Origin of the sequence: Commensalibacter melissae, from assembly GCF_003691365.1 — a bacterium.
In the GTDB taxonomy this organism is placed as follows: Bacteria; Pseudomonadota; Alphaproteobacteria; order Acetobacterales; family Acetobacteraceae; genus Commensalibacter; species Commensalibacter melissae.
Genome location: NZ_CP033087.1, coordinates 1,300,587 through 1,761,959 on the forward strand (window position 1 = coordinate 1,300,587; position 461,373 = coordinate 1,761,959).

A 461,373-nucleotide genomic window follows, 5' to 3' on the forward strand; every position below is an offset into this window, starting at 1 on the left:
ATTGCACTTTTTAGCGCTGATTTAGCCTCATTTAAATGACCCTGACAATGCAACGCTTTCCCAAGAATTACATAATATTCAGGTTTGGAAGAAAATTGGACGGCCCTACCTGCGAAACCTATGGATAGATCAAACCTTTTGGCCATATAAAAAACAAGTGAGCGCCCATATAATGCATCTGGTTCATCAGGATTGCTTTCTAAAATTTCAAAGAAAGCTTGATCCGCTTCTTGAAATTTTCCCTCGGATATGTAATCCATACCCAATTTTATCAACAGCTTATAATTTGTCATAAACAAATGTCACTTTATAAACAGAAAAATGGTCAAAAATTAATCAATACAAATTTTTTGGTTTAAAATTTCGTGCGTTATACATTTTTTTTATTCTATTATGAGAATAACAGTATTAAATAAGGTTAGTCTCTATCATAATCTTTGATTTTAACTTATAAATAAACAAAAATTAACTGGTAATAGAATATTCATCATGAGCATTTTAAAATATTGTTTCATTGCCCTGTCCATGATCCTGATGGTTGTGTTCGTCTCTTTTGACAAGGGTATGGCAAAGCAAAAATTAGATCAACCCTCTCTATTACCATCCAATGCGTTACAAAGCGTTGCAACTGTTAATCAATATATTCCAAATTATATTGCGGTTGATACAGAAAAAAGAATTTTTGTTCAATTTTTCAATTACAATAGAGATTCAGGCCCTTCTCTGGCAACTATAAACGCTGATAACTCAGTTACTCCATATCCGGGAGGTCAATGGAATGACTGGAACAAGACATCCAACCTTGATCCCTCAAACGCATTTGTTGGATTGTCTGGAATGACCTTAACACCTGATGGTTATCTATGGATCATTGATAATGGTATCGATAAATTCGGGAACAAGCCAAATAAAAAAGGCATTAAAATAATTAAGATAGATATTAAAACCAATAAGGTTGTTGATACCTATCCCATTCCTTCCTCTGTCATTTTGCCTAAATCGGTTTTTAATGCGTTGGCTGTCCACGACCATCATGCTTATTTTGCAGATAAAGGTGCTCCCGCCTTGATTATTATGGATTTAAACAATAATCAAGCTAGACGTGTCTTAAGCAATTCATCCAGCCTATATTCTCGACAACCCATTATCGTCAATCATAATCTTATACGTCCAAGTAGCGATCAGAATTCTTTTTTCAATGTTAACCAAATCGCAATCACCCCCGACGGAAAAAGACTTTATTATCAGGCTGTCAGTGGACCACTTTATCGTATCGACACCATGTATCTCAATGATCCTACATATTCGGAATCCGAATTAAATGAAGCGATGATTTTATGGCTTGAAACTCCCTCTTCAGGTGGGATCACATGTGATAATGAAGGCAATCTTTATTTTACTGACATATCCACAAACAGTATCTATCGTTTTACCCAGGGACGCATTTTAAATAAAATTGTTACGGATCCCCGCCTACAATGGCCCGCTCATCCTTTTGTTCTACAGGATAAAACCCTATATACTCCTGTAAATCAGTTTATCCATCATTCGGCACTGGATCATAATAATCATTCAACGATTAAATGGCCTTTGACGATTTACAAAATTGACCTTCCACCCTTAAAATAAACTCTATCTAAAAAACAGGTTACCATGCGTTACATATCCACACGGGGACAAGCCCCAATTTTAAATTTTTCTCATACGCTCCTTACGGGTCTTGCAGAAGATGGAGGCTTATATATTCCTGAAACCTGGCCACACCTTTCCCATAATGATCTTAGGGAATTGAGAAAGCTTGATTATTCAGAACTTGCCGCAAAAATTATTGGTTTATTTACAGGGGATGATATACCTGCTCCCATCCTTTTGGATTTATGCAAACAATCCTACGCAAGCTTTAACCATAAAGCAATTGTCCCCTTGGTTCAGCTTGAACACAACCTTTTTGTTCAGGAACTTTTTCATGGTCCCACCCTGGCTTTTAAAGATATGGCGATGCAGCTTTTGGGACGCCTGTTTGATTATGTTCTCAGCCAACGAGAGGAGCATATCACAATTGTAGGTGCGACGTCAGGCGATACAGGCTCTGCCGCAATAGAGGCTTTTAAGGACAGTAAATATCTTACGGTCACTATTTTACATCCCTATGGACGCACTTCAGAAGTTCAGCGTCGTCAAATGACAACCGTCCTTTCACCCAATATCAATAATATTGCCATTAAAGGTTCCTTTGATGATTGCCAGGATTTAGTCAAGTCCATGTTTGCGGACATGCCATTCCGTAAAGAAATGCATTTATCTGCCATAAATTCCATTAATTGGGGACGTATCGCCGCACAAATTCCCTATTATATTTATGCGGCACTATGTTTAGGCGCTCCTGACCGTGAGGTTTCCTTTACTGTCCCAACAGGAAATTTCGGCAATATACTTGCTGCATGGACGGCAAAGAAAATGGGGCTCCCCATTAGATTTTTAGGAGTCGCCTCCAATCATAATGATATCCTAACACGCTTTTTATTAAATAATGACATGAGTATACAAGAGGTAAAACCGAGTTTATCTCCCTCAATGGATATCCAGATTTCTTCGAATTTTGAACGGTTGCTTTTTGAGTTGCTTGATCGTGATGCAGCGCAATGCTGTCAAATCATGCAAAATTTCCGCAAGGATGGAAAAATGAATATTCCTGAACAATCCTGGACAAAAGCGACGCAGAATTTTAAGGGAATGTCACTGAATAATGAAGAAACGAAAAAAGCCATTACAAAAATTTTCAAAGATTCACTGTATCTTGCAGACCCACATACTGCAATCGGAATAATAACCGCACAAAAATATCTTGAAAAAAATGTCCCTATGGTAGCTGTTGCAACAGCTCACCCGGCCAAATTCCCTGATGCGATAAAACAGGCAACAGGAATTCTTCCTCCACTGCCACTTGCAATGGCGGATTTATATGAAAGAAAAGAAAACTATCAAATTCTTCCTGCAGATTTACAAGCGATTGAAAATTCAGTCCGCACTGTAGCCTATCAAAATAATTTTTAATTTTAGGATAATTATGAATCAAGCCATAAATATCACACGTCTTCCTTCCGGCATGTTGGTCGTGACTGAACAGATGAAACATGTAGAAACCGTTTCCATGGGAGCTTATGTTTCAGTCGGGACAAGATATGAAAAGGCTGAAGAAAATGGAATATCCCATTTTCTGGAACATATGGCTTTCAAGGGTACACACTCGCGCTCTGCATCCGTTATTGCGGAAACGGTTGAAAATGTTGGTGGACACATCAATGCCTTTACCGCCCGCGAACTTACAGCCTATTATCTTAAACTTTTAAAGGATGATGTGGAACTGGGGACAGATATTCTGGGCGATATCTTGACCCATAGTATTTTTGATGCGGAAGAATTTGAAAAAGAGAGAAGTGTTATTCTTCAGGAAATCGGTCAAGTTAATGATACACCTGATGAAATCATTTTCGATTATTTCCAGGAAACCGCTTATCCCGATCAACCAATGGGACGTCCCACTCTTGGGACAAGCAGTATTATCAGATCTTTGCAAAAAGAACATCTGCAACACTATATGAATTCACATTATAATGCGGAAAATATAATTTTCTCTGCAGCTGGTAATATTGAACACAATAAAATTGTTGCGTATGTAAACAAATATTTCAAAGACTTACCCAAAAAAAAATCAGTCTCTCCTGTTGCAGCCCTATATAAAGGTGGGGAATTCAGAAAATTAAAACACTTGGATCAGGCACATATTATTCTGGGCTTTCCATCATTTACATTCAAACATCCATGTTATTATGCCTCCATTCTTTTATCTATTATTCTCGGTGGCGGAATGTCCTCTCGTCTTTTTCAGGAAATACGAGAAAAAAGAGGGCTTGTTTACACAATCTACGCTTATAACCTCACCCATCAGGATGATGGAATATTCAGTATTTATACAGGTACTGGTAAAGAACAGGTTAAGGAATTAATGCCTGTTCTTGTACAAGAATTGAAAAATATTCAAAAATACATCAAGCCCGAGGAATTACAACGCACCAAGGCTCAATTAAAGTCTTCCCTGTTAATGTCAATGGAAAGCACTAACAGCCGTTGTGAACAACTTGCACGTCATTTACAGATTTATGGCCGGATCATTTCCCCCCAGGAAATTTCCAAACGCATTGATGCTGTCACCCTTGATGACATATGCCAAGCTGCAAAACACATTTTTACCCGTGTTCCCACGCTAACAGCACTGGGTCCTATTGAAAACGTTCCATTTCTATCAAGTATTACCGAAAGTCTTGCACAATGACAGATCATAAAGATTTTATCAAAAACCTGATTTTAAAGGCTAAAAAGGCAGGGGCGACCGATGCGGATGCAATCTATCTTGAATCTACATCCGTTGGTGTGCAGGTCAGAAATGGTCAGGTGGAAGAGCTTGAACGTTCCGAATCAAAAACAGTTGGATTAAGAGTTTTAGTTAACAAACGCGTTTCAACAGTCTCAACAACTGATTTGCAACAACAGAATATGGAAAAGCTGGTAGAGCATGCTATTTCAATGGCAAAAATATTGCCAGAGGATCCCTATGCCGAATTGCCCGCACCCTCAGGAAAAAATTATATTGAACCGCAAAAGCTAGATCTGTATGACCCTACAGAACAATCAACCAAACAGATGATTGAGCAAGCCAAAGCCGTGGAAACTGCCGCAATAACCATAAAAGGAATAACAAATAGTATGGGAGGAAGCTGCAGTTATGGCAAGACAGCTATGACCTTGGCAAACAGTAAGGGTTTTTTGGGATCTTATCAACGTACCTCTCATTCGCTGGCTGTTTGTGTTCTGGCAGGAACCGGTACAGAAATGCAAAGAGATTATGACTTTCATTCCTCTGTTCATCTTCAGGATTTACAGTCCCCCAAAATCATCGGTGAAAATGCCGCCCGTAAAACGTTGGCCAAATTAAATCCTTCCAAACCCAAAACAGGTATATTATCTGTCGTTTTTCATCCTCGGGTTGCCAACAGCATTGTTTCTCATCTGGCAAGTGCATTAAATGGTCATGCAATTGCAAAAGGAACTTCTTTTTTGAAAGAGAAAATGGGACAGTTTGTTTTTCCCGAAAATATAACCATTATTGATAATCCATACAAAATAAGAGGGTTGGCATCTCGTCCTTTTGATGCTGAAGGATTGTTTCCTGAAGAATTGAAACTGGTTGATTCTGGTAAAATAGCCAATTGGTTGTTAGACAATCGTACAGCAAAACAACTCGGTCTGCAAAGCAACGGTCACGCAACCAGAGGTCCATCATCTCCACCTACACCAACGACAACCAATCTGTATATTCAGCCTGGCGAACAAACCCCCGAAGAATTGATGAAAGATATTGCAGAAGGTATTTACATAACAGAACTATTAGGTTCATCGGTCAATATTGTCACGGGTGACTATAGTCGTGGCGCCAGTGGGTTTATGATCAGAAATGGAAAAATTGCTGAACCAATTATGGAATTCACACTTGCTGGCAATCTAATGGACATGTTTTCAAAACTTCACGTCGCAAACGATCTTGATTTCAGATATACTACCAATAGTCCAACTCTACGGATTGATGAAATCAGTATTGCTGGACAATAATTTCATAACCTTAAGAGATGGATCAATAAAATGAAACGTGCGACCTTACACAGCCGTACACTGTTATTTTTATTAAGTGCTGCTTTGATTAGCCCCCCGCTCCTCATTTCTTCCTCTCATCAAGCTGAAGCAAGAGCAGGACGAGGGTTTTCCATGGGTAGCAGGGGAAGCAGAACCTTCAGCTCACCTTCCTATACTAGAATAACACCTAATGGAGGACAATCTTTTCAACGTACCATGACGAGACCTCCAGCAACTAATAATTCAGGTTTTAATGCGCGCCCTGTAGCACCGTCAGCTCCAACTACGCGACAGATATCCCCCAATAACGCAACAGCTCCGCAAAGAGGAAATTTTCTTAAAGGAGTTGCCGGAGGAGTTGCCGGAGCAGCTGCCTATGATATGTTGATGGGTCATCATCAAACCAACGCCCAAACTCCCGCTGCTAATGCCAATCAAAATACTGATCAGAACATGAATCCGTCAGATCCCAATACAATGCAATCACATCCGACACCAATGTCTCAACAGACACCCAAAAAGCATAATTCATCAGGATCTCTTGTATGGATTATAGTTCTTGGGCTTCTGGTATGGTTTGGTATCCGTTATTTTCGCAAAAATTCTGCCATTAATAAAGGACAAGGAAACAATAATTCAGTAAATCCGATTAAGGAATATATCAAGGAATCAAATATACAACTTAATCAAAACGATTATACTGTTTTCCAACAACGACTCATCGAAATACAGGAAGCCTGGAATCATCAGGATTTGGGAAGTATGCAAAAAATTGCCACTCCCGAGATGGTGTCTTATTTCAATGAGCAACTTACTGATTTGGCTAGTAAAGGTCTGCATAACAGCACTTCAAATGTACAATTTGAACAAGGGGATCTTTCCGAAGTTTGGACTGAAGGTACACGTGAATATGCTACAGTGGCTATGCGTTATTCGCTAATCGATATAACGACCGACAATAACGGAAACGTTGTAGAAGGTAATCCAAATCAGCCTGTAACTGTAACAGAACTTTGGACTTTCGTACGATCGGTTGATCATAATTGGTGGTTGTTGTCTGCCATCCAACAACAGAAATAGTTTAAACTTTGATTAAGGTGATAATATATAAAATCCCACTTAATCCCAAAAATGCATAAAATAAAATTTTATTCCTTTGAATGTTACGGCGTTTTTTTTCCTGCCTTTCTTCAAGGGATATTTTTTTTTCAAAATATATCATGATTGATATTAGACACCCCATAAATCATAAATATAATGATCTATAATCAAGGCTAAAAATAAAAAGAAGAGATAAATCAAAGAAAAACGAAAAGACCATCTTGCCGCTTTATCACTTCTTAAACTTTTTCCTGAATGATCCTGTTTTTCAAGTAAAACACAAATGGCCATAAACATAAATCCAACATTCAATATCAACGCTGTCACCATATAGACGCTATGCGTGAAATGAAAATACACAGGCAATAAACTGACAATGGCCAACAAAATAGTATATATGAAAATCTGCCACCGTGTATGTCTGGCCCCTTTCACAACTGGAAGCATGGGAATACCAGCCCGTCCATAATCCTTGCAAGCATATAGGGATAAAGACCAAAAATGGGGAGGTGTCCAGAAAAAAACAATCAAAAACAGTATTATTGGGAATAATTGGATCTGTCCAGTTACACTTATCCAACCTATCAAGGGAGGAAAAGCACCCGCTGCCCCACCAATAACAATATTTTGCGGGGTTGATCTTTTTAACCAAACTGTATAAATCACACTATAATAAAATATTGAAAACGCCAGTATAAAACTTGCAAAAAAATTTGTAGCCAGAAACATAAGGATGACAGAGATAATGGATACAGTTACCCCATAAATCAAAGCATCTGAAGATTGAACCCTCCCCGAGGGCAAAGGACGGGTTATAGTCCTGTTCATAACACGATCAATATCCTGATCGTACCACATGTTAATGGCACCAGCACCTCCTGACGCAAGACAAATACAAATAATACTTATCAAAGAAATAAAAGGGTTTGCATATCCAGGTGCCAAAATAATGCCGACAATTCCTGTAAAAACAACCAAAGAAATAACCCTCGGTTTTAACAGAAGGAACCAATCCCTGACATTGCTTCCAACAATTAGTGGGTTGAAGCGTATACGCTGGTTGACAGCATTATTCTCAATCTGAATTTTACTCATCTGTTTTGCTTGTTTGCAGTAAACATGGGAGAAGGCAATTTCCATTCATTCGTGATTGCACCTTTACCCCAATAATTGGCTACAGGTTTAACCACGTTATAAAATATGGCATTGATAATCACACCCTGAAAAACAAATATGGATAGTCCCATAAATATGTCACCCCAAAAAACTGTGTTTCTACCTAATGGGATTATTTTCAATGTCAGAACAATTCCAATCATTGTAATTACAAAATGTGAAATTCCCAATGATTCTGAATATTGTTTTCCAAAAATTTTACCCATCCAAAAATAAAACCCTGCAAAAATTGATAATATAATTGCATAAGTTAGAGTTGAATGAATCTGATTTATTCCTTGAATTAATCCTTTATATGGCCAGGCAAAAAGTAAAAGGAACAAGCAGCCCAACGACCATAGCATAGGCGTTGATATGTTTTTTAAGCCTGTTTTAAACAATTTCAATGCAAAAATACTTAAAACACATATCAATCCATATAAACCAACAGCAAATATAGTTTCGATGTTCGCAAATGAATCTGTCTGAAAGTAGATTTCTGTAAATATGGATTTATTCCAAAATAAAAATAATAGAAGAGAGAATGCTGTTGTAATACCAATTAATAAAATTTTATCCGATTTGATTTTCTTTTCTGATATTGTCTGAAAAATATGAAATAAGATACCAAAAGATGGCAAGATTAAAACTACAACCATGGGAAAAACGAAATTTTTAACAGTTTGTGAAATCGCCCAATCCAACTGCATATTATAATTGAAATAATCTCGTGTTAATATCCCCAATAATATTGATCCCACTCCCAATAAAAAACTCGCACTTATAACATGCATCCAGGCAAATAGGGGAATTGAGTAATATTTAATATCCTGCCCACGATTATTAATAAAAGTAACAAGGACATTAATTGAAAATAAAACCGAACCAATTGACCAAAATACCAGGCTTATCAAGCTCATCAATCCAGTTTCTGAATTAAAAAAGGAAAAAAAATTAAAGAAAAATCCTGTCCATAATAAAATGATTGAAAGGATATTGATTAATGGAAACGCAAAATTTCTGCTTCCAATTAAAACAGGAAAGAACCATGAACCGAAGGCTACCATTAATGCTGGCTGTAAGACAAAAAAAACCATCATTCTGGCATGAGTCTGGAAAATGTTAATAGCAGCAGTTTGGTCATGAATTTGAAATAATAAAGGTAGAAATTCATTCAGTTGGTAATATAAAGCGGTGATCCCTCCACTTAATCCTGCCAAGATAGCCAAAATAATGGCACTCATTCCTACTTTATAATTGATTCTCATTAATAATTTTCCACAAATATACTTTTTTTAGAGTATATCTATCTTTCAAAACTAACCAAAGTAAATAATCCTAAAGGCGGAACCGAATTTACTTCAGCCCTTTTTAACACTTCTGGTGGTAACAAGGACTGAATGGCAAAATCGGGATGCCAACCCAATGCCTTGGAGGCAGGAGCCATAATTCGTTCAACATATGACCGGAGTCCTTTTTGAGCTATAAAATGATTCACAAAAAGAATATGCCCACCAGGCTTCACTACACGTTGTAATTCCTTAAACAATCGGTCTGGATGAGGCACAACCGAGGCAACAAACATGCCGACCGCAATGTCAAAAGAATCCGTTTCAAAAGTCGTTGCTTCAGCATCCATTTCCAACAATGCATCAACATTATCGATTTTTTCTTTTTTCACACGCTGTTTGGCCTTTTCCAGCATATCGGTTGAAAGGTCAATACCCGTCACTCTTTTATCATTATGATAAGAAGGTAAAGCCAGGCCAGTTCCGACACCCACCTCTAATATTTTTTTCCCCGGTAAAGAATTAACCTTTTCAACGGCACATCGTCGGCCAAATGAAGAAACTGTACCAAAAACAGTATCATAAACCTTGGCCCAGCGACGATAGGCAAGCTTAACTGCATCTGCATTTAAGGCAGTATGAGGTAAAGGAGACACGCTATTGCTCCAAATTTGGTGAAATAACAAAATAATACAAAAATAACACCTTATAATCCAATTTCATAAAAATAGAAATTTTTTTTATTTACCTTAAAATTAAAGTATTATTTTTTATAATTTTTCTTTGGATAATCAAAATTCATCGAACTCTCTTTATTGTTTCCCGAATTATGTCTATACTCCATTTTGTTAACAAATAAATAAAATATAATTAGGACTTAAGCGTTAAAATGTTAATGACAATTGTGGTATGGATCCTCGCGATTGGATCAATCATACTATGGAGCTATAATTTTACTTACCTAAAACATCGTGAAATATACGAGTGGTTTGATAACAAATTTGGCAAGGATGACCCGATACCGCCAATGCCTTCAAAATCGAATTCTGATCAATCCAGTGATAACAAAGAAAAATAATCTTTAATTCTTTTTCATTATAGATAGGATTCAATAACATTCCAGATACAAGCGGCAGAATTCATTTGATTAAAACGGTCCAGCTCTTGTAACCCTGTTGGTGAGGTGACATTAATTTCAGTAAGGTAATCCCCCAATACATCTATCCCAACAAAAATCAACCCCTGCTCTTTCAGGGTTTTACCTATTTTAGAGCAAATATAAAGATCCCGTTCAGTTAATTGAGTTTTCTCCGCCACTCCCCCAATATGCATATTGGATCGCATATCTCCTTTTTGCGGAACTCGATTGATTGCACCGATAGGTTCCCCATCAACTAAAATGATCCTTTTGTCTCCCCTCTTAACGGAAGGCTCGTAACGTTGCACCATCAGGGGTTCATTGGATATTGAAAACTGCATTTCTAACAATGCATTAAAATTCTCATCCTCATCCTGAATGCGAAAAACGCCTACACCCCCATTCCCGAACAACGGTTTAACAACAATATCTTTGTATTCCTCCCTAAACATCCGAATTGTTTCGACATCGCGGGAAACAAGCGTGGGAGGCATTAATTCAGGCCAAAATGTAGCCATTAATTTTTCAGGTGAATTTCGAACGGATTTTGGATTATTTACAACAAATACCTTGTCCTTGCCCACACCATGAATACGTTCCAGAATATGTGTGGCAGTAATATATCCCATATCAAAAGGTGGATCCTGGCGCATCAACAGCACGTCAAAATCTGCCAGATTCACGGTTTCCACTTCTCCAAATTTTACATGATCACCTGTAACCTTTTGAATATTAACTTTTCGACCTCGTGCTGTTACATACTTACTTTTTTCATTGTTGAACAAACTTAAGCTATTTACAGAATAAACAAAAAGTGAATAACCACGAGCCTGTGCCTCGAGCATCAATGCAAATGTTGAATCTCCATGAATATTTATCTTTTCCAAAGGATCCATTTGTACCGCGATTTTTAACATTTTTAAATATCCATTCTATTCTGACTCTGCATCATAAGTGATTTCTAATATTTCAAGGTATTTTTCACCAACAGGGGTTTGCAACCTTATTTCATCCCCTACTCTAGCACGCATTAATGCCCTAGCTACAGGGGATACTAGACTTATTTGCCCTTTTTCCGTGATTGCTTCGTCTGTTCCAACAATAGTAACCCTATGCTCACAATCATCCTCGGTTAAATAACGCACTGTAGCACCAAAAAAAACCCGATTTTTTCCCTGTTGATCATTGGGGTTTACAATTTGTGCGTTCTCTAACCGTTTGGATAAAAATCGAACCCGACGATCAATCTCACGCAATCTTTTTTTTCCATAAAGATAATCTCCATTTTCAGATCGATCTCCATTACCGGCTGCCCATGAAACAATCTCCACTATTTTTGGACGCTCTTCATGCAATAGTTGCAATAATTCCTTTTTTAAACGTGTATAACCCCAAGGGGTGATATAAGGTAAAGACATATAAACAAACCTAAATTCTAAAATAATTTCTATATTCCCATAAAGGAATAGAATATCCTGCCTTTTAAAATTTGCCCCGGTTTTAAGATAAACAAGCCGCGATCCGAAATTTCTGGCATATTGATTGCATTATTCATGTTAGTTGCCGGTTCCATAGTAAAAAAAGATTGGTCTGGTGGGGTATATACAACAAAATGCCGAAAAATAACGCTGGCAGAAACCGTTAAGAAACTATTACTATATTTCCAGCGGATAAACGCTTCGCGATTCCAGTTCACATAACAATTATCCAGAAAATCGTCTTGTTTCAAAATACGCATTTGATCAAAGTTCCATTGATCTTCGTTCAACATGCGACCCTCTGGCAATCCATCCGGACCATTGTTCCATACAGACGGTGCCGAAAAACCGATTTCGACAAGATTTCTTCTTGGCAAATAGGGATGAAAGCCCATCCCGATGGGTTGTTTGCAAATATCAGTATTTTTACATGACATTTGTATAAACAATCCACTTTCATAAACACAATATCTCAACCTGGCAAAATATGCATAGGGCCATTCCTTTTGAGATCCCTTATCCGGATTATAATTCAAAGTTAAAACAACACTATTTTCCGTAAAGGATTCAAGATCCCAAGACCTTTGCCATGCATTACCATGAATGGAATCCTTTCCGTTCGACGCATTGGGGGTTAATTGATAAACACTGTTATTGAATTTAAATTTACCGTTTGCAATACGATTAGAATAAGGCAACATTGGATAGGCTGCAATAATCTGGTCAGAATGTCTCGTCAAGGGCGAACGCTCGACTGGATAAAAAATCAATAAATCTTTTCTCAACCAATATGCTATGGCTCCACCCAAAGAAGGATATATGCCAATTCTATTATTTCCCGCCTTAATTTCCAGCATCCCGCATCCCTATTTAATGTTTCTTTGATCTTTGACGCCTCGATGGACTATAGCCTCCCCCACCAGGTCCAAGAGGTCTTGGTTTAAAATTGCTTTTTAGGATTCTCCCATCTTCTCTGGTACGGATTGTCGGTTCAATATCAGAAATTAATCCCATATCTAAATCTTCCAATCTCTTTATTTCATCTCGTATACGAGCAGCCTCTTCAAACTCAAGATTGGTGGCAGCGTTACGCATTTCTTTTTCCAATTCTGCTATGGTTCCTTTCAGGTCCTTCCCTACCAGAGAATGAATATCAGAAAATTCTGTTGGGGAAACCGTTACATAATCCTGTTCATAAACAGAAGCAATGATCTCTCCAATTTTCTTTTTTACTGTTGCTGGCGTAATATTATGATCTTCATTCCATTGTGTCTGTTTTTCACGACGTCTTGCAGTTTCTTCGATCGCATATTTTAAACTGTCCGTCATTTTATCCGCATATAATAAAACACGCCCATCAACATTTCTTGCTGCCCGTCCAATCGTCTGTATCAAAGAGGTTCTTGACCTTAAAAATCCTTCTTTGTCAGCATCAAGAATGGCCACCAATTGACATTCTGGTATATCCAGACCCTCCCTTAGAAGATTGATCCCTACCAGAACATCTATCACACCCAAACGCAAATCCCTTATAATCTCTATACGCTCCAAAGTATCGATATCTGAATGAAGATAACGTACCTTTATACCAGCTTCACTCATATAATCAGTTAATTTTTCAGCCCATTTTTTGGTTAGAGTTGTAACAAGAACACGTCCACCCTTCTTGATGACCTTATTTGCCTCGGATAATAAATCATCCACTTGCAATTCAATTGGTCTTATATCAGTAACAGGATCAGTCAAACCGGTTGGACGTATGACCTGTTCAATAAACACGCCTCCTGTTTTCTCTAACTCCCAGGGACCTGGTGTCGCACTGACAAAAATGCTCTGGGGACGATAACAATCCCATTCCGCAAAATTAAGTGGCCTATTGTCCATACAAGAAGGGAGTCGAAAACCAAAATCCGAAAGCGTTTTTTTACGTGCATAATCCCCCCGTTCCATTCCTCCTATCTGAGGTACGCTTACATGACTTTCATCCACGATAAGCAAGGCATCTTCTGGCAGATATTCAAAAAGAGTAGGCGGAGGTTCACCGGGATTGCGTCCTGAAAGATAACGGGAATAATTCTCAATACCCTTACACAATCCTGTTGTTTCGATCATTTCAAGATCAAAAGTTGTACGCTGTTGAATACGTTCGGCCTCCAACAATTTGCCTTCAGCTACAAATTGATCAATTCTTTCCTTCAACTCAACCTTGATATTTTTAATTGCCTGATTCAAGGTTGGTCTTGGCGTAACAAAATGACTATTGGCATAAATAGTTATCGACTTTAAATTTGCTGTATTAACCCCGGTCAAAGGATCAAATTCGTTAATTGATTCAACCTCATCCCCAAAGAGCTGAATTCTCCAGGCACGATCAGCGTTTTGAACGGGAAAAATATCTATTGTTTCGCCTCTTACACGAAACGTTCCCCGCTGAAAGGCCATATCATTTCTACGATATTGCTGTTCTACCAAAGCTTTTAGCAAATCCTCACGATTCATCACTCCGCCTTCCTCAACCCGCACAACCATATGAGAATAGGTTTCTGGAGATCCAATACCGTAAATACAGGAAACAGAGCCAACTATAATAACATCATTACGTTCTAGTAAAGCCTGTGTGGCCGCATGTCGCATACGGTCAATCTGTTCATTGATCTGACTATCTTTTTCTATATAAGTGTCAGATCGAGGCACATAGGCTTCCGGTTGATAATAATCATAATAACTGACAAAATATTCAACCGCATTATTTGGAAAAAATTCTTTCATTTCTCCATAAAGCTGCGCTGCAAGCGTTTTATTGGGTGCTAAAATCAAGGTTGGTTTTTGCACAGCCTCAATAACCTTGGCCATGGTAAAAGTTTTGCCTGAACCTGTTACACCCAATAAGACCTGATCACGATCTCCAGCCTCAATTCCATCAGTAAGTTGTTTGATGGCGTTTGGCTGATCTCCTGAGGGCTGAAATTGCGATACAATTTCCAACCTGTTCATTTTCGGTTTTGCCGGAATCTTTTCTGGATGAAAAATGACAGTTCCGCTTCTTTTTGGTTTTTTCATGGAAATTATCTGATTTTGTTATGATTTCTATATTTGATTTAAGATTAAGACTTTGTATTTGCTACATTATATAGCATAATAAATGGTCTACTAAAATGAACAATCCCAGTTCATAGATCAAAAAAACAAATGTCTGTTTTCATCGCCTGAAATATTCGATAAAATCCATTTATATAAAAGATCATTCATTTAAATCAAACAGAGATACAATGTCTAATTCATCTTGTCACACCAATCAACCGAATCATGATACACTAAAATCCGAAAAGAAAAAATCGGATCAACTTCCTTCTTGGGACCTGACAGATTTGTACCCATCACCCGATTGTCAAGAATTAAAGAATGATCTGCAAAAAGCTCAAACCCTCATCACACAATTTTCTGAAAAATGGAAGGGAAATTTATCCCAGACATCAAGTCAGGAATTAAACCAGGCTCTTAAAAGTTATGAAATAATCAACGAAATATTAGGAAGAATTGGATCTTATGCTCAACTGATTTTCGCAACTGATTCGACCAATCTCCAAAATACCAAATTTTATCAGGATATCCATGAAAAAATAACTGGATTAAACACGCAGTTTCTTTTCTTTACTCTGGAATTGAACCAGCTTAGCGAGGAAAATGTCAAAAATAAAATGCAGGACAACGAATTACTGCAGTGGAAACCGTTTCTTGATAAAATCCGTATATTGCGCCCTTATCAGTTAAGTAATGAAATCGAAAAGCTTTTCCATGAAAAAGCAGTTACGGGAGCCAATGCATGGTCAAGATTATATGACGAAACATTGGCGACCCTGGAAATCCCCCTAAAAGATAAAACCGTCCCTTTAGGTGAGGCTTTGAATAAATTATCATCTTCACAGGCAAAAGAAAGAAAAGATGCAGCCCAGGGATTGAGTTCGGTATTTTCGAAAAATCTGAGACTTTTCTCGATTATTACAAATACGTTGGCAAAGGATAAGCAAATCTCTGACCAATGGCGTGGTTTTTCCCGTCCAGACTCACAACGAAATTGTGATAACCAGATTGAAGACAGTGTCGTTGATGCGCTGGTTACCGCTGTTACCAATAATTATCAAAATCTGTCACACCGCTACTATCTTTTAAAAGCAAAATGGCTGGGTGTGGACAAATTACATCATTGGGATCGTAATGCTCCCTTACCGGAAGATCATGATCAACCTATACACTGGAGAGACGCGAAGACAATCGTTTATCAAGCGTATCATGAATTTGATCCTCGGCTGGGCAAAATGATTGATCAGTTTTTACATAGTCCATGGATTGATGCCACACTACGTACCGGGAAATCCTCTGGTGCCTTTGCCCATCCCACTGTTCCATCGGTTCATCCCTATATTCTTCTTAATTACCATGGTCGCAGCCGAGATGTCATGACATTGGCCCATGAGCTGGGGCACGGGATTCACCAGATTCTTGCTGCAAAACAGGGATATATTCTATCTGATACACCGCTGACCCTTGCTGAAACAGCCAGTGTATTCGGAGAAATGCTGACTTTCCAGAGCCTTTTAAAAAACCAAACAGATCCCAGACATCGTCATATTCTCTTAAGCCGTAAAGTTGAGGATATGTTAAACACAGTAGTAAGACAAATTGCATTTTATCAATTTGAACGCAAGGTTCACGAAGCCAGACATGAGAACGAGCTTTTACCTGAACAAATTGGTCAGTTCTGGCTTGAAACGCAACAAAAAAGCCTTGGTCCAGCTTTTGAATTTACACCAGACTATAATACATATTGGACATATATACCGCATTTCATCCATACACCTTTTTATGTTTATGCCTATGCGTTTGGTGATTGTTTGGTTAATGCACTCTATAATGTCTATCAGGAAGGGTTTCCCGACTTCCAGGACCTTTATATTGAAATGCTGAAGGCGGGTGGAACAAAAAGTCATAAAGAACTTTTGGCGCCTTTTGGATTGGATGCCTCTGATCCAGCCTTTTGGCAAAAAGGATTAAATGTAATCAATGATTTCATAGATGAACTGGAACAAATTTAGATGGTGCATAATAACGATAATCTTGATAAAACCAGTTTATTCAGTGGAATGAAACGTATGGTCAATTCTACCCGGGCGGTGGGGGGAATTGCCGCACGGTTGGCTGGTGAAAAAATGGGAATACCGATTAACAAAGCTTCCCATGCAGAAGAGTTGAAAAACATTCTTGGGAATCTCAAAGGCCCCATGATGAAGGTGGCGCAATTAATCAGTACCATTCCCAATATCCTGCCTGATGAATATGCCGATGAATTGGCGCAATTACAATCAAATGCCCCTCCGATGGGATGGTCTTTCGTCCGTCGTCGCATGAGGGGAGAATTAGGTCCGAACTGGGAAACCGCTTTTGACGAATTTTCACATGAAGCTGTCGCCGCAGCCAGTCTTGGTCAAGTCCACAAGGCAAAATTGCACGATGGAAGGGAAGTTGCCTGTAAATTACAATATCCCGACATGATTAGCACTGTTGAATCAGACCTCAAGCAACTTCGTCTATTAATTGCTTTATACCATCGATTGGACAATGCAATTAAACAGGATGAGGTTTACAAAGAACTTGTTACACGTTTACAGGAAGAACTGGATTATAAAAGAGAAGCGGCCAATTTAAGACTTTTCTCCTATATGCTCAAAAATAATGACACAACAGTTATACCAAATGTAATTGAAAATCTTTCCACTGAACGTCTTATAACCATGGATTGGATAGAGGGAAAGAATCTAAGATCCCTGATCACACCTGAATTAGATCAGGCTCATAGGAACAATATTGCCCGCGCACTCTTTAAAGCCTGGTATATTCCTTTTTATCAATATGGTGTCATTCATGGTGACCCGCATATGGGAAATTTTCTTATCAATCATCAAAATCAACTGTGTCTTCTTGATTTCGGTTCGATACGAATTTTTCAGGGTAAATTTGTCAAGGGTGTTATTGATCTTTGCCATGCCGTAGAAACTAACAATGAAGAATTAGCCTATCAGGCCTATACCTCATGGGGATTTAAAAACATTTCCAAAGAGACAATGACTGTTCTAAATGAATGGGCAAGTTTTCTCTATGCCCCCCTTACCCAGGATAAAGACCGTTATATACAAGATGATACAGATCCGGATTTGGGACGTAAATTGGCCAATAAAGTACATAAAGGGCTTCAACAGGCTGGGGGAGTGACACCACCACGAGAATTTGTTCTGGTTGATCGTTCTGCGATAGGACTTGGAAGTTTATTTACAAGATTAAATGCAAAATTAAACTGGCATCAATTATTTCAGGAAATCATTGCAGATTTTGATGTTGACAAACTGGATCAGGAACAGGAAAAGGCAATAGAATTGGCCCATGTTCCTCCCCCTTTGGAATAGAATAACGGCTACAGTGATTTAGTATGGAAAATTTGCTAGATCACTGTAGATATCAGGCAGTTAAAAGATTTAATACAAACCTTTAACTGCATGATATAATTTTTTGAATTTTTGATATTTTTCTTGATATTGCGCACTGACAGATTGATTGGGAACATAGGTTGCCTGTATGGAAGGTTCTGGCAATAAATCTCCAAATGCTACATTTGGATGACAATTCAACATTGCCAATCTTGCGGCACCCAATGCTGGTCCCACATCTCCACCTTCACGATATTGCAACGTTTCTCCTGTAATATCAGCCAGCAATTGACGCCAAAAAGAGCTTCTTGCCCCTCCGCCAATCAAACTGATATGGTCTGGCCTTAAACCCGTGGCATGTAAAACTTCCATACCCTCCGCCAATCCAAAACTTACCCCCTCTATTACTGCCTTGGCTATATCCTTCCGATCATGTTGATGGGTTAAGCCAAACAACATTCCATTTGCCTGGGGATTATTATGAGGCGTTCGCTCACCCGAAAGATAGGGAAGAAAAATAACGGATGATGGAATTGAAGAGGCCTGTCCTGCCATTTCCAACAATTTAGGCACTGTCTGAATTCCCATAATCCGAGCAGCCCAATCCAAACAGGAAGCAGCACTCAGCATAACAGACATTAGATGCCAGGTGTTCGGCAATGCATGACAGAAACTGTGAACAGCCTGTTTACAATTATTCAAAAACCCATCACTTGCTACAAAATATACCCCGGATGTTCCCAAAGAAAGCATAGCCTGACTTTTTCGCCAGATACCAACCCCAATTGCTCCAACGGCATTATCACCACCACCGGCAATAACCGAAGCTTTTGAAGTCATTCCCCATCGTTGCGCTAATTCAGGTTTAACCGTTCCGGTTGCCTGATTGCCTTCAAACAATTGAGGCATATTTTTTCGCGTCAACCCACATGCCTTTAATAAATCATCATTCCATTGACGATTTTTGACATCAAGCCACATAGTTCCAGATGCATCAGACATATCAGATGCATAAATTCCCGTTATCAACCAGCGAAGATAATCCTTGGGTAATAGGACTTTATCAATTTGTTGATATACTTCCGGCTCATGTTTGCGAACCCAAGCTATCTTGGGTGCGGTAAAACCAGGCATCAGTATATTGCCTGTTATCTCTCTTGAATTTTGTACATTCTCCTCAATTTCATTACACTCCCGATAGCTACGCCCATCATTCCATAAAATAGCAGATCGCAATATTTTACCATTTTTATCCAGCAAAACTGCCCCATGCATTTGACCCGTCAACCCTATCGCTTTTACATCTTTCAAGGAATATTGACTCGATAGTGACAAAAAAACCTTGTCTGTCGCCTCCCACCAATCAATTGGATTTTGTTCTGACCAAAGGGGATGGGGACGATAAACTTTCAGTTTTTCAGTATGGCTGGCGACAATCTGATGGTTATCATTCAATAAAATACCTTTAATACCTGATGTTCCAAGGTCAATCCCGATATACATAACCATCCTTTATAATGAAATATAATACAAAAATAATATCACTTATTTGACTGTTCCAAGCGTGACGCAGGAATTTGAAAATCCCTTATTGCAACTTTCATTCAAAAGTTTTTTAGCCTTCCCCTTATTCTTTGGAAAATCCTTACCAGACAGAAAAGCCATTCCAAGATTATACATTGCCTGGGCATTCCCTTCCTTAACAGAATTTTGCAAATAATATTCTGCCTTGCCAATATCCTTCTTAACATCCTGTCCAGTCAGATATATCTGTCCCAAAAGACGGGCCGCTTCGGAATTTCCATTACTAGCCAAGATATCAAATAGTTTAATTGCCTCAGATACGTCTTTTTTTGTACCAACCCCCTTATAATACATCTTGGCAAGAATGAATTGGGAATCTAGATCTCCTGCCGCAGTGCCTTGCATATAATATTGGAAAGCCTGACTGTCATCTTTTTGAACCCCCAATCCATTTTCATAAAGTTGACCCAGATTATAATAAGCCTTTACTTTTCCCTGTTCAGCCGCCTCCTTAAACCAATAAATGGCCTTGGAGTAGTTCTTGTCAATCTGATCATTATTTTTATATAATTCTGCCAACACAAACTGGGTTTGTGCATCTCCCTGATTTGCACCCTTTTGATAGTATTGAATAGCCTTATTGATATCCCTTTTCACCCCTTGACCTGTTTCATACATCAAACCTAGAGTATAGATCGCATGAATATTATTTTGCGCTTCAGCCTTTTCAAACCAGAATTTGGCCTGATCATAATTTTTTTCTATGAAAAATCCCTGTTCATATAATTTACCCAGATAGAATTGCGCCTGAGCGTTCCCCTGTATTGCAGATTTTTTATACCAATCAACAGCTGCTGACGGGTCTTTCGGAATTCCGCTGCCTTTTTCATACATAGTGGCCAATTGAAATTGTGCCTTACTATCTCCTGCCTGTGCCGCTTTTTTAAAAAGGTCAAAGGCTTTCTGAAAATCCTTGTTAACCCCTCTTCCTTCCAGATATAATTCCCCCAGGGCATAAATGGCGTCATTATTTCCGGAATTGACCGCCATGTTGAACCAGTTCAGTGCCTTGGAATAATCCTGGGAAACAATTTTTCCCTCTTCATACAAAATCGCCAATTTATATTGTGCTTCCGAATATCCTTTTTCAGCAGCCTGCTGCAATAAAGATAATGCCAATTGCGAATTTGGATTAACCCCTTTACCCACCATATACATCATTGCGAGATTGTATTGAGCTGTCACATTCTTTTTCGAGGCTTTTTCATACCAATAAAGAGCCTTGGAATATTCTTTATCAACCCCAGTCCCGTTTTCATACATATTGCCAAGTTTATATTGGGCGTCAGCATAACCTTTATAGGCGGCCTGCTCAAAACATCGTTGAGCCAATTTCGGACTTTTTGTAATATATTTCCCTTCCAGATAAAGATTTCCAAGAAAATACAAGGCATGAATATTTCCCTGATCAGCAGATTTTTTGATCAGTTCTATACCTTTAGTTACATTTCTATCATTTCCCTCAAGATAAATGATACCCAATTGATACTGCGCATTTGTCTCCCCCTTGTCTGCAGCGGTTTGATACCAGCGAATTGCACGTGAAAGATCTTTTTTTACCCCCTTGCCATTCTTGTACATATTGCCAAGTACATATTGGGCCTTTACATATCCGTGACGGGCTGCCTTGCGATATAACTGAATAGCTTTTTGATAATTCTGCTCGGTGTTTTCGCCATATTCATACATCACACCCAGCATATATTGAGCCTCGACATTTCCCGCCTCAGCTGATTGCTCAAAATATTCACGTGCTTTTTTATAGTTCTGAGACGTACCCTCACCCTGCATATAAAGATTTGCACGATTAAATTGTGCCTCAATAAATCCCTGACGAATCGTTTTATAGAAACAAATGCACAAAAACACAAAAATTATGCAAATTACTGCTGCACTTTTACCGATAAAGGCAATCTTAGATCTGGACATAAACCCAACAATAACAAAAAAGAAAATGAATTAAGGCTGAATTATAAAGAATTTAATCGATAAAATAAACTTAACAAATCAATTTATTAAAGGCTCGGATTCCGCTTTATCTCATCTTGAAACCTGATAATGAAATATACCAGTTACAGATATCATGTTTCGCTTAATCGAATTAGCTCCATCCCTTTTTGATGATCGTGAGGTATTCCTCTTCCCTCTAGATACATTTTTCCAAGGATTAACTGTGATTTTTTATGATTATGATCGGCAGCTTTTTGAAACCATGCCGCAGCCTTATGATTATCCTGGATAACACCATCTCCCTTATAATACATGACCCCCAAATTAAATTGAGCCAAAACATAACCTTGTTCCGCAGCTTTTTTAAAATAATCATAGGCCTTTTGAAGATTTATTCTTGATGTCTTTCCAGTTAAATAAAGATATCCCAAATTATATTGAGCATTCATATCATTTTGATCGGCTGCCTGTTCATACCAATACACGGCTTTGTCAATATTCTGGAGGACACCCTTACCCTCCTCATACATTTGTCCAAGCATGAATTGCGCCTTGACGTAACCCTGCATCGCGGCCTTGTTATAAAAGCTGAAAGCCCTCTTATAATCTAATTCGACCGTATTTCCAGTAAAGTACAGATTGGCTACAAAATATTGTGCCTCAACGTCATCCTGATAGGCGGCTTTCTCAAAATATCCTCTGGCTTTATTAGTATTTTTTTCTCCACCTTCACCATTCCAATACATCAAAGCTAGATTATATTCCGCTTTACGATCTCCCTGATTAGCAGACAGTTCAAAATATTCACGTGCTTTTTCAAGATCCCTCGAAACACCTTGACCATTCATATAGATGAACGCCAGATTAGTTTTTGCCTCCATATTACCCTTTTGGGCGGCCTGTTCGAAATAAACTCTTGCTTTACTATAATCCTTATCAACACCCTTACCATCAAGATAGATTAAACCTAGATTGAATAAAGCCTCACCCTCACCCTGACGAGCGGCCATTAAAAAATATTCATTGGCCTTTTGATAATTTTGCTCGACAATTTGGGCATCCATATAAATCTGCCCCAGTATCATCATTGCCTTTGTATTACCTTTTTGGGCCGCGTTTTCAAACAATTCAAAAGCTTTTTCAATGTCAGCTTTAACACCCAAACCCTCGTAATAAATTATAGCCTTATACAAAATACCTTGCGCATATCCCGATGCAGCAGCTTTTTCAAAATATTCCAAGGCTTGTTTGTAATTTTGTGAAACACCATCCCCGTTAAAATACATTAAACCTATATCAACAGGATTGTTTCGTATTGCAGGTGAAGTTTCAGTTTGTATCCGATGATTTTTTTTATTATTGGATTTATTGATTATATAAAATAATGCAATGAAACCTGTACATAAAAGAATAATTATAAAAAAAATCATATGAACCCTATCGATTCAAATTGAATGTTTAGATCCAAAATAATTCTGAAAACGAAGATAATCAATAGTAAAATTAGTTATTTATAATTCGAAAATACTTGTTCACACTAAATTAATACTTGCCTCTTATTCAGTAACAACTTTATATTTCCTATGAATCATCCAATTTGAATTTTTAAGAAAATTTGATCATGAAAAATATTAAACCAATTTCTCTTGAAGATTGTCTTCCTCTCAGACAGAAAGTCTTATGGCCTTCATTAACAATGGAGGAATGTATTGACCCAGAAGATCAATATTCAAAACATGTTGGATATATTCTTGATAACCAGGTTGTCAGCTGTTTTTCCATTTATCCAAAATTGCAAAACAATTACCAAATTCGTAAATTTGCAACTTCCCCCTCTTTTCAAAGAAAAGGTATTGGGACAAAACTTTTCACAACTGTTCTTAATGATCTGAAACAAAAGAAAATTGAATTTGTGACGCTGAATGCAAGAATAACCGCGGTTGAATTTTATAAAAAATTTGATTTTTATTTGTCCGGAAAAAAATTCATTAAAAAAAATATACCATTTATTCCAATGCAAATCGCATTGAAAGATTTTAATTTTAAATATAATTCAATTGAATAATTATTCTAAAGATATGCAACTATACAGGATAAAAATTTATTGAATGGCGGAGAAGGTGGGATTCGAACCCACGGTACGCTATTCACGCACGGCGGTTTTCAAGACCGCTGCCTTAAACCACTCGGCCACCTCTCCGACTTATGAAAACTTCATATATGATTTAACGTGGATTTGGCAAGCATTTTTTTTACTTTTATTAATAAAACTGATTTTAAAAATGAAATATCATTATAAGATTAATTTGTTTAGATTAATAATAAAATAAAACATTAAATCGTCAAATCTTTGATAGAGTGACAAACATATCAGGTATTTCTTGATTATGTCTTATAAACCTTCTTTTTATCGGATATTTTATTACAATATTGGGCAATGATCGCAATTACAAATAGCTGAATTTGATGAAAAATCATTAAAGGCAATATTATCATTCCCACCATTAAGGGAGGCAATAACACGTTTGCAATTGGAACCCCGGAAGCTAGAGATTTTTTTGATCCACAAAATACAATGCTGATTTGGTCCTGCCAACAAAATTTAAAAAGTTTCGATAGCAAAAAAGAAATTATTAAAATTGAATCTAGTAAAACCACGTCAATTAAAATCAGTTTCATAAACTGATACAAGGATAATTTGTACCATAAACCTATATTCACTGCCTGACTAAAAGCTGTATAAACAACAATCAGGATTGACCCACGATCAGAACAGGATAAAAGACGGGAATTTTTTAATGCCCATTCCCTTATCCACGGCTGCAGGATCTGTCCCATGATAAAGGGTAATAACAATTGGTAAACTATGTTAAGATTATCTCTTGAAAAAATAGCCTGATGATGATTTGAAAATATTGATCCAACCAAAAAAGGAGTTATGAAAATTCCCAGAATATTTGAGGCAGTAGCTGAACATATTGCAGCTGGCACATTTCCTTTTGCGATTGATGTAAATGCAATTGACGATTGTACTGTAGATGGTAAACAGCATAAAAAAAGAATGCCCATCCATAAGTCAGGCAATAACATTTTTGGGAATAAATAATGCAAGCCTAATCCCAGTATAGGAAAAATGACAAACGTACATGCAAAAATTAGTAAATGTAATCTCCAGTGAAAAATACCCTCAATCACTGCTTGACGAGATAACCTTGCACCTTGCAAAAAAAACATAAGAGCAATGGCTATTACAGCCAAATTGTTAAAAAAAAGAACACCCGAACCGTGACATGGAAAAAAGCTTGCTATTGCAACGGTCATTAATAGTAAAATTAAAAACGGGTCCAGATATTTCGGCATTGAAAATCCTTAATCTTTTAGTTTTGATCCAAATCATTATCCAACTATTATAATTTTCAATCTTTTGTAAATAACCCTTTAATATCTTTCTTAATATCGATATAGTTTAATTCTTTTTTGAAAATGAAAAATGTTTCTATGGTTATGAGTATATTTTTAAAGTCTTTGCCTTTTTTCGTGCTGATGCTTATTTATTCACTATTTAATAATGCAGTAGCTTTCGCTTCTGTAACTTGGCATTCATATTGTTCAAATATATCATCAGACACTGTTGATCATCATATCAATTCTTTACAAGTTACTAATTATACTGTCAAAATTCCGGATAATTCCAATGTTTTCCTGAATAGCAAACAGTTAATGGTAAACCAAAGCGGTAAAACCTTGTCCAAAGATCAGTTGCAAAGAGTTACCAATATCACATCGACCGGATTGTTGACCGTATTTCTGAAATATCAAATCAATTCCTGTAACAAAAATTACTATACTGATTCTATTACACCTATTTTAAAACAACTTAAACAAAACGAACAACTTACCATTATATGGCGAAACATTTTAATAAAAAATTTAAACAATGCCTACAAAGCTGATGAAATACGGTTGCAAGTTCAAAATATCGCTGACAATGTAAATTTGAAACTGTTTTTTTCAGGTCTGAATGAAATAAACCCCTCTCAAAAATCAAACCTTTTCCTTCCAAGAGAAGGCATTTTAAATCTGAATACCCCTTCAAAATATTATCCCCTAATTTTAGCCGCCGCGAGTGGCAATAATGAGGATAAATTTTATGACCTGTCATTACCATTAAAAATCAATAACTTAATGATGCAGAACAATTTAACCCATATTACTGCGTATGGAAACGCCTTACTTGACCGAGAGCTCAACTTCCAATCGGCAAAAGGTAAAATCACTGTAAGCAATATGGAAAAATTGATTGCAAACAGTGGTTCTACCCGTATAAATAATCTAAAGACAGCATTGATTTTGGCTAAATTTGCCGGACGTTCTGTCGGAAACAATAATCTTGAATGGGATATAAACTGGCAGGGAAATCTGTTCAAGGTTAATAATGTTCCCATTCCCGTATGGTAATTTAAACAAAGAATATGAATTAAACAGTAACCTGATTAATGGGCTTGATACCATACCGATTATTTTCTGAACCGGGAAAACTTGCTATAACAAGAAAAATAATCTGAATTAAAAAATTGAGGTATAGATAGGGTAAGGGAATAATCATCAACAAAACCCACCAACCTGACAAATTAAGATCATGCAGGCGACGTATGAACAGTACAAATGATGGAAAGATCGTTAATAAAAAATATATTAAAAAAAATAGATGAATATCATAATAATAATAATGAAAAGTCACTCTGTAAATCAAATGAAAATATTCATCTATACAAAATAAAAAATATAGAATTAGACTATTTAAAACTGCAAAACACCAAAAACCTGATCTGCTTGTCCTGCCACTGAAATAAAAATAATGAAGTATAGCATCCCACCAATTCGATATAAAAATTGAAATCACCCGACCCAATCGAATATTATGCATCTTCATTATTTTATTTATTTCTCAAAAAAAAGCGAAACCATGGCTTCCCATGACTGCACCAATGATTGTAATGAAACTGATGGTTAATAAAAACCAGTGTAATCTCTGAACCTTAACATATACCTTATCAGGTTGTTGCTGGCCACTATTCCCTAATTTTTTATTGAGTATAAAGGGTTCAATTACAAATAACATGGTTGTAAAGATTAACCACACCAAAAACATGGCATGCATCCACCAAAATTCTATATGCTCAAATCGATTCCATATTTGCATTCGCCATACCATGTAAAACCCGGATAATCCGGCTATCAAAGTTGTAAAACGAGCCTGTGTAGCAAAACGGCTTTCAATACGATGAAATATAGACAATCGTTCGCTGGATGAAAAATTTTTACGAATGGTTGGTAGAAGAACCGTTGTCACCATACATACTCCACCTATCCAAATTACAATTGCCAATACATGTAAAGCCCGCGCCAAAATTAAATCTGACATCTTGTTTCTCTTGAATTAATTAATATGTATATTTTTTACATCAATTTAATTTGAAAAAAATAAAAGTGCAATTATAATTTGCAAGGTAATAATATAAATAGCGAAATTTAATGTTCAAAACTTTGCAATAGCAAAGAAAATGCCTGTGTAAAATTGTTTCGATTGGGGTATCTCAGATAATATCCTGAAAAAGAGGGACAGTATTCAGATAAAACATGTACAAGATGTTTTTGCTGAATGGCGTGATAAACCTCTTTCAAGGGTATATAGGCAAAACCAAAACCATCCAGTGTGGCCTGTATGACCTGGGTTAGGGTATTACAAGAAAATTGACCTTCCATATGGATTATTTGTGTATTACCCTTTACAACAAATTCCCAATCATACTGATTTTGCATAAAAGAAAGAAAGTAGTTTATAGATTGATGTTTGAGCAAATCATGCGGCGTTTTTGGAATTTTTTTATCTTGTAAATATAATGGTGACGCGACAACCGCTATTTGGACAGGTGCGCTAATTTTTATTGATAAGAAATCTTTGTCTACAACTTCGCCAAGGCTTATTTTTGCATCATATTTTCCATGAATTTCTTTTTGAAGATTGGAGGAAACCTCTACATTAAATTTTATATCAGGATAATGTCGCAAAAAATTTCGCAAATGAGGCCATACAACAAAGTTTGCAGCATGTTCATCTGTTAAAAGATTGATATTTCCAAAAGGCCTTTTTTTCAAATCAATAATCTTGCCAAGCTCTTCAACGATTTCCTCTAATCTCGGCGCAATATTTTTCAATAAAATCTCACCAAGCTTGGTTGGCTCTACACTTCGTGTAGTACGGGATAATAATTGCACATCCAGATTTTTTTCAAGATTTCGCATGGTATGACTTAATGCGGATTGGGATACACCTAATTTTGATGCTGCCTTTGTGAAACTTCTTTCTTTAGCAATTGTTAAAAAAACCAAAAGATCATTGACATTTTTTTGCAACATAATCTAATTTCTCTACTTAACTTTATTTATTTCTTAAAAAACATTTAAATTACGTAACATTATCATTGGATTAAAAAATATTCAATGATTTTAATAAATTATGTCTTATTAATAAATAAATTCATGAATGCTTCAAAATGTCATTTCTAACTAAATTCAGTCTGCCTAATTTAGGAAATGACGTTTTATTATCGGTAAATTTCAACAAGCTTGCTTAATAAGAATTGACAACGCTGAATCCGTTTTGCAAACGGGGTTTCTCGCAAATATATCAATTTACCATCAGGACGCAATCTCACAGACTGATCTTTAATACCGGCTATCCATTGTACTAATCCTTCAGGATTTTTGAATTGATTGTTAAAAAACTGAACAACAACCCCTTTCGGTCCAGCCTCAATGCGATTAACACCAACTTTTTTACAAAGTTTTTTCAGTTTCATTACATGAAGCAGATTGCTTACTTCTTCAGGCAAGGTCCCAAAACGATCTATCAATTCCACTTGCATGGCTTCAATATCATCATGATTTTCCAGATTGCCTATTCGTCGATATAAACCCAATCTTACTGATAGATCCGTCACATAGGTTTCCGGGATCAGAACAGGTAATCCCAAAGTGATATTGGGTGTCCAATCCTGATTTTCCAATAACTGATTATTTTTTTCTGCACGGAGGCTTGCCACTGTTTCTTCAAGCATCTTCTGGTATAGCTCAACGCCAACTTCCCGAATATGACCAGACTGTTCTTCTCCCAGCAGATTACCCGCCCCTCTCAAATCCAGATCGTGAGATGCCAAAGTGAATCCTGCCCCAAGATTATCCAGTGACTGCATTATTTCCAGTCGCTTTTCAGAATTCTTGGAAAGAAAATGATGCTGTGGCCATGTCAAATACGCATATCCACGCTGTTTTCCCCGTCCCACACGACCTCTCAATTGATATAACTGACCTAATCCAAAATGATCAGCCTTATAGATTATCAGTGTATTGACAGTTGGCATGTCCAGTCCACTTTCAACAATATTAGTCGAAAGCAATACATCATATTTACCTTCATTGAATTCAGTCATCACCCGTTCAAGTTCTGTAGGGGATAACCGCCCATGAGCTTGTACCAACCGTAAATCTGGAACTATATCCAAAAGTTGATCTTGCAGGTTTTGCAAATCCTGAACACGTGGTGCAACACAGAATATTTGCCCCCCTCTGAATCGCTCCCTTTGAATAGCCTCTCGAATAACGATACGATCAAAGGGCATGATAAAAGTTCTAACAGCCAAACGATCAATTGGAGGCGTTGCGATTAGACTTATCTCTCGCATTCCAGTCAATGATAATTGCAACGTCCTTGGTAATGGGGTGGCAGATAATGTCAATACATGAATATCTTCACGCAAGGTTTTCAATTTCTCTTTGTGCGCAACACCAAAATGCTGTTCTTCATCTATAATAAGCATACCCAAATTTGCAAACTTGATCGTCTTGGCTAGTAAAGCATGTGTACCAATCACTATATTGACATTGCCATCTGCCAATTCCTTTTTGATCTGTGCCGCATTTTTTGATGTCACCATTCTGGAAAGTTGGGCAATTTTTACCGGAAATCCCTCAAAACGTTTCACAAAGGTTTGATAATGTTGACGTGCCAATAGGGTTGTCGGCACCACAACCGCCACCTGGCCTCCATTCATGGCCACAATAAAAGTGGCACGTAATGCCACTTCTGTCTTACCAAAACCAACATCACCACAAATCAAACGATCCATGGGACGTCCGGAAGCAAGATCCTGAATAATATCAGCAACAGCCCTTGCCTGATCATCCGTTTCAATAAAGGGAAACCGTGCACAGAACTCCTCCCACAATCCTTCAGGAGGGGTCTCGATCGTCGCTTCCTGCATCAAGCGGGCCGCGGCTGTTTTCAATAACTCACCAGCCATGTCCCGAATACGAGCCTTCATTGTGGCTTTACGTTTTTGCCATGCAGGACTTCCCAGTTTATCCAGAGCAACACCCGTTTGATCAGATCCATAACGGCTCAATAACTCAATATTTTCGATAGGTAAGAATAATTTTTCATCACCATGATAAACAAGTGCCAGACAATCGTGTGGCGCAGCACCTATTTCCAGATTAACCAGTCCTTGATAACGACCAATCCCATATTCCTGATGTACAATAAGATCTCCCTCGCTAATTTCAGAAGCTTCTGAAATGAACTGCTCGGCTTTTTTCCGTTTTCTATGTGGACGTGAAATTCTTTCCCCTAACAAGTCGGCTTCAGAAACAAGAATGAAATCATCGGCAACAAATCCGCGATCCAAACCAAAAGTCAATAATCCAACAGAAGCTTCCCTGAAATTTTTAACTTCTTGCCACCCTTCCAGTTTCTGAACGGCGATTTTGTGTTCTTTCAATAATGTAGCGATGCGCTCTCTTGATCCGTTTGTCCAGCCGGCAACCAATGTTTTCCGTCCAGATGAATACCATTCCCTGAATCTTGACTTGAACATATCAAAAACATTATCGGCTTCAACTGTCAGATTACTTTTAGCAAAAACTATACCTGGCCTTCCTCCTGCATCCATTCCACTGGATCCGTCAGGCATTGCAAAAGGATAAAAATACACCCCTTTATATCGCGTGACTATATGATTCCACTCAGATTGAGTAAGATATAGCAAATCAGGTGGTAAGGGACGATATACAACTTCGCCATTTCTTACTGGCTGTTTGCGGGCTTCATAATGATCAGCAATCATTTCCAGTCTTGGTTGCAATGCCTCCTCGGCCTGATATGAAAAAGACAGTTTAACATCAGAAACATAATCAAAAAACGTTTCCATCTTATCATGAAAAAGAGGTAACCAATGTTCAAGTCCTTGAACCATTCGGCCTTCCGAAACGGCTTCATAAATTGGATCACTCATTGATCCCTGACCAAACAGTTCTCGCCATTTCGTACGAAACCTTGATATGCTTTCCTCATCCAGAGAATAAGCTGCGGTAGGTCTTAAAACAAGTTCCGTAACTTTCCGAGTTGAACGTTGCGTAATCGGATCAAAACAGCGAATTGAATCTATCTCATCTCCGAATAAATCCAAGCGGACAGGCTCTTCTTCCCCAGCCAGGAAAATATCAAATAAACTACCCCTCAAGGCAAATTCACCCGGTTCCATAACTGTATCCGTACGATTGTATCCCTGCGCAACAAGAAGTTCGACTAAAAATTCCTGATCCAGACTTTCACCCTGTTTAAGGGTCAGAGCACGTCCCGCAAAGACTGATCTGGGTGCTATTTTTTGTAACAGTGCGGGTATTGTCGTCAATATGATCCTTGGCCCGGTCAAGGGTTCAAGTAATTGCGTCAATGTTGCTACCTGTTCCGAGGTTATCGCCTTGTTCGGGGATACACGGTCATAAGGCAAACAATCCCAGGCAGGAAAATTCAAAACATTTAATTGAGGTGCGATATAATAGAGTAAATCAGCCAACCGGTTCATATCTATATCATTCCGTGCGACATGAACCAGAACATGGTTATCTTTTTGATAACATTCCTGAGCAATTTTACTTAATAAAAAGGCATCATATCCCTCGGGAGCTCCCCATATCGGCAAAAAATTTTTAAATTGCTTTTTTGAGGCTCCCCCCATGCGATTTCTCCTTAATGTTTATTCGGTTTATTTTGTTGAGCAAAATGATATAGCGAAAGAAAAACAGGACTCTCAATTTTTTTTGGGTAAGGCTCGAAACCTGTCAACCATAACATCAGATCTGTATCAGCCAATTCCATTATTTTTTCAAAATCTTCAATTTCAATAATTGTCATTGCTGGTACATTCATCATCGCAAACTGACCGATGATTAAGTCAGCCTCGAAGGTCCCTCTATGAGTTGCACGATAAATCAGTCTGCGTTTTCGTGCCTCAAGTGAACTTATATTTTCTTTTTGCTCTACCATTTAACATATCCTATACTGATATCTAAATTTAAACAATTCTACACTCTCATAACCAAAATAATCATGAGTCCCCCCTCTATTCCACCTTCCCTTTATCTTTCCATAAAACCTATATTGTCCCCCTTATCCAGTCTTAAAGGTATAGGTCCGAAATTGAGCAAGTTAATGACCCATGCAATTGGTGGTGAGCGAATTATTGATTTACTCTTTCATTTGCCCACTTCAATAATTGACCGACGATATCGCCCCAAATTGCAAAATGCAATCCCTGGAAAAATAGTTACACTTCAAATAGAAATTACCCATATTGAAAAACCCCGTCATCATAAACAACCCTGGCGTATATTTGTTAACGATGGCAGTGCTAAAGCTGAAATGATATTTTTTTCATCTTGGCAAGCGAAAAAACTGACCCTTGATACAATATTTGTTGTTTCAGGTCTTTTAGAAAATAAAAATAACAAACTGATTATAACCAATCCACATTATATTGAACCTATATATAACCAACAGGCCATTCCATTAATTGAACCTGTATGGCCCTTAACAGCAGGCCTTTTCCCAAAAAATCTTTCAAAAGCTTTACGCCTGGCATTAAACCTATGTCCCGAATTGCCCGAATGGATCAATCCTTCCCTTTTACATCAACACCATTGGCCAAGTTTTAAAGAAGCGCTTCATTTGCTACATCTTCCAGGAGATTTCCCAAAACTTTTTGAAAATCAAACCTATGAAGCTGTTGAAAGTCGGGCACGTTCCCGTTTGGCATTTGATGAGTTATTCGCGGAACAATTAGCCATTACAAAAATAAAACATACAAATCAGTTAACCACAGGAAAATCCCTGATTGGTGATAATCATCTTATTTGCCACGCTTTACAAAAATTCGGATATTCACTGACATTTTCCCAAAGACAGGCATTCAAAGAAATTCAGACAGATATGGAACGCCCTTATCGCATGCTAAGATTATTACAGGGAGATGTCGGTTCCGGTAAAACCATTATTGCTATAATGGCCGCCTTACAGGCTGTTGAAGCGGGATTCCAAAGTGTTATTATGGCACCCACTGAAATTCTTGCCAGACAACATTATGAAACCTTTATGAAACTTGCTCCTGTTGAAATTTCATTTTTAAGCAGTTCCATAAAAGGAATAGCTCGCAAGGAAACCCTCGATAAAATTAAAACCGGAAAAACAAAAATTGCTATCGGTACACATGCCTTGTTTCAGGAACAAGTTGTTTTTCATAACCTGGCGCTTGTCATTATTGACGAACAACATCGTTTCGGTGTTGAACAACGCATTAGACTGGGGGAAAAGGGGGAAAATACAGATACACTTGTAATGACAGCAACCCCTATTCCAAGAACCCTTTTACTGACAAGATGGGGAGAATTGCAGGTTAGTCGCCTTACAGAAAAACCTGCAAATCGGAAACCTATCCATACCACGCTGCATGCATTAAGCAAAATTGATAAAATCTTGGAAGGTATTAAAAGAGCCATTCAACAAGGTTGTCAAATATTCTGGGTCTGTCCTCTAGTTGAAGAAAGCGAGGTTATGGATCTGGCTGCAGTCAAAAATCGTTACATGAACCTACAGCATTATTTTGGTATCGAGAATGTAGGCCTAGCGCATGGCCAACAAGATACTGGCGAAAGACAAGCTGAACTTGATAAATTTGCACAGAATAAAACCAAAATACTAGTTGCCACCACAGTTATCGAGGTTGGCGTCAATATTCCCAATGCTAATATCATGGTTATTGAACATGCAGAACGTTTTGGTCTTGCACAATTGCATCAATTACGTGGACGTGTTGGCAGAGGAGAAAAACAGTCATACTGTCTTCTTTTACATGATGATAAAATTAGTTATATGGCGAAAAAAAGATTATCCCTCATACGCGACACAGAGAATGGCTTCCTGATAGCTGATGAGGATTTCAGGATACGGGGCGGCGGAGAGGTAACAGGTCGTAGACAATCCGGTTTACCCAATTTTAAAATGGTCAATGAAATCATGTTGGATCATTGGATTAATACAGCCTGGAAAGCTGCTGAATACTGGTATAACAAAGAGGCTCAGGCCTCCATTGATGAAAAAACGTCAATACAAGTTTTACTCATGTTATTTGAAAAAAATAATATTCAAAACCTTATCAAAGCAGGATGATTTCCAGAATAGCATCACAGTAATGCAACAAAACAATTTTCAATAAATTATAATTTGTAATTCAAAAAATCTGAGGAAACATCATTTTGAGATAATTAAATTAACATAAATTTATTCTTCAATTATTGAAATAATTTCATATTTAATTTGCCACAAATCAATAATGTTATAACATATTGACAAATATTTCCTTTCTCTTTTTTATATTTTCATTTATTTCAAAAAAATTAAAGTTTCATATAATGATTTCAAATAATTTAATTTTAAAACAAGATTTCCGTTCATTTGAAAAAATATCAAAGCAAAAAAAAATTTGTATTTCATTCCCTGCCATTTTATCTCTTCCCAAAAATTTTAATACTATAACAGGTAAAAGGGATTTCATGCGAGGGTTGTCTTATTATAACGTAAGATCAAATCCTAAAAATAATGATCAAATAACTTTACCTCTTACGTATTTGACTCTATTTACCCTTAAAAACGCATATTTTATCGTTTTCCCGGGACTGGACGGAGTAATCGTAACATCCGAAGGATATATCGTTGATGAACCTTCTTGTTTTTTAATGAAACAACAATTGCCACCCAGTGAAAATCATTCTGGCTTTTTATTTCCAGACATTGAACAAAAGTCCAGTTTAGATAGTGTTTTTGTGGGTTTTGACGCTGCTTGCTTTAATTATTATCATTGGTTATTGTATGGAATCTCCAAAACACAATTAGCCAATTCCATATTGCCACCTGATACAATTCTTGCCTTACCATCTGAACATAGCCTATTCGACAATCGGCAATGTGCTTTCTCACCAACAACTTATGTTCAAAGCCTTGAATATAGTGGATTGATTAATCGTGCCACTTTTATGAATTATGGTATTTACCCTGTAAAAAATCTGCATTTTTTCTGGCATAATCCCCTGATGCCGGAATTATATCTAACATTTGATGAAATTTATACCTTATTCGATACAATCCAGCCCCCTGTCAATGATTCATTACCAAAACGTTTTTACATTTCAAGGGAACATCATCCAAATCCTCGAATTAGTTTTGATGAACAGCGTATTATTGATAAAGTTTTGAATGAAAAATCAATTGAAAAAGTGTTTCTTGAAAACATGGATTTTGCTGCACAAGTCAATCTTTTTCGTCAGGCCGATCTGATTATCGCCCCTCATGGTGCAGCTTTAGCAAATATGGTCTTTGCAAAAAAAGATACAGCTCTATTGGAGTTAAATAGAAAACTGGATAACCAAAATCATCTGCGTAATTGTTTCTATCTTCTTACCGCAGTTAAAAAGCAACGTTATGGTTGCATAAATTTAAGTGATCAACCTTTAACAGAAAATGATTTATCCAGTGCGATAAATCAATTGATAAATTAGAATTCCTTCATCTGATCATTAAATGCAATACTAACAAACAAAGATCAAGGTAAGGTAAATTACGAGATATTATAATATTTTAACAGTTCACCCTTTAGGAAAAATTTTTTCCGTAATTTAATAAATTCCCCCAATGATTAATAAACCCAATATTCTCAATTATGATTCAGTTTTCAAATATCGCATAAGCAACGCATATTCGAGAGAAAGATTTTTCTGGACAGGAATGTAGACAATATGACTATTTCCTGGGGCGATTTTAATGGCTTCCCCTTTCGTGTTTTCCATTTTTTCTAAAGTAAAGCTAACATTTCCGCCAGGAGTCATTATTTCTAGTTGATCACCAATTTCAAAACGGTTTTTAACCGCGATTTCGGCAAGACTATCCCTGAAATTACCAGTGAATTCACCAGCAAATTGCTGTTTCACAGAAATTGATGAGCCTGTTTCATAATTTTGATATTCATTATGTTTATATCGACGTAAAAAACCTTCAGTATATCCACGATGAGCCAAAGATTCCAAACTTGTCATCAAGTTCATATCAAATGGCCGACCTGCCAAGGCATCGTCAATTGCCTTGCGATATATTTGAGCAGTACGGGCACAATAATAATGAGATTTTGTTCTCCCTTCAATTTTAAGGGAATAAACACCAATATTAACCAACTTTTCAACATGCTGGATTGCTCTCAGATCCTTTGAATTCATGATATAAGTGCCATGTTCATCCTCAAAAGCTGTCATCTCCTCATCAGGGCGTTTTTCTTCGCGCAGAATGAAAACTTTATCCGTTGTCTCCCCTTCACCCAAGGTTGGTGGAACATCACCAGATTTACAACATGTTTCAGATTGGTTTTTATTGACAATTTCTCCCAATTCATTTTCAGTTGCCTCTTCAACATCATATTTCCAGCGACAAGAGTTTGTACATGTTCCCTGATTGGCATCACGGTGATTAATATATCCCGACAATAGACACCGACCTGAATAAGCCATGCAAAGGGCCCCATGCACAAATACCTCCAATTCGATATCTGGAACATGTTGATGAATTTCTTCAATTTCCTTGAGGGAAAGCTCACGTGACAAGATAACCCGTGTTAATCCCATCTCTTTCCAAAATTTAACCGTGGCCCAATTAACAGCATTGGCCTGGACGGACAAATGTATGGCCATTTGAGGAAAATGTTGCCTCACCATCATAATTAGTCCAGGGTCAGACATGATCAAAGCATCAGGTCCCATGGCAACAACAGGCTCCAAATCTTTGATAAATGTCTTTAACTTTGCATTATGAGGTGCAATATTAACCACCACATAGAAAGATTTTCCTTGAGCGTGTGCCTCATCAATACCGATTTTAAGATTTTGGTGATTGAATTCATTATTGCGAACTCGCAGACTGTAACGTGGCTGTCCTGCATAGACCGCGTCTGCACCGTATGCGAAGGCATATCGCATGGCCTTTAACGTACCAGCTGGACTTAAAAGTTCTGTTTTCAAAGATTGACGCATAACAAGATAAAACTTTAATGAAATAAAAAAGCCTTTTTAACAAGGCCAAGAAATTTTTCAACCTTTTAAAAAAGCTATATGCAGATAAAATTATTTATCTTCATAATTTAATTTATCTAGGCAAGAGAACATGCCTCCGTTAACCGTCTGACCACTCTTTCTCGCCCAATCAGCGGTAAAAGCCCTCTCATCTCCGGCCCTTTATCCTCTCGTGTTAATGCCAGACGCAATGGATGAAAAAGAGATTTTCCCTTTCGACCACTAACCTCTTTCAAAATATTGGTCCATTGGCTCCAGGTCTCTTTCCCCCAAGGTTCAGTTGGCAAACATTCCAAAGCCAGATGAAGATATGATTTATCTTCATCCGCAACTTCAGGAATAATATCCTCATGAACCAAATCCCACCAATATCGCGTTTCAGACAATATATCGATATTGGGTCGGACAATATTCCAGAATTCTTCTGTAACAGCTTCAGGCAATCGATCTCTGACTTCTGAAAATTCCATTGTATGCAAACACTTTTTATTCAATGCCAACATTTGTTGAATATCGAACCTTGCTGGTGAACGCGAATATGAGGATAAATCATAATCCTTTGCCAATTCGTCAATAGACAACAATTGTGGATCTCTTGATGTCCCCAATCTTGCCAGATAGGAAACCACAGCTTTTGCCTCCAATCCATCCTCGCGTAATCGGCGCAAAGAGATACTTCCCAATCGTTTTGAAAGCTTACCCCCATCCTCGTCAAGCAGTAACGGTAGATGTGCAAACTGGATGGTATTTGGATGATCAGTCAATGCCTCAATCAAATCCAGTTGAACACCTGTATTTGTCACATGATCCTCACCCCGGATAATATGCGTAATGCCACTTTCAAGATCATCGACAACTGATGCCAAAGTATATAAAACGGTACCATCCGCCTTGATCATGACTGGATCGGAAATGGAGGATAATTTGACGTGACAGTCACCCATAACCAAGTCTTTCCATTTCATTTCACGCCCAGAAAGCATGAAGCGCCAATGAGGTTTTTTTCCGTTTGCCTCTGCTTCTTCTCGTTGTTCAGACGTAAGCTTAAGCATTGCCCGATCATAAATAGGAGGCTTATTTTGCCGACGACGCAACTCTCTCTTAAAATCAAGCTCCTGTTTAGTTTCAAAGCATGGATACAGACGCCCAGACTGTTTTAATTTTTCTATTGCCAATTGATAACGATCCATACGTTCAGATTGACGCATGAATTCATCCCAGCCAATCCCAAACCATTTTAATGCCTGATATATTTCCCGAACATATTCCTCCTTGGAGCGTTCAACATCCGTATCATCAATACGCAACATAAAGGTTCCACCATGATGACGGGCATAAAGTGCATTAGCAACTGCTAGACGGGCATTTCCTACATGCATTAAACCAGTAGGACTTGGGGCAAAACGTAATTTCATAATCTGTACTTGTATTTTAATTAACAAAGAAAACTTATATTATTTGTCGTCTTCAGGAAAATCATCCTCTTCCACCAAACGACGTGGATCAAGCGCACGCCAGTCCCTTTCCATTGGCGTAGCAACATTTTCAATAAACATCATAATGGAATCCGAAGAATCCCAATTCTCTTTTTCTTGTGAATCAACAACTTTCGCATCTTCTCCAAAAGCTGACCAAGCATCAAAGATTTCCTGTCGTGAAGCTCCTGGAATACGGCATCTTTCAACACTGTCCCGAACATAAGTTTTGGCGAATGCATTGGCATGTTCCAAACTGTAAAAACCGGCAACCACTTCAGTGACCTTATTTTTTTGCTCACTCGAAAGATCAAAGATCTGTACATTATATTCTCTCTTGTCTTCTTTGTTCTGATCTTCTTGATTTTGCAAATTATTTACCCCATTCATATATTATAAATTATCATATTCCCAAGTTAGGCATATACTGTCGGGCAAGATTAATCAAAAATTCCCGACCTTTTTTAACCAAAGGTTTGCCATTATAGGCAATAATATCGGCAGTTGCATATGTTTCATTCCATAAAACAGGAATGAATGAACCGGTCCCGACAATATCAACCGGGGCTCTTGCTTCAGAAATGATACGACATTTCTCGATATCAAACCCCGATGAGGCAATGATCTTAACCCTATCAAATCCGGCCTCATCAAGTTTTTTACGCATATACCATATTGCAGCCGCAGAGACACCTGTTCCTGCCAGATATGTCAATTCTTTTTCGGAACAATAGCGTTGAATTGTTTCAGGAGCATATCGCATTAACAGTTCATATGATGACTGTCTATTCAGTCCTTCAATGTATCGTCCACCATGAGTATCCAAGCGCAGCAAAACTTTACCCTGGGCCGCCAATTCTGGAAAAGCCTTACAAACCGCCAATCCATCCGTAATTTCTTGACCAAAGTAATCAACCAATACACCAAGTTCCTGATCTGGAAACTGCCCATGAAACATTTCAGCAGCTTTAAGGGTTGAACCGGCATAACCGATCAAGGCATGCGGCATTGTTCCAAGTCCATGATGTAATCCATAAAATTTTGAGGTTATCGTACTCGCAGTCCCGATAAATCCTTTCGCTCCGTTCTTTTTTTGTGCTGCCTTGCTACCAACCCATGCAGCATACTCCACCAACTCCTGCATTTCATAACCGGCACAATGTCGCGCATCCATCGCGATGAAGCTTGTATCTGGCAAAAGTTGGGTCATCTGAAACGCATTGCAGGCGGCAACACAACAGGCGCCGAGTTTTTGCAATAATATGGTTTCCAGTGTGACAAGCTGTTTAAAGGATCCCTTTAAGTATAGTATCGGCAACCCTGCTCCAACCCATTCCCCTTCTGGAAATGCCAGTTTATAACTGGCATTAATTTTTTCCCTTTCGATAATATGCTCTAGCCATTCAAGAGCAATACGAGGTGCAGAAATTACAGGACGTCGTAAAAAAACGGCATAAACAACTTCTGTATCCCCATATTGCTCGATTATTTTCTGTGTACGAACAAAATACATATCCGTACGATTTAATATTTCCTCATTATTACCAGGTACTGTCACAGCCAAGGTAGATGACAGAATTTTATCCACGTTCTTTTTCTCTAATCCATCAGTCATCCATTTGACTTTCAATAATATTACAAAACAATATTCCTGTTAATGAGCCGCAAAATTTCTTTTGGTCAACTCATCAGCAAGCAGAAAAGCGATTTCCAAAGACTGTTCAGCATTTAAACGAGGATCACAAAATGTCTGGTATCGTTTTGCAAGATCAGACTCCTTTAGATGATGGGCTCCACCGATACATTCCGTAACATTTGTTCCGGTCATTTCAACATGAATACCACCCGGAATAGCATTTGAAGAAGTCATTACATCAAAAAAACCTATAACTTCAGCAAGTATTGAATCAAATGAACGTGTCTTGACCCCGTTACTTGTTGAAATCGTGTTCCCATGCATTGGATCGCAAAGCCATGTAACAATATGGCCAGAATCTTTAATCCCCTGAACTATTTTGGGCAAATAATCCCTAACTTTTGCAGCCCCCATGCGACTGATCAGAGAAATACGTCCCGGTTCATTGTTTGGATTCAAAATATCCAACAATTTTAATAAATCTTCCAAATCGGCAGATGGACCAACCTTGATACCAACCGGATTTTTAACACCTCGCAAAAATTCAACGTGCGCACCATCAGGTTGACGTGTTCTATCACCTATCCATAAAAAATGCGCCGAACAATTATACCAGTCATCAGATGTTGAATCAATTCGTGTCAAAGCCTGTTCATAGGGCAATAATAAGGCTTCATGAGATGTGTAAAATTCTGTTTCATGAATTTGCGGCGTATTTTGTGATGTCAAGCCACAAGCTTTCATAAACGCTAGAGTTTCATCTATTCGATTAGCCAATTTATTGTATTGTTTTGCCAGAGGCAGGCGCTTGACAAAATCCAGATTCCAGCGATGGACTTCATTTAGATTAGCATAGCCACCATTTGCAAATGCACGGATCAAATTCAAGGTCCCAGCTGACTGGAAATAGGCAATTTCCATTCTTCTCGGGTCTGGAGTACGGGCCTCTTTCGTAAATTCAGCTCCATTGATAATTTCGCCACGGTATGATAAAAGACTCATACCGTTCTTATTTTCATGTGATGAAGAGCGTGGTTTGGCAAATTGACCTGCAATGCGACCAATTTTTACAACAGGAACTTTTGCTCCAAACGTCAGGACGACAGCCATTTGAAGAATAACCCTGAACATATCCCGAATGATATCAGCCGTAAATTCCTCAAAATTTTCAGCGCAAGGCCCACCCTGTAATACAAATGCCTTACCTTCCGCTGCTGCTGCCAATTGCTGTTTCAGTTTACGCGTCTCACCCGCAAAAACCAAAGGTGGATATTGGAATAATTTATCTTCGATTAATTTCAATACGGATTGATCTGGATATTCTGGCACCTGTTTAATTGGAAATGAACGCCAAGAATCTGGTGTCCAGTTCTTATTTACATTAGCATCAGACAATATCTTACTATCCATTGTAAATCCTGTTTCAATAAAAGCTTAAATTACAAATATTTTATCTAATATTTTACATTCAAACATACAATAACATTTTCCTAAAAAAACATATTATTTATCTTTTAATATAAAAAATTAACCATATTTATAAAATAATTAACCAGCAGCTTTAATATTGTATGGTGTTTCATATAATATACTCTATACAGATACACGATTTTTATATAAAACTTTCCTTAAATATCTTTGACCTTGAACGAATGGGAACAACAGTTAATGATGATTTTCTCTCGCCGGGCTTTTCTTGCCAGCTTAACCGCATTTATCCTTTATTCGGGTATTCCGCATGAAACTAAAGCTGCCTCCACCGTTCAAACTATTCGTGTCGGTATCATTAGTGGTCCTGAAGAGGAACTGGCCCTTACCGCCAAGGAAGTTGCAAAAACAAAAAACATTGATATTCAACTGGTCAATTTTGACGATTACAATATTCCAAATGAAGCGCTTGTTGGTAAAGATATTGATGCCAACGCTTTCCAAACAGTTCCCTTCATGGATGCGCAAATTCAGGCAAGAAATTATAAATTGGCCGTTCTTGGAAAAACATGGGCGGAACCACTGGGTTTTTACTCACATAAAATCAAATCCATCCGTGATCTTCCTGACCAAGCAAAAATCGCCATTCCCAATGATCCTTCCAATCAAGGCAGAGCTCTTAATCTTCTAGTAAAAGCCAATCTCATCCAACTACGGCAGAATGCTCCGGCATTACCTAGACTTGGGGATGTCATCAGTAATCCACATCATTTTCAACTTATTGATCTTGACGCCGCCCAATTATCCCGTGCCCTAGATGATGTCACAATGGCCGCGGTCAATACGAATTTCGTCATACCGGCCGGGATCAATCCAAAATCTGCTTTACTTAGAGAGGATATTAAAGACAGTCCTTATGACAATATCTTGGTTGTACGTAAAGGGGATGAAAACCGCCCTGAAATGAAATTGTTGCTGGAGAGTTTTCAATCCGATGCCGTGAAAAAGGCAATGGAAGATAAATTTCATGGCGCTATATTACCTGCATGGTGACACATTCTTTTCCTCAATGCAGTTTAATTGATAAAAATTTATGACTTCAGATTTACCCGTTATTGAATTTGACAATGTATGCAGAAATTTTGGCAATCATGCCGCATTATCCAACCTTACTTTCTCGATTCAAAAAGGAGAAATAGTTGGAATTATCGGACACTCTGGAGCAGGAAAAACAACTCTGCTACGATGTTTGGCGGGGCTGGAAAAACCAACAAGCGGTAAGGTCAAGATTGAAGGAAAAGATATAGCCCATTTGCCTGAAAAGGCTCTTATTCCATTGAGACAGCGAATTGGGCTGGTTTTTCAGCATTTTAATCTACTTAATTCTAAAAATGTTTTAAATAATATTGCCCTTCCCTTGAAAATTGCAGGGATTCCTAAAGCCAAGCGAATTGAGAAAGCAAAAGAATTGCTCGAACTGGTTGGCATTCCTGACAAGGCCCTCAATTATCCAGCCCAGTTATCGGGGGGGCAAAAACAACGTGTTGGAATAGCAAGAGCCCTGGCAGCCAATCCCGCCCTTTTGTTATGTGATGAGGCAACCTCTGCCCTTGACCCAGAAACGACACGTTCAATAATTGAACTTTTATTACGAATTAATCAGAAACTAAAACTTACAATTGTTTTGATCACTCATGAAATGAGTGTTATCCGCCTTTTAGCAGATCGAGTTTTTGTTCTGCAAAAAGGTAAAATCATCGAGGAGGGAGCAGTCGGTAAAGTTTTTGCTCATCCGCAATCGGAAACAACCCAACAATTATTGCAAGAGGAACAGCCTTCCCTTCCCCAAAGTATATCGCAAAATATTCATCCCAACCCTGACAGGAATGACCATGCCATTCTACATGTCGTCATGATGGGCAAGGTTGTAAGAGATCCCTTAATAGCTAATCTTCAAAAAGATTATCAAATTTCCGCAGTACTGTTGGAAGGAAACATAACCCATATACGTGAAACACCAATTGGCACGACATTTCTTGCCGTTCCTGCGGATCAATGGCAACAAACAATAACAGCTCTTACAAGCATGGGTGTTGAGACAGTTGAAAAGGTTGGTTATGTCCGTCTTTAATCTTGATCAAATAAATAATTTCATAAGTCAGTACTCTCATATTTCAACATATCAACTTGAGCAGTTATATATTGCTATTGGCCAGACATTGGAAATGACTCTAGCTTGTGGTTTGCTAACCTTGACAGGTGGATTACCTCTCGCCCTTTTCCTGGTTATCACCGCACCTGACGGTTTAAGGCCCGCACCGATATGTAATCGATCGATTGGATTCATTATTAATATATTCCGATCCATTCCTTTTATAATATTGCTAGTGGCCCTAATTCCCGTAACACGATTTCTTGTTGGAACCGCTATTGGCACGACTGCAGCAATTGTTCCGTTAACTATTGCAACTATTCCCTATTTTACCAGAATAGCGGAAGTTTCCCTTAAGGAAGTCGACCGTAATCTTATTGAGGCAGTTAAAGCAATGGGAGGAAGCAATTTTACAATTATTAAAGAGGTTCTATTGCCTGAAGCTTTACCGGGACTCATTTCCGGTTTTACCGTGACTCTAATCCTGATTATTGGAATATCCGCCATGGCTGGGACCATTGGGGCAGGTGGATTGGGTCATTATGCTATACAATATGGATATCAACAATTCAGATCGGATATTATGGGAATTGTAATCGTTATATTGGTGCTCATGATTTCAGGAATTCAATGGTTGGGAGATTATCTTGCAGGGAAATATAATCACCGTTAATCCTTAGATAAAATTAAAATTACTGATATTTCTGAAATCATCAAATATGTTTTTATTTCATTTTATGTTATAGATTGAAGAATAAACCCATCCATTTCATCACGGGCTTAACTTTTCAAATTTAGTATATTATATCAAGAACGTAAATTATAAATCTATATCAGCTATTTTTTTAGAGCCATAAAGGATAAATTATAATGAATTGGTTTAAAACTGGATTGTATACAGTTTTACTTTCTACGACTTTACTATCTGTCAAAACTTATGCACAAGTTACGCCAATCAATCAAGAAGAAAGCGGAACTTTACCAGGCTTATCCAAACAATCCGTTCAAATGAAATCCCAGGAAGCTGAAAAAGGGGGAGAACATATTACCGTTCGAGGACACCGTGAACCACCTCCCGGTTATACCTATGCGCCTTCCATGAACATGCAAAATGGACCAGATCCCGAGCATCAACAAGCTTTGGCTGAATCGAAAGACAAGGTAAGTGGTGCCAATCTTTCAAAATATGGTACCGCGTATCAGGAAAGTGGCCCAATGGGACAGGGGAAATTAGGGGATTCAACAGGAAATGGATGGTTAACCCCCCGATAATCGAACTTTTAATTTTGTTTATCTGTAACCCTTGCAACCTGACGAAGGGTTACAATTTCCTCCGCAGAGGTTGGATGAATACCGATTGTTTCATCAAAAACTGCCTTGGTTAAACCTGCCGCAACTGCAACTGAAAATCCTTGCAGCATTTCTGGTGCGTCATCTCCGACAATATGAAGTCCAACAACCTTTTGCGACGATTGATCAACGATCATTTTAATAAAGGTTTTAACCTTACGTTCCGTTAAACTATAGCGCATTGACGTAAAATTGGAGATATAGATATCAACTGCTCCTCTTAGTGCAGCCTCTTCTTCAGTTAAACCAATGCTTCCAATTGGTGGATTAAAAAATACAGCCTTTGGAATGTAGTCATAGTTACTTTTACGAATTTTATTTCCGAATAAACGATCAGCCAGGGCATGTCCTTGAGCAATGGCTACAGGAGTAAGATTAACAAAATCTATCACATCACCGATCGCATAAATATGGGGAATTCGAGTTTCAAAATCTTCATTAACAATGATTTCCCCTTTTTTCCCCTTTTCAATCCCAATTTTTTGAAGATTTAATCCTGACAAATTGGGATGCCGACCAGTGGCAAAAAATACACAATCTGTTTGCACCACTTCTCCGTTATCAAGATAAAGATGATATTGCTCACCTTGTTTAATAATCTTTTTTGGATGGGCTTTGACATGTTGGATAATATCCTTACGCTGTTCAATCGCATCATAGACAGCCTGACGTATATCCTGATCAAATCCTCTGAGGGGAACAGGTTGACGATAGACCAAATCCACATATGAACCCAGTCCAGCAAATATGCCGGCAAACTCAAGTGCAATATATCCAGATCCAATGATGGCAATATTTTCCGGACGTTTTGACAAATAAAAAGCTTCATCTGAAGTAATGGCGTATTCATTTCCTTCAATATCAAGTTTCGTGGGTGATGAGCCTGTTGCAATAACAATATGCTTGCCTGTAATAAATTTATCTTCTGCTTTTTCATCAGATAATACAGAAGATGAAATTTTAAGAGTATGATCATCTTTGAAAGAGGCATGACCTGTAAATAGATTCACTCCCGCCCTTTCCAACATGGAAATATAAATATTATTTAACCGTTTTATTTCCTTGTTTTTTGCCTCAATAAATTCAGGCCAATGATGGTGTCCGGGAACCGTATCCCATCCATATCCATGACTATCTTTGACCTGGTTGTTGAAATTGCTTGCATAAACCATAAGCTTTTTTGGTACACAGCCAATATTTACGCAGGTACCACCCCAATATTGTTTCTCAACAACCGCAACACGGGCACCATGGGAAGCTGCAATACGGGCACAGCGAACACCGCCTGAACCTGCTCCTATAACAATAAGGTCAAAGTCGTATTTCATGAATTATTGCTCCGCAAATGCTTTTTCAATTACAAAGGAACCAGGTGATGAACCGTTGCCTTCTACAAAACCTCTTTTTTCAAGAATTGACTTGGTTTCCGCCAACATTTCTGGAGAACCGCAAATCATAGCACGATCATGTTCGGGATCCATAACAGGTAAATTAATATCAGAAAACAGTTTCTCATTTTCAATCAGGGTCGTGATACGATCTCTTACAGGAAATTCCTCACGAGTAACTGTAGGATAATAAACCATTTTTTCTTTCACATATTCTCCCAGAAATTCATTATTTGGCAAATCATTTAAAATATAATTATGATAAGCCAGTTCCCCTTTGATGCGTACAGTATGGGTCAGGACCACTTTTTCAAAATTCTCGTATACCTCTGGATCACGAATAAGGCTCATGAAAGGTGCCAATCCGGTTCCCGTTGAAAAGAAATATAAGTTTCGACCGGGTTTCAAATTAGGAAGCACCAAGGTTCCCGTTGGTTTACGTCCAATAAGAACCGTATCACCGACCTTCATATGACATAAACGTGAAGTCAAGGGACCATCAGGAACCTTGATTGACAGAAATTCAAGATGTTCTTCATAATTAGCGCTTGCAACACTATAAGCTCGCAATAAAGGTTTGCCATTAACCTCGATTCCGATCATGCAAAATTGACCATTATCAAATCTTAAACTTGAGGTGCGCGTACAAGTGAAAGAAAAAAGACGGTCCGTCCAATGATGAACAGATAAAACCTTTTCAGCATTTAAGTGACTATATTCTTTAGAGGGCGGGGAAAGACGAAAAGAATCATCAATCATCACTGATTCTGTCATTATTTACTAATCTCCTGCAATATTGGTCAATTTATATGAAATTTATCTTATATATTGAAACCCAATTCGTCATTTTTAAAAAATTACCGTGTTTAAAATTATCTCTAATAAGAAAATACTGATAAAATTTTTTGATTCAATCTTATTTAATCAATTTTTTCAAATTATACATAAATATAAGGCATTAAAATAAAAAAACTTATATTATAAGTACAATATATTGCGAAAAACCTATATCATCTTTTATCTTGTATTCTAGATATGTAATAAATAATAAAATTCAATTTTTTAATCTGTTAAATCATATGAACTCATCCCCTGCTGAACTTGCCCTTTACAAAGTCTTACAAGAAACCCGGCTAGATATTACGCCTCAAGAAGAAAATCGTCTAAAAAAACTCATTGAACGCCAACTTGAAACTGACTCTGATACGATTGCACCAGCAAATTTTATAAAACTTCTCTGTACTATTCGTAGAAAGGGATGGACCAAAAAATTAACCCAGCTTGTCCAAAAAAAAAAATATGTTTGGGTTCAACCTGAAGATATTGCATGGGCGGTTTCGTTTATTCACACACCTGAACCCAATGAAACTAATTTTGAAAATGTATTGCGGCTTGCCCTAGGAAACCGTTTGAAACAATCAAGCGGCAATGCCCATGAGGCAATTCAGAATTTACAGCTTGAAACCAATAATGTCTCAGCTAGAACATTCGATAATGAACAATTGACAATTATGGCAGATACCGTTGCCATGGCTTTTGATATACAGGATAAAGATAGTTTTATTGATCAGATTTTGACAGATTATAAGATCAATAAAGAAAAAGATGAACAGTTACTACAAACAGCCAAGGCCCGTAAGAAACAGGAGATAAAACGACAAAGGGAATGGGAAAATAGCCTTGTAAGCTTCAAGGATATACCCGCAATATTGCATTGCTCGTCCAGGGATGCCCTAAAATGGATTGGGCAGAACAGAATTCCAATTGCCCAGAAAATAAAGAAACACGGAAAAGATATTTGGAAATTTGATCCTGTTGAATTGAGAAAATTACGCAATCAAATTTCAAGTTGGATCGAAGAAGTCCCTAAGGGAAAAAAGGGTAAATATATAAACCTTGGTGACCTCAATATCAAAAACAAGGTATTGGCCAATGTAGCGGCAATGGATCGATATGCAGGGCATTTTATAACAGCCCGCTCCCTGAAAAGACATATCACCATTGTGACTGGACCAACCAACAGTGGAAAATCTTATACTGCCTTGGAAACAATGGCTAAAAGTGAGAGTGGAATTGCCCTTGCACCACTACGTTTATTGGCGCATGAATTCAAGGAAGCCCTGGCGGAACGTGATATTGAGGCATCCTTGAAAACGGGTGAGGAGCGCAATATTATCCCCGGAAGCCGTTTTCTGGCAGCTACTGTAGAAATGTGCCCGATGGACAATCCTGTTGATGTGGCGTTGATTGATGAGGCGCAAATGCTGACAGATCCTGATCGTGGCGCAGCATGGACGGCTGCAATTATGGGCGTTCCGGCACGCCATGTTTTTGTTCTGGGTTCACCAGAATGTATCCCTATTGTCAAACGCATTGCCAATTTATGTGATGATCCCTGTGACGAGATTATTCTACAAAGAAAAAGTCCCCTTATCACTGCCAGTTCGCCAATCAGGTTATCAAAATTGAGAACGGGTGATGCACTTATCGCCTTTTCAAGAAGAGAGGTTTTGGATCTACGTTCTCTTCTAATGCAAAAAGGTCACCGCGTTGCTGTAATATATGGGGCCTTGAGTCCGGAAGTCAGGCGGGCGGAAGCAAAACGCTTCAATAATGGCGAGGCAGATATTTTAATCGCAACAGACGCTATCGGTATGGGATTAAATTTAGCCATCAAACGTGTTATATTCAGCACGATCTTTAAATTCGATGGTCAAAACAGGCGCCCCCTCACATCCCAGGAAATCAAGCAAATAGGCGGACGTGCAGGTCGATATGGCAAGCATGAAAACGGAATTGTAGGTATTATGGCTGGTGCGGGCGATCCTGCCTTCATCCATCGTAATCTGGAGGCCCCTCCAATCCAGGAAAATGATTTGCGGCCCCTGGTGCAACCTGACAGTGATATTGTTCAAGCAATTGCCAATGAAATCAATTCAACGAGTTTATTCGGTGTATTGACACGCTTGAAACGGGCTGTTTTACGTCCTGATGATCCCAATTATAGATTGGCAAAAATGGAGGAAACATTCGCGATTGCATCCTCACTGGAGGGAGTCGATGGTCTTTCCCTTAAAGATCGCTGGACATATTCAACATGTCCGGTCGATGACCGTGACAATGGCATTCATCGGCTTACCCATTGGGCAGCGGATCATGCTGCCGGCAAAACCATATCCGCCCCTGGATCTGGAAAACTACCGAATCCAGTCCAGGCATCCCGACGCGAACTTGAACGCGCTGAAAAAATGCATAAACGCCTGGTAAGTTGGCGCTGGCTATCCTTGCGTTTTCCCGATTTTTACCCAGATCTGGAAAATGCCGAGAAAAATACGAAGAAATTAAATGAATGGATTGAATCAGTTCTTCGCCAAAAACGCAGGAAAATTGAATTGTAAATTGTTGATTTTTACAAATTCTTTAATGAAACAAGATGATACAATAAATTATTACTATTTCATCCTGTTTATTTTAAAAGTGAATTAATCAAAATCTTTTCGATAAAATCGATTTTGGAGAAGGCAATGTCGTGGTTTTATCAATTAGGGTATCCACGACTTTATTCCTAACAGGCTTTAGTAAATTGGCCGTTTTAATACCTAACCTCCTTAATTTCCACAATCCTTTTTCTTCACGTGTATAAAGCGTTGCAATAGTGTTTGTCAGGGTAAACATCGGCATGGTTTTGATTCTTAACCGTTTTTCGAAATGACGCAATTGTTTCGATGTGCCGATTTCCTCTCCCCTTTTTAAACCTGCCAAAACTTCATCTGCTAGGATTTCCTGGGCAATCAGGGCAAAATTGTAACCATGGGCTGTGATAGGATGCATTCCAATAGCCGTATCGCCGACCAAGGCAGCATGTCTTGTTTCAAACCGGTTGGCAAATACAGTTTTCAAAGGATAAACATGCCGGGTGGAAACAAGCTCCATTTTTCCAAGCCGTCCATGTATGCGTTTCATTATTTCCAGATTGAATTGTTCGGCTTCCAACGATCTGACCCGATTCATTTCATCAGGAGGAAGAGACAATACAACAGAAGTGACATTATTATTCAATGGCAGTAAGGCAACAGTCTGTCCTTTGTCAAACCATTGCAAGGCAACTTGATGATGAGGCAACTCATGCTTCATACGACATACCATCATATGACGATGAAAATCATGCAGCAAATATCCAATTTCAAGACTGTCCCTTATTTTGGAGAAACGTCCGTCACTTACAACAGCCAGTTTTGTAGAAAAAACTGCATCGTCCTGATCTGCATTGGAATATTCAACCCGGGCATAATCAACAAAGCAATTTAATTTATTACAGCGTGTATTGGATAAAACAGTAATTCCTTCACGAGATTGAACCTCTTCAAATGTTGCCTTTCGGATCAGATGATTTGGGACAAGATAGCCAAGAGCCTCTTCGCCCTTTCCCTGCGTGTCAAAAATCAAAGGATTGTTTTCTTCCCCATTCTCAACCCTGGCCTCCCTGAGCGAAGAAATTTCATCTTGAGGAATACGGTCCCATATCCCCATTGATTTCATCAATGAAACGGAATGATGGGTCAAAGCTATTTCACGACCATCAAAAGAAGGTTCTTGCAAAGCTGTCATTGGGGCTGGATCAATAACAGTGACTTTCAGTCCAATCCCCTCCAGGGACAATGCCGCACTTAATCCTGCAGGACCCCCGCCAATCACAACAACATCCATCATATCTTTAATCTTTAACATCGTTTCATCTCTTTAACTATTTATGAATCAATTTTGAAATTTACTGCACTTCCCTGCCAGTTAGCGACATAATCATCCACTGAAACCCTTGGAGGTGCCTCAGATCCTTCCACAGGTGTTCCGATAAACATAAATCCGATCATTCTATACGGTTTTTTCAGTCCCAATAATTCCGTAATTTCAGGAACATCAATGGGGCCTGTAATCCATTTTGCACCAAATCCCAGAACATGGACAGCATTCAATATATTCATGGTTGCTGCTGATGCTGCCATCAACTGTTCATCAAGTGAGATAGACGTCTTGTCATCATGAAATTGACGAAATCCAAGTGCCAAGATCAAAGGGGCATTCGAAAAATTTTGCACTATTTTGGTTATATAAGCGGGGGGATAACAAGAATCCGGTTTTGTAAGGATCTTTTCCAATGATCTTACCCATTTTTCTCGATACTCTTTACCAATAATCACAAAACGCCAGGGACGTAAGCGCCCATGATCAGGAGCCCGCATCGCTGTTGATAAAATTTGATGCAATTCATCGTCATTTGGCGCAGGTTGAGTTAATGAACCACATGAAAAACGAGAAAGCAGAAAATCAATATTTGACATAAAATTATCCATTACAATAAAGTTATTTATAATTTTACCATTTATAATGTAAGTTTCATATCAAATCTAAACTTACTGTAATTTCCTCGAGACAAAAATACGTAAAAAGTATTATGAATTTAAGTTTTATTCATAAGAAATTCATGATTTCATAATTTCATTTCTTACTCTTTAATCTTGGCATTCCGGCAAAAGCAAGTTATTAATTGAATGTCAAATAAAATTTATATTTTAAAGTTATCTTTTATGAATACTCAAAGACAGGTATCCGTACATCGCAAAACCTCGGAAACAGATATCCAGCTCACCCTGAATCTTGATGGAGCAGGTCAGTCCAATATCGAAACGGGAATCGGTTTTTTTGACCACATGCTGACAGCTCTTACCAAACATGGCTTGTTTAACTTGGACATAATGGTCAAAGGCGATCTACATATTGATTTTCATCATACAGTGGAAGATGTCGGCATAACTTTGGGTCAGGCATTCCAGAAAGCGATTGGAGAGAAAAAAGGAATCTGTCGGTTTGGACAAGCCTCTGTTCCTCTGGATGAGGCCTTGAGCGAAGTCGTTATCGATATTTCTGGTCGCCCATACCTGGCATGGAACGTGTCTTTTCCAACAGAAAATATAGGAAAGATGGATACCGAATTATTTGAAGAATTTTTTCGTGGGTTTGTGATGAGCGCCCATTTGAACTTGCATGCAATATTGCATGCGGGTCGTAATTCCCATCATATTGCCGAGGCAACATTTAAAGCAGCTGCACGTGCTTTGCGAATGGCTTGTGAATTCGATTCACGTGCTTTGCATTCCATTCCATCAACCAAAGGTGTGTTGTGAAATATTTTACTGTCTATGCAAACCAAAACCAACCTTCCGAATTAAAACTGGTGCCTGAGGGTTTTTCCTGGCTCGTATTTATACTTGGACCTGTTGGTCTTTTTGTCCAAAAAAGCTGGATTCATGGATTAATTCTTTTAAGTGTCTGTTTTTCACTGATTATCTGGATACATCCATCTTTCTTCTTGATGGCTTTGGTACATTTTATAGTAGGTTGCTTTGCCTTCCACTTTCAAAGAACCGAATTGCAATGGGCAGGATGGAATCTTCAAACCGTAATTGCCGCACCCAATAAGAAATTTGCCCTTCTTCGTTTACTTGATAAAAAACCCCGTTTAACAAACTATATCAATTCATGAAACATAAACCCGAAAGCATTATTGTTATTGATTATAACGGCGGAAACCTTGCCTCCGCTCAACGTGCCCTGATTGCGGCGGCCCACATGATCAATCTGCCTGTTGATGTTGAAATCAGCAACAAACCAGAACATGTTCAAAATGCGGACCGTCTTATATTACCTGGTCAGGGAGCGTTTGCAGATTGCATGAGTGGATTGCAATCCATTCCCGGTTTGCTTGAATCGTTAAATGCCAAAGTTCGGCAAGGGACCCCTTTCCTAGGAATTTGTGTTGGCATGCAAATAATGGCTGAACAGGGATTGGAACATAAAACAACTAAAGGTTTGGGATGGATCCAGGGTAAAATAAAACCTATCGATACAACAGATTTACCTTTACCCCATATGGGATGGAATGAACTAAATTTTAAAGTAAATGCACATCCTGTTATGAATGGAATAAATCCAGGTGATCATGCATATTTTGTCCATTCATATGCTTTGTTCGCTGAAGATAACAAGGATATTATCGCTACAACCGATTATGGCATATCCATTCCGGCCATCATCGCCAAAAAGAATGCGATTGGCACGCAGTTTCATGTCGAAAAGAGTCAACAGGTTGGATTACATATTTTGGCAAATTTCCTAAGATGGAATCCTACCCCCGCTTAGCAAGTATTTATTAATTACAATGGATAACATCAACTCAAACCTACTTCCAAAAATCGAATTAGAACAAATTACCACCCTTGATAATGATGATGATTTGCATGCAATTTGTGAATCTCTGGAAGCCGCGATATTGGCTGGTTATCATTGTCGCTGGGTTAAGGCACCACCAAGACAATTGTTGGAAAGCTATATAAAGGGATCGTTACTTGTTCCCGAAAAAACTCTTTTCACAGGTCGAATGGATGGACATATTGTCGCATTTTGCGAGGTTGAAACACCACTAAAAGAAGAGGGATCTCCCTATATTGCTGCAAAAATCACCATTTTTGCAGTTGCACCCTATGCCATAAATGTCGGCGTCAGTAAACGTTTACTTCTAAAAATCGAACAGACCATTGCCCAACTAGGTTTCCCGATCATTAATGTGCAAATTGATGAAAGTCAGAAAAAATTATTTCAGTTTTATTTGAAAAATGGATATCATCATTGGGCAACCCACCCTTATTATCGAAAAATCAACGGGCAAATTTTCAGGGGATATTTTTTATATAAATCCTTTTTGAACCTACCATAATTTTAACTTCATGAAGTGTAACTTATTTATGTCCAGCTTTTCTTCAGCAGTCCATCCCCTAACATTATATCCCGCGATTGATTTGAAAAATGGTCAATGTGTTCGATTACGTCAGGGTGAAATGGATCAGGCAACAATATATTCTGACAATCCCGGTGAACAAGCGCGAAACTGGAATAATCAGGGTTGTAAATGGTTACATGTTGTTGACCTTGATGGTGCCTTTGCAAAAAAATCTGTTAATACAGAAGCTATTTTAAGCATTCTTGCCAATTCTCAGGTGCCTGTTCAACTTGGAGGTGGAATACGGGACCTAAATGCTATCGAATATTGGCTTTATAAGGGCATAAAAAGAGTTATCCTCGGTAGTGTCGCCGTTAAAAATTCCAGACTAGTTTATCAGGCCTGCAAATCCTTTCCTGGTCAAATCGTGATTGGTATTGATGCCAAAAAAGGATATGTATCCACCGAAGGTTGGGCGGAAACCTCTGAAATGAAAGCCCTGGACCTCGCCTTACGTTTACAGGACAGCGGTGCTTCTGCCATTATCTTTACTGAAATTGAACGAGATGGCATGTTATCCGGACTTGATCTTGAACAAACTGCCAATCTTGCCCATCATCTCCAGATACCGATTATCGCCAGTGGAGGCATTGGTAACCTTGCACATATTGAGGCATTACGAAACATTGCCAATCAGGAGCCAGGAATAGAGGGTGTAATTGTTGGTCGAGCCCTCTATGATGGACGCATTCGGATCAATGACGCTTTAAAGGTGTTGGAAACATGTTGAAAACCCGTGTCATTCCTTGTCTTGATGTTAAGAACGGACGTGTGGTCAAGGGAGTCAATTTTGTCTCCCTACGTGATGCCGGTGATCCCGTTGAACAGGCATTGGTTTATGATAAGGCAGGTGCCGATGAATTGACATTTCTGGATATAACCGCAAGCAATGAAAACAGAAACACCATCATTGATGTGGTGAATCGTACAGCGGAAAAAATTTTTCTTCCTTTGACTGTTGGCGGGGGTATTCGTACACCGGACAATATACGTGCGCTTCTTTTAGCAGGAGCGGATAAATGCGCCATTAATTCCGCAGCCATTAAAAATCCGGATCTTGTTAATGATGGAGCCAATAAATTTGGCAGTCAATGTATCGTTGTTGCTATTGACGCACGATCTGATAATAAAGGTTCATGGGAGGTCTACAGTCATGGTGGTCGTAATCCAACGGGTATTAATGTCATTCAATGGGCAAAGGAAATGACCAGGCGTGGTGCTGGTGAGCTTTTAATTACCAGCATGGATCGTGATGGTACGGGAAAAGGTTTTGATCTTGACCTTCTGAAAGCAATTAACAGTAATGTTCGTGTCCCTGTGATTGCTTCGGGGGGGGTGGGTCAATTACAACATTTTACCGAAGGCGCACAAACAGGAGCAACAGGATTACTTGCAGCCAGCGTTTTTCATTTTGGCCAATTTACGATTGAGCAGGTAAAAAAATCTCTGTCAGAAAACAACATTCCCGTCCGCCTTTCCTGATCTGTATTTAATAAAGGAAACAAGGTATGAAATCCAATCTAAATGGTGAAATTCTTGATCGTCTATATAAAAAGATTGAAGAAAGAAAAAATAATGACCCTCAAAAAAGCTATTCCGCCAAATTACTGAAAAAAGGGTCACACAAGGTTGCACAGAAATTCGGTGAAGAAGCTGTTGAATGCCTGATTGAATGTGCCACAAAAAATCCACAAAACCTGATCAGTGAAAGTGCCGATGTTTTGTATCATTTGTTGGCCATGTGGGTTATAACAGATATATCGCCTGAAGATGTTTGGGCGGAACTTCATAAAAGAGAGAAAATAAGCGGGATCGAGGAAAAGGCTTCTCGTAATTTAAAATCTTCAAAATAACAGGTGAAACAATGGCTTCAACTTCAGTTCGTTACGATTCTCAAAATATATTTGCTAAAATTTTGAAAAAAGAAATTCCAGCAAAAACAATTTATGAAAATGAATATGTATTGGCGTTTCACGATGTAGCCCCCAAGGCACCAATTCATGCCTTGGTCATTCCCAAAAACCCTTATACCTCCTATGCTGATTTTTCTCAACGTGCAGCCCCCGAGGAAATTGTAGCTTTTACCAAGGCTGTTGCACATGTAGCCAATTTATTGGGTCTTGACAAAGATGGTTATCGCATTATCAGCAATATTGGCAGGAATTCCGGCCAAGAAGTTTTCCATTTTCACTTTCATATTCTTGGTGGGAAAAAGTTACCATTTGCTTAATTAAAATTTTTCCATGATTATTAAAGCAGATAAAGAAACACCTTTAGCAAAGGCAATGAATAAGAAAGAAATCAAGGAATTCATTCGTCTTCTTGCCAAGTCACGTCCGGACGCTAAAACTGAACTGAATTATTCTTCACCCTACACGCTTTTAGTATCCGTTGTTTTGTCGGCTCAGGCAACTGACATATCTGTTAATAAAGCCACAAATAAATTGTTCAAGATTGCATCTACACCTGAAGCAATGGTTGCTCTTGGTGAGGAAAAATTAGTTCCCTTTATCAATTCCATCGGTTTATGGCGTGCCAAATCCCGAAATGTTATAGCGCTTTCCAAACAATTGATCGAAAATTATAATGGGCAAGTCCCGCAAACGAGAGAGGCTTTGGAAGCTTTACCCGGTGTTGGAAGAAAAACAGCAAATGTAGTATTAAGTGTTGCTTTTGATCAACCTGCCATGGCAGTTGATACGCATATATTTCGAATAGGCAATCGCACGGGTCTAGCTCCTGGCAAGACACCCCTCGATGTTGAAAAAAATCTAGTAACAAATATTCCCCGAGAATTGATTGCGAAATCACATCATTGGTTGATTTTACATGGACGCTATTGCTGTAAGGCTAAAAAACCTGAATGCTGGCACTGTCCTGTTGTGCAAATATGCCATTACCAAGATAAAAACATAAGTCCGTTTTGATTTATTCACTCAAAGCTTCGGGTAAATTCGGAATACCACGTTGAATTGGTTCCATAACCCATGGACGATTGCCTCTTAATGACAAATCATTTTTGATCTTGTTTGAATTCAACCATATGCTATGTGATCCATATACCCAGTTTTTTTCTTTATCAACGAATGATATATCAGGACATAAACGCTGTTCCCATAATAAAGAAATTTCCAACCGCATAGCATGACATATTTCAGCTTGGGAAAAGAAATTCTCAGGTTTTTTTAATATGATCAAAACATGTTCATCCAGCAATTTGCAATAAAAATCCTTGCAAAGAATATTTCTGTCATAATTGTGAGAAAATTGAATTCTCACTTTTGATACACCCAAGTATTGTTTCCATCCCTCAATCGTATATTTATTGCATCCATGCTGACAAATTACCCATATAAACCCAGTTCGTCGAATGGCAATCATTTGTCCATCCGCAGAGGTTACCAGATCAGGATTTTTACCCCATAAACAGGATATAATCCCTATCGTAATCAGAAGAATGCCGGTACTTTTTAATCGAGTCACGCATAAACAGATAATGCATAATCCAATAAAATAGCATGTCAACCCCCATCCAGGCATATCCTTAACCCATATAACCGCATAAGGGAAATCATTAACAATTCGGGCTGTATTAATTACCAAATTAATTCCATACGCCATCAAATGTAAAAAATAATAATCAATTCCTGTCCCAATAGTTACCAGGGATAGTAATCCAGTTGGCATGATCAAAAACATTGTTACAGGAACCGCAATCAAATTTGCCAAAATAAAATATAAATTCAGTTCATGAAAATGAGCCATAACAATTGGACATACTGCCAAGCCAGCTAGGAAACTGATCCATGCAGCCTCTGAAATATAGAAAAAAAATTTTTTAAACCACAAGTGTTCTTGGATTTTTTTAAAAAACGGTCATATCCCCAACCATATCCTGCAATTATAGCCATCACAGCTGCCATAGACATCTGAAAGGATACGTTCATGATCGATGAGGGTGAAAAAATCAAAATCATCAATGCTGCCAGCATCAAATTATGCATTGATAAACTTCGACGATCCATAGACAGGGCGAAAACGATCAAACTTGCCATTATCAGACTACGAATTGCCGGCAAATGAAATCCTGTAAGAAGAAGATAGATACAACCTGCAATCCATCCAATTGATAACGCAATCATTTTCACTGGCCAATGCAAGGCAATATATTCACTTCGCAATAAAAGCCAGCGTACTGTACCGCCAACAATCAACATCACCGTTCCCAGATGCAGACCAGCAATGGCCAATAAATGGGCCAGTCCGGCCACAGCAAAAACATGTCTGTTTTCTTGAGATAAATTCGCATCAATTCCGGTTAATAGAATTTGCGCAATTGCACCAGTCTCACCTGGCAATAAAATCCTGATACGACAGGCTATTTTTTCACGTATCAATTGTATTGAGGTTTTATCGCTTTTTCTAATTACGTTAATAGGAGCGATAGCATATCCATAAGCACCAATATTTTTAAACCAATCATGAAATTGCAAATCATAACTCGCCATTCTAACTGGAGGAAATGGATGCTTCAGCATCGCTTTAACCTCTATCCAATCTCCGACATTAATTTGGGAATGATCGGTATGGAATAATGTAATTTGAATATATCGATGCCATTCTTTCTGTTCAGATTCTGGATATGATAAAAAATGAACACGATGCACTAAAACACGGGTTTTTCCACTTGATAAAATCTCTATTCGACGAATTTTTCCTTTCATTGTGGCCGCATGCGTTGGCAAACGGTAAAAAGGTTCCTGTCGATGTGTTTGTAACCATGCAAGACAAAACCCTGATCCCAATAAAAAAACAACACAGTGAAAAATATAGAGATTTAGTTGAAGGGGATAACGCCATCGAATGACAGCCATTCCTATCAAACCGAATATTGAAAATATAAAACCATAAGATAAATCTGGTTCACTCGTAAGAGTGAAATAAATCAGACTTCCAAGACCCAATATCACAGGCATCCATAATTTCGAATGGTCAGTTTCCCTTACCAACAGAGCAATGACATTTTTTATGCTGTCTAAAATAGTTCAAAAACTCCATAAAAATATTTTTTTTCTAGACTTCATATCTTTATTTTTAATAATTAATATAAACATTATTTCAATTCACTTTTCATTCTACGTGCAAGAAAGATACCCATGACCGTTCGTACACGTTTTGCTCCAAGTCCAACGGGATTGCTTCATATTGGCAATGCTCGCGCTGCACTATTCAACTATCTTTATGCCAAACATCATCATGGCGAATTCTTATTACGGATTGAGGATACTGACAGAGAGCGTTCTACTCAAGAAGCTGTTGATGTTATTCTTGATGGACTGGCATGGATGGGGTTAACACCTGACGAACCGCCTGTTTTTCAATCGACAAGAATTAAAAGACACCAGGAAATCGCTCTTCATCTTCTCGAGACAGGAAAAGCCTATAAATGTTTCTGCACATCAGAGGATTTGGCTCAAATGCGTGCCAAGGCACTGGCTGAGGGAAAACCTCCCCGTTATAACGGATACTGGCGTGACCGTGATCCATCCGAGGCACCCTCCAATGCACCTTATACCATTCGCATCAAGGCCCCCAAAGAAGGTGAAACCGTTATTCAAGACCTTGTTCAAGGAGAGGTAACCGTCGCCAATATCGAACTGGATGACATGATTATCCTACGCGCTGATGGAACACCAACATATCAACACGCTGTTGTCTGCGATGATCATGACATGAATATCACCCATGTCATTCGTGGCGATGACCATTTAACCAATAGTTTTAGACAATTAATGATCTATCGCGCGATGGAATGGAATATACCCAAATTTGCCCACCTTCCCCTTATTCATGGTCCCGATGGTGCGAAATTGTCCAAACGACATGGTGCAAGTTCGGTTGTTGAATTTCGTGATGAAGGATATTTGCCTGAAGCTTTATGTAACTACCTGCTTAGATTAGGCTGGGGTCATGGAGATGAGGAAATACTCAGTCGGAAAGATCAAATTAGGTTATTTGATCTGGATGGTGTTGGCCGTTCTCCATCTCGAATGGATTATGCCAAATTAACACACGTTAATGGATACTGGTTAAGACAGGCAGATGATGTAAGACTAACCAAAGATGTATTGTCTCGTTTGAAGGGACGGAAAGACCTTGATTTAAGCCAGAATAATGAACAGAAAATCAAGTTATTGATGCCTAGATTGAAAGAACGCGCCAAAAATCTGAATGAATTGGCTGAAAATGCCTCTTTCCTTTGTATGTCAATTCCATTAAATTTTACGGACAAGGCACAAAAATTATTGAATGAAAATAATCGTGCCTTGTTGAGTAAACTTGTCGTGGAACTGAATGAACTACCTGAATTCACAAAAGAGTCTGTCAATAGCTGTCTACATGCATTTGCTGAAAAGGAAAACCTGAAATTGGGTAAAGTTGCCCAGCCTTTACGGGCGGCTGTAACAGGAAGCACCATGTCGCCAGGAATTGATGATACACTTCTCGCATTAGGCAAAAATGAGGTTTTGGCTAGATTAGGAGCCGTAATTAATGGTTAATTCCTTTGGACAGCATTTTCTTGGTATAGAAGGACTTCCCGAAGACCAGATTGAAATATTACTGGACCGGGCAGAAAACTATGCCTTACTAAACCGTTCTCGCAAGACCCCTCGCAATCTGTTGAGAGAACGTACGTTAATCACCCTGTTTTTTGAAAATAGTACCCGCACTCGTACATCTTTCGAACTGGCGGGGAAACGTCTGGGTGCTGATGTCATTAACATGTCCGTTTCCACTTCTTCGGTCAGCAAGGGGGAAACATTACTGGATACGGCCTATACCTTAAACGCTATGCGAGCTGATTTGCTTGTCATTCGACATGCACAATCTGGTGCCCCTGCGCTTCTTGCCCAAAAGGTCGATGCAAGTGTCATCAATGCAGGCGATGGAACTCATGAACATCCCACTCAGGCTTTGCTCGATGCATTAACAATTCGTCGCCACTTTGGAAAATTAACAGGTTTGACTGTTGCAATATGTGGAGATATAGCTCATAGCCGAGTTGCCCGTTCAAACATAATCCTTCTTAAAACAATGGGTTGCAATGTCAGGGTTATTGGTCCAAGAACCTTATTGCCTTCAACAATCGCTAAAATGGGTGCCACCCCTTATTACTCAATGGATCAGGGGGTTAAAAATGTTGATGTTATCATGATGTTACGTCTTCAAAGAGAAAGAATGAGTGCTGGATTAATTCCAAGTACCCGTGAATATTTTCGTTTCTTTGGACTAGATCGAAGACGGTTAAACCTTGCAAAGTCAAATGCATTGGTCATGCATCCTGGACCATTAAACCGGGGAATAGAGATTGATAGTCATGTTGCCGATGATCCACATCAAAGCGTCATACAGGAACAAGTCGAAATGGGTGTTGCCGTAAGAATGGCAGTTCTTGAAAAATTCTCTCACATAAAGGCGCAGCCATGAAACCAATTCTTTTCACCAATGTCCATTTAATTGATCCTCAATCAGGATTGGATCAACCGGGAAAACTTCTTGTCAAAAATGATAAAATTGCCGGGATAGATCTTCCGGAAACAGAAGGGCAACCATCAGATTGCGATGTCATTGATGGAAAAGGAGCCATTCTTTGTCCTGGTCTTGTTGATATGCGTGTAACCGTGGGAGAACCTGGATTTGAATATAGGGAAACCATTGCCACCGCAGCAGAAGCGGCTTCTGCAGGTGGGATAACCACCATGGCAATTCTACCCAATAGTAACCCCGCTATCGATAATCCCGCGTTGGTAACCCTGCTAAAAGCCAAGGGTGAAATAACAAAATCCATATCCATTCTTCCTTATGGTGCATTAACTGTTGGTTGTGAGGGAAAGGAACTTGCAGAAATAGGCTTGCTTCAAGAGGCTGGCGCCATTGGTTTCACGGACGGAGACAAGGCGCTTGCAGATACCCGTTTGATGATGCAGACCATGGCATATGCAAGTGGATTTGACGGATTGATCATTCAGCATCCCGAAGACCCCAGTCTGGCCAAAAATAGCAGTGCCACCCAGGGAGAGCTGGCAACAAGACTTGGTTTGCCTTCTGTCCCAACTGCGGCTGAAGCAATTATGATTGCCCGTGATTTACGATTGGCGGAACAAACAAATTGTCGATTACATTTTGGACATATTTCCACCGCGGAGGGACTTAATCTAATTCGACAGGCAAAATCAAAGGGATTTAATATCAGCTGTGATACCGCCCCGGTCTATTTTGACTTGAATGAAGAGGCAATTGGTGATTTTAGAACCTATGCCAAACTTTCCCCACCACTCCGTTCCGAAGCGGATCGTCTTGCAATCTGTCAGGGATTGGCAGATGGAACCATTGATGCAATCGCCTCGGATCATCTTCCAAGAGATGTGGATGACAAACGTTTACCCTTTGCAGAGGCGGCTCCGGGCGGAACAGGGCTAGTTACCCTTTTAAGTGTTACCCTTATTCAAGTCAAAAATGGCAATCTGCCCCTCGCAAAGGCTATTTCACTTTTAAGTAACAATCCTGCGAAAATCCTGCGTCAACCTTTCGGAACGCTTGCCAAAGGAAATGTTGCAGATTTATGCTTATTTGATCCGGATCAAACCTGGCAGGTTGAAGCGGGAAAATTACCAGGACGGGCTCAAAACACTCCATTTGACAATCGTGTCCTTCCAGGTGTCGTCCTTGGAACCTGGAAAATGGGACGCTGTATTTACAAAAGAGAGACCCTATGATTTGGCATATACCCCAATATGCATGGACATTAATGGCAGGCATTATCTTTTTGTCCTATCTGATTGGCAGCATTCCTTTTGGAATGTTGGTTAGCTATATTGGTGGAATAGGAGATATTCGCCAAATCGGTTCAGGCAATATTGGCGCCACAAATGTTTTACGTACAGGCAAAAAAAAACTAGCGGTTTTAACTCTTTTACTCGATATGGGGAAAGGTTCTTTTGCAATATGGTGTGCCTATATTTTTGCCATTAACTATACAGTTCAGGCCGAATCACTTGCCGCAATTTTTGTAGTAGTCGGCCATTGTTTTCCCGTTTGGATAAATTTCAAAGGTGGAAAAGGTGTTGCTACGGGGTTAGGTGTCAGCCTTGCCTTAACCCCTATTGCTGGTCTATTATCATGTATTGTATGGTTACTTGCCGCCAGACTGTCCCGAATTTCCTCTATAGGAGGGTTGTCCGCATTTGTTGCATGGCCTTTATTCATTATGATTTTCAATCATCTTGATCTTAAAACCCCTCTTTTATTTCCCGCCCTTCTTATAAGTTTACTCATATTTTTTCGTCATAGAACCAACATATACCGTCTCAGCAACGGTACAGAACCTCGTATTGGTGAAAAAAACCAAAAAAATTAAGTTAAATGTCCAAGAAACCATTATCTTCCACCCTATCTGTAAAACAATTACTTCCATATTTAAAAATTGCCAGAACGGAAGGGATCGGTGGAATCCGTTATCGACAATTACTTGACCATTATCAAACCCCTGAAGCTGTTTTGGAAATTTTACCAAAATTAAAACGTTCAAAAGATTCAACAAAAAAATTTCAAGTTCCTGATAATAAAATACTTCATAGAGAAATTGATCAAACACTTGAATTGGGGGGACAATTCGTTCTTCGTGGAACTCTGGAATATCCGCCCTTGCTTGATATGCTTGAAGATGCCCCTCCTATTCTGATTGCCATGGGCAATATCGAGTTATTAAAAAAGAGAAATGTTGCTATTGTCGGGGCGCGTAATGCTTCTATACATGGCATTAAAATGGCAGAAAATCTTGCGGCTGATCTATCCGCACATCAAATTGGCATAACCTCTGGTCTAGCCAGAGGTATTGACAAAGCAGCTCACAAAGGAGCCTTATACACAGGTTTCACCATTGCCGTAATTGGTTGTGGAATCGATATGTTTTATCCAACAGAACATAAAGACCTTCAAAAATCAATAGCAGAAAAAGGAGTTGTTTTAACTGAATTTTCTATTGGAACCCAACCTCAAGCCATGCATTTTCCACGCAGAAACCGTATTATTGCTGGATTGAGCTGGGGATGTATTGTCATTGAGGCTGCCCAGCATTCCGGCAGTCTTATCACGGCTAAACAAGCGCTTGATTATAACCGTCCCGTTTTTGCAGTACCAGGATCTCCCATTGATCCACGTTGTAAAGGAAGCAATAACTTGATTAGAATGGGGGCTATATTAACAGAAAATGCCATGGATATAATATCCGAACTCCCCCATCCCCTTATCCAAGAAAATACCCCTTCCAATACAGATCTTTTCACCTATTCTCCCGCAGCTGAAAACATATCCCTCCAGAACAAGAATCCTCCACAGGTCAATATACCTGATAAAAACAATTCAAGAACAATTGAAGATGATATTCTCTTCCTACTTTCTGCCACCCCTACACCTATCGATCTAATCTTGAGAAATGTTCATTACCCTACCAATGAAATTCAGAGTGCTCTTACCTTGCTTGAAATCCAGCAAAAAATTTTTCTTTGCCATAATGGCTATATTTTAAAATGAGGAAATCAAACGAATTCTTGAATTTTTCTTCTATTTTCGTTTTAATATGTAAATCACATCCATTTAAAAAATTAATTAAAAACCAAAATAGCAGTTGCTTCTTACTAAAGAAAAGATAGTATTCTGTTTCTAATTGAAGAAATCATTTTTACTAATCCGTCTGGAGAGAAAATGACAGACGTCATCGTTGTTGAATCGCCTGCCAAGGCCAAAACCATAAATAAATATCTTGGAAACAAATACACTGTTCTCGCCTCTTTCGGGCATGTCCGAGATCTTTCTCCGAAGGATGGAAGTGTTAGGCCGACTGAAAATTTTGCCATGGATTGGGAAACGGATGAACGTGGAAACAAGCAGATCAAGGCGATTGCCCAGGCCTTAAAAAATGCCAAAACACTTTATCTTGCCACTGACCCCGATCGTGAGGGGGAAGCAATTTCCTGGCATGTCCAATCCATTCTGAATGAAAAGAAATTACTTAAAAATATTAATGTCGAGCGTATTACCTTCAATGAAATTACCAAACAGGCAGTTCAATACGCTATTCAACATCCCCGGAAACTGGACCAACCTTTGATTGAAGCATATCTTGCACGACGTGCACTTGATTATCTGGTAGGCTTTACATTATCACCAATTTTATGGCGGAAATTACCTGGATCCCGAAGTGCAGGACGAGTCCAATCTGTTGCCTTGCGTCTTGTATGCGAACGTGAAGCTGAAATCGAGATTTTTCAATCCAAAGAATATTGGACCATTCATGGCACTTTTATCTCTTCATCCAATAAGGATTTCACGGCAAAACTTACCCATTTAAAAAACAAAAAACTTGAACAATTTGATCTAAATACGAAAAATCTGGCAAAAGAGGCTTGTACATATTTAAATAATCAACAGTTTAGCGTTCGTACCATAGAGCGAAAAAAAACAAGAAGGAATCCATCCCCCCCCTTTACCACCTCGACATTACAGCAGGAAGCATCAAGAAAATTAAGAATGAGCGCACAAAACACGATGCGTACCGCACAACAACTTTATGAGGGAATTGAAGTCAAGGGAGAAACCGTTGGTTTGATTACCTATATGAGAACCGATGGAGTACAAATGGCAAATGAAGCAATTCAGGCCATTCGTAATCATATCAATACCGAATATGGCGAAAAATTTGTACCAAAATCACCACGCAAATACACAAGTAAAGCAAAAAACGCCCAAGAGGCACACGAAGCCATACGACCTACACATATCAATTTCACTCCTGAACAAATCAGTTCTTATTTAACAGCTGATCAGAAACAGCTTTACGATCTTATCTGGAAAAGAGCTCTTGCCTGTCAGATGGAATCCGCAGAACTTGATCAAATTTCCATAACAATAACTGATGAAAAGCAGGAAAATTGCTTTAAAACAACGGGATCAACAATAACATTTGAGGGTTTCTTAAAAGTTTATACAGAAAGTTTTGATGATACAGATAAAGATGAGGCGGAAAATAAAAACAACAAAGGGTCACTCCTACCCCCCTTAAGAGAAAAAGAGACTCTTCAAACCAAAGAAATTTTGCCTAGTCAGCATTTTACTCAACCTCCTCCACGCTATAGTGAAGCCTCACTTGTTAAAAAGATGGAGGAACTGGGTATTGGTCGTCCATCCACTTATGCATCCATTCTCGGGGTTTTACGTGACAGAGGTTATGTTACTCTTGAAAATCGTTATTTTATTCCTCAGGATCGTGGACGTTTGGTTACTGCTTTTCTAACATCTTTCTTTAAACGTTACGTTGATGTCGATTTTACCGCCACGTTAGAGGGACAACTTGATGAAATTTCCGATAGTAAAATAGATTGGAAAAAAGTTTTACAGGATTTTTGGAACGATTTTTCCAATGCCATCGAGCAAACAAAAGAACTGAAAATCTCTGATGTTATTGATGCGCTTGATCATGATCTTGGCTCTCACTTCTTTTCCGAAACAACGGACGGGTCCGATCCCAGAAAATGTCCTGCCTGTGAAAATGGCAAACTTCATCTAAAACTGGGTCGCTATGGGGCGTTTATAGGATGTACCAACTATCCTGAATGTCAATATACTAGAAAATTAAGTCTGGATAATGCTGATCAAGAAGATAATGAGATTTTAAAAGAAGGCAGCAAAATCCTTGGAAATAATCCAGAAAATAATGAAGTAGTCTCACTTCGTAAAGGACCTTACGGATTATATATACAATCTGGTGAGGCTGATCCTGAAAATAAAAAGATCAAACCCAAACGTGCCGCTATTCCAAATAATATTGATGGAAATACACTTACCCTGGATCAGGCCATTGCCCTGTTATCTTTTCCAAAATTACTTGGAGAATATCCTGAGACAGGTGAAAAAATCGAAATCGGATTGGGACGTTTTGGCCCTTATATCAAAATGGGAAATATTTTTGCCGCCTTGGATAAAAATGAAGATATTTTATCAGTAGGATTGAATCGAGCCTTGGAGGTTCTTGCAAAAAAAATGGCTTCTATCCGTAATCTGGGGCTTCATCCAAAAGATAAGGAGCCTGTTTTATTAAGAAAAGGACGTTTCGGATTTTATATACAGCATAAAAAATCTGTTGCATCCCTACCAAAAGGTGATAACGGAGATAATACAACCCTAGAGGACGCATTGAAACTTCTCGAAGAAAAAGGAAAAGAGGTAAAGAAAAAATCAACGAAAAAGAAAAAAACAGTAAAAAAAACAAAAAAATAATATGATTTTCAACTAGATTATTGTGTTTTTTACGTGACAGATTTTGTTATTTTTATATTTAGGTTTTAATAATCTTAAAGTTGCTATAGCTTTTTTAATATTGGCTAACCTTATATTTAAAATATTTTATTGTCTTTGGAGAACAATCATTTTCCTCCTAATACGACATTTCTGTTTCTTTAGACTGACGCAAAATGCGATATGTTTTCTATATTTCATTTTGCAAAAATACAAACCTTTATTTTATTGTCTGTATATAATTCTTGCATTTAATACCTATACCCCTATATACGCACAATCCACTACATCCACAAAACCAAAAGATATCGCCCCGTTTAATCAACATAGCTACGAAAATGTCATCGCCACCGCATTGACTTTTCTACAACCCAGAATACTGGAAGAACATACGATAAAAGAATTGTCTTTATGGGGACTGAATGGCTTAAATGCCGTTGACCCCTCTTTATCAATTCATGAAATCGAAGATAAGCTTGTTCTTCAACAGTCTCAAAAAATTCTAGCTAACTATTCCTTGCCGGCAGATAACGATATACCCCAATGGGCAAAGACCATAACAGATATTTCTACCAAGGGATGGGAAAATTCCAATTTAATTCAATTGGCAAACAATCAAGGTCTTACCCAAGCTTTTTTTGATGAATTATTTGATCATATGGATCCCTATTCAAGATATGTCGCTCCCAATTTTGCATCCACGGATCGTAATCAACGAGGAGACGGTGAGGCAAATATCGGAATTACCATCTCCAAAGATAAAAACTATATCGTTATCAGCTCTATCAATACCAATGGTCCCGCTTGGTCAGCAGGACTTAACGTAGGTGAACGTATCTATAAAATAGATAGCAAACGTACCTATAAACAATCTGTTGATACAATTAATAACTGGCTAAAGGGCAGCAACAAATCATCTTTGACTCTTGTCTTGGGCTCACACGGTAGAAAAAAAACAAGAATCGTACGTTTGAAAAGAGAAATTGTTCCACCAGCGACCGTATTTGCATTTACAAATGATAACATAATCATTTTGAAAATAACCTCCTTTTCAACTTTCACTGCGGAAGAAATCAATCAGTATCTTGATCAAGCTGTTCAAGATATGAAATTAAAGGGACTGATTCTCGATCTCAGAGGAAATAGAGGAGGTGTTTTGCAACAGGCCATAACAAGCTCTGCATTATTGCTGGATCATGGTATTGCAGCAACGACACAAGGACGAGATCAAGAGTCCAATCACGTATGGGCAGTACAGGGAGGAGACATAACCAATAATGTTCCCATTGTTATTTTGGTTGATGGCAGAACTGCAAGTGCTGCCGAAATTTTAACCGCTGCGTTATCCGATCATAAGAGAGCCGTCGTAATCGGCAGCACAACTCTGGGTAAAGGTCTTGTACAAACCATTGCACAATTACCTGATGGTGGAGAGCTCTTCGTTACATGGAGCAGGGTTATTGCCCCCTTGGGATGGCCAATCCAGGGCTTGGGCATCATTCCGCAAATATGCACAAGTCGTGGAGTTAAATTCACTCAAAAACAAATGAATGAATTAATTAATGATCAATCTTCCTATGCACGTGATGTTATCTTTTCTAGACAATCACGTTTTCCGGTTGAAGCAAAGGACATTCTTCAAATTAGAAATGCCTGTCCCCCTGCCATCGGTTCAGATATTGATCTTGAGATTGCCGATGATTTGCTTCTTAACCCAAAGCTTTACCAAAAAGCACTTGATATGATCCCGAATGATTAAGTTGTATAGACAACCAAATTAGATTTTTCACGGTATTAATATTTTTTTTTGATTATTACATTGCCAAATGATAACAATTAAAAATTGCTCTCTTGTATTTATTTAAGTTTGAAAATAGTATATTGCTTCTATTCAAGTAAATTTAAACCATGTGATGTTTCAATGACATTTGATATATTTTTCGAACAAAAAATTTTTTTTACTTCTTTCTTCACTAAAAAAAGGGTATTTCAGTTCGAAGAATATTTTACTAAAACAATTTGCAGCTGATAGCTAGATTTAAGGAGTGAAAAATTAAGATGAGTTTGAAATTCCCTCTATTTGCTGCATCTATATTTAATATTTCTACCCTTTTATGTTTAACCACTTTTCTCATGCCCTCAACCACGATAAAAGCACAACCGGTTAAAGGTTTGTATGTAACAGGTGCTGGCGGGCTTAGTATCAATCAAGATCAAGTTGTGCGTCAAAATCCCATTATGCCTGATGGTCGCGATAAATATACATCAGGGGCCACTGCAGTAACGAGTCTAGGATATGGTCTTGGAAACGGTTTTCGAGTTGAAGTGGAGGGAAATTATCGCAACAATCCCTTGAAATATCAAAATCTCGGTTCTTATAAAGCCCGTGGTGAGGGCCGCCAACAAACTTATGGATTTATGGTTAACGCCCTTTTTGATATGGATGTGGGAAGCCCTTATATATTTCCATATTTCGGTGCGGGGATTGGTTATGGATGGTCTACAATGAATGGAGTAAAACTTCGCACCGCGGATCATCGTCTTACTGAACACATGGGAGGTACATTCGGACAATTCGCTTACCAGGGAATTGGAGGGCTATCATTTCCAACCCCTTGGATTGTTGGATTGTCCTTCATTACAGAATATCGATTCTGGACAATGCTGGCACCCCAAAGTCATACCGCCGATGTATGGGGTACCCAAGGAGGAAGAAACATTACCCATCCTTATGGTCATACTAAAGGCAATCGGGATACAACCACCTATTTTAACCATTCCATTCTACTCGGGTTACGTTATGAATTTAACCCTGCCCCTCCTCCTGCAACACCTGTTGATGACCCCCCTGTAGTTCCTAAGGCTAGAAAATCAAGATTATATCTTGTGTTTTTTAACTGGAATAGTTACAGCCTGAGTAATCGAGCGCGACTTATTGTCCGAGAGGCTGCCCAAGCCTACAATAACGTGGAAAACACCCGTATTGAAGCGGATGGTTATACAGATACATCTGCAAGTCCCGATATTAAGGGAAAAAAATACAATATCGAACTTTCCCTAAAAAGAGCCAAGGAAATCAGATCCGAATTGATACGAAATGGCGTTCCGGCCGGCAATATTGATATACATGGATATGGATCACAAAATTTGCGAGTACAAACAGGACCCAATGTACGGGAGGCACGTAACAGACGTGTGGAAATAATTTTACGCTAAATAGTTTCATCGTGGAGGGAATATCACATATTCCGGATTTCCCTTACGATACGGTTTTAAATAAGGATTTAAACCAATCCATTGAACAAAGGTGTTGATAGATAACGTTCCGCAAATGAAGGAACAATCGTTACAATGACTTTACCTTTGTTTTCTTTACGGGCTGCCAACTGAATACTCGCAAACAGAGCTGCACCTGAAGAAATACCCACAGGAATACCATCCAATCGAGCAACGCGTCTTGACGTGGCAAGAGCGTCACTTTCTGAAACCATCAGAACCTGTTTAAGTAAATCGGTATCCAAAATACCTGGTTTAAATCCTGCCCCTATTCCCTGAATACCATGAGGACCAGGCTCTTCTCCGTTAAGAACAGCACTTTCTGCAGGTTCAACACCAAATATCTCCACCTTTGGATTATGTTTCTTCAATCCTCTGGCAATTCCTGTAATGGTTCCACCTGTTCCGATACCGGCAACAACAATATCGACTTTTCCTTGCGTATCCTGCCAGATTTCTTCCGCAGTGGTATACTCATGGACAAGTGGATTCACGGGATTTTCAAATTGTTTTGGCATCCAGGCATGAGGTGTATTTTCTACAATTTCTTTTGCTCGAGCAATTGCCCCAGCCATTCCCAGATGACCTGGGGTCAGTTCAACCTGCGCATCAAGAAAACGCATCATTTTTCGACGCTCAATCGATGCCTTTTCAGGCATTGTAACGATCAGCCGATAACCTTTCGCTGCCGCTATAAATGCCAAGCCAATACCTGTATTGCCTGATGTTGGTTCAACCAGTACACTTTTATGGGGACTAATAATCCCTTCTTCTTCCGCCTGATATACCATCGCGGCGGCAATTCGATCCTTGACTGAAGATAAAGGGTTAAAAAATTCTAGCTTTAATAAAATATCAGCTTCGATATTATCCTGCTTTATTAGATTTCCTGGCCTTACAAGCGGTGTCCCACCAATTGTATCAATCAAAGAATTATAAATTTTACCTCTAGGTTGTGCCAACCCAAAACGATTATTTTTTGTCATAACAATTCCCATTACTCGTTGATTAAGGATAATAATCGCTATAAATAACCTATTTATGCAAAATATTTCCACATCACAGATTTTATTTATAAAAAATACTATTTTTCATCTTAAATAATTATTATATACTATTAATATTAGGATATAAATTTTAAATTAACTAAATATTTCTTTAAAACCTTAGGAAAAATATTTAATGCTCTTAAGACAAGATCGTGCCATTATCGCTATTCTTATTGTAACAGATATCGCCTTTTACTCAAGTCACAATAATACCGTAAGTGCTTCTGACATTTCTTCAAGGACAAAACTACCCAAAAGAAGTATTGAACCGATTTTACAACTTTTATCCAGAGCTTCAATCTTGGAAAGTACTCGTGGACCACGAGGTGGGTATCATCTGGCTAAACCAAAAAGACTACTTTCAATCGCTGATATCATTAAGGCCATTTCGGTTGATGAAAAAGAAAAATATGAAGAATTTACGTTTCCACTTTTTCAACAAGTTATCAAACCATTATGGCAATCTATTGATCAAAAAATCATGAAGGAAATAGCTTCAATAACGATGCAAGATCTCATCAGAAAAGCTGAGGAAAAAGGAATGAAGCGTCCTCGTCCCACAGCTATTAATTTTACTATTTAACGTAATGGTAAATTCAAATCATCATTTAGCTTTTCCTACGGTTTTTCGATGATGGGAGACAGCTCTATGACGTGTTACCTTTTTTCGAGAGGTCGTATTTTTGTTCGCGGGTTCTATAGCGGGTTTAGGAATCTGAACACCTGTATTGTCTACTGTTACATCTACTGACAAAACCGTTTTATTGCCCCCATCCTGATGTAAAAGATTCACAATGAATCTATCTGTTCCTGCATATGCCAAAGATGGCGTGTATCTTATATAGGTTCTTTTATCATAATTATAAACAAATGTCTTGCCATGTTCAGGAACAGTTGCAATACCAAAAGAGATGAAGTTGTTTTTGGAGTCAGGTTGCACAACATTGAATTCACATTGACCATCATCGCTGCGGACTGTCATCGTCGTTTTCCAACTTCCATCCGCTTCTTTGACTATAGGTGTTATTTGACAAACAGATGATTTTTTTGAATATTTAAAAGGATTGGCAGCCTCCCTATCGGGTTGGGCCACTGGTTGCTGATTATGTTGACAAGCTGCCAAAGCAATTCCCAATGAAGCCAAAATAAAAGATGAACGCAAACGCACGAAACTAGCCTCCATTTATTAAATCCTACCTATAACTTGGCAGTTTACAATATACAAACTTGATGAGAATATTAGTTTAAACCCGGATTGGTAAAAAAGATGTAAGAATTTATTCCTACCTTTTGTATCAATCACACATCCACTTACAAAGATCACTACCAGATAAAAACAAAATCACCAATAACTTTATGATATTTTAGATGAATTTTAACTTTTTTATTTTCGTTTATTATTGCAAAATGTGAATATAAACTATTGCATTATGTACAATTCCTGTTATATCCGATTTAATAATGTCATATACAACTGCAATAAACTTTTATAGAATAAATCCAATATTCTTTTAACTACCCAACCAATCTTTTTAGTTCATATCCGATTTGGAGCACTCAATGTCTCTATTAGTTAAACGCTTTCTCTTTTCTGGATTAATCGCTGCGGGAATGTTTTCGAATCCATCATGGGCTTCAACGGCCACTTGCAATAATTCCCCTTCTCACGAAGCTTTTAACATAGAAGGCTTGAAAAGCGAATTAATGGTGACAGCCCTTTCATGTCAGGCTCAAAATCAATATAACGCCTTTATCAATCAATTCCGCCCGATTGTTAGCAGTGAGGAAGTTAAATTGAAGGGGTATTTCCGGTCAAGTTACGGAAAACGCTCAGGAAAGGCATATCAAAAAGCATATGATGATTACATAACACAGCTAGCCAACGTACAATCCTCTCAGGGACTTAAAGCGGGAACAATTTTCTGCATTCAAAGAATGTCCATGTTTGATGAAATCAAACCATTGAAAACGGCAAGTGAATTGTCTCAATATGCAGAGGCAAAAGATATTCTCCAACCAGCATCTTATGAAATCTGTCAGGCACCTGCAACACATAAAAAAGGCAAAGTCGTTAGAAAAAGACGAATCACACGCAAAGCGGCTGTTCACAAAAAATAATCTCAAAATTTAAGAGTCATGAAGAAAACATTTTGTAAAAACGTGTTTGTATGCGAAATACACTTATATGAGCGATTTATTTTCTTCAAACAATTCTTCTAAAACCCATTTTGCAGACAAGAAAAATGTAAAAGGGATAAAATCTGTTACCAGCGATTATAACGCCAAAGACATAGAGGTTCTTGAAGGTTTGGAGCCTGTCAGAAAGCGACCTGGTATGTATATTGGTGGTACGGATGAAAACGCCCTGCACCACATGGCAGCTGAAATATTGGATAATGCCATGGATGAGGTCGTTGGCGGTTTTGCAAACACCATTCACATAAAACTTGAACAGGATAACAAATTAACCATTCGCGATAATGGACGCGGAATTCCTGTTGACCCTCATCCAAAATTTAAAAATAAATCAGCCTTGGAAGTAATTCTAACCACGCTTCATGCAGGAGGGAAATTTTCCAATAAAGTCTATAATACTGCTGGGGGTCTTCATGGAGTTGGATCTTCTGTTGTCAATGCCCTATCTTCTTGGATGGAAATCGAAATTGCCCGTGATAAGATGCTGTGGAAACAAACCTATGAACGCGGATTACCGATTACTCCATTAATTGAATGTGGTTATATACAAAATCGCAGAGGAACCCAAATCAGTTTTATTCCTGACATCGAGATATTTGGCAAACTGCAATTTTCACCGAAACAGTTGTATAGACTGTGTCGCTCCAAGGCGTTTCTTTATAAAGGTGTCACCCTAAACTGGTCGTGTGATCCTGAATTAGTGAATAACACTGATATTCCAAGGGAGACAATCCTGCATTTTGCTAATGGACTTGAAGACAGTTTGAAAGAAGAAACCGACTCGGACCAGTTGATCTGTCCTATATGGTCCGGTGACGTCAATTTACCCAATGATTCAAAAGGTGAAAATACAGGCAAAATTGAATGGTCTTTGGCATGGCTGGAAAAAGGTGAAAGCGGTTTGGCATCGTTTTGTAATACCATACCGACGCCATTGGGTGGAACCCATGAACAGGGCTTCAAAAATGCCCTGTTAAAAGGAATTCGGACATGGGGGGAAAACCGGTCCAATAGAAGATCCTCAATCATCACTTCTGATGATATGCTGGGATCTCTTGCGGCAAAATTATCCATCTTTATTCGGGATCCAGAATTCCAGGGACAAACAAAAGAGAAACTAAGCTCAAAAAATACAACCAAACTTGTTGAAACCGCACTACGGGATCGTTTTGATCACTGGTTGGCAGCCGATCCAAATCAGGCAGATCAACTTTTCTCTTTCCTTCTTGATAAAGCTGAAGAACGTTTACAACGTAAAGAAAACCGGGAAACAGTAAGAAAAAGCGCAACAAAACGTTTAAGATTACCAGGTAAGCTGACCGATTGCACAAGTTCTAATACCAATCAAACAGAAATCTTTATCGTAGAGGGAGATTCTGCTGGAGGATCGGCCAAACAAGCCCGTAATCGCGAAACTCAGGCAATTTTACCTTTGAGAGGTAAAATTCTCAATGTTGCAAGTGCTTCCAATCAAAAATTAAATAATAATCAGGAATTAAAAGATTTAATAGAAGCCTTGGGTTGTGGCATAGGTTCCGCATTTGATATTGATAAACTACGCTATGGTCGCATCATTATCATGACAGATGCGGATGTTGATGGTGCGCATATTGCTTCTTTATTGATGACTTTTTTCTATCAAGAACTTCCAGAACTTATTCTCCAAGAAAAAATTTATCTGGCTCAACCACCCTTATACCGTCTTAGCCAAGGAGATAAAATTATTTATGCCATGGATGATAAGGATAAAGACCGTAATTTATCAAGGTTGAACCAAAAAAAAGGTAAAATTGAAGTTTCTCGTTTTAAAGGTTTGGGTGAAATGCCACCCAAGGATTTAAAGGAAACGACAATGGATCCCAAACACCGTATCCTATTGAAAGTCATCATTCCTCATGATGAAAAAGAAATCACGGAAACACGTGTTTCTGATTTAATGGGAAGAAAATCAGAAATGCGCTTCCAATTCATACAGGAGCATGCCAGTTCTGTTGATTTACTGGATATTTAATTCAATTATATTATAAATATTCGTTTTATCTGCCATGGAAAGGAATTATTAAATTCCTTTCTATTCGTTGTTAAAACATTTTATCGATGCCTAGAAAATTAAATCTTTTTATTTAGGCACCTTCTACACCATGTCCAGCCATCCACCGAGGTTTTACATGCTCGTCAAACTGCTTTTCATCAATCAATCCCGATTTTAAAGCCGCCTCTTTAAGACTTAATCCTTCAACATCCCCCATATGGGCAATTCTCGCCGCTCCATCATATCCTACGACAGGTGCCAGAGCTGTAACAAGCATTAATGAATTATCAATATATTTTTGAATACGCGCATTATTTAATGTTGTCCCTTCGACTGAAAATTCACGAAAGGCTTTAGCTGCATCCCTTAACAATCGGCTGGCGTGTAGCGTATTCATGATAACCAGCGGACGCGTTACATTTAACTGCAAATTTCCCTGTGAGCCAGCGAAGGCAACGGCAGCATCAAGACCCATGACCTGCATGCAAACCATGATCATTGCCTCACATTGAGTCGGATTGACCTTTCCAGGCATAATTGACGACCCCGGTTCATTTTCAGGCAAATGAAGTTCTCCAAGTCCACATCGTGGTCCTGAAGCGAGCCAACGAGTATCATTTGCTATTTTTAATAGAACAACCGCAACGCCACGTAACGCAGACATCGTGGCCACCATAGCGTCAAGTCCACCCAAGGAGGCAAACTTGTTGGGCGCTGTTACAAAAGGATAGCTGGTGATTTGAGCGATTTTTTTAGCAATTGCCTTGGAGAAACCTTTTGGCGCATTCAATCCTGTTCCAACAGCTGTTCCACCTGCAGCCAGTTCAAACAATTCTTTCTCTACTGATTTTAAACGATGTAAACTTTCCTTTAATTGAGCAGCCCAACCAGACCATTCTTGACCAACGGTTAAAGGAACTGCATCCTGTAAATGGGTACGACCGATCTTTACAACATCCATCCATTCCTTAGCTTTATGCTCAATGGCATTATGTAATTTTTGTAATTCTGGAAAAAGATGCCTTTCCAATTCCATTACCATAGCGACATGCATAGCTGTCGGGAAACTATCATTGGAAGACTGTCCCATATTCACATGATCATTGGGATGAACAGGTTTTTTGGAACCGATCTCCCCCCCTAAAAGCTGAATGGCCCGATTGGCAAGCACCTCATTTACATTCATATTGGTTTGTGTACCTGAACCCGTTTGCCAGACACAAAGAGGGAAATGATCATCAAGCGCACCCTCGGCTGCCTCTTCAGCAGCCTGAATGATTGCTTTTGCCTTCGTTTCATCCAAACGGCCCGCTTCACAATTCACCTCTGCGGCGGCATGTTTAACAATACCGTAGGCATGATAGACCTCACGCGGCATGACATCCCCACCAATATTGAAATGATGCAAGGAACGTTCAGTCTGTGCTCCCCAATAACGATCCGCAGGGACCTCAATTTTTCCCATTGAATCACTTTCTTGACGCAATCCTTTTTTATCAATTCCAATTGCCACTTCGCCAGAAACAGATTTGATCATAATTTACCTTTTAAAAAAATTATTAAAATAATCACTATAAATCATAAAAAAAACCCACGCATAAGCCAAGAGAGGCAACGTGGGTATTAATCAAATATATTCGCTTAGACTATCAAATCTTAGCGAACAAAAATACTGTGCATATTATTAATATTATCGGCCACAATATGACCATGATTCATCAATTCTGCTATACGGTCTGAATTTGTAAAGGCAGTCACTACCGGATTAAAAACCGATAAGAAACTGTTTGGATAAATCCCCATCCACAGGATAATTACGGCTAATGGTACCAAGATTGTCATTTCTCTTGCGTTTAGATCCCGAATTGAATTGATAACCGGATTAACAATTTTTCCAAATATGACATTGCGATACATGACCAGCATATAAACAGCACCTAATATCATGCTTGATCCCCCCAGGAAAGCAACCCAGAATGATATATGTAAAACTCCAATCATGACCAGCAATTCACCCACAAACGAACCCGTACCAGGCAGTCCAACATTGGCCATGATAAAGATCATTCCAAGCAAGGCCAGTTTGGGCATTTTACTAGCGATACCTCCAAACGCCTCGATATCTCTTGTACCAATACGATAGGTGACAGCGGCAACACATAAAAAAAGTGCCGCAATTGTTACCCCATGAGTAAGAACCTGTAATAGGGCGCCATCAATTCCCTCTGGTGTCAGAGAGAAAAATCCTATGGCAATAAGACCCATATGAGAAAATGATGAATAGGCTATAATCCGTTTAATATCTGTTTGTTTATAAGCGATTATTGCACCATAAATAATCGCACATATACCCAATCCCATAATCAGCATTGCATAACGGTGAGATGCCTCAGGCAACATTAAAACACAAAATCTTAATAATCCATAGGCGCCTGCCTTAGACATGACGCCAGAAACCAGCAAGGTGGTCGACGCCGGACCCTCAACATATGCGGCTGGTAACCAGGCATGCAGAGGAAAGAGAGGCAATTTGACTCCAAACGCGAGGATAAAACCCAGCAATAACCACCCCTGGACAGCAGGTGAGAAAGATGCGTGCATTAAAACGGGAATATCCGTGGTACCTGTATTCACCCATATCCACAAAATCCCAATCATCATAAATAAAGAACCAGCAAACGTGAATAAAAAGAATTGCAAAGAGGCAAAAATCCGTTTCGGACCTCCCCAGATTCCAATTAACATGCTGCTTGGCAGCAGGGTCGCTTCATAAAAACAGTAAAATACAACCATATCTAGCGCGGAAAACAGGCCAACCAATGTCGTTTCCAACACCAGAATAGCAACCATATAATCACGGATACGATCCGTGATCATCTGCCATGCGGCCATTATTCCAATCAGGGTCAATAAAGTTGATAGGATAATAAAAAATAAACTGATCCCATCCACGCCAACATGATAGGAAACACCAAATCCCGAAATCCATGAATTTTGAATTTCAAATTGATATCCATCATGTCGAGGATGAAATTCACTCCACATAACAATTGACAGACCAAATGTTATGATACTTGTCCATAAAGCAATCCAACGGGAAGTACGTGCAACCTCTTCAAAGGATCCACGCATAAGAAAGATGACCAAAGCCCCAAGCAAAGGCAAATACGTTACTAATGTAAGCAGTACTGAATGCACGGTATTCTCTTTTTTAATCTATTTAAACGTAACAATTGTTCGATTATATACAACTTTCTGACCATATTGCCCAGAAAGTTTTTATTTTTGTCAATATTACTTAAAATTAATTTTTCCTTAATATCAATTTATTAAGAGCGATGAAATAATTTTTCCATATCTTTTTTGCTCCATTTCAGCCATGTCGGTCTTCCATGTGAACAGGTTCCTGCCCTTGGAGTGGCCTCCATTTGACGTAAAAGGGCATTCATCTCTTCCTCATTTAAAGAGCGGCCTGCCCTTACACTGTTATGACATGCCATTCTGGCAAGAATAGCATCAAGTTGGGTATGGACGGATTCAATATCATTAACCGACATCTGTTCTTTATCCTGCAATTCTTCGGCAAGATCAATCAAAAGCGACTGTGCGGAAATGCTTCCCAAAAGTTGTGGTAGAGCCCTGACCAGAATCGTTTTTTCACCAAAAGATTCTATTTCTATTCCCAAATCGGCCAAACTGTCCTTAAAACCCATAAGACAACGATAATGAACAGCAGAAAATTCAATTGCTTCCGGTATGAGTAAAGGCTGTGTTTGTATTCCAGCCTCTAAATACTGTTGACGTAATGCCTCATGAGTTAAACGTTCATGAGCTGCATGCTGATCAACAATGACAAATTCTTCATGTTCTGTTACCGCAACAATATACGTTTTGAAAATTTGTGCCACGGCATATCCCAAAGGCAAGGTTGCAGTAGTTTTTTGATATTTTTCATCAGGAAATCTTGATAACGTATCTCCAACATCCTTGAAAGATAATCCTGCTCCCAATTCAAAACTGTCCCCGGCACATGCATCTTCTTCTTGAATAAATTCTTTATTGTTTATACCCATTCTTTGCTGATACGCGGGATATTGAATAGAAGCTTTTTTGGGATGATATTGTGTGATGGGAAAAACGTGCAAAGATTCTGGATTAACATTTACAACTCCCGCACCAATAGCCAGACTCTTTTGAATGCTACCAATTATCAAGGCTCGAACTGCAGCTTCATCAGCAAAACGCAATTCAGTTTTGGCAGGGTGTACATTCACATCTACCTGATCCAAAGGTAGCTGCAGAAAAAGTACGGCAACAGGATAACGTCCTTTTTCAAGAACTTGACGATAACCAACACGAATAGCCATTTGCATTACTGGATCAGCAACAGACCGATCATTAACAACCATAATTTGACCATTTGTTGTTGCCCGATTTACAGATGGAGCACTGATGAAACCGGATAATTTCAAATCCCTCCGATCGAAATTCAACATGATCAGTTCTTCATCATGAATATCAGAAAACACTGCCAAAATACGATCTTTTTGCGATTGAATCGGTAGATTCAAAACGGTCTTACCATCTTTTATAACAGTGAATGAAACATCGGGGTGAGAGATGGCCAAACGCTGTATAATCATTTCACACCGATTATATTCAACTCGAGCGGTTTTCAAGAATTTACGTCGTGCAGGAAGCGCATAAAATAAATCTTCTACAACAACTTGTGTTCCCATTTGACCAGCGGCCGGACTAGGGTTTATAATTTTTCCACCTTCAACCGAGATCTGCCACGCACTTTCCGCCGATTTGACACGCGAAATAATTTTCAATCGGGCGGCGGCCCCAATGGAAGGCAGAGCTTCCCCCCTAAATCCCAATGTTTTAATATTTACAAGATCATCTTCAAACAATTTTGAAGTACAATGTCTTGAAACTGCAAGAGGCAGGTCGGCAGCCTCTATTCCACAACCATTGTCAATGACCTGAATATGATCAATACCACCGTTATCAAGATTGATCTCAATTCTGCCTGCCCCTGCATCAAGCGCGTTTTCCACAAGTTCTTTAACAACGGCGGCAGGACGCTCAATAACTTCTCCTGCAGCAATTAAATTAACTGTATGTTCGGATAAAGGGCGAATAATCATTATTCTAATAATGACTTGGAGAATTGCAAATTTTTTTATAACCCTCTTTTGTCAAAAAACCTATTTTTGCGTCGTTGTTGGTGTTGCCCCGTCATCAGGACGCAAACCCAAACTCAAATTATTATGTAATCGTTTATTTTCAGCCGCACTGTCAACAGCCAAATCTGAAGGCTTGCCATTTTTCCAGAACATGACCTGGTCAACAAAACCATTCTGCGTGACCAACTCATTATGACGCTCCTGATCAGCTGATTGATTGGCATCCTGAATCAACCGGGTTTGACCCTGGCTTGGAACATCTTTCATGCCTTCCAAGGCAACATCGGGAGAAAGAATTTCCAATGCCTGCTGACGTATGGACTGTTCTTGAGGTCTGACTCCATTTTCATCAGGCTTCATCAAACTATCATTAGGTGGCATTGATAAAGGCGCGCGAGTCGTAACGGTATATTCATCAGGCATTGATCTTTTGATACCAAATGCACGGGAAACATCCTGACCGGAACAGGCAGAAAGCAAGACAACAACACCGATTAGGGATCCCATGGGCAATAAAAATTTCAAACCTGATTTACGCATTATCATCCGTCTTATTCCTTAACAAAATCCGTAAAAGCAATAATAGTTAATAATATGAATCTATTTCGTATCATATTAAACTATTCTTCCCAACCAAAAAAAGCATCCATTAACAAGATAATCACACCACAAACAATTGCGCTATCTGCAACATTGAAAACATACCATGACCACCCCGCAACATGAAAGTGAATAAAATCAACCACCGCGCCAAAGCGCAAACGGTCTAAGATATTTCCCAACGCTCCGCCAACAATGGCACCCAGACTCATGATAACCCAGATTTTACGGGCACGAATCATCCATATGAATAAACTTGCCGCAATCACAAAAGCGGAAACAGAAAAAATAACGGATCCCCATGAACCAAACTGGCTCAACATGCCAAAAGTAATTGCCCTGTTCCATACCATAGTGAAGTTGAAAAATGGAATCACGGGAACAGAACCTTTTTGGGGCAAATTTACTATATTGAGAATACAGTATTTGCTGATCTGGTCCAGCAAGAATATCAGAAACAGCATTCCTAATCCCCAATACCATTTTTTCAAATGATTAACTTGCACGACAACGGAACTTTTATTCATGAAAATCCCTAAACCAAATATTACGAAACAACATCGATACAACGCAAGCACAATTCTGGATAACTTGAATTGTCTCCCACTTCATCGAGAACTTTCCAGCAACGTGCACATTTATGTCCTGTTGCTACCCGAATACGAGGTGCGGCATGACCCTCTCCACCCTGTTTGGTTTCCACTGAATACAAAGATGCCGAACCCGGTATAATATTGATATCAACCCGGGACACAATAACCAGTTCAGCCCAGTCATAATGGCCAAACAAGGCGGCTTCTTCCTCTGAAAAATTCAATTCTACAGCAGCTTGGAGCGAAGACTTGATAATCCCTTCCCGACGCATATTTTCAATTTCCGTTGTAATGATACGACGAATGGAGCGTAATTGAATCCAACGTTTTGCCAGATTATCATTCGACCATTTCACAGGTATGAGAGGAAATTCTTCCAAATGAACAGTTGCATTCTCACCAAAGCGAGCAGTCCATGCATCCTCTGCAGTAAAGCATAACACCGGTGCCAACCAAGTACATAAACATCTATGCAATACATCCAATACGGTTCGAACCGCCCTACGACGTATATCCTCTTTTTTATCACAATAAAGTGAATCCTTGCGGATATCGAAATAGAAAGCCGACAAATCACTTGTACAAAAATAGTGTAAAGCAGGATAAACCCCAACCCATTCATGAGTATGAATAGCTTTTTGAATAACCTGATTCATTTCATAAATACGATGCAGAACCCATTGCTCAAGTTCAGGAAGATCCTCATAATCAAGTTTTTCCTTATCTGAAAACCCTTCCAAACCTCCAAGAACCCAACGTAACGTATTTCTTAAACGTCGGTATAATTCACCTTGCTGTTTTAAAATCTCTTTTCCAATTCGAAGATCTTCATTCGTATCAGAGTTCATTACCCATAAACGCAAAATGTCTGCGCCAAGTTCATCATTGACATTCTGGGGTGCAATAACATTACCGAGGGATTTTGACATTTTACGTCCCTGTTCATCCATTACAAATCCATTAGTGACAATGGCCTTGTAAGGTGCAACTCCACGTGTTCCCACACATTCTAGCAACGATGACTGGAACCAACCACGATGCTGGTCGGAACCTTCCAAATACAAATCCGCAGGAAAATTAAGTTTGTCCCTACCCAGGACAAAAGCATGCGTTGAACCACTTTCAAACCAAACATCCACAATGTCAAACACCTGTTCGTATTCTTCACTATTGTAATTTTCACCAAGAAAACGCGAGGGAGAAGAATTATACCATGCATCTGCACCTTCTTTTTTGAAAGCTTCTATAATCCGTTGCATAACTTCAGCATCCCTTAATACCTCACGGGTTGCCTTATTGACAAAAACGGCAATTGGCACACCCCAGGCACGTTGCCGGCTAATACACCAGTCGGGACGCGAGGCAATCATGCTGGTCAAACGGTTACGGATTTGTGCGGGAACAAATGTAACATCCTCTAGAACTGACAATGCATTCTCACGAATTTTTCTATTATCATCCATTGCTATGAACCATTGCGGGGTAGCACGGTAAATAATCGGGGCCCGTGATCGCCAGGAATGAGGATAAGAATGCACGATGGAGGATTGGGCAACAAGACCAGTAAATGGTTTGTTTGCATTCCTTGCCTCATCTCTGGATAAGTTTAACTCTTCACAGACAGCTTCAGCCGCCTTGAAAACATGGATACCGGCAAATAGAGGGACATCCGAAGCGTAACGCCCATCATCTTCAACATATTCCGTTACACCAATTTGATGTTGCTGACATAAATAAAAATCATCTTCACCATGTGCGGGAGCACAATGAACCAATCCTGTTCCCGCTTCAGTCGTGACGAACTCGCCTGCTAATAAAGGGACATCAAAATCATAGCCTTTTCCCCTCAAGGGATGCGCTGCAACTGCACCTGCCAACGCGTTTCCTTCAAGCGATGCCTCTTCCTTGAATTCCGTAATACCTGCCTGTTCACAAAATGAGGCCAGCAAATCCTGTGCAATAAGAAAATTAGCTCCAATGGACACGTGGGAATCAGCGTTAACAGCTTTAACACTGATAATTTGATAGGTTATATCGTTATTGTAAGCTATGGCTCGGTTAGCAGGAATTGTCCATGGAGTCGTTGTCCAGATAACAGCCGAGACATTTTCCAATAAATGCTGGGGGGTTGGATCTTTGACAAAAGGAAAAGCTACAAATATAGTTGTCGATGTATGATCATGATATTCGATCTCGGCCTCAGCCAGAGCCGTTTTTTCAACCGGGCTCCACATAACAGGACGCAGGCCACGATATAAACTGCCATTTAATAGAAAACGACCAATTTCTTCAACAATGGCTGCCTCTGAACTGAAATCCATTGTTGCATATCGGTGATCCCACTCTGCCTGAACCCCAAGTCTCTGAAATTCGGATGATTGAATTGACAACCAGTTTTGGGCATAGCTGCGACATTCTGCCCGAAATTGCAATACCGGGATATCATCCTTGTTTTTACCTGCCTTGCGATATTTCTCTTCTACCTTCCACTCAATGGGCAAACCATGACAATCCCAACCGGGAATATATCGAACAACCTCTCCATTCATACGGTGGGAACGATTAATCACATCCTTGATAATCTTGTTAAGTGCATGTCCGATATGCAGATGTCCATTGGCATAGGGAGGGCCATCGTGCAGGGTAAAGACCTTTTTCCCTTCCAAAATCCGTTGATCCGATTGCCGGATAATGGCCTCATCCAATCCTATTTTTTTCCAACGTTCCAAAATTTCAGGTTCCCGTTGAGGTAACCGCCCACGCATTGGGAATGAGGTTGAAGGTAAAAAAACTGTATCTCTATACAGGTCGGTAGATTTGGATTCAGCCATGATTTCGTTCTAACTGTAAAATTAAAGTAGATTAAGACAATATTTGATTTTATAAAATAAAACCAATTTCTAAAAAATAAAATTTATCATTATTAATAATTCTTTTTTACAAGGAATTAACAGAGTCATTTTTTATTTTAAAAAATTCTTTCGCATTATTTGCATCCCGGGCTATTTGTTTTTTCAATTCATTCAAATCACTAAAACGTTTTTCATCACGAATAAAATGATACAAATAAACCGTAATCTTTTGACCATAAATATCCTGGTTAAAATCAAACAAATGGGCTTCCAGACAGGCTCTGGTCTGTTTTCCAATTGTTGGACGGTATCCGAGATTGGCCACTCCTTCGTGCATTCTCCCATTGGCCAACTGAATTTTAATCGCATAAACCCCGCATTTGGGCTCTACCTGTTCCCCCAACTGTAAATTCGCAGTTGGAAAACCAATTGTCCTGCCCCTTTTATCCCCATGCTCCACTATATTCTGAATGCACCAAATCCTACCCAAATAATGGGCGGCCTTTTCAGGATTACCATTTTTCAGACAGGAACGGATAAGGCTGGAAGAAATCACCGTTCCCTCTTCCCGCAAAGGTTTTACAATCGTAACGCCAATACCCAGTTTATCCGCTTCAGAAATCAAAAAATCGGTATTTCCTTGACGATTGTGCCCGAATACAAAACCCTCACCGCAAGCTACATGAAAAATCCCGAATGATTTATAAAGAATTTGATGAATAAAATTCTTTGCATCTAGCGCAGCAAATTCTTGATCAAATGTTATCTGAAAAATATTTTCAACACCCAGAGCGGACAAGGCTGCATTTCGTTCATCTGCATTCGTCAATCGAAATGAAATTTCCCTGCCTTCGAAAAGCTGTCTTGGATGAGGTTCAAAAGTTACTACAGATAAAGAACGGTCTGGAAACTGTTTTTTTAAAGTCTCCAATAAATAAGCGTGCCCACGATGCACACCGTCAAAATTGCCCAAAGCTGTTACAGAACCCCGGGCTGATAGCGGAATTGCCTGTCCGTTTGTATAGATAGTCGTCATAAACGGCAAATTTTCTTTCGTTATTAATCTAAAACCTCTTCTGAAACAACAAAACCTTATTTCTGTGTTTCGGATGATACAGGGTTTTTTTCCTTATTATCGTTAAAGGAAACAGAGGTATCCCCTTTGTTGTCGACATCTGGCAAAATTGTCTTGCTTTGTGGAGAAGAGGTTTCATCGTCGGCAATATTTTTCTTGAAAATCTTGATACCCTTGGCCAGATCCCCCATTAATGTTGAAATCTTTCCTGATCCAAAAACCAGCAAAACCACAATCAATACAATCAGCCAATGCCAAATACTCATACTGCCCATAATATATTTATTCCTTACACAACTTACACATGCAGACAATTTTCGGAAAATTCAATCGATTTTTTCTAACTTAAACACAGGAAATATCATAATTTAATTAAAATTATCATACTATATTTTACTTTTAACACCAAATTGCAAATCACGCGGTTTTTTGTTGCCTCGATCACGACTTGTTGGGAATAATAAAACCATAAGTCGCATATCGCTTGATCCCGATTTTTCCCGTAGGAGCCCACCAAACCCTTACCAAAGACCAGTCATTACGTGATGAAACATCTATAATTGGCGCCTTGTGATCAATTCTCTGCGCTTCCCAATTGGCATGATCAACAATAATCGTGCGTGAATCCTGAAGTTTTTTTACGACAGAAACATGCCCATAAGGTAATCTGGAAGTTTTACGAAAAACCAATATTGCCCCCGGTTCTGGCCTTTTGGTTCTATAGTATTTCCCTCTTGACTGATACCACCAACTATAGGCTGCCCCCTGAAGTTCAACACCAGTGATCTTGCGGGCATAGGGTGCGCATTGCAAGGAGCCATGATAGCTTCTTCCCCCTCCACAGGCAGCCAGCAAGGGTAGAATTCCAAAAAACATGATTAAGACGCGAACAAAAGATCCTGATTTCATTTTCCCCTATAAAGAACGTATTTTATTGATACATTCTTCTGCCTCTGCATGGGTCATCGATAAAACTTCTTTTGAGATTGTAAACGAAAATCCACGCCTTGCAAGGATCATTTGTTCACGATCCTTCAGTTCAGCTGTTTTTTTTAACAAACGCTGACGAAATGGTCCAATCTTCCTTTTCCGTGCATAGGCCAAAGCGGACAGCAGCTCAAGATGATCATCATGATATTCTTGCAAGGAGGACTGAATTAAGGAGGGATTGATTCCCTTTTGTATAAAACGTCCCTGAATTTGTTTTTTGGAACATCCCGCACGGATCAAGGATGGCATTTTGGAAAAAATAAATCTGTCATCATTAATACCGCCATTTTGCTTCAATTCATTGACAATCTGATCAATCTTATCGTATGCGTTCTTGAGAATTTCATCGTAATCTTGATCGTCCTCCTTTTGAATTTGTTTAATCCAACGATTGACTTTCTGCCTTAAAAGTTTAACCAATCCTGCCTCGGTATTATTATAACGGGCAAGATAATTCAGTGCATACTCTTTTAAGTCAGGAAGCTGTATCCTGTTTGACATGATTTGCATCACTTCCCTTTAAACATTATCCAATCAATTACCCTTGATTATATTAGGAATAAATTGACTTTTTTTTCTCAATCATTAATTATGTCTGTTTCCTTCAATAAAATCGACAAGAGAGATTATGATTTCCGCTTTGATGCCCACCTATAATCGTGCAGACCTTGCCTTTGACCATGGAAACGGCGTGTGGCTTTTTACGGTTGATGGGCGACGATTTCTGGACTTCGGGGCTGGAATTGCAACATCATCTCTAGGTCATAATCATCCCCTTTTGTGTAAAGCTATTTCGGAACAGGCAAAAAAAGTCATTCATGTTTCCAATTTATACCAAATTCCTCAGGCAATAAAATTAGCCGAAAGATTAATAGCAATAAGTTTTGCCGACAGTGTGTTTTTTTGCAACTCTGGGGCAGAGGCAAACGAAGGAGTCATAAAGGCTATTCGTCGCGCCCAATATAAAAACAACCATCCAGAAAGAACAGATATCATCTGTTTTAATCACGCTTTTCATGGAAGAACTATTGCAACTTTGAATGCGACAGGCAATCAAAAATATCTGGAGGGTTTCGGACCTAAAATACCTGGAATCAAACATATTCCAATACATGATATTGACCTGGTGAAAGAAGCCATTGACCAGAATACGGCAGGATTTCTGATCGAACCCATACAAGGCGAAAGTGGAATCACTGTTATTTCTCCTGATTTTCTAAAGGCATTGCGACAAATCTGTGATGAGAATGATCTTTTCCTAGGATTTGACGAAGTTCAGTGCGGAGTTGGCAGAACAGGTAAATTTTTTGCCTATCAATGGACAGATATTGAACCTGATATTCTTTCATTGGCAAAGGGTATCGCCGGGGGCGTACCCATGGGCGCTTTTCTTGCCAAGGAAAAAATCGCCAAACACATGACCTTTGGAACGCATGGATCAACTTTTGGGGGAAATCCTCTTGCATGTGCGGCTGGAAATGCAGTTATGGATATCATATTGAAACCTGGATTCCTGAAAAATATACGGGAAACAGGACTGTATCTAAAGGAACAACTGCAACAATTAACCGACATTTATCCAGATGTTTACGCTGAAGTTCGCGGAAAGGGTCTTTTATTGGGATTAAAGGGAGCCATTCCTGCAAACGAGATACAAAATGCGGCCCTAGAGCAAAATCTACTGACCGTATTGGCAGGAAATAATGTCATTCGCATAATTCCTCCCCTAATTATAACCAAGGAGGAATGCCTGGATGGTATTCACCGGTTAAGAAATGCTGCCGAGCAATTACGTAAAAACCTGAAATCTGTTCAATGAGTAATTTCTATGAATAACCCAATTATTTCTCAATCAAAAAAAATAAAACACTTTTTAGAACTCAAAGATATTAGTAAACAAAATTTAAGAGATATAATCACCCTCGCCTCTCAAATCAAAGGAATGCAGGAAGATAGAAAATATCCCTCACATCCTGCCCAACCTCTGAAAGGACGTTCAATCGCACTTATCTTTTCGAAACCTTCAACCCGTACGCGCGTATCTTTTGAGGTGGGAATTCATCAACTGGGCGGTAATCCGATTGTTTTATCAACCAGTACAATGCAGATTGACCGGGGCGAAACCATTGCCGACACTGCCCGTGTTCTTTCAAGATTTGTGGATGGCATAGTTCTTCGAACAGGCTGTACCGAACATTTGACCGAATTGGCACAATTAAGTTCTGTCCCCGTTATTAACGGATTGACTCCCGCCTCGCATCCTGGACAAGTCATGGCTGATGTCATGACCTTTGAAGAACATAAAGGTCCTATCAAGGGACGTGTAATTGCCTGGGTTGGCGATGGTAACAATGTTGCAAATTCTTTCATTGAAGCTGCCGCACAATTTGATTTTACTCTTAAATTAGCCACCCCACCCGATTTATTGCCCTCAAAAACCATACTGTCATGGGCCAAAGAAATGGGGGCAGACATTCAGCTGACCACAGATCCGAAAAAGGCAGTTAAAGATGCGGATTGTATTGTTACCGATACCTGGGTTAGCATGTCTGATAATGATTCTGAAAAACAACAACGCTTGAAATTATTGCATCCTTATCAAGTTAATCTCGATTTAATGAAACTAGCCGCACATGATGCCATTTTCATGCATTGCTTGCCTGCCCATATCGGTGAAGAGGTAACCGCTGAGGTTTTTGAAAGTAAACAATCAGTTGTTTTCGATGAAGCTGAAAATCGTCTTCATGCACATAAAGCCATTCTGATTTGGGCTTTGATGGGTGATAATTGGCGTGATTACGGCTCCCGTTAATTCCATTCTTGAAATAGACAATATTTAGCCTATCTTTTCAAAAAAGATTTCTCGGCTATTCGCTTTTTTCTTGAGAAGATAACCATGAAAAACCTTCATCATTCCAATAATGATCGACCCAATGTTCCAGATATTACCTACGGCAAGGGAATTACGCCTTTTTTCTTCCCTTCGGCAAGAGGAAGGCTCATTCGTTTGGGACCTGTGGCTCATTCCATTCTTGAACGCCACAACTACCCAGACTGTATCACCAAACTGGGAGGTGAAGCTTTGTCATTAGTTGCTGGCCTGGCTTCATCATTAAAATTTGAGGGATCCTTTTCTTTGCAAATCAAGGGAGAGGGAGTCGTGTCAATGTTGGTTGCTGATTGTACCCATAAAGGCGAGCTACGCTTCTATATTCGTTATGACAAAGACAAAATAAATGATTTTACTGAAAATGCATCAGCAAAAACACTTTTGAAAAAAGGATTATTCGTTCTGACCGTAGACCAACAAGACAAAAAAGACAATTATCAGGGGATGGTTGAACTGACAGGAGAAACACTTGCAGAAATGGCGAGTCACTATTTTAAAAATAGTGAGCAGTTTCCCTATTCAATTCAATTATATTGCGAATGCTATCAAAATAAATGGCAAGCTGGCGGCCTAATTCTTGAAAAAATTGCCCATGAAAATTCAATCGTTTTGAAACCAACCACTGAAAATGATGAAAAAGAATGGGAAACAATATGTATTTTAGCCAACACTTTAAAAGCTTCAGAGTTATTTGATAAAAATCTGGCTTCAGAAAAATTACTTTATCGTCTTTTCAACAGTTTGGAATTTTCTGTTGGCAAGCCGAAAAGTGTCGCTTATGGTTGTCGTTGTTCCCGATCAAGGTTACAAGAGGTCTTGAACAATTTTTCCAAAGATGAACTTGATGGCATGGCAGAAAATGGAAAAATTATCATGACATGCGAATTTTGCTGTTACGATTTTATTTTTTCTCGTAAAGAAATCTAATAAAAATAATATCGATTAATAAGCAAATTCAAAATAATGTTAAAATTTTCTATTTGTTGAATATAAACAAATGTGAATTCTATAGAATTTTTACTAATTATAATATTCACTTTTTAATTTTTAAATGACCAAAAAACAGATAAAAAACTGTTTTAATAAATAACACCTAATAAAATTATGATTTCTTCGTATTGTTTCAAACAAATAAGCTTTTAACTCTCTATTATCATAATCATTGTCATATTTTATTCTAAACAAATTATATCATTCATAAAATTGGAATAGTAATATGATATAATTTTTTCAAAAGATTTGTTATCATGACTAAATTTTGGAATAGGATTATATCATGATAAACAGGTTAAATATATACGTATAATTAACCTGTTTTAACGTAACCAGCAATTAATGAATTTATAAATATCAAGGGGTTGTCATGTCATTCGAATTACGCAAATCGTTATCATATCGATTTAAATTTTATTTATCTGCATTTTTATGGATTAGTCCGGTCGTGATATTATCAGCTTGTGCACATAAAGATACCACTCAATATGCACCACTAACATATGATTATCTAACCCCTATATTCCTGAATGTTGGACAAATAAGCATACAGGATCATTCTAACGCAAATCAATATCCAAGGAATATTTCCAATTTAAGCCCGACCCCTCCCGCCATGGCTTTGAATAACATGGTTAATAATCGTCTTAAAGCAAGAGGCACATCCGGAAAGGCTATATTTACAATCAGCCGAGCTTCTTTGCAAGAAAACAATGATGATGCCGTTTACGGGCAAATTGATATTCGTCTTGATATTTATAACAACAATAATAGAAAAGTTGGCTCAATTCAGGTCAGTACAAATCATACATACCAGACTGATCATAATAAGGGAGACTTAGATAGCCGAGCAAATTTATATGATATTACCCAAAAAATGATGCAAGATGTCAATGTGGAACTAGAATATCAAATTCGCAATCATTTGGAGCCCTGGATTGTTGATGCCACAGGCACACCAATTTCAGACTCAATTAAAACACAGGATTTGAATGATAAGGCATCTTCAACCGCTGTAAAACATGATATGTCCCCTCCCGATCACAGGACTATAGCACCTGCCACCAACAAACCTTCTGCTTCAAACGCAGATTTAAATGCTGTTTTCCCTGATGGCATTCCCAACAATGAATCTGCCGCACCCCCAGTCCATGATACACAACCTGTTTCTTCAACTAAAGGTAAATATCCTGTTGGGGTATTGGGAACACTGCCTCAATCAGCCATTTCCAAAAAATACTAGATTCTAAAGCAATAACAAGGAAAATGAACGTACACCCTGGGCGCCATGGATCAATACCCCTTCAATATCTGCGGTGGCCGAGGGACCTGTATGTAGTGCTGCATAATGATTTCGCCTCCATTCCGGACGTGCATACGCATCATGCAGGTTTTCCACGATTTCAGAGCTGTTCAATAAAACGACCAGATGTTGCGGCAAATAACCCAAAGTATTTACAACCAGATCTTTTTCGGTAAGACAAACAGATCCTGTTTCAGCCACACCAAAACTTGCCCTGACAACTGCATAGTCAATATCATGCAAACTATTCGGAGGCGTTTGATCCGTTATATTATAATCACCCTTTATTTCCTTAACAACAGAACAGATATTCTTTGCGTTTGAAAGTTTTTCATAAATCGAATCAAAAGGATTATCGGCATGATTTTCCAGTAATTCACCCCCCATCTGCTCAAAAACTTTCTTAAATTTTTTTATCAAATCAAGATCATTCTGGTGAAACAAGGGAACAGAAGGAGGCTTAACATATTCATCAACACAGGCCTTGCGGATTTTGCCCAAAATGATATCACGACTATTCATTAACACTTTCCTTTTTCAGATAATTCTTTTCATACCAGCCATGAAAGGTCTCCTTGGGTGCAGGTGGCAAGTCTCTCTGCTTTCCCCATTTATTGAGGTTATTGTAAACAATAAAATGTGGGAGATATTTCAATGCCCGATCGGCATTTTTTATCGCGGCCCTGTACAGGGCTGGATTGCCCAAAATTTTCCCGGCGGCCTGCATCAATATTCTTTTTGCAAGGGACAATTCACCCTTTTCTGCCAATGTCTCTCGCCACTCAAAAATTTGTTCATGAATATTGATTTTAACAGGACAGACATTGGAACAACTGCCATTCAAGGTTGAGGCAAAGGGAAGATTGCGAAATTTATGGGCATTGTATCCCGGACTAAGTATCAAACCAATTGGCCCTGCATAGGTACTTCCATAACTTAATCCACCACTACGACGAAACACGGGACATGTGTTCATACAGGCACCGCAGCGTATACATTTCAAGCCTGCCTTGAATTTCTTGTCAGCCAAACGGATGGAACGCGTATTATCGACCAGTATGACATGCATTTCCCCCCCATGATGTCTGGGCCCCCGGAAATAAGATGTATATTGTGTTATTGGGGAACCTAGCGCACTACGTGACAATAAACGAATGAATACTGCCAGATGTTCAAGTCCTGGAACTATTTTTTCAATTCCGACCGTTACAATATGCAACCCGGGTGTATTGGCAGAAAGATCGGCATTCCCTTCATTCGTGCAAACAACCACCGCACCCGTTTCAGCAACCAAAAAATTTCCTCCTGTCATGCCAGCTTCGGCTTTCAGGATCAAGGGACGATTTGTTTCGCGCTGGGTTTCGGCAAGATAATGTATATCATTATTGCCCGCCTGTGCCCCGAGAGTTTTGGTAAAAACCCTGGAAACATCCGTACGGGATTTGTGAACAGCCGGAACAACAACATGACTTGGATCCTCATTGTCCAATTGCTGGATCCGTTCACCCAGATCCGTTTCAATTACGTTGATCCCCTCCTTTTCCACAGCCTTTCGCAAACCACATTCTTCCCCAAGCATGGATTTGCTTTTCACTAAAATTTTGGTCTGGCGTTTTTTCATCAACTCGATGGCAATCGAATTACACTCTTCAGCATTTTGCGCCCAATGAACATGAATACCATTATCTTTGGCATTTTTTTCAAACATTTCGAGATAATGAGCAAGATGATCAAGCGTGTGCTCCTTGATATCCGAAGCCAACTGTCTAAGTTCCTCCCATTCTGGGATAAGATGCATTTGCGCATCACGCTTTTTACGTAAATCCCATAAACGGTTATCATGCATTTTCTCGTGGGCCTGCGCAGCGATAAAGCGATTGGCGGCTTCAAGCTGATCTATGGGTTTATTACCTTTGACAACCGCGCCCCTTGCGCCAACTTCATGTTGAAGCGCCGCATCATTCACGTCTGAATTAATATTGACATTCATTGTAGATCTCCATTCAGAACGCGTGCAATATGGGCATATTTCACGGGAATTTTCATCCGTTGCGCGCATCCCTGCTGATGCATGAGACAAGAGCTGTCTGCGGAAATTACGTATTCTGCACCGCTATTATATTGGTCCATAACCTTATCCTGACCCATTTTTGCTGAAACACCCTCCTCAAAAACTGAAAAAGTCCCCCCAAAACCACAACACTCATCAGGACGTGTCAATTCAACAAATTCAATTCCTCTTACCTTTTCAAGCAAATCTCTGGGTTTTGAGAAATATGGTTCCCTTAATTCTGACATGCTCGCATGTCTTAGTCCTCTCAATGCATTGCAATTATTATGAATGGCAACCTTGTAGGGAAAAAACGCCCAGGGAAAAGAATCAATCTTGAGAATATCATGCAGAAACTCAACCAGATCATAAGTATGCGTTCTGACATGTTTTACCTCATCAGTCTGTTCGATGGCATCAAAATTGGAACGAACCTGATGCGTACAGCTTCCCGATGGCATGACAATATAATCAAATTGCGAGAAATTCCTCACAAACAGGGTTTCAGTCGCGGCAGCCTCTTTATGACACCCCGTATTAGTCATAGGTTGACCACAACAGGTTTGATCAAAAGGATATGTAATATCCAGATCAAAACGTTCCAATAACTTTAAAGTTGAAATACCAACTTCAGGTTCCAATGCATCCATATAACATGGAATGAATAACCCTACCTTCATTTGTGCAAACCTTGATATCCATTTATAATTATTATATTTTCAATGGCAATTTATCACTTTATGAGTTGTTTCACTACTTGTAATTATTATTTCGATTTTTAATTTTTAACATTTTCAATATTTTTTATCACCAAATCCGGGGTCAGGATTTGGGGCAACACCCTGGGGTTTCCATAGGCAGGATAATAGATATAAAGTGGAACCCCTTCCCGTCCAAACTGTTTTAGAAAACGACTGATTTCATTATTGTGATGTGTCCAATCACCAATCACATATTGAATATGATGACGATGGAAATAGTCTCTTACTTTTCGGTTGGATAAAGCAACCTTATCATTAACGAGACATGTTAGACACCAACTTGCCGTCATGTTAACAAATACAGCTTTATGATCAATCTGCAATTGCTGAACATTCTTTAATGAAAATACCATATATTCCCTATTTTCCACTGTTTTATTAGAGGATTGCACAAGATTCATTTCCGTGATCATACCCCCTAACAAAATGAAAATCAGAATAAGCGTGATACTGGAAACCCTTTGAAATACACGTGTAGCAGTTTTATATCGCAATAGCTGATTTTTACCCAATAACCATGCTCCAAATCCAATTAAAACACAGCCTAACAAAACAGTTAATAAAGATATGGACTGATCATGCTGATAAATTACCCATACCAGCCACACACAGCTAAGTAATAGGGGAAATGCCAAAAATTGCTTCAATATTTCCATCCATATTCCTGGTCTCGGTAAAAAACGGATCAATTTTGGAATAAAAACCAATAGCAAATAGGGAAAGGATAGACCCAATCCCATTCCTATAAATATAAAAAAAGTTTTTTCGGCTGAACTATTTAAGGCGGCTGCTACAGCTATACCCATAAATGGTGCGGTGCAAGGTGTTGCAACCAAGACAGCAAGAATACCTGTAAGAAAATCAGAAAGGTAAGAGGATGAATTTGTTCTTGAATAAAATGAAAAATTTATCGTGAAGACATCGAGAAGATTTAAGGCAATGATAAATAATAACCAGCATAGAATTATCAAAAATGAAACCGATTGAAACTGAAAACCCCATGTTATCTGTTTTCCCATCCAGCGCAGACTTATAAATGTAAGCGATATGCCCGTAAAACTGCTCAAGATCCCTGCCGTGTATGACAGACATGACCGGTATTGATAGGCACGGTTTTTATTTCCCAAACGACTTAAGGATAATAATTTCATAGCAATGACAGGAAAAACGCAAGGCATGAAATTTAACAGGCACCCACCAAGAAAGGCACTGCTGATCAATAAAAATAGATTCAGAATATGTGAAACAGGTTTCTTTTTAATTATGGGATGAATTGACCAGTAATGAAGCTTGCCATTGTAATCCTTCAATGCCAAGATACCAGCCAAGGACTGATCAAGCGGTTTTTTAGATAATAGGGGCAATTTCAATTCAAAATATTCTGGATTGATTTTAAAATGCTGTTTTTGATCTTGATCAATCAATCCCAATCTTTCTGGCATAAACCAAGCATCCTGCACTTGATCAAATAGAGGAGCTGTTTTATTGCCCCACAATTTTCCATTTGGTGTAATGAATAAATTATATTGCAAAGGCCTAGGTTTATTATTCAGTGATTTTTGAATCAAGATCGCTTCATTTGCCTGATTGATTTTTCCTTTTGGTAGATCAATTGTAAATTCAGCCTGCACGGGAACACAGATATTGGCACAAATCAACCACGTCGCCTTGATATGGAGATGCAGATCTTTGGCACGATAGGATTCTGGAATATGAAGATAAAAAGGTAAAATAACTTCCCCATCATATATGTAAGACAATAAACCTTTTTCAAACAACCTCTTTGGAACAGGCCATTCTATTTTTGGAAATATAATTTTTCTATCATGGTTGATTGAAACTTGTAACGAAGCAGGATCTCCCGCATCTCCCGGATTCAGCCAATAAGTGTGCCACCCTTGCTCCAGTTTGATTTTAAGGGCTAGTAAAGACCGATCAACATCATCATTGAAATCGCTTGCACTGATGATACTCGCCTCAACATGCGCTTTAAAGATTTTATCGCTTTCTTTACCCCAAATAACATGCGTGTTAAACCCTATTACAATCAATAATATAGTAATCCAGAATCGCACTTGATTTAATCCTGTCCCTGTCAATAATATTCCATTTTTATCTTAAAGATGAGATAAACAAAATTAATAATCATTCATGTCACCAAGGCATTTTATCGACTAGTCTCAACTTATGTTTAAACCTGATCCCATTTCCCTACCAATACAGAATACCTTACCAGAACTCCATGATCATCTACTTACCCATCAGAACTGTATTCTTGTAGCTTCACCAGGATCAGGAAAAACAAGCCTTGTACCTTTGTCATTATTACAGGCTCCATGGCGAAACGGACATAGGATTATCATGCTGGAACCACGACGCATTGCCGCCCGAGCCGCAGCAAAACAGATGGCCTGTCTATATCATGAAACCATTGGCCAAACGATAGGTTACAGAACCCGCATGGAAAAAGTGGCCAGTTCAAAAACCCGTATAGAGGTTGTTACACATGGACTGTTCTTGAGACATCTTTTGAACAATCCATTTCTTGACCAAGTTGCCGCCATTATTTTTGACGAAATTCATGAACGTTCCCTTGAGTCTGACCTCTGTCTTGCCTTGTGTCGTGATCTTCAAAAAAACCTGAGACCGGATTTAAGGCTCATCGCGATGTCGGCTACACCATCCTTGTCTCAACTACAAAAAATATTAAACTGTCAGATTATTGAAAATAAATCAAGAATACATCCTGTAACAATACATCATCGACAAAGAGATATTCATGCAATAAAAGATCTGCCCAAAATAACCGCAGCGGAAATAGAGAATGTTTATTACAAAAATCAGGGTAATATACTGGTATTTTTACCAGGCATTGCTGAAATTCATCGCACAATGAATATGCTTGCATTACCAGATGCTGAAGTTCTTCCTCTGTATGGCGAATTACATTCCACAGAACAGGACAAGGCCTTGCGATCTGTCAGTGCCAAAGATAAAAGGCGGATAGTTTTGACCACTTCCATTGCTGAAACTTCCCTAACCGTTCCTGGCGTAAGGATTGTCATTGATGGAGGTTTTCGTCGTGCTCCTCAATTGGACGGAGACACTGGACTAACACGACTTTTAACACGAAGAATATCCAGGGCAGCAGCTGATCAAAGGGCTGGAAGGGCTGGACGTGAAGCTGAGGGAATTGTCTATCGTCTATGGACCCAAGCGATGGAACGAAGTTTTATCCCGCATGATTCTCCTGAAATATTATCAAGTGAATTAAGTGAATTCTTATTGATTTGCAAAACATGGACAGACCTTATGGGAACCTCAATAAAGGAATTGGTCTTTCCTGATTTTCCTTCCAATGGCCTTCTTGAGGCGGCCAGCAATTTACTGACTTTATTAGGTGCGTTAAATGAAAAAAGGCTCATCACTGATTTTGGTAAAAAAATTATTCAATTCGGTGCGCATCCACGTTTGGCGTCAATGATGTTAAGAGCAACCTCAAATGAAGAAAAGGCATTGGCGGCCGATCTGGCTGCATTACTGGAAGAGCGTGATCCTTTTCGTAAAAATCATGACCAATCCTGCGATATCCAAACTCGTCTGAACTGGCTACAAACCCTACCGCATAATCAACATGATAAGGAATTATGGCACCGTATCCACCATATAGGCCAGGAATATCGCAAAAGATTAAAAATACCACTCACCCAAAAATCTCTTGGAAATCCTGCCAAATTATTATGCGCCGCTTTTCCCGATCGATTGGCACAAAAACGTGATGAAATTGGATCATTCCGATTGGCAGGCGGTGGCAGTGCATATCTTTCTCAACAAGATATATTGGCAAAGGAAAAACTATTAATTGTTGCAAATATCCATACTCAGAAAAAAGCCAGAATCTGTCTGGCAGCACGCATGAATTCCGATATTCTTCCCGATTTTATCCTTAATCGGTCCCGTCATGTAGAAAATATTTCTATTGACCCAACCAATGGAAAAGTCATTGCCCGAAAACAAGTAAAATTTGGGCGGCTTATTCTACAAGACAGAAACGATATAGCCCCAGCCGAAAAGGCTTATCCGGTCTTGCTTGGCTATGTTAAAAACAATTTTTATAAGGCTTTGAACTGGAACGAGACTACGAAACAATTACAGTCACGTGCTTCATGGGCAAGACAATATTTAACAGAAGAAAAAATTCCAGATTTAACTGATGACAAGCTAGAATTACATATTGAAAAATGGCTATCCCCCTGGATCACACAAATCAATAATTTGAAAGATCTAAAAAAAATAGATTTAAAAAATATTCTCGAAGCCTATCTTGGTTATGATATTTGCCAAAAACTAAACCGGTTATTTCCTGAATTTATTATATTGAATCATAATAAATTTTATATTGATTATACACAACCCGCACCCATTATTTCAGCACATGCACAAAAATTTTATGGTATAAAAGATACTCCTTCTATTGCAAAAGGACAAATTCGATTACAATGCTGCCTTCTGTCCCCAGCCAATAGACCTCAAGCAGTAACCAGTGATTTGAAAAATTTTTGGAAAGAGGGTTGGAAAGATATGAGAAAAGATATGAAGGGGCGTTATCCCAAACATCACTGGCCAGAAAATCCCATGAATGACGAATAATAGTTTATTTAATAACTTAAATTTTTTGAATAGATTAATAATGTTTGTACCAATTGAATATTCAAACCAGATAAAAAAAAAGCTAGGTCTCAATCTCAAGACTTATCTCATTATTGTTTTATTCAATTTTCCCGTCTATGCCCAGGATATAAATAAAAAAGATATCGAACCATCAAAAACAGTCATTCCATCCGACACATTTACGGCCTCCGCAACACCACTTGTAGAAAATGGGCCTCTGACCTTTTCCCCGCTAGTGAAAAAAGTTGTACCAGCCGTTGTTAACATTTCGGTTTCCCAAAATATATATACAAAACAATCCAGAAACATTCATATACCACCCTCCTTAAAGGGAACACCATTTGAAAAAGAATTCAGGCAACGTCAACATACCCGCAACCGTAGGGTTACAGAAGCTGGGTCTGGTTTTATCATTGATCCCCATGGGATCATAGTAACCAATACGCATGTAATCGGGACTTCCAACAACATAACAGTATATCTTGCGAATGGAAAACGTTTCACAGCAAAAGTTATCGGTAATGATTCTCTCACAGACATAGCAGTCATCAAAATTGATAGCGAACATCCCCTTCCCTATGTACAATGGGGTGACAGTCGCAAAGTGGAGGTTGGTGACTGGATTCTTGCTGCAGGAAACCCTTTTGGCCTTGGTTCTTCCGTCACTGCCGGAATTGTATCAGCTCGTGGTCGCGATATTGGTTCCAGCCCTTTTGACGATTTTTTTCAATTGGATGCTCCAATGAATCCGGGAAATTCTGGAGGACCATCCTTTAACCTTGCCGGACAAGTTATCGCCTTGAATACCGCAATTGTTTCCCCTACCGGAAGTTCTGTTGGAATTGGTTTTGGTATCCCCTCTGAAATCGCCGCCCCCATTGTTACTCAACTATGTAAAACAGGATTTATTGACCGCGGATGGCTTGGTGTTACCCTTGAAGAGGATTCTGGACACAATGGAGTGAAAATCATTGATCTTGATCTGGATGGCCCGGCCTACAAGGCAAAAATCAAAATTAATGACCGCGTTGAATTAATTGACGATCAGCATGTAGACACAATTCGTACTTTTATTAAAACAGTGGCCATTGCACATCCTGGATCAAATTTACAACTGACAATAAGGCGCAACAAGAAAACCATCAAACTTGATGTTACGGTTGGTCATCGACCAAAAGATGATGTAGAATAACAAAATTTTTTTATCTCTTGCTAAAATAAAATTTTTTTATAGATTGATATCATGAATACGAATAATTTTATTACATTGGTGATCAATTTTATCTTAAGATAACAATTAAATGAATATTTTAATCCGTTTAACAAATATAATATTTAATCTTTACTAATTACAAATGGTTATAAATACTATTAATTGATCACTTGAAATTATTTAATCATAAAAAATCGTTATAATTTATGTTTTCCCCATAACTTTGATTGAGGAATTTTTTGATGCATCGTCGTTTCATACAAACCCCTGTATCTCAATTTTTATTGTTTTGCAATAATACTAAAATAAATTTTTCGTTAATTTGCATCTCTGTGATATTTACTTCACATTACACATATGCAAGCAATGCATCTAAATCCGATATAAACAATTCATCAATCAATAATATATCCGACAGTGTCAATGTATTGGATGAACAACGATATACGGGTTCCCTTCTTTCCCCTTCAGGTGCCATTACCAAGGCAGGTATCCTTGCTTTGGAACCGTATCTCCAATCTACAATCAGCCGTGGGGCCTATCAATCCGATGGCAGTGTCAAAAATAGCAAACACAGAACAGATTCAGCGGACAGTTTCCTTTTGATCAAATACGCCATTACCGATAATCTGACCATTCAGGCAACCCCACAGGTTAATTATGCCTGGAACGGTAAAACCACATCCAGCAGTGTACATATTTCTGACTTGCCTGTAGAATTTCAATATCGCTGGATTGACCAGGATAACGCACATTATCGACCCAGCTTCACGACTTTTCTGGGCATGAATTTTCCTACCGGCAATTTTGATCAGTTGAACCGTTCCCTTGATGCTTTTGGAAGTGGACAATATACCCTACGTTTTGGTCTTCATTCCCAAGCAGCCTATAAAATATTTCATCGCGCCATACGCTTCCGCTGGTGGGGTGTAGGTCGAAAACCTATTGGTCACCGAAATATCAAGGGGATAAGCAACTATGGTACAGATCAGGGTTTTGCAGGCACAGTCAGAGGTGGCTTATTTGGCAACGCCGGATTTTCATTTGAATTTGGAATAACCAAAGCATGGGTATTGGCCTTTGACTTTCAGTATGATTGGGCTCAGGGGACACATATTAAGGGAAATTATAATCACCAGCGTTATTTACGCCATATCACAGGTGCCTCTCATGATTTTCAAATCGCTCCTGGTATAGAATATAACTTTACACCGGCCGTTGGACTTATCGCTGGTGCGGCATTGACCGTTGACGGCCATAATACCAATGATTTCATTCAACCTCAATGTGCCGTGAACATCGTTTTTTAATCTGATAAAATTTAACTTTTCATCAATATTGCAACCGTAAGCGATTGAACTATATAGAATAAGCAACTATCTGATAACCTTATAATTTATAACAATTATAAGGTCATTCTATAGAAGCATTATGAATTATCCCTGACTAGGAGCCATTTTATGACTCAAATTTTCAGCAATTCCTGTATTCTATTTCGTATGCTTAAAAACAGAATTAAAATTAGTTATTTTTGTTTTGTTTTTTTCGGTTTACTCAACCCTTCTGTAAACGTATACGCTGTCCCGAACGACATTGCGCTTGAAGCTACACAAGAGGAAAACAAGGAAGATACAGGTTCCAAAATTTTACAGGAACAAAGATATACAGGTTCCTTGTTGGCACCATCCGGGGCATTGGTCAATGCCGGGACTTTTGTTATCGAACCGTATTTGCAAAACACAATAAGCCGTGGTGCCTATCAGGCAAATGGAAAAACCAAAAATTCCAAACATAGAACTGATAATACCCTGAATTATACATTGGTTAAATATGCAGCAACCGATCGCCTGTCAGTTCAGATTGTGCCCCAGATCCGCTATACTTGGAACGGTCACACATCAGCTAGTACAGTTCATTTCTCGGATTTACCTTTTGAGATTCAATATCGTTGGATTGATCAAGAAGATGCCCATTACCAACCTAGCCTAACTACTGTCCTTGGCATGATCTTTCCAACAGGCAATTATAACAATCTTGGTCGTCATTTGGACGGTGCAGGAACAGGCAATTATACGCTGAGATTTGGATTGCAGTCCCAAGCCGCATATCAGGTATTTGATAAAGCCATTCGAATTCGTGTTTGGGGTATGGGCAGGGAACCTCTGAATTCCGTTAATCTCCGCAATATTAGCAGTTACGGCACTGATACTGGATTTCGTGGAAAAGCAAGATCAAAACTTTTTGGCAATACTGGTTTTTCCCTGGAGTACGGTCTGGATAAAAAATGGTTAATGGCTTTTGATCTTGTTTATGATTGGGCAAAGGGCACTCGAATAAAAGGAGGATATCTTGATAAACCCCATTCCTATCAACGTAAAGTAAATGGTGCCTCCCATGACATTCAGGTTGCACCAGCAATCGAATATAATCCCTCCACCCGCATAGGTATTATTGTTGGAACGGCTTTAACCGTGGACGGGCATAATGCAAATAATTTTGTTCAGCCTCAAATGGCGGTGAACTTTGTTTTCTAGTTCCATCAATTCAGAAATACCAAACGCGATAATCGTTGATCTTGTATAACAACAATCGCGTTTTGACGAAACTTTCTTGCCAATACGATCGCCTTTCTAGGATCCATGACAACCATAAATAATGGCTCTGAAAAATTTCTTAAAGTTCCTGTCCCTTTTCTGTAATCATAGCCTGACAAATACAAGGAAAGTTTTTGCATCATGCGCTTGTTCCATCCCTTGGCCTTTATTCTTCCTCCCGGATTACAGGCACTCATCATAACCAGTTTCTCACTTTTATAGCGTTTTGGTAAATTTAAAGGATAGTGCCCTATTCTGATTTTAACAGTTCCAGCCTGATATATACTTTTAATATAGTTAGATCTAATTTTATTTGTCGCAGGTAATATTCCAGTCATTATTATATCTTTTTATAAGATTGATCCTCACCAAATGTTGAATTTTTATGAACTTGTACAGATAATAAAAGACCAAATCCAAACATTACCGTCAGCAGGGCTGACCCTCCATAGGATACCATTGGTAACGGCACACCCCCCACGGGTATGGCACCCATAACCATTGAAAGATTAACTGCACAATAAAAAAAGAAATTCATCGTGATCCCCAATGCAAGCAAGCGACCAAACTGATTACGTGACCGCATGGCGATAACCATGCCACCCACAATAATTAATAGTAATAACCCTATAACACAGATTCCCCCCACAAAACCCCATTCCTCTGCAATCATCGTAAAGATGAAATCAGTTTGTTTTTCTGGTAAGAAATTCAATTGCCCCTGTGTACCATGCAAATATCCCTGCCCCCACATTCCACCAGATCCCAATGCTATTTTTGACTGGATGATATTATATCCCGCTCCTAATGGATCATTTTCAGGATGCATGAAAGTGGTAATCCTCGCTTTCTGATAATCATGCAAATGATTATAAACCAACTTTATGACAAACGGGATCGGTGTTAGTAACAAAAGAATCAAATACCAGCGCATACCTGCCGCAAAAAAAATAACAGCCCCTATACAACCTATAATAACCGCTGTGCCCAAGTTCGGTTCTTTTAATACAAGAACAACAGGTAATAATACAAGGATTGCAGGAATAATCAGGCGTAATGGATTTGCCATCTGCTTCCAGCTAATTTTGTAAAACCAGCTGGACAATAAAAGAACCAAGGCAATTTTCATTAATTCAGAAGGTTGCAAGGCAATACCGCCAATTATAATCCAGCGCTCTGCTCCTTTACCCACATGCCCCATATGCAATACTGCAACCAATAACATTACAGCCAGTCCATAAAGAGGCCAAGCCAGTTTTACCAATATTTGCGGAGGAGTTAACGCCAACCCTATCATGATTATAAAACCCACGCAAAATTTAACAAATTGTGAATGAGCATAAGGATGGGAAGATCCTCCCCCAGCGGAATATTGGGCAAAATAACCAACCATTGCAAGAAGGCAAATCAATCCAACAAACAACCAGTTAACTCGCCAAAGCTTGCCCAGAATTCTAAAATTTGGTTCTGCTCTTAATAAACGTTTCTCAAAAACCATTATGTCTATACTTCATTCAACTTCAGATGGTTTTGAATCACCTGTTTCCGTTCTTGTATTTTTAGACTGATCTTTTTCCCAATTTTTTGCAGGATCACACTTTAATGTTGCAACCATCATCTCACGTGCCAAAGGCGCCGCAACAGAAGCCGCAGCATTACCATGTTCAACAATTAAAGAGATCGCATATTGTGGATCATCATAAGGGGCAAAACAAATAAACAGCGCATGAGGACGATATTTCCATGGCAAATTAGCAGAATTGAAATGGCCACTTTCTCTCAATGCACGGGAAACACTCTTTACCTGTGCCGTACCCGTTTTTCCAGCCAATAACATACCATGATAATCCATTTTTGCTTTTGCACCCGAACCTTTGTTTTCATTTACTACAGCATACATTCCAAATCTGATCATTTTTAGAAAATCAGGCTTGATATCCAGTTTTTGCCAATAGTTTGGATCTGCTTGCGGAACCAAAATATTATTACGTTTCCTAATAAGATGCGGATCAATTTTTTTACCCGTGGCAATTCTCGCCACATAAGTGGCAAGCTGCAATGGGGTTACATGAACAAATCCCTGTCCAATACCGCTGACGATTGTATCACCTACATTCCAGTGATGTCCTCGGGACTCACGCCATTTAGGAGTGGGAATTAACCCGGAACGCACATGAGTCAACTCAATCGGCAACTCCACTCCCAAACCGAGCTTATCACATGTGGCATGAATTGCTTCCATTCCCGTCCTGCGGGCAACCTCGTAAAAATATACATCACAAGAATATTTTAGGGCACCATGCAAATCGAGTGACCCATGTCCATATTTATTCCAGCAATGAAACCGGCTTCCCCCATAATCATAATAACCCGGGCAATGAATACGCGTATTTTCCGTAATCGTTGAAGCTTCAAGCGCAGCTAGGGCAACAGCAGGTTTAAAGGTTGAACCGGGAGGATAGGAACCTGCCACTGCCTTATTTGTTAAGGGACTCCTTTCATCTTGAATCCAGGTCTTCCATTGTGCATGACTGACACCACTGTCAAATAAGGAAGGATCAAAAGATGGATTACTGACCATTGCCATCACTTCCCCATTCCGACAATCTAAAACAACTGCACTGGCGGATTGGTCCGCGACGATTGAGGAAATTTCCTTTTGCAATTCAACATCAATGGTCAAGGCCACATCCTGGCCCTGGATACTATCAACATGGCCTAATTCTGTAATGATATGTCCCACGGAATCTACTTCAACCTGAACCTCACCGGCCTTTCCACATAGATCATTTTCCTGAGTCTGCTCGATCCCGGACCGACCCACTCGCATACCTGGCAAAGCCAAAATGGTATTCTGTGCAATGTCTTTATCATTTGGGGGCGCTACATAACCGACAATATGAGCCAACAAACCTTCCAATGGATAAAGTCTTTTAGTACCCACATCAATGACAATACCTGGTAGGGAAGGCGAATTCACCTCGATAATCGTCATTTCGTCACGAGACAGAAAATCTTTCAACATAATGGGTATAAAACGACGTTGATGATCCAAATTCCATTGTATACGGGCGTAATCATGCTCATCCAAGGAAATTAAATCAGCAAACCGTTCTATCACATCAGAAACATTGTCTGTTTCTTCAGGTATAAGCATGGCCCTCCAATTTATCTTGTTATTGGCAAGAATGGCCCCGAAACGATCAAGGATACGTCCACGAGGTGGAGACAATAACCTTTTGCTTATAAGGTTTTTCTTGGCCATTTTTATATATCGATCGCCATTTACAACCTGCAATTTATAAAGACGATTAGCCAATAAAGACAAGATCCCTGTTTGAGCCGCTAGAATCAAAATTGCCCGCCGCGTAAATACACGTCGCGAATTCGTATCTGACAATACATTTCTGATACGATAGGGTAATCTTTTCTTCATTTTACAAGTTGTTCTACACCTGTTCGGGATCAGCTATGGTACGATGGGCCCAGGTAAACATGATTGATAAGAGCGGATAAAATCCTATAGCAAAAACCATCTCAAATATAAAGTATGAAACTGAAACCAGCTTTAAACTTAACAAAGAAATCAACAGCCATTGTATAAAAAAAACACTCAATGCAATTATTGAAAAAATTAACCAGACTATTAAAAAATTATATCTTGCCAGACGAAAACGCTGCGTGATTGCCATTCCATAAACAATAAGTAAAATGAAAATCACAACACCAAGTGAGGAAAAGTTTAGGAGATCAATAAGAAACCCCAGAAAAAAAACACCAATTGCCGGCATGGAAGTTGGACGATAAATTGACCAAAAATAAACCGATGATATCACAATAGCCAATAAAAGTTCATTACGGCCAGGAATATTCAAGGGAACTGAAAAGATTAAAATTACAAACAGATTAAATCCCAAAGGAACCATCCAACGAATGACAGCATCAATTTTTTGACACCTCGTTAAAGAAGGACGTATCCCTGGATGCCTTTTATGTGTTTTACTTTCAGATGATTTTTCTTTTTTAATCATTCCTAATCATGGCCTAGTAATTCAGGATTGGCGACGGGCCTGGTTTTCATCTTCTTTTTAGCCAGATTTACACGTCCCGGTGCATCAGGTGGAATGATATCATAATTTTTAAAATCAAAAATTCGAACAATTCTCAGACTTTCCAATGAAGTGTAAGGCACAACAACGGGATGTCCAGGTTCAAGATAATGTACGAAACCAACAGGGATTCCAGTCGGAAAAGCGTTTCCTTTATTGTCAGTCAAAACTTTCTCCCCTTCAGTTGGAGGTTTATCTTCCGGGTAAAAAATCAATTTGGGATAAAGACTGTTATCACCAGCCATAATCGCCTGTACATGTGAACTCATTAAATTAACAGGAATTCGACTGGCAAGATCATTGATTAAGAGTATCCTGGCAGAACGATCACCAATTTCTGTCACTCTACCTATCAAACCGAAACCACTCAAGGCAATTTCACCGGCGTGCACGCCATGCCCCGGTTGTAGCATCACCAAAACTGCCTTATGATAAATTCCGCTTCCATCTGCGGCAACATGTGCGGTAATATAGGATATTGTCGGATCGGGTATCCAATGCAATTGATTTTTCAATTCAACATTTTCCTCTGCCAATCCTATTGCAACATGATACCATCCCTTAAGTTGCGCATTTTCCTCTTCAAGTTTCTTTTTTTCCTGAGAAATATTTTTAACTGTATTAACATTCAGAAAAAAACCATGAACAATATCAAACGGTCTCTCCACCAAAACATAGGCAGGCAAAAGAAAATCAATAACTTTTAACCGTATATCTTCTATTAATTTGGGTTTTGCCTGGCCAAGCAACATGATTAAACTCGCCATTACAAATAAGAATGGTAAGATTAATTTTGCCAACGCTTGCTTGATTTGAATGGATATAGGAATCATTATCGTAATATTTTTACGTTATTTTTCATTTTAAACCAGCTACTTAATATATAAGATGAGCAATATACCAAACTGTATATTGCTTATTAATATTAACGCTATTTTTTATATTTTCTCAATTGTGTTGACGTAACAACTAATACATAGTTGTTAAAACATTCCTAAGCTTTTTCATTTCCTCCAATGCACGTCCCGTTCCCAAAGCCACACAGTCCAATGGATTTTCTGCAACAATAATAGGTAACCCTGTCGCCTGTCGCAAAACATCATCCAGTCGAAGCAATTGACTGCCCCCACCTGTCAACATAATCCCTTTATCAACAATATCAGCAGCCAGTTCTGGAGGGGTATTCTCTAAAGCAACGGATACTGCCTCGACAATTTGAGAAACCGGTTCAGCCAAACTATCGGCAATTTGCTCCTGGGAAACCAAAACTTCCCTGGGCACTCCATTCATCAAATCTCGGCCTTTTACTTCACGCCAAGGACCGCCATCCTCCTTGGAGGAATCGGGAATAGCGGCTCCCAGTTCCATTTTCAATTTTTCCGCTGAACTCTCACCAATTAAAAGATTATGATTACGACGTATATAGGCAATGATGGCATCATCCATTCGGTCACCACCAACTCGAACGGAACGCGCATAAACAATTCCCCCCAGGGAAATTACTGCAACCTCGGTCGTACCTCCTCCGATATCAACAATCATGCTGCCAGAGGGTTCCGTAACTGGCAAACCGGCCCCAATTGCAGCAGCCATAGGTTCTTCAATCAGCTGAACCCGTCGAGCACCTGCACTTTCTGCGCTTTCCTGAATAGCTCGCCTTTCAACGGCCGTTGATCCCGATGGAACACAAATTACGATTTGCGGGCTGGCAAACATACGACGATTATGCACTTTATGTATGAAATGCTTAATCATCTCTTCCGCAACTTCAAAATCCGCAATGACACCATCCCGCATTGGCCGTATAGCAGTTATATTACCAGGCGTTCTTCCCACCATATTTTTGGCCTCTTCCCCAACGGCCAAAACCTGCTTTTTCCCACGAACATCAGCAATGGCAACAACTGATGGTTCATTCAATACTATTCCACGACCTTTGACATAGACTAGTGTATTAGCCGTTCCAAGATCAATTGCCATGTCTGCAGACATAAAACCAAACAGACGAGAAAACATCCAAAACTCCCGACAACAAACTTATAATTCTAACAAAAATTTGTCTTAAATTTCTATCATCACAATTTGATAGAAATTACCAACCCCTACTTTTCACAGTATTTCCTTTCGACTTACTCATTTACAACCAATGGAGCAAGCGTTATCTGGCAAATGCTATATAGCCTTATATATTATTTTTACCTTAAAGTATCGTTCACTAAAAAAAAATGTAAAAAAATCATCTTCTACAATGTAATTACCTATTTTGAATACTATTTTTCTCATTTAAATAAAAATTCATTTAAAAAAAACGAATCGAAAAAATAATTATTTAAACCCCCTTAGCATATTATTTATGTTTCACTGTTTATACGTTTTATTCTGACTTTTTTATGTCTTTTTAAAAATTAATTTTAATAATCAAAAATCAAATTTTCATAAAAATGACAAAAAACATATTTTATATAAATAAATAACAAGGAGAATTTATAAATGTTTAGAATTAGCAAACAAACTTTTTTGGGGTTTTCAACCGTTATATTATCTGTTTCTTTTTTAACTGCCTGTGATAATGGCTATAGTGCTGGTGGAAGGGCAGGAACTGGTGCACTTATTGGTGGTGGAACCGGAGCAGCCATCGGGGCCCTTGCAGGAGGGGGAAGAGGAGCCGCTATTGGAGCTTTATCTGGTGGAGCGTTAGGGGCAGGTGTTGGCGCTTTGACAACACCTAATCGTCCAGGACCCAATTATAATAATCAGTACTATCAAAACCAACAATATCGTCAGCAACCAGTTAATAATTACAATTCATCCCGTCGTTAATCAAAAACGGCGTCAAAACGCCGTTCCATTTTTAAGAAACGTTTTCTGGTTTCTGTCGCTGACGCTTTGTTAACAATTTATTTAAAGCATGGACATAGGCCTTAACAGCAGAAACCACGGTATCAACATCTGTTCCTTGACCATCAACTGTTTTGCCATTTTCTTCCAACCTTACAGTTGTTTTTGCCTGTGCATCCGTTCCCTGCGTAACAGCCCCGATCGAGAATAGGGATAATGTTGCTTCAGGATGAGGGAAAATTTTCCTAATCGCATTGAAAGCTGCGTCAACCGACCCGCTATTTCCCGTAAATTCGACTTTTTTATTTTGTTTGTCAACTTCAAGAGTCAATAAAACCTCAGAAGCTCTTATCCCACTTTTAATTGACATATCAATAAACCGGATAAATTCGTGATCTCTGACTTCATCATCAACCAAAGCCGAAATATCATCATCGTAAACCGTCTTCTTTTGATCAGCCAACGTCTTGAATCGCTGAAACGCCTCGTTTAATTTCTCATCAGAAAATTCATCATATCCCAATGATTTTAATTTGTCCCTAAAAGCAGCACGACCCGAATGTTTGCCCAAAACAAAAGAGGAACGGTTCCAGCCTACACTTTCAGGTGTCATGATCTCGTAGGTTTCTGCATTTTTCAACATTCCATCTTGATGGATACCACTTTCATGTGCAAATGCGTTTCTACCTACAATTGCCTTATTCGGTTGCACATCGAACCCGGTAATCGTTGATAAAGTCCGTGAGGCATTTAATAATTTCTTAGAAATTATCCTGTTATCATAAGGAAATTCATCATGACGTGTCCGTAAAATCATTGTTATTTCTTCCAGGGCAGCATTCCCGGCCCGTTCACCAATTCCATTGATCGTACACTCAACTTGCCTTGCTCCACCTTGCAGTGATGCGATAGTATTAGCCACCCCTAATCCCAAATCATTATGGTTATGACAAGAAAAAATGACCTGATCAGCACCTGGAACCCGTTCCAACAAATCTTTAAATATACGACGCATATCTTCAGGAGTTGAATAACCAACCGTATCAGGAATGTTAATTGTTGTCGCTCCATTTTTAATGGCCACTTCAACACAGCGACATAAAAAATCTGGGTCTGTGCGTGATCCATCCTCCGCTGACCATTGAACGTCATCTGTAAATTGTCTGGCCTTTTTATTTCCATCGGCAATAATTTCCAAAACGGTTTCAGGTTCCATACGCAATTTATATTTCATATGCAGTGGAGAAGTCGAAATGAAATTATGAATACGTTTACGCTTGGCCGGTTTTAAAGCTTCCCCTGCCTTTTCAATATCATTTTTACCACCTGAACGTGCCAAGCTACAAATAACTGAGTCTTTGATTAGCTCAGCAATTCTGTAAACGCTTTCAAAATCTCCTGTTGACGCAACGGGAAATCCTGCCTCGATTACATCAACTCCTAATTCAGTCAATATTCTAGCCATTCTCAGTTTTTCATCCAAATTCATTGAAAAACCAGGGGACTGTTCACCATCACGTAACGTTGTATCAAAAAAAATAACTCTATTTTTGTCAATTTTTCCAAATGATGGATGATTTATATTCATATCCGATGAACCTTCATAATCGTTTACAGGCATATTCTGGACGCAACTCACGCCCTCAGTTTGCCTATAAAAAAATAAATTTTTAAAGGAAATTACAAAAAAAACCCCTAAATAAGATAACCTATTTTACAAGGTTATCTTACCTAGGGGCTGCTAAGTTGAAAGATCAAACAAAACACAGATATCCGTTCTCTATTTTTAAAATAGAAAAAAATTTTTTCCATAAGAGAGAATACCATAAATTTCATGCTGATATGACATCACTTTTCCCCAAAAAAAGCAAGTCCTATTTTTTAGCCCGTTAAATGTGTTACACTTCCGCCAATTGTAAAATACCGATCAACAGCATTTTTCATGGACATGGCTATTAACTGTCTATATGAAGACTGACGTAAAGCGGCTTCATCTTTACGATTAGACATAAACCCCATTTCAACAAGAATTGATGGAATGTTTACTGATTTTAAAACCACAAAAGCGGCATGTCTTTTGGGATTAGGCAACAAACCAACACGGGAATTAAACGATAAGACAACATTTTGCGCCATTGCCGCAGATTCTTTTTTTGTTTCCATTTTAACCAGGCTGGCCAATATCTTTTCCACCGCTGGAGAAGTTACATGAATATTGGGGCCACCATAACGATCAGCTTGATTTTCAACTGAAGCCAATGCAGCAGATTGTGCATCAGATGCATGATTGGATAAAGTATAGACACTTGCACCTCGCACAGATGAATTCCGCAAGGCATCCGCATGCATCGATATGAAAAGGTTCGCCCCTTTTTTTTGGGCAAAATCTACACGTCCATTCAAGGGAATAAAATGATCTGAGCTTCTTGTCAGATAAACTTGATATCGTCCGGAGCGTCTCAACTGATTGGCAAGTTCCACAGCCGTAGCGTATGCAACATGTTTTTCATAGGTTCCAGAATATCCTATGGCTCCAGGATCCTTTCCACCATGACCAGGATCCAGCACAATTAATGGTAAAGCAGGTCTGGCTTTGCCAATGATAGCTGGCGTCTTGGTTTTACCTTTGAATGTCCTCACCTTGGAAGTGGATTTAACTTGATTACAACCTTTTCCAATTGTTCCAATTCTTTTTTGCCTTTTTTGTTTCATGGCAAATGAAAAGGAAGGAAACAAAACTCCTATTGACATTAATAACGTATTTCGTCTGGAAAAATTTAAAGCCATTTCAATCTATATTACCTTATCAAAATGTATATTAATAATGTTAATTCATGTCTAAAAATCTGTATACCCGAAATAGGATTCAGTGTATAATTCGACATTATTGCAATAATTCTACATTTTTTTTGATCAAAAGCCATAAATCACGTTTTTAGCAACAAAAAACCTTTGCTTTCATAACGCGTTTTGAGATATTAAAATAATTGTAGGTCTTTATTTTTAATAACAAATCAATAACCTATAAAGTCCTATAAATTATTGTTTATTTTTGATAGCGAAAATATGTCCATTTAATATTTACAAAAATTTAATGAAAGCAATCTAGAATTTAAAATTATTTTAAATCTTATAACAATTCAGAAATAAACAAAAAATGATCGAAATTCCTAATTAAAAATGCTTCATGGTTACATTTCCCTTAAGACGATAATTAAAAACATGTTTCCAACAAAAAGCATTTCTTCAAAAAACTATGGATTGTGACTACAATCACCGGAGTATTAGTAAAACATGAACAAAAAAATGCTGATTGATGCCAGCTATAAAGAAGAAACACGCGTCGTGATCCTTGATGGCAATTACATCGAGGGATATGATATTGAAAATTCCGCAAAGAAACAAATAAAAGGTAATATCTACCTAGCCAAAGTAATCAGAATTGAACCCAGTCTACAGGCTGCTTTTGTTGATTATGGTGGAAATCGCCATGGTTTTTTAGCTTTTAATGAAATTCACCCTGATTATTATCAAATTCCCGTTGCAGACCGAAAAAAACTGCTGGAAATCCAAGAATTAAATAAAATGGAGGAAGAACCAAATCCGGATCAAGAATTGGATCCAGATCAGCCTTCCTATTATGAAGACATGGTTCATTCCCATAATAGCATAATCAAGAACTATAAAATTCAGGAAGTTATTCATAAAAGACAAATTATCCTCGTTCAAGTGGTAAAAGAAGAACGTGGAAATAAAGGCGCGGCATTAACAACCTATCTATCTTTGGCAGGACGCTATTGTGTTTTAATGCCAAATTCCTTACGGAATGGCGGAATTTCTAGAAAAATCACTTCACCATCTGAAAGAAAACGATTGAAGGATATTATCACTGAACTGAATATCCCATCACATATGGGAATGATTATCCGTACTGCAGGAGCCCAATGCCCAAAAGCAGATACCCTAAAAGATGGGGAATATCTGCTTCACTTATGGGATGAAATACGCAATCTAACCATGAAGTCGATTGCGCCAGCTCTTATTTATGAAGATTCCAACTTATTGAAATTGACATTACGTGATAATTATACACAAGATATTAATGAGATTTTGATAGATGGCGAGGATGCTTGGTCTCAAGCGAGAGATTATATGCGTGCATTGATGCCGCAAAATGTACATAAGCTTCATCTGTGGAGAGATCAAAAACAATCTCTTTTTTCTTATTACAAGGTTGAAAATTTGATTGATCAAATGCTTTCCCCGATTGTCCAACTAAAATCAGGGGGATATTTAGTCATTAATCAAACAGAGGCTTTGGTTGCTATTGATGTAAATTCAGGCCGTTCAATCAAGGAAAAAGATCTTGAAGAAACTGCATTGAGAACCAATCAGGAAGCCGCCAATGAAATTGCACGCCAGTTAAGGTTGAGAGATCTGGCTGGATTAATCGTTATCGATTTCATTGATATGGAAAACAAGAAGCATAATTATATTGTTGAACGTCGTTTGAAATCTCTACTTCACAAAGACCGTGCACGAATTCAGATCGGTTCCATCTCCTCCTTTGGCTTACTGGAAATGACCCGTCAAAGATTACGTCCCTCTATTGCTGAATTTGCCTTCACTCCATGTTCCGCTTGTAATGGAACAGGTATTATTCGAAGTGACGCCAATATTTCTTTACAAATCATCAGACAGATTGATGAAGAAGCTCGTAAAATCAAACCAGGAATTTTAACCGTTTCCATTTCATCCGGTGAAATTGCCTTGAATATTCTCAACCAAAAACGCAGATGGCTGGCGGATATTGAAAAGAAATATAAAATCAAGATTGAATTTACAATTGATTCAACCCTGTCCTCTCATAATGTCCGTTTTTCAAGCAAAACTGATTCCTCACTTGATATGGAACCTGATGATGAAATACTTCAATCTACACCAAATGTAATTCAGGAGAATCTTTTTGTCAGGGAAATACCAATCCAATCCTATCTTGAATATCAGACAAATTCAAAAACAGATTATAGACAAGATGAGATAGAGGATAAAGTTATTGATCTAAAGCCTGAATCAAAAGCATTACGTCAAAATTCTGTTTCCATAGAGCATAAACAAGACGATACAATTCTCGATTCTTATCCGGAACAATATAAAGAAAACAAAAAAACATATAGTAACTCCAAGGATAAAAGACAATCCCATCATTCCCGTCGTAACCGTTATAAAAAAGGACAAGGTAAGGCTCAAAAAAATAATGACTTTACTCCCATTCTTGAGGCTGAACCTATACCAGAAGCTGTCATCAATGAAAAACCTGAAGAAATAACTGTGACTCCAACCTTTGTTTCAATTGAAATTGATGCCGACAAAAGCCAGATTCATCGTGAAGAAACTGAAACTTTGATAAATCAAGTTATTGATAATTCTGACGCTGTAAATAAAGAGGATGAAAATTCAGATAATCTGGAAATAAAAGAGGAAAAACCTGCTCCAAAACGTCGACGGGCCACTAAAACCACCAAATCCACAGGCACCACCAAAACGACACGTAAAAGAGCATCAAGCAAAAAAGAGTCTAAAGAAAACGAAACCGAGGAAAAATCGGATAATAAAGAGGAAAAGGAAACGAAGATCAAAAAAACTACCAGAGCACGTAAAACAACTACAGCCAAAAAAACAACGCTTCGAAAACCCAAAAAAACCAAAGAAGCTGATGAAAATAACGAACAACCCTTAATACAGCCCATTGTCATAGATGACACACCGACCAAAACGCCACGTTCCGGCTGGTGGAAACGGTAATTTTCGTTTTTTTATAAAGGCTTAAAAGAATTACTTTTAAGCCTTTATTATTATGACAAAACAAAAATTCATTCAAACTTTTTGTAAATGTATATATAATATACATATTCGAAACAATAAAAGTTATCAACATATTATGCAACTTTCCCGATATACAGATTATGCGTTAAGAACCCTGATCTATTTACATGTTCATCATGATCGACTTTGTTCTATCCATGAAATTGCGACTTGTTATTCGATTTCACAAAATCATCTAATGAAAATTGTCCATAGATTGGGTAAACAAGGGTTTATCAAAACATTGCGTGGAAGAAATGGAGGATTAACTTTAAACAAAGATGCTGGCAGTATCAAACTTGGGGACATTATTCGCAACACAGAGGAAGATGAAACCTATGTCAAATGCGATCAATGCCTTATTCAATGTACTTGCAACCTACCTGCATTTTTAATAGAGGCAATGAATAATTTTTATAAAACACTCAATCAATATTCTTTAAACGATCTTTTTAAAAATCCAAAACAGCTTGAAGCAATTTTAAAATATATTGAACTAGTCTGAAAACCTAAAGCTCAAAATACTCACTTTTTTTATCATATTAATCAACAGAATTATATGATGTCCTTTTATAATTTTTTAAAAAAGTGTAAAGCAATTGATTAATCACTTTATAATCAAAAAATTAATTATTTTAATTTAAACAGGATATATCAATGCATCGCTACCGCACTCATAATTGTGCCGCTCTAAGATCCCAGGATGTTGGATCAACTGTTAAGCTTTCTGGATGGATACATAGTAAAAGAGATCATGGGGGTTTACTTTTTATCGATTTGCGCGACCATTTTGGTATTACCCAGATTGTTATTCCCGCCAATTCACCTTTGCTGAACACTGCGGAAAGGTTGAGAGTGGAAAGCGTTATTTGCATTACAGGTAAGGTTGTCGCTCGTGAAGGAGAAACCGTTAATCCAAAACTGCCAACAGGACAAATTGAAATTCAGGCTGAAGATCTTGAAATTATTTCCGCAGCTGACGTATTGCCTTTTCAAGTGACTGGCAACGAAAACTATCCGGAAGATTTACGTTTAAAATATCGTTATATCGATCTACGTCGAGAACGGGTTCATCGCAATCTAATGTTAAGGTCAAACATTATTGCAAGCCTTCGACATAGAATGATTGAACAGGGTTTCACTGAATTTCAAACTCCTATCCTGACAGCTTCTTCACCTGAAGGTGCCAGGGATTTTCTGGTTCCTGCCCGTCTACATCCTGGAAAATTTTATGCATTGCCACAGGCACCGCAACAATTCAAACAGCTTGCAATGGTGGCTGGTTTTGACCGCTATTTCCAAATAGCCCCCTGTTTCCGTGACGAGGCTGCACGTGCGGATCGTTCTCCAGGAGAATTTTATCAACTTGATTTTGAAATGTCTTTTGTCACTCAAGAAGATGTTTTTGAAACGCTGGAACCTGTTATGGAGGGCATTTTCATGGAATTTGCACCTACACATACTGTAAGTTCAGCACCCTTTGAACGTATTCCCTATAAACAAGCCATGAAAGAATATGGCAGTGATAAACCAGATTTAAGAAACCCCTTAAAACTTGTTGATGTTTCCGAAGCGTTCAAAAATTCTAGTTTTGGTCTCTTTGCAAAAATTGTTGAGGCAGGAGGAGAAGTTCGTGCTGTTCCCGCTCCTGGTGCAGGATCATTTCCCCGCTCTTTTTTCGATAAGTTGAATAAATGGGCCAGAGAAGAGAAAGCGGGTGGTTTGGGATACATCATCTTTGAAGACAATGGGGCAAAAGGACCAATTGCCAAAAATTTGGATGAAGAACGTTGTGAAATGATCCGCCAGGCCTGTCATTTAAAAAGTGGCGATGCTGTTTTCTTTGTAGCTGGACAAGGCCCTGATATGGTTAAATTTTCCGGTTCTGTTCGAACAAAAATTGCAACAGAACTTGATCTAATCGAAAAAAACGCCTTCCGTTTCTGTTGGATTGTTGATTTCCCTATGTATGAAATCAATGAAGAAACCGGATTGATTGATTTCTCTCACAATCCCTTCTCCATGCCTCAGGGTGGACTTGAAGCACTGATAAACAAGAATCCTTTGGAAATTAATGCATATCAATATGATATCGTCTGCAATGGTATTGAACTTTCTTCAGGTGCAATTCGAAATCATCGACCTGACATCATGATCAAAGCCTTTGAAATTGCCGGATATCCAGAGGAAGAAGTCGAAAAGCGTTTTGGTGGTATGCTAAATGCATTCCGTTATGGAGCTCCGCCTCATGGAGGTGCCGCACCTGGTATTGATCGCATGGTCATGCTTCTTATGGATGAACCCAATATTCGTGAGGTCATTCTATTCCCATTAAATCAACAAGGTGATGATTTAATGATGGAAGCGCCTGCCCCGATTTCTGCAGAACGATTAAAAGAATTGTCCTTGACAATCAGTTTACCAAAAGTGGCAGTAAAAAAATCTAATGAAACTGTTGAAACAGATAAAAAATAAATGATAATTTCAGCCACTCCAATATATTTTATAGAGTGGCTAGAAACAATTAAATTGTTGAAAATCTCGAAATGATACTTTATTGAAAAATTTTAGGCATTCTAAATATTGGTATCAATAATGAAATTTATCTATAACAAAATTACATAAATAACATTATCGTGATTAATTCTTTACAATACTCAACCTTTAAAAACTCAAATTGCGAAATATAATAACAATTATCTATCTTTAAAGATAATTAAAATTCCTTTATACCTCCTATTTCAGGATTAAATATTACATACATTTTATTATTACAAAATCAATCTACAAATTTTAATATGGGAAAATGGCATTGCAAGAAAAAAAACATCAAGAAAAAACAGCCCTTTCATATTCCGATGGGCAATTAGCACACACCCTCCAACGCCGCCATATTATCATGATCTCTATCGGTGGTATTATTGGGGCCGGTCTTTTTGTAGGTGCCTCTGCCTCAATTAAGCAAACGGGACCTGCTGTTCTTTTGTCCTATGTCATTACTGGATTTCTCATTTTTTTTGTTATGCGAATGCTTGGCGAATTGGTTATTGAAAAACCAGAGGCAGGTTCATTTCTCAATCATATCCGCCGTGGACTTGGCGATCATGTTACATTTATATTAGGATGGGGGTATTGGCTTTTCTGGATTTCTGCCATTGCTGCCGAGGCCATAGCCGGTGGAATTATTTTACTACATTACATGCATATTCCCGAACAATACACATTTCTGGCAACCATGGTTCTGGGACCTTTATTGGTTATTATCATGATGATAACCAATCTATTTTCTGTCAAGGGATATGGTGAATTTGAATTCTGGTTTGCCCTGCTTAAAATCCTAGCTATTACGGCCTTTATTATTCTTGGCGGTATAGCAATAAGCCATTTAGGTGGATATTACACAACAAAAATTAATAATATATGGCATTTCCAAAGCTTTTTTCCAAAAGGCATTCTTGCCGTTTTCACAATCATTCCAACCATTCTATTTACAGTTACTGGATCCGAAGTGGCTACCATAGCGGCAGCTGAATCCGATAAACCTGCGGAGAATGTCGCTTATGCCAGTAAAACAATTATTTTCCGAGTTATCACCTTTTACGTTATTTCAATTGGAATTATTGTCTCTATCCTGCCCTGGAATTATGTAATACCGGGGATATCACCTTTTCTAATGGTTTTGCAAAAGCTTGAAATTCCATATGCCTCGGATATTATGGCAATGACCATCCTGATTGCTATTCTCTCTTGCTTAAACTCATCTATTTACGCAACCTCCCGTACACTCTTTGAACTCGCAGAATTTAATGATGCACCCAGATGGCTAATTCATACCAATAAAAATGGAGTTCCCAAAAGAGCAATTATTACCGCCTCCATCATCGGTATAATAATTTCGATTTTCTCGGTAATTTCGCCAAAAGTTTTTTTCACTTATATTTTAAGCTGCGCTGGATCCATTATCCTGTTTGTCTATATTGCAATCGGTTTATCTGAAATCGTAATTCGCTCAAAATTGGAACGAACCAAACAAAAACTAACATTTAAGATGTGGTTTTTCCCTTATCTATCGTGGTTTACAATCATATCGTTTGCCATGGTGATTCTTGCCATGTTTTTTAATCATGACAGTCGAAATCAAATTACACTCAGCTGCCTTACCTTAATTTTGATAAGTATCTGTCGAATCATTATGTGTCGATACAATAAAATCAAATCTGTGGTTTGAAATTCATCAATTTGCTCATATTTATAATTCTGATAATGTTTTTTAATTTATAGTTACAGGTTTTGATATGGGTGAAATTATTTTAGATCTCAAAGAGTTGCGATGCCCCTTACCTATTTTGAAGGCTAATCGGGTTTTACAAACTCTTGAACCTGGGGATTGTTTACGTGTCTTGGCGACAGATCGTCATACAATCAAGGATTTTCATGATTTCTGTCGTAAAACTGGTCATTCACTGATTGCTTTTTCAGAACAGGGAAATAATTTATCTTTTCTGATTAAAAAAAAGTAAAATTGCACAAAACAATTTTTAAATCTATAAATTGGTTTCTTTTTTCAAAAGAGGTATAAAGAAATAATATTTATCAGATATAAACTTGTTGGAAGTTCAACATGACAGATAATCTTTCTTCCCTTTCATTTGAGGATGCATTGAATGAATTGGAAAAAATCGTTCATAATTTGGAAACTGGACAACAAAAACTTGAAGAAGCCATCGTATCTTATGAACGCGGTGCCTTACTTCGACGTTATTGTGAAAAAAAATTGAATGAAGCCGAGGCTCGGGTAAAAATGATTGTCGAAAAAGATAACCAAAGCCTTGATACTGAAACTATTGAATAAATTTAGGGTTAATTACCATGACTTCTGTTGAAGCACAAAATCAGTCTCTTAATCAATCGCTTTCATCACGTGCCCAAAGCCTTGAAACAACACTTGATAAATTTCTTCCCAGAATGAAGGGGGGCGAGGCAAATCTGATTGAGGCAATGCGCTACGCTGTACTTGGGGGGGGGAAAAGATTAAGGGGTTATCTTGTTACAGAAGTCGCTTCTCTCTTCAATATCCCAATGAAAAGCGCGCTTTATGTGGGCGCTTCTGTTGAAATGCTTCATGCCTATTCATTAATTCATGATGATTTACCGGCAATGGATGATGATGATCTGCGTCGGGGAAAACCCTCCACCCATATAAAATTCGGTGAGGCGATTGCCATTCTTGCCGGTGATGCTTTACAAACCAAAGCCTTCGAAATTTTAACGTGGGAAGATGTAAGCGAAAACCCGGATATTCGTATTGAACTGGTTAAGTCCCTTGCTGAAGCAAGTGGATCCAATGGTATGGTCGGTGGACAAGTTATTGATATGGAAGGTGAAAATCGTCATCTGACCCTTCCAGAGGTAATCAACTTGCATGCCATGAAAACAGGCCGCCTAATTTGTTATTCCGCTGAAGCTGGAGCCATTTTAGGCCAGGCAAATGCCGACTTGCGCAATCATATCATCAGCTATGGTCGAGATTTGGGAACAGCTTTCCAGATCGCTGATGACATTCTTGATGCCACGGCAAGTGCAGAGGAACTTGGTAAAACAGCGGGTAAGGATAATGCCTCTGGAAAATCAACATTCGTTTCTTTGCTTGGAATTGAAGATGCAAAAAAGGAAGCAAACAGACTTATCGGTAAAGCTATCCGTCATTTAGAACCTTTCGGATCCGCCGCCGATAATTTACGCGCTTTGGCAAATTATGTTATTACCAGAAGAAATTGATTTACAATAAACATTTACCCATTCAATAATGGCTAACACTAAAAAACGCGTCGATATACTTCTCTTTGAAAGAGGCATGGTTGAAAGTCGTACAAAAGCGCAGGCCTTGATTATGGCGGGGCTGGTTTTTACGAAAGATCGTCGAATTCAAAAGGCAGGGGATATCGTATCTGAAACCATTGAACTTACCATTAAAAATCAAGAACATCCTTGGGTATCGCGTGGTGGTTTAAAACTGGATCATGGATTGAAATCTTTCAATTTATCCCCCAGGGGATTAAATTGCCTTGATATCGGGGCCTCCACAGGAGGGTTTACCGATGTTTTATTAACGAATGAAGCGAATAAGGTATACGCAGTCGATGTTGGGCATGGACAATTGGCATGGAAAATACGTCAGAATACACGCGTGATTGTGAAAGAAAAATGTAATGCCCGCTATCTTACATCGGAAATAATTCCGGATCCCGTTCAAGTCATCGTCTGTGATGCAAGCTTTATTAGTCTAAAAACAATTTTACCTGCCGCCTTATCCCTGTGTCAAACTGGCGGATGGGCAATGGCGTTGATCAAACCCCAATTTGAAGCTGGACGCAAACATATTGGATCAAAAGGAGTTGTCCGCGATCCTGAGATTCATACAAAAATTTGCCAGGACATTAATAATTGGTGGCAAAATCTGCCCAACTGGCAAGTATTGGGAATTGAGACTAGTCCCATTACCGGCCCTGAAGGCAATAAGGAATTTCTAATAGCCGCACGTAAAGAATCCCCGTAAATCATAAAACAACTTTTCCCTTATATTATTTAAAGTTAATTTTTTGAATCAAAGTGTTTATAAATGGTTATACATCAGCATTTATCCATTCCAACCTTACAAATTGATCAATATCTTTTACGATTGATCCAAAAAAAGGATATCAAAAGCATACATAATCATATTAATGATTGGAATATTGCAAAAATGCTGAGTGACGTGCCATTTCCTTACTCACAAGAATTATTGGAAAAATGGTTTGAAGCCACCCTTCAGCAAATCAAGGCAGGACAATCCTATCACTTTTCAATTATCGATACACAAACCAATCCGGACACAATTGTAGGTTGTATAGGTTTAACCCTGAATATGGCAGAACAATCTGCCAAAATAGGATATTGGGTTGCTCAGAGATACTGGGGCAATAATATCGCTACCCGAGCCTTGAAACGCTTAACAAATTGGGCGTTAGCCAATCTAAATATCAATTACATTCATGCCACTGCCGCTGATGACAATGTTGCCTCTATAGCGGTTTTGAAAAAATGTGATTTTCAACCCTATGGTCAGGGCAAGGAGAAATTTTTAGCTCGTGCTGTTGAACAACCCGTCTCATATTTCCTTTTACAACGGGAAGATATTTGTCCCAACAATCTCACACCCAATCAAAATATTTATACATCAAAAGAAAAAAAAATATTGTTAGTTGTAGCCGCCGCACTTATTGATATTGAAGGTAGGCTTTTACTCGCCCGTCGTCCGGAGGGAAAATCAATGGCAGGAATGTGGGAATTTCCAGGCGGAAAAGTTGAACCTGGGGAAACACCTGAAACAGCATTGATTCGAGAATTGAAAGAAGAAATAAATGTCGATATTTCTAAAAGCTGTCTCGCCCCATTCACATTCGCATCCCATGAATATCAGGATTTTCATTTATTGATGCCATTATATGTATGTCATCGTTGGAAAAATGACCCCATACCAAGAGAAAAACAGCAACTTGCATGGGTTACCGCCAATGAGCTTGACCGTTATCTTGTCTTGGAGGCTGACAAACCATTTATTCCACTCTTGAAGGATTTACTCTTCTAATCTTACCTCGTCAGGAATATGAAAAATATTCTGCCTTTTTCCAGCAATATTATTGTCAAAAGTGAATAAGGCACCAGCTTTTGGATATTTTTCAAGATCTTTTTTTGATATTTTGGCACGTGCCGATGTAACAAAAGCCGTTTTTAAATCATTACCACCAAAAGCTATTTTGGTTAAATTCGGACAAGGAAAATCTATTGATTTCAATTTTTGTCCATCAGAGGAATAGACATTTATTTTATGTCCTTGATAAAGACAAACCCACAGATTGTTCTCGCAATCAAGCGCCATGCCATCAGGATATCCTTCCATTTCTTTTAAAAAAAGTCGTTTGTTTGCAAGTTTTTGCCCATCTTCAATATCAAACGAAAAAATTTCATGTGCATTGGAATGACTGCAATATAGGATCTGTTTGTCTTCATCAATTACAGGCCCATTAAGTACCGCATATTCCCTATCCTGCCTTATTACATAAGGTTTAGCCTGATCCCATTTTAACAAATAGAGAGATCCTGTTAATTTTTTTTCTTTTTCATCCATTGATCCAAACCAAAGTTGACCTTTGGCATCAATATATCCATCATTAATTCGATTATTTGGAAATTTTTCCTCTAAGGGATAAAATAACGTCACACTGCCATTAAATAGGCTAAACCAATATAAACCGTCTTCCATACCGCATAAATAAACAGATCGATTGGTTGGAAAAAAAAATGTAGGTTTCTTGTGAGTATTCCAGCTTTTCTTCTGATTGTCATTTAAGCGGTATTGATGAATTTTTTTGCCCTCAATATCAACAAAACAAACCGCTTTTTCAGAGGCATTCCACATAACCCCCTCCCCCAATTCTGATTGGGTTTCCCAAATAGCGGATGGACATGACGAATTAATTGTAATCATTATAAACCCCTTTTTGAAAGGCTTTTTAAATTAAACAAAAAGAAATTCAATATTTGCAATAATTATTATTTTAACATAAAACTGTTTATACTAAACATTTACTTAGGAATTTTCTTAAACAATTCTTAATTTTAAATATAATTCTCTGTAATTTTTCAATACTTAAATATTGTAACTGTTTTAACAATTGGACTTTTGTAAAATGACTCTAAATCCAACTGCTTCAATTATGGTTATCGGAAATGAAATTCTTTCAGGCCGTACCCAAGACGTGAATATAAATTATATTGCGAAAGGATTAACCTGTTCCGGAATTAAACTCATAGAAACCCGTATCATTCCTGATGATCAAAAAATAATCATCAAAACAGTTAATGAATTACGTGCTGCATATGATTATGTGTTTTCTACAGGGGGAATCGGTCCTACCCATGATGATATAACTTCCGAGGCTATAGCAGAGGCGTTTGGTGTACCCAATCCAATTCATCCAGAAATATCCCGATTATTGGAAGAACATATTGGCAAGGAAAAATATAATGACGCCCATAGAAAAATGGCTCGTTTCCCACTAGGGGCTACGCCCATTCCCAATTCTGTATCCGTAGCGCCGGGATATGTAATCAACAATGTATATGTTATGGCTGGCGTTCCCCAAATCATGCGTGCAATGTTTGATCAAATATTGCCCACCTTACACCATGGCAAGCCAATTGTTTCAAAAAGCTGGTACGCTTTTCATGCCTCTGAAGGCAAAATTGCACATGATCTAGCACATATACAGGATCAATTTCATAACCTTGATATTGGATCCTATCCATTTTATAAAAATGAAGATCAAAATGGAATAGCATTGGTTGTCAAAGGTCAGGACCAAGATGCCGTTCAGCGTGCCGCTCAACAAATCCATCAGTTGTTTATCCGGATGGGATACGACCCACACGAGGGTGAGCCCATTTGAACCCTGGTTTTAACTAGTTTATTTCCTCACGCCCCATGGCAAGAAACTTATTTCTACGTTTAGCCTGAAGAACCTGTTCTGGAACTAAGGCGAGTTCGCCAAATGCAGCTTCAATCGCCTTTTGAACATTACTGATCGCAGTTTCTGGATCTCGTTGCGCTCCACCAACCGGTTCCTCGATAATTTGATCAATTAATTTGAATTTCAACAAATCCTGAGCCGTCAAACGTAATGCGCCTGCCGCCTGAGCCGCTTGTGATGCATCCCGCCATAATATGGAGGAACAAGCCTCAGGAGAAATAACTGAATAAATCGCATGTTCAAGCATCAGAATTTTGTCAGCCGTTGCCAGAGCGATTGCCCCTCCCGATCCACCTTCACCAATGATAACGGAAACAATGGGAGTTGTTGCCCTAAGGCATGTCTCAATTGATTTTGCAATGGCTTCAGCCTGACCATGTTGTTCCGCATCAATTCCAGGCCATGCTCCTGGCGTGTCAATCAACATGATAATCGGTAAATTAAATTGTCCTGCCAGTTTAATTAAACGTTGAGCTTTTCTATATCCTTCAGGCCTGGCCATCCCAAAATTATGCTTTAGTCTTGTATCAAGATCGGAACCTCGCTCTATCCCGATCACAACAACAGATTGCCCTTTGAATCTTCCCAATCCACCGATAATGGCATGATCTTCTGCATAAAGACGATCCCCTGCCAATGGCATGAAGTTTTCAATCATACCTTTGATATAATCCAAAGCATGCGGACGTTGCGCGTGTCGTGACACCTGAACTTTTTGCCAGGGTGTTAGTTTGTTATATATAACTCGCAGCTGTTTTTCAGCCTTTTCCGTAAGCGTTTGCAATTCTTCGGCAATATTAATTTCTGTGGCGGTTTCAACACGTTGCAATTCATAAATTTTATTTTCGAGTTCTGCAACGGATTTTTCAAAGTCCAAAAATTGACGCATGATTATAAAAGATTACCAATTAAACGTTAATAACAGATCAGTGTAATGTATATTATCAATCAAATAAATTTTTAATTGTATAAATTACAATATTTTTTTAATAAAATTATTTTTTCATACTCAGGGGATGAAAATCCTGCACTGTTTTTTTTAGGTGTTCAGTCTGTAAATGGGTATAAATTTGTGTCGTCGAAATATCAGCATGCCCCAACATCATCTGCAATGAACGCAAATCTGCCCCATGTGCCAACATATGACTGGCAAATGAATGACGTAAAACATGGGGAGACAGCCTGCCAGGATCAAGATTGGCCTTTAATGCGACTTCGAACAATATTTTATCAAATCCCTGCCGCGTTAAATGATTTTGCGGGTTTCGTCCAGGAAACAGAAAGACACTCTTTAAACTCGCATCGTTTTTTTTAAGCACCAATGCCGCTTTTACCGCTGCATCTGAAACAGGTATTAACCTTTCACGTCTGCCTTTTCCGTATATTCGCAAAATTTTTGTTGCTTGCTGAATCTGGTCCTTGCGCAGAGATAACAACTCAGATATGCGTAATCCCGAACTATACAGAATTTCCAAAGCTGCCTTGGCAACAAGTGACCGTCTGTAATCGTCAAGGAATTCACTTGCTGATAACAGGTTAAAAACTTCCTGTTCGCTCAGATATTTGGGTAATGATTGTGGCAAACAGGGGGATTGCATTAAATAAGTGGGATCATCGGAGCGAATATTCTCCTGAACCAAAAAACCATAAAACTGACGCAGACATGACAACCTTCTTATTGCTGTTCGCGCTGTTTTTCCCTCTTGACCCAAAAATTCAAAATATTGATGAATATCACGTTTAGAAACCCTGTCTATTTCTAGATCTCTGGCTTGCAAATAATCCATAAAATCTTTTAAATCAGTTTGATACGCCTGATATGTATTTGCGGTAACCCCTCTCTCTGCCACCAGCATTTCCAAAAAAAAATCAATCAGATCCCTGTTCATGATTTATTCAAAATCTATTGATTGGGCATTGTATTCAACGCATTTCCAGGAACTTTTCCAGGCTGGGGAATTGTTGGAGTGTTTATCGGAGCAGGCGCTGAAGCATTATGAACGTTTGCATTGTTGTAGGGAACGATAATGGGGGGAGCGCCAGGGACAACAGGTACAGATGGCAAGGTTGTATGTTGCTGGGCTTTGGGAATGGAAATAACCTTGTGAACTTCTCTGATCGGCATTTCGGGTGTTTGCAAGCAAAAAAACACTACCCCTGCCACAAGCAATATAACTATTAATCCAAAGAGAATAACAAATAATCGACGCATTATGGCTTCCTGATGTAAAATTACTCGTTGATGTTTTAATAATAACAGCTTGATTTCATACCATACTACAATTAATTTTTAATAGTCTGGATTTTATAAATTCTCTCAAAAATTAAATAAAATCTCAATTTATCAATTTTTATTCCTGTATTTGATCGACCACATGACTGATATACCTAGCAAATTATTAAATCGACCACTTGTTTTAATCGGTCTGATGGGGGCTGGAAAAACAACGATTGGTAAAAAAATTGCAGACTTGCTTTCCATACCCTTCATCGATTCGGATAAAGAAATAGAAACTACGGCTGGATGCAGTATCGCCGATATTTTCGAACAATATGGAGAAGAGGAATTCCGTCGTGTGGAAAACCAGGTTATCCAACGTTTATTAGATCAAGCCCCCTTGATTCTCGCAACAGGTGGTGGAGCCTACATGCATCCGGAGACAAGAAAAACCTTAAAGGAAAAAGCAACCACCCTTTGGCTACATTGTGATCTGGAAACACTTTTCAAGCGCGTTTCCAAAAATACCAACCGCCCCTTATTGAATGTCGATAATAAAAAAGAAATACTCTTCTCCCTTATGAAAAAACGTTACCCTGTCTATGCCGAGGCAGATATTGTCGTTGAATGTAAGGATAAAGACATTGATACAACAATTAATCTTGTTATCTCAGCTCTAGAAAATTCAAGTAAAATGCATATTTTACCCATAACCCTGTCAAAAAATCATTACGACGTAATTATTGGTTCTGATATATTACAGCAATGTGGAACACTGATTTTACCTTTATTAAAGCAAAAGAAAGTTTTTATTCTGGCGGATCAGACAGTTGCCGACCTTCATCTGGACAAACTTATCCATAGTCTTGATTTAGTACACGTAAATTATGAAGTTATCCTGCTTCCTCCTGGGGAAAAAACAAAATCCTTTCAATATTATGAAAAAGTCACGCAAACATTGTTAGAAAAAGGGGTTGAGCGAAATTCAACGATTTTGGCATTCGGTGGTGGCGTTACAGGAGATTTGGCAGGATTTTCAGCTGCCACCGTGTTACGTGGAGTGCCATTCATTCAAATCCCCACCACCCTGCTTTCTCAAGTCGATTCTTCCGTAGGCGGAAAAACCGGTATCAATACATCGGTGGGTAAAAATCTGCTTGGGGCCTTTTACCAACCAGAAGTCGTTCTCGCAGATACAAAGATTTTGGACACACTCCCCCAAAGAGAATTACAGGCCGGTTATGCAGAAATTGTTAAAGCCGGTTTGATCAATGATTCAGAATTATTCAAATGGTGTGAAAAAAACGGTAAAAAAGTCATAAGTAAAGAACATGCTTGTCTGGCCAAGGCCATCGAAATGGCTTGTCAATTTAAAGCAAGGATTATTCAAAATGATGAATATGAACAGCAATCGACAGGCAGAAACCTCCTGAATCTCGGTCACAGTTTGGGACATACCCTGGAAGCGGAACTGGGTTATGATGGCCGTTTACTGCACGGAGAAGCCGTTGCACTGGGTTGCTGCCTGATCTTCAAATTATGCACCCAAATGGGAATATGTCCGGAGAAAGACACACAACGTGTCATTCATCATTTCGAATCTGTAAACCTACCTGTTACAATAAAAAGGCTTCCTCAATCCATACGGGCCTCAAATCTTCTTAATCATTTGAAACATGATAAAAAAAGCCAAAACAATAAAATAACGTTTATACTTGTCAATGGGATAGGAAAAGCTTTCACATCACAAGATGTTAGTGAAAAACAGCTGTATAGTCTCCTAATCGAGGACGGTTGTATACAGGACTAAAATTGTTGCATATAAAACACATGAATTAATTCTAATCAATAAAGTATATATGAATGATTGTCATTCAATAAAATCTTTTATAAATTGCCGAATATCTGAAAATCTTTATAGAAATTAGAAGGTAAAGCCCTTTTCTGTGTTTTTTTAGTTACATTACATTAATAACTATAATCACTACATTAAAATCCTTCTAATTTTTCAAAGATATAGATTATAGTAAATTATAGAGTATAAATTTAAAGAGCTTCCGCCTTAATTGGCGGTCTATCGCTCGAAACTTATAAAAGAAGGATGTGTCAAGATGCGTCTTCGCACTGCATTGCTTGCAACGACTTTCGCGGTTGCTACTCCCGCCGCAGCGATGGCTAGCACAATTACTGGCCCTTATGTTAGCTTAGGTGGCGGTTATAACCTTGTTCAAACACAACATGCCCATTTCAAAAATGGTACCAATGCCGGTGGCAGGCTTGATAACGGTAAGGGAACCTCATCAAAACTGCGCCATAATACCGGTTTCACAACCATGGGTTCTTTTGGTTGGGGATTTGGTAACGGTCTCCGCGTGGAAGTTGAAGGTGTTTATAACTACTCCAACATCAGCGGACGTCATGGAACCCCTGTTTCCGCATACAAAACCAAAGGACATGACCAAGGTTATGGCGGATTGATCAATGTTCTTTATGATATTGACTTGCGTCAATTCGGCATTGACGTCCCTGTCACCCCATTCGTGGGTATTGGTGCCGGTTATCTCTGGCAAAATATGGCTCCATTAGATACAGTTTACCGTAATGGCAATAAAAACCGTATCGGTGGAACAGGTGGAAGCTTTGCCTATCAAGGTATCGTCGGTGCTGCCTATGATATCCCAGGCGTTCCAGGATTGGCAGTTACAACTGAATACCGTATGATGGGTCAATTGGATGATCATCGTTCATATAATTCAAGTGCCTGGGTTGGCGGAAACCATTATAACAGCCACAGAGGCGTTAAAATGGATCACCGTTTCAATCATCAGTTTATCCTGGGTCTGCGTTATGCATTTGACACCGCACCACCAGCACCTCCTCCAGCTCCACCAACTGTAGTTGCTCCACCACAACCATCTGTAGCTCGCACCTACCTAGTATTCTTCGATTTCGACAAATCAGCGTTGACACCTCGTGCACGTGAAATCGTAAGAGAAGCTGCTCAGGCTTCAACACGTGTTCAAACAACACGTATCGAAGTTAACGGATATACAGATAACTCTTCTGCACATCCAGGTCCTCGTGGTCAACGCTATAACATGGGTCTTTCAATCAGACGTGCCAAAAGCGTGAAAGCTGAATTAATCCGTGATGGTGTTCCAGCAACAGCAATTGATATTCATGGTTATGGTGAATCTCATCCATTGGTTCCAACAGGACCAAATACACGTGAACCACAAAACCGTCGCGTAGAAATTATTCTTAAATAATTTTCAAGAAATTATCTGAATAATGTAAAAGAGATACTTAGAATTAAGTATCTCTTTTTATTTTGAAAAACAATCAAACCAATTTATTTTTAAAGGTTCTTTTTGATATCAATCGGTCATAAACAACAACTTTTTCAATTTATCAAATTTGGTATTGTTGGATCATCCGGTCTGGGGATTGATATTCTAGCTGTATACTTGTTACGGCCCTTAATTGGATTAACCTCGGCAACCCTTGCCGCTTATTTTATAGCCGCAAGTTCCAACTGGTTCATAAACAGAATCTGGACATTTGGAAATATTAATCATCGTCATTCTATCTTTGCACAATGGATACGATTTATTATGACCAACATTCTTGGTTTTTGTTGCAATAGAGGAATTGTTTTCTTTTTATTTTTCCTAAATTCGTTTTTTAGGTACTATGCTTTTATACCTTTAATTATTGGTGCAATGACTGGAATGCTAGCGAATTTCCATTTATCGCGCAAATTGGTTTATAATGATTCCATATCAAAAAGGTAAATTATTTTTTTCCAACGTTCCAAAAGGCAGTTTCCAATTGAACAACATCCTTAAACTTACGTAGAATCATTGGATAACGTTGTTCCGCCCCATACTGAAAAGCAATTTGATCCAGAAACATAATACTTTTCTTTACAAGACTGTAATAGCTATCACTTCCGTACGTTTCCAACCAAGATAAATACGGATGGTCCCTTTTATCAAATTCTTGATCATTTAATAAATTCAAACCGATTTCACCATACCCTATCAAACATGGTAGTATTAGAATTACGATATCTAACAAATCACCCTGCATACTTTTTGAAAGCAAATATTGACTGTATGCAACAAGTTCGATTGATTTCCTTTCATTTTCAATAAAATCAATTTCTATTCCCCATTGCTTGCAATATGATAAATGCAATGGAAGCTCTATTTCGATAAGCCCTTTCAATAATGATAAAAAATATTGCATTTCCCATAATGAATTACTTTTATAAATCGCTAGGGCCTCAACACGACTGTAATCAAGAAGATATAAATAATCCTGAACTAGATATTTTCTAAATTCCTCTGCCGGCAAGCTTCCCTTACCCAGCGCCTTGACAAAGGGATGATGGATAAATTGTTGCCATTCCTTCTGGCAATCCTGTCGTAACCGACCAAATAATCCTTCAGAAAATAAAGAATACGTATTTTTATCATTATCAAACATTAAATCTTGACTTTCATGACAAAAGCTTAAATAGCTGTACTGTAAAAAACATTTTGAATAATAATATATACGGTTAGATTAATTTCCATATTACTCTTATCCAGTTCGTTTAAGATATTATTTTAACATATCAGGATTGTTCATTCCACCATGTCCACCACAATGCCAAGCACAAATGAAATACGGTCGCACTTTTTGAATTATTTTTCTAAAAATGATCATCAAATTGTACCATCCTCATCTTTGGTTCCCCAGAATGACCCTACTCTGCTTTTTACAAATGCAGGAATGGTACAGTTCAAGAATGTGTTTACCGGACAGGAACAGCGTCCCTATTCACGTGCCACAACTGCACAAAAGGTTGTTCGGGCTGGTGGCAAGCACAATGATCTTGATAATGTTGGATATACCGCTCGTCATCATACTTTTTTTGAAATGCTCGGAAATTTCTCTTTCGGAGATTATTTTAAGGAAAAAGCAATCTATCTGGCATGGAACCTAATCACTGGCGAATTTGGATTACCTAGGGAAAAACTCCTTGTCACCGTCTATTCGGACGATAATGAAGCAGCTGATTTATGGAAAAAAATAGCTGGCTTTTCCGATGACCGAATTATCCGTATTAACAGTTCAGATAACTTCTGGCGTATGGGAGATACAGGCCCATGTGGACCATGTTCAGAAATTTTCTATGACCATGGCGAAGATGTATTTGGAGGTCCCCCAGGATCTAAGGACGAAGATGGAGACCGTTTCGTAGAAATATGGAATTTGGTTTTCATGCAATATTTTGAAAATCCACCAGGTACACGAAATCCCTTACCCCGTCCATCAATTGATACAGGAATGGGATTGGAACGATTTGCCGCAATTATGCAAGGGAAAAGAGACAATTTTGATATTGATACTTTTCAGGTCTTGATCAGGGCATCTGCTGAAATTACTGATACAGATCCATTTGGTCCCCATAAAGTCAGTCATCGTGTCGTTGCAGATCATCTTCGCTCTTCGGCTTTCCTTATTGCTGACGGTGTCTTACCGTCCAAAGACGGACGTGGTTATGTATTACGTCGTATTATGCGCAGAGCCATGCGTCATTTACACATGATCGGCACTCAACAACCGGTATTTTACAAGCTTTTACCTGCATTAATCGAGGAAATGGGAAGCGCCTATCCTGAACTGATACATTATGAAACTTTGATTTCTGAGACCTTATATAATGAAGAACAACGTTTCAAATCAATGCTGGATCGGGGCCTTTCCCTTTTGAATGAGGAAAGCGGCAAGTTACCGTCACATGGTAAATTGCCTGGTGATATTGCTTTCAAACTGTATGATACCTATGGTTTCCCTCTGGATTTAACGGCTGACGCGCTTCGTGAAAAAGGATTGACCGTTGATCACGAAGGCTTTGATAAAGCCATGGCCGAACAACGTAACCGTGCCAGAGCCGCATGGATTGGTTCCGGTGATAATGCAACTGAAACAATATGGTTTGAACTCAAGGATAAATTTGGATCATCTGAATTTCTTGGATACAAGAATAATAGGGCTGATGCTGAAATTCAGGCAATTATCATTGATGGTCAATTGGTAAACCAAGCAGAAGAAGGTAAAGAAATCAGTATCTTGTTGAACCAGACCCCCTTTTATGGTGAAAGTGGTGGTCAGGCTGGGGATCAGGGAATCATTTTCAATAAAAACAGTATTATCGAGATTAAAGATACGCAGAAGAAACTTGGCGAACTGATCCTTCATCATGGAATTGTAAAAAAAGGCCAGATTAAGATCAATAATACGGTCACGGCTGAAATTGATACTGCTTACAGACAGACAATTCAGGCACATCATTCTGCCACCCATCTGTTACATCGTGCATTGAGAGAACAATTCGGGACACATGTCACCCAAAAAGGAAGTCTGAATACAGCAGAACGCTTAAGATTTGATTTCAGTCTCTCCAAACCGATTACACGCAATGAACTGGATATTATCGAAGCAAAGGTTAATGCACAAATCCGGAAAAATTTACCGGTCAGAACGCAAATCATGACGCCGGAACAAGCTAGTAGACTTGGTGCAATGGCATTGTTCAATGAAAAATATGGTGAGGAAGTCCGTGTGGTTTCAATGGGAAATGGAGATGATATTGCCAATCCACAAACGGCATGGTCCATTGAACTTTGCGGTGGAACCCATGTCAATCGCACCGGAGATATAGGTTTATTTCATATAATTTCTGAAAGCGGGGTGGCTGCCGGAATAAGACGCATTGAAGCCGTTGCTGGTTTGGCCGCGGAAAATTATTTCAAACAGAATTTAAATATATTAAATGAAATAGCCTTTCTTCTTAATACTGCCTCTGTACAACTTACCGATAGAGTGCAGTTGTTATTAAACGAAAGAAAAGAGCTAAAACAGCAAATATCCAAATTGCAGCGCCAATTGACAATCGGCAAAGACATGCAAAATGACATTGAGACAATCAATGGCATTGAACTTATTTTCCGTGATGTTGGTGAAATCCCGCCAAAAGAATTAAAACCTTTGGCTGAAAGTCTTGTTAAACAGCTTCAAAATGGAATAGCTGTCGTATTGTCATCCTTTGGTCAAAAAGCATCCATCGTTGTTGCCGTAACTGCTGAATTAAGCAAAATTGTAAGTGCAATTGATTTGGTTAGAATGGCGAGTTCGATTGCGGGCGGTAAAGGTGGTGGTGGAAGACCAGATATGGCGCAAGCTGGAGGACCTGATATTAATAAGGCAAATGATATTTTTGAAAAAATGAAAAGCCATATCAATTCTTTATGATACTGAATTCAAGGCAGGCTCATCATGGCCTGCTTTTTCATTATAACTATTGGTTATTTATCCTGCATGATCATACTTTCGCCGTAAAATTGTACATAATATCATACAGTTAGCTGTTCAATTCATTCCGAAATGAAAGATCACAATATGTCGGAAAACAACCCTCAACTAACCCTCCTTGATATTTTAAAAGGTGTAAAGAAATTTCGAACGGATATTTATCCGGAACGTAAAGAATTATATTGTCAACTTGCCAATGGACAATCCCCTAAAACACTTTTCATAACTTGTGCAGACAGTCGAATAAGTCCTGAATCCCTGACCCAGCAACCTCCCGGAAATTTATTTGTCTTGCGTAATATTGGCAATATTGTACCTGCTTATGGTAACAGCTTCGGAGGAGTAACATCCGCAGTTGAATATGCGGTTTCCGCCCTAAAGGTTTCTACAATTATCATTTGTGGACATTCTGATTGTGGCGCGATGAGTGCCCTTATACATCCTGAAAAATTGAATTCAATGCCAGCCGTAAGAAAATGGTTGCAATATGCCGAAACAGCCCATGCCATTACGGACGCACTTTCTGCCACTGATGTCGGCCCCGAAAGCATCCAAAGTTTAACGGAACACAATGTCCTGCTTCAACTCGCACATTTAAGAACTCATCCTTCAGTTGCTGGTGCCTTGGCAAAAAAAGAAATTATTCTTCAAGGATGGTATTATGATATTCCAAAAGGTAAGATTTATGTGTTAGATGAAGAAACAAGAAATGATATGACCGTCGATGAAGCTATTTCCATGCTGCAGAATCGTATCAACCAAAATACCAAAGCTTAAGAAAACTATTGCTGTATTGAGCTGCTGGTTTGCTTTTTTTGCATCTTTTACGCTGCATGCCAGAACAATCAAGATAACCACCTGGAACACAGAGTGGTTATTATCAAAATCAGATCTTGATAAATATGAAATACCAAATGATATTCAAGCAAGACACTCCAAGAATTTCACAAGATTGTCTTTATATGCAAGAAAATTGAACAGCGATATAATTGCCTTGCAGGAAGTGGGATCAGTCGAAACCGCAAGACGAATCCTTCCTGAAGACCAATATGATTTTTATATAACTCAGGATAATATCGCCCAACATCCTGTCCTGGCCATTCGAAAAAAACTTTCTTACAATATTATAAAAAACCCTGATCTTACCGCTTTGAGTAAGAATGACAAAACCCATATTTTACGAAGTGGTCTTGATCTTACCCTATACGATCATCGCATAAATATTCGAATTCTGGTTGTACATTTAAAGGCTCATTGCCCTGAAAGATCTCTTTATTCCCAACAAAAAGCATGTAATATCTTGAATCAACAGAAAATAATTATCCAAAAATGGATTGCAGACAGAATAAAAGACAAACAGGCTTTCATTATTTTAGGAGATTTTAACCGTATAGTGTCATTTAATGATGAATTTTTTCAATCCTTGTCAACAGAATCTAGTTTATCAATCCCAACATCTCAACTTGCTTCACCATGCTGGGGAGGCAATTATTTTCTCGATGGATTTATTTTGGATCCCATCTTAAGTGAATCCACTATTCCTAATACGTTAAAAGTATTGGTATACAAAGAAAAACAATATATGATGCATGCTGATCTGTCAGATCATTGTCCTGTCTCTTTAAATTTGTCTTTATAACAAAAAATGATTTGTTCTTTTTTCACCTAAGATTTTTTTAATTTCCTCAATAATAAAAGCCTTTTATCACCTAATTTTTAAAAGGATCAATCTTGCCAGAAAAGTTAACCCTTTTATGATTTAGACAATGAAATCAGTTAATATTAGAAACTATCGTCTCCCCAGCCTCCATCATCACCACCCCAGTCACCACCATCATCAGAGCCCCAATCAGCAGAATCTCCAGAATTACCCCAATCTGTATCATTTCCGCTGTTACTGAAACCATCATCAGCATAATTATCAAATCCGGCACCAGAATTGTTACCAGCATCAAAATTCGGATCAACTGCGGTACCCTCACCCGTAAAGGGATCACTGCCAGCTGCTGTTCCTGCAAACGGATCATTCGGATCTGCAGCAGGCATTTGTGCAGCACCATTAACTGCATGATGGCCACCAAACAATCCACTCAATGCATTATAAGCCATCATACCCCCGGCAACACCAGCTGCCGTCGACAATGCACTGCCTAAAAATCCATTTCCACCCCGATTAAACATTCCTCGTTGATAACCTGGGGGATAATTCACAGCCGGAGGTTGTTGCTGTCCATAAGGTGTATTCATAGACTGATTTGGCTGTGGTTGTGGCCGATTAGGATTTCCTCCCCACCCTGGCGGCATTTGTTGGGATTGAGGCGACATTTGAGTTTGCGAGCGGTTTCCGCCACCAAAAAGCCCTCCCAGAAATCCTCCTGAACGAGGTTGGCTTGATTGGGCCTGAGCCAGTTTCAGCTGTTGAATCTGTTGTTGCATCTGCTGTAATTGCCATTCCAGCTGACGAATACGATTCTGAGATTCAACCAAGGCGGCTTCCTGAACAATGGCCATTTGTGTCATACGATAACCCGCTTCAGGATATTTCTGCAAATTACTGTTAATCAGTTGATTGGCTTCAGAATCAATAGGGGGTAACGGACTGGCTGTTCCAACCGTATTTGGAGAAGCTGTTTTTTTCCCACTGACACGTTCAAAAAATTGATTGATCAATTGCTGTTCGTCATTATTCATCTTTGATTAACCTTTAAAATTATCTTTGGATTTCTCTTTATATTTTAATTATAAGACAAATTTTTGAAGATGATTCACTTTTCTTGTCATATCATCAAGATCGTATTATTTATTTAATCTTATTCGTAACCATCAATAGACTAAAAAATAATTAACACTTATTATTTCGTTATTTTTGCATTCTTTTGGAATTATATAATTCATGCCATCGCATACACCCTTTCAACCAGCTTCAACAAAAAAAACGTTATCATTCCAGGGACTGATCTTAAAGTTACATGAATTCTGGAATTCTCAAGGTTGTGCATTATTACAACCTTATGATCTTGAAATCGGCGCGGGAACATTATCACCATACACGACATTACGAGCGTTGGGCGACAAACCTTGGAAAGCGGCCTATGTTCAACCCTGTCGGCGTCCAACAGATGGACGATATGGTGAAAACCCCAACCGTTTACAACATTATTATCAATATCAGGTTCTACTGAAGCCATCCCCTGAGAATAGTCAGGAACTATTGCTTGAAAGTTATAAAGCCATCGGTATCAATCCAAAAGAGCACGATATTCGTTTTGTTGAAGATGACTGGGAAAATCCCACAATTGGCGCGTGGGGACTTGGATGGGAGGTTTGGTGTGACGGTATGGAGGTCACTCAATTCACCTATTTCCAGCAGGTTGGCGGGATAACAACCTCTATTCCTTCAACTGAACTTACATACGGCCTTGAACGATTGGCCATGTATATTCAGGGCGTTGAGAATGTCTATGATTTGGCCTTCAATGATCACGGTCTAACCTATGGAGAGGTTTTTCTCAGGGCTGAAAAGGATTATTCCCGTTACAATTTTGAATGTGCAGACACGACTCTTTTATTCAATCATTTCAAGGATGCAGAAAAAGAATCCAATGCGTTGGTCCAACAGAAACTTGCTCAGCCAGCCTACGATCAGTGTTTGAAAGCAAGCCACTTATTCAACCTGCTTGATGCCCGTGGAGTCATCAGCGTGAATGAACGCGCTTCCTATATTGGTCGCATTCGTAATTTGGCAAAACAATGTTGTGAAACTTGGCTGGCAGAGGAAAAATAATATGTCGGAATTGTTTATTGAACTATTATCGGAAGAAATTCCCGCACGCATGCAAAAGCAAGCCATGGAAAATCTTAACCGTTTACTGAATAATGCGCTGATCAATCTTAATCCCACTGATGCTAAAACATTCTCCACACCAAGACGTATCGCTGTTTCTATGCAGATTGACGCTACCATTCCGGCACAAGAGCTGGAGGAAAGAGGACCACGAATTACAGCCCCAGAAAAAGCGTTAGAGGGTTTTTTACGCAAACATGCGGCTCAAAAAAATGATTTGATTGAAGAGAACGGTTTTTGGGTTTTGAAAAAAATTAAGCCTGAACAATCAGCCAGCCAATTTATTCAGGAAAAAATTCCGCAAATTTTATGGCAATTCCCCTGGCCTAAATCACAGCGTTGGGGAAATGGCAGCCAATTTACATGGGTTCGCCCATTGCATCGCATAACCTGTATTCTGGATGGTGAGATTGTTCCTTTTACCTTGGCAAAAGAAAATGATGATGCACATGGATTATCCAGCGATCAAATCACTGAAGGCCATCGTTTTCTTTCTCCTTCCCCCTTTACCATCCGCAATACAAAACAATGGCAGGAAACATTGTTTTCCCATTATGTTATTGCCGACTCTGAACAGCGTCGTAATAAAATTCTTGCAGACATATCCAAGCTTGCAGAAAATAATAAACTTCAACTCGTTTCTGATGAAGGACTTTTGAACGAAGTTACGGGACTTGTTGAATGGCCCGTCGCGTATATGGGTAAAATTGATTCCATTTTCATGGAATTGCCACAAGAAGTAATGCAAGTTTCAATGCGAGTGAATCAACGTTATTTTGCACTGAAAAATCAAGATGGCTCACCAGCAGCACGTTTTATTTTTATAGCGAATATTATTAGACCAGACAATGATGGTTCCTTAATCATTGCCGGAAATGAGCGTGTTTTGCGGGCACGTTTTGCCGATGCCCGTTATTTTTGGGAACAGGACCGTAAAACACCACTTGTATCATATAACAACTCATTAAATGATGTTATTTTTCATGCCAGACTTGGCAGCCAATACGAACGTGTGCAACGTATTGTCAAAATTGCAGGCTTTCTTGCAAACCTGCTTTGCGCCGATGTGGTTCATGCACAACGTGCTGCTTTACTTTGCAAGGCTGATCTTGCAACAGGAATGGTTGGTGAATTCCCGGAACTCCAAGGTATTATGGGGGGATATTATGCTCAACATGATAACGAAAATCCTGCCGTAGCGCTTGCAATCAAGGAACATTACAAACCTTGTGGTCCAAATGACCAGACACCCACTGAACCATGCTCTGTTATCGTTGCACTCGCGGATAAAATCGATTTGCTAACCGCATTTTTTGCCATAGGTGAAAAACCCAAAGGATCTGGTGATCCTTTTGCATTAAGACGGGCTGCCTTGGGGATTATCAGAATCATCCGTGAAAACAATCTTTCTCTTGATTTAGAAAAAGTATTTGAATTCTCCATTTCAACACTTCCGAAAGATTTACAACAAGCTTCAGATCTGAAATTTTTGGCAAATTTCATGAATGAACGACTTATTATTCAGTTACGAAGTGAGGGTTTACGACATGATATTTTATCAGCAGTTTCACAAAAAAATCATTTAACTGATATTTCCGAACTTCTTAAAAAAGTTAATGCCATAAATCAAATTCTTGAATCATCCGAAGGAAAAGATCTTCTGGCCGCTGTCAAAAGAGCAAGCAACATTCTCAGAATTGAAAACAAGAAAGACGGCCCTCATCACGGTGAACCCGATCCGTCTCTTTTCCATACTGATGAAGAAACAAATCTGTACAGTCATTTAAAGCAAGCTACACAAATGATTGAATCAGCACTTGATCATAAGAAGTTTGAATTTGCAATGAATACTATAGCTTCCTTACGCTCTGAACTGGACATCTTTTTTGATAAAACTATTATTAATGATCCAAATGAAATCATTCGTCATAATCGACTTAAACTTCTCAATCAAATAGATAATGTGGCTAACCTTATTGCTGATTTTAGCCAAATTGAAAAATAGTTATATTAGATTTTAGCCGGGTCTGTTAATTCATAAAACAGCTGGGGCTTGACTTTAAAATGAGGTGAATAGGCTGAATCATTTTTATAAACCGCCTTTTCACCCCATTTTTTTTCCATAAATTCCATTTCATATGTGAAGCGTTCTTGGTGTTCAGGTCTATCATCACTACCTCTTGAATAGCTTTCATGATGAATGGCAATCACATCCATGCACATAATAATTCGATAACCTGCCTCTCTTACTTTCAAACATAGATCGACATCGTTATATGCAATTTTTAAATTAATTTCATCAAATCCATCTACCTCATGAAAAACTGATGCCTTTACCAACATCATGGCCGCTGTTACTGCAGTCAATTCCTGTGATAATACAGAACGTCCGACATAACCAAAATCATTCTTGATCATCCCCCTATTCATATGTTGGGCAACTTCCCCAGGACCGACAATAATGCCTCCATGTTGTATTCTTCCATTCGGATATAACAGTTTGGCTCCCACAATTGCAATATCATCAGCAAATTCCGCCTCATTCAACATGATTTCCAGCCAATCCTCATTTTCGATAAATACATCATTATTTAAGAATAAATAAAAATCGGATTTTATTTTTTGAGCAGCCAGGTTATTCAAACGTGAAAAATTAAATTCTTCTTGTACTGTTAAAAAATTTACAGTCTTTTTTCGTGAATAGTTTTTTATAAACTCCAGAGTTTCTGGTTTTTTTGACCCATTATCAACCAATAATATATTATAGTGGCTATAATTGGTTCGGTCCAAAATACGGTCAACGCATTTTTTGGTAATTTCAATCTGATCTTTGAAAGGGATAATAATTGTAACAGTTGATTGCGGTATCTTATTCCATGCAACCTTATACATCGTAGCATTCTCTATCGAGCTTACCATAGTTTCTTGACCCTTACGTTTCAAATGATCACTTACACAGGCTATACCCGCTTTTACCGCATATTGTTTATTGGCGGTTGTTTCCGCTGTTGAATTCGGAGTAATACGCCAGTGATACAAAATCTCCTGAACATGATGAATTTGCGATGATTTTAAATATTCTGTCAATCGCAAAATAAAATCATGATCCTGTGCACCATTATATTGCGATGACAGAAAACCGACTTTTCTAACATAATCAACATGAATCATGACAAAATGACAAATATAATTACACCCTAACAAATAACGGTAATTAAAATCAGGTTTTAAATTGGGTTCGATAAGTACACCATTGTTATCAAGCTTATCCTCATCTGAATAAACAAAATAGGCATTATGACACTGCGCCTCCATTATCATCATTTCCAATGCTTGGGGAACCAGCAGGTCATCATGATCAAAAAAAGCAATCCATTGACCTTTTACCTGTTTCAATCCTTCATTGGTAGCTTCGGAAATACCCATATTACATGTCAGTGTAATTGCCTTGATCCTGTTATCAAACAAAACATATTTTTTGATTTCTCTCTGTATTGATGCTGATTTTCCTCCATCATCAATCAAAATCAATTCCCAATTTTTATAAGTTTGACATAAAACAGAATCAACAGCCTCCCTAAAATGAGATAAATCAGGTTTGTAAACAGGACATATAATTGAAATTTTGGGAGATTTAAGTTTTATCTTTAAATCTTTCAAATTTTGTCTTTTTTTATCAAGTAATTTTGGTAAACTCGAGAAATATTTTTGTGCCCATAGATGATATTCATCAATTACATATTCCGGATAAGCGATTAAATTTTTAATTTCACTTTTTAGGGAATTAATTTCATTATATATACTATCTATATGCTGATTCATTATTAATAGTTTTTGTTCCAACAAATCATCAACAAGGCTTGTTTGATAGGGACTGTTTTTCACTTCTATATAATCAGGCATTACATACACGCGAAATTCCGCCTTAAAACATTTTCGAAGCACTTTGGGTACAACAACCGCAAAACCGCATCTTGGCTCACCATTATAAGCACTTGCCACATCAGGACGATATCTATTGGCCTGAACCGTTTGTAATTCAATCCCATTCATGACAACAAGAATTGAACAGTTTCCTGTATATTCTCCTGTTTTCAAATCCTTTTTCAAAACCCATCCAACAATTGAACCATTCTTCCATCCATCAATAAAAGATTCATATTCTACAGAATCGTTATTTCTTAATAATTGAAAATATACATAGGATACTTGCTTATTATTCTGTTTTGAATCAGAGACTATAAAAGGTGTTTCATCAATAAATTGAAATGACAACTTATGGTTCTTATTATCCCTGTATCTTTCTGGTATGGAAAATTGAAAACCGATATCGCCGCGAAAGAAATTCAGCTTTTGCTGGATAGTTTTATTTTCAATATCGCATTTAATTTCAGCAATCTTTACATCATCGATAAAAGCAGAAACAATTGTAGGTTTTTCAGGTTTAACGACATTAATTGCCCATCCCACAAATACCCCCTCTTCAATTCTTTGACAGAAACCCGTACAGCGAGATTGAGCATTCATGAACCCCATCCTTTTAGTTAACTTAAATTTACTATTTCTTGAATAAAATTATAATTTTTCAAAAATAAATATCATTATAAAAAAAGGTATGTAAATTTTACATACCTTTATTGAACTTCATTTAATATTTTATCACATCAACGGGCTACTAAAACCATAATCATTTGACGATTTTCGATCTTGGAAGTTTGTTCTGGCTTTGCAACATCTTCCATATCAACACGGAATCGATCCAACAGTTGAACACCCAGTTCTTGATGGGCCATTTCACGTCCACGGAAACGTAACGTGATTTTGACCTTGTCACCACCAGCAATAAAACGCTTTGCCGCGTTTAGTTTTACCTGATAGTCATTTTCATCAATATTAGGTCTTACCTTGATTTCCTTAATATCAATGACTTTTTGTTTTTTACGTGCCTCATTCTTTTTTTTCTGCTGTTCATATTTGAACTTGCCGTAATCAACAATTTTCGCAACTGGCGGATCAGCATTTGGACTGACTTCCAATAAATTCAGTCCAACAGCATAAGCCATTTTCAAAGCTTCACGTGTTGGCACAATACCTAACATTTCACCATCAGCACCAACCAGGCGAACCTGTGCAGCACGGATCTCATCATCAACCAAAGGCCCTTCACGATTAGTCGCAGGGGTTATCGATGTTTTTACTATGGTTAAGCTCCTTCTATAAAAAAATCATTGAAAGGGGATTACTTACTTAAAAATTAGAAATTGAACTTATCAAAAAAATCAATCTTGTAAATAACCCATTTCCTAGATTTAATAATAAACAACTTCTTAAAATACTATAATAGATTTTAAAAAAACTATCTAGTCTTCACAATAAAATTTAGCCTTTCGCTGCGCAAAGGGAACACGCCCTTTATCTGGCGGTGATGCCTCTCGAGACAGTTGATCCATGGCTTCATTCAAAGCCATGATCTCTTGTGATTTTCCACCCAATCGACGTACCGCCAAATGACGTTCTTCCGCCTCCTTGCGCCCAATAACCAAAATGACAGGAACATGTTGCAGACTATGTTCACGAATCTTTGCATTGATCTTTTCGTTTCTATCATCCAATTCCACACGAATTCCCTGGGCTTTCAGCAGGGCAACGACTTCTCGGGCATAATTCTCCACATCATTTACAATCGTTGCCACAACTACTTGGACAGGTGCCAGCCACAAAGGGAAATGACCTGCATATTGTTCTATCAAAATACCAATAAACCGTTCAAATGATCCTAAAATTGCCCGATGAAGCATAACTGGGCGATGTCTTGCGCTATCTTCTCCAATATAAGCCGTCTTAAGCCGTTCTGGCAGAACATAGTCAACTTGCAACGTGCCACATTGCCAATCCCTTCCTATCGCATCACGTAAAACAAATTCCAGTTTGGGACCATAAAAAGCGCCTTCCCCTTTATTAAGCTCAAATTCTACACCAACCTGTTTACAGGCTTCCTTCAAGCTATTTTCAGCACGATCCCAAATCGCATCATCTCCCGCTCTTTTTTCTGGACGATCAGAAAATTTGATGCGAAAACTCTCGAAACCAAGATCTTTGTATACTTCTGATAACATTTGGACAAACAAGGCTGTTTCAGAAGTAATTTGATCTTCTGTACAAAAAATATGCGCATCATCCTGAACAAATGACCGAACACGCATAATCCCATGTAGTGCTCCTGAAGGTTCGTAACGGTGACAGGCTCCAAATTCCGCCATCCGAAGGGGAAGCTCACGATAGGAACGCAATGTATGATTGAATATTTGGATATGACATGGACAGTTCATGGGTTTCAAAGCGTAAATGCGATCTTCATCCTCAACGGAAGCAATAAACATATTTTCCTTGAATTTGTCCCAATGCCCTGATGCCTCCCATAATGAACGGTCAACAAGTTGGGGGGTTCGCACCTCCTCATATCCATAACGACGTTGGACACGCTGCATATAAGCCTGTAATTCGCTATAAATTTGCCATCCTTTGGGATGCCAGAATACGGAACCTACGGCTTCATCCTGCAGATGGAAAAGATCCATCTCTTTTCCAATCCGTCTGTGATCGCGTTTTGTCGCCTCTTCCAATTGCGTCAGATAGGCATCAAGCTCTTTTTGATCACGCCATGCCGTTCCATATATACGTGACAGCATGGCATTTTTTGAATCCCCACGCCAATATGCACCAGCAACCTTCATCAGTTTAAAAGCTTTACCGACATCCCCGGTCGTTCTTAAATGCGGTCCACGGCAAAGGTCAAGCCACTCCCCCTGTCTATAAACTGTGATCGTTTCTGTTTCTGGCAAATCCTGAATGAGCTGGGCTTTATAATGCTCCCCATTGGTTTCAAAATATTCAATTGCTTTCTGCCGAGGCAGAACCTCTCTGACAAAAGGTTCATTACGCGCAATAATCTCATGCATTTTCTGTTCAATTTTACCAAGATCCTCTGGCTTGAAAGGTTCTTCACGGGCAAAATCATAATAAAAACCGTCCTCAATAGCTGGACCAATAGTAACCTGGGTTCCCGGATATAGTTCCTGTACTGCCTGGGCAAGTACATGGGCAGCATCATGACGGATTAACTCTAACGCCGCCGCATCTTTTTTTGTAATGAATTTTACTGACGAATCTTCATATATTTCAGTTAATAAATCGACTAATTTTCCATTCAGCTCCATTGCTAAAGCTGCACGAGCCAAACCTGCCCCAATAGATTGTGCAATACTTAAACCCGTAACCGATCCTTCATATTCACGAACAGATCCATCAGGCAAGGTAATAGATGGCATACTTAAAACTCCAGAACGCTATAATAAACCTAATAATAAACTTTAATGAACCCAGTTCAATTCTTGTGCAACCTTTTTTACGGAAAGATTTCTTAAATCCGCCTCATACAATATTTTGACATGTTTTCCACGTGGTGCGGTCAGCGCAGGATTACTTGATGATGAAAACAAAACAACAGAACACCCCCCCACCAATGCGGCAATATGCATTGGTCCTGTATCATTTCCGAGCGAAAATTGTGCATTTTTCATTAAGTGCCCCAACTGAAACAAACTTGTTTTACCAATCAAGTTCATTGCCTTCGGACATAATTGCAAAATCTGTCGGGAAATCTCTTTCTCTTCTTTTCCTCCAGCAATTATAGGGATCAACCCTTTTTCAAGACATATATTCGCAATCTCACCATAATACTGAATAGGCCATCTTTTCTCCATACGTCGTGCCGAGCAACCAGGAACTAACACAACATAGGGTCGATCCATGGAAAAATCAATCATTTCGGATAAAAACCAGGATAAATCAAGCTCGGGATAATCAGTTATACCAACCTTGCTTAACTGATCTTTCTGGCGATCAAATGTATGCAAGCGATTACGCTCCTCATTGTCATGTCTATGCGATGCTGTTTTTGCAATCGCCGATCCTTGTCTCTGTCCTGTAAACCTAAAGTAACGTGTCGATCGATGAGAAGTTTGTAAATCAAAGATATAATCATATCCCCGTAGTTTTTTCACTAGCCTAATCAATCCCGCAATATTGAACCAGGAAGGTTTATCATCAACAATAACACGATCAAACCAAGGTGATCTTTTGGCCAGATCAACAAATGGTGCAGATGTTAACAAGGTGATCTCTGCATTGGGATAATACTGACGAATGGCCGCAAACGGGTAAAAACTTTGGATAAAATCCCCCAAAGCACCCAAACGTATAATCAAGATTCTTTTAACTGACATCATTGATCTTTAATTTGTTTTCAGCAGGTAATATCTCGTTATAAACAGAAAGGGTTTTGCATTGCATCTGTTGTAAAGTATATTTTTTTTGAACCGCCTCCCGGGCAAGCCGACCGATCCAATTTAAATCTGCATCTGTTTTTTCCATCAACTGATCCAAAACAAATACCAAATTATTAACACTGCCGGGTTTAAAAAGGTAACCTGTAACATTTTCTTCAACTGTTTCTGCCGCCCCACCATGATTGGCAACAACCACAGGTTTCTCCATAGCCTGGGCCTCAATTACGACACGTCCAAAAGGTTCAGGTTTAAGGGAAGGTACTACAACGATATTTGCCAGTGCATAGACCGCAGGCATATCCTGGCTATTTCCCACAAAATAAATCGAATTTTTTATTTTTAGATAATCGGCTAAGGCAAGCAACTCTTTTAAAAAATGATCTTTTTCTTTGGCGGGACCGACAAAAATGCAGATCCAGTTCGGATGATTGAATTTTAATTCAGCAAAAGCCTGCAATAATAATTTATGTCCCTTCCACTCCGTAATTCTTCCCGGCAATAACAGGATCTTTTGCTCTTCAGAAATTCCCCAACTCTGTGCCAATGAACTTATTCGGTTACCTAACGGCAAACTCGGATCAAAAATAGTTAGATCAACCCCGCGTGGAATGATACATAGTTTTTGCTGGTTGACATGATATTCTTGTTGTAAATGATTAGCAATATAATGACTGATCGCTATCACCTTTTCCCCTTTGGTCATTACCTGGTTGTACCAACGTTTTCCGAACCATTTGGCCTGAAAAACTCCGTGCCAAGTTGTAACAAAACGGATATGACATTTTTTTGCTGCCAACCATGCAGACCATGCCGGCGCTCTTGAACGTGCATGAACAATATCCACTTTATAATACTGGATAATCTTAATTAACGCATAATGATTTTTCCAGATTATCCAAGGATTTTTTGAGCTTAGCGGTAAATGAATGTAAATTGCCCCAATTTTTTCGAGATAATGCTGCCATATTCCATCTTCACTGGCTACAATTGCAATGCCACCCGCCTGTATGATTGCCTTTGCCATATCAACAGTTCCCCGCTCTACCCCACCTGTACCCAATGCTGGTAGAACTTGCAATATGACTGGTTTATTTTCCATTCCGACTAAAATTTCATTAAAAATCTAAATCGGCATAATATTTGGGAGGGACTACACCACTTACCCGATCATTTAACAAGGCACGAAAACTGGGGCGGGATTTTATCCGAACATACCAATCCTTTACCATTGGATATTTATCCCAGTTAATATCACCAATATAATCCAAGCTAGAAAGATGGGCTGCAGCAGCAAAATCAGCAATTGACAAATTATTTCCTGCCAGCCAAACCCTGTTTTCAGCTAGATAAGCAATATAATCAAGATGAAATTTTATATTCTGGTAGCCTTCTCTCAATGCTTGAGCATTGGGATTGCTATTTCCAAAAAGACGTTTGAACATTTTCTCAAACAGTAAATTTCGAGTGATTTCTCGATTGAATTTGTCATCAAACCAGGCAACCAATCGTCGCACCTCCACTCTTTCCGCTAAAGTGCGACCCATTAATAACGTGTCAGGATAGGCTTCTTCCAAATATTCGCTGATCGCATAGGAATCACAAATAGCCAGACCCGTTTCTTCTACCAGGACAGGAACGGTACCAGCAGGATTCATCGACAGGAATTCATCCCGTTTTTTCCATACAGCTTCGGTCATCAATTCAAAAGATAATCGTTTTTCTGCCATTATCAATCGAATTTTACGACTGAAAGGACAAAGGGGAAGATGATACAATATTCGCATAAAGCCTTGCCATTATTCCACAAAATCTCTTTAGTGTAACATAATATGTTTTTTTACTGAAAATATTTTAAAATCAGTTTATCACTACAGTTTAATCATATAGCTTAACTTTTAATCAATTATAAAGGCTTAAATTCATCTTTTAAAAAATTACAAGATATTTATTTTTTCATATATTATTATTTTATTTTTCAACTTTATCAAAACGTAATAATTTAGACGTCATTAATTTATTGATCTGTCAAACAGGAAATACACTCGTGGTGCATCATTCTTCGCATTCACTGCCCCCCTTACGGATCCGAGGCCGTTCGTTTTTGGCACTGGTTCTTTCACCAAAAGCCCCTCTTGTAAATTGGTTACAAAGCCTGGACGAACAAATTAAACGTTCTTCACAATTTTTCTATGGCAAACCTGTTATTCTCAATCTTGAACTCTTGACAGGCGATGAAGAAGGATTGGAAAAACTTTATCATGAACTTTTAGGCAGAAATATTCAGATTATCAGTATGGAAGGATTGCCATCCAATCCTTCTGCATTAAAGGACTGGCCTAGAAATTTCATTCTTACAGGAGGAAAGAATATCGACAATTTAAATCCCCCGATCGATTCTCCAGCTAAAAATCAATCCGTTCCTTGCTATATTACTGATGATCCCGTTCGATCAGGACAAAGCATTTTTTTTCCGGAAGGGGATATAATTGTTGTTAATTCTGTTGCATCGGGAGCGGAAATTAGCGCCGGTGGATCCATTCATGTTTACGGCGCCCTGCGGGGACGCGCTATTGCCGGTATAAGTGGACAACCCAATGCCAGAATATTCACCAGTCATATGGCAGCAGAACTATTGGCTATTGACGGATATTACATGACAGCAGAAGAAATTCCAGAGGCTTTTAACAATAAATCTGCACAGGTTTTTTTAAAAGAGAATGTTATTACTGTAACTAATCTAACAAAAACAAGGTAAATAAAATTATATTCTGATATTTTTAGTGTTTTATTTGCCGTAAAATGATATTTTTAACATATTGAAAATGGATTATCATAAAGGAACAAGTATGTCGAAGGTAATCGTTATTACCTCAGGTAAAGGCGGGGTTGGTAAAACGACAACAACCGCAGCGATTGGAGCGGCCCTCGCCCAGACAGGACAAAAGGTTGTCGTCATTGATTTTGATGTCGGTTTAAGAAATCTTGACCTTGTAATGGGATCAGAAAGACGTGTGGTGTTTGATTTTATCAATGTAATACAAGGTGAAGCCACGCTTTCTCAAGCATTGATTAAAGATAAACGTATCGAAACCCTTTTCATTCTGGCCGCTTCCCAAACACGGGACAAAGACGCCTTGACTGAAGAGGGTGTCAAAAAGGTTATTGAGGAATTAAAAGAGAAGTTTGACTGGATAATTTGTGACAGTCCGGCCGGAATTGAACGCGGTGCTAAAATGGCCATGCATTTTGCTGATGAGGCCATTGTCATTACCAATCCCGAAGTATCCTCGGTTCGTGACAGTGATCGTATCATAGGCATCCTTGACAGTACAACTGATAAAGCCCAAAAAGGTGAAAAAATTAACAAACACCTGTTAATTACACGTTATGCAACAAACAGGGCAGCCCATGGCGACATGCTTAACACAGATGATATACTTGATATCCTTTCCATTCCCTTGATTGGTATCATTCCTGAAAGTGAGGAAATTCTCAAGGCTTCAAATATAGGTACTCCGATAACACTTTCTGCACCCAACTCTGCTCCTGCCCGTGCCTATGTAGATGCAGTTAAACGCTTGCAAGGAGAAAAAATAGACATTACCATTCCGACTGACAAAAAAGGGTTTTTTGACTGGTTGTTAAAGAGGAATAGATGATGAGTTTTTTATTTTCAAATTTCTTTAATAAAAAAAGTTCAGCGCCCGTTGCCAAGGATCGTTTACAGATCCTGCTGGCTCATGAACGTTCTTCTACCAGCAATCAAAATGATTCAGATTTATTGCAAAAATTACAAAAAGAAATTATGGCGGTTATCCAAAAGCATATCTCCATTGATCAAGAAAAAATTCAGGTCAAAATTGATCAAGGATCTGCCTGTTCTACATTGGCTATTGATATTGAGGTTCCCCAACAACGTCAAAAAAAATTTTGATTCAAACTTGATAATATCGATAGACTTTTTTTATGTATTTGAGGAGCTTGTTATTGATCTATAATAAAACTCCTCAACATTTATTTAGAAATGAACTTTTTTATCAAGCTCTTTCAAACCTCTTTTTCCATAATTGAAGGATGCAATACGGTCTGCTGAATCCTGAACTTTTTTGGGTATGTCAAAAGGATCAATCATAATTTCAACAATACGCGGTACTAAAGTATCATTTTCCAGTTCTTCCAGGCTTGTTTCCAATTCATCCTCAGTTCTGACTTGATAGTATGAATAGGGTTTATTATCACTCAAAGCATCAAATAGTTTATGATAGTTCCATTCAGGAATATCATTAAACGAGGAATATAACCCCATAATGCTGCGTTCGATTGTATAACCTTTATTATTCACCAAAAAAATGATTGGATTAAGATCATGCGCAAAAAAAGCTGATACTTCCTGCGCTGTTAATTGGAATGACCCATCCCCGACAAATAATATTTGGCGCCGTTTAGGTGCTGCCATTAATGAACCAAACAAGGCAGGCAATGAATACCCGATTGATAACCACAAAGGCTGATTAATGATGGTAATTCCGGCAGGAAGAGCCAATCCCCTGACACCTCTCATCGAGGTGCCTGCATCCGTAACAATGACATCATTTTCCTGAATGAAATGATCCATTTTTGTCCAAAAACGATTGAGGATTAATGCCTTGCCCTTTTCAACTGTCCATGAATGTTTTTTATTTTTATGAATGGAAGAGAATAAATTTGACTGTCGGGACAAGTCATTTTTTATCAGGCTTTTCAAAAGGTCTACAGCACAGACATCCTCAAACACTTTTTTACCAACGATAGTGCTGAAGGGCATGATATTGATCATATTTTCTGGAATATTCTGCGTAAAATACCCAGAATTACTGTCTGTAAATTTTACGTTAATTCCTATTAAGCAATCAGAATTTTCAATGATATCTAAAACGGATCTGACAGAAGCCCCGCCATTATATTCACCAACCCATTGCAATAAACCCTGATCCAAAATTGCCTGTGCCGCTGATTGGGTGGCAAATGGAATATTCAATTTTTCGATAAGTTCTTGCGTAAGTTCTCTAAGTCCAAATCGATCTATGGCATTACCCAGCAGCATAGCCGGGCGTTCAGCATGTCGCAGACGTTCTTTAATGCCATGCAAAAGATTTGAAAGTTGTAAGGAATCACTCATTTGTAATGAACAGACCAGTTTGTCATCAGGGACATCAATCTCGAAAAACGTTATATCCGATGGGATTTGAATATAAACAGGTCTTTTTTCCCGTTTGCAAACTTTCAATACACGATCAATTTCCCCCACTGCATTTTGTGGCGTAAGGCGCGCCTGAGCGACAGTATAGGAGCGGTAACAATTCATGACATCTTCATAATTACCCTCCGCTGTGGTATGATGCAAAAAGGATCTTTGATTTATACTGTGTAAAGGTGGCGCTCCAGAAAGACAAACCATTGGCACGTATTCGGCATATGCTCCTGCAACACCATTAAGGGCACTCAGGTCACCAACACCATATGTTGTTAGTATTGCAGAAATTCCATTTAAACGTGCATAACCATCCGCAGTATAGGCCGCGTTCAACTCATTACGATTTCCAACAAATTTTATATCTTTTCTTTTTTCTGCCTGCATCAAAAATTGAAGATTATAATCCCCAGGCACACCAAAAATTGTGTTGATCCCAATTTGAGATAATCTATCCAATAAGAAATCCCCAATTGTTTTTTTCATATATTATCTCCTAATTTTACAATGTATTTCTTAAAATAGTCTTAAATTTAGAGACTGTTATCTCAATTGAAGAATCTCAAATTATACGAAATAAATATTTCAAAAAAAATTAACACTATCGTGAGGCAATATGCTGTATGGCTTTAACCATCGACATAACCCCATTACTTCGATTTGCTGACAACGCCCCTGCAAGTCCCAGATCCTTAACAAATTCAGGATCGATTTTCAAAATTTCCTCTGCTGTTCTTCCAGAATAAATCCTTAGTAACAAAGCGATCAGACCTTTAACTATCACGGCATCAGACGATCCAGCAAAATAATATTTATTTCCTTCCCGGGAGTAATTTAACCAAACCTGACTTTGACAACCAACCACACGAAATTTATCATTTTGCCATTCAACAGGAAAAGCAGGCAAATTATTTCCAAGTTCAATCAAATAACGATATCGCTGCGTCCAATCATCAAAAAGATCAAACTCATCCCTAATGGCATCAATCGCCTCTACCGCGCTTTGTTCTTCGGGTAAAATAAAAGAACCTGAAATTGACATAGATAAATCTCGTACAGCCAGACAAATTACAAATTAAAGAATAAAACGACTTAAATCACTTTTACTCGCCAAGGAAGCAACTTTTTCCGTTACATCCTTTGCCGTTATCTGAATCTCCTCACCTGAACGTTCAGAAGCTGTAAAAGAAACTTCTTCGAGAAGCTTTTCCATAACGGTTGCCAGACGACGCGCACCGATATTCTCAACTCTTTCATTAATATCCGTTGCCAATTGGGCAATTGAATCAATTGCATCATCCGTAAACTGTAACTTGACTTTTTCCGTTTCCATCAAAGCGATATACTGTTTTAAAAGTGACTGTTCGGGTTCTGTTAAAATCCGACGCATATCTTCACAGGTTAAAGCCGATAATTCAACACGAATCGGTAGACGCCCCTGTAGTTCCGGCAATAAGTCAGAAGGTTTAGCCAAATGAAAAGCACCAGAGGCAATAAAAAGTATATGATCGGTTTTAACCAGACCATATTTTGTTGAGACAGTCGTTCCCTCTATTAATGGCAGTAAGTCACGCTGTACCCCTTCACGGGAAATATCGGCACCACCACGCCCACCACTTCCTTCATAAGAACGGGCACAAACCTTGTCAATTTCATCCAGAAAGACAATTCCATGATTTTGTGCACGCTGTATAGCTTCTTGCACAAGCGCATCATTATCCAGAAGCTTATCAGATTCTTCACGAATTAATGCCTCCCGGGCTTTTGCAACCGTCATACGGCGTGATTTTTCAGAACGGTTCATGAACCCTTTCATCATATCGGTAAAATTGATAATCTGGGCCGATGGCATCCCCGGTATATCCATTTGATTAACAGGAGAGGATATATCCGCCACTTTGATATCTATTTCCTTGTCCTCTAAATCTCCATTAACCAGCATCTGCAGGAATTTATTACGTGTTTCTGCTGTCGCTCCATCTCCCACCAACGCCGTTACTATTCTTTGATTTGCGGCATCTTTTGCCTTTTCAACGACATTGCGACGTTTTACATCACGCAACATGACCAAAGATGCTTCAACCAAATCGCGAATAATGCTTTCCACATCACGACCGACATAACCGACTTCGGTAAACTTAGTTGCCTCAACTTTTAAAAATGGAGCTTGTGACAAACGGGCTAATCGACGAGCAATTTCCGTCTTACCACAACCCGTTGGTCCAATCATCAAAATATTCTTAGGAACGATTTCTTCCCGCATCCGGTCAGGTAACTGAGCTCTTCTCCATCGATTGCGCAAAGCGATAGATACAGCCTTTTTTGCTTCATGTTGACCAACAATATAACGATCAAGTTCTGCAACAATTTTTTTCGGAGTATAGGTCGGGATTTGCATATATTATTTACTTTCTGAGTTCAAGGTCTCTACAACAAGGGAGTGATTGGTATAAATACAAATATCCCCAGCAATTTTCATGGCTCGACGTGCGATTTCTTCCGATGTTAGTCCATCAACAGTCAAAAGCGCCCTTGCGGCCGCCAGAGCATAATTACCACCGGAACCAATGGCTACCACCCCGTCTTCTGGTTCCAGTACATCACCATTACCTGTTAACGTGTATGAATGAACATGATCAGCCACAAGCAGCATTGCCTCAAGTCTTCTTAAGTAACGATCCGTTCGCCAATCCTGAGCCAACTCGACACAAGCCCTTTCCAACTGATTGGGATAACGCTCCAATTTCTTTTCCAAACGTTCCAGCAAGGTAAAAGCATCCGCTGTCGCCCCTGCAAAACCAGCCAATATAGAACCGTTTTGTCCTATTCTCCTGACTTTCCTCGCATTACCTTTTACAACTGTATTACCCAGTGTTACCTGGCCATCACCTGCTATTGTCACCTGCTTTCCGTAACGGACACATAAAATAGTCGTACCATGCCACTGAATAGGATCATACGTAGATAAAGTGTTATTTTGCATATCTAGGGTTAACCTTACATAAAATTATATGATAATAATTATCCGAACTGGTTAAGAAATCAATTCTTCTATACGCTTTGTCAATACCCCAAGGGAAAAAGGTTTGGTTAACAATTGTATTTTATTGTCAAGAGTCATGGTATTGATACCATGTGCATAACCAGTAATAAATAATATCGATAAATTCGGCCAGATCTTACGCGCAAATTCAGCAAGTTTGTTTCCATTTACTCCTGGCAACCCGATGTCGGTTAATAGTAAATCGACATGCATATGATTACAATCCAAATCTTGTAATAATGCCATTGCCTTTGTGCCATCTTCAGCGGCAATTACCTCAAACTGCATTTCATCCAGCAATTCCACCAATAATGGGCGTAAAATGGAGTCATCCTCAGCAACCAAAATTATTTTTTTTGTTTTTTGTTTTTGTGCTTCAATCAACATTTCCTTATGCCTTTACGTCAAAAGGAAAAATATAGTGTTCAGACTCTATAATCATTTTAAAACTATATATTCACTTCGTTATCTATATTATCATTTAAAAAAAATATTAAAAAGCAATTAAAGAATAAAAATATGCATCTACGTTTTATATAAAAATCATATTAGATTGGTGACATAATATAATATTAATTTTTGATTTCTATTTAATTAATTTATATTAATATTCAAATATGTTGATGGAAATTTATTAAATATCTATCTTTCCATTTCACTATATATGGGTAAATATATACTTATATTTGTTCCTGCTCCCAATTGACTTTGCACATTAACCTGTCCCCCCGACTGTTGTGCAAATCCATAAACCATTGCCATTCCCAGTCCTGTTCCCAACCCCATTTTTTTTGTTGTGAAAAAAGGTTCAAAAATATGAGCAATGGTTTCGGCACTCATTCCCTCGCCTTCATCCTGAATGATGGTGACTGCATAAGAACCCGGATTTAAATGAAGCCGTTTGCCTTCATCCGGACTAATATCTTTCTTATCCAAAATGATAGTTATTACACCTCCATTTTTCATGGCATCTACTGAATTGATACACAAATTCATGACAGCCAATTCAAATTGTGATGGATCTGTCTTAACCGTCAAAATACCCGATATATTATTTTTAAATTCAAGATGAATTCTATTTGATTGGTTGGCTTCAATCTGTTCTTTGAACCTTCTTTCATAACGCATCTGAAGAGTTTGGGACAATAGATCAAAATTTTTATGAATAATCTTGGTGAGATCCACTTCCTGCAAAGATAATTTCTTTCTTCTGCTGAAACTCAAGAGTCGCTCTGTCAATGTGCTACCCTTTTTTGCCGCCTCCAAGGCATTGTTCTGTAACTGCTTAATTGTATCCATGATTTCAGAATTACCCGAAACCTCCAACAGCTCTTCGGATAACTCCAACGAGCCGATCATTGTTGTCAACAGGTTGTTGAAATCATGAGCAATTCCCCCAGCCATTGTACCAAGGGCCTTCAATTTTTCCGACTGCCGCAACTGCATTTCCAATTCTTTTTGTTTAGTGATATCCAGCTCCATCAGTACAGAAGGATGCGTAATTTCACCCTTTGCTCTATCCAGCAATAAACGGGTAATCATAAACCATTGTGACGATTGTTTGGAATTATTCGAGGGAACCTCCAATATCTCCACAAAGCGCTCCTCCTTTTTCAAACGCTGGTTAAATCTTGACAATTCTTGCGACGTAAAGGACGGTTCAGTTTCCTCTTCGGTTTTTCCAAGGCATTGGGCAATGGTCAATCCACGTCGATTGGCCGCCAACTGGTTTATACGAGTGAAACGACCCTCTTCATCTTTGAAAGCAAGGCCATAGGGCAGATTATCCAACAACCCTTTTAACAATAAACGTTCATGCATTAGTTTTCTTTGAAATTCTGATCTTTTAACGGCCCGTTTTACAATTTCCTTTACCATGAAAGGATCCAGCGGTTTTGGAATAAAAAACGATATTCCCCCTTCATTCAACGCCTTGATCAGAATATCCGTTCGGCTTTTTGGTCCCAAAAGAATACGTGTAGCAACAATAAGATTACGAACACGGGCAAAAAAAATATTTCCGAACATGCAGGGCATGAAATTATTATAGATAATGGTGGAAAAATGAGCCCCCTTTTTAATCATATCCAAGGCATGATAGGAAGATTCTGTAAGATATAAAGAGTAATCCTGACCCAGAATTTGTTTGAATTCCTTTAAAATCCTGGAATCATTATCAATGATTAATATCGAAGGCTGCGTATTGTTACCCATACCCAATTCTCTAAAAAGTATTTATTGATATATATGGTTTGCCTAGATCAATAATTAAACAGAATCTACAAAAATACCATTCCACTTATTTTTCTCAGAATATCTGATATGGCAAGTAAATTCACTGAAAATTAATATGTTTCGGTTCATTAATTATTTTAATTCAAAAAATTAAAGATTTATATAAAGAGTTTTATTATAAGATTTATATCAATATGCTACAGTGTATCTTCTTTTTATTCAGTTTAAGGATAGTTTCGTGAATAAATTTTTCTCTAATAATACACGATCAGAAGAACGGCTAGGCCACATCAGCCAAGAATATACCGATTCAAGAAATTCATCCAAAGTATCCAATCCATTTTTAAATATTCTCTGGTTCGCTTGTCATTTCTGCTTTTACTTGATCCAGCAAGTCACCGAAATTTTCGCCCCGTTATTCTTGGTTATTGGTATCATATGGAAATTATTGCCTGCCATCACTTCTTCATTAATAGCAGTTATCTCCTCATCAGATCCTCAAACAGGTGAGCTTGTGAAACATGGAGGCAACCTGATTCCCCATTCAATTATGATTGCAGGACATAGTTTAACTGCAGGAAAATTAATTTTCGATGGCGTTTTACTTATTATGTTAACCGCATTATGTGCAACCGTAACTGTTTATTTGGGACGTAAATTATAATCCATTTCCTTATCTGCCATGAAACCTTTCTGCAATGATTCAACTTGACAAGGTAAGCCTTTATTACAGACAAGACTGTCCGATTTTATCAAATGTCACACTCCATATTCCCCAAGGCAGTTTTTGCTGGTTAACAGGACCATCAGGAATTGGAAAATCAACCTTGCTCCAGATGTTCCATCTTGAAATAATGCCTAATGCTGGGCAATTACAAATTTTGGAAACAAACATACATAAAAACCGTCGTTCAACTATTTGCCACTTAAAACAAAGAATAGGCATCATTTATCAAGATTTTAAACTTATTCCCAATTTAAGCATTTATAATAACATCGCTCTACCCCTTCGACTGCAGAATACGGATGAATCCATAGTAAGTCGTTGGACAAATCGAATTCTTCAATGGATGAATTTGCAAAATAAGGCTGAACTATACCCTCGAACCCTCTCTGGAGGGGAGCAACAACGCGTTGCAATTGCCCGAGCTGTCATTCACAGACCTGATATTTTGTTGGCTGATGAACCCACCAATGCGCTGGATGAGGAACAGGTATTACGTTTAATGGATCTTTTTTTTGATCTTAATGATTTGGGGTGCACAATCATTATCGCCACCCATAATGATAATCTCATCCATCAATTCCCTGCCCCTAGACTAAAATTAAATAATGGACAAATACGAATTGATGATGCTGTTAAAACATAAAACCACTGATGGATTGAAAGTCAATCTGGCTTTACCCGGGCAATTTTTAATTCCCCTTGTTGCTGCAATGACCTTTTTGGCCACCCTGATGATTGCGGGAACCTATGCTGGTCAAAATCTTGCAAATCGTTGGAATACAGGGGCAGCGTCCACAATAATTCTACAAATTCCCCAAAATAACCTCCAGATTTCGTCTCAAAATACAAAACAAGAGAACTCCGACAATAATGCATCAATCCAGCAAATTATCACCCTTCTCTCGACCTCCAGGGAACTTGTCTCTTTTCACAAACTTGATGATAATGAAATAAATGAATTATTAGCTCCTTGGCTGCATGAAGATTTTGACAATCTTGCCCTTGCCATTCCCGCAATCATCGAATTACATTTAAAAAATAATACAAAAATTTCAGGCCAGCTTGAAACTTCCTTACGCAAAATCGAACCCAATATCGTTATTGAACAAAGTAACTTCTGGAGTCAACGCTTAAATGTTCTTGCAAATAGTTTGCAAACCTGTGCATTCCTTGCTTTTCTTACCGTGATTTTTGTCGCAGCCATTGTAATAGCCATCGCCACCCGAACTGGTTTGATACAATGTAAACAAACAATCGAAATACTTCATAATCTAGGCGCGTCAGACCACTATATATCCATACGTTTTGCACGAAGAAATGCATTTCTTTCCCTTATCGGAGGTGGCATCGGCTTAATTTTCTCAATTCCCTTATTGTTTTTTTTAACCTATCTGAGTCTGCCCTTCAGCAGTAATCCAAACTGGGAAACAGTTTATCAGGGGTGGTTTAGCATTTTAACCTTGTTACCATTCAATCTATTGATTTTAATTATCATTTTACCTTTATGCAATTATTTTATAGGCTGGATTTCAACAACACTCATTGTTTATTATTGGTTAAGACATTTGACATAAAATGAAAAAAAAAATCTCTCAGAATTTTTTGATCAAGATTATTGGAATCATCATTTTTTTATGGTTAAGTGGTTTTGTTGTTTTTATATATGATTTGTTAAATTTCTCATCTATCCCCCCTTTAACGGACGGTATCGTCGTATTGACCGGTGGAACCGGAAGAATCCATACAGCCATTAGATTTCTTGAAAAAGATTGTTCTCAATATCTGCTTATATCTGGAGTTGGCGCAACAACAACCCTGCAAGATTTAAAGAATTCAATTACGAATTTTCCTGCAATTTCATGTCAAGACCATATTTTACTGGGACATAATGCAACGTCCACCATGGGTAATGCCATTGAAACAGCGGCATGGGTTCATTATTACCATTTGCAATCCCTGACGGTAATAACTTCAAATTATCATATGCGTCGAGCCATTCTTGAACTTAGAAACCTTCTATACGATATTCCTCTTTATCCCTTCTCGATCAACACCATCAATAAGGACAATGTTTTAAAAATATCTTCTATTCGATTATTATTTATTGAATACAATAAACTACTTATGGCCTATATAGGATTAATTCACACGACAAAACCAAAGCATGATTTAATCAATATTAAACATTAGCGGATTTCATGACCTTTATGACTTTTATTCGATCACTACTTTTCTCAATATATTTTTTTACCCTAACCCTGTTCATGGGTCTTTTTGCTTTTTATATCCGTTATTTTGCAAAAAAACATGCCTTGGCCTATGCACAATTATGGACTGAGCTTTCAATCAAGGGTCTTACAAAAATCTGTAAAATAGAGATTGATATAAAAGGCAATGAATTCTTACCCAATGACTCATCTTTTATAATAGCGTCTCAGCATCAATCCGCCTTTGATACCCTGATATGGATGAATCTTTTACCGCGTCCTGCCTATATAATGAAAAAAGAGTTGATACATCTTCCACTTGTCGGGCCAATGCTTCTCTTATCCGGAATGATTCCCCTTGACCGTCAAGGAGGTGCAAGGGCTTTGAAAAATCTTGTCATGAATTGTAAAAACGCTATAAAAGATCAACGACAAATTATTATCTTTCCTGAGGGTACACGTTCACAATATGGAAAAAAAGTTAAACTGCAAACCGGTGTTGCAGCTATTGCAAGTCAACTTGACCTTAAAATTGTTCCAGTTAGCACTAATTCAGGGTTACATTGGGGGCGCCACTCTTTCTTAAAAAAACCTGGAACAATTTATATTAATTTGCATCCAGTCATTACAGACCTGTCAAATCGCAAGAAAGTGTTATTTGCCATAGAAAAAAGCTGGGATGATAATATCATGTAACATTTTTTATGAATTGTGGATAAGTTAGTGGATCTATTTATTGAAAATAAAATAACTTAAAAAAAAAGAACACAACGAAAAGATAATAATTTGCGCCTACAAGCCATTCTTTACGATTCCTTTTCAATTTAACACATGCTTTGACAAAATGTGGATAATTTACCGATAATTAATAATTCTCCATAATTATTATCGCAAAATTAAATCTTGTTAAATCATGCTTGCTTACTTAATATCCACACATTAAAAATTGAAATCATTAATTCATAAATTATCCATCATTAATTTTAGCTAAATTGATGAAATCATTCCTTTTTAAACCTATCAAAATTGATCTTTTGCCTTACGTAAGCGTGCAAACTCCTCAACGGTCAAGGCCATCAAAAAAGGATTGGTTCTCTTTTCAATTGCCAGCATGACGGGCAAGGATGGTTTATTTTCCGAACGCAATTGCTGCACTTGCTTCAAACGATTTAACAAATCTTCATTGTTTGAATCCACTGTCAGGGCAAAACGACCATTATCTTCTGTATATTCATGAGCGGCATAGACCATAATTTCATCAGGCAGGGACTTTATCCGTTTGAAACTTTGAAACATCTGTTCTGGACTACCTTCGAATAAACGACCACAACCAAGGCTAAATAGAGTATCTCCTGTAAAAATTATACCTAAATCATATGAATAATAACAAACAGATCCCAGAGTATGACCTGGCGTATTTATAACTTCAAAAAAACCGAAACCCAGGTCGATCTGTTCATGATCCTGTACATAATCCGTAGCATCCACAATACTGTTTCTTTCTTTAACAGGCGCATATATCTGACAATTAAATTTGTCTTTCAATTGGCGAATGCCCCCTGTATGATCTGAATGATGATGCGTGACAAGTACCGATTGCAAATTCAGTTTTTTATCTTTTATAGTATTAAAAACGGGAGTAAAATTACCAGGATCGACAATAGCTGCATTTCTGGTTTTTTTATCATATAATAGCCACGCATAATTGGTTTCATAAAAAGGAATAGGCTTAATAAGAACAGACATTCTCTTTCTTTATTTCAATATTTTATTCTTGTATAACAAAATGATTCTTCTGGAAATCAATAATGAATCCTAAGGCTAATTCTAGTATTATACCAAATAATACTCAACCAGGATCAGTAATCTATCTTACTGATAAGTTTCTGCACCTGTGGCCAGATCTACGAGGGCTTTCTTTACTCACCCTTGGTACTATTCCTCAAGATTTCATTCTACAATCTTCACCCCATAATCATATTCAGGGTAATCTTGCAGAGAACCTAAATGAATTATCCAATTTAGAAAATTTTCCATCAGTAAAAACATGTTATTTTACATACAATCGTTTTCCTTTCGCAAAATGCAGTTTTGACCGAATCATTTTTTATCCATTCTTTCCGATCGGCATCTATAACATTCATAAAACTTTAAGGTCTTGTTGGGAAATTTTAAAAGATGATGGCAAAATTTTGCTTTTACTTCCTAATAAATTAAAATGGTGGGGAGTATTTAATTTATCTAATTTTTTTGAGTATCAAAAAAAAAGCTTTTACATTTATCAATTAAGAAAAATATTAAAAGAACATATGTTTCAACTTGTTTATTATGAAAAAATTATTTATTTTCCATCTAAAATAATGAATTCCTTTTCCCTATATGGAAATAAGCTGTTAGAATTTTTAGGTCATTTTTTCATTCCCTTTGGAGGAGAATACCATCTAATTGAAATCCGAAAAAATCTCTATGCCCCGATTACAATCTTTTCCGCTTCAAAAAAAAGAATTTTAAATCAAAAATTACCGAAACCCAACTGGAATCGCAAAAGAAAATTGTAAAAATAACAAACGACCATCCCCTAAGGAATTCCCTGATGTCTATTTTACATTCAATCCGAACAAATATTAGTAAACCGCACAAAGCTGGATATCCTTTTCTCTGCATCTCTGCTTTGATAAGTTTTATTGGCTATCGCATTCATGCTCGGATCGGACATTTAATTGGTCTTATAGGAAGCTTATTTTTTGGGTTTTGCTGGTATTTTTTTCGTAATCCCAAGCGAATTGTCCCCCATAAAAATGATATTCTTGTTTCCCCAGCAGATGGAACCGTTTCAGCCATAAACTATATTCCCCCTCCTGTTGATTTAGGTTTGGATGACAAACCGGTCTGGCGCATTTCTATTTTTCTTTCCATTTTCAACGTCCACTTACAACGCATCCCTGTCGCTGGAAAAATTACCGCACGATCATATATCAAGGGAAAATTTTTTAACGCTTCACTGGATAAAGCATCAGAACATAATGAACGCAACGCAATTTGCATAACTTTACTAGATGGAAAAAAGGTGGTTGTTGTTCAGATTGCCGGATTGATTGCCAGAAGAATTGTATGTAATGCCGATATAAATCAACAATTTAATATGGGTGATATTTATGGGTTGATCCGATTTGGCTCCAGAGTGGATCTTTACCTGCCCGATGGGTGTCAACCCTGTGTTGAGGTTGGGCAAACCATGATCGGCGGCGAAACGATTGTTGCAAAATTATAAACGCTCTTTTAACCCAGAACATAAATTAATGTTACGACAAAAAATTCGTCCCCGTGTCAAGGGAATTTCCTTTAATCGAATTATTCCAAACTTATTGACAATTCTTGGATTGTGTGCCGGTCTGATCAGTATTCGCAGTGCAATTCATGGAAGGTTCAATGAGGCTGTTATCGCCATATTAATTGCTGCCTGTTTTGACGGGTTGGATGGGCGAATTGCCCGTTTATTACGTGGTACAAGTCGATTTGGTGCAGAATTGGACAGCCTTGTCGATTTTTTGTCCTTCGGGGTTGCTCCAAGTCTTGTCTTATACTTATGGTCCCTTAAAAATGGAGGGGATTATTCTTTTATTCCCTGTGCAATATTTACGGTATGCATGGCTTTACGTCTGGCACGGTTTAATGCCGCACTTGATGATAACAAACCTCAATATGCCAGCAATTTTTTTACGGGTGTCCCTGCCCCGGCAGGTGCTGGAATAGTTTTATTTCCTGTTTTTCTTGGCTTGGAAAGCAAGCATTATCAAATTGATTTTCTTAATTCCATCGCCCATTCCGAAATCCTGACAATTACAATTTTAGTCATAACATCTTTTTTGCTGATTTCTACCTTACCGATCTGGTCATTCAAAAATTTTAAAATTCCCACACCTTACGTCATGCCTATATTTTTAAGCACCTGCATCTTCGCAACTATTCTGGTAGCAGATCCTTGGGGAACCTTGGCTTTAAGCGGGATTTTATATCTGAGTCTAATTCCATTGAGTTATCGCAGTTACCATCGTCTAAAAGCTGATGCCCAGACAATTCTTGTGAAGACGAAAAAGGGGGAGGACTTTTTGAATAAAAATTAGAAGACGTATTCCGTTTCAATTTCATTAAACAATCCATAATTGTGGAAGGTAAAGGCGGACATCCTTCAATTTGCAAAATACATTCCTCGTCACCAACATTTTCACCCAAGATCGCATAATTACTTGCAAAAATATGTCGGTTAATTGCACATGATCCAATTGTTACAATCGCTTTTGATTTAGAAATCAATTTCCAGCTTTTTTCAATATAAGGAAGCATAGCACGAGTAATCAGCCCTGATATTAACAACAAGTCTGCATCAGCAGGATGTCCAACAAATTTTATCCCCGTATCTTTTATATCATATGCGGTCCCGTTTAAGGCCTGCAGTTCAAACGTGCATCCATTACAGTCTCCGCATCCAATATGAAATACATGTATATCCTGTTTTTTTTGACCGGCAAATTTTTGAACAGGTTTTATTTTTCCAGTTAATGAATCGATTAACGATTTAATAAAAACCACTAGTTTTCCTTTTATAGATCTACGCCTGTTACCAAATGACCAAATGACGCCTTTATCAATACATGATTATCAAAATGTTCATTTTTTAATACATCTTGCAAGACATAGGCCTGATTGGCACCAGGATCACGTATAAATACGTCTTTTATAACCCCCGCTTCTAGTCTCACATAATACCATAAATCCCCTTGTACCCCTTCACAAACACCAACCCCTTCCCCATTTAATTTTTCAATAATAATTTCTTGAGAGGATTTGAACGCTTCCTCATTATTTTCTTCCCTTAGAAGTATATCAATTATATTTAACGATGTTTTTATCTCAACAAACCATGCCTGCATACGTGCATCAACATCCCCTTTTGTAAAATTCGGAGGTGGCAGCCATTCCAATCGGTATTCAGACATATACCGACGCAAATCCACATCCCGTCCGGAAGCCCGCCCAACAATTCCACCTATATTGAAATCAATCGCTTTTTTTAGAGATAAAATTCCCATATTTTGAAGATAGTCACCCAGGCCAGGCAAGGTTATAGCCAAATTAAATGCCTGATCAATCAAATATTTAATTTTTTTAGGAAAATGTCTTTTTTTATCATTTTCTTGCCCTAAAAAAACAGCACCAGGAAAAACACAATCCATTAACCAGCGATGCCCAAAATAATGTATATTCCAACGCATAAGGAGTTCACGCGCCAGATCACACCGGCTGGCAACCAACTCTACTTCTAACACGCGAAATAAACGTGTTAAATAAAGCAGATAGGCTGCAATTCTGGATAATTCAGAATATAAGATACGTTTTCTCAAAACAGGCAAGGAAGGGACAAAATTTGCAATATCTTCAATCGCATGAGAAAAGGCAATCTGATGCGCAACGGAATCAAGTGCGTTAATACGGCTTATTAAAGGTAATATTTCCAAACTATTTCTATTATACAGATTGGATAGAATTCCTCTATGCGTATATCCGTACACTGATTCAGCTCGGATAATCCGCTCACCCATATTAAGAAAACGCCACAGCACAGGCAATTTTTCTGTCGCATTGGAGGGATCAATAACCGTTATCTCCCCTCCATTATTCAGTAAATGAGAGACAGATGGATTTTCTTGTCTTTCTGGAGGCCATAAGACAGGCCCTGGTTTTTCTGACAATGGCCAGCAATTATTCCATAAACCCCGATCCAACCACGGGCGTAAATCAACAGCATTCATTGCTTCCTTACCCCATAACTCCCAGATCATTCTTTCATATATAATGGCAGCGGGTCTTACAGAAGACAAGGCCAGATAACGGTTCATTGATGCGGAAATACGAACGCCAATGGGCTTGTATCCATTCTCAAGAAATAAGACAAAAACAGTATCCTCCTTACACCACATTGTTAGGAACATAAGCCGATCAGTTTTTAATGCCGCAAGCATCTCCGCCCATTCTTGTTCATCAAGAGAAACGAAAAACCTACTATCTGTTTGATGGCTTTTAAGACAATCTATTAATTTTAGGGAACGCTGAACAAATGTTTTTTTTTCAACCATTTTTCAGAAACAATCACTTTTGTATAAACTGCATTGCAATTTGAAATAGCCAATATTTGGCAATGATAGGAATAACCAAAGAGGGTAAAAAAATCAGGCTCAATAAACATCCACCCTCTTTTGTAAAAATATTTCGAGAAAATAATTGAATATTATTTTTTTTAAACAGAAAAAAGCCTCTTACAAAAAACAATAAAAACAAGCATGATCCCAACCAGGGAAACTGTGCAAACAAACTCGCAATCAAAATGGCACATGCAAAAAATATGCCAAATGGCGGAAATGCAGATATGGCAATGATAAACCAACCTCTAGAATCCACAGCAAAAGGACTTTTTCGAAGAATATACCCTAACGGTGCATAAATAACCAGAACAGTTATGAAAAGGCAAAAACCATATAAACCCTGAAATCCATTGGAAAAAACACCAGCCAATGCTGCCAAAATAGTGATCAAAAACGGGGAATACAAAAAAGGATCATCATTTTCTTTTATAAGAATAATAATGAAACTGATCAACCCTAATATCATGAGAAATGATTGAGGGTTTTGATAAGATGAGATTTGAAATAATCTTATGAATAAGGAGAGAAAAGCAACTGGGATGATAAAAAAGACAATACTGCCAATTAAAGTGGGCAAATGATTGACAAAACGTAGAAAAGTAATGAATACGGGAAACAACCCGATCATTTGAACAATACTAAACGCCAGGATAAAACTGCCAAAACGGGGTAACAAGGGATAGGTTTGTCCAACAGATAACTCAAGAATGAAAACACCCATCAAAGCCATTATCATAAAAAAAAGCATATAGCGGAAGTATTCCCAGGCCGCCTGTATCTGTTCTCCCCCACCATGAATAAAACAAGCCAAAAAAGACAGGAAAATCATGCTATGCAAACAAATCTGCGCTATAAAAAAATTATTAATAGCTACAGCCATCATGGCGGTACAGATAATTAATTGATAGAGGCCGAGACTATAGGATAATTTTTTTTGCTTTCCAGATGAACTTAATTGGCCAGGAACCATGAATTTCAAAACTATTGATGCAATAATGCTACCTATAGCGATCATAACCCTTAAAAAACTTGTTAACTCGTCATGTTTCCAAATAACGGAAAGATAAAAATCATCATGAATAAATGCCGATGCAACCGTAATAAAAAAAAGGATTATTGTTACAATAAAATGACATCGGATTTTTGCACGCTGATGATGACAGGCATAAATTCCTATGATTCCTGCCACGGGCCAGAGAACACAACTCCAATACAAAATTTTTGCTAAATCACCATTTCCGAACACAGTCAACCTGTCCAAAACGTTGCATGATAAAAATAGAAGCTAGCAAAAACACAACATAAAAAGCAAAAAGAGTAAAAAATGCATAGAATTGACTATTCAATCCCACGACAAGGGTTAAAGCATTCAATACACATAGCATACCAGCAATTTGTCCTCCGATTGCTTGACTGCTCATGCTATAAAATACCCCAACCAAAATTATAGATAAAACTATTCCATATTCCAAGCGGAACAATGAAGGCGGCAATACATGGACAACAAGGGAAACAGCAAGAATGGTCAAGAATAATCCTGTAAATAAGGTTTTCAAAGTATGCTGGAAATATTGTCCTTTCAAAATGACCGTAAAAAAAATTGTCGCAGTGAAAAGCATAAAAAAACTCAATAACGTAATTTTACTGTTAAGTGCATTCTGCCAACCAGATAAAAGACAGCATCCCGTCAGTATAGAATGAATAACTGCCTGTAACGAAGACGAGGAAATACCGCTTATCGTAATCAGTAATAGCAGACTCATAAAAAAGGCAAATACCATTCTATATTCCGCCCAAACCCGCAAAATAAATGACAACGGCCACAAAATTCAATACTGTTGCAATACCAATTTTGTAATAATCCTTGGACAAAAATAAAAAATTTCTCATTATAGAAATTACAAGACATTCTATGACAATTTTACCACTCCATGCCAATAATCCAAAAAAAGCGGTTAACAACCAATATATCAAGGATTTTGTCTGTAAATCAAAGATGGCAATACTCTGAGGCCATATTAAAAACGCAATCAGGGATAACCAGATCAGAAACTGGAGACTAGAAATATAAAACAAGATTGCCTTCTCGTCTCCATCAAACCCATCTTTCTCAATAAAATTCACAAAGTCCGGTATATCTAGAACAAGAAAAAATAGAGAACATGCACATATAAAAAGAGGACATAGAGCCAAATTTATCAAACTTGTGGAATTATGAAAAAAAAGGACAATATGCGAAAGCTCTGTACTTTTTGTATTTAAATGGCAAACCATAGCGATCAGTAAAATTGCAGGAATATACATGAAGGTTTGGAACATAATCCGCTGCGATTTTTTGAAACATAACAGTGAGCAATCTTGAAAAACAAGAAAAAATATCAAAAAAGGCACAAATATTAACAATATCGTAACAAAGATAAAATCGGAATTATTGTTAACCAGGATATTTGTTGAAAATATCGGAATAGATATTGCCACAGTTACTAATAATCCAATAATTATTAAATAAATCAGGGTATTGACAGACAATATTTTTTTAAAAAGAAAATTTAAAATTCGTGAATATATAATTTTGATGTTTTGTAATACATATTGGAATGATTCCAAAGGTTTTCCCTGAATTTTTCCATTCAACCTTTCCATAAACACCATAATTAAAGGTGCCATACCTAAAATCAATAATACATGAAATAGGATCATTAATAGGGACATCAACCAATACAGAAATATCATCTAGCAAAAAATCCTATTAATAACAAAGAGATAATAATTATAGATATAAAGACTTTCTGCTCATTTTCCCAAATCAATAAATTAAAATAATTTCTATAATTAGAAAAGCAACGATAAAATTTTACACTTTCTACATATCCTTTACGTTTTATAACCAAATATTTTTTAAAAAGTAAAATATCAGCCAATGTATAGATGAATGTTTTTTCACCAAAACCAAAACTGGTTTTATCAACATGACCCTCATAGACACCCTGTTCTAAAACAACATATTTTTTTGTTTGATTTATCAACGCTTTAAATTTAATTTTCTCTTTCACAAGATAAAATAAACCCGCCAAGATTAATAAATATATCATTGGAAAAACAGGGACAAACGAAAATTGCAATTCATCATTTTTGAATGCAAACCAGTATAATTTTTCCGTGTGAATTAGATTTTTTTTTATTGGATAGATTAGAAACGATATTATTCCCGGGCAAAAGGACAAAAGAAATAGACCGGATAAATAAATCCTGATCCCTTTTCCGTTTTTTTGTAAAAAATTAAATGATAATTTTGACGATAGATTAAATTGATGCCGATTTTTTTTATAAAGATTTATAAGTAAATTAATCCAACCCAGAACCAAAAAAATAAAAATAACAGAATTACATCCTATAAAAAATAATGCAAATATCATATTAAATAAATAATGACTGAATATGACATTCATGCCTAGTTGCAAATTCCCCCATAACAGCGTAAATCCGGGAAATGGAGGAAAACCAGATAACAACAGTGCGAGGCAAAAAAAGGTACAAATTGAAAGTGCCGTATTGATTTGTCTTTTCAAAAAAGATGTTAATAGAAAAGCCAGTGCAAATCCTAAATTCTGAATTAGTAATCCAAAGAAAAGAAAATCATACGTCAAAGACAGTATGGCTAATTTTTGAAAATGAATTGAAAATAAAAGGATGCAAACAAGCTCAAGCCATAATGCATTGTTCAAAGAATATAAATATCGTAACCGATCGTATACAGTTACACTTTTTAAACTGGACCAACCCAAACGCAATGCGGATGTTAAGCCTAGAAATCCAGTAAATAAAATCAAGATAAGGGAAAATTTGTAATCATTAACACTGATGATAAATCTTAATAATGCATAAAATCCAATCATGCTTTTTAAACAAATCAAATAGAAAGAAATATCACCAATTCTATTAAGTTTCTCATCAGATTTTTCGTTATGAAAAAAATCAAATAATCCAAGCAGAAAACATATAGGCAAAAGTGATAAAAAAAACAGACAATCTATATTATTGGATTGCATAATCCTAGAAAAATCAATATCTCTTGGACTAAACTGGTTATCACTCATAACAGGTAAAAAACTCATGACCCCCAACAAACATGCAAAAGCAATCCAATAAACCAAATTTTTCTTCTGATCTGCCTGATAAATAATCAATAAAACCAATGATAAAAGAAAAATCAGAAAAAAGAAATTTCCTGCAACAAAAAAGGATATGGCGATAATATTTAAAAAGAGAAAATAACAATTTTTAGACAACAACGGTTGATAATATAAGAATAAAAAGGCAGTCGTAAACAACAACAAAAGGAAAAAACAAGATAGCCCATCTAAATAGAAACTGATTTTATATACGTCACTTAGAATAAAAGGATAAAATGATAATGGATCAGAATGAAATACCAGTGCAAGAAAGGCAAGAAAAGCCCCAGTGATAGATCCATAAAGTGGAAAACTAAAAAATAACTTAGGAAAGTAATATCTTTCAGATTTTATAAACCCAACGTTAACAAGATAGAGCATACTTGTTTGATAAAACAATAAAACGATTCCTAATATGATCAAACACAAAATTAATGTTGACAGAATTTTACCCCTAAAAACTCATAGTAATTTCAAATAATATGATTTTACGAATAATATTTCATAATCGCTTGATCAACTGTATCAACCTTTTTCCCACCCTTTTTCTGTTTGTTTCCAATAAGTCAAATCATGCCCAGCCTTTTTCAGTTTACGCCACCGTTCACGAGCCGCCAATACAAACTGTTCCTCTTTTCCATCAAATAAATCGAACACCCGTTCAAATTGACTGATATCATTGACTGATTGACCATGAACAACAAACAGATAGGCTGCCAGGTTTGGATTTTCCTCAAAAGTCGTCAACCAAATTGGTTGCCATTCAGGATATTCATCCCGATATTCTTTTGCATGACAACCATGTGGTAACCAAATAGGGTCTATAATATTCCATAAAATCTCTGTCAGTTTTTTCAACTGTTCATCATCCTTGCATAGAACAATCCCTTTTTGTTTTTGTTGTCTTGTGCGTATCAGCAAAGAGGGAAGCGCCTGCTCCATACTTGTTCGGGTCAAATGATAAAAACCAACAGAGGTCATCGAATTCCCTTATTTTTCGTAATAAGTTTCAACAAAATGGTTTAACAGATTTACACCGAAAGCTGTCGCCCCTTTTGGACCGCAATAATTGGGTTTTGCCGTGTAGGCTGTTCCGGCGATATCCAAATGAGCCCATGGAGTATCATTAACGAATCGTTTTAAAAATTGTGCGGCGGTAATGGATCCTCCATCACGCCCACCAATATTTTTCATATCCGCAAAGTCAGAATTGATCGCTTTATCATAAGCATCGCCCATTGGCATACGCCATAATTTTTCTCCGGAATCATGACCGGTTGTCGACAATTTACCTGCCAGTTCATCATCATTTGAAAAAAGACCGGCATATTCATATCCAAGTGCAACAACCATGGCTCCGGTTAATGTTGCAAGATTGACCATGAAACGCGGTTTGAAACGATCCTGCGTATACCAAAGTAAATCTGCCAGTACCAATCGTCCCTCTGCATCCGTGTTCAAAACCTCGATTGTCTGTCCAGAGGCACTGCGAACTATATCTCCGGGGCGTTGCGCATGACCAGATACCATGTTTTCAACCAAACCTACAACACCAATGACATTCACCTTGGCTTTACGCTTGGCCAGAACAGACATCAATCCTGTTACAGTCGCGGCGCCAGCCATATCCATTTTCATGTCTTCCATGCCATTCGCTGGTTTTAAGGAAATCCCTCCGGAATCGAAAGTGACACCCTTTCCAAGAAAGGCGAGAGGCGGATCTTTATCATCAGGATTTCCATTCCATTGCATTACAACCGTATAAGGTTCGTTATTACTACCTTGAGCCACACCCAGAAGGGCACCAAAACCTAATTCTTGCATTTTCTCTTTATTGATAACTTCAACCATAAGGCCCAATGATTCAAGCTTTTTGATACGATTTACAAATTCGGCAGGGTTTAACTGATTAGCGGGTTCATTAACAAGATCCCTGGTCAAATAGACCCCGTCAGCCACCGCAGACAAGTCAGTCCATTGTTTTTGCGCCCCTTCATAGTCAGAAGCCATAATTTTTATCGCTTTTAATTGCCTGAATTCATCTTTTTTACTTTTATCAAGGCAATATTTTTTAAATTCATAATTTTTCAAAACGGCGCCTAGAACAAGATACCCCGCATATTCCGTGAAATCCCAATCCGCCATAATATGAAAAGATTCCACTTTCCTTTGCAAGGCCTGAAGCGCAATTCCACCTGCTTCTTTGGCTTTACTGACGGAAAACTTATCCTTCATTCCCAGACCAACGACCAAGATATAATCATGATTTTCATCAGGAGAAACAAGTTTGCAAACCTGTCCAAACTTACCCGTGTAATTATCTGCCTTCATCGCCCGATCCAGGGCATTATGAATAATCTTATTAATAACCTTTACAGAATCACCACCCTCATCATTCTCAAACGAGAATAACACAATATTACCTTTTTCTGGTTTATGCAGGTTCGTAAACTGAATATCGAGTGTCACGAAATTATCTCCCCTAAAATAAAGTTACTATATTCTATTCAAATTTATCATTGATCGTAGTATTTATGACTATAAATTACGTCCATTTTTTGAAAAAAAGATACCGAAAATCAATCTGTCACTGATTTTAAAGTATTTTTCTCAGCTTTCTGCCTATCTTATCAGATCAATTGACCCTAGTGTTGGATTTTATTTAATGACCCATTTTTCTGATACAGAACTTGTATCGAGAGTTATCTCCATTGCTCAACAGGCTGCTGACGAGATCAATTCTATTCGTAAAACGAATTTTGACATAAAAATCAAAGACGATTCAAGCCCTGTTACCGAGGCTGATAAAGCTTCAGAAGTAATAATTATTCAGGGGCTGAAAAAATATACTCCCTCTATTCCCGTTATCGCTGAAGAGGAAATAGCTTCAGGGATACAAATTCCGGTAAAATCCGAATTCTGGTTGGTTGATCCCCTGGATGGAACAAAAGGCTTCATTCAACATAGTGACAATTTCACGATTAATATCGGTCTGATAAGGGATCATAAACCTGTTCTGGGTGTTGTGGCCTGTCCCGCTTATCACGAATATTTTTTTGGTGTTGTGAATAAAGGGGCTTGGAAAATTGATAAAACTGGCCGAATTATACCCATTCATGTTCTTTCCCCACCCAATCAACAGTTTCGTGTTCTTTTTTCACCTCGATGCATAAAAAATCCATCCTTTGAAAAATTTTTGAAATTATTTAACACTTCATCTGTTAAACGTTTTGGTTCAACCTTAAAAATCCTGCGCATTGCAGAGGGAAAGGCAGATTTACACCCTCGTTTCAGTCCAACCATGGAATGGGACACCGCTGCACCTCAGGCAATTCTCGAGGCTGCAGGTGGAATTATTTACGATTTCAATAATCAGCCATTGCAATATGGTAAAAAAAATTGGAGAAATCATAATTTCTACTGTTCAAGCATACCGATTGATTCTTATTTAAAAAATACAGACTTTTAATTTCAATGACACTTTTACTTACCAACACGCCATTCAATATCCACAAAGCCGCCTCGATTTTACATAATGGCGGATTGGTTTCCTTTGGAACCGAAACAGTTTACGGATTGGGCGCCGATGCCACCAATAACCACGCTATCGCAAAAATTTATCAAGCAAAAGGACGTCCAAATTTTAATCCGCTTATTATCCATTTTGCACAACTTGAGCATGTTTTCCAATTTGTTGAAAAGAATGATCTGGCATATGAATTGGGTCTTAAATTTTGGCCTGGTCCATTAACTCTTATTTTAAACAAACAAAAAAACACACAAATCAGCCAAGCTGCAACAGCTCATCTGTCAACAATGGCCGTCCGTATTCCAAATTCGTTAACAGCCCGTCAGCTTATTGAATACAGTCAAAAGCCGATTGCCGCACCTTCCGCCAATGTTTCGGGCCACGTCAGTCCTACAACAGCTCAACATGTCTATCAGGAACTTAATGGAAAAATCGATGCTGTTTTTGATTCTGGTCCGTGTCAAATTGGTGTCGAAAGTACAATTTTGGATGTAAGCGATGATTATCCCAAATTACTTCGACCTGGCGGAATTTCTGCTGAATCTCTGAGTTCCATTTGCGGACCGCTATCTTTTAAAGATTCTGTAGAAACAAAAATCACCGCACCCGGGCAATTAAGTTCGCATTATGCACCTTCTTTAACGGTTCGTCTGAATTGCACACATGTTTTGGCAAATGAAGCATTGCTTGCCTTCGGTAAAACCACCTTACAGGCCCCTCTTTCGGTTAACCTAAGTCCGACTTCAAATCTTGAAGAAGCTGCGAGGAATTTATTTGCAAATTTGAGATTTCTTGATACAGAAGGGAAAAAACTCGGATTGCAAAAAATTGCCGTTATGCCTATTCCCGATTATGGCATCGGTCGGGCTATTTGTGATAGACTTCAACGTGCTGCCGCACCTAGACCATAGTTGGAATCATGACCGAAAACATTGATAAAAAAGAGCTGAAAATACTGGCCGATATCCTGGCTTTGGTTCTTGAAAATGAACCAGGTCAATCAGCAAATGCCCTTGAAACCCTGAAAAAAAGGGCAAAAAAGAATATGGTTACTGGTGGAGCAATAAAAAACATTTTTTATTCCATTGCGGAAAATCCACCAAAACCTGAAACAAAACCATCATCCCGCAGTCGTAAAAGCACTACTAACAATGCTGATCTTATCAAAGCACGATCACAGATTACCAGCCTTACTCAAGATATTAATCGATTGGATACTGTCATTCGCAGCTTACGGGTTCAAAACGAATCATTACGTTCCGAATTATTGTTGACGCAACAATCACGGGCAGAAATCCAATCAGTACTTTATAGTAATCAGGCCAAAGAACCCTTTAAAAAAATTCTTGGCATCATTTTTTTCATTTGTGGTTTATTAATTGGCATTGCCACTACCGCTATTTATCACTCTGTTTCTTCAACACCCCCTCCAAATAATTCAATTTATTTAAATTAATGTGAGTTTTTATGGATAATTCTGATTTTATCAATAACCTGACCTCTATTCTTGACACACAAGGAATAATTACAGATCCTAAGGAAAAAATTTCCTATGATACGGATTGGCGCGAAATTTTTCACGCTAACAGTCTTGCCGTTGTCCGTCCAAAAACAACAGAGCAGGTTGCTGAAATTGTAAAATTATGCAATGACTACCAAATTGCAATTGTACCTCAGGGCGGAAATACAAGTCTGGTGGGAGGGGCCTCCCCCACTCCAGATAAAAAACAAATCGTGCTTAGCCTCAATCATATGAATAAAATCAGGGATATCAATACAATTGACTACACTATGACCGTCGAAGCGGGTCTTGTTCTTGAAGAGGCGCAAAATATTGCTCTCAAATCTGATTTATATCTCCCAATCATGATATCATCACAAGGATCAGCCCAAATAGGCGGAATTATCGCCACCAATGCAGGTGGTAACAACACCTTACGTTACGGTAATACACGTGAATTCATTCTAGGATTGGAAGTTGTTACAGCAAAAGGTAAAATTTTAAATATTTTGCGGCATTTGAGAAAAGACAATACGGGTTATGATCTTAAACAATTATTTATAGGATCAGAGGGAACTCTTGGCATTATAACGGCGGCAGTTATCCAGCTGCATGCGAAACCAAAATCAACTGAAGTTGCGTTATGCGCCCTTACAGACATCCATCAAGCCTTGAAACTTTTAAGACTTTTTCACAATTATAATCCTGCTGCACTACAAGCTTTTGAATATATTTCATCAACAGGAATGCAATTAGTTCGTTCTAATATCGAGGACATCTATTTTCCCCTTGAAACAGAAACATCAACTTATATTTTGGTTGAACTGGCTCTGCCTGAAAAAGGAGATAAATTAAAAGCATTACTGGAAACCGTTCTTGAAGAGGCTTTTGAAAAGGGAATTGTATTGGATGCAGTTCTGGCCGAAAGTGAAACTCAACGGCAAAACCTATGGAAATTGAGAGAGGAACAAGCCGAATCCCAAAAAAGGGCTGGTGCAAATATCAAAAATGACGTTTCCGTTCCAATTTCAGCCATTCCTGAATTTATTGTTCGTGCCACCCAAGCTTGCCAGGAAACGTATCCAGGTATCCGTGTCGCACCATTTGGTCATTTGGGAGATGGAAATATCCATTTTAACCTTGTTCAGCCTGAACATGAAGATCCTGATGAATTTATACAAAAAAGTCACAATTTAATGAATATTGTATCCAAAATCGTGTTTGATCTACACGGTTCTTTTTCAGCAGAACACGGTGTGGGACAACTTAAAAATTATATGATGTCCGAATGGAAAAGCGAAACTGAACTTGATTTGATGCAAAAAATCAAAAAGGCACTTGACCCCGATAATCTTTTAAATCCTGGAAAAATATTCCCCAAATCTTAAAGATCACGAATAAAATCATCTGCAACTTATTCAGAAAAAAATAAATTAGTAATATTTTATTCTTGCAATATCTGCCTAGAATAAAATATTGCTATTATCATTCGTTATTATAATTAATTTTACTTTTGTATTTAATTAGAGAAAGCCTTTTAGGTATAAAGCAGGATATTAACTAATGCAATTTTTTACATTCTTGCGTCTACCTATGATTGACCGTTATATTTTACGGCAATTACTAATTGCCCTGATTGCCACCACGGGTGGATTGGCGGCTCTAATCTGGCTAACCCAGTCTTTACGTTTTGTCTCTTTGGTTGTTGAAAGAGGACTGTCTCTTAAAGTTTTCCTGCAATTAACCGGCTTGTTAATCCCATCTTTTGTCGCCGTTATTCTACCGATAACAACATTTGTCGTTGTCCAATTTATTTATCAGCGACTGGATGGTGATCGTGAAATCATTGTTATGCGCGCGGCTGGCATATCCTCTTTTTCCCTGGCGAGACCAGGTTTGATATGCTCAATTATTTCAATGATTTTCTGTTATTTATTAAATGTTTGGATTGTTCCAACCTCCTATCACACTTTCCGGAAATTTGAATACAAAATTCGCAATAAAATGGCGGCATTCATGCTGGAGGAAGGAGTATTCACCAACGCTTCTGATAATTTAACCGTTTATATTAAATCCAAAGACAGTAACGGCAATCTACAAGGAATACTAATTGAAGATGATCGCCAACCCAATAATAAGGCAACCATTCTGGCAGAAAGAGGAAATCTGGTCATTCTAAATGATCAACCTCAAGTTGTGTTATTTAACGGATCCAGAGAGGTCATTGATCACAAAACCGGCCGTTTGAATATTCTAAATTTCGAACGTAATACCATTGATTTGTCCTCTAATCGTAACGATGCCGCACGATCCCGTGATGCAACAGAAATGTCAATTTACGAGTTATTACATCCCGATCCAGAAGAGGTTGCCAATAAAGATTACGGGAAACTTGCCGTAGAGGCTCACCGACGATTAACCTCACCTCTGACAATTATATCTTTTACACTCATTGCTCTTGTCAGTGTTTTAAAAGGAAGTTTTGCTCGGTTTGGCAATATTCTAAGACCTCTGGCAGCAATTTTTACGATTGTGGGTTTGCTCGCCGCCTCACTGATTATGCAAAATTTGGCCAGTCGCAATACCAACCTGATTTTTTTAATGTGGATTATTGCCATACTTCCAGGAATAATCGCTGGTGTAACTTTATTCGGATCTGAAATGATGGCTAAATTACATCATAATGCATCATTCCATCCTTCCTCATACGGCCGAAAGTTATAGATTATGCTCACCGCTTATACAATCTCGATCTATATCGCTCGACAATTTTTTTCGGCTTCCATTTCCATGATTCTGGCCTTGACAGGATTGGTATCATTATTCGACTTTATTGACCTGTTACGTCGCATTGCCACAAGACCAGGAGTTTCAACAAGTATTGTTGCGTATATTGCCCTGGATCATATTCCCAACTTCTGCATGCAGATCCTTCCTTTTGGAATTCTTTTGGGGGGAATAATCTGTTTTTGGAAGCTTACACGATCTTCTGAACTTATTGTTACTAGGGCAGCAGGAATTTCCGTATGGCAGTTCCTAATGGCACCTACTGCCTGTGCCTTTATAATTGGATTATTTTCCACACTAATCATATCCCCCGTTTCTTCCACCCTTTACAGACAGGCAGAAATTCTAGATCAAACCTATTTAACAACCGGTGGTGGAAAACTCACGAATATGTCAGGTGGCTCTTTATGGATAAGACAATCTGATAAAGAATTAACCTCTCGAGGTGTGGCAATTTTGCATGCCCAACAAGTACATGTTATCAACCGCAATTTACATTTAAGCGATGTTAGTGTTCTAAGATTAGATGATGCGAATCATTTACTGGATCGTATTGAATCGCCATCAGGGTATTTGCAACATAATCTTTACTGGGTATTATACAATGCTTATTCTATAAAACCGAATAAGTTCCCGATTAAATTAGGAACTATTAAAATACCAACTAATTTAACTTTACATAATATCGAAGATAGTTTTTCATCTCCAGAGACCTTATCATTTTGGGCCTTACCAGGATTTATTAAATTGCTAGACAAATCAGGTTTTTCATCCATTAGTCACAGGCTTCATTTTCAAGCGCTTTTAGCCCAACCTTTACTTGCAAGTACAATGGCATTGGTTGCGGCGGGATTTGCCACTCGATCAACTCGACGCGGAGGTGTTGCAAGAATGATAGGCTCTGGTATTGCAGCGGGATTTGCCTTATTCACTATTTCCAAAATAGCTGAACGTTTTGGAGAATCAGGTGCCTTGCCAACTTTTATCGCGGCATGGGCTCCGACCGTAGCCGGCTTGTGTCTCGCAATATCCCTACTTATTCATCTGGAAGACGGCTAATGTCTAGATCCATATCCTCCTTACTTATTCAAAAAATCATGAAAGCAAGAATCCTTCAAAATCAATATTACTCTTTTCTTGCATTCAGTATTTTAAGCAGTTCTTTTATCGCTAATTTATGGATTTTTTGTTCTGTCACCAATGCCCAACAACAAATGCAAATGGCTCATAGTAATATTGGAAAAACCAATGCAGCACCTTTCAGTGGAAAAGACCCCATCACATTTCAGGCTGACAAAGTTTCCTATGATTCCAAGGCTGGTGAGGTTGTTTGGGAAGGTGACGTACATATTTGGCAAAATGATCACACCTTGAGGGCTGATAAAGTTACTTTTAACAAAACAACAAACATCGCTACTGCATCAGGTAATGTCGCCATGGTCGAACCCGATGGTGAAATCTTGTTTACCCAGCATACGCAACTGGGAAATAACATGCAGGAGGGAATTATGGATCAGGTCTATGCCCTGCTTGCTGATGGAGGTAAACTTGCCGCCAACGGGGCACGTCGGACAGGAGGTAAAGTCCATGATTTTAGTCGATCAGTTTATACCGCCTGCCCCATTTGCGCGAAAAACCCCAAAAAATCACCTTTTTGGCAGTTTCGATCCTATCAGGCTATCCGTGATATGGAAAATCAACGCATTGATTTCTCAGATACTTTCATTGATTTCTGGGGAATTCCGGTATTTTACATGCCTTTCTTTTCAATTACGGATCCATCTGTAAAACGGCGTAGTGGTTTCCTGATTCCCAGTATCAATTGGAGCAGTAAATACATCGGGGCCTACACAACCATTCCCTATTATTGGGCTATAAATAAATGGTCTGACCTAACCTTTATTCCTCTTTTTGCGACCAAAACAGGGCCACAGCTTTCCACAGTCTATCGCGCCCGTTTCAACAAGGGAATGTTAAGAGTGGAAGGTGGCATTGCCGATGATACCGTTGGTCAACATGCCTGGTACAATTCCTATGCCGACCGATCTGTAGATAAATTTAAAAAAGGTGCACAAGGCTATTTATTCCTAAAAACAGAATGGGCATTGAATGATCACTGGCGTTATGGTGGAAATATCAATGTCGCAAGTTCTGCAAATTACATGCGTGATTACCGTATTAACGGTTATGGACAAGATACTTTAGAATCTGATTTGTATCTTGAAGGGTTTGGTGAAGGATCCTATTCAAAAGTTAGCGTACAAGCCTTTCAAGGATTAAATCGCGGAGTTATAAACAATTCCGATCTTCCTTTTTCTTTACCTCGATATACTTATAGCTATTTTGGACAACCTGATGCACTAGGAGGAAGATTTTCATTAAACACCACTGATTTTGTTCTTTATCGTCCACGTGGTGTTAATGACCAACGTGGTGAAGTTGCCTTGAATTGGGATAGACCTTTTGATGATAGTGCAGGTAGAAAATGGCTTATTACACTACATGTTGATTCAAATATATATCGAGGAACACATCTCAATGAACAGCCCGGGTTTTACAGAACCAGAAAAAGCCAATTTACAGGACAAGCACTTCCTACATTTGCCGTTAAAATGAATTGGCCCTTCCTGAGAGAGTTTCACATAGGTGACTCAACAGGAACTCAAATCATAGAACCTATTGTTCAATTAATTGCCGCTCCTCATTCAAAAGGTGGCCGCAATTTCTATATGCCCAATGAAGACAGCTGGAATTATGAATTCACAGATACAACCCTTTTTGCCTTAAACCGTTTTCAAGGCACTGATCGTTTGGATGGCGGCGCCCGTGCCAATGTTGGTGTACATGGGAATTGGACCTGGAATGGCCATCAAGTCGATTTTCTTGTCGGGCAAAGCTATCAGGAACATATTCAAGGACACATGCCAGCACGTTCAGGTCTCGACCATCATATGTCTGACGTAGTCTCTCGCCTGCGTATATCCCCTGTCCAATGGTTAACCGCAACAGGAAGAACTCGTGTTGACCCTTATGACGGTAAAGTCAATTTTGCAGACGCTTTATTCAATTTTGGATTCTCTCATTTTGGCATTAATGGTGGATATATATATGAACCTGTAACCCCTTATTATTACTTCTATAGAAATCCATATGATCATGAGGGCGCCTCCAAATTATATTGGCAGAAAACAAACGAATTGACATTGGGTGTTTCAACCGATTGGGATCATTGGCATGCCTCCGCCTTTGGAAGAAGAAGCATTTCACGAAAGGAAACAGTTGCCTATGGAGGTACTGTTGGTTATCGAAATGACTGTTTTAGTGCCGATGTAATTTATTTCAAACAAAAAACAATGATTAACGGTGAAGAAAATAGTGACATGGTCCTATTTATGCTAAACTTCAAGACAATTGGCGTATTTGGAATTAACGGATGATGACAATTATTATGTTTATGCTTTCAGAAACTGTATTAAAATATAAAAAATATATCATATCATTCCTATTGGCTGGTTACGTTTTTACAGGTCACGGTATTGCACATACCATGGCAAATATAAAACATCACGCCATTTCCAATTCCCCAATACCTCCAACAACTTTGCATGATGGTGAAGATCTCTCATCTACAGCAACCTCATCTGATGATGAAAACAAAATTATCGCCATTATTAATGGTCAACTATTGACACAGCGCGATATAGCAAACCGTGAGAAACTCTTTGAATTAACAGCCGGAATTCATTTAAATCCTGAAGTGATGCAACATATGCGTCCACAACTGATTAAACAGATGATTACCGAGCGCCTGCATATTCAAGAAATGCTAAGACGCAGCGTCAACATTTCCCCTGAACAGATTGCCAAGGCAATTTCAGGAATTGAAAAACAAAATAATATGCCTGAACACGCCTTAAGGGATAAATTAGCTGAGGATGGAGTTTCTTTAACCACTTTAATTGATCAAATCAGATTGCAAATTGGTTGGGGAAAAGTGGTGCAACAAGAATTGGGCACCCAATCGCGAATTACTGCGAAAGAAGTTGAACAACGTGAAAAAGCCCTTAAACAAGAAGTGGGACAACCTGAATATCTTATCAACGAAATCTTCGTACCGGTTGAAAATGCTCGTCACCCTGAACAAGAATTGCAATTTACTGAAACCATTATTCAGCAATTACGTAATGGTGCTGCTTTTCCGATTGTAGCGGCCCAATTTTCACAATCCCAGAGTGCATTACAAGGTGGTGCATTGGGATGGGTTCAAGAAGACAATCTGGATCCAGAAGTGGTAGCTATTGCAAAAAAAATGCCTATTGGTGCAATCTCAAATCCTATTAAGGTAGCAGGCGGCTATATTATCGCAATGCTTAGCGGACGCAGAACCATTGGTAATGAGATGGGAACCCTGATGAAAATACGACAGGTTTTTTTACCTTTTAGTTCCAAACTGAACCCTCAACAACCAACCCCGCAACAGGTTGCCACATTAAACCAAACAACAAAATATAAAAACACTTTACATTCATGCCAACAAATGGAAGATGCCAATAAAAAGGCTGGAAACATAAGACCTTCCGATCCTGGAGAACTTCAACTTGAACGCTTAAATCCTGAAATGGCTAACATACTTAAAGATTTGCAACCGGGTCAAATCAGTAAACCTTTAGTTTCCCTTGACGGTATCTCATTGCTTATGGTCTGTTCAAAGGAACGCAAAAATCTTTCCGACATTTCTGCAAGTGAAATTGCCAATCAGTTATTGAATCAACGTGTTGAACAAGTCTCTCAACAATTAGATCGCGATTTACATAGACAAGCTATTATCGAATATCACACCCCTGTACAAAATAATGACCCCGACAAAAAACAATCAAAACAACATTCTTCCCCCTCTAAAGGAAACAATTCATAAACATAATCTCTTGGCTAAAAAATCACTGGGACAACATTTTCTGCTTGATCCAAAAATCAACGAACAGATTATTGATCTTGCTGGAGATCTTGAAAATAAGAACATTATCGAGGTTGGCCCAGGCCCAGGGGGACTCACACGTGCTATTTTATCAAGTAATGCCGAAACGGTCACAGGTGTAGAAATTGATAATCGTGCCGTTATCCTATTACAAGAATTAAAAAAATATTACCCGCAACGATTTAAAATTGTTGAACGAAATGCTTTGGAGTTTGATTTAAGCACTTTATGTCAAGCACCAAGACAAATTATCTCAAATTTACCTTATAATGTTGGAACCGCTCTTTTACTAAATTGGTTAAAACAGGCAAATCACTGGGAACGCTTTACCTTGATGTTTCAGCAAGAGGTTGCCTATCGAATTTGTGCGGCACCGAATACTGAATTTTATGGTCGGTTATCCGTTATTTCTCAATGGATTGCGTCCTGTACCATTCTTAAGCAAATTCCACCGGGTGCTTTTTTTCCCCCACCAAAAGTTTATTCATCCGTGATACAAATTATTCCATATAAAAAACAACCTTCCCTTGCCTTATTTAAAGCGATGGAGACCATTACTGCCGCCGCCTTTGGCCAACGTCGAAAGATGTTGCGAAGTTCTCTTAAATCAATTAACGGAAAAACCCTACTTGCAAAAGCCAGTATTGATGAAACAAGAAGAGCGGAAACTTTGAGTATTAATGAATTCGACCTGCTAGCTCGTCTTTATCTTGATAAGCAACATTCATAAAATTCAACTTGGACACTTATTTTTCAAACATATAATTTCGTGTCAAAGGTACGGCGGTTAAGGAAGGGGAAATTTGCAACTGAAAATTCATATGATTATGGTAATAAAAAGACAATTCTGCCGCTGATAAATAAAATTCAAACATTCTATAGAATTTTTCATCATACATAGCAATTATATCCTGTTGATGGTTTTTAAAATTCCCTAACCAAAAATGAATGGTTTTTGCATAATGTAAACGCAGAATTTCACAATCAGTTACCCATAAGCCGTTTTTTTCAATAGCAGCAAATGTCTCACTTAACGAAGGAGAATAACCGCCAGGAAATATATATTTATTAATCCATGCATTTGTCGAGCCTGGACCATCTGATCGACCTATGGAATGAAGAAGCATAACTCCGTCAGGCATCAATATATTTTTAATTTCCTTAAAAAAATCCGTATAGTAATGTATACCCACATGTTCAAACATGCCAATTGATACAATTCGATCGAAAGATCCCTTAACTAGCCGATAATCCGTTAAATAAAATTGAACTTTATCTTGTAACTTTTCCTCTTTGGCTCGATTCCTAGCAACTTGCAATTGTTCCTGGGAAAGTGTTATCCCTGTTACTTCCACATCATATTCTCTAGCAAGGAATAAAGCCATGCCGCCCCAACCACAACCGATATCCAAAATTTTTAGATTGGGTTTATTTAACAAAAGCTTATTGGCAATATGTATTTTCTTTGCTTTCTGAGCCTCCGCCAGATTTTCATTTCCATTTTTAAAATAAGCACATGAATACTGCAAATCTTGATCCAGAAAAAGCTCATATAAATTTTTTCTTAAATCGTAATGATGTGCAACGTTTTTCTGGGATTGCTGAATACGATTTAGTTGTGACCAGAACCGTTTGCTATATCGCCATATGGAAGCAATTTTTTCACCGATATGATCATGAGATAAATCATTACTCATTAAAATATTCAAAACATCGTAAATTGAACAATTGACAGGACGGATTTCACCACTCATATAACCCTCACCAAAAGCCAACCCAGGATTTATGAGTAATCGTTTACATATTTCAAGTGTTAGCAATTCAACACAGGCATGATGCTTACTTTGTGCATGTCCATAAAATTTACTATGCTTATCAGGATAAATAACCTCCAAATATCCTTTTTTTATCAAATGCTTAAAAATTGAATCCATTAATTTCATCATATCTTGCTTATTTCTTTTCATTTTGAAAAAATAGAATAATCATATGAAAAAAATTATTTCCATTTGTAAATCAATGATATCGCAAAAAATTATTCATTAACAGATAAAAAAAACGAGAGGATAAACCTCTCGTTTTATCAAAATTCCATGAAAACAGAATATATTCAAAATATTTTATTCAGAAACAGCTTTTTCCTCTGAAACCGCTTCAGTTGGGTCATCCTGTGGTGTATTTTCAAAAACTTCCACAGCCGTTGCTTCACCTTGTGCCTGACGTTCAGCCTCTTCGACGGAACGGGCAACATTAACTTTAACATCCAAATGGATCTCAGGATGAAGTTGAACTCTCACCTGATATAATCCCAACATTTTAATTGGATGGTGAATTTCAACCTGTTGACGGGAAATCGTTAACCCTTCCTTGGAAACACCTTCACTAATATCCCGTGCGGAAACAGATCCATAAAGGTTTCCGCTTTCGCCTGCCTGACGAATAATCGTTACAGAAAGTCCCTCCAAACGTTCCAAGAGGCGTTCAGCTTCTTCACGATGTTTAATGTTTTGTGCTTCAAGCTGGCTACGTTCCCTCTCAAAACGTTCACGATTTATCGCTGTTGCACGAATGGCCTTACCTTGAGGAAGCAAATAGTTACGGGCATAACCAGGCTTAACTTTAACAACGTCCCCCATTTGCCCCAATTTTGCTATTCTTTGAAGTAGGATAATTTCAGTTGCAGACATATTAATATTCCTCCTCAATCCTGAACAAATGGCAATAAAGCGAGGAAACGGGCACGTTTAATTGCCTGTGCCAATTCACGCTGTTTTTTTGCGGATACGGCTGTAATACGGCTTGGAACGATTTTACCGCTTTCTGATAGAAAACGAGATAACAAACGAATATCCTTATAGTCGATCTTTGGTGCATTTGCTGATGAAAAAGGACATGTTTTGCGTCTGCGATGAAAAGGACGACGAGCACCAACAGCAATACGACGTGCAGCTATATTTACCTGAATTTCTTCTGACATGAATTAAGCCTCCCTATCCTCTTCAACTTCGATTGAAGAAACAACCACTTCTTCGTCAACCAGATCGGAAGCATCTTCATCTTCTGAAGCATGTTTACGACCGCTGTCAAAGCGACCGGATGCTTTTGATACAGAACGATTTGAAGTACGTTCCTTTTCATCCCCTTTACGTGAAAGTGTTGGAGAAGGTGTATCATCAATTTCTTCCACCCTTAGGGTCAGAAAACGTAAAACATCTTCATTCAGATTAAATTGACGTTCAATTTCCTTGATGGTTTCTGGTTTAGCATCAATGCCCAAGAGCATATAGTGACCTTTACGGTTTTTCTTGACTCTATAAGCAAGGTTGCGTAATCCCCAATATTCACGTTTTTTAACGGAACCTTCTTCATTTTCAATCAAAGAAGCAATTCCATTAGCAATGTCTTCAACTTGTTGTTGAGTCACATCATTACGTGCAATAAACACGCATTCATATAATGGCATAATATCTCCCTTCGGCTGACTTCAACCCAATTACCAAAAAATTATTGGCATATATTCTTTCATCTAGCGGGTATAGCCAAGGCATAGCCGTTAAACCTTGGCAGGAAAGAAGATTTCTAGAAACCATAAAAAATAAAAAAATGCAAGTCCTATAAACTATAATCTTCCATAAATAATTAGTTTCCTTATTGTTTATTAGAAAATATCTATATAGAAGACTACAATTTTAAGAGTTATATCAAATTGAAAAAATCTTATTGGATCTTAGTTGTCATCCAAAAATGACCGTAATTTGCGACTACGACTTGGATGTTTTAATTTACGCAAGGCTTTTGCCTCAATCTGGCGAATACGTTCACGTGTGACATTAAACTGCTGTCCAACCTCCTCCAGCGTATGATCTGTATTCATCCCAATACCAAAACGCATTCTCAAAACGCGTTCTTCCCTTGGGGTCAAGGAAGCCAGAACACGTGTCGTTGCTTCTCGCAAATTTGTCTGGATTGCCGCATCCAATGGAATAACAGCACTTTTATCCTCAATGAAGTCCCCTAAATGGCTATCCTCTTCATCACCCACTGGAATTTCCAGTGAAATAGGTTCCTTAGCAATTTTTAATACTTTTCTTACCTTTTCCAAGGGCATCCCGAGTTTTTCCGCCAACTCTTCCGGCATTGGTTCCCTGCCAATTTCATGCAGCATCTGTCGTGAAGTCCGTACTAATTTATTTATTGTTTCAATCATATGAACAGGAATACGGATTGTTCGAGCCTGATCGGCAATTGAACGGGTAATTGCCTGACGAATCCACCAAGTTGCATAGGTTGAAAATTTATATCCCCGACGATATTCAAATTTATCAACCGCTTTCATTAAACCAATATTGCCTTCTTGAATCAAATCCAAAAATTGCAATCCACAATTCGTATATTTCTTTGCAATTGAAATGACCAACCGCAAATTCGCTTCGATCATTTCTTTCTTGGCACGAGACGCATCGCGCTCACCATACGAAACAGTAGAAAAAACCCGTCTAAATTCTGTTACCGGCAATCCCACCTTTTGAGAAAGCTCGGCAATTTGATCACGATATTGACCAATTTCTTTACCGTATTTTTCAATGTAAAGTTTCCAGTATTTGCTAGGTAAATTTCCAACCGCTTCAAGCCAGTCAGGATTCAATTCATGACCATGATATTTTGATAAAAAGTCATCACGGGAAATTTTGCATTTTTCAGCTGCACGCAACATACTTCCCTCTAGACTGGCAAGCTTTTTGGAAACCGTTTTCAACTGTTCCACAAGAAATTCGATTTTATTACTTTGCAAATGAATTTGCTGAACCTCTTCAATAAGCTTATCCCTTAAAGCCTCATATTTTGTCTCAAATTTACTGGTAAGTTTTTCACCGGCCTGAATCGTTTCCAAGCGCTGAGCCTGTAACTCATATAACTTGGGATAGTTCTTTTCAATTTCATTGAAATGTTTGAGGATCTCGTCCTTGTGCTTTTCCTCTAGAGCAGCAAGAGAAAGATTATTTTCTTCATCCGCGCCACTCTCCGTTTCCTCACCATCCTCATTTTCCTCCTCACTGTCGTCAGAAGTATCGTGATCAAGCGAAGCGGACAAAGAACCATCCATATTTGACAACTCAACCTGGTCATATTCATTCTCAGTTGCCTCCAGATCAACAATATCCCTTAACAGCATCTCTTCGGTTTTTAACTGTTCATACCACCCAATGATTGCCCTAAAAGTCAGGGGGCTTTCACATAAGCCCCCAATCATCTGGTTCCGTCCAGCCTCAATCCGCTTGGCAATGGCAATTTCCCCCTCACGCGAAAGAAGCTCTACCGCCCCCATTTCACGCAAATACATCCTAACGGGATCATCGGTTCGACCTGTATTCGTTTCAGTTGCAACTGTTTCTTCCGAATCATCTTTATCTGACTCATTTTCGGATTCTTCACCATCCGCATCCTCTTCTTCATTCTCTATAATCTGGATGTTCATTTCTGAAAAAATAGCCATAACATCTTCAATCTGTTCAGAAGACATTTTATCTTGGGGCAAGATAGCATTCAATTCATCTAAAGTTACGTAACCGCGCTCTTTCCCTTTACTTATCAAACGTTTTACAACAGCGGATTGTGTATCCAAAACATTTGTATCGTTATCACTTGAATTTTCTTCAATTTTAGATGGTGTTGTGACTGCCATTTTTGCCTCAAAAAAGCTTCCTAATTCTACCTAAACCTTAACTTCAAACTTACCTTTAAGGTATGCTTTAAATTATTTATAAAATTTATATGCTTGCTAATATTAACATTGGCTCACAAAACTGACTTTCGCACGATGAATACTATAAAGAATTACTAAACAACATTTACAGCCAAATCTAAAGCAACATATATTAGACATGATATCTACGGAAAGATAAATCAAGTCTTTATCATATCCCTAGCTAACAATTATTATAAGAAATCATCCTCCTGTTCATTGTTTGAACCTGTCCTGGCAATTTCAAGGGCTTTTACACGTGCGACAAAAATATTCTGATGCTGTTCATCTGGAGATTCAACCCATGCTTTGCGAGCCAGCTCAACCTGGTTTTCAAGTTCCTGAATATTCAATAACCCATAGAAATGCCACCATTGTTTTTCAATTAAATGTAAATCAAATTTTTGCGATAATTGATCTGAAGAAGAAATAGAAAATTCATCATTAATTGCATTAATTAAATCAGAAAAACCCTCTTTTTCAAGGAAATTTATTCTATCATCTAAGGTCGTTCCTTCAAAAGGAATTCCAACAAAAAATTCTCTTAACTTAATAAATTTTGCAGGCAAGTCTAGCTGACAAAAAGCGGACTCCACAGAAAAAAGAAGTTCTGGATAATGCAGCAAGATAGCGAATAAAATGCAAATCCTTTTATAATCAATCTGTTCCTTATCAATTTTTTGAATCCGATTTGACAAATTTACATCAGTTTTTTTTGCAAATGTTCCATATCGGTCGGCTTTTGGATAGAATTGCTGATAAAAGCGATCCAATAAAATACGGCGATATTCCTTTGACAGAATCTTGTCATCAATATGCTGAGCAATTGAAATTAGCCGCGTTTTCAACGCAGCCCGTTGTTCAGGGGATTTTATATCCACATGAGCCGATACAATCCCGTATATGGCATCACATAAGGATTGTTTTTTAGGAATAAGCCTTAAAAATGCCTCTCCACCCTGATTCTTAACAAAACTGTCAGGATCCTCACCTTCGGGAAGTGTCAAAAAATTCAATGTATGTTCAGAAGTTAAAATCGGTAAAGATTCCTCAGCTGCATGCAACATGGCCTTGTGCCCAGCCCTATCCCCATCAAAACAGAGAACGGGTTCAGAAGTTACACGCCATAACAAACCCATCTGATCTTTTGTCAAAGCCGTACCCAATGGTGCAACCGCTCCATGAAATCCTGCCTGATATAACGCAATGACATCCATGTACCCTTCAACAACGAGAACTGTATTATATAATGGATCCACCTCCTTTCTCACAAAAAGTGATGATAAATGATTTAGCCCAAATAAGGTGCGACGCTTTGAAAATAAAGGGGTTTCCGGACTATTCAAATATTTCGGCTGTCCATCGCCAATAATTCTTCCGCCAAAAGCGATAGGTCGACCCTTACGATCATGAATGGGATAAATTACTCGATTAAAAAATAGCTCCCCACCCCATTCAGTCTCAGATTTTTTTCGTAGAAGTCCAGCCTCTCCAATAAGTTCAAGATCATATCCTTTTTCCTTTAAGAAATGGATAAGACCTCCACGACCATCTCCAGACCATCCCAGTTTAAACGTTTCAAAAGTTTCTTTCAGAATTCCGCGTTCAAGTAGATATTGCTTACCTGCCTTAGCCAAAGGTGTATCTAGTGCCAAACGATAATAATCCTGTGCGGCAAGCATAACATCGTATAAACTATGCTGCTTTTCAATCCTTTGCCTGTCCTGATATGTCTGTTCAGGAATATCCAATCCCGCCAGCGCGGCAAGCTCTTTAATTGCCTCACCAAAGGTTCTTCCCTCACTTTGCATAACAAAGGAAATAACATCACCATGGACACCACATCCATAACAATGAAAATGATCCTCATAAATATAAAATGAAGGTGTTTTCTCCCCATGAAAAGGACAACACGCTTTCCAGAAACGCCCTGAACGAGTAAGTTTTACTTTCCGTCCGATAACGGTATGAATCGGGATACGTTGCCGCAATTCTTCCAGAAATCTTTGATCAAACGCCACAAATCACCCTAAATAAATTAAGAGAGTTTAGCCTTTACCAATCCGTTTACCTTAGAAAAATCAAGAACAGAACCATAATTTTCCTTTAGGTAACCCATAACCTTGCCCATTTCCTTAATAGACGAGGCTCCTGTCTTTTCCACTGCCTCATCTACAACGTCCCGCATTTGATCTTCATTTAGTTGCGCAGGCAAAAACGTTTCAATAATCGTGATTTCCCCCTGTTCCTTTTCAACCAAATCCTGACGATTTGCCTTTTGGTACATTTCCACAGATTCACGACGGGACTTTACCATACTTTTAAGCATTGTGATAATTTCATCTTCGCCAACCTGATCAATGCCCTTTGGACGAGCATTAATATCCAGATCCTTCAATTTGGCCCCAATCATCCGTAACGTGGCGACTTTGCCTGCCTCTTTAGCCTTCATGGCGGTTTTCAATTCTTCTTTAAAACGTTCACGCAAACTCATTTTTTTCTCCATTCTTAAAGTATAGCATTTTTTGATAAGGAAAAAAATTCCCATCATATTTATTTACATTCAGTGCTGGGATTTTTTTTCCCAATCCTATATACATATATTAATAATTATATTCGTCCAACATAAGGTCTAGGGACATGACAGATATTGACACAGTTATTTCCAAGCTCGGCGGTATTGAAAAGGCGGCCAAGATTGCCAGAGTCTCTACCGAAGCAATTCGCAAATGGAAGCAGGCTCATGCCATTCCTTCTAAACACTGGGCTACAATAATACAAGCAACAGGATTAACTTTAAAAGATTTGCAACCTGAAAAAAATAATTATGACGATAATTCTATCAGCTTAAAGACCCAACGCCCATCAAAAGCAAATGCCATCCTTTTACTGGAGGATGGAACCGTCTTGTGGGGAATGGGATTTGGTGCCCATTCTTCAAAAAACAACCTTGCCCTTGGAGAAATCTGCTTTTCTACCGGAATGACGGGATATCAAGAAACCCTCACAGATCCATCTTTTGCTGGCCAGCTTATTACCTTTACCTTTCCACACATTGGAAATGTAGGTACTAACGACGATGATAACGAGGCAGATACAATTGTTGCAAAAGGACTGATCATCAAAGAAAAAATTACTGAACCTTCCAACTGGAGATCGACCAGTCATTTAAACAGCTGGCTTAAAAAGCAAAATGTGACAGGAATTTATGGAATTGACACTCGTGCCCTTACCCTCCTTATCCGTGAAAAAGGCCCACAGAATGCTTTGATCTTCTGGCCTGAAGACGGAAATTTTGATCTGGAATTTTTACGGAAAGAAATTAAAAGATGGCCTGGATTAAAGGGAATGGATCTCGCAAAAGAGGTTACTTGTCCAAAATCCCATTCCTGGAAAAAAGATGTCTGGTGCTGGAAAAGCGATAAAAAAAATCAAAACAAGCCTGCCTATAAAGTCGTGGCCATTGATTACGGTGCAAAATATAATATTTTTCGTAATCTTGTCAATGTCGGATGTGACCTTGTCGTTGTTCCCGCTACAGTATCAACTGAGGAAATATTGAGCTATAGCCCTGATGGTGTTTTCCTTTCGAATGGGCCTGCAGACCCAGCGGCAACAGCTCATTATACAGTTCCAGTTTTAAGGGAGTTGCTAAAAAGAAATATTCCAATTTTCGGAATTTGTCTTGGCCATCAGCTTTTGGCTCATGCCTTGGGCGGTAAAACTTACAAACTGGATCAGGGACATCGCGGGGCAAATCAACCTGTTAAAGATTTAAAGACGGGCAAGGTTGAAATTACCAGCCAAAATCACGGTTTTGCTGTTGATCCCAAAAGCTTACCCGATACCGTACACGAAACGCATATCAATTTGTTCGACCATTCCAACGAAGGGATTGCCTCAAAGATTTATCCGGCCTTTTCCGTACAATATCATCCAGAAGCAAGCCCCGGCCCAACCGATAGCCATTATCTTTTCAAACGCTTTGTTGAATTGATGGATCAGCATTCCTCTTCCCATAAAAGATCATAGAGTAACCAATATGCCTAAAAGAACTGATATATCTTCAATCATGATTATTGGTGCTGGTCCAATTGTTATTGGCCAGGCCTGCGAATTCGACTATTCGGGTGCCCAAGCCTGTAAGGCCCTGAAGGAAGAAGGGTATCGCGTAATTTTATTGAATTCGAATCCCGCGACAATCATGACAGATCCTGATATGGCTGATGCAACCTATATCGAGCCAATTACTCCTGAAACGGTAGAACGCATTATTCTGAAAGAAAAACCCGATGCCATTTTACCAACCATGGGGGGACAGACAGCTTTAAATACCGCCATTTCCCTTGCAAAATCAGGTTTTCTAGAAAAAAATAATGTTGAGCTGATTGGCGCAAAAGCCGATGTTATCGACCGGGCGGAAGATCGTTTGAAATTTCGTGAGACCATGGATGCCATTGGTATTGAAAGCCCTCGCAGCGCCATTGCTCATTCTATGGAAGAGGCAAGAGAATCCTTAAAGAAAATTGGATTACCTGTGGTCATCCGCCCCTCTTTTACTCTGGGTGGTTCTGGGGGCGGTATTGCATACAACACGGATGAATTTGAAAATATTATCAGTGCAGGTTTGGATGCCTCTCCAACAACAGAAGTCCTGATTGAGGAAAGTATTGTTGGATGGAAAGAATATGAAATGGAGGTGGTCCGTGATAAGGCGGATAACTGTATCATCATCTGTTCCATCGAAAATATTGACCCCATGGGAATTCATACCGGGGATTCAATCACCGTCGCACCGGCACTGACTCTCACCGATAAAGAATATCAACGCATGCGGGATGCCTCGATTGCATGCCTGAGAGCGATTGGGGTTGATACAGGTGGATCAAATGTTCAGTTCGGTCTGAATCCAAAAAATGGACGTATGGTCATTATTGAAATGAATCCCCGGGTTTCGCGTTCATCCGCTCTGGCTTCAAAAGCCACCGGTTTTCCCATCGCCAAAATTGCGGCCAAATTGGCGGTAGGTTACACCCTTGACGAACTCAAAAACGATATTACCAAAACAACACCTGCTTCTTTTGAGCCAACCATTGATTATATTGTAGTTAAGATTCCCCGCTTTACCTTTGAAAAATTTCCTGGTACCCCTGCCCTGCTCAATACAAGCATGAAATCTGTTGGTGAGGCGATGGCTATCGGACGTAGCTTCCCGGAAGCACTTCAAAAAGGTCTGCGTTCTATGGAAATCGGCTTGACGGGACTTAATCCGGTAACCATTCCGGGAGATGGTGACGAAGATTCTTTCCGTGCAGCTCTTTCCCAACCAAGACCCAATCGAATTCTAGTGGCCGCTCAAGCCATCCGTGCGGGAATCTCACTGGAAAATATCCATGAAGCCTGCCATTTTGATCCATGGTTTTTACAACAACTTCAACAGATTATTCTTGTTGAAAATAAGATCGAGAAAAACGGATTGCCCTCTGACCCATTTGAACTAAGAAATATCAAGGCTATGGGATTTTCTGACAAACAGCTTGCAGAATTGACACAAAAGTCAGAAAAGGAAATCGCGCAATATCGTCAAAAACTCAACGTTAATCCAATTTACAGACGAATTGACACCTGCGCGGGTGAATTTGCCTCTTCCACTTCTTATATGTACTCAACCTATGAGGGTGGTTTTAATACACCAATTTGCGAGAGCCATCCAACTGATCGTGAAAAAATCGTCATTTTGGGGGGTGGCCCCAACCGTATTGGACAGGGCATTGAGTTTGATTATTGCTGTGTTCATGCTTCATATGCTTTAAGGGAAGCGGGATATGAAACCATTATGGTCAATTGCAACCCTGAAACTGTCTCAACCGATTATGACACGTCTGACCGTCTTTATTTTGAACCTCTAACGGCAGAAGATGTCATTGCGCTTATTCGTCGCGAACAGGAAAAAGGGGTCTTAAAGGGATGTATCGTGCAATATGGTGGACAAACGCCACTTAAACTTTCCAAAGCACTGGAAGAAGCTAACATCCCCCTATTGGGTACTCCAGCGGATGCTATTGATCTTGCAGAAGATCGGGAACGTTTTCAGGCCCTGTTACAAAAACTTGGTTTACGGCAACCGTCAAATGGAATTGCTCATAATGCCGAAGATGCCGAAATAATTGCGGAAAAAATCGGTTATCCAGTGGTTATTCGCCCCTCATATGTGCTGGGCGGACGAGCCATGGAAATTGTCCATGATAGAAATAGTCTGCATCGTTATCTGAATGAGGTTCTTTCCTCTGCTGGTGTCGATGTATCTTCCGGCCCATTATTGATTGACCAATATCTTAATGATGCCATTGAAACCGATGTAGACTGTCTGGCCGATGGAGAGGATGTCTACGTCGCCGGTGTAATGGAACATATCGAGCAAGCCGGCATTCATTCTGGTGACAGTGCCTGCTCTATTCCACCTTACACCCTTTCACCCGCCCTGGTAACAGAATTGCAGGCACAAACCACAACCCTGGCAAAAGCTTTGGGGATTGTTGGATTGATGAATGTACAATATGCAATCAAGAATAATGAAATATTCATATTGGAAGTCAATCCACGCGCCTCAAGAACTGTTCCATTTGTTGCAAAGGCAACCGGGGTACCCATTGCCAAGATTGGGGCAAGAATCATGGCCGGGGAAAAATTGAGATCCTTTTCGTTAAAACAGCGTTCTGTTAGAGGTCATGTCGCCGTTAAAGAAGCGGTGTTCCCCTTTGCGCGGTTTCCCAATGTAGATATCATTCTCGGCCCTGAAATGCGATCTACAGGTGAAGTCATGGGTATTGACACGTCATTTGAACGTGCCTTTGCAAAATCTCAATTGGGTGCCGGCGTAACCTTACCCTTAACAGGTAATGTTTTCCTTTCGGTACGTCATAGTGATCGACCCTCTCTATTGCCTCTGGGCAGAAAACTGACAGAAATGGGATTTAAAATTCTGGCCACACGTGGAACAGCCGAAACCTTAAAAAATGCTGGTATTGAAGCCAAGGTGGTTAATAAAGTATTGGAGGGTCGTCCACACTGTGTCGACGCGATCCTTTCCGGAGAAGTCCAGCTAATTATCAATACTGTTCAGGGTGCACAGGCAACCGCCGATAGTTTCGACATACGCCATTCCGCGCTGACCCATAATATACCCCACTATACAACTATGGCAGGTGCCGCCGCCGCCGTCCATGCCATTGCAGCTTTGCATGAAGGCAAACTGGACGTGGCCCCGCTGCAATCTTATTTTAATCATTAAAATTCTAAGGTTATTTTCTTAACTAAAGCAGGTGATTATTATAAACCTGCTTTTTTTTATTAACTATATGTTTCCATAAATCCGGTAAAAATACTTCTTGCACAAGTACTGATTGACTGGAACAAATGAATACCGATCTTCTTGCCCATAAATCAACATGGCGATAATCTATTGGCAAGAATTCTCTAGGATATTTTGTTATTTCAATTTTTGATCTTTCAAAAAGATCTTTTTGAAATAATATAGATCCGAGCGGTTTATTGCCAATTGCCTGAAAAAGGTTTTCCCTGCAATCCTCCCCTTTGGACAGGATAATGCTACGGGCATATACCCAGGCTTGACCTTGTCCCTCCAAAACAACCTGCCTGACCTGTTTCAGACTTGGATAACCAACCTCTAATATCCCGCATTCATCTTCCCTGATTTTTTGTTTTTGTTCAGACAGACGCTTTAATGAAAATTGATTTTGACTTAAACGAATTAACCGTTTTGTCAAAGATTCCGAATTAAACAGCCATTCATCTTCATGTTTTGAAAGACGGGATTTCCATCGGGAGTGATCTGCCCAGCATAACTTTTTATGATACATGAAATCAAATATAGAGATTGAGAATTGATTTAGAAATAAAATAATGTAATATGCTACAAAAATTTTCTTTATAGAAAAATATGTTTATAATAACAATTGTATTTATATAATATTCTTAATTTGTTTCTTAAAGGACATTCAACTTTGCAAAAATTTCCAATGACGGCTCAAGGGCTACGACGTCTGGAAGAAGAGCTACGCAGACTTAAAGATAAAGAAAGGCCAGAAATTATACGTGCGATCGCTGAGGCACGCAGTCATGGCGACCTTTCTGAAAATGCAGAATATGAAGCGGCGCGTGAACGCCAGTCTTTTACTGAAGGACGCATACTGGAACTTGAACAGATAATTTCATCGGCTCAGGTTATCGATCCATCAAGCCTATCAGGAAACACTGTTAAATTTGGCGCAAAAGTTGTTTTGATTGATGAAGAAACAGAAAAAGAGTCCACCTTTCAAATTGTTGGACTTCATGAAGCCGATATCAAATTAGGTCTATTGTCAATTTCATCCCCTTTGGCCAAGGCTCTGATCGGTAAGGAAAAAGGAGCAACGATCTCTGTCCCTGCACCTGGGGGAGATCGATCTTATGAAATCCTTGATGTTATCTACGCTTAACCCCTGATTTATACTATTATGATTTCAATTAACGACGTCCATGATGCGGCGCAACGGATAAATAAAAATATTATCCGCACTCCTACCCTGTTTTGTCAGTCCCTGTCAAAAAGAGTAAATGCAGATATCACCTTGAAACTTGAAAATCTTCAAGCCGTTGGCTCTTTCAAGGAACGTGGCGCTGCCAACCGACTTGCCCTGCTGACTGAAGAGGAAAAAAAACGGGGGGTTATCACCGTTTCAGCCGGCAACCATGCCCAAGGCGTTGCACGCCATGCACAATTATTAGGCATTGATGCGATTATTGTCATGCCGAAATTCACACCTGTGACAAAAATCAACCGAACTGCGGCCTGGGGTGCCAAGATTGTTTTGGAAGGTGAAGATTTTACCGAGGCCACCCAATATGCCAATCAACTCGCCAAGGAAGATGGACGTGTTTTCATTCATCCTTATGATGATCCCGCAGTCATGGCTGGACAGGGAACATTGGCATTGGAAATTTTCGAGGATACAAAATCAGATCTTGATTACCTGATTGTTCCCGTTGGCGGGGGTGGACTGATTTCAGGATGTGCTGTTGTAGCTGCCGCTTTAAGACCCTACACAAAAATAATTGGTGTTCAAAGCGATCGTTATTTTTCATATTCCTTTGCCACCCATAAAGCGTTAAAACCGCCTGGCGGTGCAACCATTGCGGAAGGTATAGCCGTTCGCAAACTAGGTTTTTATCCTTTTGAAGTCATAGAAAAATATGTGGAAGATATCGTTTCCGTCCCAGAGGAGGCCATTGAGGATTCTATAACCCTTGTAGCGGAACATGCCAAGCAAATTACCGAAGGAGCGGGGGCAAGTGGTCTGGCTGCCATTCTAACTTATCCAGAACGGTTCAAGGGTAAAAATATTGCCTTTCCCATCAGCGGGGGAAATATTGATACACGTATATTGGCCAACACCCTACTTCGAACCCTCCTACGGGAAGGAAGACTATTACGTCTAAGATTCTCAATTCCTGATCGTCCAGGTGTATTGGCTGACATTTCCCACATTATTGGAACTGAAAAGGGTGGAAATATCATAGAGGTATCACATCAACGGTTATTCTCGACCTCAAGCGTTCAATCGGCCATTCTCGAAATTATGGCGGAAGCACGCAGTGCAGAACATGCAGAGGAAATTATACAAAGTCTTCGAGAAAAATATACTGTCGAAAGAATTTAGTCTGAATTGATTGAATACGGATATATTTCAACCAATTCGTATTCAATCACCTTAATTAATTCAATGATTTTAAATCCTGTATAAACATTTATTTTAAAATTTATTTAAAGCTGTTGAATTAAACATTCAAAAATATTTTTTGATAAATTCATAGTCATATTTAAACTTTTATATAAAAAATTAATACTATTAATTATAACACTTTTAAATTACTTTTATTATTCATCAAATTATTTATAAAATATTGAGTATTCACCAAATAAAGTAATTTTAAACTTAATTATTTCTTTTAAGCTGCTTTTTAAAGAAAATAAATCATATATAATCAATTCTTCATAACAATGACAATTTCAAGATTTTATGCCACTTTATTTTCTTAATCTGTTTAATTTTCTTGTAGCCGATGTTCGGGACGGTTTAGGACCTTTCCTAGGTGTGTTTCTGCAGCAAAATCATTGGCAAGTTAATAAAATCGGTTTTGTCATGACATTGGCTGGGTTAACCAGCATAATCATCACCACACCCGTAAGTATGCTGATTGATCATATTCGTTACAAAAAAAATATAGGTATTATTGCCACAATCAGTATCATTATCGGCTGCTATTTTATCTATCATTATCCCAATTTGCCAATGACAATCATTTCTCAAATGTTAATTGCCATTGCCGGAGCAACCCTTATTTCAGCAACAGTCAGCATAACAATGGGATTGGTGGGACCCGATCTCTTTGATAAACAAATTGGGTATAATGAATCATTTAACCATGCAGGAAATGCTTGTGCAGCCCTTATAGCCGGAATAGCAAGTTATTATTTTGGATTAAAGGCTATTTTTATTTTAATGAGCTGTTCAGCATTCCTGGCTATTACAGCCCTTGCATTAATCCCATCCAGACAAATTGACAATAAAATTGCACGGGGATTAAATGTCAACCAAACCAGTCCCCAACCCTTTTTCAAACTCTTAAAAAATAAAAAACTTTTTATTCTTGCTGTTACGATCGGTTTGTTCCATCTTGCCAATGCAGCGATGCTTCCACTTTTAAGTCAATCAATGGTTGCAAAAAATATTATCAATAAACCAGGATCCTATACCGCCATGACGATCATAATTGCTCAGACAACAATGATCCCAATGGCCATTTTTGCCGCGTTTTTTGCAAAACGGCATGAATATAGAATTCTGCTTGTTTTAGCCCTTGTTGCACTACCTGCAAGAGGATTACTGATTGGAACAATTCAACATCCCCTTGTTTTGCTTCCTGCCGAAATTCTTGACGGTGTTGGTGCTGGTCTGATCGGTGTTGCCATCCCTGGAATCGTTGCCAAGATAATGCAAGGATCAGGACGATTTAATACGGGACTAGGCATTATCTTCACATGTCAGGGATTATGCGCATCATGCAGTCATTATCTTGCAGGAACAATAGCAAAATACCATGGTTATGATCAGGCTTTTCTCACGCTTTCACTGATTGCCCTTTGTGCCCTGGTTTTCTGGTTGGTTTTTACTAAAGACGTATCTTTTGGCTAAATGAACTATTTTATTTGTCTTTCAAAATTGAGTGCAATCCCGTTGATACAATACCTTTCCCCATTTGGCGCAGGTCCATCCTGAAACAAATGACCCAAATGTGCCTTACATCTGGCACAATGAACCTCAATCCTTTTCATATGATGACTTGTATCTACTTCCGTTTCGATCGCACCATTTATTACAGAAAAAAAAGATGGCCAGCCACAACCACTTTCAAATTTCATATTTGCCTTGAACAGGGGTGCATGACAGGCAATACATTGATACACCCCTTCTCTCCATTCATAATTCAAAGGACTGCTGCCGGGTGCTTCAGTACCATGATCTCTGATAACGTGTAATTGCTCTGGAGTTAGATTCATCATCCATGAATTCTCTTTTTTCATTTTTAAAACCTTTATATTTTTAATTTTTATAAAAAAATCTATTATTTACAAATTATTTCAATAATAATAAATAATTTTAATTTATTTAAACAATTATACTTATATTTATTAATTATTTTTATATAATTTCGTTAAAATTACTGATATTATTTCAAGCATTAAATAAATATCCCCATGAAATCAGATTATGAATCATAATATTATGATTTTCCAAAATATGGTTAGTTTATAAGATCATAGTCAATCATTGATAAAATTTAAATTCTGGTTGCATTCATTTATCTACTTAACTAACTTTTAATTATATAACGTTCATCAAAAACAAAAATTAAAACGATCCATGAACAAATAAACAGGACATAAAAATGACTCAAAAAAAATATCGCCCCGTTATGCTGACAATCCTTGACGGATTTGGGTATAACCCAAATAAAAAAGATAATGCTATTGCCAATGCCAGCATTCCCAATATTGATGCACTTTTTAAAAATTCTCCACATGCTCTTCTTGATGCAAGTAATGAAGATGTTGGATTGCCTCATGGACAAATGGGAAATTCTGAAGTCGGACATATGAATATCGGCGCTGGCCGTGTCATTATGCAAGAACTTCCAAAAATTACCCATGCCATTAAAACTGGAGACATTCTGAAAAAACCATTGTTTAAGGATTTTGTTGAAACCCTGAAGAAAAATGGCAAGACTTGCCATTTACTCGGACTTTTCTCACCAGGAGGCGTGCACGCCCATCAGGAACATGCCATTGGTCTGGCCAAGGCCTTACACGATTATGGCATTAAAGTTGCACTACATGTCTTTACTGATGGACGTGACACTCCTCCTGAATCTGCGAGGGGCTATATTGAGACGGCTTTAAATGAACTACCAAAGGATGTAAAGATTGCCACTGTTTCAGGACGTTATTATGCAATGGATCGTGATAAACGTTGGGATCGTGTTGAAAAAGCCTATGATGTTATTGTAGAGGGCAAGGGTCCTCACAAAACGGATGCGTTTGCTGCAATCTCTGAATCATATAATCAAAAAGTTACCGATGAATTCATCGTGCCAACAGTTATTGGTGATTATAAGGGAATGGAGGATCAAGATGCCGTTTTATCCTTTAATTTCAGAGCTGATCGTATCCGTCAGTTAATGGATGCGTTATTGGAACCTGATTTTACAGGTTTTAAACGTACCAAAACCGTCCAATTTTCTAAAGTGTTGGGGATGACACAATATAGCGATACATTAATCAAGAAAATGGGCGTGTTATTCCCACCAGAAACATTAACCAATGTTCTGGGTGAAATCGTTTCCAACGCTGGATTGAAACAGCTCAGGGCTGCGGAAACGGAAAAATATCCTCATGTCACTTATTTCTTGAATGGTGGTCGTGAAGACCCCTTCCCTGGCGAAGATCGTATTCTGGTCAACTCTCCAAAAGTTGCAACTTATGACCTTCAACCTGAAATGTCGGCACCCGAATTAACTGAAAAAGTTGTAAATGCCATCAATAGTGAAAAATATGACCTGATCGTTGTCAATTTCGCAAATCCTGACATGGTGGGTCATACAGGTAAGATTGATGCTGCCATTAAAGCGGTTGAAGCGGTTGACAAAGCTATAGGAAAAATTGTTCCAGCCATCAGGAAACAACATGGAGCCCTAATTATTACGGCTGACCATGGAAACTGTGAAATGATGGTTGATGAAAAAACTGGTGAACCTCATACTCAACATACGCTTGACAGAGTTCCCGTTATCCTTGACGGTGTTGAAAATGTTCAACTGCATGACGGTCGTTTGGCAGATCTGGCACCAACGATTTTAAAATTGATGAATTTACCACAGCCCAAGGAAATGACAGGTAAAGTGCTGATCAAAGAATAAAATATTTATCAACCGAGTTTTGCATGTCATTAACGAACCTTTAGAATAATTCATTCTAAAGGTTTTTTATGATCTTCATTTTATCACTGTAAAATTTTAATATATCAATGATTGAATATTTTTACATAAATTGAATTTATCGAGGCCGTTCTGAAACTCTGTCATTTATCTTCATTTTTTAAATTTCATGTTTTTATATTTATAATCCAGATAAGTATTTACCTTACCGGATTACCCCATCATGCCTGTGCTCAACAGCAAAAGCAAACGAGATTACAGGAAATTCTGAATAAAAGCGAACAAACACAAAAAAAACTTTTGAAAGAAAAAGAAAAAATAAATTCAAATTTGGAAACTATTCAAAAAGAAAAACAACGTGCAATTTTAAAAGCCCGGCAAGATAAAAAGCGAACGCATCAAATCAATAACAATATGGTTCAGGCAACTGAAAAACTACAGACAACCGAAACCCGAATTCAGGAAATTAACAAGGAAATAATAAATCTGAAATCTAAGATTGTAACCTTGAATATACAGTTGCAAAACGAATCAAAAAATTTTTCAAAATTCCTCCCCTTAATTGAACGGTTATCCCTATATCCCTCAGATACATTACTCGCGGCACCCTCGCCATCCTTCCATACAACAATAGGTTTGTCCATCATACAGAACCTATCCAAGCAGCTGGAAAATCAGGCAAAAGTTCTTAAGCAACATAAAGAGGAAATCAATCAGCTACAAAATCAATTTACAATTCAGATCACGAATCTTGCCCAACTTCACAAAAAACAGGAAAATGAACAAAATCAATTAACCAAGGCTTTAAAGCAGGCCCGCATCACTCAACAGGAATCTTCCAAAATGGTTTTTGAGATTTCCCAGAATGCCGCTAATGCAGCTCAGAAGGCGCAAAGTCTTAATGATGCAATTCGACAGATCAATCTAACAAAAATCAGGGCACAACGCGCTTTAAAAGCTGAAATTATCCGCGCGCAAAGAGCACATAATATGGCACGATTGCAGAAAGCACGGAAAGAGTCAGCCATGATCTCATCAGCCAACAACGGTCCTGGTCTCAACTCAAGAACCACATCCAAGGCCAATGCACCCGTCATCGGACCCATTGTCTCATTATGGGGAAGTAAAACAGAAACTGGTCCAGCGCAGGGAATTACCTATGCCCCCCAATCTCAAGCAACAGTCCGTTCCCCTTGCAGCGGATTAATCGAGTTCGCTGGACCTTTTAGAGGGTATGGGCACATGATCATTCTGAATTGTGGAAAAAGCTACCGGTTCGTGTTGGCTGGTATGGATAGTTTATCCGTAGCCATTGGACAATCGATTCAAAAAGGGATTATGATCGGTCAAATGCCGGCCTGGTCAGGCGGAAAAACCGGACGTCCCACCCTTTTTGTGCAATTACGAAGGGGCGAGAGAGCAATCAATCCATCTCCTTTTTTATAAGATAATTTCGTTTAATTTTATAATGGTAAAGATATTTCTTAACATATAACATGATTTTAATTATAAAAGACAGGTTAACATTTCCACTTTAGGATCAAGTATTAGGAGAAAATCAGCATGAAGTTCCGTACAGGATTATTGCTAGGTACGACACTTTTTATCGCTGGCATTGGATTGGGACCACAGATTCAAAATTGGATACGGTCGGATAACCAACTGACCATTCAAGCATTGGCCGAAGATGTAAAAAAAGATCAGGTACAAAATAACAGTGCTGAAACCTATCGCTTACTCACCTTATTTGGAGATGTGTTTGAACGCGTTAGAGCCGGCTATGTTGAGCCTGTTGCGGACAAGGACTTGATCACCAATGCGTTGAATGGAATGTTGACAGGACTTGATCCCCACAGTTCATATATGACGGAAAAACAATTTGCCAACATGCAGATTCAAACCAAAGGTGAATTTGGTGGCCTTGGCTTGGAGGTACAAGAAGATGAGGGGCATATTAAGGTAGTTTCACCAATTGATGGAACACCTGCCGCACGGGCCGGTATAAAACCCGGGGATTATATCATTGCGATTGATGGCAAAAATATTGACGGAATGACCCTTAATGCAGCCGTCGATAAAATGCGTGGCAAACCTAAAACACAAATCACCCTGACTTTGATCCGTCTGAAAGAACCGAAACCTATTAAAGTAACCCTGATCCGTGAAATCATTCACATTCAAGTAATAAAGTCAGCTCTTTATGATCGTATAGGCTATATTCGAATTTCTCAGTTTAACGAAGAAACAGAGAAAAATATGCGTCAGGCCTTTGATAAACTACAAAAAGAAAGCAACCACAAACTTGCAGGTCTGGTCATTGACCTTCGTAATGATCCAGGCGGACTACTTGATCAGGCTATTTCTGTCAGCCGGGATTTCATAAAGGAAGGTGCCATTGTTTCAACCAAAGCACGCAATCCTAAGGATAATCAAAGATGGAATGCCAAGGGGAAAGATATTACCAATGGATTGCCTATTGTCGTTCTTATTAATGGAGGTTCGGCATCGGCAAGTGAAATCGTGTCTGGAGCCTTGCAAGATCATCATCGTGCTGTGCTCGTAGGGGAAAAAACCTTTGGTAAGGGATCTGTTCAATCTGTCATGCCTATTCCTGGAAATGGTGCAATCCGCCTAACGATAGCGCGATATTACACACCATCTGGCCGTTCAATCCAGGGGTTGGGTATCAGCCCCGATATCAAGGTGCAAGATAGTTACGATGCACCAGAATTTAGCATTCGTGAAGCTGACCTAAATCATATTATCAAAAATGAAGGCGGAAACCAAACCAAAGCTCCCATCAGAAATGATCTACCTGCAATTGCCAAATCAATACCGGCCCAGCCTCCTAAAGATTGGGCAAAATTTGATTATACGAACCCCTCAACTGATTTCCAGCTACAACAGGGTCTAAAAGTTGTAAGATCCATGGCCGGATTATCCAATGATAAGCCTTTTCCTATCCCATTAAAAAAATCGGCCTCTTTAGACAGTAAGGGTAAAAACACCGTTCAGCAAAAACCTTCCAACGATAACAAAGCCAATTCTTCAAAACAAGAACAAAAGCAGCCCAATCATCAGGACAAGTCTGTTCCTGATCATCCTGCTATCCATTCCAAATAAGGATTTTATCATGAAAGCCCTACCTTATCGTCGTAATGTTGCAGCTTTTATCCTTAACAAAAAGGGGGAAATTTTCATTGCATTACGCCATGATCTTGCAAAAGATGGGATATGGGCCTTTCCCCAAGGTGGGATCGACAAAAATGAAACCCCGCAAGAAGCGCTTAAACGTGAATTGTTGGAAGAGATTGGTACAAGTAATATAGAAATTCTGGAGGAATATCCCGAATGGTTATCCTATGATTTCCCATCCAATGTGATTGGCAATCCTCTTAAACGTAAGTATAAAGGACAAACCCAAAAATGGTTTGCTGTTAGATTTCTGGGGAAAGATAGCGATATTGATCTAAATACCCATAATGAAAAAGAGTTCAATGAATGGAAATGGATTTCATCTTCCGAATTGGCGAAAATCAACACCGGGTTCAAACATGATCTTTATCAAAAAATAGCCGAATATTTTCATAAATACATATAATTAGCTATCTGCCTTTTTTTTCTTTGCTGTATAGCCATCCAGAAAAAAACAAAATGGTACGAGAAGAAAAGCCAAACAACCTAAAATCATAAATACATCGTTAAAGGCCAAAATTGCCACCTGTTTAATGAAATCCTGATAAAGATACTTCATGGCTGTTTCTGCCTGATCCTGTGTTGCATATCCCAATTGCTGAGCCACTGCACGCATATGTGCCAAATAATCATTAAAAGGCTGATAGAAAGGAGACATCCAATGTACCATGTGTGCCTGATTTACCTGCCTTCTTTCAGTGATTAAAGCTGTTGCTCCAGAAATACATAAGGCTCCCAACACGTTTCTTGTCATACTAAACAATGCCGAAGCATCTGCATTATATTTTTCTTCAATTGTCATAAAGGCAATGGTTGAGAGAGGAACAAATAGGAAAGCGAGACAAACCGATTGTGATATTCTGTACATGACCAAATGCAAAAAATCCGAATTTGGCACCAAATTGGCTGAATAAAACAACGCGCAGCCGAATAGGAAAAAACCCATCGCTATTACATAACGTATTTGAACAACATTGATCACTTTGCCAATAACAGGAATTAAAATAATGATGGCAATCCCACCTGGTGTCAGAACCAATCCCGAAAGAAAAGCCGTGTATCCAATAATCTGCTGCGTAAATTGTGGAACAATTACAGCTGATGCATATAGACATCCACCCAATCCAGCCATTAAAATTGAACTTATTGCAAAATTACGATCTTTGAATACTTTTAGATCAACAACAGGTTTTTCTGTATAAAGAAGCCATATTATTGCGCCTATGATACCAATTACGGAAAAAAAACCCAACCAACAGATGAAAACCGAACCAAACCAGTCAGCATTTTCCCCACGATCCACCATGACTTCCAGACAACCAAGTCCCAGCGTTATTAAGCTGACTCCAATATAATCAATTCGTTCACTACGCTTTCTGGCCCATGGCGGATCATCAACAAGCATGGCCACTGCAAACACTGTTATGATTCCGACAGGAACGTTAAGAAAGAAAATCCATCGCCAGGAATAACTATCCGTGATCCATCCGCCCAAGGATGGACCCAATACAGGTGCAACCACAGTGGCAATTGCCGTTAGTCCGAAAGCTGCCCCCCGTTTATCTGGTGGGAAGGTATCGAGAATTATCGATTGCTGGTTTGGTTGAAGCCCCCCTCCAAAAAATCCTTGCATTAGACGGAATAAAACGAGCTGAGCCAAGCTATTCGCGATACCACATAAAAAAGAAGATACGGCAAACATGAATATACAGATAAGAAAATAACGTTTTCGTCCAAGGATCCTTCCTAACCATCCCGAAATTGTTAAAACAATTCCGTTAGCCGCCAGATAGGAGGTCAATGACCAAGTCGCATTATCATAGGTTGTTGATAAACTACCAGCAATATGGGGCAAAGATACATTGACAATTGTCGTGTCCAGAATTTCCATAAAAGCGGCAAGAGTTACGACAATGGCAATTAACCATGGATTATGTTTTGGCTTCCATTCCTCTTTTACGGTATTTAAGGTAGCGGATTGACTCATTTCGTGTAAACCGTTGGCACGACTGAAAGACCTATGGCCAAGGGAACCTTGGGATCCAGTCCTTCATCAATCAATATTTTAACAGGAACACGCTGTACAATCTTGACATAGTTACCCGTAGCATTTTCTGGTGGAAAAGCACTAAAGACAGATCCTGTTCCTGCCTGGATTGAATCAACATGCCCCTTTAATTTCATAAATGGATATGCATCCACCTCAATTTTAACCTTTTGACCCGGACGAACATTGGTAATCTGTGTTTCCTTGTAGTTTCCAATTACCCAAACCTCTGGTTCAACTATGGATAAAAGAGATTGACCAACGGTTACATAACTGCCCTGCTCAACGTTACGTTTGGAAATCCATCCATCATGCGGTGCCCTGATTTCAGTCCATCCAACATTTAAAGCGGCCGTTTCCAATTGTGCTTCCGCTGCCTTAACAGCCCCACCCTGATCAGAAACCTTACTTTTGACATTGCCAATATTGGCTTCGACTGGAGTGGCAATTAAATAATTACCTTCAGCTCTGTCCACTTCCGCTTTTGCCTGGTTAAAAGCGGAAGTAGCGTAATCAATCGCCTGCTGGGTTGTAGCAGGACGCGCAATATTATGTTGACGAACATAATCCGTTTTGGCCTTGAATAATTGCGCTTTCGCGGCTTCCAATTGTCCCTCGGCAACTTTTAGCTGACCTGGATAATTCTTTTTTGCAACTTCCAATAAATATTGTGAGGCAAGATACTGGGCTTTTGCCCTTTCCAAATTACCTTGCGCCTGTAAAAGAGATGCTTTGTAATCCCTTGAATCAATCCTCAACAAAACCTGACCCTTATGGACAAACTGATTATCATTGACCAATAATTCAGTCACGTAACCATTGACATGCGGTGCGATCGTAATGGCACGCCCGGCGGTAAACGCATCATCCGTACTAACATCATTACGTGTAAACCACCAATATAAACCAATTAAAATGACAACAATGATCATAATGAAAAACATTAGATACCGGATCGCCTTTTTTTTATTTTTAGGATTGGTGGATTTTTTTTCTTCAGATGAATCAAGATCCTGTTTCGAGTCAGTTGTATCCGCTGTCATAAATGTCCATCCACAATGATAAAATTATTAATAATCCAGATTCTGCGTCTGTATCAATCTGGCATACATGCCCTGCTGTTTCATTAAATAATCATGATTTCCCTGTTCTACAACTTTTCCATCCGAAACAACGATAATGACATGGGCTGTTCGTATAGTAGACAAACGGTGAGCCACAATTAAAGTCGTGCAATCCCTTCGCAATTTAGCCAAGGCTTTTTGTATGACATGTTCACTTTCCGTATCCAATGCACTTGTCGCTTCATCCAATAACAATAAACGAGGGTTTCTTATTAACGCACGTGCAAGGGCAATTCTCTGACGCTGACCTCCTGAAAGACATTGTCCACCATGACCAACATTTGTATCCAGGCCTTTTGGTAAATCTCCAAGAAAACGATTGATAGCTGCCCCTTCCAAGACTTTTTCGATCTCCTCTTTGCCTGCATACGGATTACCGATCCGAATGTTATCGATAATAGACATATCAAATAACAACGGATCTTGTGGAACATAGGCGATTGCTGAACGCAATTCATGAATTTTGATGTTCCGCAAGTCAACTCCGTCAAAAATGATCTGTCCCTTCTGTATATCGTGTAGACGGGGGATCAAAGTCAACGCCGTTGATTTTCCCGCACCCGAGGGCCCAACCAGGGCAACAGTCTGGCCCGGTTCAATTTCAAAATTCAAACCATGCAATCCGACTTCACGATCTGGATATATAAAATGCACATTTTGAAATTGAATTTTCCCTTTTCCATTAGGTAAAGGCAATGCATTCATTTTATCTTTTATTTTGATAGGTTGATCAATTATATTAAAAATACGGTTTAGACCAGATATGCCTTCCTGCATTGCCGCATTTAAAGATCCCAGGGCTCGCAATGGTCTTGCCGCCAAAAGCAAAGCCGCTACAAAGCCTGAAAAATCCCCTAAGGTTGCACCGCCCATCGCGGCACGCCAGCCAGCAAATCCTAAAACCGCCGCAACGGCACTTCCTCCCAAAACCTCCATAATTGGATCAACTTTTGCACGACCTCGAATAATTTTTAGAGTAGCATCATATAATTGATCAAATGATTGACCCAACCGTCTGATTTCACGCTTTTCCATTCCATAGACACGAACGGTTCTGGCCTGTGAAAAAGTCTCATTCAATAACGCTGCGGTTTTTCCAACCTGTTCCTGCATATTTCCGGATGCTTTGCGCACTCGCTTTCCCAATTTTTGAATAGGTACAGCAGCAATTGGATATAATAGAGCCGCGATTAAACTCAACTCCCAATCCATATAGAACATCGAAACAATCAAACTAATAACCGTAATTGCATCTCCAAACGCATTAACCATTCTTATCATGGCTTCACGTATGGATAACGCATCAGTGGTAAAACGGGCGGAAAGCTGTGCGGGGGCTTCCTTTTCAACTAACGAGATATCTGCATAAACCAGATGCAAGAACATTTTTTTCTGCAGCCCCCGTATAATCTGTAAAACCAAATCTTGTACGGAAAGCGTCTGAATATATTGTGACGCGGCCTTTGCGGCCGTCACCATAACAACCAGGGCGGGGATCTGATACAAAATTCGAGGATCATTATCCTTAAACATATCCAATGCGCGCTTTATCACCAAAGGGTATAAAGCTGTCAATCCGGCCATAAAAATTGTCGAGATAACAATCAATAAAATACGTTTCGGATAAAAACGTATTTGCTCTCTCCATAAACGTTGAAGAAAAGGCCAACTTTTATCTTCCCCCAGTATCAGGGATAAAATCATCTTTCTTTTAGTTTGTTTCTTATTGTATTTCTGTTCTTGATTCACACTTTGATACTTTTACATGGAGCAAATGATATGAAAGCCTTTTAACCCAAATTAAAATATTAAATCGAATATTTAATCTGTATTTTTCAAACTGTGTCTTTTTAACCACTCTATACAATCCAAGGCGGAAGCATAACATCCACCATCAATCCACCATATTTTAACCGATTCAAGAATTTTCCCCATGATTGGACCTTTTTCAACCCCCAGTTCAATTAAATCCTTACCTTTTACGGGGAAAACTGGTGTTGGTATATCAATAACCCGTTTACGCCATTTATCCCATAGAATGAAATCATCATCCTGGTGTTTAATCTGTTCTAGCCAGCTTTGGCCAATAAGAACGTCAAGAGAATATAATGCCTTTAATTGAACAAGCCGCTTATCCGATGCATCGGCTTTTAAGGATAACGGTTTTTCCAATCTTGATAAGAATTTAGCATCTTTATTGGACAATTTAAACTTTTTTGCAACTAATGTGGCAGACCCCTTAATTAAGGCAGACAAGCGAATAATTGCATTATCAGGCACTCCTGCCGCAATAAGTTTAAGAAACGGATCAAGACGATACCCAAAAGGCATTAAAACGGTTAAAACCCCATATCTATCCATCAAATTTAATACATCCCCCGCTCTTGGACCCGTGATAATCTTTCTTAATTCTGACCAAACTCGCTCTGCCGACAAAGTATCAAGCTGTGTCGCATAAAACTGAATGGCATTCACAGCATCTAAATCCGGTTGAGTTTTGCCATAGCGCGCATAAAAACGAAAATATCTTAAAATCCTTAAAAAGTCTTCTGCAATACGTTCATGTGCCGTTCCTACAAAACGAACATGACCTAATGAAAGATCTTCCTGTCCATGGAAATAATCCCATAATTTTCCGTTTTTATCACAATATAAAGCATTAATTGTAAAATCACGTCTGGCAGCATCCTCTCGCCAATCTTGTGTCCAAACAACCTTGGCATGTCGCCCATCAGTCTTAATATCCTTACGTAATGTCGTTATCTCATATGAATGATGATTTATTATTGCCGTAACTGTTCCATGTTCAATACCTGTAGGTATCCCCTTTATCCCTGCCCGACTTAATTTTTCAATTATACGATCAGGGGGATCCATGGCTGCGATATCAATATCAGAAATTGGTTTCTGAACAAGCAAATCCCGAACCACACCGCCAACTAAACGTGCATCAGGAAAAATATCCCATAATTTTTTTAAATTCTTTTTGGATTGATCAGGTAATTTATCCAAAATATTCATGAAACAGTAACTTTTATAATCATTCTATTGAAACGACCCATCCTATTCCTTAGAGATTAATTCAACAACAGACCCATCAATAATTCTTTGCGGCTTTGCAAAGCTGTCAGTAAACAATACAAAATTAAAATTATTTTCTTGAAAATTTATATTATTCCCATCTCAATTCTTTCTTGATGAATAATGGTTATGTTATAAATCTATCACGTCCACATCATTTCTATTTTGAATTTTATCATTATGTCATAACAAATAAACTGTAAATGCATATCCGTGAACATAATAAGCAAAATATCTTTTGAAATATGATATAAAGAAAGTGTTTCTTCTTCATGATTGATTTGATAAAAGAAATATTAGCTTTAGGATTTTGGTTTCTATCAAGAGAATAATTACATGAATTATCAATCTCGTTTATTATCTTTGCTATTCTGCCTTGCGTTCAGCGGATATTTTACATTACCCGTCCTGTCTGGCGTTGCCCAGACAGCAAAAAACAACCCTAAACAAAAAACATCAAAAGTAACTTCTTCATCCAAAAACAACAAGCAAAATAGTCAAACAAACAAAACATCAACAAATGATGACGATGATGATCCAAATGATGATGATCCAAATGATGATGATAGCAAAAATCCAACACAATCCCTCTTTGAAGCGATCAATGTCGGAAACCTTTACGCTGCACAAGATGCTTTAAACCGTGGTGCCGATTTACATGCAACCAACGTCTTGGGTCAAACACCTCTGGAAATGTCCATTGATCTTAATCGCGATCGCATCACCTTTTTGCTTTTGTCAATGCGTGGCTATAATAACTCACCTCAAAAACTAAATGGTGATAGAGAAATATCAACGGTTTCGGTTAAAAGTGAAAAAGGATATTTATCCATTAAAGGTCAAAATCAACGTAAAACTGTTTCAAATCTCAACCAATCAAACACATATTCACATTATAACAATATTTCCAAACCTGAAATCGGCTTTCTCGGTTTTAACAAAAGCTAGGTTTTACATTTGAATTTAAGATTTGGCCAATTTAGTCATTGCATTATATTCATTACGCAATATATCAAGAGCATATAATCCTCCATTTCTTTCGAAATGCCAAAAGGTCCATCCATTACAAGAAGGTGAATTTGTTACAAGGGCCCCAATTTTATGAATGGAACCTCTTTTGTTTCCACTGATAACAGTGCTATCGGATGTTACTGTAGCAAAAACGCGTTTATTTCGATCCATCAAGATTGTTCCTGGCTGAATAAATCCCTGTTCAATCAGGTTTCCAAAAGGAACACGAGGAATCTCTCGTTTGGAAGGGGTGACTTTAATATCTTCAATCGATAACGGCTTTTCATTGTTCACACGTCGAAGTGCGGCTTTCATATAGTCTGGATGACGCTCAATCCCGATATAACGTCGCTGAAGTTTTTTTGCCACGGCAAGGGTTGTTCCAGTTCCAGCAAAAGGATCCAATACAACATCTTCAATATTTGTAGAGGACAAGATAACGCGATATAACAAGCTTTCTGGTTTTTGGGTCGGATGTAATTTTAGTCCATGTTCATTTCGAAGTCTTTCATGTCCAGTACATAAAGGCAGAAACCAATCAGAACGCATCTGAATATCATCATTTAAGGTTTTCATGGCCTGATAATTGAAACAATATTTACTATCAGCATCTTTGGCTGCCCATATTAATGTCTCATGCGCATTGGTAAATCGTCTTCCCTTAAAATTTGGCATGGGATTGGATTTCCGCCAAACAATATCATTCAAGATCCAGAAACCAAGATCCTGTAAAATTGCTCCAATTCTGAAAATATTATGATAGGAACCAATAACCCAAATTGTTCCATTTTTTCTCAATAAACGATGACATTCCTTCAACCAGCTTCGACAAAATTGATCATATAGTTGGAAACTCTTAAATTTATCCCAATCTTCATTAACCCCATCCACAATTGTATCATCTGGACGACGCAACTCTCCCTGTAATTGCAAATTATATGGGGGATCGGCAAAAATACAGTCAATTGACGCAGAAGGTATGGTTTTCATGACCTGAATACATTCACCATTCAAAATCTGATCCAAAGGTATATTTAATTTTACTGCTTCACTCATAAAATCCTTGACCTTTTCCTTGCTCTTTTTGCTCTACATCCATTGAAAACGAAAATTGTCTTACGGTGATATATCCTTGGCGATGATGTGGAGAACAACCATATTTCCTCAAGGCCTCACGATGCATAACCGTTGGGTAGCCCACATTATGCTCCCATCCATACCGATCCCATTTCCGTGCCAGACCAACCATCAGCTTATCGCGCAAAACCTTTGCGATAATTGATGCCGCAGCAATTGAATATGAAAATCCATCTCCCTTGATAATGGTTTGCGTGGCACATCCAAAATCAGGAGCGATCGTTCCATCAACCAATACAAGATCAGGAAGAATATTTAGTTTTGATACAGCCCTTTGCATTGCCAAGCTGGCGGATTTCCTGATATTTAAATGGAAAATTTCATCAACTGATGCCGCGGCCACACCAATCTTGACATGCGGCATTTGATTTAAAACCACATAAATTTCTTGTCTCAATGCAGGTTTGATTTTCTTTGAATCATCAAGCAATTCTGAAATATCCTCAGGAATATTTTCCTGAAACATTACAGCGGCAGCAACAACAGGACCAGCAAGACAACCCATTCCCACTTCATCCACGCCTGCAATTGATACTTTATGATGCATTCTACTCAAATAATTCGTTTCTAAACCAATAACCTACTATACTCAACGAGTCGCAAATGAATAGCCCTAAAATGAAAAAAATAAAAAAAGCTGTTAATAACTTCTGATTAACAGCTTTTTTAAGCCTAAATTTTAAATTTAATTATTAGTTTATTTACATTTACGATGTTTACAACAACATTTAAACATCCTTGATAAAAATGTTCCGGCAATCAAAACGATAACCAATGCTGCAACAGGACGGTTCCGAATGAAATTCATCAAGCATTCCATTTTTCCCTCAGAACCATATAGACGCGAAAATTCATTATCGGCAACACCCGCAAAATCCTCAAAACGTTTTCCTTTTTGATCAGATGCTTTATTTCTTAAATCCTGGCCTTTTTCTCTGGCCTGGTCCGCGACGTTTTGAACCTTGTCTTTTAATTGATCAATAGTATCCTGTTTTTTATCCTGGGCACGAGAAAAGGCATCCTGTGCTTTATCTTTGGCATCATCAATCGAGCTGCCAATTTTTGCACCAACTTCCCTTAAAGTATCTTCCATATTCTTTGACATTGTTCCCTCCTTAAAAAAAGGATTGCAATCTTATCATTTTTTTATGTTTTTAAGTGTATCTTTCGCTTCGTTTTTCACCGATTCATAATTTTGCTTGGCATGGTCAACCGCGTCCTTTAATTTTGCCTTTCCATCCGTTAATGTATTTTCAATTTTTTCAGCAGTATTTTTAATAAAATCTTTTACATTACTCATATTATGCACCTTTTATAATAACAATTCATAGACTATTGGTAATTATGACAACTCCAAACCAAAAAGTCTATAAAATTATCAATCACTTAGATTACAATACCGCTTTTTAGAGATATAAAATCTCCAGGGTTAAGGAATATTAAAAAATGAAGTAATCAACTTTAATATTGATTAAATTCTGCAATGATTTATTTTGTCACAATTAGTTTTGTTATTTTGATTTTTAATTATATAAATTTAGATATTGCCATTAAAAATAAGTTTCTTGCATATGACTTTACCCCAAAATACAACAAATTCTGATAAATCTCACTCACGTTTGCATCCATGGTTAAAAATATTTTTATATATTAGTTTAATATCTGTCATTATTGGGGTAACATATCGTTTTTATGGTGTATTTTCATCAAATTCCGAGCATTCCCATTATGTTGTTGAACAACCCGTTGCAGCAACAATTGTAAAGAAAAGCCATCTACCTGTTATTCTAACTGAACTTGGAACAGTCGTTCCCATTTCCAATGTTACCGTACAAACACGAATTTCCGGCTATTTACAACAAGTATTTTTCACGGAAGGGCAATTGGTTAAGAAAAATGATTTACTTGCCCTTATTGATCCACGTCCCGCAGAAGCTTTGAAGGCACAATATGAAGGCAATTTAAAAGCGGACACGGCCTTACTGCAACAGGCAAAATTGGACAATAAGCGCTATCAAACCCTTCTAAAACAAAACAGTATCGCCCCCATGACGGCTCAAGATCAGCAATATAAGGTTGCCCAGCTTGAAGGACAGGTCAAAACAGATCAGGCCCTAATCAAACAGCAAGAATTAAATCTTATCTACTGTCACATCCGTGCACCTGTTGACGGTCGCATCGGGATCAGACAGGTTGATGCGGGAAATTATATTACTGAAGGCCAAAGCGGAGGATTGGCCACTTTAACCCAGATGACCCCCATGTCGGTTATTTTTACCTTACCTGAAAATCAATTGGGCATTGTCTTGGAAGCTTTGAAAAATAAAAAAGAACTAACCGTTGAGGCTTGGAACACCGATAATACGACCAAACTTGCCACAGGAAAAACAAGCGTGATAGACAGTCAGATTGACACATCAACTGGAACTGTTCGGTTGAGAGCCATTTTTGAAAATAAAAACTGGGAACTTTTTCCAAACCAATTTGTAAATGCCCATTTACTAGTTAAGATTATTAAAGATGCTTTGATTTTACCAAATAATGCTATTCAAACAGGACCAAATGGTTCCTTTGTGTATGTTATTCAAAAAGATTCAACGGTTAAAATACAGACAATCAAAACAGGATATAATGATGGTGAACATACGGTTATAACCGCTGGTTTAGTTGAGAATGAAAAAATAGTTACTGACGGAATTGATACTTTACATGAAGGTTCAAAAGTCATCATTCCCGAAAATACGCAATCTTCTGAATAATAATTAACTTGAAAATCATAACAGTTTCCTAATTTTGTCAAGTTTATAAATAAATAGAGATTTTTATGAATCCATCACGCCTTTTTATTTTGCGCCCCGTGGCAACAACCCTTCTTATGATTGCCATCATGATCTGCGGAATATTAGGCTATCGTTTCTTACCCCTGTCCGCGTTACCTGATGTTGACTATCCAACAATAACCGTTTCAACATTTTATCCGGGCGCAAGTCCGGATGTCATGATGACCTCGGTCACAGCACCATTGGAAAGTGAATTGGGATCCATCCCTGGATTAAATCAAATGATTTCCCAATCCTCTGGAGGGGCTTCAGTCATCACGTTACAATTCAATCTTTCAGTCTCCATGGATGTCGCAGCCCAGGAAGTGCAAGAAGCTATCAATCAGGCCAACTCCCTTTTGCCCACTGATTTGCCTGCACCTCCTGTTTATGCAAAAGTAAATCCTGCTGATACACCTATCCTTACGCTTGGCATTACTTCAAAATCTCTACCCCTGACCGAGGTTGAGGATTACGTTAATAACAGGTTGGCCACAAAAATAAGCCAGATTAATGGGGTAGGACTGGTTACCCTATCAGGAGGACAACGTAAGGCAATCCGTGTACAAATCAATATTCCTAAAATAACTTCATATGGAATTGATCTGGACAGTATCAGAACAACAATCGGTAACGTTAATGTCAATTCCCCCACCGGAAATTTGGATGGCCCAAAACGCGCCGTCACTATCCAGACCAATGGACAAATAAAAAATCCGGAACAGTTACTTAACCAAATTATCGCCTATAACAATAATGGGCCTGTTCGATTACGTGATGTGGCCACCGTCATAAACGGTCCAGAAAATAGTCAATTGATGGCATGGGCAAATAAAACACCAGCCTTGATTTTAAATGTACAACGGCAACCCAAGGCCAATATCATCTCGGTTGTTAACAATATCAATGAAATATTACCACAATTAAAAAAATCATTGCCTTCTGGTATAACATTAACGCCATTGACCGACCGCACGACATCCATTCGCGCTTCAATTCATGATGTAAAATTTGAGCTCATTCTGTCAATTATCTTGGTTATTTTGGTCATCTTTATCTTTTTAAGAAATATTTCTGCAACAATTATTCCCAGTCTTTCCGTTCCCCTATCCTTGATCGGAACCTTAGCGGTAATGTATCTTTTTAATTTCTCACTAGATAATTTATCCTTGATGGCATTGACAATAGCGACCGGTTTCGTTGTGGATGATGCAATTGTTATGATAGAGAACATTACACGATATATCGAAATGGGTGAAAACCGGATTCAAGCCGCTTTAAAAGGGTCAGAAGAAATAGGGTTTACAATCATATCGCTTACGATTTCTTTAATCGCTGTCCTTATCCCTCTATTATTCATGGGGGATATTATTGGTCGTTTATTTTACGAATTTGCAGTTACCCTGTCTATTACAATCATCATATCCGCCATTGTTTCCCTAACCCTGGTTCCAATGTTGTGTGCGCATATTCTGACCGAAATCGAAAAAAAACAGAACAACTATTTTTTTGATCGTGTGATAGACAGAATAATAGAATTTTACAATACCGGACTACAATTTGTCTTCAAACACCAGCTTCTAACCTTATTTATCACCTGTTGCACCTTTGTCATAACCCTCATAATGGCTTACTACATCCCCAAAGGTTTCTTTCCCGTTCAAGATAACGGTATGGCACAAGGCATATCCATCATGCCTCAAAATGCCTCGCTAAAAGCGGTCGCAAACAAGCAAAAAGCTCTGGCAAACACAATTTTAAACGATCCAGACGTGGATAACCTTTCATCATTTATCGGCATTGACGGACAGAATATGACCCTTAATCAGGGACGTTTCTTGATCAATTTGAAAAACCGAAAGGAACGTAAAACATCTATTGAAAAAACAATCAAAAGAATAACCCGGGCATCAAAACAGGTTGTTGGAACACAACTTTATCTTCGACCCATACAAGATCTCTCGCTAGAAACAACTTTTTCAGCCACCCAATACCAACTTTTGATCGAAAATCCGGATTACAGGCAACTTGAACTCTGGGTACCTAAAATTGTTAACCGTCTGCAAAAAGAACCTGCCCTTTCCGATGTCTCCTCAAACCTGCAATCACAGGGATTGGTTGCCAATATCACCCTTGACCGTACCACAGGTGCTCGTTATTCCATCACACCTCAAACAATTGATAATGTTTTATATGACTCTTTTGGCCAACGCCAAATTTCCACTATTTTTACAGAATCAAACCAATACAGGATCATTCTGGAAGCCGATCCAAAATTTCAAAAACATTTGACCTCTTTGAACCAGCTTTATCTTCCCGGAATAAATGGCAACAATTCCGCTTCAACTTCTGGTCCAACAAGAAATCCAACCTCCGGTCTGGTTCCTTTATCCCAGGTGACAAAAATCACTCATGACACCGCACCCCTTCTAGTCACTCACTTCGGTCAGTTTCCAGCCATATCGATTTCCTTTAACATCAACAAGGGTCATTCCCTGGGGGAGGCAACACAAATCATTAATTCCATCCACAAGGAACTTAATCTTCCCTCAAGCTTCCAGGTCAGTTTTCAAGGAATAGCGGCTGCATTTGAAAAGAGCCTTAAAAATGAATTGTTTCTTGTTATAGCGGCCATTATTGCTGTTTATATTATCCTTGGCATTCTTTATGAAAGCTTCATTCATCCCATAACTATTTTGTCAACCCTTCCCTCGGCCACGATTGGTGCACTATTTGCACTATGGATTGATGGATGCAACTTAGATATTATGGGAATTATTGGCATCATTCTATTAATTGGAATTGTCAAAAAAAATGCCATTATGATGATTGATTTTGCGCTGGAGGCTGAAAGGAAAGACAAGAAATCCTCACTGGAGGCAATTCATCAGGCAGCACTTCTACGATTCAGGCCCATTCTGATGACAACCCTGGCGGCCATGTTGGCGGCTATTCCCATGATGCTGGGAACAGGAACCGGATCTGAACTAAGGCATCCTTTGGGTATCAGCATTTTTTGGGGGCTTCTTGCCAGCCAATTGCTCACTCTTTTTACAACTCCCATTATTTATCTATATATGGAAAGATTTAAAAACTGGGGGCATCATTTTTTTTCATCATTATCCAATCACCAACCAATTGATGAAAAACCTGAATCATGAATATAGCAAAACCCTTTATACAACGGCCTGTTGCAACAATTTTACTCACAGTTACATTATTTCTAACAGGTATACTGGGTTACGAACTATTACCGGTTTCTGATCTTCCCAACGTAGATTTTCCTGTAATCATGATACGTGCCCAACAAGCGGGCGGCACACCAGAGGAAATTGCCAGCTCTATTGCTGCACCATTGGAGAGAAGGCTGGGACAGATACCCGGCACCAATGAAATGACTTCACAATCAACCCAAAACCAGGTCAGGATCATTTTACAATTCGATCTTTCCAAAGATATCAATAATGCGGCAAGGGATGTAGAAGCCGCCTTACAAGCTGCACGTGCCGACCTTCCCTCTTCGATGCGTTCCAATCCATCCTATTTCAAGATGAATCCCTCCACCTCTCCCATCATGATCTTGGCCATGACATCCAAGACCAAAACCTTGCCACAGCTTTATGATTATGCGACAACTGTTTTGCAACACCAGCTCTCAAGTATCAAAGGGGTCGGGCAAGTTGAACTAGGGGGAAGTTCACTACCGGCAGTCAGAATTGAACTAAACCCGCATGCTCTTTACAAATACGGTATTGGATTTGAAGATGTCAGGGCGGCACTGGCATCAACCAACGCTCATACTCCCAAAGGTTTTATTGAGGAAGGTGACAAACGCTATCAATTAGCAACCAATGACCAGGCAACAAAGGCTGAAGCCTATCGAAACCTCGTAATTGCATACAGAAATCATGCACCTGTCATGTTAGAGAACATCTCAACAGTAAAAGACGACGTTGAAGACTTACATCATGCGGGATATTATAACGATAAACGCTCCATCATTCTGGTTATTTTCCCTCAAGCCGGTAGTAATGTCATCAAGACAACCAGTTTGATTCATAAAAAGTTATCATTGATAAAGGCAGCCTTACCTACCGATGTGAATCTGCACATTGCCATTGATCGTTCAACCACAATCAGGGCCACCCTGTTTGATACCCAAATGACATTGGTCATATCCATTGTTCTAGTCATAACGGTTGTTCTGGTTTTTCTAAGAAACATTCGAGCCATTATTATTCCTGCCGTTGTTTTGCCAGCCTCCATTATCTCCACATTTGCCATTCTTAAATTATTGGGTTATTCACTTGATACGTTTTCCTTAATGGCGCTAACCATCGCAACCGGCTTTGTCGTGGATGATGCCATTGTTGTGCTGGAAAATATAAACCGGCATTTGGAGAATGGTATATCTCCCAAAGCTGCCGCTTTATATGGCGCAAAGGAAGTCTCGTTTACGGTAATCTCGATCACTATATCTTTGATTGCCGTGTTCCTGCCGATATTGCTGATGGGTGGTTTGATAGGAAAATTGTTTCATGAATTTGCCATGACCCTTTCCATAACCCTGATTATTTCGATGGTCCTTTCCCTGACCCTAACTCCCATGATGTGTGCCTTTATTCTTATGCGAAACCAAGGAAACAATAATAAACGGGGATATAAAATTAATCATTATTTTATAAAATTATTTGATTATTGTGATCAACTCTATCAAAGCACTCTTTCGCACATCCTTAAATATCCTTTTCTCGTTGCCCTATCAATTCCTGCAACGATTATCCTGATGATTTTCCTTTTTATAACCATGCCTAAAGGTTTCATGCCTAATGAGGATATCGGGGTTTTGTTATGCCATCTTCAGGGCGATCAATCCATTTCCTTTCAAAACATGAAAGAAAAAATCCAGTTTGTTCAGAAAATACTTATAAATGATCCGGATATTGCATCCATTTCCTCCTTTACTGGAGGCAAAGCGGTCAATCAGGGAAATATCTTTATTTCCTTAAAAGATAAAAAATTACGAAAAAACAATATTTTTGAAACTCAAGCGCGACTTTCTAAAAAATTACAAAATATGGTTGGCGCGAAATTCTATATTTTCCCTCCCAATATATTACATGTAGGCGGGCGTTCAAGTAACGCAAACTATCAATATACTTTACAATCAGATTCCTCTAGCGAATTATATAAATGGATGCCCAAACTTGTTGAAGCACTAAAAAAGCATCCCGGTATCATCACAGATGTCTCTTCCGATGTCCAACAGGGAGGTGAAGCAATCAATATTGATATTCTTCGGGATACAGCCGCACGAGTTAACTTAACACCACAACTTATTTCAAATACGTTGTTTGATTCTTTTGGACAGCGTGCCGCTTCAATTATTTATAATCCGTTAAACCAATATCGGGTCATTATGGAAACGGATCCGCGTTACGCCCCTCATACCGGTGTCTTGAATCAGGTATGGGTCAGTGTTGCAGGAGGATCACCCGGTGGCGGAACCGTATCAAATACAATCCGTGTCAAATCGAATGCATTTTTAAGTCAAGAGGATAAAATCGAGCAGGAAAACTTTAGAAACCAGATCGCGAATAGACTTGCCGGGGGTAATGGTGCATCCAATGGTTCAGCTGTCTCCACCAATCATGAAACCATGGTCCCATTATCTTTTGTCACTAACCAGAACAAAGCATTAACCTCATTATCAGTCAATCATCAGGGTATGTTCGTTGCCGCGACTTTATCATTTAACTTGGCAAAAGGAAAATCACTGAGCGATGCCATTCAGCTCATCAAAACGGAAACCGTCAAAATTCATTTACCAAAAAATATAGCAGGAAGTTTTTCTGGCAATGCAGCCCAGTTCCAGAGCAGCATCAAAAATAATATCATTATCATATTTGCCGCAATTGCCGCCGTTTACATTACACTGGGTATATTATATGAAAGCTACATCCATCCTTTAACAATTCTATCCACCCTTCCCTCGGCAGGTGTTGGCGCATTACTGGCGCTTGATCTGTTCGGGGAAGAATTTACTATTATAACCATGATTGGCATTATCCTACTTATTGGGATTGTCAAAAAGAATGCCATTCTTTTGGTTGATTTCGCTATCAAGGCAGAAGAGTCAGAAAACATGGATACAAAATCAGCAATTTTACTAGCATGTAAATTACGTTTTCGTCCTATTCTCATGACTACCGTTGCAGCTGCATTTGGTGCAGTTCCTCTTATTCTTTCCAATGGATATGGTTGCGAGATCAGACGTCCACTTGGAATCGCGATTGTAGGGGGTTTAGTGGTCAGTCAGGCTCTGACCTTGTATACAACCCCAGTAATTTATATCTATATGGATCGATTACGACATAACCGTCTGTTAAAGAGACTATTTTTTCATGGGGGACAACAACGTGCATAATAGGGGCATCAACCTGTTCTCCTTACGATATATGGGGATCACTTTCTTTTTTTTACTAAGCGGCTGTATGGTTGGACCAAATTATCATCGCCCCGCTCCAATCATTTCACAACGGTTCAAGGAATTAAAACCAGTTAACGGATGGCAGACAGCCAATCCCAGTGCCGCCGCCTTTCCTAAAGGTGAATGGTGGACTATCTATAATGATCCTGTTCTTAATCAGCTGGAAGAACAGGTTGATATTTCCAACCAGAATTTAAAACAGGCAGAAGCAAATTATCGTTATGCGCGTGCCTTGATTGACCAAACTAAGGCAGCTTTATACCCAACATTAAATCTTGGCACGAATTTTGACCGTCAAGGTAACGGAGGTGGTGCAAGAAGCATCGGTAATGGGGGCGGAAATATTAATTATTCATCCGGAATGACAAGAAATACTTATGCATTACAAACCTCTGCAAGCTGGGATCTCGATCTTTGGGGAAAAATACGACGTAACACGGAAAGCCAGGTAGCAGCTGCACAAGCCAGTGCCGCAGATCTTGCCAATGCAAGACTATCTTATCAAAGCCAGTTGGCCCAGACCTATTTTAACTTGCGATATCAAGATTCATTAATCGATTTATTGCAAAAAACCGTTAAAGCCTATGAGCAATCCTTAAAAGTAACCCAGGATCAACATAATGCCGGTGTTATTGAACCCACGGCGTTATTACAGGCACAGACACAGCTTGAGCAAACCAAGGCACAATTGACAGCTGCAGGTATTTCTCGAGCCCAATACGAACATGCTATTGCCATTTTAATTGGAAAGCCCCCGGTAGATTTATCAATTCCTCACGGTATTTTAAATGACACCATACCTCAAATTCCAGTAGGTGTTCCATCCATTTTATTACAAAGAAGGCCTGATATCGCTTCAGCCGAACGCCATATGCAAGAAAAAAATGCCCAGATAGGAGCTGCTATTGCAGCGTTTTTTCCCGATGTAACCTTATCAGCCAATTTATCCTATAGTGGCAATCCGGTAGGCAGCCTTGTTCAAGTTGCCAACCGCATCTGGTCTTTGGGGGCATCCGCTTCAGAAAACTTGTTTGATGGCGGGGTAAGAAGTTCAATGGTCAAACAGGCAGAGGCACAATATGATGCTTCTGTGGCTCAATATAGGCAAACCATTCTTGCAGCCTTACAATCCGTTGAGGATCAAATATCTAACCTTAATATCCTGGCCGATCAAAAAATCCAGCAACAAGCAGCGGTTAAATACGCTGACAAAGCCCTTAAAGTAGCCCTGGCGCAATATATGAGCGGCACTCACGATTATACCACTGTTGTAACTCAACAAGTCGCTTTATTAAATAACCAGCAAACAGCTCTTGGAATACGGCAACAGCAAATGGTGCATAGCGTCTTGTTGATCGAAAACCTTGGAGGTGGCTGGAAGGATGATCGATTGCCAAGCAAATCCTCTTTAACCTCCAATATACCTTTTATACCTCCTGTATTACAGCAAAACAAAAACTAGTTCTATTATAAAAAAATGAAATCATTTTAATAAATAATAATTTGTTAGTGATTTCATTTTTTCAGAAACAAGGTTTTTTAATTTTGAACAATTTCCAAAATCCTAAAATATTTAATTTAAAATCAAACATGTAAAATATATTAAACTATCATAAAAAAATTCACATAATAAAATTGGTTTCTTATAAAAAGCCAATATTTAAGACATTTTTAAATCAATGATATTTTTAAGCTTAATACTGCGAACTCATTCCCTATCTTTTTTCATGTCCCTAAAAAATAACAAACAAATAAATTATTTTAACATATCACTAAAAATAATTTACAACTCAACATCTCAAGAAATTAATTATTAAGTAATTTTCTTCCAACCAAAAACGCAAGGATAAAAAATAAAAAAGCGAATAACAGTGCAATAAAAAATATAATCTTAGCAATACCTGCTGCTATAATTGCCACACTTGTAAAACCAAGAAGCCAAGCCAATAAAGCAATTAAAAGACAAATAAATGCAATTTTAAGCATATCCCGGCTCTCCTTTTCAATCTATCCCAAGATTCTTCCAAAAGCCTAACGCGTTAACATATATTTTTTTTACAACTTAATTATAATCCCAATTTTGTTCATTACAAACAAAAAAAGAGATAGAAACCTATCTCTTTTTAAAAATCAAAAGGGTATTTTAATATTATGCAGCTAACTCGTCTGAATCTTCATCAGTGGGGTTTGGTCCACTGTCAAGCCCTTTTGCATTTACATCACGTTCAATAAATTCGATAACTGCCATATCAGCAGCATCACCATAACGGACACCCGCTTTCAACACACGCAAATATCCACCTTGACGCGATTTGTAACGATCAGCAATAACAGAAAATAACTTAGCAACAATAGTCTCGTCACGCAACATGGCATAAGCCTGTCTACGTGCATGCAAATCACCACGTTTTCCCAATGTCACAAGTTTCTCGACAATTGGACGTAATTCCTTAGCTTTTGGCAAAGTCGTTGTAATCTGTTCATGCTTAATTAATGCAACGGCCATATTTCTGAACATTGCAAGGCGATGCGATGAAGTCACACCCAATTTACGGCCGGATATACCGTGACGCATAATTTCAATCCTCTTCTATCATACTATGCTTAAAACAGCTCATCCAGCCGTTTAGCTAACTCTTCAATATTTTCTGGTGGCCAAGCAGGCACATTCATTCCCAATGACAATCCCATTGAAGAAAGAACTTCCTTGATTTCATTCAATGACTTGCGACCAAAATTAGGAGTGCGTAACATTTCTTGCTCTGTCCGCTGCACCAGATCGCCAATATACACAATGTTATCATTCTTGAGACAGTTGGCGCTACGAACTGACAATTCAAGCTCATCAACTTTGCGCAATAAATTACGATTGAATGGAAGCTCTTCCTTAGGCTCTTCCGTCACGACTGGTTTAGGCTCATCAAAATTGATAAAAAGCTGGAACTGATCTTGCAAAATACGCGCAGCCAAAGCTACGGCATTTTCAGGCGTTACAGAACCATCTGTTTCCAAAGTCAATAACAGCTTGTCATAATCTGTTACCTGACCAACACGGGTTGGCTCAACTTTATAGGAAACACGACGAACAGGTGAATATATCGCGTCAATTGGAATCATCCCAATCGGAGCATCCTCCTGACGGTTAGTAGAGGCAGGCACATAACCTTTACCCATTTCAACGGTAAATTCCATACCCAACTTTATTCCATCATCAAGTGTGCAAATCACAAGATCAGGATTCATGATTTCAATATCATGATCTGTCTGAATCTGTCCAGCTGTAACTTGGCCTGGACCTACCGCGGACAAAATCATCCGTTTTGGACCATCACTATGCATACGTATGGCCAGTTGCTTAACATTCAGAACAATATCCGTGACATCTTCCCGCACACCATTGACTGATGAGAATTCGTGAAGAACGCCGTCAATACGAACAGCTGTAACAGCAGCCCCTTGAAGAGAAGATAAAAGTACTCGCCGAAGCGCATTACCGAGCGTCATGCCGAAGCCACGTTCAAGCGGCTCCGCCACCACGGTCGCCACATTTTGTGACGCCGAGCCCGGTTCGACTTCCAGCTTCTCCGGCTTAATAAGAGATTGCCAGTTTTTCTGGAGGACCAAGGTGGTGGCCTTTCAATTCAAATTATTACCAAAAAAGTAACAAAATCTTAACCTCGAAGTCAGCTTTTGTTACTTGAATATTATTTCCATTCATTATTGATTGAAAATAATATACGAACGATTAAACGCGACGACGTTTACGTGGACGACATCCGTTATGTGGCACTGGTGTGGTATCCCGGATTGAAGTAACCGTAAAACCTACCGCCTGTAAAGCACGCAATGCGCTTTCACGTCCAGATCCCGGTCCAGACACTTCAATTTCAAGAGTTTCCATACCATGTTCACGAGCTTTACGTCCCGCATCCTCAGCTGCAACCTGTGCTGCATAAGGTGTAGATTTGCGTGAACCTTTAAATCCCTGAGCACCCGCTGAAGACCATGAAATTGCATTTCCTTGAACATCAGAGATAGTGATCATCGTATTATTAAACGTAGACAAAACATGCGCTACGCCAGAAGTAATGTTTTTGCGTTCTTTTTTTCTAAGACGCGGTGTGGCGGGTTTCGCCATGGCTTTTATTATCCTGTCCGTTTAGTTATAAAAAATTAAAACAAACCAAGGGTTAACGTGTTACTTTTTTCTTACCAGCAATAGCAACCGCCTTACCCTTACGTGTACGAGCATTTGTGTGAGTTCTCTGACCTCTTACAGGCAAACCACGACGATGACGCAATCCACGGTAACATCCCAAGTCCATCAAACGCTTGATATTCATTGAGATTTCACGACGAAGATCACCCTCAACCTGATACTCGCTATCAATTAACTCACGGATTTTCAGAACCTCATCGTCTGAAAGTTCGTTCACCCTACGTTCGTCAGGAATTGACAATTTATTACAAATTTCCTGCGCTTTTGTCGGCCCAATGCCGTATATATAACGCAGACCAATGGTTACCCGCTTATTCGTCGGGATGTTTACGCCGGCAATACGCGCCACGCCCAATACTCCTTAATTAGCCTTAATAATTTAGGTCTATTCTTAACAGCTAGCCACTAAAAAAGCAACAGTTACGAGATCAATAACTGTTTCATTAATAGCTAACGTGTTTGAAATACTTTTAAAAGCATCAATATAACTTTCATACTAACAGAGTCAATATAGTATGATAATTTTTTCACAAAAATATAAACTTACATTTTATTTTTTTTTAAAATTAAATCAATATCTTTTGTCACCTCATCCACATTTTTCATACCATCAATGGGATACAAGCATTTTTTTTCTTTATAATATGGCAATAAGGGAGCGGTCTGTTCACGATAGACCCTTAAACGTTCCAGAACGGTATCTTTATTATCATCAGCTCTTGAGACAAATTCCGTTGAACCGCAGGCATCACAGACTCCGTCTTTTTTTGGTTTTTTAAAAAGTTTATTATAACTGGCACCACATTTTGCACAACTAAACCGGTTGGAAATTCGCTCTGCAAGTATTTCCTCATCCACTTTTAATAATAATACAGCATCAAGTTTCAGATGTTCAGAGACAAACATTTTATCCAACGCTTTTGCTTGATCCACATTGCGAGGGAAACCATCAAGAATAAAACCGTTTTTACAATCATCCTTTTTAATTCTTTTTGCAATCATTTCAACCATCAGATCATCAGGAAACAATAACCCCTTATCCATAATATCCTTGGCTTTTTTCCCGATTTCTGACCCTGACCTCACCTCAGCCCTCAGCATATCTCCTGTGGAGATTTGCGCGATATGATATTTTTCTGACAAACGTTGAGCCTGCGTCCCTTTACCTGCCCCTGGTGGGCCCAAAAATATTAGCTTCACCGCTTTTTTCCTTTTCCAAACCTGGATTTGCGTAATAGACCCTGATATTGGTGCGCAACCAAATGGGATTGAACCTGCGTTACCGTATCTATTGTCACGGAAACTATGATTATCAAACTGGTTCCACCAAAATAGAAGGGAACATTGTAATGATTGATTAAAAATTGTGGCAATAAACAGACAACAACAAGATATAGCGCTCCAATTGTTGTTAACCGTGTCAGGATATTATCAAAATAGGTTGCTGTATTTGCACCTGGACGAATACCGGGAATAAATCCACCCTGTTTTCGTAAATTATCTGCCGTTTCTTTGGGATTAAAGGATACAGCTGCATAAAAATATGAGAAGAAAATAATCATGGCAGCATAAAAGACCATATATAAAATATGACCCTGACCGAATTCCTGTCCTAGATATGCCAACCATCCTGGTGTCGATTCATTTGATAGAAATCCAGCTATTGTTACAGGTATCAATAAAACTGAAGACGCAAAAATAGGCGGTATAACTCCAGCGGTATTAACTTTTAATGGCATATGTGTTGAATCACCACCATACATGCGTTGCCCAACCTGCCGTTTGGGATATTGTATGACAACTCTTCTTTGCGCCTGTTCCATAAACACGATAAAGGCGATTGTAACCGCTGCCAATACAAGAAATGCAACGACAAAAAATGGAGACAAAGCGCCAGTGTAACCCAGTTGAAATAAACTTGCCAAAGCCGTTGGTAAATTGGCGACAATACCGGCAAAAATAATCAATGATATTCCATTACCGACCCCGCGTGCCGTGATTTGTTCCCCCAACCACATCAAAAACATCGTTCCCCCAACCAGCGTGATGACGCAGGTTAACAAGAAAAGCATTCCCGGATTGGTAACGGCAGAACCTGCGGGACTTTTCATACTTTCCAACCCAATGGCAATTCCATAAGCCTGGAATAAAGCAATGAAAACCGTCAGGTAACGTGTATATTGATTAAGCTTTTTACGTCCTTGCTCCCCTTCCTTTTTCAAGGATTCAAGAGATGGCATCGCAGATGACATCAACTGAATGATAATAGATGCACTAATATAGGGCATGATGTTCAGGGCAAAAATGGTCATGCGACCCAAGGCGCCACCACTGAACATATCAAACATACCAAGAATACCACCCTGGTGTTTAGCCAGCAATTGTGCCATTACCGTAGCATCCACTCCCGGAACCGGGATATAGGTACCTAGACGGTAAATAATTAACGCACCCAATGTAAACCAAATACGCTTTTTTAATTCAGTTGCTTTAGAAAACGCACTGACATTAATATTCGCCGCTAGTTGTTCGGCCATAGAGGCCATAATTTTTATCCTTTCAAAAAAAACAGCGTCACCGTAACAAAACGGGACGCTGTAATTTTACCTTAAAATTAGAATGTAACATAATGTTTTGATCTAAAAATTGATCAAACTTAAATTATATTACCTCTTCATTTCCTAGGCATCTGCAGAAACATCCCCAGATGACGATAAAAGCTTTAGAGAACCACCAGCTTTTTTAACCGCTTCAACAGCTGCCGCTGATGCTCTTGACACTTCCAAGTTGATGGCCTGATTTAGATTTCCATTAGCAAGCAAACAAACGCCAGAATATTTTTTTCCCTTAAATAAACCGGCTTCACGCAATGCTTTTTCATCGATTAAAGATGATGCATTCAATTTGCCCTGCTCAATAGCGGATGAAAGGGTCCGAAGATTAATTTCCACATAATTTTTGCGAAAAATATTCTTGAACCCTCTTTTTGGCATACGACGGTAAAGTGGAAGCTGTCCACCTTCAAAGCCATTGATTGCCACACCTGAACGTGCCAACTGACCTTTCACGCCTTTACCTGATGTTTTGCCTTTACCAGAACCAATACCTCGTCCAAGACGTTTTTTACGGTATCTTGCTCCGGCATTATCACGAAGTTCATTTAGATTCATTTATCCCTCCACCTTAACGAGGTGGCGAATCTTATTGATCATTCCCTGGACAGCTGGTGTATTTTCCAACTCACGGGTTGCACCAACACGATTCAAACCAAGACCAGTCAATGTTTGCTTTTGATCTTTCTTACGACCAATTGCAGATGCTATCTGAGTTACTTTTACCGTATTACTAGCCATTTACAGCCTCCGCATTTTGAGACGCATGACCAGAATCACGGCGACCAAGAATTTCAGACACCTTCTTTCCACGTCTTGCTGCAACAACTCTTGGACTTGCACATCTACGCAATGCATCAAAAGTTGCCTTTACCATATTATGTGGATTACGTGAACCTGTTGATTTCGCAACAACATCATTAATTCCAAGGCTTTCAAAAACCGCACGCATTGGACCGCCAGCAATAATACCAGTTCCCGAATCGGCAGATCTTAACACGACCTTACCGGCGCCATAAAAACCTTGCACATCATGATGCAATGTTCTGCCTTCTTTCATGGGAACACGTATCATTGATTTTTTAGCCTGCTCAGTTGCCTTGCGAATTGCTTCAGGCACCTCTCTAGCTTTACCGGCACCATATCCTACACGTCCACGCTGATCACCAACGACGACCAATGCAGCAAAGGCAAAGCGTCGACCACCTTTTACAACTTTAGCAACACGATTAATCGATACCAATTTGTCGATCAAATCTTCATTTTCACGTTCACGTCCACCGCGACCGCCTTCTTTCACTTCACGTGCCATTCGCGACTCCTCTTAGAACGAGAGCCCGCCCTCACGGGCAGCCTCAGCAAGCGCTTTTACACGCCCATGATAAATATAGGAGCCACGATCAAATACGACCTGTTCCAATCCTGCTGCCTTTGCACGCTCAGCAATCAACTTGCCTACGACACGAGCAGCATTAATATCAGCTCCAGTTTTAATTTGTCCTTTAGCCGCTGCATCCAAAGTTGAAGCAGCAACTAAAGTCTTACCAGCCATATCGTCAATAACTTGAGCATAAATATTTTTGCTTGAACGGAAAACCGAAAGACGTGGACGCCCGTTTCCTTTCTGACGAAGCTGATAACGCAACCGTCTGCGACGGCGCGTTTGTAATTCACGTTGCATACCCATTATTTTTTCTTGCCTTCTTTGCGACGTATAATCTCATCTTCATAACGAACACCTTTACCTTTATAAGGTTCAGGTTTTCTAAAATTACGTATATCCAGTGCGATTTGACCAACACGTTGTTTATCATTACCCTCAACAACAATTGCCGTTGGACGTGGCGTTGTAATTTTAATATCAGATGGAATTGGATAAACAACATCGTGTGAATAACCAAGATTCATAACAAGATTTGAACCTTGAACAGCGGCACGAAACCCAGTTCCCGTGATTTCCAAGGCCTTGGTATAACCTTCAGAAACACCTTTGACCATATTCGCAATTAATGCTCTGGTAGTGCCCCACATTGTTCTTGCGGCAACACCATCATCTTTTGGCTTAACAGTAACCTGATTATCTTCAATAACAGTTTCAATATGTTCAGATACAGGCAGAGACAATTCGCCTCTTTTACCTTTGACAACAATTTTACCGTCTTTCAGAGAAACTTGTACCCCTTGCGGAATCTGCACGGGATTTTTGCCTACACGTGACATTGATCCCTCCTCTTAGAATACACGACAGAGCACTTCACCACCAACATTGGCGGCACGTGCTTCAATATCAGATAAAACACCCTGAGGTGTTGACAAAATGGATACTCCAAGGCCGCCATAAACACGTGGCAATTCTTTAATTTTAGAATAAACGCGACGACCTGGTTTAGATACTCTCTGAATTTCTTTTATAACAGGAGCACCTTCAGAATACTTCAATTCAATGCGAAGCTGACTTATTCCCTTGCGAAGCTCTTCTTTTTTATATCCGCGAATATAACCTTCACGCTTTAATGCTTCCAAAACATTAACTCTCAAATTAGAAGCGGGAACCACACAAAATGAATGACGAGCTGATTGTGCATTACGTATACGGGTGAGCATATCACCCAATGGATCAGATAATGACATCTATATATCCCTTACCAGCTTGATTTAACCATACCAGGGATTTGCCCGGTAGATGCCAATTCACGCAATGCGATACGGCAAAGTTCAAATTTACGGTAATTCCCACGAGAGCGACCAGTTAGTTTACAACGCAAACGCACTCTTACTCGTGAACCATTACGAGGAAGTTTAGCCAGCTTTAAAGATGCATCAAAACGATCTTCAACTGGTAAACTTCTATCCATTACAATATTCTTTAACGCAATGCGTTTTGCTTTATCACGTGCGGACATACGTGCACGCTTCGCATTACGATAAATGGCTGAAGTTTTTGCCATGTTTAATTTTACCCTCCGGAACCTGTCGACTATATCGACCGTTTTCCAAAAAAAACAAATTTGCAAGGTAGTGTATCACCTTGCAGCGAAAGAACAATTTCCTATCCAATAAATGGAAGAGAAAATGCTTTTAACAAAGCCTTGGCTTCGTCATTGGTCTTGGCTGTTGTTACAAACACAATATCCATACCACGTACTTCGTCTACTTTATCGTAAACGATTTCAGGAAATACAATCTGTTCTTTCAAACCCATTGCAAAATTTCCACGACCATCAAATCCTTTGTTTGCTGGCAATCCTCTAAAATCTCGAACACGCGGTAAAGCGATTGTAACCAAACGATCCAGAAATTCATACATACGGTTTTTACGTAATGTAACTTTACATCCAATGGGTAAACCAGCACGAATTTTAAATCCAGCAATCGCTTTCTTAGTAAGTGTTTTAACGGCTTTTTGACCGGCAATCAAGGTCATTTCTTCCGTGGCAGCATCCAGTTTCTTTTGATCACCTGCCGCTTCTCCAACACCCATGTTTAAAACAATTTTTTCAAGACGCGGGATCTGCATCTCGTTTTTGTAATTGAATTGTTCACGTAACTTTTGACGCAATTCATTTTTGTAAAGCGTGTAAAGGCGTGCTTCAGAGCGAACTTGACTATTTTCTGACATATCCACCTCTCTTAACCTTCGATCACTTCACCGGTGGTTTTGGCAACACGAACCTTACGACCGTCTTCCAAAACTCTAAATCCAACACGAGTAGGTTTCCCTGATTTTGGATCTACCAATTTAAGATTTGACAAGTGAATAGCCTTTTCACGCTCAATAATACCACCAGCATCACCCATACGGGTTGGTTTCTTATGATGTTTGGCAACCGCCACACCACGAACCACTGCCTTATTTTCAACAGGGGAAATTGACAGGACTTCACCTTGCACACCTTTCTGAGGCCCTGTAATAACGATTACTTGATCGCCTTTTTTAATACGTGCGGCCATTATAAAACCTCCGGAGCTAAGGAGATAATTTTCATGAATTGACGTGCACGCAATTCCCTTACTACCGGGCCGAAAATACGTGTGCCAATTGGTTCATTTTGTTTATTTATCAATACAGCAGCATTTTTATCAAAACGTATTGAGGTTCCATCAGGACGACGAACAGGATAGCTTGTTCTAACAATCACAGCTTGATGGACATCACCTTTTTTTACTTTGCCACGAGGAATAGCCTCTTTGACAGAAACGACGATCACGTCGCCGACCGAAGCGGTTTTCCGCTTTGAACCGCCCAGTACCTTAATGCACTGCACCTCTCTTGCACCTGAATTATCAGCCACAGTTAGGTTGGTCTCGGGATGGATCATAGTTAAGCCTCCCTTAAGCTTCTATGCTGGATACTTGCTCAGCCGCACCAAGAGGTGCACCGTTGCGAGAAATCACAGTCCATGTTTTCCTTTTTGAAATCGGAGGAGATTCAATGATACGAACCATATCTCCAATTTGACACTCATTTAATTCATCATGCGCCGCATATTTTTTCGAACGACGAATGAATTTTTTATAAAGCGGGTGCATAACGCGACGAACAACCAAAACAGAAACTGTTTTGTCCATTTTATCGCTTGTCACCCGACCGGTTAGAACGCGCCTTGGCATCGCCCATTAACTCCTCAGGACTTGCCGGCAGATGCGGCAGCACCTGCGGCGTTTTTGTTAACTTCAGTCATAATGGTCTTAATCCGTGCAATATCTCGACGGATTACCCCAATTCGACCCATACCCTCATTTTGACCAGTCGCACGTTGGAAACGTAAATTAAATTGTTCACGTCGCAAATCAATTAACAACGTCTTTAATTCGTCTACCGTTTTAGCGCGCAGATCAGCTGGCTTATTTGCCTTTGCCATTCTAGGCCTCTCCTATACGGGTTACAAATTTCGTTTTAATTGGCAGCTTCGCAGCACCGAGCGTTAACGCCTCTTTTGCAATTTCGGGACTTACACCTTCAATCTCAAATAGGATACGACCTGGTTTGATACGAGCAACCCAATATTCAGGAGACCCTTTTCCAGATCCCATACGAACTTCTGCTGGTTTACTAGAGACAGGAAGGTCTGGAAAAACTCTAATCCACACACGTCCCATACGTTTCATCGCACGTGTAATCGCACGACGAGACGCTTCAATTTGACGGGCTGTAATACGTTCTGGCTGCAGTGCTTTCAAACCATAGGTTCCAAAATTAAGCTCTGTCCCACCTTTAGCCATTCCGTGAATACGGCCTTTATGAGCTTTGCGGAATTTAGTCCGCCGCGGAGATAGCATTATTTAAAATCCTCATGCGTTGTAATAGCTTTATTAATAACTATTATGCTCCAATTAATCAATTACCTTTGTGGTGCCTGATCAGCAGCACGGCGATCCTGGGCCAATGGATCATGGGCCATGATTTCGCCCTTAAAGATCCAAACCTTTACACCACATTTCCCATAGGTTGTATGAGCTGCGGCAACACCATAATCAATATCTGCTCTTAAAGTATGCAAGGGAACACGTCCTTCACGATACCATTCGACGCGTGCAATTTCAGCTCCGCCAAGACGACCACTGCAATTGATACGAATTCCCTGTGCACCTAAACGCATTGCTGACTGCACTGCTCTTTTCATCGCACGACGAAACGCCACACGTCTTTCCAGCTGCTGGGCAATATTTTCAGCAACAAGTGTCGCATCAATTTCTGGTTTACGTATTTCAACAATATTCAATGCAACCTCTGCACCGGCCATTGATGTTAATTCTTTACGTAAGCTATCAATATCCTGACCTTTTTTACCAATAACAATTCCGGGGCGCGCCGCATAAATCGTTACACGAGGCTTTTTAGCTGGTCGTTCAATAACAACCCTGGAAACACCCGCACCTGCAAGTTTCTTGCGTAAATGGTCACGAAGTTTGAAATCTTCAAATAATAATTTGGTATAATCATTATCTGCATACCAACGACTATCCCAAGTACGATTGATACCCAAACGCAACCCAATTGGATTAACTTTTTGACCCATATTATGCTGCCTTTCCTTCAGAAGAATCGTTTTCGTCACGCTCAGCAACGACAATCTTCAAATGACTAAAGAATTTCTGAATTTGCGCTGAACGTCCACGACCCCTCGCATGAAAACGACGCATAACCATCGCTTTACCCACCTCTGCCTTGGATACAATCAAACGGTCTACATCAAGTTGATGATTGTTTTCCGCATTTGCAATCGCGCTTTCCAGAATTGTTTTAACTTCTTTAGCAATTCTTCTTTTAGAAAAGGTTAATTTTGCCAAAGCAGTGGATGCAGGTTGATTACGAATCAATCCAGCAACAAGATTTAGTTTTCGTGGACTTACACGAATATTACGTCCAATTGCCTGTGCTTCGGTTTCAGCGAGTGCACGATCATGTTTTGGTTTACTCATATCCTAGCCCCGCTTTACTTTTTTGTCTGCTGCATGACCATTGAATGTACGGGTTGGCGAAAATTCACCGAATTTATGACCTACCATATTTTCACTGACCTGCACTGGTAAAAATTTATGACCGTTGTAAACACCAAAAACCAAACCAACAAACTGCGGCAAAATGGTGGAACGGCGTGACCAAATTTTGATCACATCGTTACGACCTGAAGCACGCGCGGTTTCAGCTTTCTTAAGTAAATACCCGTCTACAAACGGGCCTTTCCAGACGGATCTTGCCATCTCTATTTGCCCCTTTTATTTGCCTGTCTTACGGCGACGGATAATCAAGCTGTCCGTACGCTTATTGACTCTTGTTTTATAACCTTTAGTTGGTTTACCCCATGGTGTCACAGGATGACGACCACCAGAAGTACGACCTTCACCACCACCATGAGGATGGTCAACCGGGTTCATGACAACACCACGGTTGTGTGGACGACGGCCTAACCAACGGCTACGTCCCGCCTTACCAAAATGCTGGTTCATGTTATCTGGATTCGATACGGCACCAACTGTTGCCATACATTCACCACGTACCAAACGCAATTCATTCGACTGCAGTTTGATTTGTGCATATCCAGCATCCTTACCAACCAACTGAGCGTAAGTTCCAGCTGAACGAACCAGTTTTCCACCGGCTCCTTCTTTTAATTCAATATTGTGAATAATGGTTCCTACAGGGATAGCTGCTAAAGGCATTGCATTTCCAGGTTTAACATCTACACGCTGACCTGCGATTACAACATCTCCAGCTTTTAATCTTTGAGGTGCCAGAATATAAGATAACTCACCGTCTTCATATTTGATCAACGCGATAAAAGCAGTTCGATTGGGATCATATTCTAACCGTTCAACAGTTGCAGGCATATCATATTTACGTCTTTTAAAATCGACATAACGGTATGACTGTTTATGCCCACCCCCAATAAAACGAGAGGTAATTCGACCATTATTATTACGTCCACCCGTCTTGTTCTTACCTTCGGTAAGCGTCTTGACAGGTTTACCTTTCCAAAGCTCTTTACGGTCAATTAGAACCGTGCCACGGAGACTTGGAGTAACTGGTTTAAAGTGCTTAAGTGCCATTAATTCCTACCTCACACTTATGACAACTTGGTTGTCAAATCAATTGACTGACCTTCAGCAAGTTGAACAAAAGCTTTTTTAACATCAGAACGACGCCCTAACCGACCTCGAAATCTCTTTGTCTTACCTTTTAAAATCAGCGTATTAACACCCAACACTTTCACACCGAACAAAGTTTCAATCGCAACTTTGATTTGAAGCTTAGTAGCGTTTGATGCAACTTTAAACGCAATTTGATTTTTTTCAGACAAAAAGGTTGCCTTTTCAGTAATCAAGGGTGCGCGAATAATGTTAAACATCGCTTCACGAGACATTTTTTCCGCCTTTTGGCGAATTGAAAGAATATTCGTCATACCAGGCGCTCCTTTAACCCATCAACTGCTGCCCGCGTAATAGCCAAAATGTCATGATTTAGAATGTCATAAACATTTGCACCAATTGTTGGAAGAATATCTACTGAAGCGATATTTCTTACTGCACGTCCGAAATTCTCATCAATATTTGCATCAATAATTAAAGTTGAATTCCAGCCCAACACTTTTAATTTTGCAGCCAATTCAGATGTTTTTGCAGTATTATTGGCTTCGTCAATAACGACCAACTTACCTTCTGCCAATTTCTGTGATAAAGCAGAAATAAGACCAAGACGCCTTACTTTCTTTGGCAAATCATACCCATGATCACGCACTACTGGACCATGAACAATGCCACCGGTACGAAACTGCGGTCCACGTAACGAACCTTGACGCGCATTACCTGTACCTTTTTGCCGATAAGGTTTTTTTGTTGTTCCAGAAACTTCACCACGCCCCTTAATCTTATGATTGCCAGAACGACGTTTGGCAAGCTGCCAATGCACAACTCTTGCCATAATATCTTGACGGGGTTCAATACCGAAAATTTCATCTGGAAGCGTAATATTGCCAGCACTTCCATTATCGAAGGTTTTGATTTCTACATCCATAGTGTTCAACCTTCCTCAGCAACCGTTGCTAACGCTGCCGGAAATGGTGCATCAGCATGACGAGGCTTTTTGATCGCATCACGCAAGAGAACAAACCCGTTTTTCGCACCAGGCACTGCACCTTTAATCATGATCAAATTTTTCTCTACATCTACAGCAGCAACCTCAAGATTCTGCGTCGTTACACGCTCACTACCTAAATGGCCTGCCATTTTCTTATTCTTAAATGTTTTACCAGGGTCTTGTCTATTCCCTGTGGAACCATGCGAACGATGACTAATTGAAACACCATGAGTTGCTTCCAACCCCTTGAAGTTCCAACGTTTCATTCCACCTGCAAATCCCTTACCTTTACTGGTCCCAGTTACGTCCACCTTTTGTCCTACAACAAAATGAGCGGCAGTCAATCTTGCCCCTGCCTCAACAACAGCGTCTTCCGTAACACGAAATTCTACAAGCTTCTGTTTTGGTTCAACTTTTACCCGTGCAAAATGACCACGATTAGGCTTGCTAACATTTTTTACTTTAGCTTTACCATACCCCAATTGAAGGGCTGTGTATCCATCACGTTCATTTGTACGAGCATCAACTACTTGTACTTCATCCAAGTACAATACAGTGACTGGCACATGAGTGCCGTCCTCTTTAAATAGTCGGGTCATTCCCAACTTTTTTGCGATCAATCCTGTACGCATCGTCTGGACCTTATAGCTTAATCTCGACATCAACGCCAGCGGCGAGGTCAAGTTTCATGAGAGCGTCCACGGTCTGCGGGTTGGGCTCAACAATATCTAACAAACGCCGGTGCGTTCTGATTTCGAACTGCTCACGACTCTTCTTATCAATATGGGGTGAGCGGTTAACTGTAAACCGCTCAATGTGCGTTGGCAACGGGATTGGTCCCCTTACCTGTGCCCCCGTACGCTTCGCTGTATTTACGATTTCACGAGTGCTATTATCCAACACACGATAATCGTAAGCTTTAAGGCGAATACGGATGTTTTGGCTTTCCATTTATTTCTGCCTACAAAAACGAATCCTTTTCGGATCCAAGAACAACAAGATTCCCAGCCGCAAAAACAGCTGGGAATCCAAACTAATTAGCCGAGACTATTCGGTAATTTTGGAAACTACACCAGCCCCAACAGTACGTCCACCTTCGCGAATAGCGAATCGCAGACCTTCATCCATGGCAATAGGAGCAATCAATTCAACATCCATTGCCGCATTATCACCAGGCATCACCATTTCCACACCTTCTGGAAGATGTACAACACCAGTTACGTCAGTTGTACGGAAATAGAATTGTGGACGGTAATTGGTAAAGAATGGAGTATGACGCCCACCTTCTTCTTTTGTAAGAATATAAGCTTCCGCCTTGAATTTGTTATGTGGCTTAATGGTTCCTGGTTTAGCCAGAACTTGACCACGTTCAACATCTTCACGTTTTGTTCCACGAAGAAGCGCACCGATATTGTCACCCGCTTCACCACGGTCAAGCAACTTGCGGAACATTTCAACACCGGTAACTGTTGTTTTGGTTGTTGGATGAATACCAACAATTTCAACTTCTTCACCAACAGTGATTTCACCACGTTCCACACGTCCGGTAACAACCGTACCACGTCCAGAAATAGAGAAAACATCCTCAATTGGCATCAAGAATGGACGATCAATTGGACGTTCTGGCTGCGGGATATATTCATCAACAGCATTCATCAGGTCAAGAATACGGTTTTTACCCAATTCTGGATCACCATCTTCAAGAGCAACCAAAGCTGATCCTTTGATAATGGGAATATCATCTCCAGGAAATTCATACGAAGAAAGTAATTCACGAATTTCCATTTCAACAAGCTCAAGAAGTTCAGGATCATCAACTTGATCACATTTATTCATGAATACGACCAATGCTGGAACACCAACCTGACGAGCCAAAAGAATGTGTTCACGAGTCTGTGGCATAGGACCATCAGCAGCTGAAACAACCAGGATAGCACCATCCATCTGTGCCGCACCTGTGATCATATTTTTAACATAGTCAGCGTGACCAGGACAGTCAACATGAGCATAGTGACGTTTATCTGTTTCATACTCAACGTGCGCCGTTGAAATGGTAATACCACGGGCACGTTCTTCAGGCGCCTTATCAATCATATCATAGGCAGTAAAATCCGCACCGCCTTTTTCTGCCAAAACTTTTGTTATAGCAGCCGTTAATGTTGTTTTACCATGATCAACGTGACCAATAGTTCCAATGTTACAGTGCGGTTTATTCCGCTCAAATTTAGCCTTTGCCATTGTCTCTCTCCGTTAACTCGGTTTTTACCAAGAAATTCGGTTAAAAAAATTAAGTTCAAACTTATACTTACCAGCGATAATGACTGAATGCCTTATTTGCTTCAGCCATACGGTGAGTATCCTCGCGCTTTTTAACAGCCGCTCCACGATTATTGATAGCGTCATGCAATTCGTTTGACAATCTTTCTTGCATAGTATTTTCGCCACGTTTACGGGAAGCGTCAATTAACCAGCGAATTGCTAATGCCTGACGACGGTCAGCACGAACTTCTACAGGCACCTGGTACGTTGCACCGCCTACACGGCGTGAACGAACTTCAACGGCTGGCTTAACATTATCCAAAGCTTCGTGAAACAGGTTTACAGGGTCCGCTGATTCACCGCCACGGGCACGTAGAGATTCCAATGCACCATAAACGATTTTTTCAGCAATAGATTTTTTACCATCATACATCAACGCATTCATGAAACGCGTGATGACCACATCACCAAACTTAGGATCGGGAAGTATCTCACGCTTTACTGCGCGGTGTCGGCGACTCATGCCTTTTAATTCCTCTTATTTTGGACGTTTAGCACCATACAAAGAACGACGTTGACGTCGCTTTGCAATTCCTTGTGTATCCAGAACACCACGTAAAATATGATAACGCACGCCTGGCAAATCCTTAACACGTCCACCACGTATTAAGACCACACTATGTTCTTGCAAGTTATGACCCTCACCAGGAATATAACTCACCACCTCATAACCGTTCGTCAGACGTACCTTTGCAACTTTACGCAATGCTGAGTTTGGCTTTTTAGGTGTTGTTGTATAAACACGAGTACATACCCCTCGTTTTTGCGGGCATCCCTGCAAAGCAGGAACCTTATTGCGCTTGGCAGCAGGTTCGCGGCCTTTAGCGATTAATTGGTTAATGGTCGGCATTCGCCTTTCCCGATCCTTACTATTTCTAGGTCAAGCAACGCAATATCGTTACTCGACGGTCATTACAACAATTAACATTTAATTAAATAAATGCCACTAAAGTTGGCATAAAAATAAAACCATATACCTTATAAACTATGTTTTATCTAATGTGCCATAAATTTATTCAACAGATAACGATGCTTTTTAACAAGACCCTTGTTAAATTGCAAGCTATTTTTAAAACAGCTTAAAATTGAACTAGGTAACCTTGTAAAAAAACATTTTATTTTTGCCAAAAGACAAAAATGACCCGTATTTTAACTTATTAAATGGGTAATAATACCCATTTAATAAAACTGAAAACGAATAAAGTTATATACCTATACCTTATTCAGTGACCTGAGTCACGTCCTTTATTTCATTATTTTCTGATGTAACAGAAGAAAGTTCAATTTCCGCTTCATCATTCATCTTATTTGCATCCAGAATTCGCTGTCTATCTCTTGAATAAGCCATGGCACGGAATCTGTTCATAACACTACCCGTTCCTGCAGGAACAAGACGTCCGACGATTACATTCTCCTTTAATCCCATCAAGGTATCAACCTTCCCCGCAGATGCGGCCTCTGTCAATACACGAGTTGTTTCCTGGAAGGAAGCCGCTGAAATAAAGGATTTGGTTTGTAACGCAGCTTTGGTGATACCCTGTAAAACTGGTGAACCAGTTGCTGGACGCTCGTTGGCGTTCATCCGTTTGATATTTTCTTGTTCAAATTCCAAGCGATCTACAGTTTCACCAATTAAATAAGTCGTATCACCTGGATCCGTCACCTCAATTTTCTGCAGCATTTGACGAACAATCACTTCAATATGTTTATCATTGATCTTCACACCCTGAAGACGATAAACACTTTGAATTTCATCAATCAGATAATCCGACAAGGCTTCAATTCCAAGAACCTTTAAAATATCATGAGGAACACGTGGTCCATCAACAAGAGGATCGCCCTTACGGACAAAGTCACCTTCCTGTACAGAAATATGTTTTCCTTTAGGAATCAAATATTCTGTTTCTTCACCAGCATCCTCATTACGTACAACGATCCGACGTTTTGCCTTATAATCTTTTCCGAATTCAACCACACCATCATTTTCGGCAATAATCGCATGATCTTTCGGACGACGAGCCTCGAAAAGTTCAGCCACCCGTGGAAGCCCCCCGGTAATGTCACGTGTCTTGGAACCTTCTCTTGGAATACGTGCCAAGACATCACCGGCATTAACCTGCGCCCCATTTTCCACAGAAAGCAGGGAATCTGGAGACAAGAAGTAACGTGCGTCATTACCGTTCCCCAACTTCATAACTTCCCCATTTGAATCCTTTAACTGCAAGCGTGGCCTCAAATCACGAGATTTACTTGTTTGCTTATAGTCAACAACAACTTTTGAAGAAAGACCCGTGACTTCATCCATCCGTTCAACCAGTGTGATACCTTCAATCAGATCCTGATACTCAATTGTACCTGATTTTTCAGTAATAATAGGTAGGGTATATGGGTCCCATTCTGCCATTTTCTGATGACGCTTGACATTCGATCCATTTTTAGCAAGCAAACGTGCACCATAGGGAATACGGTAATGAGCGCGTTCAATTCCATTATCATCCAACAGGATAATTTCACAGTTTCTGGACATGACAATGTCAAATCCCTGACTGTTTTGAACAACATTCAGATTTACAATCTTGATCTTGCCATCGCGGGAGGATTCAACCATAGATTGTTCTGCACCTTTTTGTGCTGCACCGCCAATATGGAATGTACGCATTGTCAGCTGAGTCCCAGGCTCACCAATTGACTGAGCAGCAATAACACCGACAGCCTCTCCTATATTAACGGGAGTTCCGCGAGCAAGATCACGACCATAACAATGAGCGCATACGCCAACCTGACTGTCACAGGTTAAAACAGAACGAATCATCACACTTTCAACATTGGCCTTTTCGATCGCCTCAACCTCGGCCTCCTCCAGAAGCGTGTTACGAGGATAAAGAATTTTACCAGTTGCTGGATCAGTTACATCTGCCGCCAATGTACGTCCAAGAATACGTTCTGCAAGTGAAGAAATAACCTCACCACCATCCATTACCGCACGAACAACCAATCCGCGTTCTGTTCCACAATCTGGCTCAATAATAATGCAATCCTGAGCAACATCAACCAGACGACGAGTAAGATATCCAGAGTTTGCAGTTTTCAGGGCCGTATCAGCCAATCCTTTACGTGCACCATGAGTCGACGTAAAGTAATCAAGAACAGAAAGACCTTCCTTGAAGTTGGCAATAATAGGTTGTTCAATAATTTCACCTGACGGTTTTGCCATCAGACCACGCATACCGGCCAACTGCTTCATCTGGGCTGGGGACCCACGAGCTCCAGAATGGCTCATCATCCAGACAGAGTTGATGGGTTGACCAGGCTCTACATGCGAAATCTTTTTCATCATCGCTGCCTGAACCTCATCCGTACAACGTGACCAGGCATCAACAACTTTGTTATAACGCTCTCCTGCTGTAATCAAACCGTCCTGATATTGCTGTTCAAACTCCTTAACCTCTTCGGTTGTCTTGGCGACCAGTTCCTTTTTCGCATCAGGAATGATCATATCATCCTTACCAAAGGAAATACCAGCTTTAGCAGCGTAAGAGAATCCTAGTCCCATCATACGATCTGCAAAAATCACACATTCCTTCTGACCACAATGACGATAGACAATATCGATAATATCTGAAATTGTCTTTTTCGTTAATTGTTGATTGATCAATGAAAAATTGATTGCTGGGTGTTTTGGAAGAATCTGTGAAATCAGCATTCTACCTGCGGTTGTCACTACCTTTTGATAAACTAGCTCACCATCCGCATTCTTTGTTTGAAAACGACAACGAATTTTATCGTGAAGCTTCAAGATTCTGGATGACAATGCATGTTCAATCTCACCAATATTCGCAAAAAGAGGTGCACCCTTTTTAATAAGATGACCTTCAGAATCATATTCGGATTGATCGGGAGTTAATTTAAATTCAGGAATTTCCAGACTTAGATAATACAGCCCCAATACAATATCCTGAGATGGAACAATAATAGGCTTACCACTAGCAGGACTAAGAATATTATTTGTGGACATCATCAAAACACGTGCTTCGAGCTGTGCTTCCAAACTCAATGGCACATGAACCGCCATCTGATCACCGTCAAAATCTGCATTGAAGGCAGTACATACCAATGGATGCAACTGAATCGCTTTACCCTCAATCAAAACAGGTTCGAAAGCTTGAATACCCAAGCGGTGTAAAGTTGGTGCACGGTTAAGCATGACAGGATGTTCACGAATAACCTCTTCAATAATATCCCAAACTTCTGGGCGTTCTTTCTCAACCATACGCTTAGCTGCCTTAATGGTCGTCGCATGCCCATATTTTTCAAGCTTGGAATATATAAATGGTTTGAACAATTCCAATGCCATTTTTTTAGGCAAACCGCATTGATGCAATTTTAGCTCAGGACCAACCACAATCACTGAACGTCCAGAATAATCCACACGTTTACCAAGCAGGTTTTGACGGAAACGTCCCTGTTTTCCTTTAAGCATATCTGCCAAGGATTTTAATGGTCGTTTATTCGCCCCTGTAATTGCCCGTCCTCTACGTCCATTATCAAACAACGCATCAACAGATTCCTGCAACATACGTTTTTCGTTACGAATGATAATATCCGGTGCACGCAATTCCATTAACCGTTTCAACCGGTTATTACGGTTGATGACCCGACGGTACAAATCATTGAGATCTGATGTGGCAAAACGGCCCCCGTCCAATGGGACAAGCGGTCTTAATTCAGGTGGAATGACTGGTACAACACTCATGATCATCCATTCAGGACGACAACCACTTTCTGCAAAAGCTTCCACCAGTTTTAAACGTTTTACAAGCTTCTTACGTTTGACTTCAGAGGTCGTTTCTTTTAATTCGGCACGTAATTCTACCTTTTCAACATCACAATCGATATTGACCAGAATTTTCTTAATCGCTTCCGCACCAATCCCTATTTCAATACCTTCATGCCCATATTCTTCCATAGCATCAAGATATTGATCCTCAGTCAGCAGGCTATATTGTTTTAATGGCGATGTCCCGGGTTCTAAAACAACATAATTTTCAAAATACAAAACCCTCTCGAGATCTTTCAAAGTCATATCAATCATTAATCCGATACGACTTGGAAGAGATTTCAAAAACCAAATATGTGCAACCGGGCTTGCAAGCTCAATATGCCCCATACGTTCACGACGCACTTTGGCAAGCGTAACTTCAACACCGCATTTTTCACATACTATGCCACGGAATTTCATCCGTTTATATTTACCACAAAGACATTCATAATCTTTGATCGGACCGAAAATGCGCGCACAAAACAATCCATCCCGTTCTGGTTTAAAAGTACGATAATTGATTGTCTCTGGCTTTTTCACTTCACCATAAGACCAAGACCGTATCTGTTCAGACGAGGCCAATTGAATTTTAATCTGATCAAACGTCATTGCTTGGCCAGTCTGACCAAGAATTTTCATAAGTTCATTCATTCGCCAAAAACCTTTTGGGGGGTTGAGGTATCCATAAACTGAATACCTCATTGATAATATTTAAAAAACCTAACAATCTACTTTATTCAGCACTTTGTTCAAGTTCAACATTTAAGCCAAGGGATTTTAATTCCTTCACCAGCACATTAAAGCTTTCAGGTATACCAGCCTCAAAATCGTCCTGATCTTTAACGATCGCTTCATAAACCTTAGTACGGCCTGAAACGTCATCTGATTTAACCGTAAGCATTTCCTGCAAGGTATAGGCAGCCCCATAAGCCTCCAAGGCCCATACCTCCATTTCTCCGAAACGCTGGCCACCAAATTGGGCTTTACCACCCAATGGTTGTTGCGTCACCAATGAGTAAGGACCAATAGAACGCGCATGGATTTTGTCATCAACCAGGTGATGCAACTTAAGCATGTAAATATAACCAACCGTCACTTGGCGCTCAAAAGGATCTCCCGTACGTCCATCAATCAATGTACTTTGCGCCGAAGGATTAAGCCCCGCCTCTTTCAACATGTTTTCGATATCAGGAATGCTTGCTCCATCAAACACCGGAGTCATAATCGAGACACCCTTACGAAGATCATTACAGAAATTAAGCAGTTCAGCCTCTAAAAGATTGGCAATTTTTTCATTAAACGTTTTTTCGCCATAAATCAATCTAAGGCGATCCAAAAGTTCCTGCTTCTTTTCACCAGTCTTCATATACTGATCAACAACTTGGCTGACTTGTCTACCCAAATTTGCACAGGCCCATCCCAAATGAGTTTCAAGGATCTGACCGACATTCATACGGGAAGGCACACCCAACGGATTCAACACGATATCAACAGAGGTTCCATCCTCAAGAAATGGCATGTCCTCAACTGGCACAACACGGGAAACAACACCCTTATTTCCATGACGACCGGCCATTTTATCCCCAGGCTGTAATTTTCTTTTAACGGCAATGAAAACCTTAACCATTTTCATAACACCAGGAGGAAGCTCGTCACCACGCTGGATCTTATCAACCTTGTTGTTGAAACGCGCCTGAATATTGGAAACCTCACGATCAAAGTCACGTTTAATCTGTTCAATATTAGCCATTACATCATCATCGGCAACAATGATATGACGCCATGTTCCACGGGGATGTTCGGCCAACACTTCTTCTGTTAAATCCGTTCCTGATCTAATTCCCTTAAATCCTGCCCCAGCTTTCTGATTGAGAAGATTCTCTTTCAACCTGTTATAGAACGCACGTTCTTGAATGGCTAACTCATCATCACGATCCTTGCTTAACCGTTCAATTTCAGCACGTTCAATAGCCATTGCACGTTCATCTTTATCAATACCACGACGAGAGAAAACACGAACGTCAACAACGGTCCCACTTGTTCCAGGCGGTAATTTCAATGATGTATCACGAACATCAGAAGCCTTTTCACCAAAAATAGAACGTAAAAGCTTTTCTTCAGGTGTCATCGGGCTTTCACCCTTGGGGGTGATTTTACCCACCAAGATATCACCAGGATTTACTTCAGCACCAATATACACGATACCAGCTTCATCCAGATTACGCAGCGCTTCCTCCCCGACATTGGGGATATCCCGAGTTATTTCTTCTTGACCCAATTTTGTGTCACGTGCCATCACCTCAAATTCTTCAATATGAATAGAAGTAAACACATCATCCCGCGCAATACGTTCTGAAATCAGTATTGAATCTTCGAAATTGTAACCGTTCCATGGCATGAAGGCAACAAGAACGTTCCGGCCAAGCGCCAATTCTCCAAGCTCTGTTGAAGGACCATCAGCGATAATATCGCCAGCCTTAATATAATCGCCAACATAAACCAATGGACGCTGATTGATACAAGTTGACTGGTTAGAACGCGTGTATTTCCGTAAACGGTAAATATCAACACCTTGCGTTGCACCATTTTCATCCGTTGCACGGACAACAATACGAGCTCCATCAATCTGATCGATAATACCACCGCGACGAGCCACAATCGTTGCTCCAGAATCTCTTGCAACTGCGGCTTCCATTCCTGTTCCAACTAATGGCGCATCTGACCGAATTAATGGAACGGCTTGACGCTGCATGTTTGACCCCATCAAGGCACGGTTTGCATCATCGTTTTCAAGGAACGGAATCAGAGCGGCGGCAACAGAAACCAATTGCTTTGGCGAAACATCACAAGCAGTAACCTCTTCTGGTTTTACCAGTTGAAAATCGCCATTTTGTCTTACAGAAACAAGATCTCCTGTCAAATGTCCATGACTGTCCTGTTTGGCATCTGCCTGTGCGACGATAAGCTTTTCCTCTTCCATGGCGGAAAGATATTTCCACCCATCTTGCAACTGACCATCCTTGACCAAACGATAAGGTGTCTCAATAAACCCATATTTGTTTACTTTTGCATACGTTGCCAAAGAATTGATCAAACCAATATTTGGACCTTCGGGCGTTTCAATCGGACAAATACGTCCATAATGTGTCGGATGAACGTCACGAACTTCAAATCCGGCACGTTCACGGGTCAGCCCGCCCGGTCCCAAAGCGGATAAACGACGTTTATGTGTAACTTCTGACAATGGGTTTGTTTGATCCATAAATTGCGATAACTGTGATGAACCAAAAAATTCACGAACGGCGGCAACAGCCGGTTTTGCATTAATAAGGTCATGCGGCATGACTGTATCAATATCAACAGAGCTCATTCTTTCACGAATGGCACGTTCCATTCTTAACAAACCAAGACGATATTGATTTTCCATCAATTCACCCACAGAACGTACACGACGATTTCCAAGATTATCGATATCATCGACACTTCCTTGTCCATCTTTTAATTCGCACATGATTTTGATCGTCCGCAAAATATCAATTTTACGAAGTGTACGAATAGTGTCATCCCCTTCCACACCAAGACGCATATTCATTTTTACACGTCCAACAGCAGAAAGATCATAACGGTCAGCATCAAAGAATAACCCGTGGAACAACGCCTCTGCTGTTTCAGCCGTTGGAGGCTCACCAGGACGCATGACACGATAAATATCAACCAGCGCATCATCTCTGGACGTATTTTTATCAACAATCAATGTATTTCTGATCCAGGGACCGACATTATTGTCAATCGCCAGCGTCGGTATTTCTTTTAAACCAAGCTCTTCCAGCGTATCCAGTATAGCTTCGGTAATCTCTACACCAGCCTCGGCATAAATTTCACCGGTTTCTTCATTGACCAGATCATGAGCAAAATAACGTCCAAGCAAATCTTCCCGTTTAACAAGCACGTTTTTCGTTTTTTCAGCAATCTTGCGAATAAGCCTTGCAGTCAACTTGACATTTTCTTCAGCTACAATCTCACCAGTATCCGCATCAACCAAAGGGGACAGTAATTTTAAATTGCGAAAAGCATCCTGCTCAAACGTGCGAGACCAACCATCAGCAACTTTTTTGAAAACTACTGTATTATAAAAATATGAAAGGATTTCATCATCATCCATTCCATGAACAAGAATGGAATCCACATCCCCACCCTCTTTAATTTTCGCCTCTCGCAAAGCGATCGAATTTTCACCCTCAAGAGCATACAAAAAGGTTGTGACAGGAATTTTTCTCTTTCGATCTATTCGGACATAAATTAAATCTTTACTATCAAATTCAAAATCTAGCCAGGAACCACGATAGGGAATTATTCTTGCCGTAAACAAAAATTTGCCTGATGAATGGGTTTTCCCGCCATCATGGTCAAAAAACACCCCTGGACTGCGATGCATTTGAGATACAATTACACGTTCAGTACCGTTAATAATAAAGGTGCCATTTTCTGTCATCAAAGGCATATCGCCCATATAGACAGGTTGTTCCTTAATATCACGAATAGAACGAGACCCCGTATCTTCGTCAATATCCCAAACGATCAAACGAAGAACGACTTTTAATGGTGCCGCGTAAGTCAATCCCCGCTGAAGACATTCCTCAACATCATATTTAGGTTCTTCAAATTCATAATTTACAAATTCAAGACGACCATTACCTGCAAAATCGCTGATTGGAAAAATAGATCGAAAAACCTCTTCCAAACCAGTTAATGAACGATTTTCCGGCTTTACATCTCGTTGTAGAAAAGCCTCATAACTTGCCCGTTGCACATCAATTAAATTTGGCATCGGAGCAATTTCAGGAATCCGTCCAAAATTTTTACGAATGCGCTTGCGCCCAGTGAACGATTTGCTTACCGCGTTCATCGTGTATTGTGCCCTATCGCCTGCTTCCGGATAAATTTGTCACACAAACCATCTGGATAATTATAAACTCATGATCCCAATAAGGGATCACACTCTCATTAATCCCTAATATATAAAGGGAATACTATTTTACAATCGTTAAATATATTTCCTTTTAACGACCAAGCAGGCGGAAACCCCTACTCACGAGTTCCGCCTTACCTTATTTTAAAGTCTAACAGCAGAAAGAGAATTTTCTACCGTTTGCTTCATAGCCTTATTTAATTTCGACTGAAGCGCCTTGTTCTTCAAGGGTCTTTTTAATTTTTTCAGCTTCATCCTTACTTACGCCTTCTTTAAGCGTTTTAGGAGCCCCTTCAACCAAATCCTTAGCTTCTTTCAAACCCAGACCTGTGATGGTGCGCACTTCTTTAATAACATTGATCTTCTTATCACCAGATTTAGCAAGAATTACATCGAATTCAGTTTTTTCTTCAGCTGGAGCAGCACCACCAGCAGCTGGAGCAGCGGCAACAGCAACAGGAGCAGCAGCAGAAACGCCCCATTTTTCTTCCAACATTTTAGAAAGCTCAGCAGCTTCTAATACGGTTAAAGCAGATAATTCATCAACAAGTTTAGCTAGATCAGCCATTTATATTCTTCCTATTCATATACTAATAAGTGATTTGAGATAAGTCTACTGATTATTCAGTAACTTTTTAAAGACTTAATTATTTTATTAAGCCGCTTGTACATCACCTTTGTCCGCATAAGCACCAAAAACCCGCGCCAATTGACCAGCAGGAGCTTGTAATACACCAGCAATACGTGTGGCAGGTGTAGAAATAAGCCCAACCAGTTGTGCACGAAGCGCATCCAAGGATGGAAGCTCTGCAAGGGCCTTGATCTGATTCAAATCAAGCAATTGGCCACTTAACGCTCCACCAAGCACAACAAGTTTTTCATTGGTTTTGGCGAACTCGACGGCTACTTTCGCAACAGCAACTGGATCCTCTGCCCAAGCAAGAGCTGTAGGCCCAGTTAGCATTGGCGTAATGCCTTCGAATGGGGTACCTTTTGCGGCGAGGGTGACCAAGCGGTTTTTCCCAACTTTATAAGTTGCCCCAGCAGCACGCATACGACGACGCAAATCCGTAACATCAGCAACCGTTAATCCCGCATTGCGGGTAACAACGACCATTGAAGTGTTTGCGAAAACAGATGCCATGGAAGCAACAAAAGCTTGTTTTTCCGTGCGGTCCAAATCCCGTCTCCATTTTGATCAGTTAAATTTACAACTGTTCAGGTTACCATTTAGATCAATAAAATGAATTTTATTGATCCGGTTCGCCTGCCCTTAACGGAATCACTAGCATATAAATAATTTTTCAATCTATAATACCAGCCCCGTCTTCCATGCGCGGTCCTAAACCTTTAAAATCTTACATTACGCACGGTCTTGGACAGGTTTGAGACATTTTAAAATGTCTCGACAATACTATCCCCTTATCAAAAAGGGATAATAAAACTTTTTTTATTAACCAGCGTTAACACTAGCAATATCCACTTCAATGCCAGGACCCATTGTTGAAGAAAGATAAATCTTTTTCATATAAGTGCCTTTAACCCCTGTTGGGCGTGCTTTTTGCACAGTATCAACAAAAGCTCGGATATTTTCAAGAAGATTTTCAGCACTAAATGATACCTTACCCACACCAGCATGAATGACACCGCCCTTTTCGGCACGATATTCAACCTGACCTGATTTTGCAGCTGTTACAGCAGACTTAACATCCATTGTAACAGTTCCCAATTTGGGATTAGGCATCAAACCACGTGGACCAAGAATCTTACCAAGACGCCCAACCAGCGCCATCATGTCAGGGGTTGCAATACAACGGTCAAAATCAACCTGACCCGCCTGCACTTTTTCCGCAAGATCTTCATCACCAACAATATCTGCGCCAGCCGCTTTAGCCTCTTCGGCTCTTTCACCCCGTGCAAAAACAGCAACACGCAAAGTTTTTCCTGTTCCATGTGGCAGTGACATTAAACCTCGAACCATCTGATCCGCATAACGAGGATCAACACCTAGATTAATGGCAATTTCAACTGTTTCGTCAAATTTAGCCTTCGCATTATCACGAATCAATGCAACAGCATCTTTCAATGCGTAAAGCTTATTTCTTTCAATAGAAGCATAAGCTGCAGCAATACGTTTATTTTTTGCCATCTCTTAAGCCTCCTCAACCTTCAAGCCCATGGAACGTGCAGATCCTATCAACATACGAACGGCACCATCAACGTCATTCGCATTCATATCTTTCATCTTTTGCTCAGCAATTTCACGCAATTGACTGATTTTTACTGTACCAACAGTTGCACCCTTACCAATAACAGAGGCACCTTTGGAAATTTTTGCAGCTTTCAATAAAAAGTAAGTATTAGGGGGTGTTTTAGTGATGAAGCTAAATGTACGATCTGCATAAGCTGTAATCACGACAGGAATAGGCATTCCTGGTTCCAGGCTTTGTGTTGCAGCATTAAACTCTTTACAAAATTGCATAATATTTAAGCCGCGCTGACCTAGGGCAGGTCCAACAGGTGGGGATGGATTCGCCTTTCCAGCTGGAATTTGCAATTTAATGTAGCCAACAATCTTTTTGGCCATATCCGGGTCTCCTTAACATTAATCTACCCAGACCGCGGTTCACACGAAAACCCAAAGAAAAATTCTTTTTTCCTTGTTGCTAAAGTAATCTCCCGCGTTCCGATATGAAGCTTATTTCATAGTCTTTTTTACAAAATTGTCAAGAATTATATTCAAATAAAATTTAATTTAATTGTAATTTTTTTAATGATTTGTTAATTATTTTATTTTTTTAAAAAAACCAGTATTTAAGGAATATTTATGACTATTGTTATCACCTATGGAACATTTGATCTTTTCCACATAGGTCATTTACGTATACTTCAAAGAGCAAAACAATTAGGCAACAAACTTTACGTAGGCATATCTTCAGATGAATTTAATACCCTTAAAAAAAAACAGAGTATTTTTCCTTACACACAAAGAGCTGAAATTGTCAAAGCTATTAAATATGTGGACGGTGTCTTTGCAGAACAATCATGGGATCAAAAAAAAGAAGATATCCTTCGACTAAAAGCTTCTTTACTTGTCATGGGTGATGATTGGGTTGGTAGGTTTGACCAATATAATAAATATTGTCAAGTAAAATACCTACCAAGAACAAAAAATATTTCTACGACTTTAATCAAACAAAAATTTAAAAAATATTCTTAAAATTCTTTTTTCAATTTTTAACATCTATTAAATTAAAATAAAGTTTTACACTATCAACAATATTTTTAGCAGCTCCTTTTTTAAACGGCATTAATTTATGAAAAAGCTTTTCTCGTTTTTTGAGACGAACATCGTTTTTCTTATTACAACAGATTTTTCTAACAAGGTCTTGAATTTCTTCAACTGAATGAACTACATAGGAAGCATTTTTAATTAATTCTCCCATTTCATTAAAAGGAGCATGCTTCTTATTTTCAAGAAAAACCAAAGGTTTTTGCCAAAAGATTGAATACTCTGCTAAAAAACTAACTCCATCCGTAATCATCATATCCGAAGCTGCCATAAGTGCTCCATAGTCCCCACCTTCAATAATTGTAGCATTAGGCAACAACATCCATTCTTTGATAAAAGAATCTAATTCTTCTTTTAACACAAGCTTATTATCTATCAAGGTAGAAAATAAAGCTGGATGAGGTTTTAAAACCATTTCTATTTCTTCATTTAACCTCACCCATCTTATCATATCCTTATATACTTCCGTAAACAAACCAAAAGATAACCACTGGGATCCAGTAAAACTATGATGAGGAGCCCAAATAATTTTAAAAACTTTATTTCGTTGATTATTTGACAATGGCCATTGTGGGTTATTTTGAGCTTCCAATAACTTTTCTAATTTTGGATGACCGGTTACTATTAAATTATCACCACCTCTATCATTATTCGTAGACATCTCTTTTTTTGTCATATCGGATTCACAGAAAATCTGAGCACATGCTTTATGAAAATCCAAATTAGAATAAAAATTAGTATAATTATTTTGAATATTAAATTTTTTTAAAATATTAAATCCATAATAAGGAACATAAAATAAATTAGTAAAACTTAAAGATTTTGTAGAATATTCTTCAGGTATATCATTATCCCATGGAGCCTGTCTAAATACTGCATCTGGATTAATATATTTTAAAAGTTGCAAATTATTAATATTTGACTTTGAAAACCGTATATGAGGAATTTTTTTAAATTCAAAAAAATTATGGCTTTCATCTTCATGTGCAAATGAATTCTCGCCAGGAAAACGTCTTGGAATGGTAATAATAATAACTTCAATTCTGCTTTCCTTACACATCATTTCATAAACACTTGCCAAACTATCCCAGGTCGCAATATTATGAACTAAAAAAACAACCTTGATTTTACGATTGGTTCTTTCCAAACGGGCAACTTGCCTTGATAAAGAAAATATATTATTATCAAGGTCTGTAGATTTTAGATTTATTTTTTGTTCTATTTTTCTTAATGCAGAATGTAAACCAATTGTTTCTGTAATATTTTTTTCTAGTAATAAATGATGGACTTCGCGTGTCGGCTTATCACAATAACTGCCTAAAAAAATTAATTTTCCTTCTAAATTGATTTTAATATGAAATTTTGTTGTTACCTGACCATTCAAATTTAAAAAAACTAAATTGTTTTCTCTTATCTCCCACCGACTTTCATTAATGCAATTAATACCTTTTATTGTATGATCATTTTGTAATATAACATTATTTGCAATAATAACCCCATCAACTCTACAAAAGTAAAATATTTTTTTCTCAAAATTCATTATGTACCTTTAATTAAAAAATTGTAATAAACATTATATAAATATGAAAATTATTAATAACAATTAATTTTTTGTTTTATTTTAAATTCAAATGTTCATATTGAAAAACACCGAATGATGTTAATTTTTTTTCGGGAAGCCACTTCATATCCCATCCTCCTCCCAATGCAATAATTAGTTTTACAGATGCCTGCATCAATTTTGTCTTGCTTCGGACTTCATCCAATTGGGCGGCTAATGCGGCGTTCTGGGCTATAACAACGTCTAGATAAGTGGTTAATCCTCCTGTATATAATGACATTGCCATTCCCTGTGTCCGTAAGGCCGCTTCAGAGGCCTCCTTATTTTGTTCTAATTCCAGCCGCATCTTTTGCGTTAAAGTAAGATTATCCTCAACCTCACGAAACGCATTCAAAACAGTGGAGCGATATTGATCACGTGTTTGTCGGTAGACTGACCAGCCCTTTTGTAAACTTGCCCGACGTAATCCCCCCTGAAACAAGGGTAAAGCCCCCTGAATTGCCGCAGACCACATGCTGTTGGCCATATTTGCCAAGCCAAATCCCTTGTCCTGAAAACCACTTGCCGCGTTAATCGTGATATCAGGATAAAATGCAGCTTTTGATATGCCTATATGGCGATTGGCAGCAGCCATCTGTCGCTCAGCACTGGCTATATCAGGTCGACGTTGTAATAGAGATGAGGGAAATTCCACCGGTATATTCGGTATATAATCATTTAGATTTGTTTTTACCGATTTTATATGAAAATCTTCGGGAAATTGATTAACCAAAACAGCGATCGCATGTTCGGTCAAATCCCGTCTGGCCTGTATCTCTGTTTGTTGTGCCTTTGTAATTGCCATTTGATTTTCGGCACGTGAAACATCTATCCCAGCCGAAATGGCACCTGCCTGACGCATACGCGTGATATCAACCGCAGCTTCATAATATTGTATGGATTGGCTTAAAACCTCATTCTGAGCATCATACCCACGTAAAAGCATATAACTGCCTGCCAGATCCCCTTCCAGAGATAGTTTTGCAGATTCATAATCAGCTGCTTTCGCTTGAACCAGGTTTCTTTGCATCCTTATTTCATTTCTAATTTTACCCCATAAGTCTGCTTCCCATAAAACAGAAGCCTGATATTGAATATTTGTTTCTTCAATTGGAGCATGACTGGTTTTACTTCGGAATAACCGGTGATGGGATTGTTTATATCTTCCACCACCAGCTTCAAGATTTAATTGTGGGTACAAATTCGATCTAACCTCTCCAAGAACAGCGCGACTTTGCATATAGGTTTCTGCTGCCGCTTGCAAATCAGGATTATTTTTTTCCAGATCGCTTTCCAGTTGATTTAACACAGGATCATGGAATATCTCCCACCATGCACCTTTAGGAATCTGATCCTCAGGTTGAGCAATATGAAAAGGGGCTGTTCCATGCCAATTTTCAGGCAGAACATAATGAACAGGTTTGTAATGCGGGGCTAAATCACATCCATTCAGAAAAACAAGACATGCCATTAACAAATAACCATATGGTATATTGGCTTTATCTGCCTTCTTATTCCACATTGGATTCAGCCGCATTTTTCTTGAACGAATCATTATCATATTTTTTTGTTACAGATTCGCTATTTTGAAAATTATCATTATATCCTGGTGTGCTATCTACAATTTTAACCTGTTGCCCATTTAATAACCCAGCTGATGGATTATTCACAATCCAATCCGTTTTTTTTATCCCTGCCAATACCTGAATTGATTTACCAAGATTATTTCCTAATTTTACCTTCTGCATCCGAACCCGATGATCATTCCCGACAACGGCAACTTGCATACCCTCACTACGAAAAATTAAAGCCTGTTCTGGAATGATCAAAATATCTGGATCTGCTGGGGTTATAAAATGAACCTGTACAAAAGTTCCGGGCCATAATATATGAGAGGCGTTTTCAACGGTCAATTCAGTTGTCACTGTACGGCTGGCCATATTAAACGCCCTTGCAGATGTCAAAAAATCCGCCTGAAAGGTTTTTCCCGGATATTGAATTGTTGTCAATTCAGCCTTTAACCCTTTTTTCAGGATTGATGCATAATCCTGCGGCACATCTACAAAAATACGGAGTTTATGAATATCAGAAACCGTAAACAACTCGGTTGCCTTACCTTGACGGCTTAAATCTCCATTATTATTCACAAAATCCCCTACATCCGTTAATCGCGACGTAACAACACCACTAAAGGGGGACCTGATTTTTTTGAATGCCTGTAAAGCCTCATACCGGGCCACTTCATGGCCCGCTGCATCCACTTCAGCCTTTTGAACTTTAGCATTGGCGACCTGAACATCAACTTCCTGCTGAGATACCGCTCTGGTTCCTGACAAGGCCTGCCAACGTTTTGCCGTAACTGCCGCCAATTGGTAGCGTGTCTGGGCAACTTTCAAATTTGCTTTTGCAGCCTCATACTGCGCGTCCAGACCAGGAGTATCAATTGTTGCCAGTAATTCACCCGCTTTTACAGTCGCACCATAATCCTTGTACCAATGTTGGACATATCCTGATACCTGTGCATAGATTGGCGCCTGATACCATGCCGATACATCTCCAGGCAAAGTAAGACTTCTTATCGCTGGACCTTTTTGTGGCTGGATACATTGAACAATGGGAAATGAATCTTTCCTGGCCTGTTCTGTCAGTTTGACAACATCGTGCTGTCGCTCAACAATTCCAAAAATTGCGTAAATACAAGCGCAAATTCCAATCATTAAAAAAATAGCCTTGGTTTTTTTTGAAAAGTTGGACATTTACTATTCCTTTATCCGGCCATGACGGTTATAAACCAATGCAAACACACATGGAACAAACAACAAGGTTGCAAATGTAGCCAGAGTTAGCCCCCCCATAACGGCTTTACCTAAAGGGGCATTTTGTGTGTTACTGAATGACATCGGTATCATGCCAATTATCATTGCCGAAGCCGTCATTAAAACAGGCCTGATACGACCATATCCGGCCTCAACTGCGGCTTTTACCGCATCTCCATGCTCAGCAAGCCGTTCCCGAGCGAAAGAAACAACAAGAATGGAATTAGCAGTGGCCGTTCCCATGCACATAATTGCCCCTGTCAACGCGGGAACAGACAATGCATTATGACTGATAAACAAACTCCAAGAAATCCCTGCCAGGGCACCCGGCAATGCAGTGATGATAATAAATGGATCTAGCCAGGATTGAAAATTGACAACGATAATCAGATAGACAAACAATATAGATAATGCCAATCCCCCCAGTAATTGCATATATGCATTATACATTGTTGTAGCCTGCCCCTGAATGGCTATTGTAGAGCCACGGGGTATTGTCGCCTTTTCCCTTTTGATAACTTTTTTGATATCCCTGCTGACAGCCCCCAGATCTCGCCCTTCATTACTGGCATAAATCTCAAATACGGGCATGATATTGTAATGGGATATTTCACCACCTGATCCTGTATGATCAATACGGCTCAAGGATCCCAAAATCTGCGACTTGATTTTCTTTTCCCCTCTTTCGGAACCATTGACAGGAATGGTTTCCAGATCATTCATATTCTGTAAATCAGATTGTGGGGTTTGAATATTCACCAAATGAGACACCCCTGTCTTGATATCCAGCCAATAAGTGGGTGCGACCTGTCCGCTTCCCGATAAGGTTGCAAGAGCATTATTTGCAATATCCGCCTCAGTTAATCCTGTACTAAGAGCAAAATCACGACGGGTATTAATCATCAGGGTTGGTGTAGAAACCGTTTGTTGAACCCTTACATCCGCAATACCAGGAATACGCTTTAATTTTGCGGCAATATGTTTTGCATACTCATAGTTACCTGCCAAGTTTCGACCCACGATCTGCACATTGATCGGGGCAGGTAAACCAAAATTTAAAATTTTGGCGGTGATATCACCCGGCGTGAAGGCAAAGTCTGTTCCTGGAAATTTTTTTCTTAATCCATGTCTGAGAATCTGGCGATATGCTGCAACAGGAGATTCAGAATTCCTTAATGAGATTGTCATGTCACAATCCTGTGACCCTATTGTCGGAGTTGCAACATAAGCCTGGTTGATACTGCTAAAGGGCAAACCACAATTATTGACAATTTCATAAACTTGCCCAGGTAACAAATCACTGATTTCTGAATTGACTAGATAAGAAATTTTACCTGTTTCCTCAATTCTTGAACCCAGAGGAGCACGCATGTGTAAATCTAGTTCACCAGATTTAATTTCTGGAAAGAAATCCTGTCCGACAAAAAATAATAAACCTACAGACAAAAAAGAAAAACTTAAAAAAATTAGGATAAATTTTTTCTTAACAAAAAGAATTTTATGCAAAAAAATCCGATAGTATCTTCTGAATTTCTCAAATCCCTGATCAAAATCATGCTGGAATCGTGCGAAAAAAGTTTCTTTTTTTTTATTGATGCCATGATTTTCCACTTGTCCACGCAACAGATAATAAGCCATGGTGGGAACAAAAGTTCTGGATAAAATAAAGGATGCTATCATTGCAAAAATGATCGCTTCAGCCATGGGCATGAATAACCATCCTCCCACCCCGGTCAGTTGGAACAACGGAAACCAGACGACACAAATACAGAGCGTTGAAACAAAAGTTGGAATCACAATTTGATTGGCCGCATCCACAATTGCATCATACAAGGGTTTACCCATTTCAAGATGCGTGTCAATATTCTCAATCATGACGGTGGCATCATCCACCAAAATCCCGACAGCCAAGGCCAGACCTCCCAATGTCATGACATTGATTGTCTGATGCATTGCCTCTAGACCAATCAGGGCGGATAAAATCGCCAAGGGGATGGAGGTTGCTATAATCAGGGTTGATCGCCATGAACCCAGAAATAGAATTACCACAATACTGGTCAGAAATGCAGCCGTGACCATTTCCCTTACAACATCATGAACGGAATCCTTAACAAAAACTGAGGCATCTGATAGAATGCTAACATCTACCCCTGGTGGCAGTGTCTTTTGCACTTGTGGCAGTAACCTTTTGATACCAGCCACTACCTGAAGGGTGGAAATATCCCCTGTTTTCATAACGACCATCAAAATTGCCTTGTGCCCCTTCACCAAGACAAGATTGGTTTGCGGCGGGCCACCTCGATGTACCCAGGCAACGTCCCTTAAAAAAACCGTTGCATTGCCGACTTTTTTAATTGGAATATTGTTAAATTCGTCAACAGCTCTGGGACTGGCATTGGTTTGAACCATAAAATCAATGGAACCGACTTTCTGGTCACCAGCTGGCAAGACAATATTTTGCTTGCCAAGGGCATTACCTACATCCGTTGCCGTTAACCCGTAAGCCAGTAAGCGAGCCTGATTCAAATCAACTTGAACATAATTGGAAACACCTCCATAAGGTGAGGGTAATGCCGCCCCCGCAACAGAAATCAAGGCCGGTCGTATTAGATTAGATGCCATATCATAAAGCTGGGACCCGGTAATAGTTTTGGATGAGACCTTTAACATCATGACAGGGATGGATGAAGCACTGTATTTAATGACCAGGGGGGGCGTCGTACCTTTGGGCATCTGTTTTAAAACAGTTTGGGAAACCGAGGTAATTTGTGTCTGGGCCTCTGCAATATCAGTACCGGGTTGAAAAAAAATCTTCACAATTCCACGCCCATAGTAAGAATTGCTTTCAATATGCTCAATATTATCAACCGTGGATGTCAAGGCCCGTTCATAATAGTAAACAATCCGCCCCGACATATCCTCTGGCATCAAACCTGTATAATTCCAGACAACAGCTACCACTGGAATTTTAATATCAGGAAATATATCCGTTGGTGTCCGGAATATAGCCAACACCCCAAAAACAAGAATTAAAATAGCCAGAACAACAAATGTATATGGACGCTTTAATGCCGTAATTACAATTGCATTCACCTTATTAAGATCCCATCCGTCTTTCTTTAATTAACCATATGATTTGCTCGTTCCTTGATAAAATGCTGTTAAACTATTTTAAAACATACCCATCTCTCGTTAAAATAATCTTATCCATTCTGGTTATTCAGTTTCCTTTTCCCCAATTTTTTCCAGCGATTGAATAAGTTTTTGGGTTTTACGACGGGCATCAGTGACGGAAGTGGCCGTATTTTCTATATAACGGGTCAATTTTTCAAAAATCATATCAATTTTTATCATTTCTTGTCTGGTCTTGCCCAATAAACTTGAAACAAATTCCGTTTTCTCACTCAATGCCAATGAAACATAACCGAGATGAATAGTCCGTAATAAAGGCGGCATTAAGGCGGGGGACATAATTAAAATATGATAAACTCTGCCGATTTCGTCGATAAGACCGGGAATCCGAGCGATTTCCGTATAAAGTCCATCAGTTGGAACATATAAAACAGCGAATTCAACCGTTTTTGGCGGTACAATATATTTTGAAGCGATCTTTTTCGCCTCCTGCTTGACACAACTTTCCAGAGCTTTACGGGCAGCCTGTTCCGCGCCACTATTTCCTTCTTCAATAGCTTGTATTAATCGTTCATAAGCTTCCGTTGGGAATTTAGAATCAATGGCCATTAAAGGTTTATGGGAACCTTGTGCAGGCATATGAACGGCGAATTCGACAATTTCCATGCTGTTATCCTTTAAACGCACATTCCTTTCATAGGTTCCAGTTGGTAAAATATCATCTAATATTGATTGTAGCTGCGCCTCACCCCAGCCGCCACGCGTCTTAACATTTGTAAACAATCGCTTTAAATCGCTCATCTGCGCAGTTACAGAGTTAACCTCCCCCATCAATTTTTGAATCTCGGAAAACTGTTCAACCACACGCTGAAAAGATGACTGCATTTGAGTTTCAACAGCCTTGTTCAGTCTTTCCGTTACAGATTGGCGCAACTCTGTTAAATTCTGTGAACTTTGCTCTGTTAAAAGCTGCATCGCCCTTGCCTGATCCAACCTTAACGTGGATTGTTCCTTCATCAAACTTTCGTTCATGACATGCAATCGCTCAGCCAGTTGGTTTTGACCATTCTGTAAACGGTCGAACAATTCCTTCTCAATTTTATCAAGATGTTGCTGCTGACGGTCTTGATCCTGTATTCGTGCGGAAGATTCTTTCTCGATTAAAAATGTTATTCTTTTTAAAATATCCTCCTGCCGATCATTTTTTTTTATTGATTGTTTCAATATAAAAACAGCAGCCAAACCAAAGCCAATCAATACAATAATATAAATAAAAAAATATTCCGTATAATTACTTATCATTGGTCTATCGTCTCAACTTCAATTGTCTATACAATTATTAAAATAGATTTCGTAAAAAGCCCGGAGTTAGCAACATTGAAGGATATGCCTCCATATGAGGGTCTTTGAATTTTCCGTTAATGACAAAGGGAACGGCAATAAACCCCCCCCCTTTTTCTGGAACAAATAATTTTCCCACCCCCGGGACATGACTGAATAGTTTATTCACCGCATAAATCGGCACTATTGTTCCCTGCAAATCCAAAACCGCTTTATCAAGATTGATATCGCCCTTCAAAGTCGCTCCAAGTTCATCATTGAAAACACGACCATTTTTTATTTTCAGAATCCCCTTATTCAAAAAGATATTTCCTTTGAGAGCATCAATATTCAACGCATCCGCCTTTTGCCTTTTGAACCAACCATAAACAGAAAGATTACTGATCCGTTTTAAGGCGGTGGGAACATGATCAACAACAAAAGGCTCGATTTGTATCTTGCCGGTAAACGGGGCCTCAGGATCATTGTCATCAAAATTACCACTCAAAACACAATGCCCTCCTGAAATTCTATTTGATATTCCAACAATATCCAATAAATTGCCAAGATTCTGAGCATCCAGATAAAATTGTCGATTTGAATCCTTGGGAAATAATGACGCAGTTACCAAAGTTGGTTGGCGCATTCCATAAGAAAGACGCATCAACCGTAATCCATTATATTCAATATAGGCTGTCACTTCGCCCAGCTTCTTATTCTTATCATAAAAGATTTTCTTGGCCTGAAGGTTAAAGATCCAACGTCTTCCCTTAAGTCCTTTGTACTTTCCTGTAGCTGCAACAGGAATATTATAATTCTGTGATTTCTTGGAAACGGCATGTTTTTTCCTGGATGATCCCAGATAATCCTGAATAAATGGGGAAAGATCCAATGTATCTGCCTTGACAGAAATACGTACATCACCTTTTAAAGGGTTATGAAACGCTTCATCCGTCATTGGAAAATTAATGGTCGCTTTTCCTTCTGACCGTCCAGTTTTAAAATATTGAATATTTAATTGGGTTGGAATTCTATTTTCGATATTCATATTGGCATGCACCAACAAGTCACTTCCCTGAGCATGCAAGTCTTGAATACCGACCAGTTTGTTGTCATTCAATATTATCGTTCCCGAAGCCTTCGCGGGTTTTGCAATTAGCTTGTGCCAAATCGGGAGTTTCAATTCAGTTCTTGATAGATCCAAATTTAAATTGATTATCGCTTTTTTATCGTAAAATTTTGAATAGTTTAAATCTAGATAGGCTTGGCCCCCTATATCCTTAGCCATATCAAAACCTGTTTGTTTAAAGGTCTCTGACGTAATGGTCAAGCCAACTTTTGCTTTTTCAACAAGCGACCCAAGATGTTGATGCGTAAAATTTTGTCTATACTCAATACGTGCAGGAAAATAAGATAAAAGACCATACCCATGTAAATCAAGTTGACGGGCATTCACGTCCACCACTAAATTCCCCTGTCTCAAATCCTGTCCTAACGCTATATCTTTTAGATAGACATTTTTAATCTCATTATGTCCCTGAATATCAATCTGTTCGATTTTCACCTTTTTCTTGAGGGGGATTTCCAAATGTAAATGCGTAGACAAATCCCCGGAAGGATTTTTAAAAGGGACAGGATGACGAGATAGCAAATGCAATCGTTGTTCAGATAATAAAGTTAATAAATCTTGCAACTTACCTTTTATCAAAAGCGTTATAATACCCAAATCCCGATGATTGCTTAATCCTGTAATCCACATATTGCCAGAAGGTATATTCAACTTGCGTAATTTCGAGGTGGTTCCATTTCCTGACCTGACAATTTGATAACCTCCTCGATATTTAATCAATATCCGATCAGGATTTACAAATATCATTTGTGCATTCATTTTCTGTAAAGGTGGGATAGGCCTTAACCAGTGAACCTCCAAACCCGTTGCCTGACCAATTCCACCCTCCAAGTTAACCAGTCTCAAATGATGCCAGCCCTCATGCCCCGTAAGTCTTGCATGAATTGAAAAATCTCGCGCTTTCCCTCTTGTAATATTGTCTGTAACCCATTCATTGGCCCCTTTGGCTATATGACGAGGCCAATATTCTTTTAATGTTGAAAAGTCTAGCAACGGACTATCTGCGGAAAAATCTGCATCAACCACTTTTGGATTTAACAGTGAGGATAATTTCAACCAACCCTTGAAATGAAAAAATGGCCCGCTTTTTGCATTTTCCAAATCCGACGGCGATCTCAATTGCAGACAAATGTCGGAAAAATCAATCTTTGCAGGATATTTGGCATCTTCACCAAAAAAAGCGCTTATACGAGCATTGAAAAAAGATGGGAAATATTCCATATTTCCAACCCTTACATTCCCCTGAGCAGAATTTATTTTAATATCTGCCATATAAGGTTGCATGAAAGCTTTATTCTGGATAGAAAAACCTATATTCGCCTCAGCTGAAATAGGCATATTAACAGATTGCAAATAACGCAATTCCGGTATCATTTCTGCAATATTGGCGGGATTGACCTGATCGATCTCCATATGCCATTGGAGCTTTCCCGTTTTTTGCAAATTAACAATATCTGATGAAGTTATGGACTGAACAGAGCTTTGACCTTTAATTTGAACCTTATGACCATTAATATCAAAATTGGAATAGACTTTTCCAATAATGGTCAATGTTTTGTCAGCATAAAAAGGATGCACATCAACATCAATCTGTCTTGATTGAATCAAATTATGATCAATGTCATCTTTAAAAGATAAAACGGTTTTCTCAATTTTGACATGATACAAACGATGAAAGTCGATATCCAGCCTGGATTGTCTCGACAAACCCAATCCTGACAAATCCAGATTAACATGATTGTCTTTATATCTTCTTAAATGTAATTGTGCACCTGACAACTTGATATACAAAGGAACAATTTTTTTATGTCGTAATGATGATGTATCCAGCGTTAATTTTGCAAAGTCCAAATGATCCCTTACCTGGTTATAGACATCCAGTAACTTTAATCCTTCCAGTTCGAAAGTGACTGGTGTATTAAAGCCTTTCTTTAGAACAGGCCATTTCATGACCAACTTGTCAAACGTCAGTCTTCCAGCAGGTTTATCCTTCTCCATACCTTCTATAACCGTTAAAGGAAGCCAATATCGGGCGATAAAGGTAAGGTTGGCAGGTGCGCTTAATATGAATAATATAAAAGCTGACACCATCACGACCAGCAATACAATTACCGAACAGCCTGCCAGTAAAAATTTACGCAACCAGTTTCGTCTGTGTTTTATTTTTGAATCTTTATGAAATTCTTGCTCTTTCTTTATGGGCATTTTCATCTTAATATTTGTAAACTGAAAAAAACCAAATAACAGAAATCATGTATCATGTCTCACAAAAACCTGTCTTCTATCCCTTGGTTTGATCAGAATTGGCCAAAAGCGGCGGATCAACGTTCAGCAGACCTTTTTTCAAATGCAGTTAAAGAAGCATGGGTTAAAAATAACAAGGATCCAGTATTAATTCAGCAACCCGGTATTGTCCGCCTTATCCATGCCATTGGTGGGAACAGCCCCTTTCTTGCTGATTTGATTATAAAAAACATTCATTTCTTTGAATACCTTATATTAAATGGACCTGATAAGGCCTGCAATAAAGCCTTTACTTGCCTACAAAATTCATCAATACAAGAATCCAGATCCAGTATCGCCAAAATATTACGGATTACCAAACAAAAAATTGCCATTGCCTGTGCAATTGCAGATATTGGAAATGTATGGACTTTAAAAAAAATAACCCACACGCTCAGTTATCTTGCAGAAATCACCCTTCATTTTGCAATCAATTATCTTTTATTACAAGCACATCAAAATAAAAAAATTACACTTTCCCACCCAGAAAATCCTCAGGAAAACTCAGGATTTATTATTTTGGGAATGGGCAAACTTGGTGGTAGGGAACTTAATTACTCTTCTGATATTGATCTTATTATTCTTTATGATCCAGACAAATATCCGAATCATCCCGATCTTGCCACACTTTTTATCCGGATCACACGACAACTCGTATCCCTCATGGAGGATCGAGATGAAAATGGATATGTTTTTCGTGTTGATCTGAGATTACGGCCTGATCCCTCTTCTTCCCCACTCGCCGTTTCGTTACCCGCCGCCATTTCATATTATGAAAGCTTGGGACAAACCTGGGAACGAAGTGCCATGAGTAAGGCACGACCTGTCGCGGGAGATCTTGCAGGAGGATATTCTTTCCTGGAGGCTGTTCAACCCTTTATATGGCGCAGGCATCTGGATTTTGCTGTTGTCGAGGACATTTATGCCATGAAAAACAGGATTGATTGTCATAAAAATTCAGGCAAACCCAACCCGCCAATACTCTCTGAAAAAAAATTTGGACAAGATGCCCTGCACTGGTTAATCGGTCAAAATGTGAAGTTAGGTTATGGTGGTATTCGTGAAATCGAATTTTTACCCCAAACCTTGCAATTGATCTGGGGAGGACGTTTTCCAAAACTGCGTACACCACAAACAATCAAAGCCATACAGCAATTGACCAGAAAAGAATTAATTTCCGATGAATCCGCAACGATCCTAATTAAAACCTACTATTTCCTTCGTAAAATAGAACACCGCCTGCAAATGCAATCCGATTATCAGACCCATTCCCTTCCCAATACACAACAGGCATTTGATGCATTTTGCATTTTCATGGGATATGAATCAACAGACAAATTTGTTGAAGATTTATTCCCGCTTATGCAAAAGGTCCGACATATATTCGAGGGATTTTTTACGTCTCCGGATAATGAAGAAAATTTTATTCTTGATTTACCTAAAAATGAATTAATCAATTATCTGAATGAAAAAGGTTTCCCCGATAAAGCCGCATCTATTTTACAATCATGGAGCAATAGCGGCCCCCGTACTTTAAGAACCGCACGGGCCAGAATGATTCTAAAAAATATTTTACCTAATATTTTACAGGCTTTTGCAGAACAGAAAAACCCTCTTTTGATCCTACAGCGTTTTGACAGTTTGCTGGCACGACATCATGCGGGGATACAGCTTTTGTCCCTTTTCGAACGCAATCCCATTTTAATCGAAAAATTGGCGTCAATATTGGGTTCCTCCCAATTCATGGCTGATTATATTACCAATAATCCTGCAGCACTTGATGCATTAATTCATGTCGATATATTAAAAACAAAAACAAATTTGCTGCAAAAAACGATCCATGAGCATCTAAACAGCACCCAGTCTCTGGAAGAAATTCTGCCCATTCTTCATAACATTATTCAAAGCGAGGAATTCCGGCTTTCCGTTTCCTATATGGAAAACCGCCTTTCTCTAAATAAAAGTCAAATCCAGCGTACAAGAATGGCAGATATCATTTTAAACGAACTTCTGGCAAGAGTAATCAAAGATCATGAACAAAAATATGGGATTATTCCGGATGGAGGCATATGCATCATTATCTTGGGGAAAGCCGGATCATGGGAAATGACGGTGGGTTCCGATCTTGATATGATGCTGGTCTATGACCATCCACCTGAAATTACTGCCAGTGTCGCAGAAACAGGATTGGCCAATAAAGCATTCCGTTCGTTAGCCATCAATCCTTATTATATACGATTAACACAAAGTTTTATCACTGCCTTGACCAATACAAGCTATACAGGTCCATTATATGAAATTGACATGCGTTTACGTCCATCTGGCAGCAAAGGGCCCGTTGCCGTATCCCTGAACTCATTCCAGCGATATCATGAAAAAGAAGCCTGGACATGGGAACGGATGGCTTTAACGCGGGCTAGGGTTATAGGTGGACCTAAAATCTTGCAGGACCGGATCAATAATGCCATTAACAAGGCCTTGGATTTTTCCCCCTCTGGCGTGACCAATAAAATCATTTTACAAGACGCCGTTCACATGCGCAAAAGGCTGGAAAATGATATGCCCCCCACCACACAATGGGATGTCAAATATCTTAAAGGTGGACTTATAGAAGTGGAATTTATTGCTCAAACTCTGCAATTAATCTCGCATAATAATAAAGCAAGACATCCTTGCACAAGAATAGCGTTCAGAAAATTGGCTCAAAATGGCTATCTTTCTATTGAAGAGGCAAGATATTTGATTCAAGCTGATTATTTCTGGCGAAATTTGCAAAGTCTTTTAAGATTATTCTTCGGTAAATATCCTCCCGAACATTTGGAAATGGATGCAACTCCAATCATTATTGAAATCATGACCGAAAAACTTCTGGGAAAGATTTTTCACACAAAAGATTCCTTTTCTCTGATTATGGAGAAAATACATCAAACCAGTGAACAGGTTCGTGATCTCTTTATAAAACTTCTTGGCCCTGTCACCTAATAACTATATTATTAACTTGAAAAAAATATTCAATTTTCATTATATCCATCTAGAAAAGTAAGTTACATGACCCAACTAAACGAAGGTTCCCTGGCACCCAATTTTGATCTTCCCACCCAACTTGAAAGTTCAATTTCCCTGACTGCATTAAAAGGAAAAAAATTTGTTCTTTATTTTTATCCAAAAGCCAATACATATGGATGCACGAAAGAGGCCTGTGCTTTTGAAGAAAACCTGACCGCATTCAAAAAGCTCGATATCCCTGTTATTGGTGTATCCCGTGATCCAGTTAAAAAACTGAAGGATTTTGCCCAAAAACACAAACTCACCTTTCCATTGGCATCCGACGAAAAAGGTGAAATGACAGAAGCCTATGGTGTTTGGGTAGAAAAATCAATGTATGGCCGAAAATACATGGGTATTGAACGATCGACCTTTTTAATAGATGAAAAGGGTAGAATCCTTAAAATCTGGCATAAAGTCAAAGTTACCAACCATGTAAACGAAATTTTGAAAACTCTCAATGCATCTGATCGATAATCTTCTGTGAACCTTACGGATGTGCCGGTGCCAACATCTTCAGATCAGAAGGTATTTTATACAAACCAGCATCTTGATGTGCGTAAACAACTTTTAAAGCCACAACTAATGGAATGTTATTACGTACAACGCGTAACATAACTCCATCATTTGTATAACATACATCATTAATATTGCCCTCTGTATCTGCCACCTCCCATTCATTACAAAATTGTCCAGCAACCGTGGCCTCACCAACCTTGACATAATCTCCCTCTGCCCTTTTTCCCACGCCCTGAATAGATGCACCCGGCGCGACAAGTTCGGTTTTTTTCTTTAACTGGGGGTTTAAAACGGTTAATCGCTGCGTGCGATAATCAGTTATCATGTATGTATCAATCCCCTGGGAATCAATTCTTTGTTTCCATTGTTCCACGGACCAGCGCATTCTCTGATGAAATGGAGGTAAACCAGGCATGGGACCAGCGATTGCATAAACCACATCAACATCCCTTTGAGGAGTAATAAAAGGATTTTGGCTGGCATCCACCTTATTCCCATTTTCCGATTTTTTAGCCTGGATAGGTGAAAGAGGCTGAGCGTTGGCATTGGGTGAAACCAAAGTGGGACTTTCCCCCTTTTGCTGGGGAAGTCTAACCTGCTGATATCCTACCGGAACTTGAAATGTGGAGGGAGACAAAGCATCAAATTGCACTGAAAGGGCTTCTGTTTTACCATCAATACCATCAATATCCATTCCTTCCTGCCGTAATAATATGCCTTCATCAGTTACACAAACATCCGAATGTCCTTTTGTTCCTTGAACTGACCAATGATGACACAAAATACCCAATATACGATCTGTTCCCTTTTTTCTGAAATGTAGACTTTCATCCAAAAAAAGACCACCCTTGCCCGATTTACTTGGAATCACCGTATAAACTCGCGACTTATTGGAAACAACCGTTGCCGTTTGCTTAGCTGAATCAATAAGGGTGAACCCAATATTGTTAGGACCATCAATTCGAAATAGAGTTCCATTTCCAGAAAAATATATCTTGCGTTTTTGGGCCAATGATGAATTCTCCGGCTGCACGGCATAAACAACCGTTACATCTCGTTTCGGCATAAATAAAGGATGCTTTTCTTGGGCATAAGCCGGTAGGGCGGCAAAAAAAGTGATCCCAATAAGAATTGATCCCGTATAACCCTTTTTTTTATAAAAAGAAGAGCATAGCGCCCTAAAATTATACAACATCACTTTATCCTTATATATTGACATATATTGACTTTACAAATACCGAATTATAGACGGAATCAATTCCGTTTCAATCCCCCTTAAACTAAACTTAATTGATATCTCGTTAACTAAAAATCTATAATGCCTTAATCTTGAATAAAATTTGCACGTCCAATTCTATTATGATTAAACCATGATATCATGAACATGATCTGATCATGTCATTAAAAAAAATTATCTGAATTTATATGATTTTTACAAATATGCTCAATTGTTTCCCGAGCTAACATTCCATGTTCACGTTCCAATCGACGTATAACAAAATGTAGTCTTGCCAAAGAACGATAATGATTTAAAAAGGCCATATTTAATGAGGCACCACATAATGCGCTAACAACAGGCATCATCTGCATACTCAGTTTTTGGGAAAGACTCAATCCATATTGGTAAGAAACGTCAGCCATGAGCAAAATCATCGGACGGCCACGCAACATTAATCTGGCTGAAAAAAAACCCAGCTGATTATCTTTATCTATACCCAAATTAGCAAAAGACCGTAATGCAAATACCTCTAGACAGGCGCGTTTAGTATCTTCATTTTGAAGGTTTTCCCCTTCCTCTTGCGCAACATGAGCAATTTCACGCATAAGGGCAAGGGTAGTCAGACTGATATCAGGCAACATACCACCCAATCCAGTGAACCCTCCAACTGCACCTGACGTAACAACCATGGCTTTCATCATTCGATCACGCCAGACAGCTTTTGATAAATCTGAATCCGTTTTCTCTATTTTTCTATTCAATCCTAAAATGGCAATTTTAAAAGCGCGCTGAATGGAAACATTGGTGAATTTCTCTATTTTTTTCTGTATCCTTGGTGAAAGACTCAGTCCTCTTTCACCTAATTTTATGGCTTGTCCTACAGCTCCTCCCATAATATCGGCCAATCGCAATAACACGCCGCGTCCTGCTTCCAGCTGTTCCAGCGCAACTGTAAGATCCTGAACCTCTTGGTCATTTAAAGAATAAGGAACAATCGTCTGATTATTTTCTGTATTCATTTGTCAATACCTATTCCAATGATGATAAATTGGTTATAATTTGATATCATTAACCATAATCCCTTTTAAGGGAAATAATATGACAAAAAAGTCATCTTTTTTAGAAAAGAAAAAGTTGCCAATTGATTACTTTTAAAAATAGATTATTTTTATATATTAAGTAAGAATTTAAAAATAATGGCATATAACAAAATGAAATCTGTTTCTCATTTTCGAACCGGTCTGATTTTAACCATTTGTTTATTGACAGGCATCATTCCTATGGTTGTTCAGGCTCAAATTTCTGGTGCAGTTTCAAATAATACGAAAAACCAGGCTCCAAATCCATTACCTCCGCCCCCTTCAAGACCTGGCATGTCAGAATATAAACCTGTCAGCTATGATAATTCAATGACAACCACACAGTCGGATTCCATAACTTCTCAAAAAGGTGAGGGATTGCCAGGGTCCACACCAAGCCAATCGCCTGTCAGACCCTATAACGGTCCTTCAGTCAATATTCCCGGGACAGGAATTCGGGCGTATTTTAACGCACCTGTACAACCTCCCTATAATGCAAGCGCATCCTATGATACATTTGCCGGGCAACCAGGAGGCAATCGCAGTGCAATTTTACAACAAAACAAAGTGCGCTAGCTAGTTAACCTGTTTCTGTTATTTTTTTTCTGGCTGACGTGGCCAACTGATCAACCCGTTCATTTTCAGGACATCCATTATGTCCTTTTACCCAATGCCATTGAATTTGATGCCTGGCAGCAGCACTTTCCAATCGCTGCCATAAATCAGTATTCGCAACCGGTTTTTTCCCCGCTGTTTTCCAGCCATTTTTTTTCCAGCCTTCAAACCATTCAGTAATTCCACGGCGGACATATTGACTATCCGTATACAAATCCACATGGCAAGAACGGGTCAATGTCTCCAAAGCCACAGCAGCGGCAGTCAGTTCCATACGATTATTTGTCGTTTCCATTTCCCCACCACTTAACTCACGTTCAATTCCCTTGAAGCGTAATAACACTCCCCATCCGCCAGGACCTGGATTGGGACTGCACCCTCCATCTGTCCAGATTTCAACAAAACCTTTTTGAAAATTGCTTCGATCAAAATTCATATGTTTCAACTTTGTTAAGTTGATGATATCTTAGCCTGTATAAATAAGGTTGCGGATCTTTAGGAGTAACCAAAGCTGTTGAAGGCGTATAAACCAGATCATGTAGGCGCGTCAGTAAAAAGCGCAATGCCGCCCCCATTTTAAAAATGGGTAACAACAATCTTTCTTTCTCAGTCAGAATACGAACAGACTGATAACCTGCAACCAAAGCCCTTGCCCGTTTGACAAGATACTCACCCGTTTCTTTAAAACACCATGCATTTAAAGCAATTGCCAGATCATAAGCCAGGAAATCAGTACAGGCAAAATAAAAATCTATAAATCCACTTAGACGATTATCTTGAAAAAAAACATTATCAGGAAATAAATCTGCATGTATCTGACCCACTGGCAAACCCTCTTGTCGGGTAGGCCAGGATTGAATGATTTTTCTTAGAACAGGATCAATTTCCCTTATTAAATCATCATGCCCGTGATTAACCGATTTTTCAAGTAACACATTCCAGCTGTCCGACCCCACATGATTTTTTTTATTCCGCTTGAATTCCAGACCAACCTGATGCATCCGAGCCATCGAGACGCCCAAGGCAAAACAGTGTTCCGGCAAAATTTCCGAAACTTCTTTTCCATCCAAAAAAGTAAAAATTGCTGCCGGACGTTCATTCAGCTCAATCAGGCATTCACCCTCTTTTGTTCTGACAGGTAAGGGGCAACGGATATGATGTTGCGCAAAAAACTGCATCAAATCCATATACCATGGAAGTTCTTCTCTTTTTATACGTTTTTCATAAAGGGTAAGAATATATTTCCCCTGGGTGGTATCAAGAAGAAAATTGCTATTCTCGACCCCCTGGGCAATACCCTTTAACCGAACAAGTTGACCGATAGGATAATTTTGAAGACAAGATGATACTTGTTGTTCAGAAACATTTGTATAAACAGCCATGTATTAACTCTATGTTTCTCTATTTTATCCTAGGGGAGCTGGCAGACTGAATGTAACATGTTCCTCTTTGACAATCCGTTCTTCGATATCGAGCGTAAAATGTTTGGACAAGGCTTCAAGTATTTCTTGCACAAGGGATTCAGGTGCAGAGGCTCCTGCCGTGATCCCCAATACATTCACGCCTTCCAGATCTTTCCAATCCATGTTTTCCAGTTTCGGTATCAAAATTGCCCGTGGCGCTCCCGAACGTTCAGCAACCTCACGCAACCGTTGTGAATTGGAAGAGTTTGGAGAACCGATCACGAACATCAAATCACACTCTGCCGCAATTCTTTTTACGGCTTCCTGTCTATTTGTAGTTGCATAACATATATCCTCACGCTTTGGCCCCTCGATCTTGGGAAATCGTTGCCTTAAAATGGCAACAATTTCTGCGGTATCATCCACAGAAAGCGTAGTTTGTGTTATAAATGCCAAACGATCTGGATTTTCAGGTTGTACAGTACGGGCTTCCTCTGCATCCTTAATAAGGGTTACCGCACCTGGTGGCAGTTGCCCCATCGTTCCAACAACTTCGGGATGACCTGCATGACCAATCATCAAGATATGACGGCTTTCTTCACCGCCATTGGCAAAATGCCGTTCCGCCTCTCTGTGAACCTTGGAAACCAAGGGACATGTAGCATCAAGATATAACAGGTTACGTCTTTGGGCTTCTAGGGGCACAGTTTTAGGAACACCATGCGCTGAAAAAACCACATGTGCATCTGCTGGAACCTCATCCAGTTCCTCCACAAAAATAGCCCCCTTTTTTTCTAAATTTTCAACAACTGTCCGATTATGAACGATTTCGTGACGAACGTATACCGGTGCCCCGTACCGTCGCAAAGCTTCTTCTACAACACGAATAGCTCGATCAACCCCGGCACAAAACCCACGAGGGCCAGCCAATAATACTTTTAACGCACGAGTTTGATTTTCTGAATTCTTTAAATGTTGGTCAGACATAATTTTTCCAAGTTATTAAAAATCTATAAACTTTATATTTGGATTTTATCAGGTAAACAAGCTGTTATTAAACATCAGAACTTAAAATTAATTATAAAGAATATATTTCACATTAAAACAATTTGTTTTATGGTATATATTTTATTATTTATTAACAACCTCTTCTCTATAAATGGCAGGAAAGCGATGATCCTTTCAAGTGTTTTGACAAAAAAGACGATAAAAACACCTCTCGCCTTTTTACCCTTCACATTTTTTCTGTGGGGATGTGCAGAAAAAGTAACATATGATTTTCCTCCTGCCTGTCCCAAAGTTAGTATTCTTCCTGCAGCATCAGATTATTTTGTTTTTGAAAATAATCAGGATAGTCTCCCTCATCTTATAACTAAAGCCAGCATCATAGAAATATCAGGCAATTGTAATGATGATCCAAAGAACGAAAAAAATAAAGAACGAAGAAAGAGAAATTTAAGCTATCAAGACTACATTGATACACAACTGAGTGTGACCCTTCAGATTCAGCGAGGACCAGCAGCCCAGACTCATTCCTTCAAAATCCCATATTTCATTGCAACCATTCATAATAGAAAAGTCGTTGATAAACAGGAAATGATTGCGGAAGTTAGTTTCCCCAATAATATTGATCAAGTGAAGCTTGAATCCAAAAAATTGATGTTCAAAGTTCCCGCCACAACTGCCCGTACCCCTGATGGATATGAACTTACTGTTGGCTTTCAACTATCTCCAAACCAGCTTGAATATAATCGTCACCATTTTGGATCTGTTCAATATAATTCCTATTAAACTATCCATTATAATTTGCTTAAAAAATCTAATTTAAGCAAATTAACAATTGCATGAAAAATCAGGGGATCATTGTACCTGTATCGATGTACCGTTCATGCCATGACAGGGCTTCCTTAAGCAAAATAGGAGTATGAGCCATATTATTTTTTAGAGCCATTTGATAATATTCCCTCAATAGAGGTCTAAAAGTGGGATGCGTACAATTTTCAATAACAAGTTTTGCCCTTTGACGCGGTGACAGTCCCCGTAAATCTGCCAATCCCTGCTCGGTTACAATAACCTGAACATCCTGATAAATATGATCCACATGAGACACCATCGGAACAATTGAGGAAATCTTTCCTCCTTTGGCCAAGGATGGAGTCATGAAAATCGATACATAGGCGTTTCTTGCATAATCCCCAGATCCACCAATTCCATTCATCATTCTTGAACCCATAATATGGGTGGAATTGACATTGCCGAAAATATCCGCTTCGATGGCGCCGTTCATGGAAATGCATCCTAACCGGCGAATAACACCAACATGATTACTGATTTCAGAAGGCCTTAAAATGATTTTGTCACGGAAAAAATCAGTGTTATCGTTAAAATACTCTGCTTTTTCAGGACTCAGAGAAAAGGATGTCGCCGAAGCAACCTTCATTTTCCCAGTTTCAAGCATATTCAACATACCGTCCTGAATCACCTCCGTAAATGCGGTCAGATTGTCAAAATCCCCTTCGCCCAAAGCCTCCATAACCGCATTGGCAACATTGCCAACCCCGGATTGTAACGGAAAAAGTTGAGGCGGCACTTTACCTCTTTTCACTTCATACCTGAAAAATTCCATTAAATGTCCAGCAATCAATTTTGCGTTTTCATCACTGGGACTAAAAGGGGCATTTCGATCTGGAGCGTTCGTTTCCACAACAGCCATCACTTTATTCAGATCAACAGTCATATATGGTTGACCTATACGATCACAAGGGGAGGACAATGGAATAATTTGATGTGGAAAAGAGGTTGAAACCTCCCATGCATCATGCATACCCTCCAGACCTGCACTTTGCCATTGATTGACTTCAAGGATAATTTTTTTTGCACTATTCAACCAAAGCTGATTGTTGGCCAGAGCCGAAGAGGCAACCAACCGACCATCTTCGCAAATACGTACGACCTCGATAATGGCGACATCCATTTCACCCAAAACACCTGTACGATATAAGGGGGCAACCTGTCCCAAATGCATATCAAGATAATCAGTATCCCCACTATTGATCCGTTTACGCATAATTGGATCAGTATTAAACGCGGAACGATAAGAAACTCCGTTAACCTCCGCCAATGCACCATCAAGTTCTGGCCCTGTTGACGCTCCAGTTATCAGTTTGACTTTAAATTCCTTACCTAACGCATGAGCTTCCTTAATTCTATTAGCCAAAGCCTGAGGAACTGCCTTCGGATATCCTGACCCCGTAAATCCACTTGTACCTATCAAATCACCCGCATGAATAAATTGCGCGGCCTCTTCAGCCGAGCAGACTTTTCGTTTTAATCCCTGATGTTGAATACGATTATTTTGAGACATGACTAATCCTTTAAAAATCTTAACTTAAATAAAACTATATATTTTTTTTTCTTTTAATTAAGATCATAAAGTTCAATTCTCCCAACAAAAAAAAGTGAGATATTCAATAAAAAAAACATTTTTGCAATATATAGATGCAAAATAAAAAACTTTATGGTTTATACTATAGCAATGTTTGCCACATTATCCACTCGTTTCAAAAATTTCAGAATTATCGGGGATGTCCATGGTGATATTAACGGTTTTCGACATGCTGTTGAAACAGATCACTTCATCATTCAACTGGGGGACTTGGTCGATTACGGACCGGATAGTGGTGCTGTAATGGCGTTAATGTTACAGGTTCAGGATGAAAAAAGAGGAATTTTCTTGATTGGCAATCATGACCGAAAACTGGGATTGTTTCTCAAGGGATTCAGGGTAAGAAAAGATAATATCCTGACCAGAACCCTTGATCAAATCAACCAACATCCTGATAAAAAACTAACCGATAAAATCTTGCAAGCTTTGGAAAAAGCTCCTGCCTGGTTAATTTTTAAGAATTTTATTTTTGTTCATGGCGGATTTCATACCAGAATGCTGGTTGAACCCCCGCCAGCCAATCCATTGACACCGATAAATGCCTTGTTATCCCGCACATTGTATGGGGAAACAACCAATAAAACCCTTGCAAATGGTTATCCGGTCCGCAGACTAAACTGGGTTAATCATATTCCATCAGGTTATACCCTATATTGCGGACATGATTGCAGATCCACGGACGGACGTCCCTGGATCCGCAAAGGATATGCCGGAGGGACAGCCGTTTTTATGGATACTGGAGCGGGTAAAGGCGGTCATTTATCGTGGATCGATATTCCAATTTAATTCAAATTAAAAATTATTATCCAAAATTTATGTAAAAAGGTAGATGGTATGATTAAACAACAACCACTTTCCCCAGAAAAAGCTAAACAAGAATTATTAAAGTTACGCCAAAGCATTGATAATATTGATAATGCGTTAATCCATATTCTGGCTGAACGATTTTGTTTGACCCAAAAAGTGGGTGAATTGAAAGCAACCTATCAGTTACCCCCCTCTGATCCTCAAAGAGAATCTGAACAAATTGCACGATTGAGAGAAATGGCCAAATCCGCCCATCTGGATCCCAATTTCGCCGAAAAATTTCTTCATTTCATCATTACGGAAGTTATTCAACATCATAAAGCAATTGCCAAACAAAAAATTGATAAGAAAAATTAAATCATCTCTTATTTTTTATTTTTGGTTGTGCATGCAATTCTTTATATTAAGACTCAGCAAAACAATTTTAAATATAATTTATTTAAATGCCAAGCTCTCAGAGACGTGAAAAAACTTCTCTGTGTATTCTGGTATGGTGAAGATTGAGCATTTTTATGCATTAAATTTAAAGACATTGTTAAATCACAATAAGGTTGAATATAGTATGAAACAGTCAGACACGGAAGCTATGTCTTTCTCACCTCCTCAAGATGACGGAACCGTTTCCATTACTTTTCAGGGGAAAACAGCTACATTACCAGTTCTATCAGGGGCAAGCGGAAATAGTGTCGTTGATATTCGCAGTTTAACCAAAGAATTGGGCTTATTTACCTTTGATCCTGGATTGGGCAGCACTGCCGCTTGTGAAAGCAAGATCACATTCATTGATGGTGAAAAAGGTATCCTTTTATATCGCGGGTATCCAATCGAACAGCTTGCTGCAAAATCAAGTTTCGCAGAGGTGGCATATCTTCTTTTGTACGGAGAACTTCCATCCAAAGAAGAGCACGAGGATTTTAAAGAACGGTTACTTAATCATTCTCTTCTTCATGAGCAAATTCGAAATTTCTTTAACGGCTATCGTCGCGATGCACATCCAATGGCCATGTTATGTGGAACAGTTGGTGGGTTATCAGCCTTCTATCCCGAAGGCATTGACATATCTAACGAAGAAAGTCGTGATCTTTCCGCTGTTCGTCTGATTGCAAAAATGCCCACTCTTGCGGCATGGGCATACAAATATTCCCGAGGGGAACCTTTTGTCTATCCAAGAGCGGATTATTCATATTCAGAAAATTTTATTAACATGCTGTTTGCCCGTGCGGATAGACCCTATAAGGTCAATCCAATCCTCAGCAATGCATTGGACCGTATTTTGATTTTACATGCTGATCATGAACAAAATGCCTCAACATCCACAGTACGATTGACAGGATCAACAGGATCACATCCGTTTGCCTGTGTTGCCGCAGGTATTGCCGCTCTTTGGGGACCCGCGCATGGTGGTGCAAATGAAGCGGTTTTACAAATGCTTGGAAAAATAGGCTCAAAAGAAAACATCCCTGATTTTATTGCAAAGGTGAAGGATAAAAACAGTAATGTCAGGTTAATGGGATTTGGGCATCGCGTTTACAAAAATTTCGATCCACGGGCAAAAATCATGCAACAGACCTGTTATGAAGTCCTTGAGGAATTGGGTATTAAACACGATCCATTACTGGAACTCGCTATTGAACTAGAAAAATATGCACTGAATGATGATTATTTCGTTCAACGTAAACTTTATCCGAATGTAGATTTCTACTCTGGAATCATTTTCAAGGCAATGGGAATACCCAAATCAATGTTTACCGCATTTTTTGCTGTTGCACGCACCGTAGGATGGGTAAGTCAATGGAAAGAGGCCTTTAATGACCCATTACGGAGAATTTATCGTCCTCGTCAGCTATATACAGGTTATCAGCGTAGAGACTTAAAAAAATAAACTAACTTAGATAAGAAAACTTTTCAGGTAAGGAAATTCAAATAACAATTTCCTTACCTGGTTTTTCCTCTAGTTGCAATCGCATCCATTGGTTTTGCCATTCTGTTTTTTATCATAAATATGATAGTCAATCCATTCAGACACAAGAAGACGAGCCTCATTTACTGAAGATTCCGGATGATAAATTTGATATAAAAGAACGCAGCTCTGAAAAATTTGCATTTCCCCTACACCAACAGCTTTTAACTCTTGATAGGCAGTAATAACCGATTTTTCACACCGACGATGAATGTGGTCTAATTGAATAGCCATACTTTTTCTACTTAATACCAACGATTTACTTTGACTTTGGTAGTATATCCCAAAATCAGTATCTGTTGATAGAAATATATTATTAATTTGGTTTTTATCAATTTTTTTTATAAAAAAATTTAATTACTGCACTTTTTTTCTAAAAAGTATATAAGAAAACCTTATTTACCTGCTTTCTCTACTTTACGAATAAGGCAATCACTCTATGTCACAAACTCATACTTCACTTTTTAATAAAAAACAGCCACGTTCACCTCGTGTAACTGAATGGGATCGTGACGCCGCTCTTATTACCGCTCGGCTTCTTTTGGAAATCCAGGCTGTAAATTTTCGTCCTGATGATCCGTATCTACTTACCGCCGGTTGGAAATCCCCTGTTTATATTGATTGTCGTAAAATTATTTTTTATCCTCGTGCCCGGGCAAAGATTATTGAATTAGGGGTTGAAAAAATTTATCGTCACGTTGGATATGAATCTTTTGATGCCGTCGTGGGTGGTGAAACAGCTGGAATTCCATTTGCTGCATGGTTCGCAGACCGAATGATGACTCCAATGGCCTATGTCCGCAAAAAACCTAAAGGATTTGGTAAAAATGCACAGATCGAAGGGGATGTACCTGAAAATATGCGTACTCTTTTGGTGGAAGACTTAACTACAGATGGTATTTCCAAGGTTGGGTTTGCCAAAGCTTTACGCAAGGCTGGTGCAATTGTTGATCATGCTTTTGTTGTTTTCTTTTATGGAGTTTTTTCAAGCGCTTATCAGACACTAAACGATATTGGCATCAGTCTGCATTCCCTTTGCACTTGGTGGGATATTTTAGAAGTCAGTTCAGAATACCCAGCCTTTTCAAACGGAGACACCTCAGAAATCAGACGTTTCCTTGAAGATCCTTGCGCATGGTCTGCCAAGCATGGCGGAGTCAGCAATGAACAGGAGGCTCTAGCTTATAAACAATCCCGTTTATAATCTTTTATACCCTATGCCTTATCGTGTTTTAGCATTCGATTCTGGTATTGGAGGTTTAGGCATCGTTCAAAACCTCCAAACACAATTGAAAACAACCGATTTACAGGTTTCAATTGACTATCTTGCCGACAACCTTGTTTTCCCTTATGGTGAGCAAGAAGATAATTTTCTGGTTGAACGAATTATCAATCTTATCGGACAGGCGATTCAGTCAATTAAACCAAACCTTGTTATCATTGCCTGTAATACCGCCAGTACTATTGCACTCGACAGGCTGAGGAAAATATATCCTTTCATTCCATTTGTTGGCTGTGTTCCACCTGTTCGATGGGCCGCCCGTGTGAGTCAAAGCAAAATAATTGGATTATTGGCAACACGTGCGACCATTGCACGACCCTATTTATGTCATTTAAAAGAACAATTTGCCTCGGATTGCAAACTTATCGCTTATGGTTCTCCTGTACTTGCAAAACTGGCAGAGAATTATTTCCGGACAAAGTCTTGCGATATACATCTAATCCAGCAAGAACTTGATAATATGTTTAATCATCCATATTCTGATCAAATGGATGCAATATGTATAGGATGTACCCATTACAGCTTTATTCTTGATCTTTTACGTCAGAACACATCCCCATCCATTCAATGGCTGGATCCAGCAGCTGCTGTAGCCAAGCACACTATTGACATTTTACGGCAAGAGAAATTTTCACATACTGATAATAACGTAAATAACTGTTTTTATTCTACTGCACCATTAACTAAGGACAAACCTCTTTTAAGTCGGCTTGCCCTGATGAAATTTACACAAATCAAAACATTTATATTGCAATAAACCAATTTTAAAAATGTCTATGCACGGTGTAATTAGCAATATTTTTCAAGATAGTATGTAATTCACTCTCTGGAAAAACATTGAGCGCTGAACTGGCTTTATTTGCAAAAACCATAGCTTCTTTAAGGGTTTCTTCAATTACATTGTACTTTCGAATAAGGATTAGGGCCTGTTTTAAATCGCCTTTTTCCTGCTTGCCATCCTGTATTACCCGTTGCCAAAATTCCTTTTCCACTGGAGTGGACTTTTCATAGGCAATCAAAATTGGATAGGTTATTTTACCCTCACGAAAATCATCGCCAATCGTTTTACCCAATTCTTCCTGTTTCGCTGAATAATCCAATGCATCATCAACCAGCTGAAAAGCCATTCCCAAATTTGTACCAAAAGATTCCAGCGCCAATTCATGCTGTCTTGATTGATTGGCTACAATAGCCCCAACTCGACAAGAAGCCGCAAATAATGCCGCAGTCTTTCCATGAATAACTTCAAAATAGCGTGATATTGAAGTTGACAAATCATTCTGTACGGTCATTTGCAAAATTTCACCTTCAGCAATGGTTGCCGAAGCCTTTGAAATGATTCGCATAACTTCTAAGGAACCATCTTCTGTCATGATCTGAAATGCACGGGAAAAAAGAAAATCTCCCACCAATACAGACGCTGAATTACCAAAAACAGCATTTGCACTTTCCGTCCCCCGTCGCAACATACTTTCATCAACCACATCATCATGCAACAGGGTCGCGGTATGAAGGAATTCAATACAGGCAGCCAACCGGACATGACGTGTAATGTGATCTGCAGAATCTTTTTCGTATCCACATAATCGTGCCGAGGCCAAGGTTAGTAAAGGTCTTAAACGCTTTCCTCCTGCCACAATCAGATGTGCCGCCAATTGTGAAACTAACGGTACGGAGCTTTGCATCCGATCCATAATGACATGATTACAAGCTTGCATGTCAACAGCTAAATAATCCACTAATGCTTGTAAAGGTTCTTCTTTCCCCATCAGAACAGGCATTTTACTTTCTACCTTCTGTCTCATTGGCATATGTTGATCCAACCGACCCTATATAAAACTTATAAAAATTTATTCAAGTTGTAAAAATAAAAACAGAATTGATCATTATCATTAACATTTCATTATCGGTTACGCTAGAATACATTTTATTTGTCTAACATATTTATTTGGTTAATGATTTATGCAGTCGCTTTCTTTTACGTCACCTTATATACACCATAAATCAAAAAATACATCCAATGGAACGTTATTAGAAGGAAAGATATTTTATAAACAATTCCAAAAAGGATACAGGACAGCCCTCGAGCCCATATTGATGGCAGCCAGTATTCCAGCCAAAAAAAAACAGATAATTATTGAGGGTGGATGTGGAGCCGGTGCAGGATTGATGTGTCTTGCCTATCGTATTCCCTTGATTACTGGAATAGGTTTTGAACAACATCCAGAGATGGTTGAACTGGCAAATGAAAATTTTCAACTTAATGCGATGTCCAATCTAAAGGCAATGCAGGTTACATTACCGAAACTTCCAAAACGTCCTTTTACATTTTTACCTAATGGTCAGGAACATGTTGATCATGTCTTCGCCAACCCTCCCTGGCATCAACATAATAGCTGTCCTTCACCAGACCCAGAAAAAAATCTGGCAAAAAAACTTCCCCGAGGCTTGCTTGCTGAATGGATTTATGCTTTAAGCCGTCCATTACGACAAGGAGGAACATTAACCCTGGCCCTTTCAGCCAGCCTGTATAGTGAAGCAAGTGCCCTTATGTATCAATATAAACTGGGATCGGTTATTCTATTTCCTTTATGGCCAAAACTAAACCGACCACCCCGAATTATACTTTTACAAGGACGAATGGGATCGACCGGAGGGAGTCAGATTGCACCAGGCCTGATACTACATAATGACAATGGAGAATTTACCAATGAAACAAATCGAATCTTGCGTCAGGGAAAAAAACTAACCTTGTTATCTTGATATAAGCGTTTATATGGGATGAATCTAAGTCAAGAAGTTTATTTTTATAAAACACTATATATCGATATTAAATTTATTTATATGACTATATATTGATAAAAGAGCATAATTAAATCATAAATCACCCAAGGAGTTAAAACTGTGGAAAAGCAAGATTCAAAACCAGCACAAACACATAATCTGATGACGTATAACCCAGTTTACAAACCCTTTCATTATCCTTGGGCCTATGATGTATGGCTGACCCAACAGAGACTACATTGGTTACCTGAAGAGGTTCCATTGGCGGAAGATGTCAAGGACTGGCATAAAAAATTGACCGAACCCGAACGGAATTTGATCACCCAAATCTTTCGATTCTTTACGCAATCAGATGTCGAGGTAAATAATGCCTATATGAAATATTACAGCCAGGTATTCAAACCTATTGAGGTTCTTATGATGCTGTCAGCATTCTCCAATATCGAGACGATTCATATCGCGGCATATAGTTATCTTCTTGATACTATTGGTATGCCGGAAGTCGAATATTCTGCTTTCCTCAAATATAAGGAAATGAAAGACAAATATGACTACATGCAGAATTTTTCAATTGATAATCCACTCGAAATTGCCAAAACAATGGCGGTTTTCGGAGCATTCACTGAAGGATTACAATTATTCTCATCCTTTGCCATCCTTATGAACTTTCCACGTTTTAATAAACTAAAAGGAATGGGGCAGATTATTTCGTGGTCAGTAAGAGATGAAACATTACATTGCCTATCCATTATCAAGCTTTTCCGTACGTTCATTCAAGAAAATCCCCATTTGTGGACGGAAAACTTTCAACAAGAGCTGATCCATATATGTAAAACTATCGTTGAACATGAATTTGCCTTTATTGACCTAGCTTTCGAAATGGGTTCTGTCGAAGGACTAACCGCACAGGATGTCAAAAATTATATTTGTTTCATTGCCAATCGCCGCTTAACACAGTTAGGTCTGGATACAATTTACGATATTGATAAAAATCCGTTACCCTGGATGGATGAAATGCTCAATGCTGTTGAACATACCAATTTCTTTGAAAATCGTGCCACTGAATATAGCCGAGCCGCCACAGAAGGAACCTGGGAAGAAGCTTTTGAAAGCATGACAGTTTAGGAATTCCCTGTTATTCCTCAGGGTCAAATAGATATTAATCCTGAGGGAATAATATTAAGAATTAAAATTCTTCATATTTTGAGGGATCCTGTCCTTTTAAACGACCATCTGGTTTTGATAATGCATCAATTTTTTGCATATCTTCTGTCGTAATATCAAAATCAAATATGTCAAGATTTTCCTTTTGCCTTTGATCTGATGTTGCTTTTGGAATGGGAACAACACCAAGCTGGACGTGCCAGCGCAAAATTAGTTGTCCTACCGACTTATGATAATTTTTGGCAATTTCTTTCAGGATCGGGTGTGTCAACAGATCATTGGCACGGCCCAGCGGACTCCAGGCCTCTGTAACAATTCCCAATTTTTTATCATAGGCACGCTGTTTTGCCTGGGAGAAATATGGATGCAATTCCACTTGGTTAATACTTGGTGTCACCCCTGTTTCCTTAATAATACGATCAAGATGCTCAGGCAGGAAATTTGAAACACCTATGGATTTAATCATCCCTCTTTTTTTCGCCTCGACCAGAGCTTCCCAGGCTTCAAGATATTTTCCTGTTATCGGGTTGGGCCAATGAATCAAATATATATCATAATAATCAAGCTGTGCACGATATAAAGATTCCTCAATCGTTAACAATGCCTGATCATATTGATGACGACGTCCTGGTAATTTGGAAGTGATTCGCAATTGTTCACGGGAAATTCCACATTGTCGGACCGCTTCACCAACAGCACCTTCATTTTCATAATTAAAAGCTGAATCCAACAAACGGTAACCATTATGAATGGCACTGATGATAGATTTTACCCCTTCCCTACCGTTAAGTTTGTAAGTGCCAAATCCAACAGCAGGAATATTCGTCCCATCATTTAATTTAATTTGAGGAATAGATGACATTCAATATGTGTCCTTTTTACAAAAAATATTAAAGACAAAATCAATATTTCGATTGATATCATAAATAGATGTCTGTTTAAAAAGCAATATCATCTTGTTTATGAATGAATATCACCTATATCGGCCAAAAATCTTCCTAAATCTTAAAATATTAGGGATATAGAAAGAATAAAATCCGTTTAGATCAGACTTTTACCCAGTTAACAAAAAAGACCTTTTCTTCTAAAAAGGCCTTCAAACCAATATTATTGACAAGATAGACATTCTTCATAACTTGTCGAGGTATCAGCCTGTATCTGATCACCTTTATTTAGAATATCCTCTTTAACTGCCAAATTGCTAACAGTATCTGCACGCTGGATAGAAAGAGAACGGCAATAATACAGGGATTTCATTCCTTTTTTCCATGCCTGATAATGCATCATATGTAAATCACGCTTGTGAACATTGGCTGGAACAAATAAATTAACTGATTGAGACTGACAGATAAAAGGTGAACGGTCAGCAGCATGTTCAATGATCCAACGTTGATCCAATTCAAATGCTGTTTTGTAAATATCCTTTTCATCCTGAGTCAGAAAATCAAGATGTTGAACACTCCCTTTGTTTAAAGTGATAGAAGACCAGACTGCATCAGTATCCTGGCCTTTTTCCTGCAATACCTTACGTAAATGCCTATTTCTTACGGTAAAGGAGCCTGATAAGGTTTTCTGCAAAAATACATTGGCCGTAATTGGTTCAATACCGGGACTTGCATTTCCCGCAATAATCGAAATGGAAGCCGTTGGCGCAATCGCAATCTTGTTTGAAAAGCGCTCATTAATGCCATAATCGGCGGCATCCGGACAAGGTCCACGCAAATTCGCCAGGGTAACGGATGCCTTGTCTGCTTCCTGACGTATATGCTGAAACATTTTCTTGTTCCATACTTTTGCCATAACGCTTTCAAACGGAATTTTATGAGCTTGAAGAAAAGAATGAAAACCCATTACACCCATACCAACGGAACGTTCACGTGCAGCAGCATATCTTGCACGTTCCATTTCGTCAGGAGCATGATCAATGAAATCCTGCAAAACATTATCAAGAAACAACATGACATCCTGGATAAATTGTGGGTTTCTTGACCATTGATCCCAATATTCAAGATTTAAAGAGGAAAGGCAACAAACAGCCGTCCGTTCCTTTCCTTTATGATCTATTCCTGTAGGTAACGTAATTTCAGCACAAAGATTAGAGGTTTTTACTTCCAGTCCAGCCAGTTTATGATGTTCAGGACGGGCATTATTCACCGTATCGGAAAAGACAATATAAGGCTCACCCTGTTCAATTCGTGTCGTCAGCAGTCTGATCCACAAAGAACGGGCAGAAATTTTCCTAATGACCGACTGATCTTTTGGGGAGACAAGCGCCCATTCCTCATTATTTTCAACTGCACGCATAAAAGCGTCAGAAATTAGAACACCATGATGTAGATTCAAGGCTTTACGATTGGGATCTCCACCCGTTGGTCTGCGTAATTCAATAAATTCCTCAATTTCAGGATGCCAGATAGGCAAATAAACAGCTGCTGAACCCCGTCTCAAAGATCCCTGACTAATTGCCAGGGTCAGGCTGTCCATCACCCTTATGAATGGAATGACACCTGAAGTTTTGCCATTCCGACTAACATTTTCACCAATAGAACGCAAATTTCCCCAATAGGATCCAATTCCCCCGCCACGAGAGGCAAGCCAGACATTTTCATTCCACAGTTCAACAATTCCCTTCAGGCTGTCTTCCGCTTCATTCAAAAAACAGGAAATAGGCAACCCTCTGGCCGTCCCACCATTTGACAGTACTGGAGTGGCCGGCATAAACCAATGCTGAGACATATAGTCATATAAACGCTGGGCATGTTCCGCATCATCCCCGTAGTAGGAAGCCACCCTTGCAAACAGCTCCTGGTAGCTTTCACCCTCAATAAGATAACGGTCATCAAGCGTCGCTTTACCAAAATCTGTCAATAAAGCATCACGAGAATGATCTAATTTAACCTGATAACGCCCATACAACTGTATTTTTCCTGCCAAGGCATCTGTAAAAAGAGAACCATTATCTGTTTTACCTTTTCCAGCATTGGCAACAGGCTTTTTTTCAAGCAGATCAACTGGGGTCACAACCATATCCTCGCAAAACAACAAACCTTTAAGGATTTTACATCCTTACTATACCATTATAAAATTTTAAATGTAATGATAAATTTCTATATATAGTATATTAAAAAACATACATACCTATATGATGATATAAAATCAACATAACATTAGGCTTGACATGCAAGATTTTGATAAAAACAAAAACTTTAATTTTACAATCGAAAAAGATCAGAAATGATAACAAGATAGTATAATATAGGTCAGACTTTATTGGTTTAACAATATATTTAATTTTAAATTTTTTTAAAAAAATATATTAGCCAGAAACCTCTGTATATTTATCGGGTTTAAAAAATAGAATGGCTATACAATTATATTATCATAAATTCCTTAAATAAAAAACAAGTCTTTAACTTGTCAATGCGTAATCTAAACAATAGATATCACCCCAATTAAACCTATGAAATAATTGGGGTGACACTTTCTCAAGATATTGGTTATCTTGCAATCTTATTCCCATTCAATGGTTCCGGGAGGTTTTGATGTAATATCATAAGTTACACGATTAATGCCTTTGACTTCATTAACAATCCGCCCCGCCACTCTGGTAAGGAATTCCATATCAAAGGAATAAACATCGGCAGTCATACCATCCACACTTGTAACTGCCCGCAATGCACAAGCCTGATCATATGTTCGGCCATCCCCCATAACGCCAACCGTACGAATAGGCAACAAAACAGCAAACGCTTGCCAAATTTTGTCATATAACCCAGCCTTGCGAATTTCATCCAAATACACGGCATCAACACGACGCAACAAATCAAGCCGTTCACGCGTAATGTCCCCTAAAATTCGTATGGCAAGGCCTGGTCCTGGGAATGGATGACGACCAACAATATTTTCTGGAATACCCAATTCCCGACCCAAATCCCTGACTTCATCCTTGAAAAGTTCACGTAAAGGTTCGACAAGCTTCATATTCATCCGTTCAGGCAATCCACCCACATTATGATGAGACTTAATAGTTGCTGATTTTCCCGTGACACTGACGCTTTCAATAACATCCGGATAAAGGGTACCCTGTGCCAGAAAATCAGCCCCACCCAGTTTTTGCGCCTCCTGTTCAAATACCTCGATAAACAAACGGCCAATGGTTTTACGTTTAACCTCTGGATCGGTTACTCCAGCCAATTCTTTCAGAAACAAGTCAGACGCGTTTTTAGCAATCAAATGAATATTAAATTTCTCTTTGAATGTTTTAACAACCTCATCCGCTTCATTTTGACGCAGCATGCCGTGATCGACAAAAATACAGGTTAACTGATCTCCAATAGCTTCATGAATCAATACAGCTGCCACTGCAGAATCAACCCCACCTGATAAACCGCAGATGACTTTTTTGTCACCAACCTTTTGACGAATACGTTCAATTTCCAAATTACGAAAACCGGCCATGGTCCAATTACCCTGACACCCGGCAATATTATGCGTAAAATTCTTTAATAATGCGGCACCACGAGGTGTATGAACAACTTCAGGATGAAACTGAACACCATAATAGTGACGATCCTCATCAGCAATCATGGCATAGGGTGCACCCTCACTAACCCCTACCACCTTGAATCCGGGTGGGATTTTTATAACTCGATCACCATGACTCATCCATACTTGTTCACGGTTCCCCTTTGACCATACACCCTGACATAAGGCACTATCCTCAAGAATTTTAACATACGCACGGCCAAATTCACGGTGGTCACCGGATTCCACCTGTCCACCCAATTGATGACACATTGCCTGTTCACCATAACAAATTCCCAATACGGGAACCATTAATGTAAAAACTTCATTCGGAATCCTTGGGGCATCCATTTGAATGACACTGGAAGGGCCACCAGATAAAATAATCCCTTTTGGTGCAAATGAACGAATCTTTTCATCATCACTCGTATAAGGCCATATTTCGCAATAAACGCCACTTTCTCTTATTCTGCGTGCAATCAACTGGGTTACCTGACTGCCAAAATCAAGAATAAGAATCTTTTCTTGATGTAAAGATTGTTCCAATTCGCTTACCTGGGTCATTTTTATCAATCACTTCCTCTTTCAGTAAAATACGTTTTCATATCACAAATAGATAAAAAAAATGTAAATTAAACAATTTATCTGAAAAAAAACTATTTCTCCTTTATATAGAAATAAATTCCTTTTCATATTTTTTCACTCTGGAGCATTCCGTGAACAAGTATCGCCTGAAATTAGTCCATCGCAAAATACGGATTATCCCTATTTTTATATTAGTGTTGACTGCTGCCTGCAGTCATTTAGCCGAAGACCACCCCACAGGAATATGGTTAGGCAAAATGGAAACACAACAGGGAATTTGTCCACATGATCGTATGGCCGCCCTGAGAATCGATAAAAAGAAAATATTGTTTTCACCTGATAATGGGGCATTGGTCTTGACAGGTATCTATCATAAAAAGGAACATCCAAGGCATTTTGTCGCTGTCCTCCACCGTACGGATATGGATCATAAACCCTACGATCTCATTTTTGAAGGGAAAGCCAAGGATAAAAATATAATTGGAACCTATGGAACTCCTGACTGTCGGGCAACAATTACCTTTTATCGTCCACATCATTACGGATTATCAAACGCTATTGCGCATTAAAATCACAAAAAGTTAAAAAAACACTTGCAGAGGGGAAAAAGATCGGTTAAAAGCCTAGGGCAAGACGCACCCGTAGCTCAACTGGATAGAGCACCAGACTACGAATCTGGGGGTTATGGGTTCGATTCCTGTCGGGTGCGCCATTTAAATTAGAGGTCAATTTCATACCTAGATTGAAAACCTGATTAAAAAGTTAAAATAAGCTTTATTAATATTATTTAACTACTCCTTTATACATATTAAATTATACTTTATTTATACGTTTTTTTTTGGTATAAAGATAAAAAAGTAATTTTTTTGATAGATTTCTAAATGCTTTCTAATACGTCTCTTCTTATTATAGAAGATCAGCCTGAGATATGCGATCTTATTAAGTTAAGCTTTGCCAATCGAATTCCAACAATTCAACTGGCACATTCTCTTGCTGAAGCTGCTGAACTAATCAAAGAAACTTCATTTACCCTCATGATTGTCGATGTTTATTTACCTGACGGAGATCCATATCCGCTGATTCTTAAAATGTTGCAAAAAAAATGCAGGGTACTTTTGATGAGTGGAAATTTTCAAATCAACCAGCGTATTAATGATTTACCATTTCCACGTATTGAAAAACCATTCAGGATAAAGAATTTAATTAAAAAAGTGGAAGAAACCGTTTCCAATCCTTTATCAGATGAATTGATAGAACTCGCTTCCTAATTGAAATTTTCATTAAGGCAGATAAACGATTTCATGCTCGTTAGCATTTGAATAATTTAACTCTACTTTATAGATATTATAGGTTTCCGCAATTCTCTGTTTGATTTTTCTTACGACAATCCCCTGTTTTTCTGAATTTAAAAAATAAACAGAAGGTGGCATATCTTTGCGACGCTGTGTACGAATTAAATAGCCATTTTTCCCATGGTAATCAGCTAAAGCAAAATATTTCCAGCGTCTATCAACCAGAATAATTGGATGATGCACCTCATAAAATGCCAATTCTGCAGCTATGCCATATTCATCGACAATGATTGGAACTGAATCAGGAATTTGACATGAAACCACTTTAGCTAATTCAGCCCACCCCCCCAATCGTTTTAATATTAGATCATATTTGGCCGGAATTGGAAAATATGCAAAAACCGATTGAATGTAAATCAAACCAACCATTATATTCCCGAGGATACAGGCTGACTTAATAAAACGATGAAAATAAATTGCCGTTATGACAGACAGAACTGGATATAATATTCCCACCCAGTTGGCCTGTACACGATCCCCAAAGGCATGCTGAACAAATACACAAACTGGAATAATAACCCATAACCACAATAAAAAATCATTCTCCGCTTTACTCTGCCAAACAATTTTTGTCAGTTTAATCATGGCCCAACAAAAACAAATAAAAAGGATGGGAGTGGCCAATCCGATCTGGCCGATCATTAATTCAGACAAAAACTGAACCGCACGACTGGGATGCCAATCCGCTGTTCTTCCACCCTGTTTTAAAAAACTGATCCATTGATGTTTTGAATTCCAAATAATCACGGGTAAGAAAATAAGTATCGTTAAAAACAGCCCTCCCCATAATTTCCAGGATTTTAAAGAAAATCGACCCAAAACTGTCAGAATGCACCAAACTCCTAATCCCGCAATCATTAACAACGCAGTATACTTGCTGAGCAATGCACATCCTGCAGCTATACCAATAACCAGCCACCATCCCAATTTTTGAGTGGCAATTAAACGTCCACATCCCCATATAAAAATACAAATAAAGAAAAGTAATGGAGTATCGGGGGTTATTGTTACACTACCGACGCTAATAGCGAGGGTTGTATTTAATATCACAACCGCAGTAATCGCATTTTTTTCTTTATCATGACTGGTATGACAAAAATCCAAAACACTAAAATATATAAAAACACTTCCTATCAAACCGGCAAAAGGGGCAAGAAAACGGACACCCAGAGCGGTTTTATTACCGATCCAGCATCCCAATTTTATCCACAACGCCACCATTGGTGGATGATCATAAAAACTGTAATCTAAATAATTTGACCATAACCAATAATATGCTTCATCTGGCGAAAGCGGGCTGGCGGCAGCAACCCATAAACGAATGAGTGTCACGATAGATAAACCAAACCAAAACCATAATAAACAAGGTTTTACCGTTAACTTTTTTACCCATTCAAAATCAGCTTTTACAGAACACATACCACTAACCAAAATTCATGAAATCATCTGTTTTACATATTTTAAATTATAATTCGTTATCAAGAATGATTGGATTGCCCAGTATATAAATATTTTAATTTTCGTCAGTTTTTTTGATAAATTCTTCAAAGCAGCAAAATGGGTTTATCAGATTGTCATCATTAAATTTGAATTATCTAGGATATCTTTTTAATTTTTTTTGAAGCAGCATTACAATAAATTGCATCATTATTTTTAAACCAAGTTTACTTTGTCCTGAAAAACGTTTTCGAAACTGAAAGGGAATTTCGATAACACGTATTGTAGAAGGACAGGATAATATCAAATCAAGTAATATTTTAAAGCCAGTTCCTGTTAATGTCGGCATAAGATTTAAAAACAGCTTTCTTTTCAATACAAAAAAACCGCTCATTGGATCCTTTAATGGAACAGGTAAAATTTTTTGTGATAATGCAATGCCACGATCCGATAAAAATCTCCTCCAGTAATTTGCCAATCCCTGATTACTGCCACCCGATACATGACGGCTGCCAACTGCAAAATCAAAATTTCTATGAATTACAGCCTCAAGCATATCTGGCAGTCGTGTCTCATCATGCTGCATATCTCCATCAATTACCGCTATATAATCAGCAGAAGAGGATAAGACACCATCAATCACTGCAGACGACAAGCCTCTTTTGTTAACTCTAAGTATTCCACGTGCCCTTATATCTTGTCTGGCAAGTTTTCTAATCTCTTCAATTGTACCATCCGGAGAATTATCATCGACATAAATAGCCTCCCATCGCCACCCTACCAAAGCCGTTTCTAAAGCTCTAAAAAGAGGAAGGACATTATTTTTTTCATTATAACACGGAACAATAATACTAACTTCCGCGCCCATCGCTTTTTCTGAAGCGGATAAATATTTCATTTTTCAATAAAAGTTTACATTTGATCATCAAACATTTATTTGGATATATCTGGATGATCGTATTCCAATGGAACGCCATGTCGATTAAAGCTGGTATGAATAACTTGTAATGTCTGAACCCTGGCAATGTGAGGATGCGTTATCAATTCATGCGTTATTCTATTTTCATCTTCGGTATTTCGCGCAATAAAACGAATTAAAAAATCAACGCCACCACGCACCATATGACATTCCCTTACCTCGGGAATATCCGCCATTTCTTTTTCAAATTCTTTTAATATGGCCTCTTTTTGACTATCAAGACCAACCAGCACAAATACTGATAGGCACCATCCTACAGATTTCATATCTATATCCGCATGATAACTTTGAATAACCCCCATCGTTTCCAGACGTCTTACCCGCCTTAAGCAGGGGGGAGCAGAAATACCAACTCTTTGTGCCAATTCAATATTTGTTATTCGCCCATCTTTTTGAAGCTCATCTAAAATGAGCCAGTCAATTTTATCAAGATCCGCTGCCTGATTCATAAATCGATTATCCTACCAAAACTTTCACTTTATATAATTTAACAATTTATTCTTTAAACAATAGTTTCTTATTATACTATAGATGACTTATATATAAAAAATCTTTGTAATAATAGGACGAATAATATGGGTGAGACATTTCTTACGGATTTATTAATTATTGGGGCAGGCCCGGCAGGATACACAGCAGCAATCTATGGAGCCAGAGCAAATCTAAGCCCAACTCTCCTAACTGGATTACAGCCCGGTGGTCAGTTGACCATTACTAATGAAATCGAGAATTTCCCTGGTTTTGCTGATCCCATACAAGGCCCCTGGTTGATGGAACAGATGGCTCAACAAGCCATAAATGTTGGCGCCAAGATTATCAATGACAGCGTAACAAGGTGCTCCCTTCAACAAAAACAAAAAGAAAATAACTATTTCATATTGCAAACCGATATGGGAAATACCTACAAAGCAAAAACCGTCATCATTGCTACAGGTGCCCAAGCCCGTTGGCTAGGTCTTGAGGCTGAAGAAAAACTGCAGGGATTTGGTGTTTCCGCCTGTGCAACCTGTGATGGATTTTTTTATCGTGGTAAACAGGTTGCGGTAATTGGTGGAGGAAATACCGCTGTTGAAGAAGCTCTTTATTTAACCCATCATGCAGCTCATGTTTTCCTCATTCATCGTCGCAACAGTTTACGGGCGGAAAAAATCCAACAAACACGCCTCATGAAAAATCCAAAAGTTACGATTATCTGGAATAGCGTTGTAGAGGATATTTTAGCGGAAAGTAATCCTCCTTCTGTTACAGGACTTACATTAAAAAATACACTTACAAAAGAAATAAGCCAATTGCCTATTGATGGTGTTTTTATAGCAATTGGTCACACACCAAATACAGAACTTTTCAAAAATCAAATTGATCTTGATGAGGAAGGCTATATACAAACAACACCGGGAACGACAAAAACATCTGTTCCTGGCATATTTGCCGCTGGAGATGTTCAAGACAAAATCTACCGTCAAGCGATCACCGCAGCAGGTTCAGGGTGCATGGCTGCACTTGAAGCTGAACGTTTCCTTTCCGCCTCAGAAGGATGAATATCGAAAAATAGAGGTCAAATATCTGGATTTTCTTAATAGTCGTAGTGTATTCATACAATACGATGATACTGATCATCCAGTCTTACAATATCACTTTCATCAAGATAAGAACCAGATTGTACTTCAATGACAATTAGAGGTATGTCACCCGCATTTTTCAATCGGTGCACCATTCCCAGAGGAATGTAAACACTTTCGTTTTCATGCAGAAATATAACTTCATCTCCACGGGTTACCTCAGCAATACCGGAAACAATAACCCAATGTTCTGAACGATGATGATGTTTTTGCAGAGAAAGCTGCGCTCCAGTTTTTACAATAAGCTGTTTGACAAGAAACCGTTCTCCATGTGCCAACGTTTCATAATGCCCCCAGGGTCGATAACATTGGTTATGCCGAATAGCCTCCTGTTGTTTTACAGCATTCAATTTTTGAACAATTTTCTTAACATTTTGCGATTTGTTTCGATCAGAAACCAAAACGGCATCTTTTGTCACAATTACAACAACATTATCTATATCATTAACAGCCGCTACCATTTCTTCAGAACGAATATAGCTATTATGCGTGTTTTCTAAGAATACATTCCCTATAACCACATTCCCTGACCGATCCTTCTGGCTTACATTCCATAATCCATTCCAGCTTCCGATGTCTGACCAGACAAGATCGGCAGATACTACGACCATGGCTTTTGTTTTTTCGGCAATGGCATAATCTATTGAAAGATCAGGGACCTTTATGAAATCATCATATAATATACGCTCGAAATATAAATCTGACTGTCTATTGTCAACAGCCTTTTTAACCAAGGATAGTAATGTTGGGGTATAACGTTTCATTTCCTGCAACATCGTTTGTGCAGAAAACATGAACATGCCCGAATTCCATAAATATCCTCCCGTCTCAACCATTAGCTGAGCCTGTCGAATATCAGGTTTTTCAGTAAAAGCCTTTACGGCATAAATATTCTTGATCTTATCAATAACTGTACCTTTCTCAATATATCCATATCCTGTTTCTAAACGTGTAGGTTGAATGCCGAAAGTTACAATTTTCCCGTTTTGTGCAAAAGCGGCTGTCTCTTCTACCAATTTCACCAGTTTTGGAACATCTTGAATATATGCGTCTGCCGCCATTACCCATAAAATTGTCTGAGCATCCAGTTCATTCGCCAACAAACTTGCAGTTGCTATGGCTGGTGCTGAATTTCGTCCAACCGGTTCCAAAACAATACGGGCATTTTCAACGCCAATTTCTCTCAATTGCTCTGCAATCAAGAAACGATGATCCTGATTGCAAATAACGATTGGCTCTAAAAAAATATCCCCTTTACCGCGTAAAACCGTGTCTTGAAACATGGATTTTTCAGTAATAAGGGGCCATAACTGTTTAGGGAAACTGGCACGAGACAGGGGCCATAACCGACTACCCGTGCCTCCTGACAAAATAACAGGAACAATTTTCATTATGGATGTATCCTGCATTGCTGTTTCCCTTTATAATGTTTTAAAATTTTATTGCTGATTTATCCTTTCCCTTAATTCCTTCCCCGTTTTAAAAAAGGGAACATATTTTTCCTCCACAGTTACAGTTTCCCCTGTCCGAGGATTTCTTCCCGTACGGGCTTTACGATTTTTTACAAAAAAGGCACCAAAACCACGAAGCTCAACCCGATCACCCCTCGCCAGCGTTGTCTCTATTTCATCAAAAACTGTTGAAACAATTTCCTCAATATATTTCAACATTAAATTAGGATGTTCGGATGCAATTTCTAATATTAGTTCAGATTTAGTCATTAACTCACTCAAATGTTATTATAGCTTATAATGATTCTTTTATGGGTGCCAAATAGCTAAAATACCACCAAAATTTTCATTTTCCTTATAAAAAATTTGATTGGCAATTGTTTTTAACGAAAAATTCATGATCGATTTGCCGCCAAGCCCAAACCAGTTTTCACTTTTATCTTTTTTTAATGTAACAACTTCAATGTCTGTTGGAAGATGATATGTTTTGATCATCCATTGTTTCGCATCCTCTTCATTACCAATCTGGTCGACCAGTCCCAATCTAACGGCTTGCTGACCACTATAAGGTCGCCCATCCCCCAATTCCTTGACACGGGCAATATCCATATGTCGCCCTTCAGCAACCATATTCGTAAACTGATCATAAAAATTGCCAATCAATCCCTGCAGCATTTTTTGACCGGCTGGAGACAAGGGTTTGACCATTGACGGCTGACCCTTTAAAGGACCTGAAACAAGCTGATCAAATGAAATACCGACCTTGTCTAACAACCCAGAAAAATCAGGAGATTCCATAATGACGCCAATTGATCCGGTTAAGGTAGAATTAAATGCAAAAATACGTTTTGCAGGTACTGAAATCATATAGCCTGCTGAAGCTGCCACACCTCCCATTGAAACAACAACAGGTTTGGTTTTTGAGAATTTTAACAGCGCATCATGTAACTGTTCCCCGCCGGTAACCGCCCCACCAGGACTGTTTACATAAAGGATCATTCCCTTGACAGATTTATCCTTTAAAGCAGTATTGATCAGGGTTACCTGTTTGGAAACATCATTTCCAATAACACCCTCAATTTTCAATTTCACCAAATGCGCGTCATGATTACCAAGCCTCTTCGTTATTAATTTGGCAGAACCTGCCATTATCGATAAAACAAACAGACAGACAGCAAATAAACGCCATAAAACCAATTTGCGTTTCATCTTTTGCCGTTCCATTAATAAATCACTATCCACGTAAATTCATTCTCCACTTTTTAATAAAAGCATCAAATCTATCAATCTAAAATTTATAACGATCACGAAGCAAACAGTCAAAACATTATATAAAAATTACTTAATAGGGTTCTATTTTGTCTTAAGAGGCCTCTCTTCTCCCTCTCCTTACACTGCGAATATCACTGATGGTATTTTTACGACCAAGACCGATTTCTCGAGCCAGACTGGAACGACGTTCAGCATAGTTGGGGGCAACCATTGGATAATCAGGAGGCAAATTCCAACGTTCACGGTATTGTTCAGGTGTTAAACCATAGGCACTCTGAATATGCCGTTTCAACATTTTCAATTTTTTACCATCTTCGAGACAAATGATGTAATCCGGAAATACAGACCGTTTTACAGGAACAACAGGCTGTAATTTTTCTGCATCATGACCATTTTTTTCAATTGAGGAAAGCGTTTGATATACCTGACGAATAAGTTCAGGCAATTGTTCGGCCTCCACTGAATTATTGGATATATGTGATGACACAATCTTGGACGTCAATTGTAATAATGATATTTTCTTGTCTTCTAATTCCATTTTTATTCACCAAATAATTTTTTAAATTCTAAAATAAATAAAGTATATCAAATACTTCATGTTAAAATAATTTAATATCGAATAATACTTAGCATTATTTTTTGAAAATTAAAGAAGATAATTAATAAAATATGCACAAATGTTAATAGTAACTTACTTATGATCAATAATTATGATATTGCTGTACAATATATTGAATAACACTATTTGCAAAAACAATGAGTAACTTCGGAATTAAAAGAATTTTAATTTTATCTTTGATAACAATATTGTTATGCACAACAAATTGTAAAAATAATACACCTCACAATTCTACCGGTCCCTATATAGGGATCAATAATGGGGTTCAACCATAATAATAAAATCTATAATATTACGAATTATAAATATTTAACCATGATAGCAGGAAAATATCATTTTTGATATTCATTTATTTATTCAAACATGGCGGAGAAAGTGGGATTCGAACCCACGGTACAACAGAATTGCACAACGGTTTTCGAGACCGCCCCATTCGACCGCTCTGGCATCTCTCCATAAACAGAAACAACCATGATTTTTTATAAAACCAACGAATATATAATCTATTCCTTCAAAGAAAACCAGATAAAATATTCAAACTTAACGGAATTATGAAAAGAAATTTATTAAACAATTTGTATTTATTTAAATAGCTTATTGACTTTTTACTTTAAAAATCAATATAAACAAGACTTCACAATAAATATATTCCTGTTTTGTGGGATATTGATAAAAAGAAACTAAGTTAGATTTTCTAACAAGAGTTTGAAAAATTAAAGGGTTTATTATGTTCGCAATCATCCGCACAGGTGGAAAACAATATCGCGTTACACCTAATATGGTTCTAAAAGTTGAAAAACTGGATATCGAGACAGGTAATACAGTCACATTCACCGAAGTTTTAAGTGTCGGTAATGAAGGAAACTGCACAATCGGAACACCTGTTGTTGAAGGTGCCAGCGTTAAGGCAACAGTTGTTGCGCAAGATCGTCTTAAAAAAGTCATTATTTTCAAAAAACGTCGCCGTCAAAACAGCCGTCGTAAAAACGGACACCGTCAACCTGTAACAGTTTTACGAATCACTGAAATCAACGCTGCTTAGTTCTAGCCTAAACAGACCATATTGATATTTTTAGAATAGGAGAAAAAAATGGCCCATAAAAAAGCCGGAGGTTCATCCAGAAACGGACGCGATACCATTGGACGTCGTCTTGGCGTTAAGAAATTTGGTGGACAGCATGTTGTTGCTGGAAACATTATCGTTAGACAACGCGGTACAAAAATCAAACCAGGTCAAAATGTCGGTTTAGGTCGTGATCATACCATTTTTGCCCTTATTGATGGAAATGTACGATTTGAAAGCCGTTCAAAAGGTAACGTACATGTTTCTGTGGATGCAATCAGCAACGCTGCAGAATAGATCAAAATATACTTAAACAATTTTAAGTATTGACTATTATACGAAGGGTCGATTCAATAAGAATCGGCCCTTTTATTTTAAAGGTTTTAGAACATGAAATTTCTAGATCAAGCTAAGATCTATGTTAAATCAGGAAATGGAGGCGATGGTGCGGTCGCCTTTAGAAGAGAGAAATATATTGAATTTGGTGGTCCGGACGGAGGCGATGGCGGACGTGGTGGCGATATCATTTTTGAGGCAGTTGACAATTTAAATACTTTGATTGATTTTCGCTATACCCAACATTTCCGTGCCAAAAAGGGTCAAAATGGATCCGGTGCCAATAAAACTGGTGCAAATGCAGAAAATATCTGTATTAAAGTTCCCATAGGCACACAAATATTTTCCGAAGATAAGGAAACCTTGCTTGCAGACCTAAATAAAAAAGGTAAAAAAATAGTTCTTTGTCGGGGAGGAGATGGAGGATTTGGCAATACACGTTTTAAATCCAGCACAAACCGGGCACCCCGTCATGCTGATAAAGGTTGGCCTGGAGAAGAACGTTGGGTCTGGTTGCGATTAAAGCTTATTGCCGATGTAGGATTAGTAGGCTTACCCAACGCAGGAAAATCAACCTTTCTTTCTGTTGCCTCTGCTGCCCGGCCAAAAATTGCCGATTATCCGTTTACAACCCTGCATCCACAACTGGGAATGGTAAGATTGTCACCAACTGAGGAATTTGTCCTAACAGATATACCCGGTCTCATTGAGGGGGCCCATGAAGGCAATGGATTAGGTGATCGTTTCCTAGGACATGTTGAACGATGCAGTATGCTATTGCACCTTATCGATGCAACATCTGATGATGTTGTCAACAACTGGAAAATTATTCGCAATGAATTGGAATCCTATCAAACGGAACTTGCCAATAAACGGGAAGTGATTGGACTTAATAAAACTGATCTGCTTACCCCTGAAGAAATTCTGCAAAAACAAAAAGAACTGGAACAAGCAAGTGGACATAAGGTTTTCCTTCTTTCAGGGGCTACCCATAATGGGGTGAAAGAAATTTTATTTTATTTACAGAACTACATAACAAAATATAAACAGGATATAATTTTAAAATCAAAACATTTCAGTCCTATATAATGAAAAATCTACATCTTAACCAAGCCCGCAGAATTGTCATAAAAATTGGCAGCGCCTTATTAATTGACGGGAAAAATGCTTGCGTTCGTCAATCATGGCTAGAAAGCCTGATAGAGGATATAATCCATTTACGTCAGCAAAATTGCCAGATTTTAATTGTATCTTCGGGTGCGATCGCTTTGGCACGTTACAAGTTAAAATTAAATCGATATAAGCTTCGCCTCGATGAAAAACAGGCTGCCGCCGCAATAGGTCAAATCAAACTGGCTCAGACCTGGCATGAGGCTTTCGCTGCCCATAAAATCACAACTGCACAAATTTTATTGACTCTGGATGATACGGAAACGCGGTTACAATATAGCAATGCCCGTTCAGCCATTGAAACACTTTTGAAATTAAACTGCATTCCCATCATTAACGAAAATGATACCGTTGCCACTTCCGAAATTCGTTTTGGAGATAATGATCGGTTGGCAGCAAGAGTTGCAGAAATGGTCAAAGCTGACCGGCTTATCCTTTTCTCGGATATTGACGGGTTATATACCGCAGATCCCAAAACCAATCCATCAGCCAAGCATCTTGCCTCAATTCCTGAACTTACTCCACAAATTTACGCCATGGGAGGCAAGGCGCCAACTGGATATTCATCAGGTGGCATGGCAACAAAACTGGCAGCCGCAAAAATAGCCACAACTGCAGGATGTGCCATGGCAATCGCTTATGGAAAACTGCTTCATCCTCTCAAGGCTCTTCAAGAAGGAGCAAGATGTTCATGGTTTCTTCCCAATCGCAAACCCTATCCTGCCCGTAAACGCTGGATTGCTGGAAGCATCTCGACCAAAGGCACTATTTTTATTGATAATGGCGCGGAAAAAGCATTGAAAAACGGAAAGTCTTTATTGCCTGCCGGTATTATCAAAGTTGAAGGCCATTTCCAACGGGGAGATATCATTAAAATTGCCAACAAGAATGGAAAAATTGTCGGAAATGGTATTTCTGCTTATGATTCTTCAGAAATCACTCAAATTATAGGTCTTCAAACTGATAAAATTAATTCCCAACTGGGCTGGGACGGCCCCAATGAGGTTATCCATCATGATGATATGGTGATTATTCCCCCACTTACAGCGGCGGCCAGCGTAAAATAGGTTCTTTACGTTTTTTTAAATTAATAATCTCCTTTTTTTCATCATGAGAAGAGGGAGGGTCATATAATCCCCCCTCCCCATTTTCTACATAAATTTTCTGAGCCTGCTTATCAAAGTTATTTTCCGGTTTCTTAACCTCTACCTTACCAATATTCTCACCGGATTTATTCAGGGATAACCGCGATACATCACATGAATTCTGATTTGAAATATCAGAAGCTGCAAAACGCTTTTTCAAGGCAGGTAAGGGATAAACATAATTTTCAGGCTCATACAATTTTTTTTCTGAATTTTCTATTTTACCTGCTTTTTCTGTATCATCTCGATGATTGGCAACCACTTGTATTTTAGTTTCCGAACGAGGCCGCAAATCAGCCGTGCGCTTTAACAAGATACGTAATTGGGCCTGAATATCCTCCATTTGTTGACTTAAATAATTTAAACGTCCTTTTAGCCCAAAAACAGCAAAAGGCATAAACAAAAAACAAATTCCAAAAGTAACAGTCAATATTAGGATAACAAACTGCGCCCAAGAAGGGATCCACTCTGGAAAAGTTAAATTCATGATATTATTTCAACAATTTTATTAAATCTATATTCTACTACATACCCAATGCACGACGATAAACATCAAAAAGGGTTTCCTGTTCTTCCACTTCAGCAGGCTCCTGTTTACGTGCCCGAATTATCCTTCTGATTACGGGAACGTCAAATCCCGCCGATTTTGCCTCAGCATAAATATCTTTGATATCATTTGCCAACCCTTTTCGCTCCTCTTCCAAACGCTCGATACGTTCAACAATTGTCCGAAGACGATCAACGGCGATCCCTCCGACTTCGGGTTTATTATCAAATTCATTCATCCACTTTTCCTATTTTGATTTTTTTAAAATATATTTAAAGCTGTTTCTATTCATTACGTAACCCTGCATGCCAGGTCAATCGCCAATAGCCTCAGAATATGAAAATTTTAATCCTTTGAAAATTTAAAGAATATTTTTTCCTGTTTTGAAAACCATGTTACTATCAAAAAAAATATTACAGAGTAGATTCACAAAATATATACGATTCAAAATAATATTCAAAAATTAAACTTTATAGAATGTAGAGAGACCAAATTTATGGAACAGACACAAGCCTATGCACCTTTTGATATTATCATTTTTGGGGCAACAGGCGACCTAACTGCAAGGAAATTATTACCCGCATTGTATTATCGTTATCTGGACAAACAAATTCCACCCCAAACTCGTATTATCGGTACAGCAAGATCACCTTTGACAGACGACGATTTTAAAAAACGCATTCATGACGGATTGGTTGAATTTGTTCAAGAATCCTATCAAGATCCAGAAAATATTAGAAATTTTTTAAATCTTATTTCCTACGTCAGCTTAAATGGTGCAGAAGCTGATAGCAACTGGCCAGAACTGCAAGCGAAATTCGAACATAACAAGGCTAATGATATTCGCATTTTTTATTTCGCGACTGCACCAAGATTGTATGGTGATATTTGTGACAATCTTGCATTGAAAAAACTGATCACTCCGACAACCCGTATAATCCTTGAAAAACCTATTGGAACCTCGTTAAAAACTGCCGAAGAGATCAACCAGCGTGTTGGCAAGCATTTCCCTGAAAATAATATCTACCGTATTGATCATTATCTTGGCAAGGAAACTGTTCAGAATGTTATTGCCCTTCGTTTCGCCAATCCAGTTTTTGAACGGCTTTGGAATTCGGATGCCATTGACTACGTCCAGATTACAGCTGCTGAAACCGTAGGAGTGGGTAAACGGGGTGGATATTATGATGGAGCTGGCGCATTAAGGGATATGGTTCAGAACCATCTTTTACAGGTTTTATGTATGGTGGCCATGGATCCTCCCATTTCATTAAATGCCGATGACCTGAGAAATGAAAAGTTAAAAGTCCTTCGTTCTTTAAAACCCATGACGGAACAGGATATCAAGAATAATACTGTTCGCGGCCAATATACATCATGCATTTACAAAAATGAAAAAATACCCGGATATCTTGAGGATCTTGGTAAGGATCAAAGCAATACAGAAACTTTCATTACTTTAAAAGCCGAAATCAATACCGCCCGTTGGGGAGGTGTACCATTTTACCTGAGAACAGGAAAGAGGCTTGCAAAAAAGGTCAGTGAAATCATTATTCAGTTCAAACCCTCCGCCTGGAATCTTTTTGCCACGCCACCAAAAGCGAACCGTCTTGTGATTCGTATTCAACCAGACGAGGGTGTTTCATTATCCCTGCAAATCAAGGATCCACAAAAAACCTATACGAATTTACGCAGCACCTCAATCAATATCGAATTTCCTACAGCCTTTCATATCCGCTACCCCGATTCATATGAAGGGCTTTTGATGGATGTCGTCAAAGGGGATCCCATTCTTTTCATCCGTCGTGATGAAGTCGAAGCTTCATGGCGCTGGATAGAACCCATTCTTGATGGTTGGGCAAAAAATCTAACCCCACTGACATATTATAAGGCTGGTAGCTGGGGACCACAAGAAGCTCTTGACCTATTAGATCGGGCAAATCATGTTTGGCACGAAAATATGACAGAATAGTGATTGTTGATCACCATGATTTTATCAATTCAAGTCATGGTGGTTAAAAAACTGCATTTAAAGATAAAAAATTTAATCCATAAGATGGATAGATGTTAATGAATTTTTACTTATTAATAACTACCTAAAAATTATTTATAGAATGAATTCATAGCTTTTGTTTTTATCTTTTCCATTCTAATTTGATGATCTTTGCAACGACTTCATTTTGAATTAAATAAAGTCTTAATATTGATTATCCAATTCCATTTTTTAACTTAATTATATAATTCCATTATTTAATCAATCTGAAAAACTGATGACAAAATCCGATAGACCTGCATTTTCTCCATCAAGAAACTCTTTAAAGAAAAGGATAATACAACGCGTGATTGTTGCGCTACTCTTATCTGGCGGTATTATTTTTTGCCAAGAAATGGGTTGGTTAAATCAATTGACCGATCAGTTTGTAAGACAGAAAATCGACTGGTCTAATAATCAATCTGTAATAAAATATCTAAAACAGACCATCACAGATAAAAATCTAACAGAAATCCCTCTTAGATGCTTAATTCCCGTGATCAACAATGATGATGGATCAACAATTTTAAATGTTGAAATTCATGAAAAACACAATCAGGAATGTCTGAATACAAGAAAGAATTTTTCGATAATTTTCACCTTTCGTGTTAATAGGCAAAATGGTAATATACAAATTGATAAAAATACACCCAATCATTTTTATCCGCTTCATTAAATAATCATTATATCAACTTTCATAATGAATCAATCTTCCTCTCCCCCTACTGTACCACGTCGTAGTTTCCTAACCCTGCTTACCGCAAGTTCAGTAACGGTAGGAGGTGTGGTTTGCACATGGCCTTTTATAAACAGTTTAAACACTCAAAATACCACCATCACTCATAATTACACGGATGTTGATATTTCCTCGCTTAAAGAGGGTCAGCAAATTACCGTTATGTGGCAGGGACATGCTGTATTTATTCTTCATCGTCCAGCCAAAACACTTGCACTTTTACAAGACAAGGAACTTTTGATCCGTTTACGTGATCCAAGCAGTAAAGAGTTGCAACAACCTCCCTATACAAGAAACTGGCACCGATCAATTCAGCCAGAAATTGCGGTTTTGATTGGTGTATGCACGCATCTCGGATGTATTCCGAGCCTTAATTTGGGAAATTCACTTGGCGGATATTACAATTGTGCGTGTCATGGATCTAAATTTGATTTGGCGGGAAGAGTATATAACAATGTGCCAGCACCTTATAACCTTCCCGTTCCCCCCTATAAAATTTTAAAACCCGGAATTCTTCGTATTGGTGAAAACCCAGAAGGGGAAAATTTTAGTTTCACATCCATAATGCAGCTTTAAAATCATTCACCTGTTGGATATTTTATAAAATCATCTTGCTTTTTGCACAAAATAGCGACATCTTAACACCATCAGATAGCCAGATGATCGCTATTTACATGATCTGCATCGTAAATAGAGGAAAGTCCGGGCTCCACGGAAAAACGGTGCCAGTTAACGACTGGCGAGGGTGACCTTAGGGAAAGTGCCGCAGAAAACAAACCGCTTGCCAATTTATTTATAAATGCAAGTAAGGGTGAAAAGGCGTGGTAAAAGCACACCGCATGACTGGCAACAGGAATGGCATGGTAAACCCCACCGGGAGCAAAACCTAATAGAGGTAACAGATTTACAGTTAAATCAGGGTTTTTCCGCCCTGTTACCTGGGTTGGTTGCATGAAATACGGTGCGAATCGTATTCAAGATGAATGATCGTCATTTATGTTTCATAAAAACAGAACCCGGCTTACACGCTATCTGATTTTAATTTTATCCATAAATTTCCATTAAGATGCAAAACTATAATTTTTACGGCATTTTAACGATACTTCATATACATCTCAATCATGATTTTATGAAATAAAAGTGATTTCCAACGTAATTATTTGACCTCCCATATTTACCCATGATATCCCAAAGGCTATAATGTAAAACAAAAGCAAAGATCAATAATCAATTCAAATTAAATCTGGGATAGCCTGTAATGAATTTGTTCCTTGGATCACATCAAAATCGACTGGATGCCAAAGGAAGAGTATCTATTCCAGCAAATTTCCGTTTAAATTTACGCAAAGAAAAAACCACCAAGGAAGAACTTTCCTTTATTCTTCGCCCCTCTCATACTTTACCCTGTATCGAAGGATGGCCATTTGCCATTTTCAACAAACTGACCGCCGTATTGGATGATGTCAACATTCTTTCAACGGAACATAATGACCTCGCAACCCTTATTTACGCTCAGGCCTGGCCTATTGAAGTTGATCGTGAGGGAAGGATTATCCTTCCTGATATTCTAAAACAACATGCCAACTTGACCAATAAGGTTACTTTTATGGGACTTGGGACAATTTTCCAAATTTGGGAACCTGTAGCCGCACAAAAACATTATGAATCCGTGCTTAAACGAACAAAAATGGTCATTCTGCCACACGCCGCCAAGGCTAAAACTGAGCAAGCGGACCAATAATCATGGCCGACAATTATTCAGCAATTGATATCAATGGTCATTTCCCCGTCATGCTTAACGAAGTAATTGACCTTTTACAACCAAAATCCGAAGCGGTTTATATTGATGCAACCTTTGGTGGAGGTGGGTACAGCAAGGCCATTCTTTCCGCTGCCAATTGCAATGTATGGGGGATTGATCGTGATCCCGATGCCATCAGGCGAGGACAAAAAATTGTTGACGACTATCCCACGCTTCGTCTTTTACAGGGAAATTTTGCTCAACTTGAAACGCTTGCTCATGAAAATAACATCCAATCTTTGGATGGTATTGTTCTTGATCTGGGAGTTTCCTCTTTTCAGTTGGACGAGGCAGAAAGAGGTTTTTCATTCCGGTTTGATGGACCGCTGGATATGAGAATGAGTAAATCTGGAAAAACTGCGGCTGATCTCGTTAACCAGTTGTCCGAAACCGAATTGGCAGATATTTTATGGTATTATGGTGAGGAACGTTTCTCACGTCGTATCGCTCGAGCCATTATTCAGGATAGACTTGAAAAACCTTTTGAAACAACACAACAACTGGCAAACCTGATTAAAAGGGTTGTTCCGTCCAAAAAAAATGAAATTAATCCCGCAACTCGATCTTTTCAGGCGCTAAGAATTGCCGTCAATGATGAATTGACACAAATCAGGCAAGTCTTAACAAGTGCACTTTCCCTTCTTAAACCAGATGGAAAACTGATTGTTGTCTCATTTCATTCCCTGGAAGACCGTATTGTCAAAGAAATCATGAATCAGGCAACTGGCAATATTGCAGGTCCTTCAAGACATCATCCTCAATCCCTACATCAAAAATCCGAACTGATTAAGTTTGAAGCCCTAACCCATAAGCCTCTTCGCCCTTCAAAACATGAAGCCCTTTTAAATCCCCGTTCACGAAGTGCGAAATTACGTGCCATTAAACGTCTTGCAGGGCAGAAAACAAGGAGTATATCCTGATGATAATCCGTCCATTAACGTTATTTTGCTCAGTACTTGCCGGCCTATCTGGAATGATCCTGTACACTCAAAAACATAAAACCACCGTACTGGATCATCAAATCGCCAAGATTGTGCATGATACGGAACGGCTAAAAGCCCGGACGGCAATGTTACGGACAGAATGGACTTTACTTAATCAGCCTGACCGTTTAAAAACTCTGGCCAACAACTTTCTGCCAAAATTGCACCCTTTGGCTCCCACTCAATTTGTACAAATGTCATCCTTGCTCAATGTGCTTCCTCCCATTCAAAAGGAACAGATCGAGGATAAAACACGCAAACAGCTGCTCCTTGCGGTCGCTGATAATCATGGACAAACCTTGAATAACCCTGATGACAAGCCCGAACCTGCTATTGTTTCAAGTAATACGACCAGACAACATCATGACTCCCCAACAAAACCGAGCACTTCGGATGAAGAAAACCAATCTGCATCCTTCAATTCCCCTTCCAGAAAACCCGAAATCTACACTGCTAAAAAAACGAACAATACAATTGATTCCTCTGATGATATTTTAAATAAAAACATAAAAAAACCTCCTATCAGAACCAAACCTGTTCAAAATGTTAGGGATGATGAAGAAAATCTAGCAACCAAAGATTTCCCTGATATCCCACGAATTGATAAAAAAAATATCAAAACAACAGCCTTAATCAAAAAATCTGCTCATAAACCTGCAGTTCGACCTGCATTTTCAATTGCTGACAGTTCTGAGCCGATGTCAATTGTAAAAGAAAAGAATAACAATGGCACCATTGGTAAAAAGGAAATACACACCGTCGTAATAACCAGTACAAAACCAAAACATGCGACGCCGGTAAAAATCGCCCAAAACAGCAAACAAAAACAGCATTATCATTCTGAATCAGCCTTTGGAGACGACGCTGATGATTCCCTACCCGCACCTGTTCCTTTTTCTCAATGAATTCTATAAAGTTAAAATAAATGATAAATTATGGAAAAGGTTCACAAAAAGGTCAACCTTATAGACAATCTTTTGAAAAAAGAAAAAAAAATCAAAAAAAAAAAATTAATACCTATCAAATAGATAAAACCAGACTTCGCTTATTTATCACAGCATGCGGCTTCTGCGTCATTTATGGCGCGGTTATGCTAAAATTAATTTTCGCAACCATCATAGCACCTTTGCCCCCTCAAAAACAGCAAATCGCTCCCCAGGTTCCCCCAATTCCAATTAGCGATCCAAAAGGAACCATTGCTGGAGATTTTTCGTTACCTCAAATCCACAGAGCCTCTATTATTGACAGAAATGGACAGATTTTGGCCATTTCTCTCCCCGTGGCACAGTTATATGCAAATCCTGTCGAAATTATTGACCCTGACAATGTTGCTCAAAAACTGAAATCCATTCTTCCCAATCTTAATCTTGAAAAAACCACTCAAAGACTCTCGTCTAAAAAACAGTTTGTTTATATAGCTCGCGATATTTCTCCAAAACAGGAGATTGATATCAATAACCTTGGCATTCCAGGAATTTATTTTGAAAGTGGCGAACGCAGACATTATCCACTAGGACGATTGGCGGCCCATATTCTCGGCAGCGTGGATATTGATGATCACGGTATTGCAGGTATTGAAAAATATCTTGACCAGCGCTTGATGAATGATCATTCCTCTTTACGATTATCCATTGATACGCATGTTCAAACCGCGGTACAAGAAGAAGTGGAGGCAGCGATGCAAACTTTTCAGGCAGAAGCTGCATGCGGTATTATCATGGATGTTCATACCGGGGAAATTCTGGCAATGGTGAGTTTACCCGATTATGATGCAAATTTTTTCAATAAAGCCCCCCCAAATCAAAGATTCAATCGCGCCACAAACGGGATGTACGAACCTGGATCAACCTTTAAACTTCAAAACGCAGCTATGGCTTTGGAGGTTGGCGGGATACATATTTGGGACCGTTTTGCAACAGCACCAGTCAGGGTGGGTCGCTTTACCATTCACGACTTGAAAACAGATCATTTTGCTCCCTATCTTTCCTTACCTGAAGTATTGGCCTATTCCTCAAACCCTGCATCTGCACACATCGCCCTTGATGTTGGGGGAGAAAAACAGCGTGCCTGGTTACAAAGAATGGGTTTTTTAGCACGCGTTCCAATTGAACTACCCGAAGCAGGTCGTCCTTTGGTGCCTTCTGCCAGAAATTGGGGAATATCCACCATCATGACTGTCGCCTTTGGTCACGGTATCGCACAATCCCCTTTAGCCATTGTTCGAGGAACCGCGGCAACAGTGAATGACGGTTACCTGATCAGGCCCACTCTATTATCAAGACAGGATGAAACAATGCCTCCGGTAATTATTGATCCAACCTCATCTAGAACTGACATACCTGATGGAGAAAAAGTTATTTCCGATAAAAATTCCCTTATTCTAAGGAAAATACTTCGTTTAGATGTTACACAGGGAACGGGCAAAAACGCAGAGGTTCCAGGTTATTTTGTAGGAGGGAAAACTGGTACCAGTGAAAAAGTGGGAAAAGGTGGGGGTTATTTAAAACATGTCAATGTATCAGCCTTCACTGCTGTTTTTCCGATGAACAATCCCCGATATGCTGTCTATGTCATGCTGGATAGTCCAAAGCCAACCAAATTTACCCATGGCTGGACAACAGCCGGATGGAATGCGGCACCAACCGTATCCAAAATCATTGCACGTATTGGACCCATGCTTGGATTATTTCCAGATATAAAGAACGCCGGAAGGATAGATAATGAGTTATCCATTCCTTTACGTCCTGCAGTTCCTAGAGGAGTAAAAGCTCTCGGTCCAGGAAATGATCCGGGCGATCCTCGCCTTAATCGACAAACAAAATCCGCATTAAAAACAAAATCTAGACACAAAAATATATCATCCTCTTCCCCTTCAGAATAATCAGTTTCATTTTACCATGATTTCACTTGATACATTACGATCCTATATCAATATTCCCGATTATTTCCCCAATCATGAAATAAGGGGAATTGCACTGGACAGCCGGAAAGTGCAAAAAGATTTTCTTTTTGCCGCTTTGCCTGGAAATCAGCTTGATGGACAAGCATTCATTCAACAGGCCATTGAAAATGGAGCCAATACGATTCTCTTGACCAATGGGTCAAACATGGATTTGCCGAGCCAGTGCGTTCCCATTTACTGTGATAATCCCCGTCAAGTGATAGCAAAAATAACTTCCTTATTTTACCCGAAGTTACCCCATCATAAAATAGCGGTTACAGGTACAAATGGCAAAACAAGCACCGTCAATTTTGCCAGACAGTTATGGGAACTGGAAAATCTGAAATCCGCTTCAATTGGCACTTTGGGCGTTCTCAATAATGCTGGCTATCATTATACAGGACCGATATTAACCACACCTGACACTATTATTTTACATGAAATTATGCAAAATCTTGCCAAAAAACATGTAACACATGTTGCCATGGAAGCATCTTCACATGGATTGGCTCAATACCGGCTTGACAATATTGAATTAGAAGCGGCAGCTTTTACAAATCTAACCCGGGATCATCTGGATTACCATCACAGTTTTGAAGCATATTTTCAGGCAAAACAAAGATTATTTACAGATATATTACCATCAAATGCCATTGCCGCATTGAACAGTGATATGAATGCATCCGTTCTTGAAACATTATTAAATATAATAAAAAAAAGAAAACAACAATTGAGACTGGTTGGCATCAAAGGAAATTTTTTGCGTCTAAATCATGTTAAACCCTTACCCCATGGTCAGGAAATAACCTATAAAACAGCTTCAGGAAACCGTGTTACAACAACCCTTTCTTTACTTGGACGTTACCAGATAGATAATATTCTACTTTCTATGGCACTTATCGCAAAAGATTCTGAACATCTTGAATCCCTTGTTCCTCTACTTCCCAAACTAAAAGGCGTGAAAGGACGCATGGAACAGGCTGCCATCTTACCAAATGGGGCAACTGTTTATGTTGATTATGCCCATACACCTGATGCCTTGACCCATCTTTTACAATCTTTGCGTCCACATGTTCATCATGAGTTATATATTATATTTGGGGCAGGTGGGAACCGTGACAAAGGCAAACGCCCTCTGATGGCTCTTGAGGCGGGAAAATATGCAGACCATGTCATTATTACGGATGATAATCCCCGACATGAAAATCCCGCACTGATCCGTAATGAAATTAAAAAAGGTTTTCCACGGGCCGTTGAAATCGCTGGCAGAGAAGAGGCCATTGCACAAACAGTTAAAAAACTTCAACCTGGCGATATTTTAGTTATTGCTGGTAAGGGGCATGAACAAGGTCAGATTATCGGGAATATTATCCATCCTTTTGATGATGTAAAAATAGTACAGAAATATATGAGATATTTATGACATTCCTTTGGAACGAAACTGATCTTATCCAGGCCACTGGAGGTACCTTATCCATTCATCAGGCCATACATGGAACGGGTGTCTCCATTGACACCAGAACCTTGCGACCCGGGGATATCTTTATTGCCATTAAAGGTGAAAATAGCGATGGTCACGACTATATTCAACAGGCTCTTGCCAATGGAGCATCTTGTGTCATTGTCACGCATATTCCTTCCCAATTCAACAGTCAATTACCCTTTTTAATTGTCTCGGATACTTTTCATGCCCTTACAAAAATGGGGATTTATGCCAGACAGCGTTTTCATGGAAAAGCCATAGCGATCACTGGAAGTGTCGGTAAAACCACAACAAAGGAAATGCTTAAAAACGCTTTGCAGCCTTTTGGAAAAATTCATGCTGCCGAAGGTTCATATAACAACCATCTGGGCGTTCCTCTCACTTTGGCAAGACTTCCCTCTGATGCCGACTATTGTATCAGTGAAATTGGCATGAACCACAGTGGCGAAATAGCCCCCCTTGCTGCCATGGTTAAACCTGACATAGCAATTATTACTACGGTATCATCCTCCCATCTTGGATTGATGAAAACCCTGGATGCAATTGCCGAGGAAAAAAGCCAGATTATCACCGCTCTATCAAAAAACGGCATCCTTATTCTGCCTGAAACAGTTTATGATTTCACTTTATTTGAAAAACGAGCAATGCAATATCATGTTCATCTTTACAGAACAGGTTTATCAGAAAAGGCTGATTTTCAAATCCAGTCCATAAATCTTGGTGCAGATTATTCAATCTTCAAATTTAAAACAGTTAATGAAATCTTTTCCGTCTCTCTTGCGTCTCCCGGGCAACATCTCATTCATGATGCCTCCCTTGTACTCGGTGCAATATTCTCCTTGAAACTCGATTTGCAACAGGCAATTACCGCCCTGCATCAATTTACAGCTGGGTCAGGACGAGGAGAAATCTTACCTTTGATAGATAAAACAGGAATTCTTCTAGATGAAAGCTATAATGCATCAACCCTTTCAATTCAGGCCGCATTAAAAACCCTGACATTATTGAGTCCCAAACGACGTATCGCAGTTTTAGGGGATATATTCGAACTGGATGAATATAGCGAAAAGGAGCATCTCTCCTTGATTCCCAGTATTATACAGAATTCTGATCTTGTTTTTACTTGCGGCTCCTCAATGAAAATTGTATTTGATCAACTTCCCCGACCTATACAAGGGAAATGGTGTAAAAATGCAGAACAGTTAATCCCTTTCATTCATCAGCAATTGCAAGATCGAGACACTGTTCTGGTGAAAGGAAGTCATGGAATGCATATGGAAAAAATTGTTAGGGCGTTAACTCAAAAAATGAATCAAAGGAAAAATTAATGCTATATGATCTGATTATGCATCATGGGCTGGCCTATGCCTTTTTACTTAATCTTTTTCGTTATATAACATTTCGTGCTGTTGCCGCCTGTTTCACGGCTTTTTTCCTTAGCATTTGGTTGGGTCCCTATATAATAGCCAAACTTCACCAGATTCAGCGTGAAGGTCAGCCCATTCGTGCCCTTGGCCCGGAACGGCATTTGAAAGAAAAAGCAGGAACTCCTACTATGGGAGGAATTTTAATTTTATCCACTTTATTAATTTCAACGCTTTTATGGGCTGACCTGACCAACGGATTTATCTGGATCGTACTATTTGTCACCTTTGGATTTGGCCTGATAGGTTTTTTTGATGATTATAAAAAACTGGCAAAACATAACAGTGATGGATTAAGTAAACGCACACGTTTGGGCGGGGAATTTTTAATCTCACTGGTTGCAACTTATTTTTTACAACAACTGACCCCTTCAGGAATGGCCAATGATCTAGCGCTACCTTTTCTTAAAAATGTCCTTATTCCATTAGGCTATTTTTTCCCTCTTTTTGGGATGATTGTCATAAGTGGTTTTGGTAATGCGGTTAATTTCACGGATGGACTTGACGGGCTTGCCATTGTTCCAGTTGTTATCTCCTTTTTTGTTTTTGCGCTGATTGCCTATATTGTCGGAAATAGTGTTTTTACCGATTATCTACAATTGCATTTTATTCCTAAAACTGGGGAATTGGCCATATTCTGTGCTGCTGTCATAGGGGCAGGACTAGGATTTTTATGGTTTAACGCCCCTCCAGCTTCTGTTTTTATGGGGGACACAGGCTCTCTTTCATTGGGTGGCGCCATTGGATCTGTTGCCGTTGCCGTAAAACATGAGCTGGTCTTGTGTATCGTCGGCGGTTTATTTGTAATTGAAACGCTATCCGTCATTATTCAAGTCGCATGGTATAAAAAAACTAAAACAAGAATCTTTCTCATGGCACCTTTACATCACCATTTTGAAAAAAAAGGATGGGCCGAATCAAAAATTGTCATTCGTTTCTGGATTATTTCCATTATTTTAGGCATTATTGGTTTAGCAACATTGAAACTGCGTTAAAATGGATTTCCCAAAAGATTTATTCAAAAATAATCATTACGCCATTTTAGGGTTAGGTAAAAATGGCATTGCCGCTTCCCAACGTCTCTTGCAAATGGGAGCAACAATACAGATCTGGGATGATCAACCCAAAGCTCGTCAGCAAATCCCTGAAAAGTTAAAGCCCCATCTTGCACCTTTTAAAAACCTGGAAAATTTCAATGCCTTAATTTTATCTCCTGGTATTCCGCATTTTTTACCAAAACCCCACCCTGTTGCAGAACTTGCCCGGATGAATGCAATTCCAATTCTTTCAGATGCAGAGATTTTATATCAAGCTATCAAAAAATCAGGGTCCCGAGCACGTTTCGTGGCTATAACTGGCACAAATGGTAAATCAACGACCACAGTTTTACTAAACCATATTCTAACAGAAGCTAAAATACCATCTGTAGCAGGAGGTAATCTGGGACCGGCATCCCTATCCCTTCCATATTTGGAGAACGATGGTGTTTACATTCTTGAAATGTCCTCCTATATGCTTGAGCGCTTATCCAGTTTCAAGGCAGATATCGCATGCTTGTTAAATATTACGCCAGATCATATTGAACGGCATGGAGACATGAAAGGATACGTTCAAGCCAAATATCATATTTTTGATCATCAAAATCAACAGGATATGGCAATTATTGGAATAGAGGATGATTACTGTAAATCTATTGCGAAACGACTTGTCCAAAATGATATTCCGATTAAAAAAATATCTGGGAAAAAAGATATCAATGCCGATTTTTGGGTTGATCAGCATCTTCTGCAAGACAAGAAAGGCATTATTGCTGATTTAAATCAAGCAAGTCTTCTTCCTGGGCAACACAATGCACAGAATGCTGCGGCTGCTACGGCAATGGCCCTCGCTTTGGGCGTTGCACGGCAACAGATAGCGGAAAGTCTTAATTCTTTTAATGGACTTGCCCATCGACAGCGACCTGTCGCAACCATTGATTCAGTGACTTTTATCAATGATAGTAAAGCCACCAATGCAGATGCGACCTCGAAGGCACTTACCTGCTATAATAAAATCGTATGGATTGCTGGTGGATTGGCCAAGGCTAAAGGAATAGACGATCTTGCACCCTATTTTTCTAAAATAAAATTCGCTTTATTGATTGGTAAAGATGCACCACTGCTAGCAAAAACCCTAGATAGATATCACGTCCATTACCAGATTATTCACACACTTGATCAAGCAGTCCCTCTCGCTTTTGCATTTGCCAAACAACATCATATTCATACTGTAATTCTCTCTCCTGCCTGTGCCAGCTTTGACCAGTTTGATAGCTTTGAGGAAAGAGGGAATGTATTTATTCAACTTGTCAAGCAACTAGAAACATCATTCCGTCAATCCCTAAACGATTAGGAAATTTATCATGTCCAATATTTCCCGTCTCGATAATTCATTACTGGCACGATGGTGGCGAAATATCGATCATTGGATGTTGGGAAGTATCGGTTTGTTAATCGGGTTTGGCTATATTTTAATGCTGGCCGCCAGCCCTGCCGTTGCACAGAGAATTGGAGCATCACGAGACATGTTTATCTTTAAACAGATCATGTTCCTGAGCATTGCAGCCCTGATTATCATGGTTACCTCAATGCTGTCTGTGGAGGGGATAAAAAGACTTGGAATTATTGGAAGTTTTATCGCCATACTGGCAACCGCCTATACCCTTGTTCATGGTATGGAAATCAAGGGGGCCCGTAGATGGATTGCCTTACCAATGATGTCTGTCCAGCCTTCTGAATTTTTAAAACCCTGCTTTGCGGTTTTAACGGCTTGGTTTTTAACTCGTTGGAACAAGCGATTTTATATTCCTAATCTTCTCATAACTTTTATTTTTTATGGTGTTATCCTTTTCCTTTTAAAATCTCAACCCGATATCGGCATGCTTGTCGTAATTACCGCTGTTTTGCTAACCCAGCTTTTCGTAAATGGTCTCAACCTGTTTTGGGTATTTTCTGCTTTTGGGGCCATGATTGCCGCTTTTATCGGTGCCTATACCGTTTTTCCACATGTACGTTCTCGTGTTGAACGCTTTCTTCATCCCAATGTTGGTGATCATTATCAAATTGACACCGCTATGCGTGCGTTTGGAAATGGTGGAATGATGGGACGTGGACCGGGTGAAGGACGCGTGAAAGATCTCTTGCCCGATGCACATGCTGATTTTGTGTTTGCTGTTGCGGGTGAAGAATACGGAATGATTGTTTGCATGATTATTATTTTAATATTCTGTTTCATTGTTGTACGTTCTTTGTTAAAAATGATCAAGGAAGACAATCCTTTCATCATTTTGGCAACAACAGGCATCATTACCGGTTTTGGATTACAAGCTTTTATCAACATGGCCTCTACCCTTCACCTTATTCCAACAAAAGGCATGACCTTACCTTTCATCTCATACGGTGGTTCATCCGCCATGTCTGTTGCATTGGCCATTGGTATGGTGCTTGCTTTGACAAGACACAGGATAGAGGCCCCCAAATTTTCAAAAAATGGTTTCCAGCCATTCAGTAAGAGAAATTTAGTTCAATGAACAAACCTGCTATAGCCATTGCCGCAGGGGGAACAGGTGGTCATTTCTTCCCAGCCAAATCCCTTGCCCTACAGCTCACCAGACGAGATTATCCTGTGGTTTTTATGACGGATAAAAGGATTGAAGATCGAGAATTGGCTTCATGGCATGACATTCGTCAATTCGTTATTGATAGTGCTGGCATCAACAAAAAAACAATAATGAAAAAAATAGGCAATACCTTTTCCTTGATGAAGGGGATTATCGAGGCAAGAAAGATCCTGGTTCAGAATCACGTTTCTGCAATTGTCGGGTTTGGTGGATATCCTTCCATTCCGCCTCTTTTTGCCACACGATTATTGTCCAAAAAAAATAGACCTATCATCATTCTTCATGAAGGTAACGCAATTATTGGCAAGGCCAATGCCTTTCTTGCACCTTTCGCCACCAAAATAGCGACATCTTTTCCTGTCACGAAAGGACTTTCCAATTCTGATAAAATAGTAGTGACCGGTCTTCCCGTGCGACCTGATATCACCTCCCTTTATCCATCCGTTTATGAACCTCCTAAAGAAACAATTCATCTATTAATCTGGGGAGGATCTTTAGGAGCAAGAATTTTTGGTGAAATTGTTCCTTACGCTTTGGGAAATCTCTCTCTATCCTTACGTAAGAAACTGCGCATCACGCAACAGGTACGTCAAGAAGATATTGAAACAATAACCCGATATTATCAGAAAAACGAAATAAAAGCAAAGCTATCACCTTTTTTAACGAACATTGGAGATCTTTTGCAAAAAGCCCACCTAGTAATTGGCCGATCAGGAGGATCATCCACGGCAGAACTTGCCCTGACTAACCGTCCGGCTATTTTAGTTCCCTATCCCCATGCCGCCAACAAAGAACAGTATTATAATGCCCAAATTCTTGAGAAAGAAGGAGCGGCATGGTTGATTAATCAACCTGATTTTACTGTTGCAAACCTAACGCAATTAATTAATGATTTGTTCAGCCATCCAGAAAAATTGCAAAAAGCTGCCTTATCCCATAAAACTGCCTATCCCAATGCGGCAAAAAATCTGGCTGATTTAATAGAGCGATCTGTTGCAAATCTATCATCCTAACTTCATTTAACAAGAGCATTTTCATGAGATCCCTTCCTCTTTCAATTGGTATCATTCATTTTGTCGGTATTGGTGGTATTGGCATGTCCGGTATTGCTGAAACTCTACATTATCTAGGCTATCATATTCAGGGTTCTGATATTGCGGAAAACGCTAATGTGGAAAGACTGCGTAAATTAGGCATTCCGATCAAAATTGGTCATAGGGCGGAAAACCTTGGAAAAGCTCAGGTTGTCGTTGTCTCTTCTGCCATTAATAAAGATAATCCAGAGGTTATAGAAGCCAGGGCTCGTTTTATACCTGTTGTGCAAAGAGCGGAAATGCTTGCGGAACTTATGCGGTTACGCTGGTCAATTGCTGTGGGCGGAACTCATGGAAAAACAACAACTACAAGCCTTATCGCAACATTGCTCGAATATGCCAAACTTGATCCAACAGTTATCAATGGCGGAATAATTGAAGCATACGGTACCAATACAAGAATGGGATCTGGAGACTGGATGGTTGTTGAGGCAGATGAAAGTGATGGCTCCTTTCTTCGCCTCCCCGTTGTTATAGCAGTTGTTACCAACATGGATCCAGAACATATGGATCATTGGGGAACAGTCGAGGCCATGGAAGATGCCTATCAGCAATTTGTTTCCCATATCCCCTTTTACGGTTTTGCTGTCTTATGTATTGATCATCCCAGCGTCCAAAAAATGTTACCCCGACTTTCAGACCGTCGTCTCATTACTTATGGTTTTTCCCCACAAGCTGATGTGCGGGCGGAAAAGGTTATTATGGATAAGTTAGGAACAACATTTAACGTTGTCTTTACAGATCGGCAAAAACAGATCAATCGACATCTGGGTCCATTCCGTATTCCAATGCTCGGGCAGCATAATGTACAAAATGCCCTTGCCGCTATTGCCGTAGCCTTGGAAATGGATATCAGTGAAGACAACATTCGTTCTGCCTTTGCCGGTTTCAAGGGAGTGCAACGTCGTTTCACTCGTGTCGGGGAAGTCAACAAAATTACTATTATTGACGATTACGGACATCATCCCGTCGAAATTGCAGCGGTTTTGAAAGCTGCCAGACAGGCAACCACTCATAATGTCATTGCAGTCATTCAACCACACCGTTATTCAAGATTACAAAATTTATTTCCCGAATTCTGCTCCTGCATGAATGATGCCAGCACTGTCATTGTTTCTGATGTCTATCCAGCAGGAGAAACTCCTATTCCAGGTATCAATAAAGAGGCGCTTGTTGAAGGGTTGCGAGCGCATGGACATCAATCTGTCGTTGCATTGCCCCAACACGATCAATTGGCAGAAATGATTAATGCAATTGCCGAACCTGGAGATTTCGTTATCTGTTTGGGAGCAGGTTCCATTACAAATTGGGCCCATGCTTTGCCCGAACAATTAAAAGCCTTACAAAAAAAATGAAATAAAGGATAAAATTAATGTCTACGGGGCTTTTCACCAAAGAAGCAATTTCCGATTTATTACCCGAACTGAGGGGACGCGTAACCTACAATGCCCCGTTGAAAAACAGAAGCTGGTTTCGTGTAGGAGGTAATGCCGAAATCCTTATCAACCCCGCAGACACGGAAGATCTTGCCTATATTCTTAAAACAATGCCCTTGGAGTGGCCTTATTTTACCATAGGGGCCACCTCTAATCTTCTTATTCGTGACGGTGGGCTTCAAGGAATAAGTTTTCAATTGCGCAAGGGATTTCATGAAATTATTCCCGACCGTGAAGGACTTGTTGCAGGTGCAGCTTGTTTGGATATGACAATCGCGGAATATGCCGCCCAGCTTGGTTTAACAGGTATGGAATTCTTGAGTGGTATTCCCGGTAGTATTGGAGGGGCAGTCAAAATGAATGCAGGAGCCCATGGCTCCGATATTGCAACAATTATGGACTGGGCAGAAATACTTACTCGAAACGGAGATTTATTCCGTCTTTCCTCATCTGACCTAAAATTAAGCTATCGTCATTCTGTTTTACCACCCGATGGTATTGTCACTCGTGTAAGATTGCGGGGTAAACCCTGCAACAAAGATACCATACACAAAACAATGGACGAAATAAAAGCTCAACGCGAAAATTCACAGCCAATTCATTCAAGAACAGGTGGTTCCACTTTTCGCAACCCCTCACCGAATATTTCCTCTTACAAGGCCTGGGAACTTATCGATATGGTTAAAGGCAGAGGGCTTATCATGGGAGGGGCAAAAGTCAGTGAAAAACATTGTAATTTCTTAATCAATACAGGGGAAGCGACAGCTGGCGATCTTGAAAATTTAGGCGAGGAATTAAGAAAACGGGTTTTCAACGATTTTGGTATTGAACTTGAATGGGAAATAAAACGTATCGGAATACCTTATGCTCAAAGGGAAAATAAGTATGTTGGCTAAACGAGTAACCGTTCTGCGAGGAGGATTATCATCTGAACGAGAAGTCAGTCTGGCCAGTGGTGAGAATATAATCGAGGCATTGAATACGGCAGGCTATGAAGTAACGGATTTAATCGCCAACGATAATTTAAATGAAATTGTCAATTCACTGACCAAAAACCGTCCCGATGTTGTTTTTAATGCTCTGCATGGAAACTTTGGCGAAGATGGAGCCATTCAGGGTGTTTTGGAATGGTTGAATATACCCTACACCCATGGAAATATATGTTCCTCAGCAATCGCGATGAATAAAAAGATTACCCGTATTTTACTTCATGAAGCCGGTCTTCCGATAGCTAAAGGTAAATCTGTTCCTATCACGCTGTTGGATTCAGGGGATCCCTTTCCTGTTCCATATGTGGTAAAACCCATTCAAGAAGGATCATCTGTAGGTGTTCATATCATCCAATCAAACGATGCCAGTATCCGACAGAAACAACGTGAAAAAATCATAAAGGAATGGATCTTTGGTCAAGAGGCTCTGATTGAACAATTTATTCCAGGAAAAGAACTAACAGTCTGCGTGCTTGATGACAAAGCCCTTACCGTAACCGATATATCATCTGGAACAAATATTTTTTACGATTATAACGCAAAATATCAAGCTGGACAATCAACCCATACTGTCCCCGCGGTTATACATCCGCAAGCTTTTCAGACAGCGTTAGACTATGCGCAAAAAGCCCATAAGATTCTAGGATGTGATTCTGTTTCCCGCACTGATTTTCGGTACGATAATCACAATGAAACACAAGACCAACCTGGTGATTTGTATATTCTGGAAGTAAATACACAACCCGGCATGACCAAAACTTCTCTGCTGCCAGAACAAGCCGCCTTTTGTGGGATAACCTATCCCGAACTATGTTCACATCTTGTGGAAAAAGCAAAATGTCGTACTTAAAAAGGCGACCTAATCATCAGGATGATCGTCCCTCAAAACAAAAAATAGCCTATCGCCGTTTGAAGCGAATGCTTCGTCCCTTTTTCTTTCTTCTTATCATCCTTGGGCTTTTTATCGGGGGTGGATGGGCCATTTATAAGTTCGCATCGGAACAGGAATTTTCACTTTTCAGAACAAAAACAGCCAAACTTGTTCCAATGAAACTGGCTCATATCATTATTGATGGCTGTAAACTGACCACTGAATATGAAATAAAACAGGCCCTTGGTATCAATATTGGTGATCCGATCCTTAATTTTTCCATCAAAGATGCCCAGAAACGCCTAAATGGCCTAACTTTTGTCAATTATGCCGTTATCAAACGTCAATTACCAGATACTTTAATTGTCCACATTATTGAACGCAGTCCCTTTGCCGTTTGGCAAAACCAAGGAAAATTCAAACTTATTGATAAAAAAGGAAACATTGTCAACGATCAGGGAATGAATGGAAAAGATGGACAGGCTTTTTTAAAACTTCCCTTGGTTGTCGGTATTGGTGCAAATACAGCAGCTTCCGATTTGATCGACATTTTATCCGTTTATCCAGATATCAAAAATCGTATGGTGGCAGCCGTAAGAATCGGGAATAGACGCTGGAACCTAAATTTGAAGAATGGTACAATCATTTTACTTCCCGAAAATCAGGAAATTGCTGCCATTCAACGACTGATTCAATATGAAAAACAGTTCCAGTTACTGGATCGTCCCCTGAAACATATTGATTTGCGTCTTCCCGACCGCTTAATCATACTAAAAGATAAAGAACCGACACCACCCAATCCTGAAAATGATAATCCGGAACCCTCTAATGACAATGACGAAAAAACACCTTGATCAAATCTTTTCTGGTATAATGTAATTCTTGAGGAAATGGTTAAGTGCATGAAACAACTGAATTATAAAACAAGTCAAGGAAATTCCCCCAATCATGCAAAGCAGACCATCGCTATTGCCCGATCCAGGCAATTAGTAAAGAGTAATATATTTCCCCCTGACGACTTACCCGCGCAAAAACAATTTTTACCCGGTGTTTTCGGTGTATTGGATATTGGCAGTACAAAAATCACCTGTCTAATTGGACAGGGTAAATCCAACGGAAAACTAAAAGTTCTGGGATATGGATGGAGACGCTCTCATGGCGTAAAACAAGGTGGTATTATTAATCTTAAAAGTGCTGAACGTGCAATCCGTTCAGCCGTTGGACAGGCAGAAGAAGCAGCCGAGCGTCGGTTAAACAAAATTTATGTAAATCTTTCTGGCGGTAAACCTGACAGCCAGCTTTACAATATCGAATGGCCAATTGGCGGAAGAGAAATCACCAATCATGACATATACCGATTGGTTAACGAAGGAATTTTGAGAGCCCAAGTTGAAGGTCGTGAAATTATTCATGCCTTGCCTCTAAGTTTTAATGTTGATGAGACCGCTGGGGTTGAAGATCCCAGAGGACATCAATGTGAAATACTGAGTACAACATTACATATCATCAGCACTTCCGCCACATCCCTTAAAAATCTGGCAACTGTCTTAATGCGTTCTGAATTGGAAATTGAAAGCATCATATCCACCCCTCTAGCTGCTGGACTGGCAGTAATGGCACCAGACGAAAGAGATTTAGGCGCCACTATTGTGGACATGGGCGGCGGAACAACCTCTATTGGCATTTTCGGCGACAATCAACTTCTCTACACTTCACAAATTCCGATTGGTGGATCCCATATTACCAGGGATATAGCAGGTATTCTTTCAACCTCAATTGATACAGCAGAATGGCTTAAAACTAAATACGGCAGTGCTGAATATTCCTATAACGACGAATATCAGCAATTGCCCATTCAAATGATCGGTGACGATGATTACGAAATCATGACAAAAGTTCCGCTATCAAGAGTTATTTCTATTATCAGGCCACGGATAGAAGAAACACTTGAATTGATTCGAGACCGCCTGGATAATGCAAATATTGGCAAAGCAGCAAATGGCAGGGTTGTATTAACGGGAGGGGGTTCTTTACTTGAAGGACTCGGTCCCTTAGCAGCCCGTATCCTGAACCGTCAAATCCGCTTGGGAAAACCCAACAATATTATAGGATTACCCAATGATAGTACAACCTCGGCTGCCTTTTCTACTGCCGCCGGTTTACTCTGCTGGGCGGCTGGCGAGGGAAGAACCCTTGCAGATCTCGATTTCTCGAATAAAAAAAACAATGGTTTCCTTAAAAAAATAATTGAGTTTATAAGGATACACATATAAATATTTTCTTTGTATAATAGTAACTTTCCATTGTAACCTTACACATAGTTTACGAAATATCGGTTCGAGGACATTCATGACACTCAATTTAACGATTCCACAGCCCGCTTATGAAGATTTCACCCCTCGTATTACTGTTATTGGTGTTGGTGGAGGGGGAACCAACGCTGTGGATAACATGATTTTATTGCATTTGAAAGGCGTAGAATTTGTTGTTGCCAATACCGATGCGCAACAATTGATGAACAGTCATGCTGATAATCGTATTCAATTAGGCCCCCATCTAACCCAAGGGCTGGGAGCTGGTGCAAAACCAGATATTGGTCGCGCAGCTGCAGAGGAAGCCGCTGATGAAATAGCTCGGCATCTTGACAATATTCACATGGTTTTTATCACTGCCGGAATGGGTGGTGGAACAGGAACCGGTGCCGCACCAGTCATTGCAAGAATGGCACGTGAACGTGGAATTCTGACCGTCGGAGTTGTCACTAAACCCTTTACCTTTGAAGGAATTCGCAGGGCTCGATTGGCGGAAGCCGGTATTGCCGAACTTCAACAATTTGTTGATACGCTGATCGTAATCCCAAACCAAAACCTCTTCCGTACAGCAACTGAAAATACAACATGGAAAGATGCTTTCAAAATGGCGGATGAAGTGCTGTATATGGGGGTTAAAGGGGTGACAGATCTTATGATGTCGCCAGGACTTGTCAATCTTGATTTTGCCGATATCAGAACAGTCATGGCTGAAATGGGTAAGGCTATGATGGGAACAGGAGAGGTGGAAGGTGAAAATCGGGCTATCCGTGCAGCAGAGGAAGCCATTTCCAATCCATTGCTTGAAGATACGTCTATGGCTGGGGCAAAAGGATTGTTGATTAACATTACGGGCGGTGATGATCTGACTCTGTTTGAAGTCGATCAGGCAGCCAACCGTATTCGTGAAGAAGTTGCCGAAGATGCCAATATTATTTTTGGGTCCGCCATTGATGAGAACCTGACAGGAAAAATTCGTGTATCAGTGGTAGCAACCGGCATAGACAGCCCGGTGCAATATGAAAAGCAATCTCAAACTGTACAACAAGAGCAGCAGATATCTTCAAACGATACCGCACAATCAAAAGATTCAGATAACACACAAACAGATACACCTCCTGAAAATAATCAGACACAGTTTGATACAGAAAAAAAATTGGATAAATCTTCTTTAAATGTATCATCTGAGGCCAATGAATCATTTGATCAATCGAAAGAAAAGAATCAAACAAATTTTTCTGATGATCCAACCCCTCCCTCCCCTGATTCTGTCCCAGAACGTGTGTCAAAAACATCACCACGTTCAGGTTTATTTTCAGATTCACGTTATCAGGAACCCGAAACTAACACTGCTCCCTCACGCAGTCTTTTTGGTATTGTTACCGGTGCCTTACGAGGAAGAAGCAATAATGGTTCACCTTCCTATCATCAAAAAAAGAATGAACCCTCTGTCTCCAATAGTGAGAATTCCAACAAAAATGACCAAAAAAGTCAATCTTCAGCTGAAGAGGCAAGCTTGGATATACCAGCTTTTCTTCGTAGAAAATCAAGATAATATTATTTATTAGAGGCTTCAAAACTTTTGAAGCCTCTAATAAAATATTAAATGCGTAACACTATGCAATAATCTTTGACTAGTATTCCCTTACTAAAAATTATAATGAAATTCATGTGAGTTATTAAATCTTGGTAATTATTTAGAGGAGAAAACTATGAATTGTCCGCAGGTTCTACCCGCTTCAAAAAAGGTAAACATCGCATATAATTCATTGCTATCTTCCAAATTTACAAATGATATAAACTTATCCTTGCAATATACCCTTGCCTCTCCTGTTAATTTCTCAGGAATGGGATTGCACACAGGCAAGTTAGTTCATGTAAAATTGATTCCAGCCCCAGTAGGAACAGGAATTGTATTTTTTAGAACAGACCTTGATGACACACCAATTCCAGCCCATTATAATAACGTTATTGATACAAGTCTTAGCACGGTTATTGCTTCTCCGAATAACCCAAATATCAGAATAGGAACGGTTGAACATATTATGTCTGCGCTGGCAGGCTATCAAATTAACAATCTTTTTATCGAATGCAATGGGCCTGAAATACCCGTTTTGGATGGATCTGCCGCCAAATTCACCACGCTTCTACATAAGGCTGGCCGACAATCTCTTTATGCAGACAAACCCGCCATACAAATTATGAAACCTGTTCGGGTAGAGTATAACGACGCTTTTGCTGAATTTCATCCATCATCCAAAAATCAACTATCATTGTCATTAACGATTGATTTTCCAAATTCTCTGATTGGAAAACAAACCTTTGACATGGATCTAACCCCCCTGAATTTTCAAAGAGAAATAGCCTTCTGTAGAACATTCACCTTTAAAAAAGAAATAGATACACTTCATAAAATGGGTTTGGCAAAAGGGGGTAGCCTACAAAATGCCATTGTTGTTGATAATGGAAAAATTCTAAATCCGGAAGGATTATATTGTCCAAATGAATTTGTCAAACATAAAATGCTTGATGCCATAGGCGATTTATCTTTGGCAGGCCACCGACTGTATGGAAAATTTATTGGATATAAATCAGGACATAAACTAAACAATATGTTACTTCACGCCTTGATGAAACAAACAGATGCATGGCGCTTTCAATTTTCCCATCAATTATCAGGCAGGGTTTACCATGATTCCCAGGTCATTTCCCTAGACAGATATCCTCTCAGACAAGAAACATAAAAACCTCACCTGCAAAACAAAATTTAATTTTACTAAATTAAAATCTTCCTCTTTCTTTCTTCCATGTTATAAAAGAAACATTATTTTTATTTTGTGCCATTTTATAGAATAGAAAGTCGTTAAAACTGTGGATACAGTGAATCAAAAACGTTATTTTTATCCAATACGACATTTTTTCCCATTATTACTTGCGACGAGTCTTGTTGCATGTGGTGGCGGTCATAAAGATCAAAAGAAGTTGAATGATAATTCAGCAGCAACATATCAGGAAAATACTCCTGAACAACTGTACAACAACGGTATAGATGGCATCAAGATTAGAAAATACAAATTAGCCACTAAACAATTCGAGTTATTACAGGAGAATTTTCCTTATTCAAGCTATACCCCTAATGCCCAACTAATGGAAGGATATGCTTATTATCTGCAAAATAAGTATCCAGAAGCGGTAAAACAATTGGAAACCTATTTACAGCTTCATCCAAATAGCCCAGATGCACCCTATGCCTTTTATCTTCGCGCCTTATGTTATTACGAACGCATTTCAGATGTCACAAGAGATCAGCAAGGCACAATGGAAGCGCTTAGTGCCTTGAATGATGTAGTAAGCCGTTTCCCCGGAACTTCCTATGCCCGTGATGCACAGCTCAAGATTGACTTATGCCGTGACCATCTCGCCGGTAAAGAAATGCTCATCGGACGCTTTTATGAACAGCAAAAAAACTATGAGGCCGCTGTTACCCGTTATCAACGGGTTATTTTAGACTATCAAACGACCAACCATGTAGCAGAAGCATTACATCGTCTCGTTGAAGTCTCCTTAAAATTGGGACTTACAGATCAAGCCCGTAAGACAGCATCTGTATTGGGATATAACTATCCCAACAGTCACTGGTATCGCTATACATATAATGATTTAAGAAAATATCACCTTGTTTCAGAACAAACAGCCAAACCAACCAGTAAAAAACCTGGATTCTTCAAACGAATGTGGTATTCGCTCACTTCTATTTTTTAATAAAATATCCCTGTTTTATATACTGAAGCCCCAATGTTAATACAACTCTCTATACGTAATGTTGTTTTAATTGAAAAGCTGGATTTAACCTTCGATCAGGGACTTACGGTTTTTACTGGAGAAACAGGGGCAGGCAAATCTATTTTACTAGATAGCCTTGCCTTAACATTAGGTGAAAGAGCAAGCTCTTCCTTGATCAGGACTGGATCAAATCAGGCTTCGGTCACAGCTTGTTTTGAAATCGAGAAAATGCATCCTGTCTATCAGCAATTACAATTACAAGGTTATGAAATTTCAGAAATAACCGATCAGCCATTGGTCATTCGTCGTACTATTTCACAGGATGGACGTTCACGCGCCTATATTAATGATCAGCTTATCAGTCTTAATTTTTTACGAGAAATTGGTCAACTACTTATCGAGATACAGGGACAGCACTCGCAGATTGGTCTAATGGATATGCGAAATCATCTTTATCTTCTCGATAATTTTGGCACTCCACTAAACTTATTGAATGAAACTCGCAAAACCTATTATCAATGGACTGAAACAACAGCCAAACTTGCCGCTCTTAAAAAAAATCTTGAAGAAACATTACATGAAGAAAAATGGTTACGAGAATCAGTTGAGGAATTAAAAAATCTTTCTCCACAAGCTGAAGAGGAACAAGAGCTTGTTCATAAAAGACGATCATTACAACAAAATGAAAGACATCTGGAATTACTGGTTTCTGCTCTTAATCAGCTTGCTCCCCAGGACCGTAAAAATAACCAGCCTTCCCAAGTCTTGCTAAATGCAAGCAAAACTCTTCAACGTCTCTTATCCAATTCTGAAAACACTTCATTTTCCGAATCTAATAAATCCATTCAAGCAGCATTGGAAGCGATCACTCAAGCAGAAGAATCTTTAGCGGAAGCGGAAACAACACTTTCACAGCTTGTAAACACGATTGAAATTGATCCTCAACAAATTGATGAAATAGAGGAACGATTATTCTCCCTACGCGGCGCAAGCCGAAAATATGGCGTGACTATTGATGAATTGTCCCATCTGCTTCAAGAATTTGAAATAAAACTTAATCAACTAGATATTGGAACAACACAAATCAAGACCCTCGAAATAGAAGTTAATCAACACCGCCTTAAATTTGAGGAAGCCGCCGAAGCACTATCACAACATAGACAGAAAATTTCCAAAAAGTTGGAACAAGCTGTTACTGCCGAATTAAAACCCTTAAAACTGGAACGCGCAAAATTCCTCGTATCTTTGAAGCCACTTAACAGAGACGCATGGAATCAAAACGGTAAGGAACAAATCGAGTTTTTGATTGCAGCCAATCCCGGTGTCCCTCCTGCCCCTTTGAACAAGGCCGCTTCCGGCGGGGAACTATCCAGACTTTTATTGGCTTTAAAGGTTGTTTTAAGCCAAAAGTCTACCTTATCAGCGCTGATTTTTGATGAAATTGATTCTGGTGTTGGCGGGGCAGCCGCTTCGGCAATCGGTGAAAAATTACATCATATCGCTCAAACTATGCAGGTATTTGCAGTCACACACAGCCCTCAGGTTGCTGCCAGTGGAGATACGCAATTTCAAATTAGCAAATTAATTAAAAATGGCGTAACCTATACCACAACAAAATGCCTGAATTCAAACGAGCGTAAAGAGGAAATCGCCCGTATGCTTGCTGGGAACCAGATTACTGACGCTGCCCGTTCCGCCGCAGATAGCTTACTAAATAAATAATAATAAAAAATTAAGTACTCAAAATTATGCAAAAATTTCAAACTGATTTTCACCAGATTCCCATATCTGAACTATCTTCCGAACAGGCTCAAAAAGAACTGTCACAACTTGCCAATTTATTAAAATCATTGGATCACGCATATTACAATCAAGACGAACCTTTGGTGGAAGATGCTACCTACGATAAATTACGCCAAAGATATAACAAGATCGAACTCCTTTTCCCACAATTCAGACAAAAAGACAGTATTAGCCAAAAGGTTGGAATCAAACCGACGGGAGGATTACAGAAATGTAAACATCTAATACCCATGCTTTCCCTTGATAATGTATTTGATATTAGAGAATTCGAAGATTTCATAAAACGAATCCAGCGTTATCTTGATCTCAAACCCGAGGAACTTGATAATCTTCATTTTGTTGCAGAACCAAAAATTGATGGATTATCCATTAACCTTACCTATAAACATGGCAAACTAATCCAAGCCAGCACACGTGGTGATGGAACAACGGGAGAGGATGTTACCGAAAATGTCAAAACTTTGCGGAACCTACCCCTGACACTTACAGAAAATTATCCAGACACAATTGAAATTCGGGGAGAGGTTTACATCTCCAAGCAAGATTTTTTCAATTTAAATAAAGAACAGGAAAAAAATAACAAACGTCTTTTTGCCAATCCAAGAAATGCCGCAGCCGGCTCTCTCAGACAACTTGACCCTGAAATTACACGCTCAAGACCCCTTTCCCTATTTGTGTATGCACAGGGTTATTCAGATAAATCAATCGCGGATACACATGAACATTTTTTAGAACGCTTACAGCAATGGGGCTTCACCGTTAATCCCTTATTCAAGGTTGTTAAAAATGCCCGGGAAGCAGAAGAATTTCAACAGTCCATTATTCATCAGCGTTCCGGATTGCCTTACGATATTGATGGAGTGGTTTATAAAATCAATTCTGTCACCTTACAAAACCGATTGGGATTTATCGGACGATCCCCACGCTGGGCAACTGCATGGAAATTCCCGGCGGAACAGGCAATAACCCGCATAAAAAAAATCGAGATTCAGGTTGGACGTACAGGCGCTTTAACGCCTGTGGCCCTCCTTGAACCCGTAAATGTTGGTGGCGTAATCGTAACAAGAGCCACCCTTCATAATGAAGATGAAATAATCCGTAAGGATATCAGGGAACATGACCAGGTCATTATACAACGTGCCGGTGATGTAATTCCCCAAATATTGCGAGTTGATATATCCTTCAATTCTCAAAATCGTGCAGCGCCTTTTAAATTCCCCACACATTGCCCTGTTTGTGGGGCCATTGCAGAAAAACCAAAAAACGAAGCTGTAAGTCGTTGCACAGGTGGACTGTCTTGTAAAGCCCAGATTGAGGAACGATTAATTCATTTTTGCTCTAAGGATGCTTTCAATATTGAAGGTATGGGGGAAAAAACCGTTCTCGATTTTTTCCGTATGGATTTAATCAAGCAACCTGCGGACATCTTTCGTTTATATCAACATCAACAAACCATACTAAGACTTGAAGGCTGGGGAGAGCTTTCTTTAAAAAACCTTTTAACCGCCATTGACCAGCATAGAAGGATTTCACTGGATCATTTCATTTATTCCCTTGGAATTCGAAGGATAGGGCTTACAACAGCTAAAATTCTGGCCAGATACTATACATCATATACCAACTGGAAGGAACAAATGCTGGCCGCCCGGCAAACTGGCTCTGAAGAAAGATTGGTATTGGGTTCCATTGAGGGAGTTGGTCCTGCAATCGCGGATGAAATTGTTGCGTTCTTTACCGAAATGCATAATTTGACAACCCTGCAGGATCTTGAAAAGGAACTGACCATTCAGGATGTGCAGTATCAGCAAACAGGAAAACTTGCCGGTAAAACAATTGTTTTTACAGGAACCCTATCTTCCATGACACGTTCCGAAGCTAAAAATATTGCTGAAAGGCTGGGTGCAAAAGTAACAAGTTCCGTTTCACAAAAAACCGATTTCGTGATCGAGGGCACAGATGGTGGCAGTAAAGCACGAAAAGCAAAAGAACTTGGTTTGCAATGTCTCGATGAACAAGAATGGAATGAATTGATTGGATCTGAAAAAATATAATGGTCAAACAAGGTTTATTTCAAATATCTTGGTAAAATATTCTCTTCAATATGATTTAAAACAAACCTTCCGGAAGCTTCGAAACTTTCCTCACTGTAATGCTGTTGCATATATTGACGTGCATTCGCAGCATAATACTGTGTTTTGCTTGGATTATGATAATATTCCAGAATTTGTCTAGCTAAAAGTTCTGGAGAATTTTTATCAATTAATGTTCCTATTGAATTATTCCTGAAAGCACTCCGCATCTCCCCAACATTTGTTGAAATAACCGGAATACCGACAGCCAAAGCTTCATGAACGGCAATACATAAGCCTTCATAAACAGAAGTTTGCAAATATAAATGAAGTTTTGATAAAAAATTCATGACATCATCTGAAAAACCTATCAATTCGACATTATCCACTTTTAATAAATGAATAAGGTTTTTCAAATGCTGTTCCTCTTTTCCCGATCCAGCAATGGATAATTTTATCCGTTTTCCAACCTCGGGATAATGATGGTTGATGTAAGCCATCGCCCTGATCATTAAGGGAAAATTTTTTACGGTATGTAAACGCCCAACTGAACCAATATGAAATATTCCTTTGCCATTCCATACTGAACCCATAGGTAGATTGTGTGGAATTTTAAATAAAGACCAGATTTTTATACGATCTTCCGGAACTTTCATTTTCGATTTCAAAAAATTGGCAACTCCTGTTGAGTCAGCAATCCAAAGCCGACTTAATCGCTGCATCAGAATTGTTTTGATTAATCTCAAAGAATAGCTGTTTGCACTATGTTTCCAACTGACAACCGGAATCCGGTTCCATAACCCCACCAATTGGCCGTCCACCGTCGCACGTGTCAATGACGTCCATATAACATCGGGAGGGGAACGTTTTACAATTTGGTTGAAATGAAAAGTGGATTTATATCTATTTTCATTATTTCCTGATAATAAACGGTAAGAAATATTACTTTTTTTAAATAAATCAACAGTTTCCATATTTCTCGGTATACAGCCGAACAATTCAACGGAATGCCCCAGTTTCTTGAATAAATTTATCAGATCAGGAATTACGAATTCAGCCCCACCCCCATCAAAACTGCTAACAATATAATATATCTTCATATAGATAACCGAAACAATAATTACAAAACATACTGATCTTACCAACCTTTTACAGAAGATTACGTTATTTGCCAATATCAATATAAAATATTAACAAATAAATAAATAACTATTAATTATCCTTAATAAAAACATAAAACAGGCAAGTAATAATCCAATAATATATTTAAAACTCAAATAGTTACTTTTGAATTATTGATTGTATGATACAATTATTGGGTCAAGAAAATAACAATTGGCTTATGAAACAAAAATAAAATAAGGAGCTACAAATGAGTAAAAAGGTTTTTACTACAGCTGAAGGTATTCCTGTTCCCGATAACCAGAATTCCAGAACCTCTGGACCTCGTGGTCCAATTCTATTGGATGATTTTCATCTGGTTGAGAAACTTGCTCATTTTAACCGTGAAGTTATACCCGAACGGCGTGTTCATGCCAAAGGGACGGCCGCTCACGGAAAATTTGTAGTTACCCAAGATATAACCAGATATAGCTGTGCCAAAATATTTAGCGAAATAGGTAAAGAAACCCCGATGTTTGCACGCTTCTCACAAGTTGCAGGCGAAAGGGGATCAGCCGATACGGTAAGGGATCCACGCGGTTTTGCCTTGAAATTCTACACTGAAGATGGAAACTGGGATCTTGTCGGAAACAACACTCCCGTGTTTTTTATTCGTGACCCCCTGAAATTCCCCGATTTCATCCGTACCCAGAAAAGGGATCCTCAATCCAATCTAAAAGATCCCAATTTTCAATGGGACTTTTGGTCTTTATCTCCCGAGGCCCTGCATCAGGTCATGATCCTTTTCTCTGACCGGGGTATTCCCGCCAGCTATCGATGCATGCATGGTTATGGAAGCCACACTTTCAGTCTAATCAATAAGGATAATGTCCGCACTTGGGTAAAATGGCATTTCAGAACAGAACAGGGTGTTAAAAATCTTGATCCTAAAAAAGCTGGAGAATTAGCCGGTTCCAATCCGGATTACCTTACCGAGGATTTATTCAATGCAATCAAGGAGGGCCATTTCCCAAGATGGAAAGCCTATATACAGGTTATGTCGATTGAACAAGCAAAGAATCACAAGGATAATCCTTTCGACGTTACCAAAGTTTGGTCACAAAAAGAATTCCCATTGCATGAAGTTGGATATTTTGAATTGGATCGTAATCCAGGAAATTATTTTGCCGAGGTAGAACAGGCGGCTTTTTCCCCTGGCAACGTTGTTCCCGGCATAGGCGTTTCCCCGGACAAAATGTTGCAAGGACGTATATTTGCCTATGCTGATGCCGCACGGTACCGGGTTGGAACAAATCATCAGCTGCTGCCCATCAATGCTGCAAAAAGCCCTGTAAACAATTACCAAAGAGATGGATATATGCGTTTTGATGATAATGGAGGCGGAATGACAAACTATGAACCAAACAGCGATCCAAATGCTCCAAAACAAACGAACACTCCTGAAAACTATTTCCCGGATTATACATCCGGTGAAGGGGGAAGGTACGACAACCGCGTTGACCAGGACTATTACAGTTATCCAAGGGCCTTGTTTCATTTGATGAAACCAGAACAAAAAAGTCTGTTGATCAATAATTTTGTTGAATCCCTGCAAATGGTTCGAAAGGATATTCAAAAACGCGTGTTGGAACACTTCCAGAAAATTGATCCGGAACTGGAACAAAAAGTAGCGACGGGTCTAAAATGATAAAATAATTATCCGATTTTTCAAATATAGAAATTAATATTTGGTTTTTTAAAGTAATCCCTTGATTAAAACCCATAATCGGGGGATTATAATTTTGTAAAATTTACAAACATACTTAATAAAAAGAGCGCGACTCTTCCCCTTATTTACTTAGAGTAAAGACTTTAATTTTATTAAATTACTCTTATATATCTCTAAGAAACTATAATGGTGATAAAGGATATACAATATTATGAGTACTACATTCTTTCTTCCACCTGTAAATATTATTGGTAAAAACGCCTTACAAGACGCTATTTCCCACATTCAGGGACATGGTCTCAAGCATGGCCTTATCGTTACAGATTCATTTCTAAGCAAAAACGGAGTAGTCAAAAAAATTGCTGATATGCTTGATCAGCAAGGAATTAAAACAAATGTTTTTGATGGCACCCATCCCAATCCTACCGTAACAAATGTTAATGACGGATTAAAAATACTCAAAGAAAATAATTGTGATTTCGTTATTTCCCTTGGGGGTGGTTCTCCGCATGATTGTGCCAAAGGGATTGCCCTGCTTGCCACCAATGGTGGTGAAATCAAAAATTATGAGGGAATTGACAAATCCAATAAACCTCAACTTCCATTAATCGCGATCAACACAACTGCTGGAACAGCCAGTGAAATAACCCGTTTTTGCATTATCACGGATGAAACACGCCATGTTAAAATGGCTATCATTACACCTCATGTAACACCTATTTTGTCTGTCAATGATCCCGCTTTAATGGCGGGTATGCCTCCTGGACTGACTGCTGCGACAGGTATGGATGCTCTGACTCATGCAGTTGAAGCCTATGTTTCCACTGCCGCCACACCCATCACAGATGCGTGTGCCTTGAAGGCCGTAACCCTAATCGAAGAAAATCTGCGCAATGCAGTTAAAAATGGCCAGGACATGCAAGCTCGTGAGAATATGGCCTATGCAGAACTGCTCGCAGGAATGGCATTCAATAACGCATCCTTGGGATATGTCCACGCAATGGCACATCAGCTTGGTGGTTTTTATGGTTTGCCACATGGGGTTTGTAATGCAGTACTGTTGCCTCACGTTCAAGAATACAACCTCCCCAAATGTGCCGCTCGTTTAAAAGATATTGCAAAGGCAATGAATATTGATGTCAGTAGCATGAATGATGAGGAAGGCGCCAAAGCCTGTATCGCGGCTATCCGCAGCCTCTCAAAAGATATTAACATTCCTGCCAATCTGACAGAACTCAAGGTTCAGGAAAAAGATATTCCCACCTTGACTGCCAATGCGCTTAAGGATGCTTGCGCCTTGACCAATCCCCGTCAGGGAAATGCTGAAGAAGTTGCGGCAATCTTTAAATCAGCAATGTAATTAATAAATTCATAACTTAAAAAAACAGGATATGGATAACCATATCCTTTTTTTATCATCTATCTAATGTAAATTACTGAAAGATATTTAAAAGTCTACACGACTTTTGAATCCGAGAAAGGCTGCGTTAGGAATATTTTTTTGTGCATTTGGATGAATCTCGTATTGAAAATCAGGTTGAAACATAACTCCATCATAAATATGAATTAAATAAGTAAGCTCTACCGTTGTTTCTGCTGATTGTATTCCAGATGCTCCTGAAACAATATCCCCGATGGGAAAACCTGACATTATGTTATATCGTTGTGCCTTGCGTGCTTCCCGACTCATAATTTGATAAACAAATAGAACACCTATTCCATCCATAGGCCGTGATTTCCAAAATCCGGTATTGATAATAGCCGCCAGAAATTGATTTTGTCTTTGAAATGTTTTTGGATTACTGTGAACAAAACCAAGATATCCTATCAACCCGTCCAAATCACCCGGCCCATTTCGCTGAATCATCTGATCCAGTAAAACCCACTCTTCATCCCGTCCCCGTTTCCATTTCTGGTCTATTCCATTAGCCGAAGTGATATGTCCCCCGTAAATGGAACGGCCCCAAACAGGATAAGGTGATGTATCATAGGCAAATCCAATTTTATAATGTCCCGTTAATTCATGTTTTCCCCATTTTGGTTGATAGATCATTTCTATAGGAAATTCCCCACCGGCATCTTCACCTGTTCTAACCACAGCGGCCCAGCCTGTCCGATGGCCGGCCCTATTGCTATAAGCCGCCCGACTTACCTGATACATGCCTACACGTATAAAATATTGAGGAGTGGCCTGAAACAGAATATTAATTCCCCATTCTGAATCCGGCCATGCTGAAAAACCTGCCGCCTGTCCACTTAAGGGTTTTGGATTACCGCAAATTCCATTATTCATGAAATAACACTGAATGGGGCTGGTTGCAAAGCTTGCCCCGACATCCATCCTTCCAAAGGACATGATCATGCGATCTTCCAAAAGATGTTTATCCAGATACAGATTTACTAGTTTTGCAACAACATTCCCACCAGCACCATATAATTCCTGCACCTGTGTTATATTTTCCCCAAGCCCTGCACTCAGATTGCTTCCATAACGACCAATGACTGTCATATGTCCAACCAGACCATTCGTGATCCAGTTATCCCCAATCAATACTTCCCAATCAATATCTATATTTGCATCCACTGCACCTGTATTGGTTGATTTCTTTTGATGATATCCTGAAATATTTCCTGCAAATTCATTTTGGTTGTCAAAATTGATATTAATGCCCCGGTTATACAACCACGAATGCAATCCCCACCAATTTCCAAGCAAATGTTCCGGTTGGGGCAAATAGGGATTTGTTCTCTCTTTCTGCATTCTTTGGATATCAATACGGTTACTTTCTGCACGACTGACAGCTGTTCTCCATCCACCACTACTACCAGCCGGAATCATGTGCCAATCCGTTAACTCATCATCATATTTTCGATTTTGTTCCAAAGAATCTGTTTGTGAATTTTGAGCATGAACAATTAAATTATTATTTTCTAATTGTATAAAAATAACAATTAAAGAAAAACATAATAATTTAAATGTTTTTGATAATAAAATATCTTTATTAAATATTTCTTTCATGTTTTCCCATAATTTATTTATTTTTTTATTACATTTAATAATAAATAAATATTATTTTTCAATATAAAATACTTGATATGTATTTTAATTTTAAATCAATGTATTTTATTTACAGCTAGTTTAATATTAATTCTTGTTTTTTTCACATTTCATATTTAGAATTTAATAATAAATATTTTAAATTTATGAATTCTAACGGTAAATTTTCACTATAAATCAAATATCATCACTAAATATGTCAAACAGAATATGTCTTTTTGCCTCTTATAATTTAACAGATGAACTTCTTCCCGACACAAAACATTTTTTAAGGCAACTTTATTTATGCGGATGGGAAACACATTTAGCCCTTTCCGGGAAAGAAAAAATTTCAAAGGATATACACGATTTTTGCCAAAAACATTCAATAACACCCCATTCTCGTCCTAATCAGGGACTGGATTTTGGAGCATGGCAAGATTTAATAATAAAAAAAGTTACCGATCATGCTGATTATATCCTACTAACTAATGACAGCATTTTTGGCCCCATATATCCCCTGCAGCCTGTTTTTAAAAAAATGTTTACCAAAAACTTGGATATATGGGGGATGGTTGATAGTTTTGAAGTGAACTGGCATTTCCAATCATGGTTTCTGTGTTTTAACCATACCACATTTTTTAATCCAGCAATTCAAGACTTGTTTATGCAACCATTCAAACAAATGGACAGACAGGCCATTATCCAGCAAGGTGAATTAAAGCTGGGACGCATTTTGCAATCAAATCCGGAAATTAAATGCAAGGCAGCCTGGTCACCAACAAAAACAAGACTTTTTAGAAATAAAAAAAACGTCAATCCCATGCACCTGGATTGGTATACTATCCTGCATTCTGATAACGTCCCTTTTATTAAAAAAGAACTCATCCGTGATAATCACTTTGGAATTTTCTGGCTGGACTATTACCGTACACTTCTGAAACACAATCAATTTTTCAAATTAAACTATATTGACACCTATTTAAACGACCATATTAACCGACCGATGATCCCCCATACCGTATGGTGGAAACGGTTGAAATATCTTGCCATAACTTATGATACAAAACTTGCCTGGACATATTTCATAAAACAGGGTGTTTCTTGTTCTCCGCCACTTTAACACTGTTATAGATTTCAAATAATTCATCAGCCTGTTGTTCATAAGTCATAATATGATCCTTATATGGATTAAGATAGGCATCCAAAAAGGATGGTTGTTCCAGAAATCCTTCAATAACCTTTTTTAATTCTTCCGAACCATCATATAATGAAATATAGGTACCATTTATACCATCTATAACATCCTCTGACTGACCACCAGGATGGGTACACACAACCCAAACATCTCGTAGCAAAGCTTCCCTGACTGTCAGCCCATAGCTTTCTTTCCATTGGGAAGGAAAAAGCAATATATCTATTTCATTAAAGAAATCATCCTTTGAATTTTCATCATATGGTGGAATAATGATAACCTTATCCTGCCCCTTCCAGGAATCTATATCAAATGATGAATATCCAAGATTGCTTTTGCTATCTACAATCGTCAATTTCCAGTTTTCATGTTTTAATGATGTAAATACGTCAAAAATGAGATTATAGCCTTTTATTATCTCATTTCCGGCAACAAAACCAAACCTCAAGACAGAACCTGCCATACGCTTTTTACGCAATTTTCTTGGACGGGAAACTCCGTTACGATTTACTATAATTTTATCGGGATCAACATCATTCACTATATAAAGCTGACGATGTGTTTCACTTGGACTTAATAATAACGAGGCTCCTTCGAGTGATTTTTTCATCATTTTCATTCGTTCTCTTAAATAGAAAACCTGGGGTTCACATGCCTGACAAATATTCAGGTCTATTTTTTCCTGAAAACAATATTTATGATTATTTTTGACCATAAATGTACGGTCACAAAGCCACCACGTGTCATGAAGAGTAATAATATAAGGAATATCTTTCAGTTGACATGAAGCAATCAAATGCAGTCCAAGATTTTGAATTGCATGAAAATGTACAATATCTGGTTGAACAGCCTGTAAAACCATTTCAAATGGATCCACAATTTCTGTATTATTGAATTCTTCCGATGGATATGATTGCGGTGAAATCTCTACTGAATAGACCAAGAATCCATTATCACAATAACGCCTTAATCCTTTATGTTGTGAAAAAGGTCGGGAGGTAAAAATTGCTATTTCAGTATTATCTTTTTTTTGTATCCGACGAGACATTTCCTCTGCAACCATGGTGGCACCACCGTAAGAATATGGTGCATAATAAAGATTAACCACCAAAATCTTTAATTTATCCCTGACTTGTTTATTCGGTATTCCAAAAATAGGTTCAACCTGTTTTTTTAAAATTGTATCGGGAGAATAATCCTTTAAGACATCATAATAAGCCTGTCGTCCTAAACGTTGACGTAACTGGGAGTTCCCTGCCAGTAAACATATTTTTTCCTTCCATTCAGATGTCGAATTAGCAATAAAGCCATTTTCACCATCCCGAATTATTTCTTTAAAATTCTTTCGAGGAGAACAAACAGAGACAATACCTAAAATGGATGCCTCTAAAAATTTAATATTGCTTTTGGCATCATTAAAGGCAATATCTTCCAACGGTGCTATGGCTATATCAGCATGTACCAATAATTTCATGTATTGATCATAGGACCGAAAAGAAAAATAACAGACCTGGTTTTTCAAATCCTTAAATTGCTTTGGTAATTCAAGTTCCCCTATTATCCACAATCTTAATCTTTTTTCATGAATAAGTGCCGAAATAATTCCATCGGCCGCAATCAGAAAATCAGCATTATGAGTTTTAGTCCCGGATCCATAAAAAATAATTATTTCATCTTTTTTCTTAAGATCACCACCTATTTCCAACTTATGTGGATAAAGGTCTGAAGCAATTCTTAAAGTATTTTGATCTAGGGCATTTTCTATAACCTTAACCTCATGAACTCCAACCTGTCGTATATTTTGTGCCAAAGAGGATGTAGAGGCAATTGCATGATCACAAGCCAATAACGCTTTACGGAATAATCCTGATCCAAAAAGTAATAAATCCAACTCCTCTTTGGGTAAATACTTCATAAACCCGCATTGTAAATATAATTTTTTATCAAATATTAAATCATCAACTTCCCACCAGGTCTTTAAACCCAATCGTTTAGCCTCAGAAATCTGATCCAAAACACTTTGAAAAGCAGGAACCCTGTAAAAAATTACTTCTTTACAAATTTGTAAGCATGACAAAACCTCACTTTGATTTCTCCAGTCAACAATTCTACATTGCCATCCCAGTTTTTCAAAATATTCCTTTTTTTGCTGTACGCGATATTTATAGCATTGTGGTAACGTGACTTCCGCTACAATTAAAATTAGATGTGATTGATTAAACTGTTGGTTCTCAAAAAATTTGTAATGAAAAATAAAATTATTTTTTTCATTTATTATAAATTGTCTACAATTAATTTTTTTAAAAATTTTTTCAAGTATATTTACACAACGATCAATTCCAAAATAAACGATCTTTATAAACTTTTTTACTGGAATAATATTTTCCAGCCGATCTATGACTTTCCTATAATATTCTATACGAGCATGTAAATTTGAAATACGATTTTTATAATGCTGTAATTGAGCAATTTGTAAATTCAATATCCTGAAGGTTAAATGATATTCATCAATAAGCCGGTTTTTTTTTTTAATTTCAGCCTTTAGATATTCAATATCATTTTCTTTTTTATACATAAATTACAACTGGCTAGTGAAAATAATGATCATTATAACAGAAAAGCTTACTATTTATAAAATAGCAAGCTTTTCAAAAAAACCAAATATAGATCTAGTCTTTTATTTTTTTACTGGATCATTGATATAAGTAAACTGTGTCCCTTTAAGATCCTTAACTGAAACACCTTGCAGAATCAATTGATGGTTACCAAGGTCAAGAACAGCATTTCCTTTATCATCCTGATGCGCATTCTGAAGAATACGATCAACATCACTTCTATTAAATCCGTAGTTGAGGAATTCAACCATATTATTTTTGGATTTGGAGAAGTCAGTAATTAATGTCTTACCACCCTGATCCGTATCTTTAGTAAAGATAAACAAGTTATTACCTTCACCACCGGTCAATGTATTTGAGCCAACACCACCAACCAAAGTATCATTACCAGCACCACCAACACCGAGTAGCTGTGTTGTAGCACCCTTGGTTGAATCAGAGTAAATCAAGAGATTCGAAGAAGATGTCGAACCATCCAATGTCTGGTTTCCACCACCACCAGCGACAAGTAGAACTGGATTGTTTGGATCATTAACATCTTTTGCTGTCAGGTGGAAGTTTAATCCATCCGCACCAAATATTTGAGTTTGTGTAGTTATATTCTGCCCACCAGTTAGGGTAACATTCGTATTGCCTGTACCATTGAAGAACTTGAAACTACCATTGATATTGAATGTATTGTTAACACCATGAATTACATCAAAATTATCCGTAGAAGCTGTAATCGTGTTATTTTGACCACCCAAAAATTCGTTGCGGTTATGATTGTTATTATGGCCATCATTAGAAGCGGCATTAAATGTAACATTGCCCGCGTTACCACCAATAACGGTACTGCCACCCCCAACAGTGATAACGTTATTGCTACTTACATCATTGATAAGACTGTTGTCACCAATATTGATCAATGAATGACCGCCACGAATGGTAATTGAGTTAAAACCACCATTAGGCGCGGTAATTGTATCCTGTCCGTCCGAAGTAACCTGGTTATTACCTGTTCCCAAGGTTATCTTATTCTTGCCGGCACCCGCATTTATGACATTATTTCCTGAACCGGAGGCAATGGTATCATCTCCATCACCGGTTGCTATTTGCCATCTACCCCCCTCTTGATCGTTACCGATAAAATTGATTGGATGATCCTTGGAGCCGCCAGCAAATTGTCCACTTTCCTTGCCCGCCTTATAAGTGACTTGAGCATCAATCCCCGCCAATACACGAACGTACTGATTGGCACTCATTGCCGAATTTACCGTTACAGGTTCATTTAGGAAACTGAAGTTACTTGCATCAAATTTATCATTGGCATCAAGTTTCTGTCCGTCCTTGATTAGCGTACCAACGGTAATGAAATTAACGCCATCCTTAACGTTATAAACACCTCCGTTCCTGATAACGCCGTCAAATAAAAGATTTGATCGTGGCGCTAATGGAGAAATATCATCCCCATTATAAAAATTAGCAACATCAATATCTCTGTCAGTTTTATAATAATGATTTACAATATCATCTCTAATTTGATTAGCCAGTGCTAAGGCCTGAGAACCATCTACAGTCACAGCTATAGAAGAATCTGAACCACCTGGAACCGTTATAATTGCCATCTCTACTTTACTCTAAAATATCCAAATTATTATAATTTATCAAAATTAATTCTACTTTGTTAAAAAAGTAAAATATTACTTAAAAATTGTCAAATTTATTTTTTACTTGCAACATTGTATGTTGTAACAAAACACTAATGTTAAATCAAACTTAAAAACAAATCGTTTATTCAATTTTATGATAGGATTATGACCTTAAAATCATACTTTGTATACTTCATATATACGATATTATTATAACATAATTCATATAGTTAATCAATTCCAGGCTTATATATCATGATAAAAAATCAACCTTTACAAGAAAAAGAGACGAGTTCTTTAAAAGATCTCTTAAAAAACGATAATGAGAATCTGTTTTTTCATACTCCCTTTCTAAAAAATGAAATTCATCACCATTATTCTGTTCTCGTATGGTTGATAACAAACCTAAAACCAAAAAAAATTGCAATATTTGATAATGATATTGAAAGAATCCTTCATAAAAATATATGCGAAATTATTGATAGTTTTGAACTATCCAGTCAATGTTTCAGTGAAAAACAAAAGAAAGAAAGCCCCTATTCATATCCGAACACCTTGCTACCCATCAAACCTGATATTTCCGATTACGATTGTATTTTCATCAACAGTCTGAACCAATCCCTTAAAAAAGCACCCATTATAAATTCGCTGTATGAAAAACTTCCTGAGAATACCACGATTGTTATTGATAATATCTTTAGCGATCATTCAATTGCCAAGGAAAACTCCTCAATCATTTCAGCATGGCAGACGCAATATCCCCATTTTGATTTTTATCATTATTCTGGACTGACCATTCTCTACACTGGTACAGCGGTTCCTGTTTCGTTAAAAAATCTCTTTGACCTCAGTAACTCTCCTGTTCTGGCACAACGATTCCAAAAAAAATGTGCTTTTTTTGACCAATATTGGTCGATGTATAACTCATTGGATAAAAAAAACGAAGCATCAACGCCATCTCTATTTCTGGAATCAAAAATTGAACAAAATTTATTGGGCAGAAAACTTCAATATTCTGAAAAGGAAATTGCAAATCAAACCCAAAAAATCAGGGAAAAAAACAAGATATTAAAAGATTTAACCAATCAGGTTGCCAAAAATGGATGTAATAAAAAATTAATATCTATTAAAAATTTATATCCAAAAAGTATATCTGAAATAATCTATGGACAATTAAAAAGAAAAACTCCTGTATTCGTCAAAAAATATATCAAAAACAAAATAAAAATGGATATAGATGCTCCTAATTTTATAAATGTAATTAAAAGAAAATTTTATAAGGAAAATAACATTATCGGAAATTCCTTTTCAGGTTCTAACTCTTTACATTCAATGGATAGCCTGAATTACTTTGCCAAGCCTGATTACAATTCCTATAATCCTATAAGAAAAATTCTTTTTGTTGCTGGAGAACCCGATACACCGGGTGTAATTTATCGTTGTTATCGTAATGCCAAAGCTTGCATTATGGCCGGCCATGAAGCTAAGGTTTCAAACGCGGCTGATGTTAGCGTTAACGATATACAATGGGCTGATATCATCATTTTATGGCGTGTTGAGTTTAGCGGTCACATTGATGGGATTCTGAAACTAAGCAAGGAATATAATAAATTAACCGCCTTTGATGTCGACGATATTGTCTTTAAACCCCATTTTGCCCATATTGAGATCATAGATGGTATACGTACCATTGGTACAACCGAGGCAAAAACGGCCCATACATTTCACAACATGCGTCAAACCCTCATGCGTTCAGACTTTGCGATTGCAACTACAAAGGAAATGCGTGAACATATGGCGCAGGAACTTATTCCTAGACATGCCGGTCCATTAGTATATACCCTACCCAATATTTTTGATGATGAATGCGTGAAATTATCACGATTTGCCGCCCGTATTGTTCAAGCAACAAAAAATGATGATTACATCCGGATTGGCTATGCAAGCGGTACCCGAACACATCAGCGTGATTTTGCCCTTGTCATACCTGCACTCATTTCAATTTTTCAACAACGTTCCAATATACGCCTTGTTTTATTCAGGGAACCCGTAAATCACCGTCCCATTTTGCATATGAATGAATATCCGGAACTGAAAAATTATGAAAATTTCATCGAGTGGCGCGATACCGTACCCCTGGAAAAACTTCCCCAAGAGTTGGCAAGATTTGATATCTCAATTGCCCCATTGGAAATTGACAATGTTTTCTGCAATGCAAAAAGTGAACTTAAATATTTTGAAGCTGCATTGGCAAATGTCTGTTCAATCGTTTCACCAACCCAACCCTTGAAACGATGCATTCAACACGGCGTTACTGGATATCTGGCATCTACCGCGAAAGAATGGGAAGAATATTTACTATCGCTTATTGACAATAAAACACTTAGAAAAGAAATGGCGCAAAATGCATATCATGCCGTTTTATGGAATTTCAGTTTGCAACGTCAATCCAAACTTTGCGATACAATGCTTTTAAGTTTGATTAATGAAAAAGGCGCAGCACAGGCAGCGGAAACTATTATTTCACGCAAAAACTATAACCTTCGCAATTTGCCCGTCATTCCACACAGCAACATTCTTTTTGAACATGATAACTTGCGGGAATCTGAGGTAACGGTTGTCATTACTTCCTATAACTATCAGCAATATATACTGGAGGCACTCGAGTCCGTTTTTATTCAGACATTAAAGGATATTGATTTGATTATTGTTGATGATGGTTCGTCTGACGAATCAATCACCCTAATTCTTGAATGGTCAATAAATCACAAGTATCGATTCAATCGATTGCAAATCCATCAATCAGTAAATAATGTCGGTTTGGGAGGCGCACGAAATATTGGTATTGCAGCCAGTGAAACACTGTATTCCATGCAATTGGATGCGGATAACCGTCTAATGCCTGACACATGCGAAAAATTATTGCAGGCCATACAGAATACGAATATTGGTTATGCCTATCCAGAAATACAGCATTTTGGCGCAGGAGAGGCCATTGGAGGGCACGTTCCCTTTAATCCCCTACGCCTCACCGTTGGAAACTATATTGACGCAATGGTTCTTATTGCCAAATGGGCCTGGACTGCAGCTGGTGGATTTTATGTAAAACGGGATGCAATGGGGTGGGAGGATTTTGATATGTGGTGCTCCCTTGCTGAAATGGGTATCAACGGAAAACAGGTAACCAATACTACTGCTGAATATAGGGCACATTTTGCATCAATGACCAATGTACTCACTGAACAAAATACCCACAAACCCAAGGTTGTTTCTCATCTTGAAAATAGACATCCTTGGCTTGACCTGGTTTATCCCGAAATTTCACCCTGGAATAAAAAACAATAATTTCTTAAACTCGTTTAATATTATTAATAAATATTTAGTAAATACATTAAATTACTTATAATATTTTAATATAAAATCACTAAAATAAAATATTACATTTTAGTGATTTTAAAACAACAAATAAAAAAAATAAAATTATTGAATAGATAAGATTTTTATTTACGCTAATATTGTTTTTAATAAATAACTATTAAGGAGCGTAATAATGGATTATCAAAATAATAATATAAATAAAAAAAGAATATGCTGGGGAAGTATTATTGCTGGTATTTTTACAGTTATGGCAGTATTTTTTCTTCTTTTTATTTTGGGAAGCAGCCTGGGTGTTTCAATGCTGTCCCCTAAATCCGATGATATTATTAATGGTGCAGGAACAACAGTTTTAATCTGGACTGTGGTTTCAATTATCCTCAGCCTTGCATGTGGTGCTTTTGTGACTGGACGCTTGGCTGGCGTAAATGGCCTCATTCATGGATTTCTTGTTTGGGCCACCTCGCTTATTTTATCCATTATTATTGGATGCATGATTTTAAGTTCCATCCTTACCATGATCGGGGGAACAATCGGAACAGTGACCTCATCTACAGGTTCCCTATTAAGCGGCATTGGTTCTGCATCCCAAAATGGTATTTCAGGAATTTTTGATCTTAGCAAAAACACTCTGAAAAATTTTGATTTCAAATCAAATGCGAATAATCAACAACTTAATCAAAATGTGATAGAGGCTTTGAAAAAAAGCGATATTCCAGCTTTACATCCAGACTATCTATCCTCACAATTTAAGGAGGTTAAAAAAGAAGCCAAAAATGCTATCAAGGAAATTAGCATCAACCCAAATAATTCCGACAAGATTCTTTCTGATTTAATAAGCCATCTCAAAACCCGTACCGAAAACATCTATCAGTCCATTGATCGTAATGATGTAGAAAAAGCTATTGCCAATAATACTAATTTAACTTCTAAAGAGGCAGAACGTTCGGTTGACAATATTATTGCCATGCATAACCAGGCAGTACAAGAAGCAAACAATAAATTGAATGATTTGCAAAACAATCTTCAGGAAGCAAAAGAACAATTAAACACATGGAAAGAACAGGCTAAAGAAAAAGCGGATATGACTGTCAAAGCCATCGCACGTCTTTCATTCTGGTCTTTTATCGCCTTGCTAGTTGGTGCACTGGTTAGTACCGCTTGTGGATTATTGGGGCAAAGAACCGTTTGCAGAAAACTAGAAAATCAAACTACTGATAATGAGCATCATAATTATAATCACTAAATAACAATATCGCTTATCTTTAAAAAATAACCAAAAAACTAGTATTTCCAAAAATACTAGTTTTTTTTCTTTTTAAACCTTTTGAACAAAATCAATCGAAAGGAACATTTTCAAGTTCTCTTAACCATATATTCGCATTTCCATCTGAAGGGGCACGCCAATCTCCCCGTGGAGAAAGACTTCCTCCTGCAAGAATCTTGGGACCATTTGGCATGGCTGATCGTTTGAATTGGCTAAAAGCAAAAAACCGTTTAATGAATATTTCCAGCCAATGCCTAATTTCACATAAATTATAATCGGTTTTTTTTGTATCAGGATAACCTGCAGGCCAGCTCCCCTTACGTGAATTTGACCATATATGATAGGCCAAAAAAGCAATTTTTGAAGGTTTTAGACCATATCTTAGAAAATAATATAAATTAAAATCTTGCAATGCGTATGGTCCAATTATCGATTCAGTACTTTGAATGGATTTTGCATCTTTTGCAGGAATGAGTTCTGGCGAGATTTCAGTATTCAAGATTTCCTGCAAAACCCTGCCAGTTTTCTCTGAAAAAAATCTGGATTGAACAACCCATCGTATCAAATGTTGAATTAATGTTTTGGGTAACCCAGCATTGACATGATAATGGGACATTTGATCCCCTACGCCATAAGTACACCATCCCAGCGCCAGTTCTGATAGATCCCCGGTCCCAACAACAATACCATTATGCAGATTGGCCAGACGAAACAGATAATCTGTTCTTAATCCCGCCTGGACATTTTCAAAGGTGATATCGTATACAGGCTTATTTTCTGCATAAGGATGTCCTATATCTTTTAACATTTGTCTGGCTGTATCAGTAATATCCAAGCATTCCCAATGAATACCAAGGCTTTTCATCAATGATTCGGCATTATTTTTCGTCTCTTTGCCTGTTCCGAATGCCGGCATTGTATACCCATAAATAAACTGTCGATCCATTTTGAGATCGTCAGCAGCCTGTACAGCAACCAGCAAAGCCTGTGTCGAATCAAGTCCTCCAGAAACACCAATGATCATTCGCTGGGCTTTGCTGGCTTGAATACGTTGTTTTAATGCTGAAACCTGAATCATGTAGGCTTCATAACAGTCCTGTTCCAACCGATGGACTTCCGACGGGACAAAGGGAAAACGTTCCAGGGGACGTTGAAGCCCTATGGTGTCATTTGAAGGTTGCAATTTGAATGTAATCAAACGATAAGGTGGATGTTTTTCATAGCACTGATGAAATGTTCCGCGTTGCAACCGTTCCTGACATATCAAATCAAGATCAATATCTGCATATAGAAAATTATCCCCTTTTGGAAAACGTTCTGTTTGCGCCAGAAGTTCACCATTTTCAAAAATTGACAATTGTCCGTCCCAGGCAAGATCCGTTGTAGATTCACCATTTCCTGCAGCAGTATATAGATAAGCGCAAATTCCACGTGAGGATTGCGTTTGACACAACAAAGAACGCTGATCCGCTTTACCTACAGTTATGTTACTTGCCGAAAGATTGGCAATCACGGTGGCACCAGCCATACAGGCATAACTACTTGGGGGAATTGGTACCCACAAATCTTCGCAAATTTCCGTCCCTATAAGCAAATCGGGATAATCCTCTGCTTTAAAAAGCAGATCAACACCAAAAGGAACGTTTTGTTTGTTAAAAACTATGAATTCATTGACAATCAATTGCCCATCAACAAATTGTCTGGCCTCATAAAATTCCCGGTAACCAGGTAAATAGGATTTGGGAACAACTCCCAGAATCTTACCTTTATGAATAACAACCGCACAATTATACAAAGCACCCTTAAAAACAACAGGAGCTCCAAATATGAGAACAGGCATAAGTGATTGGCTTGCATCACATATCAGTTCAATAGTTTCCTTAACAGCACTTGACAGGCTGTCCTGTAACCTGAGATCCTCAATTGAATATCCCGTCAGAGACAATTCAGGAAAAACACAAAGTGCAACGCATTCCTGATGGGCCTTTAAAGCCAGTTGAATTATTTTCTCGCTGTTCGAATAAGGATCTGCCAAACAGACTGTAAAATTGCATAATCCCACCCGGGCAAGGTTATGTTCATACAACGAGTAAAAATTTTTCAAGAAGAATCTCACATACTAAATATAATTTAAGGATCTAGAAATATATTCTACGATTATGTCTTTCTTCAACCAACCGCCAAATCAATATAGCAAATAAAAAGAGGGAATATAATCCGTTTACCATTGTCAAAGAAACTGGCAGCCAAGAAAAAGGATAAGAGGCGACATCACAGGGTTTGCCTGGACGATCCGGCATAGCGCCAAGCCGATCGGCAAGATTGTCTATTGCGACAAGATTGGCGCTACACTCAGGTAACGGACTTGCCCACCATCCCTGTTCCACCCCAATATGTAAACAGGAAATGCCAATACTCATTAACAAAACTATAAATCCAACCCATAAAATCAAGGTCAAATATCGTGTTGGAATAAAAATACCCAAAATACCCAAAATAATCAGAAAACGATATGGCCATCTTTCCAATAAACACAAAGCACAGGGAACCATATGCAAAACATGCTGTAAAAACCACGCTGCACCAATAGCGAATGCGCCTGCCAATATAAAGAAAATTGCGGTAATCGTTTTCATATAATATTTATTATAATTGGTCACGACTGATACCTAGACTGGTTTATACATGAATGATGAATGATGAATGGTTAAATATGAAATAGACTTTATAAAAAAGCGAGTTTACCATATTTTTTTTAATGTTGCGATTGCAAAGACTTCTCTAATGAATTTTCAATTGATTCTGAAGATTGCTCAACAGGGTGCTGTATATTTTTTTCATCTTTTTTTTGAACCTTTTGGGAATCATTCATTGGAGTACCTGCACAACCAACAACACTTATATTATATAGAGGATGCTCAAAAACAGCTATTCCAGGTTCAGATAAAAACATCCATGAGGCAAAATGAATAGATGTTAATTTTGTGTCTGTTACTTGAAGAAAGGCGGCACTATCAAAAGGTGTTGAAGGAGGACGTATTACACAATTAAGAGCCTCGATTGTCAGGGTCTGGTATCGCACTGATTGTCCAACCGGTATATTTAAAATTTCAGTATGGGCTTCAAGTTTATTCAAAATTCGAACAACAGCTTCGGATTGTCTTATCCACTGTTCAGCAACATTGGGATTTTGTTTTGCTGATTTACTGGTTTCAGCCAAACTGTTTGAAATATTACCTATTCCCAGTATGACAACAGCTAAACAGTAAAAATATTTTTTCATTTTACCGGACTCCGTAATTGATCAACCATATCTTTTAGAAAATCCCGCATGAATTCTTCGTCCACTCCAATCAGCAATGCGTCTTCAAATACATCCTGCATATATTGTGTTAACTCGGTTTTGTTTTCTTCCAGAATTTTTAATTTTTCTTTGCAGGTTACAGGTTTTCCATCAGATTGAGGCCAGTTTAATGAAGATGTTTGAACTTCTGTTTTCATCTTAACCAACCCTTAAATTCTTAAACTAGTCAATGTAATTCATTACTATGGAATTGATCAGTAGAATTGTCCGCCTTTTTCTTTTCATTCTTATTCATATTATCTGTAACAGAGAAAATGAATTTGCTTAAAAGCTGTTGCAAACTGATAGCCCCTTGGGTATGGGTCAGAAACTGACCAGGTTTAAGAACCGTTTCATCACCACCTGGAGAAAGATCAATATATTTTCCACCTAGCAGACTATCACTTGTAATAATTGCCGCCGTATCAACTGGTAATTTTACATCTGGCCGAACCGTAAAAGTTACAACCGCATTAAATCTCTTTGGATCAACCTTTTCCTGAATAACCTGACCTACGCTCACCCCTGCCAATTTTACGTCTGAACCAACTTCCAGTCCGTCAATCTGGCTAAACGATGCGCATAACGGATATCCCCCAACATTTTTCTGCCCATGTCCAATAATAGCCATGATAACAGCAACAACAAAAACAACCAACACTATCAAACCTGTGACAAGTTCAATTATTTGCTGTGTTTTTTGAGAAGGCATCAATACCATGAACTATCTTTTCAACTAAACCTCAGGAACCCAGCTTTCATAATCACCCGTAGCCTTGGCTCGTTGACCACCGGCATAATCGCTCCCTTGTGGATGATAAGCCTTGGCTGTTCCGGTTAAATTGGAATGATAGGGAATTTGCCAAGGATGACGCTTTGATACCGGAACTGGTGCATCCGCCTCATAATGTAGCCAGACCCACCACTCTGGGGGAACTGCGGAGGGATCATCACCTTTTTTATAAATAACCCACCGCTCACGACGACGTTCACCTCCGCCAAGACGGTTAAGTTTGCGAGATTCATAATAGGAACGTCCATCAGAATCTTTCCCGACCAAACGTCCTTTTAAAAGTGTGTGTAAACGCGTTCCAAGTGTTGTCATAATATAATTCAAACAAAATAATTATGTAGTATCTTTATCAAATAACTTTTAACAACCATATACCTTTTTTCCATAAAAATCACAAAAAAAATTAAATTGGATTCTAATTAGACCGAATAATCAAAAGATTACACCCTAAGATAAATAAAAAATTGAAAACAAATTAAACCGGAATTTTATCCACAATATCCACTGAATACAGATACCTGTATAACTTTTTACCTATTTATTTAGCTTATCGACATTCCAAAAAAAATGTAAACTTGACTATTATGAACACAAGACATATTTGGAATGGCGTCAGGATGCGTAATCTGCAAGCTGCGATTGATCCCGACGCATCTCTTTATTCAGTAACCATGCCCGCTCGATGGGAGGATCAAACTGCAACTGCGATCCTACAGTTATGCTCATCCTATCAACTGGAATCCTCCTCTGTTAAAACAGATCAGATCACTGCCAACTGGTTATTGCCTCTTTGTGATCATGCGGCAAATACAGGGATCAAAAATTGGAAAGTTTCTGACTGGGAAACAATTCTGCTAAACCAACAGGCCTGTCCCAATCAACGTATTTGGCAAAATGACAACAGTCAAAAGCCCGCCTTTACCATAAATTTGGCTGCCTTTGCATCAACTGAAACAGGGTTTGACGCGCATTCTTATCGGAAAGTTCTGCAAATTGTTATCGATAGTATCCGTATTCTCTATAAGCAACAGTTCAATTTCATTAACAGTGAGCTCCCCTTTCCAGATTTGCAGATTTCCCCAAAGCAAAAGCCTGTAGATTCTGAAAATGCAGAATCATATCACAATATTGCCGGGACAGTTTATCTTACCAATTTAGATGCCTGTCTTGCACAACTCGGTCTGGAATATGACAGTATCCAAGGACGGGATGTGGCTTGTTGCCTTACCTGTTTTGCAACCTTACTCTCAACTGCGGGTTGTGGATCTGATTATCTTCCCTTGTCACCAGACTGGAATGCATTACCAGAACTAACTACCCTTGCCAAAGAAATATGGAGTCTTGCCTCTGAGGAAAAAACTTTGCCTCTGCCCAGGATAGAAACCAGTTTCTCAATTCCCGGACCTGAAGATCTATTTCTAGGATCAGAAGCATGTGGACTTGCCCCCATATTTTCCCCTGTTACCGAAGACGGACATCTGGCAATAAGTACTATTGCGCGAATGGCAAAACAAAAACTAACTCCTGAAAGTGCACTGGCTGCAACCCTATCGGGAAATTTGATACTTCAACCCCCTTCTCATCAGGCGCATTGCGCAATGCATCAGGCATTGATCGGTTTTACAACTTCAATGCCCCCCCGTCCCCATCCAATGGAATATCCCCTCGCTTCAAAAACCATATTACCCCGGGGAATTCGAGAACCTCTTCCACCACGTCACAAAGGAATTACACAAAAAGCGAGTATTGCTGGACGTGGATTGTTTTTGCGTACAGGTGAATACGAAGATGGCAAGCTTGGTGAGATATCGATTACGCCTTTAAAAGAAAATGCCATGGTTAAAGGTTTGTTAGACAGCCTCGGCCAGGCTGTCAGTATTGGTTTGCAATATGGGGTTCCTTTAAAGGAATTCGTTTCCGCATTTGCCTATAGCCGCTTCGGCATTGCCGGAACCGTTGAAGGGGATCCAGGAGCGATTTACGCGACCTCGTTTCTGGATTATAGCTTCCGGCTATTATCAGATGTTTATTTAAAGCAGCCTTTACCTGACGCACCTAATAATTTACAGTCTGATGAGGAAAAACTCCCCATGCTGCCTTTGGATCTACCAGAGGAAGAAATGAATCAATCTCACTCTTCCCCACGGAAACATTCAAAATTCAAACTTGTAAGCTGAGAAAGGATCAAGACATGTCATCTATTGAGGAACGCATTGCCAAACTTGGAATTCAACTTCCTACCCCGACAGCCCCTGTTGCAAATTATCTTCCTGCAATCAAAACCAATAATTCTCTGATTATTTCTGGTCAACTTCCTTTTATAGACGGGAAACTTTTTGCAACCGGAAAGTTGGGCGCTACCATTGACCTTAAAACTGGGCAACAAGCAGCCCGCTATTGCATGATCAATATTTTGGCACAGGCCAAGGCCGCTATTGGACAGTTAAATGAAATCAGCAAATTAATCCGCCTGGGGGGGTTCATTGCCAGCATACCGGAATTTACCCAGCAGGCTGTTGTCATGAATGGAGCATCAGATCTAGCTGTAGAAATTTTTGGAGACAAAGGACGACATGCACGTTCTGCCTTTGGTGTAGCATGTTTACCAATGGATGCCTGTGTTGAGGTTGAAGCTTGGTTTGAATTGAAATAAATCTATTCTGCGAGTTAATCTACACGAGTATAATAGTTGATTATACTCTGTATATATATCTGGTATGCATTTAAATATATTATCCAGAGTTTCTTGCAAGTATCATGTTTCTGTTTTTTTCTCATCAAACAGGATTATACTTATATTTAAAATGCAATCAGCATACCGATTTATGATTATTATCTAATAACAATGTCAAAATAACTTTTTATATCTTTACATACAATTCTTTTTAGATCTACAATTTGCTAAAAGATTACCTTTTAAATATCGAAACAATTCATTATTCATTTTATCAGGTGCATCTAAATTTGTAAAAAATCTATATACCCTGCCATTTGCAAGAATGACTATACGAGCTTCCGTTACTGAAAAATACCGTGAAGTTGTGAGGCCTGTATTTATATTAAGATCATCGCCAATTTTTTATATTCAATTAAAATTTGATTTTTTTCATCTTTTAAGATCGCAAAATCCATCTTTTCATCCATTTTAACACCGTATCTGCAATTATATTCTGGCGTAACCCCAAGATAACTGAATACGTCATGCTCCAGAATCATCTGGGCAAAGGGAAGGATAAAAAAGTTTTTGGTGATTTCTTCTGTCTGCGTTAATAAACCCTGCCACTTAATTTTATTCACATTCCATTTTGAATTTTCTCCATTTATATTATTTGAATGCAACAATTTAATAATCATAAACTATTAAATTTATCAATTTCTAAACAACAAATTGATAAATGAAGAAAATTAACAACTATAACTAGCTATCTCACAAATCATCAGTCCCGATAGCCATATCATCCATCGAGCCTTCACCAATAATACCAGAATGCTCACGAATACGTTGCTCAATAACCTGACTTATCTCCGGATGCTCTCGCAAGAACTGCTTTACATTTTCCCGGCCCTGACCAATACGCTGACTGTCATAAGAAAACCATGAACCCGCTTTTTCAATAATCCCTGCTTTTACACCCAGATCTATCAATTCTCCCATCTTACTAATTCCTTCTCCATACATAATGTCGAATTCAACCTGCTTGAAAGGAGGAGCCATTTTATTTTTAACCACCTTAATCCGCGTCTGGTTTCCTGTGATTTCGTCCTTTTCCTTCACCTGACCGATACGACGAATATCCATACGTACAGAAGAATAGAACTTCAATGCATTTCCGCCTGTAGTTGTTTCTGGCGATCCAAACATAACACCAATCTTTTGACGAATTTGATTGAGGAAAATCAGACAGGTATTGGAACGAGAAACAGATCCGGTCAATTTTCTTAAGGCCTGGCTCATCAAACGGGCATGTAATCCAACATGATTGTCACCCATATCCCCTTCCAACTCTGCACGGGGAACCAATGCCGCCACACTGTCCACTACCAAGACATCAATAGCGCCAGAACGAACCAAAGTATCCGCAATTTCCAATGCCTGTTCCCCGGCATCAGGTTGAGAGATGAGCAAATTATCAATATCAACGCCGAGCTTACGCGCATAAATGGGATCAAGAGCGTGTTCGGCATCCAAAAATGCACATGTACCACCCTTTTTTTGAGCCTCGGCTATAATATGCAACGCCATTGTTGTTTTCCCGGAACTTTCTGGACCATAGATTTCAACTATACGTCCACGAGGGACACCACCAATTCCTAAAGCAATATCCAGACCAATCGAGCCTGTTGAAATTGCTTCCACTTGAACGACAGACTGCTCTCCCATCTTCATGATTGAACCTTTACCAAAGGCACGTTCAATCTGAGACAAAGCTCCTTCTAATGCTTTATTCTTGTCCATTATTTTTAGAATTTCCTTATAAATAAATAACGTGGGGACCGTAAATTCTCAGATTAACCCCAGTTAAACATTTATTGCTGCTTTTGAAGATTTTAAAAGATAAAAATACAATATTTACATTTACAATATTGGTATTTTTATCAAAATATCAATGATCCATAACAGCAATAATTATCTTAACGGCTAATTGCCAATCCCATACCATTTGGATCTGTATAAGCATGACATTGCCTGTCATTTCCTGGCAACCCATCAGAACAATAAACGGCATTTACCCGTCCTTTTGAGCCGCTCGAATTCGGTAATGAAACACCCTTTTCCCGTTTATTTCCTTGTTTGTTCAAAAAAGAATTCATGGTCACGGCAGCCTCTTGCGCCGCATCATTCTGTCCAGAGGCAGAAACTCCTGCAATAAAACGCTGTTTATACGTTGAAATCGATCCTGTTAACAAAGGTGGCGGCAGCTGACGAGGAGACGCAGCCATAACTATACCGGTTGTTCCAGAAATACGTCCTGTACCAAATAAATTATTCATGGTTAAAGCACAAGAAACGGCTCCCCCATCACGATCAACAACTACAAAAGATGTAGATGCAGGCAATGCTGGCAAACTGCCGCTGCCCGCCTTCCCATTATCAAGCCAGTCTTGAGCTTTTTTTGTCATTCCTTCAATGGATGACTTCAAATAAGTAGAACTATTTTCTGCACGCCATTTTGCAACTGTACCCTGGGCAACATCATCCCTATTTTGTCCATTATGCATCGCCATTGCCATACCCAGACCTCCATCTGCAGGAGGAGATAAAAAATATGTGATATTTTGTCCTTGTGTCAAAGACAAAGCTGAGGTTTGAACAGGCAGGGCATTTCTAAAGTCCTCGTTATACAATCCCCCTCCCGCAATCTGGGATCCCAAGGCATAACTTCTTGCAAGAGAACCAATATAAAGATCTGCAATACCTGCACTAATCAATCGGTCATAAATAATCTTTAAACGAGGCTGATATAGAATATCCCCAGCCTTAAGAGGAAGTCCATTTGCGTTTGTAAATGCTCTCTGCATGGCAGAATCTTCAAATAAGGGCTGCTGAACAGCTGCCAGATCACTCGCCAACGTGTCAGAAACGGGAGCACCATTTCCTGCCAAATTACCAACCAACCGTAAAATATCATTAATATCTGACTTGCCGTAACTTGCCTGTAATAAATATAATCCTCTTGCCATCATTGGAATCGCAGCTGGACGATCACTATTACTGGAAGGTTTTCTTCCTGCCTGAGGAAGGAAAATAATTGACTGTGCCGGCTGTCCGGAATGATACGCCAGACATGCTCCACCTCCTCCCAGCGAGGCACGGGAAGGCAAAGTTACTGTCAATGCCATACCTAGGGCCGTAGCTGCATCAGCCGCATTTCCCCCACGAATCAGGATATCCCGCGCCAACATGGCGGCTTGTGGTTCATCTGCAGCAACGCTCCCAACATATCCTGTTACACGATGATTCAAATTTGCAGATTTTGATAGTTTTTTCTCGTGATGATCCCCACCACATGCCGTTATTGAAAATGCCAAGGCCAAACCACAAACAGCCTTCTTAAACAAAACTATCTTTTGCCTTGATCCGTCCCTGAATTTTTGAGTAAATTTTGTTGTCTTTGCCTCAACACGACCTTTTGAAATTTGATAACGTTTTGACACGTGGCAGCGCTCCACTTAAAAAATCAATAATACCATAATAGGGTTCGAAAGTTATATTTAACTCAAATTATCAAGCCATACTCTATCGAGATTCATTTTATATCACAACAATTACAATTCTGTATAATATTATCCATCCATATGATAAAATCCCAATTTTACCAATCGGAAAACGCTTTATGAAAAAATTATCCTTTCGTCCTTTGATGACAGGTTCATTACTCTCCTGTCTTATCTCTTTCCCTGTCATTGGTCATAGTGAAGATCCAGCAGCAACTTTCTCATCCCAACAACGTAAAGAAATCATTTCCATTGTCAGACAGGCTCTAAAAGATGATCCAACCCTATTAGAAACTGGAATTCAAACCCTGATGAAAAAGAAAGAGCAACAACGTGCTTCACTTTCTACCCAGACAATAAAAGAGAAAAAAGGATTACTGTTACGTCAGCTACCCACTGACGGACTGATGGGCGATCCAAACGCAGCTACAACCATTACTGAATTTTACGATCCAAATTGTGGATACTGTAAAAAAATGCTGCCTATTTTAATCGATCTGGTCAAAAAACATAAGGATGTCAAGGTAATCCTAAAAGTCATTCCCATCCTTTCTGAAAACAGCAAATTGCAGTCTCAGGCCATAATTGCGGCAACTAGACAAAACAATTATGTTGCAATGATGCGCTCCTTGATGACCAGTCAGGAAGATATCAACCTTAATACTATCAAATCTATTGCACAGAAACTTAAACTGAACGCCGATCAATTGGTAATCGATATGAAAGCGGATTCCGTCACCAACGCTTTAAACGGCAACCTTCAATTAACTCATGATCTTGGTATTGAAGGTACTCCAGCCTTGATCATTAATGGTGAACATATCATTCAAGGTGCAATAAGCTATGACAATCTTGAACAAGTTATTGATAAACTTAATAAATAATATCATAGCTAAACTAAAGGCGACCCGCAAATCGCCTTTAAAATTCATTTTTTAGGTAACAAAGCTTTCAAGGCATCTACCATATCATCCATCATTTTATCCGTATGATAAGGATTGGGGGTCAATCGCAATCGTTCCGTTCCTTTGGGCACGGTTGGATAATTTATTGGTGGTGCATAAATTTTGTATTCATCCAATAAACGTTGACTTATTTTTTTGCATAACTCAGCCTCTCCAATAATTACGGGTACAATCTGGCTTTTTGTCTCGATAAAAGGAATATTGGCCTGTCTCAATTTTTCCTGAAACGTATGAATACGTTCAAACAATTTTTCACGACGCCAATTCTGCTTACGAACCAAACGAACACTTTTTAATGCCGCTGCCACAACAGATGGAGGTAGGGAAGTCGTAAAAATAAATCCAGCCGCAGCCAATCGTAAATATTCAATAATTTCACGTTTCGCCGTTACATATCCCCCATGTACACCAAAGCCCTTTGCAAGGGTTCCTTCAATGATATCAACCTGATTCGCTACACCATCCCTTTGAGAAACACCTCCACCCTCTTTTCCATATAAACCGACAGCATGTACCTCATCTAAATAAGTTAAGGCATTATATTTGTGTGCCAATGCACAGATGGACCCAATATCCGCAATATCGCCATCCATAGAATAGACACTTTCGAAAGCAATCAGTTTGGCAACATTTTTTGGAGCATTTGCAAGTTTATGTTCAAGATCCTGCAAATCATTATGTTTGAAAACCACACAATCAGCATTTTTAGCTCCTTTTATACCAGCAATCATAGAATTATGATTTTGCTGATCGGAAAAAGTCATCCAGTTCCCGGACATACTCGTTAGAATAGTTTGCAAACTCGCCTGGTTTGATACATAACCTGATACAAATAACAAGCCCGCCTCTTTACCATGCAAGTCTGCAAGTTCAGCCTCGAGCGCTTCATGCAAGGGATGGGTTCCGGCAATATTTCTTGTCCCACCTGCACCTGCACCATATTTTTGGATAGCCATAATGGCGGCATTCATGACTTCAGGTTCAATTCCCATACCCAGATAATCATTGGCTGACCAGGCTATAATCGGGGTCTCCTCTTTTGCATTAATCTTTCTATCATAAACAGGATAATGCATTGACTGACGACTTAATGGGGTAAAACGCCGATACCGTCCCTGTTTCTCGATATCTCCAAGCGCCCCTTTGCAATAGGCATAAAAAGGATGTGAAGATATTATGGGTTCTGACACAATTTATTCTCCTAATTTTAAATCCCTCGGGATTTAAATGATTCAACATGACAAAACATTGTCTGAATAACCAATCCATTACGTCCTCATATAGAACATATAAAAAATTATCCAATAGCCTTATTGTATAGTAACTTGGACAACATTTTTCTTGACCCCACCATCTGCCTTGGCATTTATTTGAATTTGCTCCGCCTTTGCACCCGCTCGGATTATTTCATTTGCAATTGCCCTGCCTTCATGCGCTGCAATATTATTCATTTGCTCCTGCTGCATTACAGGATCAGATGAAATTGGGGTGACTGAAGTAATAACAAACAAGGCATCCGCTTTTCTTGACAACGCATCCTTTACCAAATTTGTCAAAGGTTTTTCCCATTGATCCTGGGGCGTTCCCTCTACAATTTCGATCGGTGGTGCGGGCGGAGGCGGAGGAGGTGGAGGAGGCGGGGGAATATAAGGAGCAGGCCTACGTCCTGCACTCGGATTAAAAGTCCTTTGATCAACCAGCTTACAAGAACTTAATAAAAAAAAACCACTTAATAACAAGGAAACATAACGCAAATGACTGATCATAAAATTGACTTAAAGTGCAAAGTTGGAAAAGAACGCTAACAATCTCAATTAAACCTTAATAATTGATTTTACAATATAAAGAAATCCTTTACCCTTATATTTCTATTATTCAATAATCGAATTTATTCAATTACCCGAAATAAACCGTAAACTTAAGACTGCTATTGACATGGAAGTTTCATTAAAAAAATTTGATCCTACACTTGATTCATATAAAAGATTGATAATCCTGTGCAATCACAACCTCATTTAGCATATTATTAAAAAAGCTAACAAAAGATCAAATTTGTGGTAAATTATTAAGATTAATATTCACGTTATCAAAAAAACGTGATTAAATAGAGTTAAAGACGAAGAAAAGTTTTTATATTAATTTTCACAAGACGATTCGCCTTGGAAAATCTTTTTAACCTTAAAGGGAGATTTAACTATCATGGCTATTAAACTTGCAATTAACGGTTTTGGACGTATTGGTCGCTTGGTACTACGCAGCATCATTGAAACCGAACGCACTGATGCGGAAGTCGTATTGATTAACGACCTTGGCAGCCCAGAGGCCAATGCTCACCTTCTCCGTTATGATACGGTTCACGGTCGTCTTCCTGCAGATGTTAAAGTCGAAAATAATACAATGACCATTACAACACATAATGGACGTAAAATTGGCCCAATCAAAATTACAGCCGAAGCAGATCCAACAAAACTTCCATTACAAGGTGTTGATGTTGCAATGGAATGCACAGGACGTTTCACAAGCAAGGAGGCCGCAAGTGCATTGCTTCAGGCTGGTGCCCGTAAGGTTCTTGTTTCCGCCCCCGCAAAAAATGTTGATGCAACCATTGTTTACGGTGTTAACCACAAAATTATCAATGGCAACATGACTGTCATTTCCAATGCATCATGTACCACAAACTGTCTTGCTCCTATCGCAAAGGTTCTTCAGGATACAATCGGAATTGAACGGGGCAGCATGTTGACCATCCACTCTTACACAGGTGATCAACGCACGGTTGACACATTACATAAAGATCTCCATCGTGCCCGTGCCGCTGCACAAAACATCATTCCGACAACAACTGGTGCCGCAAAAGCCGTTGCATTGGTTATTCCCGAATTAAAAGGGAAACTGGATGGAATTGCCATTCGTGTTCCAACACCTAATGTTTCTTATGTTGCTTTGGACTTTGTTCCCACCAAAACACCCGCCTCTGTTGAAGAGTTAAATGCCTATTTCAAAAAAGCGGCCGAGGGTGAGCTAAAGGGTATTCTTGGCTATAATGATGAACCACTCGTAAGCTCCGATTTCAATCATTGCTTTAACTCCTCAACCTTTGATGCAACACAAACCGGATTTATTGAAAATGGTAAATTGATCCGTGTTGCTGGCTGGTATGATAATGAATGGGGTTTCTCAACCCGTATGACTGATACAGCTGTTGCCCTTGGGAATGCAAAATAATGGTTGAACAGAAAACTTTCAAAACCCTTGATGATCTTGATTGCAAAGGTAAGAAAGTTCTCTTGCGCGGGGATCTGAATGTCCCCATGCATGATGGCAGAATTACCGATACAACGCGTCTGGATCGTTTGGTCCCCACCATCAAGGAACTGGTTAAAAAAGGTGCAAAGGTTATTTTATGCAGCCATTTTGCCCGTCCAAAAGGCAAGGTGGTTCCAGAAATGTCTTTAAAACCAGTCGGTGAAGCTTTATCCAATATCTTAAAACAGCCTGTGGCTTTTGCTGATAATTGTGTTGGCCCTGATGCCCAGAAAGCTGTCACGTCATTGAAAGACGGTGATATTCTCTTACTTGAAAACACCCGCTTTCATGCTGGTGAAGAAAAGAATGATCCAACGCTTTCTAGAGAGCTTGCTTCTTTGGCAGACGTTTATGTTGATGATGCTTTTTCAGCCTCCCATCGTGCCCATGCATCAACCGAGGGTGTTACCAAATTCCTTCCTTCATTTGCAGGTCGTCTAATGGAGGCTGAATTAAATGCATTGAATGCCGCCCTGGAACATCCTGACCGTCCAGTTGGTGCCATTATCGGCGGATCAAAGATTTCCACAAAGCTTGATTTGCTTTCCAATATGATCAATAAGGTTGATGTATTGATTATTGGTGGGGCTATGGCCAATACCTTTCTTGCCGCTCAAGACGTCAAGACTGGTAAATCCCTGCAGGAAGCCGACATGCATGAAACAGCTCGTGACATCATGGAAAAGGCAAAAGAACAAAATTGTAAAATTCTATTACCTGTAGATGTTGTTGTGGCCGCTGAATTAAAAAATAATCCAGCGACACAAACTGTTGATGTCCATGCCGTTCCCGATAACCAAATGATTTTGGATGTTGGGCCAAAAACGGTGAAATTACTGAACAAGTATCTAGCTGAGCTCAAGACCTTGGTATGGAACGGGCCTTTGGGTGCTTTTGAATTCACACCTTTTGATAAGGCAACCAATGAAGTGGCTCAAGAAGCTGCCAAATTAACCAAAGCTGGCAAGCTTAAAAGTATTGCTGGCGGCGGTGATACGGTTTCTGCCTTAAAACATGCTGGCGTTATCAATGAAATGTCTTATGTTTCAACCGCTGGTGGCGCATTTCTTGAATGGCTGGAAGGTAAAGCTCTTCCAGGTATTGTTGCCCTAACAACATTAGCTCAAGAAACAATGCCTTTATAGGTTTTTTAAAAAAACTTGTAAAACAAAAAAGGCTGATTTTTCAGTCTTTTTTGTTTTTCTACTTGAAATATGACAATCATATTCCCAATGAATTTTTTAATATCAATAGCAGTTTTATATTTTTCATAAGTATAAGTATAGGTTTTATAACTATCAACATCTGTTAAACCTCTATGAAAATTATGCCATTTTAACATAACAAAAATATTTTGTTTTCCATGAATTGGAAAAAATGGAAATATAAATAATCCTAAAATAATTTTTGCGATCTTGTTAACTGAAATCTTTTTACTTAAATCTATTGACAAGCCTTGGTTAACCCTAAATAATCTGCCAAACGATTAAATGCATTCAATCTTGCCTGATAACCATTTTGGCCTCCATTAACTTTACGTGTTACGGCCTTGACTGTAGCATCTGCTGAAATTGCAAGATCATGAACATTTGCAATATCAAACCAGTAAACAAATGCTGTCTCCACAGCATATTCATAATGATTTCTATCTGCAACCAAATCAGGATTGTTTAATAAATTATTAATATCATCGGGAAATTCTTGATGATGATAATCCTGCATTCTTCTATACAGATTTTTGCCTGTTATTTGAAGAAACCCCCTGCCTCTATATCTATATCCATCGCCACTTGCTTCATCACCATTCCCCATACGATCAGCATATACATAGTTACCTAATGCTTGTGGATGATGAGCATAATGAGAAGTTTGTGTCCACAATTTATCTCTTCGGACTCTTATTTTTTTGCATAATTTTTTTTTACACATCCGTAATGCTTGGTAACCAAATTTATCACGCATTGCACTTACACGGTAATTTAAATTTTCCGCTATTGGTTGAAGTCCACTTTCAGCAGATATCTGAGATAGGAAATAAGCAATTTCCCGCTTATCTGTCATATTAAAATGATTGGCATTTCTATTAAGGTAAGGCAATGCTGTAACGTTAACTCCATTCTTTCCTTTACCTGATGGATTTACAGCATCCAGCATACCAATCGTTATAATTTGAGGATAAACTGCATTTTTTGTTGCCTCACTTGCGGAGCCCTTTTGCTTTTCTCCTTCTTTTTGCCAGGGTTGAATAGATGACAGTTTCCTTTCAGCATGATTTATTACAAGCGAGGTTGAAGAATCTTGGGTCAGCAAACCCGTAAAATTATTCAAGTATATTGAAGTTTTTTTACCGGGTGTTATAACACCATCAGGATGTGTATAAAATTTACTCTGAAACTCAATGATTGCCTTTTTTGTAAGCGGACCACATATTCCATCAACATCAATATATGATGCACCATGCCGTTTGAGTAACGATTGTACAATTATAACATCTTGACGGTTATTTACAGCATTACGCCCAACCGAATGACGAATGTTACGCATTTTAATTACTCATTGAATCCATTGACATTCATAATGATTTCTTTGGCGCTGCCTTCACAAACTCCAAATTCTGGATGATATTCAAAATAAACATCAACCGAGCAAACATCCTCATATTGATCTTCCGCATTGACAAATGAACTTTCTATGGTTACTTCATCGCTATAAAGAGGAAAAAATGGCGCTTTATATTGCTCAAACTGATCACTTGCCCAGGAATCATTAAATCTGACTATAAACGACTTGGCCATTTGCAGTGCTGGAACATATTCGTTTCCGACGAACATCAGGGTCATTGTAATCTGCGATCTTGACCTGAAAATCTTATGACGCCCCCGATAATAGCTTTCATTACTTGAAAGACGGTTTTCGTCAACGATATTCATGAGTATATAGGGTGCTTTGGGGGTTGAAACTCGGTTGCCGCGACCTTGTATAATCGTTAATTCAGTTCCTTTAATAGGGATAGCCTTTTTTATGAATTTTCCTACCAAATTATACATTTCTTTATAACTTAAAGTGTATAACTCTGGAAATTCTCCATCTTTGGGAGCAACAACCATGACTTTGACATGTTTATTATCCTTTTTACTCATAGAATTAATGCTTTCTTAAATTTTTTGTTTTGGAAATTAATTGGAATATTGATGCTATTGTTTTGGCATCTATTGAAAAAATTCTATTGATAAAAAACAAAAAAACGACCTACTATCAAGGTCGCTTCATCAAACTATAATAATACTAACTTACTAAAATAATCTCAAAATCTGACAGAAAATTCAATAATGTTTGACTGTTTGTATCAATTTCTCTAGATATATTTAAGTGGCTTTTACAAATATAAACTATCAATCCGTTATCTCTAAAACCTATCCTTTTATAGATAACACATGATATATTCCAGAACGGCGATATTTTCAAAAATTAATCTAATAAGTATATTATATTTAAAATTACCAATTAATTTGTTTATAATGAAACGATATTTTTCAATAAAGTTGATAGCATAATACCAAATTGAATGTAGATAATCTTGCAACAATCGCTATCTACACGACCAAAAACTTAAATTGGGCTTAAATCTGCACTATCATCAAATTTTGCATAAAATATCCACCAAAACAAATATACTAAAACACTATATCATAATTGACCTAGATTTTTTCCAACATTCAACAATAATGAGTTCATTAAGAACAGTCTGTCTAGAATATTACTGACATTGACTACATATAAAATCATCAACAGAGCAATGACTGTAGAAAATTATAAATCCAGATGGATATTGGCTCCAAATCATTTGTAAAGGTAAAAATTTATATTGATAAATGATTATAAAAATAAATGATACTATAATTAAAATAGTGGTTAGGGCTCTAAATTAAAAAATTCTTTTTTAAAAACATCTTCTACTAACATAAAAATACTGCCAACAAGAATTTGTGATAGTAAACCATAAATTCGCAATTTTGTTTTCAAATATTATGGAGCCATCAACGATATCCCTATAAAACCATTTATTATAGCAATAATCAAAATAATAGCTCAGTTATCAACATTAGCTTCTATAGTGGAAAGTTGAACTGTATCTCCCACCAATCCCTTGGCGAATTCTTCTGCAGAAAAATCGCGAAGATCTTCCGCCTTTTCACCAACTCCTACTGCATGGATTGGCAACTTAAACTTTTCAGCCAAGGCAATGACAATACCTCCTCGTGCCGTACCATCCAATTTGGTAATGATTAATCCACTAACATCAACCATCTCCTTAAAGATACGAACCTGTTCAATTGCATTTTGACCTGTTGTGGCATCCAAAACCAATAAAACAGAATGCGGCGCCGTTTCATCAAATTTACGCATGACACGAATGATTTTGGCAAGCTCCTCCATCAGGGCACTTTTATTATGCAAACGACCTGCCGTATCAATCAATAGCAAATCTGTTTTCTCATTTTTTGCTCGTTTCAGGGCTTCAAAAGCTAGACCCGCCGCATCTGCCTGCGGTTTTCCTGAAATAACCGATACACCAACCCGATCACCCCACACTTGCAATTGTTCCACTGCTGCCGCACGAAAAGTATCCCCGGCAACCATCATCACCTTAAGCCCCTGATCAGTAAAAAACTGTCCCATTTTTCCAATCGTTGTCGTTTTTCCTGTCCCGTTTACGCCAACCATCAAAACAACATGGGGTTTCAAATCAGGATTGGGCTGAAATGGTACAGCAACTGGTTTTAAAATCTTGGAAATTTCTTCTGCAAGAGCCTGTTTTATTTCCTGATCCGTAACTTCCGAACCGAACCGGGTCTTACGAAAGGATTCAATAACATTTTCCGCTACTTCTGGCCCGAAATCAGCAGAAATTAGAATATCCTCCAATTGTTCAAGTGATTCATCATCCAATCGTCGTTTTGTAAAAACAGATGTTAAGTTGTTTCCCAATTTTTGCGTTGAACGGGAAAGCCCCTGTTTAAGACGAGAAAAAAAACCAAGCGCCATTTATATTCTTTCTACTATAATACCATCAGAATTACCCGAAATTACACGGGCTGAAATAATTTCACCGGGAGTTGCCTCCTTACCTCTTAAGGTTGCTGCAGAAAATTGTTCACTGTGACCACGATCAACCGTTTCCATCAAGATGGAAACCGTTTTATTAACAAAACATTCATGATATGAACTGGCTATTTCCGCACCCAAATTTCGCAACCGGGCCGCACGCTCTTTCCTTACGGAAACTGCAACGGCTGGCATCTGGGCCGCAGGTGTGCCCTTTCTTTCACTATAGGGAAAAACATGAAGATAGGGAATGGCAACTGTCTTTAGAAAATCGTATGTCTCCTGAAAATACGATTCATCCTCCGTCGGAAAACCTGCAATAATGTCGGCACTTAGTCCGATATCAGGGCGTATTGAACGAAGTTGTTCAACCAATGATCCAACATCTTTGGTTTGATGACGTCTCTTCATCCGTTTTAATATCATGTCGGAACCTGCCTGAAGCGACAAATGAAGATGGGGCATAAAACGAGATTCACTGGCCATTAAATCCCACAAAACCGGATCCATACCAATTGGATCAATTGATGACAATCTTAACCTTTTTAATTCCGGAACATCTTTTAGAATAGCCTTACACAGATCCCCCAACCTTCCTTTATGTTTCAGATCCCTTCCCCATGAAGCGATATCAACTCCTGTAAGAACAATCTCATTGTATTGCTGTTGGGTCAAAGCTTTTACCTGATCAACCACTCCCTTAACAGAAACAGACCTAGAAGGTCCTCGCCCAAAAGGAATAACGCAAAAAGTACAACGATGATCGCATCCCTGCTGAATTTGAACAAAAGCCCTAGTCCGACCGGTAAAATCAGTTACAATCCGTCCCACGGTATTTTTCACCGTCATGATATCGGACACCTGATTTCCTTGAGATAAAGCTGCCTCTGTCCAATTTTCCCCTTTTAACTTGTCTTCATTCCCCAATATTTGCTTCACACCCGGTAGTGAAGACCATTGTTCAGGATTGATTTGTGCGGCACAACCTGTGACAATAATACGTTTTTCGCTATCTTTTCGGTGTAGCCGACGAATTGTCTGTTTTGCCTGCCGTTCTGCCTCAGCTGTCACGGCACAGGTATTGACAATAACGACATTGTCAAGTTGCTCGGCATGCTGGCTCATTACCTCACTTTCATAACGGTTAAGCCTGCATCCAAAGGTAATGATCTGCGGTTTTTCCTTTTGGGTCTTTGACGTCATAAAGGGTAATGATCCAAATTAAATTGCCCGGTAAAAGAAAAATGAACAGGACCTGTCATCAATACATCATTAGAGGCTTCATCCCATTCAACAATCAAATTCCCACCATCCATTCTTACCTCGCAATAACGATCAGCCAAACCTCGCCGAACCGCATTCACAACAGAAGCACATGCACCGGAACCACAAGCCAGTGTTAACCCTGCCCCGCGTTCCCAAACACGAACCCGCATGTTTTGACGATCCAGCATCTGTACAAACCCTATATTTGCCCCTTCCGGAAACAAGGGGTCTTTTTCCAGAACCTGACCGCAAAATACAGGATCGACCGTAGATAAGTCCTCAACGAAAAATGTTACATGGGGATTTCCCATAGAAACCGCTGCCGGTTCCCCGGATAATGGCAAATATAAACTATCAACATCACGTTGTAGTGGAATATCACGCCAATTCATTTTTGGCTGTCCCATATTTACTTTTACTGTAAAAGCATCAATGACCTCGGTTGGCAGTAACCCAGCGCTGGTTTGTAAGGTAAAATTCTTACGTTGAAATTTATCATGTAACCATGCCGTGACACAGCGTGAACCGTTTCCACAGGCACCGGCCTCATCACCACCAGGATTGAAAAAACGAACATAAACATCGGCTTTTTTATCTTTTGGAGCAGATAATATAATCAACTGGTCACAGCCAATCCCATAACGACGATCACATAGTTCGGCAATACGATTATTATTTAGCTGAATTCTGTTGACAGAATTATCGATAATGACAAAATCATTACCGATACCATGCATTTTACTAAAAGAAATATCCATTATTATTCTAACGTAACTATTGGTACTTAACTTGACTTAATTTATCAATGTAACACAAAAAACGCCAATTTTTTATGCCCATGACCGAATTAAACGATTTCCATCCCCATTCTTTTGATATTGCTGGTACAGAAAATGATCTTGAATATTATACGCATCATAAACCTGCACCTCTTATCGACCAAGGGGGATATAAAACTATTGAAGCCTTATATCATACTCTCATACAAAAAGGCGATACCATCCTCGACCTAATGTGTGGATCAAACAGTCATATTCCCGCGAATGTTCCATACCAAGATTTAATCGGTATTGATATCGATAACAATGCCTTACAACAAAATCATCAATTAACAAAAAAAATTCTTCAGGACATTAACCGAAATTTATCCTTTCCTTTACAAGATAACAGTGTCGATTATATTTGCCTGTGCTCAGTCATTGAATATTTGCGAAATCCTTTCGCTATTCTTGAGGAATGCTATCGGATATTAAAGCCTCAGGGCAGAATAATCTTTTCTTTTTCCCCCCGATATTTAGCGACCCGCACCATTGCCTTATGGCAGGCACTTGATAACGGGGAGCGCCAGCGCCTTATCAAAATTCTTCTGAAACGATCAGGATTCAACAATTTCGATCAGGGAGAAGTGCATCCACCCGATAATCAGCCTCTCTGGAAAAGCAGCATATATAGTGTTGTTGCCAGTAAAATTTAATTTATGCTAATCATATTGGAATGAATCTGTAATGCGTCAACCCGTTTGTTATCTTCCCCATGGGGGCGGTCCGTGTTTTTTTATGGATGATCCTTATAATATATGGACCAATATGGGTGATTTTCTACATAAATTCCCTAAAACATTACCTAAAAAACCAGATGCCATCGTTGTCATTGCGGCTCATTGGGAAAGCGATCCGATCAAAATCCACCATCACCCAAATCCATCCTTGTATTATGATTATTATGACTTTCCCGAACATACTTATCAATTACAATATCCAGCATCAGGGTATCCGCTTCTTGCCGAACAAATCCATACCCTTTTAACAGAACAGCATATTCAAAGTGAATTTGAAGAAAAAAGAGGATGGGATCATAGTGTTTTTATTCCCTTAAAAGTCATGTTTCCTGATGCCGATATTCCAATTGTGGAAATATCGCTACATAATAACCTTGATCCGGCATACCATTTTAATATCGGTCGGGCCCTTTATCCGCTACGCAATAAAAATATTTTAATTATGGGAAGTGGGATGAGCTATCATAACCTGCCCTTTTTATTTTCTGGTCAAGGCACTAGAGAGGCATATGCTTTTGATAACTGGTTAACCGATGTCATTTCCCTCCCCGCTTGTGATGATCGTGATAGATTATTGATTGAATGGGAAAAAACCGCCGACGCACATTCGGCTCATCCACGTACAGAACATCTTCTACCCTTGATGGCGGTTTCTGGCGCAGCAAGACAAGATCATGGAAAATGTATATTTAAAGATATAATTTTACATAAACCAATTTCTGCTTACCAATTTGGTTGATTATTATCAAAACAGAAAATATTCCCTTAATCATGCTTTAGTTTTTAACATATTCTACAGTATTAAATAATACTGACATTAATTTTCTTTTTTTATAAAAATTGTTTCATGATAATACAAAATAAATCCTTAAATATTTATTTTTAAGTTTGAAAAAATTTGTATTTAGAATATTTTATAAATATTGTAGATATGTTTTAACCTAATAAATATTGATAAACCGCTTTATGATATTATATCAACCTTGAATGTATCTGATAATACCCCCATTTCACTCATTCTGTTTTTACAATTTCCCACAAAACCTTCATTTATTTAACAAAATCCACTTTGTTATATAGTTGATTTTTTGTTTAGATTTATAACCTACGTTTCGGATTCCTATATGCCATTTACTCAAATTCATTCCTCCCTTGCAAAAGCTATAGAAAATAAAGGCTATACAGCCTTGACTGCTGTTCAACAGGCTGTTCTTGAACAACAGAATAATGAACAAGATTTACTTGTATCTGCTCAAACCGGTTCAGGTAAAACCGTGGCTTATGGAATTGCCATGGCAACAACATTACTTGCTAATAAAGATCAGTTTGCTGCTGCAAAATTACCGCTAGCCCTGATTATCGCTCCCACTCGCGAATTAGCGTTACAAGTTCACCAAGAATTATCCTGGCTATATACAAATACCAAGGCCAAGATTGTAACCTGTATTGGCGGAATGAATGTTCGTAAAGAAGCTTATGCACTGGAAAAAGGCTGTCATATCGTTGTGGGAACACCCGGACGACTTTGTGATCACGTACGGCATAATCATCTTGATCTATCTGGCCTGGACACAATTGTTCTTGATGAGGCAGATGAAATGTTGGACTTGGGTTTTCGTGATGAACTGGAGGAATTATTATCCGCATGTCCATCAAATCATAGAACCCTGCTTTTTTCTGCAACCATTGACAAAGATATTGAAAACCTGGCCCGACGATATCAGAAAAAAGCATTGAGAATTAATACAGTTCCCACCAATCAGCATAGAGACATTGAATATCACGCTTCTTTGATTCACCCAAAGGAGGTTGATAACGCCGTTATTAATTATTTACGTTTTATTGACAGCCCCACAGCAATGGTTTTCTGTGCCACCCGAGAACTCGTTCGTCATATGCAATCAACTTTGATTGAACGGGGTTTTTCATGTGTTGCCCTTTCTGGCGATCTTGGACAGGAAGAACGAAATCATGCCATTAAAAGTCTTCGTTCTGGTCAAATACGAGTCTGTGTTGCCACTGATGTCGCTGCCCGTGGTTTGGATCTGCCCACTCTGGATCTTGTCATTCATGCTAGCCTTCCAACCAATTCCGCCACCTTATTGCATCGTTCAGGAAGGACTGGACGTGCCGGAAGAAAAGGTCGGTGCGTGTTAATTGTTCCTTCAAATCAACGCAATCGTGCCGAACGCCTATTGGCTCACGCTAAAGTAACAGCAAGTTGGGAAAACCCGCCTGATATGATGGCCATCCGTGAAAAGGATAACCAGCGTCTTCTTTCCAATCCTGTACTTTTAAGCAGCAAGGATATTATGGAAGAAGATCAACCTTTGATTCAGCAGTTGATTGAACAGTTCAATCTTAATGAACTTGCGAATGCTGTCATTTCATTTTATCGTTCAATTATTCCTAATCCCGAGGAAATTACAAACATATCCCTGCAGAAACAGCGCTCCGCCCCTTACAATAAGGAAAATAGAAGACAAAAATCATCAGAAAAATACGCATTTACAAACGGGGTCTGGTATGAAATTCCAGTTGGTCGAAATGAAAAAGCAGATCCTAAATGGCTTATTCCAATCATTTGCAAATCTGGTAATATCCAGAAAAAAGATATTGGAAATATTCGTATTTTTGATAACGCCACAAAATTCGAGATTTCCTCGGAAAAAAAAGATATTTTTAACAAAAATATTGCAAATGACAAATCCGTAAACATTTACCAAACGTCAGCCCCGTCTATTGGGGAAGGTGATAAAAAACCGGATTACAGGCGCAAAAGAAAAAATGGGTCGGATTTAAAAAAAACAAGAACCAGAAAGAAAACCGATTTTAAATACAAAGATAAATCGGGTCCATCATCTTCATCAAGAAAACGCAAAAAATAAATAAAGGGGCTTATGCCCCTTTACCAAATTCGTGTCACAAATTAAAAATTTAATTTGAAAATGGATGTGTCAAATCATGTATATCCTGTTTTGTATTATTTTTTAAATCTTTCCATTCCTGACGTCTTTGTTCCTGACGATATTTCATTTCTCTTCTGGGTTCATTCAGACGATCCTTGAAATCCTGCTTTTGTTGATTCCAACGTTCTCTCTGATCCCTTTGATAATCCCTATAACGATCCATACGTTCCTGTGCTTCTCTTTTGGGTCCATTCAGACGATCCTTGAAATCCTGTCTTTGTTGATCCCAGCGTGCTCTCTGATCCCTTTGATAATCCCTATAACGATCCATACGTTCCTGTGCTTCTCTTTTGGGTCCATTCAGACGATCCTTGAAATCCTGTCTTTGTTGATCCCAGCGTGCTCTCTGATCCCTTTGATAATCCCTATAACGATCCATACGTTCCTGGTTTTGCTGCATACGATCGCGAATTGCCTGATTATGCTGTGTAACACGGTTATGAAAATTATCTTCCTTTTGTTGCAAATTCTGTATTACATCCTGAGCATGAACCTGAGAGACCAAATTCCCCATCATAAATACACTTAAAAAACTTGCAGAGATAATTAAACGTTTTGACAACATTTTCTTTCCTTCTTTATGAATCTAATCATCTTAAATCAAAACAAAATTCGGGCTATATTAAGGCATTAATGTAACAATAAATATCATAAACAGCTCCTGAACTGAATGAAACAAAAGGATGAAAAGTTATTAAATACCATCAAACTGATCCATGGCCGATGTTACATGTTTATTGTCATTTCACGAAATTGACAATAAAACCGCTTCCAACCTTTGCCAATCTGCTTGCCTGTATAACAATCCAAAACGCAACCAATTGGGATTATAATCAAATTTGCGTACCCAAATCCCATGAGAGGCCAAATGTTTCCATATATCATTCGCAGACCGATGATAAAATAAGCGAAATAAAAGCGTCCCACCCACAAGATTAAAGAAATGACTTTGCAAAAAAGCATCCAGACGTTTTTGTTGAATTCTCAATTTTTTTTCAGTTTCAATTTTCCACAAACCATCTTGTAAGGCCTCAGCAGCTATATGCAAGGCGGGTCCATTTACAGGCCATAAACCAAGCATATATCGTATTCTTTGAACAATTTCAGGTGAAGCCAGCAAAAATCCAACCCTTAACCCAGCCAAACCAAAAGTCTTTCCAAAAGATCGCAATACCAACAATCCTGGTGAAGGTAATAAATAAGCCATACTCTGCCCTGAAAAATCCATATAAGCTTCATCAAGGATAAGATGATTACCGGATGCACTCCATTTTTTTATCAGGGACTCTAACCTGGCCATATCAATTTTCCGACCATCTGGATTATTTGGATTACAAATAACCCCCACTACATTTTTTTGGAGGCAAAGCGTCTCAAAATCTTCAAAATTAACGACCCGTGTTACTTTTACCCCAGCCTGCCACCAAGATGAAATATACTCTTCATAGGTGGGATATAAAACATAAACCTCTTTTGCATTAAGCACAGTCGGCATTAACGATATCAAGATTTGGGTACCAGGCGCAAGCGCAACACAAAATTTATTCTTGCAACCATAATAGTCTGCAGCAATCTGCCGCAAATTTTCTTCATGAGAATAAGAGGGCAATTTTTCATATAAAGATATATCTAAAGAGGAAAATGGATAGCTGTAAGGGTTAATTCCTGTTGATAAATCCAGCCATGATCCCGTAACCTCCGGAAAAAGCTTTTTCGCTTGGTCAAGGTTCCCCCCATGTTGAATATTCATATATTTATCTATATCCACTTTATTTAATTTATAGTTAAAACCATCTAAATTATGAAAATATCAATAAATCCACATGGCAGATTATGACAATTTAAATGATAAAGATTTTAAACATATTTTACAAAAAACGTAATATTGAAATCATGATTATTGCGCTCATGATTGACATGATGTGGGGCGATCCAGAGAAAATTTATAAAAAAATTCCGCATCCGATATGTTATGTTGGAAAATTAATTGACTTTCTGGAACTTAAGCTCAATAAAAAAAATAAAAATGCAAATATTCAAAAAAGAAATGGTTTCATCACTTTATTTTTTAGCTTTCTAGTCCCGGGATTAATAGCCCATCTTTTCCAAAAATTTGTATTTGCCTTTTTTCGTCCGTCTTTAGCAACTTTTTTATCAGGGATTTTTGGCAGTATTTTCATTGCACATCGCTCACTTTACGAACATGTTCACGCAGTTAGGGAAAAAATTGATCAAAATGATCTGGCAGGTGCTCGTATTGCGTTGAGTCACATTGTTGGAAGAAAAACAGATAATCTCAATATGTCGGAAATCTGTTGTGCAACCATTGAAAGTTTGGCTGAAAATTTTTCGGATGGTGTAATCTCTCCTGTTTTTTGGGGATATATTGGGGGATTACCCGGGCTACTTGTTTTTAAATCAATTAATACTGCAGATAGCATGATCGGGCATTTAACAGAGCAATATCGGAATTTCGGCTACGCTTCAGCCAAAATGGATGATTACATGAACCTTGTTCCAGCACGACTATCCGCCTTTCTGATTTTACTTACAAATCCTAAAAAATTATTCCATAATCTAAAACCCGTTTGTAAAGATGCGCGAAAACACAATTCACCCAACGCTGGATGGCCAGAAGCAGCCATGGCTTACACTCTTAATATTCAGTTATTATGTCCACGCCACTATAAAGACCATATTGTTGGATCCCCACGAATAGGTCGAGAACGTAGTCAATTATATTCCGAGGATATTTGTAAGGCTTGTAAAATTTATTATTATGCAAGTTTTATAAAATTAGTTGTTTTAATAGCATTATACAAAATAATGACGTATTTTAAATAAATAATAAAGGATTTTATATTGCTAAATTATAATTACATATGATATAAATGTTCAGGTTTTTTAGAAAAAATAATTATATAAATATTTTATATTTATTAAATCGATAAAACCTTACTTGCAGAGATTATTATAATCTCTCAAACCACCTAGCTACTTAACTTTATACTTAACCTTCTCAAATATTTGAGGAGGTTCTTTTTATACGATAATAATTATTACAACGAAATTAAATTGTCAACTAAAATATTATCATTTATGAAATTCGCCCAATTATTCATCACCGAATCAAGCTGTTGTTCATACAATATTCCATCTCCTGATGAACCGAAATATGACAATAAATAATCCCTTACTTCATCACAATGAAAAATTCCGTGAAGATAGGTTCCAATCACTTGCCCATTGTCAGAAATGGCTCCCTCAGCCCGAGAATCATCCAAATAGGCAAAAGGCTTGTAGGTGCCATGATGTTTTGTCTGCCCTACATGCATTTCATAGCCTTCGCAGTCAATATCTTTTAAAGCCAAATGACCTGTAACCGCCTCTAATTTTTTTTCTGAGGACAGAATCGTTTCACTTTTAAAAAAACCCAACCCCTTTATCCGATCATTACTCGATTCTTCAATGCCTAAAGGATCGAGAATCTGTTGTCCCAACATTTGATAGCCGCCACAAATTCCAAAAACATATCCCCCTCTCCTGACATGCGCCTTTATATCGATATCCCAACCAGTTTGATATAAAGCATTCAAATCTGAAATAGTATTTTTCGATCCGGGAATAATTATCACTTTGGTAAAAGCTGGAACAACTGATCCCGGAGAAATAAATTCAAGCAGAATATGCGGCTCATTTTTCAGAGGATCAAAATCATCAAAATTTGCAATATTTGGCAACAATAAAACAGAAATATGCAACTTGCCATATTGATATGATGATTTATCTGCTTTTAAGTCTGCGGAATCCTCAGCAGGCAATTTTTTCAATTCATCAAAAAAAGGCAACAAACCGCAATTTTTCCATCCTGTCTTATGGCTTATCCACTCCATTGTTTCCGTAAATAGGGAGGGATCCCCACGCATTTTGTTTACGATAAACCCTTTAACCAATTTTAAATCATTTGGCGGTAAAATTTTATGCGTTCCAATCAAACTGGCAATAACACCACCACGATCAATATCACCAATTAATATAACAGGTGCTTTCACAGCCTGCGCAAACCCCATATTGGCAATATCGTTTTTCCGTAAATTTATTTCAGAGGCGGATCCAGCCCCCTCGATTAATATGATATCTGCTTTACGTTTTAATAAATTAAAACTTTCCGTAACATAATCCAATAATTGCGGCTTAATTTCCTGATATTCCCTTGCCGATGCCTGCCCCCATATTTTGCCCTGAACAACTATCTGTGACCCTTGAACATTATGCGGCTTAAGCAAAACCGGATTCATATGAACAACAGGATCAACCCTACAAGCAAAAGCTTGCAAAGCCTGTGCCCGTCCAATCTCACCCCCGTCTACCGTTACCGCCGCATTGTTCGACATATTCTGTGGTTTAAAAGGTAAAACATTATATCCTTTATTTGTCAGGGCCCTTGCAATTCCAGCAACCAGAACCGATTTTCCCACGCTTGAACCTGTTCCCTGAAACATCAGGATCTTAGCCATTAGTACTCTATCCCTTTTTGTGCCTTGATACCAGCATTGAATGGATGTTTGATTAATTTCATTTCTGTAACCATATCTGCTGCATCAATAAGCTTTTGGGGAGCATTGCGACCTGTTATAACAACATGCTGCATTTTGGGGCGCTGTTGTAAATCCCTTATAATCTGGTCAGGGTCAAGATAATTGTAACGTAGGGCTATATTCAATTCATCCAAGACAACCAGCGATATATCTTCACGGTTCAAATAGTCCAACGCCAACGACCAGGCCGCCTGACAGGATTCAATATCCTTTTGTTTATCTTGGGTGTTCCAGGTAAAACCTTTACCTAAAGTATGCCATTCAAGCAAATCAGGAAAAAATTCAACCATTCTTTGCTCACCCGTTTTCCACTCAGGTGCTTTGATAAATTGAATAACAACACTTTTAAATCCATAACTCAAATGACGAAACAAAAGACCGAAAGCAGCCGTTGACTTGCCTTTTCCCGTTCCGGTATGCACCATCAACAGCCCTTTTTCTTCTGTCTTGGAGGCAACAATGATTTTTTGCAATTGTTGCCTTTTTTGCATTTTTCGTTTGTGATGAAGCGCATCATCATTCATATCAATTTTCCTGTTTCAACTAAATTTTAATATTCAGGGGACATCCGGCAACAACCATCGTAAATTTATGAGCAATGGCTACCATTTTCTGATGTAAAATTCCCGCTTCGTTGATAAATTTTCTCGCTAACGCATTATCTGGAACAATACCCTGTCCAACCTCATTACTGACAATTATGATATTTCCATGAAATGTCATTAATGCGGAAAGAAATTTATCAGTCTCCTCTTTTATATTTCGGTTATCCATTAATAGATTGGTCAACCATAAGGTTAGGCAATCGACCAGAATTGAATGAACATTATTCGTATTTATAATATCTGCAAGATTGATGGATTCCTCTATGGTTTGCCATCCCTGCCCTCTTCTTTTCTGATGAACGGCAATTTTTTCCTGCATTTCATGATCCATGCAACGCGCCGTTGCAAGATAAATCCACGGTGCCGGATGAAACATAACCTGATTTTCGGCAAATCTGCTTTTCCCCGATTTCACCCCACCCAATACAAAATGAATCATTTTTCCATTACTTTTTATAAATATACCTTTTTTCTAAAAAGATATACCATATTCGTGCACATATCACCTGCTTAAAACCCTTGTAAAAAGGAAAAACTATGAAACCTCAAATTCTCCAATTAGTACCTGTCTGCAAAAAATTCCAGGAACAAATCAATACTCGCTTCACCAATCATATTAGCCTTAATAAATTGCCTGATTCTCCTGAAATTCTCAAAAAAATCGAGGCTGTAATTACAAATGGTGTTGTTGGTGCTCCATCAGATATGCTGGATCAACTTCCCAATCTAAAACTCGTGACAGTCCATGGGGTGGGATATGACAATGTTGACTTGCAGAAATTAAAAGAACGTCAAATCAAACTAAGTATTGCTACAAATGCACCAACTCAGGACGTGGCAGACATGGCAATCGCATTATTATTGGATGTATCCCGTCAAATAACCCTGCGTGACCAATATATACGCAAAAATGAATGGGAAAAAGGAAACTATCCTTATCAAGGAAGTTCCATTTCAAATAAGAAAATAGGAATCATGGGAATGGGTCATATTGGTCAGGCCATTGCCCAACGTTTACATGCATTTGATAATGAAATTGCCTACACAGCAAGACATCAACGTCCTGGAGTAAAATGGAAATATATTCCCTCCTTGATCGAATTGGCCAAGATATCAGATATCCTAATAATTGCCGCCAGCGGCGGTCCCTCATCCAGACACGCTGTTAATCGCGAAATCCTTGAGGCACTTGGTGAAAGAGGGTTCGTCGTTAATATCGGGCGCGGCAGTATCATTGATGAAAATGCATTGATAGACTGCCTGAAAAACAAAAAAATAGCTGGAGCCGGACTGGATGTTTTTGAACATGAACCTCATGTTCCAGAAACCTTACGTTTGTTAAAAAATGTTATCATGACCCCTCATTCAGCAGGCGCGACTTATGAAACCTCAAAGCGTATCGGTGCAAAAATCCTAAATTCCCTGGAATGTTTTTTTAAAGGTGAAAACCTCCCTGATGAAGTGCATTTTTAGAAATCAATTTTTCAAAAATTAAAGAAATACAAAAACATGTAACTCAACTCTATCTAATGTTCACTCTTTCCTGACCCTGTTCTTTAGTGGATCAGGAAATATATCCCTCTTCCCATAATTGTTTTCAAGTTAGCATTTAGGTTTGGCTAGACATTTTCTGCAAATAAATATTTTTTCAACACTTCCATACCTTTTCACTCAACTTCTCTTGGACACATCCATCCACTCAATCACCAATTCCACCTCTGTTCGATTATTTTCGATTAAGCGGGCATTCGGTTCATCCGTTTGTTCAACCCAGGTCTTTGCCTCTTTAGGCGTACGACCGAAATAGCAATGCCGATTGATTAAACGCTGCTGCCGTTCCTGTTGAGGTGCCATAACAAACCATTTCTCGTCAAACAGTTCAGCCAGATTTTGCCAGTCCCCTTGTGTCAAACATAAATAATTACCCTCGGTAATGATCAACTCTGTTTCAGGAAAAACGGGAATGGAACCGGCAATTGCCTCTTCAATGGTTCGATCAAATTCCGGGGCATAAATGACTTCATCATGCTTTTGATTTCTCAGTCTCTGAAGTAAGGCAAGATAGCCTTTCACATCAAATGTATCCGGTGCACCTTTACGTTCTTTACGACCCAATCCTTCCAATTCTTTATTTGCCAAATGAAAACCGTCCATCGGAACAAGAACCGAGCAGTCTGGTATGGCTTGCTGCAAAAGACGGGCAACCGTTGACTTTCCCGATCCTGGAGCCCCTGCGATGGCCAAAATTTTACGCATTCCCGCTGCACAAAGCGCCTTTGCCCTTTCTATATAAGAAACAGGCAAGATTAAGTCTTCTAATGGTGTCTCACTTTTATACTGCATTTCAACCTATTCTATCAAAACAAGGAATCTCATAATATTTAATAATATATCGTGACGTTGTATTTCAACAAACGTCTCTTGCCTTGGTTTTGTAAAAATCGTAAATTCAATCTTTCACAACAATTTATTTAATTTCCGATTAAAGGTTTTTTATGCAACCCTCTCGCATCCCGGCAACCATTATTTCAGGTTTTCTTGGTTCAGGAAAAACAACCCTATTGCGTTCAATCATAAAAAAAAACGTCAATAAGCGAATAGCCATTATAGTTAACGAATTCGGCTCTCTGGGTATTGATGGTGAGATCCTAAAAAAATGTGCTGTTCCAGGATGTGAGGAGGAAAATATTGTTGAACTGGCAAATGGATGTATCTGCTGCACAGTTGCGGATGAATTTCTGCCAACAATGGAGTCATTATTAAACCGTCCGTCTCCACCTCAACACATCATTATAGAGACATCCGGACTGGCATTGCCAAAACCTTTAATCAAGGCGTTTAACTGGCCTGATATCAAAACCAAAATGACTGTTGATGGTGTGGTTACTGTTGTGGATTCCCCCGCTGTTATTGCTGGACGTTTCGCGGATGACCCAGAAAAAATCGCTCAACAACGTCAGGCTGATCCATCACTCGATCATGACAATCCCCTGCAGGAAGTTTTTGAAGATCAGCTTAATTCCGCAGATCTTGTCCTTCTCAATAAGGTGGATCTCATTACCTCAGAACAGCTTGGGTATCTAACTGATGAAATTAAAAAACAAATTCCAAAAGCCGTGAAAATTCTGCCTCTTTCACACGGAAAAATCGAGCCAGAAGTGATCCTGGGTATTCACGCCGGGGCTGAAAATGATTTACAGACGCGTCCCTCTCATCATGATGGTGTGGATGAAGATCATGAACATGATGACTTTACAAGTTTTGTTGTCGATATTCCTCCAGTATCGAGTCCAAAAGCCTTGGAAAACAAACTCCTTCAACTCACAAACCTGCACGATATACTACGCATTAAGGGTTATATCCAGGTTATCGATAAACCGATGCGCCTTGAAATACACGGGGTTGGGGAACGCTTTAGTTATCATTTTGACCGTCCATGGTATCAAGATGAACATCCTCAAGGAAAATTAATCATCATTGGACAGAAAAGCATCAATCAAAAGGCCATTCAGGCAGCCTTGGAAACACAAATTTAATAATGCATATCCTGGTTCGAGAAATTACAAGTCTGGATGAACAGGCACCGGCTGAAGATTTGCAACATGAACCAGCCGATATTGTCTTTCTGTCCTTTTCCGATAATGACCTGAATGTGATGGCAAGTTGCATAGCGCAACAACCTGAAAATTCTCCATCAATACAGCTAGTTTCTCTTAACCGTCTTCGTCATCCAATGTCTGTCGACCTCTATCTGGATCAGACAATCAGCGAGTCCAAATTCATAATTTTAAGATTATTAGGAGGAATTGAGGCATGGCGCTATGGTACGGAAGAAATCCACAACTTATGTCAGTCCCGTCACATTCCCCTGGCCATTATTTCTGGTGAAAATTATGAAAATCCCCATTTTGATAATCTTTCCACTATTCCCGCCGACCTGTTAAATCAATTCAAGGAACTGTTCCTGGCTGGTGGAAGAGAAAATTATAGTCACATCCTAAATCTTACCGCCCATTATCATCTTGACCATAAAATAGGGCAATCTATTACCCCCTACATTTTACCGATGGTTGGGGAATATCCCTTACCTTATCCATTTCATGCCCATCAAAATCTAGCGGTAATATTGTTTTACCGCTCTCATTTGCTGGCCAACAATATCGAACCTATTCTTTCCCTCGCACAATCCTTATTCAGAAAAGGCATAAATATCAAGGCTGTTTATCTAACCTCTCTAAAAGACCCAGAAATTTCCCATTGGGTTGGGCAATATCTCTACCAAAATCACCCAACAATAATTTTAAACGCCACATATTTTTCTATACAGCAAGATTATAATCATTCCCTTTTTAGAACATTTAATGTGCCAGTCCTGCAAATTCTTCAGCCTAGTAACAGTAAACATTTATGGAAAAAAAGTTTTCGTGGCCTATCCCAAACCGATCTTGCCATCCAGGTTGTTTTACCTGAACTTGACGGTAAAATATCGACAACTGCCATAGGATTTAAAAAAGAGAAAAATAACCAAACACGGTATGAACCTTATCAAAAAGGAATAGACCTTGTTACAAACCGTGTTAACGGATGGGTTAATTTAAGAAAAAAAAACAATCATGACAAGAAAATTGCTATTATTCTTTCAAATTACCCGGGTGTCAGCGGACAAGAAGGACATGCCGTCGGTTTGGACAGCTTTGCCAGTCTTGAACAGATTTTACAATGGTTGAAAAAGAATGGATATCAAACAGGATCCGTAATTCCCGACTGTAAAAATTTAATCCAGATTTTATGTCAGTCAGGTACCAGGGCCATTTTATCCCTGACTGATTATAAACAATATTTTTCCACACTTTCTACGACATTCAGAAAAAAGGTTTTGGCATACTGGCCAGAATTTGAAAAAGATGAAACGCTGCAAAAAGAAAATTTTACCATACGATATATTCAATTAGGCCATATCATCTGCGCGATCCAGCCTGAAAGAGCTGATTCAAAAAATCATAAAAACACTTATCATGATCCAGATATTCCACCATGCCATGGTTATATCGCTTTCTATTTATGGTTACGCCATCATGAATCCATTGATGCCATCATTCATCTGGGAACGCATGGTACACTGGAATGGCTACCAAGCAAGGCAACCGCAATTTCCGATCATTGTTCCCCTGCTGTATTGCTGGGTGGCTTACCCGTCATCTATCCCTTTATTGTTAACAATCCAGGTGAGGCAGCCTGCGCAAAAAGACGTCTCGGTGCTGTTACCATCGGACATTTAACGCCTCCTGTCAATAAGACAATCCTTAGCGGCGATGCCGCAGAACTAGAACGGTTAATCGATGATTATGCTGAAGCTGATGGTTTGGACCATCGACGCAGCAAACTTCTTCTCGGGACTATTCTGGATAAAGCAGAATCCTGCGGTTTATTGGCTGAAACAGGCATCAACCGCAAGGAAAGCGGCGATGAGGTCGCCCTGAACCATCTGGATGCCTATTTATGTGATGTCAAGGATTTGCAAATACGGGAAGGGTTACATATTTTTGGTAAACCTCCAATTCAATTCCAGCATCTTCTAGAAACAATAAAACATTATGCCCCCGATAAAATATCAGAGATTGAATCGAATCTTTACAAATGTGCAGAGCAGGAAAAACAATCTCTCCTAAACGCTTTGAATGGAGAATTTATTCAGCCTGGCCCTGCTGGAGCACCCACAAGAGGAAAACTGGATGTTCTCCCAACCGGACGTAATCTGTATACGGTTGATCCACGTGGTATTCCCACTCGTACTGCCTATCTTCTGGCAGAAAAGATGGCAGGACAGCTTTTGCTGAAATTTATACAGGAAAATGGTGATCACCTGCGACATATTGTTATTGATTTATGGGGAAGCACTAATCTTAGAACAGGCGGTGAGGACTTGGCTCTGGCTTATATTCTCATGGGGGTCAAACCCATCTGGGATACAAGTTCAAATCGTGTTACTTCAATTGAAATCATCCCATTGGCAAAATTGAACCGACCGCGCGTCGACGTAACACTCCGCATTTCAGGATTTTTCCGTGATGCGTTTGAAGATCAGATCACATTGTTTGATCAAACGGTTAAAACCCTTGCCCAACGTGCCGAAGATAAAGATTGGAATTACTTGGCATATCTCTTTCAGAATACCCCCCCCGGAAGCCATCATTCCCGGCTTAACCGCATTTATGGTACAGCCCAACGTACATATGGAACGGGCATAGAATATGCCTTGAATACTGGAAATTGGCGTGAACAAGCGGAACTGGGCGAAAAATGGCTGGAAAATTCAGCATATAGTTATGGAAACGGGCAAGATGGCATTTACGATAGACAAGGGCTTTCAGAACGTTTAAAAACAACACAGGCTTTTTTTCACAGTCAAGACCATGCCGAAATTGACCTTCTGGATAGCGCTGATTACGCTGCCCATGAAGGTGGTTTTGCGGCAGCTGCAAAACTCTTTGACAATACACCCAACTTATATCACGGTGACACTTCAAAAGCAGAAAATCCAAAAATCCGTTTATTGGTTGAGGAAGTCAACCGTATAGTGCGTGGACGTGTTGCCAATCCCATGTGGATAAAGGCAATGATGAATCACTCCTATCGTGGAGCCGCGGAAATAGCCCGTTCTGTCGATGCACTTTTCAGTTTTTCAGCAACGCTTTCCCATTGTTTTGATCAACAGTTTGAACTCATCTTTGCAGCAACGCTTGGAAATGATACTGTTAACCGATTTTTACAAAATTCCAATCCAGCGGCAAAAAAATTCATTCAAAATCGCTTCAATGAATCCCTTAAACGTGGCTTGTGGCATCCAAAATCAAACAGCGTTTTCATGAAACTGGAAGAAAACGATGAATAATATACGTCGGGGATGGTGTCCATCGCTTTATCATCCTATGGAGACAGGAGATGGATGGTTATGTCGAGTTAAGCCTCCTTTTGCAAAATTAACCAGTCGACAGGCACGTTTTATTGCAAGATCAGCATCTGATTTGGGAAATGGCTTTATTAATTTATCACAAAAGGCCAATCTGCAACTACGGGGATTTACCCGGGAACATATCCAACAATTCATACCTTTAGCCAAAAATGAGAATCTATGCAGTCCCGATGCATTGGAAGAAGGTAAACGCAATATTCTTATTTCACCCTTGGCCGGTATCGACCCTTCTTGCCACCAAGATACCATGCGCTATGCCCAGTGTATACAACATGAAATCATTGAAAATGAGACTGTAAAATTTCTGACTGGCAAATTTAGTTTCGTTATTGACGGGGGCGGGTTATTCCCCTTAATCCGTCATCATGCCGATATTAATCTACGTATCCATCATGACCAATGGATTTTGCAATTAGGTCATGCGAAACAGGTAATACCCTGTAACTTGGATAATTGTGTCAAACTGCTTAAACAGATTTTGCAATTTTGCAATAAACACAATTATTTCCGCTTGCTTCATCAAGACTATGCTGATCAATTTATAAGGGAAAATTCATGTTCCAAACAATCCTATACCTATCCAACTTCAATTGAAAAACTTTCGATTGGTCAATTTCCACATGGTTATCATATCGGCATTCCCTTTGGATTGCTCCATAATCAAGATTTAAGTCTACTGGCAGACATCTCTGATCAATATGGAAATTCCACCCTGCAGCTCACCCCCGATCGGACAATTATACTGCCCTATTGTTCAAACGCAGCTCATACCCATTTGAAATCATTTATTACCGATAAACAGGATCCTCGTTTAAATATCATCTTATGTCCGGGTAAACCCTATTGTCTTCAGGGAATGCAACCCGTGATGAAAGATGTTAAAAAACTTATACGCTTCTGGCATTCCAAACTACAGACACTGCATATATCTGGCTGTGCGAAAGGATGCGCATCTCCCCTGAAAAATCCTTTAACCCTGTGTGCAACCCCCAAGGGATATAATTTTATTTTACACGGCAGGGCAAATGATGAAAGCCTTTACAAAAATCTAGACTTGGAAGAAATCAGCGCTAAACTCATTACATATTCTGAAATGAAATAGGAAAAACATTCATGCCTCTTTATGACTATATCCATGATGGCAAGATTATTTATCAAAATTCCTTCGCAACCATTCGCAAAGAAGCTGACCTATCTAATTTTACAGAAGATGAAGCCAGAATTGCCGTCAGGGTTATCCATGCATGTGGACGGATCGAGATAACAAAAAATATCGTATTCAGTCCCGATTTTATTGAAAAAAGTGAACAGGCCCTGTTCATGGGTTCCATGATTTTTTGTGATTCAGAAATGGTTGCGCATGGAATTACTCGACGTAGACTGCCTGCCAATAATAAAATTATTTGCACCCTGAACCATCCCGATACAATCAAGATTGCCCAAGATATAAAAAACACACGTTCAGCTGCTGCCATCCATTTATGGGGGGACACCCTGAAACAGGCGGTTGTGGTCATTGGTAATGCACCAACAGCCTTGTTTCATTTGATCAATTTATTAGACCAGAAGAAAATCCCCCAGCCTGCAGCAATTATCGGCGTCCCTGTAGGTTTTGTGGGTGCGGCTGAATCAAAACTGGCATTGCAAGAATGGGGAAAAATTCCATATATGATCATAACGGGCAGACAGGGTGGAAGCGCCATGGGTGTTGCCGCATTGAACGCTTTGGCCCAAAAACAGGAAATATAAAATGAAAGGCACATTATTTATATTGGGTATGGGACCGGGCGATCCTGAATTGGTGACAAAAAAAGCCGGACGCATTCTAAATTCCCTTTCTTTTATCGCTTATTTTTGTAAAAAAGGTGAAATGGGTCATGCACGTCAAATTGCCACACCATTCCTTATCCATGAATTAACAGAATTACGTTTTGAATACCCCTTGACTACAGAAATCCCTCATTATGCTCCTGAATATAAAGAAACGTTAGAAACATTTTATGATCACTGTGCCTATAAGATTCAAAAAAAACTCGATGAAGGACAAGATATAGGATTGTTATGTGAAGGCGATCCATTATTGTATGGATCTGCAATTTATATATTGGAAAGATTACAAGAACAATATACCATAGAGACCATTCCAGGCGTTATGGCAATGAATGGTTGCTGGAGCCGATTACATTTACCGATTGTTCGCAATGATCAAACCTTAACCATTTTGTCCGCGACTTTACCCCTCGACAAACTTTTGGTAAAATTGAATCAGTGTGAATCCATCGTCATCATGAAAATTGGCCGCAATCTTGCAAAGGTTAAAACCGCTATAAAGCAGACCCATTTGCTTGAACAAGCAACCTATATTGAACGTGGCACCCAAAACCAGGAACGTATCTTGCCATTATCACAAATGCAGGATGAAAAAGCGCCCTATTTTTCACTGATCCTTATCGCCGGTAAGGAGAATTGAGATGACGGGACATCTATACATCATAGGCCTTGGTCCTGGAGATCCTGAATTACTGACGATTGAAGCATCAAAAATTTTGCCAACCTTAACAGACCTGATTGGCTATGGTCCTTACCTTGATCGCATCCCTGATAGACCATCTTTACGAAAACATAAATCAGATAATCGCGAAGAACTCGATCGTGCCGAACATGCGTTAACACTTGCCGGAAAAGGCTATAAGGTTGGGGTTGTCTCTTCAGGAGATGCCGGCGTTTTTGCCATGGCCAGTGCTATTTTTGAAACCATTGATCATGGAAAACCAATATGGAAAGAGATTGAAATAACTGTCTTACCAGGAATTTCCGCCATGTTTGCGGCTGCTGCAAGACTAGGGGCGCCTTTAGGTCATGATTTTTGCGCCATTTCCCTTTCCGATAACCTGAAACCTTGGAAACTTATTCTGCACCGTTTAAAGCTTGCGGCTCAGGCTGATTTTGTCATAGCCCTTTATAATGCCGTTTCCAAAGCGAGACCATGGCAACTTGATAAAGCTTTTGAATTATTGAAGGAAATTTTACCTCCCTATATTCCAGTGGCTTTTTGTCAGGCAATTTCCCGAAAAAACGAACATATTCACCTAACCACCCTGGGCGATGCCAAAGGTTCCATGGGAAATATGCAAACCCTGGTCTTGATTGGCAACCGTTATAGTCAATTAATTCCCCAGTCACGGGAAAATATACGTCCCTGGTTCTACACACCTCGTTCGATTATAACCGAATTTATCCCTGAAGATGACTCATCAACCATTGATAAGCCTTATCCGTAGTTGAAACAGAAGGAAGTTGAGGCATAACAGGTCTTTGAATCATGATCACAGGAATTGACAATTTTCTTGCCGCATCAATTTTCGCATAAACAGTCTGACCACCGGAGTTTTTCGTAACAATACATTCAATATGGTATTGTTTTAAAAAATCATATTCGCTTTGCACATCAAAAGGCCCTCTAGCAGTAATGACCTCGGCATGACTTGGCAAAACCGTATCATCAGGCTTATCAACACTTCTTATCCAATAATGATGCTGGATAATATTCTCTTTAAATAATAATATATCTTTACGACCGATAGTTAAAAATACCCTTAACGTTCTATGACCCAAAATTTTTACAGCTTCAGGAATTGAATTTACCTCATACCAATGATCACCATCCCGCTTCTGCCATGCCGGACGTTGCAAATTCAAAAAGGGAATTCCGCAAATCTTCGCTGCCTTCCAGGCATTATTAGTCATCTGTAGGGCAAAAGGATGTGTTGCATCAATTAGGAAATCTATTTGATTATTCTTTAACCACATTATCAATCCGGTGACACCACCAAACCCACCCACACGTGATATCACATTTCTGGGTAATACAGGATTTTTTGTCACACCTGCTAGAGAAAAAATAACTTCTATGGAATCATTATTTTGCAGACAGTGTACTAATTGGGAAGCCTCACTTGTGCCACCTAAAAGCAAAATCTTTTTTCTTTTTTGTCCCACTAAAGATACCTATAAAAATTTGTCATTACATAAATAGATTACATGATTTTTTCAATTACCCCAGCTATAATTCATTTCCGTTACCTGATAGAATTAATAAGTGATTTTTGTAAATAATATGACTTACCCTTTTCTTAGCATTATTGGTATTGGCGAAGATGGTATCAACTCCCTTTCCGATCAGGCTCGTAGATGTCTAAAAAACGCATCTTACGTTTTCGGTGGTAAGCGTCATTTGAGACTGGCAAACACCCTTATTCAAGGTCAAACAGAAATATGGTCGTCGCCCATTCAAGAATCCATAAACAAAATCAATAACCTTAAACCTGAATCAGTTGCAATTCTTGCGTCAGGTGACCCGTTCTGGTATGGGATTGGTCCTTTAGCCGTACAATCCTTGGCTATCAATGATTGGCAAAGTTTTCCTACCCTTTCATCCTATAGCCTTGCCTGCAACCGGTTAGGTTGGTCAGGACAAACCATTGAGACAATCTCCTTATGTGGTCGCTCATTGGAAACCTTGCGCCCAGCCTTAATACCAGGTCGTAGAACACTTATTTTATCCGAAAATGAATCAACACCTCATAACGTCAAGGCATATCTGGAAAAATGGCAAATCCCATATAAATTATTTTATATTCTTGAAGCACTTGGTGGACCGCGAGAACGGATACGTTCTTTTTTATTAAAAGAATCCCTGCCCGGAACAATTGACCCTTTAAACATGATTGCCCTTGAATTAGACCGGTTTGAAGGGCTTCCCTATTGCCATGGACGAAAAGATTCCTATTTTCGACATGATGGTCAATTAACAAAGCAATATATCCGCACGGTAACTTTATCAGCATTGCAACCTTTTCCTGGCGCTTTGTTATGGGATATTGGCACGGGATCCGGTTCCATTGCCATCGAATGGATGTTAACCCATCCCGGCTGTAAAGCCATTGCCATTGAATCACGTCATGATCGGGCTGTAAGAGCAAGGGAAAACGCATATAGTCTGGGTGTCCCATCCCTGAAAATCATTGAAGGCAAGGCCCCTGAAGCTTTAGATAAACTGCCACGTCCTGATGCCGTTTTTATCGGAGGTGGATTAACAGCACCTGATCTTTTAAAAACTGTATGGAGAAACCTTCATCCTTATGGACGGCTGGTTATTAATTCCGTAACGACCGAAAGCGATCAAATCCTTTTTCAGACTCAACAACAATTGGGCGGAACAATCAGCCGCCTTCAAATCCAGCATTATGAATCTTTAGGGAATTACCATGGTTTCAGACCCGACCGCACCATTACCCAATATTGCGTCACGCGCCTCCCCTGACACTTTATTAATTGGTCTAGGCAGTCAAAAAAAAACAAATGCCAAACATATATATTGTACACTGCAAGAAATTAAACGAAACTATCGGGCTTCTATTTATTTAATTGCTGCGCCTGCTTTTAAACAAAAAGATAGCACTTATCTAATCCTGCAACATCATTATAAACTACCCATTCAATTCATTGCATTGGACACGCTCAAAAATCTTCAGTCCCAATGTCAATCTTATTCAAACAGAATTTATGAACTAACCGGTTTTGGTGCTGTTTCAGAAGCCTGTCTTTTAGCCATTATGCACAAAAAAGATCATTTACTGATACGAAAGATGATTTATAAAGGAATTACCTTATCTTTAGCCTATAAAGGATCCTCAACACCATGACCGTCCATTTTATCGGGGCAGGCCCAGGGGCTGCTGACCTTATAACATTACGTGGGAAAAAGCTTTTGGAACAATGTCCAGTATGTCTTTACGCCGGATCTATTATTCCTAAAGATATTCTGAAATTTTGCTCTTTTGATACACAATTAATTGATTCGGCCCCACTAAATTTGGATCAGATTGAAGCTGAATTTGTAAAGGCAAATCAAGCGGGAAAAGATGTTGCCCGTTTACATTCAGGGGATCTCTCTGTTTATAGTGCTGTTGCCGAACAAATGCGCCGACTTGAAAAACACGCCATTCCCTATACACTTACACCCGGTGTACCCGCTTTTGCAGCCGCTGCTGCAATCATAAAAAAAGAATTGACTATTCCAACAATAGCACAATCCATTGTTTTAACACGCATTTCTGGACGTGCATCAGTAATGCCAGAAAAAGAAAAATTGGAAACCTATGCACAAACTGGCACTACACTGATTATTCATCTCGCCATTCATCGCATTGAAGAAATTGTTCAGCGTTTGGTTCCTTTTTATGGAGAAAATTGTCCAATCGTCATCGCTGCGCATGTAAGCTGGCCAAATGAAAAAATTATACAGGGAACATTAGCCACTATTTTAAAAAAAATAAACGCCAATCCAATCCAACGTACTGCGTTAATTATGGTTGGTCCTGCTATGGGTAGTAAAAACCATATGGAAAGTGCCCTATATAATGTTAACTATCAACGTCGTTTTAAAAATCAATAATATTTATTCTATTCAATAAATATTAAAACCTTTTTCGATCATTTTTCAGTCCTTTGATTTTTATCACGTGTAATTATAAAAAAACAATTCATTCAGAATGAAACCATTTTTTAAAACATATCACTTACCATTACCAACATTAATTCCAGTTATTGTGAACAGTAAATGCATTAAAAAAATTTTAACAAACCTATTTTCATACAAAAAGTAATTTGTGACAAGAAATTGCAAGATTTAACCCAGCAATCTGGATTCATATTACCCCTGAAATCGTATTCAGGAACTAAAAAAAATCATAATAATAAAATATTTAATATTATCTCAAACTAACAATATATTTCGTTGAATCACATTCCCATACAATACTTTACGAAAAATTGAGTTAAACACCTTCGATCCTAAAACACTTAATCAAAATGCATAACATAAAAAAGGCACGACTAATAACCTTAACACATGTCAAAATTATTTTAATTAATTATTAAGAATTAGGTAAAACAAATATATAAAATTTATCTTTACCTATTCTTGAAATTAACTTGATATAAAATTTAGTTCTAAATTTTTACCTTTCTTTTCAATAAAGTATTCCAATATTCTTTAGTGGTTGTTTTTTTTCTAAATTGCAGCATTTGTTCCCTAAACTTACTTTGTTGCAAAAAGATACATAAATAATTTTTAATAAAAAACATAATATAAAAAATTAAATGTTTTCTCTCAAAAAAATGTTTCTCACCACATTGTTTATGAAAATCATATACAATTACTTCACGTTTTCTTATAAAATCAGAAGGTCTACGATTAAATCCTTTTTGTGAAACACCTTGTTCAGAAGGTGAAAGAATAAAATTCAATAAAAATAACAAAATCTTTTTTCTTAACCTGATATGCGTATATTGATTTTCATAATAAACAAACCCTTCTACACTACTTTTCTTTTTAACAGAATTATAAACATTGACAATTCTTTGATGATTTTCATATGGATTTGCTTCATATCTACCTGAAATAAAATCCTCAACAGCCATCATATTCATTTTTAAGGCTACATAATTCCAAGTCGTAATATTTCTAATGAATTTATTACGAAAAAAACGCATGCCAAATTCGATTAAATTTTGAGGCGTAGAAAATGAAAAAATCAATACATTGCGCAGGAGATAGTAATCTTCCATAATTTCAGAGTATTTTTTGTAAAAAGGCTCATGCCAAACACAAATTCCAGGCAATGACAATATTTTAGCATTACAACGTCGAGAAAATTCGATATCATCACCACGGATAAAAATTGGCAACGGCATTCCATAATCTTTTAAATGCTGGGTTGAAAATGCACAAAACCACCAACCAGCAACACCATTGACCAATCCACAAGTCGCGTTTTGTAAAATTTCCCCATACAAACGCAGGTCTTGACAATGACCCTGATGATGCATGCCATAATTGTCAATGATTGTATTTCTTTCATATTGCAACCATTTTTCATCTAAAGAAAACATGGAGCCAGAAAGAAAAATATTCTTATATTTACTGGCTATAAAACTATAAAAAGCATAAGTTCTAAATACGGACTCAAAATTTAACTCGATATCATCATCCATGAATATAATATGAGTACAGCCCATCTCAGAGGCCATTAATGCAGCTCTTGTAAAACCGCCCGCCCCACCATAATTATCGCTATTTTCCAAATGAATTATATCATTATTTTTTATATTTATTTTTTTTCCATTATTAGAAATAAAAATCAAACTATTTATTTGTGAACTAACAATACCTTCATGAATTTTCTTAACATTTTTTGTTATATAATTTTCTCTATTATATGTACAAAAACAACATCCTAATTTTACATCCTGTGTCGGTTCATCTTTGGTATAAAAAAATATTTTTTTTAAAACAACAACATCTTCACATGAAGCCAATCGACAATAAACAGCATCATATTTTGACCAGTTTTCAATTGTTAAATTCACTTCATTAGTAAAATAATGCGATAGTAAGTTAACTTCATAAGAATGTGCCAATTCTTGTTTAATCCCATATACTTCTATCTTTGCTTTACCTTTTACAACCACCCCAACATTTAAATCTTTAATATTCGTATACTTAACATATTGTTTGGAAGGAAAGATATTATAATAAGTGTTAAAAGACACATGTGAAAAAGCATCAATATAAATATTACCATCCTGTATAACAACATCTTTTGGGCATCTGAAAAAAATTTCATTTTCTGCAACATATGGAGTTTCTACGCCCCAAGAAAAATTATGTAATATGTGCTTTTCCATTAAAATTGTTCCTTTCTTTTTAAATCATAATTATTTAAAAAAATATCAAAAATCAATTTACTTTCTTATAAGAATAATTTTAAGCTCAATATAAAAATTTATTGTTTTTATATTTTTAAACACATTATTAGGGTTAATATAGTAATGATTTATGTTTCTTTGCTCGTTCATGAAAATATTGATGTAATCATTAATCAAATTGATAATTTAAACAAATTTTATTCTAACTGCATCATAATCATACATATTTCCAAAATTTCAAAAATAACAACAAATAATTTAAATGAAAAAATAAAAAATTTAAAAATCAAAAATGTTATTATCAATAATAACCAAACTGACACATCATGGGGAAATGTAATAGCAGGGCATATTGCCAATATTGAGTATATTAAAAATATGAAAGAGAGAGGCATTATTGTATTTCATGCATCAAATGATATGCTTATTTCCAATAAAGTTGAAAATTACGTTTCTACCACAAAATCTGCCTATAATTTAAGATTGGTTTTACCCGGATCTTATTGGTGGCCTGCACATATGGTTTTACAGGATAAGATTTTCACTAACTTTGTTAACTCTTTTAATTCAGGCGCTATCTTTGCATCACAAATAGAAGGATCCTTTTATGAAACAGATGTTTTATTCGAAATTATAACCCTTATTAACAAACACGATTTGCTGGATACTAACTATCATTACACTAAAGAAGAAATATTTTTTTCAACGCTAGCTCATTGCATAGGATATCAACCCAATGGATTACCCTATATTTTTTCAGAAGTTCATGATTTTGATAGGATACTATGGAGTAAATTTACAAAAATAGACAATAACAAATTTCTTAATCCATTCATTAAGAATAAATTAAAAAAAATCTTAAATAATAAACTGTTTAAAAAAGGTGATTACAAAATTAATATTAAAACGGTTCTATCTCTCCTAAATAAAGATACAGATTTCCTTCAAAAAAAAGAATACCTTAATGATGGCAATTATATTTGGCAAATTTATGATAAAAACCATTTATATGGGGTTAAAAGAATTAATAGAAATATTTGTGATCCTGTCAGGAAGTTTATTTCTAATTTGTAATTAGATTACAATCTATCATTAAATCAACAGTGAATTTGTTTATGATCAATTAATTATTTTTTTTGATATAACTTTTATTTAATATCAATTAAGGTTAATGTATCGAAATATAAATCTTCATATATGTTCAAAATATTAAATTTTCATAAGATTTCTACATCAGTTTAACAATTAAAGACATTAAAAATAATGATGCAAAAAATATGGTTTCCTTCTAAAGTTTTTGACTTAGGAAAAGAAAATACAATTGATACACTTCATATCAATAACTTTAATAACAATGATATCAGTATTCCTTTATTTTCAATATTCTTATCTAACAATAACCAGGATTGGGTATGTTATTATACACAACCCAGTCATCATTGGGATAATCCAACCGAATTTGATATTCATTTAAGTAAAAAGGTTCAAGCACAGTATATTAAATTTCAATTAAATTCTAAAGGCAATTTAGATAAATTGGAAATAACACTGGACAATAACCACATCGACAATAATGAAGAAATAATAAATATCTCCTCTTTTATAGAAAAAACAAAAAAAGAGGCAGCTAATAGCAGGGTAGTTATTAGTACATTATTCAATGAATCTGATGATTATTTAATGTTATATATTAATAACTTTCTTTTTTTTACACCAGAAAATGTTATTTTAATATTAAATTTTCCACATAATAGACCCATTCCTAAGGCTGCTTTAACAATTAGTGACCGTATTATCATCATTAATGGAGGGTTTAAAAGACACAAATGGGGAAATACTCTATTATTAGGACATCTTGAAACGTTGGATTACGCAAAAAATAATCTTGTTTTTGACTACTTTTGTACAATGGCTTCAAATAGTCTTTTTGTAAGGCACCTTACAATATCCTCCATACTAAATCAATTGAATCAAAAAGCTTTAACTCCAATTGCCTCACAAAGATCTTACGATTATGATGTTGATCTTGACGCTGAAATCACTACTAATCATGGAACTTGGATGTGGCATCACTATAAATCTCTTCCCCAATTAAAAGAACATATCATTAATGAAATCGGACTTACCCGTATTTCAGCAACCCAAATCGAGGGATTATTTGCTCATAAAAAGGATTGGTTTTTAATTCTTGAAAAAGTTGAAGAGATAAAAAACTTGGCACCTTTTTTATCCTCTCATTTTTTCGTTGCACTTGAAGAAGTCATTCCTATTTCCATTTTCAACCAGTTCGGCTCTGGATATTATACTCATATCTGTTTTATGTTATGGACAAAACCTAACTATTTAATAGAAATCAAGGAAATTTTATCTATAGGATCACAATTACCAGATCATATTTCATCCATTAAATGGTTTCCGAGAGATTGTTATGCATCAACAACCTTGGCTGTTTGTACATCATGGGGAAGACAATTAATTGGACTAGAAAAAAAAGAAAGATTGCCTAACAAATTACAAGCTTCAATCATCCTTAATGATTTTTTGCAAGCCATTAAATCCAGAATACAGACATTGCCACTGACTGAAAAATGGAAACTGGATAAAAAAAATTCAGCTTTAGATTTTCACTGGAATTATAATAATTATCCAGTGGAACGACAAAGATTTTATTTAGATATAGGTCAGTCCTTCACAGATTCAGAAGATCCAGAAACAGGTCCTGCACACTTATTTTTTGAAAATACAAATCACCTTGTTGATTTATCCCTTTTTCTCATCGAGAAAAAAAATACCTGTAATATTTTACGCTATTTTTGTCTCTCCTTTGATGCCCAGAAAAAAACTTTGGTTTCTAATATTTCCGAATTGGAGGGATATTTGTATTTATCATCACAGCAAAAGAATAAATCAATAAAAATCTCAATCGATAAAAATAAGATGAATAACTATCATCATTATCAAAAATTATTTGAACGTTTTGTAGAACATACAAATATTGAAGGGCCTCATAATTATTTTGTAAGAAATTGGGATTTAAAGGAAGAAAATGAAAATAAAATAGATTACTATTTTCTTAATTGCCAATGTATTGGTACCCCAATTATTTCAAACAATTTAATTGAAGTTGAAATGTCAATTTTTTAACATTTATATATAATTTTATACATATTAATAATGAATTGAATATTTATATGAAACGTTTGGTTTTCGACCTTGATGATACCTTAACTATTAATACTTCGGGTGTTTCTTATGCTGACAAACTCCCGAACCTACCAGTTATTCAAAAATTAAGGGAATACAAGAAACAAGGATTTGAAATTATTATTCAAACAGCCAGAAATATGTATACTTATAACGGTGATATTGGAAAGATTAATGCCAATACTTTACCAATTATCATTGAATGGTTAAAAAAACATGAAATTCCATATGATGAAATTTATGTAGGAAAACCATGGTGTGGAAAAGAGGGATTTTATATTGATGATCGTGCCATACGACCGTCTGAATTCATTTCAATGTCTTTTGATGAAATTACAAAATTAATTGAAACAAAAAAATGACTTCATCTTGCGTAAATATTATCACTTCTGCCGCATATGTGAATCAAGAACTGGCAGCCGAATTTGGTTTAATTCCCCCTTCCTTTCTACCTTTGGGAACGGGAAGATTATTTGAAATACAGGTTAAAAATTTTAGAAAAAACTTAATTGAAAATTCACCAATCTACCTGACTTTGCCTGATAGCTTTATTGTTACTCCCTATGATAAACATACTTTAAAAGAAAAAGGTGTAGTAATCGTTTCTGTCCCGGATGACATGTCTTTAGGAAATTCCCTAGTATATACGATTAATGTCATCAATGCATACAATTCGAACATACGTATTTTACACGGTGATACAATTCTTGATGATATTCCTCAAGAAATGGATATTATTGCAAGTTATCCTGATGGTGACGATTATTCTTGGGCAGTTATCAATCAAGCTGATGATAAATATATTAAAAATCTTGAAACTATCAAATCAACCAAAGATGAAAATAATTACCGTCCAGTAGCTTGTGGCTATTTTTCTTTCTCAAAGGGGAATGAACTGATCAAGTCCTTATGTCAAGCACGTGGAAATTTTATTGAGGGAATAAACTTATATAACAAACATCAGCCCTTAAAAATAAACGCTATTAAAAACTGGTATGACTTTGGACATATTCAGACTTATTTTCAATCAAGACGTTTGGTTACAACTGCAAGGGCCTTTAATTCACTCCAAATTACCTCAAATACCGTTAAAAAAATTTCTTCTGATTCTTTTAAGATGCTTGCTGAAGCAGAGTGGTTGGAATCAACTCCACCAAATCTAAAACCCTTCACCGCTCGTCTTTTCGAATACGGACAAGATAATGACAAAACATTCTATTCCACTGAATATCAATACACACCAACGCTAGCTGAATTATTCGTATTTTCAGATATTGGAAAAGCTACATGGAACAAAATTCTGGCCTCTTGTACTGATTTCCTGAATTTATGCGCAAAACAAAAAGGTAAAAAAAAACGGGACGATTACACTGCACATTTAGTAGGTAACAAAACCTTTGAACGTTTGAAACTCTTTTCAAATCAAACAGGTTTTAATATCATGCATGACCTCGTTTTCAATGGTAATAAATATCCATCATTATTAACTATTGCAAATAATTTGTCAGATTTTATTACAAAAAATCCTGAAGAATTATGTACAATCATGCATGGCGATTTTTGTTTCAGTAACATTTTATATAATTCACGCAATCGTCGTATTACAGTGATTGATCCAAGAGGATATGTATTTCCCCATATAAAGGAAAATTATGGTGATTTACGTTATGATATGGCCAAGCTATCCCATTCAATTAACGGGTTATATGACTTTATCATAACAGGACGCTATAATCTTATTAACAATAATCAATATGATTTCGAACTAACATTTGATTTATCATCTTCCCATAAATGGCTACAGACATATTTTAATAAAATAAATATTGCAAATATTACGGTTTCAAGCAAAGAAATCCAGGCTATGACCATAGCATTATTTTTATCGATGTTACCTTTACATGCTGATCGCCCTGATCGACAAAAAGCATTTATTGCAAATGCCTTACGTTTATATTCGATATTTGAAAGAAAAGATTAATGATAGTTATTCCAATGGCGGGACTGTCCAGCCGTTTTTCAAAAGCTGGATATACACAACCTAAATACATGTTGCCTTTAAATGGAAAAACAGTTTTTACCCATTCAGTTGAAAGTTTCAAAGCATATTTCCAAGATACTCCATTTCTGTTCATTGCCCGTTCAATTATGAATACGGAAAATTTTATACAAACTGAAATTGACAAGCTTGGTATCAAAAAAGCAAATATAGTCATTCTAGATCATCCTACCGCTGGACAGGCAGAAACTGTAGAATATGGAATTCACAAAGCCGGACTTGAAAATAACATGGCACTGACAATATTCAATATTGATACCTTTAGAAAGGATTTTCATTTTCCCCAACAAGAATGGTTTAAACATTCTGACGGATATCTAGAAGTATTTAAGGGTAATGGTGAAAATTGGTCTTACGTGGAACCAGATTCTGAAAGTCAAGAGCCTATTGCGCTAAGAACCGCAGAAAAAAAACCAATATCCGATTTATGTTGTAACGGTCTTTATCACTTCAAGAAATCTGGAGATTTCCTATATGCTCTTCAACAAGAAAGAAAAACGCCTTCTACATCCGAATTATATATAGCGCCCTTATATAATTATTTAATTCAAAATAATAAAAAAATTCACTATAAACTTGTTAATAAAGATTGCATAACATTCTGTGGGGTTCCCGCGGAATATGAAGCTTTATGCAAAAACTCTTAGCTTTGATATAAAACTGGATTATGTCCAGTTAACCAATCATCTCTTGAATTGATAAACCTTTCTCCAAAATTTTTCTGTCATGATTTTTGGAACCACTTGTCTATATTCTCTTTTTAATTTTTTGAATCTGGCAGCAAATTGAATTATCAATTTCAAACCTAAAAACAATTCGGAAAAAAATTTTTTTTTATTATATATCGCTACATAACCTTTATTATATTCACTTGAATAATATAATATATTCCTCTCTAGAAATATTTCATATGGGAAATGTTTTATTTCCTTTTTACTCAGAATAAGTCTGTCTCTAATAAAAAAATCAGGAAGAAAAAAACCATTGAAGGTCATAATAATAATGATTTTTTTCAATATGGGAAAACGAACTTGTCTGATACTTGGTTTTAGTTGATCTATATCAACATCATCCATTTTCTCTGCCGACAATACATTCGAAATGACAGGATATATATCCGTTAAGGATAAATAGCGTGTCCAGAATTCTGGACCTCGCATAACATGTTGCAAAGCAATGCTAGTAGCTCGGGCAGAAGCATAACGATAGGTTAAAATGGAAATAAATATCCAACGTATATAACGCCAGACATAAATCCATAAAGAACAATCTGAATATATCAAAGCCAAAGCAAAATTGGCCCTTACGCTTAAATATCGGGGTAAGGGGCCATCCTTGTAACGGAAATCCTCTCCAAAAACACATATGCCATTCATAGTAATGATATTGAAATGATTCATTAATCCGAAAAGCATATCATCTCCCTTAACAAAAAAAGGAAATGGAAAATAATTTACATCTTCAATCTTAAAGGCAAAATGCCACCAGGCACCATATTCAATTTTCTTTTTATCTAAATCAGTCGCTATAATAGTTTCAAATTTCGATATATCAAGACCACAATATAGCTGTATCAAGCTTAAGGGCTTATACTGGGCACCCTTCTCATGAATGATTGTCGATTCTTTTTCATATAACATGGTTCCAGCTATTGCCAATCGCTCCACGACTGAATATTGCAATAATCTGAAAGTCTTGATTATAGATTCAATTTCACAACTGGCATCATCATCCATAAAAAGACAATGTGTATAATGATGATCTTTCAAATACAGTAATCCGCGTGTAAATCCCCCGGATCCTCCATAATTGAGATTAGAAATAACAATCGCCTCCCCTGCCTCTTCTGAAGAAACATCTCGAGAATTATCTACAATAATAAGATCAATGTTGTTTTTAAAAGATTCATTGGATAAAAGCTGCGTTTCTATCCGCCGAATGGCAGGGATCAGATACTTTTTACGATTATAGTGCGTAATAACTATTCCTAATTTTACATAGTTAAAAGGATCTGTTTTGGTGCAAAAAGAACCACCCTGTATGAAACATTCGCCCTTTGTATCTATTGTAAAATGAAGAATGCCTTGTTTTTTCAATAAAAATGAGCAATCAATGCAAAAACAATCTTGATCTTTATTTAAATAAACTTGTTTTTCAATAACACGCTTTGATGAAGAAGGCTGGTAATTTTTGTCTGTCAGCCAGAACCTCAATACAAATTCACCTTTTCCCTGTAATTGAAAATGAAGATCTTTAAGTTGGCAATATTTACGCCATGTATTTAAGGAAAAATAATTGAAATATGTTCCAAAAGAAATTCTGCTATTTTTTTCAAGAATAATTCCATCATTTTCCGATAACGGTTGTATACCGCCTTTTTGAATATCAAAATATAATTTTTCTGAAATATCTGATAAATGATTATTAAAAAGCAGATTTTGAAGAACATGCATATAATACCAGACCCGCTTTCATTTAATGATTGATCTAAACACTTACCTTATTTTAGCAATATTTTCTAATAAAATATGATAATCTAATAATTAATCAGAAATCCAATATTTGATATTATTAATACATTATGCAAACGCCCTCCCAAGACAATTACCCTTACGATCAACCATCAGAATTTCGATTTTAAAAATCACGGGATCAAGTGTTTCTTTTACAACTGCCTGTGCCTTTTCTGCAATAAAATCCGCCAGGGGCAACCGTTTTACATGACAGTTCCTGAAAACCTCCAGGGCAGTATTAGCCAGCCTGACTTTCTCAACAAAACTATCCTCCGCCCCCAATTCCGCAACCCATTCTGCCAATTGTGCAAAATCTACCTGTGAACGGCCAGAATGAAGATCCAGATGACCTTGTGCCAATTTTGTAAATTTGGCAACGCCTCCTGCCAAGGTTAGCCATTGAACTGGATGTGTTTTTAGATATTTCAGAACTCCCCCGACAAAATCACCCATTTCAATAAAGGCTGATTCGGGCAATGTATAGATTTTTTTGGCCGTTTCTTCAGATACATTCCCGACAGAGGCAATCAGATGCGTCAAATTTGCAGCCCGTGCCACATCTATCCCGCGATGAATGCTCGCGATCCATGCTGCGCAAGAAAACGGTACAACAATGCCTGTTGTTCCTAAAATCGATAATCCACCCATAATACCCAATTTTGGATTCATCGTTTTTTTTGCAAGCTCCTCTCCATTAACAACGCTTATTTCCACCTCTACATCGGGGGAAAAAGATACCTCGTTCAATGCATACCGGATCATTTGACGAGGTACTGGATTGATTGCAGGCTGACCAACAGATAATTGTAATCCGGGTTTAGTAATTGTCCCCACACCTTTTCCTGCCTTGAAAACAATTCCACGATCAATGGATAAGATTGTTATTCTTACATGGATTTCCGCTCCGTGGGTAACATCAGGATCATCCCCCGCATCTTTGATAACCGAGGCAATGGCACAGTGCCGATCCAGAATTTTGTGGTTAAAAATCCTAAATGAAACTCTTTTCCCCTGTGGAAGAGTAATTGTAACACGATCCGAAAAAAAACCACGTTTTAAAGCCAAATAAGCCGCTTTTGCAGCTGCTGTCGCACAAGCCCCCGTTGTCCAACCATATTTTAATTTTTTGACATGTTCCAATATTCCTCCTTTTCACGAAATAGTAATTTTTTTAATTTAATTCTAAATCAGGGAAAATTGATCTATGATTGCTATTCTTCAAATGGCTTGTATTTTACAGGTTATTTCAATCATCAATAAACTTTTTTTTATTCAAGTTCAAATATTTATATGAACAATCAACCGCATTCTATCAAAGCGTTTATGATCGCCGCTCCCAAATCGGCAAGTGGAAAAACAACCATCACCCTAGGATTATTAACTGCTTTACGCCGTAAAAACATACATGTTCGTGCGGCAAAATCAGGACCAGATTATATCGATCCCGCCTTTCACGCCATCGCGACGCAAAACACATCCTTTAATTTAGATAGCTGGGCCATGCCTTTTCCTTTACTTGACCATTTATTTAATGCCTCAACAAAAAGCGCAGAATTATTCATCATTGAATCCTCGATGGGGTTTTTGGACGGCATCGAAAATGAAGAGGGCAAAAGAGGATGTGGAGCTGATCTGGCAATACGCTACAACATTCCAATCTTATTGGTTCTGGATATTACTGGTCAGGCGCAATCGGCCGCTGCTATTGCCTATGGTTTCGCCAATATAAACCCGAAATTCAAGATTCTCGGTGTAATTTTAAATAATGTGGCATCCACCCGTCATTATCAAAATACCAAAGCTGCCTTTGACCGGATTAATATTCCGATATTGGGCAGTGTTCCCCGTAATTCAAAACTTCATTTACCGACAAGGCATCTGGGATTAATTCAAGCCGAAGAACATGAGGATCTGGATAATCATCTTGATTTTCTGGCTGATTTTATTGAAGAAAATATAGATCTGGATAAATTATTGTCATATATTCCTCAGCTTTCCATCCCATCAGATAATTCAGTTATTGCCCTACCACCCCTTGGTCAAAGAATAGCAATCGCAAGAGATCTCGCTTTCAGTTTCATTTATCCCCATATTCTTGATGGATGGCATCGGCAGGGAGCATCCATCCATTTTTTTTCTCCACTGCAAGATGAGGCACCATCAGAAAAATGTGATAGTTGCTGGCTACCAGGAGGATATCCAGAGCTATATGCTGAAAAAATTGCCAATGCCAATCAGTTTTTACAGGGTTTACAAAACTTTGCCCAAACTAAAACTGTGCATGGTGAATGCGGGGGATATATGGTTATGGGGAAAAGCCTCATTGACAAAAACGGGCAAGCACATAGAATGAGTGGGCTGCTCAGCCATAGCTGCAGTTATGCAAAACCTAAAATTCATTTAGGATATCGTATAGCGAGGTTACCTAACCAAAACGGGGATCTTACAATATATGGCCATGAATTTCATTACGCAACCCTTTCAGATCCAGGATCTGACCAGCCATATGCCTTACTGAGCGATGGAACAGACAATTATCTTGGTCCTGAAGGTGGAAGACGTAATAAAGTTACAGGCTGTTTTTTCCATAGTATTGCATTAAAATCATGAAACACTTTAAGTCTATTACCGAATTAAGAAAATTGTGCCTTGTACTGCCCGAAAAGGATAAAAAAGCTGAACAGGCCACTTTTACCCGCCAGAATAACCTTTTAAAACCTCCTGGCAGTTTAGGAGAGCTTGAAAATCTGGTTGCATGGCTAGCATCCTGGCAAAAAAAAGAAATGCCCAGCCTCGATAAGGTATGTATCATGATTTTTGCTGGAAACCATGGCATTACCGACGAAAGTGTCACACCCTATAATGCTGTCGTTACGGAATTGATGGTCACCCAGATCGAACAGGGACATGCAGCAATTAACCAGCTGGCAAAAACTGCGGGAGCAGAACTGCGTATTATCCCTCTAAATCATTTTGAGAAAACCAAAAACTTCTGTCATGAAGCGGCCATGTCAGAACATGATTTCCTTAAGGCGGTCGAGACGGGATATAATGCCGTAACACCCAATATCAATCTGCTTTGTTTAGGGGAAGTTGGAATTGGCAATACAACAATAGCTGCCGCTTTGAGTGCCGCCCTGTTTGGTGGAAATGGCGCCCAATGGGTCAGCAAAGGCACAAGTCAATCGCCTGAATATATCCAGAACAAACAACGTGTTGTTGATAAGGCTCTAGCCAAACATCAGGATATTCTCGATGACCCACTTGAAATTTGCCGACACTTTGGTGGATATGAAGAAGCGGCTTTGTTGGGGGCCACTTTGGCTGCTCGTTATCTCAATATTCCGGTATTATTAGATGGTTTTGTTTGCACCAGCGCTGTTGCTGCATTGCAAAAGCTAAACCCGTCAGGTCTTGATCATGCAAAAATCAGCCATCTTTCTGCAGAAAAAGGGCATTTGTTATTGGCCGGAAACCTGAACCAATATCCTTTGATAGCCTTTAATATGCGATTGGGAGAAGGCAGCGGATGCGCAATAACCATTCCAATTCTTCAAGGTGCCCTAGCCTGTTATAAAGGTATGTCCACCTATGATGAGGCCGGATTACCTTCTCCTAAATGATTTTTCTTTTCGTAAGGAAAGTCATAACTGATTTTTTCAGTAGTCTTTCCTTTTTTTCACGATTGCCAATTCATTATATTTATAATGATTTTCATTTCTTTTCATTTGCCAGATCCATATGGATTTGGCCATTTATTTCCGCTTTTATCGGTGGACTTGAAGGATGTTTTATTTATACCCTTTCTTTCACCACTCTATCTTCGTCAATTATCGCCTTTTCAGCATTAGGATTTCATCTATTGCTAACCGGCTGTTTACACGAGGATGGATTGGCAGATTGTGCAGATGGATTTGGTGGCGGACATAGTATTGATCAAAAATTGACCATTATGAAAGATAGCCGTTTAGGCACATACGGGGTTCTAACATTATTAATTGTACTCGGAATACAAATCACCTCCGTGATTTCTTTAATGACACTTCATCAGAAAATTATTCCGCTTTTAACAGCCATTGCGGTTTTATCCAGATCATCCATGTTGATCCCCGTTTTTATCCTTTCCCCTGTTCAATCAAAAAGTATGGCCAGTCAGCTTGATCATATTCCATTTATTCCCAGTTTCATTCATTTCACCGTAACGATAAGCATATGTCTCTATCTCTTAAACTGGAAATTTACAATCTTGTATCTTTTGGTTTCCTTTATAACCGGTTTTTTATCCAGCTTGATTATCAACAACCATATTAAAGGATATAACGGGGATTGCCTGGGCGCTGTTCAGGTATTATCCACAACCGCTTTACTCGTTACAAGCAATTTGTTGTTTATCTAAAGCATGTTTTGAAAAGGTAAATAATTCAATTCGACCAAAATCTGGTAATGGACCTAACAGTTCAATTGATTTTTCTAACACAATCTGCCTTAAAAGCCGTAAAGGGCCACCATGTGAGACAATCAAAATATTTTGACCCTTTTTTTTAATTTCATGCCAAATTTCAATAACCCTAGCAAGAAGTAATCGACCTGTTTCCCCTTCCGGAATCTGCCAATCCCAAGGATTTTCTGCCCAGGCATCAATGAATTCCTTGGGGATTTCATCCCATTTTTTTCCTTCCCATAAACCGAAATTCAATTCAATCAAGCGCCTATCTTCCTGATATGGAATCTGATATTGCAATGCAATGGCACGGGCCAACTTGAGACAACGTGACAAAGGGGAAGTATAAATCTGATCAATTGCAAACCCTTCTGGAATCGAAACATATTGTTCCCATCCATTTCGTAAAGGTATATCTGAATGCCCGTAACACATGCCAGCAGGAATCTGAACAGGTGGATGACGCATTAAACCAATCTGGAAATGATCATTTATGCTCATAATAATGAATCAACCTGTCCTTTCATTCATCAAAATCATTAAGATCCTGTTGAAAATTTTTTTTCTGTTCTTCTCTGCTCCAACGCCCCAATATCACATCCCATAACGCACAGATTATGGAATACATTACCAGTAAAACAATACAGGTTGATAAGAAAATAATTGCTGCCGCCATATTCTTTTCCTTTCTTACCAACCTGCCATCAGAAAATTTAATAAAAAAATTAATGTATTCTATTCTTTAAACTATAATCCAGATTGTCATAAAATCCGACCGTTTGTAAACTATACGTTTTTTTTTACATGAAATAGAATTCTTAATTTTCAAACCACATTGTTATTATGGTAAATTTTCCTTAATATATGGCGGGAGACAAAAAGATGCCATATGAACATCTGGAGACCAGTACCGTGTCAATCCTTCAAGTTTTGCCACCTTTGCTCGTTGCTTAATTATATCAACTGTTTGATTGGTTTGATTTTCTTTTTTTCCTGCAATCCCTAGCGTCATAAATCCACCCACATAGGTTGGAACCGCAGCGACATAAGCCGATACATATGAAAAGAATTTTTTACGACGCAAACTGGTTTCCCGCAATTCCTCGGCTTGCATAAACGGAACACCACATTGATTCACAATCAGGCCGTCTCCAGTTAAAATTCTGGCTGCATTTCGATAAAAATCATCCGTAAATAAAACTTCCCCAACACCAATTGGATCAGTGCTATCCACAATTATAACATCAAAACTTTCCTTTGGCGCATCGGCAACATACTGGATACCATCCCCAATAATCACTTCTGCACGTGGATCATTCCAGCAATCTTTTGAAATTTCAGGCAGAAATTCCTTGGACAGAGCGATAACATCCCCATCAATCTCCACCATAACCGCCTTTTCAACTGTTTGATGCTGTAAAACCCGACGTAAAACCCCACCATCTCCAGCACCAATAATCAGAACACGCTTTGCATTGCCATGTGTCAACAAGGGAACATGAACAAGCATTTCCTGATATACAAATTCATCTTTTTCAGTAATCTGGGTCACGCCATCCAGGAATAAAACCTTGCCATATTCTTCATTTTCAATAATGCGTATATCCTGAAATAAAGATTTTTTATGCACGATTTCCCTATCAGCACGGAAGCTCTGTTTCCAGGCCGGATACAACGTTTCATCAACCCATTTAAAAGACATTAAATTCTGCTTTCACCTTTATTGAATGACAAAAAAAACTGGACAATATTCTTTTGTCCAGTGTTTGTTACTACTATAGAAATATCGTTTTTCTATAAATTTTCTTTCCCACGCCTCTGTTCGTCCAGTACAATTCTTTCAGGTTTAAAGAAATGTTGTAAAACAGGAATGGCAAGATACGGATCACAAGAACCACACATGAAAATGTCCAGAGCAGCAAAATTCCGTTCTGGCCAGGTATGAATGGAAATATGGCTTTCCGCCAAAACAACAACACCAGAAACCCCACCATTCGGTGAAAAATGATGAAAATGACTGTGTAATATCGTGGCCCCAGCTACAACAGCAGCTTCACACAAGATGCGATCAATCTCTTCTGGATTATCCAGATTGGTTGCATCCCACAAATCAACAAGAAGATGCGTTCCTGCAAAACGCATACCATCTTTAACAATAAAATAATCTTTACGATCTTCCATATTTTCTGAAAAATCAATTGAAACCTGGTTATTTCTCGGAGTTTCCGAGACCATCCCCAGTTGAGCAAGTCCGTTCATCACGTACCCCTAAACCAGTAGACGGCCTGTTGGGCAATATGCCCCCTTGGGCCAAAGAATAAAGTGAAACTAGAACATACATAAACTTCAATCAGAAACGAACCCTGTTCTAGTAATCAAACAGAATTTGTCCTAATCAATAATATATCATATATTCCGCGAAATAACGACCACCGTTATATTTAGGTTAGTATATGACCCCTTCACTGACGAATCTCAAGTTTTTTTTTATATTTTTTCAAAAAAATATTTTTTTTACATTTTTAGACTCAAAATCTTGTTTTTATTAATTTACCCACTATTTTTTAAAATTTATTTTTTTTACTTGGCGAAATAGTTACTCGCTATTATAAAGCTCTAATAAAAGTAATTTAGGCTACTTTATTATTCCATATCTATAGCAGGTGCATAATGAATACGTTACCGCTTGATAAAAACTATCGCCCTTCTGAAGATGAGGAATTCATGAATCCTCGTCAGCTTGCATATTTTAAAAAGAAATTGGAAGATTGGCGGGATTCTCTTTTGCAAAATTCAACTGAGGCCCTTAATCATCTCTCAGAAGATAAAAATGTTGATATTGATCTCAATGACCGGGCCAGTTCTGAAACAGACCGCGCAATTGAGCTGCGTACTCATGACCGGGCCAGAAAACTGCTTGCAAAAATCAATAACGCACTTCAGAAAATTGAAGATGGTTCTTATGGCTATTGTGAGGTAACAGGAGAACCCATCAGTTTGAAGCGGCTAGAGGCCCGCCCCATCGCCACTCTTTCCATTGAAGCTCAAGAACAACATGAGAGAAAGGAGCGCGTTTATCGAGATGACCAACCAATTGACTAAACCATGACTTATTTTCCATTTCAATTAAATAAATGGAAAATAAATTTCATATATTATCCAATAATCGTACACTTCCCAGTTTTACCGCTGCAATAAGACGTGCATTATCATTCCACTTGGTTATTTTCTGTAGAGAATTTCCATCAACCGCACAAAAATAATCCACTTTAAACTCTTTTTTTTCCAATGCCTCTATTGCGTTTGATAAAATAAGTGAAATATTACCTCCACTTTTTAACTTTAGATAAGCCTCTTGTAATATTTTATACAAAAACGGTGCTCGCGAACGCTCTTCACTCGTAAGAAAACGATTCCTGGATGATTTTGCAAGACCATCTTTTTCACGCACGATTGGCACATTCACCAAAGTAACAGGTAAAAGCAAATCCTTTACCATTCTGTGAATCACCTGAATTTGTTGCCAATCCTTTTCCCCAAAGCAGGCAAATTTAGGTCTGACTAAAGAAAACAATCGATAAACAACGGTTGCAACGCCTGAAAAATGACCTTTACGCAATGCACCTTCCCATTGTAAAGCTGGTCCACCTATCTCAATACGCGTGTCAAAACCTTTTGGATAGATATCCTCGACTTTTGGAAACCACACTATATCGACCTGATTTTGTTCAAGCAAATGAACATCCTCTTTTTCAAGTTTAGGATATCGAAGAAAATCCTCTTTCTGATCAAATTGTAAAGGATTGACAAAAACACTTACAATGCAATGTTTGGCTATTTTCTTGGCTTTCTTTACCAAAGCAAGATGACCTTCGTGTAAAGCTCCCATCGTTGGAACAAAGGATACATCAATCATGTCTAAATGTCCTCTCTCCCTTAAAAACTCATTCAAATCATGGGTAATAATCATATCTTCCCCTATTTCCCTAGTATATTTATGTAATATGCTTTTTAATAATAATTTTTAAAATTCATGAAAGTTTAATTAGGATACCAACGATTCCTTTCCTTATCGTAAAATGAAGATGTTTTAAAGCCACAGTTTGTTTTGAATAACATTATTTACGAAATAAAAATCATTTCAAAAAGACTAATTATCAGAGATAATATATTTATTTCTTAATCTTTTTAACATTCAAGATGATTTATTAAAATGATCCGTAAAATTATCTCGGTTTTCTTCCTTACGTTTCTTGTCGCCTGTGGTGGACCACCAAATAACCCCCGTATAACACCAACTCAACAAACAACATCATCGCAAAAACCGGTCGGATATTATTATAATGACCGTGTTCCAGATTTTGCAGTTAGAAATTATGAACCTTTTTCCCGCCAGGAAGTAGTAGCGTTAACCTTACGCGAATGGCGCGTATTTAACCAACCCATTGCCGATGAAGATCCCCTTCAGCGTCCTGAACCAACAAGTCCGGATGTAAAGGCTGAACGTTCATCTGGTTTATGGCAACGGGTGGGTGAATATTGGTGGATCGGTATGGATCCCGGCATGAAAGAAGGAAGTTATACTGGAAAACATAATAGTAATGGAACCGTTTTCAACTTTATCAACGATGGAAATTATGCCTGGTCCGCGGCTTTTATCTCTTATATCATGAGAATTGCAGGTGCAAATGACCGTTTCCCCTATTCACCCAATCATTCAACCTATATTAATGCAGCCGCTTCTGGAACATCTCCTGTCTTAAGGGGGCATGATCCAGCCACTTATGCACCAAAACTGGGTGACATGATTTGTACCGCCAGAGGTAAAAGCCGAAACACTATCCGTTTTAATACACTTCCCACAACATACGGATTTCCTGCACATTGCGCTATTGTCGTTATGACAAATCAGAACATGCAACCTTTTGGCAAGGAAATCAGCATTATTGGCGGCAACGTAAATGATTCCGTTGCATTGACCCATGTACCTGTTGACACTCAGGGCATGATATCCAATGCAAATGGTGAAAGCTATGACTATCGTTATCCCTGGTGTATTGTCATTGAAATCGTATATGATGCAGAGGCAAGCCCTCCTACAAATATGTGAAAATTATTTAAGATTTTTTCGTGAAAGGTAAATTATCTGCTAGCCAACCAGCAATTGTCCCCCTTACTCCATGGACATTTGCTGGCCCTTCAAACCCTTCTTTTATATTGTAAACACTTTTATAGCCTTCATCCTTTGCCAAGATTGCAGCGATTCGACTTCGTCCTCCCATAAGACATAAGAATAATAAAGGCCGATCTAATTGCGTTACGGTTTTTTTCAACTCCCGTATAAAATTCACATTTCTATTTCCCATCCTGTCTTGTAGGCTAATCTTGATAACTTCCTTACCTAGAGATGATAACTCTGGATAGCCGACCTGTTCCCACTCCTCCGGCGTTCTGACATCAATTAACAGAGCCTGCCCATCCTTTTTTAACAAATCCCAAGCTTCTTTAGGCATTATTTCTGGTATCATGATAATCTATCCTTTACTTTAATTTAATTGATTTTCACTATAAAATGGTTTCCAAAAGAAAAAACATCATTACTCAAAGTTTTGTTAATAAATAATATTTGCCTTTAATCACGTTAATCTATATCTGACCAGATTTTAACTTTTCTTGTTTTTGATATCTTATGGAACAAACTATACATCTTTTAATAATTGATGATGATCACGAAATTGTAGATCTGCTCTCTCAATTCTTGCAAAAACATCATTTCAAGGTTTCCTATGCATATAATGGGGAGCAAGTGCGCCAAGTTTGGAAAAACAATCATTTTGACCTTGTGATTCTCGACCTTATGCTACCTCAGGAAAGTGGTTTCGAGATAGCCCATTGGTTAAGAAAAAAAGCTGATATTCCTATCATTATGTTAACCGCTATGGGAGACGAAGCAGATCGGATTATCGGACTAGAACTAGGTGCCGACGATTATATGGCAAAACCTTTCAACCCAAGAGAATTACTGGCCCGTATCCATGCCGTTTTGCATCGTTCACAACGTAAACAATTCATTCACGACCCCTACATACAGAAAATCATCCAGTTTGGAGGCTGGAAGGTCAATTTACTTCACAGACAGCTACTGAATCCTCAAAATGTTGAGGTTTCCCTGACAAGCAAGGAATATGACCTGTTAATTGCTTTAATCGAACATGCCCCAGAAATTGTTACCCGGGAAACTTTATCCGAAATTCTATATGGGCATCAGCTTCCTTCCACCGATCGTACAATTGACGTTACATTAAGCCGATTGCGTCGAAAACTGCAAGATGACAGCCGCCAGCCAAAAATAATTAAAACCGTTCACCGAGGAGGCTATTTGTTGGCCCTACCCATTCACTATGTCACAACATAAACCAAGAAAGTGGCATTTATGGCCCTATTCTCTAGCAGCTCGTACAGCCTTGATCTTAATCATTGGGATGGGTTTGATCGAGGCATGTGGCTTGTTAATCAATACTTTGGATCGGCTAGATTTCAATCGCCTCACCCAAGAACAGGAAGCTGTAAATCGCGCAACAGCTATCTATCGTGATATTTCAGAAGTCGATAGCAAGGATCGGTCCGATGAGATTAATGATCTAGATCCAATACATGGATTTACCATTTTTCTTTCAAACGAACCCAATCTTAAAAATGTCAACCTCCCTTCCCCTAAATTGGAACAAACTGTTTCCCACCTTCTTACAACAATCTTGTTCCCACCCGAATTACGTCCAACCAAAATTATTGCCACCTCTGATCCAGAAAAACATAAAAATGCAATCGCATTTCAGTTACCAGATGATAAACAATGGTTAAACATCATATATGAATTAACCACACCAAACCCTTTCAAATCAGCAACGTTTCCGATCAGCTTTTTCATCATGGCAACAGCAACAAGCCTGCTTACTTTGTGGAGTGTTCGACGATTAATTGCCCCTGTCAGTACATTAGCCGCAGCAGCGGGAAGGCTGGGACAAGATGTCAATGCCACTCCACTTGTTGAATCTGGACCAGAAGAAGTTGCCCAAGCCGCACGGGCATTTAACGATATGGCACGGCGTATAAATCGTTTTGTAAATGATCGTACACAACTTCTTTTGGCAATTGGTCATGATCTGCGCACACCGATTACACGATTGAAATTAAGATCTGAATTTATCAATGATAAACATTTACAAAAAAAATTCATCTCAGATCTTGATGAACTTGAAAAAATGATTGATGCGACCCTGGCATTCGGACGTGACAATACGCATCATGAACCTGTTATCAATCTTGATTTAACAAGCCTGATTGAAACCCTTATCCATGAATTACAGGAAACCCATCCGGATAAAATTGATCAAATCCGTCTTCACCATCCCTTACCCAATTATACAATCAAGGCTCGTCCGATCAACCTAAAAAGAGCCCTACAAAACCTAATGAATAATGCGCTTAATTATGGAGGGAATGTTACTGTATCGCTAACCTCAAAACCTCCCTTCCCATCACTTTATAACCAGAAAGACAAACATATCTTCATATTGATCGAAGATGATGGACCCGGATTGAAACAGGAAAATCTTGAATATGTTTTTGAACCCTTTGTCCGTATGGAAACAAGCCGCAACCGTTCTACAGGAGGGACTGGACTGGGACTTTCAATCGCAAGAAATATTATTCGCGGACAAGGTGGAGATATTACTTTACATAATCGTATTCCTCATGGATTATGTGCAGTCGTTATGCTTATAGAATAACTTTCCCGAAACGAATTTCGTTACATTAACCTCAATCTATACAAATATAAAACCATTTATTTATTTTATGCTCAAACATCTTTATGCACGCGCCTTACAACTCGCCGCAAGTCAGTACGCGATATTCTGGCTTATGCTAACCGCGTTTTCCGAGGCAAGCTTTTTCCCAATACCGCCGGATATTCTCCTTTGTCCAATGATTCTCGCTAAACGATGCAAAGCATGGCTATATGCAACAGTTACAACTTTAAGTAGTGTTGTCGGAGGGTTATTGGGATGGATAATAGGTGCTTTTTTACTTCATTATCTTGCAATGCCTATCATTCATTTCTATCACGCAGAACAGCAACTCATCAATTTGCAGGATAAATTCAATACATATGGCGTATGGATTATTCTAATCAAAGGATTAACACCGATCCCCTATAAATTCATCACCATTACTGCCGGTGCGGCACATTTTGCCCTGATACCCTTCCTGCTCGCAAGTTTAATTACCCGAGGCTCCCGTTTTTTCCTGGAAACTGTTCTACTTTATTTTTTTGGGTCATCTATTCAGGATTTTATTGAAAAGCGATTAATATGGGTAACCAGTTTTATCTGCTTATTGCTTATATCGGGTATCATCGCTTTTAAATATATCTAACTATAACATTTATTTCTTGATTTTCAGACCTTTTTGTAATGCCTTGACATATTCCTTAACTTGTTGGTCAGATAAAACAAACCCAAGTGGACCAAACCCTGGATGTTGAAAAGCAAGCAAAGTTTCTGCTTTTTCAATATTCTTCTGAATTGCCCATTTGGTTTGATATGCAGGTTTGATCTGCGCCCCGGTTATTTCAGCTATTTTTTGACCTTCTGCCATCATCCATCGAACAGATCCCAAAGCTTGGATAAGATTGTCCAGTTCCAGCTGATTTAATTCTAATTGACCGGTTACGCCACTATCAGGTGAAAAAGTTAAAATTGTTTTTTTACGGTCTTCCGTAATCCGTATATTCACATCAATAGCCATTTGTAACCCTCTTTATCCCTCTAAAATATTTTATATCTATAAAACTTAAATTAATGAATAGCTTTCCCCCCCCATATCCACCAAGAATATTTTGAGGATAAAATCTCCGCCGCTTTTTGTGCTTGCTCAACCGTTTCAAATAATCCAAAACAAGTTGCACCCGATCCACTCATTCGTGCCAAGCGACAGTGGGGTAACATCCTAATTTCTTCCAAAACTTTTTCAATTTTAGAATTTAATAAAATAGCAGGCTCCTGTAAATTATTATCATAGGTCGTTATATCATGAATAAATGAATTAACATTATCGAAACTATTTTTCAAATTAACTTTGTCAAAAAAAGAAGATTGACGCTTCTTAAACACTTCCGCCGTTGACACCCCTTCTCCATGATTCACTAAAATGATTCCAAAAGAGGGAATTTCTATATCCCTTGAAATGACTTCACCAATTCCCTGCATGCGTTGTGTGACCGGATTAAGACAAACGGGAACATCTGCCCCCAATTGTAATGCAATCTTCTGTAATGAATCATTGTCAATTACAAGATTCCAATAACGCATCAATAACCGTAAAGTAGCCGCTGCATCTGAAGATCCTCCCCCAATTCCTGAGGCGACAGGAAGATTTTTAATCAGTTGGATTTTAACAGGCTTTAAAGGTTGTTTTGTACATGCTGCAAGTTTATAGGCTGCTTTAACAATCAGGTTATCGTCCTGATTTTCCTGAGATAACTGCGATACAAATTGCCCCGTTATTTCAAGCTCGACAAGCCTGTCCTCTTTACCTGACACTGGAAACAGGATCAATTCATCCCCTACATCAGGAAAAACAACCAGACTATCCAGAATATGATATCCATCAGGACGTTTGTCCGTCACATGCAAAAAAAGGTTTATTTTGGCGTACGCTTTTTCTATAAACATTGAATCTTTTTTCAAATAGTAAAGTTACCTAATGGTGAGAGGACAAGAATTTATTTTTTTTAGCTTTTTGTAATGCATTCAATATTAAATTTCTATTTTCAGGATTTGGATTGCAAGTCAAGGCTACATTCCATTGATTAATCGCCTCTTGATAGCGTCCAACCTTCCAATAGGCAACCCCCAGATGGTAATTTAATTCAGGATCCTGTGGAATGGTCTCGGCCGCCAGCTCCAACTGTTGTATGGCTAAAGCTGTTTGATTATTCAAAACCATAATCCAGCCTAAACTATCACGGATTGCCCCTTCATCCGGTGCAATATCAATGGCTTTCTGTAGCATTATCTGGGCTTTCTGCAAGTTTTTATGTCTTAGTGCCCATGAATAACCCAGATAATTCAATAAAATTGGCTCATTTGGTGCCAATTTTAATGCCATTTGTAGATCCTGTTCAGCTTTTAGCCATTGTTTTTGTTTTTCATAAGCAACCCCTCTTATGAAAAACATTGTCCAATCATATTTAGTTTTGTTTTTCTTTAACTGAATGACTTTACTGTAGATTTGAATGGTTTTTGGATAATTTTTCTGATCAAAATAAATATCACCCAACGTTTGCCATAAACTAATTTCTTGTGGGTAATCCTTTAACAATTCTTCCAAGGATTTTTCCGCCCGAGAATAATGTTTTAATAATGCATCATAACGGGCAAGTTGTAACTGTATATTGGTCTTTAACGGATCATCCGGATTAACGGGAAATAAGATTTTACGGGCCTGTTCAGCGTGTTTTTGTTCCGCAAGAATGCCCGATAACATAATTTTGGCTTCAGAAAGATTTGGATTGAGCTGTAAAGCAAACCGTAAAAATATCTGTTCAGTATGAAGGGCAACCTTATACGAAATTTTAGCCTCCCTGTCATTTTCATCAACAGTCTGATTGGCCAAATCCTGCTGAATCAGGGAGGCCATTGCCAAGTAAACCTGAGCAACCGCCCCTTGAGCATCATGCACTGGAAATTGAGAAAGATTGCGACGTAAATTATTTTTTGAAATGGATAAAAAAGGCAAAATATCAGTCAAATTATCGACCATTGCCTCCGCTTTTCCAGCTCGATGATGCTTATAAAGCCAATTTCCATAAGCCCGCATTAACAGCAAATCCGCCCCGGGAAAAACCCGGTAGGCTTTTTCAAATAAAATGCCAGCTTTTTTATCATGATGTGATAAAGTTTCCGCAACGCCATAATGAATTAGAAAAACTCCACTAATAGGCGTATTAATTCCTTTTTCAAACAGAGCATTTGCCTGATCAATCTGACCAGCACCATATAGGCACCATGCTTGCAACAATAAAAACGTCATCTGACCCAATGGATCACCAGGAGGAGAAGTAAAATATTTTAATGCCTCTTTCCAGTTTCCCTTAACAATTGCATCATTTCTTAATACCAGAGCGGAAATTGGATCTTTATCTTCTTGTTTTGCCAAATTTACTGCGGCTGGATTGCCGGCGATCACACTATAGTAAAATGCCCTTTCACGTGCATCCGTGTTTTTTAGATCATGATTAAACACATTATTATAAAATTTTGCAGCGGTCACATTATCATCGGTCTGCGCCGCATAATAGGCAGACAGATAATCCCCGTACCCGCCCCTTTGATGCACCAAGGGAATAACAGGCTCTGGATCCTTTACAATTACGGACGCTTTAGATGTCAAGCTCATCCCAGCAATTAGAGAAAAAGATAAAAGCATGGTGCGTAGAAAGCGTGGGCATTGCATAATCACTATCTTCTCAATAAACTGAAATCTTAGTATATAAGGTTTCGTTAACCATCATTATATTTATCGTAATCTAAAATGTATGACCATTTATCATTGTTACAGCTATATTCTGAATGGGGTATAGATGAAAATTTAACTTCAGTAAGTATCAACCATTTAGAAAATAGAAAACCTATTCCTACTCTTCCTTTACCTAAAAAACAATCTGTTTCAACGAAAATTATAACAAAAACAAATCGACACTCCGCTTTTCAAACCAATAGTTTACAAGAAATAAACCAGGCTATCTTAAAGTTCAAAGACTGTTCGCTTAAAAACACAGCCATGAATACAATACTTTCTGTTGGAGATCCAAAATCCCATATTTATATTATCGGGGATGTTCCAGATGCCGATGAAGATCGTAGCGGAAGGGTTTTCGCAGATACGGGAAATTTCTGGCTTGAACAGATGCTTGATAACATCGATATTTCTCTTGATGCTTGTTTTCGTATTCCGCTTGTTCCATGGCGCCCCCCAGGTGGACGACAAATATCAACAAATGAATTAGAACTTTGCCTACCTTTTTTATATAAATTACTAATCCTGTATCAACCCAGATATATCCTGACAATTGGACAATTACCTGCTAAGACCTTACTAAAAACCCCGGTCAATTTTAACCAGCTAAAAAATCAATGGCATTCATTCACATACTCTGGAATTCCTAACCCCATCCAACTTTTTCCATTACACCATCTTTCCCAAATTAACATTAATGCCAAGATCCGCCAGGTAACCTGGAAAAATCTCCTTTACATTCGTGCCACCATAGATAAAAACACTTGATTGAAGCATTATATATATTTCAGCGATAATATTTAATTACCTAAAATAAATAACTCTTGAATTACATGACACTCTTTCCTAATTAATATGTATTATGCAAGGGACAAACATTCTTTCCCCTTTGGCTGTCCGGGCTTTATTGGCAAGCGCAGCCTTGTTTGCAGGCGTATCAACTGTATCCATACGGGCAACTACGCCAAAACAGTTAGATCAGCGTGAAGAAACAATCATTACACAAGCTAGAAATATTATTCGAAATGGTAATGGTCGTGTCAGCTTTCCTCGTCCGTTAAATTCAATGGATGAACAGCGTATTCGCTATATATTTGATCTACAACGCAAAGGGGATTTCACAACGGCTCAATCTGAAACAATTCAGATTTCAGACAATTTGTTGCTCGGCGATATTCTTGCCGAGCGTTACCTAAACCCACATTTTTTACCAAATACAGGGCAATTAAAGTTATGGCTGAAAAATTTTGCATCTTATCCTGATTCACCTGATATTCAAAAGCGTCTGAACAATCTTGGCGCTATTAAAGTATCAATTCCCGTCAGTCAGAATCTACCTATTGATAACAACAATAATGTCATGGCTTATTTGCAAAGCCTTGATCATCTTAATTTCGAAACCAATTCCTTCAAAAGAAATCCTTTGTTGGATCAAACTGTTCGTGAACGCAGCGCATCAGGTTGGCAGGGAGCGAAAAGTGCCTTGCAGCTTATTCAACAGACACACGGAATGAATAATCTATATGCCGCACAATTACAGGCAGAAATAGCTCAACAGCTCTTTGCAATGAATTATTCAGATCATGCCTATCAACTGGCTAAAAATGCGTTTAAATCATCCAATTACCGCGTTGGTTTGGCTGGATATGTCGCTGGATTAATTGCCTGGAAAAATAATGATATTGATCAATCCTTGAAATTTTTTGCACAGGCTTCAAAGGCAGATATTATCACTACCAATATTAGAGCAGGTACTTATTTCTGGGCTGCACGTTCATGTCTAAGAAAGGAAAATAAACAGGAATATATTATCTGGTTGCGCAGATCGGCTTCGTTTGTGCATACCTTTTATGGTATTTTGGCCAACCAGATTCTAAAAGAAAACGATCATGATACTTCAACAGAGAAGACTGATTTTCATCCTTTACTAAATTTCCTTAAATTTTCTTCTACAACACTTTCTCAAGTGGATATCAACACTATTGAAGCCACTGCTGAGGGAAAAAGGTTTTTTGCCTTACTACAAGTGGACGAAAAAAAACGGGCTGAGATTATTTTAAAACAGATATGGATGAAAAATAGAAAGAATCTTGCCCTTTTGCATTCCATTCAATTGATTGCAAAAACCATAGGCGCAAACGATTTATCTAAACAGCTTGTTGAGATAATTGTACAAAATGAAAATCTTCTCGACCACAATAAAAGCTTACCCTTACCCAATTTACATCCAAGGAATGGCTACAGAATCAATCCGGCCCTTATCTATGCGTTGATCCGTTTAGAATCAAATTTCAATAGCAAGGCTGTTTCGAATACAGGGGCACGTGGCTTAATGCAAATCATGCCTATGACAGCAAAATATATTGCAAAACAAAAAAATAACGTATCGATTCACCGTTTGGATGAACTGCAAAATTCCGCTTTAAATTTGGAAATCGGTCAATTATACCTTATCCATTTATCAGGACTTTATAACAAGAAAAACTATGATATGCTTCCAAAAGGGGGAAGCCTTATTCATATGCTGGCCAGTTATAATGCCGGACCTGTAATAACATCAAAATGGTTGAATTCAGCTGAGAATAACCAAGATCCATTACTGTTCATGGAAACAATTCCCATCAAGGAAACAAAAAACTATTTGCATAAAGCACTGACTTTTCTTTGGATCTATTCTGATAAGCTTGATTTACCTTCTCCTTCCTTAAAGGCTCTGGCTCAAAACAAATGGCCTAAATTTACAAATGAAGTAAAATTGGCCCAAGTCATTACATTACATTAAAAAAAAGCCCTTTTCTTAAAAAAAGAAAAGGGCTTTTTAAATACCTACTAGTTTTTTGCCACAGGTTGTCGGCTTGCCTTTACACGAGTAACCCGACGATTTTCCATCTCCAAAACCTCAAAAAGCCAACCTGAAAAAACAACCTTGTCACCTGTAACCGGGACTCTTCGTAAAAGTGCCAAAATCAATCCGGCGACTGTGTGATAACTTCCTTCCGCAGGTAAATCTCCTAAATCCAGCTGATCCCTGACTTCATCGACCTGAGTCGTCCCTTCCAGTAAATATTCATTACTTATCCCTGACTCAAGACGGGGGGCATCCAGAGACTGATTGATTTCACCTACAATTATTTTAAAAATATCCGAAACCGTTACAATTCCCTCAAATGAGCCATATTCGTCAAGAACCAGTAATATTCCTAACAAATCACCCCTCAATCGTTCCAGAGCGTCCAAGGCAGACATACTATCCGGAACAACAAGAGGACGCTGTAAACAGGCATTAATTGACAAGCTGTTTTTATGTAAAAGCTGGCTGAACAAATCATTAACCAAAACCACACCAACAGGATTATCAATTCCATTTTCACAAACAACCAATCGTGTATGTGAAATATTGTACAAAGCCTGTTTCAATTTGTCCCCTGAAATAGAACGATCAATCCATATAATTTCATTCCTTGGACGCATAACAGCCCTGACAGGTCGGTCAGCCAGTCGTAGCAAACGTTCAATCATATCCCGTTCTTCAACTTCCAGCACACCAACCTTGGCACCCTCGGCAATGTAGGCCCTTAATTCCTCTTCTGTTACAGAGACAGAAACTTTATTATGTCTTCTTAATAATTTCAAAACGCATTCAGAGGATTTACTGAGGACCCAAACTGCAGGAGAGGCAATCTTTGATATAATTATAAATAGCCAGGACAGGCGGACAGCAATGACCTCAGGCTCTAGTAACGCCAGCTGCTTTGGAACCAGTTCCCCAAAAATTAGCATAAAAAAAGTAATAACCAAAACAACGATAAGAATCGACAAGTCATCTGCCCAGATTTTGATTAACGAAAATTGTTCAAGCCATTGCCTTAGACAATTTTCAATACGGGATCCCCCAAAGGCTCCCTCAAATATTGAAACCAGCGTAATACCAACCTGAATAGTGGGTAAAAAACTTTGTGGTTTATCAATTAATCGTAAAGCCCCTTCAACACCCTTCACCCCTTGATGTTGCATCGCAACCAGCCGGGCTTTTCGGCTTGATATTAAAGCAAGTTCGCCCATAGCGAAAATACCATTCAAAAAAATCAAGCATAAAATAACAATAATTGAAACAAGCATTTACTTAAATCCAATAAATGTAATCATAATAAAAAACAGAAATTACAAAAATAATCTAACAAAATTGTTACTAATAAAAAATAATAAATCTGTTATACTTATTTTTACTTTGAGTATGATTTAACATTTTTATTTTTATTTCTGTAATAAATTTGTTCCTTACACAACTATTAAAAAAGGCAAGCTTGAAAAACTAAGCTTGCCTTTCCTTTTATTCCACAAAAGATACCAATGTATAATCAGGCTTCCTGAACGGCCACCTTTTTAACACGACGAACTGCTGTCCGTTTTTTAACAGAATCCTTAGGCAGTTTCTTCATTAGTTCCGCCACCTGTTCATTATAATCGTATTTTGCCTGTCTTTGTTGTGACAAATCTATTTCGGGTGCCATTACACCTTCGACCTTGGGCCCTGTTAAAGCAACATGAGCAATATGCCATGGACGTTTGATCGCATCCTTAACAGCGGTAGCTTCATATCCGGAATGAACCATGCAATTGGCGCATTTTTCGTAATTGCCCGTACCGTACTGATCCCATTGAGTTTCATTCATCAATGCTTCAAACGTCGGTGCATAGCCTTCTCCCAACAGATAGCATGGACGTTGCCATCCAAAAACTGTTCTTAAAGGCTTACCCCAAGGAGTACAGTGATATTGCTCATTTCCAGCCAGAAAATTCAGGAATAATGGTGATTGCGTGAAACGCCATTTATGTCCCTTTCCCAATCTGAAAATTTCACGAAATAATTTTTTGGTATTTTGACGGTTCAGGAAATGTTCTTGATCTGGCGCCCTTTCATAGGCATAGCCAGGAGCAGTCATAATACCATCAACCCCCAACTCCATAACACTGTCAAAAAATGCCGCTACACGATATGGATCGGCATTATCAAACAGGGTGCAGTTGATTGAAACCCTGAACCCTTTAGACTTGGCAAGTTTTATTGCTGAAACGGCACGATCGTAAACACCCTGCTGACAGACAGAAGCGTCATGCATGGACTTGTCACCATCCAAATGAATATCCCATGAAAAGAATGGAGATGGTTTATAATCGTCAATCTTTTTTTCAAGCAACAATCCATTAGTACACAGATATACATACCGTTTACGAGCGATCAATCCCTCAATAATCTGTGGCATTTCCTTATGTAACAAGGGTTCACCCCCTGCAACTGCCACGACAGGGGCGCCACATTCAGCATCAGCATCCAAACATTCCTGCACACTCAATCGCTGATTCAATATCTCAGCAGGATAATCAATCTTTCCGCAACCAGAACAGGCCAAGTTACAACGTAATAAAGGCTCCAACATCAAAACGAGTGGATATTTTTCACGTCTTTTTAGATGTTGTTTAACAACGTAGCTACCGACTCGTACTGCCTGCATCAGAGGAACAGCCATTTATCTAAGCTCCCAAACCGGTTTAACCGATATTAACATATAATAAATGCGTCATTCATAAGATAAATGACCCTTAACAACAAGAAAAAAATATTATTAGTAAAAAACGTACTTTACGACAAAAACATTTTATTTTAAATTTCAAAAGCCTTGCCGTCTCTCTTTTTCCTTCTTTAAAGTAACAATTTACTTTATAGATGTGTTCCTCAAGCAACAAATTTAATATCTCGTTTGAAAAAAAAGATAAAATCAGCCATAAAAGCTTAATAAAAAAGTGTAATATATTGTTCGCTTTTTATCCTTTTTTATTCATGAAAGGTGATAGATTTTACATAACGTGTATTTGAATATCATCTAAACTCGAGTATAAGCTAAAAAACTTAACATTTATATTAAGCTATTATGTAACAGTTACGGACGAAATATAACATGGATGAACAAACCGAAACGCCTAAGAACAAAGAAAATCTTATGGAAAATGAATCGGCTAATCATTTAAAATCCATTCCTACTTATGGACGTTTCCCTTTATTAGACCGCGTTCATACCCCAACAGATCTCAAAAACCTTTCCATTGAACAGCTAGAACAGTTAGCCAAGGAATTACGTGCCGAAACAATTGATGTCGTTTCCACAACAGGTGGACATTTAGGGGCCTCTTTGGGTGTGGTTGAACTTACTGTTGCATTACATGCCGTTTTTGATACACCAAATGATTCACTAATATGGGATGTTGGTCATCAGGCTTATCCCCACAAAATATTAACTGGTCGTCGTGAATTTATTCGTACATTACGTCAACCTGGAGGATTATCAGGCTTTACAAAACGTTCAGAAAGTATATACGACCCTTTCGGAGCCGCCCATTCCTCAACCTCGATCTCGGCAGGATTGGGTATAGCTGTTGCAAACCATTTTAAGGCCAAAAAAGATCCAGCATATGATGAACGCAGTGTCATAGCGGTAATCGGTGACGGATCCATTTCAGCTGGTATGGCCTATGAGGCCATGAATAATGCTGCAGTTGCTGGGCCAGGTGCAGAACGATTAATTGTTATCCTGAACGATAATGAAATGTCCATTGCTCCACCTGTCGGTTCAATGTCCGTTTATCTATCGCAGCTTCTCTCATCACGTCATTTCTTGGGGCTAAGAGATCTTGCCGCCAGAGTCGCCAGCAAATTACCCGAGAGTCTTGAAAAAAAGGCAAAACGGGCCGAAGAATATGCCCGCGCTTTAATGACGGGCGGGACATTGTTTGAGGAACTAGGTTTCTATTATGTGGGACCAATTGATGGACATAATTTACAACAACTGGTTCCTGTCTTAAGAAATCTGCGCGATGCCGAACATATCGGTCCAGTGCTTTTACATGTCGTAACCCAAAAGGGACATGGATATAAACCAGCTGAATCTTCAGGCGATAAATATCATGCTGTCTCCAAATTCAATGTCATAACAGGAAAACAGAATAAAGGACCGCCCGGACCACCATCGTATACCTCGGTTTTCAGTAATGAACTACTGAAATGCGCTGAAAAAGATGACAAAATTATTGCCATAACCGCTGCGATGCCATCTGGTACAGGATTAGACAAATTTGAACAGAAATTTCCCGAACGCTATTTTGACGTCGGCATTGCTGAACAACATGCGGTTACATTTGCTGCAGGTCTGGCAACCGAGGGGTTAAGACCTTTCTGTGCTATATATTCCTCTTTTCTGCAACGTGCCTATGATCAAGTCATGCATGACGTTGTCCTGCAGAATTTACCTGTTCGTTTCGCCATTGATCGCGCTGGACTGGTTGGGGCTGATGGGGCAACCCACGCTGGCACCTTTGATATTGCATATTTGGGGTGTCTACCAAATATTGTTATCATGGCTCCCAGCAATGAAGTTGAATTAGTTCATATGACAGCAACCGCCGCAGCTTTTGATGAAGGTCCAATCGCCTTCAGATATCCGCGGGGCCCTGGTATTGGTCTTTCTTTACCGGCAGAAAGTCAAATTCTTCCAATTGGTAAAGGAAAAATCATTCAGGAAATGGGAGAGCAGACTGGTGATGAAAAGGGGGGAATTGCCATCTTGTCTTTCGGAGCCCGTTTGGCAGAATGTTTAAAAGCTGCCGAAACCCTTAAACAATATGGATTGCCCCCTACAATTGTCGACGCTCGTTTTGCTAAGCCTCTCGACAAAGGATTAATTGATCAGCTGGCTAGAAACCATAAGGTTCTTATCACTATTGAGGAGGGATCAACAGGCGGATTTGGAGCATTTGTCATGCAACATCTTGCCCAGAACGGTCTTTTAGATCATGTAAGGTTCAGGCCAATGGTTCTACCTGATTATTTCATTAACCATAATACCCAAACCGCGCAATATATTGAGGCAGGTTTAGATGCTCCATCTATTGTCAAAATCGCTTTAAAAGCTTTAGATGTACCTTTGGAAATTTAAATATAAAAAGTTTAGGTAGATTCAACTATGAAATTTCATCGTTATATCCTGTTATGCAGTGTTACAGCCTTTATAGGCTTTAATTCTCCAATCGCAATTCATGCAAATGATACTGCCGTCCGTCCTGTTTCTGTAACCGGATCTGATACAGAAAATTCCATTAAAACACCTGTTGTCAATCTGTATCGCATCCTAAGCCAACTTCAACAGTCCAAGCAAGCCCCTGCTGAAAAAGGTATGACCGCTCTTAGAAAAGTTTTAAATGATTCCTATGATTTCTCTTCAATTTTAAGCAGTACAGTTGGTTATCGTTACGATTCATATTCCGAAGCTGAAAAAGAGCAGCTTTTGCAAGCTTTCACTAATTATACAGTTGCAAGGTATTATTCCAGTTTTGCCAAAGAAAAAGGTACGGGATTTAAAATTTTACCAAATGTTAAAAATGCAACGACAAACGATGATAAAATTATTAAAACCAGGGTTGGAGACGCAAGTGATATGGGATCAGCAACAGAAATCAACTATCTGTTGCGTAAAACCCCACAAGGATGGAAAATTGTCGATGTGTTGCTGAATGGTCATATCAGTCAAATAGCCATTCAACATGGTGACTTTAGTTCGACCTTGGCAAAAGGTGGCAGTCAAGGATTGATTGAAATGTTAAACAAGAAAACACAATCCTTCATGTCAAAAAACAACTCCTAATCTAACAGTCTATATGTTTTGGTCTTTACAAACGAAAATTAAATTAACACGAATTTTATCCATTTGTACATTACTGGGGTGCATTCAATCTGGAATCAGCTGTCTGCTTATCTATTTCTTTAAAAAAAAAATTAAAAACCAAAAAAAATATACAGCCCCCTCTTCCCTTCCCCCAGTAACAATCTTAAAGCCTTTGGCTAATACAGAACCCCTCCTTTATGAGGCTTTACAAAGTTTCTGCGAACAGGATTATCCAGATTTTCAATTAATTTTTGGCGTTCAAGATAAAAAAGACCCTGCAATTGAAATTGTTCATCATCTACAGAATCAATATCCCAATCGCAATATTAAACTGGTTATCAATCCAAAAATTCATGGGGTAAACCGCAAAGTATCAAATTTAATAAACATGTTTGCCTACGCAATCCATGACTGTCTACTTATTTCAGATTCCGATATTCACACACCGCATCAGAATTATTTAAGAGAAACCATTCCCTTATTGGATAATGACAATGTTGGACTGATAACCTCTTTATATAGTGGATTACCTTATGAATCCTCTATTGTCCAAATGCTGGCCAGTGCTCATATCAATTATAACTTTATGCCGGGCGTGATACTCTCACGCTATCTGGGCCGTCAGGATTGTTTTGGTGCCTGTGTTGCAATCAAACGGTCCATACTTATGAAAATTGGCGGATTAAAAGCTCTGTTACCCTATATTGCAGATGATGCAAAACTTGGAGAGCTTATCCGAAAACAAAATTTAGAGGTTGTTCTTTCACCTTCCATCGTTAAGACAACTGTTTCTGAAAATACTTTTCAAGCTTTATATAAACATGAGTTGCGCTGGAATCGTACCGTTTTTACAGTGGAACCCCTTGGTTTTACATGCTCTTTCATCCAGCTTCCCCTATTCTGGATTTCTCTTGCTGTTTTACTGAACCCTCTGAAAAAAAAATCATGGATTAATTTTTTAAGCTGCTGGATTTTTCAATCTATTTGTTGTTTAGTGATCAATAAAAAGATTAAACTTGACCTTAAGTTAATTCCTTTCCTGTTACCCTTAAGGGACTGGATCTCGGCTTCTATTATGATGAGAAGTATTTTCAAAGAAGATATTGAATGGCGTGGACAAAAAATGACTTTTAAAAAAAACCAAGGTTCCAATAGTTAAACGATAGTGATAGATAATTGAACCAATTAAGTATTTTTAAACAACCATAATAAAATAGAAAAAATCAAAGGATTAGTTCCATCATGATGAAGACTCTGTTTCTACAACCCCCCTCCTTTGAAGGTTTTGATGGAGGTGCAGGTTCCCGCTACCAAGCCAAGCGCGAAATTAAATCATTCTGGTATCCAACTTGGTTGGCCCAACCGGCAGCCCTTATCCCGAACAGTCGCCTGATTGATGCGCCCCCTGCAAGAATGACGATGGAACCCATTCTTGCTGATGTTAAAAACCGTGATCTGGTGATCATGCATACTTCTACCCCATCCTTTTCATCGGATGTCAAGGTTGCAAAAATGCTCAAGGATGCAAATCCTTCCCTCAAAATTGGCATGGTCGGTGCAAAGGTTGCTGTTCAACCCCAGGAAAGTCTCGAAAAGAGCGATGTTATTGATTTTGTAGCCCGGAATGAATTTGACTTTACATTGAAAGAAGTCGCAGAAGGTCGCGATTTCAAAGATATTGACGGCATATCCTGGCGGGATGCAAATGGCAAAATTGTTCATAATAAAAACAGGGCAATAATTGAAAATATGGATTCCTTGCCTTTTGTTACCGAGGTTTACAAAAGGGATCTACATATTGAAGATTATTTCATTGGATATTTAAAACATCCATATCTTTCCCTATATACTGGCCGTGGATGCAAATCACGCTGCACGTTCTGCCTGTGGCCACAAACTGTAGGTGGACATCGTTATCGTACACGAAGTCCAGAACATGTCGCGGCAGAAATTCGTTTGGCTCAACAATATTTTCCACAAGTTAAAGAATTTTTCTTTGATGATGATACATTTACAGATGATCTTCCTCGTGCGGAGGCAATCGCTCGTGAATTGGGAAAATTAGGGGTGACCTGGTCCTGTAACGCCAAGGCGAATGTTCCCCGTAACACCTTGAAAGTGTTAAAGGATAATGGGTTGCGCCTATTGCTAGTTGGTTATGAAAGCGGAAATCAGCAAATCCTGCATAACATTAAAAAGGGAATGCGAATCGAGGTTGCACGTGAATTCACAAAAAACTGTCATGAACTTGGAATTAAAATCCACGGCACCTTTATTCTCGGTTTACCAGGAGAGACCAAGGAAACAATCCAGGAAACAATCAAATTCGCCACTGAAATCAACCCTCATACTTTACAGGTTTCCCTAGCCGCTCCATATCCAGGAACATTTCTGCATCAGCAGGCACTTGAAAATGGATGGCTGGATGAAAATAATGCGGAATTGATTGATGAACATGGCGTTCAGATCGCCCCTTTGCATTATCCTCATTTATCTCATACGGAAATTTTTGATAGCGTTGAAACATTTTATAAGAAATTTTACTTTCGCGCTCCCAAAATAGCATCTATTGTAGGAGAGATGATCACCAGCCCACAAATGATGAAACGTCGCTTACGTGAAGGCGTCGAATTTTTCCAATTTCTACGAGATCGCCATACATCATAATAAACGATAAAGAAATTTTGTGACAAGAAAAATTCTTATTTCAGCAGATGATTTCGGTTTATCTGTCGAGGTCAATGAGGCAATTGAAATTGCACATCGGCAAGGAGTCCTGAGTACTGCGAATCTTATGATTGCAGGCGATGCAGCTGAGGATGCAATCATAAGAGCCAAAAGAATGCCAAATTTGCAGGTTGGATTGCATGTTGTTGTCATTGAGGGAAAATCGATTTTGCCAAAAAGTGAAATTCCACTTCTTGTCGATGAAAATCGTCTTTTCCCCTCACAACAACTTAAAATGGGAATCAACTACTTTTTCAATCAACACATCCGTAGACAACTGGAAAAGGAAATCAGGGCTCAATTTGAAACCTTTAGAAAAACAGGACTGGCTCTTGATCATATCGATGTGCATAAACATATGCATCTTCACCCAACCATTGCTCAGCTTATTATAAAAATCAGTCATGATTATCGGTTGCAACGAATAAGACTTCCCAAAGAACCCGTTAAGATTCTCAGATCCATTGATCAGACAACCAATCTAGATAATACAAATAACTTGCTGGTTTATTATTGGTGCAAACTTCTTGAAGAACAGATCAAAAAAGCCGGGATGAAATCTTTTGATTGGTGCTTTGGCTTATCCTGGTGTGGGCATATGACATTTGACCGTATCCAGAAATTAATCCCGTCCCTACCACAAGGTAATTCTGAATTGTTTTTCCATCCTGCAACCACAAAAATGGGATTATATAATCAACTTATGCCTCAATATGAACCTGAAAAGGAGCTGGAGACCCTCTGTCATCCAGACTTCCCCAAGCTGCTTCAGGAACATGGCATTCATCCAATTACTTGGAAAAACATTTAAAATATCTCAACGGATAGCTGTTTCAATCCAGCCTTTCAATTTTTCCTTTGGTAAGGCTCCTACCTTGGTTGATAAAGGCTGTCCATCTTTGAACAAGATAAGGGTTGGAATTCCCCTAACTCCATAATTTGTTGGCACCTCAGGGTTTTCCTCGACATTAACCTTGGCAACAACTAATTTACCTTGCATTTCTTTTGCTAATTCTTCCAAAACTGGAGCAATCATTTTGCAAGGTCCGCACCATTCCGCCCAGAAATCAACCAGGACGATTTGATCGGATTTCAATACATCCTGTTCAAAACTTTGATCTGTTACTTTTTTAGTAAATTCGCTCATTTCTACCTCATAACTTTTAAAATATTATTCATATCTACTAAATAGATGACTGTCCTTGATGTCAAATATTATTAAGATTGTCTATATCTGTGCCGGCAAATATTTTTCAAGTAAAGCAATGGGCAATTTCATTATTTTTAGAGCATCCGTCCAAATCAGTAACGGCTCAATTTGATGATATGGATAAATTTCCTTTAATAAGATCCAATAAGATGCCATCTGCCTTAAATAAATTTTGGATACCATTTCAACAGTATCCGGCACTTTTTGACCGGATTTAAAATCACATAGTAAAATTTTATCCGGTAAAATACGCATACGATCAATCTGACCCGTAATGACAAGATCATTGACAATACCTGTTACAGGTTGTTCAACCAAACTATCAGAATCAAACAATTTTTGTAATTCTGGATTATTAATCAACTGGATAACTTGATGAACAATTTTATTCAATTCCTGACCGGATAGTTTAACATTTTCTCGCTTGAACCATTGATATGCCAAGTCATAACGCTTTTCACAAGGGTAATTTGGCAAATATTGTAATAAGGCATGGATGATTCGACCACGATAAAAAGGATCTTTTTTCTTTCTTGTTTTAACCGGTGATATTTTAGAAGGAACCTCACCAAATATTATCCCGTCTGGTCGACTTGGAATATAATGGGGTAATATGACATTTTCATCAGGTAACGCAACAGCCTTTCCTTTTTGTTGCAACCATTTGGGCAAAATTATTGATTTGCTGGATTGATTTCCAAAATCATCCGGTGAACAATTCATATTGTATGAAAGGGAATTACTTTTATTTTCTATAAAATAATGTGTTCCTTCCCAAATTTCTTGGAAAAACCAGGCCTGCAAATCAGGCAACTGCTTCATCGCCTTTTCACAATAATCATACCAAGTGTTTTCAGTTTTTTTATTTTTGGATTTTTGCCAGCCACAAACCAATAACCATTCACTTGCACGCGTTAATGCAACATAAAGCAGACGATTGCTTTCTTCGGTATCCAATTGCAATTTAAATGACCTATATTCTTTACTTTCCCTAATATCGCAATTTTTATTTGGAACATATAAAGGGATTTTGATATTCTTTTCCGCATCCTCTTTCCAAACCAGAACCTGATCAGATTGAAATCCGCCCTGTTTAGATACGGGATTCACGGTATCAGGTAAAATGACTAAACGCCCCTGCAGTCCTTTCGCACCATGTACCGTCATAATCCTAACCATATCAAGGTCTGCTTCCGCCTCGTTTTTTATGGTACGTTCGGATTGTTTCAACCAATATAAAAAACCCTGTAAAGATGGAATATGATTATCTTCATATTGCATTGCCTGGAAAAGTAATTCATCAATCGCCTCAAGTGCCTCTTCCCCCAAACGGGCAAGAAATCTTTCCCGTCCACGATATTCTCCCAAAATCTCAACCAACAAGGCATAGGGCGTAACATAATCCACTCTGGCAAACAATTTTGAAAGCATTAACCATGCCTCCTGCCAGTCTTTCCTTTCCAAATGCCGAATAAACAAGGCATTCCACAAAGTCTGGCCTTTTATTCTTGATCCAGCAAGCTCCATAAGACTTTCTTCATCCAAACCCCCCAAAGGTGATTTTAAGACACATGCCAAGGTCAAATCATCCTGCGGCAATAAAAGCACCTCACAAAGTACCAATAGATCCTGTACGGCTATTTGATCAAGCAATTGTGTTTTAACCAGATTGACCAATGGAATATTTTTCATTTTCAGAGCCCGGATCAAGGCCCGTGAAAAATCAGATCGTTTCCGGATTAAAATAAGAATATCACCTGCCCTGATGGGACGCCCACCATAAGGTGGTACCCTGCCGATCTGTCCCTTAATCCAATCGGCAAGACATTCAGCCAAAACCATGTCAGGTGTTGAATGATACTGATTTTTCCTCAATGGTTTCCATAAGGTTTCCAAATCCTCCTTTTCCATATCATCCATCATCGCTAATGGCCATATATCAACCCGTCCGGGAGCAGATATCTTAGCCGAACGATGCAGGCGAAACTGATCCATTGATAAATTATCCCAGACGCCTGTTAATCCATTTTCAGGCGAAAAGACCTGATCTACGAAATCAAGAATAATCTGACTGGAACGAAAGGAAACCCGTAATTGGGGATCCGCCCATAATTCACCTGCCTCTTTTACCTTTTTTGATATTTTTTCACGAAAATTAAAAAATTCCTGTGGCTTTGCCCCCTGAAAAGAATAGATGGATTGTTTGTAATCTCCAACAGCAAAAATCGTTCTGGAATGATGCGAAACAGGATCCTTACCAAATCCCGCAAAAAATTCAGACGAAAGATTATCTGCAATCCGCCATTGTTCAGCCGAATTATCCTGTACTTCATCCAACAAAATATGTTCCAAACCACCATCGAGCTTGAACAAAACCCAAGCGGCGCCAGGATTATCAAGCAAATCCAAAGTGTAATTAATCAAATCACTGTAATGCAAAACTCCTTGGGCACGTTTAATATCTTGATAATGTTGCCAAATTAATGAAAAAACATTCAAAAGAGCCCCTGTATATTCATAAATGTCATAGCGATTGATTGTTTCAGCAATCTGATACATATAGTCAGCCTGTTCATTCAACAAAACTGCAATCGCGTTATTTTCCCCCTTATTGACAGTAAAATTTTTAACTTCACCATTTTTTTTAAGCAAGGTCTCCTGCATTATATCCCATTGGACAATTCGTTGATCGCTCGAAAGATCAAACCATCGAATACAGGATTCTATTGCCGCTCTAGATTTTTTATTTTTAATATCCCGATTCAGTTCCAGACATTTTCTAATGTCCTTTTCTGCTGGCCAGATTTCACATACACGAGCTAAATAATCCTGTTTATTGGAAAAATCCAGCTTTAAACATGACCGTAAATAAGCGGAAAATTGTCGCTGTTGAATCAAACGTAAAACTGGCTGTAAATATTGCTGATTTTGTTGTAGTTCCTGTAAAAGCTCCAAAAAATGATTATTATTGATTAATGGGCTTAAGACCTGAATATCATGATCAGAAATTTCATCAATTTTTTCGTTAAAAGCCCTTTTGAAGGTTAATAAATTATCACCCTCCTCAATAACCTTGAACTGAGGAATAATTCTGGCCTCCAAAGGGAAACGCTGCAGGATAGATTGACAAAATGCATGATTGGTTTCAATCCGCATACCCCCTGGTAAATCCAAAATTTCTGCAAACAATGCCCGAGCCGCTCTGCGCATCTTATCGCACGGATTGATTTGTAAATCGAGCAAAGCCCTATCCAGTTCTTGATTCGTATAGCCAACCCATTCACTTAATTTTTTTTGCAACCGAATTGCCATTTCGGCAGCCGCGGATTTGGAATAGGTTAAACATTGGATCCGCTGCGGTTGTATACCGGGATGAATTTTACCCTTTTTATCAGTCCAGGGCATCATTAACCGTAATAAACGATCAACAAGAAGTTTTGTTTTACCGCTTCCTGCCGATGCGGATACAAAAACTGAATAATGCGGATTAGAGGCATCTCTTTGTTGCCTGTTCGCTTCTTCAACAGGATCTGAAAAAGAAGACTGCCGCTGCATCATGATCCCCCAGTTCCCAGTCCCCATTCAAGAAAACGAGCCAAATGCTTATAATCTCCAAAAACAGGCAGGGTTTGTACATATTCTTTTATTAAATGAGGACGTGGACAAGATAAATAAGGCTGTTCCTGGTCACAATAGGCAATAATTAGCTTTTGCAGAACTTGCCAGTATCTTTCGCTTAAATTTGTGGCATCCCCTTCTTTTTGAATATTATCTATATGGATTTCCTTACCTTCTTCTATTCCCCCCTTTAACTCCCAATATGTAAATTTAGAAATTTCATGTTCAGCCAGACTTTTATCAAACCCGCCATAATAAGCCATTGCCGCTTCCAAGGGTAACTGCGGAAACAATCCGTTCTTCACATTTATACACGCAGGGGTAACACCTGTTTTGTAATCATATATTTCTACAGTTCCATCCGTGTTTAGCTGTATTCGATCCGCAATACCCCGTAAGGTGAAGTCAATTCCTGCGGTCAACTGAAAATAATGATGGCCTTCTTTTTCAAGATAAAACTGAGGAAGCATTCGACTGTTACGACGTGACTTTTCCTGTTGGTAAACCCAATGGGCAATTTTTAATAACCGTGCATGCCACCATTTTTTATAAGAAATTAAGATATCCTGACGTTTATCCAGTGCATCCAAAAGAGTCTGCTCTATTCCGCTTAGCGTCCATTGTTTGCTATAATTTTCATAAACATTCTTTAACCCTTCATGAACTATCAACCCAAAAATACTGGTTGATCGATCTTCCTCCAAACCAACAATTTTTCTTAAATTAAGTATTTTTTTCGCATAAATCTCATAAGGATCCTTTATCCATCGCTCAACATCAGTTATGGAAATGGATTTTGGACGCAATGCCGGCAAAGGTTTCGGAGAAGGACATTCCATTGGGGTTGGAGATCCATCTGGTTGATCAAGATATTTTGTCCACATCAAAGCCGGATGCTGCTGAATTACACTCTTGCGCCCCTTCAACCACGCCTTAAGACGGACAATCCAACGCGATTGCACAACTGGCGCATTTTCCTGTCTTAACGGTGAAGACAAAATCACTTCTGGTATCGAACAACACAAAGCCATAAAAGCATAGGCTGTACGACCTATTTCAATATCCGGCAGTCCCATCCCCATTTTTTCACGCATCGGGCGGCTTAGCCAAGAACCAGAATCAATGGAGGGTGGCCATACCCCTTCGGATAATCCCCCTAAAATTACCATATCAACATTCTGCAACCGTGCTTCAAGCAATCCCCAGATATATACCCTTGGATGAAGCTGTCTAACTTCTCTCCCTTGTAGGGCACGGCGCGTGTGAACAATTAATCCTTGAAACGATGCCCTGAAAATACTGGCAAATTCAGATAAAGTAACCACCTTTATATATTCAGTTTCAACAATAAGATCTCTTAAATGCTCGGCAAGTACATTTCCCTCTTCAGCCTTCCATAGAATATCCTCTCCATTCTGTTCTTGATTAGAGGCAAGCTGTTCCGCAGCTCTTGCCAAATACGTCACCCATTCGCCAACCGTATATTTTGTAGTTTTTCCCAACAGAGTTTGCACATTCTGTTTCAATCGATCCAGCAAGCTGACCAATTCAGATGAGTTGGAAAAAAAATATGCGATATCGGTTCTTAGGGTATCCTTATCTAACAGCTTAATTTCTTCGATTTTCTGCTTCAATGCTGCTTGAATGACTGATAAACCAGAAGCTGCAAATTGTCTTAGAATAAAGATCTCCAGCAAACGGCTATAATCACGGCATAAACTGGCAGGCAATCCACAACAAGCAAATGGATGTTTAAGTAAGGATAATAAAGATAAAGGGGTAAAATCCTCGACACAAGCTTGTAAAATCAAATTTAAAAAAACTGTGCCGGCCGTTTTATAAAGCGGTTCACCAGCACTATCATCCGCGATAACCCCCCACCGTCCCAATTCCAGAGAAACACGCATTGCCAAATTACGATCAGGCGTAACAAGTGCAATTCTTTTCTGTGGAATTTCCAAAGCATCTCGAATCATTAACGCAATGGCTATTGCCTCTTGCTGCTGATTGAGCGGTTCAATTAAAAAACATTGATCCAATTGTACAGGACGCCGATTTATTAACCAGCTTTCCAAACGGTCAGCAGGTAATAAAATTTGCTGAAATGCTGATATACGCTCCTTACAAATTGGTTGAACACATATATGATCCCAGTATTGAAAATCAGAACGCTTAATACCTAATGCCAAAAACATTTTGACAAGTTCGGCATAGGGATGCGTGATAGGCAAAGCATTCCAGCTTTCCTCTGACAAATCCTCCTGTAACCCGGAAACAATCAAACGTCCGCGTGGCAATTGAACAACCGTGGACAGAAATTCAACAATAACGGGCCTTGCATCTGCAAATCCGACCACCCAAACTGGATCCTGGCATCCAGAATTCCGCCAACTTTTAGCCTGGGCTTTTAAAAGAGCTATTACCCTTGCTACGGGATTCATCAATTGATTATCCTGTAACCATTGAGGCCATATCTCGGTTATAATTGATAGAAATTTTAGAATATTTTGCCAGTGCTGTGCATATTCATCCTCAACCGCTTTTGATAAAGCCGTTTTTAAATCACATCCAATCCATTCCGCCTCATCCATTAAATCAGCCAGGGATTTAGCCAAATTCCAAGCTTCACCAGCCTGAATTTGATTACCAAGCTTATGATTCATTTGTATAATTAACGATGTCAGAATTGATAATCTTTTTACAGGATGAACTGCGGGAAAAAGTGTCAGTTCCTCTTTGCTATTAAAAGATAATCCTGCCTCATCTATAGTGCCAATGGAAATAATTTTGGGTAAAAGCAGCGGTTTCCCTTTATTAACTTTAATAAAACTATTAATTAACGCTTTTACGGTTCTCTGATTGGGAACAATAACCATTCCACACGGGTAACCCCCTTGAGAATGCATCTCCTCCATCCATTTTTGAGCAATCGTATCCAAAAATACTGCATTAAAGGGGATCGTGATATATTTAGACATTTTCAAATAATCATGAAGGTCATTTTATTATTCAAGCAAGTTTAGCCGTTCATCCCAGCCTGAAAGGACAACACGACGCCCGGAATCAGAATGTAGGGAAAAATCAATATGCAAAGCCCCGTCAGGAACAAAATCCTGCAAACGCTCTGGCCATTCGACCAAGACAACACCCTCCATTGCATCATCCCAATCCAACTCGATTAAATCCTGTTCATTTTCCAACCGCCACAAATCATAGTGATATAAATGAAATTTTGGGCTTTCATAATGTTGTACCAAGGTAAAAGAAGGACTGGGAACTTCCATTTCAGAATCTTCACAAATAGATCGCAAGAATGACCGAACAAAAGCAGTTTTACCAATACCCAAAGGACCTGATAATAAAATGGCGTCACCTGTCTGTATTAAACGGGAAATTTTTACAGCCAAATCATTTGTTGCTTGCAAATTTGGTAAATCATACATTTTTATAATCATGATTACATAAAACTTAACTGGTAATAAAACGATTTAATAATAACTTACAGAAAGTTAACATTTCTAGATTACAGATATGTCTTGATAATAAATATATTCAATAAAATTCATTTTATAACAATTTTTTTCAAACTATTATTTTATGCTTATTTTAATATGTAAACTCTTTGCAATCATCCTTATAATTCTATTTTTTTCTTATATTAAAGGTCAATATAATGATTGGAACCTCTATCACGACTGATATTGCCATAATTGGTACGGGTCCGGCCGGCTTATTTGCCGCTTTTGAATGCAGTATGCTAAAAATGAAGTCTATCTTGATTGACACACTGGATACAGTGGGGGGACAGTGTTCAGCCCTATATCCAGAAAAACCAATTTATGATATTCCCGCTCATCCAAGTATTACCGCACAATCTCTTATTGATTCTCTAGAAAAACAAATTGAACCTTTTGATATTCCACGCATTTTATCAAACAAGGTTGTAGAAATGAAAGGTCAGAAAGGAAATTTCACTTTAAAAACCGATAAAAACAATATCATTCATGCCAAAGGCATAATCATTGCCATTGGTGCAGGGTCTTTCGGTCCGAATCGTCCACCGTTGGAAAATATAGAAGCTTATGAACAGACCAAAACCGTTCATTATTACATCCGAAAAAGTGATTTATTTATAGATAAAAATATTGTCATTGCCGGTGGTGGGGATTCAGCGGTTGACTGGGCACTGGCCTTAAAAGATAAGGCCAAATCCATCACTTTGATTCATAGAAGAGACCGTTTCCGGGCTTCACCGGAAAGTCTTGCACGTCTTGAAACGGCAATTTCAGAAAAAAAAATCAATAAACTTGTCCCCTACCAGCTTCATAAGCTGCATGGAAAACAAGGCTTTCTAGAATCAGTTGATGTTATTTCACTAGACAAACAGATTAGATCTCTTCCAGCCGATCATTTACTGGCCTTTTTTGGCCTGACCACTGATCTTGGCCCTTTACAATCCTGGGATATTGACATTATTCAAGGGAGAATTCCGGTAACTCCATCGACCTGTGAAACAAGTCTGGAAGGAACATTTGCCATCGGAGATATCGCTTTTTATCCAGGAAAATTAAAACTTATATTACAAGGATTCAGCGAGGCCTCTATGGCTGCTTATGCGTTATATAATATTGTTAATCCAGAAACACCACTGCATTTTGAACACTCAACAACACACGGAATTCCAGTAAAACCATAGATCCCAGTTTCCAAGGTCTTTATAATGATGCAACCCTATATTTCCATAAACCCTGATCTTTTTACCAAAAATGCGGGGGCAACTTTATCTATTGATTTAAGTGCGATTATAAAAAATTATGATTTGCTCAATAACAAAACAAAAATGGCACGATGTGGGGCTGTCGTCAAGGCAAATGCTTATGGACTGGGAATGTTACCGGTGGCAAGGGCATTACAAAAAACAGAATGCAAGAATTTTTTTGTTGCTTATCTAGATGAAGGAATTGCACTTAGATCAATATTGGGAAATGAATACGCAATCTATGTCCTGAACGGTTTTTATCCATATGATGCCAAAACATTTATCAATTACAATCTGACCCCAGTTCTAAATAACCTGAAACAGGTAAAGTTATGGGTACAAATATGTAAAGATGCCAATTTTAATTATCCTGCCGCCTTGCAATTTGATACAGGCATGTCTCGTTTCGGTCTTGACATAAACGATTTAAGAATCATCCAGGATGAATCTATATCACCTTTCATTCCTACCCTGACCATCAGCCATCTAGCCTGTGCCGATGATCCAAATCATTCATTAAATCTTATTCAATTGCAACGGTTTAAGGCTTTTATCCATCACTTTCCTTCCGTACCGGCCAGTTTATCCGCTTCAAGTGGTATTTTTCTAGGTGAAAATTGGCATTTCGATCTAACACGTCCAGGAGCGGCATTATATGGGATCAACCCTGTTCCTGGACACAAGAATCCCATGTATCCTGTTGTGACATTACGAAGTAAAATCTTACAATTGAGGGAAATTCCCAAAGGGGCCACTGTCGGTTATGGTGCAACGTTCACGGCAGACAAAGTGTTAAAACTGGCTATCGTTTCAACGGGCTATGCAGATGGTTTTTTTCGATCACTCAGCAATAAAATCTGCGTCAAACATATTGATCACCCTGACATTCCCTTACCCGTAATTGGGCGAATTTCGATGGATTGTTTATGTATCAATATATCACCCCTTGCCAATAAAAAAGTTATGATTGACGATGAAATAGAAATTATTGGCCTCAATTGTCCAATTGAAACAATAGCCAATGCAGCAGATACAATTGGTTACGAAATTCTTACCGCCTTGGGAAACCGTTATCGGCGTATTTACAATTAAATAAAAAAGACAGGGTGGTACGATACAACCCTGTCTTGAACAACTAATTAAACAGAATAATTAGTTAGCAGCTGGAGCTGCTGCGTCTGTTGCTGGAGCTTCAGAAGCTGCCGCTTTTTTAGCATGGTGCGCTTTTTTACCATGATGTGCTTTTTTACCATGATGCGCTCTTTTCCCATGATGAGTAGCTGGAGCTGCTGCGTCTGTTGCTGGAGCTTCAGAAGCTGCCGCTGCTGGAGCAGATGCTGGTGCTTGAGCTGCTGGTGCAACAGCGGCAGGAGCAGGAGATGCTGGTGCAGCTTCTTGAGCGAAAGCTGGAGCTGCAAAACCTAATACAGCTGCCGTTGATAGAGCGAAAGAAAGACGACGAGCTAATAATTTCATTTTATTCCCAATCAAAATTATCAATTAAAATCGTATCGAAAATCTATATCCGATATGTGAAAAAGTTAGCATAACCTGATGGGTTTGTCTTACATTATAATTGCATTATTTTTGCTATTTTTTACAATTATGCCTTAATTTGGTCTTATTTCATTTCTTAAAAGAAAACAGAAAATCAGCAATCCTTGCAATCGTGTTAATTATAAAATGACCTGTTTTAAAATCAAGTTACAAATTGTTACATACAGGATCATATCCTATTATAATCCTGTATAAATTTATGTATAATCAACTTTCAGCTCTTTGTCTGACGTGACGTTTCCGCTCATGTGGATCAAGATATAATTTGCGAAGACGAATGGCTGATGGTGTAACTTCCACCAATTCATCATCCTCAATATAAGCAATAGCCTGTTCCAATGACATTTTTCTTGCCGGAGTCAATAAAAGTGCCTCATCTTTACCCGCAGCACGCATATTGGTTAATTTTTTTTCTTTAATTGGATTAACATCCAGATCATTTTCACGAGAATGTTCACCAATAATCATTCCGACATAAACCTTGTCAGAAGGTTCTACAAACAAAACCCCTCGATCCTGTAAAGAGAAAAGGGAATATTGAACGGCAACACCATTTTCGGCAGAAATCAACGAACCATTACGACGCCCAGCAATGGGTCCAGCCCAGGGACCATAACCTGAAAAAAGCCGGTTCATGATCCCGGTACCCCGCGTATCCGTCAAGAACTCGCTATGATATCCAATCAAACCCCGGGAAGGAATTGAGAAAGTCAATCTCACTTTTCCGCCGCCAGATGGATTCATATCCTGCATTATACCTTTTCGTAGGGACATTTTTTCAACAACAACCCCAGAATAAGGTTCATCAACATCAATAAGAACCTCTTCATAGGGTTCTTCTTTTTCACTTGTTTCCTCGTTAATGCGGGTTAGAACTTTTGGACGGCCAATAGTCAGTTCAAATCCTTCCCGACGCATCGTTTCAATCAAAACACCGAGCTGTAGCTCTCCACGTCCAGCCACTTCAAAAGCGTCATTTTCAGCACTATCCGTAACACGAATAGCAACATTACCCTCAACCTCGCGATACAGGCGTTCACGAATTTGACGAGAGGTCACCTTTTTTCCTTCACGTCCACCCAAAGGACCGTCATTAATGCGAAAGGTCATAGATAGGGTTGGAGGATCAATCGGGGTAGCATGTAAGGGTTCCGTTATTTCTGGAGAAGCAATGGTTTCTGAAACGGTTGTATTGGATAAACCTGCCACAGCCACGATATCACCAGCCTGGACCTCCTCAACAGGAACACGTTCCAGGCCTCTAAAGGCTAACAATTTTGTTAGACGGCCTGTCTCAATAATTTTACCATCATGTTGCAAAACACGAACAGGCATATTTACCCTTGCCGTTCCCTGTTCTACCCGTCCGGTTAATATACGTCCAAGAAAATTGTCATATTCAAGGATAGAAGCAACCATTGCAAAAGGCGCATCAAGGTTAACCGTTGGTGCCGGAACGTGTTTGACAATAAGATCAAACAGCGCACTTAAATCCTCTTTATGGTTTTCAATTGTATAATCAGCCCATCCCTGACGCCCTGACGCATAAAGCATTGGAAAATCCAGCTGCTCATCATTGGCACCCATCGCTGCAAACAGGTCAAAAATTTCATTATGCACTTCATCCGCACGAGAATCTGAACGATCAACCTTGTTCACCACAACAATGGGGCGCAAACCACGATTCAAAGCTTTTCCAACTACGAATTTAGTTTGTGGCAAAGCTCCCTCGGCTGCATCAACCAAGACAACCGCCCCATCAACCATTGATAAGATACGTTCAACCTCCCCCCCAAAATCCGCATGACCTGGGGTGTCAATAATATTAATTCTTACATTATTCCATACAACAGAGGTACATTTGGCAAGAATCGTAATTCCTCGTTCACGTTCCAAATCATTACTATCCATTGCACGTTCAACCACATGCTGATTTTCACGAAAAGTTCCGGACTGCTGTAATAACTGATCAACCAACGTTGTCTTGCCATGGTCAACATGTGCAATAATGGCAATATTTCGGATCTCCATGATGTTTTTCATTCTCCAACAATACAAAATATGTATGTTTCGCATTATCTACAAAACATACATATTATTCTTCTTCTCAATAGTTACGTAAATTAATAACAAAAGTTATTTTTATCAAAAAAGCCAAAAATTAGAAATTCATGACTTCTTTCAATTCCGGTAATGGTCTGGCACCCACATGGGAAATAACTTCCGCAGCCACAACACTTCCCAGACGACCACATTCGGCATAAGTCCTGTCTGTTGTCCAGCCAGCCAAAAATCCAGCGACATAAGCATCACCTGCCCCTGTCGTATCCACAACAACCGTTGGAACACTTGCAACCTCTATCCGTTCTGAATTGGCAAGAATAACACTGCCCTTCTCACCACAGGTTATAACAGCGATTGGAATATCCTGCGAAGCATTTTGAATGGCTTTTTCCAAATCTTCCGTTTCGTATAGTGCACAAATTTCAAATTGGTTTGCGAAAACCATATCCACGTGATTTGATACAAAATCCTTAAACTGTACCAGATGTCGCTTTACACAAAAAGGATCGGACAAACTCAACGCGATTTTCCTTCCTGCTTTGTGCGAAATATCTGCAGCCTGATAGAATGCCTTTTGTGCAAGTTCACCATCAAATAAATATCCCTCCAATAAAGTTATTTTGGCATGACTTATGACATCTTCATCAACATCATCTGGTGTAAATTGAGTGCAAGCCCCCAAATAAGTATTCATGGTTCTTTGTCCGTCGGGCGTTACAAAAATAATTGACCGAGCTGTATATAGATTTGGATGCAGGGATGATTTTAAAGGGGTCGATGGAAAATAAACACCACCCTGCTGAATATCTTCTGCAAAGCGTTTTCCGACGGTGTCATCCGCAACTTTTCCCAAATAAGCCGTTTTTGCCCCCATCAGGGCCGCAACAAAACAGGTATTTGCCACTGATCCCCCACTCATTTGTTTTTCCGGCTTTATCAGGCTTTTCAAGGCCTTGACCCGTTTTGCATCAATCAAACTCATACTTCCGGGTATCATTTCCTGTTTTTCGAGAAAATCATCATTAACTCGTGTCAATATATCAACAATGGCATTCCCTATTCCTGCAATATCAAATTCAACATCATCCTCTTTCTTCCGACCAAGTAAATTTTTAAAACCACGCATAAAAAACTATTTCCTTTCCATATAATTATAAAAATTATATTCACTAATCTTAAATGATGTTATTTCTTTTTCTTGCCAGCATACTTAAAAAGTAATTAATATATTTAAAACATTTACTAATTTTTCAAAAATCTTCAATCTGTTTTGACTAAATGTCATTTTTCCCTAGCAGGTCTGTTATACTTTGCTTTACAAACTATACAAGAAGCCATTATTAAACAACAAAAATAACCCGTAACCCAACGTTACCCGATTTTACTTTGTTCTTTAAACGAAAGTCTTATCTTACAATGAATAATCTAACCCCTATTCTTGAAAAAAAACTTATTAACCGAAATACGCTTTTAAACAATACAGAACATACATATTCAAATGACGCATCCCTAAATCGCAGGGCTCTTGTCGTTGGTCAGGGTATACACATACAAGGTACGTTTAATGACGTTGAAACACTCATAGTTGAAGGAACGATTGAAACCTCTTCAATCAAGTTGAAAAAACTTGTCATTCAGCAATCTGGAGTTTTCCGTGGAACTGTTGAATCCCAGGATATTGAAATAACCGGTATACTGGAAGGCAATATTACCGCTCAAGGAAATCTTACAGTCACTGTAAGTGGCAAGCTCCTTGGCAAGGCGAAATGCCGACGCCTTAAAGTTGAAGATGGTGGACAAATCACCGGACAGGTTGAAATGATTACCACGGACAAACTGAAACAAACGTCAGCTGTCGATTATAGCAACGATAAAGAGGAAGTGGTGACAGAAGAAGTTAAATCTTCAGCAACTTAGTCGAAATAATAAACAAATATTTATGTAACCATATCTTCTCTCATCAAAATTCAATTTTATGAGAAAAGATAGATTTATTAGGCAACGTTATTCTTACGATCTTTCAATTTTACATAGGCGATCTGAACATGTTCCAAACAATAGGGTTTACCCGGAACGATCGGCGCCTTGCAAAAATGGAAGTCTTTTTCGCCTGGATCACCTATCGGCCAACAGCATTCTGAATTTGATTTTCGATAAGAAGGCAGCTCTTTTGGTGATATAAATTCAAGCTTTTTTGGTTTTTTAGTCCTAACCTCAAGCTTCTCTTTAACTGATTCGTCTTTGACAGCATTAATCTCTTTTGATTCTATAACAGTCTGTGTAACGGTTTTATTTTTTTTAGACTCATCCTTTTTTGATATAGCATTTTTTTGAGATTTTGTTTCACTCACTTTATCTTTTGTTACACTCGCCTTGCGAATCGGGGAAGGTCTTCCCTCAAGTCCCAATCGATGCGCTTTACCAACAACAGCGTTTTTCGTTACATTAAGCTGTCTGCCAATTTCCGCTGTTGAAAGACCTTGTGCCCATAATTCCCGTAGGCGGGCAACGATTTCATCAGTCCATTCCATACATTTTCACCTTAATTACATCACTTTATAAATAACAAATAATTTTTTAAAAACAAAATTCAAACTTTTACAAATTTTAATGTTTTATCTTGAACGGATATCATGAGTTTCCCTTCACATAGATCAATGGCATCTTTTCCAAAAACCTCATGACGCCAACCTGTAAATATTTCCAAATCTCGGTAACCCAGAGCTATTTTTTCAATATCCTTACTACTGGCAACCAGCTTAGGGGCCACTTTATAAATTTCACATTTGGCCAATAGCATTACCTTTAACAACGAAACCAGAGCTTCTGATGGTTTTTCTACAGGATTTTTATAGATAAAAGGGGTTGGCAATGATTCAGAATCAATCGCTTTCGCTTTTTTTATAATTTCTAAGACAGATTGACCATCTTGGCCGTTGGCAAAATCTCTATTAATACCTCTTATTTTTTCCAAGGTTTTTACAGTATCGGGTAAAGCCACGGCAATAGCAATAAGACTTTCATCCCTAATGAAATGATGCCTTGGAATATTCACCTTTTGAGCTTTCTCTTCACGCCATTGTATTAAATAAGATAAGCAGGCCAATGATCGACCATTACGAATTTTTGCCCCTAATTTTTTACAGATTTTTTCAATAGGAGGTAAATAAAAATCTGGATTGGACAAAAGTTCCATTTCAGAAGCAACCCAACTTAAGCGATTATCCAATCGTAATTTTTCATATAAAATTGGAAAAGCACTCCACAGATAGGTTACATCTGCAACTGCATAATCCTGTTGTGCTTTTGTTAAGGGACGCATTGACCAGTCACTAAACCGATAGGATTTATCAACCTTATGGTTCAGTAACGATTCAATCAATGAATCATAACCGATTTGATTTCCAAACCCTGCAACCATTGCAGCAATCTGCGTATCAAATATCGATACAGGCAAAAAGCCGAATAAATGCAAAAAAATTTCCAAATCCTGCTGAGCGGCGTGAAAAACCTTAACAATCTTTGGTTCAAGCAATAGAGGGGTTAATAAGGATAAATCAATTGTCTTGGAAAGAGCATCAACCAAATAAACCTGATGACTACCTGCAATTTGAATTAAACATAGTTCAGGCCAATAAGTCGATTCTCTTACAAACTCGGTGTCCATTGTTACATAGTTTTCTACCAACAATGAATCAACCATTTGTTTCAGAGAATGACTGTCTGATATTAATTGAGGAGCAGGAAATTCCTTAAGTGATCTCATAAACAATTAAATTAGTTACACTGAAAATCGTTATAAATAATATGATTTTCAAGGTAATTTAAATTTCCTCCAATTTCCTATTTCTGTGTTTTTATAAGATAACTCTGCATGATTACAAACACGGTTTATAAAATAATTTGACATTAATCTCAAAGTATCAATAGGCAAAAAAGATTAATTTAACAAAATTGTATCCATTAACAATTTTAAAACACTCGTTGATAAGAGCTGGTCCAGTACGCTCCCCCCTATATTGGCAAATGCTTTTGTTTCAGTCTGATTTTTTATTTACCATTTTTGATACGATCAAACCATTTTCAATATAGGAATCATTTCCCTGAACATATAAAAAAAACAATCAAATTCCTGATAGACAAAAATATTATCCAGACTTGCATAACAATCAATTTCAACATCAATATGTTTGCAATAGATAACAGAAACGAAAAATGTCTGATTGCATTACTGGATAAATACAGCAACCCTGAAATAAATTAGCAAATTCAAAAAGATAATATTGCTTTATAAAATCATAAGATTGATCAAAATCAAAAAAAAGTAACCACGTAATCGTTATTGCATTTTGTTTATTTTTTGAACAGATTCCCCCATGTTGGCTTGCAAATGATAATCGCGCCAAAAAATATAATCTTTTTTTCCACAGGCAATTTTGATCTGCCTGAACGCCATTCTGATCATCAACTATATTAAAATATTGGACTTTCAAATATATTGGCAATTCCGGCATTGGCGTGTAACAATATTTTAAATTTTGCCGCCTGTTTTTCTTCCTCTGTAAACATCTTGTTTTTTCTATCCTATTGTAATACCAACGTCACTAAATCCTGTTTCCGTTTTCATAGAATATGATTAAAGTAAATCCAATATAAACTTAATCGATATTATGAATTCAAAAATGTTATATTCAACCTTGCAGTAAAAGGTAAAACAATGAATGATACCAAAGAACTTAAAAACTACCTGACCCAGCTTGGGGCAAACACCTCTTTACCTCAATCTCCATCCGAAGCAAAACTTGAAAAAGTGCCTGCCCCTTATCCGGAATATGATTATACTATTCGTTTTACCGCACCAGAATTCACATCATTATGCCCAATTACCGGACAGCCAGATTTTGCTCATCTTGTAATCGACTATATTCCAGATAAATGGATTGTCGAAAGCAAATCACTAAAATTATATTTGGCAAGTTTTAGAAACCATGGAGCTTTTCATGAAGCTTGTACAGTTGAAATCGCAACCACACTGACAAAATTACTTGACCCAATATGGTTACGAATTGGTGGATATTGGTATCCAAGAGGGGGAATGCCTATAGATGTTTTTTGGCAAACCAGCACACCTCCCGAAAATGTATGGATTCCTTCACAAGATGTTCCTGCCTATCGTGGCAGATAATATCTTTGATTACTAAAGGGTTTGGTTATGTTTATCTGAAACAGCCAAATCAATAATAGCATTGGCTCCCTGCATTCTGTCAATCAACTCACGTTGCTTATCAGTATCATTGGTACCTGAAACCCTATTATACTCTTCCTGCAATTTTGCCAAACGCTTGATCCCTTCCTCTTCAGAAAGTTCATTCAATTTTTTGACTTGTTTGGCAAGAACAGTACAACAACTTTCTTGCATTTCGGCAAACCCGTCTTCAACAAACAGACGATGGATAACCTTATTGTCCTGATAAAGATCAATCACTCCAGCACGAAGAAGAAAAATCATGGGGACATGACCTTCCATTGCGGCAATATCCCCCTCTAAAGCAGGTAAAACAGCCATATCCACTGTCTGAGAAAGAACAACTTTCTCGGGACTAATAATTTCAAGTTTGATTGACATTATTATTTTCCTTTATGGCTTTTAACCGTTCATTTTTCTTCTTGTTTCATTTTTTCGGCTTTTGCAACTGCCTCTTCAATAGTGCCTACCATATAAAAAGCAGCTTCTGGCAAATCATCATGTTTTCCATCGACAATTTCCTTAAAGGAACGAACTGTATCCTTTACCGCCACCAATTTACCTGGCATTCCGGTAAAGATTTCAGCAACATGAAAAGGCTGGGACAGGAAACGTTGAATACGTCGTGCCCGTGCAACGATCTTTTTGTCTTCTTCGGAAAGCTCATCCATACCAAGAATTGCAATAATATCCTGTAAAGATTTATAGTTTTGCAGAATTTCCTGTACCCGTCGCGCAACCTCATAGTGTTCTTCACCAACGATACGGGGATCCAAGGAACGTGAAGTTGAATCCAGAGGATCTACAGCAGGATAAATACCCAATTCAGCAATTGAGCGGTTTAAAACTGTTGTCGCATCCAAGTGGGCGAATGTTGTTGCTGGCGCGGGATCCGTCAAGTCATCCGCAGGCACGTAGATAGCCTGAACAGAAGTGATAGAACCTTTTTGCGTAGAGGTAATGCGTTCTTGCAATGCACCCATTTCAGTTGCCAATGTCGGTTGATACCCCACAGCGGAAGGAATACGACCCAGCAGGGCAGACACTTCAGAACCAGCCTGGGTAAAACGGAAAATATTATCAACAAAAAATAATACGTCCTGTCCAGCTTCATCACGGAAATATTCTGCAACCGTCAGACCGGATAACGCCACACGCGCACGGGCTCCGGGTGGCTCATTCATCTGGCCATAAACAAGAGCAACTTTTGAGCCGTCAGTTTTACCCTCATTAATCTTGATAACACCTGCATCAATCATTTCATGATACAGGTCATTTCCTTCACGGGTTCGTTCACCAACGCCAGCAAAAACTGAAACACCACCGTGACCCATCGCAATATTATTGATCAATTCCTGAATCAAAACGGTTTTACCGACACCGGCACCCCCGAACAGACCAATTTTACCACCCCGTAAATAAGGGCAAAGAAGGTCAACAACCTTGATACCGGTTTGCAGGATTTCAGTTGTTACACCCTGTTCCTCGAATGAAGGGGCCTGGCGATGGATTGGCATCCGCTTGGCAGAATGAACAGGACCCATTTCATCAATCGGTTCACCAATAACATTCAAAATACGACCCAGTGTTTCAGGCCCGACAGGAACGGAAATCTGGCTACCCGTATTAATCACTTCCATTCCACGAACCATACCATCTGTTGAATCCATGGCGATACAACGCACCTGGTTATCACCGATTTCCTGTGCAACTTCCAATACAAGCGTACGATCCCCGACCTTACATGTTAACGCATTTAAAATATAAGGAAGCTCCCCTGTAAACTGCACATCAACAACAGCACCCTTGATTTCTGTAACTTTTCCCACAGAATTACTTTTAGATGCCTGATTTTCTTGATTCCCCGCTTCTGAATCACCCATTGTTGCATTACTTTCATTAATTGCTGTATCCGACATAATAAGGTCAGCTCCTAGCAGTATAGTATAATTTATAATAACAATCAGGCAGCATTCGCACCCGATATAACTTCAGTAAGTTCATTAGTAATATTGGCCTGACGCGTCCGATTATAATATAAACTCAACTTATCAATAGCCTTTCCGGCATTGCGTGTCGCACTGTCCATTGCAGTCATTCGAGCACCCTGTTCACCAGCATTTGTTTCAAGCATTGCAGCAAAAATCTGAACTCTCAAATTTTCCGGAAGCAAACGATGCAATACATCTTCCGCCTCAGGCTCAAACAGATAATCTGCCTGATCTCGCAATCCTGAACTGTTTTTTTGATCAGCACCGTCTTTACGGTCCGTATCCTTTACGGCAAGCTCCAATGGAATAAGCTGCAACTCCGTTGGTGTTTGAACCATCACATTTTTAAATTTATTGTAAATGACAGTACAAACATCAAATCGCTGTTCTTCTAATAAAGACTCGATATAGGCAGCGATCTGGTCTGCGGACTGATATTCAACGTTACCCAAACGATAATCGACATGTTCAGGTCCGATGATAAGATTGGGAAACTCACTACGGCAATATACATACGTTTTCAAGCCAACAGGAAAAATCTTAACAATCTTTCCCTGTTCTTGTAGACGTTTGACCATATTGCGTAATGTACGATTTATATTACTGTTAAATCCACCTGCCAAACCCCGATCACTGCTCATTGGAACAATAAGATGAACCTTGTCTTTACCAGTACCTGTTAACAATGCAGGCAAACCAGGACGACCATCCAAAGACTGCTTCAAACTAACCAGAATACGCTGCATCGCCATAGCGAAAGGCTGAGCCTGACGAGAACGTCGCTCAGCACGATGCATTTTGGCTGCCGCAACCATTTTCATAGCACTCGTTATTTTTTTGGTCGATTTGACACTATTTATACGAGCACGCAATTCTTTTAAAGAAGCCATTCACAAAGTTCCCTAAGCCTGTTTGAATTGTGCAACAAAATTTTTCAGGAATGCTGCCAATTTTTCTTCCAATTCCTTAGTGATCTGGCGTGCATCACGAATTCCATTAAGAATTTCGATACCGGTAGAACGCATGGATTCAATATATTGATGCTCAAATTCCTGAATCTTGTTTACTGGAATTTCATCAGTGTAACCACGGGTACCCGCATATAAAACAACGACCTCTTCTTCCATGGTATAGGGAGAATTTTGGGGCTGTTTTAACAATTCTGTTAATCTTGAGCCACGTTCAAGCAACTTACGGGTCGATGCATCAAGATCGGAAGCAAATTGAGAAAACGCCTCCATTTCACGATATTGGGCAAGCTCCAGCTTAATACTGCCGGCAACCTGTTTCATTGCTTTGCTTTGTGCCGCTGATCCAACACGGGAAACTGAAGTCCCCACATTAACCGCAGGACGAATACCACGATAAAATAATTCTGTTTCCAAGAAAACCTGACCATCTGTAATGGAAATAACATTGGTAGGAATATATGCAGAAACATCACCAGCCTGTGTTTCAATAACAGGCAAGGCAGTTAATGAACCTGCACCACGTTCATCGGACATTTTTGCAGAACGTTCCAAGAGACGAGAATGCAAATAGAATACATCGCCAGGATAAGCCTCACGTCCAGGAGGACGACGCAATAAAAGGGACATTTGACGATAAGCTACAGCCTGTTTTGACAAATCATCATAACTAATCAATGCATGCATACCATTGTCACGAAAATATTCACCCATTGCCGTGGCGGCATAAGGTGCAATATATTGCATTGGCGCAGCATCTGAAGCGGTTGCGGCCACCACAATGCAGTAATCCATTACACCCTGTTCCTCCAACGTGCGAACAACCTGTGCAACAGTGGAGCGTTTTTGACCGATAGCCACATATATACAATAAAGAGTCTGCTTAGGATCCTTTAAAGCATTCATGGTTTTTTGGGCAATCATCGTATCAACCAAGATTGTTGATTTGCCAGTTTGACGGTCACCGATGATTAATTCACGCTGTCCACGCCCGATTGGAACCAGAGCATCAATAGCCTTGATCCCGGTCAACATTGATTCACATACGGATTGACGCGGAATAATTCCGGGAGCCTTAACATCTGCCAAACGACGTTCGACATCTTTCAAGGGCCCCTTTCCATCAATCGGATTTCCCAATCCGTCAACAACACGACCCAACAATCCCTTACCAACAGGCACATCCACAACCCGATTTGTACGAGTAACGTTGTCCCCTTCACGAACTTGACTGTCGTCACCAAAAATAACAACACCAACATGGTCGATTGACAGATTTAAAACCATCCCGGTCAAATTGCTGTTGACAAAAGAAACCAATTCCCCCGCCATAACGTTTTGCAGGCCATAAACCAATGCAATACCGTCACCAACAGACAGAACAATTCCTGTTTCCTCAATGTCAGATTCTTTATCAAAGGACGCAATTTGTTTTTTAAGGATGTCCGAAATTTCTGCGGGACGGATTTCCATCACGCGGCTCCCTTCATAACATTGTATAGGCGATTAAGACGTGATTGAAGACTAGCATCATAGAGCTTTGACCCAATACGTACGATAATTCCACCTAGTATCTTTGAATCAATACGCTCTTGAATATCTACTTTATTGTACCCTGCTTGGGAAAAACGATCCTTTAATTGGGCACGTTGCATATCCGTTAAAGGAGAAGCTGTAATGACTTCAGCAGCAGTAATGCCACGACGAAGATTAACCAAAGCAAAAAATGCCATTAAAAAAGATTTTAAATCAGCAAGCCTTCGATTATTTGCAACCACACCTACAAAATTCTGCAAAATCTGACTGAATCCACAATGATTCATCAACTCAGCCATTATTGCTTTGCTTTGTACAGTATCCAAAGAAGGGTTATTTAAAACATTTCTCAATGTTTCATTTTCAGAAATAATTTTTAACAAACCCTCGGCCTCTGCAATCACCTCATTTAAAGCATGCTGTTCTTCAGCAAATTCATATAACGCGGTAGCATATCGCCCCTTAAGATTATTTGCCGTAAAGGCGGAAGCTGCAAGCGCAGCATGTGTTGCATCGGTATTCACTTCGCTTGTTCTCTCATCGTTCACTAAAATGCAATTGAAACTTCACCCGCTTCATTTTACCTCTTCAGCAAAGGTTTTACAGTCCAAAATGATATTATTAAAAGCCTATATTTTAAAGTAAATCAATAATAAAAACAAAAATATTTTTCAAAAATAAATTTGTCTCAAGTCATACAGAATGATTGTTATACCGACAATCATTCAAACGATCAATTCGATTTAATATAATTTTTAGTAAAAAATATTTTTATTTAAGGAAAAATAACAATTATTGGATATCAATATTGGTGCGTCGACAAAGATATAAGTAAATCACTTTCTTACCCATTATTGGCAGTCTATGCAATGCCGACGAATAAAAGCCTGTTCCGATAGACATCATTGTCTCAGCCAGTTTGGACACAGGGCAGCACGATAAAACTACAGCTGATCTTGACCCGCTCAATCCCGACTGATCGGATAATGCATCCAAATTGGCAGAACATGCGCGTTTCGATAAATACTCCGATAGCTTTTCATAGAGCCTGAACGGGATAAGAGAAACAAATCGTAATGCGGGAACATTCTACCTAAACACTGCCGCAATCTTTAATCGTCACAGGCACTAGATGGCGATTACCGCTAAAAAATAGTTATCAGCTATTATTAAACCTCTATATTTAACACGCCATACTACAAGAATATAAGATAATACTCAAATTGCTATTCGGTTTTATCTGCTATCACGATAATCACCGTGTCATCATAACCAGTGTGAAAATAATAAGTCCGATAATACAAATCTGGCTATATTTATAATAAAAACATTTTCTATGCTATATTATTTTCCATATATTCATACGTTGGCATTAAAAATCCCCGCACAATTAATTAAGCCCGTTGAATTTTTATCTAATGAACTAAATAAAAATAACAACTACCAAACGGTCAGGATCAAATTTTTCATCATCTGGACAAAACCACGTCCTTCTTCACCTATTCATTCACTTTCATCAAGTTTAACGTTGTTAAGAACACCTCACAATTGTTCACTATATTCGAGTCAACTGTATATAAATCATGATGCTCAACACTTGATGTGCCAAGGTCATCTCACCACAGATTAAAATCTGCTTTATTGCTCTGAAACTTGATTTTACGAATTATTATTAGCACATGTACCAGTATATCTCGGCGAAAAAGGCGCCAACTCACTGTTAGGAAATGAACAATTAAATCAGCTGCTGCATCAGAAAACATCACACGCCAGTCTATCTCACGCCTCGATATTAATTAATACGCCATCTCAATTCTTCTTCAGCTGGTATAGACCAATTAATTTTGCATATCCATAGCCTTTGCCTTTTATCCGAACTAATTGTCATTAATCCCCGCAGCCGAAAAGAAACTACCGTAAGACGAAATTCAGAAAAGAATTTAGTTTTTTATCTAATACGACACCTCAAAAAATGTTATTAGAAATGCGTATGCGCAAAGCGCATCCAATGCTGCAATCAAAGGATCAGGTTCGCAAACCGCCTGGAACGTAGGATATTGAACCTCCAAAAAAATTCTAGCATCGTATCCAGCTATTTTCTGACTATGAATAATATTAATTTTTATAGCTCTGATTCCATATCATTATTGCAATATACAATATAATACCAAAAATAAATATGCAGAATGGATTCATTTTCAGTTTAAATTAAACTCATTTGAGCATAAGTTTTTAACGCTGATTTTATTTTGAATGTCCAGATAATGAGCATGACAGTAAAGTAGCGATATAACCCAATTATCGTCTCAGTATCACTCACAGCCAGCTTATGTCTATCAATAACCATCCAGAAGCCGGTAACAATTGCCAGTCGCAGAGGAAAATCTTCGAAAATGAATTCATTTTACATTTCCCAACCAATTTTAGATGTGAGCACATCATGATACGGTTGAACGCAGCTAAATTCAGTGAAATTCTGAAAATTTAAAAATGGAGCGGGCGAAGGGAATCGAACCCTCCTCGGTAGCTTGGAAGGCTACTGCATTACCACTATGCTACGCCCGCTTGATAATGCTCGATTGAGTCTGAAAAAACTTTTAATGATTTTTCTTCCCAAATCAAGTTTTTTTTTATCATTTTTATAAAAAATAATTTTTATTCATTTTTTACTTGACTTTCTGTCCATTCCATTGCTTTTTCTTGTATCAATAGATATGATGGTTCTGATCTATTCATATCAAATTTTTTGCAGGGGTGTAGCTCAATTGGCTAGAGTGCCGGTCTCCAAAACCGGAGGTTGCGGGTTCGAGACCCTCCACCCCTGCCAAATTAAATATGAATGACAAACATTCATTTTGTTTTCAACCCATCCTGATATATTATAATAATTTAACATAGTATTTTAGGATCATTTTATGTAGGGAAGGTATTTCGTGCCGGTCAATCCCACGAAATTTCTAAATGAGGTTCGTGCTGAAGCCAAAAAGGTAACTTGGCCTTCACGTCGTACAACATTAGTCACAACCGCCGCTGTTCTGGCAATGGCTGCGGGTGCTTCTGCATTCTTTTTCATCGTGGACCAGGCTATCGGCTTTGGAATACGGATTTTATTTGGCCTAGGAGGGTAAACCAGTTATGGCAAAACGGTGGTACGTCATTCATGTCTATTCTGGTTTTGAAAAAAAGGTTGTTCAACAGATTAAAGAACAGATTGAACAAAAAGGTTTAACTGACCAAGTGGAAGAAATCCTTGTCCCTTCAGAAGAAGTCATAGAGGTTAAACGTGGACAGAAAGTCCAAACAGAACGTAAATTCTTCCCTGGTTATGTTCTGGTCAAAATGGAGATGACTGATGAGGCATGGCATTTAATCAAGGATACTCCCAAGGTTACGGGTTTTCTTGGAAACAGAATGCATCCATCCCCAATTTCCAATGCAGAGGCCGAATATATCATTAATCAAGCCAAAGAAGGTGCAAATAGTCCGCGTCCTTCTGTAGATTTTGAGGTTGGCGAGCAAATTCGAGTTTCCGACGGGCCATTCACTTCATTTAATGGTGTTATTGAAGAAATAGATACTGAAAAAGGTCGACTAAAAGTTAGTGTTTCCATTTTTGGACGTTCTACACCTGTTGATCTGGAATATAATCAGGTGGAAAAACTTTAGTCCCTTAAATACTGGATGCAAAACAATATAAAACAGCTTTTCGTTTCCCATTATCATTTTTTGCATCCTTATTGACTTATCCAAATATTCAGAACCATTTTTACTAAATTTTGATTTTTTTTCATAAAACTTAAATAAGATCCATTGAGACAAAATCTCTTTTTTTATAATAGTGATTGATCAATAAGCCTAATAAAACAAATCTTATATCCAAAAAATTTCTATAATAAGCTTCATTTTCATATTTCTTAATAAATTTCACCCTCCACTCTTGAAGAATAAATAAAGCTCCTATATAAAACAAAAACCACGCCGACATAGCTCAGGGGTAGAGCAACTGATTCGTAATCAGTAGGCCCTCGGTTCAATTCCGAGTGTCGGCACCATGAACATAATAAAATCATTTTCTAAATATAATTTAACGTGATCCGACTTAACTTAATAATCTGACGTTATAGTAGACAATAATATAAAACTAAATCCGCTTAAAAACACATTATATATATTTTGTTTTTTTAATGTCATAAAACAAAAAATTGTTTTATTGACTTCAATAAAGTTATTATAAATTCTAAAAAAATTATTTTTCAACTATGAACAATAAGCAATTCCTGCTTTTTCAGCTTTTTTTTGCAGATCAGGGGCATTTTTTAAATTTAAGGGTTGTAATATATGATTCTTTGTCTTTTGACAAAAATTGGCCGCCATATGAAATGAAGGATGATCAGAAGAAGATAATTCTTTACGTAGGCAGCCAACATCACTTTCCAAGGGTAAACGCCCCATTTCTGGATTACAGGCATTAAGCAGTAATCCAGTAAATAAAATTAAAATCGATTTATAGTTTATCACTGTATTCAACCCTGAAATCTTTAATAAAATTTTTAATTATAATGAGAATAGCTATTATCGTTAATTTATTCTTTTTACAGTGACAAGCAATATAGTTTTTTAAAAAGTTACGTTGGTTTTCAAACCAACAATCGTTGCATCTTTATAGGCCTTCGTCGCGGCAACATGATGAAAATATTCAAATACTGGCATAATCATGATTCCACGATAGGCAGCAAAACCATAATTAGCTTCAAGTAAAATTGAATCTCCCTGAACTCCAGGGGCACCATTCAATAGAGCGAAAACTCCATTACCATTTAATGGTGCTCCATGTGCAACTTGAAATTGCTGTGCATGCCGAAGAGTATGAGGGATCGTATAATATGTAAACATCACCCCAATTTGATCATAGGCTCTGTCTTTCCAAAATCCACGATCCAAAAACCCGAAATTGTAAAAGTCCTTAAATGTTGATGTTGTTGTAGAATCATGCCCATAATTTGCCAAAACAAATAATCCATGATCATCAATTGCATCATGACGATAAATCATTTGGTAGGATTGAATCCAGAATTGGGTACGGTAATCTTTTTTATTGTTATTTAAAACTTGTGAAGACCAGGTTTGAAAATGACTACTATCTATACCTGCACCAATATGAATGCTACCCACTAAATGATGTTTTCCGATATCAGGATTATAACCAAATTCAACAGGAACGAATGCACCAGTTGTTCCCTTGGTTCCCCAATAAAATCCAGTTGCTCCTCCTTGTGGCCAAGGTGTACTTTGATATGCACCCACTTCAAAATAACTATTAGGTGTCATATTAACAAGAATTCTTCCCCCCCAAACTGCACCAGGCCAATCTGAAAATCCCTGTTGAGACTGAGTACTTCTTGGATGGCCACAAGTTGAAAGAATCATAAATTGACATGCCATGGGACTATGGGCAAAATCATCTCCTACACTCATACGACCGACTTTAATATCGACCCGACCATTCCATAATTTTTGTTCACCATAAACATCATAAATATGAAATAAGCGAGAATAGCCACCCCCGTA

405 protein-coding genes, 6 tRNA genes, 1 other RNA gene and 2 pseudogenes (2 of these 414 running past the window's edge) are annotated in these 461,373 nt (G+C 38.6%); 194 read left to right on the forward strand and 220 right to left on the reverse strand.

Annotated features, from left to right (window positions below):
• Positions 1–293 carry the 5' portion of a tetratricopeptide repeat protein gene (locus tag D9V35_RS05920; RefSeq protein WP_122123757.1) on the reverse strand. Its footprint begins 1,591 nt before the window's first position, so 293 of the gene's 1,884 nt are visible here — the first part of the coding sequence; the start codon lies at positions 291–293; its stop codon lies beyond the left edge, outside the window.
• A gap of 196 nt (positions 294–489) precedes the next feature.
• Between D9V35_RS05920 and D9V35_RS05925 the strand changes: the two genes are divergently transcribed.
• From D9V35_RS05925 to D9V35_RS05945, 5 genes are read left to right on the forward strand one after another with little or no spacing between them, the layout of a single operon-like run.
• Positions 490–1,629 (forward strand): L-dopachrome tautomerase-related protein, encoded by a 1,140-nt coding sequence (locus D9V35_RS05925; RefSeq protein ID WP_122123758.1) that lies wholly within the window; start codon positions 490–492, stop codon positions 1,627–1,629.
• Positions 1,630–1,653: 24 nt separating this feature from the next.
• On the forward strand, positions 1,654–3,054 hold the full coding sequence (gene thrC / locus D9V35_RS05930) for a threonine synthase (RefSeq protein ID WP_122123759.1): 1,401 nt from the start codon (positions 1,654–1,656) through the stop codon (positions 3,052–3,054).
• Between the two features lie 13 nt (positions 3,055–3,067).
• Entirely contained in the window at positions 3,068–4,333 is a 1,266-nt protein-coding gene (locus D9V35_RS05935) for a M16 family metallopeptidase (protein ID WP_122123760.1), read from the forward strand.
• Positions 4,330–5,667: a TldD/PmbA family protein gene (locus tag D9V35_RS05940; RefSeq protein ID WP_122123761.1), complete on the forward strand. Its 1,338-nt coding sequence runs from the start codon at positions 4,330–4,332 to the stop codon at positions 5,665–5,667. The genes D9V35_RS05935 and D9V35_RS05940 overlap by 4 nt, the downstream gene beginning before the upstream one ends.
• 30 nt (positions 5,668–5,697) lie before the next feature.
• On the forward strand, positions 5,698–6,768 hold the full coding sequence (locus tag D9V35_RS05945) for a Tim44 domain-containing protein (protein ID WP_240993348.1): 1,071 nt from the start codon (positions 5,698–5,700) through the stop codon (positions 6,766–6,768).
• Between the two features lie 150 nt (positions 6,769–6,918).
• Here the strand turns inward: D9V35_RS05945 and D9V35_RS05950 are convergent, their stop codons facing one another.
• From D9V35_RS05950 to D9V35_RS05960, 3 genes are read right to left on the reverse strand one after another with little or no spacing between them, the layout of a single operon-like run.
• A complete protein-coding gene (locus D9V35_RS05950) occupies positions 6,919–7,884 on the reverse strand; it encodes a heme o synthase (protein WP_122123762.1) in 966 nt (321 codons plus the stop codon).
• Positions 7,881–9,212, reverse strand: coding sequence for a cbb3-type cytochrome c oxidase subunit I (locus D9V35_RS05955; protein WP_122123763.1), 1,332 nt, complete (start codon positions 9,210–9,212; stop codon positions 7,881–7,883). The genes D9V35_RS05950 and D9V35_RS05955 overlap by 4 nt, the downstream gene beginning before the upstream one ends.
• Positions 9,213–9,250: 38 nt before the next feature.
• A complete protein-coding gene (locus D9V35_RS05960; RefSeq protein ID WP_370552722.1) occupies positions 9,251–9,925 on the reverse strand; it encodes a class I SAM-dependent methyltransferase in 675 nt (224 codons plus the stop codon).
• Between the two features lie 197 nt (positions 9,926–10,122).
• Here D9V35_RS05960 and D9V35_RS05965 point away from each other — a divergent pair, with 197 nt between their 5' ends.
• Complete coding sequence (locus D9V35_RS05965; protein WP_122123764.1) at positions 10,123–10,311, forward strand: hypothetical protein; 189 nt, start codon at positions 10,123–10,125, stop codon at positions 10,309–10,311.
• 17 nt (positions 10,312–10,328) lie between these two features.
• Here D9V35_RS05965 and gshB read toward each other — a convergent pair whose 3' ends face one another.
• The 4 genes from gshB to uvrB are packed head-to-tail and all read right to left on the reverse strand — an operon-like array spanning position 10,329 to position 14,909.
• A complete protein-coding gene (gene gshB, locus D9V35_RS05970) occupies positions 10,329–11,288 on the reverse strand; it encodes a glutathione synthase (protein WP_122123765.1) in 960 nt (319 codons plus the stop codon).
• 15 nt (positions 11,289–11,303) lie between these two features.
• Complete coding sequence (gene greB, locus D9V35_RS05975) at positions 11,304–11,789, reverse strand: transcription elongation factor GreB (protein WP_122123766.1); 486 nt, start codon at positions 11,787–11,789, stop codon at positions 11,304–11,306.
• Between the two features lie 29 nt (positions 11,790–11,818).
• Positions 11,819–12,706, reverse strand: coding sequence for an aldose 1-epimerase (locus tag D9V35_RS05980; protein ID WP_122123767.1), 888 nt, complete (start codon positions 12,704–12,706; stop codon positions 11,819–11,821).
• A 13-nt stretch (positions 12,707–12,719) separates the two neighbouring features.
• Positions 12,720–14,909 (reverse strand): excinuclease ABC subunit UvrB, encoded by a 2,190-nt coding sequence (gene uvrB / locus D9V35_RS05985; RefSeq protein ID WP_122123768.1) that lies wholly within the window; start codon positions 14,907–14,909, stop codon positions 12,720–12,722.
• 209 nt (positions 14,910–15,118) lie between these two features.
• Here uvrB and D9V35_RS05990 point away from each other — a divergent pair, with 209 nt between their 5' ends.
• Together D9V35_RS05990 and D9V35_RS05995 are read left to right on the forward strand one after the other, a co-directional pair.
• A complete protein-coding gene (locus D9V35_RS05990; RefSeq protein WP_122123769.1) occupies positions 15,119–16,942 on the forward strand; it encodes a M3 family oligoendopeptidase in 1,824 nt (607 codons plus the stop codon).
• Positions 16,943–18,307: an ABC1 kinase family protein gene (locus D9V35_RS05995; RefSeq protein WP_122123770.1), complete on the forward strand. Its 1,365-nt coding sequence runs from the start codon at positions 16,943–16,945 to the stop codon at positions 18,305–18,307.
• A 69-nt stretch (positions 18,308–18,376) separates the two neighbouring features.
• On the opposite strand, the gene xylB is transcribed toward D9V35_RS05995, so the two are convergent.
• The 3 genes from xylB to D9V35_RS06010 all read right to left on the reverse strand — a co-directional run bounded on the left by xylB (position 18,377) and on the right by D9V35_RS06010 (position 23,292).
• Positions 18,377–19,831 carry a xylulokinase gene (gene xylB, locus D9V35_RS06000; protein ID WP_122123771.1) on the reverse strand — a complete coding sequence of 485 codons (1,455 nt, stop codon included), beginning with the start codon at positions 19,829–19,831 and terminating at the stop codon, positions 18,377–18,379.
• Between the two features lie 42 nt (positions 19,832–19,873).
• Entirely contained in the window at positions 19,874–21,841 is a 1,968-nt protein-coding gene (locus D9V35_RS06005; RefSeq protein WP_122123772.1) for a tetratricopeptide repeat protein, read from the reverse strand.
• A 152-nt stretch (positions 21,842–21,993) separates the two neighbouring features.
• The gene (locus tag D9V35_RS06010; RefSeq protein ID WP_122123773.1) at positions 21,994–23,292 is read right to left on the reverse strand and encodes an SEL1-like repeat protein; all 1,299 of its coding nucleotides are present in this window, start codon (positions 23,290–23,292) and stop codon (positions 21,994–21,996) included.
• Positions 23,293–23,483: 191 nt separating this feature from the next.
• Between D9V35_RS06010 and D9V35_RS06015 the strand changes: the two genes are divergently transcribed.
• Entirely contained in the window at positions 23,484–23,927 is a 444-nt protein-coding gene (locus D9V35_RS06015; RefSeq protein WP_122123774.1) for a GNAT family N-acetyltransferase, read from the forward strand.
• A 44-nt stretch (positions 23,928–23,971) separates the two neighbouring features.
• On the opposite strand, the gene D9V35_RS06020 is transcribed toward D9V35_RS06015, so the two are convergent.
• Both D9V35_RS06020 and D9V35_RS06025 read right to left on the reverse strand, forming a co-directional pair.
• Positions 23,972–24,062, reverse strand: a tRNA-Ser gene (locus tag D9V35_RS06020).
• A 185-nt stretch (positions 24,063–24,247) separates the two neighbouring features.
• A complete protein-coding gene (locus D9V35_RS06025) occupies positions 24,248–25,222 on the reverse strand; it encodes a bile acid:sodium symporter family protein (protein ID WP_122123775.1) in 975 nt (324 codons plus the stop codon).
• A gap of 144 nt (positions 25,223–25,366) precedes the next feature.
• On the opposite strand from D9V35_RS06025, the gene D9V35_RS06030 reads away from it, so the two are divergent.
• Positions 25,367–26,320, forward strand: a complete 954-nt coding sequence (locus D9V35_RS06030) for a hypothetical protein (protein ID WP_146206646.1) — start codon at positions 25,367–25,369, stop codon at positions 26,318–26,320.
• A 19-nt stretch (positions 26,321–26,339) separates the two neighbouring features.
• Here D9V35_RS06030 and D9V35_RS06035 read toward each other — a convergent pair whose 3' ends face one another.
• The 5 genes from D9V35_RS06035 to D9V35_RS06055 form a co-directional block, all read right to left on the reverse strand.
• Complete coding sequence (locus tag D9V35_RS06035; RefSeq protein WP_110438238.1) at positions 26,340–26,795, reverse strand: DUF805 domain-containing protein; 456 nt, start codon at positions 26,793–26,795, stop codon at positions 26,340–26,342.
• 15 nt (positions 26,796–26,810) lie between these two features.
• The gene (locus D9V35_RS06040) at positions 26,811–27,287 is read right to left on the reverse strand and encodes a hypothetical protein (RefSeq protein WP_110438239.1); all 477 of its coding nucleotides are present in this window, start codon (positions 27,285–27,287) and stop codon (positions 26,811–26,813) included.
• Positions 27,288–27,394: 107 nt separating this feature from the next.
• Positions 27,395–28,282: a LysR family transcriptional regulator gene (locus D9V35_RS06045; protein ID WP_122123776.1), complete on the reverse strand. Its 888-nt coding sequence runs from the start codon at positions 28,280–28,282 to the stop codon at positions 27,395–27,397.
• Between the two features lie 188 nt (positions 28,283–28,470).
• Complete coding sequence (gene mfd / locus D9V35_RS06050; protein WP_122123777.1) at positions 28,471–31,941, reverse strand: transcription-repair coupling factor; 3,471 nt, start codon at positions 31,939–31,941, stop codon at positions 28,471–28,473.
• 11 nt (positions 31,942–31,952) lie between these two features.
• Positions 31,953–32,249: an FAD assembly factor SdhE gene (locus tag D9V35_RS06055; RefSeq protein WP_110438242.1), complete on the reverse strand. Its 297-nt coding sequence runs from the start codon at positions 32,247–32,249 to the stop codon at positions 31,953–31,955.
• 63 nt (positions 32,250–32,312) lie between these two features.
• Between D9V35_RS06055 and recG the strand changes: the two genes are divergently transcribed.
• Together recG and D9V35_RS06065 are read left to right on the forward strand one after the other, a co-directional pair.
• On the forward strand, positions 32,313–34,427 hold the full coding sequence (gene recG, locus D9V35_RS06060; protein ID WP_122123778.1) for an ATP-dependent DNA helicase RecG: 2,115 nt from the start codon (positions 32,313–32,315) through the stop codon (positions 34,425–34,427).
• 383 nt (positions 34,428–34,810) lie between these two features.
• Positions 34,811–35,812 (forward strand): glycosyltransferase family 61 protein, encoded by a 1,002-nt coding sequence (locus tag D9V35_RS06065; RefSeq protein ID WP_162988597.1) that lies wholly within the window; start codon positions 34,811–34,813, stop codon positions 35,810–35,812.
• 159 nt (positions 35,813–35,971) lie between these two features.
• Here D9V35_RS06065 and trhP read toward each other — a convergent pair whose 3' ends face one another.
• The 5 genes from trhP to D9V35_RS06090 all read right to left on the reverse strand — a co-directional run bounded on the left by trhP (position 35,972) and on the right by D9V35_RS06090 (position 41,890).
• A complete protein-coding gene (trhP, locus tag D9V35_RS06070; protein WP_122123780.1) occupies positions 35,972–37,330 on the reverse strand; it encodes a prephenate-dependent tRNA uridine(34) hydroxylase TrhP in 1,359 nt (452 codons plus the stop codon).
• Positions 37,331–37,446: 116 nt separating this feature from the next.
• Positions 37,447–38,784: a glutamate--tRNA ligase gene (gene gltX, locus D9V35_RS06075; protein ID WP_122123781.1), complete on the reverse strand. Its 1,338-nt coding sequence runs from the start codon at positions 38,782–38,784 to the stop codon at positions 37,447–37,449.
• 39 nt (positions 38,785–38,823) lie between these two features.
• On the reverse strand, positions 38,824–39,216 hold the full coding sequence (locus D9V35_RS06080) for a hypothetical protein (protein ID WP_122124282.1): 393 nt from the start codon (positions 39,214–39,216) through the stop codon (positions 38,824–38,826).
• Between the two features lie 31 nt (positions 39,217–39,247).
• Positions 39,248–40,459 carry a beta/alpha barrel domain-containing protein gene (locus D9V35_RS06085; protein WP_408869332.1) on the reverse strand — a complete coding sequence of 404 codons (1,212 nt, stop codon included), beginning with the start codon at positions 40,457–40,459 and terminating at the stop codon, positions 39,248–39,250.
• A 39-nt stretch (positions 40,460–40,498) separates the two neighbouring features.
• The gene (locus D9V35_RS06090; RefSeq protein ID WP_122123782.1) at positions 40,499–41,890 is read right to left on the reverse strand and encodes a class II 3-deoxy-7-phosphoheptulonate synthase; all 1,392 of its coding nucleotides are present in this window, start codon (positions 41,888–41,890) and stop codon (positions 40,499–40,501) included.
• A gap of 258 nt (positions 41,891–42,148) precedes the next feature.
• On the opposite strand from D9V35_RS06090, the gene D9V35_RS06095 reads away from it, so the two are divergent.
• From D9V35_RS06095 to D9V35_RS06110, 4 genes are all read left to right on the forward strand, one after another.
• The gene (locus D9V35_RS06095) at positions 42,149–42,961 is read left to right on the forward strand and encodes a MetQ/NlpA family ABC transporter substrate-binding protein (protein ID WP_240993349.1); all 813 of its coding nucleotides are present in this window, start codon (positions 42,149–42,151) and stop codon (positions 42,959–42,961) included.
• 40 nt (positions 42,962–43,001) lie between these two features.
• Positions 43,002–44,039 (forward strand): methionine ABC transporter ATP-binding protein, encoded by a 1,038-nt coding sequence (locus D9V35_RS06100; protein WP_110438248.1) that lies wholly within the window; start codon positions 43,002–43,004, stop codon positions 44,037–44,039.
• Between the two features lie 40 nt (positions 44,040–44,079).
• The gene (locus tag D9V35_RS06105; RefSeq protein ID WP_162988627.1) at positions 44,080–44,733 is read left to right on the forward strand and encodes a methionine ABC transporter permease; all 654 of its coding nucleotides are present in this window, start codon (positions 44,080–44,082) and stop codon (positions 44,731–44,733) included.
• A gap of 197 nt (positions 44,734–44,930) precedes the next feature.
• Positions 44,931–45,332 carry a hypothetical protein gene (locus D9V35_RS06110; protein ID WP_110438249.1) on the forward strand — a complete coding sequence of 134 codons (402 nt, stop codon included), beginning with the start codon at positions 44,931–44,933 and terminating at the stop codon, positions 45,330–45,332.
• An 8-nt stretch (positions 45,333–45,340) separates the two neighbouring features.
• Here D9V35_RS06110 and gorA read toward each other — a convergent pair whose 3' ends face one another.
• Positions 45,341–46,738, reverse strand: a complete 1,398-nt coding sequence (gene gorA / locus D9V35_RS06115) for a glutathione-disulfide reductase (protein ID WP_122123783.1) — start codon at positions 46,736–46,738, stop codon at positions 45,341–45,343.
• A gap of 3 nt (positions 46,739–46,741) precedes the next feature.
• Complete coding sequence (locus D9V35_RS06120; RefSeq protein WP_122123784.1) at positions 46,742–47,572, reverse strand: ferredoxin--NADP reductase; 831 nt, start codon at positions 47,570–47,572, stop codon at positions 46,742–46,744.
• A gap of 305 nt (positions 47,573–47,877) precedes the next feature.
• Here D9V35_RS06120 and D9V35_RS06125 point away from each other — a divergent pair, with 305 nt between their 5' ends.
• Complete coding sequence (locus D9V35_RS06125) at positions 47,878–50,196, forward strand: helicase-related protein (RefSeq protein WP_122123785.1); 2,319 nt, start codon at positions 47,878–47,880, stop codon at positions 50,194–50,196.
• 88 nt (positions 50,197–50,284) lie between these two features.
• Here D9V35_RS06125 and ubiM read toward each other — a convergent pair whose 3' ends face one another.
• Positions 50,285–51,526, reverse strand: coding sequence for a 5-demethoxyubiquinol-8 5-hydroxylase UbiM (gene ubiM, locus D9V35_RS06130; RefSeq protein ID WP_205910294.1), 1,242 nt, complete (start codon positions 51,524–51,526; stop codon positions 50,285–50,287).
• 20 nt (positions 51,527–51,546) lie between these two features.
• On the reverse strand, positions 51,547–52,137 hold the full coding sequence (locus tag D9V35_RS06135) for a nitroreductase family protein (RefSeq protein ID WP_162988599.1): 591 nt from the start codon (positions 52,135–52,137) through the stop codon (positions 51,547–51,549).
• A 246-nt stretch (positions 52,138–52,383) separates the two neighbouring features.
• On the opposite strand from D9V35_RS06135, the gene hisB reads away from it, so the two are divergent.
• From hisB to nth, 9 genes are read left to right on the forward strand one after another with little or no spacing between them, the layout of a single operon-like run.
• The gene (gene hisB, locus D9V35_RS06140) at positions 52,384–52,980 is read left to right on the forward strand and encodes an imidazoleglycerol-phosphate dehydratase HisB (RefSeq protein WP_122124287.1); all 597 of its coding nucleotides are present in this window, start codon (positions 52,384–52,386) and stop codon (positions 52,978–52,980) included.
• Positions 52,977–53,339 carry a hypothetical protein gene (locus D9V35_RS06145; RefSeq protein ID WP_122123787.1) on the forward strand — a complete coding sequence of 121 codons (363 nt, stop codon included), beginning with the start codon at positions 52,977–52,979 and terminating at the stop codon, positions 53,337–53,339. Before hisB ends, D9V35_RS06145 begins: the two co-directional genes overlap by 4 nt.
• Positions 53,336–53,995: an imidazole glycerol phosphate synthase subunit HisH gene (gene hisH / locus D9V35_RS06150; RefSeq protein ID WP_122123788.1), complete on the forward strand. Its 660-nt coding sequence runs from the start codon at positions 53,336–53,338 to the stop codon at positions 53,993–53,995. The genes D9V35_RS06145 and hisH overlap by 4 nt, the downstream gene beginning before the upstream one ends.
• Before the next feature lie 19 nt (positions 53,996–54,014).
• Positions 54,015–54,569 (forward strand): GNAT family N-acetyltransferase, encoded by a 555-nt coding sequence (locus D9V35_RS09515; RefSeq protein ID WP_347376850.1) that lies wholly within the window; start codon positions 54,015–54,017, stop codon positions 54,567–54,569.
• A 28-nt stretch (positions 54,570–54,597) separates the two neighbouring features.
• Complete coding sequence (hisA, locus tag D9V35_RS09520) at positions 54,598–55,362, forward strand: 1-(5-phosphoribosyl)-5-[(5-phosphoribosylamino)methylideneamino]imidazole-4-carboxamide isomerase (protein WP_347376851.1); 765 nt, start codon at positions 54,598–54,600, stop codon at positions 55,360–55,362.
• Positions 55,356–56,114 carry an imidazole glycerol phosphate synthase subunit HisF gene (gene hisF, locus D9V35_RS06160; RefSeq protein ID WP_122123789.1) on the forward strand — a complete coding sequence of 253 codons (759 nt, stop codon included), beginning with the start codon at positions 55,356–55,358 and terminating at the stop codon, positions 56,112–56,114. The genes hisA and hisF overlap by 7 nt, the downstream gene beginning before the upstream one ends.
• Positions 56,115–56,140: 26 nt before the next feature.
• Positions 56,141–56,485, forward strand: a complete 345-nt coding sequence (locus D9V35_RS06165) for a phosphoribosyl-ATP diphosphatase (protein ID WP_110438258.1) — start codon at positions 56,141–56,143, stop codon at positions 56,483–56,485.
• A gap of 11 nt (positions 56,486–56,496) precedes the next feature.
• The gene (locus tag D9V35_RS06170) at positions 56,497–56,862 is read left to right on the forward strand and encodes a histidine triad nucleotide-binding protein (RefSeq protein WP_110438259.1); all 366 of its coding nucleotides are present in this window, start codon (positions 56,497–56,499) and stop codon (positions 56,860–56,862) included.
• Between the two features lie 13 nt (positions 56,863–56,875).
• Entirely contained in the window at positions 56,876–57,559 is a 684-nt protein-coding gene (gene nth / locus D9V35_RS06175) for an endonuclease III (RefSeq protein ID WP_240993350.1), read from the forward strand.
• 1 nt (position 57,560) lies between these two features.
• Here nth and D9V35_RS06180 read toward each other — a convergent pair whose 3' ends face one another.
• A complete protein-coding gene (locus D9V35_RS06180; RefSeq protein WP_162988600.1) occupies positions 57,561–58,481 on the reverse strand; it encodes a ComEC/Rec2 family competence protein in 921 nt (306 codons plus the stop codon).
• A complete protein-coding gene (locus D9V35_RS06185; protein WP_122123791.1) occupies positions 58,424–59,608 on the reverse strand; it encodes a ComEC/Rec2 family competence protein in 1,185 nt (394 codons plus the stop codon). The genes D9V35_RS06180 and D9V35_RS06185 overlap by 58 nt, the downstream gene beginning before the upstream one ends.
• Before the next feature lie 180 nt (positions 59,609–59,788).
• Here D9V35_RS06185 and gltX (D9V35_RS06190) point away from each other — a divergent pair, with 180 nt between their 5' ends.
• The 8 genes from gltX (D9V35_RS06190) to D9V35_RS06225 all read left to right on the forward strand — a co-directional run bounded on the left by gltX (D9V35_RS06190) (position 59,789) and on the right by D9V35_RS06225 (position 71,201).
• Positions 59,789–61,192: a glutamate--tRNA ligase gene (gene gltX / locus D9V35_RS06190; protein ID WP_122123792.1), complete on the forward strand. Its 1,404-nt coding sequence runs from the start codon at positions 59,789–59,791 to the stop codon at positions 61,190–61,192.
• Positions 61,185–62,120, forward strand: coding sequence for an aspartate carbamoyltransferase catalytic subunit (locus D9V35_RS06195; protein ID WP_122123793.1), 936 nt, complete (start codon positions 61,185–61,187; stop codon positions 62,118–62,120). The genes gltX (D9V35_RS06190) and D9V35_RS06195 overlap by 8 nt, the downstream gene beginning before the upstream one ends.
• Positions 62,117–63,409, forward strand: a complete 1,293-nt coding sequence (locus D9V35_RS06200; protein ID WP_122123794.1) for a dihydroorotase — start codon at positions 62,117–62,119, stop codon at positions 63,407–63,409. The genes D9V35_RS06195 and D9V35_RS06200 overlap by 4 nt, the downstream gene beginning before the upstream one ends.
• Complete coding sequence (gene plsY / locus D9V35_RS06205; RefSeq protein WP_122123795.1) at positions 63,406–64,050, forward strand: glycerol-3-phosphate 1-O-acyltransferase PlsY; 645 nt, start codon at positions 63,406–63,408, stop codon at positions 64,048–64,050. Before D9V35_RS06200 ends, plsY begins: the two co-directional genes overlap by 4 nt.
• 5 nt (positions 64,051–64,055) lie before the next feature.
• Positions 64,056–65,225 carry a DNA-processing protein DprA gene (gene dprA, locus D9V35_RS06210; protein WP_122123796.1) on the forward strand — a complete coding sequence of 390 codons (1,170 nt, stop codon included), beginning with the start codon at positions 64,056–64,058 and terminating at the stop codon, positions 65,223–65,225.
• Positions 65,226–65,396: 171 nt separating this feature from the next.
• The gene (gene topA / locus D9V35_RS06215) at positions 65,397–67,967 is read left to right on the forward strand and encodes a type I DNA topoisomerase (protein ID WP_122123797.1); all 2,571 of its coding nucleotides are present in this window, start codon (positions 65,397–65,399) and stop codon (positions 67,965–67,967) included.
• Positions 67,968–68,187: 220 nt separating this feature from the next.
• Complete coding sequence (locus D9V35_RS06220) at positions 68,188–69,744, forward strand: S41 family peptidase (RefSeq protein ID WP_240993351.1); 1,557 nt, start codon at positions 68,188–68,190, stop codon at positions 69,742–69,744.
• Between the two features lie 299 nt (positions 69,745–70,043).
• A complete protein-coding gene (locus D9V35_RS06225; RefSeq protein WP_122123798.1) occupies positions 70,044–71,201 on the forward strand; it encodes an OmpA family protein in 1,158 nt (385 codons plus the stop codon).
• Positions 71,202–71,269: 68 nt separating this feature from the next.
• Here the strand turns inward: D9V35_RS06225 and cysK are convergent, their stop codons facing one another.
• A complete protein-coding gene (gene cysK, locus D9V35_RS06230; RefSeq protein ID WP_110438268.1) occupies positions 71,270–72,247 on the reverse strand; it encodes a cysteine synthase A in 978 nt (325 codons plus the stop codon).
• Positions 72,248–72,443: 196 nt separating this feature from the next.
• Between cysK and D9V35_RS06235 the strand changes: the two genes are divergently transcribed.
• Positions 72,444–72,893: an RrF2 family transcriptional regulator gene (locus tag D9V35_RS06235; RefSeq protein ID WP_110438269.1), complete on the forward strand. Its 450-nt coding sequence runs from the start codon at positions 72,444–72,446 to the stop codon at positions 72,891–72,893.
• A 21-nt stretch (positions 72,894–72,914) separates the two neighbouring features.
• Here the strand turns inward: D9V35_RS06235 and D9V35_RS06240 are convergent, their stop codons facing one another.
• Positions 72,915–73,478, reverse strand: coding sequence for a hypothetical protein (locus D9V35_RS06240; RefSeq protein WP_198194914.1), 564 nt, complete (start codon positions 73,476–73,478; stop codon positions 72,915–72,917).
• Positions 73,479–73,870: 392 nt separating this feature from the next.
• Between D9V35_RS06240 and D9V35_RS06245 the strand changes: the two genes are divergently transcribed.
• On the forward strand, positions 73,871–74,428 hold the full coding sequence (locus tag D9V35_RS06245) for a hypothetical protein (protein WP_110438271.1): 558 nt from the start codon (positions 73,871–73,873) through the stop codon (positions 74,426–74,428).
• 67 nt (positions 74,429–74,495) lie between these two features.
• Positions 74,496–76,517 carry a DNA topoisomerase IV subunit B gene (parE, locus tag D9V35_RS06250; protein WP_122123800.1) on the forward strand — a complete coding sequence of 674 codons (2,022 nt, stop codon included), beginning with the start codon at positions 74,496–74,498 and terminating at the stop codon, positions 76,515–76,517.
• Between the two features lie 112 nt (positions 76,518–76,629).
• Here parE and fumC read toward each other — a convergent pair whose 3' ends face one another.
• From fumC to D9V35_RS06300, 10 genes and pseudogenes are all read right to left on the reverse strand, one after another.
• Entirely contained in the window at positions 76,630–78,075 is a 1,446-nt protein-coding gene (gene fumC / locus D9V35_RS06255) for a class II fumarate hydratase (RefSeq protein ID WP_122123801.1), read from the reverse strand.
• 119 nt (positions 78,076–78,194) lie between these two features.
• A complete protein-coding gene (locus tag D9V35_RS06260) occupies positions 78,195–79,736 on the reverse strand; it encodes a complex I subunit 4 family protein (RefSeq protein ID WP_122123802.1) in 1,542 nt (513 codons plus the stop codon).
• Positions 79,737–79,867: 131 nt separating this feature from the next.
• Entirely contained in the window at positions 79,868–81,691 is a 1,824-nt protein-coding gene (gene mutL, locus D9V35_RS06265) for a DNA mismatch repair endonuclease MutL (RefSeq protein ID WP_122123803.1), read from the reverse strand.
• 60 nt (positions 81,692–81,751) lie between these two features.
• Complete coding sequence (locus tag D9V35_RS06270) at positions 81,752–82,276, reverse strand: DUF3035 domain-containing protein (RefSeq protein ID WP_122123804.1); 525 nt, start codon at positions 82,274–82,276, stop codon at positions 81,752–81,754.
• 74 nt (positions 82,277–82,350) lie between these two features.
• Positions 82,351–82,857: a signal peptidase II gene (gene lspA / locus D9V35_RS06275; RefSeq protein ID WP_122123805.1), complete on the reverse strand. Its 507-nt coding sequence runs from the start codon at positions 82,855–82,857 to the stop codon at positions 82,351–82,353.
• A gap of 20 nt (positions 82,858–82,877) precedes the next feature.
• Positions 82,878–85,754: an isoleucine--tRNA ligase gene (gene ileS, locus D9V35_RS06280; protein ID WP_122123806.1), complete on the reverse strand. Its 2,877-nt coding sequence runs from the start codon at positions 85,752–85,754 to the stop codon at positions 82,878–82,880.
• 106 nt (positions 85,755–85,860) lie between these two features.
• Complete coding sequence (locus tag D9V35_RS06285; RefSeq protein WP_122123807.1) at positions 85,861–86,811, reverse strand: bifunctional riboflavin kinase/FAD synthetase; 951 nt, start codon at positions 86,809–86,811, stop codon at positions 85,861–85,863.
• A gap of 140 nt (positions 86,812–86,951) precedes the next feature.
• A pseudogene (locus tag D9V35_RS06290) lies at positions 86,952–87,125 on the reverse strand (twin-arginine translocase TatA/TatE family subunit); the annotation flags it as partial.
• Between the two features lie 166 nt (positions 87,126–87,291).
• Positions 87,292–87,759: a CHAP domain-containing protein gene (locus D9V35_RS06295; RefSeq protein WP_230882867.1), complete on the reverse strand. Its 468-nt coding sequence runs from the start codon at positions 87,757–87,759 to the stop codon at positions 87,292–87,294.
• 6 nt (positions 87,760–87,765) lie between these two features.
• Positions 87,766–88,350: a regulatory protein RecX gene (locus D9V35_RS06300; protein ID WP_122123809.1), complete on the reverse strand. Its 585-nt coding sequence runs from the start codon at positions 88,348–88,350 to the stop codon at positions 87,766–87,768.
• 118 nt (positions 88,351–88,468) lie between these two features.
• Here D9V35_RS06300 and D9V35_RS06305 point away from each other — a divergent pair, with 118 nt between their 5' ends.
• The 4 genes from D9V35_RS06305 to D9V35_RS06320 all read left to right on the forward strand — a co-directional run bounded on the left by D9V35_RS06305 (position 88,469) and on the right by D9V35_RS06320 (position 92,966).
• Entirely contained in the window at positions 88,469–89,659 is a 1,191-nt protein-coding gene (locus D9V35_RS06305) for an aspartate aminotransferase family protein (RefSeq protein ID WP_122123810.1), read from the forward strand.
• Positions 89,660–89,668: 9 nt separating this feature from the next.
• Entirely contained in the window at positions 89,669–90,652 is a 984-nt protein-coding gene (gene argF, locus D9V35_RS06310; protein ID WP_122123811.1) for an ornithine carbamoyltransferase, read from the forward strand.
• Positions 90,653–90,736: 84 nt separating this feature from the next.
• Positions 90,737–91,657, forward strand: a complete 921-nt coding sequence (hslO, locus tag D9V35_RS06315) for an Hsp33 family molecular chaperone HslO (RefSeq protein WP_122123812.1) — start codon at positions 90,737–90,739, stop codon at positions 91,655–91,657.
• 436 nt (positions 91,658–92,093) lie between these two features.
• Entirely contained in the window at positions 92,094–92,966 is an 873-nt protein-coding gene (locus tag D9V35_RS06320) for a hypothetical protein (protein WP_122123813.1), read from the forward strand.
• Between the two features lie 3 nt (positions 92,967–92,969).
• On the opposite strand, the gene D9V35_RS06325 is transcribed toward D9V35_RS06320, so the two are convergent.
• The 4 genes from D9V35_RS06325 to D9V35_RS06340 form a co-directional block, all read right to left on the reverse strand.
• The gene (locus D9V35_RS06325; protein WP_122123814.1) at positions 92,970–93,548 is read right to left on the reverse strand and encodes a LutC/YkgG family protein; all 579 of its coding nucleotides are present in this window, start codon (positions 93,546–93,548) and stop codon (positions 92,970–92,972) included.
• Positions 93,541–95,016: a lactate utilization protein B gene (locus D9V35_RS06330; RefSeq protein ID WP_205910295.1), complete on the reverse strand. Its 1,476-nt coding sequence runs from the start codon at positions 95,014–95,016 to the stop codon at positions 93,541–93,543. Before D9V35_RS06330 ends, D9V35_RS06325 begins: the two co-directional genes overlap by 8 nt.
• Positions 95,013–95,756 carry a (Fe-S)-binding protein gene (locus D9V35_RS06335; protein ID WP_110438287.1) on the reverse strand — a complete coding sequence of 248 codons (744 nt, stop codon included), beginning with the start codon at positions 95,754–95,756 and terminating at the stop codon, positions 95,013–95,015. Before D9V35_RS06335 ends, D9V35_RS06330 begins: the two co-directional genes overlap by 4 nt.
• A gap of 98 nt (positions 95,757–95,854) precedes the next feature.
• Positions 95,855–97,936 carry a protein-disulfide reductase DsbD family protein gene (locus D9V35_RS06340; RefSeq protein ID WP_122123816.1) on the reverse strand — a complete coding sequence of 694 codons (2,082 nt, stop codon included), beginning with the start codon at positions 97,934–97,936 and terminating at the stop codon, positions 95,855–95,857.
• An 88-nt stretch (positions 97,937–98,024) separates the two neighbouring features.
• On the opposite strand from D9V35_RS06340, the gene hrpB reads away from it, so the two are divergent.
• The 4 genes from hrpB to D9V35_RS06360 all read left to right on the forward strand — a co-directional run bounded on the left by hrpB (position 98,025) and on the right by D9V35_RS06360 (position 104,255).
• Positions 98,025–100,487 (forward strand): ATP-dependent helicase HrpB, encoded by a 2,463-nt coding sequence (gene hrpB, locus D9V35_RS06345; protein WP_122123817.1) that lies wholly within the window; start codon positions 98,025–98,027, stop codon positions 100,485–100,487.
• 40 nt (positions 100,488–100,527) lie between these two features.
• Positions 100,528–101,700, forward strand: a complete 1,173-nt coding sequence (locus D9V35_RS06350; protein WP_122123818.1) for a S1C family serine protease — start codon at positions 100,528–100,530, stop codon at positions 101,698–101,700.
• 263 nt (positions 101,701–101,963) lie between these two features.
• Entirely contained in the window at positions 101,964–103,031 is a 1,068-nt protein-coding gene (locus D9V35_RS06355) for a hypothetical protein (protein ID WP_122123819.1), read from the forward strand.
• A 150-nt stretch (positions 103,032–103,181) separates the two neighbouring features.
• Entirely contained in the window at positions 103,182–104,255 is a 1,074-nt protein-coding gene (locus tag D9V35_RS06360; RefSeq protein ID WP_122123820.1) for a hypothetical protein, read from the forward strand.
• Positions 104,256–104,260: 5 nt separating this feature from the next.
• Here the strand turns inward: D9V35_RS06360 and D9V35_RS06365 are convergent, their stop codons facing one another.
• The 6 genes from D9V35_RS06365 to D9V35_RS06390 form a co-directional block, all read right to left on the reverse strand.
• Positions 104,261–104,653: a DUF3293 domain-containing protein gene (locus tag D9V35_RS06365; RefSeq protein WP_110438292.1), complete on the reverse strand. Its 393-nt coding sequence runs from the start codon at positions 104,651–104,653 to the stop codon at positions 104,261–104,263.
• Between the two features lie 2 nt (positions 104,654–104,655).
• Entirely contained in the window at positions 104,656–105,813 is a 1,158-nt protein-coding gene (gene rodA, locus D9V35_RS06370) for a rod shape-determining protein RodA (protein WP_110438293.1), read from the reverse strand.
• A 12-nt stretch (positions 105,814–105,825) separates the two neighbouring features.
• Positions 105,826–107,751, reverse strand: coding sequence for a penicillin-binding protein 2 (gene mrdA / locus D9V35_RS06375; protein ID WP_122123821.1), 1,926 nt, complete (start codon positions 107,749–107,751; stop codon positions 105,826–105,828).
• A gap of 13 nt (positions 107,752–107,764) precedes the next feature.
• On the reverse strand, positions 107,765–108,346 hold the full coding sequence (locus tag D9V35_RS06380; protein ID WP_240993352.1) for a hypothetical protein: 582 nt from the start codon (positions 108,344–108,346) through the stop codon (positions 107,765–107,767).
• Positions 108,347–108,348: 2 nt separating this feature from the next.
• A complete protein-coding gene (gene mreC, locus D9V35_RS06385) occupies positions 108,349–109,257 on the reverse strand; it encodes a rod shape-determining protein MreC (RefSeq protein ID WP_110438295.1) in 909 nt (302 codons plus the stop codon).
• A gap of 136 nt (positions 109,258–109,393) precedes the next feature.
• Entirely contained in the window at positions 109,394–110,440 is a 1,047-nt protein-coding gene (locus tag D9V35_RS06390) for a rod shape-determining protein (RefSeq protein WP_110438296.1), read from the reverse strand.
• Positions 110,441–110,914: 474 nt separating this feature from the next.
• Between D9V35_RS06390 and D9V35_RS06395 the strand changes: the two genes are divergently transcribed.
• Complete coding sequence (locus tag D9V35_RS06395) at positions 110,915–111,244, forward strand: hypothetical protein (protein WP_196424715.1); 330 nt, start codon at positions 110,915–110,917, stop codon at positions 111,242–111,244.
• A 31-nt stretch (positions 111,245–111,275) separates the two neighbouring features.
• Here D9V35_RS06395 and D9V35_RS06400 read toward each other — a convergent pair whose 3' ends face one another.
• Both D9V35_RS06400 and D9V35_RS06405 read right to left on the reverse strand, forming a co-directional pair.
• Positions 111,276–112,850: a 2-isopropylmalate synthase gene (locus tag D9V35_RS06400; protein WP_110438609.1), complete on the reverse strand. Its 1,575-nt coding sequence runs from the start codon at positions 112,848–112,850 to the stop codon at positions 111,276–111,278.
• Between the two features lie 293 nt (positions 112,851–113,143).
• On the reverse strand, positions 113,144–114,049 hold the full coding sequence (locus tag D9V35_RS06405; RefSeq protein WP_122123822.1) for an N-acetylmuramoyl-L-alanine amidase family protein: 906 nt from the start codon (positions 114,047–114,049) through the stop codon (positions 113,144–113,146).
• 507 nt (positions 114,050–114,556) lie between these two features.
• Here D9V35_RS06405 and D9V35_RS06410 point away from each other — a divergent pair.
• From D9V35_RS06410 to D9V35_RS06450, 9 genes are all read left to right on the forward strand, one after another.
• Positions 114,557–117,067, forward strand: a complete 2,511-nt coding sequence (locus D9V35_RS06410) for an Rne/Rng family ribonuclease (RefSeq protein ID WP_122123823.1) — start codon at positions 114,557–114,559, stop codon at positions 117,065–117,067.
• Between the two features lie 136 nt (positions 117,068–117,203).
• The gene (locus D9V35_RS06415) at positions 117,204–117,632 is read left to right on the forward strand and encodes an RrF2 family transcriptional regulator (RefSeq protein WP_110438610.1); all 429 of its coding nucleotides are present in this window, start codon (positions 117,204–117,206) and stop codon (positions 117,630–117,632) included.
• Positions 117,633–117,784: 152 nt separating this feature from the next.
• Positions 117,785–119,602 (forward strand): aspartate--tRNA ligase, encoded by a 1,818-nt coding sequence (aspS, locus tag D9V35_RS06420; protein ID WP_122123824.1) that lies wholly within the window; start codon positions 117,785–117,787, stop codon positions 119,600–119,602.
• A 331-nt stretch (positions 119,603–119,933) separates the two neighbouring features.
• Positions 119,934–121,355: an amino acid permease gene (locus tag D9V35_RS06425; RefSeq protein ID WP_122123825.1), complete on the forward strand. Its 1,422-nt coding sequence runs from the start codon at positions 119,934–119,936 to the stop codon at positions 121,353–121,355.
• 67 nt (positions 121,356–121,422) lie between these two features.
• On the forward strand, positions 121,423–121,647 hold the full coding sequence (locus tag D9V35_RS06430) for a sulfurtransferase TusA family protein (RefSeq protein ID WP_122123826.1): 225 nt from the start codon (positions 121,423–121,425) through the stop codon (positions 121,645–121,647).
• A gap of 101 nt (positions 121,648–121,748) precedes the next feature.
• Positions 121,749–121,979 carry an exodeoxyribonuclease VII small subunit gene (locus tag D9V35_RS06435; protein WP_122123827.1) on the forward strand — a complete coding sequence of 77 codons (231 nt, stop codon included), beginning with the start codon at positions 121,749–121,751 and terminating at the stop codon, positions 121,977–121,979.
• Between the two features lie 17 nt (positions 121,980–121,996).
• The gene (locus tag D9V35_RS06440) at positions 121,997–122,905 is read left to right on the forward strand and encodes a polyprenyl synthetase family protein (protein ID WP_122123828.1); all 909 of its coding nucleotides are present in this window, start codon (positions 121,997–121,999) and stop codon (positions 122,903–122,905) included.
• 76 nt (positions 122,906–122,981) lie between these two features.
• Positions 122,982–123,683, forward strand: a complete 702-nt coding sequence (locus D9V35_RS06445) for a TlyA family RNA methyltransferase (protein WP_408869333.1) — start codon at positions 122,982–122,984, stop codon at positions 123,681–123,683.
• Positions 123,684–123,746: 63 nt separating this feature from the next.
• Positions 123,747–124,754, forward strand: coding sequence for a bifunctional GNAT family N-acetyltransferase/(deoxy)nucleoside triphosphate pyrophosphohydrolase (locus tag D9V35_RS06450; protein ID WP_122123830.1), 1,008 nt, complete (start codon positions 123,747–123,749; stop codon positions 124,752–124,754).
• Here the strand turns inward: D9V35_RS06450 and D9V35_RS06455 are convergent.
• On the reverse strand, positions 124,743–125,654 hold the full coding sequence (locus D9V35_RS06455) for an SMP-30/gluconolactonase/LRE family protein (protein ID WP_122123831.1): 912 nt from the start codon (positions 125,652–125,654) through the stop codon (positions 124,743–124,745). The genes D9V35_RS06450 and D9V35_RS06455 overlap by 12 nt on opposite strands.
• Positions 125,655–125,856: 202 nt before the next feature.
• On the opposite strand from D9V35_RS06455, the gene D9V35_RS06460 reads away from it, so the two are divergent.
• Positions 125,857–126,615: a competence/damage-inducible protein A gene (locus D9V35_RS06460; RefSeq protein ID WP_122123832.1), complete on the forward strand. Its 759-nt coding sequence runs from the start codon at positions 125,857–125,859 to the stop codon at positions 126,613–126,615.
• A gap of 13 nt (positions 126,616–126,628) precedes the next feature.
• On the opposite strand, the gene D9V35_RS06465 is transcribed toward D9V35_RS06460, so the two are convergent.
• The 3 genes from D9V35_RS06465 to D9V35_RS06475 form a co-directional block, all read right to left on the reverse strand.
• Positions 126,629–127,585: an acetyl-CoA carboxylase carboxyltransferase subunit alpha gene (locus D9V35_RS06465; protein WP_122123833.1), complete on the reverse strand. Its 957-nt coding sequence runs from the start codon at positions 127,583–127,585 to the stop codon at positions 126,629–126,631.
• A gap of 106 nt (positions 127,586–127,691) precedes the next feature.
• On the reverse strand, positions 127,692–128,585 hold the full coding sequence (locus D9V35_RS06470; protein ID WP_122123834.1) for a tyrosine recombinase: 894 nt from the start codon (positions 128,583–128,585) through the stop codon (positions 127,692–127,694).
• A gap of 14 nt (positions 128,586–128,599) precedes the next feature.
• Positions 128,600–128,908 carry a hypothetical protein gene (locus tag D9V35_RS06475; protein WP_122123835.1) on the reverse strand — a complete coding sequence of 103 codons (309 nt, stop codon included), beginning with the start codon at positions 128,906–128,908 and terminating at the stop codon, positions 128,600–128,602.
• A gap of 163 nt (positions 128,909–129,071) precedes the next feature.
• Here D9V35_RS06475 and aroB point away from each other — a divergent pair, with 163 nt between their 5' ends.
• From aroB to D9V35_RS06490, 3 genes are all read left to right on the forward strand, one after another.
• Complete coding sequence (aroB, locus tag D9V35_RS06480) at positions 129,072–130,724, forward strand: 3-dehydroquinate synthase (protein ID WP_122123836.1); 1,653 nt, start codon at positions 129,072–129,074, stop codon at positions 130,722–130,724.
• Between the two features lie 301 nt (positions 130,725–131,025).
• Entirely contained in the window at positions 131,026–132,183 is a 1,158-nt protein-coding gene (locus D9V35_RS06485; protein ID WP_110438312.1) for an OmpA family protein, read from the forward strand.
• Positions 132,184–132,285: 102 nt separating this feature from the next.
• Positions 132,286–132,708: a GtrA family protein gene (locus D9V35_RS06490; protein ID WP_122123837.1), complete on the forward strand. Its 423-nt coding sequence runs from the start codon at positions 132,286–132,288 to the stop codon at positions 132,706–132,708.
• Between the two features lies 1 nt (position 132,709).
• On the opposite strand, the gene tenA is transcribed toward D9V35_RS06490, so the two are convergent.
• Positions 132,710–133,405 (reverse strand): thiaminase II, encoded by a 696-nt coding sequence (gene tenA, locus D9V35_RS06495; RefSeq protein WP_122123838.1) that lies wholly within the window; start codon positions 133,403–133,405, stop codon positions 132,710–132,712.
• A gap of 162 nt (positions 133,406–133,567) precedes the next feature.
• Here tenA and alaS point away from each other — a divergent pair, with 162 nt between their 5' ends.
• The 3 genes from alaS to D9V35_RS06510 all read left to right on the forward strand — a co-directional run bounded on the left by alaS (position 133,568) and on the right by D9V35_RS06510 (position 137,918).
• Positions 133,568–136,219: an alanine--tRNA ligase gene (alaS, locus tag D9V35_RS06500; protein WP_122124291.1), complete on the forward strand. Its 2,652-nt coding sequence runs from the start codon at positions 133,568–133,570 to the stop codon at positions 136,217–136,219.
• Between the two features lie 147 nt (positions 136,220–136,366).
• Complete coding sequence (locus D9V35_RS06505) at positions 136,367–137,056, forward strand: carbonic anhydrase (RefSeq protein WP_122123839.1); 690 nt, start codon at positions 136,367–136,369, stop codon at positions 137,054–137,056.
• A gap of 16 nt (positions 137,057–137,072) precedes the next feature.
• Positions 137,073–137,918, forward strand: a complete 846-nt coding sequence (locus D9V35_RS06510) for an exonuclease/endonuclease/phosphatase family protein (protein ID WP_122123840.1) — start codon at positions 137,073–137,075, stop codon at positions 137,916–137,918.
• A gap of 143 nt (positions 137,919–138,061) precedes the next feature.
• Here the strand turns inward: D9V35_RS06510 and D9V35_RS06515 are convergent, their stop codons facing one another.
• The gene (locus tag D9V35_RS06515) at positions 138,062–138,970 is read right to left on the reverse strand and encodes a DUF2076 domain-containing protein (protein ID WP_122123841.1); all 909 of its coding nucleotides are present in this window, start codon (positions 138,968–138,970) and stop codon (positions 138,062–138,064) included.
• A gap of 202 nt (positions 138,971–139,172) precedes the next feature.
• On the opposite strand from D9V35_RS06515, the gene D9V35_RS06520 reads away from it, so the two are divergent.
• Together D9V35_RS06520 and glyS are read left to right on the forward strand one after the other, a co-directional pair.
• Positions 139,173–140,063 carry a glycine--tRNA ligase subunit alpha gene (locus tag D9V35_RS06520; protein ID WP_122123842.1) on the forward strand — a complete coding sequence of 297 codons (891 nt, stop codon included), beginning with the start codon at positions 139,173–139,175 and terminating at the stop codon, positions 140,061–140,063.
• 1 nt (position 140,064) lies between these two features.
• Positions 140,065–142,128 carry a glycine--tRNA ligase subunit beta gene (gene glyS / locus D9V35_RS06525; protein ID WP_122123843.1) on the forward strand — a complete coding sequence of 688 codons (2,064 nt, stop codon included), beginning with the start codon at positions 140,065–140,067 and terminating at the stop codon, positions 142,126–142,128.
• Between the two features lie 5 nt (positions 142,129–142,133).
• Here the strand turns inward: glyS and D9V35_RS06530 are convergent, their stop codons facing one another.
• From D9V35_RS06530 to fzlA, 6 genes are all read right to left on the reverse strand, one after another.
• Positions 142,134–144,650, reverse strand: a complete 2,517-nt coding sequence (locus D9V35_RS06530) for a glycosyltransferase family 2 protein (RefSeq protein ID WP_162988601.1) — start codon at positions 144,648–144,650, stop codon at positions 142,134–142,136.
• A 137-nt stretch (positions 144,651–144,787) separates the two neighbouring features.
• Positions 144,788–145,309 carry a translation initiation factor IF-3 gene (gene infC, locus D9V35_RS06535; RefSeq protein WP_110438321.1) on the reverse strand — a complete coding sequence of 174 codons (522 nt, stop codon included), beginning with the start codon at positions 145,307–145,309 and terminating at the stop codon, positions 144,788–144,790.
• Positions 145,310–145,483: 174 nt separating this feature from the next.
• Positions 145,484–147,451, reverse strand: a complete 1,968-nt coding sequence (gene thrS / locus D9V35_RS06540) for a threonine--tRNA ligase (RefSeq protein WP_122123845.1) — start codon at positions 147,449–147,451, stop codon at positions 145,484–145,486.
• A gap of 42 nt (positions 147,452–147,493) precedes the next feature.
• On the reverse strand, positions 147,494–148,408 hold the full coding sequence (locus D9V35_RS06545; protein WP_231504011.1) for a glycosyltransferase family 9 protein: 915 nt from the start codon (positions 148,406–148,408) through the stop codon (positions 147,494–147,496).
• On the reverse strand, positions 148,398–149,570 hold the full coding sequence (locus D9V35_RS06550; protein ID WP_122123846.1) for a glycosyltransferase family 4 protein: 1,173 nt from the start codon (positions 149,568–149,570) through the stop codon (positions 148,398–148,400). Before D9V35_RS06550 ends, D9V35_RS06545 begins: the two co-directional genes overlap by 11 nt.
• 16 nt (positions 149,571–149,586) lie before the next feature.
• Positions 149,587–150,255 (reverse strand): FtsZ-binding protein FzlA, encoded by a 669-nt coding sequence (gene fzlA, locus D9V35_RS06555; RefSeq protein ID WP_110438325.1) that lies wholly within the window; start codon positions 150,253–150,255, stop codon positions 149,587–149,589.
• Between the two features lie 263 nt (positions 150,256–150,518).
• Between fzlA and minC the strand changes: the two genes are divergently transcribed.
• The 3 genes from minC (at position 150,519) to minE (ending at position 152,405) form a co-directional block, all read left to right on the forward strand.
• Positions 150,519–151,226 carry a septum site-determining protein MinC gene (minC, locus tag D9V35_RS06560; RefSeq protein WP_110438612.1) on the forward strand — a complete coding sequence of 236 codons (708 nt, stop codon included), beginning with the start codon at positions 150,519–150,521 and terminating at the stop codon, positions 151,224–151,226.
• A gap of 91 nt (positions 151,227–151,317) precedes the next feature.
• Positions 151,318–152,130: a septum site-determining protein MinD gene (minD, locus tag D9V35_RS06565; RefSeq protein ID WP_110438326.1), complete on the forward strand. Its 813-nt coding sequence runs from the start codon at positions 151,318–151,320 to the stop codon at positions 152,128–152,130.
• Positions 152,130–152,405 carry a cell division topological specificity factor MinE gene (gene minE / locus D9V35_RS06570; RefSeq protein ID WP_122124292.1) on the forward strand — a complete coding sequence of 92 codons (276 nt, stop codon included), beginning with the start codon at positions 152,130–152,132 and terminating at the stop codon, positions 152,403–152,405. Before minD ends, minE begins: the two co-directional genes overlap by 1 nt.
• Positions 152,406–152,489: 84 nt before the next feature.
• Here minE and D9V35_RS06575 read toward each other — a convergent pair whose 3' ends face one another.
• From D9V35_RS06575 to D9V35_RS06600, 6 genes are all read right to left on the reverse strand, one after another.
• Positions 152,490–154,187: an alpha-keto acid decarboxylase family protein gene (locus D9V35_RS06575; RefSeq protein WP_122123847.1), complete on the reverse strand. Its 1,698-nt coding sequence runs from the start codon at positions 154,185–154,187 to the stop codon at positions 152,490–152,492.
• A 115-nt stretch (positions 154,188–154,302) separates the two neighbouring features.
• Positions 154,303–154,737 (reverse strand): SufE family protein, encoded by a 435-nt coding sequence (locus tag D9V35_RS06580; RefSeq protein ID WP_110438614.1) that lies wholly within the window; start codon positions 154,735–154,737, stop codon positions 154,303–154,305.
• A gap of 39 nt (positions 154,738–154,776) precedes the next feature.
• Positions 154,777–156,099 (reverse strand): ATP-dependent protease ATPase subunit HslU, encoded by a 1,323-nt coding sequence (gene hslU, locus D9V35_RS06585; RefSeq protein WP_122123848.1) that lies wholly within the window; start codon positions 156,097–156,099, stop codon positions 154,777–154,779.
• A 3-nt stretch (positions 156,100–156,102) separates the two neighbouring features.
• A complete protein-coding gene (gene hslV / locus D9V35_RS06590) occupies positions 156,103–156,684 on the reverse strand; it encodes an ATP-dependent protease subunit HslV (RefSeq protein ID WP_122123849.1) in 582 nt (193 codons plus the stop codon).
• Positions 156,685–156,735: 51 nt separating this feature from the next.
• Positions 156,736–157,131, reverse strand: a complete 396-nt coding sequence (locus D9V35_RS06595; protein WP_122123850.1) for a response regulator — start codon at positions 157,129–157,131, stop codon at positions 156,736–156,738.
• Positions 157,132–157,386: 255 nt separating this feature from the next.
• Complete coding sequence (locus tag D9V35_RS06600) at positions 157,387–158,958, reverse strand: ATP-binding response regulator (RefSeq protein WP_122123851.1); 1,572 nt, start codon at positions 158,956–158,958, stop codon at positions 157,387–157,389.
• A gap of 259 nt (positions 158,959–159,217) precedes the next feature.
• Between D9V35_RS06600 and D9V35_RS06605 the strand changes: the two genes are divergently transcribed.
• The 5 genes from D9V35_RS06605 to D9V35_RS06625 are packed head-to-tail and all read left to right on the forward strand — an operon-like array spanning position 159,218 to position 162,609.
• Entirely contained in the window at positions 159,218–159,643 is a 426-nt protein-coding gene (locus tag D9V35_RS06605) for a hypothetical protein (protein ID WP_122123852.1), read from the forward strand.
• Between the two features lie 34 nt (positions 159,644–159,677).
• Positions 159,678–160,349, forward strand: a complete 672-nt coding sequence (locus D9V35_RS06610; protein ID WP_122123853.1) for a cell division ATP-binding protein FtsE — start codon at positions 159,678–159,680, stop codon at positions 160,347–160,349.
• Entirely contained in the window at positions 160,330–161,280 is a 951-nt protein-coding gene (locus D9V35_RS06615) for a cell division protein FtsX (RefSeq protein WP_162988602.1), read from the forward strand. The genes D9V35_RS06610 and D9V35_RS06615 overlap by 20 nt, the downstream gene beginning before the upstream one ends.
• Position 161,281: 1 nt before the next feature.
• Complete coding sequence (locus tag D9V35_RS06620) at positions 161,282–161,896, forward strand: YdcF family protein (protein WP_122123855.1); 615 nt, start codon at positions 161,282–161,284, stop codon at positions 161,894–161,896.
• A 17-nt stretch (positions 161,897–161,913) separates the two neighbouring features.
• A complete protein-coding gene (locus D9V35_RS06625; protein ID WP_240993353.1) occupies positions 161,914–162,609 on the forward strand; it encodes a lysophospholipid acyltransferase family protein in 696 nt (231 codons plus the stop codon).
• A gap of 324 nt (positions 162,610–162,933) precedes the next feature.
• On the opposite strand, the gene gloB is transcribed toward D9V35_RS06625, so the two are convergent.
• Positions 162,934–163,659 carry a hydroxyacylglutathione hydrolase gene (gloB, locus tag D9V35_RS06630; RefSeq protein ID WP_122123856.1) on the reverse strand — a complete coding sequence of 242 codons (726 nt, stop codon included), beginning with the start codon at positions 163,657–163,659 and terminating at the stop codon, positions 162,934–162,936.
• Between the two features lie 62 nt (positions 163,660–163,721).
• Between gloB and D9V35_RS06635 the strand changes: the two genes are divergently transcribed.
• The 3 genes from D9V35_RS06635 to pssA are packed head-to-tail and all read left to right on the forward strand — an operon-like array spanning position 163,722 to position 166,037.
• Positions 163,722–164,471, forward strand: a complete 750-nt coding sequence (locus D9V35_RS06635) for a hypothetical protein (protein WP_122123857.1) — start codon at positions 163,722–163,724, stop codon at positions 164,469–164,471.
• A 32-nt stretch (positions 164,472–164,503) separates the two neighbouring features.
• Positions 164,504–165,184: a phosphatidylserine decarboxylase gene (locus tag D9V35_RS06640; protein WP_255415893.1), complete on the forward strand. Its 681-nt coding sequence runs from the start codon at positions 164,504–164,506 to the stop codon at positions 165,182–165,184.
• 28 nt (positions 165,185–165,212) lie between these two features.
• Positions 165,213–166,037 carry a CDP-diacylglycerol--serine O-phosphatidyltransferase gene (pssA, locus tag D9V35_RS06645; RefSeq protein ID WP_110438616.1) on the forward strand — a complete coding sequence of 275 codons (825 nt, stop codon included), beginning with the start codon at positions 165,213–165,215 and terminating at the stop codon, positions 166,035–166,037.
• A gap of 76 nt (positions 166,038–166,113) precedes the next feature.
• Here pssA and D9V35_RS06650 read toward each other — a convergent pair.
• From D9V35_RS06650 to D9V35_RS06685, 8 genes and pseudogenes are all read right to left on the reverse strand, one after another.
• A pseudogene (locus tag D9V35_RS06650) lies at positions 166,114–166,503 on the reverse strand (NADH-quinone oxidoreductase subunit B family protein); the annotation flags it as partial.
• Positions 166,504–166,514: 11 nt separating this feature from the next.
• The gene (locus tag D9V35_RS06655; RefSeq protein ID WP_122123859.1) at positions 166,515–168,047 is read right to left on the reverse strand and encodes an NADH-quinone oxidoreductase subunit D-related protein; all 1,533 of its coding nucleotides are present in this window, start codon (positions 168,045–168,047) and stop codon (positions 166,515–166,517) included.
• A gap of 13 nt (positions 168,048–168,060) precedes the next feature.
• Positions 168,061–169,359 (reverse strand): hypothetical protein, encoded by a 1,299-nt coding sequence (locus tag D9V35_RS06660; protein WP_122123860.1) that lies wholly within the window; start codon positions 169,357–169,359, stop codon positions 168,061–168,063.
• Entirely contained in the window at positions 169,343–169,876 is a 534-nt protein-coding gene (locus tag D9V35_RS06665) for a hypothetical protein (RefSeq protein ID WP_162988603.1), read from the reverse strand. The genes D9V35_RS06660 and D9V35_RS06665 overlap by 17 nt, the downstream gene beginning before the upstream one ends.
• A 19-nt stretch (positions 169,877–169,895) precedes the next feature.
• Positions 169,896–170,432, reverse strand: a complete 537-nt coding sequence (locus tag D9V35_RS09360; RefSeq protein ID WP_162988604.1) for a hypothetical protein — start codon at positions 170,430–170,432, stop codon at positions 169,896–169,898.
• Between the two features lie 410 nt (positions 170,433–170,842).
• A complete protein-coding gene (locus D9V35_RS06675; RefSeq protein WP_162988605.1) occupies positions 170,843–172,228 on the reverse strand; it encodes a hypothetical protein in 1,386 nt (461 codons plus the stop codon).
• Between the two features lie 582 nt (positions 172,229–172,810).
• Complete coding sequence (locus D9V35_RS06680; protein WP_122123864.1) at positions 172,811–173,266, reverse strand: DNA polymerase III subunit chi; 456 nt, start codon at positions 173,264–173,266, stop codon at positions 172,811–172,813.
• A gap of 9 nt (positions 173,267–173,275) precedes the next feature.
• Positions 173,276–174,754, reverse strand: coding sequence for a leucyl aminopeptidase (locus tag D9V35_RS06685; protein WP_122123865.1), 1,479 nt, complete (start codon positions 174,752–174,754; stop codon positions 173,276–173,278).
• 196 nt (positions 174,755–174,950) lie between these two features.
• Between D9V35_RS06685 and cysQ the strand changes: the two genes are divergently transcribed.
• The 9 genes from cysQ to rsmA all read left to right on the forward strand — a co-directional run bounded on the left by cysQ (position 174,951) and on the right by rsmA (position 185,807).
• Positions 174,951–175,754, forward strand: coding sequence for a 3'(2'),5'-bisphosphate nucleotidase CysQ (cysQ, locus tag D9V35_RS06690; RefSeq protein WP_122123866.1), 804 nt, complete (start codon positions 174,951–174,953; stop codon positions 175,752–175,754).
• A gap of 5 nt (positions 175,755–175,759) precedes the next feature.
• Positions 175,760–176,725 (forward strand): L-threonylcarbamoyladenylate synthase, encoded by a 966-nt coding sequence (locus D9V35_RS06695; RefSeq protein ID WP_122123867.1) that lies wholly within the window; start codon positions 175,760–175,762, stop codon positions 176,723–176,725.
• Between the two features lie 8 nt (positions 176,726–176,733).
• Complete coding sequence (locus D9V35_RS06700) at positions 176,734–177,270, forward strand: hypothetical protein (protein ID WP_110438348.1); 537 nt, start codon at positions 176,734–176,736, stop codon at positions 177,268–177,270.
• 11 nt (positions 177,271–177,281) lie between these two features.
• Positions 177,282–178,703, forward strand: coding sequence for an FAD-binding oxidoreductase (locus D9V35_RS06705; protein ID WP_122123868.1), 1,422 nt, complete (start codon positions 177,282–177,284; stop codon positions 178,701–178,703).
• A 175-nt stretch (positions 178,704–178,878) separates the two neighbouring features.
• Positions 178,879–180,039 carry an LPS export ABC transporter permease LptF gene (gene lptF / locus D9V35_RS06710; RefSeq protein WP_122123869.1) on the forward strand — a complete coding sequence of 387 codons (1,161 nt, stop codon included), beginning with the start codon at positions 178,879–178,881 and terminating at the stop codon, positions 180,037–180,039.
• 3 nt (positions 180,040–180,042) lie between these two features.
• A complete protein-coding gene (lptG, locus tag D9V35_RS06715; RefSeq protein WP_122123870.1) occupies positions 180,043–181,161 on the forward strand; it encodes an LPS export ABC transporter permease LptG in 1,119 nt (372 codons plus the stop codon).
• A complete protein-coding gene (locus D9V35_RS06720) occupies positions 181,161–183,539 on the forward strand; it encodes an LPS-assembly protein LptD (protein ID WP_230882771.1) in 2,379 nt (792 codons plus the stop codon). Before lptG ends, D9V35_RS06720 begins: the two co-directional genes overlap by 1 nt.
• Entirely contained in the window at positions 183,536–185,017 is a 1,482-nt protein-coding gene (locus D9V35_RS06725; RefSeq protein ID WP_122123871.1) for a peptidylprolyl isomerase, read from the forward strand. Before D9V35_RS06720 ends, D9V35_RS06725 begins: the two co-directional genes overlap by 4 nt.
• Positions 184,956–185,807: a 16S rRNA (adenine(1518)-N(6)/adenine(1519)-N(6))-dimethyltransferase RsmA gene (gene rsmA / locus D9V35_RS06730; RefSeq protein WP_122123872.1), complete on the forward strand. Its 852-nt coding sequence runs from the start codon at positions 184,956–184,958 to the stop codon at positions 185,805–185,807. The genes D9V35_RS06725 and rsmA overlap by 62 nt, the downstream gene beginning before the upstream one ends.
• Before the next feature lie 16 nt (positions 185,808–185,823).
• On the opposite strand, the gene D9V35_RS06735 is transcribed toward rsmA, so the two are convergent.
• The 7 genes from D9V35_RS06735 to D9V35_RS06765 all read right to left on the reverse strand — a co-directional run bounded on the left by D9V35_RS06735 (position 185,824) and on the right by D9V35_RS06765 (position 193,314).
• Positions 185,824–187,023, reverse strand: a complete 1,200-nt coding sequence (locus D9V35_RS06735) for an SAM-dependent methyltransferase (protein WP_122123873.1) — start codon at positions 187,021–187,023, stop codon at positions 185,824–185,826.
• Between the two features lie 174 nt (positions 187,024–187,197).
• Positions 187,198–187,764 (reverse strand): 50S ribosomal protein L9, encoded by a 567-nt coding sequence (gene rplI / locus D9V35_RS06740; RefSeq protein ID WP_122123874.1) that lies wholly within the window; start codon positions 187,762–187,764, stop codon positions 187,198–187,200.
• Between the two features lie 14 nt (positions 187,765–187,778).
• Positions 187,779–188,054: a 30S ribosomal protein S18 gene (gene rpsR, locus D9V35_RS06745; RefSeq protein WP_110438356.1), complete on the reverse strand. Its 276-nt coding sequence runs from the start codon at positions 188,052–188,054 to the stop codon at positions 187,779–187,781.
• Between the two features lie 3 nt (positions 188,055–188,057).
• Positions 188,058–188,540: a 30S ribosomal protein S6 gene (rpsF, locus tag D9V35_RS06750; protein WP_122123875.1), complete on the reverse strand. Its 483-nt coding sequence runs from the start codon at positions 188,538–188,540 to the stop codon at positions 188,058–188,060.
• Positions 188,541–188,804: 264 nt separating this feature from the next.
• A complete protein-coding gene (gene rpoD, locus D9V35_RS06755; RefSeq protein WP_122123876.1) occupies positions 188,805–190,760 on the reverse strand; it encodes an RNA polymerase sigma factor RpoD in 1,956 nt (651 codons plus the stop codon).
• 254 nt (positions 190,761–191,014) lie between these two features.
• Complete coding sequence (dnaG, locus tag D9V35_RS06760) at positions 191,015–192,841, reverse strand: DNA primase (RefSeq protein WP_122123877.1); 1,827 nt, start codon at positions 192,839–192,841, stop codon at positions 191,015–191,017.
• A 17-nt stretch (positions 192,842–192,858) separates the two neighbouring features.
• Positions 192,859–193,314: a GatB/YqeY domain-containing protein gene (locus D9V35_RS06765; protein ID WP_122124294.1), complete on the reverse strand. Its 456-nt coding sequence runs from the start codon at positions 193,312–193,314 to the stop codon at positions 192,859–192,861.
• Positions 193,315–193,460: 146 nt separating this feature from the next.
• Between D9V35_RS06765 and carA the strand changes: the two genes are divergently transcribed.
• Together carA and carB are read left to right on the forward strand one after the other, a co-directional pair.
• Complete coding sequence (gene carA, locus D9V35_RS06770; protein ID WP_122123878.1) at positions 193,461–194,852, forward strand: glutamine-hydrolyzing carbamoyl-phosphate synthase small subunit; 1,392 nt, start codon at positions 193,461–193,463, stop codon at positions 194,850–194,852.
• 10 nt (positions 194,853–194,862) lie between these two features.
• Complete coding sequence (gene carB / locus D9V35_RS06775) at positions 194,863–198,111, forward strand: carbamoyl-phosphate synthase large subunit (protein ID WP_122123879.1); 3,249 nt, start codon at positions 194,863–194,865, stop codon at positions 198,109–198,111.
• 22 nt (positions 198,112–198,133) lie between these two features.
• Here carB and D9V35_RS06780 read toward each other — a convergent pair whose 3' ends face one another.
• Positions 198,134–198,700, reverse strand: a complete 567-nt coding sequence (locus tag D9V35_RS06780; RefSeq protein WP_122123880.1) for a chorismate--pyruvate lyase family protein — start codon at positions 198,698–198,700, stop codon at positions 198,134–198,136.
• Between the two features lie 144 nt (positions 198,701–198,844).
• On the opposite strand from D9V35_RS06780, the gene greA reads away from it, so the two are divergent.
• The 3 genes from greA (at position 198,845) to D9V35_RS06795 (ending at position 202,075) form a co-directional block, all read left to right on the forward strand.
• Complete coding sequence (gene greA / locus D9V35_RS06785; RefSeq protein ID WP_110438619.1) at positions 198,845–199,318, forward strand: transcription elongation factor GreA; 474 nt, start codon at positions 198,845–198,847, stop codon at positions 199,316–199,318.
• 18 nt (positions 199,319–199,336) lie between these two features.
• Positions 199,337–200,539, forward strand: a complete 1,203-nt coding sequence (locus tag D9V35_RS06790) for a threonine ammonia-lyase (RefSeq protein WP_122123881.1) — start codon at positions 199,337–199,339, stop codon at positions 200,537–200,539.
• 360 nt (positions 200,540–200,899) lie between these two features.
• Positions 200,900–202,075, forward strand: a complete 1,176-nt coding sequence (locus D9V35_RS06795; RefSeq protein ID WP_122123882.1) for an MFS transporter — start codon at positions 200,900–200,902, stop codon at positions 202,073–202,075.
• Positions 202,076–202,080: 5 nt separating this feature from the next.
• On the opposite strand, the gene msrB is transcribed toward D9V35_RS06795, so the two are convergent.
• Positions 202,081–202,464 (reverse strand): peptide-methionine (R)-S-oxide reductase MsrB, encoded by a 384-nt coding sequence (msrB, locus tag D9V35_RS06800; protein WP_110438365.1) that lies wholly within the window; start codon positions 202,462–202,464, stop codon positions 202,081–202,083.
• Positions 202,465–202,829: 365 nt separating this feature from the next.
• On the opposite strand from msrB, the gene gpmI reads away from it, so the two are divergent.
• The 4 genes from gpmI to D9V35_RS06820 all read left to right on the forward strand — a co-directional run bounded on the left by gpmI (position 202,830) and on the right by D9V35_RS06820 (position 207,975).
• Complete coding sequence (gpmI, locus tag D9V35_RS06805) at positions 202,830–204,356, forward strand: 2,3-bisphosphoglycerate-independent phosphoglycerate mutase (RefSeq protein ID WP_122123883.1); 1,527 nt, start codon at positions 202,830–202,832, stop codon at positions 204,354–204,356.
• A gap of 318 nt (positions 204,357–204,674) precedes the next feature.
• On the forward strand, positions 204,675–205,820 hold the full coding sequence (locus tag D9V35_RS06810; protein WP_122123884.1) for a murein hydrolase activator EnvC family protein: 1,146 nt from the start codon (positions 204,675–204,677) through the stop codon (positions 205,818–205,820).
• A gap of 117 nt (positions 205,821–205,937) precedes the next feature.
• Positions 205,938–207,497: a S41 family peptidase gene (locus tag D9V35_RS06815; protein ID WP_122123885.1), complete on the forward strand. Its 1,560-nt coding sequence runs from the start codon at positions 205,938–205,940 to the stop codon at positions 207,495–207,497.
• A gap of 10 nt (positions 207,498–207,507) precedes the next feature.
• Complete coding sequence (locus D9V35_RS06820; protein ID WP_122123886.1) at positions 207,508–207,975, forward strand: RNA pyrophosphohydrolase; 468 nt, start codon at positions 207,508–207,510, stop codon at positions 207,973–207,975.
• Here D9V35_RS06820 and D9V35_RS06825 read toward each other — a convergent pair whose 3' ends face one another.
• From D9V35_RS06825 to D9V35_RS06840, 4 genes are all read right to left on the reverse strand, one after another.
• Entirely contained in the window at positions 207,976–209,556 is a 1,581-nt protein-coding gene (locus tag D9V35_RS06825; protein WP_122123887.1) for a DHA2 family efflux MFS transporter permease subunit, read from the reverse strand. It abuts the gene before it with no gap.
• A complete protein-coding gene (locus D9V35_RS06830) occupies positions 209,553–210,659 on the reverse strand; it encodes an HlyD family secretion protein (RefSeq protein WP_122123888.1) in 1,107 nt (368 codons plus the stop codon). Before D9V35_RS06830 ends, D9V35_RS06825 begins: the two co-directional genes overlap by 4 nt.
• A gap of 27 nt (positions 210,660–210,686) precedes the next feature.
• Positions 210,687–212,444, reverse strand: coding sequence for an ABC transporter ATP-binding protein (locus D9V35_RS06835; RefSeq protein WP_122123889.1), 1,758 nt, complete (start codon positions 212,442–212,444; stop codon positions 210,687–210,689).
• A 117-nt stretch (positions 212,445–212,561) separates the two neighbouring features.
• Complete coding sequence (locus D9V35_RS06840) at positions 212,562–213,761, reverse strand: CCA tRNA nucleotidyltransferase (RefSeq protein WP_122123890.1); 1,200 nt, start codon at positions 213,759–213,761, stop codon at positions 212,562–212,564.
• A gap of 396 nt (positions 213,762–214,157) precedes the next feature.
• On the opposite strand from D9V35_RS06840, the gene D9V35_RS09430 reads away from it, so the two are divergent.
• Positions 214,158–214,769, forward strand: coding sequence for a hypothetical protein (locus D9V35_RS09430; protein WP_205910296.1), 612 nt, complete (start codon positions 214,158–214,160; stop codon positions 214,767–214,769).
• 15 nt (positions 214,770–214,784) lie between these two features.
• Here the strand turns inward: D9V35_RS09430 and D9V35_RS06850 are convergent, their stop codons facing one another.
• From D9V35_RS06850 to D9V35_RS09365, 4 genes are all read right to left on the reverse strand, one after another.
• Positions 214,785–215,888, reverse strand: a complete 1,104-nt coding sequence (locus D9V35_RS06850; RefSeq protein ID WP_110438373.1) for a site-specific DNA-methyltransferase — start codon at positions 215,886–215,888, stop codon at positions 214,785–214,787.
• Positions 215,881–216,516: a ribonuclease HII gene (locus D9V35_RS06855; protein WP_122123891.1), complete on the reverse strand. Its 636-nt coding sequence runs from the start codon at positions 216,514–216,516 to the stop codon at positions 215,881–215,883. Before D9V35_RS06855 ends, D9V35_RS06850 begins: the two co-directional genes overlap by 8 nt.
• A 150-nt stretch (positions 216,517–216,666) precedes the next feature.
• On the reverse strand, positions 216,667–217,074 hold the full coding sequence (locus D9V35_RS06860; protein WP_122123892.1) for a hypothetical protein: 408 nt from the start codon (positions 217,072–217,074) through the stop codon (positions 216,667–216,669).
• 33 nt (positions 217,075–217,107) lie between these two features.
• Positions 217,108–217,269, reverse strand: coding sequence for a hypothetical protein (locus tag D9V35_RS09365; RefSeq protein ID WP_155565769.1), 162 nt, complete (start codon positions 217,267–217,269; stop codon positions 217,108–217,110).
• A gap of 271 nt (positions 217,270–217,540) precedes the next feature.
• On the opposite strand from D9V35_RS09365, the gene D9V35_RS06865 reads away from it, so the two are divergent.
• From D9V35_RS06865 to D9V35_RS06880, 4 genes are all read left to right on the forward strand, one after another.
• On the forward strand, positions 217,541–218,728 hold the full coding sequence (locus D9V35_RS06865) for an efflux RND transporter periplasmic adaptor subunit (protein ID WP_122123893.1): 1,188 nt from the start codon (positions 217,541–217,543) through the stop codon (positions 218,726–218,728).
• A gap of 65 nt (positions 218,729–218,793) precedes the next feature.
• Positions 218,794–221,949, forward strand: a complete 3,156-nt coding sequence (locus tag D9V35_RS06870) for an efflux RND transporter permease subunit (protein WP_122123894.1) — start codon at positions 218,794–218,796, stop codon at positions 221,947–221,949.
• Complete coding sequence (locus D9V35_RS06875; RefSeq protein WP_122123895.1) at positions 221,946–225,215, forward strand: efflux RND transporter permease subunit; 3,270 nt, start codon at positions 221,946–221,948, stop codon at positions 225,213–225,215. Before D9V35_RS06870 ends, D9V35_RS06875 begins: the two co-directional genes overlap by 4 nt.
• Before the next feature lie 31 nt (positions 225,216–225,246).
• Complete coding sequence (locus D9V35_RS06880) at positions 225,247–226,740, forward strand: efflux transporter outer membrane subunit (protein ID WP_240993415.1); 1,494 nt, start codon at positions 225,247–225,249, stop codon at positions 226,738–226,740.
• Between the two features lie 344 nt (positions 226,741–227,084).
• Here the strand turns inward: D9V35_RS06880 and D9V35_RS06885 are convergent, their stop codons facing one another.
• The 37 genes from D9V35_RS06885 to rplK all read right to left on the reverse strand — a co-directional run bounded on the left by D9V35_RS06885 (position 227,085) and on the right by rplK (position 255,381).
• Positions 227,085–227,264 carry a DUF1328 domain-containing protein gene (locus D9V35_RS06885; protein ID WP_110438380.1) on the reverse strand — a complete coding sequence of 60 codons (180 nt, stop codon included), beginning with the start codon at positions 227,262–227,264 and terminating at the stop codon, positions 227,085–227,087.
• A gap of 163 nt (positions 227,265–227,427) precedes the next feature.
• Positions 227,428–227,853: a 50S ribosomal protein L17 gene (rplQ, locus tag D9V35_RS06890; RefSeq protein ID WP_122123897.1), complete on the reverse strand. Its 426-nt coding sequence runs from the start codon at positions 227,851–227,853 to the stop codon at positions 227,428–227,430.
• A gap of 29 nt (positions 227,854–227,882) precedes the next feature.
• Complete coding sequence (locus D9V35_RS06895) at positions 227,883–228,902, reverse strand: DNA-directed RNA polymerase subunit alpha (protein ID WP_110438382.1); 1,020 nt, start codon at positions 228,900–228,902, stop codon at positions 227,883–227,885.
• Between the two features lie 121 nt (positions 228,903–229,023).
• Complete coding sequence (gene rpsK / locus D9V35_RS06900) at positions 229,024–229,416, reverse strand: 30S ribosomal protein S11 (RefSeq protein ID WP_110438383.1); 393 nt, start codon at positions 229,414–229,416, stop codon at positions 229,024–229,026.
• Between the two features lie 52 nt (positions 229,417–229,468).
• Positions 229,469–229,846 (reverse strand): 30S ribosomal protein S13, encoded by a 378-nt coding sequence (rpsM, locus tag D9V35_RS06905; RefSeq protein WP_110438384.1) that lies wholly within the window; start codon positions 229,844–229,846, stop codon positions 229,469–229,471.
• Between the two features lie 194 nt (positions 229,847–230,040).
• Positions 230,041–230,697 (reverse strand): adenylate kinase, encoded by a 657-nt coding sequence (locus D9V35_RS06910; RefSeq protein ID WP_122123898.1) that lies wholly within the window; start codon positions 230,695–230,697, stop codon positions 230,041–230,043.
• Positions 230,694–232,043: a preprotein translocase subunit SecY gene (gene secY, locus D9V35_RS06915; protein WP_122123899.1), complete on the reverse strand. Its 1,350-nt coding sequence runs from the start codon at positions 232,041–232,043 to the stop codon at positions 230,694–230,696. Before secY ends, D9V35_RS06910 begins: the two co-directional genes overlap by 4 nt.
• A 135-nt stretch (positions 232,044–232,178) precedes the next feature.
• Positions 232,179–232,667 carry a 50S ribosomal protein L15 gene (gene rplO / locus D9V35_RS06920; protein WP_110438387.1) on the reverse strand — a complete coding sequence of 163 codons (489 nt, stop codon included), beginning with the start codon at positions 232,665–232,667 and terminating at the stop codon, positions 232,179–232,181.
• Positions 232,668–232,850, reverse strand: coding sequence for a 50S ribosomal protein L30 (rpmD, locus tag D9V35_RS06925; RefSeq protein ID WP_122123900.1), 183 nt, complete (start codon positions 232,848–232,850; stop codon positions 232,668–232,670).
• Complete coding sequence (gene rpsE / locus D9V35_RS06930; protein ID WP_110438389.1) at positions 232,843–233,421, reverse strand: 30S ribosomal protein S5; 579 nt, start codon at positions 233,419–233,421, stop codon at positions 232,843–232,845. The genes rpmD and rpsE overlap by 8 nt, the downstream gene beginning before the upstream one ends.
• A 12-nt stretch (positions 233,422–233,433) precedes the next feature.
• On the reverse strand, positions 233,434–233,796 hold the full coding sequence (gene rplR / locus D9V35_RS06935) for a 50S ribosomal protein L18 (protein WP_122123901.1): 363 nt from the start codon (positions 233,794–233,796) through the stop codon (positions 233,434–233,436).
• Complete coding sequence (rplF, locus tag D9V35_RS06940) at positions 233,796–234,329, reverse strand: 50S ribosomal protein L6 (RefSeq protein ID WP_110438391.1); 534 nt, start codon at positions 234,327–234,329, stop codon at positions 233,796–233,798. Before rplF ends, rplR begins: the two co-directional genes overlap by 1 nt.
• A 12-nt stretch (positions 234,330–234,341) precedes the next feature.
• The gene (gene rpsH / locus D9V35_RS06945) at positions 234,342–234,740 is read right to left on the reverse strand and encodes a 30S ribosomal protein S8 (protein WP_110438392.1); all 399 of its coding nucleotides are present in this window, start codon (positions 234,738–234,740) and stop codon (positions 234,342–234,344) included.
• Positions 234,741–234,751: 11 nt separating this feature from the next.
• Positions 234,752–235,057, reverse strand: a complete 306-nt coding sequence (gene rpsN / locus D9V35_RS06950) for a 30S ribosomal protein S14 (protein ID WP_110438393.1) — start codon at positions 235,055–235,057, stop codon at positions 234,752–234,754.
• Positions 235,058–235,158: 101 nt separating this feature from the next.
• Positions 235,159–235,728: a 50S ribosomal protein L5 gene (gene rplE, locus D9V35_RS06955; RefSeq protein WP_122123902.1), complete on the reverse strand. Its 570-nt coding sequence runs from the start codon at positions 235,726–235,728 to the stop codon at positions 235,159–235,161.
• An 11-nt stretch (positions 235,729–235,739) separates the two neighbouring features.
• Positions 235,740–236,060 carry a 50S ribosomal protein L24 gene (rplX, locus tag D9V35_RS06960; protein ID WP_122123903.1) on the reverse strand — a complete coding sequence of 107 codons (321 nt, stop codon included), beginning with the start codon at positions 236,058–236,060 and terminating at the stop codon, positions 235,740–235,742.
• Entirely contained in the window at positions 236,060–236,428 is a 369-nt protein-coding gene (gene rplN, locus D9V35_RS06965; RefSeq protein ID WP_110438396.1) for a 50S ribosomal protein L14, read from the reverse strand. The genes rplX and rplN overlap by 1 nt, the downstream gene beginning before the upstream one ends.
• A gap of 13 nt (positions 236,429–236,441) precedes the next feature.
• The gene (rpsQ, locus tag D9V35_RS06970) at positions 236,442–236,720 is read right to left on the reverse strand and encodes a 30S ribosomal protein S17 (protein WP_110438397.1); all 279 of its coding nucleotides are present in this window, start codon (positions 236,718–236,720) and stop codon (positions 236,442–236,444) included.
• Between the two features lie 14 nt (positions 236,721–236,734).
• The gene (gene rpmC, locus D9V35_RS06975; protein ID WP_122123904.1) at positions 236,735–236,971 is read right to left on the reverse strand and encodes a 50S ribosomal protein L29; all 237 of its coding nucleotides are present in this window, start codon (positions 236,969–236,971) and stop codon (positions 236,735–236,737) included.
• Between the two features lies 1 nt (position 236,972).
• Positions 236,973–237,389, reverse strand: a complete 417-nt coding sequence (gene rplP, locus D9V35_RS06980) for a 50S ribosomal protein L16 (protein WP_110438399.1) — start codon at positions 237,387–237,389, stop codon at positions 236,973–236,975.
• Between the two features lie 62 nt (positions 237,390–237,451).
• Positions 237,452–238,129, reverse strand: coding sequence for a 30S ribosomal protein S3 (rpsC, locus tag D9V35_RS06985; protein WP_110438400.1), 678 nt, complete (start codon positions 238,127–238,129; stop codon positions 237,452–237,454).
• Between the two features lies 1 nt (position 238,130).
• Positions 238,131–238,532 (reverse strand): 50S ribosomal protein L22, encoded by a 402-nt coding sequence (gene rplV, locus D9V35_RS06990; RefSeq protein ID WP_110438401.1) that lies wholly within the window; start codon positions 238,530–238,532, stop codon positions 238,131–238,133.
• 3 nt (positions 238,533–238,535) lie between these two features.
• Positions 238,536–238,814, reverse strand: a complete 279-nt coding sequence (rpsS, locus tag D9V35_RS06995; protein WP_110438402.1) for a 30S ribosomal protein S19 — start codon at positions 238,812–238,814, stop codon at positions 238,536–238,538.
• A 15-nt stretch (positions 238,815–238,829) separates the two neighbouring features.
• Entirely contained in the window at positions 238,830–239,660 is an 831-nt protein-coding gene (gene rplB, locus D9V35_RS07000; RefSeq protein ID WP_110438403.1) for a 50S ribosomal protein L2, read from the reverse strand.
• Between the two features lie 17 nt (positions 239,661–239,677).
• Positions 239,678–239,974: a 50S ribosomal protein L23 gene (locus D9V35_RS07005; RefSeq protein WP_197037492.1), complete on the reverse strand. Its 297-nt coding sequence runs from the start codon at positions 239,972–239,974 to the stop codon at positions 239,678–239,680.
• Between the two features lie 35 nt (positions 239,975–240,009).
• Positions 240,010–240,624: a 50S ribosomal protein L4 gene (gene rplD / locus D9V35_RS07010; RefSeq protein WP_110438405.1), complete on the reverse strand. Its 615-nt coding sequence runs from the start codon at positions 240,622–240,624 to the stop codon at positions 240,010–240,012.
• A 5-nt stretch (positions 240,625–240,629) separates the two neighbouring features.
• A complete protein-coding gene (gene rplC / locus D9V35_RS07015) occupies positions 240,630–241,319 on the reverse strand; it encodes a 50S ribosomal protein L3 (RefSeq protein WP_110438406.1) in 690 nt (229 codons plus the stop codon).
• 10 nt (positions 241,320–241,329) lie between these two features.
• Positions 241,330–241,638, reverse strand: a complete 309-nt coding sequence (rpsJ, locus tag D9V35_RS07020; RefSeq protein ID WP_110438407.1) for a 30S ribosomal protein S10 — start codon at positions 241,636–241,638, stop codon at positions 241,330–241,332.
• A 96-nt stretch (positions 241,639–241,734) separates the two neighbouring features.
• Positions 241,735–242,925 carry an elongation factor Tu gene (tuf, locus tag D9V35_RS07025; RefSeq protein ID WP_110438408.1) on the reverse strand — a complete coding sequence of 397 codons (1,191 nt, stop codon included), beginning with the start codon at positions 242,923–242,925 and terminating at the stop codon, positions 241,735–241,737.
• Positions 242,926–242,992: 67 nt separating this feature from the next.
• Positions 242,993–243,469 (reverse strand): 30S ribosomal protein S7, encoded by a 477-nt coding sequence (gene rpsG, locus D9V35_RS07030; protein WP_122123905.1) that lies wholly within the window; start codon positions 243,467–243,469, stop codon positions 242,993–242,995.
• Positions 243,470–243,484: 15 nt separating this feature from the next.
• Positions 243,485–243,856, reverse strand: a complete 372-nt coding sequence (gene rpsL / locus D9V35_RS07035; protein WP_003621118.1) for a 30S ribosomal protein S12 — start codon at positions 243,854–243,856, stop codon at positions 243,485–243,487.
• A gap of 369 nt (positions 243,857–244,225) precedes the next feature.
• Complete coding sequence (gene rpoC / locus D9V35_RS07040) at positions 244,226–248,476, reverse strand: DNA-directed RNA polymerase subunit beta' (protein ID WP_122123906.1); 4,251 nt, start codon at positions 248,474–248,476, stop codon at positions 244,226–244,228.
• A gap of 82 nt (positions 248,477–248,558) precedes the next feature.
• Complete coding sequence (gene rpoB / locus D9V35_RS07045; RefSeq protein WP_122123907.1) at positions 248,559–252,731, reverse strand: DNA-directed RNA polymerase subunit beta; 4,173 nt, start codon at positions 252,729–252,731, stop codon at positions 248,559–248,561.
• 256 nt (positions 252,732–252,987) lie between these two features.
• Entirely contained in the window at positions 252,988–253,362 is a 375-nt protein-coding gene (rplL, locus tag D9V35_RS07050; protein ID WP_122123908.1) for a 50S ribosomal protein L7/L12, read from the reverse strand.
• 87 nt (positions 253,363–253,449) lie between these two features.
• Positions 253,450–253,974, reverse strand: coding sequence for a 50S ribosomal protein L10 (rplJ, locus tag D9V35_RS07055; protein ID WP_122123909.1), 525 nt, complete (start codon positions 253,972–253,974; stop codon positions 253,450–253,452).
• Between the two features lie 273 nt (positions 253,975–254,247).
• The gene (gene rplA / locus D9V35_RS07060) at positions 254,248–254,943 is read right to left on the reverse strand and encodes a 50S ribosomal protein L1 (protein WP_122123910.1); all 696 of its coding nucleotides are present in this window, start codon (positions 254,941–254,943) and stop codon (positions 254,248–254,250) included.
• 3 nt (positions 254,944–254,946) lie between these two features.
• A complete protein-coding gene (gene rplK, locus D9V35_RS07065; protein ID WP_110438415.1) occupies positions 254,947–255,381 on the reverse strand; it encodes a 50S ribosomal protein L11 in 435 nt (144 codons plus the stop codon).
• A 240-nt stretch (positions 255,382–255,621) separates the two neighbouring features.
• Between rplK and D9V35_RS07070 the strand changes: the two genes are divergently transcribed.
• Entirely contained in the window at positions 255,622–256,014 is a 393-nt protein-coding gene (locus tag D9V35_RS07070) for an adenylyltransferase/cytidyltransferase family protein (protein ID WP_122123911.1), read from the forward strand.
• A 10-nt stretch (positions 256,015–256,024) separates the two neighbouring features.
• On the opposite strand, the gene D9V35_RS07075 is transcribed toward D9V35_RS07070, so the two are convergent.
• The 6 genes from D9V35_RS07075 to D9V35_RS07100 all read right to left on the reverse strand — a co-directional run bounded on the left by D9V35_RS07075 (position 256,025) and on the right by D9V35_RS07100 (position 268,288).
• The gene (locus D9V35_RS07075; protein WP_122123912.1) at positions 256,025–257,626 is read right to left on the reverse strand and encodes a hypothetical protein; all 1,602 of its coding nucleotides are present in this window, start codon (positions 257,624–257,626) and stop codon (positions 256,025–256,027) included.
• A 76-nt stretch (positions 257,627–257,702) separates the two neighbouring features.
• Positions 257,703–259,208, reverse strand: coding sequence for an efflux transporter outer membrane subunit (locus D9V35_RS07080; protein WP_122123913.1), 1,506 nt, complete (start codon positions 259,206–259,208; stop codon positions 257,703–257,705).
• On the reverse strand, positions 259,198–260,442 hold the full coding sequence (locus D9V35_RS07085; RefSeq protein WP_122123914.1) for an efflux RND transporter periplasmic adaptor subunit: 1,245 nt from the start codon (positions 260,440–260,442) through the stop codon (positions 259,198–259,200). Before D9V35_RS07085 ends, D9V35_RS07080 begins: the two co-directional genes overlap by 11 nt.
• A gap of 3 nt (positions 260,443–260,445) precedes the next feature.
• Positions 260,446–263,595 carry an efflux RND transporter permease subunit gene (locus tag D9V35_RS07090; RefSeq protein ID WP_122123915.1) on the reverse strand — a complete coding sequence of 1,050 codons (3,150 nt, stop codon included), beginning with the start codon at positions 263,593–263,595 and terminating at the stop codon, positions 260,446–260,448.
• Positions 263,596–263,718: 123 nt separating this feature from the next.
• A complete protein-coding gene (locus tag D9V35_RS07095) occupies positions 263,719–264,936 on the reverse strand; it encodes a DNA recombination protein RmuC (RefSeq protein ID WP_122123916.1) in 1,218 nt (405 codons plus the stop codon).
• Positions 264,937–264,973: 37 nt separating this feature from the next.
• A complete protein-coding gene (locus D9V35_RS07100; protein WP_162988606.1) occupies positions 264,974–268,288 on the reverse strand; it encodes a DUF3971 domain-containing protein in 3,315 nt (1,104 codons plus the stop codon).
• 54 nt (positions 268,289–268,342) lie between these two features.
• On the opposite strand from D9V35_RS07100, the gene D9V35_RS07105 reads away from it, so the two are divergent.
• Positions 268,343–271,348 carry a bifunctional [glutamine synthetase] adenylyltransferase/[glutamine synthetase]-adenylyl-L-tyrosine phosphorylase gene (locus tag D9V35_RS07105; protein ID WP_122123918.1) on the forward strand — a complete coding sequence of 1,002 codons (3,006 nt, stop codon included), beginning with the start codon at positions 268,343–268,345 and terminating at the stop codon, positions 271,346–271,348.
• A 66-nt stretch (positions 271,349–271,414) separates the two neighbouring features.
• A complete protein-coding gene (gene bcp, locus D9V35_RS07110; protein WP_122123919.1) occupies positions 271,415–271,888 on the forward strand; it encodes a thioredoxin-dependent thiol peroxidase in 474 nt (157 codons plus the stop codon).
• Between the two features lie 13 nt (positions 271,889–271,901).
• Here the strand turns inward: bcp and D9V35_RS07115 are convergent, their stop codons facing one another.
• Complete coding sequence (locus tag D9V35_RS07115; RefSeq protein ID WP_162988607.1) at positions 271,902–273,125, reverse strand: DUF4412 domain-containing protein; 1,224 nt, start codon at positions 273,123–273,125, stop codon at positions 271,902–271,904.
• Between the two features lie 206 nt (positions 273,126–273,331).
• Positions 273,332–274,168, reverse strand: coding sequence for an EcsC family protein (locus D9V35_RS07120; protein ID WP_122123921.1), 837 nt, complete (start codon positions 274,166–274,168; stop codon positions 273,332–273,334).
• A gap of 192 nt (positions 274,169–274,360) precedes the next feature.
• Between D9V35_RS07120 and D9V35_RS07125 the strand changes: the two genes are divergently transcribed.
• Positions 274,361–274,804 carry a hypothetical protein gene (locus D9V35_RS07125; protein WP_155568383.1) on the forward strand — a complete coding sequence of 148 codons (444 nt, stop codon included), beginning with the start codon at positions 274,361–274,363 and terminating at the stop codon, positions 274,802–274,804.
• A 4-nt stretch (positions 274,805–274,808) separates the two neighbouring features.
• Here the strand turns inward: D9V35_RS07125 and rnhA are convergent, their stop codons facing one another.
• From rnhA to ispH, 3 genes are read right to left on the reverse strand one after another with little or no spacing between them, the layout of a single operon-like run.
• A complete protein-coding gene (rnhA, locus tag D9V35_RS07130) occupies positions 274,809–275,279 on the reverse strand; it encodes a ribonuclease HI (protein ID WP_110438427.1) in 471 nt (156 codons plus the stop codon).
• Positions 275,269–276,225 carry a homoserine kinase gene (locus tag D9V35_RS07135; protein WP_122123923.1) on the reverse strand — a complete coding sequence of 319 codons (957 nt, stop codon included), beginning with the start codon at positions 276,223–276,225 and terminating at the stop codon, positions 275,269–275,271. Before D9V35_RS07135 ends, rnhA begins: the two co-directional genes overlap by 11 nt.
• A 24-nt stretch (positions 276,226–276,249) precedes the next feature.
• The gene (ispH, locus tag D9V35_RS07140; protein ID WP_110438429.1) at positions 276,250–277,233 is read right to left on the reverse strand and encodes a 4-hydroxy-3-methylbut-2-enyl diphosphate reductase; all 984 of its coding nucleotides are present in this window, start codon (positions 277,231–277,233) and stop codon (positions 276,250–276,252) included.
• A gap of 186 nt (positions 277,234–277,419) precedes the next feature.
• On the opposite strand from ispH, the gene D9V35_RS07145 reads away from it, so the two are divergent.
• Positions 277,420–278,037: a hypothetical protein gene (locus D9V35_RS07145; protein WP_162988608.1), complete on the forward strand. Its 618-nt coding sequence runs from the start codon at positions 277,420–277,422 to the stop codon at positions 278,035–278,037.
• Between the two features lie 61 nt (positions 278,038–278,098).
• On the opposite strand, the gene D9V35_RS07150 is transcribed toward D9V35_RS07145, so the two are convergent.
• Positions 278,099–279,610, reverse strand: coding sequence for an acetyl-CoA hydrolase/transferase family protein (locus D9V35_RS07150; protein ID WP_122123925.1), 1,512 nt, complete (start codon positions 279,608–279,610; stop codon positions 278,099–278,101).
• Between the two features lie 153 nt (positions 279,611–279,763).
• Between D9V35_RS07150 and D9V35_RS07155 the strand changes: the two genes are divergently transcribed.
• From D9V35_RS07155 to gltA, 3 genes are all read left to right on the forward strand, one after another.
• A complete protein-coding gene (locus tag D9V35_RS07155; RefSeq protein ID WP_196424162.1) occupies positions 279,764–280,477 on the forward strand; it encodes a metallophosphoesterase in 714 nt (237 codons plus the stop codon).
• 48 nt (positions 280,478–280,525) lie between these two features.
• Positions 280,526–280,855, forward strand: coding sequence for a chorismate mutase (locus D9V35_RS07160; RefSeq protein WP_122123927.1), 330 nt, complete (start codon positions 280,526–280,528; stop codon positions 280,853–280,855).
• Positions 280,856–281,084: 229 nt separating this feature from the next.
• Entirely contained in the window at positions 281,085–282,380 is a 1,296-nt protein-coding gene (gene gltA, locus D9V35_RS07165; protein ID WP_196424968.1) for a citrate synthase, read from the forward strand.
• 69 nt (positions 282,381–282,449) lie between these two features.
• On the opposite strand, the gene D9V35_RS07170 is transcribed toward gltA, so the two are convergent.
• Positions 282,450–282,692 carry a hypothetical protein gene (locus D9V35_RS07170; RefSeq protein ID WP_122123929.1) on the reverse strand — a complete coding sequence of 81 codons (243 nt, stop codon included), beginning with the start codon at positions 282,690–282,692 and terminating at the stop codon, positions 282,450–282,452.
• A 205-nt stretch (positions 282,693–282,897) separates the two neighbouring features.
• On the opposite strand from D9V35_RS07170, the gene D9V35_RS07175 reads away from it, so the two are divergent.
• Complete coding sequence (locus D9V35_RS07175; protein ID WP_110438435.1) at positions 282,898–283,662, forward strand: orotate phosphoribosyltransferase; 765 nt, start codon at positions 282,898–282,900, stop codon at positions 283,660–283,662.
• A gap of 13 nt (positions 283,663–283,675) precedes the next feature.
• Positions 283,676–284,497, forward strand: coding sequence for a glutamate racemase (gene murI / locus D9V35_RS07180; RefSeq protein ID WP_122123930.1), 822 nt, complete (start codon positions 283,676–283,678; stop codon positions 284,495–284,497).
• Between the two features lie 7 nt (positions 284,498–284,504).
• On the opposite strand, the gene D9V35_RS07185 is transcribed toward murI, so the two are convergent.
• Positions 284,505–285,545, reverse strand: coding sequence for a polyprenyl synthetase family protein (locus tag D9V35_RS07185; protein WP_230880516.1), 1,041 nt, complete (start codon positions 285,543–285,545; stop codon positions 284,505–284,507).
• 157 nt (positions 285,546–285,702) lie between these two features.
• On the opposite strand from D9V35_RS07185, the gene D9V35_RS07190 reads away from it, so the two are divergent.
• Together D9V35_RS07190 and D9V35_RS07195 are read left to right on the forward strand one after the other, a co-directional pair.
• On the forward strand, positions 285,703–286,503 hold the full coding sequence (locus tag D9V35_RS07190; protein ID WP_122123931.1) for a tRNA1(Val) (adenine(37)-N6)-methyltransferase: 801 nt from the start codon (positions 285,703–285,705) through the stop codon (positions 286,501–286,503).
• Between the two features lie 183 nt (positions 286,504–286,686).
• Positions 286,687–287,649 (forward strand): ribonucleotide-diphosphate reductase subunit beta, encoded by a 963-nt coding sequence (locus tag D9V35_RS07195; RefSeq protein ID WP_122124296.1) that lies wholly within the window; start codon positions 286,687–286,689, stop codon positions 287,647–287,649.
• A 61-nt stretch (positions 287,650–287,710) separates the two neighbouring features.
• Here D9V35_RS07195 and D9V35_RS07200 read toward each other — a convergent pair whose 3' ends face one another.
• The 3 genes from D9V35_RS07200 to guaA all read right to left on the reverse strand — a co-directional run bounded on the left by D9V35_RS07200 (position 287,711) and on the right by guaA (position 292,776).
• On the reverse strand, positions 287,711–288,550 hold the full coding sequence (locus D9V35_RS07200) for an aldo/keto reductase (protein ID WP_122123932.1): 840 nt from the start codon (positions 288,548–288,550) through the stop codon (positions 287,711–287,713).
• Positions 288,551–288,795: 245 nt separating this feature from the next.
• A complete protein-coding gene (locus tag D9V35_RS07205; RefSeq protein ID WP_122123933.1) occupies positions 288,796–290,715 on the reverse strand; it encodes a ribonucleoside-diphosphate reductase subunit alpha in 1,920 nt (639 codons plus the stop codon).
• Between the two features lie 483 nt (positions 290,716–291,198).
• Positions 291,199–292,776, reverse strand: coding sequence for a glutamine-hydrolyzing GMP synthase (gene guaA / locus D9V35_RS07210; RefSeq protein WP_122123934.1), 1,578 nt, complete (start codon positions 292,774–292,776; stop codon positions 291,199–291,201).
• Between the two features lie 152 nt (positions 292,777–292,928).
• On the opposite strand from guaA, the gene D9V35_RS07215 reads away from it, so the two are divergent.
• The 3 genes from D9V35_RS07215 (at position 292,929) to D9V35_RS07225 (ending at position 294,065) form a co-directional block, all read left to right on the forward strand.
• Positions 292,929–293,366: a hypothetical protein gene (locus D9V35_RS07215; RefSeq protein WP_162988609.1), complete on the forward strand. Its 438-nt coding sequence runs from the start codon at positions 292,929–292,931 to the stop codon at positions 293,364–293,366.
• A 66-nt stretch (positions 293,367–293,432) separates the two neighbouring features.
• Positions 293,433–293,509, forward strand: a tRNA-Arg gene (locus D9V35_RS07220).
• A gap of 169 nt (positions 293,510–293,678) precedes the next feature.
• Positions 293,679–294,065 (forward strand): response regulator, encoded by a 387-nt coding sequence (locus tag D9V35_RS07225; RefSeq protein ID WP_110438442.1) that lies wholly within the window; start codon positions 293,679–293,681, stop codon positions 294,063–294,065.
• 12 nt (positions 294,066–294,077) lie between these two features.
• On the opposite strand, the gene D9V35_RS07230 is transcribed toward D9V35_RS07225, so the two are convergent.
• From D9V35_RS07230 to D9V35_RS07240, 3 genes are all read right to left on the reverse strand, one after another.
• On the reverse strand, positions 294,078–295,568 hold the full coding sequence (locus D9V35_RS07230) for an ArnT family glycosyltransferase (RefSeq protein WP_122123936.1): 1,491 nt from the start codon (positions 295,566–295,568) through the stop codon (positions 294,078–294,080).
• A 172-nt stretch (positions 295,569–295,740) separates the two neighbouring features.
• Positions 295,741–296,484 (reverse strand): polyprenol monophosphomannose synthase, encoded by a 744-nt coding sequence (locus tag D9V35_RS07235; RefSeq protein WP_122123937.1) that lies wholly within the window; start codon positions 296,482–296,484, stop codon positions 295,741–295,743.
• Positions 296,485–296,519: 35 nt separating this feature from the next.
• Positions 296,520–297,014 carry an Lrp/AsnC family transcriptional regulator gene (locus D9V35_RS07240; RefSeq protein WP_110438445.1) on the reverse strand — a complete coding sequence of 165 codons (495 nt, stop codon included), beginning with the start codon at positions 297,012–297,014 and terminating at the stop codon, positions 296,520–296,522.
• A 126-nt stretch (positions 297,015–297,140) separates the two neighbouring features.
• Here D9V35_RS07240 and trxB point away from each other — a divergent pair, with 126 nt between their 5' ends.
• Positions 297,141–298,103, forward strand: coding sequence for a thioredoxin-disulfide reductase (gene trxB, locus D9V35_RS07245; protein ID WP_122123938.1), 963 nt, complete (start codon positions 297,141–297,143; stop codon positions 298,101–298,103).
• Positions 298,104–298,156: 53 nt separating this feature from the next.
• Here trxB and D9V35_RS07250 read toward each other — a convergent pair whose 3' ends face one another.
• The 5 genes from D9V35_RS07250 to D9V35_RS07270 all read right to left on the reverse strand — a co-directional run bounded on the left by D9V35_RS07250 (position 298,157) and on the right by D9V35_RS07270 (position 301,981).
• Positions 298,157–299,593: a mannose-1-phosphate guanylyltransferase/mannose-6-phosphate isomerase gene (locus tag D9V35_RS07250; protein WP_122123939.1), complete on the reverse strand. Its 1,437-nt coding sequence runs from the start codon at positions 299,591–299,593 to the stop codon at positions 298,157–298,159.
• 30 nt (positions 299,594–299,623) lie between these two features.
• Positions 299,624–299,905, reverse strand: coding sequence for an integration host factor subunit beta (locus D9V35_RS07255; protein WP_110438448.1), 282 nt, complete (start codon positions 299,903–299,905; stop codon positions 299,624–299,626).
• 39 nt (positions 299,906–299,944) lie between these two features.
• Positions 299,945–300,877: a signal peptide peptidase SppA gene (gene sppA, locus D9V35_RS07260; RefSeq protein ID WP_240993355.1), complete on the reverse strand. Its 933-nt coding sequence runs from the start codon at positions 300,875–300,877 to the stop codon at positions 299,945–299,947.
• Positions 300,878–300,998: 121 nt separating this feature from the next.
• The gene (locus D9V35_RS07265; RefSeq protein WP_122123941.1) at positions 300,999–301,445 is read right to left on the reverse strand and encodes a MucR family transcriptional regulator; all 447 of its coding nucleotides are present in this window, start codon (positions 301,443–301,445) and stop codon (positions 300,999–301,001) included.
• A 445-nt stretch (positions 301,446–301,890) separates the two neighbouring features.
• Positions 301,891–301,981, reverse strand: a tRNA-Ser gene (locus tag D9V35_RS07270).
• A gap of 272 nt (positions 301,982–302,253) precedes the next feature.
• Here D9V35_RS07270 and rplU point away from each other — a divergent pair.
• The 4 genes from rplU (at position 302,254) to proB (ending at position 305,162) form a co-directional block, all read left to right on the forward strand.
• The gene (gene rplU, locus D9V35_RS07275; protein ID WP_122123942.1) at positions 302,254–302,568 is read left to right on the forward strand and encodes a 50S ribosomal protein L21; all 315 of its coding nucleotides are present in this window, start codon (positions 302,254–302,256) and stop codon (positions 302,566–302,568) included.
• Between the two features lie 48 nt (positions 302,569–302,616).
• The gene (gene rpmA / locus D9V35_RS07280) at positions 302,617–302,886 is read left to right on the forward strand and encodes a 50S ribosomal protein L27 (protein WP_110438451.1); all 270 of its coding nucleotides are present in this window, start codon (positions 302,617–302,619) and stop codon (positions 302,884–302,886) included.
• A 93-nt stretch (positions 302,887–302,979) separates the two neighbouring features.
• Positions 302,980–304,014, forward strand: a complete 1,035-nt coding sequence (gene obgE, locus D9V35_RS07285; protein ID WP_122123943.1) for a GTPase ObgE — start codon at positions 302,980–302,982, stop codon at positions 304,012–304,014.
• The gene (gene proB, locus D9V35_RS07290; RefSeq protein ID WP_122123944.1) at positions 304,014–305,162 is read left to right on the forward strand and encodes a glutamate 5-kinase; all 1,149 of its coding nucleotides are present in this window, start codon (positions 304,014–304,016) and stop codon (positions 305,160–305,162) included. The genes obgE and proB overlap by 1 nt, the downstream gene beginning before the upstream one ends.
• Here the strand turns inward: proB and D9V35_RS07295 are convergent.
• Together D9V35_RS07295 and D9V35_RS07300 are read right to left on the reverse strand one after the other, a co-directional pair.
• The gene (locus D9V35_RS07295) at positions 305,137–305,727 is read right to left on the reverse strand and encodes a hypothetical protein (protein ID WP_122123945.1); all 591 of its coding nucleotides are present in this window, start codon (positions 305,725–305,727) and stop codon (positions 305,137–305,139) included. The genes proB and D9V35_RS07295 overlap by 26 nt on opposite strands.
• Before the next feature lie 37 nt (positions 305,728–305,764).
• Positions 305,765–306,025 (reverse strand): DUF2312 domain-containing protein, encoded by a 261-nt coding sequence (locus D9V35_RS07300; RefSeq protein ID WP_110438455.1) that lies wholly within the window; start codon positions 306,023–306,025, stop codon positions 305,765–305,767.
• A gap of 258 nt (positions 306,026–306,283) precedes the next feature.
• On the opposite strand from D9V35_RS07300, the gene zwf reads away from it, so the two are divergent.
• The 24 genes from zwf to ligA all read left to right on the forward strand — a co-directional run bounded on the left by zwf (position 306,284) and on the right by ligA (position 335,181).
• Positions 306,284–307,759, forward strand: a complete 1,476-nt coding sequence (zwf, locus tag D9V35_RS07305) for a glucose-6-phosphate dehydrogenase (RefSeq protein WP_122123946.1) — start codon at positions 306,284–306,286, stop codon at positions 307,757–307,759.
• Between the two features lie 298 nt (positions 307,760–308,057).
• Positions 308,058–308,495 carry a hypothetical protein gene (locus tag D9V35_RS07310; protein WP_162988610.1) on the forward strand — a complete coding sequence of 146 codons (438 nt, stop codon included), beginning with the start codon at positions 308,058–308,060 and terminating at the stop codon, positions 308,493–308,495.
• A 24-nt stretch (positions 308,496–308,519) separates the two neighbouring features.
• On the forward strand, positions 308,520–309,131 hold the full coding sequence (gene petA / locus D9V35_RS07315; RefSeq protein ID WP_110438458.1) for a ubiquinol-cytochrome c reductase iron-sulfur subunit: 612 nt from the start codon (positions 308,520–308,522) through the stop codon (positions 309,129–309,131).
• Between the two features lie 71 nt (positions 309,132–309,202).
• Positions 309,203–309,595: RNase P RNA component class A (rnpB, locus tag D9V35_RS07320), an RNA gene on the forward strand.
• A 218-nt stretch (positions 309,596–309,813) separates the two neighbouring features.
• A complete protein-coding gene (mraZ, locus tag D9V35_RS07325; protein ID WP_122123948.1) occupies positions 309,814–310,296 on the forward strand; it encodes a division/cell wall cluster transcriptional repressor MraZ in 483 nt (160 codons plus the stop codon).
• A gap of 2 nt (positions 310,297–310,298) precedes the next feature.
• Positions 310,299–311,276 carry a 16S rRNA (cytosine(1402)-N(4))-methyltransferase RsmH gene (gene rsmH, locus D9V35_RS07330; RefSeq protein ID WP_122123949.1) on the forward strand — a complete coding sequence of 326 codons (978 nt, stop codon included), beginning with the start codon at positions 310,299–310,301 and terminating at the stop codon, positions 311,274–311,276.
• On the forward strand, positions 311,276–312,244 hold the full coding sequence (ftsL, locus tag D9V35_RS07335; RefSeq protein WP_122123950.1) for a cell division protein FtsL: 969 nt from the start codon (positions 311,276–311,278) through the stop codon (positions 312,242–312,244). The genes rsmH and ftsL overlap by 1 nt, the downstream gene beginning before the upstream one ends.
• 20 nt (positions 312,245–312,264) lie before the next feature.
• Positions 312,265–314,220, forward strand: coding sequence for a peptidoglycan D,D-transpeptidase FtsI family protein (locus D9V35_RS07340; RefSeq protein ID WP_122123951.1), 1,956 nt, complete (start codon positions 312,265–312,267; stop codon positions 314,218–314,220).
• Between the two features lie 16 nt (positions 314,221–314,236).
• The gene (locus D9V35_RS07345) at positions 314,237–315,703 is read left to right on the forward strand and encodes a UDP-N-acetylmuramoyl-L-alanyl-D-glutamate--2,6-diaminopimelate ligase (protein ID WP_122123952.1); all 1,467 of its coding nucleotides are present in this window, start codon (positions 314,237–314,239) and stop codon (positions 315,701–315,703) included.
• The gene (locus D9V35_RS07350) at positions 315,700–317,091 is read left to right on the forward strand and encodes a UDP-N-acetylmuramoyl-tripeptide--D-alanyl-D-alanine ligase (protein ID WP_122123953.1); all 1,392 of its coding nucleotides are present in this window, start codon (positions 315,700–315,702) and stop codon (positions 317,089–317,091) included. The genes D9V35_RS07345 and D9V35_RS07350 overlap by 4 nt, the downstream gene beginning before the upstream one ends.
• Complete coding sequence (gene mraY, locus D9V35_RS07355) at positions 317,091–318,182, forward strand: phospho-N-acetylmuramoyl-pentapeptide-transferase (RefSeq protein ID WP_122123954.1); 1,092 nt, start codon at positions 317,091–317,093, stop codon at positions 318,180–318,182. The genes D9V35_RS07350 and mraY overlap by 1 nt, the downstream gene beginning before the upstream one ends.
• 1 nt (position 318,183) lies before the next feature.
• Complete coding sequence (murD, locus tag D9V35_RS07360; protein ID WP_122123955.1) at positions 318,184–319,578, forward strand: UDP-N-acetylmuramoyl-L-alanine--D-glutamate ligase; 1,395 nt, start codon at positions 318,184–318,186, stop codon at positions 319,576–319,578.
• 10 nt (positions 319,579–319,588) lie between these two features.
• Complete coding sequence (locus D9V35_RS07365) at positions 319,589–320,755, forward strand: FtsW/RodA/SpoVE family cell cycle protein (RefSeq protein ID WP_122123956.1); 1,167 nt, start codon at positions 319,589–319,591, stop codon at positions 320,753–320,755.
• Entirely contained in the window at positions 320,752–321,858 is a 1,107-nt protein-coding gene (gene murG / locus D9V35_RS07370; protein WP_122123957.1) for an undecaprenyldiphospho-muramoylpentapeptide beta-N-acetylglucosaminyltransferase, read from the forward strand. Before D9V35_RS07365 ends, murG begins: the two co-directional genes overlap by 4 nt.
• Positions 321,859–321,881: 23 nt before the next feature.
• Positions 321,882–323,294 (forward strand): UDP-N-acetylmuramate--L-alanine ligase, encoded by a 1,413-nt coding sequence (gene murC, locus D9V35_RS07375; RefSeq protein ID WP_122123958.1) that lies wholly within the window; start codon positions 321,882–321,884, stop codon positions 323,292–323,294.
• A 17-nt stretch (positions 323,295–323,311) separates the two neighbouring features.
• Positions 323,312–324,271: a UDP-N-acetylmuramate dehydrogenase gene (murB, locus tag D9V35_RS07380; RefSeq protein ID WP_122123959.1), complete on the forward strand. Its 960-nt coding sequence runs from the start codon at positions 323,312–323,314 to the stop codon at positions 324,269–324,271.
• Positions 324,261–325,214: a D-alanine--D-alanine ligase gene (locus D9V35_RS07385; RefSeq protein ID WP_110438471.1), complete on the forward strand. Its 954-nt coding sequence runs from the start codon at positions 324,261–324,263 to the stop codon at positions 325,212–325,214. The genes murB and D9V35_RS07385 overlap by 11 nt, the downstream gene beginning before the upstream one ends.
• Positions 325,202–326,089, forward strand: a complete 888-nt coding sequence (locus D9V35_RS07390; protein WP_162988611.1) for a cell division protein FtsQ/DivIB — start codon at positions 325,202–325,204, stop codon at positions 326,087–326,089. Before D9V35_RS07385 ends, D9V35_RS07390 begins: the two co-directional genes overlap by 13 nt.
• Positions 326,090–326,137: 48 nt before the next feature.
• Positions 326,138–327,508, forward strand: a complete 1,371-nt coding sequence (gene ftsA, locus D9V35_RS07395) for a cell division protein FtsA (protein ID WP_162988612.1) — start codon at positions 326,138–326,140, stop codon at positions 327,506–327,508.
• Between the two features lie 76 nt (positions 327,509–327,584).
• The gene (gene ftsZ, locus D9V35_RS07400) at positions 327,585–329,099 is read left to right on the forward strand and encodes a cell division protein FtsZ (RefSeq protein ID WP_122123962.1); all 1,515 of its coding nucleotides are present in this window, start codon (positions 327,585–327,587) and stop codon (positions 329,097–329,099) included.
• Positions 329,100–329,256: 157 nt separating this feature from the next.
• Positions 329,257–330,288, forward strand: coding sequence for a UDP-3-O-acyl-N-acetylglucosamine deacetylase (gene lpxC, locus D9V35_RS07405; protein WP_122123963.1), 1,032 nt, complete (start codon positions 329,257–329,259; stop codon positions 330,286–330,288).
• A 127-nt stretch (positions 330,289–330,415) separates the two neighbouring features.
• A complete protein-coding gene (locus D9V35_RS07410) occupies positions 330,416–331,306 on the forward strand; it encodes an outer membrane protein assembly factor BamD (RefSeq protein ID WP_122123964.1) in 891 nt (296 codons plus the stop codon).
• Between the two features lie 33 nt (positions 331,307–331,339).
• Positions 331,340–333,049 carry a DNA repair protein RecN gene (recN, locus tag D9V35_RS07415; protein ID WP_122123965.1) on the forward strand — a complete coding sequence of 570 codons (1,710 nt, stop codon included), beginning with the start codon at positions 331,340–331,342 and terminating at the stop codon, positions 333,047–333,049.
• A 26-nt stretch (positions 333,050–333,075) separates the two neighbouring features.
• Positions 333,076–335,181 (forward strand): NAD-dependent DNA ligase LigA, encoded by a 2,106-nt coding sequence (ligA, locus tag D9V35_RS07420; RefSeq protein ID WP_122123966.1) that lies wholly within the window; start codon positions 333,076–333,078, stop codon positions 335,179–335,181.
• 14 nt (positions 335,182–335,195) lie between these two features.
• Here the strand turns inward: ligA and D9V35_RS07425 are convergent, their stop codons facing one another.
• Positions 335,196–336,299, reverse strand: coding sequence for a glycosyltransferase family 4 protein (locus tag D9V35_RS07425; protein ID WP_122123967.1), 1,104 nt, complete (start codon positions 336,297–336,299; stop codon positions 335,196–335,198).
• Between the two features lie 272 nt (positions 336,300–336,571).
• Here D9V35_RS07425 and D9V35_RS07430 point away from each other — a divergent pair, with 272 nt between their 5' ends.
• Both D9V35_RS07430 and yiaY read left to right on the forward strand, forming a co-directional pair.
• The gene (locus D9V35_RS07430) at positions 336,572–338,008 is read left to right on the forward strand and encodes a catalase (RefSeq protein ID WP_122123968.1); all 1,437 of its coding nucleotides are present in this window, start codon (positions 336,572–336,574) and stop codon (positions 338,006–338,008) included.
• A 232-nt stretch (positions 338,009–338,240) separates the two neighbouring features.
• A complete protein-coding gene (gene yiaY, locus D9V35_RS07435) occupies positions 338,241–339,389 on the forward strand; it encodes an L-threonine dehydrogenase (protein ID WP_110438481.1) in 1,149 nt (382 codons plus the stop codon).
• A gap of 87 nt (positions 339,390–339,476) precedes the next feature.
• On the opposite strand, the gene D9V35_RS07440 is transcribed toward yiaY, so the two are convergent.
• Positions 339,477–341,048 carry a carbohydrate porin gene (locus tag D9V35_RS07440; RefSeq protein WP_122123969.1) on the reverse strand — a complete coding sequence of 524 codons (1,572 nt, stop codon included), beginning with the start codon at positions 341,046–341,048 and terminating at the stop codon, positions 339,477–339,479.
• 235 nt (positions 341,049–341,283) lie between these two features.
• On the opposite strand from D9V35_RS07440, the gene D9V35_RS07445 reads away from it, so the two are divergent.
• Complete coding sequence (locus tag D9V35_RS07445; RefSeq protein ID WP_122123970.1) at positions 341,284–342,189, forward strand: rhamnan synthesis F family protein; 906 nt, start codon at positions 341,284–341,286, stop codon at positions 342,187–342,189.
• On the opposite strand, the gene D9V35_RS07450 is transcribed toward D9V35_RS07445, so the two are convergent.
• Together D9V35_RS07450 and D9V35_RS07455 are read right to left on the reverse strand one after the other, a co-directional pair.
• Positions 342,152–344,836 carry a glycosyltransferase gene (locus D9V35_RS07450; RefSeq protein WP_122123971.1) on the reverse strand — a complete coding sequence of 895 codons (2,685 nt, stop codon included), beginning with the start codon at positions 344,834–344,836 and terminating at the stop codon, positions 342,152–342,154. The two genes, D9V35_RS07445 and D9V35_RS07450, sit on opposite strands and share 38 nt — an antisense overlap.
• 102 nt (positions 344,837–344,938) lie before the next feature.
• Entirely contained in the window at positions 344,939–346,483 is a 1,545-nt protein-coding gene (locus D9V35_RS07455) for a calcium-binding protein (protein WP_122123972.1), read from the reverse strand.
• Positions 346,484–346,762: 279 nt separating this feature from the next.
• Here D9V35_RS07455 and D9V35_RS07460 point away from each other — a divergent pair, with 279 nt between their 5' ends.
• On the forward strand, positions 346,763–349,852 hold the full coding sequence (locus D9V35_RS07460) for a glycosyltransferase (protein WP_122123973.1): 3,090 nt from the start codon (positions 346,763–346,765) through the stop codon (positions 349,850–349,852).
• A gap of 205 nt (positions 349,853–350,057) precedes the next feature.
• The gene (locus D9V35_RS07465; protein WP_122123974.1) at positions 350,058–351,128 is read left to right on the forward strand and encodes a TIGR04086 family membrane protein; all 1,071 of its coding nucleotides are present in this window, start codon (positions 350,058–350,060) and stop codon (positions 351,126–351,128) included.
• Positions 351,129–351,219: 91 nt separating this feature from the next.
• Here the strand turns inward: D9V35_RS07465 and D9V35_RS07470 are convergent, their stop codons facing one another.
• From D9V35_RS07470 to D9V35_RS07495, 6 genes are all read right to left on the reverse strand, one after another.
• Positions 351,220–353,253, reverse strand: coding sequence for an NAD(+) synthase (locus tag D9V35_RS07470; RefSeq protein WP_122123975.1), 2,034 nt, complete (start codon positions 353,251–353,253; stop codon positions 351,220–351,222).
• Positions 353,254–353,287: 34 nt separating this feature from the next.
• Complete coding sequence (locus D9V35_RS07475; protein WP_240993357.1) at positions 353,288–353,809, reverse strand: disulfide bond formation protein B; 522 nt, start codon at positions 353,807–353,809, stop codon at positions 353,288–353,290.
• Positions 353,810–353,904: 95 nt separating this feature from the next.
• A complete protein-coding gene (locus tag D9V35_RS07480) occupies positions 353,905–354,432 on the reverse strand; it encodes a DUF2155 domain-containing protein (protein ID WP_122123976.1) in 528 nt (175 codons plus the stop codon).
• Positions 354,429–354,650 (reverse strand): hypothetical protein, encoded by a 222-nt coding sequence (locus D9V35_RS07485; protein ID WP_122123977.1) that lies wholly within the window; start codon positions 354,648–354,650, stop codon positions 354,429–354,431. Before D9V35_RS07485 ends, D9V35_RS07480 begins: the two co-directional genes overlap by 4 nt.
• A 29-nt stretch (positions 354,651–354,679) precedes the next feature.
• On the reverse strand, positions 354,680–355,204 hold the full coding sequence (gene mlaD, locus D9V35_RS07490) for an outer membrane lipid asymmetry maintenance protein MlaD (protein WP_240993358.1): 525 nt from the start codon (positions 355,202–355,204) through the stop codon (positions 354,680–354,682).
• 24 nt (positions 355,205–355,228) lie between these two features.
• Positions 355,229–355,597: an NADH-ubiquinone oxidoreductase subunit NDUFA12 family protein gene (locus D9V35_RS07495; RefSeq protein WP_122123979.1), complete on the reverse strand. Its 369-nt coding sequence runs from the start codon at positions 355,595–355,597 to the stop codon at positions 355,229–355,231.
• Positions 355,598–355,902: 305 nt separating this feature from the next.
• Between D9V35_RS07495 and D9V35_RS07500 the strand changes: the two genes are divergently transcribed.
• Complete coding sequence (locus tag D9V35_RS07500) at positions 355,903–357,462, forward strand: TSCPD domain-containing protein (RefSeq protein ID WP_122123980.1); 1,560 nt, start codon at positions 355,903–355,905, stop codon at positions 357,460–357,462.
• Positions 357,463–357,476: 14 nt separating this feature from the next.
• Positions 357,477–357,938 (forward strand): RidA family protein, encoded by a 462-nt coding sequence (locus tag D9V35_RS07505; RefSeq protein ID WP_110438494.1) that lies wholly within the window; start codon positions 357,477–357,479, stop codon positions 357,936–357,938.
• Positions 357,939–358,339: 401 nt separating this feature from the next.
• On the opposite strand, the gene D9V35_RS07510 is transcribed toward D9V35_RS07505, so the two are convergent.
• From D9V35_RS07510 to D9V35_RS07520, 3 genes are all read right to left on the reverse strand, one after another.
• The gene (locus D9V35_RS07510) at positions 358,340–358,582 is read right to left on the reverse strand and encodes a hypothetical protein (RefSeq protein WP_162988613.1); all 243 of its coding nucleotides are present in this window, start codon (positions 358,580–358,582) and stop codon (positions 358,340–358,342) included.
• A 130-nt stretch (positions 358,583–358,712) separates the two neighbouring features.
• Positions 358,713–359,741, reverse strand: coding sequence for a recombinase RecA (gene recA, locus D9V35_RS07515; protein ID WP_110438496.1), 1,029 nt, complete (start codon positions 359,739–359,741; stop codon positions 358,713–358,715).
• A gap of 176 nt (positions 359,742–359,917) precedes the next feature.
• Complete coding sequence (locus tag D9V35_RS07520) at positions 359,918–361,441, reverse strand: gamma-glutamyltransferase (RefSeq protein WP_240993359.1); 1,524 nt, start codon at positions 361,439–361,441, stop codon at positions 359,918–359,920.
• A 179-nt stretch (positions 361,442–361,620) separates the two neighbouring features.
• On the opposite strand from D9V35_RS07520, the gene D9V35_RS07525 reads away from it, so the two are divergent.
• On the forward strand, positions 361,621–362,385 hold the full coding sequence (locus D9V35_RS07525; RefSeq protein ID WP_122123982.1) for a DsbA family protein: 765 nt from the start codon (positions 361,621–361,623) through the stop codon (positions 362,383–362,385).
• Positions 362,386–362,429: 44 nt separating this feature from the next.
• Here the strand turns inward: D9V35_RS07525 and hemA are convergent, their stop codons facing one another.
• Positions 362,430–363,656: a 5-aminolevulinate synthase gene (hemA, locus tag D9V35_RS07530; RefSeq protein WP_240993360.1), complete on the reverse strand. Its 1,227-nt coding sequence runs from the start codon at positions 363,654–363,656 to the stop codon at positions 362,430–362,432.
• Positions 363,657–363,776: 120 nt separating this feature from the next.
• Positions 363,777–364,232 (reverse strand): hypothetical protein, encoded by a 456-nt coding sequence (locus D9V35_RS07535; protein WP_122123983.1) that lies wholly within the window; start codon positions 364,230–364,232, stop codon positions 363,777–363,779.
• A 433-nt stretch (positions 364,233–364,665) separates the two neighbouring features.
• Here D9V35_RS07535 and gap point away from each other — a divergent pair, with 433 nt between their 5' ends.
• Together gap and D9V35_RS07545 are read left to right on the forward strand one after the other, a co-directional pair.
• Positions 364,666–365,691 carry a type I glyceraldehyde-3-phosphate dehydrogenase gene (gap, locus tag D9V35_RS07540; protein ID WP_122123984.1) on the forward strand — a complete coding sequence of 342 codons (1,026 nt, stop codon included), beginning with the start codon at positions 364,666–364,668 and terminating at the stop codon, positions 365,689–365,691.
• Positions 365,691–366,917, forward strand: a complete 1,227-nt coding sequence (locus D9V35_RS07545) for a phosphoglycerate kinase (protein WP_122123985.1) — start codon at positions 365,691–365,693, stop codon at positions 366,915–366,917. The genes gap and D9V35_RS07545 overlap by 1 nt, the downstream gene beginning before the upstream one ends.
• 5 nt (positions 366,918–366,922) lie before the next feature.
• On the opposite strand, the gene D9V35_RS07550 is transcribed toward D9V35_RS07545, so the two are convergent.
• The 6 genes from D9V35_RS07550 to dapF all read right to left on the reverse strand — a co-directional run bounded on the left by D9V35_RS07550 (position 366,923) and on the right by dapF (position 372,902).
• Positions 366,923–367,225 (reverse strand): hypothetical protein, encoded by a 303-nt coding sequence (locus D9V35_RS07550; RefSeq protein WP_122123986.1) that lies wholly within the window; start codon positions 367,223–367,225, stop codon positions 366,923–366,925.
• Positions 367,216–368,316, reverse strand: coding sequence for a peptidoglycan-binding protein (locus D9V35_RS07555; protein WP_122123987.1), 1,101 nt, complete (start codon positions 368,314–368,316; stop codon positions 367,216–367,218). Before D9V35_RS07555 ends, D9V35_RS07550 begins: the two co-directional genes overlap by 10 nt.
• A 5-nt stretch (positions 368,317–368,321) precedes the next feature.
• The gene (locus D9V35_RS07560) at positions 368,322–368,912 is read right to left on the reverse strand and encodes a phage neck terminator protein (protein WP_110438504.1); all 591 of its coding nucleotides are present in this window, start codon (positions 368,910–368,912) and stop codon (positions 368,322–368,324) included.
• Between the two features lie 949 nt (positions 368,913–369,861).
• The gene (gene ftsY / locus D9V35_RS07565; protein ID WP_122123988.1) at positions 369,862–370,818 is read right to left on the reverse strand and encodes a signal recognition particle-docking protein FtsY; all 957 of its coding nucleotides are present in this window, start codon (positions 370,816–370,818) and stop codon (positions 369,862–369,864) included.
• Positions 370,819–372,081, reverse strand: a complete 1,263-nt coding sequence (gene mtaB / locus D9V35_RS07570) for a tRNA (N(6)-L-threonylcarbamoyladenosine(37)-C(2))-methylthiotransferase MtaB (RefSeq protein ID WP_122123989.1) — start codon at positions 372,079–372,081, stop codon at positions 370,819–370,821.
• Positions 372,078–372,902 carry a diaminopimelate epimerase gene (gene dapF, locus D9V35_RS07575; protein WP_110438507.1) on the reverse strand — a complete coding sequence of 275 codons (825 nt, stop codon included), beginning with the start codon at positions 372,900–372,902 and terminating at the stop codon, positions 372,078–372,080. The genes mtaB and dapF overlap by 4 nt, the downstream gene beginning before the upstream one ends.
• An 80-nt stretch (positions 372,903–372,982) precedes the next feature.
• Between dapF and D9V35_RS07580 the strand changes: the two genes are divergently transcribed.
• The 3 genes from D9V35_RS07580 to D9V35_RS07590 all read left to right on the forward strand — a co-directional run bounded on the left by D9V35_RS07580 (position 372,983) and on the right by D9V35_RS07590 (position 376,590).
• Complete coding sequence (locus D9V35_RS07580; RefSeq protein WP_122124300.1) at positions 372,983–373,618, forward strand: class I SAM-dependent methyltransferase; 636 nt, start codon at positions 372,983–372,985, stop codon at positions 373,616–373,618.
• Positions 373,619–373,649: 31 nt separating this feature from the next.
• A complete protein-coding gene (locus D9V35_RS07585) occupies positions 373,650–374,441 on the forward strand; it encodes a DODA-type extradiol aromatic ring-opening family dioxygenase (RefSeq protein WP_122123990.1) in 792 nt (263 codons plus the stop codon).
• A 385-nt stretch (positions 374,442–374,826) separates the two neighbouring features.
• Positions 374,827–376,590, forward strand: a complete 1,764-nt coding sequence (locus D9V35_RS07590) for a DEAD/DEAH box helicase (protein WP_122123991.1) — start codon at positions 374,827–374,829, stop codon at positions 376,588–376,590.
• A gap of 49 nt (positions 376,591–376,639) precedes the next feature.
• Here D9V35_RS07590 and D9V35_RS07595 read toward each other — a convergent pair whose 3' ends face one another.
• Positions 376,640–377,236, reverse strand: coding sequence for a hypothetical protein (locus D9V35_RS07595; RefSeq protein WP_122123992.1), 597 nt, complete (start codon positions 377,234–377,236; stop codon positions 376,640–376,642).
• Positions 377,237–377,416: 180 nt separating this feature from the next.
• Complete coding sequence (gene cobD / locus D9V35_RS07600; RefSeq protein WP_122123993.1) at positions 377,417–378,421, reverse strand: threonine-phosphate decarboxylase CobD; 1,005 nt, start codon at positions 378,419–378,421, stop codon at positions 377,417–377,419.
• A 95-nt stretch (positions 378,422–378,516) separates the two neighbouring features.
• Between cobD and cbiB the strand changes: the two genes are divergently transcribed.
• Positions 378,517–379,515 carry an adenosylcobinamide-phosphate synthase CbiB gene (cbiB, locus tag D9V35_RS07605; RefSeq protein ID WP_122123994.1) on the forward strand — a complete coding sequence of 333 codons (999 nt, stop codon included), beginning with the start codon at positions 378,517–378,519 and terminating at the stop codon, positions 379,513–379,515.
• Between the two features lie 215 nt (positions 379,516–379,730).
• On the opposite strand, the gene D9V35_RS07610 is transcribed toward cbiB, so the two are convergent.
• Genes D9V35_RS07610 through cobU form a run of 3 tightly spaced genes read right to left on the reverse strand, consistent with a single transcriptional unit; the run spans position 379,731 to position 382,313 of the window.
• Positions 379,731–381,188, reverse strand: a complete 1,458-nt coding sequence (locus D9V35_RS07610) for a cobyric acid synthase (protein WP_122123995.1) — start codon at positions 381,186–381,188, stop codon at positions 379,731–379,733.
• The gene (gene cobO, locus D9V35_RS07615) at positions 381,188–381,793 is read right to left on the reverse strand and encodes a cob(I)yrinic acid a,c-diamide adenosyltransferase (RefSeq protein ID WP_122123996.1); all 606 of its coding nucleotides are present in this window, start codon (positions 381,791–381,793) and stop codon (positions 381,188–381,190) included. The genes D9V35_RS07610 and cobO overlap by 1 nt, the downstream gene beginning before the upstream one ends.
• Positions 381,794–381,812: 19 nt before the next feature.
• On the reverse strand, positions 381,813–382,313 hold the full coding sequence (gene cobU, locus D9V35_RS07620) for a bifunctional adenosylcobinamide kinase/adenosylcobinamide-phosphate guanylyltransferase (protein ID WP_122123997.1): 501 nt from the start codon (positions 382,311–382,313) through the stop codon (positions 381,813–381,815).
• A 98-nt stretch (positions 382,314–382,411) separates the two neighbouring features.
• Between cobU and D9V35_RS07625 the strand changes: the two genes are divergently transcribed.
• On the forward strand, positions 382,412–383,347 hold the full coding sequence (locus D9V35_RS07625; RefSeq protein WP_122123998.1) for a 2-hydroxyacid dehydrogenase: 936 nt from the start codon (positions 382,412–382,414) through the stop codon (positions 383,345–383,347).
• A gap of 198 nt (positions 383,348–383,545) precedes the next feature.
• Here the strand turns inward: D9V35_RS07625 and D9V35_RS07630 are convergent, their stop codons facing one another.
• On the reverse strand, positions 383,546–384,217 hold the full coding sequence (locus D9V35_RS07630) for a nucleoside/nucleotide kinase family protein (protein WP_205910297.1): 672 nt from the start codon (positions 384,215–384,217) through the stop codon (positions 383,546–383,548).
• 152 nt (positions 384,218–384,369) lie between these two features.
• On the opposite strand from D9V35_RS07630, the gene cobW reads away from it, so the two are divergent.
• The 6 genes from cobW to cobJ are packed head-to-tail and all read left to right on the forward strand — an operon-like array spanning position 384,370 to position 392,128.
• Positions 384,370–385,410, forward strand: coding sequence for a cobalamin biosynthesis protein CobW (gene cobW, locus D9V35_RS07635; protein WP_122123999.1), 1,041 nt, complete (start codon positions 384,370–384,372; stop codon positions 385,408–385,410).
• A 2-nt stretch (positions 385,411–385,412) separates the two neighbouring features.
• Entirely contained in the window at positions 385,413–388,766 is a 3,354-nt protein-coding gene (gene cobN / locus D9V35_RS07640) for a cobaltochelatase subunit CobN (RefSeq protein WP_122124000.1), read from the forward strand.
• The gene (locus D9V35_RS07645) at positions 388,759–389,949 is read left to right on the forward strand and encodes a hypothetical protein (RefSeq protein ID WP_122124001.1); all 1,191 of its coding nucleotides are present in this window, start codon (positions 388,759–388,761) and stop codon (positions 389,947–389,949) included. Before cobN ends, D9V35_RS07645 begins: the two co-directional genes overlap by 8 nt.
• A gap of 11 nt (positions 389,950–389,960) precedes the next feature.
• A complete protein-coding gene (locus tag D9V35_RS07650; RefSeq protein WP_122124002.1) occupies positions 389,961–390,596 on the forward strand; it encodes a precorrin-8X methylmutase in 636 nt (211 codons plus the stop codon).
• Position 390,597: 1 nt separating this feature from the next.
• On the forward strand, positions 390,598–391,317 hold the full coding sequence (cobI, locus tag D9V35_RS07655) for a precorrin-2 C(20)-methyltransferase (protein WP_122124003.1): 720 nt from the start codon (positions 390,598–390,600) through the stop codon (positions 391,315–391,317).
• A gap of 1 nt (position 391,318) precedes the next feature.
• The gene (gene cobJ, locus D9V35_RS07660; RefSeq protein WP_122124004.1) at positions 391,319–392,128 is read left to right on the forward strand and encodes a precorrin-3B C(17)-methyltransferase; all 810 of its coding nucleotides are present in this window, start codon (positions 391,319–391,321) and stop codon (positions 392,126–392,128) included.
• Here cobJ and D9V35_RS07665 read toward each other — a convergent pair.
• On the reverse strand, positions 392,082–392,846 hold the full coding sequence (locus tag D9V35_RS07665) for a cobalt-precorrin-6A reductase (protein WP_110438524.1): 765 nt from the start codon (positions 392,844–392,846) through the stop codon (positions 392,082–392,084). The two genes, cobJ and D9V35_RS07665, sit on opposite strands and share 47 nt — an antisense overlap.
• Before the next feature lie 118 nt (positions 392,847–392,964).
• On the opposite strand from D9V35_RS07665, the gene cbiE reads away from it, so the two are divergent.
• From cbiE to cobM, 3 genes are read left to right on the forward strand one after another with little or no spacing between them, the layout of a single operon-like run.
• Positions 392,965–394,170, forward strand: coding sequence for a precorrin-6y C5,15-methyltransferase (decarboxylating) subunit CbiE (gene cbiE / locus D9V35_RS07670; protein WP_162988614.1), 1,206 nt, complete (start codon positions 392,965–392,967; stop codon positions 394,168–394,170).
• Positions 394,115–394,552, forward strand: coding sequence for a cobalamin biosynthesis protein (locus D9V35_RS07675; RefSeq protein WP_122124006.1), 438 nt, complete (start codon positions 394,115–394,117; stop codon positions 394,550–394,552). The genes cbiE and D9V35_RS07675 overlap by 56 nt, the downstream gene beginning before the upstream one ends.
• Positions 394,549–395,304 carry a precorrin-4 C(11)-methyltransferase gene (gene cobM / locus D9V35_RS07680; RefSeq protein ID WP_122124007.1) on the forward strand — a complete coding sequence of 252 codons (756 nt, stop codon included), beginning with the start codon at positions 394,549–394,551 and terminating at the stop codon, positions 395,302–395,304. The genes D9V35_RS07675 and cobM overlap by 4 nt, the downstream gene beginning before the upstream one ends.
• A gap of 557 nt (positions 395,305–395,861) precedes the next feature.
• On the opposite strand, the gene D9V35_RS07685 is transcribed toward cobM, so the two are convergent.
• The gene (locus D9V35_RS07685) at positions 395,862–397,598 is read right to left on the reverse strand and encodes a glycosyltransferase family 2 protein (RefSeq protein ID WP_122124008.1); all 1,737 of its coding nucleotides are present in this window, start codon (positions 397,596–397,598) and stop codon (positions 395,862–395,864) included.
• Positions 397,599–397,742: 144 nt separating this feature from the next.
• On the opposite strand from D9V35_RS07685, the gene D9V35_RS07690 reads away from it, so the two are divergent.
• From D9V35_RS07690 to D9V35_RS07710, 5 genes are all read left to right on the forward strand, one after another.
• Complete coding sequence (locus D9V35_RS07690; protein ID WP_122124009.1) at positions 397,743–398,693, forward strand: hypothetical protein; 951 nt, start codon at positions 397,743–397,745, stop codon at positions 398,691–398,693.
• Positions 398,694–398,882: 189 nt separating this feature from the next.
• Positions 398,883–400,763, forward strand: a complete 1,881-nt coding sequence (locus tag D9V35_RS07695) for a discoidin domain-containing protein (RefSeq protein ID WP_122124010.1) — start codon at positions 398,883–398,885, stop codon at positions 400,761–400,763.
• A gap of 47 nt (positions 400,764–400,810) precedes the next feature.
• Positions 400,811–401,185, forward strand: a complete 375-nt coding sequence (locus D9V35_RS07700) for an HAD-IIIC family phosphatase (protein WP_122124011.1) — start codon at positions 400,811–400,813, stop codon at positions 401,183–401,185.
• A complete protein-coding gene (locus D9V35_RS07705; protein ID WP_122124012.1) occupies positions 401,182–402,804 on the forward strand; it encodes a capsular biosynthesis protein in 1,623 nt (540 codons plus the stop codon). The genes D9V35_RS07700 and D9V35_RS07705 overlap by 4 nt, the downstream gene beginning before the upstream one ends.
• Positions 402,804–403,529, forward strand: a complete 726-nt coding sequence (locus D9V35_RS07710) for a glycosyltransferase family 2 protein (RefSeq protein ID WP_122124013.1) — start codon at positions 402,804–402,806, stop codon at positions 403,527–403,529. The genes D9V35_RS07705 and D9V35_RS07710 overlap by 1 nt, the downstream gene beginning before the upstream one ends.
• Positions 403,530–403,565: 36 nt before the next feature.
• On the opposite strand, the gene D9V35_RS07715 is transcribed toward D9V35_RS07710, so the two are convergent.
• Positions 403,566–405,335 (reverse strand): glycosyltransferase family 2 protein, encoded by a 1,770-nt coding sequence (locus tag D9V35_RS07715; protein WP_122124014.1) that lies wholly within the window; start codon positions 405,333–405,335, stop codon positions 403,566–403,568.
• A 126-nt stretch (positions 405,336–405,461) separates the two neighbouring features.
• Positions 405,462–406,538, reverse strand: coding sequence for a cobalt-precorrin-5B (C(1))-methyltransferase (locus D9V35_RS07720; protein WP_122124015.1), 1,077 nt, complete (start codon positions 406,536–406,538; stop codon positions 405,462–405,464).
• A 147-nt stretch (positions 406,539–406,685) separates the two neighbouring features.
• Between D9V35_RS07720 and D9V35_RS07725 the strand changes: the two genes are divergently transcribed.
• The 3 genes from D9V35_RS07725 to cobS are packed head-to-tail and all read left to right on the forward strand — an operon-like array spanning position 406,686 to position 409,791.
• Complete coding sequence (locus tag D9V35_RS07725) at positions 406,686–408,005, forward strand: cobyrinate a,c-diamide synthase (protein ID WP_122124016.1); 1,320 nt, start codon at positions 406,686–406,688, stop codon at positions 408,003–408,005.
• A complete protein-coding gene (locus D9V35_RS07730; protein WP_122124017.1) occupies positions 408,002–409,018 on the forward strand; it encodes a nicotinate-nucleotide--dimethylbenzimidazole phosphoribosyltransferase in 1,017 nt (338 codons plus the stop codon). Before D9V35_RS07725 ends, D9V35_RS07730 begins: the two co-directional genes overlap by 4 nt.
• A complete protein-coding gene (cobS, locus tag D9V35_RS07735) occupies positions 409,015–409,791 on the forward strand; it encodes an adenosylcobinamide-GDP ribazoletransferase (RefSeq protein WP_122124018.1) in 777 nt (258 codons plus the stop codon). The genes D9V35_RS07730 and cobS overlap by 4 nt, the downstream gene beginning before the upstream one ends.
• On the opposite strand, the gene D9V35_RS07740 is transcribed toward cobS, so the two are convergent.
• The 4 genes from D9V35_RS07740 to speD all read right to left on the reverse strand — a co-directional run bounded on the left by D9V35_RS07740 (position 409,759) and on the right by speD (position 412,095).
• The gene (locus tag D9V35_RS07740) at positions 409,759–410,337 is read right to left on the reverse strand and encodes a histidine phosphatase family protein (RefSeq protein WP_122124019.1); all 579 of its coding nucleotides are present in this window, start codon (positions 410,335–410,337) and stop codon (positions 409,759–409,761) included. The genes cobS and D9V35_RS07740 overlap by 33 nt on opposite strands.
• A 22-nt stretch (positions 410,338–410,359) precedes the next feature.
• Positions 410,360–410,512 carry a hypothetical protein gene (locus D9V35_RS09370; protein ID WP_155565898.1) on the reverse strand — a complete coding sequence of 51 codons (153 nt, stop codon included), beginning with the start codon at positions 410,510–410,512 and terminating at the stop codon, positions 410,360–410,362.
• A gap of 165 nt (positions 410,513–410,677) precedes the next feature.
• Entirely contained in the window at positions 410,678–411,538 is an 861-nt protein-coding gene (gene speE / locus D9V35_RS07745) for a polyamine aminopropyltransferase (RefSeq protein WP_122124020.1), read from the reverse strand.
• Positions 411,539–411,630: 92 nt separating this feature from the next.
• Positions 411,631–412,095: an adenosylmethionine decarboxylase gene (gene speD, locus D9V35_RS07750; protein WP_110438541.1), complete on the reverse strand. Its 465-nt coding sequence runs from the start codon at positions 412,093–412,095 to the stop codon at positions 411,631–411,633.
• 411 nt (positions 412,096–412,506) lie between these two features.
• Here speD and dksA point away from each other — a divergent pair, with 411 nt between their 5' ends.
• Positions 412,507–412,938, forward strand: coding sequence for an RNA polymerase-binding protein DksA (dksA, locus tag D9V35_RS07755; RefSeq protein ID WP_110438542.1), 432 nt, complete (start codon positions 412,507–412,509; stop codon positions 412,936–412,938).
• Between the two features lie 46 nt (positions 412,939–412,984).
• On the opposite strand, the gene panC is transcribed toward dksA, so the two are convergent.
• Positions 412,985–413,806 carry a pantoate--beta-alanine ligase gene (gene panC, locus D9V35_RS07760; RefSeq protein ID WP_155565900.1) on the reverse strand — a complete coding sequence of 274 codons (822 nt, stop codon included), beginning with the start codon at positions 413,804–413,806 and terminating at the stop codon, positions 412,985–412,987.
• Between the two features lie 243 nt (positions 413,807–414,049).
• Here panC and D9V35_RS07765 point away from each other — a divergent pair, with 243 nt between their 5' ends.
• The gene (locus tag D9V35_RS07765; protein ID WP_122124021.1) at positions 414,050–414,946 is read left to right on the forward strand and encodes a DUF2272 domain-containing protein; all 897 of its coding nucleotides are present in this window, start codon (positions 414,050–414,052) and stop codon (positions 414,944–414,946) included.
• A gap of 7 nt (positions 414,947–414,953) precedes the next feature.
• Here the strand turns inward: D9V35_RS07765 and D9V35_RS07770 are convergent, their stop codons facing one another.
• The gene (locus D9V35_RS07770) at positions 414,954–415,364 is read right to left on the reverse strand and encodes a rhodanese-like domain-containing protein (RefSeq protein ID WP_122124022.1); all 411 of its coding nucleotides are present in this window, start codon (positions 415,362–415,364) and stop codon (positions 414,954–414,956) included.
• Positions 415,365–415,525: 161 nt separating this feature from the next.
• Here D9V35_RS07770 and D9V35_RS07775 point away from each other — a divergent pair, with 161 nt between their 5' ends.
• From D9V35_RS07775 to D9V35_RS07785, 3 genes are all read left to right on the forward strand, one after another.
• Complete coding sequence (locus D9V35_RS07775) at positions 415,526–416,251, forward strand: response regulator (RefSeq protein ID WP_122124023.1); 726 nt, start codon at positions 415,526–415,528, stop codon at positions 416,249–416,251.
• Positions 416,238–417,626: an ATP-binding protein gene (locus tag D9V35_RS07780; protein WP_122124024.1), complete on the forward strand. Its 1,389-nt coding sequence runs from the start codon at positions 416,238–416,240 to the stop codon at positions 417,624–417,626. The genes D9V35_RS07775 and D9V35_RS07780 overlap by 14 nt, the downstream gene beginning before the upstream one ends.
• Before the next feature lie 67 nt (positions 417,627–417,693).
• Entirely contained in the window at positions 417,694–418,272 is a 579-nt protein-coding gene (locus tag D9V35_RS07785; protein ID WP_122124025.1) for a YqaA family protein, read from the forward strand.
• Between the two features lie 9 nt (positions 418,273–418,281).
• Here the strand turns inward: D9V35_RS07785 and D9V35_RS07790 are convergent, their stop codons facing one another.
• Genes D9V35_RS07790 through D9V35_RS07800 form a run of 3 tightly spaced genes read right to left on the reverse strand, consistent with a single transcriptional unit; the run spans position 418,282 to position 421,353 of the window.
• Positions 418,282–418,644: a hypothetical protein gene (locus D9V35_RS07790; protein WP_110438549.1), complete on the reverse strand. Its 363-nt coding sequence runs from the start codon at positions 418,642–418,644 to the stop codon at positions 418,282–418,284.
• A 50-nt stretch (positions 418,645–418,694) separates the two neighbouring features.
• Positions 418,695–419,585, reverse strand: a complete 891-nt coding sequence (locus D9V35_RS07795; RefSeq protein WP_240993361.1) for a 4-(cytidine 5'-diphospho)-2-C-methyl-D-erythritol kinase — start codon at positions 419,583–419,585, stop codon at positions 418,695–418,697.
• 13 nt (positions 419,586–419,598) lie between these two features.
• Complete coding sequence (locus D9V35_RS07800) at positions 419,599–421,353, reverse strand: tetratricopeptide repeat protein (RefSeq protein WP_122124027.1); 1,755 nt, start codon at positions 421,351–421,353, stop codon at positions 419,599–419,601.
• A gap of 78 nt (positions 421,354–421,431) precedes the next feature.
• Here D9V35_RS07800 and D9V35_RS07805 point away from each other — a divergent pair, with 78 nt between their 5' ends.
• Both D9V35_RS07805 and D9V35_RS07810 read left to right on the forward strand, forming a co-directional pair.
• On the forward strand, positions 421,432–422,184 hold the full coding sequence (locus tag D9V35_RS07805) for a uracil-DNA glycosylase (RefSeq protein ID WP_122124028.1): 753 nt from the start codon (positions 421,432–421,434) through the stop codon (positions 422,182–422,184).
• 94 nt (positions 422,185–422,278) lie between these two features.
• Positions 422,279–424,198 carry a lytic transglycosylase domain-containing protein gene (locus tag D9V35_RS07810; RefSeq protein WP_122124029.1) on the forward strand — a complete coding sequence of 640 codons (1,920 nt, stop codon included), beginning with the start codon at positions 422,279–422,281 and terminating at the stop codon, positions 424,196–424,198.
• Positions 424,199–424,245: 47 nt separating this feature from the next.
• On the opposite strand, the gene D9V35_RS07815 is transcribed toward D9V35_RS07810, so the two are convergent.
• Both D9V35_RS07815 and hpnH read right to left on the reverse strand, forming a co-directional pair.
• Entirely contained in the window at positions 424,246–425,535 is a 1,290-nt protein-coding gene (locus D9V35_RS07815; RefSeq protein ID WP_122124030.1) for a hemolysin family protein, read from the reverse strand.
• 239 nt (positions 425,536–425,774) lie between these two features.
• Complete coding sequence (gene hpnH / locus D9V35_RS07820) at positions 425,775–426,944, reverse strand: adenosyl-hopene transferase HpnH (RefSeq protein ID WP_122124031.1); 1,170 nt, start codon at positions 426,942–426,944, stop codon at positions 425,775–425,777.
• Positions 426,945–427,415: 471 nt separating this feature from the next.
• Here hpnH and dxs point away from each other — a divergent pair, with 471 nt between their 5' ends.
• From dxs to hpnK, 5 genes are all read left to right on the forward strand, one after another.
• Positions 427,416–429,404 (forward strand): 1-deoxy-D-xylulose-5-phosphate synthase, encoded by a 1,989-nt coding sequence (gene dxs / locus D9V35_RS07825; protein ID WP_122124303.1) that lies wholly within the window; start codon positions 427,416–427,418, stop codon positions 429,402–429,404.
• A 27-nt stretch (positions 429,405–429,431) separates the two neighbouring features.
• On the forward strand, positions 429,432–430,109 hold the full coding sequence (locus D9V35_RS07830) for an MlaC/ttg2D family ABC transporter substrate-binding protein (RefSeq protein ID WP_122124032.1): 678 nt from the start codon (positions 429,432–429,434) through the stop codon (positions 430,107–430,109).
• Positions 430,110–430,122: 13 nt separating this feature from the next.
• The gene (hpnI, locus tag D9V35_RS07835; RefSeq protein ID WP_110438557.1) at positions 430,123–431,289 is read left to right on the forward strand and encodes a bacteriohopanetetrol glucosamine biosynthesis glycosyltransferase HpnI; all 1,167 of its coding nucleotides are present in this window, start codon (positions 430,123–430,125) and stop codon (positions 431,287–431,289) included.
• 83 nt (positions 431,290–431,372) lie between these two features.
• Positions 431,373–432,797 (forward strand): hopanoid biosynthesis associated radical SAM protein HpnJ, encoded by a 1,425-nt coding sequence (gene hpnJ, locus D9V35_RS07840; RefSeq protein WP_122124033.1) that lies wholly within the window; start codon positions 431,373–431,375, stop codon positions 432,795–432,797.
• A gap of 19 nt (positions 432,798–432,816) precedes the next feature.
• Positions 432,817–433,668 (forward strand): hopanoid biosynthesis-associated protein HpnK, encoded by an 852-nt coding sequence (gene hpnK, locus D9V35_RS07845; RefSeq protein WP_122124034.1) that lies wholly within the window; start codon positions 432,817–432,819, stop codon positions 433,666–433,668.
• 6 nt (positions 433,669–433,674) lie between these two features.
• Here the strand turns inward: hpnK and trxA are convergent, their stop codons facing one another.
• From trxA to tsaE, 4 genes are all read right to left on the reverse strand, one after another.
• Positions 433,675–434,004: a thioredoxin TrxA gene (trxA, locus tag D9V35_RS07850; RefSeq protein ID WP_110438560.1), complete on the reverse strand. Its 330-nt coding sequence runs from the start codon at positions 434,002–434,004 to the stop codon at positions 433,675–433,677.
• 81 nt (positions 434,005–434,085) lie between these two features.
• Positions 434,086–437,649 carry a double-strand break repair helicase AddA gene (addA, locus tag D9V35_RS07855; protein ID WP_122124035.1) on the reverse strand — a complete coding sequence of 1,188 codons (3,564 nt, stop codon included), beginning with the start codon at positions 437,647–437,649 and terminating at the stop codon, positions 434,086–434,088.
• The gene (gene addB / locus D9V35_RS07860; RefSeq protein ID WP_122124036.1) at positions 437,622–440,663 is read right to left on the reverse strand and encodes a double-strand break repair protein AddB; all 3,042 of its coding nucleotides are present in this window, start codon (positions 440,661–440,663) and stop codon (positions 437,622–437,624) included. The genes addA and addB overlap by 28 nt, the downstream gene beginning before the upstream one ends.
• 27 nt (positions 440,664–440,690) lie before the next feature.
• Entirely contained in the window at positions 440,691–441,128 is a 438-nt protein-coding gene (gene tsaE / locus D9V35_RS07865) for a tRNA (adenosine(37)-N6)-threonylcarbamoyltransferase complex ATPase subunit type 1 TsaE (protein WP_232347493.1), read from the reverse strand.
• A 230-nt stretch (positions 441,129–441,358) separates the two neighbouring features.
• On the opposite strand from tsaE, the gene D9V35_RS07870 reads away from it, so the two are divergent.
• Positions 441,359–442,381: an NAD(P)/FAD-dependent oxidoreductase gene (locus D9V35_RS07870; RefSeq protein WP_122124038.1), complete on the forward strand. Its 1,023-nt coding sequence runs from the start codon at positions 441,359–441,361 to the stop codon at positions 442,379–442,381.
• A 24-nt stretch (positions 442,382–442,405) separates the two neighbouring features.
• Positions 442,406–443,536 carry an alanine racemase gene (gene alr / locus D9V35_RS07875; RefSeq protein ID WP_122124039.1) on the forward strand — a complete coding sequence of 377 codons (1,131 nt, stop codon included), beginning with the start codon at positions 442,406–442,408 and terminating at the stop codon, positions 443,534–443,536.
• 60 nt (positions 443,537–443,596) lie between these two features.
• Here the strand turns inward: alr and D9V35_RS07880 are convergent, their stop codons facing one another.
• From D9V35_RS07880 to D9V35_RS07890, 3 genes are all read right to left on the reverse strand, one after another.
• On the reverse strand, positions 443,597–443,920 hold the full coding sequence (locus D9V35_RS07880; RefSeq protein ID WP_122124040.1) for a hypothetical protein: 324 nt from the start codon (positions 443,918–443,920) through the stop codon (positions 443,597–443,599).
• Between the two features lie 288 nt (positions 443,921–444,208).
• Positions 444,209–446,032 (reverse strand): translational GTPase TypA, encoded by a 1,824-nt coding sequence (typA, locus tag D9V35_RS07885; protein WP_122124041.1) that lies wholly within the window; start codon positions 446,030–446,032, stop codon positions 444,209–444,211.
• 130 nt (positions 446,033–446,162) lie between these two features.
• Positions 446,163–447,191: an adenosine kinase gene (locus tag D9V35_RS07890; protein WP_122124042.1), complete on the reverse strand. Its 1,029-nt coding sequence runs from the start codon at positions 447,189–447,191 to the stop codon at positions 446,163–446,165.
• A 290-nt stretch (positions 447,192–447,481) separates the two neighbouring features.
• On the opposite strand from D9V35_RS07890, the gene D9V35_RS07895 reads away from it, so the two are divergent.
• A complete protein-coding gene (locus tag D9V35_RS07895) occupies positions 447,482–447,982 on the forward strand; it encodes a bactofilin family protein (RefSeq protein WP_122124043.1) in 501 nt (166 codons plus the stop codon).
• Positions 447,983–448,059: 77 nt separating this feature from the next.
• On the opposite strand, the gene D9V35_RS07900 is transcribed toward D9V35_RS07895, so the two are convergent.
• Together D9V35_RS07900 and rnd are read right to left on the reverse strand one after the other, a co-directional pair.
• A complete protein-coding gene (locus D9V35_RS07900; RefSeq protein ID WP_122124044.1) occupies positions 448,060–448,596 on the reverse strand; it encodes a GcrA family cell cycle regulator in 537 nt (178 codons plus the stop codon).
• A 59-nt stretch (positions 448,597–448,655) separates the two neighbouring features.
• Entirely contained in the window at positions 448,656–449,831 is a 1,176-nt protein-coding gene (gene rnd / locus D9V35_RS07905; RefSeq protein ID WP_122124045.1) for a ribonuclease D, read from the reverse strand.
• A 951-nt stretch (positions 449,832–450,782) separates the two neighbouring features.
• On the opposite strand from rnd, the gene queF reads away from it, so the two are divergent.
• Entirely contained in the window at positions 450,783–451,250 is a 468-nt protein-coding gene (gene queF, locus D9V35_RS07915) for a preQ(1) synthase (protein WP_110438573.1), read from the forward strand.
• A gap of 12 nt (positions 451,251–451,262) precedes the next feature.
• Here queF and atpC read toward each other — a convergent pair whose 3' ends face one another.
• From atpC to D9V35_RS07945, 6 genes are all read right to left on the reverse strand, one after another.
• A complete protein-coding gene (gene atpC / locus D9V35_RS07920; protein ID WP_122124047.1) occupies positions 451,263–451,691 on the reverse strand; it encodes an ATP synthase F1 subunit epsilon in 429 nt (142 codons plus the stop codon).
• Between the two features lie 29 nt (positions 451,692–451,720).
• Complete coding sequence (gene atpD / locus D9V35_RS07925; RefSeq protein WP_110438630.1) at positions 451,721–453,193, reverse strand: F0F1 ATP synthase subunit beta; 1,473 nt, start codon at positions 453,191–453,193, stop codon at positions 451,721–451,723.
• Positions 453,194–453,273: 80 nt separating this feature from the next.
• Complete coding sequence (locus D9V35_RS07930) at positions 453,274–454,191, reverse strand: F0F1 ATP synthase subunit gamma (RefSeq protein ID WP_122124048.1); 918 nt, start codon at positions 454,189–454,191, stop codon at positions 453,274–453,276.
• A gap of 12 nt (positions 454,192–454,203) precedes the next feature.
• Entirely contained in the window at positions 454,204–455,742 is a 1,539-nt protein-coding gene (atpA, locus tag D9V35_RS07935; protein ID WP_122124049.1) for a F0F1 ATP synthase subunit alpha, read from the reverse strand.
• On the reverse strand, positions 455,742–456,329 hold the full coding sequence (gene atpH, locus D9V35_RS07940; RefSeq protein WP_122124050.1) for an ATP synthase F1 subunit delta: 588 nt from the start codon (positions 456,327–456,329) through the stop codon (positions 455,742–455,744). Before atpH ends, atpA begins: the two co-directional genes overlap by 1 nt.
• A 1,967-nt stretch (positions 456,330–458,296) precedes the next feature.
• A tRNA-Gly gene (locus D9V35_RS07945) sits at positions 458,297–458,370 on the reverse strand.
• A gap of 185 nt (positions 458,371–458,555) precedes the next feature.
• Here D9V35_RS07945 and D9V35_RS07950 point away from each other — a divergent pair.
• The 4 genes from D9V35_RS07950 (at position 458,556) to D9V35_RS07965 (ending at position 459,857) form a co-directional block, all read left to right on the forward strand.
• Positions 458,556–458,632: transfer RNA gene (locus D9V35_RS07950), tRNA-Trp, on the forward strand.
• A gap of 106 nt (positions 458,633–458,738) precedes the next feature.
• Positions 458,739–458,933: a preprotein translocase subunit SecE gene (gene secE, locus D9V35_RS07955; RefSeq protein ID WP_110438579.1), complete on the forward strand. Its 195-nt coding sequence runs from the start codon at positions 458,739–458,741 to the stop codon at positions 458,931–458,933.
• 7 nt (positions 458,934–458,940) lie between these two features.
• On the forward strand, positions 458,941–459,471 hold the full coding sequence (nusG, locus tag D9V35_RS07960; protein WP_110438580.1) for a transcription termination/antitermination protein NusG: 531 nt from the start codon (positions 458,941–458,943) through the stop codon (positions 459,469–459,471).
• A 311-nt stretch (positions 459,472–459,782) separates the two neighbouring features.
• Positions 459,783–459,857, forward strand: a tRNA-Thr gene (locus D9V35_RS07965).
• 205 nt (positions 459,858–460,062) lie between these two features.
• On the opposite strand, the gene D9V35_RS07970 is transcribed toward D9V35_RS07965, so the two are convergent.
• Together D9V35_RS07970 and D9V35_RS07975 are read right to left on the reverse strand one after the other, a co-directional pair.
• Positions 460,063–460,323, reverse strand: a complete 261-nt coding sequence (locus tag D9V35_RS07970; RefSeq protein ID WP_122124051.1) for a hypothetical protein — start codon at positions 460,321–460,323, stop codon at positions 460,063–460,065.
• Between the two features lie 99 nt (positions 460,324–460,422).
• Positions 460,423–461,373, reverse strand: the 3' portion of a protein-coding gene (locus D9V35_RS07975; protein WP_240993362.1) for a carbohydrate porin. Its footprint extends 447 nt past the window's final position; 951 of the gene's 1,398 nt are visible here — the last part of the coding sequence; its start codon lies off the right edge, out of view — the gene reads right to left on this strand; its stop codon occupies positions 460,423–460,425.

Excerpts from the sequence above, each read along its gene's own strand:
- D9V35_RS05925 (WP_122123758.1), top strand. The coding sequence starts at position 490 with ATGAGCATTTTAAAATATTGTTTCATTGCCCTGTCCATGATCCTGATG.
- thrC (WP_122123759.1), top strand. The coding sequence starts at position 1,654 with ATGCGTTACATATCCACACGGGGACAAGCCCCAATTTTAAATTTTTCT.
- D9V35_RS05935 (WP_122123760.1), top strand. The coding sequence starts at position 3,068 with ATGAATCAAGCCATAAATATCACACGTCTTCCTTCCGGCATGTTGGTC.
- D9V35_RS05940 (WP_122123761.1), top strand. The coding sequence starts at position 4,330 with ATGACAGATCATAAAGATTTTATCAAAAACCTGATTTTAAAGGCTAAA.
- D9V35_RS05945 (WP_240993348.1), top strand. The coding sequence starts at position 5,698 with ATGAAACGTGCGACCTTACACAGCCGTACACTGTTATTTTTATTAAGT.
- D9V35_RS05950 (WP_122123762.1), bottom strand. The coding sequence starts at position 7,884 with ATGAGTAAAATTCAGATTGAGAATAATGCTGTCAACCAGCGTATACGC.
- D9V35_RS05955 (WP_122123763.1), bottom strand. The coding sequence starts at position 9,212 with ATGAGAATCAATTATAAAGTAGGAATGAGTGCCATTATTTTGGCTATC.
- D9V35_RS05965 (WP_122123764.1), top strand. The coding sequence starts at position 10,123 with ATGTTAATGACAATTGTGGTATGGATCCTCGCGATTGGATCAATCATA.
- gshB (WP_122123765.1), bottom strand. The coding sequence starts at position 11,288 with ATGTTAAAAATCGCGGTACAAATGGATCCTTTGGAAAAGATAAATATT.
- greB (WP_122123766.1), bottom strand. The coding sequence starts at position 11,789 with ATGTCTTTACCTTATATCACCCCTTGGGGTTATACACGTTTAAAAAAG.
- D9V35_RS05980 (WP_122123767.1), bottom strand. The coding sequence starts at position 12,706 with ATGCTGGAAATTAAGGCGGGAAATAATAGAATTGGCATATATCCTTCT.
- uvrB (WP_122123768.1), bottom strand. The coding sequence starts at position 14,909 with ATGAAAAAACCAAAAAGAAGCGGAACTGTCATTTTTCATCCAGAAAAG.
- D9V35_RS05990 (WP_122123769.1), top strand. The coding sequence starts at position 15,119 with ATGTCTAATTCATCTTGTCACACCAATCAACCGAATCATGATACACTA.
- D9V35_RS05995 (WP_122123770.1), top strand. The coding sequence starts at position 16,943 with ATGGTGCATAATAACGATAATCTTGATAAAACCAGTTTATTCAGTGGA.
- xylB (WP_122123771.1), bottom strand. The coding sequence starts at position 19,831 with ATGTATATCGGGATTGACCTTGGAACATCAGGTATTAAAGGTATTTTA.
- D9V35_RS06005 (WP_122123772.1), bottom strand. The coding sequence starts at position 21,841 with ATGTCCAGATCTAAGATTGCCTTTATCGGTAAAAGTGCAGCAGTAATT.
- D9V35_RS06010 (WP_122123773.1), bottom strand. The coding sequence starts at position 23,292 with ATGATTTTTTTTATAATTATTCTTTTATGTACAGGTTTCATTGCATTA.
- D9V35_RS06015 (WP_122123774.1), top strand. The coding sequence starts at position 23,484 with ATGAAAAATATTAAACCAATTTCTCTTGAAGATTGTCTTCCTCTCAGA.
- D9V35_RS06025 (WP_122123775.1), bottom strand. The coding sequence starts at position 25,222 with ATGCCGAAATATCTGGACCCGTTTTTAATTTTACTATTAATGACCGTT.
- D9V35_RS06030 (WP_146206646.1), top strand. The coding sequence starts at position 25,367 with ATGAGTATATTTTTAAAGTCTTTGCCTTTTTTCGTGCTGATGCTTATT.
- D9V35_RS06035 (WP_110438238.1), bottom strand. The coding sequence starts at position 26,795 with ATGAAGATGCATAATATTCGATTGGGTCGGGTGATTTCAATTTTTATA.
- D9V35_RS06040 (WP_110438239.1), bottom strand. The coding sequence starts at position 27,287 with ATGTCAGATTTAATTTTGGCGCGGGCTTTACATGTATTGGCAATTGTA.
- D9V35_RS06045 (WP_122123776.1), bottom strand. The coding sequence starts at position 28,282 with ATGTTGCAAAAAAATGTCAATGATCTTTTGGTTTTTTTAACAATTGCT.
- mfd (WP_122123777.1), bottom strand. The coding sequence starts at position 31,941 with ATGGGGGGAGCCTCAAAAAAGCAATTTAAAAATTTTTTGCCGATATGG.
- D9V35_RS06055 (WP_110438242.1), bottom strand. The coding sequence starts at position 32,249 with ATGGTAGAGCAAAAAGAAAATATAAGTTCACTTGAGGCACGAAAACGC.
- recG (WP_122123778.1), top strand. The coding sequence starts at position 32,313 with ATGAGTCCCCCCTCTATTCCACCTTCCCTTTATCTTTCCATAAAACCT.
- D9V35_RS06065 (WP_162988597.1), top strand. The coding sequence starts at position 34,811 with ATGCGAGGGTTGTCTTATTATAACGTAAGATCAAATCCTAAAAATAAT.
- trhP (WP_122123780.1), bottom strand. The coding sequence starts at position 37,330 with ATGCGTCAATCTTTGAAAACAGAACTTTTAAGTCCAGCTGGTACGTTA.
- gltX (WP_122123781.1), bottom strand. The coding sequence starts at position 38,784 with ATGAAATTACGTTTTGCCCCAAGTCCTACTGGTTTAATGCATGTAGGA.
- D9V35_RS06085 (WP_408869332.1), bottom strand. The coding sequence starts at position 40,459 with ATGACTGATGGATTAGAGAAAAAGAACGTGGATAAAATTCTGTCATCT.
- D9V35_RS06090 (WP_122123782.1), bottom strand. The coding sequence starts at position 41,890 with ATGGATAGTAAGATATTGTCTGATGCTAATGTAAATAAGAACTGGACA.
- D9V35_RS06095 (WP_240993349.1), top strand. The coding sequence starts at position 42,149 with ATGATGATTTTCTCTCGCCGGGCTTTTCTTGCCAGCTTAACCGCATTT.
- D9V35_RS06100 (WP_110438248.1), top strand. The coding sequence starts at position 43,002 with ATGACTTCAGATTTACCCGTTATTGAATTTGACAATGTATGCAGAAAT.
- D9V35_RS06110 (WP_110438249.1), top strand. The coding sequence starts at position 44,931 with ATGAATTGGTTTAAAACTGGATTGTATACAGTTTTACTTTCTACGACT.
- gorA (WP_122123783.1), bottom strand. The coding sequence starts at position 46,738 with ATGAAATACGACTTTGACCTTATTGTTATAGGAGCAGGTTCAGGCGGT.
- D9V35_RS06120 (WP_122123784.1), bottom strand. The coding sequence starts at position 47,572 with ATGACAGAATCAGTGATGATTGATGATTCTTTTCGTCTTTCCCCGCCC.
- D9V35_RS06125 (WP_122123785.1), top strand. The coding sequence starts at position 47,878 with ATGAACTCATCCCCTGCTGAACTTGCCCTTTACAAAGTCTTACAAGAA.
- ubiM (WP_205910294.1), bottom strand. The coding sequence starts at position 51,526 with ATGTTAAAGATTAAAGATATGATGGATGTTGTTGTGATTGGCGGGGGT.
- D9V35_RS06135 (WP_162988599.1), bottom strand. The coding sequence starts at position 52,137 with ATGTCAAATATTGATTTTCTGCTTTCTCGTTTTTCATGTGGTTCATTA.
- hisB (WP_122124287.1), top strand. The coding sequence starts at position 52,384 with ATGAATACTCAAAGACAGGTATCCGTACATCGCAAAACCTCGGAAACA.
- hisH (WP_122123788.1), top strand. The coding sequence starts at position 53,336 with ATGAAACATAAACCCGAAAGCATTATTGTTATTGATTATAACGGCGGA.
- D9V35_RS09515 (WP_347376850.1), top strand. The coding sequence starts at position 54,015 with ATGGATAACATCAACTCAAACCTACTTCCAAAAATCGAATTAGAACAA.
- hisA (WP_347376851.1), top strand. The coding sequence starts at position 54,598 with ATGTCCAGCTTTTCTTCAGCAGTCCATCCCCTAACATTATATCCCGCG.
- hisF (WP_122123789.1), top strand. The coding sequence starts at position 55,356 with ATGTTGAAAACCCGTGTCATTCCTTGTCTTGATGTTAAGAACGGACGT.
- D9V35_RS06165 (WP_110438258.1), top strand. The coding sequence starts at position 56,141 with ATGAAATCCAATCTAAATGGTGAAATTCTTGATCGTCTATATAAAAAG.
- D9V35_RS06170 (WP_110438259.1), top strand. The coding sequence starts at position 56,497 with ATGGCTTCAACTTCAGTTCGTTACGATTCTCAAAATATATTTGCTAAA.
- nth (WP_240993350.1), top strand. The coding sequence starts at position 56,876 with ATGATTATTAAAGCAGATAAAGAAACACCTTTAGCAAAGGCAATGAAT.
- D9V35_RS06185 (WP_122123791.1), bottom strand. The coding sequence starts at position 59,608 with ATGCCTGTGATATTGGGTCTTGGAAGTCTGATTTATTTCACTCTTACG.
- gltX (WP_122123792.1), top strand. The coding sequence starts at position 59,789 with ATGACCGTTCGTACACGTTTTGCTCCAAGTCCAACGGGATTGCTTCAT.
- D9V35_RS06195 (WP_122123793.1), top strand. The coding sequence starts at position 61,185 with ATGGTTAATTCCTTTGGACAGCATTTTCTTGGTATAGAAGGACTTCCC.
- D9V35_RS06200 (WP_122123794.1), top strand. The coding sequence starts at position 62,117 with ATGAAACCAATTCTTTTCACCAATGTCCATTTAATTGATCCTCAATCA.
- plsY (WP_122123795.1), top strand. The coding sequence starts at position 63,406 with ATGATTTGGCATATACCCCAATATGCATGGACATTAATGGCAGGCATT.
- dprA (WP_122123796.1), top strand. The coding sequence starts at position 64,056 with ATGTCCAAGAAACCATTATCTTCCACCCTATCTGTAAAACAATTACTT.
- topA (WP_122123797.1), top strand. The coding sequence starts at position 65,397 with ATGACAGACGTCATCGTTGTTGAATCGCCTGCCAAGGCCAAAACCATA.
- D9V35_RS06225 (WP_122123798.1), top strand. The coding sequence starts at position 70,044 with ATGAGTTTGAAATTCCCTCTATTTGCTGCATCTATATTTAATATTTCT.
- cysK (WP_110438268.1), bottom strand. The coding sequence starts at position 72,247 with ATGACAAAAAATAATCGTTTTGGGTTGGCACAACCTAGAGGTAAAATT.
- D9V35_RS06235 (WP_110438269.1), top strand. The coding sequence starts at position 72,444 with ATGCTCTTAAGACAAGATCGTGCCATTATCGCTATTCTTATTGTAACA.
- D9V35_RS06245 (WP_110438271.1), top strand. The coding sequence starts at position 73,871 with ATGTCTCTATTAGTTAAACGCTTTCTCTTTTCTGGATTAATCGCTGCG.
- parE (WP_122123800.1), top strand. The coding sequence starts at position 74,496 with ATGAGCGATTTATTTTCTTCAAACAATTCTTCTAAAACCCATTTTGCA.
- fumC (WP_122123801.1), bottom strand. The coding sequence starts at position 78,075 with ATGATCAAATCTGTTTCTGGCGAAGTGGCAATTGGAATTGATAAAAAA.
- mutL (WP_122123803.1), bottom strand. The coding sequence starts at position 81,691 with ATGATTATTCGCCCTTTATCCGAACATACAGTTAATTTAATTGCTGCA.
- D9V35_RS06270 (WP_122123804.1), bottom strand. The coding sequence starts at position 82,276 with ATGATAATGCGTAAATCAGGTTTGAAATTTTTATTGCCCATGGGATCC.
- lspA (WP_122123805.1), bottom strand. The coding sequence starts at position 82,857 with ATGAATAAAAGTTCCGTTGTCGTGCAAGTTAATCATTTGAAAAAATGG.
- ileS (WP_122123806.1), bottom strand. The coding sequence starts at position 85,754 with ATGGCTGAATCCAAATCTACCGACCTGTATAGAGATACAGTTTTTTTA.
- D9V35_RS06285 (WP_122123807.1), bottom strand. The coding sequence starts at position 86,811 with ATGACGACTATCTATACAAACGGACAGGCAATTCCGCTATCAGCCCGG.
- D9V35_RS06295 (WP_230882867.1), bottom strand. The coding sequence starts at position 87,759 with ATGAAATCAGGATCTTTTGTTCGCGTCTTAATCATGTTTTTTGGAATT.
- D9V35_RS06300 (WP_122123809.1), bottom strand. The coding sequence starts at position 88,350 with ATGCAAATCATGTCAAACAGGATACAGCTTCCTGACTTAAAAGAGTAT.
- D9V35_RS06305 (WP_122123810.1), top strand. The coding sequence starts at position 88,469 with ATGATTTCCGCTTTGATGCCCACCTATAATCGTGCAGACCTTGCCTTT.
- argF (WP_122123811.1), top strand. The coding sequence starts at position 89,669 with ATGAATAACCCAATTATTTCTCAATCAAAAAAAATAAAACACTTTTTA.
- hslO (WP_122123812.1), top strand. The coding sequence starts at position 90,737 with ATGAAAAACCTTCATCATTCCAATAATGATCGACCCAATGTTCCAGAT.
- D9V35_RS06320 (WP_122123813.1), top strand. The coding sequence starts at position 92,094 with ATGTCATTCGAATTACGCAAATCGTTATCATATCGATTTAAATTTTAT.
- D9V35_RS06325 (WP_122123814.1), bottom strand. The coding sequence starts at position 93,548 with ATGAATAGTCGTGATATCATTTTGGGCAAAATCCGCAAGGCCTGTGTT.
- D9V35_RS06330 (WP_205910295.1), bottom strand. The coding sequence starts at position 95,016 with ATGAATGTCAATATTAATTCAGACGTGAATGATGCGGCGCTTCAACAT.
- D9V35_RS06335 (WP_110438287.1), bottom strand. The coding sequence starts at position 95,756 with ATGAAGGTAGGGTTATTCATTCCATGTTATATGGATGCATTGGAACCT.
- hrpB (WP_122123817.1), top strand. The coding sequence starts at position 98,025 with ATGTTTAAACCTGATCCCATTTCCCTACCAATACAGAATACCTTACCA.
- D9V35_RS06350 (WP_122123818.1), top strand. The coding sequence starts at position 100,528 with ATGTTTGTACCAATTGAATATTCAAACCAGATAAAAAAAAAGCTAGGT.
- D9V35_RS06355 (WP_122123819.1), top strand. The coding sequence starts at position 101,964 with ATGCATCGTCGTTTCATACAAACCCCTGTATCTCAATTTTTATTGTTT.
- D9V35_RS06360 (WP_122123820.1), top strand. The coding sequence starts at position 103,182 with ATGACTCAAATTTTCAGCAATTCCTGTATTCTATTTCGTATGCTTAAA.
- D9V35_RS06365 (WP_110438292.1), bottom strand. The coding sequence starts at position 104,653 with ATGACTGGAATATTACCTGCGACAAATAAAATTAGATCTAACTATATT.
- rodA (WP_110438293.1), bottom strand. The coding sequence starts at position 105,813 with ATGGTTTTTGAGAAACGTTTATTAAGAGCAGAACCAAATTTTAGAATT.
- mrdA (WP_122123821.1), bottom strand. The coding sequence starts at position 107,751 with ATGAAGAAAAGATTACCCTATCGTATCAGAAATGTATTGTCAGATACG.
- D9V35_RS06380 (WP_240993352.1), bottom strand. The coding sequence starts at position 108,346 with ATGATTAAAAAAGAAAAATCATCTGAAAGTAAAACACATAAAAGGCAT.
- mreC (WP_110438295.1), bottom strand. The coding sequence starts at position 109,257 with ATGATTCCTATATCCATTCAAATCAAGCAAGCGTTGGCAAAATTAATC.
- D9V35_RS06390 (WP_110438296.1), bottom strand. The coding sequence starts at position 110,440 with ATGTTTTCTCGTCTGTTTGGTTTTATGTCTGCAGACATGGCAATTGAT.
- D9V35_RS06395 (WP_196424715.1), top strand. The coding sequence starts at position 110,915 with ATGTTTAGAATTAGCAAACAAACTTTTTTGGGGTTTTCAACCGTTATA.
- D9V35_RS06400 (WP_110438609.1), bottom strand. The coding sequence starts at position 112,850 with ATGAATATAAATCATCCATCATTTGGAAAAATTGACAAAAATAGAGTT.
- D9V35_RS06405 (WP_122123822.1), bottom strand. The coding sequence starts at position 114,049 with ATGGCTTTAAATTTTTCCAGACGAAATACGTTATTAATGTCAATAGGA.
- D9V35_RS06410 (WP_122123823.1), top strand. The coding sequence starts at position 114,557 with ATGAACAAAAAAATGCTGATTGATGCCAGCTATAAAGAAGAAACACGC.
- D9V35_RS06415 (WP_110438610.1), top strand. The coding sequence starts at position 117,204 with ATGCAACTTTCCCGATATACAGATTATGCGTTAAGAACCCTGATCTAT.
- aspS (WP_122123824.1), top strand. The coding sequence starts at position 117,785 with ATGCATCGCTACCGCACTCATAATTGTGCCGCTCTAAGATCCCAGGAT.
- D9V35_RS06425 (WP_122123825.1), top strand. The coding sequence starts at position 119,934 with ATGGCATTGCAAGAAAAAAAACATCAAGAAAAAACAGCCCTTTCATAT.
- D9V35_RS06430 (WP_122123826.1), top strand. The coding sequence starts at position 121,423 with ATGGGTGAAATTATTTTAGATCTCAAAGAGTTGCGATGCCCCTTACCT.
- D9V35_RS06435 (WP_122123827.1), top strand. The coding sequence starts at position 121,749 with ATGACAGATAATCTTTCTTCCCTTTCATTTGAGGATGCATTGAATGAA.
- D9V35_RS06440 (WP_122123828.1), top strand. The coding sequence starts at position 121,997 with ATGACTTCTGTTGAAGCACAAAATCAGTCTCTTAATCAATCGCTTTCA.
- D9V35_RS06445 (WP_408869333.1), top strand. The coding sequence starts at position 122,982 with ATGGTTGAAAGTCGTACAAAAGCGCAGGCCTTGATTATGGCGGGGCTG.
- D9V35_RS06450 (WP_122123830.1), top strand. The coding sequence starts at position 123,747 with ATGGTTATACATCAGCATTTATCCATTCCAACCTTACAAATTGATCAA.
- D9V35_RS06455 (WP_122123831.1), bottom strand. The coding sequence starts at position 125,654 with ATGATTACAATTAATTCGTCATGTCCATCCGCTATTTGGGAAACCCAA.
- D9V35_RS06460 (WP_122123832.1), top strand. The coding sequence starts at position 125,857 with ATGACTCTAAATCCAACTGCTTCAATTATGGTTATCGGAAATGAAATT.
- D9V35_RS06465 (WP_122123833.1), bottom strand. The coding sequence starts at position 127,585 with ATGCGTCAATTTTTGGACTTTGAAAAATCCGTTGCAGAACTCGAAAAT.
- D9V35_RS06470 (WP_122123834.1), bottom strand. The coding sequence starts at position 128,585 with ATGAACAGGGATCTGATTGATTTTTTTTTGGAAATGCTGGTGGCAGAG.
- D9V35_RS06475 (WP_122123835.1), bottom strand. The coding sequence starts at position 128,908 with ATGCGTCGATTATTTGTTATTCTCTTTGGATTAATAGTTATATTGCTT.
- aroB (WP_122123836.1), top strand. The coding sequence starts at position 129,072 with ATGACTGATATACCTAGCAAATTATTAAATCGACCACTTGTTTTAATC.
- D9V35_RS06485 (WP_110438312.1), top strand. The coding sequence starts at position 131,026 with ATGCGTCTTCGCACTGCATTGCTTGCAACGACTTTCGCGGTTGCTACT.
- tenA (WP_122123838.1), bottom strand. The coding sequence starts at position 133,405 with ATGTTTGATAATGATAAAAATACGTATTCTTTATTTTCTGAAGGATTA.
- alaS (WP_122124291.1), top strand. The coding sequence starts at position 133,568 with ATGCCAAGCACAAATGAAATACGGTCGCACTTTTTGAATTATTTTTCT.
- D9V35_RS06505 (WP_122123839.1), top strand. The coding sequence starts at position 136,367 with ATGTCGGAAAACAACCCTCAACTAACCCTCCTTGATATTTTAAAAGGT.
- D9V35_RS06515 (WP_122123841.1), bottom strand. The coding sequence starts at position 138,970 with ATGAATAATGACGAACAGCAATTGATCAATCAATTTTTTGAACGTGTC.
- D9V35_RS06520 (WP_122123842.1), top strand. The coding sequence starts at position 139,173 with ATGCCATCGCATACACCCTTTCAACCAGCTTCAACAAAAAAAACGTTA.
- glyS (WP_122123843.1), top strand. The coding sequence starts at position 140,065 with ATGTCGGAATTGTTTATTGAACTATTATCGGAAGAAATTCCCGCACGC.
- D9V35_RS06530 (WP_162988601.1), bottom strand. The coding sequence starts at position 144,650 with ATGAATGCTCAATCTCGCTGTACGGGTTTCTGTCAAAGAATTGAAGAG.
- thrS (WP_122123845.1), bottom strand. The coding sequence starts at position 147,451 with ATGCCATCTATTACCTTGCCTGATGGATCTGTTCGTGAATATGAAGGA.
- D9V35_RS06545 (WP_231504011.1), bottom strand. The coding sequence starts at position 148,408 with ATGTCAGTTAAAAGAATCTTGATTATACGTTTGGGTGCTTTGGGGGAT.
- D9V35_RS06550 (WP_122123846.1), bottom strand. The coding sequence starts at position 149,570 with ATGGAAAATAAACCAGTCATATTGCAAGTTCTACCAGCATTGGGTACA.
- fzlA (WP_110438325.1), bottom strand. The coding sequence starts at position 150,255 with ATGCGAATATTGTATCATCTTCCCCTTTGTCCTTTCAGTCGTAAAATT.
- minD (WP_110438326.1), top strand. The coding sequence starts at position 151,318 with ATGTCGAAGGTAATCGTTATTACCTCAGGTAAAGGCGGGGTTGGTAAA.
- minE (WP_122124292.1), top strand. The coding sequence starts at position 152,130 with ATGAGTTTTTTATTTTCAAATTTCTTTAATAAAAAAAGTTCAGCGCCC.
- D9V35_RS06575 (WP_122123847.1), bottom strand. The coding sequence starts at position 154,187 with ATGAAAAAAACAATTGGGGATTTCTTATTGGATAGATTATCTCAAATT.
- hslU (WP_122123848.1), bottom strand. The coding sequence starts at position 156,099 with ATGCAAATCCCGACCTATACTCCGAAAAAAATTGTTGCAGAACTTGAT.
- hslV (WP_122123849.1), bottom strand. The coding sequence starts at position 156,684 with ATGCAAAATAACACTTTATCTACGTATGATCCTATTCAGTGGCATGGT.
- D9V35_RS06595 (WP_122123850.1), bottom strand. The coding sequence starts at position 157,131 with ATGTTGATTGAAGCACAAAAACAAAAAACAAAAAAAATAATTTTGGTT.
- D9V35_RS06600 (WP_122123851.1), bottom strand. The coding sequence starts at position 158,958 with ATGGGTAACAATACGCAGCCTTCGATATTAATCATTGATAATGATTCC.
- D9V35_RS06610 (WP_122123853.1), top strand. The coding sequence starts at position 159,678 with ATGATTCAACTTGACAAGGTAAGCCTTTATTACAGACAAGACTGTCCG.
- D9V35_RS06615 (WP_162988602.1), top strand. The coding sequence starts at position 160,330 with ATGATGCTGTTAAAACATAAAACCACTGATGGATTGAAAGTCAATCTG.
- D9V35_RS06620 (WP_122123855.1), top strand. The coding sequence starts at position 161,282 with ATGAAAAAAAAAATCTCTCAGAATTTTTTGATCAAGATTATTGGAATC.
- D9V35_RS06625 (WP_240993353.1), top strand. The coding sequence starts at position 161,914 with ATGACTTTTATTCGATCACTACTTTTCTCAATATATTTTTTTACCCTA.
- gloB (WP_122123856.1), bottom strand. The coding sequence starts at position 163,659 with ATGTCTGTTCTTATTAAGCCTATTCCTTTTTATGAAACCAATTATGCG.
- D9V35_RS06635 (WP_122123857.1), top strand. The coding sequence starts at position 163,722 with ATGAATCCTAAGGCTAATTCTAGTATTATACCAAATAATACTCAACCA.
- pssA (WP_110438616.1), top strand. The coding sequence starts at position 165,213 with ATGTTACGACAAAAAATTCGTCCCCGTGTCAAGGGAATTTCCTTTAAT.
- D9V35_RS06655 (WP_122123859.1), bottom strand. The coding sequence starts at position 168,047 with ATGGTTGAAAAAAAAACATTTGTTCAGCGTTCCCTAAAATTAATAGAT.
- D9V35_RS06665 (WP_162988603.1), bottom strand. The coding sequence starts at position 169,876 with ATGAGTCTGCTATTACTGATTACGATAAGCGGTATTTCCTCGTCTTCG.
- D9V35_RS09360 (WP_162988604.1), bottom strand. The coding sequence starts at position 170,432 with ATGTTCCAAACCTTCATGTATATTCCTGCAATTTTACTGATCGCTATG.
- D9V35_RS06675 (WP_162988605.1), bottom strand. The coding sequence starts at position 172,228 with ATGAGTTTTTTACCTGTTATGAGTGATAACCAGTTTAGTCCAAGAGAT.
- D9V35_RS06680 (WP_122123864.1), bottom strand. The coding sequence starts at position 173,266 with ATGACCTCTGTTGGTTTTTATCATTTGACCCGAACAAGTATGGAGCAG.
- cysQ (WP_122123866.1), top strand. The coding sequence starts at position 174,951 with ATGACCCATTTTTCTGATACAGAACTTGTATCGAGAGTTATCTCCATT.
- D9V35_RS06695 (WP_122123867.1), top strand. The coding sequence starts at position 175,760 with ATGACACTTTTACTTACCAACACGCCATTCAATATCCACAAAGCCGCC.
- D9V35_RS06700 (WP_110438348.1), top strand. The coding sequence starts at position 176,734 with ATGACCGAAAACATTGATAAAAAAGAGCTGAAAATACTGGCCGATATC.
- D9V35_RS06705 (WP_122123868.1), top strand. The coding sequence starts at position 177,282 with ATGGATAATTCTGATTTTATCAATAACCTGACCTCTATTCTTGACACA.
- lptF (WP_122123869.1), top strand. The coding sequence starts at position 178,879 with ATGCAATTTTTTACATTCTTGCGTCTACCTATGATTGACCGTTATATT.
- lptG (WP_122123870.1), top strand. The coding sequence starts at position 180,043 with ATGCTCACCGCTTATACAATCTCGATCTATATCGCTCGACAATTTTTT.
- D9V35_RS06720 (WP_230882771.1), top strand. The coding sequence starts at position 181,161 with ATGTCTAGATCCATATCCTCCTTACTTATTCAAAAAATCATGAAAGCA.
- D9V35_RS06725 (WP_122123871.1), top strand. The coding sequence starts at position 183,536 with ATGATGACAATTATTATGTTTATGCTTTCAGAAACTGTATTAAAATAT.
- rsmA (WP_122123872.1), top strand. The coding sequence starts at position 184,956 with ATGACCCCGACAAAAAACAATCAAAACAACATTCTTCCCCCTCTAAAG.
- D9V35_RS06735 (WP_122123873.1), bottom strand. The coding sequence starts at position 187,023 with ATGATGAAATTAATGGATTCAATTTTTAAGCATTTGATAAAAAAAGGA.
- rplI (WP_122123874.1), bottom strand. The coding sequence starts at position 187,764 with ATGTCTGCAACTGAAATTATCCTACTTCAAAGAATAGCAAAATTGGGG.
- rpsR (WP_110438356.1), bottom strand. The coding sequence starts at position 188,054 with ATGTCAGAAGAAATTCAGGTAAATATAGCTGCACGTCGTATTGCTGTT.
- rpsF (WP_122123875.1), bottom strand. The coding sequence starts at position 188,540 with ATGCCATTATATGAATGCGTGTTTATTGCACGTAATGATGTGACTCAA.
- rpoD (WP_122123876.1), bottom strand. The coding sequence starts at position 190,760 with ATGGCAGTCACAACACCATCTAAAATTGAAGAAAATTCAAGTGATAAC.
- D9V35_RS06765 (WP_122124294.1), bottom strand. The coding sequence starts at position 193,314 with ATGAGTTTGCGTGAACGTTTTAAAGAAGAATTGAAAACCGCCATGAAG.
- carA (WP_122123878.1), top strand. The coding sequence starts at position 193,461 with ATGACAGATATTGACACAGTTATTTCCAAGCTCGGCGGTATTGAAAAG.
- carB (WP_122123879.1), top strand. The coding sequence starts at position 194,863 with ATGCCTAAAAGAACTGATATATCTTCAATCATGATTATTGGTGCTGGT.
- D9V35_RS06780 (WP_122123880.1), bottom strand. The coding sequence starts at position 198,700 with ATGTATCATAAAAAGTTATGCTGGGCAGATCACTCCCGATGGAAATCC.
- D9V35_RS06790 (WP_122123881.1), top strand. The coding sequence starts at position 199,337 with ATGATTTCAATTAACGACGTCCATGATGCGGCGCAACGGATAAATAAA.
- D9V35_RS06795 (WP_122123882.1), top strand. The coding sequence starts at position 200,900 with ATGCCACTTTATTTTCTTAATCTGTTTAATTTTCTTGTAGCCGATGTT.
- msrB (WP_110438365.1), bottom strand. The coding sequence starts at position 202,464 with ATGAAAAAAGAGAATTCATGGATGATGAATCTAACTCCAGAGCAATTA.
- gpmI (WP_122123883.1), top strand. The coding sequence starts at position 202,830 with ATGACTCAAAAAAAATATCGCCCCGTTATGCTGACAATCCTTGACGGA.
- D9V35_RS06815 (WP_122123885.1), top strand. The coding sequence starts at position 205,938 with ATGAAGTTCCGTACAGGATTATTGCTAGGTACGACACTTTTTATCGCT.
- D9V35_RS06820 (WP_122123886.1), top strand. The coding sequence starts at position 207,508 with ATGAAAGCCCTACCTTATCGTCGTAATGTTGCAGCTTTTATCCTTAAC.
- D9V35_RS06825 (WP_122123887.1), bottom strand. The coding sequence starts at position 209,556 with ATGAGTCAATCCGCTACCTTAAATACCGTAAAAGAGGAATGGAAGCCA.
- D9V35_RS06830 (WP_122123888.1), bottom strand. The coding sequence starts at position 210,659 with ATGACAGCGGATACAACTGACTCGAAACAGGATCTTGATTCATCTGAA.
- D9V35_RS06835 (WP_122123889.1), bottom strand. The coding sequence starts at position 212,444 with ATGATTTTATCCCTGATACTGGGGGAAGATAAAAGTTGGCCTTTTCTT.
- D9V35_RS06840 (WP_122123890.1), bottom strand. The coding sequence starts at position 213,761 with ATGAATATTTTGGATAAATTACCTGATCAATCCAAAAAGAATTTAAAA.
- D9V35_RS09430 (WP_205910296.1), top strand. The coding sequence starts at position 214,158 with ATGAATTATCAATCTCGTTTATTATCTTTGCTATTCTGCCTTGCGTTC.
- D9V35_RS06850 (WP_110438373.1), bottom strand. The coding sequence starts at position 215,888 with ATGAGTGAAGCAGTAAAATTAAATATACCTTTGGATCAGATTTTGAAT.
- D9V35_RS06855 (WP_122123891.1), bottom strand. The coding sequence starts at position 216,516 with ATGCATCATAAAGTATCAATTGCAGGCGTGGATGAAGTGGGAATGGGT.
- D9V35_RS06860 (WP_122123892.1), bottom strand. The coding sequence starts at position 217,074 with ATGTCAAAGAATATGGAAGATACTTTAAGGGAAGTTGGTGCAAAAATT.
- D9V35_RS09365 (WP_155565769.1), bottom strand. The coding sequence starts at position 217,269 with ATGAGTAATGTAAAAGATTTTATTAAAAATACTGCTGAAAAAATTGAA.
- D9V35_RS06865 (WP_122123893.1), top strand. The coding sequence starts at position 217,541 with ATGACTTTACCCCAAAATACAACAAATTCTGATAAATCTCACTCACGT.
- D9V35_RS06870 (WP_122123894.1), top strand. The coding sequence starts at position 218,794 with ATGAATCCATCACGCCTTTTTATTTTGCGCCCCGTGGCAACAACCCTT.
- D9V35_RS06875 (WP_122123895.1), top strand. The coding sequence starts at position 221,946 with ATGAATATAGCAAAACCCTTTATACAACGGCCTGTTGCAACAATTTTA.
- D9V35_RS06880 (WP_240993415.1), top strand. The coding sequence starts at position 225,247 with ATGGGGATCACTTTCTTTTTTTTACTAAGCGGCTGTATGGTTGGACCA.
- D9V35_RS06885 (WP_110438380.1), bottom strand. The coding sequence starts at position 227,264 with ATGCTTAAAATTGCATTTATTTGTCTTTTAATTGCTTTATTGGCTTGG.
- rplQ (WP_122123897.1), bottom strand. The coding sequence starts at position 227,853 with ATGCGTCACGGTATATCCGGCCGTAAATTGGGTGTGACTTCATCGCAT.
- rpsK (WP_110438383.1), bottom strand. The coding sequence starts at position 229,416 with ATGGCGAAACCCGCCACACCGCGTCTTAGAAAAAAAGAACGCAAAAAC.
- secY (WP_122123899.1), bottom strand. The coding sequence starts at position 232,043 with ATGGCCTCTATGGCCGAACAACTAGCGGCGAATATTAATGTCAGTGCG.
- rplO (WP_110438387.1), bottom strand. The coding sequence starts at position 232,667 with ATGAATCTAAATGAACTTCGTGATAATGCCGGAGCAAGATACCGTAAA.
- rpmD (WP_122123900.1), bottom strand. The coding sequence starts at position 232,850 with ATGGCTAGTAATACGGTAAAAGTAACTCAGATAGCATCTGCAATTGGT.
- rpsE (WP_110438389.1), bottom strand. The coding sequence starts at position 233,421 with ATGGCACGTGAAGTGAAAGAAGGCGGTCGCGGTGGACGTGAACGTGAA.
- rplR (WP_122123901.1), bottom strand. The coding sequence starts at position 233,796 with ATGGGTATGCAACGTGAATTACAAACGCGCCGTCGCAGACGGTTGCGT.
- rplF (WP_110438391.1), bottom strand. The coding sequence starts at position 234,329 with ATGTCACGTGTAGGCAAAAATCCCGTGCAGATTCCGCAAGGGGTACAA.
- rpsH (WP_110438392.1), bottom strand. The coding sequence starts at position 234,740 with ATGTCATTATCTGATCCATTGGGTGATATGCTCACCCGTATACGTAAT.
- rpsN (WP_110438393.1), bottom strand. The coding sequence starts at position 235,057 with ATGGCAAAAACTTCAGCCATTTATCGTAATGCGAAGCGTGCACGTATG.
- rplE (WP_122123902.1), bottom strand. The coding sequence starts at position 235,728 with ATGTCAGAAAATAGTCAAGTTCGCTCTGAAGCACGCCTTTACACGCTT.
- rplX (WP_122123903.1), bottom strand. The coding sequence starts at position 236,060 with ATGGCCGCACGTATTAAAAAAGGCGATCAAGTAATCGTTATTACAGGG.
- rplN (WP_110438396.1), bottom strand. The coding sequence starts at position 236,428 with ATGATCCATCCCGAGACCAACCTAACTGTGGCTGATAATTCAGGTGCA.
- rpsQ (WP_110438397.1), bottom strand. The coding sequence starts at position 236,720 with ATGCCAAGGCGCGTTCTAACCGGTCGGGTGACAAGCGATAAAATGGAC.
- rpmC (WP_122123904.1), bottom strand. The coding sequence starts at position 236,971 with ATGGCAAAGGCAAATAAGCCAGCTGATCTGCGCGCTAAAACGGTAGAC.
- rplP (WP_110438399.1), bottom strand. The coding sequence starts at position 237,389 with ATGCTATCTCCGCGGCGGACTAAATTCCGCAAAGCTCATAAAGGCCGT.
- rpsC (WP_110438400.1), bottom strand. The coding sequence starts at position 238,129 with ATGGGTCAAAAAGTTAATCCAATTGGGTTGCGTTTGGGTATCAATCGT.
- rplV (WP_110438401.1), bottom strand. The coding sequence starts at position 238,532 with ATGAGTAAACCAAAACATGATCGTGCACTCGCTGAAACCGAAGCACAG.
- rpsS (WP_110438402.1), bottom strand. The coding sequence starts at position 238,814 with ATGGCAAGATCCGTCTGGAAAGGCCCGTTTGTAGACGGGTATTTACTT.
- rplB (WP_110438403.1), bottom strand. The coding sequence starts at position 239,660 with ATGGCACTTAAGCACTTTAAACCAGTTACTCCAAGTCTCCGTGGCACG.
- D9V35_RS07005 (WP_197037492.1), bottom strand. The coding sequence starts at position 239,974 with ATGTCTCGTGAAGCGATGTTTAACATTATTCGCGCACCCTTGATTACT.
- rplD (WP_110438405.1), bottom strand. The coding sequence starts at position 240,624 with ATGGATGTAGAAATCAAAACCTTCGATAATGGAAGTGCTGGCAATATT.
- rplC (WP_110438406.1), bottom strand. The coding sequence starts at position 241,319 with ATGCGTACAGGATTGATCGCAAAAAAGTTGGGAATGACCCGACTATTT.
- rpsJ (WP_110438407.1), bottom strand. The coding sequence starts at position 241,638 with ATGGAAAGCCAAAACATCCGTATTCGCCTTAAAGCTTACGATTATCGT.
- tuf (WP_110438408.1), bottom strand. The coding sequence starts at position 242,925 with ATGGCAAAGGCTAAATTTGAGCGGAATAAACCGCACTGTAACATTGGA.
- rpsG (WP_122123905.1), bottom strand. The coding sequence starts at position 243,469 with ATGAGTCGCCGACACCGCGCAGTAAAGCGTGAGATACTTCCCGATCCT.
- rpsL (WP_003621118.1), bottom strand. The coding sequence starts at position 243,856 with ATGCCGACCATTAACCAATTAATCGCTAAAGGCCGCGAACCTGCTGCC.
- rpoC (WP_122123906.1), bottom strand. The coding sequence starts at position 248,476 with ATGAATGAACTTATGAAAATTCTTGGTCAGACTGGCCAAGCAATGACG.
- rpoB (WP_122123907.1), bottom strand. The coding sequence starts at position 252,731 with ATGAACGCGGTAAGCAAATCGTTCACTGGGCGCAAGCGCATTCGTAAA.
- rplL (WP_122123908.1), bottom strand. The coding sequence starts at position 253,362 with ATGGCTGATCTAGCTAAACTTGTTGATGAATTATCTGCTTTAACCGTA.
- rplA (WP_122123910.1), bottom strand. The coding sequence starts at position 254,943 with ATGGCAAAAAATAAACGTATTGCTGCAGCTTATGCTTCTATTGAAAGA.
- rplK (WP_110438415.1), bottom strand. The coding sequence starts at position 255,381 with ATGGCCAAAAAGATTGTTGGCTACATTAAATTGCAAATTCCAGCTGGA.
- D9V35_RS07070 (WP_122123911.1), top strand. The coding sequence starts at position 255,622 with ATGACTATTGTTATCACCTATGGAACATTTGATCTTTTCCACATAGGT.
- D9V35_RS07075 (WP_122123912.1), bottom strand. The coding sequence starts at position 257,626 with ATGAATTTTGAGAAAAAAATATTTTACTTTTGTAGAGTTGATGGGGTT.
- D9V35_RS07080 (WP_122123913.1), bottom strand. The coding sequence starts at position 259,208 with ATGTGGAATAAGAAGGCAGATAAAGCCAATATACCATATGGTTATTTG.
- D9V35_RS07085 (WP_122123914.1), bottom strand. The coding sequence starts at position 260,442 with ATGTCCAACTTTTCAAAAAAAACCAAGGCTATTTTTTTAATGATTGGA.
- D9V35_RS07095 (WP_122123916.1), bottom strand. The coding sequence starts at position 264,936 with ATGATAAGTAATTATACGGAATATTTTTTTATTTATATTATTGTATTG.
- D9V35_RS07100 (WP_162988606.1), bottom strand. The coding sequence starts at position 268,288 with ATGCCCATAAAGAAAGAGCAAGAATTTCATAAAGATTCAAAAATAAAA.
- D9V35_RS07105 (WP_122123918.1), top strand. The coding sequence starts at position 268,343 with ATGTCTCACAAAAACCTGTCTTCTATCCCTTGGTTTGATCAGAATTGG.
- bcp (WP_122123919.1), top strand. The coding sequence starts at position 271,415 with ATGACCCAACTAAACGAAGGTTCCCTGGCACCCAATTTTGATCTTCCC.
- D9V35_RS07115 (WP_162988607.1), bottom strand. The coding sequence starts at position 273,125 with ATGTTGTATAATTTTAGGGCGCTATGCTCTTCTTTTTATAAAAAAAAG.
- D9V35_RS07120 (WP_122123921.1), bottom strand. The coding sequence starts at position 274,168 with ATGAATACAGAAAATAATCAGACGATTGTTCCTTATTCTTTAAATGAC.
- D9V35_RS07125 (WP_155568383.1), top strand. The coding sequence starts at position 274,361 with ATGAAATCTGTTTCTCATTTTCGAACCGGTCTGATTTTAACCATTTGT.
- rnhA (WP_110438427.1), bottom strand. The coding sequence starts at position 275,279 with ATGAATTTTGATCGAAGCAATTTTCAAAAAGGTTTTGTTGAAATCTGG.
- D9V35_RS07135 (WP_122123923.1), bottom strand. The coding sequence starts at position 276,225 with ATGGCTGTTTATACAAATGTTTCTGAACAACAAGTATCATCTTGTCTT.
- ispH (WP_110438429.1), bottom strand. The coding sequence starts at position 277,233 with ATGTCTGACCAACATTTAAAGAATTCAGAAAATCAAACTCGTGCGTTA.
- D9V35_RS07145 (WP_162988608.1), top strand. The coding sequence starts at position 277,420 with ATGATCCTTTCAAGTGTTTTGACAAAAAAGACGATAAAAACACCTCTC.
- D9V35_RS07150 (WP_122123925.1), bottom strand. The coding sequence starts at position 279,610 with ATGTCTCAAAATAATCGTATTCAACATCAGGGATTAAAACGAAAAGTC.
- D9V35_RS07155 (WP_196424162.1), top strand. The coding sequence starts at position 279,764 with ATGGTTTATACTATAGCAATGTTTGCCACATTATCCACTCGTTTCAAA.
- D9V35_RS07160 (WP_122123927.1), top strand. The coding sequence starts at position 280,526 with ATGATTAAACAACAACCACTTTCCCCAGAAAAAGCTAAACAAGAATTA.
- gltA (WP_196424968.1), top strand. The coding sequence starts at position 281,085 with ATGTCTTTCTCACCTCCTCAAGATGACGGAACCGTTTCCATTACTTTT.
- D9V35_RS07170 (WP_122123929.1), bottom strand. The coding sequence starts at position 282,692 with ATGGCTATTCAATTAGACCACATTCATCGTCGGTGTGAAAAATCGGTT.
- D9V35_RS07175 (WP_110438435.1), top strand. The coding sequence starts at position 282,898 with ATGTCACAAACTCATACTTCACTTTTTAATAAAAAACAGCCACGTTCA.
- murI (WP_122123930.1), top strand. The coding sequence starts at position 283,676 with ATGCCTTATCGTGTTTTAGCATTCGATTCTGGTATTGGAGGTTTAGGC.
- D9V35_RS07185 (WP_230880516.1), bottom strand. The coding sequence starts at position 285,545 with ATGAGACAGAAGGTAGAAAGTAAAATGCCTGTTCTGATGGGGAAAGAA.
- D9V35_RS07190 (WP_122123931.1), top strand. The coding sequence starts at position 285,703 with ATGCAGTCGCTTTCTTTTACGTCACCTTATATACACCATAAATCAAAA.
- D9V35_RS07195 (WP_122124296.1), top strand. The coding sequence starts at position 286,687 with ATGACGTATAACCCAGTTTACAAACCCTTTCATTATCCTTGGGCCTAT.
- D9V35_RS07200 (WP_122123932.1), bottom strand. The coding sequence starts at position 288,550 with ATGTCATCTATTCCTCAAATTAAATTAAATGATGGGACGAATATTCCT.
- D9V35_RS07205 (WP_122123933.1), bottom strand. The coding sequence starts at position 290,715 with ATGGTTGTGACCCCAGTTGATCTGCTTGAAAAAAAGCCTGTTGCCAAT.
- guaA (WP_122123934.1), bottom strand. The coding sequence starts at position 292,776 with ATGACCCAGGTAAGCGAATTGGAACAATCTTTACATCAAGAAAAGATT.
- D9V35_RS07225 (WP_110438442.1), top strand. The coding sequence starts at position 293,679 with ATGCTTTCTAATACGTCTCTTCTTATTATAGAAGATCAGCCTGAGATA.
- D9V35_RS07230 (WP_122123936.1), bottom strand. The coding sequence starts at position 295,568 with ATGTGTTCTGTAAAAGCTGATTTTGAATGGGTAAAAAAGTTAACGGTA.
- D9V35_RS07235 (WP_122123937.1), bottom strand. The coding sequence starts at position 296,484 with ATGAAATATTTATCCGCTTCAGAAAAAGCGATGGGCGCGGAAGTTAGT.
- D9V35_RS07240 (WP_110438445.1), bottom strand. The coding sequence starts at position 297,014 with ATGAATCAGGCAGCGGATCTTGATAAAATTGACTGGCTCATTTTAGAT.
- trxB (WP_122123938.1), top strand. The coding sequence starts at position 297,141 with ATGGGTGAGACATTTCTTACGGATTTATTAATTATTGGGGCAGGCCCG.
- D9V35_RS07250 (WP_122123939.1), bottom strand. The coding sequence starts at position 299,593 with ATGCAGGATACATCCATAATGAAAATTGTTCCTGTTATTTTGTCAGGA.
- D9V35_RS07255 (WP_110438448.1), bottom strand. The coding sequence starts at position 299,905 with ATGACTAAATCTGAACTAATATTAGAAATTGCATCCGAACATCCTAAT.
- D9V35_RS07265 (WP_122123941.1), bottom strand. The coding sequence starts at position 301,445 with ATGGAATTAGAAGACAAGAAAATATCATTATTACAATTGACGTCCAAG.
- rplU (WP_122123942.1), top strand. The coding sequence starts at position 302,254 with ATGTTCGCAATCATCCGCACAGGTGGAAAACAATATCGCGTTACACCT.
- rpmA (WP_110438451.1), top strand. The coding sequence starts at position 302,617 with ATGGCCCATAAAAAAGCCGGAGGTTCATCCAGAAACGGACGCGATACC.
- obgE (WP_122123943.1), top strand. The coding sequence starts at position 302,980 with ATGAAATTTCTAGATCAAGCTAAGATCTATGTTAAATCAGGAAATGGA.
- proB (WP_122123944.1), top strand. The coding sequence starts at position 304,014 with ATGAAAAATCTACATCTTAACCAAGCCCGCAGAATTGTCATAAAAATT.
- D9V35_RS07295 (WP_122123945.1), bottom strand. The coding sequence starts at position 305,727 with ATGAATTTAACTTTTCCAGAGTGGATCCCTTCTTGGGCGCAGTTTGTT.
- D9V35_RS07300 (WP_110438455.1), bottom strand. The coding sequence starts at position 306,025 with ATGAATGAATTTGATAATAAACCCGAAGTCGGAGGGATCGCCGTTGAT.
- zwf (WP_122123946.1), top strand. The coding sequence starts at position 306,284 with ATGGAACAGACACAAGCCTATGCACCTTTTGATATTATCATTTTTGGG.
- D9V35_RS07310 (WP_162988610.1), top strand. The coding sequence starts at position 308,058 with ATGACAAAATCCGATAGACCTGCATTTTCTCCATCAAGAAACTCTTTA.
- petA (WP_110438458.1), top strand. The coding sequence starts at position 308,520 with ATGAATCAATCTTCCTCTCCCCCTACTGTACCACGTCGTAGTTTCCTA.
- mraZ (WP_122123948.1), top strand. The coding sequence starts at position 309,814 with ATGAATTTGTTCCTTGGATCACATCAAAATCGACTGGATGCCAAAGGA.
- rsmH (WP_122123949.1), top strand. The coding sequence starts at position 310,299 with ATGGCCGACAATTATTCAGCAATTGATATCAATGGTCATTTCCCCGTC.
- ftsL (WP_122123950.1), top strand. The coding sequence starts at position 311,276 with ATGATAATCCGTCCATTAACGTTATTTTGCTCAGTACTTGCCGGCCTA.
- D9V35_RS07340 (WP_122123951.1), top strand. The coding sequence starts at position 312,265 with ATGATAAATTATGGAAAAGGTTCACAAAAAGGTCAACCTTATAGACAA.
- D9V35_RS07345 (WP_122123952.1), top strand. The coding sequence starts at position 314,237 with ATGATTTCACTTGATACATTACGATCCTATATCAATATTCCCGATTAT.
- D9V35_RS07350 (WP_122123953.1), top strand. The coding sequence starts at position 315,700 with ATGACATTCCTTTGGAACGAAACTGATCTTATCCAGGCCACTGGAGGT.
- mraY (WP_122123954.1), top strand. The coding sequence starts at position 317,091 with ATGCTATATGATCTGATTATGCATCATGGGCTGGCCTATGCCTTTTTA.
- murD (WP_122123955.1), top strand. The coding sequence starts at position 318,184 with ATGGATTTCCCAAAAGATTTATTCAAAAATAATCATTACGCCATTTTA.
- D9V35_RS07365 (WP_122123956.1), top strand. The coding sequence starts at position 319,589 with ATGTCCAATATTTCCCGTCTCGATAATTCATTACTGGCACGATGGTGG.
- murG (WP_122123957.1), top strand. The coding sequence starts at position 320,752 with ATGAACAAACCTGCTATAGCCATTGCCGCAGGGGGAACAGGTGGTCAT.
- murC (WP_122123958.1), top strand. The coding sequence starts at position 321,882 with ATGAGATCCCTTCCTCTTTCAATTGGTATCATTCATTTTGTCGGTATT.
- murB (WP_122123959.1), top strand. The coding sequence starts at position 323,312 with ATGTCTACGGGGCTTTTCACCAAAGAAGCAATTTCCGATTTATTACCC.
- D9V35_RS07385 (WP_110438471.1), top strand. The coding sequence starts at position 324,261 with ATGTTGGCTAAACGAGTAACCGTTCTGCGAGGAGGATTATCATCTGAA.
- D9V35_RS07390 (WP_162988611.1), top strand. The coding sequence starts at position 325,202 with ATGTCGTACTTAAAAAGGCGACCTAATCATCAGGATGATCGTCCCTCA.
- ftsA (WP_162988612.1), top strand. The coding sequence starts at position 326,138 with ATGAAACAACTGAATTATAAAACAAGTCAAGGAAATTCCCCCAATCAT.
- ftsZ (WP_122123962.1), top strand. The coding sequence starts at position 327,585 with ATGACACTCAATTTAACGATTCCACAGCCCGCTTATGAAGATTTCACC.
- lpxC (WP_122123963.1), top strand. The coding sequence starts at position 329,257 with ATGAATTGTCCGCAGGTTCTACCCGCTTCAAAAAAGGTAAACATCGCA.
- recN (WP_122123965.1), top strand. The coding sequence starts at position 331,340 with ATGTTAATACAACTCTCTATACGTAATGTTGTTTTAATTGAAAAGCTG.
- ligA (WP_122123966.1), top strand. The coding sequence starts at position 333,076 with ATGCAAAAATTTCAAACTGATTTTCACCAGATTCCCATATCTGAACTA.
- D9V35_RS07425 (WP_122123967.1), bottom strand. The coding sequence starts at position 336,299 with ATGAAGATATATTATATTGTTAGCAGTTTTGATGGGGGTGGGGCTGAA.
- D9V35_RS07430 (WP_122123968.1), top strand. The coding sequence starts at position 336,572 with ATGAGTAAAAAGGTTTTTACTACAGCTGAAGGTATTCCTGTTCCCGAT.
- yiaY (WP_110438481.1), top strand. The coding sequence starts at position 338,241 with ATGAGTACTACATTCTTTCTTCCACCTGTAAATATTATTGGTAAAAAC.
- D9V35_RS07440 (WP_122123969.1), bottom strand. The coding sequence starts at position 341,048 with ATGAAAGAAATATTTAATAAAGATATTTTATTATCAAAAACATTTAAA.
- D9V35_RS07445 (WP_122123970.1), top strand. The coding sequence starts at position 341,284 with ATGTCAAACAGAATATGTCTTTTTGCCTCTTATAATTTAACAGATGAA.
- D9V35_RS07450 (WP_122123971.1), bottom strand. The coding sequence starts at position 344,836 with ATGTATAAAAAAGAAAATGATATTGAATATCTAAAGGCTGAAATTAAA.
- D9V35_RS07455 (WP_122123972.1), bottom strand. The coding sequence starts at position 346,483 with ATGGCAATTATAACGGTTCCAGGTGGTTCAGATTCTTCTATAGCTGTG.
- D9V35_RS07460 (WP_122123973.1), top strand. The coding sequence starts at position 346,763 with ATGATAAAAAATCAACCTTTACAAGAAAAAGAGACGAGTTCTTTAAAA.
- D9V35_RS07465 (WP_122123974.1), top strand. The coding sequence starts at position 350,058 with ATGGATTATCAAAATAATAATATAAATAAAAAAAGAATATGCTGGGGA.
- D9V35_RS07480 (WP_122123976.1), bottom strand. The coding sequence starts at position 354,432 with ATGAAAAAATATTTTTACTGTTTAGCTGTTGTCATACTGGGAATAGGT.
- D9V35_RS07485 (WP_122123977.1), bottom strand. The coding sequence starts at position 354,650 with ATGAAAACAGAAGTTCAAACATCTTCATTAAACTGGCCTCAATCTGAT.
- mlaD (WP_240993358.1), bottom strand. The coding sequence starts at position 355,204 with ATGCCTTCTCAAAAAACACAGCAAATAATTGAACTTGTCACAGGTTTG.
- D9V35_RS07495 (WP_122123979.1), bottom strand. The coding sequence starts at position 355,597 with ATGACAACACTTGGAACGCGTTTACACACACTTTTAAAAGGACGTTTG.
- D9V35_RS07500 (WP_122123980.1), top strand. The coding sequence starts at position 355,903 with ATGCGTAATCTGCAAGCTGCGATTGATCCCGACGCATCTCTTTATTCA.
- D9V35_RS07505 (WP_110438494.1), top strand. The coding sequence starts at position 357,477 with ATGTCATCTATTGAGGAACGCATTGCCAAACTTGGAATTCAACTTCCT.
- recA (WP_110438496.1), bottom strand. The coding sequence starts at position 359,741 with ATGGACAAGAATAAAGCATTAGAAGGAGCTTTGTCTCAGATTGAACGT.
- D9V35_RS07525 (WP_122123982.1), top strand. The coding sequence starts at position 361,621 with ATGAAAAAATTATCCTTTCGTCCTTTGATGACAGGTTCATTACTCTCC.
- D9V35_RS07535 (WP_122123983.1), bottom strand. The coding sequence starts at position 364,232 with ATGATCAGTCATTTGCGTTATGTTTCCTTGTTATTAAGTGGTTTTTTT.
- gap (WP_122123984.1), top strand. The coding sequence starts at position 364,666 with ATGGCTATTAAACTTGCAATTAACGGTTTTGGACGTATTGGTCGCTTG.
- D9V35_RS07545 (WP_122123985.1), top strand. The coding sequence starts at position 365,691 with ATGGTTGAACAGAAAACTTTCAAAACCCTTGATGATCTTGATTGCAAA.
- D9V35_RS07555 (WP_122123987.1), bottom strand. The coding sequence starts at position 368,316 with ATGCGTAACATTCGTCATTCGGTTGGGCGTAATGCTGTAAATAACCGT.
- D9V35_RS07560 (WP_110438504.1), bottom strand. The coding sequence starts at position 368,912 with ATGAGTAAAAAGGATAATAAACATGTCAAAGTCATGGTTGTTGCTCCC.
- ftsY (WP_122123988.1), bottom strand. The coding sequence starts at position 370,818 with ATGGCGCTTGGTTTTTTTTCTCGTCTTAAACAGGGGCTTTCCCGTTCA.
- mtaB (WP_122123989.1), bottom strand. The coding sequence starts at position 372,081 with ATGACGTCAAAGACCCAAAAGGAAAAACCGCAGATCATTACCTTTGGA.
- dapF (WP_110438507.1), bottom strand. The coding sequence starts at position 372,902 with ATGGATATTTCTTTTAGTAAAATGCATGGTATCGGTAATGATTTTGTC.
- D9V35_RS07580 (WP_122124300.1), top strand. The coding sequence starts at position 372,983 with ATGACCGAATTAAACGATTTCCATCCCCATTCTTTTGATATTGCTGGT.
- D9V35_RS07585 (WP_122123990.1), top strand. The coding sequence starts at position 373,650 with ATGCGTCAACCCGTTTGTTATCTTCCCCATGGGGGCGGTCCGTGTTTT.
- D9V35_RS07590 (WP_122123991.1), top strand. The coding sequence starts at position 374,827 with ATGCCATTTACTCAAATTCATTCCTCCCTTGCAAAAGCTATAGAAAAT.
- D9V35_RS07595 (WP_122123992.1), bottom strand. The coding sequence starts at position 377,236 with ATGTTGTCAAAACGTTTAATTATCTCTGCAAGTTTTTTAAGTGTATTT.
- cobD (WP_122123993.1), bottom strand. The coding sequence starts at position 378,421 with ATGAATATTCAACATGGGGGGAACCTTGACCAAGCGAAAAAGCTTTTT.
- cbiB (WP_122123994.1), top strand. The coding sequence starts at position 378,517 with ATGATAAAGATTTTAAACATATTTTACAAAAAACGTAATATTGAAATC.
- D9V35_RS07610 (WP_122123995.1), bottom strand. The coding sequence starts at position 381,188 with ATGGCTAAGATCCTGATGTTTCAGGGAACAGGTTCAAGCGTGGGAAAA.
- cobO (WP_122123996.1), bottom strand. The coding sequence starts at position 381,793 with ATGAATGATGATGCGCTTCATCACAAACGAAAAATGCAAAAAAGGCAA.
- cobU (WP_122123997.1), bottom strand. The coding sequence starts at position 382,313 with ATGATTCATTTTGTATTGGGTGGGGTGAAATCGGGGAAAAGCAGATTT.
- D9V35_RS07625 (WP_122123998.1), top strand. The coding sequence starts at position 382,412 with ATGAAACCTCAAATTCTCCAATTAGTACCTGTCTGCAAAAAATTCCAG.
- D9V35_RS07630 (WP_205910297.1), bottom strand. The coding sequence starts at position 384,217 with ATGCAGTATAAAAGTGAGACACCATTAGAAGACTTAATCTTGCCTGTT.
- cobW (WP_122123999.1), top strand. The coding sequence starts at position 384,370 with ATGCAACCCTCTCGCATCCCGGCAACCATTATTTCAGGTTTTCTTGGT.
- cobN (WP_122124000.1), top strand. The coding sequence starts at position 385,413 with ATGCATATCCTGGTTCGAGAAATTACAAGTCTGGATGAACAGGCACCG.
- D9V35_RS07645 (WP_122124001.1), top strand. The coding sequence starts at position 388,759 with ATGAATAATATACGTCGGGGATGGTGTCCATCGCTTTATCATCCTATG.
- D9V35_RS07650 (WP_122124002.1), top strand. The coding sequence starts at position 389,961 with ATGCCTCTTTATGACTATATCCATGATGGCAAGATTATTTATCAAAAT.
- cobI (WP_122124003.1), top strand. The coding sequence starts at position 390,598 with ATGAAAGGCACATTATTTATATTGGGTATGGGACCGGGCGATCCTGAA.
- cobJ (WP_122124004.1), top strand. The coding sequence starts at position 391,319 with ATGACGGGACATCTATACATCATAGGCCTTGGTCCTGGAGATCCTGAA.
- cbiE (WP_162988614.1), top strand. The coding sequence starts at position 392,965 with ATGACTTACCCTTTTCTTAGCATTATTGGTATTGGCGAAGATGGTATC.
- D9V35_RS07675 (WP_122124006.1), top strand. The coding sequence starts at position 394,115 with ATGGTTTCAGACCCGACCGCACCATTACCCAATATTGCGTCACGCGCC.
- cobM (WP_122124007.1), top strand. The coding sequence starts at position 394,549 with ATGACCGTCCATTTTATCGGGGCAGGCCCAGGGGCTGCTGACCTTATA.
- D9V35_RS07685 (WP_122124008.1), bottom strand. The coding sequence starts at position 397,598 with ATGGAAAAGCACATATTACATAATTTTTCTTGGGGCGTAGAAACTCCA.
- D9V35_RS07690 (WP_122124009.1), top strand. The coding sequence starts at position 397,743 with ATGATTTATGTTTCTTTGCTCGTTCATGAAAATATTGATGTAATCATT.
- D9V35_RS07695 (WP_122124010.1), top strand. The coding sequence starts at position 398,883 with ATGATGCAAAAAATATGGTTTCCTTCTAAAGTTTTTGACTTAGGAAAA.
- D9V35_RS07700 (WP_122124011.1), top strand. The coding sequence starts at position 400,811 with ATGAAACGTTTGGTTTTCGACCTTGATGATACCTTAACTATTAATACT.
- D9V35_RS07705 (WP_122124012.1), top strand. The coding sequence starts at position 401,182 with ATGACTTCATCTTGCGTAAATATTATCACTTCTGCCGCATATGTGAAT.
- D9V35_RS07710 (WP_122124013.1), top strand. The coding sequence starts at position 402,804 with ATGATAGTTATTCCAATGGCGGGACTGTCCAGCCGTTTTTCAAAAGCT.
- D9V35_RS07715 (WP_122124014.1), bottom strand. The coding sequence starts at position 405,335 with ATGCATGTTCTTCAAAATCTGCTTTTTAATAATCATTTATCAGATATT.
- D9V35_RS07725 (WP_122124016.1), top strand. The coding sequence starts at position 406,686 with ATGAACAATCAACCGCATTCTATCAAAGCGTTTATGATCGCCGCTCCC.
- D9V35_RS07730 (WP_122124017.1), top strand. The coding sequence starts at position 408,002 with ATGAAACACTTTAAGTCTATTACCGAATTAAGAAAATTGTGCCTTGTA.
- cobS (WP_122124018.1), top strand. The coding sequence starts at position 409,015 with ATGATTTTTCTTTTCGTAAGGAAAGTCATAACTGATTTTTTCAGTAGT.
- D9V35_RS07740 (WP_122124019.1), bottom strand. The coding sequence starts at position 410,337 with ATGAGCATAAATGATCATTTCCAGATTGGTTTAATGCGTCATCCACCT.
- D9V35_RS09370 (WP_155565898.1), bottom strand. The coding sequence starts at position 410,512 with ATGGCGGCAGCAATTATTTTCTTATCAACCTGTATTGTTTTACTGGTA.
- speE (WP_122124020.1), bottom strand. The coding sequence starts at position 411,538 with ATGTCTTTTAAATGGGTTGATGAAACGTTGTATCCGGCCTGGAAACAG.
- speD (WP_110438541.1), bottom strand. The coding sequence starts at position 412,095 with ATGAACGGACTTGCTCAACTGGGGATGGTCTCGGAAACTCCGAGAAAT.
- dksA (WP_110438542.1), top strand. The coding sequence starts at position 412,507 with ATGAATACGTTACCGCTTGATAAAAACTATCGCCCTTCTGAAGATGAG.
- panC (WP_155565900.1), bottom strand. The coding sequence starts at position 413,806 with ATGATTATTACCCATGATTTGAATGAGTTTTTAAGGGAGAGAGGACAT.
- D9V35_RS07765 (WP_122124021.1), top strand. The coding sequence starts at position 414,050 with ATGATCCGTAAAATTATCTCGGTTTTCTTCCTTACGTTTCTTGTCGCC.
- D9V35_RS07770 (WP_122124022.1), bottom strand. The coding sequence starts at position 415,364 with ATGATACCAGAAATAATGCCTAAAGAAGCTTGGGATTTGTTAAAAAAG.
- D9V35_RS07775 (WP_122124023.1), top strand. The coding sequence starts at position 415,526 with ATGGAACAAACTATACATCTTTTAATAATTGATGATGATCACGAAATT.
- D9V35_RS07780 (WP_122124024.1), top strand. The coding sequence starts at position 416,238 with ATGTCACAACATAAACCAAGAAAGTGGCATTTATGGCCCTATTCTCTA.
- D9V35_RS07785 (WP_122124025.1), top strand. The coding sequence starts at position 417,694 with ATGCTCAAACATCTTTATGCACGCGCCTTACAACTCGCCGCAAGTCAG.
- D9V35_RS07790 (WP_110438549.1), bottom strand. The coding sequence starts at position 418,644 with ATGGCTATTGATGTGAATATACGGATTACGGAAGACCGTAAAAAAACA.
- D9V35_RS07800 (WP_122124027.1), bottom strand. The coding sequence starts at position 421,353 with ATGCAATGCCCACGCTTTCTACGCACCATGCTTTTATCTTTTTCTCTA.
- D9V35_RS07805 (WP_122124028.1), top strand. The coding sequence starts at position 421,432 with ATGTATGACCATTTATCATTGTTACAGCTATATTCTGAATGGGGTATA.
- D9V35_RS07810 (WP_122124029.1), top strand. The coding sequence starts at position 422,279 with ATGCAAGGGACAAACATTCTTTCCCCTTTGGCTGTCCGGGCTTTATTG.
- D9V35_RS07815 (WP_122124030.1), bottom strand. The coding sequence starts at position 425,535 with ATGCTTGTTTCAATTATTGTTATTTTATGCTTGATTTTTTTGAATGGT.
- hpnH (WP_122124031.1), bottom strand. The coding sequence starts at position 426,944 with ATGGCTGTTCCTCTGATGCAGGCAGTACGAGTCGGTAGCTACGTTGTT.
- dxs (WP_122124303.1), top strand. The coding sequence starts at position 427,416 with ATGGAAAATGAATCGGCTAATCATTTAAAATCCATTCCTACTTATGGA.
- D9V35_RS07830 (WP_122124032.1), top strand. The coding sequence starts at position 429,432 with ATGAAATTTCATCGTTATATCCTGTTATGCAGTGTTACAGCCTTTATA.
- hpnI (WP_110438557.1), top strand. The coding sequence starts at position 430,123 with ATGTTTTGGTCTTTACAAACGAAAATTAAATTAACACGAATTTTATCC.
- hpnJ (WP_122124033.1), top strand. The coding sequence starts at position 431,373 with ATGATGAAGACTCTGTTTCTACAACCCCCCTCCTTTGAAGGTTTTGAT.
- trxA (WP_110438560.1), bottom strand. The coding sequence starts at position 434,004 with ATGAGCGAATTTACTAAAAAAGTAACAGATCAAAGTTTTGAACAGGAT.
- addA (WP_122124035.1), bottom strand. The coding sequence starts at position 437,649 with ATGGGGACTGGGAACTGGGGGATCATGATGCAGCGGCAGTCTTCTTTT.
- addB (WP_122124036.1), bottom strand. The coding sequence starts at position 440,663 with ATGTCTAAATATATCACGATCCCCTTTAATGCAGTATTTTTGGATACG.
- tsaE (WP_232347493.1), bottom strand. The coding sequence starts at position 441,128 with ATGTATGATTTACCAAATTTGCAAGCAACAAATGATTTGGCTGTAAAA.
- D9V35_RS07870 (WP_122124038.1), top strand. The coding sequence starts at position 441,359 with ATGATTGGAACCTCTATCACGACTGATATTGCCATAATTGGTACGGGT.
- alr (WP_122124039.1), top strand. The coding sequence starts at position 442,406 with ATGATGCAACCCTATATTTCCATAAACCCTGATCTTTTTACCAAAAAT.
- D9V35_RS07880 (WP_122124040.1), bottom strand. The coding sequence starts at position 443,920 with ATGAAATTATTAGCTCGTCGTCTTTCTTTCGCTCTATCAACGGCAGCT.
- typA (WP_122124041.1), bottom strand. The coding sequence starts at position 446,032 with ATGGAGATCCGAAATATTGCCATTATTGCACATGTTGACCATGGCAAG.
- D9V35_RS07890 (WP_122124042.1), bottom strand. The coding sequence starts at position 447,191 with ATGCGTGGTTTTAAAAATTTACTTGGTCGGAAGAAAGAGGATGATGTT.
- D9V35_RS07895 (WP_122124043.1), top strand. The coding sequence starts at position 447,482 with ATGAATAATCTAACCCCTATTCTTGAAAAAAAACTTATTAACCGAAAT.
- D9V35_RS07900 (WP_122124044.1), bottom strand. The coding sequence starts at position 448,596 with ATGGAATGGACTGATGAAATCGTTGCCCGCCTACGGGAATTATGGGCA.
- rnd (WP_122124045.1), bottom strand. The coding sequence starts at position 449,831 with ATGAGATCACTTAAGGAATTTCCTGCTCCTCAATTAATATCAGACAGT.
- queF (WP_110438573.1), top strand. The coding sequence starts at position 450,783 with ATGAATGATACCAAAGAACTTAAAAACTACCTGACCCAGCTTGGGGCA.
- atpC (WP_122124047.1), bottom strand. The coding sequence starts at position 451,691 with ATGTCAATCAAACTTGAAATTATTAGTCCCGAGAAAGTTGTTCTTTCT.
- atpD (WP_110438630.1), bottom strand. The coding sequence starts at position 453,193 with ATGGGTGATTCAGAAGCGGGGAATCAAGAAAATCAGGCATCTAAAAGT.
- D9V35_RS07930 (WP_122124048.1), bottom strand. The coding sequence starts at position 454,191 with ATGGCTTCTTTAAAAGAATTGCGTGCTCGTATAAATAGTGTCAAATCG.
- atpA (WP_122124049.1), bottom strand. The coding sequence starts at position 455,742 with ATGGAAATCCGTCCCGCAGAAATTTCGGACATCCTTAAAAAACAAATT.
- nusG (WP_110438580.1), top strand. The coding sequence starts at position 458,941 with ATGGCAAAACGGTGGTACGTCATTCATGTCTATTCTGGTTTTGAAAAA.